General features: G+C 56.3%; 293 protein-coding genes, 9 pseudogenes and 1 riboswitch (1 of these 303 cut by a window edge). Of the genes and pseudogenes, 135 read left to right on the top strand and 167 right to left on the bottom strand.

The window, feature by feature from the left end:
* Positions 1-430: 430 nt before the first annotated feature.
* On the bottom strand, positions 431-2,308 hold the full coding sequence (locus EE949_RS21470; protein WP_164666809.1) for a hypothetical protein: 1,878 nt from the start codon (positions 2,306-2,308) through the stop codon (positions 431-433).
* Positions 2,309-3,007: 699 nt separating this feature from the next.
* On the opposite strand from EE949_RS21470, the gene EE949_RS21465 reads away from it, so the two are divergent.
* Positions 3,008-3,220: a DUF6124 family protein gene (locus tag EE949_RS21465; RefSeq protein ID WP_087268913.1), complete on the top strand. Its 213-nt coding sequence runs from the start codon at positions 3,008-3,010 to the stop codon at positions 3,218-3,220.
* Between the two features lie 145 nt (positions 3,221-3,365).
* On the opposite strand, the gene EE949_RS21460 is transcribed toward EE949_RS21465, so the two are convergent.
* Both EE949_RS21460 and EE949_RS21455 read right to left on the bottom strand, forming a co-directional pair.
* On the bottom strand, positions 3,366-4,178 hold the full coding sequence (locus EE949_RS21460) for an SDR family oxidoreductase (RefSeq protein WP_122666105.1): 813 nt from the start codon (positions 4,176-4,178) through the stop codon (positions 3,366-3,368).
* 17 nt (positions 4,179-4,195) lie between these two features.
* A complete protein-coding gene (locus EE949_RS21455; RefSeq protein WP_122666104.1) occupies positions 4,196-4,660 on the bottom strand; it encodes a multidrug transporter in 465 nt (154 codons plus the stop codon).
* A gap of 230 nt (positions 4,661-4,890) precedes the next feature.
* Between EE949_RS21455 and EE949_RS21450 the strand changes: the two genes are divergently transcribed.
* The gene (locus EE949_RS21450; protein ID WP_122666103.1) at positions 4,891-5,478 is read left to right on the top strand and encodes a hypothetical protein; all 588 of its coding nucleotides are present in this window, start codon (positions 4,891-4,893) and stop codon (positions 5,476-5,478) included.
* Positions 5,479-5,509: 31 nt separating this feature from the next.
* On the opposite strand, the gene EE949_RS21445 is transcribed toward EE949_RS21450, so the two are convergent.
* The 14 genes from EE949_RS21445 to yaaA all read right to left on the bottom strand — a co-directional run bounded on the left by EE949_RS21445 (position 5,510) and on the right by yaaA (position 25,845).
* Entirely contained in the window at positions 5,510-6,421 is a 912-nt protein-coding gene (locus EE949_RS21445; protein ID WP_122666102.1) for a hypothetical protein, read from the bottom strand.
* Positions 6,422-7,678: 1,257 nt separating this feature from the next.
* Positions 7,679-9,130 (bottom strand): mannose-1-phosphate guanylyltransferase/mannose-6-phosphate isomerase, encoded by a 1,452-nt coding sequence (locus tag EE949_RS21440; protein WP_122666101.1) that lies wholly within the window; start codon positions 9,128-9,130, stop codon positions 7,679-7,681.
* A 117-nt stretch (positions 9,131-9,247) separates the two neighbouring features.
* Complete coding sequence (locus EE949_RS21435; protein ID WP_122666100.1) at positions 9,248-9,916, bottom strand: alginate O-acetyltransferase AlgF; 669 nt, start codon at positions 9,914-9,916, stop codon at positions 9,248-9,250.
* A gap of 14 nt (positions 9,917-9,930) precedes the next feature.
* Complete coding sequence (locus EE949_RS21430; protein ID WP_122666099.1) at positions 9,931-11,118, bottom strand: alginate O-acetyltransferase; 1,188 nt, start codon at positions 11,116-11,118, stop codon at positions 9,931-9,933.
* Positions 11,119-11,127: 9 nt separating this feature from the next.
* Positions 11,128-12,705 (bottom strand): MBOAT family O-acyltransferase, encoded by a 1,578-nt coding sequence (locus EE949_RS21425; protein ID WP_122666098.1) that lies wholly within the window; start codon positions 12,703-12,705, stop codon positions 11,128-11,130.
* A 200-nt stretch (positions 12,706-12,905) separates the two neighbouring features.
* Entirely contained in the window at positions 12,906-14,027 is a 1,122-nt protein-coding gene (locus EE949_RS21420; RefSeq protein ID WP_122666097.1) for a mannuronate-specific alginate lyase, read from the bottom strand.
* An 8-nt stretch (positions 14,028-14,035) separates the two neighbouring features.
* Entirely contained in the window at positions 14,036-15,475 is a 1,440-nt protein-coding gene (locus EE949_RS21415) for an alginate O-acetyltransferase AlgX-related protein (protein WP_122666096.1), read from the bottom strand.
* A gap of 13 nt (positions 15,476-15,488) precedes the next feature.
* Positions 15,489-17,105, bottom strand: a complete 1,617-nt coding sequence (gene algG / locus EE949_RS21410) for a mannuronan 5-epimerase AlgG (RefSeq protein WP_122666095.1) — start codon at positions 17,103-17,105, stop codon at positions 15,489-15,491.
* Positions 17,106-17,131: 26 nt separating this feature from the next.
* Positions 17,132-18,613: an alginate export family protein gene (locus EE949_RS21405; protein WP_122666094.1), complete on the bottom strand. Its 1,482-nt coding sequence runs from the start codon at positions 18,611-18,613 to the stop codon at positions 17,132-17,134.
* On the bottom strand, positions 18,610-20,028 hold the full coding sequence (algK, locus tag EE949_RS21400) for an alginate biosynthesis TPR repeat lipoprotein AlgK (protein WP_122666093.1): 1,419 nt from the start codon (positions 20,026-20,028) through the stop codon (positions 18,610-18,612). The genes EE949_RS21405 and algK overlap by 4 nt, the downstream gene beginning before the upstream one ends.
* Position 20,029: 1 nt before the next feature.
* Complete coding sequence (locus EE949_RS21395; protein WP_122666092.1) at positions 20,030-21,202, bottom strand: alginate biosynthesis protein Alg44; 1,173 nt, start codon at positions 21,200-21,202, stop codon at positions 20,030-20,032.
* A 41-nt stretch (positions 21,203-21,243) separates the two neighbouring features.
* On the bottom strand, positions 21,244-22,725 hold the full coding sequence (gene alg8, locus EE949_RS21390) for a mannuronan synthase (protein WP_122666091.1): 1,482 nt from the start codon (positions 22,723-22,725) through the stop codon (positions 21,244-21,246).
* A 210-nt stretch (positions 22,726-22,935) separates the two neighbouring features.
* Positions 22,936-24,252 carry a nucleotide sugar dehydrogenase gene (locus EE949_RS21385; RefSeq protein WP_122666090.1) on the bottom strand — a complete coding sequence of 439 codons (1,317 nt, stop codon included), beginning with the start codon at positions 24,250-24,252 and terminating at the stop codon, positions 22,936-22,938.
* 813 nt (positions 24,253-25,065) lie between these two features.
* Positions 25,066-25,845, bottom strand: coding sequence for a peroxide stress protein YaaA (yaaA, locus tag EE949_RS21380; protein WP_122666089.1), 780 nt, complete (start codon positions 25,843-25,845; stop codon positions 25,066-25,068).
* A gap of 270 nt (positions 25,846-26,115) precedes the next feature.
* Between yaaA and EE949_RS21375 the strand changes: the two genes are divergently transcribed.
* From EE949_RS21375 to moaE, 7 genes are all read left to right on the top strand, one after another.
* A complete protein-coding gene (locus EE949_RS21375) occupies positions 26,116-27,252 on the top strand; it encodes a polysaccharide deacetylase family protein (protein WP_122666147.1) in 1,137 nt (378 codons plus the stop codon).
* Positions 27,253-27,583: 331 nt separating this feature from the next.
* Positions 27,584-28,978: a PhoH family protein gene (locus EE949_RS21365; protein WP_122666088.1), complete on the top strand. Its 1,395-nt coding sequence runs from the start codon at positions 27,584-27,586 to the stop codon at positions 28,976-28,978.
* Between the two features lie 328 nt (positions 28,979-29,306).
* Positions 29,307-29,771, top strand: a complete 465-nt coding sequence (locus EE949_RS21360; RefSeq protein WP_122666087.1) for a hypothetical protein — start codon at positions 29,307-29,309, stop codon at positions 29,769-29,771.
* A 254-nt stretch (positions 29,772-30,025) separates the two neighbouring features.
* On the top strand, positions 30,026-30,529 hold the full coding sequence (locus EE949_RS21355; protein WP_122666086.1) for a hypothetical protein: 504 nt from the start codon (positions 30,026-30,028) through the stop codon (positions 30,527-30,529).
* Positions 30,530-30,704: 175 nt separating this feature from the next.
* The gene (moaC, locus tag EE949_RS21350; protein WP_027900704.1) at positions 30,705-31,193 is read left to right on the top strand and encodes a cyclic pyranopterin monophosphate synthase MoaC; all 489 of its coding nucleotides are present in this window, start codon (positions 30,705-30,707) and stop codon (positions 31,191-31,193) included.
* Positions 31,190-31,435 carry a MoaD/ThiS family protein gene (locus tag EE949_RS21345; RefSeq protein ID WP_122666085.1) on the top strand — a complete coding sequence of 82 codons (246 nt, stop codon included), beginning with the start codon at positions 31,190-31,192 and terminating at the stop codon, positions 31,433-31,435. The genes moaC and EE949_RS21345 overlap by 4 nt, the downstream gene beginning before the upstream one ends.
* 2 nt (positions 31,436-31,437) lie before the next feature.
* Positions 31,438-31,893, top strand: coding sequence for a molybdopterin synthase catalytic subunit MoaE (gene moaE / locus EE949_RS21340; protein WP_122666084.1), 456 nt, complete (start codon positions 31,438-31,440; stop codon positions 31,891-31,893).
* 118 nt (positions 31,894-32,011) lie between these two features.
* On the opposite strand, the pseudogene rhlB reads toward moaE, so the two are convergent.
* Positions 32,012-33,295 (bottom strand): annotated as a pseudogene (rhlB, locus tag EE949_RS21335) (ATP-dependent RNA helicase RhlB); the annotation flags it as partial.
* Positions 33,296-33,866: 571 nt separating this feature from the next.
* The gene (locus EE949_RS21330) at positions 33,867-34,523 is read right to left on the bottom strand and encodes an alpha/beta hydrolase (RefSeq protein ID WP_122666082.1); all 657 of its coding nucleotides are present in this window, start codon (positions 34,521-34,523) and stop codon (positions 33,867-33,869) included.
* A gap of 480 nt (positions 34,524-35,003) precedes the next feature.
* Here EE949_RS21330 and EE949_RS21325 point away from each other — a divergent pair, with 480 nt between their 5' ends.
* The 4 genes from EE949_RS21325 (at position 35,004) to EE949_RS21310 (ending at position 39,167) form a co-directional block, all read left to right on the top strand.
* Positions 35,004-36,032, top strand: a complete 1,029-nt coding sequence (locus tag EE949_RS21325) for an amino acid ABC transporter substrate-binding protein (protein ID WP_027900709.1) — start codon at positions 35,004-35,006, stop codon at positions 36,030-36,032.
* A gap of 70 nt (positions 36,033-36,102) precedes the next feature.
* Complete coding sequence (locus tag EE949_RS21320) at positions 36,103-37,284, top strand: amino acid ABC transporter permease (RefSeq protein ID WP_122666081.1); 1,182 nt, start codon at positions 36,103-36,105, stop codon at positions 37,282-37,284.
* Between the two features lie 10 nt (positions 37,285-37,294).
* Positions 37,295-38,392 (top strand): amino acid ABC transporter permease, encoded by a 1,098-nt coding sequence (locus tag EE949_RS21315; RefSeq protein WP_122666080.1) that lies wholly within the window; start codon positions 37,295-37,297, stop codon positions 38,390-38,392.
* Positions 38,393-38,402: 10 nt separating this feature from the next.
* On the top strand, positions 38,403-39,167 hold the full coding sequence (locus EE949_RS21310; RefSeq protein ID WP_027900712.1) for an amino acid ABC transporter ATP-binding protein: 765 nt from the start codon (positions 38,403-38,405) through the stop codon (positions 39,165-39,167).
* 335 nt (positions 39,168-39,502) lie between these two features.
* Here EE949_RS21310 and EE949_RS21305 read toward each other — a convergent pair whose 3' ends face one another.
* The 5 genes and pseudogenes from EE949_RS21305 to EE949_RS21280 all read right to left on the bottom strand — a co-directional run.
* Positions 39,503-40,057 carry a hypothetical protein gene (locus EE949_RS21305; RefSeq protein WP_122666079.1) on the bottom strand — a complete coding sequence of 185 codons (555 nt, stop codon included), beginning with the start codon at positions 40,055-40,057 and terminating at the stop codon, positions 39,503-39,505.
* Between the two features lie 515 nt (positions 40,058-40,572).
* Positions 40,573-40,875: a hypothetical protein gene (locus EE949_RS21295; RefSeq protein WP_122666077.1), complete on the bottom strand. Its 303-nt coding sequence runs from the start codon at positions 40,873-40,875 to the stop codon at positions 40,573-40,575.
* Positions 40,872-41,573, bottom strand: a complete 702-nt coding sequence (locus EE949_RS21290; RefSeq protein ID WP_122666076.1) for a DUF4225 domain-containing protein — start codon at positions 41,571-41,573, stop codon at positions 40,872-40,874. Before EE949_RS21290 ends, EE949_RS21295 begins: the two co-directional genes overlap by 4 nt.
* Entirely contained in the window at positions 41,573-42,055 is a 483-nt protein-coding gene (locus EE949_RS21285) for an Hcp family type VI secretion system effector (RefSeq protein WP_122666075.1), read from the bottom strand. The genes EE949_RS21290 and EE949_RS21285 overlap by 1 nt, the downstream gene beginning before the upstream one ends.
* Before the next feature lie 176 nt (positions 42,056-42,231).
* Positions 42,232-42,414 (bottom strand): annotated as a pseudogene (locus tag EE949_RS21280) (DUF6124 family protein); the annotation flags it as partial.
* A gap of 630 nt (positions 42,415-43,044) precedes the next feature.
* On the opposite strand from EE949_RS21280, the gene EE949_RS21275 reads away from it, so the two are divergent.
* From EE949_RS21275 to EE949_RS21260, 4 genes are all read left to right on the top strand, one after another.
* Complete coding sequence (locus EE949_RS21275; RefSeq protein WP_122666073.1) at positions 43,045-44,274, top strand: CynX/NimT family MFS transporter; 1,230 nt, start codon at positions 43,045-43,047, stop codon at positions 44,272-44,274.
* 86 nt (positions 44,275-44,360) lie between these two features.
* The gene (locus EE949_RS21270; protein ID WP_122666072.1) at positions 44,361-44,846 is read left to right on the top strand and encodes a nuclear transport factor 2 family protein; all 486 of its coding nucleotides are present in this window, start codon (positions 44,361-44,363) and stop codon (positions 44,844-44,846) included.
* A gap of 43 nt (positions 44,847-44,889) precedes the next feature.
* Complete coding sequence (locus tag EE949_RS21265) at positions 44,890-45,201, top strand: GIY-YIG nuclease family protein (protein WP_122666071.1); 312 nt, start codon at positions 44,890-44,892, stop codon at positions 45,199-45,201.
* Between the two features lie 316 nt (positions 45,202-45,517).
* Positions 45,518-46,450, top strand: a complete 933-nt coding sequence (locus EE949_RS21260) for a glutathione S-transferase family protein (RefSeq protein WP_122666070.1) — start codon at positions 45,518-45,520, stop codon at positions 46,448-46,450.
* A 177-nt stretch (positions 46,451-46,627) separates the two neighbouring features.
* On the opposite strand, the gene EE949_RS21255 is transcribed toward EE949_RS21260, so the two are convergent.
* The gene (locus tag EE949_RS21255; protein ID WP_122666069.1) at positions 46,628-46,978 is read right to left on the bottom strand and encodes a glutaredoxin family protein; all 351 of its coding nucleotides are present in this window, start codon (positions 46,976-46,978) and stop codon (positions 46,628-46,630) included.
* 12 nt (positions 46,979-46,990) lie between these two features.
* Positions 46,991-47,992 carry a nucleoid-associated protein YejK gene (gene yejK / locus EE949_RS21250; RefSeq protein WP_122666068.1) on the bottom strand — a complete coding sequence of 334 codons (1,002 nt, stop codon included), beginning with the start codon at positions 47,990-47,992 and terminating at the stop codon, positions 46,991-46,993.
* A 404-nt stretch (positions 47,993-48,396) separates the two neighbouring features.
* Here yejK and EE949_RS21245 point away from each other — a divergent pair, with 404 nt between their 5' ends.
* Complete coding sequence (locus EE949_RS21245; protein WP_027900723.1) at positions 48,397-48,678, top strand: HU family DNA-binding protein; 282 nt, start codon at positions 48,397-48,399, stop codon at positions 48,676-48,678.
* 190 nt (positions 48,679-48,868) lie between these two features.
* Here the strand turns inward: EE949_RS21245 and rlmF are convergent, their stop codons facing one another.
* The 5 genes from rlmF to EE949_RS21220 all read right to left on the bottom strand — a co-directional run bounded on the left by rlmF (position 48,869) and on the right by EE949_RS21220 (position 55,706).
* Positions 48,869-49,891, bottom strand: a complete 1,023-nt coding sequence (rlmF, locus tag EE949_RS21240) for a 23S rRNA (adenine(1618)-N(6))-methyltransferase RlmF (RefSeq protein ID WP_162874734.1) — start codon at positions 49,889-49,891, stop codon at positions 48,869-48,871.
* 186 nt (positions 49,892-50,077) lie between these two features.
* Entirely contained in the window at positions 50,078-52,924 is a 2,847-nt protein-coding gene (locus EE949_RS21235) for a valine--tRNA ligase (protein WP_122666067.1), read from the bottom strand.
* Between the two features lie 216 nt (positions 52,925-53,140).
* Positions 53,141-53,572: a DNA polymerase III subunit chi gene (locus EE949_RS21230; RefSeq protein ID WP_122666066.1), complete on the bottom strand. Its 432-nt coding sequence runs from the start codon at positions 53,570-53,572 to the stop codon at positions 53,141-53,143.
* Between the two features lie 7 nt (positions 53,573-53,579).
* Entirely contained in the window at positions 53,580-54,008 is a 429-nt protein-coding gene (locus EE949_RS21225) for a DNA polymerase III subunit chi (RefSeq protein ID WP_099270403.1), read from the bottom strand.
* 207 nt (positions 54,009-54,215) lie between these two features.
* Positions 54,216-55,706 (bottom strand): leucyl aminopeptidase, encoded by a 1,491-nt coding sequence (locus EE949_RS21220; RefSeq protein WP_122666065.1) that lies wholly within the window; start codon positions 55,704-55,706, stop codon positions 54,216-54,218.
* 320 nt (positions 55,707-56,026) lie between these two features.
* On the opposite strand from EE949_RS21220, the gene lptF reads away from it, so the two are divergent.
* On the top strand, positions 56,027-57,148 hold the full coding sequence (lptF, locus tag EE949_RS21215; protein WP_122666145.1) for an LPS export ABC transporter permease LptF: 1,122 nt from the start codon (positions 56,027-56,029) through the stop codon (positions 57,146-57,148).
* Positions 57,141-58,202, top strand: a complete 1,062-nt coding sequence (lptG, locus tag EE949_RS21210; RefSeq protein WP_122666064.1) for an LPS export ABC transporter permease LptG — start codon at positions 57,141-57,143, stop codon at positions 58,200-58,202. The genes lptF and lptG overlap by 8 nt, the downstream gene beginning before the upstream one ends.
* A 165-nt stretch (positions 58,203-58,367) precedes the next feature.
* Here lptG and EE949_RS21205 read toward each other — a convergent pair whose 3' ends face one another.
* The 6 genes from EE949_RS21205 to metR all read right to left on the bottom strand — a co-directional run bounded on the left by EE949_RS21205 (position 58,368) and on the right by metR (position 65,446).
* Positions 58,368-58,859, bottom strand: coding sequence for an RDD family protein (locus EE949_RS21205; protein WP_122666063.1), 492 nt, complete (start codon positions 58,857-58,859; stop codon positions 58,368-58,370).
* Between the two features lie 98 nt (positions 58,860-58,957).
* Positions 58,958-59,170: a cold-shock protein gene (locus tag EE949_RS21200; RefSeq protein ID WP_003227496.1), complete on the bottom strand. Its 213-nt coding sequence runs from the start codon at positions 59,168-59,170 to the stop codon at positions 58,958-58,960.
* 379 nt (positions 59,171-59,549) lie between these two features.
* Positions 59,550-60,674, bottom strand: a complete 1,125-nt coding sequence (gene gcvT, locus EE949_RS21195; RefSeq protein ID WP_122666062.1) for a glycine cleavage system aminomethyltransferase GcvT — start codon at positions 60,672-60,674, stop codon at positions 59,550-59,552.
* 147 nt (positions 60,675-60,821) lie between these two features.
* Positions 60,822-63,686: an aminomethyl-transferring glycine dehydrogenase gene (gene gcvP, locus EE949_RS21190; RefSeq protein WP_122666061.1), complete on the bottom strand. Its 2,865-nt coding sequence runs from the start codon at positions 63,684-63,686 to the stop codon at positions 60,822-60,824.
* Positions 63,687-63,696: 10 nt separating this feature from the next.
* Entirely contained in the window at positions 63,697-64,080 is a 384-nt protein-coding gene (gene gcvH / locus EE949_RS21185) for a glycine cleavage system protein GcvH (RefSeq protein ID WP_122666060.1), read from the bottom strand.
* A gap of 448 nt (positions 64,081-64,528) precedes the next feature.
* Complete coding sequence (gene metR, locus EE949_RS21180) at positions 64,529-65,446, bottom strand: transcriptional regulator MetR (RefSeq protein WP_087269065.1); 918 nt, start codon at positions 65,444-65,446, stop codon at positions 64,529-64,531.
* A gap of 124 nt (positions 65,447-65,570) precedes the next feature.
* Here metR and metE point away from each other — a divergent pair, with 124 nt between their 5' ends.
* The 7 genes from metE (at position 65,571) to EE949_RS21145 (ending at position 74,633) form a co-directional block, all read left to right on the top strand.
* Entirely contained in the window at positions 65,571-67,892 is a 2,322-nt protein-coding gene (metE, locus tag EE949_RS21175; protein WP_122666059.1) for a 5-methyltetrahydropteroyltriglutamate--homocysteine S-methyltransferase, read from the top strand.
* 593 nt (positions 67,893-68,485) lie between these two features.
* On the top strand, positions 68,486-69,478 hold the full coding sequence (locus EE949_RS21170; RefSeq protein WP_122666058.1) for an alpha/beta fold hydrolase: 993 nt from the start codon (positions 68,486-68,488) through the stop codon (positions 69,476-69,478).
* A 57-nt stretch (positions 69,479-69,535) separates the two neighbouring features.
* Entirely contained in the window at positions 69,536-70,183 is a 648-nt protein-coding gene (locus tag EE949_RS21165) for a DsbA family oxidoreductase (RefSeq protein WP_122666057.1), read from the top strand.
* A gap of 179 nt (positions 70,184-70,362) precedes the next feature.
* Positions 70,363-71,076, top strand: coding sequence for a GntR family transcriptional regulator (locus EE949_RS21160; RefSeq protein ID WP_162874733.1), 714 nt, complete (start codon positions 70,363-70,365; stop codon positions 71,074-71,076).
* Positions 71,073-72,086: an ADP-ribosylglycohydrolase family protein gene (locus EE949_RS21155; RefSeq protein ID WP_122666055.1), complete on the top strand. Its 1,014-nt coding sequence runs from the start codon at positions 71,073-71,075 to the stop codon at positions 72,084-72,086. The genes EE949_RS21160 and EE949_RS21155 overlap by 4 nt, the downstream gene beginning before the upstream one ends.
* Before the next feature lie 161 nt (positions 72,087-72,247).
* Positions 72,248-73,717: a purine-cytosine permease family protein gene (locus EE949_RS21150; RefSeq protein ID WP_122666054.1), complete on the top strand. Its 1,470-nt coding sequence runs from the start codon at positions 72,248-72,250 to the stop codon at positions 73,715-73,717.
* Positions 73,707-74,633: a PfkB family carbohydrate kinase gene (locus EE949_RS21145; RefSeq protein WP_122666053.1), complete on the top strand. Its 927-nt coding sequence runs from the start codon at positions 73,707-73,709 to the stop codon at positions 74,631-74,633. Before EE949_RS21150 ends, EE949_RS21145 begins: the two co-directional genes overlap by 11 nt.
* Before the next feature lie 118 nt (positions 74,634-74,751).
* Here the strand turns inward: EE949_RS21145 and EE949_RS21140 are convergent, their stop codons facing one another.
* From EE949_RS21140 to EE949_RS21090, 11 genes are all read right to left on the bottom strand, one after another.
* Positions 74,752-75,081, bottom strand: coding sequence for a GlpM family protein (locus tag EE949_RS21140; RefSeq protein WP_099270592.1), 330 nt, complete (start codon positions 75,079-75,081; stop codon positions 74,752-74,754).
* A gap of 199 nt (positions 75,082-75,280) precedes the next feature.
* On the bottom strand, positions 75,281-76,573 hold the full coding sequence (locus tag EE949_RS21135; RefSeq protein ID WP_240350683.1) for a sigma-54-dependent transcriptional regulator: 1,293 nt from the start codon (positions 76,571-76,573) through the stop codon (positions 75,281-75,283).
* A 166-nt stretch (positions 76,574-76,739) separates the two neighbouring features.
* Positions 76,740-78,632 carry a sensor histidine kinase gene (locus EE949_RS21130; RefSeq protein WP_122666051.1) on the bottom strand — a complete coding sequence of 631 codons (1,893 nt, stop codon included), beginning with the start codon at positions 78,630-78,632 and terminating at the stop codon, positions 76,740-76,742.
* Positions 78,633-78,697: 65 nt separating this feature from the next.
* Positions 78,698-79,432, bottom strand: coding sequence for an amino acid ABC transporter ATP-binding protein (locus EE949_RS21125; protein WP_122666050.1), 735 nt, complete (start codon positions 79,430-79,432; stop codon positions 78,698-78,700).
* Positions 79,429-80,100, bottom strand: a complete 672-nt coding sequence (locus EE949_RS21120) for an amino acid ABC transporter permease (protein WP_162874732.1) — start codon at positions 80,098-80,100, stop codon at positions 79,429-79,431. Before EE949_RS21120 ends, EE949_RS21125 begins: the two co-directional genes overlap by 4 nt.
* On the bottom strand, positions 80,100-80,846 hold the full coding sequence (locus tag EE949_RS21115; protein WP_122666049.1) for an amino acid ABC transporter permease: 747 nt from the start codon (positions 80,844-80,846) through the stop codon (positions 80,100-80,102). The genes EE949_RS21120 and EE949_RS21115 overlap by 1 nt, the downstream gene beginning before the upstream one ends.
* Positions 80,847-80,933: 87 nt before the next feature.
* On the bottom strand, positions 80,934-81,848 hold the full coding sequence (locus tag EE949_RS21110; RefSeq protein WP_122666048.1) for a glutamate/aspartate ABC transporter substrate-binding protein: 915 nt from the start codon (positions 81,846-81,848) through the stop codon (positions 80,934-80,936).
* Between the two features lie 424 nt (positions 81,849-82,272).
* Positions 82,273-83,811 carry a glycerol-3-phosphate dehydrogenase gene (glpD, locus tag EE949_RS21105; RefSeq protein WP_122666047.1) on the bottom strand — a complete coding sequence of 513 codons (1,539 nt, stop codon included), beginning with the start codon at positions 83,809-83,811 and terminating at the stop codon, positions 82,273-82,275.
* 290 nt (positions 83,812-84,101) lie between these two features.
* Complete coding sequence (locus EE949_RS21100) at positions 84,102-84,857, bottom strand: DeoR/GlpR family transcriptional regulator (protein WP_027900765.1); 756 nt, start codon at positions 84,855-84,857, stop codon at positions 84,102-84,104.
* A gap of 115 nt (positions 84,858-84,972) precedes the next feature.
* A complete protein-coding gene (glpK, locus tag EE949_RS21095) occupies positions 84,973-86,478 on the bottom strand; it encodes a glycerol kinase GlpK (RefSeq protein ID WP_122666046.1) in 1,506 nt (501 codons plus the stop codon).
* Positions 86,479-86,526: 48 nt separating this feature from the next.
* A complete protein-coding gene (locus EE949_RS21090; RefSeq protein ID WP_122666045.1) occupies positions 86,527-87,393 on the bottom strand; it encodes an MIP/aquaporin family protein in 867 nt (288 codons plus the stop codon).
* A 359-nt stretch (positions 87,394-87,752) separates the two neighbouring features.
* Here EE949_RS21090 and ybaK point away from each other — a divergent pair, with 359 nt between their 5' ends.
* Together ybaK and EE949_RS21080 are read left to right on the top strand one after the other, a co-directional pair.
* A complete protein-coding gene (gene ybaK, locus EE949_RS21085; RefSeq protein WP_122666044.1) occupies positions 87,753-88,223 on the top strand; it encodes a Cys-tRNA(Pro) deacylase in 471 nt (156 codons plus the stop codon).
* A 172-nt stretch (positions 88,224-88,395) separates the two neighbouring features.
* Entirely contained in the window at positions 88,396-89,184 is a 789-nt protein-coding gene (locus EE949_RS21080) for a PhzF family phenazine biosynthesis protein (RefSeq protein ID WP_122666043.1), read from the top strand.
* Positions 89,185-89,333: 149 nt separating this feature from the next.
* On the opposite strand, the gene EE949_RS21075 is transcribed toward EE949_RS21080, so the two are convergent.
* Together EE949_RS21075 and argF are read right to left on the bottom strand one after the other, a co-directional pair.
* On the bottom strand, positions 89,334-90,407 hold the full coding sequence (locus EE949_RS21075; protein ID WP_122666042.1) for an ABC transporter ATP-binding protein: 1,074 nt from the start codon (positions 90,405-90,407) through the stop codon (positions 89,334-89,336).
* The gene (argF, locus tag EE949_RS21070) at positions 90,404-91,324 is read right to left on the bottom strand and encodes an ornithine carbamoyltransferase (protein WP_122666041.1); all 921 of its coding nucleotides are present in this window, start codon (positions 91,322-91,324) and stop codon (positions 90,404-90,406) included. The genes EE949_RS21075 and argF overlap by 4 nt, the downstream gene beginning before the upstream one ends.
* A 453-nt stretch (positions 91,325-91,777) precedes the next feature.
* Between argF and EE949_RS21065 the strand changes: the two genes are divergently transcribed.
* From EE949_RS21065 to grxD, 3 genes are all read left to right on the top strand, one after another.
* Positions 91,778-92,068 carry a hypothetical protein gene (locus EE949_RS21065; RefSeq protein ID WP_027900758.1) on the top strand — a complete coding sequence of 97 codons (291 nt, stop codon included), beginning with the start codon at positions 91,778-91,780 and terminating at the stop codon, positions 92,066-92,068.
* Positions 92,069-92,202: 134 nt separating this feature from the next.
* Entirely contained in the window at positions 92,203-94,311 is a 2,109-nt protein-coding gene (locus tag EE949_RS21060; protein WP_122666040.1) for a molybdopterin oxidoreductase family protein, read from the top strand.
* 99 nt (positions 94,312-94,410) lie between these two features.
* Positions 94,411-94,752, top strand: a complete 342-nt coding sequence (grxD, locus tag EE949_RS21055; protein WP_087269113.1) for a Grx4 family monothiol glutaredoxin — start codon at positions 94,411-94,413, stop codon at positions 94,750-94,752.
* Positions 94,753-95,053: 301 nt separating this feature from the next.
* Here the strand turns inward: grxD and bfr are convergent, their stop codons facing one another.
* From bfr to pyrC, 4 genes are all read right to left on the bottom strand, one after another.
* Positions 95,054-95,527 carry a bacterioferritin gene (bfr, locus tag EE949_RS21050; RefSeq protein WP_122666039.1) on the bottom strand — a complete coding sequence of 158 codons (474 nt, stop codon included), beginning with the start codon at positions 95,525-95,527 and terminating at the stop codon, positions 95,054-95,056.
* A 201-nt stretch (positions 95,528-95,728) separates the two neighbouring features.
* Positions 95,729-95,947, bottom strand: coding sequence for a bacterioferritin-associated ferredoxin (locus EE949_RS21045; protein WP_122666038.1), 219 nt, complete (start codon positions 95,945-95,947; stop codon positions 95,729-95,731).
* Between the two features lie 263 nt (positions 95,948-96,210).
* Positions 96,211-96,882, bottom strand: coding sequence for a ribonuclease T (gene rnt / locus EE949_RS21040; protein ID WP_027898437.1), 672 nt, complete (start codon positions 96,880-96,882; stop codon positions 96,211-96,213).
* The gene (gene pyrC, locus EE949_RS21035) at positions 96,879-97,925 is read right to left on the bottom strand and encodes a dihydroorotase (RefSeq protein ID WP_122666037.1); all 1,047 of its coding nucleotides are present in this window, start codon (positions 97,923-97,925) and stop codon (positions 96,879-96,881) included. The genes rnt and pyrC overlap by 4 nt, the downstream gene beginning before the upstream one ends.
* A 147-nt stretch (positions 97,926-98,072) precedes the next feature.
* Between pyrC and EE949_RS21030 the strand changes: the two genes are divergently transcribed.
* Complete coding sequence (locus EE949_RS21030; protein ID WP_122666036.1) at positions 98,073-98,978, top strand: flagellar protein MotY; 906 nt, start codon at positions 98,073-98,075, stop codon at positions 98,976-98,978.
* A 131-nt stretch (positions 98,979-99,109) separates the two neighbouring features.
* Entirely contained in the window at positions 99,110-100,327 is a 1,218-nt protein-coding gene (locus EE949_RS21025; protein WP_027898440.1) for an argininosuccinate synthase, read from the top strand.
* Between the two features lie 462 nt (positions 100,328-100,789).
* Here EE949_RS21025 and EE949_RS21020 read toward each other — a convergent pair whose 3' ends face one another.
* Positions 100,790-101,059, bottom strand: a complete 270-nt coding sequence (locus tag EE949_RS21020; protein ID WP_122666035.1) for a hypothetical protein — start codon at positions 101,057-101,059, stop codon at positions 100,790-100,792.
* A gap of 110 nt (positions 101,060-101,169) precedes the next feature.
* On the bottom strand, positions 101,170-101,697 hold the full coding sequence (locus tag EE949_RS21015; protein ID WP_122666143.1) for a hypothetical protein: 528 nt from the start codon (positions 101,695-101,697) through the stop codon (positions 101,170-101,172).
* A gap of 1,236 nt (positions 101,698-102,933) precedes the next feature.
* Between EE949_RS21015 and EE949_RS21010 the strand changes: the two genes are divergently transcribed.
* Entirely contained in the window at positions 102,934-103,560 is a 627-nt protein-coding gene (locus tag EE949_RS21010) for a response regulator transcription factor (protein ID WP_025261490.1), read from the top strand.
* A 117-nt stretch (positions 103,561-103,677) separates the two neighbouring features.
* Here the strand turns inward: EE949_RS21010 and EE949_RS21005 are convergent, their stop codons facing one another.
* From EE949_RS21005 to metG, 4 genes are all read right to left on the bottom strand, one after another.
* Positions 103,678-103,860: a PA3496 family putative envelope integrity protein gene (locus tag EE949_RS21005; RefSeq protein WP_122666034.1), complete on the bottom strand. Its 183-nt coding sequence runs from the start codon at positions 103,858-103,860 to the stop codon at positions 103,678-103,680.
* Between the two features lie 106 nt (positions 103,861-103,966).
* The gene (gene nth / locus EE949_RS21000) at positions 103,967-104,605 is read right to left on the bottom strand and encodes an endonuclease III (RefSeq protein ID WP_122666033.1); all 639 of its coding nucleotides are present in this window, start codon (positions 104,603-104,605) and stop codon (positions 103,967-103,969) included.
* Positions 104,602-105,663: an electron transport complex subunit RsxB gene (gene rsxB, locus EE949_RS20995; RefSeq protein ID WP_122666142.1), complete on the bottom strand. Its 1,062-nt coding sequence runs from the start codon at positions 105,661-105,663 to the stop codon at positions 104,602-104,604. Before rsxB ends, nth begins: the two co-directional genes overlap by 4 nt.
* A 132-nt stretch (positions 105,664-105,795) precedes the next feature.
* Positions 105,796-107,844: a methionine--tRNA ligase gene (gene metG / locus EE949_RS20990; protein ID WP_122666032.1), complete on the bottom strand. Its 2,049-nt coding sequence runs from the start codon at positions 107,842-107,844 to the stop codon at positions 105,796-105,798.
* A 292-nt stretch (positions 107,845-108,136) separates the two neighbouring features.
* On the opposite strand from metG, the gene apbC reads away from it, so the two are divergent.
* On the top strand, positions 108,137-109,231 hold the full coding sequence (gene apbC, locus EE949_RS20985; protein ID WP_122666031.1) for an iron-sulfur cluster carrier protein ApbC: 1,095 nt from the start codon (positions 108,137-108,139) through the stop codon (positions 109,229-109,231).
* Positions 109,232-109,420: 189 nt separating this feature from the next.
* Here the strand turns inward: apbC and EE949_RS20980 are convergent, their stop codons facing one another.
* A complete protein-coding gene (locus EE949_RS20980) occupies positions 109,421-109,630 on the bottom strand; it encodes a cold-shock protein (protein ID WP_002554837.1) in 210 nt (69 codons plus the stop codon).
* Positions 109,631-109,939: 309 nt separating this feature from the next.
* On the opposite strand from EE949_RS20980, the gene dcd reads away from it, so the two are divergent.
* Together dcd and EE949_RS20970 are read left to right on the top strand one after the other, a co-directional pair.
* A complete protein-coding gene (gene dcd / locus EE949_RS20975; protein WP_122666030.1) occupies positions 109,940-110,506 on the top strand; it encodes a dCTP deaminase in 567 nt (188 codons plus the stop codon).
* 119 nt (positions 110,507-110,625) lie between these two features.
* Complete coding sequence (locus EE949_RS20970) at positions 110,626-110,841, top strand: hypothetical protein (RefSeq protein ID WP_122666029.1); 216 nt, start codon at positions 110,626-110,628, stop codon at positions 110,839-110,841.
* 113 nt (positions 110,842-110,954) lie between these two features.
* Here EE949_RS20970 and pdeM read toward each other — a convergent pair whose 3' ends face one another.
* From pdeM to EE949_RS20905, 13 genes are all read right to left on the bottom strand, one after another.
* A complete protein-coding gene (gene pdeM / locus EE949_RS20965) occupies positions 110,955-111,611 on the bottom strand; it encodes a ligase-associated DNA damage response endonuclease PdeM (protein WP_122666028.1) in 657 nt (218 codons plus the stop codon).
* Complete coding sequence (locus EE949_RS20960; RefSeq protein ID WP_122666027.1) at positions 111,608-114,097, bottom strand: ligase-associated DNA damage response DEXH box helicase; 2,490 nt, start codon at positions 114,095-114,097, stop codon at positions 111,608-111,610. The genes pdeM and EE949_RS20960 overlap by 4 nt, the downstream gene beginning before the upstream one ends.
* 198 nt (positions 114,098-114,295) lie before the next feature.
* Positions 114,296-115,060, bottom strand: coding sequence for an ABC transporter ATP-binding protein (locus EE949_RS20955; RefSeq protein ID WP_099270375.1), 765 nt, complete (start codon positions 115,058-115,060; stop codon positions 114,296-114,298).
* Positions 115,061-115,073: 13 nt separating this feature from the next.
* Entirely contained in the window at positions 115,074-116,192 is a 1,119-nt protein-coding gene (locus EE949_RS20950; protein ID WP_122666026.1) for a succinylglutamate desuccinylase/aspartoacylase family protein, read from the bottom strand.
* A gap of 9 nt (positions 116,193-116,201) precedes the next feature.
* On the bottom strand, positions 116,202-116,912 hold the full coding sequence (locus tag EE949_RS20945) for an ABC transporter permease (protein WP_122666025.1): 711 nt from the start codon (positions 116,910-116,912) through the stop codon (positions 116,202-116,204).
* The gene (locus EE949_RS20940) at positions 116,909-117,637 is read right to left on the bottom strand and encodes an ABC transporter permease (protein WP_122666024.1); all 729 of its coding nucleotides are present in this window, start codon (positions 117,635-117,637) and stop codon (positions 116,909-116,911) included. Before EE949_RS20940 ends, EE949_RS20945 begins: the two co-directional genes overlap by 4 nt.
* A gap of 85 nt (positions 117,638-117,722) precedes the next feature.
* On the bottom strand, positions 117,723-118,505 hold the full coding sequence (locus EE949_RS20935; protein WP_122666023.1) for a transporter substrate-binding domain-containing protein: 783 nt from the start codon (positions 118,503-118,505) through the stop codon (positions 117,723-117,725).
* 315 nt (positions 118,506-118,820) lie between these two features.
* On the bottom strand, positions 118,821-120,536 hold the full coding sequence (locus EE949_RS20930) for an ATP-dependent DNA ligase (RefSeq protein ID WP_122666022.1): 1,716 nt from the start codon (positions 120,534-120,536) through the stop codon (positions 118,821-118,823).
* Positions 120,533-121,564 (bottom strand): ligase-associated DNA damage response exonuclease, encoded by a 1,032-nt coding sequence (locus EE949_RS20925; protein WP_122666021.1) that lies wholly within the window; start codon positions 121,562-121,564, stop codon positions 120,533-120,535. The genes EE949_RS20930 and EE949_RS20925 overlap by 4 nt, the downstream gene beginning before the upstream one ends.
* A gap of 171 nt (positions 121,565-121,735) precedes the next feature.
* A complete protein-coding gene (locus tag EE949_RS20920) occupies positions 121,736-124,201 on the bottom strand; it encodes a penicillin acylase family protein (protein WP_122666020.1) in 2,466 nt (821 codons plus the stop codon).
* A gap of 499 nt (positions 124,202-124,700) precedes the next feature.
* A complete protein-coding gene (locus EE949_RS20915; protein WP_122666141.1) occupies positions 124,701-125,345 on the bottom strand; it encodes a glutathione binding-like protein in 645 nt (214 codons plus the stop codon).
* A gap of 106 nt (positions 125,346-125,451) precedes the next feature.
* Entirely contained in the window at positions 125,452-125,667 is a 216-nt protein-coding gene (locus tag EE949_RS20910) for an SEC-C metal-binding domain-containing protein (protein ID WP_087269191.1), read from the bottom strand.
* Between the two features lie 5 nt (positions 125,668-125,672).
* Positions 125,673-126,161, bottom strand: coding sequence for an LEA type 2 family protein (locus EE949_RS20905; protein WP_122666019.1), 489 nt, complete (start codon positions 126,159-126,161; stop codon positions 125,673-125,675).
* 101 nt (positions 126,162-126,262) lie between these two features.
* On the opposite strand from EE949_RS20905, the gene EE949_RS20900 reads away from it, so the two are divergent.
* Positions 126,263-126,781: a hypothetical protein gene (locus EE949_RS20900; protein ID WP_122666018.1), complete on the top strand. Its 519-nt coding sequence runs from the start codon at positions 126,263-126,265 to the stop codon at positions 126,779-126,781.
* 11 nt (positions 126,782-126,792) lie between these two features.
* Here EE949_RS20900 and EE949_RS20895 read toward each other — a convergent pair whose 3' ends face one another.
* Together EE949_RS20895 and EE949_RS20890 are read right to left on the bottom strand one after the other, a co-directional pair.
* Positions 126,793-127,266: a YchJ family protein gene (locus EE949_RS20895; RefSeq protein WP_122666017.1), complete on the bottom strand. Its 474-nt coding sequence runs from the start codon at positions 127,264-127,266 to the stop codon at positions 126,793-126,795.
* A gap of 3 nt (positions 127,267-127,269) precedes the next feature.
* Positions 127,270-127,767, bottom strand: a complete 498-nt coding sequence (locus tag EE949_RS20890) for a DUF6231 family protein (protein ID WP_122666016.1) — start codon at positions 127,765-127,767, stop codon at positions 127,270-127,272.
* Between the two features lie 263 nt (positions 127,768-128,030).
* Between EE949_RS20890 and EE949_RS20885 the strand changes: the two genes are divergently transcribed.
* From EE949_RS20885 to EE949_RS20875, 3 genes are all read left to right on the top strand, one after another.
* Positions 128,031-128,732, top strand: coding sequence for an OmpA family protein (locus EE949_RS20885; protein WP_122666015.1), 702 nt, complete (start codon positions 128,031-128,033; stop codon positions 128,730-128,732).
* Positions 128,733-128,928: 196 nt separating this feature from the next.
* A complete protein-coding gene (locus tag EE949_RS20880; RefSeq protein ID WP_122666014.1) occupies positions 128,929-129,204 on the top strand; it encodes a DUF1145 domain-containing protein in 276 nt (91 codons plus the stop codon).
* Positions 129,197-129,955 (top strand): collagen-like protein, encoded by a 759-nt coding sequence (locus EE949_RS20875; RefSeq protein WP_122666013.1) that lies wholly within the window; start codon positions 129,197-129,199, stop codon positions 129,953-129,955. Before EE949_RS20880 ends, EE949_RS20875 begins: the two co-directional genes overlap by 8 nt.
* A gap of 253 nt (positions 129,956-130,208) precedes the next feature.
* Here EE949_RS20875 and EE949_RS20870 read toward each other — a convergent pair whose 3' ends face one another.
* Positions 130,209-130,673, bottom strand: a complete 465-nt coding sequence (locus EE949_RS20870; RefSeq protein WP_122666012.1) for a CopD family protein — start codon at positions 130,671-130,673, stop codon at positions 130,209-130,211.
* A 145-nt stretch (positions 130,674-130,818) separates the two neighbouring features.
* Between EE949_RS20870 and dinG the strand changes: the two genes are divergently transcribed.
* The 5 genes from dinG (at position 130,819) to EE949_RS20845 (ending at position 136,948) form a co-directional block, all read left to right on the top strand.
* Entirely contained in the window at positions 130,819-132,963 is a 2,145-nt protein-coding gene (gene dinG / locus EE949_RS20865; protein WP_122666011.1) for an ATP-dependent DNA helicase DinG, read from the top strand.
* Between the two features lie 250 nt (positions 132,964-133,213).
* Positions 133,214-134,362, top strand: a complete 1,149-nt coding sequence (locus EE949_RS20860; protein WP_122666010.1) for a serine hydrolase domain-containing protein — start codon at positions 133,214-133,216, stop codon at positions 134,360-134,362.
* 153 nt (positions 134,363-134,515) lie between these two features.
* Entirely contained in the window at positions 134,516-135,610 is a 1,095-nt protein-coding gene (locus EE949_RS20855; protein ID WP_122666009.1) for an OmpA family protein, read from the top strand.
* A gap of 69 nt (positions 135,611-135,679) precedes the next feature.
* Complete coding sequence (gene pdxH / locus EE949_RS20850; RefSeq protein ID WP_122666008.1) at positions 135,680-136,327, top strand: pyridoxamine 5'-phosphate oxidase; 648 nt, start codon at positions 135,680-135,682, stop codon at positions 136,325-136,327.
* A gap of 159 nt (positions 136,328-136,486) precedes the next feature.
* On the top strand, positions 136,487-136,948 hold the full coding sequence (locus EE949_RS20845; protein WP_122666007.1) for a glycine zipper 2TM domain-containing protein: 462 nt from the start codon (positions 136,487-136,489) through the stop codon (positions 136,946-136,948).
* A 171-nt stretch (positions 136,949-137,119) separates the two neighbouring features.
* Here the strand turns inward: EE949_RS20845 and nhaA are convergent, their stop codons facing one another.
* From nhaA to EE949_RS20825, 4 genes are all read right to left on the bottom strand, one after another.
* On the bottom strand, positions 137,120-138,301 hold the full coding sequence (gene nhaA / locus EE949_RS20840; RefSeq protein ID WP_122666140.1) for a Na+/H+ antiporter NhaA: 1,182 nt from the start codon (positions 138,299-138,301) through the stop codon (positions 137,120-137,122).
* A 196-nt stretch (positions 138,302-138,497) separates the two neighbouring features.
* Positions 138,498-140,108 (bottom strand): NAD(P)/FAD-dependent oxidoreductase, encoded by a 1,611-nt coding sequence (locus EE949_RS20835; RefSeq protein WP_122666006.1) that lies wholly within the window; start codon positions 140,106-140,108, stop codon positions 138,498-138,500.
* Positions 140,109-141,187: 1,079 nt separating this feature from the next.
* Positions 141,188-141,868: a COG3650 family protein gene (locus tag EE949_RS20830; RefSeq protein WP_122666005.1), complete on the bottom strand. Its 681-nt coding sequence runs from the start codon at positions 141,866-141,868 to the stop codon at positions 141,188-141,190.
* 61 nt (positions 141,869-141,929) lie between these two features.
* Positions 141,930-142,529 carry a short chain dehydrogenase gene (locus tag EE949_RS20825; RefSeq protein WP_122666004.1) on the bottom strand — a complete coding sequence of 200 codons (600 nt, stop codon included), beginning with the start codon at positions 142,527-142,529 and terminating at the stop codon, positions 141,930-141,932.
* 110 nt (positions 142,530-142,639) lie between these two features.
* On the opposite strand from EE949_RS20825, the gene EE949_RS20820 reads away from it, so the two are divergent.
* The gene (locus EE949_RS20820; protein WP_122666003.1) at positions 142,640-143,563 is read left to right on the top strand and encodes a LysR family transcriptional regulator; all 924 of its coding nucleotides are present in this window, start codon (positions 142,640-142,642) and stop codon (positions 143,561-143,563) included.
* Positions 143,564-143,793: 230 nt separating this feature from the next.
* Here EE949_RS20820 and EE949_RS20815 read toward each other — a convergent pair whose 3' ends face one another.
* From EE949_RS20815 to EE949_RS20795, 5 genes are all read right to left on the bottom strand, one after another.
* Positions 143,794-144,495, bottom strand: a complete 702-nt coding sequence (locus EE949_RS20815; protein WP_122666002.1) for an ABC transporter ATP-binding protein — start codon at positions 144,493-144,495, stop codon at positions 143,794-143,796.
* The gene (livG, locus tag EE949_RS20810; protein ID WP_122666001.1) at positions 144,496-145,263 is read right to left on the bottom strand and encodes a high-affinity branched-chain amino acid ABC transporter ATP-binding protein LivG; all 768 of its coding nucleotides are present in this window, start codon (positions 145,261-145,263) and stop codon (positions 144,496-144,498) included.
* Positions 145,260-146,513: a high-affinity branched-chain amino acid ABC transporter permease LivM gene (locus EE949_RS20805; protein WP_122666000.1), complete on the bottom strand. Its 1,254-nt coding sequence runs from the start codon at positions 146,511-146,513 to the stop codon at positions 145,260-145,262. The genes livG and EE949_RS20805 overlap by 4 nt, the downstream gene beginning before the upstream one ends.
* A complete protein-coding gene (livH, locus tag EE949_RS20800; RefSeq protein WP_122665999.1) occupies positions 146,510-147,433 on the bottom strand; it encodes a high-affinity branched-chain amino acid ABC transporter permease LivH in 924 nt (307 codons plus the stop codon). The genes EE949_RS20805 and livH overlap by 4 nt, the downstream gene beginning before the upstream one ends.
* Positions 147,434-147,641: 208 nt before the next feature.
* Positions 147,642-148,766 (bottom strand): branched-chain amino acid ABC transporter substrate-binding protein, encoded by a 1,125-nt coding sequence (locus EE949_RS20795; RefSeq protein WP_122665998.1) that lies wholly within the window; start codon positions 148,764-148,766, stop codon positions 147,642-147,644.
* Positions 148,767-149,092: 326 nt separating this feature from the next.
* On the opposite strand from EE949_RS20795, the gene EE949_RS20790 reads away from it, so the two are divergent.
* Entirely contained in the window at positions 149,093-149,398 is a 306-nt protein-coding gene (locus tag EE949_RS20790; RefSeq protein ID WP_122665997.1) for a DUF2288 domain-containing protein, read from the top strand.
* 298 nt (positions 149,399-149,696) lie between these two features.
* Here the strand turns inward: EE949_RS20790 and EE949_RS20785 are convergent, their stop codons facing one another.
* Together EE949_RS20785 and EE949_RS20780 are read right to left on the bottom strand one after the other, a co-directional pair.
* On the bottom strand, positions 149,697-151,766 hold the full coding sequence (locus tag EE949_RS20785) for a hypothetical protein (RefSeq protein WP_430735985.1): 2,070 nt from the start codon (positions 151,764-151,766) through the stop codon (positions 149,697-149,699).
* Between the two features lie 367 nt (positions 151,767-152,133).
* Positions 152,134-154,362: a bifunctional diguanylate cyclase/phosphodiesterase gene (locus EE949_RS20780; RefSeq protein WP_122665995.1), complete on the bottom strand. Its 2,229-nt coding sequence runs from the start codon at positions 154,360-154,362 to the stop codon at positions 152,134-152,136.
* A gap of 284 nt (positions 154,363-154,646) precedes the next feature.
* Here EE949_RS20780 and EE949_RS20775 point away from each other — a divergent pair, with 284 nt between their 5' ends.
* A complete protein-coding gene (locus tag EE949_RS20775) occupies positions 154,647-155,993 on the top strand; it encodes a spinster family MFS transporter (RefSeq protein ID WP_122665994.1) in 1,347 nt (448 codons plus the stop codon).
* 187 nt (positions 155,994-156,180) lie between these two features.
* Here the strand turns inward: EE949_RS20775 and rapA are convergent, their stop codons facing one another.
* The gene (gene rapA / locus EE949_RS20770) at positions 156,181-159,027 is read right to left on the bottom strand and encodes an RNA polymerase-associated protein RapA (protein ID WP_122665993.1); all 2,847 of its coding nucleotides are present in this window, start codon (positions 159,025-159,027) and stop codon (positions 156,181-156,183) included.
* A gap of 215 nt (positions 159,028-159,242) precedes the next feature.
* Between rapA and EE949_RS20765 the strand changes: the two genes are divergently transcribed.
* Positions 159,243-159,581 (top strand): aspartate-semialdehyde dehydrogenase, encoded by a 339-nt coding sequence (locus tag EE949_RS20765; RefSeq protein ID WP_122665992.1) that lies wholly within the window; start codon positions 159,243-159,245, stop codon positions 159,579-159,581.
* Here the strand turns inward: EE949_RS20765 and EE949_RS20760 are convergent.
* The 3 genes from EE949_RS20760 to EE949_RS20750 all read right to left on the bottom strand — a co-directional run bounded on the left by EE949_RS20760 (position 159,578) and on the right by EE949_RS20750 (position 162,231).
* Positions 159,578-160,792 (bottom strand): aminotransferase class V-fold PLP-dependent enzyme, encoded by a 1,215-nt coding sequence (locus EE949_RS20760; protein WP_122665991.1) that lies wholly within the window; start codon positions 160,790-160,792, stop codon positions 159,578-159,580. The two genes, EE949_RS20765 and EE949_RS20760, sit on opposite strands and share 4 nt — an antisense overlap.
* Positions 160,789-161,259, bottom strand: coding sequence for a RidA family protein (locus EE949_RS20755; protein ID WP_122665990.1), 471 nt, complete (start codon positions 161,257-161,259; stop codon positions 160,789-160,791). The genes EE949_RS20760 and EE949_RS20755 overlap by 4 nt, the downstream gene beginning before the upstream one ends.
* A gap of 87 nt (positions 161,260-161,346) precedes the next feature.
* Entirely contained in the window at positions 161,347-162,231 is an 885-nt protein-coding gene (locus tag EE949_RS20750; RefSeq protein ID WP_122665989.1) for a LysR substrate-binding domain-containing protein, read from the bottom strand.
* Between the two features lie 236 nt (positions 162,232-162,467).
* Between EE949_RS20750 and EE949_RS20745 the strand changes: the two genes are divergently transcribed.
* Positions 162,468-162,629 (top strand): hypothetical protein, encoded by a 162-nt coding sequence (locus EE949_RS20745; RefSeq protein ID WP_122666139.1) that lies wholly within the window; start codon positions 162,468-162,470, stop codon positions 162,627-162,629.
* A gap of 298 nt (positions 162,630-162,927) precedes the next feature.
* Entirely contained in the window at positions 162,928-163,038 is a 111-nt protein-coding gene (gene ccoM / locus EE949_RS29995; protein WP_025261439.1) for a cytochrome c oxidase subunit CcoM, read from the top strand.
* Between the two features lie 172 nt (positions 163,039-163,210).
* Here the strand turns inward: ccoM and EE949_RS20740 are convergent, their stop codons facing one another.
* Both EE949_RS20740 and EE949_RS20735 read right to left on the bottom strand, forming a co-directional pair.
* Positions 163,211-163,681 carry a MaoC family dehydratase gene (locus EE949_RS20740; protein WP_122665988.1) on the bottom strand — a complete coding sequence of 157 codons (471 nt, stop codon included), beginning with the start codon at positions 163,679-163,681 and terminating at the stop codon, positions 163,211-163,213.
* Between the two features lie 57 nt (positions 163,682-163,738).
* Entirely contained in the window at positions 163,739-164,683 is a 945-nt protein-coding gene (locus EE949_RS20735; protein WP_122665987.1) for an alpha/beta hydrolase, read from the bottom strand.
* Between the two features lie 210 nt (positions 164,684-164,893).
* Between EE949_RS20735 and fadD2 the strand changes: the two genes are divergently transcribed.
* From fadD2 to EE949_RS20715, 4 genes are all read left to right on the top strand, one after another.
* The gene (fadD2, locus tag EE949_RS20730; protein ID WP_122665986.1) at positions 164,894-166,582 is read left to right on the top strand and encodes a long-chain-fatty-acid--CoA ligase FadD2; all 1,689 of its coding nucleotides are present in this window, start codon (positions 164,894-164,896) and stop codon (positions 166,580-166,582) included.
* 387 nt (positions 166,583-166,969) lie between these two features.
* Positions 166,970-168,661, top strand: coding sequence for a long-chain-fatty-acid--CoA ligase FadD1 (fadD1, locus tag EE949_RS20725; RefSeq protein WP_122665985.1), 1,692 nt, complete (start codon positions 166,970-166,972; stop codon positions 168,659-168,661).
* 241 nt (positions 168,662-168,902) lie between these two features.
* On the top strand, positions 168,903-172,814 hold the full coding sequence (gene hrpA, locus EE949_RS20720; RefSeq protein WP_122665984.1) for an ATP-dependent RNA helicase HrpA: 3,912 nt from the start codon (positions 168,903-168,905) through the stop codon (positions 172,812-172,814).
* Between the two features lie 288 nt (positions 172,815-173,102).
* The gene (locus EE949_RS20715; protein ID WP_122665983.1) at positions 173,103-174,224 is read left to right on the top strand and encodes a beta-ketoacyl-ACP synthase III; all 1,122 of its coding nucleotides are present in this window, start codon (positions 173,103-173,105) and stop codon (positions 174,222-174,224) included.
* 348 nt (positions 174,225-174,572) lie between these two features.
* Here the strand turns inward: EE949_RS20715 and EE949_RS20710 are convergent, their stop codons facing one another.
* Positions 174,573-175,871 carry a putative porin gene (locus EE949_RS20710; protein WP_122666138.1) on the bottom strand — a complete coding sequence of 433 codons (1,299 nt, stop codon included), beginning with the start codon at positions 175,869-175,871 and terminating at the stop codon, positions 174,573-174,575.
* 271 nt (positions 175,872-176,142) lie between these two features.
* On the opposite strand from EE949_RS20710, the gene EE949_RS20705 reads away from it, so the two are divergent.
* Positions 176,143-177,264: a GNAT family N-acetyltransferase gene (locus EE949_RS20705; protein WP_122665982.1), complete on the top strand. Its 1,122-nt coding sequence runs from the start codon at positions 176,143-176,145 to the stop codon at positions 177,262-177,264.
* Between the two features lie 226 nt (positions 177,265-177,490).
* Here the strand turns inward: EE949_RS20705 and EE949_RS20700 are convergent, their stop codons facing one another.
* The 4 genes from EE949_RS20700 to EE949_RS20685 form a co-directional block, all read right to left on the bottom strand.
* Positions 177,491-179,323: an ABC transporter ATP-binding protein gene (locus EE949_RS20700; RefSeq protein WP_122665981.1), complete on the bottom strand. Its 1,833-nt coding sequence runs from the start codon at positions 179,321-179,323 to the stop codon at positions 177,491-177,493.
* A 112-nt stretch (positions 179,324-179,435) separates the two neighbouring features.
* On the bottom strand, positions 179,436-180,002 hold the full coding sequence (locus EE949_RS20695) for a peptidylprolyl isomerase (RefSeq protein ID WP_122665980.1): 567 nt from the start codon (positions 180,000-180,002) through the stop codon (positions 179,436-179,438).
* Positions 180,003-180,138: 136 nt separating this feature from the next.
* Positions 180,139-180,927, bottom strand: a complete 789-nt coding sequence (locus EE949_RS20690; protein WP_122665979.1) for an alpha/beta fold hydrolase — start codon at positions 180,925-180,927, stop codon at positions 180,139-180,141.
* Between the two features lie 13 nt (positions 180,928-180,940).
* Positions 180,941-181,864 carry a LysR family transcriptional regulator gene (locus tag EE949_RS20685; RefSeq protein ID WP_122665978.1) on the bottom strand — a complete coding sequence of 308 codons (924 nt, stop codon included), beginning with the start codon at positions 181,862-181,864 and terminating at the stop codon, positions 180,941-180,943.
* Positions 181,865-181,923: 59 nt separating this feature from the next.
* Between EE949_RS20685 and EE949_RS20680 the strand changes: the two genes are divergently transcribed.
* From EE949_RS20680 to EE949_RS20660, 4 genes are all read left to right on the top strand, one after another.
* Positions 181,924-182,238, top strand: coding sequence for a 3-phosphoglycerate kinase (locus EE949_RS20680; protein WP_087270668.1), 315 nt, complete (start codon positions 181,924-181,926; stop codon positions 182,236-182,238).
* Positions 182,239-182,521: 283 nt separating this feature from the next.
* Positions 182,522-183,121 carry an FMN-dependent NADH-azoreductase gene (locus EE949_RS20675; RefSeq protein ID WP_122665977.1) on the top strand — a complete coding sequence of 200 codons (600 nt, stop codon included), beginning with the start codon at positions 182,522-182,524 and terminating at the stop codon, positions 183,119-183,121.
* Positions 183,122-183,390: 269 nt separating this feature from the next.
* Entirely contained in the window at positions 183,391-184,605 is a 1,215-nt protein-coding gene (locus tag EE949_RS20670; RefSeq protein WP_122665976.1) for an aldose 1-epimerase family protein, read from the top strand.
* 307 nt (positions 184,606-184,912) lie between these two features.
* On the top strand, positions 184,913-185,776 hold the full coding sequence (locus tag EE949_RS20660) for an EamA family transporter (protein WP_122665975.1): 864 nt from the start codon (positions 184,913-184,915) through the stop codon (positions 185,774-185,776).
* Positions 185,777-185,864: 88 nt separating this feature from the next.
* Here EE949_RS20660 and EE949_RS20655 read toward each other — a convergent pair whose 3' ends face one another.
* Entirely contained in the window at positions 185,865-187,118 is a 1,254-nt protein-coding gene (locus EE949_RS20655; RefSeq protein ID WP_122665974.1) for a mechanosensitive ion channel family protein, read from the bottom strand.
* Positions 187,119-187,298: 180 nt separating this feature from the next.
* On the opposite strand from EE949_RS20655, the gene EE949_RS20650 reads away from it, so the two are divergent.
* Positions 187,299-188,645, top strand: a complete 1,347-nt coding sequence (locus tag EE949_RS20650; RefSeq protein WP_122665973.1) for a DEAD/DEAH box helicase — start codon at positions 187,299-187,301, stop codon at positions 188,643-188,645.
* A 110-nt stretch (positions 188,646-188,755) separates the two neighbouring features.
* Here the strand turns inward: EE949_RS20650 and EE949_RS20645 are convergent, their stop codons facing one another.
* The gene (locus tag EE949_RS20645; protein WP_122666137.1) at positions 188,756-189,028 is read right to left on the bottom strand and encodes a hypothetical protein; all 273 of its coding nucleotides are present in this window, start codon (positions 189,026-189,028) and stop codon (positions 188,756-188,758) included.
* A 179-nt stretch (positions 189,029-189,207) separates the two neighbouring features.
* Between EE949_RS20645 and EE949_RS20640 the strand changes: the two genes are divergently transcribed.
* Positions 189,208-189,603 carry a transcriptional regulator gene (locus tag EE949_RS20640; protein ID WP_122665972.1) on the top strand — a complete coding sequence of 132 codons (396 nt, stop codon included), beginning with the start codon at positions 189,208-189,210 and terminating at the stop codon, positions 189,601-189,603.
* Positions 189,604-189,781: 178 nt separating this feature from the next.
* Here the strand turns inward: EE949_RS20640 and EE949_RS20635 are convergent, their stop codons facing one another.
* The 4 genes from EE949_RS20635 to EE949_RS20620 form a co-directional block, all read right to left on the bottom strand.
* Entirely contained in the window at positions 189,782-190,651 is an 870-nt protein-coding gene (locus tag EE949_RS20635) for a DUF6279 family lipoprotein (protein WP_122665971.1), read from the bottom strand.
* 63 nt (positions 190,652-190,714) lie between these two features.
* Positions 190,715-191,440 carry a TorF family putative porin gene (locus EE949_RS20630; RefSeq protein WP_122665970.1) on the bottom strand — a complete coding sequence of 242 codons (726 nt, stop codon included), beginning with the start codon at positions 191,438-191,440 and terminating at the stop codon, positions 190,715-190,717.
* Positions 191,441-191,585: 145 nt separating this feature from the next.
* Positions 191,586-192,098, bottom strand: a complete 513-nt coding sequence (locus tag EE949_RS20625; protein ID WP_162874730.1) for a hypothetical protein — start codon at positions 192,096-192,098, stop codon at positions 191,586-191,588.
* Positions 192,099-192,282: 184 nt separating this feature from the next.
* Positions 192,283-192,471: a hypothetical protein gene (locus EE949_RS20620; RefSeq protein ID WP_027898056.1), complete on the bottom strand. Its 189-nt coding sequence runs from the start codon at positions 192,469-192,471 to the stop codon at positions 192,283-192,285.
* 362 nt (positions 192,472-192,833) lie between these two features.
* Here EE949_RS20620 and EE949_RS20615 point away from each other — a divergent pair, with 362 nt between their 5' ends.
* Together EE949_RS20615 and EE949_RS20610 are read left to right on the top strand one after the other, a co-directional pair.
* Positions 192,834-193,670, top strand: a complete 837-nt coding sequence (locus EE949_RS20615; protein WP_087270638.1) for a CvfB family protein — start codon at positions 192,834-192,836, stop codon at positions 193,668-193,670.
* Between the two features lie 117 nt (positions 193,671-193,787).
* Positions 193,788-194,189 carry a DUF2177 family protein gene (locus EE949_RS20610; protein ID WP_122665968.1) on the top strand — a complete coding sequence of 134 codons (402 nt, stop codon included), beginning with the start codon at positions 193,788-193,790 and terminating at the stop codon, positions 194,187-194,189.
* Between the two features lie 197 nt (positions 194,190-194,386).
* Here the strand turns inward: EE949_RS20610 and EE949_RS20605 are convergent, their stop codons facing one another.
* On the bottom strand, positions 194,387-194,767 hold the full coding sequence (locus tag EE949_RS20605) for a hypothetical protein (RefSeq protein WP_095102299.1): 381 nt from the start codon (positions 194,765-194,767) through the stop codon (positions 194,387-194,389).
* A 248-nt stretch (positions 194,768-195,015) separates the two neighbouring features.
* On the opposite strand from EE949_RS20605, the gene EE949_RS20600 reads away from it, so the two are divergent.
* The 3 genes from EE949_RS20600 to def all read left to right on the top strand — a co-directional run bounded on the left by EE949_RS20600 (position 195,016) and on the right by def (position 196,980).
* Positions 195,016-195,207, top strand: coding sequence for a CsbD family protein (locus EE949_RS20600; RefSeq protein WP_087270630.1), 192 nt, complete (start codon positions 195,016-195,018; stop codon positions 195,205-195,207).
* A 222-nt stretch (positions 195,208-195,429) separates the two neighbouring features.
* Complete coding sequence (locus EE949_RS20595; RefSeq protein ID WP_122665967.1) at positions 195,430-196,392, top strand: YihY/virulence factor BrkB family protein; 963 nt, start codon at positions 195,430-195,432, stop codon at positions 196,390-196,392.
* A gap of 48 nt (positions 196,393-196,440) precedes the next feature.
* The gene (gene def, locus EE949_RS20590) at positions 196,441-196,980 is read left to right on the top strand and encodes a peptide deformylase (RefSeq protein ID WP_122665966.1); all 540 of its coding nucleotides are present in this window, start codon (positions 196,441-196,443) and stop codon (positions 196,978-196,980) included.
* A 126-nt stretch (positions 196,981-197,106) separates the two neighbouring features.
* Here def and EE949_RS20585 read toward each other — a convergent pair whose 3' ends face one another.
* Complete coding sequence (locus EE949_RS20585) at positions 197,107-197,517, bottom strand: GNAT family N-acetyltransferase (RefSeq protein WP_122665965.1); 411 nt, start codon at positions 197,515-197,517, stop codon at positions 197,107-197,109.
* Positions 197,518-197,953: 436 nt separating this feature from the next.
* On the opposite strand from EE949_RS20585, the gene EE949_RS20580 reads away from it, so the two are divergent.
* From EE949_RS20580 to EE949_RS20560, 5 genes are all read left to right on the top strand, one after another.
* Entirely contained in the window at positions 197,954-198,748 is a 795-nt protein-coding gene (locus tag EE949_RS20580) for a phosphate/phosphite/phosphonate ABC transporter substrate-binding protein (RefSeq protein WP_122665964.1), read from the top strand.
* Positions 198,749-198,910: 162 nt separating this feature from the next.
* On the top strand, positions 198,911-199,924 hold the full coding sequence (locus tag EE949_RS20575; protein ID WP_122665963.1) for an ABC transporter substrate-binding protein: 1,014 nt from the start codon (positions 198,911-198,913) through the stop codon (positions 199,922-199,924).
* Positions 199,925-200,011: 87 nt separating this feature from the next.
* On the top strand, positions 200,012-200,518 hold the full coding sequence (locus EE949_RS20570; protein WP_240350678.1) for a GNAT family N-acetyltransferase: 507 nt from the start codon (positions 200,012-200,014) through the stop codon (positions 200,516-200,518).
* Positions 200,515-201,006: a hypothetical protein gene (locus EE949_RS20565; protein ID WP_122665961.1), complete on the top strand. Its 492-nt coding sequence runs from the start codon at positions 200,515-200,517 to the stop codon at positions 201,004-201,006. Before EE949_RS20570 ends, EE949_RS20565 begins: the two co-directional genes overlap by 4 nt.
* 42 nt (positions 201,007-201,048) lie before the next feature.
* Complete coding sequence (locus EE949_RS20560) at positions 201,049-201,486, top strand: nucleoside deaminase (protein WP_122665960.1); 438 nt, start codon at positions 201,049-201,051, stop codon at positions 201,484-201,486.
* Positions 201,487-201,662: 176 nt separating this feature from the next.
* Here EE949_RS20560 and EE949_RS20555 read toward each other — a convergent pair whose 3' ends face one another.
* Positions 201,663-202,655, bottom strand: a complete 993-nt coding sequence (locus EE949_RS20555; protein WP_122666136.1) for a diaminopimelate epimerase — start codon at positions 202,653-202,655, stop codon at positions 201,663-201,665.
* Positions 202,656-202,836: 181 nt separating this feature from the next.
* Here EE949_RS20555 and EE949_RS20550 point away from each other — a divergent pair, with 181 nt between their 5' ends.
* Entirely contained in the window at positions 202,837-203,658 is an 822-nt protein-coding gene (locus EE949_RS20550) for an alpha/beta fold hydrolase (RefSeq protein ID WP_122665959.1), read from the top strand.
* Positions 203,648-204,823, top strand: a complete 1,176-nt coding sequence (locus EE949_RS20545; RefSeq protein ID WP_122665958.1) for a PAS domain-containing sensor histidine kinase — start codon at positions 203,648-203,650, stop codon at positions 204,821-204,823. Before EE949_RS20550 ends, EE949_RS20545 begins: the two co-directional genes overlap by 11 nt.
* 69 nt (positions 204,824-204,892) lie before the next feature.
* Here EE949_RS20545 and EE949_RS20540 read toward each other — a convergent pair whose 3' ends face one another.
* The 3 genes from EE949_RS20540 to EE949_RS20530 all read right to left on the bottom strand — a co-directional run bounded on the left by EE949_RS20540 (position 204,893) and on the right by EE949_RS20530 (position 207,610).
* A complete protein-coding gene (locus EE949_RS20540) occupies positions 204,893-205,498 on the bottom strand; it encodes a LysE family translocator (protein WP_122665957.1) in 606 nt (201 codons plus the stop codon).
* 52 nt (positions 205,499-205,550) lie between these two features.
* Positions 205,551-206,387 carry an AraC family transcriptional regulator gene (locus EE949_RS20535; protein WP_122665956.1) on the bottom strand — a complete coding sequence of 279 codons (837 nt, stop codon included), beginning with the start codon at positions 206,385-206,387 and terminating at the stop codon, positions 205,551-205,553.
* A gap of 119 nt (positions 206,388-206,506) precedes the next feature.
* Positions 206,507-207,610: a DNA alkylation repair protein gene (locus EE949_RS20530; protein WP_122665955.1), complete on the bottom strand. Its 1,104-nt coding sequence runs from the start codon at positions 207,608-207,610 to the stop codon at positions 206,507-206,509.
* A 422-nt stretch (positions 207,611-208,032) separates the two neighbouring features.
* Between EE949_RS20530 and EE949_RS20525 the strand changes: the two genes are divergently transcribed.
* A complete protein-coding gene (locus tag EE949_RS20525) occupies positions 208,033-208,359 on the top strand; it encodes a hypothetical protein (RefSeq protein WP_122665954.1) in 327 nt (108 codons plus the stop codon).
* A 53-nt stretch (positions 208,360-208,412) separates the two neighbouring features.
* Positions 208,413-209,564 (top strand): PQQ-dependent sugar dehydrogenase, encoded by a 1,152-nt coding sequence (locus EE949_RS20520; RefSeq protein WP_122665953.1) that lies wholly within the window; start codon positions 208,413-208,415, stop codon positions 209,562-209,564.
* Between the two features lie 122 nt (positions 209,565-209,686).
* Here the strand turns inward: EE949_RS20520 and EE949_RS20515 are convergent, their stop codons facing one another.
* Positions 209,687-209,995, bottom strand: a complete 309-nt coding sequence (locus EE949_RS20515) for a PepSY domain-containing protein (RefSeq protein WP_122665952.1) — start codon at positions 209,993-209,995, stop codon at positions 209,687-209,689.
* Positions 209,996-210,345: 350 nt separating this feature from the next.
* Between EE949_RS20515 and EE949_RS20510 the strand changes: the two genes are divergently transcribed.
* Together EE949_RS20510 and EE949_RS20505 are read left to right on the top strand one after the other, a co-directional pair.
* Positions 210,346-211,656, top strand: coding sequence for an MFS transporter (locus EE949_RS20510; RefSeq protein WP_122665951.1), 1,311 nt, complete (start codon positions 210,346-210,348; stop codon positions 211,654-211,656).
* Positions 211,657-212,294: 638 nt separating this feature from the next.
* Positions 212,295-213,005, top strand: a complete 711-nt coding sequence (locus EE949_RS20505; protein ID WP_240350677.1) for a hypothetical protein — start codon at positions 212,295-212,297, stop codon at positions 213,003-213,005.
* Between the two features lie 153 nt (positions 213,006-213,158).
* On the opposite strand, the gene EE949_RS20500 is transcribed toward EE949_RS20505, so the two are convergent.
* Both EE949_RS20500 and EE949_RS20495 read right to left on the bottom strand, forming a co-directional pair.
* Complete coding sequence (locus EE949_RS20500; RefSeq protein WP_122665950.1) at positions 213,159-214,244, bottom strand: diguanylate cyclase; 1,086 nt, start codon at positions 214,242-214,244, stop codon at positions 213,159-213,161.
* Between the two features lie 160 nt (positions 214,245-214,404).
* On the bottom strand, positions 214,405-215,601 hold the full coding sequence (locus tag EE949_RS20495) for an MFS transporter (protein WP_122665949.1): 1,197 nt from the start codon (positions 215,599-215,601) through the stop codon (positions 214,405-214,407).
* A gap of 111 nt (positions 215,602-215,712) precedes the next feature.
* Here EE949_RS20495 and EE949_RS20490 point away from each other — a divergent pair, with 111 nt between their 5' ends.
* Positions 215,713-216,621 (top strand): LysR family transcriptional regulator, encoded by a 909-nt coding sequence (locus EE949_RS20490; RefSeq protein WP_122665948.1) that lies wholly within the window; start codon positions 215,713-215,715, stop codon positions 216,619-216,621.
* Between the two features lie 287 nt (positions 216,622-216,908).
* Here the strand turns inward: EE949_RS20490 and EE949_RS20485 are convergent, their stop codons facing one another.
* The 3 genes from EE949_RS20485 to EE949_RS20475 form a co-directional block, all read right to left on the bottom strand.
* A complete protein-coding gene (locus EE949_RS20485) occupies positions 216,909-217,487 on the bottom strand; it encodes a polyribonucleotide nucleotidyltransferase (RefSeq protein WP_122665947.1) in 579 nt (192 codons plus the stop codon).
* Between the two features lie 335 nt (positions 217,488-217,822).
* Entirely contained in the window at positions 217,823-219,178 is a 1,356-nt protein-coding gene (locus tag EE949_RS20480; RefSeq protein WP_122665946.1) for an ATP-binding protein, read from the bottom strand.
* Complete coding sequence (locus EE949_RS20475; protein WP_122665945.1) at positions 219,175-219,885, bottom strand: response regulator; 711 nt, start codon at positions 219,883-219,885, stop codon at positions 219,175-219,177. Before EE949_RS20475 ends, EE949_RS20480 begins: the two co-directional genes overlap by 4 nt.
* A gap of 168 nt (positions 219,886-220,053) precedes the next feature.
* Between EE949_RS20475 and EE949_RS20470 the strand changes: the two genes are divergently transcribed.
* Positions 220,054-220,839, top strand: a complete 786-nt coding sequence (locus EE949_RS20470; protein ID WP_122665944.1) for an MlaA family lipoprotein — start codon at positions 220,054-220,056, stop codon at positions 220,837-220,839.
* The gene (locus tag EE949_RS20465) at positions 220,829-221,065 is read left to right on the top strand and encodes a hypothetical protein (RefSeq protein WP_122665943.1); all 237 of its coding nucleotides are present in this window, start codon (positions 220,829-220,831) and stop codon (positions 221,063-221,065) included. The genes EE949_RS20470 and EE949_RS20465 overlap by 11 nt, the downstream gene beginning before the upstream one ends.
* Before the next feature lie 164 nt (positions 221,066-221,229).
* Here the strand turns inward: EE949_RS20465 and EE949_RS20460 are convergent, their stop codons facing one another.
* Positions 221,230-222,000 (bottom strand): hypothetical protein, encoded by a 771-nt coding sequence (locus tag EE949_RS20460; RefSeq protein ID WP_122665942.1) that lies wholly within the window; start codon positions 221,998-222,000, stop codon positions 221,230-221,232.
* A 120-nt stretch (positions 222,001-222,120) separates the two neighbouring features.
* Positions 222,121-222,462 (bottom strand): topoisomerase DNA-binding C4 zinc finger domain-containing protein, encoded by a 342-nt coding sequence (locus EE949_RS30320; protein ID WP_122665941.1) that lies wholly within the window; start codon positions 222,460-222,462, stop codon positions 222,121-222,123.
* Between the two features lie 293 nt (positions 222,463-222,755).
* On the opposite strand from EE949_RS30320, the gene EE949_RS20450 reads away from it, so the two are divergent.
* On the top strand, positions 222,756-223,475 hold the full coding sequence (locus tag EE949_RS20450; RefSeq protein ID WP_122665940.1) for a methyltransferase domain-containing protein: 720 nt from the start codon (positions 222,756-222,758) through the stop codon (positions 223,473-223,475).
* 187 nt (positions 223,476-223,662) lie between these two features.
* Positions 223,663-224,145 (top strand): lipoprotein, encoded by a 483-nt coding sequence (locus tag EE949_RS20445; RefSeq protein WP_122665939.1) that lies wholly within the window; start codon positions 223,663-223,665, stop codon positions 224,143-224,145.
* Positions 224,146-224,427: 282 nt separating this feature from the next.
* On the opposite strand, the gene EE949_RS20435 is transcribed toward EE949_RS20445, so the two are convergent.
* Together EE949_RS20435 and EE949_RS20430 are read right to left on the bottom strand one after the other, a co-directional pair.
* Positions 224,428-225,453, bottom strand: coding sequence for a PDDEXK nuclease domain-containing protein (locus EE949_RS20435; RefSeq protein WP_122665937.1), 1,026 nt, complete (start codon positions 225,451-225,453; stop codon positions 224,428-224,430).
* 430 nt (positions 225,454-225,883) lie between these two features.
* Positions 225,884-226,438, bottom strand: coding sequence for a BRO-N domain-containing protein (locus EE949_RS20430; RefSeq protein ID WP_122665936.1), 555 nt, complete (start codon positions 226,436-226,438; stop codon positions 225,884-225,886).
* 711 nt (positions 226,439-227,149) lie between these two features.
* Between EE949_RS20430 and EE949_RS20425 the strand changes: the two genes are divergently transcribed.
* Positions 227,150-228,634 (top strand): SIR2 family protein, encoded by a 1,485-nt coding sequence (locus EE949_RS20425; protein ID WP_122665935.1) that lies wholly within the window; start codon positions 227,150-227,152, stop codon positions 228,632-228,634.
* Between the two features lie 168 nt (positions 228,635-228,802).
* Here EE949_RS20425 and EE949_RS20420 read toward each other — a convergent pair whose 3' ends face one another.
* From EE949_RS20420 to EE949_RS20370, 11 genes are all read right to left on the bottom strand, one after another.
* Positions 228,803-229,519 carry an HNH endonuclease gene (locus EE949_RS20420; RefSeq protein WP_122665934.1) on the bottom strand — a complete coding sequence of 239 codons (717 nt, stop codon included), beginning with the start codon at positions 229,517-229,519 and terminating at the stop codon, positions 228,803-228,805.
* Between the two features lie 2 nt (positions 229,520-229,521).
* Positions 229,522-230,082 (bottom strand): hypothetical protein, encoded by a 561-nt coding sequence (locus tag EE949_RS20415; RefSeq protein ID WP_122665933.1) that lies wholly within the window; start codon positions 230,080-230,082, stop codon positions 229,522-229,524.
* 648 nt (positions 230,083-230,730) lie between these two features.
* Positions 230,731-230,901: a hypothetical protein gene (locus tag EE949_RS29535; RefSeq protein WP_162874729.1), complete on the bottom strand. Its 171-nt coding sequence runs from the start codon at positions 230,899-230,901 to the stop codon at positions 230,731-230,733.
* A 204-nt stretch (positions 230,902-231,105) separates the two neighbouring features.
* The gene (locus EE949_RS20405) at positions 231,106-233,613 is read right to left on the bottom strand and encodes a TniQ family protein (protein ID WP_122665931.1); all 2,508 of its coding nucleotides are present in this window, start codon (positions 233,611-233,613) and stop codon (positions 231,106-231,108) included.
* Positions 233,610-234,587 carry a TniB family NTP-binding protein gene (locus tag EE949_RS20400; protein ID WP_122665930.1) on the bottom strand — a complete coding sequence of 326 codons (978 nt, stop codon included), beginning with the start codon at positions 234,585-234,587 and terminating at the stop codon, positions 233,610-233,612. Before EE949_RS20400 ends, EE949_RS20405 begins: the two co-directional genes overlap by 4 nt.
* Position 234,588: 1 nt before the next feature.
* Positions 234,589-236,484, bottom strand: a complete 1,896-nt coding sequence (locus tag EE949_RS20395; protein WP_122665929.1) for a DDE-type integrase/transposase/recombinase — start codon at positions 236,482-236,484, stop codon at positions 234,589-234,591.
* A gap of 1 nt (position 236,485) precedes the next feature.
* Positions 236,486-237,130 (bottom strand): hypothetical protein, encoded by a 645-nt coding sequence (locus EE949_RS20390; protein WP_164666807.1) that lies wholly within the window; start codon positions 237,128-237,130, stop codon positions 236,486-236,488.
* A 319-nt stretch (positions 237,131-237,449) separates the two neighbouring features.
* Entirely contained in the window at positions 237,450-238,301 is an 852-nt protein-coding gene (locus tag EE949_RS20385; protein ID WP_122665927.1) for a hypothetical protein, read from the bottom strand.
* Positions 238,302-239,156: 855 nt separating this feature from the next.
* Entirely contained in the window at positions 239,157-239,438 is a 282-nt protein-coding gene (locus EE949_RS29530) for a hypothetical protein (RefSeq protein ID WP_162874727.1), read from the bottom strand.
* A gap of 790 nt (positions 239,439-240,228) precedes the next feature.
* A complete protein-coding gene (locus tag EE949_RS20375) occupies positions 240,229-241,131 on the bottom strand; it encodes a hypothetical protein (RefSeq protein ID WP_122665925.1) in 903 nt (300 codons plus the stop codon).
* A 717-nt stretch (positions 241,132-241,848) separates the two neighbouring features.
* Entirely contained in the window at positions 241,849-242,820 is a 972-nt protein-coding gene (locus tag EE949_RS20370; protein WP_122665924.1) for a DNA-binding protein, read from the bottom strand.
* Between the two features lie 177 nt (positions 242,821-242,997).
* Between EE949_RS20370 and EE949_RS20365 the strand changes: the two genes are divergently transcribed.
* From EE949_RS20365 to EE949_RS20340, 4 genes and pseudogenes are all read left to right on the top strand, one after another.
* A complete protein-coding gene (locus EE949_RS20365; protein WP_162874726.1) occupies positions 242,998-243,903 on the top strand; it encodes a site-specific integrase in 906 nt (301 codons plus the stop codon).
* 132 nt (positions 243,904-244,035) lie between these two features.
* A pseudogene (locus EE949_RS20360) lies at positions 244,036-244,756 on the top strand (serine hydrolase domain-containing protein); the annotation flags it as partial.
* Positions 244,757-244,998: 242 nt separating this feature from the next.
* On the top strand, positions 244,999-249,096 hold the full coding sequence (locus EE949_RS20355; RefSeq protein ID WP_205505168.1) for a HigA family addiction module antitoxin: 4,098 nt from the start codon (positions 244,999-245,001) through the stop codon (positions 249,094-249,096).
* A 2,342-nt stretch (positions 249,097-251,438) separates the two neighbouring features.
* Complete coding sequence (locus EE949_RS20340; RefSeq protein ID WP_122665922.1) at positions 251,439-252,770, top strand: hypothetical protein; 1,332 nt, start codon at positions 251,439-251,441, stop codon at positions 252,768-252,770.
* Between the two features lie 347 nt (positions 252,771-253,117).
* Here EE949_RS20340 and EE949_RS20330 read toward each other — a convergent pair whose 3' ends face one another.
* The 3 genes from EE949_RS20330 to EE949_RS20315 all read right to left on the bottom strand — a co-directional run bounded on the left by EE949_RS20330 (position 253,118) and on the right by EE949_RS20315 (position 257,981).
* Positions 253,118-254,167: a hypothetical protein gene (locus EE949_RS20330; RefSeq protein ID WP_162874725.1), complete on the bottom strand. Its 1,050-nt coding sequence runs from the start codon at positions 254,165-254,167 to the stop codon at positions 253,118-253,120.
* A gap of 817 nt (positions 254,168-254,984) precedes the next feature.
* Entirely contained in the window at positions 254,985-255,818 is an 834-nt protein-coding gene (locus EE949_RS20320) for a hypothetical protein (RefSeq protein ID WP_122665919.1), read from the bottom strand.
* 15 nt (positions 255,819-255,833) lie between these two features.
* Positions 255,834-257,981, bottom strand: coding sequence for an AAA family ATPase (locus tag EE949_RS20315; RefSeq protein ID WP_162874724.1), 2,148 nt, complete (start codon positions 257,979-257,981; stop codon positions 255,834-255,836).
* Between the two features lie 521 nt (positions 257,982-258,502).
* On the opposite strand from EE949_RS20315, the gene tnpA reads away from it, so the two are divergent.
* Genes tnpA through tnpC form a run of 3 tightly spaced genes read left to right on the top strand, consistent with a single transcriptional unit; the run spans position 258,503 to position 260,732 of the window.
* Entirely contained in the window at positions 258,503-258,820 is a 318-nt protein-coding gene (tnpA, locus tag EE949_RS20305; RefSeq protein WP_015885959.1) for an IS66-like element accessory protein TnpA, read from the top strand.
* The gene (tnpB, locus tag EE949_RS29880) at positions 258,817-259,152 is read left to right on the top strand and encodes an IS66 family insertion sequence element accessory protein TnpB (RefSeq protein ID WP_015885960.1); all 336 of its coding nucleotides are present in this window, start codon (positions 258,817-258,819) and stop codon (positions 259,150-259,152) included. Before tnpA ends, tnpB begins: the two co-directional genes overlap by 4 nt.
* Before the next feature lie 50 nt (positions 259,153-259,202).
* A complete protein-coding gene (gene tnpC / locus EE949_RS20295) occupies positions 259,203-260,732 on the top strand; it encodes an IS66 family transposase (protein ID WP_122665917.1) in 1,530 nt (509 codons plus the stop codon).
* Between the two features lie 24 nt (positions 260,733-260,756).
* Here the strand turns inward: tnpC and EE949_RS20290 are convergent.
* Positions 260,757-260,918 (bottom strand): annotated as a pseudogene (locus EE949_RS20290) (DNA polymerase V subunit UmuC); the annotation flags it as partial.
* A gap of 336 nt (positions 260,919-261,254) precedes the next feature.
* Here EE949_RS20290 and EE949_RS20285 point away from each other — a divergent pair.
* Both EE949_RS20285 and EE949_RS20280 read left to right on the top strand, forming a co-directional pair.
* The gene (locus tag EE949_RS20285; RefSeq protein ID WP_122665916.1) at positions 261,255-262,199 is read left to right on the top strand and encodes a bifunctional helix-turn-helix transcriptional regulator/GNAT family N-acetyltransferase; all 945 of its coding nucleotides are present in this window, start codon (positions 261,255-261,257) and stop codon (positions 262,197-262,199) included.
* Positions 262,200-262,575: 376 nt separating this feature from the next.
* Positions 262,576-264,492 (top strand): methyl-accepting chemotaxis protein, encoded by a 1,917-nt coding sequence (locus EE949_RS20280; protein WP_043205934.1) that lies wholly within the window; start codon positions 262,576-262,578, stop codon positions 264,490-264,492.
* A gap of 527 nt (positions 264,493-265,019) precedes the next feature.
* Here EE949_RS20280 and EE949_RS20275 read toward each other — a convergent pair.
* Positions 265,020-268,631: an SIR2 family protein gene (locus EE949_RS20275; RefSeq protein WP_122665915.1), complete on the bottom strand. Its 3,612-nt coding sequence runs from the start codon at positions 268,629-268,631 to the stop codon at positions 265,020-265,022.
* Positions 268,632-269,158: 527 nt separating this feature from the next.
* Here EE949_RS20275 and EE949_RS20270 point away from each other — a divergent pair.
* A pseudogene (locus EE949_RS20270) lies at positions 269,159-269,365 on the top strand (molybdopterin-dependent oxidoreductase); the annotation flags it as partial.
* Here EE949_RS20270 and EE949_RS20265 read toward each other — a convergent pair.
* Positions 269,365-269,698, bottom strand: a pseudogene (locus tag EE949_RS20265) (HupE/UreJ family protein); the annotation flags it as partial. The pseudogenes EE949_RS20270 and EE949_RS20265 overlap by 1 nt on opposite strands.
* A 254-nt stretch (positions 269,699-269,952) precedes the next feature.
* On the opposite strand from EE949_RS20265, the gene EE949_RS20260 reads away from it, so the two are divergent.
* The 5 genes from EE949_RS20260 (at position 269,953) to EE949_RS20240 (ending at position 280,745) form a co-directional block, all read left to right on the top strand.
* Positions 269,953-271,362, top strand: a complete 1,410-nt coding sequence (locus EE949_RS20260) for a TolC family outer membrane protein (RefSeq protein ID WP_122665913.1) — start codon at positions 269,953-269,955, stop codon at positions 271,360-271,362.
* Positions 271,363-271,490: 128 nt separating this feature from the next.
* Complete coding sequence (locus tag EE949_RS20255) at positions 271,491-273,653, top strand: type I secretion system permease/ATPase (protein WP_122665912.1); 2,163 nt, start codon at positions 271,491-271,493, stop codon at positions 273,651-273,653.
* Complete coding sequence (locus tag EE949_RS20250) at positions 273,646-275,067, top strand: HlyD family type I secretion periplasmic adaptor subunit (RefSeq protein WP_162874722.1); 1,422 nt, start codon at positions 273,646-273,648, stop codon at positions 275,065-275,067. Before EE949_RS20255 ends, EE949_RS20250 begins: the two co-directional genes overlap by 8 nt.
* A gap of 174 nt (positions 275,068-275,241) precedes the next feature.
* Positions 275,242-275,721 (top strand): hypothetical protein, encoded by a 480-nt coding sequence (locus tag EE949_RS29665; protein WP_122665911.1) that lies wholly within the window; start codon positions 275,242-275,244, stop codon positions 275,719-275,721.
* Between the two features lie 23 nt (positions 275,722-275,744).
* Positions 275,745-280,745 carry a calcium-binding protein gene (locus EE949_RS20240; RefSeq protein WP_122665910.1) on the top strand — a complete coding sequence of 1,667 codons (5,001 nt, stop codon included), beginning with the start codon at positions 275,745-275,747 and terminating at the stop codon, positions 280,743-280,745.
* A gap of 782 nt (positions 280,746-281,527) precedes the next feature.
* Here EE949_RS20240 and EE949_RS20235 read toward each other — a convergent pair.
* Positions 281,528-283,003, bottom strand: a complete 1,476-nt coding sequence (locus EE949_RS20235; RefSeq protein ID WP_122665909.1) for a hypothetical protein — start codon at positions 283,001-283,003, stop codon at positions 281,528-281,530.
* 10 nt (positions 283,004-283,013) lie between these two features.
* Positions 283,014-283,490, bottom strand: a complete 477-nt coding sequence (locus EE949_RS29525; protein WP_162874721.1) for a hypothetical protein — start codon at positions 283,488-283,490, stop codon at positions 283,014-283,016.
* Here EE949_RS29525 and EE949_RS20225 point away from each other — a divergent pair.
* A pseudogene (locus tag EE949_RS20225) lies at positions 283,489-283,980 on the top strand (transposase); the annotation flags it as partial. The gene EE949_RS29525 and the pseudogene EE949_RS20225 sit on opposite strands and share 2 nt — an antisense overlap.
* A gap of 1,274 nt (positions 283,981-285,254) precedes the next feature.
* Here EE949_RS20225 and EE949_RS20220 read toward each other — a convergent pair.
* A complete protein-coding gene (locus EE949_RS20220) occupies positions 285,255-285,710 on the bottom strand; it encodes a hypothetical protein (protein WP_122665907.1) in 456 nt (151 codons plus the stop codon).
* A gap of 95 nt (positions 285,711-285,805) precedes the next feature.
* On the opposite strand from EE949_RS20220, the gene EE949_RS20215 reads away from it, so the two are divergent.
* Positions 285,806-286,036 carry a helix-turn-helix domain-containing protein gene (locus EE949_RS20215; RefSeq protein WP_122665906.1) on the top strand — a complete coding sequence of 77 codons (231 nt, stop codon included), beginning with the start codon at positions 285,806-285,808 and terminating at the stop codon, positions 286,034-286,036.
* 298 nt (positions 286,037-286,334) lie between these two features.
* On the opposite strand, the gene EE949_RS20210 is transcribed toward EE949_RS20215, so the two are convergent.
* The 6 genes and pseudogenes from EE949_RS20210 to EE949_RS20190 all read right to left on the bottom strand — a co-directional run bounded on the left by EE949_RS20210 (position 286,335) and on the right by EE949_RS20190 (position 294,479).
* The gene (locus EE949_RS20210; protein WP_087272475.1) at positions 286,335-287,582 is read right to left on the bottom strand and encodes a ribonucleotide-diphosphate reductase subunit beta; all 1,248 of its coding nucleotides are present in this window, start codon (positions 287,580-287,582) and stop codon (positions 286,335-286,337) included.
* A 1,079-nt stretch (positions 287,583-288,661) separates the two neighbouring features.
* A pseudogene (locus EE949_RS30315) lies at positions 288,662-289,189 on the bottom strand (methyl-accepting chemotaxis protein); the annotation flags it as partial.
* 600 nt (positions 289,190-289,789) lie between these two features.
* Positions 289,790-290,302: pseudogene (locus EE949_RS30310) on the bottom strand (MCP four helix bundle domain-containing protein); the annotation flags it as partial.
* Positions 290,303-290,611: 309 nt separating this feature from the next.
* Positions 290,612-291,148: a Fic/DOC family protein gene (locus tag EE949_RS20200; protein ID WP_240350675.1), complete on the bottom strand. Its 537-nt coding sequence runs from the start codon at positions 291,146-291,148 to the stop codon at positions 290,612-290,614.
* Between the two features lie 56 nt (positions 291,149-291,204).
* The gene (locus EE949_RS20195) at positions 291,205-291,375 is read right to left on the bottom strand and encodes a YhfG family protein (RefSeq protein ID WP_122665904.1); all 171 of its coding nucleotides are present in this window, start codon (positions 291,373-291,375) and stop codon (positions 291,205-291,207) included.
* A gap of 191 nt (positions 291,376-291,566) precedes the next feature.
* Positions 291,567-294,479: a ribonucleoside-diphosphate reductase subunit alpha gene (locus EE949_RS20190; protein WP_122665903.1), complete on the bottom strand. Its 2,913-nt coding sequence runs from the start codon at positions 294,477-294,479 to the stop codon at positions 291,567-291,569.
* Positions 294,480-295,343: 864 nt separating this feature from the next.
* Between EE949_RS20190 and fhuF the strand changes: the two genes are divergently transcribed.
* Positions 295,344-296,024 carry a siderophore-iron reductase FhuF gene (fhuF, locus tag EE949_RS20185; protein ID WP_122665902.1) on the top strand — a complete coding sequence of 227 codons (681 nt, stop codon included), beginning with the start codon at positions 295,344-295,346 and terminating at the stop codon, positions 296,022-296,024.
* 147 nt (positions 296,025-296,171) lie between these two features.
* Here the strand turns inward: fhuF and EE949_RS20180 are convergent, their stop codons facing one another.
* Together EE949_RS20180 and EE949_RS20175 are read right to left on the bottom strand one after the other, a co-directional pair.
* Positions 296,172-296,897, bottom strand: coding sequence for a 4'-phosphopantetheinyl transferase family protein (locus tag EE949_RS20180; protein WP_205505167.1), 726 nt, complete (start codon positions 296,895-296,897; stop codon positions 296,172-296,174).
* A gap of 258 nt (positions 296,898-297,155) precedes the next feature.
* Positions 297,156-297,950: a dienelactone hydrolase family protein gene (locus EE949_RS20175; protein WP_122665901.1), complete on the bottom strand. Its 795-nt coding sequence runs from the start codon at positions 297,948-297,950 to the stop codon at positions 297,156-297,158.
* 185 nt (positions 297,951-298,135) lie between these two features.
* Between EE949_RS20175 and EE949_RS29520 the strand changes: the two genes are divergently transcribed.
* The 5 genes from EE949_RS29520 (at position 298,136) to EE949_RS20150 (ending at position 303,924) form a co-directional block, all read left to right on the top strand.
* Complete coding sequence (locus EE949_RS29520; RefSeq protein ID WP_162874720.1) at positions 298,136-298,519, top strand: hypothetical protein; 384 nt, start codon at positions 298,136-298,138, stop codon at positions 298,517-298,519.
* A gap of 292 nt (positions 298,520-298,811) precedes the next feature.
* Positions 298,812-299,489 (top strand): response regulator transcription factor, encoded by a 678-nt coding sequence (locus EE949_RS20165; protein WP_122665900.1) that lies wholly within the window; start codon positions 298,812-298,814, stop codon positions 299,487-299,489.
* Entirely contained in the window at positions 299,486-300,832 is a 1,347-nt protein-coding gene (locus EE949_RS20160; RefSeq protein ID WP_122665899.1) for an ATP-binding protein, read from the top strand. The genes EE949_RS20165 and EE949_RS20160 overlap by 4 nt, the downstream gene beginning before the upstream one ends.
* Positions 300,833-301,278: 446 nt before the next feature.
* Positions 301,279-302,637, top strand: coding sequence for a dicarboxylate/amino acid:cation symporter (locus EE949_RS20155; protein ID WP_122665898.1), 1,359 nt, complete (start codon positions 301,279-301,281; stop codon positions 302,635-302,637).
* A gap of 105 nt (positions 302,638-302,742) precedes the next feature.
* The gene (locus tag EE949_RS20150) at positions 302,743-303,924 is read left to right on the top strand and encodes a CaiB/BaiF CoA transferase family protein (protein ID WP_122665897.1); all 1,182 of its coding nucleotides are present in this window, start codon (positions 302,743-302,745) and stop codon (positions 303,922-303,924) included.
* 138 nt (positions 303,925-304,062) lie between these two features.
* Here the strand turns inward: EE949_RS20150 and EE949_RS20145 are convergent, their stop codons facing one another.
* Positions 304,063-304,557 (bottom strand): SprT family zinc-dependent metalloprotease, encoded by a 495-nt coding sequence (locus tag EE949_RS20145; protein WP_122665896.1) that lies wholly within the window; start codon positions 304,555-304,557, stop codon positions 304,063-304,065.
* A gap of 184 nt (positions 304,558-304,741) precedes the next feature.
* Positions 304,742-305,344 (bottom strand): Yip1 family protein, encoded by a 603-nt coding sequence (locus EE949_RS20140; RefSeq protein WP_122665895.1) that lies wholly within the window; start codon positions 305,342-305,344, stop codon positions 304,742-304,744.
* A gap of 290 nt (positions 305,345-305,634) precedes the next feature.
* Here EE949_RS20140 and ttcA point away from each other — a divergent pair, with 290 nt between their 5' ends.
* Positions 305,635-306,459: a tRNA 2-thiocytidine(32) synthetase TtcA gene (ttcA, locus tag EE949_RS20135; RefSeq protein ID WP_122665894.1), complete on the top strand. Its 825-nt coding sequence runs from the start codon at positions 305,635-305,637 to the stop codon at positions 306,457-306,459.
* A 95-nt stretch (positions 306,460-306,554) separates the two neighbouring features.
* Here the strand turns inward: ttcA and EE949_RS20130 are convergent, their stop codons facing one another.
* The 4 genes from EE949_RS20130 to arsC are packed head-to-tail and all read right to left on the bottom strand — an operon-like array spanning position 306,555 to position 308,620.
* Positions 306,555-307,226 (bottom strand): DNA-3-methyladenine glycosylase I, encoded by a 672-nt coding sequence (locus tag EE949_RS20130; protein ID WP_122665893.1) that lies wholly within the window; start codon positions 307,224-307,226, stop codon positions 306,555-306,557.
* A gap of 29 nt (positions 307,227-307,255) precedes the next feature.
* Positions 307,256-307,672, bottom strand: a complete 417-nt coding sequence (locus tag EE949_RS20125) for a DUF2069 domain-containing protein (protein WP_122665892.1) — start codon at positions 307,670-307,672, stop codon at positions 307,256-307,258.
* Positions 307,665-308,270 (bottom strand): NAD(P)H:quinone oxidoreductase, encoded by a 606-nt coding sequence (wrbA, locus tag EE949_RS20120; RefSeq protein ID WP_122665891.1) that lies wholly within the window; start codon positions 308,268-308,270, stop codon positions 307,665-307,667. The genes EE949_RS20125 and wrbA overlap by 8 nt, the downstream gene beginning before the upstream one ends.
* Positions 308,267-308,620 (bottom strand): arsenate reductase (glutaredoxin), encoded by a 354-nt coding sequence (gene arsC, locus EE949_RS20115; protein ID WP_122665890.1) that lies wholly within the window; start codon positions 308,618-308,620, stop codon positions 308,267-308,269. The genes wrbA and arsC overlap by 4 nt, the downstream gene beginning before the upstream one ends.
* A gap of 115 nt (positions 308,621-308,735) precedes the next feature.
* Here arsC and EE949_RS20110 point away from each other — a divergent pair, with 115 nt between their 5' ends.
* A complete protein-coding gene (locus EE949_RS20110) occupies positions 308,736-309,203 on the top strand; it encodes a TlpA family protein disulfide reductase (protein ID WP_122665889.1) in 468 nt (155 codons plus the stop codon).
* 182 nt (positions 309,204-309,385) lie between these two features.
* Here the strand turns inward: EE949_RS20110 and EE949_RS20105 are convergent, their stop codons facing one another.
* From EE949_RS20105 to EE949_RS20090, 4 genes are all read right to left on the bottom strand, one after another.
* Positions 309,386-309,790, bottom strand: coding sequence for an META domain-containing protein (locus EE949_RS20105; RefSeq protein WP_122665888.1), 405 nt, complete (start codon positions 309,788-309,790; stop codon positions 309,386-309,388).
* On the bottom strand, positions 309,787-310,224 hold the full coding sequence (locus tag EE949_RS20100; protein ID WP_122665887.1) for a hypothetical protein: 438 nt from the start codon (positions 310,222-310,224) through the stop codon (positions 309,787-309,789). The genes EE949_RS20105 and EE949_RS20100 overlap by 4 nt, the downstream gene beginning before the upstream one ends.
* 55 nt (positions 310,225-310,279) lie before the next feature.
* On the bottom strand, positions 310,280-311,269 hold the full coding sequence (locus EE949_RS20095; protein WP_122665886.1) for a 2-hydroxyacid dehydrogenase: 990 nt from the start codon (positions 311,267-311,269) through the stop codon (positions 310,280-310,282).
* Between the two features lie 487 nt (positions 311,270-311,756).
* Complete coding sequence (locus tag EE949_RS20090; RefSeq protein ID WP_122665885.1) at positions 311,757-314,510, bottom strand: response regulator; 2,754 nt, start codon at positions 314,508-314,510, stop codon at positions 311,757-311,759.
* A 258-nt stretch (positions 314,511-314,768) separates the two neighbouring features.
* Here EE949_RS20090 and cysM point away from each other — a divergent pair, with 258 nt between their 5' ends.
* The 5 genes from cysM (at position 314,769) to EE949_RS20065 (ending at position 320,956) form a co-directional block, all read left to right on the top strand.
* Entirely contained in the window at positions 314,769-315,671 is a 903-nt protein-coding gene (gene cysM / locus EE949_RS20085; protein ID WP_122665884.1) for a cysteine synthase CysM, read from the top strand.
* Complete coding sequence (gene rlmD, locus EE949_RS20080) at positions 315,671-317,026, top strand: 23S rRNA (uracil(1939)-C(5))-methyltransferase RlmD (protein ID WP_122665883.1); 1,356 nt, start codon at positions 315,671-315,673, stop codon at positions 317,024-317,026. The genes cysM and rlmD overlap by 1 nt, the downstream gene beginning before the upstream one ends.
* A 158-nt stretch (positions 317,027-317,184) precedes the next feature.
* Positions 317,185-319,428 carry a GTP diphosphokinase gene (relA, locus tag EE949_RS20075; protein WP_027899231.1) on the top strand — a complete coding sequence of 748 codons (2,244 nt, stop codon included), beginning with the start codon at positions 317,185-317,187 and terminating at the stop codon, positions 319,426-319,428.
* 122 nt (positions 319,429-319,550) lie between these two features.
* The gene (gene mazG / locus EE949_RS20070) at positions 319,551-320,384 is read left to right on the top strand and encodes a nucleoside triphosphate pyrophosphohydrolase (protein ID WP_122665882.1); all 834 of its coding nucleotides are present in this window, start codon (positions 319,551-319,553) and stop codon (positions 320,382-320,384) included.
* Between the two features lie 29 nt (positions 320,385-320,413).
* The gene (locus EE949_RS20065) at positions 320,414-320,956 is read left to right on the top strand and encodes a DUF2058 domain-containing protein (protein ID WP_122665881.1); all 543 of its coding nucleotides are present in this window, start codon (positions 320,414-320,416) and stop codon (positions 320,954-320,956) included.
* 84 nt (positions 320,957-321,040) lie between these two features.
* Here EE949_RS20065 and EE949_RS20060 read toward each other — a convergent pair whose 3' ends face one another.
* From EE949_RS20060 to purM, 4 genes are all read right to left on the bottom strand, one after another.
* Positions 321,041-321,220, bottom strand: coding sequence for a hypothetical protein (locus EE949_RS20060; protein WP_122665880.1), 180 nt, complete (start codon positions 321,218-321,220; stop codon positions 321,041-321,043).
* A 385-nt stretch (positions 321,221-321,605) separates the two neighbouring features.
* Positions 321,606-322,319 (bottom strand): DUF3108 domain-containing protein, encoded by a 714-nt coding sequence (locus EE949_RS20055; protein WP_122665879.1) that lies wholly within the window; start codon positions 322,317-322,319, stop codon positions 321,606-321,608.
* 8 nt (positions 322,320-322,327) lie between these two features.
* A complete protein-coding gene (purN, locus tag EE949_RS20050; RefSeq protein ID WP_122665878.1) occupies positions 322,328-322,978 on the bottom strand; it encodes a phosphoribosylglycinamide formyltransferase in 651 nt (216 codons plus the stop codon).
* Positions 322,978-324,036: a phosphoribosylformylglycinamidine cyclo-ligase gene (purM, locus tag EE949_RS20045; RefSeq protein WP_122665877.1), complete on the bottom strand. Its 1,059-nt coding sequence runs from the start codon at positions 324,034-324,036 to the stop codon at positions 322,978-322,980. Before purM ends, purN begins: the two co-directional genes overlap by 1 nt.
* 325 nt (positions 324,037-324,361) lie before the next feature.
* Between purM and EE949_RS20040 the strand changes: the two genes are divergently transcribed.
* From EE949_RS20040 to EE949_RS20015, 6 genes are all read left to right on the top strand, one after another.
* On the top strand, positions 324,362-325,453 hold the full coding sequence (locus EE949_RS20040) for a DUF2066 domain-containing protein (protein ID WP_122665876.1): 1,092 nt from the start codon (positions 324,362-324,364) through the stop codon (positions 325,451-325,453).
* Between the two features lie 124 nt (positions 325,454-325,577).
* Positions 325,578-326,651: an AI-2E family transporter gene (locus EE949_RS20035; protein ID WP_122665875.1), complete on the top strand. Its 1,074-nt coding sequence runs from the start codon at positions 325,578-325,580 to the stop codon at positions 326,649-326,651.
* A 322-nt stretch (positions 326,652-326,973) separates the two neighbouring features.
* Positions 326,974-327,678, top strand: a complete 705-nt coding sequence (gene hda / locus EE949_RS20030; RefSeq protein WP_027902380.1) for a DnaA regulatory inactivator Hda — start codon at positions 326,974-326,976, stop codon at positions 327,676-327,678.
* Positions 327,672-328,436, top strand: a complete 765-nt coding sequence (locus tag EE949_RS20025; protein ID WP_162874719.1) for an NAD-dependent deacylase — start codon at positions 327,672-327,674, stop codon at positions 328,434-328,436. Before hda ends, EE949_RS20025 begins: the two co-directional genes overlap by 7 nt.
* A gap of 77 nt (positions 328,437-328,513) precedes the next feature.
* On the top strand, positions 328,514-329,218 hold the full coding sequence (locus EE949_RS20020) for a C40 family peptidase (RefSeq protein ID WP_122665874.1): 705 nt from the start codon (positions 328,514-328,516) through the stop codon (positions 329,216-329,218).
* 91 nt (positions 329,219-329,309) lie between these two features.
* Entirely contained in the window at positions 329,310-329,846 is a 537-nt protein-coding gene (locus EE949_RS20015; protein WP_122665873.1) for a C40 family peptidase, read from the top strand.
* A gap of 203 nt (positions 329,847-330,049) precedes the next feature.
* Here EE949_RS20015 and EE949_RS20010 read toward each other — a convergent pair whose 3' ends face one another.
* Positions 330,050-331,393: a PQQ-dependent sugar dehydrogenase gene (locus EE949_RS20010; RefSeq protein ID WP_122665872.1), complete on the bottom strand. Its 1,344-nt coding sequence runs from the start codon at positions 331,391-331,393 to the stop codon at positions 330,050-330,052.
* A gap of 102 nt (positions 331,394-331,495) precedes the next feature.
* Positions 331,496-331,724: riboswitch (cobalamin riboswitch) on the top strand.
* 98 nt (positions 331,725-331,822) lie between these two features.
* Between EE949_RS20010 and cobO the strand changes: the two genes are divergently transcribed.
* The 13 genes from cobO to EE949_RS19950 all read left to right on the top strand — a co-directional run bounded on the left by cobO (position 331,823) and on the right by EE949_RS19950 (position 343,206).
* The gene (gene cobO, locus EE949_RS20005; protein ID WP_122665871.1) at positions 331,823-332,434 is read left to right on the top strand and encodes a cob(I)yrinic acid a,c-diamide adenosyltransferase; all 612 of its coding nucleotides are present in this window, start codon (positions 331,823-331,825) and stop codon (positions 332,432-332,434) included.
* 10 nt (positions 332,435-332,444) lie between these two features.
* Positions 332,445-333,740: a cobyrinate a,c-diamide synthase gene (locus EE949_RS20000; RefSeq protein WP_122665870.1), complete on the top strand. Its 1,296-nt coding sequence runs from the start codon at positions 332,445-332,447 to the stop codon at positions 333,738-333,740.
* Positions 333,737-334,387 (top strand): 5,6-dimethylbenzimidazole synthase, encoded by a 651-nt coding sequence (gene bluB, locus EE949_RS19995; RefSeq protein WP_122665869.1) that lies wholly within the window; start codon positions 333,737-333,739, stop codon positions 334,385-334,387. Before EE949_RS20000 ends, bluB begins: the two co-directional genes overlap by 4 nt.
* On the top strand, positions 334,384-335,292 hold the full coding sequence (gene cbiB, locus EE949_RS19990; RefSeq protein WP_122665868.1) for an adenosylcobinamide-phosphate synthase CbiB: 909 nt from the start codon (positions 334,384-334,386) through the stop codon (positions 335,290-335,292). The genes bluB and cbiB overlap by 4 nt, the downstream gene beginning before the upstream one ends.
* Positions 335,285-336,304 carry a threonine-phosphate decarboxylase CobD gene (gene cobD, locus EE949_RS19985; protein ID WP_122665867.1) on the top strand — a complete coding sequence of 340 codons (1,020 nt, stop codon included), beginning with the start codon at positions 335,285-335,287 and terminating at the stop codon, positions 336,302-336,304. Before cbiB ends, cobD begins: the two co-directional genes overlap by 8 nt.
* Complete coding sequence (locus EE949_RS19980; RefSeq protein WP_122665866.1) at positions 336,301-337,764, top strand: cobyric acid synthase; 1,464 nt, start codon at positions 336,301-336,303, stop codon at positions 337,762-337,764. Before cobD ends, EE949_RS19980 begins: the two co-directional genes overlap by 4 nt.
* A gap of 195 nt (positions 337,765-337,959) precedes the next feature.
* The gene (gene cobU, locus EE949_RS19975) at positions 337,960-338,481 is read left to right on the top strand and encodes a bifunctional adenosylcobinamide kinase/adenosylcobinamide-phosphate guanylyltransferase (protein ID WP_122665865.1); all 522 of its coding nucleotides are present in this window, start codon (positions 337,960-337,962) and stop codon (positions 338,479-338,481) included.
* The gene (cobT, locus tag EE949_RS19970) at positions 338,478-339,530 is read left to right on the top strand and encodes a nicotinate-nucleotide--dimethylbenzimidazole phosphoribosyltransferase (RefSeq protein WP_122665864.1); all 1,053 of its coding nucleotides are present in this window, start codon (positions 338,478-338,480) and stop codon (positions 339,528-339,530) included. The genes cobU and cobT overlap by 4 nt, the downstream gene beginning before the upstream one ends.
* The gene (gene cobC / locus EE949_RS19965; protein WP_122665863.1) at positions 339,527-340,111 is read left to right on the top strand and encodes an alpha-ribazole phosphatase family protein; all 585 of its coding nucleotides are present in this window, start codon (positions 339,527-339,529) and stop codon (positions 340,109-340,111) included. The genes cobT and cobC overlap by 4 nt, the downstream gene beginning before the upstream one ends.
* A gap of 119 nt (positions 340,112-340,230) precedes the next feature.
* A complete protein-coding gene (locus EE949_RS19960) occupies positions 340,231-340,971 on the top strand; it encodes an adenosylcobinamide-GDP ribazoletransferase (protein ID WP_122665862.1) in 741 nt (246 codons plus the stop codon).
* A 283-nt stretch (positions 340,972-341,254) separates the two neighbouring features.
* Positions 341,255-342,457: an MFS transporter gene (locus EE949_RS19955; protein WP_122665861.1), complete on the top strand. Its 1,203-nt coding sequence runs from the start codon at positions 341,255-341,257 to the stop codon at positions 342,455-342,457.
* Positions 342,454-342,576, top strand: coding sequence for a hypothetical protein (locus tag EE949_RS29990; RefSeq protein WP_275899041.1), 123 nt, complete (start codon positions 342,454-342,456; stop codon positions 342,574-342,576). The genes EE949_RS19955 and EE949_RS29990 overlap by 4 nt, the downstream gene beginning before the upstream one ends.
* 78 nt (positions 342,577-342,654) lie before the next feature.
* Positions 342,655-343,206 carry a glutathione peroxidase gene (locus tag EE949_RS19950; protein WP_122665860.1) on the top strand — a complete coding sequence of 184 codons (552 nt, stop codon included), beginning with the start codon at positions 342,655-342,657 and terminating at the stop codon, positions 343,204-343,206.
* A 96-nt stretch (positions 343,207-343,302) separates the two neighbouring features.
* On the opposite strand, the gene EE949_RS19945 is transcribed toward EE949_RS19950, so the two are convergent.
* The 3 genes from EE949_RS19945 to EE949_RS19935 form a co-directional block, all read right to left on the bottom strand.
* A complete protein-coding gene (locus tag EE949_RS19945; RefSeq protein ID WP_122665859.1) occupies positions 343,303-344,568 on the bottom strand; it encodes an OmpP1/FadL family transporter in 1,266 nt (421 codons plus the stop codon).
* A gap of 151 nt (positions 344,569-344,719) precedes the next feature.
* Positions 344,720-345,199 carry a hypothetical protein gene (locus EE949_RS19940; RefSeq protein ID WP_122665858.1) on the bottom strand — a complete coding sequence of 160 codons (480 nt, stop codon included), beginning with the start codon at positions 345,197-345,199 and terminating at the stop codon, positions 344,720-344,722.
* A gap of 260 nt (positions 345,200-345,459) precedes the next feature.
* Positions 345,460-345,568, bottom strand: the 3' end of a protein-coding gene (locus tag EE949_RS19935; RefSeq protein WP_122665857.1) for a hypothetical protein. 116 nt of this gene lie beyond the right edge of the window; 109 of the gene's 225 nt are visible here — the last part of the coding sequence; its start codon lies beyond the right edge, outside the window — the gene reads right to left on this strand; it ends in the stop codon at positions 345,460-345,462.

Below are 345,568 nucleotides of genomic sequence, written 5' to 3'. Positions count from 1 at the left end.
AACGGGGTCTGTCTGAATAACCGCAGCGCCTGAATCGTCGGGATGCCGCCCAGACCAAGCCCGGCTCTCACAGATGCCGGTGATCCCTGTAGGAGCCGAGCTTGCTCGCGATGAACGATAACGCGGTCTGTCTGAATAACCGCAGCGCCTGAATCGTCGGGATGCCGCCCAGACCAAGCCCGGCTCTCACAGATGCCGGTGATCCCTGTAGGAGCCGAGCTTGCTCGCGATGAACGATAACGGGGTCTGTCTGAATAACCGCAGCGCCTGAATCGTCGGAATGCCGCCCAGACCAAGCCCGGCTCCCACAGATGCGCGTTTCCCCTGTGGAAGCTGAGCTTGCTCGCGATGGGGTTGCCCAGATATGTCGGGTATATCACCTGACCTTGACGGCGTTCCACAGGGACACCGCTTCAGCGTTGATTGAGCTTCAGGAGAACAATCGGAGAGTTGCCTCAATCCCCAGGCTGGCCTCGTCAGCCGCTGTTTTCTGAATGGCGCGGTTGAACGTGCGTTTGGTTAGCTCTCGCTCAAGGCGTGCCTGGTTGATCCCCGCAGTTCTGCGCAGCCCGTCGAGGTTGGCAATGAATACGCCATATTTGTCGTAGGCACCGACAATCGCAGAGGGCGGAATATCGGTTGCGTAATTGATCTCGACAGGCGCCAGATTCAAGCGCGGGGATTGTGGGTAGCGTGCAGCAAAGTCATTGGCATAAAGGTGATAACCATCCAGCTTGCGCGCGTCGACAAGGTAAGTGTGGCCCCCTTTGGCACCGCCGTAGGTGAAGGCGCCGACATGATCCTTGTCATAAAACACCGAAGTTGAAATGCCTCTGCCGTCCGGGTCCAGGGCGTCGTGACCACCACCAAATCCGCCGCGCACGCCGGTCGCCTGATGGATGTCTTTTTGCAGATCGGCGGCCGGTGTTCGTAACTTGAAACCGTTCTCGAAGATAACCTCTGGGGCGCGGGAATCGCCGCGAAAAACAAAGCCGCGATACACCGTGATGTCATGCTGCTCAATGAACTGCTGTGAAAATCTTCCGTGCTTTTCCACCCATAGCTGCGTGGCCTGCGGACCTTTTTTAAAGTCGGCATTCAGCTTCAATTCCAGCGTGCGCATTCTTGCCGAATGTTTCGAGCGATCCAGGGCATCGATCAAATAGGGCGTTGCTGAAGACGGTAGTTTTTTTGTGTTCAGGATGACTTTGAGTTTCTGTGCAAGCTGGGTTCTGGCCAGCACAGAAAGCCCCTTGCCGACCACTTTCAGCACCAGAGGGGCGATGACCTCCGCGAGCGCACCAATGATGGCCGCACGGTACAAATCAGCCGCCACTTCGGGCAGATCTTCCAGTTCAGCCCTCGCCGCATCGGTGGCCGCAGACGCGACCCCCAGCAGGAAAGCTGCGATCAACCTGAGCGGCACCAGACTGACACTCACCGGCAGCGTGATACCCAGCGACAAGCCCGCCAGAAGATAGCCGCTGAATTCTAGAGCCGAGTCGGCGAGGCGCTCGGCATCCGTCGACACCAACGTATCGATATCGGACAACACGCGTCGATAGCTCTGGTCAAACAGCGCGCTGGCGATGTCGGGGCTCGCATGAAAGGTGATGGGAGCCACCCAGTAATACTTGGTCTCGAACCTGCGGACATATTTGACTTCATCGTTCCCTGGTTTTAGTCGCTGATACAGCGGGATGCGCGCTAATACCTTGTTGCGCAGTGCAGCGTGTCGTTCGATCAATGCACGAAACTGATCAAAGTCACGCGGTATTTCGTAGACCGATCTTTGCTGTGGTTCATTGCCGAGAAATACCAGTAAACCTTCGGTTGCCTGATCTTCAAAGTATTCAGGCGTTGGCAGAAACACAGCCCGTTCCAGCTTCACTCGCGACTTACCCTCAAACTGCACCAGCCGGGGTTCGATCCAGCCGTTCAAGTATTCGTTGGCGAGTGCAATCAGTGTTGTGGTTGAAGCTCTGTGCTCCAGATAACCACGGATGATGTTGTCCAGTTCATGTCGCGTGAGCAGCAGGGAAAGCTCTTTGACGTGAGGGCGATTGAAGTGCGCGTTGACCTCACTGATGTAGCGCTCCTGCAGGTTCACCGTATCGAACAGCTCGCGCAATTCGGGCGGGAACGAAGGGGGCCAGCGGATGCGCAGTCTGGTGGCATCTTTTAGATCGTGCCGAAAAAAGTCGGTGACTATCTGGTGAAGCTCAAAAGTGGCGATCTTGGGGCGGGGAGGGCTGACGCCGATGAGTCCGCTGTGGCGATCGTTTGTGTATTCGACATTGATCTTCATGTTGCTGGTGATCAATGCCTTGTGCGGTTCGTGCATCGTTGAGCGCTTTACTTCTGTGCGAATGAAATCATCGATAAAAGCAAAGGGTGAAAGCAATCGGGGCTGTGAGACAGCGTCGATCAATCCGGCCAGATCATTGGCCAGATGGTCGATATCGGCGGGGACTGTAACGGTGGTGCTCATGTGTCATTCCTTGACAGGTCATGGGCAGTGCATCCATTGCTCTGCTCAGGCTATGGAATATAGAGGTTGGAACTTGGCGCGGTTGTAGGACGTTTCTTTGTTATCGCGGGGTAAAGGCCCGGGATGCAGACGTGTCGTGAGGCCGGGCGTTAGCTATGGAGATTCTATGAATGAGCTTCGTCCATGTAACTTCAGCTAACCAAATAACCCCGTCCTACACCCCTTTCCTGCGGCCTTTTCCCTTTCTTCTGAGTGAAGTTTCCGAGAAAATCCCGAGCCCTTGCGCAGGGGGATTTCGGGCACTAGGCTGCGTCCGTCGTTGAGTATCAGCGATCGGGTTTAGCAGCCTGCTCAGGTTCACCTCCAGCGCAAGTTCCGTCTATGGCGGCTTTGTGCGGGGCACTTTCGAGTGCGCCGGTATTGGGGGTGCCACCGGTCTGCTAACCCGTATCAAAGCCGCCACCTTTTTTCGTTTAGCAGCGTGCATCTGGTGGCCTTACGCATGAGGCATTCCTGATGATCAAAGTAACGCCAGATCCACCACAACCCACGCTCGAAGAATCCCTGCTGCACGTCAGCGACCTGCTGCGTTGCGCAGCCGCCACTGCTTACGAAACCGGCGACAGTCTCAATGGCCCGAAACGCGATTTAGCCTTCTCGGTGGTACACCTGATCGGCATGGCCAAAGCCGAACTCGAACGCTCACTGGCGCGGGTGGAGTCCAGGTAAATCCAGATTGCGAATGAGGACCATTGTGGGAGCGAATTCATTCGCGAAGGCGGCATGGCAGGCGATAGATACGCATTGATCGTGCTTACCTCTTCGCGAATGAATTCGCTCCCACAGTGAGGCGTTCTTCAACATGGACGTCCGGTCAGAGCTTCTTATCCAGCCCAAACCGCTGGCGCAGTTTTTTATCCAGCAAGCCTTTGGGCAGTAACCAGCTCATCAGCGGCAACACCCGCGAGCCATTACCTGAGCGCAGGAGGCGTGGCGGTTCGGCCTGCTGCACGGCGCGCAGTACTTCACGGGCGAAATCGGTGGAAGAGGTCGGGTTATCTTGCGAGGCCTTGGCCCGTGCCCGAATCCCTTCACGTAACGGCCACCATGGTGATTGCTCGTTAATCAGCAATTCGGCTTCATGGCTGGCGTTCTTCGCGAAACTCGTATCGATGGCACCCGGCTGAACCTCCAGCACCTGAATCGAGAAGGGCGCCAACTCCAGACGCAACGCTTCACTCAACGCGTGCACCGCAGCCTTGGACGCGCAATACGCTCCGGCAAACGGCGTGACCAACACCCCGGAGACACTGCCGATGTTCACCACCAGGCCTTTGCTGTGCCGCAGCGCCGGAAAGAATGCACGGGTCACGCCTACGATCGAAAACACATTGGTCTCAAACTGGCGTTGCATCGCCTCGACTCCGCCATCGAGCAGCGGCCCCATGGCACCGTAGCCGGCGTTGTTGATCAACACATCCAGCCCTGCAAAGCGAGCTGCCAATTGCTCCAGTGCCGCGCCGTCATTGACGTCTAACTGGACGCCCGTGAAACCCGCTGTGTTAAGCGCGGCCACGTCTTCAGGCTTGCGTGCCGTGGCCCAGACTTCATAGCCCGCACCTTTGAAAGCATCAGCCAGGGCGCGACCAATGCCGCTGGAGCAGCCGGTGATCAGGACGTTGGGCATTGAATTATTCCTTTGGGTTAGTCCGAAAAACTGCCTTGTAAGTGCTCAGCCCGAAACTCCAGCGTCTGCGGTCGATAGCCTTGACGCAGGGGCGGCAGTGGCAGGCAATCCTGCCATTGGCTGCCCGCCTGCAAATCACCAGGGCCACGATAGCGCGGGCCAGCATACGCGTCGTCGGTAAGATTGACGGTATCGCCAGGTGCATACGCGGCTACGCGCCAGCGCAATTCTACGAGGGGGACCTTGTTGGTGTTATCAATCAGCACCAGCAGCGGCTTGCCGACAGGGCATTGGTCCGGGGCGTAATCCATGCGGATACCAAGATGTTCCAGGCGACGGGTTTCCTGACTGTCTTGCCAGATGACCACCATCGCCACAATCCCCAGGCCAGCAGCAGCCGCCAGCGAGACAGGCAAGGCCTTGGCCGGGTACCGCAGCAACAGAACAAGCCAGGTGATGATAAGCAATGCGCCGAACAGCATGAGTCGCGCCTCGTGAACAGATGAGCACGCATCGTACCGAATGCGGGGTGGGGTGTGCTAATGGTGGTACTCAAACAGTAAAACGTGCTCCCTCAGGGAAAGCTATCAGGGGGTAACTTTGTAGGCTACTTCATACAGGCTGATAGGACTTGCCGGTCAACGTATTCAGGTCACCAAATTCATCGTTCCGCCGTTACACCTCTTATGTAACCTTGGCATGAGAGGCCACCATGAATCTGACTTTTATCGTCGATCAAAATCATTCGTACAGACGCGCAATTGAAATTGCCTATGAGAAAGCCAAAAGCGAGGGAGGGGTTGATGAAATAACCGCGCGGGAGTGTGAGTTTGTGCTCAGTCAGCCAGAGCCCGATTATGTTTATGACGAAGCGAGATTCGATAATACGCTGCATTTGTACGAGGGTTATATATGCCCCGAAGCAGCATTGAGCCCGCGGGATGCTTACGAGCACTCAAAAATAGATGCCCGCAGGTGCGCCGCGGAGTGCGTTGCAAATCAGATGGATAATATCTGGGAGGGCTTAAAAAAGACCATCGTCGGCATTGAATCTGAAATATCAAATGAACTGACCTTCTTAATTGATGAGAAAGGCACCATTAGGCCGATCTGCATTTCACCTCCACTTGATGCGGCGACCGAGAAACAGCTTTTTGAGTTGCTTAATAACCATTCAGAATTCAAGACGGCGGCTGAAGACTATGTCTGGATGTTAGCAGGTTTGGTGGGACGTACGGCAGAGGGGTTATCAGGCAGCTATGCTCGGCATTTTGCCCACTCTTGTTTGCGTGAAGGCTAACCGCGTGGAGAATGCTGTTAGCCTTAAAATTTTAACCGATGATTTTCATCGAGCAAATTTGCGCGATCGACACGGGGCTGATACCGGTAGATGGGTTGCCCCGGACAGAAACCTTCCAGTGGCCGGTATTATAAGTGGCTTGCCATTTTCTGACGAAGTCGAATACCCCGGTAAAAGGAGTCGTTACGTGGCGCCCGCTACAACCTGGAAAACTGACATATTCCACGATGCCTCCCGTGACGGTGACGCGTCGCGATCTAACGTCGCTAGAAGGATTTTGATCATCGGCTCTTATAAAAAAGTCGACTGTAGCCCCCTCTAAAAGCTGACCCGTGGAGTCTCTGATATTCGTCGCCCACATGATTTTGTGGCTGAATGTCGACGTCGAGAAATAGGTACCGGTCTTTGGGCCTTCTGTTTCGATCCTGATATTGTGGGCGTATGGCGCTGAGCCGAAATCAATGTGGAAATATTGATCTGCTTGAAAGGGCACTCCGGCCGGGTGAGAAATTCTGAGTTGAACCTTATCGCCGATGGTGAGTGGGGCCGTGATGATTGGATCTAGCGTAGGTAGAGTTTGCCAACTACCTGCACTGTTATATTCGATATTTGAGTGAGAGCGATTTGTCCCTTTCAGGACATCGTTGATCATGACCTTCTGTCCACGCAACGCAGTAAAGCTATAGTATTTAACATCACTAGCGCTCTCCAGTTTACCCACGACACTATTAATTTTGTCCTGCAGTTCGGTGATTTGGATGTCAGCGGGCTCGGGGGTAACACCTGTCAGATCTTGATGGCTGCTGGTTTCAGCTAAGTTGGCTTGCTGGCTGGCATCCGGGTCACATGCTGGTATGGCTAACGCTGTTGAGCCATATACCCCACTTAACGCTAGAAAAAGTGAGGTCGCGATCATTGTTTTTTTACGGGTGCACTTGTTCATTGTAATTCCTTTTAAATATGTTTTTTTCGCACGACTGTGATTGCCTGTTGATAGGCCAGGCATACTTTTGTGCTTTGAGTTAGTTATGATTGACTAATGAAATGACGTAATCAGTGATTGTGGTTCGCGGTCAATTCTGAATATGTAAGCGGAAGTAAGCTCGGCACATCCTCCATTGACGCACGGAAAACGCTGACAAACGGTTGGCATAAATGCGTACGTATTGCGTCTCTTGATCCCACAGCGAGTGGTGTACGGAAAACAGAGTGAGGTAGTACCTCCGGCGCACAATCTGTAGGAGCGAATTCATTCGCGAAAGCTTTTTGCCGGCCCCCGCAGATGTATTGGATCAACTGGCCTCTTCGCGAATGAATTCGCTCCCACAGGTTCGTGCCAGGCTCAGGCTCACGCTGATTCCGTGGGACCGGATTCATTTGGGAAGGCGTTATTCCTGACGACACAGAGGCGGTGAATGCACCGGCCTCTTCGCGAATGAATTCGCTCCCACAGGTTCGTGCCAGGCTCAGGCTCACGCTGATTCCGTGGGACCGGATTCATCCGGGAAGGCGTTATGCCTGACGACACAGAGGCGGTGAATGTACCGGCCCCCTCGCGAATAATTCGCTCCCACAGGTTCGTGCCAGGCTCAGGTTCACGCTGATTCCGTGGGACCGGATTCATCCGGGAAGGCGTTATTCCTGACGAGACAAAGGCGGTGAATGTACCGGCCCCTTCGCGAATAAATTCGCTCCCACAGGTTCGTGCCAGGCTCAGGCTCACTCTGATTCCGTGGGACCGGATTCATTTGGGAAGGCGTTATTCCTGACGACACAGAGGCGGTGAATGTACCGGCCCCTTTGCGAATGAATTCGCTCCCACAGGTTCGTGCCAGGCTCAGGTTCACGCTGATTCCGTGGGACCGGATTCATCCGGGAGGGCGTTATTCCTGACGACACAGAGGCGGTGAATGTACCGGCCTCTTCGCGAATGAATTCGCTCCCACAGGTTCGTGCCAGGCTCAGGTTCACGCTGATTCCGTGGGACCGGATTCATCCGGGAAGGCGTTATGCCTGACGACACAGAGGCGGTGAATGTACCGGCCTCTTCGCGAATAAATTCGCTCCTACCGGTTAATCATCCAGTCTCAATTCATCAAATCGCAGGCCAAAAAAAACCTCAACAACCTACTGCGGATGGGGATACGCAAAAGGTTGTTGAGGTGTACTGCTCGTTGCCGATTGCAGTTAAAACAGCAAATTAACGTGCAATGGTTTGTGTCTTGACGCCGGCTTCCAGTTGAGCGGAACGACCGTAAACGTCTTCATAACGTTCGATGTCGTCTTCACCCAGGTAGCTGCCGGATTGAACTTCGATGATTTCCAACGGGATCTTGCCTGGGTTTTTCAGGCGGTGAACCGAGGCAATCGGGATGTAAGTCGACTGGTTTTCGGTGAGCAGGAACACGTTCTCGTCACAGGTAACCTGAGCGGTGCCCGATACCACGATCCAGTGTTCGGCGCGGTGGTGGTGCATTTGCAGGGACAGGCTGGCACCCGGTTTTACCGAAATGCGCTTGACCTGGAAGCGGCCGCCCATGTCGACGGAGTCATAGGAACCCCATGGACGATAGACCTCAAGGTGGTTCTGAGTCTCGCTGCGGCCTTGCTCATTGAGCGTGTTGACCATCTGCTTGACGCCCTGAACCTTGTCCTTGTGAGCAATCATCATGGCGTCTTTGGTTTCGACCACGACGATGTTGTCCAGACCGATCACCGACACCAGTTTGCCGTTGCCATGAATCATGCAGTTGCGGCTGTCCTGGATAACCACGTCGCCTTTGGTGACGTTGCCGTTGCTGTCTTTTTCCTGCACAGCCCACAGCGACGACCAGCAGCCAACATCGTTCCAGCCAGCGCTCAATGGCACGACACAAGCGCGTTGGGTTTTTTCCATCACGGCGTAGTCGATGGAGTTGTCCGGGCAGCAGGCGAAAGTGGCTTCATCGATATCGATGGTGTCGCCTTCGTGCTTGCTGCGCTCCAGGGTCATCATGCAGGTGTCGTAGATGTCTGGATCGTGCTTTTTCAGTTCTTCGAGGAAGCGGCTGGCGCGAAACAGGAACATGCCGCTGTTCCAGTAGTAACCACCGGCTTCAACGAACTCGGTTGCGCGCTGCTCGTCAGGCTTCTCGACGAAGTGCGATACGCGGCTCACGCCTTCCGGCAGCAGGGCATCGGCAGTGGATTTGATGTAGCCATAACCGGTTTCCGGCTTGGTGGCCGGTACGCCGAACAGCACCATCTCGCCACGCTCGGCCGCTACGGTGGCCAGGGCCAGCGCGCGTTGCAGGGCTTTCTGGTCTTCAATCACGTGGTCAGCAGGCATGACCAGCATCAGCTCGTCGTTGCCTTCGCTGAGCAGCAGCATGGCGGTGATGGCAACGGCTGGCGCAGTGTTGCGGCCAAACGGTTCCATGATCACCGCCTGGGTTTCGAGACCCAGTGCGTTGAGCTGCTCGTTAACGATGAAGCGGTGTTCTTTGTTGCAGACCACGATCGGGTCTTGCATGCCTTCGAACTTCAAGCGTTCGAGGGTTTGCTGGAAGAGGGTGTGGTTCCCGGTCAGCGCCAGAAACTGTTTTGGGAATTGCTTACGCGAAAGCGGCCAGAGTCGTGAACCGCTACCGCCTGACAAGATCACTGGAATCATTTTGTTTCTCCAAGAGCATTTCGAAATAGGGCTGTACGTCGGTCTGTCGTTTCAGTCTTATTGTTGTTCCGTGCCAATCGGTCCGATGATGGATCGGACCGACTGACTAATCCGTAATTAGCGAGTAGCTACTGGTGGTTTGACCCACACCGGAGACAGGCCACTGCCGCTACCGGTGATGTACAGCACGGCGGCTTCGCCACGCTCAAGGGCAACCGGCTTCAAATCAGTCACTTTCTTGTCGCCGTCATACAGCGCCAGGCTGACTTTTACCGGGTTGATTTCACGCTCGCCGGTGCCTTTGGCGGCAACGGTTTTGACCACTTCGGTCTTGCCGTCAGCGGTCTTCAAGGTCAGTGCCTTGTCGCTGAGGTTTTGCACGCGGACCAGCGACTTCTGCTTGTTTTTGAACGGGGGTTCATCAACCAGTTGTGGCTTGCCGCTGGCGTTGTTGACCAGGGTGTAATACTTGTCGCTGGCCAGCTTCACCGGAACGCTCTGGCTGCCCAGTTTTGCGGTGTAATCGCCTTGTGGCATGAAGCTGAAAGCGGTGCTGCCTTGTGGCGCAACTTCGTTCATGTTGGTGTTGCCAACCGAAGCGCTGATCTCGGAACTGCTGGCGTTATAGACACGCACAAAGGTCGAGCCTTTTGGTGCGGTCGGGCCGTACAGCGCGGAGTCACCGGCGAAGGCTTGCAGGGTGAAGAGGCTGATACCGGCAGCCAGTGCGCAGGTTTTCAGCAGGCTTTTTTTGGCAGTGCGAATGTTCGAATTCTGTAAGGTCATTTTGGGTAGTCCTCTCAGTTTTGAGCCTGGTTTGGCAAGTCGGAAGATTTGACGTTCTGAACGACGTTTTGTTGCGTTTTAATCGCATCAGGAGCAGCTTTTTTTAGCTGTGCAATCCACTGCTGATCGAAGTCGGCAAGGTCGTTGTGAACGGGCAGATAACGCTCCGGGAATTCCCAGATCAATACTTGTGGCGGGCTTTTTTTAAAGGCGTCGGTTTGCAGATATTTGAGCATCGGCAGGATCGGGCCGTGGCCGTCTTCTGCGTAGTTCACAACATCACTGTGCAACGCCTCTTTAAGCGCACCGACGAAGTTCCAGTTCGGGTTCGCGCTGTAGCTGGTCCCCACCAGACCGACGGCTACATCACTGTCCGCGAACAGCGCATCGTCGCCTTCAGTCTCGGCTGCTACCGGGTCAGTGCTGCGTTGTTGCAGTTGATCCGGTTGCGGCAACAGGTTGCTGAACAACGGGTCCAGCGGCAGGAAGTTGGTCAGGTCGCCTTTATATGGCGCGGTTTCCTTGGCCTGGGTAACGAACTTTTCAGGTTCGCCGCTCAAGGGCGTCTGCTGTGCGATGACTGCGCCCAACTGCTGCGCGACAACTTCTGCACCCATTGGCGTCCAGTGAGTATCGGTACGCAGGAAGACCTGGCCGTGTTGCTTGGCGCCTTGCAGCGGTGCCAGCAAATCAGGCGCGACCAGACCGGCTTGCGCAGCTTGTGCGTGGAACTGTTGATACAGATCGGTGTGCAACGTGGCGGGTTTGTTGTCGCCAATGTGCTCCGGATACAAGCGGGTTTTGGCAGGCACGATCGCCAGCACCAACTGTGTGCCTTTGGCTTTCAGTTCGTCACGTACGCCCTGGATGATTGCCAGGTTTTCCGCTTCGTTCTTGTCACCGTTGGCGATGGCATCGAACTCTTCATCAGTGAACAGCCACTGGTCTTTGCCGAGCACTACGCCGGGACGACCTTCATTGAACAGCTTGTAATCCAGCGCTGCCCACAGGTTGGTGCCCAGACGCTTGATCGGAAACTCTTCGTCGTAGTGCGTTTCCGCTGCCTTGCTCCACTTGCCGTTAAGCACGGTGGTTTCCGGCGTTGTCGAGAAGCTGGCAAAGCTGCGCAGCGACCAGATGCCGAGGATCAGCAGGATGGCCAGAAACACGGCGATGTAGAGGATGCGTAATGAGCGGGTCATGGCGGGTCCTCAGAATTGGAAGTAAAGGAACGGCGAGAAGCTTTGCGCCGACAGTTTGAGAATCGAAGCAATGAACAGCAGCAGGATCAGCGCGCGCATTGCGTAACGTGGCCAGTCGGCAACCCAGTAAGCAGGCTGCACTTGAGCTTCAGTGCCGACGGTGTAGCCCGGCAGATGAATGCTTTCTGGTTTGTCACCCGGTACGGCTTTGATCATGCCTGGCTGCGCAGTGGCAGGACCGTCGGCTTGCACGCCCAGATCAGGTGTGTTCTGGCTGGTCGCTTTCTCGGCAGGACGGTTGGTGTAGAAATCACGCAGACCGAAGAAGGCCAGAGTTGCGTAAGCCACAACCATCGTCGCTACTTGCAGGCCGGTGAGGCTGGCCTGATTGAGCTCCGAAAGTTTGAAATCACCGAAGCTGAACATCGCGCTGTACATACGGCCGGCAACGTGCAGGTTTTCAGCGCGGAAGATGACCCAGCCGGTTACCACGATCAGGAAAGTCAGGGCCCAGCGCATCACGTTGAAAGTACGTGGCGCGGTGTTGAGGCCAATGGCTTTTTCGATCGCCAGCCAGATACCGTGCCATGCACCCCAGATCACGTAGGTGATGTTGGCGCCATGCCACAGACCACCCAGCAGCATGGTCAGGAACAGGTTGCGATAGGTCGCGAACTTGCCGCCACGGTTACCGCCCAGCGTGATGTACAGGTAGTCACGCAGCCAGGTGGACAGGCTGATGTGCCAGCGACGCCAGAACTCGGTGATCGACTGACTGATGTACGGCTGTTTGAAGTTTTCCATGAAGCGGAAACCCATCATCAAGCCCAGACCAATCGCCATGTCGCTGTAACCGGAGAAGTCGAAGTACAGCTGCGCGGTATACGCCAGCGCACCCAGCCAGGCGTCGCCGGTAGTCGGGTTTTGCAGGGCAAAGCAGTGGTCGGCGACAACGGCGAGGGTGTCGGCGATGAACACTTTCTTGATGAAGCCCTGCATGAAGCGGGTGCAGCCTTCAGAGAACTTGTCCAGGGTGTGGGTGCGGTTGTTGAACTGGTCGGCCAGGTCACGGAAACGCAGCACGGGGCCTGCAATCAAGTGCGGGAAGATGGCTACAAACGCGGCAAAGTCGATCAGGTTGCGTGTGGCGGGTGTATCGCCGCGGTACACGTCGATGATGTAGCTGATGGACTCGAAGACGTAGAACGAGATACCGATCGGCAGCAACACGTGGGTGAGGATGAAGGGTTCCAGACCGACCGACGTCATCATTGCGTTGATGCTGTCGACGCCGAAGTTGGCGTACTTGAAGTAGCCCAGGATACCGAGGTCAACCACCACGCCCAGCAACAGCCAGCGTTGTGCCGGCTTGGTGCGAACACCTGCCGCACCTACTTGCAGGCCGATCCAGTAGTTCCACACCGTTACGCCGATGAACAGCGCGAGGAAGTCCACACGCCACCAGGCATAGAACACATAACTGGCAATCAGCAGCAGCAGATTGCGATAGCGTTGCCCGCTCAAGTAATACAAGCCGAGGAAGATCGGCAAGAACAGGAACAGGAACACGTTGGATGAGAACACCATCCTGATATCTCCGTTTATCCATCAGTCAAGGGCCCAAAGCCCCCCCAAACCCCCCATAAAAATATGGAGGTTGACGCGTTACCTGTAGGAGCTGCCGAAGGCTGCGATAAGGTCGGAACGACCTTCATGCAATTGCCAGGTCAGCGGCTGCTTCGCAGCCGATCGCAGCCTGCGGCAGCTCCTACAGTTTCGTTGGTGTATCAACCGCCTTTGTCGCCCTTCTCATGCTCGGGGTCGTAGACCTTGGTCAGGTCGCCGCCCAGGCGGAAGGTTTTGAAAGGTTGTTTTTCATGCTTGTCTTCGAGCACTTCCGGGCTGCAGGTGTAGAGCGAGCAGTACGGTTCGAGCCAGGCAAATTTCGGATCCTTCTTGAGGTCCGTCATGTCCTGTTTTTCACCGTTTTTAGCAGCGAAGGCTGCCGGGTCTTTCACGCCAGACAGCACGCGATCAGCCAGACGTTTCAACGCACCATTGTTTTCCGGACGCACATCTACGCCGTTGGCCTGCGCAAAGCTGGCGATCATCGCCAGTGGCGGCAACGCGTAGTTGTGATAGGAAAGGGCACGCTGACGACGCTTCATCTCGTTAGGCAGATAACCTTCCGAGTCGACCTGGTTGGCGGCGACTTTGTATTCTTTGATCGCCCAGTCGAACAGGTCCTGACGGTTGGTGGCGACAGCAGTTGCCATCACCGACCATGCAGCCCAGTACGAGTGGTTGTTGATTTTTTCCAGCGGCAGGTTGCTCCAGTCACTGATCACCTGGTCAGCCAGTTTGCTGAACCATGCCTCAATGATTTGCGCGTCTGCCTGACGGTTGGCCAGTGGGTGCGAATCGGAGAACTTCAGGCGCAGGTAAGCGGAGGACATGCTGCCCAGCGCCCATTTGCGCATCGATTTGCCGGTGTGGTTGAAGTCCTTGGACTCCAGCGCATCGGCCTTGGCCCATGTAGTCATCATGTTCAGCGCGCAGTCGAGCTGTTCCGGACGACCATCACGCATGTACTGCATCACGACTTTGCTGACGCCACGCTCAAGAGTGGTGATGTCTTTGGTCGCACTGCGAAAGGCTTCTTCGGACTGTTCATTCAGGGTCGCACGCGCCTTGTCTGAACCTTCGTATTTGCTGCGAAACACCAGCTTGTCGGTGTAAGGCTTTGGAATGGCTTCACAGCTGAAGTTGTGGTCGCCGGTTTTCATTTTTTCGATCGGAGCGTCATAGCCCTTGGGCGGCACGAGGTTCGCGGCGCTTGCGGCTCCCGCTGTGCCGGCCATGATGGCCAGCGACAGAAGGGTAGGTAACATCAGTTTCGGAGTGTGCATAGGTAGCCTCATAACCCGGCTTGCGCGGTTTGCTGCGCAGTGGCTGGGAACACGTTGCGTTTGCATACTTTCGCTTCGACTTTCTGGGGTGCAGTGCCCGCTTCCGGGCCCTGGATTTCCAGTGCGAGCAGTTGCTGGTCAGCCCAGTCTTCATCTGTTCGCAGTTCGAAGGAGAAGCGCCCGTCTGTATCGGATGTTTCCGGTTTTTCGATTTTCAGATCTTCGTGACGACCGTTCATGTACCAGAGCCTGGCTTGCAGGACCTTCACCGAAGTATCGGCGTAACGGATGTCGATCTGGTTGCTGCCGTTGCGGATGTTTTTGATGCCGTTTTTGCCGTTGACCAGTACTTCGTTGGTGCCGGTCTTCAGCGTGGTGCTGGCGCTCATCACTGCAGGTTTGCCTTCGCAGCCGTTATCGAGCAGCGACATCATTTGGCGGTAGATGGTCTCCTGGTCCAGGCGGTACAGCGGCGAGAATTCCCAGATCAGGATTTTAGGTGGACGTTTCTGGAAATCTTCACTGCCCAGGTACTGCAACATCGAACCTTCCAGACCGCCGCCGGGGAAGGCGACGTTGAGGATGTCGGCACCGATGTACTCCTGCAGGAAACCGGCGAAGTTGTAGTTCTTGCCACTGTGACTGGTACCGACCAGGGTGATTTCCGGGTTGCCGGAATCACCGAACAGGTCGCCGTCACCGGCCTCGCCTTTAGGCTCGGTGGTGAACTGGTCCATGTACTGGATGGCGTAGGTGTTGCCGCACAATTGCGCTGCCATGTTGTGCAGCGTACCGGTCTTGCCCATGCGTCCCGAGACGTGGCTTTCGAATTCACGCTTCGGAATGTCGGCGTAGCCCGGAATCTTCTTCACGGTTTCAGCGACGATTTTTGCTGTGCGCTGTGCGCCATATGGCGTCCAGTGCTGGTCGCCGCGGAAGTAGAAATCGTGCGCTTGTTGCTCATTGGTCAGCGGCGACAGGTCTGGAACCCAGTAGCCCATTTTGTCGAAGCGACCGAGCATGGCTTTGTAATTGGTCAGCGCTTTTTCGTAGTCGAACTTGTCGCGCTCAGCCGGGAACAGTTTGTTGCGATCCACCAGACCACGGGTCGGCTGGTAAACCACAACCAGTTCAACGCCTTTGCTCTTGAAGGCATCGTGCAGCTGTTGCATGCGGCGATAGCCTTCAGGCGTAGTGTTGAATTCGGTGCGCAGGTCTTCCTGAGTCCGGAACAGCCAGTCACCTTCTGCCTGTACCAGCGTGGTGAAGTTCTGCTGGTAGCGGGTGGTGTAGTTTTTCGCGTCATGCGCTGCCGGGCACAGCTGGCAGCATGGCTCAGCCGTGAAGTTAGGCGCCTGCACTTCGTCTGCTCGTGCGCCGCTGCTGATTGCGATCAGGGCTGCGGTCAGGCCGGACAGGCTGAGTGACTTGATCAAGTGTGCGTGCATATAAAATACCTTCTCAGTCCTGAAGTTCTTTCTGGCTTTCGACCGGGTCAATCAGCACGGCTTTCTGCTGGCGCACCAGCAGGTCGAGAATCTCGTCCTGACGATCACCCAGAATGCCGTTGAAGCTGATGCCGCTGGTCTTGCTCGGAGCCAGCATCGCCACACGGTAGAGTTCGATACTCAAAGGCGAATCGATCGACAGCGGGCCTGAGCTGTTGCCGGTCAACTCACCCCCTACGACGATCAACGAGACCTTGGTGTCGAACGGGTCAAGGGCGATGTCGCGGTCGGTGTCACTCAGGTCCTTGATGTGCCCGTAGACACCCAGCAGGCCGTTGGCCATAGCGATGTTTTCGTACAGCTTGATGTTCACGCTGTTACGCACGCGGATGCCGTGACGACGATTGGCAATGACCTTGTTACCCCACAGCAGGTTGTCGCCACTTTCGTACAGGGTGATGCCGTCGGTGTGGTTCTTGTAGATCTCGTTGTAAGCCACGATGTTGTTGACGCTGTTACGGTCCAGAACAAGGCCGGACAACTTGTTGTCATGGCTCTTGTTGTTGAAGATGAAGCTGTCGTTCACCTCACGGGAAATAATGATCCCGTGCTTTTTCTTGGTGCCGTAGACGTTGTTCTCGGCAATGATCAGGCCGTGGGAACGGTCATGCGGGTCAATGCCGTAAACAATGTTGTCGCGATACGTGCTGCCTTTGACAACGAAGTCTTTGGTTTCATAGCAATAGAAGCCGTACCACAGGTCAGAGAACTCCGAGCCGACGATCCAGCCGGTCGGGTCTGGCTTGTTCATCTGCTTGACCATGTTGGGCGTGTACTGAGAAATACTCACACCGTAGGACTTGCTCTGGTCGTAGCCCAGGCTGGCCATCTTGGTGTTGATGATGTAAGTCTCGGAACCACCCCACGACAGCAGGAACGGACGGAATTCATCAGGCCTGCGGAAGGTCGCCAGGCTGTTGGTCTTTTCGCGCCAGCCGTTGAGCTGGGTATCGCTCATGAACAGCTTGCCTTCGTTGACCAGGAACGAACCCTTCTCTTGGGACAGGCGCAGCTCGTGCGCTTTCTTGTCGACGTCGAAGGTGGCGTCAGCCTTGACCAGGATTGGCAGGCGGGCAAGGTAAACGCCTGGCGATACTTCGCTCAGGTACTGCTTGGGGACCTTTTTGGCCAGGTCCTGAATGTTCACGTAGCCGCCTTCGATGACGATCGCTTGCGGGATGCCTTGTTGACGGGCAACCCATTCGGCCATCTTGTTGTCACCGCCGACGAACTCCTTCAGGCCGACTTCTTCCATGATCCGGGTGATGCGAACCTTGCCAGGCTTGCTGCGCACGATTTTCTTCGCGGCGGCTTCGGCGGTGTAGCCGGAGATGTCCGGCAACACAGGTTTGTCCATCGCCAGCGTCTCAACCGGAGGGCTGCTGATGGTGTAGCTTTTGGCTTCTTGCAGCTCTTTGACCATGCCAGGGTTGGTCGCCGGGACCGGGTTGACCGGCACAGTGGCGGCCATGGCGGAGCTGGCGAGCAACAGCGCGCCGCTCAGCACTGCGCTTTCGAGCAGTGCATGTGGCCATGCGCGGTTGCGCAGACTGCTTGCTTGACTGTTCATCTCATCGCACTCCTTTCGCGGTTGCATCAGAAGCGCCAGATGACGTCGACGATGGCGCGGTGCATGTAGCTGTCGACTTCGCTGCCATAGGCATCGCCCGGTTTGAAGACACCGGCACGCAGACGGACGAGCGCAGAGGGTTCATCCATCGACTGGCTCAGCGCCGCAGGCAACAGACCGCCTTTGAAGTATTTGGTCACGACCAGGTCCATTTCCTGACCCAGGTCTTTATCGCCGTCGGTGGTCAATGGCAGGGACGACAGAACGCCGCTTTCATCCGCGCCAACAGCGTTGATGCCGGAGGTGCCGATGCGCGCTTTGCCATCGGTGCGGCGGAAGTTGTGATAGATCAACGACGCGTCGTATTCATCCTGCATCTGCCAAGACGCGAACAGCGAGCCGCTTTCCACGTTGGCCATTTCGCCCTGGAACGCTTCACCGAAGCGGTGAATGCGCGAGCGCGTACCGGTCCAGTTCGAGCGGTTGGATTCCAGGCCGTTCTGTTCGTATTCCTTGCTGGCGCGCGAGTACGCAGCGCCCACTTGCCATTGCGGGTCCAGACGGAAACGCAGACCCAGATCAGTGGCCCAGCCATTGACGTTGCTGTTGGTTTTGTCGCCTGCCTGGAATGTGCCGTCCGGCTGTGCGTCGGCAGCGATCTGGCTGCGATCACCGGAGAGCCAGGTCACGCTGCCCCAGTAATTGATCGTGTTGGTGTTGCGGTGGTTGTAAGCGTCGCTGTTGGCTTGCAAGCCGAGCCAGGTCAGATCGCCGTTGGACGTCTTGTCCAGATCGTCGAGGTTTTCGCCCGGCTTCTTCAGGTTGCCGTCGTCCTGGCTGTGGTGTGCGCGCACACCAGCCCATTGGCCTGGCATCCACTGGTAGCTGACGTCGCCGAAGATGTGTTTACGGTCTTCGTCTTGCGGGGACAGTTCAGTCAGGTCTGTACGGTATTCGCTGAAGCGTTGAGCCACACCCACGTCTGCTTTGAGCAGGGTAGTGTCGAAAACCCAGTTCACCGCTTCGATGTTGGTGTCGTGCCACTGGCCGTCGTCGTTGCGCAGACGCTGGCGACCGACCTTGAGTATTTCGCCCGGGTACGCGGTAAAGCCGCTGTAACCGATCCAGAATTCGCGCAAGGCCAGGTAGCTCTTGTCGACTTCGCGCTCGCTGGCATTGCCGCGAGCCTGAGTGGTTTCCTGGGTGTCGGAGTCGGTTTGCTCAAGAGGGTCAGTCTGAATGGTGTCAGTGGCAGTCACCACTTGACCCATTGCATAGCCGCTCCAGGCGCCACGCTCGCCATAGACCCAAGGACGCAGGTCCAGACCGAGACCGTTGACGTCGCCGCCCGAGCGGGTGCCCAGATCACGATCGTCTTCGGCCTGGCCGCTGATTTTCACTTCAAGACCAAAGTTCTTTTCTTCAGTCAGGGCCGCCAGTGTCGGCGTGGCCCAAAGCAGGGTAAAGCCAAGACCCAGGCCTGCGGCCATCAGGGGATTCAACTTCATAGTGGTGCGTCCTCGCCGTCTTCTTCTTTCAGGGCTTGCATGGCCAGCGCGTTCTGGCTGGTGATACCCCGGACGTTTTTCTCTTGCTGCAACAGCCGTTGGGCGGTGGCGAGTTTTTCAGGTGGCAATGCGGTGCTGATTTCCTGCGCGAGCTCAGTGGCAGCCGGCGTCGGCTCCGGAGCTTGCAGCGCCAGTTGGCTGAATACCCAGGCGTTGACCGGATTAGGCAGGGTGCCCCGGCCTTGGGAGAACAGTTGGGCAATGGCAAAGTCAGCGCTGTTCTGGCCGCCGCGTGCAGCGATCAGCAATTCATCCAGTGCTTTTTGCGATTCGACCTTGCCCAGGTAGCCACGGCGGTAGATCTGGCCCAGGTAGTAGTGCGCAGAGAGCTCACCGCCGCTGGCGGCTTTCTTCATGTGCGCTTCGGCTTTGAGTGAATCAGCCGGTACCCATTTGCCTTCGTAGTACAGGCGACCCAGCAACAGTTCGGCGCGGGGTTGATCCGCTGCACGGCCGTTGTCCAGGTATTCCATCATCTTGTCGACGTCGCCCAGTTCGGGGAAGTCGTAAAGCAGTTTGGCGAGTGTCACCCACGAAGCGGGGTAACCCGGTGCAACCTGCTCCAGCAATTGCTGGGCGGTTTTTTCATCCGGGGTGCCGATTGACGCGTCACCCAGAACACGGGCCACGCTGTCGACACGCTGGGCGCCGACACGGCCCACGGAGTAAGCACTTTTCAGTTGCTCGACCACCGCAGTGCGTTGGTCGTTCTGGTCGCGTTTCTGATAGACCGTGACCAGCTCGACGTAGCAGATGTCGACTTTGCTCAGTGCGTCTTTGCAGATTTTCTCGACGTCATCCAGGTGCTGGTCGTAAGTGCCTTGAGTGCGATAAAGCAGCACTTGGGCCAGACCGGCTTCCGGGTAACCCTGTGCACGCCACTCGCTGATCTTCTGCTGGGCATTCACGTTCGGGAAACTGTGCGGGAATTGCAGGTAGAGCATGGCCAACGGCGTCAGCGAGCTGGTATCGCCACTGGCGAAGGCCTTTTTCAGCAGGTCTTCGGCTTCATGGTGCTCAGCTTCGGTCGCGCCAGGCTTGGAGGCCAGCAGGCGCCCCAGACGCGCCTGGGCACGTGGCGAGGTTTCAGCTGCGGCACGGTAAGTGGCTTCTGCTTCCTTGATGCGCTGCGGATCACCGCTCTGCACAGCAATGTCAGCCAGGCCAACCTGTGCATCGCTGTAGCCCAGGTCCGCCAGTTGCCGATAGTTCTGCTCTGCCAGTGCGGTGTCGCCGTTTTTCAGGGCTTCATTGGCCAGGCGTTGATCGGGCAGGCCGGCACAGCCGGTCAAGGCGATGGCAACGGCCAGGCTCAACAGTGTAGGGCTCGACAATCTTTGTAATGGGCTACGCATGTTAGAGACCCGCGGCCATGGCTTTGTCGATCAGCCAGTTCATCGAGGGACCACGATCGCTGGTGACTTCTACCGGACGGCCAGCCAGGGAAGTGTCCAGCACTTCATCAGGCTTGATCTGTACGCGGATATCAGTGGCCAGATCGGTTTCGCTCAGGTTGGCGCTGCTGATGATTTTGCCGCTGCGCACGTTGTCTTCACCGGCCACCTGGAAGTTCACGCGGGTGCCTGGTTTGACGTCGTTGAACTGGCGATAGGTAAAGCGGGCTTCGATATTGGCTGCGGTGTTACGCGGCACCAGTTGGAAGATCACCTGGCCTTTGGCAGCGAACTGACCATCGGCAACCAGTTGCTTGGCGATAACGCAGTCACATGGGCTGGTCAAAGTACCGGCCATTTGCTTGCCATACAGCTCTTCGATTTTCGCAGGCTGCAGGTCGTCGCCGTTCAGGCTGCCTTTGAGCATTTCCAGCATGCTGGTGTTGAACGAAGCCATTGGCGCGCCTTTGGCAACAGGAGCGTTGACGGCTACCAGGCTCTGCACAGTACCTTCGCGCGGCATGGTCACGTCCATGGCAGGCAAGGTCACCAGACCGGCCGAGGAGTGGCTGACGAAGTACAGGCTGTAAACGGTCTTGAAGATGAAACCGAATGCCGCCAGACCGACGATGAAGATGCCCAGGCTGAAGGTGACTGCGCGCAGGCGACCCAGGCCGCTCATGCCGTCGCCGCTGCCTTTGACCTTGCGTGCTTTGGTGAAGTTGTCGCGCTGCAGAGTCGCCAGCACTTCACCCATGCTCACGATGTCGCCGCTCAGGTGAGAGGTGATCAGGTGACGCAGGGTGGCGATGTCCTGTACTTCCAAATTCTGGAACTGGCAGCCCACACGACCGGTGGAAGCATCAATGGAGCGAACCTGCATTTCGACGTCCATGGCCAGGCCAAGGTTGTCGATCAGGAACTGCAGGCGACCCTTGATAACTTCGCCGATTGTCGGCTTTTGTTGGGCCGGGGCGATGAAGCTCAGGCCGCCAGCCGACAAGTCCTCGATGCGTACCAGAGGCGCGTTTGGCGCGCCATTGAGCAAGCGCAGCTTGGCCGGGATTTTGACCCGGGCGTGTTGGCGCTGGGCTTCGGATTCATGTACGACGTTTGCATTCACGGCTGTATTCATGGCTATTTTTCCTACTTAAGCGATTAATCCGTTGGCCCGGTTTAAACCATCGTCAACAGCACTGCGACGAAGATGGTGCCAGCCGAGAAAGTCATGGTTCGGGATGACCAGGTGTTGAACCAACCCTGGAAACTGGCCATGTCACGGCTGAGTTTGGTGTCTTGGCGCGTCCAGGACTGGCGGTCCAGGCGGAAGAAAACGTAAATTTTCATCAGTGCGCCGACGATCTGGTTGTAATAAAGAATCACGGGGTAGGCCGGGCCGATCTTGTGTCCCGAGCAGGACAGCAGAAGGGTCAGGATCAGGCGCGTGATGCCGATCCACAGCAAGTACATGAGGATGAACATGCCGCCGTATTTGAAGCTGGCGATGATCGCGACGGTAAGACCCAGAATGGAGGTCCACATCGACACGCGCTGGTCGAACAGCACGATGCTGGTAAAGATGCCGAGGCGACGAACGCCCAGACCCAGTGCACGCGAGTTCTGACGCAGGTTGTTGCCGTACCAGCGATACATCAGTTTGCGGCTGGCCTTGAGGAAGCTTTTCTCAGGCGGGTGCTCAACGGTGTTGATCGCTGCGTCCGGCACGTAGAACGTGTCGTAGCCAAGGCGCATCAGGCTGAACCAGCTGGACTTGTCATCACCTGTGAGGAACTTGAACGTACCCAGGCGCCAGTGGTGCAGGGAGTCGCTTTCAACGTCGGCGATGAATTCCGGGTCGGTCACGACGGTCGCGCGAAACACCGACATACGACCGGTCATGGTCAGTACGCGCTTGGACAGCGCCATCGAGCACATGTTGATGTGACGCTGAGCAAAGCGCAGTTTGTGCCACTCGCTCATGATGTAACCGCCGCGGACTTCGCAGAATTCGTTGGTGGTCAGGCCGCCGACATTGCCGAACAGCTGAAACCACGGAACGGTCTTGCGCACGACACCTTCAGACAGCACGGTGTCGCCGTCGATCACGGCAACCACTGCGCGGTCATCGGGCATGTGCCGGGAAATAGCCCGGAAGCCGAACGCCAGACCGTCACGTTTACCGGTACCGGCAATCCGTACGAAGTCCAGTTTGACGTGCTCTGGCGGGTTGGCCTTTTCCCACATCGCCTTGACCAGCAGCTCGTCGGACATTTCCACCAGGGAGCAGACCACGGTTGTCGGGAAACCACATTCAATGGCTTCGCGAATCACCGAGCTGTACACCTGAGCGGTGGTCAGTGCATCGATACGAAAGCTGGTGACCATCAGGAACACGTGAGACGGGTCCGCCGATTTGCCCAGCTTGCGCACTTTGCGACGCAAGTGCGGGTAGACGATGTAGAGAAAGATCATGCCGCGCACAAAGTGCGTAGCGCCCATCGAATAGCGCCAGATGCCGACGGCGCCAATCAGGAAAATAAAGTTCTTCGACTGTGAGTCAAAGATACTGGTAGGCAGCGCGGTGGCGAGTGCCCCTAATAAACTCAGGTAGAACAACCAACCTGCGGCCTGTAGAAGGCCATGTTTTAGCCTGTGCATATCTGCATCCGTCTCGGTATCGGGTGAGCCTTTGGGGTGGCCCGACTTGGTTTAGGCAGGCGTGTAACAAGCGCCCTGTTTTTCGTAGCCCGTCCGCGGTAGGAGCCAGCTTGTCGGGGAGAGGACTGACGGTTGTGTAACCCCGTCAGTTGTCTCGCCAGCAAGTTGGCTCCTACGGTTGACCTGCCCCGAAGGGCGCTCTGACAGCCGTTACCAGCAGATACCTTCAGCGCTATCGTTCTGGGCAGTAGTGGTGGTCATGAAGCCGACCAGATCCACAATCTGCTTGCCCGCTGGAGCCTTGTCGGCCAGCGCACGGAAGCGTTCATCACGGTTGCCCAGGATGATCACGTCGGCGTTTTCGATGACTGCATCGAAGTCCGAGTTGAGCAGGGATGAAACGTGAGGGATCTTGGACTCGATGTAGTCCTTGTTGGCGCCATGAACGCGGGCGTATTCGACGTTGCTGTCGAAGATGCTCAGTTCGAAGCCTTTACCGATCAGCATTTCAGCCAGCTCTACCAGCGGGCTTTCACGCAGGTCGTCAGTACCGGCCTTGAAGCTCAGCCCCATCAGCGCGACTTTGCGAGTGTCGTGGGAGGCCACGATGTCGAAAGCGTTCTGTACCTGGGAAACGTTGCTGCGCATCAGCGAGTTGAGCAGAGGTGCTTCAACGTCCAGGCTGCCAGCACGGTAGGTCAGGGCGCGGACGTCTTTTGGCAGGCAGGAGCCGCCGAAAGCGAAGCCTGGACGCATGTAGTACTGGGACAGGTTCAGTTGTTTGTCCTGGCAAACCACTTCCATCACTTCACGACCATCAACGCCGCATGCTTTGGCGATGTTGCCGATTTCGTTGGCGAAAGTGACCTTGGTGGCGTGCCACACGTTGCAGGTGTACTTGATCATCTCGGCAACGGCGATGTCCTTGCGGATAACCGGTGCGTCGAGTTCTTCGTACAGGGCTTGCAGCACGTCGCCGGACGCTTTATCGAACTCGCCGATAACAGTCATTGGCGGGTGATCGTAGTCTTTGATCGCGGTGCTTTCGCGCAGGAACTCAGGGTTCACTGCAACGCCGAAGTCAACGCCGGCTTTCTTGCCGGAGCAGTCTTCAAGGATCGGGATCACGACGTTGGCAACAGTGCCCGGCAGAACCGTGCTGCGCACAACGATGGTGTGGCGAGTGTCTTTCTCGCGCAGTACAAAACCGATCTCGCGGCAGACGGATTCGATGAAATCGAGTTCCAGGTCGCCGTTTTTCTTGCTCGGTGTACCGACGCAAATCATCGACACGTCAGTGGCGCGGATGGCTTCGGAAAAATCCGTGGTGCCACGCAGTTTGCCAGTGCGAATACCCTTGTCCAGGAGCTCGCCCAGGCCAGGTTCTACGATTGGCGATTTGCCGTTATTGATAAGGTCAATCTTGGCAGCAGAGATATCCACACCAACAACGTCATGACCCCGCGCTGAAAGGCAACCGGCACAGACTGCACCGACATAACCCAAACCAAAGATGCTGATACGCATCGTACTCTCCTCGATTTACACGCCATAAGTTGGCTGGATATTAATTTTGGCCAGCAGTTATCGCGCACTCGAAAGTGTGACTTGAAGAAGTCGCATAACAAGTGCAGGCATATTTAAAAAGGTGAGTGCCAGAAGTAACTAAGGCAATCTCAAATACTGCTGAGTCTTGAACGGCAAGTAACCTGGCTGTAACAGCCTCAGGGCCTTGCTCTGGGATGTGGTAAACCACTCCTTTGGTGCTATCGCAAGCTTTCGGCTGACAGGCCCGGACCAGAGCCTTGGCTGTCATGCCTCATTATTGCGCTATGCACTTGAACAGTGCTTTGCCAAACGACTAAGGCGTATAACGGTGATTCAATCTCCTGAGTCTCTACCGCCGCTGAACCTGAGGTCAGTGTATTAAACGGCAACTTCCGGATCTTCTACGTCGCTTGTAAGTGATCTCTCACAAGGATGACGAGAATTGTTACGGGATGTAGGAGCGTCTGGTTTCGGGATAAGTTCCTGGCCACTCGTCCTCTTTTTGAGAATTTCTTTTTTTGGGCGTCAAAATTGCGTAGTTGCAAAGTGATGTCACCTTCGCCGCAGCCCTTAGTTGGCAAGCGCTCCAGATAAGTGGGTGTGAGTGTGCTACTACTGCGGAAAAGCCAAAGGCTAGTACACAAAAAGTTTGTTAATTTTTTGAGAAAATCGCCAACTAAAAAAATGCGTCGGAAAACTGACGACAGTAAGTTGGCAAATCGCAATTTGCACGATGGTTCCAGAGGGGGAGAAGGCGCGATCGGAAGGGGATTCGCGCCTCAGAGGGCAGATTTACGCGTCGGGAGTGTCGCGCAGGAACACTAATTTGTTCGCAGTGGACTGCTCGCTGCTGTAGCAGTAGCCACCCACATCGAACTGTTTAAGTGCATCCGGCGTGTTGATTTTTTCCGATATCACAAAGCGGCTCATCATGCCGCGAGCCTTCTTGGCGTAGAAGCTGATGATCTTGTATTGGCCGTTTTTCAGGTCCTTGAACTCGGTATCGATGATGCGTGCGTTCAGCGCCGAGCGTTTAACCGCTGAAAAATACTCGTTGGATGCCAGATTCAGTAGCAAGTCGTCGCCTTGCTCGGCAAGCGCCTCGTTCAGCCATTCGCTGATACGCGTGCCCCAGAACGCATACAGATCCTTGCCTCGGCCGTTCGCCAGTTTGGTGCCCATTTCCAGCCGATAGGGCTGCATCAAATCCAGCGGGCGCAGCAAGCCGTAAAGCCCGGACAGCATACGCAGATGGTCCTGGGCATAGCTGAGTTCGGCGTCGCTGAGGGTTTCCGCTTGCAGACCGGTATAAACGTCGCCTTTAAACGCCAGCAAGGCCTGCTTGGCGTTCTCGGGAGTAAATGCAGGTGTCCAGCTGCCGAAGCGGGCGGCATTGAGGCCCGAGAGTTTGTCCGAGAGGTGCATCAGCTCGCCGATCTGCGCAGGCGTCAACTCACGCAGTATCTGGATCAGCTCCTGGGAATGGTCCAGATACTGTGGCTGGGTGAAGCGCTCGGTTGTCGGCGGGGTATCGAAATCGAGTGTTTTTGCCGGGGAAATCACCATCAGCATAGGGTCGTCTCCTTTAATCGTCGGGGGATTCTAGGGATTGTTGGAGTCTGACTCCAGCTATGGTGGCGATAGGGCCTGCTGGCTCAGTTCCCTGTGGGAGCGAATTCATTCGCGAAGGACCGATACCTCCCAGCCTTCGTATCGACTGAAACAATGCCTTCCCGAATGAATTCGCTCCCACAGGTTCTAGCCAGCTCCTGCCAAATCAGCCTCCCAATATCAGCTATAGTGCGGCGCTAATCCGGGTTCATGTTCAGGGAGCGAGTGGTGTTGCGTAAGTTTCTAGCAGTTTGCGCGTGTCTGTTCTGGGTGCAGGCCAATGCGGCGTTGCCGCCGGTGGCGACTATTGACCGTAGCCTCTGGCCTGAACGGCTGGAATCTCCCGACCTGTTCGATGTGGCTTCACGCGCGCAGATCCTCGGTTTTGCCCATGAACTCTGGCTCAGCGAGCAGATGGATGAGGAGACCCTCAAGCGCCGCCTGGGGCTCAGATACATCAATGTGCCGTCGCTGAACCTGCTGCGGCAGCGCCTCTGGAACCGCTTGCTGGAGGGCTACCAGAATGCGCAACAGAGCTGCCCTCAGGATGCATCGTTCTGCGTGCTGGTCGAAGACATGGATCAACTGCGTCAGCGCGCGGGCGAGTTCACCATCGCCAGTGATTCGTTCTACGCCAATTGGGCTGCGCCGAGCGCGACCTTTAATGAACGCTATCTCAATGAACTGATGTACCTCGCAGCCCTCTTCCCGCAAACCAGCAGTGAAATCGCCCTTTATAACTCTGACGAGCTGAGCGGCGATGAAATGCCGGATCGCACTTTCCAGCTCAATTTCGAAAGCGGCCCCACGGGCGCTGACGGCGGCACCGACTGGCTGGCCAATTTCATGCGCCAGCAAAAGATGAACGCGACGTTCTTTGTGTTGGGCAAAAACCTGCAGGATCGTCTGGCCGCCACTACCGGCACTGCCTTGCAGTCGTTGTACCGTCTGCAGTGCGTGGGCATTCAGGGGTGGGAGTATCGCTCCCATAGCCAGTGGCTGGAATGGCAAAGCTCCGTGCTGCGCAGTGAGGCCCTGACTCAGCAGTTGTTACCCGACAATTTCATCCCGCTGTTTCGTCCACCCTATGGCCATCGACGTGCCGACAGCGGGCAGTTCTTCCGCGATCAGAACCTGCGGGTTTCACTGTGGAATATCGATGCTCAGGACAGCAATGGCCGTCTGACGTCGGAGCAGATTACTGATCGTGTGGTGACCCTGATGTTGCTCTGGCGACGCGGGACGGTGGTGTTTCACGACGCCAGTGCCAGAGTGCAATCGGCAGTGCCGTTGTTGCTGGCAAACACCGCACAAAGCGAGTTGATTTGGGACGATTGCCACAATATCCCTGAGAGGCCCGCAGAATAAGGGATTGCGTTCATATCAAGGCAGGCAGGGGGAGAATTTTCAGGCGATTTCGGGTGGGGCGGACTTCCGACTGTAAACGGGCTGGCGCGGGTCGCCAAGGGCTATTCGTCATACTGTGAAATAAACTTCAAAAAACTGTCAAAGAGCTTTTTTCTGTCATGTGTTTTGCGGTATTACCACTATCAGACCGCCGAAACCTGCAACACAGGTGGCGTCCTCCAAGACTCCATCTTGAGCAATTCTCTCCTGCCTTAAGGAGAGAGCCCGGCGGCCTTTTCGTGGCGCAGTTTGAGTAATCTGCGTCGCCTGGCTTTTATAAAGGTGAGCGAGTATGGATGATCACGGACGCACCCCTTCTTCTAACCAGCCAATCCTTTACGTGCTCGATACCAACGTACTGATCCACGACCCCAATGCCCTGCTGAACTTCGAAGAACACCGCGTCGCCATCCCCATGACCGTGCTGGAAGAGCTGGACAAGCTCAAAGCCGGTAAACATTCGGTTGCTGCCGAATGCCGTCAAGCCATCCGCCTGATTGACAAGACCCTGGGCGAAGCCACGCCCGAAGAAGTCGAGAAGGGCGTACCGATCGACCGTGGTACCGGCGTGTTCAAAGGTTTTCTGTCGATCATGATGAGCAAGCGCGAGGAGCCCAACAGCCTCCTGCCTGAACACCTGAACGACAACATCATCATCAATCAGTTGATCGACCTGCATGCGCGCGACAAGGACTTGCGTCTTGTGCTGGTCACCAAAGACATCAACATGCGCCTCAAGGCGCGCGCCTGTGGCATCGCTGCCGAAGACTACAGCACCGACCAGTTGGTCGACGACGTATCGATGCTGTCCCGTGGTTATCACAACGTGACCGGCTCCTTCTGGGACCGGGTCAGCAAAGTCGACACCCGTCAGGATCACGGCCGTACCTGGCACCGCGTGCAACTCGCTGAACAACTGCCCGCCGTTCATATCAACGAGTTCATCATCGACGAGCAGGGTTTTGTTGGCTGGGTCAAAGGCGTCAAGGCTGACGAACTGATGATTCTGGACATGCATCAGGAGCCATTGCTGCATCAGGAGGCCTGGGGCCTCAAACCGCGCGATATCTATCAGGGGCTGGCATTGTTTGCCTTGCTTGATCCGGATATCCATCTGGTCAACCTGTCTGGCGCTGCCGGTTCGGGTAAAACCATCCTGGCACTGGCCGCTGCCATTGAGCAGACCATGGTCAGCAAGCGTTATCGGCGCATCATTGCCACGCGTAGCGTGCAGGGCCTGGATCAGGAAATCGGCTTCCTGCCTGGCACCGAAGCAGAAAAAATGGAGCCTTGGCTGGGCGCTATCACCGACAACCTCGAAGCCTTGCACATGGATGACGAAAACACCCATGGCAGCGTCGATTACATCCTCAGCAAAGTGCCGTTGCAGTTCAAATCCCTCAACTACATCCGGGGGCGCAGCTTCCAGCAAAGCCTGATTTTGATCGACGAGTGCCAGAACCTTACGCCGCACCAGATGAAAACCATCATCACCCGTGCCGGCGCTGGTTCAAAAGTGGTCTGTCTGGGCAACCTTGCACAGATCGATACTCCTTACCTGTCGGCCACCAGCTCGGGGCTGACCTACCTGACGGAGCGTTTCAAAGACTTCCCGAACGGCGTGCACATCTCGCTCCAAGGCGTGCCGCGCTCAATCCTGGCCGAATATGCGGAGTCGCATTTGTAAGATTTAAACGATGAATGTTTAACCTCCCGTGGGAGCGAATTCATTCGCGAAAAGGCCGGTCCAGGCACACACGATGTGCTGTCTCAAGGACCCCTTCGCGGATGAATCCGCTCCCACAACTCCTGCGAAATCCCCCCTGTTTTCATATTCGTTCGCGACCAACGGACTGTCATTTCTGACAGTAGACGTGTTCGTCACACAGTGTTTAATTAAAGTGCCTTAAAGCACTGGCGTGTATTAACTGCCGTTTAGCGTGCCGGTAATGCGACGGGTGACAAGGCCTGTAGGCGATTATGGATATCGCGTTTAACGATAAGGAAGCGGAAAAATGGAATATATAGTAAATGGTGATTTTGCAACAGGAGAGTTTGAGCCATGGGAGCAATTTCCCCTGGTTGAAATTCTAACGGAAGGCACACGATCCTATGCCCGGTTCGGCGGAGACGGGAGGCTGATTCAGAGGTGGTTGATACCTGCCCCGCCTCCGAATGGAGCAACTTTTTCATTGGATATAACGTGCAGCGAGGACGCTTTTTTTGAATATATCGAGGCCTCTTTATGGTTCGTGGTAGCAGGTGAGCTGAAACTCCAGCGTTTCAACGTCCATGCAACGACAGAGTGGCGTAGGGCCTCGATTTCATTGAATTTGCCTGCCTCTCTCACAAGGGTAGAGCTCATCTTCCACAGGCAGCCGGGATTCCCGGGAAACATCTCAATCACAAACGTTTCTTTCTCGGATGAGGTCTCAGACGCTGATGTGGGTATTGAATCTCTTCCTGAGGTTCAGAGTTAGAGAGACTTGCGGTGGCCTGAATGAGCGCCTCGTTGCTTAATCCTGCTGGGGCAGATGCATTGGTCTCCACAGTTATTGGTGGTTTTTTCGACCCGCGGACTATCACTTCTGACAGTAGACACTTCTGTTTTTCAGGCTCAGAGTGATGCGTGCCAGAGGGATAAAACTTCAGGCTTATCTGATCTGTATGGGCGGTAGTCTAAGCGTTAAGTGGTCGCGTCATATGGAGCGTAACTTACTAAAGGAGTTGGATTATGGGACGCAATAGGAAACGTGGCTCTAAAGCCGAGTATATTGAAAATGGTGATTTTGAGGGTGGAAAGCTAGATTCCTGGAAAGTCATAAGCGGGTCTGTCACGGTTGAAGAAGAGGATGGGCGCTTCCATGCGTTGCTGGGCGCCGGCAGTAAGCTCAATCAGCACTTCACCATGACAGATGTTCGACCCAGGCAATTCGTCGTCAGTTTTGATATTCGAGTAGAAGGAGGGGTCGAGGAGGCAACCGGGCAAGTACAGTTCATCTGGCAATACGGCACCCGATTCATGACATTCAATCTGTTCGAATCTCCGGAGTGGCGAACAATCACTATTCCGGTCAATATGGTATCGCCTTCGTTTTCCAATGGCATCGAGTTTCTGGTGCAGCGGGGGAGTGTCGATCAGTTATCTGTAACCAACGTTTCAGTGAGGGATCTGCAACTGGACGGCGCGGTATTTGTTTCGGACAAGCCGAAGGATGACGAGGTTAGAAGCAGATAAATACCTCGTGAGTTCTCACATTAAATAGGAGCTGGTGTATTCGCCAAAGCGTCTTGCAGAAGTAGATCCAGGTCGTGCAAGCCCGTCGTCAAGTGGATTTGCTCCTTTGTCAATTGCAAGGTCATCAATCGCCACTTTAGGTTTACAATCCCCGCTCCTGTTCAGGAGTAACGCTGTGCTCACTCATCTCGATTCCCAAGGTCGCGCCAATATGGTCGACGTCACTGATAAAGCCGTGACGTCCCGTGAAGCGGTGGCCGAAGCATTAATCCGTATGCTGCCCGACACCCTGCAAATGATCGTCAGCGGTGGGCATCCCAAGGGGGATGTGTTCGCCGTGGCGCGCATCGCCGGTATTCAGGCGGCGAAGAAGACCAGTGACCTGATCCCGCTGTGCCACCCGTTGATGCTGACCAGCATCAAGGTGGAGCTGAGCGCTGAAGGCGAGGACGCTGTGCGCATCGTCGCCCGCTGCAAGCTGGCCGGGCAGACCGGTGTGGAAATGGAAGCGCTGACCGCTGCCAGCGTCGCTGCGCTGACCATCTATGACATGTGCAAGGCGGTTGATCGCGGCATGGTCATCGAGAATGTGCGTTTGCTGGAAAAGCTCGGTGGTAAAAGCGGGCACTTCATTGCAGATGAAACGGCACCGGAGGCTCCATGAGCATCACCGTCCAGTATTTCGCCCGTTACCGGGAAACCCTGGGGACTGACGGTGAGCAGGTCGACGGCGAATTCGCCACTATCGACGCGCTGCGCCTGCACTTGCTTGAGCGCGATGGCGTATGGCAGGTATTGGCTGAGCAGAACCTGATGTGCGCCCGCAATCAGGAGCTGTGCCAATTGGACGAGCCTTTGCAAGCCGGTGATGAAGTGGCTTTTTTCCCAACCGTGACCGGGGGCTGAGCATGGCGATTCGGGTTCAGGCGGAACAGTTCGATCCAGGCTTTGAAGTCAACGCTCTGCATGCGGCTAATGTCGGCATCGGCGCGGTGGTCAGTTTTGTGGGCTACGTGCGGGACTTCAACGAAGGGCGGGACGTCTCGGGGATGTTTCTGGAACACTATCCCGGCATGACTGAAAAGGCATTGGGCAAGATTGTGCATGAGGCCGAACAGCGCTGGCCATTGCTCCGGCTGGAAGTACTGCATCGGGTTGGCGCGCTGGAACCAGGTGAACCGATTGTGTTTGTCGGCGTTGCCAGTGCCCATCGTCAGGCAGCCTTCGAAGCCTGCGATTTCGTGATGGACTACCTGAAAACCCGTGCGCCGTTCTGGAAAAAAGAGAACACGTCAGAAGGGCCGAAGTGGGTCGAGGGGCGGGAGAGTGATAAAGCAGCGGCGGGGCGTTGGAAGTTAGTCTGAAGTAGATTATGAACTGTAGGAGTGAGCTTGCTCGCGATAGCGGTATAACAGTCAAAATAATTTGTCAGATATACCGCTATCGCGAGCAAGCTCACTCCTACAGTTGCTACCGATGCAGTTAAACCGGCTGTGCTGGCTTACGCACCACCGCACGCAACAGCTCGGTCGGCGGTGTTTCGCAGCTGATCTTGCGGCCCAGTTTCTCTTCAATGGCGGGCAACTGATAAGAGTCATCTTCACCGGCGAAGCTGATCGAAACACCTGCTGCGCCTGCTCGACCTGTACGGCCAATGCGGTGGACATAGTCGTCCGGCACTTCCGGCAGCGTGAAGTTGATCACATGACTGATGCCGTCGATGTGAATCCCGCGACCGGCGACATCCGTGGCGACCAGCACGCGAATCTTTCCTTCGCGGAAGCCTTCCAGCGTCTTGATGCGTTTGTGTTGCGGTACATCGCCTGACAGTTGCGCGGCGTTCACGCCATCACGGACCAGGCGTTCTTCGATACGACGCACTTCGTCCTTGCGGTTGGCAAAGACCATCACGCGCTCCCAACCGTTATCGGTGACCAGGTTGTAGAGCAGTTTGTATTTGTCCGCACCGGCGACCGCGTAGATATGCTGCTCGACGTTCTCGCTGGCGACGTTCTCGGCTTCGATTTCAACGATGGCCGGTTCGGTTGTCCATTGCTTGGCGAGGTTCATCACGTCGTCAGTAAAGGTCGCGGAGAACAGCAGGGTCTGGCGTTCGCCTTTGTGCGGCGTCTGGCGAATGATTGAGCGCACCTGCGGGATGAAGCCCATGTCGAGCATGCGGTCGGCTTCGTCGAGGACCATCACTTCGACCATGTCCAGGTGCACTTCGCCGCGCTGGTTGAAGTCCAGCAAACGGCCAGGGGTGGCGACCAGAATGTCGCAATGGCGGGCTTCAAGCTGTTTGAGCTGTTTGTCGAAGTCCATGCCGCCCACAAACGTCATGACGTTCAGGTCGGTGTACTTGGTCAGGTCCGCAGCGTCCTTGGCGATCTGCACCACCAGCTCCCGGGTCGGGGCGATGATCAGTGCGCGAGGCTCGCCCATGTAGCGCTCTTTGGGCGGCGGTGTCTGAGTCAATTGCGAGATGATCGAGATCAGGAACGCGGCGGTTTTACCGGTGCCGGTCTGCGCACGACCAATGGCGTCTTGTCCTTTGAGCGTGAAACCCAGTACCTGCGCCTGAATCGGCGTGCAATAAGGGAAGCCAAGGTCTTGAATCGCGTGCATCAATTCGGGCGCGAGGGCGAAATCATGAAAGCGGGTTTTGCCTTCCTGAGGTTCGACGACGAAATCTTCCAGTTTCCAGGGAGCGACCACCGGCTTCGGTGCACGCTCGCGACGTGGACGCTCAGGCTTGGGTCTGGCAGCAACGGCCTGATCCGCCGTTTCGGCCTGTGCACTCGGCTCTTTAACGTCTGCGCGGGGGCGGGCAGGTGCTGTGGCTGCAGCGCTGCGGTCCCTTGAGTGGCCTTCAGTCTTGCTTTGCGGGGCAGGGGAAGGAGTAACAGGGCCAGCGGCGAGCGGCTGAGCCTCGCTTTTTCCGAACATCTTTTTAAGTGCTTTGAGCACGGTCATCTCGTCAATTGATTAAGGAATGTACGCCGAGCAGTGTAAAGCAAGAATCGGGCGCGGCGTAGTGTCATGCCAAACGGGCTACATATGCCCAAATTTGTGGGACCGGCTTTAACCGGGAGGGCGGAGTCTCTGACTAGGCAGGTCCTGCGTCTCACCAACAACCCGGCTCTTATAAAACAACAAATAACTATCTGATTTTGAATGCTTTTTACGGTAGGAGCGCACTTGCCCGCGATAGCGTCAGCATAGGCGATAGATTCATAGCTGATGGACCGAATCGCGGGCAAGCGCGCTCCTACAGGTCCCGTTTGCCATGAGACAGCGTGCCGCTCCCAGGGATTTGCGTCCTGCAAGCTCCCAATCAGCTGAGCTTGTCGGTCAGCCAGGCGCGGATGTCGGAAATCTCCTGCGGTAACACTTGGTGTTCCATTGGGTATTCCTGCCATGTCACGGTTACGCCTTGCGCCTTCAAACACTCATATGCGGCGATGCCCATGGATTTCTGCACGACATTGTCGAAGGTGCCATGCAAGCAACACACCGGAATGCGTCTCTGGCTGTCCGAGAGTTGCAGTTGCTCGCCGAATGTCGGGGCATAAGTAGAAAGGGCGAGTACTCCACCCAGTGGACCCTGCCAGCGTTTGAAAGCGGTATGGAGTACCACCGCGCCACCTTGAGAAAAGCCGGCAAGGAAGATTCGCGCCGGGTCGATTCCGCTGTTGCGCTGCCCTTCGATGAGGTCCAGAACGGTCTGCGCCGAAACCTCCAGTTGATCGTGATCGATAGCGCGGGCGGGGCTCATAGCCCTGATGTCGTACCAGCTCGGCATCTCATAGCCGCCATTGATGGTCACCGCTTGAGTCGGCGCCTGGGGCAGGATGAACCGCGTACTCAGTAGCGATTCCTGAAGCGCTTCAGCCACCGGCATGAAGTCATAGCGATCTGCGCCCAGGCCATGCAGCCAGATGACGCATGCGTCTGAAGTATTAACTGGTTCGAGAATCAGCGGGTTGGTCATGAGTGCTCTATCCGGGTGCGCTCGCTCTTTTGCAGTGCGTTAATGCGGTGCGCGCGTTGTTAAAAATGAAAGAAGATGTCGCAAGGTTACAAGTTTTTCTCTTGACCTGTCGCTAATTCGACATCGCCACCATGCTGGTACGGCGTTTGCTATGAAAAACCGGGGAGTGAAGCGCTTACCTCTATCGGTAACACTATTGTGCTATTACCGATACTCAACGGGGGCAAGCACGGAGTCCATGCATCAGGATTCACGGCACGGTTCATCCTGTACCGGATTGGTTCAGGAACATCATGGGGCTTGAATCCTGTGGGCCGTCTAAGATCATGGAGGCGAGCGATGAGATGACCTCACGCCCGGCTCATGAACTGGCCTGAAGTCGGATGACCCAAAAATAAGCCAGCACGGGTCGTCAATGCCTCACAAGGGTGCGACGGGATTGAAGCGCCTAAACAACAAAGAGCAAAACTGGAGGTTTGAATGAAGATGTTGAAATCCACCCTGGCCGTAGTAGCCGCTGCAGCAGCACTCGGTGTTAGCAGTTTCGCTCAGGCGGGCGCAACACTGGACGCCATTCAGAAGAAAGGCTTCGTACAGTGCGGTGTGAGCGACGGTTTGCCAGGTTTCTCCGTTCCTGATGCTACCGGCAAGATCACCGGTATCGACGCCGACGTCTGCCGCGCTGTTGCTGCTGCCGTTTTCGGTGACGCCACCAAAGTAAAATTCAGCCAACTGAACGCCAAAGAGCGTTTCACCGCGCTGCAATCGGGCGAGATCGACATCCTGTCGCGTAACACCACCTGGACCAGCTCCCGCGATTCGGGCATGGGTCTGGTATTCGCTGGTGTGACTTACTACGACGGCATCGGCTTCCTGGTAAATAACAAGCTGGGCGTCAAGTCCGCCAAGGAACTGGATGGCGCGACCATCTGTATCCAGGCTGGTACTACCACCGAGCTTAACGTTTCCGACTACTTCCGTTCGAACGGTCTGAAATACACCCCGATCACTTTCGACACCTCTGACGAAAGCGCCAAGTCCCTGGAAGGCGGCCGTTGCGACGTGCTGACTTCCGACCAGTCGCAGCTGTACGCACAGCGCAGCAAACTGGCCAGCCCGGCTGACTACGTGGTTCTGCCAGAAGTTATCTCCAAAGAACCTCTGGGCCCAGTCGTGCGTAAAGGCGACGAAGAGTGGTTCTCCATTGTGAAATGGACCCTGTTCGCAATGCTCAACGCCGAAGAAGCCAAAGTGACTTCGAAAAACGTTGAAGCTGAAGCCAAGTCCACCAAGAACCCTGACGTTGCCCGTATGCTGGGTGCTGATGGCGCTTACGGTGCCGACCTGAAACTGCCGAAAGACTGGGTAGTACAAATCGTCAAACAAGTCGGTAACTACGGCGAAGTGTTTGAACGCAACCTGGGCGAATCCACCCCGCTGAAAATCAAGCGCGGCCAGAACGCTCTGTGGAATGCCGGCGGCATCCAGTACGCTCCACCAATTCGTTGATTGACCCGGCGCCCGCCAGCCTTCACCGGCTGTCGGGCGCCGTTTTGTTTCATTTTTCCTGGGGCACTTCATGGAAAAGCAAATCGTCGCACCCAAGCAAAAGCTCTCTTTGAGCGACCCAAAAGTGCGCGCGTGGTTATTTCAGATCATCACCGTATTGGCGGTGGTCTCGTTGGGCTGGTTCATGTTCGACAACACCCAGACCAACCTCCAGCACCGTGGTATTACCTCGGGTTTCGGATTTCTTGAACGCAGTGCCGGGTTTGGCATTGCGCAGCATTTGATCGATTACACGGAAGCGGACAGCTATGCCCGCGTGTTTGTCATTGGCTTGCTTAACACGCTGCTGGTGTCGGTCATTGGTATTTTCCTGGCCACGATCCTGGGCTTCATCATCGGCGTTGCACGCTTGTCACCGAACTGGATGATCAGCAAGCTGGCAACCGTCTATGTGGAAGTCTTCCGTAACATCCCGCCGTTGCTGCAAATCCTGTTCTGGTACACCGCCGTCTTCCTGACCCTGCCGGGTCCAAGGCAAGCGCACGGTTACTTCGACATGTTCTTTATCAGCAGCCGTGGTTTGAACATGCCGAGCGCTATCGCCGCCGAAGGTGCCTGGCCATTCGTGACCAGCATCATTGTGGCGATCGTGGCGATCGTGGCGATGACCCGCTGGGCCAACAAGCGCTTTGAAGCGACCGGCGAACCATTCCACAAGTTCTGGGCTGGCCTGGCGCTGTTTCTGGGTATTCCTGCCCTGAGCATGCTGATTTTCGGTGCCCCGGTGCACTGGGAAGTGCCTGAGCTCAAAGGCTTCAACTTTGTTGGCGGCTGGGTACTGATCCCGGAACTGATCTCTCTGACGCTGGCCCTGACGGTCTACACCGCCGCGTTCATCGCGGAAATCGTGCGTTCGGGTATCAAGTCGGTCAGCCATGGTCAGACTGAGGCCGCTCGCTCGCTGGGCCTGCGCCCCGGGCCGACGCTGCGCAAGGTCATCATCCCGCAGGCGCTGCGTGTGATCATCCCGCCGTTGACCAGCCAATACCTGAACCTGGCGAAGAACTCCTCGCTGGCGGCCGCTATTGGTTATCCGGAAATGGTGTCGCTGTTTGCCGGTACCGTGCTTAACCAGACCGGTCAGGCCATCGAAGTAATTGCCATCACCATGAGCGTGTACCTGGCGATCAGTATCAGCATTTCCCTGCTGATGAACTGGTACAACAAGCGCATTGCGCTGATCGAGCGGTGAGGAAACGCGCATGACGACTCATACTTTCAAACCTGATATGCCACCACCGGGCAAAGTGTTCGGTCCAGTGGCCTGGATGCGGCAGAACCTGTTCTCCAGCTGGATCAACACGCTGCTGACCTTGTTCTCGCTGTACCTGATTTACCTGGTGGTTCCGCCGATTCTCAGTTGGGCATTGCTGGACGCCAACTGGATCGGTACCACACGGGCTGACTGCACCAAGGAAGGCGCCTGCTGGGTATTTATCCAACAGCGTTTTGGCCAGTTCATGTACGGCTACTTCCCGACTGAACTGCGCTGGAGGGTGGACCTTACCGCCATCCTGGCAATCGTCGGTGCGGCACCGCTGTTCATCTCGAAGTTTCCGCGTAAAGCGATTTACGCGATTGGGTTCCTGATCATTTACCCGATTGTTGCGTTCTACCTGCTGAGCGGCGGCGCGTTTGGTCTGACCCACGTGGCCACCAGCCAGTGGGGCGGTCTGATGCTGACGCTGGTGATCGCCACCGTCGGTATCGCCGGTGCATTGCCATTGGGTATTTTGCTGGCGCTGGGTCGTCGTTCCAACATGCCCGCAGTGCGCGTGGTGTGTGTGACGTTCATCGAGTTCTGGCGCGGCGTGCCGTTGATCACCGTGCTGTTCATGTCGTCGGTGATGTTGCCGCTGTTCATGCCGGAAGGGATGAACTTCGACAAGCTGCTGCGGGCCTTGATTGGCGTGATCCTGTTCCAGTCGGCGTACATCGCCGAAGTGGTTCGGGGTGGCATGCAGGCAATCCCTAAGGGGCAGTACGAAGCTGCCGCGGCCATGGGCCTTGGTTACTGGCGCAGCATGGGCCTGGTGATTCTGCCGCAGGCGTTGAAGATGGTTATCCCCGGCATCGTCAACACCTTCATTGCCCTGTTCAAAGACACCAGTCTGGTGATCATTATCGGCCTGTTCGACCTGCTCAACAGCGTCAAGCAAGCCACCGCCGACCCGTCGTGGTTGGGTATGGCCACCGAGGGCTACGTCTTCGCGGCCCTGGTGTTCTGGATCTTCTGTTTCGGTATGTCCCGCTATTCCATGCACTTGGAACGTAAGCTGGACACAGGCCACAAGCGTTAGGAGTTTTGACATGAGTGAAGTTATCACCAAGCCTCTGGGCGCCGAAGGCATGATCCGGATGGAAGGCGTCCACAAGTGGTACGGCCAGTTCCACGTGCTCAAGGACATCAACCTGAACGTGCGTCAGGGCGAGCGTATCGTGTTGTGCGGCCCGTCGGGCTCGGGCAAATCCACGACCATTCGTTGCCTGAACCGTCTGGAAGAGCACCAGCAAGGCAAGATCATCGTTGATGGCACCGAACTGACCTCGGACCTGAAGCAGATCGAAACCATCCGTCGTGAAGTCGGCATGGTGTTCCAGCACTTCAACCTGTTCCCGCACCTGACCATCCTGCAGAACTGCACGCTGGCCCCGATGTGGGTCCGCAAGATGCCGAAGAAAAAGGCCGAAGAAATCGCCATGCACTACCTGGAGCGCGTACGCATTCCAGAGCAGGCGCATAAATTCCCGGGCCAGCTTTCCGGCGGTCAGCAACAGCGTGTGGCGATTGCCCGTGCGCTGTGCATGAAGCCGAAAATCATGCTGTTCGACGAGCCGACCTCGGCACTCGACCCGGAAATGGTGAAAGAGGTGCTGGACACCATGGTAGGCCTGGCAGAAGAAGGCATGACCATGCTCTGCGTAACCCACGAAATGGGCTTCGCCCGCACCGTGGCCAACCGCGTGATCTTCATGGACAAAGGCGAAATCGTCGAACAGGCTGCGCCGAACGACTTCTTCGACAATCCACAAAGTGATCGTACGCGTCTGTTCCTGAGCCAGATCCTGCATTGATCGGTTGAGTGATGGACTGAAAAACCCGGACGTTGTGTTCGGGTTTTTTTATGGGGATTGGGGAAGCGACGGTTTCGAGGTTGAAATCAATCTCGACCTGTAGGAGCGAGCTTGCTCGCGATAGCGTTTTAACAGATGAAAATGGATTGGCTGGAAAAACGCTCCGCGAACAAAAATTGGGATAATGGATCATCCCGGTATATCAATTTTCGTCGGCAGATTTTTTTAGGAAAAATAGCTTTCTTCTCATGTAAGGGGAGGGTTTGAGGTCATGTAGGTGTAATGTTGGTTGGCGAATATGCGAAGGCCCGTCTTTTGGATACTTATTAGACTGCTTAGAAAATCCGGCCGTATTTCTTTCCTTCATAGAGTGCACCAATGATGACGGCGGTAACCATTGGTAAGTAAATGGTCAGGAGGATTATGTCGAATATGTGCGGCTCTAGGGTGATGAATTGACATACACCCAGCATGACTAGGCAAGTATAAAAGACGCAGAAAGCTGGTACGAAAAGTACTACCCTCAAGTAGTAAAAAAGATTTTCCCAGCGGGTATAGATTTCAATATCTGGCTCGCCCGGCTTCAACATTGCACGCTTTTCTTCCACGGTGTAGCGATACGGGCGGGGCATAGCGTAGATGTAGGCAAATATCATGTAGCCTGCAACGTTAACTACCACTGGGCTGCGCGTCTCCCCTACAAAATGTAGGTGACCTGTGTCTGCGAAGGTGAGATGTCCGATAACGACTGCTACGTTGTATAGGCAAACGATGAGCTGTTTCTTGCCTGTGTGATTCTTGCCCCCGAGCGCGAATTTAGCCCAGAGGGAGGGTGCGAATAGTAATGCGGTTATGGTTATGTATAAAATGTAAAATTCTATATTGTCCATTGTATATATCCATTTTTAAAATACTGTTTGGTAGGTCTGTTGTTTTTAGAGCTTGGCTATACTTTTTTCTTTTTGTTCCAAAACCAAATTTTGCCTTCAGTGGGGAGCGCATAAGCGTGTTCTAACACCATAAACAGCGACAGCCATCCCATAGGCTCTCGCTCGTATATTCCCAAGAATGGCAATGCTCCCGCGTCGATGAATCGCCAATGTAGATACGTAAAAAATATACTGTATATAACTGCGCCCACTGATGTTGCCTGAGTATAGTTTCTTCCGCTGAAGGAGAATTTTGCCCATAACGCGGGCAAGTACGATAAAAGGCAGCCAGCGACGAAGCAGAGATTGAATGTCGTGCTAGTCATGATTTTTTCCATTTATTGCTCATGTTGTGTGTGGTCGATATGTCGGCACCGACATCAATGCCTAAGGTCCATTTTCGGGTTTGTTTGAGTGCAATTTCTTTGTCAAAGCGAATGTAGCGATAGTTGCTTCCTGCAAGGCATAGGCATGTCCTATTTTTTGAAACCCCATGCTTTAATGTTACGTCTTGTGGGAAGTGCATACATGTATAAAATCGCCATCACCAGCGAAACCCATCCGATGGTTTCAGATTTTATATTGCCTATAAATGGCAGCTGTTCATTTTGTATAAAATTTAAATGAATGAAGAAAAGTGCACTGTTGTAGATTTTCGCAATGAGTGACTTGTTATCAGTATATTTTTTGCCGGAAAAATTAAATCTAGCCCAGAGTGAGGGTAGGAAAAGCAAAAAGCTAAAACAGGTGAATGTAATGTAGAAAACTGTGTTGTTCATTCTTGTTTTTTCCATTCCTGATACATTCCATTGCCGGTCGAGAGATCGGAGGCTCGATCAAATGTTAAGGCTCGATCGTTCAGGGTTTTATAGGCTCTTATATAGTCTGTCTCCACGTATCTGTATAGGCGCAACGTTCCCGGCTTCAGCACTTTGCGCAAGGCTCCGTATCCAGATAACCCTAAGTCTAAAGCGCCGTAAGTCATATTCCCTTCGAACTCAGTTCCACCGAAGGTTTTTGATACGAAGTGATGGAACTGCCTGACATATCCTTGTGAGTCGGTTCTTGCTTCTATGAGGTTGGTACCGTTCTCGTAAATGTTATTCAGCCCGTGCGTTGCCGTTATCAGCCCAAGACCGCAAGCCAAACCATATGAGCCTCCGCACATCGCGACTCCGCCTGTGACTTGCAATATTCCAGCGGCCAACCCGATGTTTTGCTGAAGAGCATCCGCAGTTTTTTTTAATCCACTTCGTTCATCCTCCAGCGCCTTAACCCCCTCCGCAGCGCTCTTCCTCCCACCTTCAACATCCCGAACAATCCCCTGCGCGTAATACGCCACTTCCCTATTAAATTGCAGCCGCAACATTCCATCCTGAATGTGCTGCATGCTCAATGTACAAGCGTGGTTCGTCAGCGCAACAGCGGCCTGTTTAAGCTGCTTGGTCTCGGAAGTGTTTGATTTAGGATCTACCATCAGGACTCACCCCAATAGCTATAACCACTGGTGCCTGCTGCGTGGTGGGTCCAACTAATGTCGCCATAACGGATGGCGAGTTGTTCGACGGGTTCGGCGTCGTTATCGAGGGTGACGTGAGGCGTCTGAACGATCAGGTTATCGATAATTGCGTCCTGGATCTCGACGCTGTAGAACTTCTCTTGGCTGCCATTGGGCGTGGTGCGGTAGAAATCGATCTTGCAGGTAATGGATTCTCGTTGCGCCAAGGCTTGAGCCAGCAAGGGAGAAGACTTGTCGATGTTCTTGGTAATGACGACGGGCATGTGCGTGGCGCGGTCGATGTTGGCGACGTTCGCCATCTGGTGCGTGTAGGACAGCACCATGATTTCATTCAGGTGTGCTTCCTGGCATTTGTTACCCATGGATTCTTGGGTCGAACAGCCTGCGGAGATATCGCCCTGTTCTTTGCCCTTGATGGTCATGTAAATGGGATGAGCCATGGAGTGATCGTCCTGAAATAAATGGACGATCATTTTATGGAGGGGCGTTCAGGGGTTATGTAGGGCGTTTCTGTGATTATCGAAGGGCGTTGCGCGATTGTGGATTCTTGTAGGAGCTGCCGAAGGCTGCGAAATCGATTTGCCTGAAATAGCGCTTTCGCAGCCTTCGGCAGCTCCTACAAAGGATTCTCGGTGCTAAGCAGGGATTTCTCCACGGCCCCACGCGCCATCTCGATCAAGTGCACCACCGAAAACGCCAGGTCGCGTTTGCTGCCGCTCAAGTGATCGGCGGACTCATAGGCGGTGGCGGCTGCGCAACGCAGCAGGTCGGCGGCATGGGCCATGGTTTTGGCGGCTGAATCGGTGTTGGTGTTAAGCATGTACAACTCCTATTGGATACGGAGCCAGCACACCTCGCTACTAAACGAAGGGTGGCGGCTGTGCAGCAGGTTAGTAGACCGGACAATAGGAGAAACCGGCGCACCCGAAGATGCCCTGCGCACAGCCACCATAACAGTGAACACCTGTGCGCCTATTGGTCCGGGCTACTAAACCCGATCGCTGATGTGCAGCGACCGACGCAGCCTAGTGAGCCGGATTTAAAGGCGCAAGTGAGGGACAAGTTTCTCGGAAAGGTCTGGCAGGTGGAAGGGATCAGGTCTGGCAAAAGTGTTACGGCAAGTGCCTTGAGAGCACATTCAGGGCTGCGGAGGTTTTCAGTTGCGCGCTTTCCTGTGGGACCGAATTCATTCGGGAAGACTGATTGCCAGAAGCTGAATATGTATTGTCCGTAATGGCCTCTTCGCGAATGAATTCGCTCCCACGGAGATTGGGTTTGCAGGACAACATAGAGGCTCCCACAAAGAATCGCGATTCGGTTTTAAATCTGTACCCAATCCGAGCGAAACTTGTATTCGTTGCCGTTCTCCAACACGATGCACCTTTTTGGCGCTCTGCGCCGCCTCACTACCTGCCCCCACGAGAATGAAATGACGACCAAGGCGCCATCGGCGAGCACGACCCTGCAAGATCAACCCTCACTGCTCAAAAGCCGCTGGCTGTTGTTGCTCGGCCTGGTGCTGGTGGCGCTGAACCTGCGCCCGGCGCTTTCAAGCATCGCGCCGTTACTCAATGATGTATCTGACAGCCTGGGCATGTCCGCCGCCGAGGCCGGGTTGCTGACCACCTTGCCGGTGTTGTGTCTGGGGTTGTTCGCGCCGCTTGCGCCATTGCTTGCGCGCCGTTTTGGTGCTGAACGGGTGGTGCTGGTCATTCTGCTGACGCTCGCTGGCGGGCTGGCGTTGCGCAGTTTGCTTGGCGAACCCGGGCTGTTCATCGGCAGCCTCGTGGCAGGCGCCAGTATCGGCATTGTCGGCGTGTTGCTGCCCGGTATCGTCAAGCGTGACTTCCCTCGGCAAGCCGGCGCTCTAATGGGTGTCTACACCATGGCGTTGTGTCTGGGCGCGGCGATTGCGGCGGGTTCAACGGTGCCGCTCAGCCAGTATTTCAATGACAGCTGGGCGATGGGGCTGGGTATCTGGTTAGTGCCTGCGGTAATTGCCGCCATTGTCTGGTATCCCCAGGCCCGTGAAGCACACGACAGCAATCGTGCGGTCTATCGCGTCAAAGGTCTGATGCGTGATCGCCTCGCGTGGCAGGTCACGCTGTACATGGGGCTACAGTCCTCGCTGTCGTACATTGTTTTTGGCTGGCTGCCCTCGATCCTGATCGGTCGCGGCCTGTCGCCGACTCACGCGGGGCTGCTGCTGTCAGGCTCGATCATCGTGCAGGTTATCAGTGCCTTGAGCGCCCCATGGCTCGCCACGCGCGGCAAGGATCAGCGCCTACCGATCTTTCTGGTGATGCTGCTGACCTTGACCGGTCTTTTCGGCTGTCTTTATGCACCGCTGGAAGGTTTGTGGGCGTGGGGAATCCTGCTGGGATTGGGGCAGGGCGGCACGTTCAGTCTGGCGCTGGCATTGATTGTTCTGCGCTCGCGTGACTCGCATGTGGCCTCCAACCTGTCGAGCATGGCTCAGGGCATCGGCTACACGATTGCGGCCATGGGGCCGTTCGCTGTAGGCGTCGTGCATGACATGACCGGCAGTTGGGACGCCGTCGGCTGGATATTTGCTGTGCTGGGCCTGGGCGCAGTAATCGCGGGTATGGGCGCGGGGCGCGCGTTGTTTGTCGATGTGACCAGCGAAAAGGTCGAGTAGCAGAATTTGCCCGGTGAATGTCTGTAGTAAAGCGGCCAAATGCCGCTTATCGTGCAGGCACCTTTTGCTCCAATGGACCTGTATGCATGAGCGACGAAGATAAACGCCTGATCAATAACGCGCTGATTACCCGCTTCTACGAGGCCTTCAACCGCCTTGACGCAGAAGCCATGGCCGCCTGCTACACAGATGACGTGCTGTTCAGCGATCCTGTCTTTGGCGAACTGCGCGGCCAGCAGGTCAGCGACATGTGGCGCATGCTCACGTCACGGGCCAAGGATTTCTCCCTGACGTTTGATGGCGTGCGTGCCGACGAGCGCAGTGGCGCTGCACATTGGGTTGCTACTTACCTGTTCAGTCAGACGGGCAACACCGTGGTTAACGATATCCAGGCGCGCTTCGTGTTCCGTGACGGCAAGATCGCCGAGCATCATGATCAATTCGACCTGTGGCGCTGGTCCCGACAGGCGCTGGGAGCCAAAGGCCTGTTGCTTGGCTGGACGCCCTTCGTGCAGAACGCTATCCGTGCCCAGGCGCAAAAAGGTCTTGCGGCGTTTCAGGCCGGACGTTGAGCCTCTGGTAGAATCGCGTCTTTCGCGCCATTGATCTGCTGTCATGCCTGAAGCCTTGCCCTCATCCGTAAACGTGACACCCGAACCAGCGGTCAGCAAACCCTGGTTCGTGTATCTGGTGCGCGCTGAAAACGGCTCGTTGTATTGTGGCATCAGTGACGATCCGCAGCGCCGCTTTGCTGCCCATCAAAGTGGCAAAGGTGCCCGCTATTTTTACTCCAGCCCTGCAGTGGCGCTGGTGTATGTGGAGCAGTGCGTCAGCAAGGGTGAGGCGCTGCGCCAGGAGCGGTTGATCAAGAAGTTGAGGAAGAGTGCGAAGGAGTGTCTGGTGGCGGGGTATTGCTCTGCGCCTTGACCATAATTCTCCGGACGTACGTAATCTGTAGGAGTGAGCTTGCTCGCGATAGCAGTGCATCAGATAAATAATGGGTGTCTGACCCACTGCTATCGCGAGCAAGCTCACTCCTACAGATTTATATCTTTTCAGGCAGTTCAGTTGGAGGTTACGACAGCGGTTGTCTGACACATGGTTGTTCGCAGCCTTCGGCAGCTCCTACAGAAACCTGCGTCTTCGATCTATCGCTGTGATGATCTGCTATCAGGCCTGCCGGGTAGGCTCGCTGCTTCTGGCCGGGTAAGCTGCTGGCTTACCTTCTGTTGGAAAGCCAGCCATGACCGACATCATCCTGCACCATTACCCCACCTCGCTTTTCGCTGAGAAAGCCCGTCTGATGCTGGGGTTCAAAGGCCTGTCCTGGCGCTCCGTCAGTATCCCTTCGATCATGCCCAAGCCCGATCTGACCGCATTGACTGGTGGCTACCGCAAAACACCGGTGCTGCAGATCGGCGCGGATATCTATTGCGACACAGCGCTGATGGCTCGCCGTCTGGAGCAGGAAAAAGCCTCGCCTGCGTTCTTCCCGGACGGGCAGGAATTTACCGTCGCCAGCTTTGCGGCATGGGCAGACTCGGTCATGTTCATGCATGCCGTGAGTCTGGTGTTCCAGCCTGAGTCGCTCGCCGTACGTTTCGCCAAAGTGCCACCTGAAGGGGTGAAAGCCTTCGTCGCTGATCGCGCTGCGTTGTTTCAGGGCGGCAGTGCAACGCGTCTGCCTGTAGAGCAAGCCAAGCATCAATGGCCAACGCTCATGACGCGCCTGGAATTGCAGTTGGAGCGCAACGGCGACTTCCTGTTTGGCGTGCCGTCGATTGCCGATTTCTCCGTCGCACACACCCTGTGGTTCCTCAAGCAAACCCCGGTGACTGCGCCGTTGGTGGATGACTATCCGGGTGTAGCGGCGTGGCTGGGTCGAGTGTTGGGCTTCGGTCATGGCGCGCCAAGCGAGCTGAGCTCGGCCGAAGCGGTAGAGATTGCTCACAACGCGACGCCTGCTGCGTTGCCGGAGGAGCAGTTTATTGATCCCAATGGCTTCAAGGCCGGTGATCAAGTGACCATTTCAGCTGTTGATTACGGGGTGGATCCGGTTGAGGGCGAGTTGGTTTTCAATGGGCGCGAAGAGCTGATCCTGCGCCGAGAAGACGAGCGGGCGGGTGTGGTGCATGTGCACTTTCCGCGGTTTGGTTTTCGAATCGAGAAGCGCTGAGAGAGCCAGCTGTGAATCTACCTGTGGGACCGAATTCATTCGGGAAGGCGGTGCTTCAGTCGATACAAGGTTGTGGATGTACCGGCCCCTTCGCGAATAAATTCGCTCCTACAGGAAGTGAGCTAGCAGGCCAATGTAGAGTCCCACAGGGAGTGTTATAGCCTTTGAGCCTTGCGATCACTTCAACGCCGCCAATATTGCCTCTTCGCTGAAGCCTCTGATGATCGTGCCATTCACATCAATCAACGGGATGCCGCGTCCACCCAGCGCTTCATAGGCTTTGCGGCCCTCATCGGATTTCTCGATATCGTACTCCTTGAACGGGATACCTTTGCTGTCGAGGAAGCGCCGGGTCTGTTTGCAGTAGCCACACCATTCGGTGGCGTACATCACCACCCTGGCTTGCGCCTGGGTTTGCGCGGTGACGGCGTCCGAGGGGTTGAAGAAGTGCTCGATCTTGCCCCAGTTCTGATAAACCACGACCACCAGCATGATCAGAGCGAACTTCTTCAGGGTGCGTAGCCACATACTCGTGTGTCCTCAGCGGCGCTTGAGCTGATCAGTGAGCTGCGTTGGCAGGCCTTTGATGATCAGGGTGCCAGCGGCTTCGTCGTATTCGATCTTGTCACCCAACAAGTGCGCTTCAAAGCTGATGGACAGGCCCTCAGCGCGGCCGGTGAAGCGGCGGAACTGGTTGAGGGTGCGCTTATCCGCAGGGATCTCTGGCGACAGGCCGTAGTCCTTGTTGCGGATGTGGTCGTAAAACGCACGTGGGCGCTCTTCGTCGATCAGCCCGGAGAGTTCTTCCAGGCCCATGGGTTCGCCCATTTTGCTTTGGCTGCTGGCGTAGTCGACCAGCGCTTTGGTTTTTTCACGGGCAGAGTCTTCGGGCAGGTCTTCGCTTTCGACGAAGTCGCTGAAGGCCTTGAGCAGGGTGCGGGTTTCGCCGGGGCCGTCGACGCCTTCCTGGCAGCCGATGAAGTCGCGGAAGTACTCGGAAACTTTCTTACCGTTCTTGCCCTTGATGAACGAGATGTACTGCTTGGACATCTTGTTGTTCTGCCACTCTGACACGTTGATCCGCGCCGCCAGGTGCAGTTGCCCAAGGTCCAGATGGCGCGAGGGGGTCACGTCGAGGGTTTCGCTAACGGCCACGCCTTCGCTGTGGTGCAGCAGGGCGATGACCAGATAATCCGTCATGCCTTGTTGATAGTGAGCAAACAGCACATGGCCGCCGACGGACAGGTTGGACTCTTCCATCAGCTTTTGCAGATGCTCTACTGCGACCCGGCTGAATGCCGTGAAATCTTTGCCGCCGTCCATGTACTCCTTCAGCCAGCCGCTGAACGGATGCGCACCAGACTCGGCGTGGAAGAATCCCCAAGCCTTGCCTTGTTTGGCGTTATAGCTTTCGTTGAGGTCGGCCAGCATGTTCTCGATGGCTTGAGACTCAGCGAGTTCGGAGTCGCGTGCGTGGAGAACTGCGGGCGTGCCGTCGGGTTTCTTGTCGATCAGGTGGACGATGCAATGACGGATCGGCATGGGTTTCTCGGCTGGTTGTGAGCGGAATACTGACGAGCGGCGCTGCTCGATTTACGGCACGCAGTGTAACGCACCCGGACGCGAAACGCGGCTGTACCCCTTGGTTTTAGCTCTCGTGGGGTGTCCGAACCGCTTTTTTTCGGTTCAAACGGGAGAAACCTGTCCAAACGGGTAGGTTAGTGCGGATATTTGCTCGGCTCTGTGCTAGTTTTGCCCCGTCTTGCGCAGCATAGCGCGCCAAGCACCGCAGTTTGTGTGCGTTTGGGCCGAACCAATGCCCGGTTTCAGTATCTACACTTCGCGATTAATCGTGGCTGCTACTGGAGGGTCGGGTTCATGATCCGGCTCCAGGCCGACGCTGCACTCTGCAATCCAAATGAATTTGATAGGGAAGGAACACCACCATGGCTCTGACTAAAGACCAATTGATCGCCGATATCGCAGAAGCTATCGACGCGCCAAAAACCACCGCGCGTAATGCTCTTGAGCAATTGGGCCAAATTGTTGCCGACCAACTGGAAAACGGCGCTGAAATCACTCTGCCGGGCATCGGCAAACTGAAAGTAGCCGAGCGTCCAGCTCGCACTGGCCGCAACCCTTCGACTGGCGCTGCCATCGAAATCGCTGCCAAGAAAGTCATCAAGTTCGTACCAGCTAAAGTGCTGAACGACTCGATCAACAAGTAAGCACACGCTTGCTGTTGAAAAAGCCGTGCACCGGTTAACCGGGCACGGCTTTTTTGTGTCTGTCTATTGAAAATACGGGGCCTGTGGGAGCGGATTTATTCGCGAAGAGGTCGGTACATTCAATGCATATTTATAGTGAGTAACGCCGTCTTCGCGAATAAATTCGCTCCCACAGGTGAGTGGCGGTTGTTTATTTCAACGCCCAGCGCTCCTGACGCCATGCCTCTTGTCTGGCCTTGTCATGAAAGGTCCACGCCACGAAGCGGCTTTGCTTCTGGCCCTGGCCCATCTCGACCACCTGACTCTCGAACACACCGACTTTCTTCAGCGTGCTTTGAATCATCGGCAGGTTGGACGCTTTTGAGACCAGCGTGCTGAACCACAACACCTGTTTCGCCGCTTGGGTGCTTTCTTTGATCAGTTGCGTGACGAAGCCAATTTCACCGCCTTCACACCACAACTCCTGGGATTGGCCGCCGAAGTTGAGGACCGGCAGTTTGCGTTTCGGGTCTGCCTTGCCCAGCGCCCGCCATTTACGCTGACTGCCGCGCTGTGCTTCTTCCAGAGACGAGTGGAATGGCGGGTTGCAGAGGCTCACGTCGAAGCGTTCGTCGCTGTTGAGCAGGTCCAGCAGGATCTGCTTGCGATTGCTTTGCTGGCGCAGTGTGATGGCTTTGCTCAGGTTGTTGGATTTGATGATCGCAGTGGCAGCGGCAACGGCGGTGGTGTCGATCTCCGAACCGAGGAACTGCCAGCCATAGTCGCTGTGGCCAATCAGTGGATAGACGCAGTTGGCGCCGGTGCCGACGTCCAGTGCCTTGATCGAGGCGCCACGCGGGATGACGCCTTCGTTGCGCTCAGCCAGCAGGTCGGCGAGGAAGTGCAGGTAGTCTGCACGGCCCGGAATCGGCGGGCACAGGTAGTCGGCCGGGATATCCCAGTGGGCGATGCCGTAAAACGACTTGAGCAGCGCCCGGTTGAACACGCGCACGGCGGCCGGGTTGGCGAAGTCGATGCTTTCCTTGCCATACGGATTGGTGATCAGAAACTGCCCCAGTTCCGGGCTGCTTTTGATCAGCTTGGGAAAGTCGTAATGGCCTTGATGGCGATTGCGTGGGTGCAAAGTGGCCTTTTCACGGGGCTCGGCAGGTTTGCCTGGCTGCGCCGGTCTGGGCTTTTTGCGGGGTGGTTTTGGGGGGTTCGGGATGGTCATGCCGATGAGGTCTCGTTGAAACGCAAAACCCTGTAGGAGTGAGCTTGCTCGCGATAGCGGTTTGTCAGGCACTAATCATGTGAATGACAGACCGCTATCGCGAGCAAGGTGGAGCGCCACCCCGGTCGCTCCTACAGGGTTCGTTGTCGCCGGCCAGCCTTGGGGAAGGCTGGCTGACTGTTTTATTTACAAACTCGCAATCCGCGCATGCTGCTCGGCCAGTTTGCCCAAAGCCTGCTCAGCTTCGGCCATCTTCGCCCGTTCCTTGGCGATGACCTCAGGCGGCGCCTTGTCGACGAACGCAGCATTGGACAGCTTGCCGCCAACCCGTTGCACTTCGCCTTGCAGACGCAGGATTTCCTTGTCCAGACGCGCCAGCTCGGCATCTTTGTCGATCAGACCCGCCATTGGCACCAGCACTTCCATTTCGCCTACCAGACCGGTAGCTGACAGCGGGGCTTCAGCGCCTGCTTCCAGTACGGTGATGGATTCCAGCTTGGCCAGCTTCTTCAGCAGGTAATCATTCTCTTGCAGGCGACGCAGGTCTTCGGCGTTGACGTTCTTGAGGAACAGTTGCAGCGGCTTGCCTGGGCCGATGTTCATTTCGCCACGGATGTTACGGGTGGCGAGCATCAGGCCCTTGAGCCATTCGATGTCGTCTTCGGCGGCCTGATCGATGCGCGCTTCGTTGGCCACTGGCCAAGGTTGCAGCATGATGGTTTTGCCTTCCGCACCCGCCAGCGGCGCGAGGCGCTGCCAGATTTCTTCGGTGATGAATGGCATGAACGGATGCGCCAGGCGCAGGGCCACTTCCAGTACCCGAACCAGCGTGCGGCGAGTACCGCGCTGACGTTCAACCGGAGCGGTTTCGTCCCACAGCACAGGCTTGGACAGTTCCAGATACCAGTCGCAATACTGGTTCCAGATGAACTCGTACAGCGCCTGAGCCGCGAGGTCGAAACGGAATTGATCCAGTTGGCGGGTCACTTCGGCTTCGGTGCGCTGCAGTTGCGAGATGATCCAGCGATCAGCCAGGGACAGTTCGACTTCTTCGCCGTTCTGGCCACAGTCTTCGCCTTTGTCCAGCACGTAGCGCGCGGCGTTCCAGATCTTGTTGCAGAAGTTGCGATAGCCTTCAACGCGGCCCATATCGAACTTGATGTCGCGACCGGTGGAGGCCAGTGAGCAGAAGGTGAAGCGCAGGGCGTCGGTGCCGTAGCTGGCGATGCCGTCAGCGAACTCGTCACGGGTCTGCTTTTCAATCTTCTTCGCCAGTTTCGGCTGCATCATGCCGGAGGTGCGTTTCTGCACCAGGTCTTCCAGCTCGATACCGTCGATGATGTCCAGCGGGTCGAGGACGTTGCCTTTGGACTTGGACATCTTCTGGCCCTGGCCATCCCGGACCAGGCCGTGCACATACACCGTCTTGAACGGTACTTGCGGCGTGCCGTCTTCGTCTTTCACCAGATGCATGGTGAGCATGATCATCCGGGCAACCCAGAAGAAAATGATGTCGAAGCCAGTAACCAGTACGTCGGTGGAGTGGAAGGTTTCCAGCGCCTTGGTTTTTTCCGGCCAGCCGAGTGTGGAGAATGTCCACAGGCCCGAGCTGAACCAGGTGTCGAGTACGTCGTTGTCCTGTTGCAGCGCAACCTCAGGACCCAGGTTGTTCTTGGCGCGCACTTCGGCTTCGTCGCGACCGACGTATACCTTGCCGGACTCGTCGTACCAGGCGGGAATGCGGTGGCCCCACCAGAGCTGACGGCTGATGCACCAGTCCTGGATGTCACGCATCCATGAGAAGTACATGTTTTCATATTGCTTGGGCACGAAGGCGATGCGGCCGTCTTCAACTGCAGCGATAGCCGGTTCAGCCAACGGCTTGGTGGACACGTACCACTGGTCAGTCAGCCACGGCTCGATGATGGTGCCGGAACGGTCGCCTTTCGGGACTTTCAGAGCGTGATCGTCAACGCTGACCAGCAGGCCGGCGGCGTCGAATGCAGCAACGATCTGCTTGCGCGCTTCGAAACGGTCAAGACCTGCGTATTCGGCGGGCAGGGTGCCGTCTACGGTTTCGTTCAGGGTGCCGTCGAGATTGAACACCTGCGCAGTTGCGAGCACGTTGGCATTCTTGTCGAAGATGTTCAGCAGCGGCAGGTTGTGGCGCTTGCCGACTTCGTAGTCGTTGAAATCGTGGGCCGGGGTGATTTTCACGCAGCCGGTGCCGAATTCAGGGTCGCAGTATTCATCCGCAATGATCGGGATGCGGCGACCCACCAGTGGCAGCTCGACGAACTTGCCGATCAGTGCCTTGTAACGCTCGTCTTCCGGGTTAACGGCAACGGCGGCATCACCGAGCATGGTTTCCGGGCGCGTCGTGGCTACGATCAGGTAATCCAGACCGTCAGCGGTTTTCGCGCCGTCAGCCAGTGGATAGCGCAGGTTCCACAGGAAGCCCTTCTCGTCGTGGTTTTCCACTTCGAGGTCGGAAATAGCGGTGTGCAGTTTGGTGTCCCAGTTGACCAGACGCTTGCCGCGATAGATCAGGCCATCTTCATGCAGGCGAACAAATGCTTCTTTAACGGCTTTGGAAAGATCGTCGTCCATGGTGAAGCGCTCACGGCTCCAGTCAACGGACGAGCCCAGGCGACGGATCTGACGGCTGATGTTGCCGCCGGACTGGTCTTTCCATTCCCAGATTTTCTCCAGGAATTTATCGCGACCCAGATCGTGGCGGTTCAAGCCCTGCGCTTCGATCTGACGCTCTACCAGCATTTGCGTGGCGATACCGGCGTGGTCGGTACCCGGCTGCCATAGGGTGTTGCGACCCTGCATGCGGCGGAAACGGATCAAGGCGTCCATGATCGCGTTATTGAAACCATGGCCCATGTGCAGGCTGCCGGTGACATTCGGCGGCGGGATCATGATGGTGTACGAGTCACCAGCGCCTTGTGGGGCGAAGTAATTCTCGGATTCCCAGGTTTGATACCAGGAAGTTTCAATAGCGTGCGGCTGGTAGGTCTTGTCCATGCGCGGCGGGAACCTATTGCTGTAATTCGGGAAAGCCGACAAGTATAGCGGGGATGAACGGCTGGGCGTAGAGCGGGGCGATGATGGGCTGTAAAAAGACCTGGCATCTGACTGACATTTCACACCGTGGGAGCGGTGCTTGCCCGCGATAAGGCTGACGCGATTCCCTTTAGAATTGCGGTGCCCTTATCGCGGGCAAGCACCGCTCTCACAGAATCAATTTTGATACTGGCTCAGCAACCGCTCCATCCGCGCTTCAAGACGACGTTTGATTTCGGTCTCGATGTGCGGCGCAAAGTCGTCGATGACGTCTTGCATGATCAACTGGGCGGCGGCGCGCAGTTCTGAGTCGAGGTACAACAGCGCGTCTTCTTTGGATTTTGCCTGTACCGGAGCAGCAGCCACGGGCGGTTCAACGGGCTGGGCGACGGGCTCGGGGGTGAGGGTTGGAATCTCGGTGTCATCTTCATCACCGAAATCCAGCTCCTGGCTCAATGCCGGTTTTGCACCCACCACATCGAACAGCAAAGGAATCTGCCCTTCGCCATGAGCGGGCGGTTGCTGTGAGTCATCGCCGAGCAGTTGGCGGATTGACTCTAGGTCGTCCAGCAAGTGGGCGGAGTTTTTCAGAGGGTTTGAATTATCCATCGTGTGCTCAAAGCCGCTGTAGTCGGTGATCTTGCAGAGGATAGCCCTGTTCACGGTAGAAACGAAAACTCTCTCGTGCGGCCAGTCGTATGGCGGGGTCTTCCACCACTATTTCCGCCACGCGGGCGAAACGCTTGAAAAATTCGGGGATGCGCAGGTCGAGGTTGACCAGCAGATCCTGATGTTGCCCCGGGTCTTCACCCAGGCCCAGCACCACCGGTGCGACCTGATCGTCCTCAGCGTCACCGTGGGGGATGAAGGTTTCACCCTTGAAGCGCCATAGCCGCGCATCGAGGTCTTCACGCTGCGCGGCATCGCTGCAGTGCAGGTAAATACGGTGACCCATGCGCCAGGCTTTCTCCGTGAGCTTGCAGGCAAAGTCCAGGCGAGCGGAGGGATCGGGGCTTGGGAGAATGTAGAAATCGACTTGTGTCATGTAGGTTCCAGGTCGGGGCGCCTTTGTCGCTAAACAACCAAATGCAATTTGCCGGGTTGACATGCATTTTCTGTAGGAGCTGCCGAAGGCTGCGAAAGCGTTTGCCCTGACACGTCGCCATCGCAGCCTTCGGCAGCTCCTACAGAGGTAGCGCTGGTGAGTGAAGGCACGGTGTCAGCGACACCGTGCGCAACGCCCCTGTATTCCTTACGCGCCAGCGCGGTCGAGCAGGTATTGAGTCAGCAAAGGCACAGGACGGCCAGTGGCGCCCTTGTCCTTGCCGCCGCTCAGCCAGGCTGTGCCCGCGATGTCCAGGTGGGCCCACTCGTAGGCTTTGGTGAAGCGCGACAGGAAGCACGCTGCTGTGATGGTGCCGCCTTTCGGGCCGCCGATGTTGGCGATGTCGGCGAACGGGCTGTCCAGTTGCTCCTGGTACTCGTCGAACAACGGCAGCTGCCAGGCACGGTCATCGGCGAACTTGCCAGCGTCGAGCAGTTGATTGATCAGCGCATCGTTGTTGCCCAGCAGGCCAGACGTGTGACCGCCCAATGCCACGACGCAGGCGCCGGTCAGGGTGGCGATGTCGATCACGGCCTGCGGCTTGAAGCGCTCAGCGTAGGTCAGCGCATCGCACAGCACCAGACGGCCTTCGGCGTCGGTGTTAAGGATTTCCACGGTCTGGCCGCTCATGGTGGTGACGATGTCGCCAGGGCGAGTCGCGGTGCCGCTCGGCATGTTTTCCGCTGCGGCGATGACGCACACCAGGTTGATCGGCAGTTGCAGTTCCAGCACGGCGCGCAGGGTGCCGAACACGCTGGCAGCGCCGCACATGTCGAACTTCATCTCGTCCATGCCTGCGGCAGGCTTGATGCTGATACCGCCGGTATCGAACGTGATGCCTTTACCGACCAGCACGAAAGGCTTCTCGCTTTTCTTGCCGCCGGAGTAGTTCATGACGATCAGGCGTGGCGGTTGGGCGCTGCCCTGTGCCACGGCAAGGAACGACCCCATGCCCAGCTCCGCGAGTTTTTTCTCGTCGTGAACTTCAACCTTGAGGTTTTTGTGCGCCTTGCCCAGCGCCTTGGCCTGTTCGCCCAGGTAAGTTGGGTGGCAGATGTTCGGTGGCATGTTGCCCAGGTCGCGGGTCAAGGCCATACCGGTAGCGATGGCCTTGGCGTGAGAGGCTGCACGCTCTACATCGGCCACGCTGATTTTGTCGGTCAGTAAGGTGACCTTTTTCAGCGCTTTGGCTTCAGCTTTCTGGCTCTTGAAGCGATCAAAAACATATTCGCCGTCGGCCAGGGTTTCTACCAGCAGGCGAGCTTTGCCATAAGTGTCGCGGTTCTTGACCGCTACCTGATCCAGGGCGATGGCAGCGTCGCTGCCGCCCAGACCTTTGAGGACCGACAACACAGCGCTGACGATTTTCTTGAATTGACGGTCAGACAATTCCGCTTCTTTACCCGTGCCGACGAGCAGAACACGCTCGGCTTTGAGGTTTGGCAGGTTGTGCAGGAGCAGACTTTGAGCAACTTTGCCGGTCAGATCGCCACGTTTGAACACTGCACTGATGGCGCCACCGCTGAGCGCGTCTAGCGCTTTTGCGGCATCGCTGAGCGTGCGACCTTCGCCTACGGCGACTACGAGAGTCGCGGTCTTCAAGGTTTCTGGGCTTACGCTTTTAACAACCAATTCCATGTCGGGGTCCCCGAATAAACGATGAGCTTTCGCGAAATGAATGACGTGCGCGGCAGGGAGCGGGTGCTTCGCATCAACATGCCAACGACAAGGCCCGCAGTTTGACCCCGCCACGGGACCGCTGACAACCCCGGAAAACATGCGAATGTGGCTCTGTGCAGGACGTTTCCGAGAGAACTATCCGGAGCACGCAGTGACAGAGGACCTCATTCACAGGATAATGCCGCATATTTTTTGGCAGAGCCGTGTTGAATCTGCCGCCACTGCTAGTACCTTTTCTTGTCTGGCTGCCTGAGCCTGGCGACCCTGGAGTGTCTGGTTTGATCGTCTTTCGTTATCTGTCCCGAGAAGTGCTGGTTACCCTGAGCGCTGTGAGCGCCGTGTTGTTGGTAATCATCATGAGCGGACGCTTCATCAAGTACCTCGCGCAGGCCGCGTCCGGGGCACTGGATCCGGGCGTGCTGTTCATGATCATGGGTTTTCGTATGCCCGGCTTCCTGCAACTGATTCTGCCTTTGGGGCTGTTTCTGGGGATTTTGCTTGCTTACGGCCGGCTTTATCTTGAAAGCGAAATGACTGTTCTTGCCGCTACTGGCATGAGCCAGCAGCGTTTGCTGTGGATGACCCTGGCCCCGGCGACCCTGGTGGCGCTGCTGGTTGCCTGGCTGAGCTTCAGCCTCGCCCCTCAGGGTGCGACGCAGTTTTCCCTGCTGATCAACAAGCAGGATGCAATGACCGAGTTCGACACGCTGGTGCCAGGCCGTTTCCAGGCCCTGCGCGACGGTACTCGCGTCACGTACACTCAGGAGCTTTCTGATGATCGTTCCAATCTGGGTGGCGTGTTCATTTCGGAAAAGCGCGTGTCTTCCGACAAGAGCAAGGATCGCGGGATTACGGTTCTGGTGGCAGAAAAAGGCCATCAGGAGATCAAACCTGACGGCAACCGCTTCCTGATTCTGGAAAACGGCTATCGCTATGACGGCAACCCGGGTGAAGCCAACTATCGTGCGATCAAGTACGATACCTATGGTGCGATGCTGCCCAAGCCGGACATCAGTGACGAAATCACCGACCGCGAAGCCATTCCGACATCCGACCTGTTCGGCAGTGATGTGCGCCGCAATCAGGCTGAGCTGCAGTGGCGTATCTCGCTGCCGATCCTGGTCTTTATCGTGACCTTGATGGCGGTGCCGCTGTCGCGGGTCAACCCGCGTCAGGGCCGCTATTTGAAGTTGCTGCCAGCCATCCTTCTTTATATGGCGTACCTGACCATGCTGATCGCGGTACGCGGTGCGCTGGAGAAGGGCAAGCTGCCAATGGCTTTGGGTATCTGGTGGGTGCATGTGTTGTTTCTGTTGATCGGCCTCGGGCTTTTGTATTGGGAGCCGCTGCGCTTGAAGATGGCGAGTCGCCGCAGCGCGTCGGAGGTGGCTCATGGTTAAGCTCGATCGTTACATCGGCAAAAGCGTTTTTGTCGCCATCCTTGCGGTACTCGGGATCATTCTCGGTCTGGCGTCCCTGTTCGCTTTCATTGATGAAATGGGCGATGTCAGCGATTCCTATACCTTGCTCGATGCCAGCAGCTTCGTGTTGATGACCGCGCCACGGCGTGTGTATGAAATGCTGCCGATGGCTGCTCTGATTGGTTGCCTGATCGGTCTGGGCAGCCTGGCCAGCAGCAGCGAACTGACCATCATGCGTGCCGCTGGTGTCTCCATCGGCCGCATCGTCTGGGCGGTCATGAAGCCGATGCTGGTACTGATGATCGCCGGTGTACTGATCGGCGAATACGTTGCACCGGCTGCCGAGAATCAGGCGCAGGCCAACCGATCGCTGGCGCAGGGCAGTGGTGATGCACAAAGTGCCCGTCATGGTATGTGGCACCGTCAGGGCGATGAGTTCATTCACATCAACTCGGTGCAGCCTAACGGCATTTTGTATGGTGTAACCCGCTATCGTTTTGATGACGAGCGACACATGCTCAGTGCCAGCTTCGCCAGGCAGGCAACGTTCAACACAGACTCCTGGGCGCTGAAAGACATTACCACCACGTTCTTCCGTGATGGCAGCACTGAAGTCATCAAGACAGCGGACGAGCGTTGGGACGTAGCACTGAGCCCGCAACTGCTCAGCACTGTGATCATGCCGCCTGACTCTTTGTCGATTACCGGCTTGTGGCAATACGCGCATTATCTGGCTGATCAGGGGCTGAGCAATGGCCGCTACTGGCTGGCGTTCTGGACCAAGGTTCTGCAGCCGCTGGTAACGGTGGCACTGGTATTGATGGCGATCTCGTTTATCTTCGGTCCGCTGCGCTCTGTGACGTTAGGGCAGCGGGTATTTACCGGTGTGCTGGTAGGGTTCACCTTCCGCATCGTGCAAGACCTGCTGGGGCCATCAAGCCTCGTATTCGGCTTCTCGCCACTGTTCGCAGTGCTGGTGCCTGCCGCTGTCTGTGCGTTGGCTGGTGTTTTGCTGTTGCGCAGAGCGGGGTAGGTTCTGCTGCTGTGAAAAAGCCGACTTCGTGTCGGCTTTTTTGTGGGTTTGACTTGAAGGTTTGCGGCGAACCCATCGCGGGCAAGCACCGCTCCCACAGGAGAAACGCAATTCCATGTGGGAGCGGTGCTTGGTCTGGGCCGCATCCGGACGATATAGTCACCTCTATCTCGGCTTCTGCTTCGGCACCCGCACCAACTGGCTGTTGGAATACCTGTCGTGCCAGCTGCGATTCTGTTTATCAAACAGCGCCCAGATGAAGCCCAGGCCTACACACAGCCACGATGCTATGGACACCATGAAGCGCAGCAGCGCTTGCAGCAGACTGATGCCGCTGCCATCGGCGTTTTGTACCCGTATGCCCCATACCTGCATGCCCAGCGTCTGCCCGGAGTGAGTCCAGAACTTGGCGAAGAAACCAAATACCACCAGCAGCAAAATCGTCGACAGGAAAGGATCGCCGTCCAGCGAGCCTGATTCCGATAGCGCTTTCAACCGAGCCTCACCCATAAACGCCATCAGCACCAGCTTGTAGATGAAGGCGGTGACCAGCAGCAGGGCAAAGCACAACAGGGCGTCGTAGCAGATCGCAGCGAAGCGGCGGCCGAGGCTCGCAGGAGGGAACTCACCTTGCGGGCGAAGCATGTGTCGGGACATGGCGGTGGCTCTTGGGTATCGAAAGATCAGATTTTACTGACTCGCGGGCATAAAAAAGCCCCCTGATATCAATACCAGAGGGCTTTTTGTTCCAAGGCTTACGCTTCGGCTTGTACTTCGTCAGCCTGCATGCCTTTCTGGCCTTGCACTGCAACGAAAGTCACTTTCTGACCTTCTTTCAGGCTTTTGAAGCCATTGCCCTGAATAGCGCGGAAGTGCACAAACAGATCCGGACCGCTTTCTGGAGTGATAAAACCAAACCCTTTCTCGTCGTTAAACCACTTGACGGTACCGCTCTGACGTGTGGACATTTTCTTATTTCCTTGGAACTTGATTAATGACAGCCTCCCTCACCTGAAAGAGTACTGGGCTGGTTGCAGGAAGTAAGAAGCGTAGAGCGGGTGTAGCAAATCTGGCGCTACTGCCCAGGTCCCGATTCAGCGACCTATGCAAACACAGTTGAGAAACTTTACGCTAACTCTTGTTACAAACACAAGCCCCTGTCCGGGGCCCGTATTCACGAGGTTTGGCGCTGTTTTAAAATATTTACCAGTTGCGCAGAATCGATAGTTTTTTACTGTTGAGCGCACTCTTCGAGTGCGCTGTTTTGGCACTTTCGCCGCTGTTTAGTGCGATAAGAGATGCGGCGGGCTGGTTAACTCAGCCGCCGCATTTTTTTGACGCCGTTATTCAACCGCGGAAGTAACGTTGGGCAACGAAAGGCATTTTGCTAACTCGCATAGGTACTTGCTTGCCTCGCACTACCGCCCAGAGCTGTGTGTCCAGTGCGGTCAATGAACTGTCCACATAGCCCATGGCCAACGGCCCGCCCAATGTGGGTCCGAAACCACCGCTGCAAACAGTACCAACAGAGTTGCCGGAGGCGTCCACGATATCGGTACCTTCACGTACCGGCGTTCGCTCTAGTGGTAACAGGCCAACTCGCTTGCGTGCAGGGGCTGTCTGTTGCTGAGCGAAGATCTGCTCCGCACCGGGGAAGCCGCCAGCACGTGCGCCATCTGCGCGGCGGATCTTGGAGATTGCCCACAGCAGGCTGGCTTCGATGGGCGTTGTCTCGGTATTCATGTCGTGGCCATACAGGCACAGACCCGCTTCCAGGCGCAGTGAATCACGTGCACCGAGGCCAATCGGTGCGACTTCCGGCTCAGCCAGCAGACGCCGTGCGAGGGCTTCAGCCTGATCAGCCGGGACGGAGATTTCGTAACCGTCTTCGCCGGTGTAGCCCGAGCGGCTGACGTAGCAGTCGATGCCCAGTAGCTGGACACTGGCGAATTGCATGAACGTCATTTTGGCGACTTCAGGCGCAAGACGCGCCAGCACCGTTACAGCCTGTGGACCTTGCAAGGCGAGCAGCGCGCGTTCTTCGAACAATGGCTGGATTGCGCAATGGTTGCCCAAGTGTTGTTGCAGGTGAGCCAGGTCTTCGTTCTTGCAGGCGGCGTTAACCACCAGCATCAGTTGCTCATTGCCCAGGTTGGCGACCATCAGGTCATCAAGGATGCCCCCCGTCTCGTTGGTGAACATTGCATAGCGCTGCATGCCCACTGGCAGGTCGATGATGTCTACCGGCACGAGTGCTTCCAGCGCTTTGGCTGCGTCGGCACCCGTCAGGCGAATCTGACCCATGTGCGACACATCAAACAGACCGGCTTTTTCCCGGGTATGCAGGTGTTCTTTCATCACACCAGCCGGGTATTGCACCGGCATGTCGTAGCCTGCGAAAGGCACCATTTTGGCACCGAGTTCACGGTGCAGTGCGTGGAGCGGGGTGGTGAGCAGTTGTTCTGTTGTCATGGTTCAATCCTTTTGAAGAGGCGGATGAAATCCCTGTAGGAGCTGCCGCAGGCTGCGATCACCTGCGTAGCAGGTGCCAGAGGGTCGAAGACCGTTCCGGTCTTTTCGCAGCCTTCGGCAGCTCCTACAAAGGAGTTGCGCAATGAATCACGCCTCTTGATAGCTCTCGATGGACGGGCAGGCACAGATCAGATTGCGGTCGCCAAACACGTTGTCGACGCGACCTACCGGTGGCCAGTACTTGCCGTCGATCAGGGATTCGACCGGATACACCGCTTGCTCGCGGCTGTACGGGTGGCTCCACTCGCCAACGATTTCCGCCGCAGTGTGCGGTGCGTTTTTCAGCGGATTGTCTTCTTTGTCCAGTACGCCATTTTCGACCGCGCGGATTTCTTCGCGGATCTTGATCATGGCGTCGCAGAAGCGGTCCAGTTCTTCCCTGGATTCGCTTTCGGTCGGCTCGATCATCAACGTGCCGGCTACCGGGAACGACATGGTCGGGGCGTGGAAGCCGAAGTCGATCAGGCGCTTGGCGACGTCATCAACGCTGATGCCGCTGGTTTCTTTCAGCGGGCGCAGGTCGAGGATGCATTCGTGGGCGACCAGACCGCTGCTGCCGGTGTAGAGCACTGGGTAGTGCTCTTCGAGGCGGCGGGAGATGTAGTTGGCGTTGAGGATCGCCAGTTGCGAAGCGCGTTTGAGGCCTTCACCGCCCATCATGCTGATGTACATCCAGGTGATTGGCAGGATGCTCGCGCTGCCGAATGGGGCTGCACAGACTGCGCCTTCCTTGCGAGCCATGGTTGCGTGGCCTGGCAGGAACGGGGTCAGGTGCGACTTCACGCCAATCGGACCCACGCCCGGGCCACCACCGCCGTGCGGGATGCAGAAGGTTTTGTGCAGGTTCAGGTGCGAAACATCGCCGCCGAATTTGCCCGGTGCGCACAGGCCGACCATGGCGTTCATGTTCGCGCCGTCGATGTACACCTGGCCGCCGTTGTCGTGAACGATGGCGCAGATCTCGCGGATGCCTTCTTCAAACACGCCATGGGTCGACGGGTAAGTGATCATGATCGCGGCCAGATGGTCGCGGTGTTCGATGGCTTTGGCGCGCAGGTCTTCGATGTCGACGTTGCCACGGGCATCGCACGCCGTCACAACAACGCGCATGCCAGCCATGTTGGCGGTGGCGGGGTTGGTGCCGTGGGCCGATTGCGGGATCAGGCAGATGTCGCGGCGCTCATCGCCACGGCTCTGGTGATAGGCGCGTATCGCCAGCAGACCGGCGTACTCGCCTTGAGAGCCCGCGTTAGGCTGCAACGAGATCGAGTCGTAACCGGTGGCGGCGCAGAGCATCGCTTCCAGCTCATCGGTCAGTTGCTGATAGCCCGCGCTTTGTTCGGCAGGGGCGAACGGGTGCAGGTTGCCAAATTCAGCCCAGGTGACCGGGATCATTTCGCTTGCTGCGTTGAGCTTCATGGTGCAAGAGCCCAGCGGGATCATGGTGCGATCCAGCGCCAGGTCCTTGTCGGCCAGTTTGCGCAGGTAGCGCATCAGCTCGGTTTCGGAGTGATAACGGTTGAACACCGGGTGGCTGAGGATCGCTGATTCACGCAGCAATGCTTGCGGCAGGCGCGATTCAACGCTTTGCTCCAGTGCGGCGAAGTCCGGCAGTTGCTGGCCTTCGCCTGTGAAGATTGCCCACAGGGTTTCAACCGACGCTTGCGAGGTGGTTTCGTCGAAGGACAGACCCAGACGCTCGCCGTCGATCTCCCGCAGGTTGATCTGCTGGGCACGAGCCTTGGCGTGCAGCGCTGCGGTGTCTGCGCCGGTCTTCAACGACAGACTGTCGAAGTAGAATTCCTGCTCGACGTTCAGGCCCAACTGGCTCAAGCCTTTGGCGAAGATTGCAGTCAGGTGGTGCACGCGATTGGCGATTTGCGTCAGGCCACGCGGACCGTGGTAAACGGCGTACATGCTGGCGATGTTGGCCAGCAGCACTTGGGCGGTGCAGATGTTGCTGGTGGCTTTCTCGCGACGGATATGTTGCTCGCGGGTCTGCATGGCCAGACGCAGGGCCTGCTTGCCATGGCGGTCTACGGAAACACCGACCAGACGGCCTGGCATGTCGCGTTTGAATGCATCCTTAGTGGAGAAGTAAGCCGCGTGCGGGCCGCCAAAACCCAGTGGCACGCCAAAGCGTTGGGCGCTGCCGATGGCCACGTCTGCGCCGAATTCGCCTGGCGGAGTCAGCAAGGTCAGCGCGAGCAGGTCGGCCGCGACGGCCACCAGAGCGTTGGCAGCATGGAAGCGTTCAACCAGTTCGCGGTAATCGAACAGGTCGCCGTTGCTGGCAGGGTATTGCAACAGGGCGCCGAAGAACGGGCTGACGTCGGTCAGCTCTGTTTCGTCAGCGACGACTACAGTGATGCCCAGTGGCTCGGCGCGAGTGCGCAACACATCCAGGGTTTGCGGGTGGCAATGGCTGGAGGCGAAGAACTGGTGGCTGGTTTTGTTCTTGCTCAGACGCTTGCAGAAGGTCATGGCTTCGGCAGCGGCGGTGGCTTCGTCAAGCAGCGAGGCGTTGGCAATCGGCAAGCCGGTGAGGTCGCTGATCAGGGTCTGGAAGTTCAGCAGCGATTCCAGACGGCCTTGGGAAATTTCCGGCTGATAAGGCGTGTAGGCGGTGTACCAGGCCGGGTTTTCCAGCAGGTTGCGCAAGATCGGCGCAGGCGTATGGGTGCTGTAGTAACCCTGACCGATGTAGGTCTTGAACAGTTGGTTCTTGCTGGCGATGGCTTTGATCGACGCCAGTGCGTCCGCTTCGCTCAGGCCCGGTTCCATGCCCAGTACGCTGGTACCTTTGATGCTTTCCGGGATGACGCTGGCGCTCAAGGCTTCCAGCGAATCAAAGCCCAGAGTTTGCAGCATGGCCTGTTCGTCAGCGGCGCGTGGGCCGATGTGGCGGGCGATGAATTCGTTGGCGGTACTCAGTTGGATACGGTCAGTCATGGTCTGCTCCTCAGGCTTCGGCGTTGGCTTTGATCAGGCGGTCGTACGCGTCCTGATCAAGCAAGCTATCGATAGCGCTGGCATCTTGAGGGATGAAGCGAAAGAACCAGCCAGCGCCGAGGGCGTCTTCATTGACCAGTTCCGGGGTGGCGTCGAGGGCCTGGTTGACTTCAACCACTTCGCCATCGAGCGGCATGTTGATGCTGCTGGCTGCTTTTACCGATTCGACTACCGAGGCTTCGGCGTCTTTGGTGTAGGTCTGCAGCTCAGGAAGTTGTACGTAAACCACATCACCCAGAGATTCTTGCGCGTAAGGCGTGATGCCTACCGTGACACTGCCATCGGCTTCGGCCCGCAGCCATTCGTGATCGACAGTGAATCGCAACTCGCTCATAGATACTCCTAAGGTGACTTAGCGCTCGCGGCAGGCGCAAGCATTGATGACAAACACTTAGCAAATATGCGGCCAGTTTTATTTTTGTTATGTAAATCAATCGTTTAAGTGGTTTTCAATATCTGGCATTGACTTGCCGTGTAGCGAAATCGATACGGCATGTATCCGGTTGCAAACTTTCGGCGGATCAGAGCCTTGGCGGCGGCGGGTAAGCCAATGTCGTATTGAAATCGTTACGGTGTATTGAGATCGATACGGTTGTAGGTGCCGTTGCTGGTAGTGGCTGAACGAAGTCCAGTGGGAGCGAATTCATTCGCGAATGGGCCGGTACATTCAATACATCTCTTTCTTCTGGGATTCCGCTTTCGCGAATGAATTCGCTCCCACCGGGATCAACGCTTGCAGGCCAACATAGAGTCTCCCACAAGGTTCTGCGCCACCCGTCCAATCACCGAACCGCACTCACCCCATCCAGTGTCGAGAACGAAGTGTCCTTGGCGGTCAGCAGGAAGTCGCGCATGTAGGGCGCATCCAGCATGTCGGTTCGCACTCCGGCATAGAGTGTAGCGAACAATCCTTTTTCGCCCAGTCGCTTGCCTTTCACATAGCCACGCGAGCTGTATTCATGCAGGGCCCAATGGGGCATGCCACAGACGCCACGGCCGCTGGCGACCAGTTGCATCATCATCACGGTGAGTTCCGAGGTGCGCACCTGCGCCGGTTCGATGTCGGCCGGTTCAAGGAAGCGCGTGAAGATATCCAGCCGATCCCGTTCCACCGGGTAAGTGATGAGGGTTTCCTTGATCAGGTCTTCCGGCACGATGTAAGGCTTGCTCGCCAGTGGATGCTGGTTGGCGACCGCGAGCATGGCTTCGTAGGTGAACAGCGGCACATAGGTGATGCCTACCAGTTCGAGCGGATCAGACGTCACCACCAGATCCAGATCGCCACGGGCCAGAGCAGGCAGAGGCGCGAAGGCAAAACCCGAGGCCAGATCCAGCTCGACTTCCGGCCAGGCGTCGCGGAATTGATCGATGGTTGGCATCAGCCACTGAAAGCAGCTGTGGCATTCGATCGCCATGTGCAGGCGACCTGCTGTACCCCCGGCAAGCCGTGCGATATCACGCTCGGCACCCCGCAGTTGTGGCAGCACTGAGTCCGCCAGTTGCAGCAGACGCAGCCCGGCGCTGGTAAAACGCACCGGTTTGGTTTTGCGCACGAACAACGGCATGCCCATACGCTCTTCCAGTTCCTTGAACTGATGGGACAGCGCCGACTGGGTCAGATGCAAGCGCTCGGCGGCTTCCACAAGGCTGTCGGCTTCACGCAAGGCGTGCAGGGTTTTCAGGTGGCGTATCTCAAGCATCTCGTCTCGCAGACCTATCAGTGCTTCATGAATGGATTTTGTGATCAACACGAAAACAATGAGTTTGTCTCACGTTGGGTCGGCTGTCGACAATAGCGACATATTTCGACAGGAGCTTTTCATCATGGCCTTGGCCCACAATCTTGGATTCCCGCGCATCGGCGCTGATCGTGAACTAAAAAAAGCGCTGGAAGCGTTCTGGAAGGGCGAGCTTGATCAGCAAGGCCTGCGCGACGTTGGCCGGGACCTGCGCGCCGCTCATTGGCAACTGCAAAAAGATGCCGGGATTGAATTGCTGCCGGTGGGCGACTTTGCCTGGTATGACCAGGTGTTGAGCCACTCGCTTGCTTTCGGTGTAGTCCCCGAGCGTTTCGCGGCTACCCGGGACGCCCGGGGCCTGCCGACTTTGAACACCCTGTTCGCTATGGCGAGGGGCGCTGATAGCTGCTGCGGCAGTGCGCATGCTCAGGAGTCGGGCCAGCAGCAGTACGCTCAGGAACTGACCAAGTGGTTCGACACCAACTACCACTACCTGGTCCCTGAATTTACTCAGGATCAACGTTTTAAGTTGAGCTGGGAGCAGTTATTCGAAGAGGTCGATGAAGCCCGCGCTCTGGGGCACAAGGTCAAACCGGTACTGATCGGGCCTTTGACGTATCTGTGGCTGGGCAAGGCCAAGGGGCACCATTTCGACAAGCTGGAGCTGTTGGACCGTTTGTTGCCGGTGTACGGCGAAATCCTCGGTCGTCTGGCCGGGCAAGGCGTGGAATGGGTGCAGATTGATGAGCCGATCCTCACGCTTGATTTGCCTCAAGACTGGAAAAACGCATTCGAGCGCACGTATCACAGCCTGCAGTATTCGCCGCTGAAAAAGCTGATCGCAACGTACTTCAGTGGCCTGGAAGATAACCTGGGGTTAGCGGTTTCTCTGCCGGTAGACGGTTTGCACATAGACCTGGTGCGTGCGCCGGACCAACTGGCCGCGGTGCTGGATCGTCTGCCGACTTATAAAGTGTTGTCGCTGGGCGTGATTAACGGGCGCAATGTCTGGCGTTGCGATCTCGAACAGGCATTGAGCCAGTTGCAGGAAGCGCAGCAGCGCTTTGGCGATAATCTCTGGGTCGCCGGGTCATGCTCCTTGTTGCACAGCCCGGTTGATCTGGGGCGTGAAGACAAACTCGACGCTGAACTGAAGAGCTGGCTCGCCTTTGCTGTGCAAAAATGCGGTGAAATCTCGCTGCTGTCCACTGCCCTGAATGATCCCCAGGCTGCGCATGTACACCGAGCGCTGGCCGAAAGCCGAGCGATTCAGGCCAGCCGTCTGCAGTCACCGCGCATCCATAAACCGCAGGTTCAGGCGCGGCTGGCGGCGATCACCACGCAGGACAGCCAGCGCCAGTCGGCATTTGCCGAGCGTATCGGGCAGCAACGTGACCGGTTGAATTTGCCAGCGTTTCCGACCACGACTATTGGCTCGTTCCCGCAGACTGCGTCGATCCGTCTGGCACGTCAGGCGTTCAAGCTGGGCAAGTTGTCGGCCAATGATTATCACGACGCCATGCGTCATGAGATTCGCCATGCGGTACAAATCCAGGAACGCCTTGGGCTTGACGTTCTGGTGCACGGCGAAGCGGAGCGTAACGACATGGTCGAGTACTTCGCTGAGCAACTGGACGGTTATGCATTCACCCGTTTTGGCTGGGTGCAGAGTTACGGTTCGCGCTGCGTCAAACCGGCGGTGATCTTCGGCGATCTGAGTCGTCCGCAGGCCATGACTGTGGACTGGATCAGCTATGCGCAAAGCCTGACCGACAAGCTGCTGAAGGGCATGCTGACCGGCCCGGTGACCATGTTGATGTGGTCGTTCCCACGGGAAGACGTGTCCCGCAAAGTGCAGGCGCAACAACTGGCGCTGGCGATTCGCGATGAGGTGGTGGACCTGGAGGCGGCCGGAATCAAGATCGTGCAGATCGACGAAGCCGCCTTCCGCGAAGGCTTGCCGCTGCGTCGGGCGCAATGGCAGGAGTATCTGAACTGGGCGGTGGAAGCGTTCCGCCTGTGTGCGAGTGGCGTGCGTGACGAGACGCAAATTCATACTCACATGTGCTACAGCGAATTCAACGATGTAATCGAGTCCATCGCGGCGATGGATGCCGATGTCATCACCATCGAAACCTCGCGCTCGGACATGGAACTGTTGGAAGCCTTCAAAGCCTTCGACTACCCGAATGACATTGGTCCCGGGGTTTACGACATTCATTCGCCTCGGGTGCCGGGTACTGAAGAAATGGTGAAACTGATGCGCAAAGCGGTGCAGCATGTGCCCGCTGAGCGCTTGTGGGTCAACCCTGATTGCGGCCTGAAAACCCGCGCCTGGCCGGAGACCGAGGCGGCCTTGGTAAACATGGTGGCCGCGGCGCGGCAGCTACGTAGCCAACTGGCCTGAACCTTCTGAGTTGAAGGCGTATCCTGTGGGAGAGAATTTATTCGCGAATGCGGTGGTATATACGATAAATAAATATCGAATGTACGGGCCACTTCGCGAATGAATTCGCTCCCACACGTGTTTGCGGGCCCGCACAGAATCTCCCACGGTATGTCCATGCCCTTTTGGCTCGCAGCGAACCTGTGGGAGCGAATTTATTCGCGAATGCGGTGGTGTATACGATAAATAAATATCGAATGTACGGGCCACTTCGCGAATGAATTCGCTCCCACACGTGTTTGCAGGCCCGCACAGAATCTCCCACGGTATGTCCATGCCCTTTTGGCTCACAGCGAACCTGTGGGACCGAATTTATTCGGGAAGGCGGCATTCCAGACGATACACAGGCTGCGGATGTACGGGTCACTTCGCGAATGAATTCGCTCCCACCCGTGTGTTTGCAGGCAAACATAGAATCCCCCCGGTCTTGCGTAATTGCTCGAAAACGACCGCTCAGCCACCTTCATCAAACTGTCACGCAACTGTGGCAGCGCGCTTGAGAAAACTTCATCACACTCGCTGCCTACTGGGGATCTGTTTGTCGGTGTTTCTTAATGCGCGTTCTTCTTTTTCTGGCCGCACTCTTGTGCGGCTTGCCGTCTTTTGCGGCCTCCAAATGTGATGTCAATGTTCCTGTTCAGATAGCCGAACTCAAGGAAGTGCGGCTGGCTTATCAGAGTATCGGCAACGAATCCGACCCCGCTTTGCTGCTGGTCATGGGCCTGGGCGGGCAGTTGATTCACTGGCCTGACGAGGTCGTGGCGGCGCTGTGTCAGCAGGGGTATCGGGTCATTCGCTACGACAACCGTGACGTTGGCCTGTCCAGCTGGAACGCTCCACCGGCCAATGCCAATCTCACCTACGAAGTGCTGCGCTACAAACTCGGCTTGCAGGTTTCTGCACCGTACTCGCTGACCGACATGGCAGACGATGCGCTGGGATTGATGGATGTTCTGCACGTTCAGCAGTTTCACGTACTCGGCGCAAGCATGGGCGGGATGATTGCGCAGCATCTGGCGGATCTGGCTCCTCAGCGTATCGAAAGTCTGACGCTGATCATGACCAGTTCCGGCGCTGAGGGTCTGCCCATGCCTAACGCCGCTTTGCTGCAATTGCTGGCCAAGCGTGGCGCCCCGAACAGAGAGGCTGCGCTGGAGCAGCAGGCCGATCTGCTCGCGGCACTGGGCAGTCCTGAAGTGAAAGACGATCGGGCCATGCTCTTGCAGCAAGCGGCGGCGTCCTACGACCGTGCGTTTAACCCGGAAGGGGTAAAGCGTCAGATTCTGGCGATTCTGGCTGAGCCAAGCCGGGTGCAGCTGCTTGATCGTCTGCGTCTGCCAGTGCTGGTCGTTCACGGCACGGCTGATCCGCTATTACCTGTGATGCATGGCGTGCATGTGGCGGCGCACATCCGTGGTAGCCAGTTGCGGTTGATTCCGGGCCTGGCGCACCGCTTTCAGGAAGCGTTCAAGGCTCCGCTGCTTGCCGCGGTATTGCCTTACTTGCGCGCGCAGCATGACGACGGTCGGAGTATGGCGCAGCTTTGAAACAACACCGGACTTAGGCGTATCGTGGTGGCTTTCTTTATTTAGAGTGAGCCTGCCATGAGCACTCCGTTGAAAATTGATTTCGTCTCCGATGTGTCCTGCCCCTGGTGTGTGGTCGGCCTGCGGGCACTGAATGAAGCGCTGGCTGAACTGGGCACTGAAGTTCAGGCGCAGATTCACTTTCAACCTTTTGAGCTGAACCCGAATATGCCGGCCGAAGGACAGGACCTGAACGAGCATATATTCGAGAAATACGGCTCGACACCTGAGCAATCCGCCGCCAACCGGGAAAATATCCGCCAGCGGGGCGCTGAGCTGGGGTTTACCTTTACTCAGGGCGATCGACGTATCTACAACACCTTTGACGCTCACCGCTTGCTGCACTGGGCCGAACTTGAAGGCAAACAAAAGGCCTTGAAGGAAGCGCTGTTTAGCGCTTATTTCACAGACCTTGCCGATCCTTCCAGCCACCGTGTGCTTGCGGATGTTGCGCAGAGCGTTGGCCTTGATCGTGTGCATGCAGAAGCGATTCTGAGCAGCGATCAGTTTGCAGCCGAGGTGCGCGAGCAAGAGCAATTGTGGGTTTCGCGCGGCATTAGCTCGGTGCCGACCATCGTCTTCAACGACCAATATGCGGTGTCGGGCGGCCAGCCGGTTGAGGTGTTTGTAGGGGCCATTCGTCAGATATTGGGCGAGGGGAAGTAACCCTCCTGTTCAGACCCAGATCCCTGTGGGAGCAGAGCTTGCTCGCGATAAGGCCCACGCGATCTAAAGTGAATTGCATCCAGCCCTATCGCGAGCAAGCTCTGCTCCCACAATCAATCCCGCTCATTCAGTGAAATAAAAGTTGCCGACCAAGGCTCCTTTCGGTTATCAATTTGTACATGATTAGACATGTTCGATTTGATAAAAAACAGCGCGTGGTGGATGAGCTTGCACGACGCATCGAAAGTGGCCAGCTGGAGTCGGGCAATCTGTTGCCGGGCGAGCACTTGCTGGCACAGGAATTCGACGTCAGCCGCGGCACACTGCGTGAAGCCTTGTCCGAACTCAAGCGGCGCAATTACATCGCCACTCAGTCGGGTGTCGGTTCGATTGTGACCTATGACGGCATCAGCCTCGACCAGCGCAGTGGCTGGGCGCAGGCGCTGGCTGATACCGGAGCGAGGGTATCGACTGAAATCCTGCGTGTGGTGGAGGTTGAACGCGCTGACCTGCAAAGCCGTTTCGGTACTGTCCACTTCATCGCGATCGATCGCCGCCGCACGGCTGCCGATGGCAGCGTGGTTTCTCTTGAGCGAGCCCTGGTTCCTGCGGTGGAAGGCCTGGAAAATCTGCCTGCCACGGGGCTCATCGAGGACTCTTTGACGCTGACCCTGGCGGCGTATGGCTTTGTTGGGGATCGCGGTGATCAATGGATCGGTGCCGAACCGCTGACTGCTGATGATGCATTGCTGATGATGCGTGAACCAGGCAGCGTATTTCTCAAGGCCATTCGCACGACCTACGACCGGCGCGAGCGCTTTATGGAGCATGTGGAAAGTTTGCTCGACCCGCTGCATTTCCGCATGCACCTGGCGTTTGGAGGTCAGTCATGAGTCTTATAGATCGCCGCGACCGCGCCTTGGGCGCCTTTTATGGCCTGGCGTTGGGCGATGCTCTGGGTATGCCGACCCAGTCGTTGAGTCGCGATCAGATTCAGGTACGTTTCGGTCGAATCCTGACGTTGATGGCCGCCGATGCTGATCAACCGATTGCGCCGAACATGCCTGCCGGATCGATCACCGATGACACCGAGCAAGCGGTACTGGTCGCTGAACTGCTCGTGGCTGGGGCAGGGCGCATCAACCCGTCCGACCTGGCGCAACGTCTGATCGATTGGGAAGCCATTATGCAGGCCAAGGGCTCTCAGGATTTGCTGGGCCCTTCAACCAAGCGAGCCATTGAAATGATCCTTGCCGGGCACAGTCCGGAAGAGGCTGGCCGTTTCGGTACCACCAATGGTGCTGCGATGCGCATTACCCCGGTCGGCATTGCGGCAGATATCGCCGATCCGCAGCGTTTTATCGCGTCGGTCGTGCAGGCTTGTCAGGTGACTCACAACACGACGTTGGGCATCGCCAGTGCGGCCGCAGTGGCGGCTGCAGTTTCAGCCGGTATCAACGGCGCAAGCCTGAGCGAAGCACTCAAACTTGGTGTGGTTGCCGCCAGACTGGGCGAGCAGCACGGCCATTGGGTGGCCGGCGGGCGTATTGGCGCTCGCATCGAATGGGCACAGCAGCTTTGCGCTGATTGCGAAAACGAGGCACTGCCGGATTTGCTCTATGACGTGATCGGCACGTCAGTGGCATCGCAGGAATCGGTGGTCGCAGCCTTCGCTCTGGCTCAACAAGTCGCGGCGGATCGTCTGTCGGCGTTTGAAGCGCTGTGCATGGCGGCGAGCCTGGGCGGTGATACCGACACCATTGCGGCGATTCTTGGCGCAATTCTGGGTGCCAGCGAAGGTTTGCACGCCTGGCCGCCGGTGCTGATTGAGCAGGTTAAACAGGTCAACACGCTGGAGCTGACGGCACTGGTCGAGGAATTGCTGGCCCTGCGTTCAGTCTGAGGCCGCCTGCTTAAAAACTGAATCAGGGACAAACGCTGATGCTGCGTGGATAACCGCCGTGGCGCAGACGTGTTCAGCTGTTCCGACGATCCATAGGGGACAGACGTGTTATCGATTCTGCATTGCCCACAACCAAAATAAACGGCATTGGAGCCTGGCTCATGAGTTCATCAAACACGACGCAAAACGCAGGACAACTGGAGACCCGCGGCATCGAGCCAGTCCCGGAAAACGAGTGCAATGGTCATCCACTGGAGCTGTTCTGGGTGTGGTTCGCCGCCAACATCAGCATCCTTGGCTTGCCATTGGGAGCGACGTTGGTGGCGTTCCGGGGGTTGTCGATCTGGCAGGCAATCATTGTGGCGATTCTCGGTGCGGCGGGTTCGTTTGCCGTGGTTGGGGTGATCTCCATCGCCGGTCGCCGTGGACGTGCGCCGAGCCTGACTTTGTCCCGCGCCATCTTCGGTGTGCGCGGCAATATTGGCCCGACCATCGTCTCGTTGATGTCGCGCCTGGGCTGGGAAACGGTCAACACCACCACCGCCGCGTTCGTGCTGTTATCGCTGTCCTCGATTTTGTTCGGTACGGCGGTTGAAGCGAAGAGCATGCCGGGCCTGACGCTGGTGTTCATTGCGATTTTCGTGTTGCTCACTTTGTGCGTTTCTGGCTTGGGCCACGCCACATTGCTGGTTATCCAGAAATGGGCGACGTACATCTTCGGTGCCCTGAACGTCGTGGTCGGTGGCTTTCTGATTGCTCATATCGACTGGAGCGCCGTGTTCAGCGCGGCGCCTGCACCGCTGAGCGCGATGATCATTGGCGTGGGCATCATGGCAGCAGGTACCGGCATTGGTTGGGCCAACGCCGGTGCGGACATGTCCCGCTATCAGCACCGCAGCGTCAAAGCCACGCGACTGGTCGCTTCGGCGGCGTTCGGTGCGGGCATTCCGCTGGTGTTGCTTATTACCCTCGGTGGGCTGTTATCGGTGGGTAACGATCACTTGGCTTCGGCGACTGATCCGATCATTGCGATTCGCGAACTTCTGCCCAACTGGATGGCCGTCCCGTATCTGATCACCGCGTTCGGCGGTTTGCTGCTGTCCAATAATCTGTCGGTGTATTCGGCAGGTCTGACCACATTGACGCTGGGTCTGAAGGTCAAGCGGGTTCACGCCGTCATCGTCGACATCGTCGCGATCTTCATCGGCTCGATCTACTTCATGCTGATCGCAGAAAGCTTCTACGGCCCGTTCATCACCTTCATTTCGCTGCTGGCAGTACCGATTACGGCCTGGGTCGGAATTTTCATTGTCGACCTGATGCACCGCCATGTGTACTCGGGCAATGACCTGATGGACGTCTCGCCCAGCAGCGCTTACTGGTATCACGGCGGTGTGGAGTGGCGTGCGCTGGGGGCGTGGGCGCTGGCTATCGTGCTGGGGTTCAGTTTTACCACCGTTGCCACGACAGCCGACAATGTGCTGTTTACCGGTTTTCTGTCCGACTCCTGGCTGGGCCATAACGGCCTGGGCTGGATCGTGACCTTCCTGGTCGCAGGCGGCGTTTATGCGCTGCTCGGCGGTGCCCGTGATCGCCGCGCGTCTTCCGGAGAGGCTCAACATGCCCGCTAGATTGCTGCACACCGGCCAGGTCGTTATCGATCTGGTCATGGCGCTGGACAAGCTGCCAGCCTCTGGCGGTGATGTGTTGGCCAGTTCTGCCCGGTTCGAAGCTGGCGGTGGTTTCAACGTCATGGCTGCGGCCCGCCGCAACGGCATGCCCGTGGTGTATCTGGGACGTCATGGGAAAGGCCGGTTCGGCGATCTGGCGCGTCAGGCCATGACAGATGAAGGGATTCAATTCTCAGCAGTCTGCAGCGAAGAACAGGACACCGGGCTATCGGTTGCTCTGATCGAACCTTCAGCAGAGCGCTCGTTCATCTCTTATGTGGGTGCCGAAGGCGGTTTGTCGACGCGGGATTTGAACAGCGTGACGGTGCAGGCCGACGACTACGTTTACGTCAGTGGCTACAGCTTGCTGCACGAAGGCAAGGTGCAAAGTCTGCTGGATTGGCTGGGGTCGTTGCCGGCCGGTGTGACCGTGGCGTTCGACCCGGGGCCGCTGGTGCATTCACCTGAAGCGCCGCAGGTAAAAGCGCTGTTGCCCCGGCTTGATCTGTGGAGCAGCAATTGCGAAGAAGCGCTGCGTTTTACTCAATGTGAAAGCATCGCTCAGGCGCTCGACCGGCTGGCTGAGTTACTGCCGGAGAACGCCTTGATCGTGGTGCGCGACGGGCCGCGAGGTTGCTGGGTTCGGCATCGTCAGCAAACGCAGCATATCGGAGGGTTCCCGGTTCAGGCCCTTGATACCAATGGCGCGGGCGATGCTCACGCGGGCGTGCTGCTGGCTAATCTGGCGGCAGGGCTTTCATGGGAGCAGGCGGCTTTGCGGGCCAACGCTGCTGCGGCGATTGCCGTGACCCGCTGGGGCCCGGCTACATCGCCGGATGCTCGGGAGGTGGAGGAGTTGGTCGCGCTATCCCGGTAGGAGCGAATTTATTCGCGAAGAGGCCATTGCAGTCGACACATGTGTGTCGTTAAGGAAACCGCTTTCGCGAATGAATTCGCTCCCACAGGGAGCCGGGGCCACAGGACGTTTTTATCCTTCAACCATGAAATCTCACCCACAACGTCACCAGCAACGTCGCGGCGACCAGCCATGCAACGGCAGCCAATGCGAGGGACACCTCCAGCCGCCAGCGATCCACCAGCAGGTACAGGGCCGCCAGATACACGAAGTAGGGGATGATCGACCACATGCCAAACAGGATGGTGGTCTTCAGGTCGTCCAGTGATCGGCCCTTTCCAACGATGTAGTGGGCAATCAGGGCAAAGGTCGGGAACAGCGGTACCAGGCCCGCGATGTAGTAGTTTTTGGTCTTGGCCAGCGCGGCGAGAATGACCACAACGGCGGCGCCGATCAGGGCTTTGAACACTAGATCCACAGAATCCCCTTGCTAAAATTGAAATGCATTTTCTGTTGGAAACGCAAAACCTGTGGGACCGGATTTATCCGGGAAGGCGATATCCCGTCGAGGAAAATGCGTTGAATGTTCTGGCCCCTTCCCGGATAAATCCGGTCCCACGGGTTCCGCGTTTATCCCATGGGCGCGCAGTGACAGGTCCAGGTTGGTTTCACCCCAACCCATACTTTTTGACCTTGTCAAACAGCGTGGTCTTGGCCATGCCCAGCTCCTGGCTGGCCTGACTGAGGTTGCCGCCGCTGCGTTGCAAGGCTTCGGTCAGCAGGTTTTTCTCGAAGGCTTCAACGGCTTCGGCAAAGCCCAGGCTCTGGCTTTCTTCGGGATTGGCTTCGGGGTAGGCATTGAGCTTCTTGAACGCTGGCAGGCCCAGCGCGTAGCGCTCGGCGACGTTGCGTAACTCGCGCACGTTACCTGGCCAGTCGTGACTCATCAGGTTCGATAAAGTCTGCGGGTCCAGTTCCGGTGGCTCGCGATCGAAGCGTAACGCCGACAGCTGCAGGAAATGCTCGAACAACTGCAGGATGTCTTCACGACGCTCTCGCAACGGCGGCAATTCCAGCGTGACCACGTTCAGCCGGTAATACAGGTCGCTACGAAATTGTCCGGCTTTGCTTTGCTCATCAAGGTCGGATTTGGTCGCAGCAATCACCCGGCAATCAACGTCGACACTCTGATTGGAGCCCAGACGTTCCAGCGTGCGCTCCTGTAAAACCCGCAGCAGCTTGATCTGCAGGCTGATCGGCATGCTTTCCACTTCATCGAGAAACAGCGTGCCGTTGTGCGCGTGTTCTATCTTGCCGATGCGCCGCTTGCCTGCGCCGGTAAAGGCGTTGGATTCATGGCCGAAAATTTCGGTTTCGAACAGGGTTTCCGGCAGGCCGCCGCAATTGAGCGCGACGAACTGTTGCTGATGACGGCGACTGAAGTCGTGCAGGCAACGGGCGACCAGTTCTTTACCGGTGCCGGTTTCACCTTCGATCAATACGTTGGCCGACGTGTCGGCGACGTTGGCGATCAGCGCGCGCAGGTTTTGCATGGCGGGCGAGCGCCCGATGATCTTGCCTTCAAGGGAGTCACGCTCGGCCAGTTGCTTGCGCAATGACCAGACTTCCCGCGCCAGGCCGCGCTGCTCAAGGGCGCGACGGGTGACTTCCACCAGGCGCTCGGGGGAGAAGGGTTTTTCCATGAAGTCGTAAGCGCCGTCGCGCATGGCGTTGACCGCCATGGAGATATCACCATGACCGGTAATCAACACCACGGGCAGGCTACGATCGCGGGCCTTGAGGCGGCTGAGCAGTTCCAGGCCGTCGATGCCCGGCAGACGGATGTCGCTGATCACGATCCCGGCAAAATTATCGCCGATTCGCTCAAGTGCTTCCTCGGCACTGCCCACGCCTTCGCTGGGGATATCCTCCAGCGTCAACGCTTGCTGACAGCCGAGCAAAACGTGAGGGTCGTCTTCGACGATGAGTACGGTCAGGTCAGTGGTCATTTGAAGGTCTCATCTTTGGCTTGGTAAACCCTGTAGGAGCTGCCGCAGGCTGCGAACCGCGGTGTGTCAGGTTCATCGCTTTCGCAGCCTTCGGCAGCTCCTACAAAAGCAAAGCCGGTCATACCTGAGGCCCTTTCACCACCGGCAACCACAACACAAACGCTGTACCGCCACTCTCCGGCTGTTCAGCGCTGAGGCTACCACCGGTCGCTGCTGCGAGGCTGGCGGAGAGGGTGAGGCCCAGTCCCAGGCCTTGTTCGCCGGGTTTGGTGGTGAAGAACGGTTCGAACAGATGCTTGCGGGTCTCGTCATCAATGCCGTGACCGTTGTCTCGAACCCGCAGGCAATAACGGCCTTCGATCACCGAACCTTCAAGCCATATTTCCGGCAAGGGCTGTGCGTGCATGGCGTCCAGAGCGTTGCCGATCAGGTTGACCAGAATCTGCTCCAGCCGGGTCTGGTCGATCATCAGTTCCGCGTCGGCATACTGCTGATGCAGTTCAAGGGAAAAGTTTTCCAGGCGAGGGGTCAGTAACTGCAGCGCAGCATCGACGGCTTTGCTGAGTCTGGCCTGGCCCTTGTCATCGCCACGACGGGCGAAAGCGCGCAGGCTGGCGGTGATGCGGCCCATGCGGTCGACCAGGTCGTTGATGGTACGCAAGTTGGTGCTGGCGGTATCCAGAGCGCCTCGTTCCAGGAAGCGCACGGTGTTGCCGGACAAGGTTCGCAGCGCGGCCAGCGGCTGGTTCAACTCGTGGGCAATGCTGGTGGACATCTGCCCGATAGCCGCCAGTTTGCCCGCCTGAATCAGTTCGTCCTGGGCCTTGCGCAACGTGTCTTCCGCTTGCCTGCGCTCGCGAATCTGACCCTTGAGGCGTTCGTTACTGGCGCGCAAGTGTTCGGTGCGCTCGGCGATCTTGCGCTCCAGTTCGTCATTCGCCGCTTGCAGGGCTTCCCGCGCTGCAAGGCGGGTTGAAAGTACTTTGCGCCGTTCATTCCAGGCGATCAGCAGAAACGCGACCAGTGCACAAGCTACAGCGACCAGCATGCCCTGGCTGCCTGCCTCACGGCGCAGGTCTTCGAGTGGCGTCAGCAGCGTCAGGTGCCAGGGGGTATCGCTGAGCTGGCGGGTCTGGGCCAGATAGCTGACCTGTTTGTGTTCAAGGTCGACGCTGACGTTGGCCGGGAAGGTCAGCTTCTCCACGCCTTCTGACAGTAGCTCGCGTTCCAGCGGCACCAGCTCGTTGAGCGGCCACCAGTAATACTGCAGGCTGCGAGCCAGGCGCTCTTTGATTTCAGGGGTGAGCGGCCGGACTGATTTCAGGCGGCGGGCCGGGTCGCTGGAGAGAATGATGATGCCGTTCTCGTCGCTGACGAAGGCTTCCAGTCGAGCACGTTGCCAACGTTGCTCCAGCGCTTCCAGCTGGACTTTGATCACCGCGACGCCGACGATCTTGCCTTTCTCTTCCAGGCCGTGCGCCAGGTAATAACCGGGTTCACCGGTGGTGCTGCCGATGCCATAGAAGCGTCCCGGCAGACCGCGTACCGCGTCCTGAAAATAAGCCCGGAACGACAAGTCTTCGCCCAGATAACTGTCGGCATCGCGCCAGTTGCTGGTCGCCAACACGCGGCCAGTCGTATCGAGCACATAGATTGCGCGGCTACGGCTGCGGCGATTCAGGCCTTCAAGGTAGTCGTTGACCTCGCTGCGCAGCTCGGGCGTCGGGTCGTTGAGCAGGGCTGAGACGCTGGACTCCAGCTCCAGCACGCTGGGTAAATAGGTGTACTTGTTGATTTCACTTTCGAGGGTTCGGGCGTGTAGCTCAAGCTGGCGTTCGCCGCTCTCGCTCAGGGTGCGGATGCCGTAATGCTCACTGATCAGGTAGGCGACGTAACCCAGGCCGAACATCAGCACGATAATCAGTGGCGGCAGAAACAGGTGGCGGATCAGACGGGGTTTCACGGCAAGTGATGGCGGCGCGGCGCGATAAAGGTTGGGGTCGCATTTCATCACAGTCGTCCTGAGCCGAACAGCGGCCCGACTCTTCAAAGAGCCGGGCCGCTGTCGAGTCTCACTTAATGCTGAAGAATTTTGGCGAGGAACTGCTGCGCACGTTCTGAACGCGCACTGACGTCACCGAAGAACTCTTCTTTTTCACAATCTTCAACGATCTGACCCTGATCCATGAAGATCACGCGATTGGCCACTTTGCGGGCGAAGCCCATTTCGTGGGTCACGCACATCATGGTCATGCCCTCGTGAGCCAGTTGCACCATCACGTCGAGCACTTCGTTGACCATCTCCGGGTCAAGCGCCGAAGTCGGTTCGTCGAACAGCATGACGATCGGGTCCATGGCCAGTGCGCGGGCAATCGCCACACGCTGTTGCTGACCACCGGACAATTGGCCCGGATGCTTGTTGGCGTGAGCGGAAAGGCCAACGCGATCAAGCAAGGCCAAGCCTTTTTTGGTGGCTTCTTCCTTGCTGCGGCCCAGTACTTTGATCTGCGCGATGGTCAGGTTTTCAACGATGCTCAGGTGCGGGAACAGTTCGAAATGCTGGAACACCATGCCAACCCGGGAGCGCAATTGCGGCAGGTTGGTTTTCGGGTCGGCGATCGAAGTGCCATCAACGGTGATGTCGCCTTTCTGGAACGGTTCCAGGGCGTTCACGCATTTGATCAGGGTCGATTTACCGGAGCCCGACGGGCCGCAGACCACGACCACTTCGCCTTTTTTGACCTCGGTGCTGCAATCAGTCAGCACCTGGAAGTCGCCATACCACTTGTTAACGTTTTTTATGGAAATCATACGGCGAACCTTTTTTGCAGACGCTTCACCAGCAACGAGGCGGCAAAGCTGATCGTGAAGTACACCAGACCGGCGATGATCAGGAACTCATTGGCGCGGCCAATGATGTCGCCACTGGCCCGCGAGGCGTTGAGGAAGTCCACCAGGCCTACGGTGTAAACCAGCGAGGTGTCTTGAAACAGAATGATGCTTTGCTGCAGCAGCAGAGGGGTCATCTTGCGGAAGGCCTGAGGCAGGATGATCAACCGCATCATCTGTCCGTAGGTCATGCCCAGCGCTTGGGCTGCGCCCATCTGGCCCTTGGAAATCGACTGCACACCGGCACGGACGATTTCGCAGAAGTAGGCCGCCTCAAACATCATGAACGCCACGACGCAGGAGGTGAATGCACCAATCGGCGTGTCTTCCCCGGTAATCCAGCGCAGTACGAACGGCACCGCCAGATAGAACCAGGTGATAACCAGCAGCAGCGGAATGGAGCGGAAGTAGTTGACGTAAGCGCCGGCCACGTTGGCCAACAGCTTGCTCGACGACAAGCGCATCAGGGCCAGAATGGTGCCGAGCACCAGACCGCCGATAATGCCCATGACCATCAGTTGCAGGGTCATGACCATGCCGTTCCACATGCCGGGAATGGCTTGCACGACTCCAGAGAAATCCATGTCCATTATTTGCCCCCCAAGGAGATCAGTCCGGGCACAGCGACTTTCTTCTCGACCAGGCGCATCAGCAGCATCAGGCTCATGTTCAGGGTGAAGTAGATCAGCGTCGCTAATGTGAAGGCTTCAAACAGGTTGGCGGAAAACTCGGCGGTCTGTTTGGTCTGCGCGAGCAATTCCATCAGGCCGATCAACGACGCCACTGACGAGTTCTTGAACACGTTGAGGAATTCGGAGGTGAGCGGCGGAATAATGATGCGATATGCCTGTGGCAGCAGCACGTTCCAGTAGATCTGCGGCAGACGGAAACCCATGGCACGCGCCGCAGATTCCTGACCACGAGGCAATGCCTGAATGCCTGTACGGACTTGTTCGCAAACCCGGGCTGCAGTGAACAGGCCGAGGCAGACGATCACGCTGAGGAACGCGGAAGTCGTCGGGTTCAGGTCTTGCTTGTACCACTCCTGCAAGCCTTCAGGCAGCAGGTCGGGCACCAGGAAGTACCAGATGAACAGCTGCACCAGCAGCGGCACATTACGGAAGATTTCCACGTAAACCGTGGCGATGCCAGCAACCAGACGGTTCGGCACGGTGCGCATGACGCCGAGCACGGAGCCCAGCAGCAAGGCGATGATCCAGGCGACGACGGCGATAGCGATAGTCCAGCCCAGACCTGAGATATACCAGTCCAGATAGGTTTCGCTGCCAACGCCAGTGGACTTGAAGAAAACGCTCCAGTCCCAGTTGTAATTCATCAGGGTCTCCCCTCTGATCGATCCAGATGCAGGCACGACATCCTGAAACCGCTCGACGCGGTTTCAGGGTGTTCTAGTTATTGGCTATCAAGCCTTTTTGTCGTCAGCCGCTTTGTCAGTCGGTTCAGCGATCAGTTTTTTCAGCTCGTCGCTCATCGGGAAGTTCAGGTTCAGGCCTTTTGGCGGGATTGGAGCCTGGAACCACTTGTCGTAGATCTTGTTGATCTCGCCCGACTTGTAGGTCGCAACGATGGCGTCATCGACGGCTTTCTTGAACGGCTCGTCGCCTTTACGCACCATGCAGCCATAGATTTCGTAGGACTGTGGTGTGCCGGTTACGGCCCAGTCAGTTGGCTTCTTGGCTTTGGCCATTTCACCGGCCAGCAGTGCGTCGTCCATCATGAAAGCTACTGCGCGACCCGATTCCAGCATCTGGAAGGATTCACCGTGGTCTTTGGCCGAGATCACATTCATGCCCATTTGCTTGTCGGCATTCATGGCCTTGAGGATGCGCTCGGACGTGGTGCCCGCAGTGGTCACCACGTTCTTGCCTTTCAGGTTGTCGAAATCTTTGTATTCCGAGCTCGCTTTGGACAGCAGGCGGGTACCGATTTCGAAGATGCCAACCGAGAAGTCAACTTGTTGCTGACGTTCTACGTTGTTGGTCGTCGAGCCGCATTCAACGTCAACGGTGCCGTTCTGCACCAGTGGGATACGGGTTTGCGAAGTGACCAGGTTGTACTTGACCTTCAGGTCCGGCATGTCGAGGTCTTTCTTGATGGCTTCAACGATTTTCAGCTGGATATCGTGGGAGTAGCCAACCGGAACGCCGGAAGCGTCAGCGATGTAGGAGAACGGGATCGAAGCGTCGCGGTGACCGAGGGTGATAGTGCCGGACTCTTTGATTTTCTTCAGTGTGCCGGTCAGTTCGGCGGCGAAAACTGGAGAGCTGATCAGAGCAGCAGCAATTGCTGCGCCCAGAAGATGGGGAACGATGCGCATCGGGTATACCTCGGATTGTTTTTTTTATGGGGCCTGCTACCTGGCGGCCCGCTCTTCGGCCCATGCTTCAACAGCAGCCGACAAGAGACGGGCTACGGTCGAAGCAATCGACTGGTAAGTGTAGAGCATGAGGCGTGCCAAGCTGGTGGCAAGTGGCTAACTTGCTGATTTTTATGGATATAAGCTGGTGGTAGGCATCAAGACGGAACGAGGGGCGTCCGGGATGCCGAACTAATCGAGGAGGGTTGTTCGGAAATCCGAATGGCGCACTGACGGTAGAAATGCAAAACCCGTGGGTGCGAATTCACTCGTGAAGGGTCCTTGCAAGACGATAAATATCTATCGTCTGTACCGGCCTTTTTGCGAATGAATTCGCTCCCACGGGTCCAATGCGCTGTCCGATCATTGGAACGGATCGGATGTATCAAGCCGCTGCGAAAGCACCTTTATTGCGTGCCACGGTGTTCAGATACTGCTGAACGCCTTCGCGTTCTTCTGCGGTCATGAACAGGCCGAGTTTGCTGCGGCGCCACAAAATGTCATCGGCGGCGGTCGCCCATTCAGTGCTGCACAGGTAATCGACTTCACGGGTGTACAGGCCAGCGCCCAAATGGTCACCCAGATCGGCGACGCTCTGTACGCCTTCCAGCAGGCGCCAGCTGCGGCTGCCGTACGTGCGTGCCCAGCGTTGTGCGATGTCGCTTGGCAGCCAGACAAAACGGCTGCTCAACGCACTGGCCAACTCGGCCGGGGTGTTCATGTCTTCGCCGCCTGGCAGGGTAGCGGTGGCGGTCCAGCTCGGTTTCATCTGTTTGAAGAACGGCGCGAGTTGCGCCATTGCTGACTCTGCCAGCTTGCGATAGGTGGTCAGCTTGCCGCCGAATACCGACAGAATAGGCGCCTCATTAGCACCACCGGACAGCGATAGCGTGTAGTCGCGCGTGATGGCTGAAGGGTTATCCGATTCGTCGTTGCACAACGGGCGTACGCCGGAATAGGTATTGAGTACATCGTCACGGCTCAACTGCTTCTTGAAGTGGTCATTGGCCACTTTGAGCATGTAGTCCATTTCGCCATCCGTGATTTCGACCTTGTTCGGATCGCCTTGATACTCACGGTCGGTGGTGCCGATGATGGTGAAGCGTTCCAGGTAAGGAATCGCGAACACGATGCGCTGGTCTTCGTTTTGCAGGATGAACGCGTTTTCGCCCTCATACAGTTTCGGCACGATCAAGTGGCTGCCCTGAATCAGGCGGATGCCATACGGCGAATCCAGCTTCAGGTCGTCACGAATGAACTTGGCAACCCATGGGCCAGCAGCGTTGACCAGTGCCTTGGCACGGATCGAGAACAGCGTGCCGTCGGCGCGCTCCATGTGCAGGTGCCACAAACCGTTGCTGCGACGAGCATTCAGGCAGCGCGTCTGGGTATGAATGTGGGCGCCATGTTCGCGGGCGGCCATGGCATTGAGCACGACGAGGCGGGCGTCATCGACCCAGCAATCTGAGTATTCGAACCCACGGGTGATGTTCGATTTCAGCGGGCTTTCGCTACCGAAACGCAGATTGCGCGAACCCGGCAGCTTCTCGCGCTTGCCCAGGTGGTCATAAAGAAACAGACCGGCGCGGATCATCCACGCTGGGCGCAAGTGTGGACGGTGTGGGAGCACAAAGCGCATTGGTTTGACGATGTGCGGCGCTTTGGCCAGCAACACTTCGCGTTCGGCCAACGCTTCACGCACCAGGCGGAATTCGTAATGCTCCAGATAGCGCAGGCCACCGTGGATCAGTTTGCTGCTGGCAGAAGACGTGTGGCTGGCGAGGTCGTCTTTTTCACACAGGAAAACCGACAGGCCGCGACCGGAGGCATCCGCTGCGATCCCGACACCATTGATCCCACCACCGATAACGGCGATGTCGTAGACCTCGGAAAGTGGCGGTGTAGACAGGTTGGAATGGGGCATCGGTGGCCTCCTGAGTTTATTGTTCGGATAACGAATTCGAACATTAATGTTCATTTCCGAAAATCATAGCTCAATAACGCAGGGGCTTCCAGTCGATAGTCATTGAAAATACTGATCGGGAAGGGAGAAAGGAACAAAAGTGAACATGGAAGATGGGCGTAAGTCCCGTGGGAGCGAATTCATTCGCGAATGCTGCATTCCTGCCGACACATGTCTATCGGATGGATGGGCCTCTTCGCGAATGAATTCGCTCCCACGGATTTGTGTTTCGATCGCCAGCGGCTAGATAACTAAACCACTTCCAGCCGAATCTTGTTTTGCGCCAGCAACTGCACCAATGCTGGAGCCGGGGCCTGGTCGGTCACCAGGCAGTCGATCAGGGTGATCGGGCCGAGGCGAACCATGGCGTTGCGGCCGAACTTGCTGGAGTCGGCGGCCAGAATGACCTGGCGGGCGTTGGCGATGATCGCCTGAGAGACCCGCACCTCCTGATAATCGAAATCCAGCAGGCTGCCGTCCTCATCAATTCCGCTGATGCCCACCAGCGCGAAGTCGACTTTGAACTGGTTGATGAAATCAACGCTGGCCTGACCCATCACCCCGCCGTCACGACGCACGTTGCCACCCGCCAGCAGGACGTCGAAGTCCTCTTTGGCGCTGAGCATCGAGGCGACATGCAGGTTGTTGGTGATGATCTTCAGGTTATTGTGGTTGAGCAGGGCGCGCGCGATCGATTCGGTGGTTGTACCGATGTTGATGAATATCGAGGCGTGATCTGGGATTTGTGCAGCAATGGCTTCGCCAATACGCTGTTTTTCATCGCGCATCTGATCCGCACGCATGGCGTAGGCGGTGTTTTCGATGCTTGAGTCATATGCTGCGCCACCGTGGTAGCGGCGCAACAGGTTCGATTCCGCAAGCTGATTGATGTCGCGGCGGATAGTCTGAGGGGTTACGACGAACAGCGTGGCCATTTCCTCGATGCTGACATAGCCGCGTTCACGGACCAGTTCGAGGATCTGCTGTTGACGGGGAGGCAGGTTCATTTTTGTTGAGTGTCCTTCAGGCTGCCAAATGGCGTCCATGATGCCGCAGGCGTGTACTGCCTGTCAGCCGGAAACTCAATCCCAAGGATCCTGCGCCCCGTCGCAAGCGTGACGGTTACTCGTTGTTGTCGTGCGGTTCCCAGTCGCGGGTGCGCGCAACTGCCTTCTGCCAGCCGGCGTAGAGCTTTTCCTTCTCTTCTTCGGCGCATTGCGGCTCGAACTCGCGCTCGATAACGGCCTTGTTCTTCAGCTCGTCCAGGCTGCTCCAGAAACCAATGGCCAGGCCAGCCAGGTAGGCGGCGCCCAGTGCAGTGGTTTCGCGCATTTTCGGGCGTTCAACCGTAGTGCCAAGGATGTCGGCCTGGAACTGCATGAGGAAGTTGTTGGCGACTGCGCCGCCGTCAACGCGCAGAGACTTCAGGCGTTCGCCGGAATCCTGCTGCATGGCGTCGAGCACGTCGCGGGTCTGATAGGCGATGGATTCCAGCGCCGCACGAATGATGTGATCGACCTTCACGCCGCGGGTCAGGCCGAACAGCGCGCCGCGGGCATACGGGTCCCAGTACGGAGCGCCCAGACCGGTAAACGCCGGGACCAGATAAACGCCGTTACTGTCCTTGACCTTGCCTGCGAAGTATTCGGTATCGACGGCATCGGTGATGATTTTCAGTTCGTCGCGCAACCATTGCACTGTCGAGCCGCCGTTGAAAACAGCGCCTTCCAGGGCGTAGGCCACTTCGCCACGCGGACCGCAACCGATGGTGGTCAGCATGCCGTGGGCGGATTTAACGGCTTTCTTGCCGGTGTTCATCAGCAGGAAGCAACCGGTGCCGTAGGTGTTCTTGGCCTGGCCTGGTTCAACGCACATCTGGCCGAACAGCGCGGCCTGTTGGTCGCCTGCGATACCCGCAATCGGAATGCCGCTTTTGCTCTGACCGTAGACCTCGGACGAGCTTTTCACTTCCGGCAGCATCTCGCGTGGAATATCCAGCACGTCGAGCATGCGCTGGTCCCATTCCAGGGTGTGGATGTTGAACAGCATGGTGCGCGATGCGTTGGTGTAGTCGGTGACGTGAACCTTACCGCCGGTGAATTTCCAGATAAGCCAGCTATCGATGGTGCCGAACATAAGCTCGCCTTTGCGCGCACGTTCGCGGCTGCCTTCGACGTGGTCGAGGATCCACTTGACCTTGGTGCCCGAGAAGTACGGGTCGATGACCAGGCCGGTAGTGTCCTTGATGTACTCTTCCATGCCGTCGCGCTTGAGTTGCTGGCAAATTTCGGTACTGCGGCGGCACTGCCAGACTATGGCGTTGTAGATAGGCCGGCCGGTTTCCTTTTCCCAGATAACCGTGGTTTCACGCTGGTTGGTGATCCCGATGGCAGCAATCTGGTTGTGGTGCAGATCAGCCTGAGCCAGTGCTTTGGTCATGCACGCGGTTTGAGTGGCGAAGATCTCCATTGGATCGTGTTCAACCCAGCCTGCTTGCGGGTAGTGCTGAACGAATTCGCTTTGCGCTGTGCTGACCACATTGGCGTCGCGGTCAAAGATGATTGCACGAGAGCTGGTCGTGCCCTGATCGAGGGCAATGATGTAGTTCTTGTTCTGGGAGTCAGTCATGTCGATTGCCTTGTGCTAAATGGGTGAAGTGAAAAACAGGCGAGCGGTTCACGATGAAATCTGGGCTTTGCCTGGAACAGCGTCAGCGTCTTTTACAGCAGCAGTCTCTACAGCAGGAACGGCGCGCGGCAGGTGACGTGCAATGAGCGCACGATAGCCAGCGGCGCCGAGGCACGCACCAAGGATCGGCGCGAAAATCGGAATCAGAAAGTACGGTATGTCACGTCCACCGGTAAACGCGATCTCATCCCAGCCCGCCAGGAATGTCATCAGTTTAGGTCCGAAATCACGTGCAGGATTCATTGCGAAGCCGGTCAGCGGGGCAGTCGATGCACCGATCAGCGCCACCAGCAAACCGATCAGCAGTGGTGCGAGGGCGCCGCGTGGCAGGCCATTGTTGTCATCCGTCAGGGACATGATGACGCACATCAGAATGGCAGTGATCACACACTCTACGAGCGCCGCTTGACCTACCGAAATGGCAGGGTTGGGATACGTGGAGAACGCAGACGCCAGTTCAAGGCTGGCAGCCGAACCGCGAATCATCTGGTGTGTTTGTTCGAATTCGAAGAACAGGCTGATATACAGCAAGTAAACAAGGCCGGCGCCGCAAAAAGCTCCAGCCATTTGCGCGGCGATGTAGAACGGTAATTTGCGCTTTTCGAAACCGGCGAAAAGACTCAGCGCGATGCTGACTGCCGGATTGAGATGGGCCCCTGATACACCTGCGCTCAAGTAGATTGCCATGGCAACTGCCAGGCCCCAAATGATGCTGATTTCCCATAAGCCGAATGTGGCACCCGCGACCTTGAGCGCTGCGACACACCCAGTACCGAAGAAAATCATCAAGGCAGTGCCCAGGAACTCGGCCACACATTGACCTTTCAGCGTTGGTTCTTGCAGTGCGTTAGTCATGAAAACCTCATTTTTTGTTCTTGTGCGGCCCTGTGTGAAATTCACCAGTGCGCGGCTTTTTAAGAGCTCGAGGAAACCCCATCCTCGACCTCTGAATTCGACCCTAAATGGAACTAAAGTTCCAGTGAATCTTCGCAAACGAAAAAAAATAGACAGGAACGAATGTTCTGGTGGGTCTAACCGAACCCGAAGGGATTTTGCGGGTGAGGGGCGGTGGCCGCATTGATCGGAGTTAGGGAAAGGCGTTTGGTGCTGGCTGGAAATTTCTTCCTCTGCCCTTTATTTCCGGGGGTATGTAGCCGGTTAATGGCCTAGAATAATTCGCTTGAACCGGTCGCCATGGCCTTTTGGAGCGCTGCATGACACCTGCATTGGATCTGTTGAAAAAACATCGCGCTGAACATCGAGTACACAGTTACGAACATGACCCCAAAGCCGCTTCCTATGGGCTGGAGGCTGCGGAAAAGCTGGGGCTGGAACCCGCTCAAGTGTTCAAGACGTTGCTGGCAAGTACCGAAAAGGGCGAACTGCTGGTTGCAGTGGTACCGGTCGTTGGCACGCTGGACCTCAAGGCTCTGGCAACGGCTGCAAAGGCGAAGAAAGCCGAAATGGCTGACCCGGCTGCGGCTCAGCGGTCGACGGGTTATCTGTTGGGCGGTATCAGTCCGCTAGGGCAGAAGAAGCGTTTGCGTACGTTCATTGATCAAAGCGCCGAGCAGTTCGCGACGATTTACGTCAGCGCCGGGCGTCGCGGGCTTGAGGTGGAGTTGGCACCTGCGGTACTTGCAGAACATACCGGGGCGATGTTTGCGCCGGTGGGGCGAGGCTGAAGGTTTGTAGCTGCACAGGATCTGTAGGAGCTGCCGAAGGCTGCGATAGCGGTATGACAGGATGAATGCTTCGCAGCCTGCGGCAGCTCCTACAGGAATGCATTTCAATTTATCGGTTTGCATTTGTTTGATCGGAGTGACAGAGCTTTTCCATCGCACTGGAGCATCACTTATGTATCTCGAATTCCATCAGGTCGACGCTTTCAGTGATCGTCCGTTCAGCGGTAATCCGGCGATGGTTTATCGCCTTGATACGTGGCTGGCCGACGAGCTTATGCAACGTATAGCGGCTGAGCACAATCTGGCGGAAACGGCCTTCGTGGTACGGGAAGCGCACGGTTGGCACATTCGCTGGTTTACGCCCAAGACTGAGGTCCCGTTGTGCGGGCATGCAACGCTGGCCGCCGCCCATGTGCTGTTTACTGTTTTCAATGAGCCTTCGGAGCAGCTCGACTTTTTCAGCAAGTCGGGTGCTCTGAGCGTCACGCGTGAGGAGCGGCTATTGCTGCTGGATTTCCCTGCGATGATCCCTCACGAGGTCGGCGTGACCGTTGAGCTTGAGCGTGCCTTGGGCACCAGTATTGTTGATGCGCTGGGCTCGGCGGAGTTGATGGTGGTGCTTGAGTCCGAACAGGCGGTGCGTGAATGCACGCCAGACATGGCGGCGCTGGCACGGTTGCCCTGGCCTGGTGTCATCGTGACCGCCAAGGGCGAACATGCTGACTTCGTCTCGCGCTATTTCGCTCCGGCAATTGGCATTCCTGAAGATCCGGTCACCGGCTCGACCCACTGTGTATTGATTCCGTACTGGGCCGGGCGACTGGGCAAGGACGTACTTGATGCCTACCAATGTTCGGAGCGCGGTGGGGCGTTGTTCTGTCGTCTGGAAGGGGACCGGGTGAAAATCGGCGGCCATGCGACACTGGTGGCGAACGGGAAATTGATGGTGGGATTGGGCTGAGTCACAGCCGATAGCTGGAGTGGGTTGGGCTCCAACTTTCGACGTGGGACCGGCTAGCCGGGAAGAGGTCAGTACAGTCTCTAACAATGGGTCGCCAGAAATACCGCCTTCCCGGCTGAAGCCGGTCCCACGTCGTCTCTCTCTTCCAGCTACATCGCCTGCTGCACCGCAACGCTGCCGGAGGTCGGGAAAAGTACCAGATGCTCGGCGGCCACACGGATGCTCACCTGTTCGCCTGGCTGATAATCCGCATGGCTGGGGAAGATTGCTTCCAACTGGCTGCCAGTAGGCAATTGCAGGCGATACAGCGTTGCTGCGCCCTGGAAGGTTTTGCTGGTGACGCGGGCTTTGAGTTCGCTGTTCGGGTCAAAGACGATGTCATCCGGGCGCAACAACACGTCCACCGCGCTGCCTTTGATGCCGGGATAGGCACGATTGCCCAACAGTACACCCAATTCAGTCTGCACTGATTGTGGGTCAATCATGACACCACGAATGAAATACCCCTGACCGATAAAGCTGGCGACGTAGGGCGTCAACGGTTCGTGATAGAGGTTGTAGGGCGTGTCCCACTGTTCGAGGCGGCCTTCTTTGAACACGCCCACATGGTCACTGACCGCAAAGGCTTCCTCCTGATCGTGAGTGACCAGGATTGCGCTCGTGCCTCGTGCCTTGAGTATGTCGCGCACTTCATGGCTGAGGCGCCGACGCAGTTCGCCATCCAGGTTTGAAAACGGTTCGTCGAGCAGCAACAGCTGCGGTTCGGGTGCAAGGGCTCGTGCCAGCGCGACGCGTTGTTGCTGACCGCCGGACAACTCATGAGGCAGGCGTTTGCCCAAGGCTCCCAGATTGACCAGCTCCAACAACTCGTCGGTGACCTGCTTGAGGCGTGGATGCTTGCGGATACCAAAGGCGATGTTCTCAGCGACGCTCAAGTGCGGGAAAAGCGCGTAGTCCTGAAACACCATGCCGATCCGGCGTTTTTCCGGTGGCAGGGTGAAGCCGGGCTTTGAGATGACTTCGCCTGTCAGGGTGATTTCTCCGGCGTGGACCGGCTCGAATCCCGCAATGGCCCGCAAGGTCGTGGTTTTGCCACAGCCGGATGAACCCAGCAAGCAACCGATATCGCCCGCATTGAGGTGCAGATTGAGATCCTGCACCACGCGTTGATCCTGATAACCGCAGGCCAGGTTGCGCAGGTTCAGCAGCAGTGGCGAGCTCATGCCGGTTGGCAGGAAGGCGCGACGAGGAATTCCAGCAGCGCCTTTTGAGCATGCAGACGGTTTTCAGCCTGGTCCCACGCGACCGAGCGCGGGTCATCCAGCAGGTCGACGCTGATTTCTTCGCCGCGATGCGCTGGCAGGCAGTGCATGAACAGCACGTCTTTGTCAGCCAGATCCAACAATGCGCGGGTCACCTGGAAGGGCGTGAACAAGGCGATGCGCTTGGCGGTTTCTTCTTCCTGACCCATGGAGGTCCAGACGTCGGTACTGACCAGATGCGCACCTGCCACTGCTGCGCGTGGATCGCGCAGCACGGTGACCCGATCTCCGGCCAGTGCCAGGAATTCAGGGTTTGGCTCATAGCCTTCAGGGCAGGCCACACGCAATTTGAAGTCGAACTGGATCGCCGCTTCTATATAGCTGTTGCACATGTTGTTGCCATCGCCGATCCAGGCAACGGTCTTGCCTTTGATCGAGCCGCGGTGCTCAAGGAAGGTTTGCATGTCGGCCAGCAACTGGCACGGGTGCAAGTCATCAGACAGACCATTGATCACAGGTACTCGGGAGTTGGCAGCGAACTCGGTCAGATTGCTGTGAGCGAAAGTACGGATCATCACGGCATCAAGCATGCTCGACAGGACTTTTGCGCAGTCGGCAATGGGCTCGCCACGACCTAATTGGGTGTCACGAGGCGACAAAAAGATCGCCTGACCGCCCAGCTGGATCATGCCCGCTTCGAACGAAACACGGGTACGTGTCGAAGATTTCTCGAAGATCATGCCCAGAACCCGGCTTTTCAACGGCTCAAACAGGACACTTCGGTTTCGCAGGTCTTTGAGCTCTACGCCTCGACGGATCAAGCGCAGGAGCTCTTCTGGCTTGTAATCCATCATCGAGAGAAAGTGCCTGGCGTTCATTATTAACTACCTTTTTTGCAACAGACCGCAGATGCTCAAAGCCGGGTTTTATCGGGAAAACGGGCGAGACCTGCGGCGGAAGCCGCACGGGGGCGACGAATAGGGAAGGCGCGATGGTATAAAAAAATGTCGCCTCTTACCAATAGGATGCTCATGTCCGAACGTTTTTTATTCGCAACAGGGCTGTTTTCTATATTCGGAGCTTGCCTGACATCTCAAGCTGAGCAATGCTCTAGGTGGCGGCAACTGGCCATCCGAGGATTTTCCGAGGGGGGTATTTGTACACTGCCCTTGTGTGAGATTGCAATTACTGCCGATCCTGCAACAGTTGCGCTATTGAGTGGTCATAACGTTGCCCTAATGCGATCTGCTTCACGCGGCGCGCTAGTGGCCCGTTTCATAAATAATCGGCGCAGGTTATAACTGCTCATCGTGTATCAAGGGGTCTGGGGAATGGAATCGAAAGAAAAACAGCTGACGGAACTGCTCGGGCTTACCGCTCGCACCCTGACGCACCTCACTGCTTCAATGACGTCCATGTCCTTCGAGCTCTTGCGCAGTAATGACGAAGTCACTCGGGCCGCCGGGCGGCACATGATTGATCGTATGGCCACCATCAGTTCCGGTCTGGATGAGCACTGGCGTCTGATTGGCGAACTGACTGGCGTTCATCTGGCTCAAGAGCAGATCGAGACAGTCCACGAAATCCAGCTTCAGCGCAAAATCACCCCTATAGGCGGCTGATACCGTTCGCCATCGGCCCGCTTGATGCCTGTCGATTCATGAGACGAACGTCTCTGGCGCAGTCGCCAGCCACGCCCCATAGTTTCGTTTGAGCGATCGCTTCAGGTCGTCCTGACAAAAATATGAGGCTGGCCATGACCAAGACCCTCCACCACCGTGCCTGCCATCTTTGCGAAGCCATTTGCGGATTAAGCATCGAGACCACTGCCGGCTCCGACAATCAGGTGACCATCACCTCGATCAAGGGCGACCCACAGGATTCGTTCAGTCGCGGCCACATTTGCCCCAAAGCTGTGGCGTTGCAGGACATTCAGAATGACCCCGACCGTTTGCGTCAGCCCATGCAGCGCGTGGGCAACCAATGGCAGCCTATTGAATGGCAGGCCGCATTTGATCTGGTCGCCGAGCGTTTGCTGGACATCCAGCAGCGTCATGGCCAAAACGCGGTGGCGGTGTATCAGGGCAACCCCAGTGTTCACAATTACGGCTTGATGACCCACAGCAACTACTTTCTTGGTTTGCTGAAAACCCGTAATCGCTACTCGGCGACCTCAGTGGACCAACTGCCACATCATCTGACGAGTTTCCTGATGTACGGCCACGGTTTGCTGCTGCCTATCGTCGATATCGATCACACCGATTTCATGCTGATCCTGGGCGGCAACCCGCTAGCCTCCAATGGCAGCATCATGACGGTCCCTGATGTTGAAAAACGGCTCAAGGCTATCCAGGCCAGAGGCGGCAAAGTGGTGGTGGTCGACCCACGGCGCACCGAAACGGCAGCGATTGCCGATCAGCACATCTTCATACGCCCGGGAGGCGACGCTGCCTTGCTGTTCGGGCTTCTGAATACGCTCTTTGAGGAGGGGCTGACCCGGGACAGCCATTTACCGGTAGACGGTCTCGATCAGGTGCGTTCAGCCATCGCGGCGTTCAGTGCTGAAGCCATGAGCCCGCGTTGCGGGGTGCCTGCCGAGCAGATTCGCCAATTGGCCCGAGACTTCGCCGCCGCCGATAGGGCTGCGTGTTACGGCCGTATGGGGATTTCTACCCAGGTATTCGGCACGCTGTGTCATTGGCTGGTGCAATTGATCAATCTGGTGACCGGTAATCTGGACCGGGTAGGTGGTGTGCTGTGTACCGAGCCTGCCGTGGATCTGGTGGGATCAACGTCCGGCGGCCATTTCAACCAGTGGCAAAGCCGGGTCTCCGGTTTGCCGGAATACGCTGGCGAATTGCCGGTCGCGGCGTTAGCCGAAGAAATCCTCAGCGCAGGGGAAGGGCAGATCAAGGCGTTGGTGACGGTGGCAGGTAATCCGGTGTCGTCGACTCCTAACGGGCGTCAGCTGGATCAGGCACTGGATGGGCTGGAGTTCATGCTCAGCATCGACCTCTATATCAACGAAACCACACGCCATGCCGACTTGATTCTGCCTTCTACATCAGCGCTGGAAAATGATCACTACGACACCACGTTCAACACCTTTGCAGTCCGCAACGTCACGCGCTTCAATCGAGCTATTCTGGCAAAGCCCGAAGGGGCATTGCATGACTGGGAGATCTTCGTCGGCCTGGCGAAAGCTTTTGCCGCAAGAGCAGGGCGCGAGCTGAAACCGACCATGGCCCCGGCGCAGATGATTGATCGTGGCCTACGCAGCGGCCGTTATGGCGAAGGCTCGGACTACAACCTCTCGCTGGAAACCTTGCTGGATCATCCTCACGGACTGGACCTGGGAGCGTTGAAGCCTAATCTTGCTTCGCGGCTTAAAACAGCTAATGGCCGCATCCAGGCTGCGCCCGAGGTGGTCATGGCCGATCTTGAGCGTTTCGCCATTGCCGCTGCACCTGAGTCCGGCGAGTTGTTGCTGATCGGGCGCCGTCATGTGCGCAGTAATAATTCGTGGATGCACAACTATCATCGGCTGGTTAAGGGCAAGCCGCGTCACCAACTGTTGATGCACCCGGATGATCTGGCCAGTCGCGGTTTGAATGACGGCCAGCAAGTGCGGGTGAGCTCAAGGGTTGGCGTGATTGAAGTGCAGGTGCTGTCGAGTCTGGACATGATGCCGGGTGTGGTCAGCCTGCCTCATGGTTGGGGGCATGCGAAACCTGGCGTGCAGATGGACATTGCCGCTCATCAACCGGGGGAGAGCGCCAATGACCTGACCGATGAGCGAGAACTTGATAGCCTTTCCGGTAATGCGGTGCTCAATGGCGTCAGCGTTCAGGTCGCGGCGGCATGATTGGGGTGTATGGGGAAGGCAGAGCGTCATGCTCGGGTTTCCGTTACAATGCGCCACCGTGTCGACAACTGAGTCGGAAAAGTTAAGCCGAGGTGCTCCATGGATATCATCGAAACGATCAAAGACCAGATTGCCAACAACACCATTCTGCTCTACATGAAAGGTGCTCCGAATGCCCCGCAGTGCGGCTTTTCGGCGAAAGCATCCCAGGCATTGATGGCATGTGGCGAAAAATTCGCTTACGTCGACATTCTGCAGAACCCTGAAATTCGTGCCAATTTGCCGAAGTACGCCAACTGGCCGACTTTCCCACAACTGTGGGTTGCCGGTGAGCTGGTCGGAGGTAGCGACATCATCACCGAAATGCAGGCTGACGGTTCGCTGCAAGAGCTGGTGAAAGGCGCAGCTGCCAAGGCTGCCGCGGGTAATACCGAAGCCTGACAAGAGTCGCGGTTTATGTGCAGCCAGCATGAGCCTTAGCGACAAATAAAAGCCCCGCTTTCTCTCGAAAGCGGGGCTTTTTGTTATCAGGTGTCTATTGAGCGGATACCTGTGGGAGCGAATTTATTCGCGAAAGCGTTATTCCTGACGACGAAGATGCGTTGAATGTGCTGGCCTTTTCCCGGATAAATCCGGTCCCACCGGTCCAGTGTATTGCCATAAAGATGCGTCCAGCAGTGCAAATAAAAGCCCCGCTTTCTCTCGAGAGCGGGGCTTTTTCGTTACCGGCAGATCAGATGAATCAGTCTTCACCCATCTGCGATTGCAGGTAGTTTTCGATACCGATTTTCTCGATCAGGCCCAGTTGGGTTTCCAGCCAGTCGATGTGTTCTTCCTCGGACTCGAGGATGTCTTCCAGCATTTCGCGGCTACCGAAGTCACCGATGACTTCGCAGTGAGCGATGGCTGCCTTGAGGTCGGCCAGGCCTTTTTGCTCGATCTTCAGATCGCACTCAAGCATTTCCTTGGTGTGCTCACCGATCAGAATCTTGCCCAAATCTTGCAGGTTAGGCAGACCCTCGAGGAACAGGATGCGTTTGATGAGCTTGTCAGCGTGCTTCATCTCATCAATGGATTCGCGATATTCATGCTTGCCCAGTTTGTTCAGGCCCCAATCCTCGTACATGCGGGCATGCAGGAAGTATTGATTGATCGCGACCAGCTCGTTTCCGAGGATCCTGTTGAGATGCTGGATGACTGTAATGTCGCCTTTCATTTTTGAGGTCCTGCCAATGGCTTGTATATATAAAAGGCGAGTTTGATCCCCGGTTATTAGCCTGTCAAACCTAAGTTATTGAATAATAAGTGAAATTAAATAGTAATAAGAATGTTTGTGTTCCGCATCTTGGTGCTAAGCGGTTGAATTACAGGCATAAAAAAACCGGACGCTGGGTCCGGTTCTTTGAATTCGGTTAAATCAGGCGGCTGAAAATTCTGCCGGATAGGCTAATGCTGCCTGGCTGCTCTGCAGCTCGGTGAGCGTATCGCGGACTACTTCTTTAGCCAGGCATGCGCATTTTCCGCATTTTGTAGCAACACCCAGCGTTTCACGGACGTCTTTGTAGCTGCAGCAACCTTCGAAGATTGCATCTCGGATTTGACCGTCGGTAACACCTTGGCAGAGGCAGACATACATATATGAGAACCGTCGCTGTAATTTCTCGTTGCCGGGGATACTAATGTTAATGAGAATGCTTGTCAAAACTCATTGAGAAGGTTTCTCTCAGTACCGACGAGTGGCAAAAAATACATTAAGTGACGTTGGGGCGATGTGATGGCTGGCGTCAGAAATGTGCTGGCCTCATCGCGAGCAAGCTCGGCTCCTACAGATACCACTTACCTGTAGGAGCCGAGCTTGCTCGCGATGCAGTCACCGCAAAACCAGCGGGGGGATACCATTCAATCGCCGAAATCTTCCCAGCCACCCATCTGTTTCCAGCGGTTGACGATGCCGCAGAACAGCTCGGCGGTTTTCTCGGTGTCGTAACGCGCTGAGTGCGCTTCACGGCCGTCGAAATCGATACCGGCTGCCTGACAGGCTTTGGCAAGTACGGTCTGGCCGTAAGCAAGCCCGGCCAGCGTCGCGGTGTCGAAGCTGGAGAAGGGGTGGAACGGGTTGCGCTTCATGTCGAGCCGCGCAACTGCGGCGTTGAGAAACCCCAGGTCGAAGCTGGCGTTGTGGCCGACCAGCACCGCACGTTTGCAGCCATTGGCCTTCAGCGCCTTGCGAACACCACGGAAGATGTCATTCAGTGCGGTTTCTTCACTGACTGCCATACGCAATGGATGATCGAGTTTGATACCGGTGAACTCAAGGGCAGCCGCCTCAATGTTGGCGCCCTCGAACGGTTCTACGCGGAAGAAGTGCGTGTGCTCCGGGAACACAAAACCGTCTTCGTCCATGCCGATGGTCACTGCGGCGATTTCCAGCAGGGCATCGGTTGCACAATTGAAACCACCGGTTTCTACATCGATGACGACAGGCAGGTAGCCGCGAAAACGGGCTGCCATCGGGTGGCGTGAACCGCCGCCTTGACCTTCCTGTTCGTCGTCGAAATGATCTTCACTCACGCGTGTTTCTCCAACAGACGCCAGCGCAGTTTTTCACCGGCGCGCAGCGGTATTACGGACAGCTCGCCAAACGGCAGACTGGTGGGCGCGGTCCATTCTTCACGGACCAGCGTAATGGTGTCTTGAGGCGCAGGCAGGCCGTAGAACGCCGGACCGTGGAGGCTTGCAAAGCCTTCCAGTTTATCCAGTGCATTACGTTGCTCGAAAGCTTCGGCGTACAACTCGATGGCGGCGTAGGCGGTGTAGCAGCCGGCACATCCGCAGGCGTTTTCCTTGGCGTGCTGGGCATGCGGCGCCGAGTCGGTACCCAGGAAGAACTTGGTGCTGCCGCTGGTGGCTGCATCAAGCAATGCTGTCTGATGGGTATTGCGCTTGAGGATCGGCAAGCAATAGAAATGCGGACGAATCCCGCCCACCAGCATGTGGTTGCGGTTGTAGAGCAAGTGGTGCGCAGTGATCGTCGCGCCGACATTGCTCGATGCCTGATTGACGAACTGCACGGCCTCGCCGGTGGTGATGTGTTCAAACACCACTTTGAGCGTCGGGAAACGCTCCACTACACGTGTCAGGTGCTCGTCAATGAACATCTTCTCGCGATCAAACACGTCGATTTCACTGCGGGTCACTTCGCCGTGAACCAGAAGCGGCATGCCAACGTCGGCCATGGCTTCCAGGACCGGGAAGATCTTGTCGATGCTGGTTACGCCTGAATCGGAGTTGGTGGTCGCTCCGGCCGGGTACAACTTAGCGGCGTGGACAAAACCGCTGGCTTTTGCCGTGCGGATATCCTCAGGCTGTGTCAGGTCGGTCAGGTAGAGCACCATCAGCGGCTCAAAGTGGCTCCCTGCCGGACGTGCAGCCAGGATGCGCTGACGATAAGCGTCGGCTTCCTGAGCGTTGCGAACGGGCGGTACCAGGTTAGGCATGATGATTGCGCGGCCAAAAGTGCGCGCAACGTCAGCAACGGTGTGGGGCAAAACAGCTCCATCGCGGAGGTGAATGTGCCAGTCGTCGGGACGCAAAAGGGTCAGGAGGTCGGACATTGGGGATTCCAGGCGGGTCAAACTCGCTGGGAATGCTACCGGAAAAGACTCTCTCAGGCACTCGCTATCAAGTTTTGTAGGAAGTTACCGATAGCCCGTTGTAGGAAGTCTTTTTTGTAATGCGGTCATTTTTTAGTGGAGCCTCCCGTGCGCCAGCGATATCTAGCCCTGCTCAGCGTGTTCGCCAGCTTCCCCGCCATGGCCATGACTTTCCAGACACGTCTGGAAAGCATCGAATGGAAAGTGGAAGGCGATCAGTTCGAGTGTCGCCTCAGCCAGCCCATCACCGATTTCGGTGCGGGTGAGTTCGTGCGCCGTGCGGGTGAGCAGGCGACGTTCAGGATCAAGTCGGCCGGCGGTATGTTGGGCGGTGGTTCGGCGACTTTGCTGGCTGCTGCTGCGCCATGGCAGCCTGGGCGCGGCGATATCAACCTGGGATCGGTCAAGGTCAATAACGGTGAGTTTCCGTTCAGCAGTTCGCAGGTACAGGCCGGTCGGCTAATCAGTGGCCTGATGGAAGGCCGCAGCCCGGTGATCCGTCATTATTCCCGTGATGCGTCCGGTACTACAGAAGTGCGCCTGTTGCCGGTCAAGTTCAACAAAGCCTTCAGCGACTATCAGTTGTGCGTCACCAAACTGTTGCCAATGAATTACGATCAGGTCAAGCAAGGCGAAGTAGGGTTCCCGGGCGGCGGCATCGATCTGGATGCGCAGGCCAAGGCTCGCCTGCAGACGATCGTGGCGTATCTCAAGGCCGATCCGACGGTCAATCACATCGAACTGGACGGGCACTCTGATAACAGTGGCAATCGCCTGACCAATCGTGACTTGTCCCGACGTCGCGCCCTGGCCGTCATGGATTTCCTGAAGGCTCAAGGTATTCCCGAAGAGCAGATCACCTTGCGCTTCCATGGCGAGCGTTACCCATTGGTGCCTAACACCAATAACGCCAATCGTGCGCGCAACCGTCGGGTAAATGTACATCTGGAGCGTATCGCACCCGATGAAAGACCTGCTCCGGTAGCCGTAAACTCCGCCCCAGCCAGGATCTGACGACGGGCGCCACTCGTCGCCAGGTCGACATAATCTGTCGCTTCATCGTCAGAAGCTGTCGCGCTACTGTAAATCACGTCATTTGAGCGGTAGAATCACCGGTTTTCCGTACAACCCGGTGGAGTGATGGCATGGCGGACGTAAACAAGGTAGTTCTCGCGTATTCCGGTGGCCTGGATACTTCGGTAATCCTCAAGTGGCTGCAGGATACGTATAACTGCGAAGTGGTAACTTTTACGGCTGACCTGGGTCAGGGCGAAGAAGTCGAACCAGCACGCGCCAAGGCAAAAGCCATGGGCGTCAAAGAGATCTACATCGACGACCTGCGCGAAGAGTTCGTGCGTGATTTCGTATTCCCGATGTTCCGCGCCAACACTGTCTACGAAGGCGAGTACCTGCTGGGTACTTCCATCGCTCGTCCGCTGATTGCCAAGCGGCTGATCGAAATCGCCAACGAAACCGGCGCCGATGCCATTTCCCACGGTGCTACCGGTAAAGGTAACGATCAGGTTCGTTTCGAGCTGGGCGCCTATGCACTCAAGCCTGGCGTGAAAGTAATCGCCCCTTGGCGTGAGTGGGACCTGTTGTCCCGCGAGAAGCTGATGGACTACGCCGAGAAGCACGCGATCCCGATCGAGCGTCACGGCAAGAAGAAATCGCCGTACTCCATGGATGCCAACCTGCTGCACATCTCCTATGAAGGCGGCGTGCTGGAAGACACCTGGACCGAGCACGAAGAAGACATGTGGCGTTGGACCGTCTCTCCGGAGAAGGCTCCGGATACCCCTCAGTACCTGGAGCTGACCTATCGCAATGGCGATATCGTCGCGCTTGATGGCGTTGAGATGACCCCGGCTACCGTACTGGCGACGCTGAACCGCATTGGTGGCGAGCACGGTATTGGTCGTCTGGACATCGTTGAAAACCGCTACGTGGGCATGAAGTCCCGCGGCTGCTACGAGACACCGGGTGGCACCATCATGCTGCGTGCTCACCGCGCCATTGAGTCGATCACACTGGACCGCGAAGTCGCTCACCTCAAGGATGAGCTGATGCCCAAGTACGCCAGCCTGATCTACACCGGTTACTGGTGGAGCCCTGAGCGTCAGATGCTGCAACAGATGATCGACGCATCTCAGGCTCACGTGAACGGTGTGGTGCGCCTCAAGCTGTACAAGGGCAACGTGATTGTCACCGGTCGCAAGTCCGATGAGTCGTTGTTCGATGCCAATATCGCAACCTTCGAAGAAGATGGCGGCGCCTACAATCAGGCTGACGCAGCGGGCTTCATCAAGCTCAATGCGTTGCGTATGCGTATCGCTGCAAACAAAGGCCGGAAGCTGTTTTAACGTCTGGCCCTGAAATGAAGATGCAGCACCTCACGGTGCTGCATCTGAAATAGGGGTAAGCGTGTGTCTGATTTGTGCAGCGACACCGCAGTAGCGCCTGTTCACAGTCAGATGATGGCTTATTGGTCTACGCCGGTTATGCCTCCTGCTTATAGGCAGGGTCTGTAGTGCGGTAAAAAAACGACAGTCCTCCTGTGTCTTGTTGTGATGTTTAAACAATGAGATAAGTTCGAATCCAATCTTTTTGCTTCTCTCACGCTGAGCGTTAAGCGCTGGGCGCATCGCAGTGCGCTTTCGGTTTGATATCAAGGGCAGTTCGTTAGTTGATGCCCGTAAATATCGTTAAGCTTGCCGTGCATTTTTTACTGGGGTTGGGGTTGCTTTATTTGTATAAAGGCGTCCGGCCTGTCTTTGCTCCCGGGTCATTCCTTGGAATCTATACAGCTTGTGTAGACGGGGTGCTTATAATTCGTGTGTATCCTGCTGTTTACCAAGGATATCCGGTCGCTCTCCGCTACGGTCCGCCGGCGGATAAAGCACCTTGCTGTTGAAGTTAAGGGTCAAGAAAAACAAGATGACCAGAGTAGAGGGGAATGCAATCAGAAACCATATATAGATTTGACGGTTCTCCTCATTGAGGTGAGGGAGTACCGTGGTTGCTGACGCTTCACAAAGCGCCGCAAATATGGCGATGATGCTGATCGGGTTGATAAGTCGAGTTGTTAGCTTCATGGCGTTCTTCAATAGGGGCCTGGTGGTAGGAGGGTTGTAAACAGTTGGAAGTCTGGTTAACGCCATGACGCTGGCGACGGTAACTCATTGACTTGTTTACGCAGTGGATCTCACGGAATGGGGTCGTGTTCATCTGTTTTGAATTCAAATCGATAGGCTTTTCCTATATTCCATACTTGACGTACGCTTAGATCAAGAATTCTGGCGATCTCCGGGGCCGTGTATCCCAGGCTGGAATAATGCATGGCGTGTCCTGCCACCGTGTCATCAATATCAGATGTTTCAGCGCGGTGTGCCCTGCTGATTTCACTAATAGGTCGGCTGAACGTAATTTTCAGTCCGTTCTCGATGGCCAGCTGCTTGATATCCTTTTTATTCATGCGTAATGAATATTGCAGCGCGCTAATACCAGCGCCTTTGGCGAGCAGGATCTTGAGATGTTCTAACTTGGTCAGTTTCTCAGGAGGCGTACTCTCATCAGGTGGCACCGCGCTTTCTTTACTCCCTGTCAAGGCGTGCTGTTCATCTCCTGAAACGATGTCAATAACGCCGCCCAATGCAACGAATTGTTCAACCGCTGCCGCCAGGTCCATGGAGTCAGCGTCTTTAAGACAAGCGCTGGAGGTTTTGGTGTTCATGATATATCCCTTTTTGAACATGGTTGTTCACATGACCCATTCAAAAAGAATTGTCGAGCCTGGGGCTGGCGCGTTCAGCGAAACGCTGGTTCTGACGGGTCATGTTCATATTGCCCGAATCCTTTCGGCTCTCTATTGGAGGGGCGTCCATATAAAGCAACACTGCTTAGTCAGTCAAAGTGGCATCACTGTCAAGTAGTCTTCATAGGTGACCTCATGTAGGGGTGGAGAGTGGGTGCTTCTTGAAAAAGTAACGACTGGTAATAAAATTTGCAAGTAAAAAGATAGTTGTTACATGGATTGATTTTTCAGTGATCGGTTTTTCTTACATTGGGATTTTTATCGTCCGTTAGTGTTGTAGTACATTTCCTGTTCGATAATGGGAGGGTGGATTTGTAGGGGGATATGGTATTTGCTTTCGGCGGGGTTAGCCGTTTTATGTCGTGGCGCGTCGGAAATTTCTTTCGCTGTGCGCAGATCATTCAGCAGTCTTTTGTGGCTTATTAATTTACAAAAGTGCGGTGCATACATACCGCCAAACTATCGCGCCATCGTACTGCGATATTGCGCATGTACACTAGATTCCGAAAAGTATGTAGGAATTTTCGCAAAATATATATATTTACAAATTGGCTGCTTAAAAGTGTGTAGTTTTTAAACGTCGTCGGATGTGGCCCGAAATATCCTGTTGGCACAACCTTGATGCTTAATGAAAGGCGGGCTGACATGTTGGGGGTGGCCATGCCCTGTTTTCAGGTGGCGGTGTAACGTAAATGTAACAGGTTGTGTTTTTGGCGTGACTCGCTGATCGCATAAAAACAATGTCGGCGATTTCGGGCTTGGTGATAGCTATATGCTGGCTCATTTGGGCGAGCTATCTGGGGTCGTTCAGGGTGGGCAGGGATTCAGGGTTAACTTAAACGCTGTGGTATCTATTTATTAGTCCAAAGGGGTATTTGAAAAATGCTTGACCCGATCATAATAATTCTATTAGTTAAATCGCGCTGTTCTGGGTCACCTCTGCACAGGTCAATTAATGTGTCACCTCCCACTTGGTGGTCTTGTGGTGGCTTGTTACGTACCGCCATTAAGACTGTTTTTTGTAGGAATATTCTGTTGTGGGTGTAAGAACGGTCTTTGGCTGTCAGTCCCCAGGGGGTGGCGCCATGCAAAGCACTAAACGACTAAGCTATTGTGCTTACTCTGAAACTTCGAATAGCGAAAATTGGACTGCCCATGAATAAAGTGCTGATCGTGGACGATCATCCCGTCATTCGCCTTGCCGTACGCATGCTGATGGAGCGCCATGGCTACGAGGTCATCGCGGAGACGGATAATGGCGTGGATGCCTTGCAACTGGCTCGTGAGCATTTGCCTGATATCGTAATTCTCGACATAGGCATTCCAAAACTGGACGGTCTTGAGGTCATTGCCCGGCTATCCGCTATGACGTTGCCGTTCAAGGTATTGATCCTTACGTCTCAGGCCCCCGGGCATTTCTCCATGCGTTGTATGCAAGCCGGTGCCGCTGGTTATGTGTGCAAGCAGCAGGACCTCACTGAACTGTTGAGTGCAATAAAGGCCGTTTTGTCCGGCTACAGCTATTTTCCCAATCAGGCGTTGCATACCGTGCGGTCGAGCATGGGTAATGCGAGCGAAGCTGACATGGTTGATCGTCTTTCCGGACGTGAAATGATGGTGTTGCAACAGTTGGCTCGGGGTAAAACCAATAAGGAAATTGCAGATGGAATGTTTTTGAGTAACAAAACAGTTAGCACCTACAAGACTCGTCTTTTGCTGAAGCTCAATGCTCATTCATTGGTGGACCTGATAGAGCTTGCTCAGCGCAATGGTCTGGTCTGAAGGGGCGCGCCGATATTTTTCCGGTGTGTCGGGTCACAGTTGTCACTGATCACTGAAAGCCTCTCGTACATGAGAGGCTTTGTATGAAAGGGCAATGCATGGACGCGTTGGGGCGGTTCAGAGATCGTAGTCGTAATCAGCCAGTTGCCGCTGCAGGCGTCTTTCTTCCAGGAGGTTATCGATCGTGCGCCGTTTGCTGAGATTGGTCTTGGCGGGCTCCACCGGGGCGGGCTCGGTGTCATCTGATTCAACCGCAGTGAAATCGTCGTCTACGTCCAATTGCTCTTTGTCAGTGCTCATAAAGGTGACTCCAGACTTAAGCTGTCGTTGGCGCACCTTATAGCGAGTATCTGCAGGCGGGTAAAAAAGATTTTTTCAATCGATTGAGCGCTTTATTCTCTATTACTCAATCGTCGGATGTCTTGGACTTGTAATCACACAAATCTTCGATCCGGCAGCTACCGCAGCGTGGCTTGCGGGCCTGGCATACATAGCGGCCGTGGAGGATCAGCCAGTGGTGAGCGTCCAGTAAGTAATCTTTGGGCACAAACTTCATGAGCTGTTTCTCCACCTCAACCACATTTTTGCCAGGTGCAAGGCCTGTGCGATTACTGACCCGGAAAATATGAGTGTCTACCGCCATTGCCACCTGGCGGAATGCGGTATTGAGCACCACATTGGCGGTTTTACGCCCGACACCGGGTAAGGCTTCAAGCGCTTCGCGTGTCTGCGGCACTTCTCCATCATGCAGTTGCACCAGCATCCGGCATGTCTCGATGACGTTTTTCGCTTTGCTGTTGTAGAGACCGATGGTTTTTATGTATTCGGAAAGGCCTTCAACGCCAAGCTCGTAAATAGCCTGGGGGGTATTGGCGACGGGATACAGTCGCGCGGTGGCCTTGTTGACGCTGACATCGGTCGCCTGTGCAGAAAGGATCACCGCGATCAACAACTCAAAAGGCGTTGTGTACGCCAGCTCGGTCTTTGGATCAGGGTTGTCCTCGTGAAGGCGGCGAAAAATTTCCAGGCGTTTTGCGGCGTTCATGGACCGAGGCTTTCCTTGGGGGCGATGGCTTGCGAATTAGCGGGTGACAACAGTGCCTGCTCGGCGGCTTGAAGAGTTTGCTCTGCTTGCTGGAGCGCGACTTTAAGACTTGCCATCTGCTCGGGCGAGACTTCAGTTGTCTGGGCCTTGCTGAATGCAGCGCGGGCCACGGCCAACTGGATTTTTGCACGTTTAACGCCGCTGTTATCCACTTTGGGCAACGGCGTCGTTGTCGTTGTTTCCTGTGCGGCTTGCAGGTTGGCCAGGGCTTTCTCCGCAACCTCATATTCCTGCTGCAATTGAACCAGGCGTGCGGCTTGCTCGGCGATCGGTGGATGACCAAATGCCTTGAGCGACTTATTGAGTTGCGCTCTGCTCATTGCCACATTGATTCTGGCTTTTTTCAATGCCTCGTCATTTGTGGCGGTGTCTTGCACGCGAGCCTGCCCCATTGCTGCTCGGGGTGGCAATCGTGAGGCTTCAGGTGCCGCTGAGGGCTTTTGCATGCGCGCCGCGCGTTCTGCATGCCGCCGGTCCTCTTCGTGGCGCAATCGTGCGTTGCGGGACTCGAAGCGACGCCGGGCGTGGTTGCGCTTGCGGCTCCGGGCCTGTTGCTCCTGCACGGTGACAGCATATCCACCGACAATCGGGATGACCGTCGGCGACAGAGGCAGTAAATCGATGCAGTCAACCGGGCAGGGCGCTACGCACAGGTCGCAGCCGGTGCATTCATCAACGATGACGGTATGCATGAATTTCGCCGCGCCGACGATCGCATCGACCGGGCATGCCTGAATACATTTTGTGCAGCCTATGCATTCAGCCTCGCGAATAAATGCGACTTGTGCGGGGGCCGAGCCACGCGCAGGGTCCACGCGCAGTGCCGGAACGTTGAGTAATTGCGCCAATGCCGCAATGGTCTCGTCGCCACCCGGGGGGCATTTGTTGATTGCCTCGCCTTGAGCGATACCTTCTGCATAAGGCTTGCAGCCTGGATGGCCGCATTTGCCGCATTGGGTCTGGGGGAGCAGGGCGTCGACACTTTGAATGAGGTTCATGATCTTGCCGAATAGGCGAACGTGCAGTAAACGGTAAGTGAGCAGGGACACTGTCTGGCGAGCATTCGGGTTCGGCGAACAGCACAAACCCGATAACAGCGGTTAAGGCTGTTATCGGGTTTGTCTCGGATCTTACTTGATGCGCTGGCCTGGTTTGGCACCGCTATCAGGACTGAGCAAGTAGATTTCTTCGCCGCCAGGACCTGCGGCCATCACCATGCCTTCTGATATGCCGAAGCGCATCTTCCGTGGCTTGAGGTTGGCAATCATCATGGTCAGTCGGCCTTCCAGCTCTGACGGGTTCGGGTAGGCACTTTTGATGCCCGAGAACACGTTGCGCTGTTCATCACCAATGTCCAGTGTCAGACGCAGCAGTTTGTCTGCTCCTTCGACGTGCTCGGCTTTGAGGATCAACGCTACTCGCAGATCCACCGCTGCAAACGCATCAAAGTCGATTTCCGGAGAGAGCGGGTCTTTGGTGAGTTCGCCATTGCCCTCGGGAGCAGCACCAGTATCGGTTGCGCTGGCAGTCAGGTCTTCTTTCGAGGCAGCGGTCATCGCTTCAACCTTGACCGGATCTATACGGCTCATCAGGGCCTGGAACGGGTTGAGTTGATGATTGCTCAGCAATGTCTTGTGGTCATCCCAGGTCAGCGGCGCGACATTGAGGAATTTCTCTGCGTCGGCAGCCAGCAGCGGCAGCACTGGCTTGAGGAAAATCACCAGTTGCCGGAACAGGTTCACGCCCAATGCACAGACCGCCTGGACTTCATCCTGCTTGCCTTCCTGCTTGGCCAGCGACCACGGGGCCTTGTCAGCGATATAGGCGTTGGCGCGGTCGGCCAGCCCCATGATTTCACGCATCGCCCGGGCAAAGTCACGGGCTTCATAAGCTTCTGCGATGCCGGGGGCTGCGGCCAGGAATGCATCGGTCAGTTCCGGCGCGGCATTTTCAGCCACGAGTACACCGGCATTGCCTTTGTGGATAAAGCCGGCGCAGCGGCTGGCGATGTTGACGACTTTGCCGATCAGGTCCGAATTGACCTTCTGGACGAAGTCGTCGAGGTTCAGGTCGAGGTCATCGACACCTTTGCCCAGCTTCGCCGCGTAGTAGTAGCGCAGGTATTCCGGCGACAGGTGTTCCAGATAGGTGCGGGCCTTGATGAACGTACCGCGTGACTTGGACATTTTCTGGCCGTTGACGGTCAGGTAGCCATGCACATTGATACCGGTAGGCTTGCGCAGGCCTGCGCCGTCGAGCATTGCTGGCCAGAACAGGGCGTGGAAGTTGACGATGTCCTTGCCAATGAAGTGGTACAGCTCTGTGGTCGAGTCCTTGGCCCAGAACGCGTCGAAATCCAGATCCGGGCGGCGTGCGCACAGGTTCTTGAAGCTGGCCATGTAGCCGACGGGTGCATCCAGCCACACGTAGAAATACTTGCCAGGCTCATCCGGGATCTCGAAGCCGAAGTACGGTGCGTCACGTGAGATATCCCACTGCTGCAGCCCGGCATCCAGCCATTCGGCAATCTTGTTTGCCACGGCGTCCTGCAGGGTGCCGCTGCGTGTCCAGCTTTTGAGCATGGCGTCAAAGGCGGGCAGATCGAAGAAGAAATGCTTCGAGTCTTTCAGGACAGGTGTTGCGCCGGAAATCGCCGATTTCGGGTCCTTCAGATCGGTCGGTGCATAGGTTGCGCCGCACTTCTCGCAGTTATCGCCGTACTGATCCTCAGTGCCGCATTTCGGGCAGGTGCCCTTGATGAAGCGGTCGGCCAGGAACATTTTCTTTTCCGGGTCGAAATACTGGGTGATCGAGCGGGTGGCAATGTGTCCGGCATCACGCAGACGGGTGTAGATCATGCTCGACAGCTCACGGTTTTCATCCGAGTGCGTCGAGTGGAAATTGTCGAAGTCCACCAGGAAGTCGTTGAAGTCGGCGCTGTGTTCAGCCTTGACGTTGTCGATCAGTTGTTCCGGGGTGATGCCTTCCTTTTCGGCGCGCAGCATGATTGCCGAGCCATGAGCGTCGTCCGCGCAGACATAGATGCATTGATTGCCGCGGTGCTTCTGGAAGCGCACCCACATATCGGTCTGGATGTACTCAAGCATATGGCCAAGATGGATCGAACCATTGGCATAGGGCAGGGCGCTGGTAACGAGGATCTTGCGTGGCTCGGACATGGGGCTCGGCTACTTGAAGTGAAACGGAGGTCGGCCACTATAAAGGTCTGAGCGATTTTTTTCACCCCGTGCTGATTGTAGGAATGTGCCTGGTTAACCGTTGAGCATTGCCTGTAGGAGCGCGCTTGCCCGCGATCACGGTAGTTCAGTCGAAAAATTATCGCCCGGTTTGAGGCTATCGCGGGCAAGCGCGCTCCTACGGGAATGATGATTCCAGCGAAACCATGCCGGTGGCACGCAGAAGCGTTAGGATAGCCGCCTGTTTTAGTTTGTCTTTATTCGGGAGTAGCCCATGAGCGCTGTTAACCGCGCAGCGGTGGAAGCCGTCCTTCGCCAATATACCGATCCCTATTTGAATCAGGACCCTGTCAGTGCCGGTTGCGTGCGCGCCATTGAGATTCAAGGCGAGCGCGTCAGTGTCCAGCTTGAGCTGGGTTATGCCGCCGGTTTGTTCAAGAGTGGCTGGGCGCAGATGCTGCAAATCGCCATTGAAGGCCTGGAGGGTGTGGCATCCGCCCGCGTGGATATCAGCTCTGTGATTGAAGCGCACAAGGCCCAGGGGCAGATCCCTGGTCTGGCCAATGTGAAGAATATTGTTGCTGTGGCCTCCGGCAAGGGCGGTGTGGGCAAATCCACCACTGCTGCAAACCTGGCTTTGGCACTGGCGCGTGAAGGTGCGCGTGTCGGGATTCTCGATGCGGACATTTATGGTCCGAGTCAGGGCGTGATGTTCGGTATTGCTGAGGGTACTCGTCCGAAAATCAAGGATCAGAAGTGGTTTGTGCCTATCGAGGCGCATGGCGTCGAAGTGATGTCCATGGCTTTTCTGACTGATGACAACACGCCGATGGTCTGGCGTGGTCCGATGGTTTCCGGCGCATTGCTGCAATTGATCACCCAGACAGCGTGGAATGATCTGGATTACCTGGTCATTGATATGCCGCCAGGCACCGGCGATATTCAGCTCACACTGGCGCAGAAGGTTCCTGTTGCCGGAGCTGTCATCGTGACCACACCTCAGGATCTGGCGCTGCTGGATGCCAAAAAAGGTGTGGAGATGTTCCGCAAGGTCAACATTCCGGTGTTGGGTGTGGTGGAAAACATGGCGGTGCACATTTGCTCGAACTGCGGTCATGCGGAGCATTTGTTTGGCGAGGGGGGCGGCGAGAAGCTTGCATCGCAATATGACGTCGAGTTGCTGGCTTCATTGCCGCTGTCGATGCTGATTCGCGAGCAGGCGGATGGTGGCAAGCCTACCGTGATCGCCGAGCCGGAAAGTCAGATTGCGATGGTTTATCAGGAGTTGGCCCGCCACGTCGGTGCGCGGATCGTATTGCAGGAAGCGGCCAGCCCGGCGATGCCGAGTATTTCTGTCAGCGACGATTAAGGACTGCAGAACTGTGGGAGCGAATTTATTCGCGAAGGGGTCATTACATTCGGCACATGTTTTTTGCCTGAAAACCCCCTTTCGCGAATGAATTCGCTCCCACAGTTTCGGGTGGCGATGCCGCGGGTATTTTCTACAGGCATAAAAAAACCTCGCCGAAGCGAGGTTTTTTAAGCGATTCAGTACAAGTTAGATAACTTGAACTTCTTCAGCTTGCATGCCTTTCTGACCGCGGGTAGCGATGAAAGAAACCTGTTGGCCTTCTTTCAGGCTTTTGAAGCCGTCGGATTGGATAGCTTTGAAGTGTACGAACAGGTCGTCACCGGATTGTGGAGTGATGAAGCCGAAGCCTTTTTCATCGTTGAACCACTTAACGGTACCAGTTTGGCGATTAGACATGGTGTATCTCCTTGGACAAAGTTAACTGCGACTCAGGAAGTGCCCTGGCCGAGACTGAGTGCAAAGAGCAGGAAAAATTCTTGGAGATGGTTGGATCGAAATTCAACATCGTGTAGAGATTCTCAGTGACACAAGCAACACAGTGACGCCACCTTAACGCTTTTTTTTGAACGTGCCAACAGCCAATTGAGGATTATTTCGATTAGTGCGCAAAGCATCTGCCTACTGCGTTCTTCAGCCTTTGAACCCTGCGCCTCGGCCCGGTAAGATGCCGGACATCTTTTTCCACCCAGCTATCAGGACATCGCCATGAGCATCAAATCGGACAAGTGGATTCGCCGCACGGCGCAGGAGCACGGCATGATCGAGCCTTTCGTCGAGCGCCAGATGCGTGGCGAAGGCGCAGACCGACTCATCTCCTATGGCGTGTCCAGCTATGGCTACGATGTGCGTTGCGCGGATGAATTCAAGGTTTTCACCAATATCAATTCCGCTACCGTTGATCCGAAGAACTTCGATGAGAAGAGCTTCGTGGACATCAAGAGTGATGTCTGCATCATTCCGCCCAACTCCTTTGCGCTGGCTCGCACCGTGGAATATTTCCGTATCCCGCGCAATGTGCTGACCATTTGTCTGGGCAAAAGCACCTATGCGCGCTGCGGAATCATCGTCAACGTGACGCCGCTTGAGCCTGAATGGGAAGGTCACGTAACGCTGGAGTTTTCCAACACCACGACTTTGCCGGCAAAAATCTACGCCAATGAGGGCGTGGCGCAGATGCTCTTCCTGGAGTCCGATGAAGAGTGCGAAGTGTCTTACAAGGATCGCGGCGGTAAATACCAGGGCCAGCGCGGCGTCACACTGCCTCGCGCCTGACTGATATTTGTTACCGTTTAGCCTCCCGGAATTGAATTAGTCCTCAATTCGGCACTCTATTGACTGAATCGCTCCTCCTCGCGCCATGTGGGCAGGGGGATAACGCTCAGGAGTGCCTTATGAAGAGACAATCGAATGCCAGCGCCCAGGGGGCTGACCCGCGAGAGAATCATGTGGGTCTGCTCGCCTTGTCGTTACTCGCCTATCCGCAGGCCAATATGGTTGGCGGAGTACCAGGACAACCCGGCCCGGACACGCCGAACGAGTATCCTCAGCCTACCGAGCCGGGGGAGCCGACGCTTCCGGATGAGCCGCCACCGGCTCCAGTCGCCTGACATTCATTGATTGTTCTGCTGGCGCATTCACTGGCCAGCAGGGTGCTGCCTGGATTTTCTGAACGACTGCGATCAAGTGTTGATCCAGACTGAACATGCCAATGTGAATCGTTTCAGCCAGTCGCCCACACCGCTCCGTCACCTACCACGAAAATCTTGCTGTTCTGCTCGCGTTCAACGCTGTAGCCGCCGGTGAATGCGCCGAAAGCGGGTAGCAGGCTTGTGCGCTCGTTCAGATAAAAGCAAGGCAGCCTTAACCTTTGACGGCCGCGCCCCTGCAGGTGATAAACCGGATGCACATGCCCCGCCAGCACATGATGGGTGGGATGTGGCTGAGGCTCGTGTTGCAGCGCAAAAGGCCCCAGCAGCAGGGGTTCTGGTACTGTTTCGATCATCAGATCCGAGGGTGGATCGCCTGCGTGTTTATCGTGATTGCCACGGATAAGCGTAATAGTCAGTTCAGGATGACGCGAACGCCACTCGCCAAGCGCCTGCAGGGTTGATGGGGTGCGCGACTGCCGGGCATGCAGGAAGTCGCCGAGGAATATCAACTGATCGCAGGGATACCGCCGCAGCAACTGATCCAGGCGCTGCAAGTTGTCCTGGGTTGTGCCTTGGGGCACGGGTTGCCCAAGTGCTCGAAAGGCTGCTGCTTTGCCGAAATGAACATCGGCGATGAGCAATGCCCGGTACGCCGGGTAATAAACGGCTTTTTCTGCGAGTAGCCAGATTTCAGCACCGTCCAGATGTACCGCGATATAGGGGCTCATGGGATATCCGGTCCGGCGGCTTTCTCCAGATCGCGAACCATCCTTGCAATTCGGTCAGAGAGTTTTTCCGAGCTGAGGCTTTCGCGCATACGTTCTACCAATAGCGGAAAGGCCATCGGTGTCGCACGCTTCACAGTGTGTAAATCCAGGGTGCGCTGGTTAATGCGCTGCAACGTATGCTCCAGCCTGGCCACGTCCAGCTCTTGTCGCAGAACCTCTTCCTGGGCTTGCGTCAGCAGCAGGTTACCGGCGTCGTACTGTTTGAATACTTCAAAGAACAGCCCACTTGAGGCCTGCAATTGCCGATTGCTTTTAGGGGCACCCGGATAGCCTGAGAAGACCAGCCCGGCAATGCGGGCGATTTCCCGAAAGCGTCTCAGGGCCAGTTCCCCCGCGTTAAGGCTCGCCATGATGTCAGCCAGCAGATGCTCCTCACTGAACAGCTCTGGCTGTAACTGAGCCTGCCAATCTATCTCGGTGGCGCTGAGCAGCTCGAAGCCATAGTCATTCACCGCGATCGAGAACGTCAGGGGGGCATGACGGCTCAAACGCCAGGCCAGCAAACTTGCCAATCCAAGGTGGACGTGACGCCCGGCGAATGGATAGAGAAACAGGTGCCAGCCTTCGCGGGATTTCATGACTTCGGCCAGCAGCGTCTTTTCCCGGGGCAGGGCAGACCATTGCCGCTGAACTTCAAGCAACGGCTTCACAGCCTGCATCTCCGGGCTGGTGAATATTCCGCGTGCGGCTGCATCGAACTGGGTCACCACTGCATCAGCCAGTTCGCTCGACAGGGGCATTCGCCCTCCATTCCAGCGTGGGACTGCGGCCTTCTTGCTGGTTGCCTTTTTTACATAGGCGGTCATGTTTTCCACGCGAACCAGTTCCAGCAGGCGGCCACCAAACAGAAAGCCGTCGCCAGGTTTGAGGCGCGCAATGAAACCTTCTTCGACGCTGCCCAAAGAGCCTCCGCCGCCGCCTTTTTTCCAGTACTTCACGTTGATGCTGGCATCGCTGACAATGGTGCCGATGCTCATTCGATGACGCCTTGCGAGACGAGCATCAGGTACTCGCCATACGCCATTTTCATCCGGCTCTACGCGGCGGTAGTCCGGATAGGCCGTCAGCGAATTACCACCGTGGCGCACGAAGGCCAAGGCCCATTGCCACTCTGCATCGCTCAGATCCCGGTAAGCCCAGGCAGTGCGCACTTCAAGTAACAGCGCGTCAGGATCGAAGCCGCCGCCCAATGCCATGCTGACCAGATGCTGCACCAGTACGTCGAGGGGCTTATGGGGTGATTCTCTCGGCTCGATCATGCGCGCTGCAACAGCGTCATGGGCCGCGGCGGCTTCCACCAGTTCCAGGCTGTGAGTCGGCACCAGCGTTACGCGTGAGGGGCGGCCGGGTGCGTGTCCAGAGCGTCCGGCGCGCTGCATCAGCCGCGCAACGCCTTTGGGCGAGCCGATTTGCAAGACCCGCTCCACGGGCAGGAAGTCCACGCCCAGGTCGAGGCTGGAGGTGCACACCACTGCTTTTAGTTGACCCTCCTTCAGTGCCCGTTCTACCCAGTCCCGGACTTCCCGGGCGAGCGAGCCGTGGTGCAAGGCGATCAAGCCTGCCCAATCGGGTCGTGCCTCCAGCAGTGCCTGATACCAGACTTCCGACTGTGCGCGGGTATTGGTGAACACCAGGCAACTGGCGCTGCTGTCCACTTCCGCCAGTACTTGCGGGAGCATGCGCAAGCCCATGTGCCCGGCCCAAGGGAAGCGTTCGATGGAAGGTGGCAACAGGGTGTCCACTCGTAGCTCTTTGGTGATCTTGCCTTGCACGCTGACGCCGCCTTCGCCAACCAGCACTTCCTGTGCATGTTGTTGATTGCCAAGCGTCGCGGAAACGCCCCACACGATCAAATCCGGATTCCATTGGCGCAAGCGGGCGATTGCAAGCTGTAACTGCACGCCGCGCTTGTTGCCGATCAGTTCGTGCCATTCATCTACAACAACCATTTTCAGTGTCGAGAACGTGCTTTGAGCGTCAGCGCGGGTCTGTAACAGGGTCAGGCTTTCGGGCGTGGTGATCAGTGCAGTCGGCAGGCGTCTGCCTTGTCGTGCGCGTTCACTGCTGCTGGTATCTCCGGTACGCAAGCCGACGGTCCAGGGGATGTCCAGATCCGCCAGCGGCGCTTCGAGCGCTCTGGCAGTGTCGGCAGCCAGCGCGCGCATGGGCGTTATCCACAATACGCTGAGCGGTGTGGCAGGTGGTTTGCGCTTGCGGGGTTTGTCATCGGCTGGCGGCTTGACGGCTTGGGCGAAACGATTGAGCGCGGCGAACCATACGGCGTAGGTCTTACCAGAGCCGGTGCTTGCGTGCAGCAGGCCTGAGTGCCCCTGCTTAACGGCCGACCAGACCTCTTTCTGAAAAGGGAAGGGCTTCCAGCTGCGTTCCGAAAACCATCGCTGAGCGAAATCGGTGGGTCTGCTCATGCGCTGCTGTGTGCTCTGAAAGGGGGTATTTCAGAGACAGCGCAGATGGGGGATTAGTTGTGTTGGTTTAAGAAGGTGCACCCTGTGGGAGCGAATTTATTCGCGAATACGTTATTTCAGACGACAGATATGTACCTGACGTACCGGCCTCTTCGCGAATGAATTCGCTCCCACAGGGTTGGCTTGCAACCCGTTTTCTTACTTCAAATTCCCGCTCAGAAACTGCTGCAGCCGCTCGCTTTTCGGATTGCCCAATACCTCATCCGGATGCCCGGACTCTTCGATCTGGCCCTGATGCAGGAATACGATCTGGTTGGCGACTTTGCGGGCGAAGCTCATCTCGTGGGTCACCATGATCATGGTTCGACCTTCTTCGGCCAGGCCTTGAATCACCTTGAGTACTTCACCGACCAGTTCCGGGTCGAGTGCCGAAGTCGGCTCGTCGAACAGCATGATCTCGGGCTCCATTGCCAGCGCACGGGCAATGGCCACACGCTGCTGCTGACCGCCGGAAAGGAAGGCCGGGTATTGGTCCGCGACGCGTTCCGGCAAGCCAACCTTGTCCAGGTACTTGCGGGCGCGAGCCTCAGCTTCTTCCTTGGAAACACCCAGCACCCGGCGCGGTGCCATGGTGATGTTTTCCAGGACAGTCATGTGGGCCCACAGGTTGAAGTGCTGGAACACCATGGCCAGGCGGGTGCGGATGCTTTGCAGCTCGTCCGGGTCAGCGACACGCATATGGCCTTTATCGCTGACCATGCGCACCTGCTTGCCGTCCAGGCTCATGGCGCCATCGTTCGGCTGTTCGAGGAAGTTGATGCAGCGCAGGAACGTGCTTTTGCCGGAGCCGCTGGCGCCGATCAGGCAGATGACATCGCCGCTGCTGGCTTTGAGCGAAACACCTTTGAGTACTTTGTTATCGCCGTAGCTTTTGTGCAGGCCATCGATGGTCAGTTTGTACATGACAAGCAAGTCCTCAAGGAGAAAGTAGGTAGCCGCTACGGTAGGCTTCGGTGCCTGCGACGTGAGCGATGACCATGCCGGCGGTGGCCATGCGGCGTAACGAGCGCGCATAGAGCAGGCCGGAATTGAGCGTGTGGATCGGCATGACAGCGTCGCTGATCGGGTCAATGACTTCCGCGATCAACTGGCCCGCCTCGACGAATTCGCCGGGCTGGGCACAGAACACCAGTAGCCCGCCAACGGGCGTGGCCACCGGTTCAACCGCCGCCAGTGGCGTGGCCGGGTAAAGCAATTCGGGGGCGACCGAGACGTCACCGCCAATGGCGCCGAAATGAATCAGGTAGTTGATCAGTGCCTGGCAGTCGCGGCTGGCCAAGGCGTGATTGACATCGCCTTGGCCACGCAACTCCAGGGTCACGGAAAAGCTGCCCATGGGAATCGCGAAGCGATCACCAAAGCGCTGCTGCAATTGCCACCAGACCAGCGTGAAGCACTCATCGAATGACTGGCCACCGGAGTCAGTCGCCAACAGGCTGGCCTGGGCACCGAGGTAGCGTGAAAGCATTTCCACCTGCGGCCAGGCTTCAGGCGTGGTGTACAGGTGCTCGACGGACTCGAAGTCGCAATGCAGGTCCAGCACCATATCTGCATCACATGCCAGACGCTGTAGCGTGAGACGTTGCGATTGCAGTTGCGTGGCTGCTGGCTGGGCTTGAAGCGCTTTGTTCAGGCTGCGGCGGATCAACTGGACGTTATGCTGAGGGTCTTCATTGAGTTGTGCTTCAACGTCGTCACCCACGACTACGCCAAGGTCGGCAAACCAGCGGTTGAAGTTCTGTCCGCTTTCCAGTTCGTAGCGGCCCAGCGGAACGTCCATCAGGACCTGTTCCAGGCCGATAGGGTTGGCGACCGGCACGACGACGATTTCACCGAGCAGCAAACCTGCGTTTTCCAGTTCGCTCAAACGCTGCTTGAGGTACCAGGCGACCAGCATGCCCGGCAGCTCGTCGGCATGCAGCGATGCCTGGATGTAGATTTTGCAGGCGCCGTCTTGCGGACCGTAGTGAAAACTGTGGATCTGCCGCGCAGTGCCTGGCACCGGCGCCAGCAGATCGTGGGTGTCATGACGCATGGGCAGGTCCTAGTGAGTCGGGCCGAGAAAGGCCAGCCAGCGACGTTCGGCAAGACGGAACAGGCCGACCAGAATGAACGTGACGCACAGGTAAATAATGGCGGCGATGCCGAACGACTGAAACGTCATGAACGTGGCCGAGTTGGCATCCCGAGCGACCTTGAGAATGTCCGGCACAGTGGCAGTGAAGGCCACCGTGGTCGAGTGCAGCATCAGAATCACTTCGTTGCTGTAGAACGGCAGCGAGCGGCGCAGGGCCGATGGCATGATCACGTATGCGTAAAGCTTCCAGCCGGTCAGCCCGTAGGCTTTGGCGGCTTCGACTTCGCCGTGGTTCATGCTGCGGATCGAACCGGCGAAAATCTCGGTGGTGTACGCGCAAGTATTCAGGGCGAACGCGAGGATTGTGCAGTTCATCGCATCGCGAAAGAACGAATCCAGAAGTGGCTGGGCACGCACCGCTTCAAGGCTGTAGATGCCGGTGTAGCAAATCAGCAACTGTATATAGAGGGGCGTGCCGCGGAACAGGTAGGTGTAGAACTGCACCGGCCAGCGTACCCAACGATTGCCCGATACGCGGGCTATGGACAGCGGAATCGAGACCAGAAAACCGATAGCGATCGAGGCGCTGAGCAACCACATAGTCATGGCCAGCCCGGTGATGTGCACGCCATCGCTATAGAGGAAGGGGCGCCAGTACTCCTGAAGCAATTCGATCATCGTTGAGCCTCCCGGCTGCCTGCGGAATATCGACGTTCCGCCCAACGCAGGGCAAAGTTTGAAGCGCTGGTGATCAGCAGATAGATCAATGCAGCAAGGACCAGGAAATAAAACAGTTGGTAGGTGCTTTTGCCTGCGTCCTGCGCGGCCTTGACCAGGTCAGCCAGGCCAATGATCGACACCAGTGCGGTGGCCTTGAGTAGCACCTGCCAGTTGTTGCCGATGCCCGGCAAAGCGAAGCGCATCATTTGCGGGAATACCACGTAGCGAAAACGCTGTGCGCGACTGAGGCCGTAGGCGGTGGCTGCTTCGACCTGACCGCGCGGGACGGAAAGAATCGCGCCACGGAAAGTTTCAGTGAAGTAAGCACCATAGATGAAGCCCAGCGTGATGACGCCCGCGCTGAAAGGGTCGATTTCGATGTAGTCCCATTCCATTGCGTCGGTCAGCTGACTCAGCCAGGTTTGCAGGCTGTAGAAAATCAGCAACATCAACACAAGGTCGGGAACACCACGAATCAGGGTGGTGTAGAGCTGCGCCGGCATCCGCACGATAGCGGCGCCCGACAGTTTTGCACTGGCGCCGATCAGGCCGAGCACAATGCTCACCAGCAGCGACAGCAGCGATAATTTAACGGTCATCCACGTGCCTTCGAGCAGCAAAGGGCCGAAGCCTTTGAGGCTGAAAGACGAGAGTCCGAGGGTGTGCAGCAGTGTTTCGAACATGGGTAAAGCCTTTGACGGTCAATAAAACAAAACGCCCATGGAAATCGGCGGTGGATCATCGCCGAAATCCATGGGCGTCGGGGTGTTATTTACCGCTATACAGATTCAGATCGCCGAAGTGCTTCTTCTGGATCTCGGCATATTTGCCGTCGTCGTGTAACGCTTTGATACCTTTATCCAGCAGTGCCTTGAGCTCTTTGTTACCTTTCGCGATACCGATCGCGGTTTTTGAAGGCAGCAATTCGCTGTCTACAGGCTCGCTGACTTCGTAATCAGCACCTTGTGGCGACTTGAGGAAGCCCAGTTCGGCCTGCAGCATGTCCTGGATCGACGCATCAAGACGACCGGAAGTCAGGTCAGCATAAACCTGGTCCTGGTTCTGGTAGGCCTGGGTTTTCACGCCAGCCTTGTCCAGCACAGCCTTGGCGTAAGCTTCCTGAATGGTGCCTTGCTCGTAGCCAACGGTCTTGCCTTTCAGGCTAGCCGGGTCGGCGGTCAGGCCTGCACCTTTTTTGAACACCAGCGACGTTGGGCCGGAGAACAGTTCGTTGGAGAAGTCGATAACCTTCTCACGTGCCGGAGTCACGGTCATCGACGAGATAACGCCGTCGAATTTGCGGGCCTTCAGGCCAGGAATCATGCCGTCGAAATCGCTTTCAACCCATTTGCATTTAACTTTCAGCTCGGCGCAGATAGCGTTGCCCAAGTCGATGTCGAAGCCTACCAGGCTGCCGTCAGCGGCTTTTGATTCGAAAGGTGCATAAGAAGGATCCACGCCAAAACGCAGTTCCTTATATTCCTTGGCCATTGCATTACCAGCGGCCAGACAAACGGCCAATGCAGAGAGGGTCAGCCATGCTTTTTTCATCGTTCAGTCCTTAAAACCAAATTGAGCGTTGGGAACACGCGAGGCTTGCTACCGGCGGGTGCCAGACCCTTGAAAGTAGCAATTTCCGAACCAAAGATACGAACGTGCGTTTTAAATGTACGGAGTTGTCGCAATGTTGACTGACGACTTTAAGGTCGCTCCCTGTAGGAGTGAGCTTGCTCGCGATAGCGTCGTGCCAGCAGCATTGAACTTCAACTGGACCCCCAATCGCGAGCAAGCTCACTCCTACAGAAGGTGGCGTCCTGCTCCAACAAGGTGCGCAGCTGTTTTGATGACCCAAAAAAGGGCGGAATCCTACCCCAACAGGTCCTGCAACGTCGACAGGCTATCGGCTTCGGCCACAGATTTATCCTGCCGCCAGCGCAACATGCGCGGGAAACGTACTGCGATGCCGCTCTTGTGGCGCTTCGAGAGTGCGATGCCCTCGAAGCCCAGTTCAAACACGAGGCTTGGGGTAACACTGCTGACCGGGCCAAACTTCTCGATCGTGGTCTTGCGCACAATGGCGTCGACCTTGCGCATTTCTTCGTCAGTCAGCCCTGAATAGGCTTTAGCGAATGGCACCAGTGTGCGCTCGCTTTGTTCGGGCGGACCGTCCCACACCGCGAAAGTGTAGTCGCTGTACAGGCTGGCACGCCTGCCATGGCCGCGCTGTGCGTAGATCAGCACGGCGTCGACGCTGAACGGGTCGACCTTCCACTTCCACCAGACGCCCATGTCTTTGGTTCGGCCGACGCCATACAGCGATTCACGTGCTTTGAGCATCATGCCTTCCACGCCGAGACTGCGGGAGGCTTCGCGCTGCACACTCAGGTCTTGCCAGTCTTTGCCATTGATGACTGGGGAGGGCAGCAGCACCGGGCTTTGGCTGGCTTCGATCACTTTTTCCAGCTGTGTACGCCGCTCCTGTTGCGGACGGCTGCGCCAGTCATGGCCCTGCCATTCCAGCAAGTCGTAAGCGAGCACCACCACCGGCACTTCTTCGAGGATTTTCTTGCCCAGCGTTTTACGACCGATGCGTTGCTGGAGCAGGGCGAAAGGCTGTACAGACGGTTGCGCCGTTGCAAGGGAGGGCGGGGAATCCGCGCTCAGGGCAAACTGCTTATCGGGCGAGAGAGGCTGCTCCGCCGGTTTCCAGACCACGATTTCGCCATCGACGACGGTGCCGTCCGGCAGGCTCTGGGCCAGGCTGTGCAATTCAGGAAACCGGTCGGTTACCAGTTCTTCACCGCGAGACCAGATCCACAAGCGACCTTCGCGTTTCACCAACTGCGCGCGAATGCCGTCCCATTTCCATTCCACCTGCCAGTTATCCACCGACCCCAGCAGCGTTTCAAACTGATCCACCGGCTGCTGCAGGGCATGGGCAAGAAAGAATGGATAAGGCTGGCCGCCGCGCTGCGCATGCTCGTCCTCCGACTCTGCCGCGATCAGTTTGAGAAAGCCCTCGGCACTGGGACGATGGGACAGGTCGGTGTAACCCACCAGTCGTTGTGCCACCCGCTTGCTGTCGATGTCAGCCATGGCCGCGAGAGCGCGAGTGACCAGCAGCTTCGACACCCCGACCCGAAAACTGCCGGTAATCAGTTTGATACAAACCATCAGGCTGACCCGATCCAGCTGCGACCAGAACGTCGGTAGCCGCTCGACCAGTTCTTCAGGCGGAAGTCCCCGCAGCGGTAACAACTTTTCCTCCATCCACACCGCGAGGCCATCATCGGAACTGTGCTCGGCTTCGGGTAACAGCAACGCCAGGGTTTCTGCCAGGTCACCCACCGCCTGATAGCTCTCTTCGAATAGCCATTCCGGCAGCTTGCCAAGGCTCATGGCCTGTTCTCGCAGCAGCTTGGTGGGCACCAGTTGGCGCGGCCGCCCGCCCGACAGGAAGTACACGGCCCATGCAGCGTCCGGCGGTGGAGCAATGGTGAAGTAGTCCCGCATGGCGGCGAGTTTGGCGTTGCTCGACGTAGTGGCATCCAGCTTTGAATACAGCTCGGCGAAGGCTTTCATGCAGAAGCCTCGTCTGGTTTTGCGTCTGAAGTGGCCGGATCTTCCTCGTCTCCGTATTCGGTGACGAAGCCTTGGGCATCCAGACCGGACTCGCGCAGGTAGCGCACCAGCACAGCCACTGAGCCGTGGGTCACCATGACCCGCTCGGCGCCGGTCTGCTCGATTGCCCACAGCAATCCCGGCCAGTCGGCGTGATCGGACAGCACGAAGCCCCGATCCACACCCCGGCGCCTGCGAGTTCCGCGCAGCATCATCCAGCCGCTGGCGAACGCATCGCTGAACTCCCCAAAGCGTTTCATCCACGAGCTGCCACCGGCTGACGGCGGTGCGAGGATCAAGGCTTGACGCAACGCCGGATCGTTTTTCTGGAAATCACCCGCGTATTGCGTGTTGGGGATTCGCACCCCGGCGTCCCGATAAACCCGGTTCAAGGGTTCGACTGCACCATGGACCAGAATCGGGCCTAGCTGAGGATCAATGCCGTGCAGGATGCGTTGCGCCTTGCCGAAGGAATAGGCGAACAGCACGCTGGCTTTGCCAACAGCCGTGTTGGCGCGCCACCAGTCATTGATGCCAGCGAAGATTTCCGACTGCGGTTGCCAGCGATAGATAGGCAAGCCAAATGTCGATTCAGTGATGAACGTATGGCAACGCACCGGTTCGAACGGCGCACAGGTGCCATCCGGCTCGACTTTGTAATCGCCGGACGCGACCCAGACTTCGCCTTTGTACTCCAGCCGCACCTGCGCCGAACCCAGCACATGTCCCGCTGGATGCAGGCTCAGTTTTACGCCGTGGTGCAGCAGGGTTTCGCCGTATGCCAGGGTTTGCAGGTTGATGTCCTGCCCTAGCCGCGAACGCAGAATGCCTTCGCCGGGCGCCGCGGCCAGATAGTGTTCGTTACCGGTTCGCGCATGATCGCCGTGGCCATGGGTGATGACTGAGCGTTCAACAGGGCGCCAGGGATCAATATAGAAATCGCCGGGCGGGCAATACAAACCTTCGGGACGCGCGATAACAAGATCCATGGAATAACCGACTGGATGGGCTTGTTAGTTATGAGGGCAGGGCGGGGGAGGAAGTTCGAAGAACCTGAAGCTGATTGGTGCAACCCTGTAGGAGCTGCCGAAGGCTGCGATCGCGGTGTGTCAGGAAGATCGCAATCGCAGCCTTCGGCAGCTCCTACAGGGGTATTTATTCTACTTCCCTGGCACCAGCGTCAGGCGTTTGCTGCCATAAGCCCGCTCGTAGTTCTGTGTTTGCAGCGGAATGGTCTGGTATTGCGCCTTGAGCCAAGGCTCCATGCTGTTGGTGTAATACGGGCTGGCCGGGTTGCCGGACTGACCGATGTTGATCAGGCTCAGCATCGGTTCAGCCTGGCCGAAGTCGATGATCATGCGCATGCTCGGCACCGCCTGGCTGTCGAAGTTCTGACCCCATGGATACGCCGCGATGTTCAGCGTGTTGTGGTCGCCCCCTGTTGCACTTGGGCCACGATTGAAACTGTTGGCCGCGAAGTCGCTGCTCTGCAGAGTCGAGCGGTGCAACTTGCCCCATTGCCAGGCTTTGCGATCAGCGCCCATCAGGTTGTCACCGGCAGTGATTGCTGCCGCCAGGCTGCGGGCCAGAATCGCGGGCTTGTCTTCTTTCTGCGGGGTTTTCGCGTCATCCCAATACGGACTGTCTTCGCGGCCCAGCAAGTGGTCGGCCTGGGCCGAGTACGACAGGCTGGCGTTCTGCACCAGCGCTTTCCACGCCGGGCTGCCTTCCGGGCCAAGTTCGTCAAGGAAGATCTGTTTGGTGCTTTCCTGCAGGAACAGCTCATAAAGAGCGGCATCAGCAGAGGTCGGGGTGAGCTTGCCGTCGAACGCCATCAACCGGGTAAACGCTTCCCTGGCCTTGCTGCGTTCGGCTTCGGGCAAGGCGTCGATGGCCTGTTTCAGCGGTTTGACCATGCCCGGCGCTTCAAACATTTTTCTCAGCTTGGCGGCGAAAGTCGTGCTCTGGTCGTATTGCATGGCAATGACGCTGCGGGTGTCCTGCTTGCCACTGTTGGCCAGTTCGGCAATACGCTCGGCGCGCTCGGGGGCTTTCCACGAGTTGGACAACTGCATGCCGTAACCCTTGGGGAAGGTGCGCTGGTTGGCAGTAGCGATCCAGCCTTGCTGCGGGTTTTGATCATAAGGGTGCAGCATTGAGTCAGCGAAGCCGTCCCAGTCGTAACGGCTTTCCCAGCCCGGCGAAGGCAGCAGGCCCAAGCCTTCACGGCGGTTCGGATAGCGTCCGGTGACTTGCCAGGCGACGTTCGAGGCATCTGCGAACACCATGTTCAGCGCGATGGCGCGGATTTCACGGCTGGCATCAAACGCCTTGTCGACATTTGGCGCACGGGACAGATCGAAGAACGCGTCCAGACTCTTGTCGTCTTTGAAGTCCGGGGTTTGCATCGCCAGACCCAGGCTGTTGTTCAACTGACCCTCACTCGGGTTGCTGTTGAGCAGCGCGCCGTGTCGGGTTTCGTAAACGGTTTCGCGGACGGGGCGGCCGCCTTTGATGATAAAGGTTTCTTCGTGGGCAGCAGCGGGCAGCCATTTGCCATCGGCCAGATACATGAGGCGATTATTTTCGCGTTTCAGTTTTTCCAGGAACAGGTCCTGGTTGTCGCCCATGACCGAGGCCATCGACCAGCCCAGCTTGCCGTTGAAGCCACTGAGGATCAGCGGCAGACCGGCAACCGTAGCGCCAGCGGCCTGATATTTCGGGGCGCGGATTTGTACGAAACTCCACGCGGAGTTCAATCCGGCAGGCAATTGCACGTCGTTAGCCAGCAAGCTTTTACCCGTGCGGCTGCGTTGCGGCGCAATCCCCCAGTTACTGGAGGCGGCGATCCCCAACATGTTCAGGTCAGTCAATTGTCGGGCGACATTGTTCAGGCCGCTAAGGCCAGGTACCTGTCCGCCAAGGTTAAGCCCCTTGAGCTTGTCGGCTTCGGAAAAAGGCAGTTCCTCATCCGGATAGGTCGGGACCAGCCAGGCCAGTTTGTCGACCCCGACTTTCTGCGCCAGTACCAGTGCGGACAGCTCTTCTTGCAGGTTCGCCGACTGGCTGAAATTCAGCAGGCTGAAGATCAGCGCCGAGTCCTCAGGCTTCCAGTAGTCCGGGCGATAGCCGGAGCTGGCCAGATCGGCTGGCAACTTGTCGCGGTAGCGGAACAGGTAGGCGTTGACGCCGCGGGCGTACACCTCAAAGAAACGCTGCAAACGTGGGGTTGAGGCGCTATAGAGCTCGCTGGCGCTTTTTTTCAGGTTCGCGGCGCGCATCAATCGGTCGATATCCAGTGCGCCCGGGCCTGCCATTTCGGACAGTCGACCTTGGGCCAGCAGGCGCATGGTCAACATCTGTGTGATGCGATCACTGGCGTGTACATAACCCAGAGTAAACAGTGCATCGTGGAAGGTGCTGCTTTCTATCAGCGGCATGCCGAGGTTGGTGCGCCGCAGGGAAACGTTTTGGGCCAGGCCCTTGACCGCAACAGTGCCGGAGGCGGGCAGCAGCGAGTCGCTGTCGCCACCGCCCAACTGGCAGCCTGCAAGACTCAACAAACCCACCGTAGCGGCGGCAGCACCGAACCGGTTTACGACTTTGGAACGGGCTGGTGAGGCCATGGCAAAACTCCTGCGGGGGCTTAACGTATAAAAGGCGCTACGTTAGAGAGCGGGCAAGCACTGCGCAAGCGGGTGGAGGGAGTTTATTTCAGGATTTTTCAAGGTGACTGATCAACGCGCAGATCGTGTGAACAATGCAATTCGTGTGGGACCGGATTTATCCGGGAAGGCGGCAGTAAACTCACAGGCCTCTTCGCTGGTTGTAACGGCCTCTTCGCGAATGAATTCGCTCCCACAGGTTGGGGATGAACTCAGGTTTGCATTGGACCTGTGGGACCGGATTTATCCGGGAAGGCGGCAGTAAACTCACAGGCCTCTTCGCTGGTTGTAGCGGCCTCTTCGCGAATGAGTTCGCTCCCACAGGTTGGAGGTTGGCGATGAACTCAGGTTTGCATTGGACCTGTGGGACCGAATTCATTCGGGAAGGCGGTATTTCAGGCAGTACTTATATTGGCATCTTCGCGAACAAGCTCACTCTTACAGGGGAGGGCGGTGATGCTTATGCCTGCGGTGGATTCACCTGATCAACCAGCGCGTACGCCCGCTTGGTTGCTTCGCGATCACTGACTGCATCGAACCAGCGCTTGAGATGTGGGAAGTCATCAAGGTTCTGCTCCTGCCAGGTATGACGCGCGATCCACGGATAGATCGCCATGTCGGCAATGCTGTATTCATTACCCGCGACGAACTCGCGGTCCGCCACACGCTTGTCCAGCACGCCATACAGCCGGGCGGTTTCATCGACGTAGCGCTTGATCGCGTAAGGAATCTTTTCCTTGGCGAAGCGGTTGAAGTGATGGTTCTGACCCGCCATCGGCCCCAGCCCACCCATTTGCCAGAATAGCCATTGCAGCGTTTCTTGTCGGCCGCGCAGGTCCATGGGGATGAACTGGCCGGTTTTTTCAGCCAGATACAGCAGGATTGCCCCGGATTCAAACAGGCTGACCGGCTCACCGCCATCGGCAGGCGCGTGGTCAACGATGGCCGGGATGCGGTTGTTCGGAGAGATTTTCAGGAACTCGGGTTTGAACTGATCGTTCTGGCCGATATTGACCGGGAAGATCTTGTACGGCAGACCGGCCTCCTCAAGAAACATCGACACTTTGTGGCCGTTGGGTGTGGTCCAGTAATGCAAATCGATCATCAGGAATTCCATTGAATGGCACGGAAGGCCTGTTTTACTCCCTCATGCAGTGACCACACAAATGAAAACGGCCTGCAATGCAGGCCGTTCGAGTATCACAGTCAGCTTACGCGCCGTGGCACTTCTTGAATTTCTTGTCGCTGCCGCATGGGCAAGGATCGTTGCGGCCAACGTCCTTCAACGCGTTGCGTACCGGCTCCTGATGGGCATGGCCGCAGTTTGGACCGTGGACATGTCCATGCTGGTGGTCGTGGTGGGCGTGGCCATGATCGTCATGATCGTGGTTGCAATCTGGGCCATGCACATGGGCTTGCTGGTTCATCGGGGTTACTCCGGAATAAAATCGCCGGGCATTATCTCGCCGTTGCGTCCAATACGCACGTTATGCCGAAACAAAAAGCCGGTCTTGAGTTTGCCTTCGAGCCGATACTGGATCGGCTGATCGGTTTTTTTCAACATTTTCGCGATCTGCTTCAAGTCCTTCCAGAGATTGGTCCGTATTGGCACCACGAAGTTTCTGCGGCTTTGGCCATCGACCACGAACCAGTCGGTGGACTCGCCTTCAGCCAGCACAAGGTCATTGAGCATGATTTTGTAGCGCAGGCTGCGCACCAGCATGCTGCGATCATTCGGGTTTTCTACGCGAAAGCGCAGTTTGAAATCCTGCTGCAGCAGCTTGGCCTTGACCACCTCGACTTTGAGCAAGTGCACCTGAGGGTCCTGATAGTCGCTGACGCGTACCGATGAACAACCGTTCAGCATCGACAGCAGCAGGCCAAGGCTCAGGACTCGTATGACGTGCGCCTGTGAAAACATCTTCGTGCTCCATGTGAAGCCATAGTTTGACAAAGCGACTGCCCATTCCTTTTTCATAAAGCTGCGGCATACTTCTCGCACGTGTACCCAGAGTATGACCAATGAAGCTGTATGAAATTATATTCAGTGGCCAACTGGTCCCCGGCGCCCAACTGGAAAAGGTTCAGGCCAATCTGGGCAAGCTGTTCCACAGCGACGCGCAACGGCTGGAGCTGTTGTTCAGCGGGCGTCGACTGGTGCTGAAAAACAATCTCGACGGCGAGGCGGCAGAAAAATATCGTTCGACCCTGGAGCGCGCCGGAGCGTTGGTCGAAGTGTTGGAAATGCCGTCGTCCAGGCCTGAGCCAGACGCCGGAGCGGGTTCCATTGCTGCTCCACGGCCCGGCCGATTACAGATTACTCCTCGCGACGTATACATGGCTGCTTTCGTGGCGGTCGATGCTCCGGATCTTGAAGTGTGCGAGGTGGGTAGCGATATGCAGGACGTCAAACCCGCACTGGTTGGGCCGTCACTGGACCTGTCCGGACTGAGCCTCGCACCAGCAGGCAGTGAACTGGGGCAGTTGCCGAGCGTTCACTGCGGAGCTGTTCCTGACATTTCACATCTTTCGCTGGAATAGCTGCCACGGCTTCAGCTCATGTAGCTGGCGCAGCATTTCTTGTATTTCTGTTCACTGCCGCAAGGGCAGGCGTCATTGCGTCCGGCCTTCAGGCCGGCAGTTGGATCGATGAAGTACCAGCGGCCCTGATTCTGTACGAAAGACGAGCGCTCACGGTGGCTGTGTTCACCGCTGCCGTCATGCCAGCGGGCGGTGAATGTGACGAAGGCGTGCTCGGGTTTGCCACCAAATACTTCCGAGCTTTCCACTTCCAGTCCCAGCCACGTGCTTTGCAGGCTCCACTGCGTGATTGAGTCGCGATCCAGGCCTGCTTTCTGCACCGGCAATGTGGTATCGAGCAAGTAGTCGATGAGCCCCAGAACATAGGCGCTGTAGCGTGAACGCATCAGTTTCTCCGCGCAGGGCGCGGGTTGGCCTGCGTGAAACGGACCGCAACAGGCGGCTAACAGATCCCCGCTACCGCAGGGGCAAATCGCGCTATTCATGACTTACCACCAGTATTTGCCAAAGTTCTCCGGGTTGGCCCAGAACCTTGCGTTGAGCCAGTCGGGCACTTGTTTGTATTCGCGTAAATCGTAGGTATACAGCGTCAGCACCTGTTCATCACGGGCAAATCGTTCGCTGGCCTGCAGCGCCAGAGAGTAGAAGTCCGTGTCTTTCCAGCCGCAAGCCTGCAGGTCGGCCAGTACCGCAATGCGACTGGCGTTGAGGTTGCGAATGCCGCCAAGCAACTCCAGACCTTCGCGCTTGTTGATGTGCTCCAGGCAATCGACTATCAGGGCCAGGTCGAACCGCTGCGCGGCCAGTTCTGCCGGCAATAGGCCGGGTTTGGCATGGGCAAGCAGCGTTTCGGGGTGGGCTTGCTGGAATGCCTGTAACGCAGGGAACGCCTCGGCACCGATCAACAGCAGGCGTTTGGGGGCCTGCAAATCGAGCAGGGCGGCCAGTGCTTGCTGCGGCGTGCGCGTGGAAAAGCCTTCGCTCATCAATAATCCTCTCTATGGCCTGCAAGACTAGCGTGTGGCGAGGCATGGGCCTAGCCCGTGGCATTTCTGCAGGAGCTGCCGAAGGCTGCGAAATCGGTGTGTCAGGTAGATGGGATCGCAGCCTTCGGCAGCTCCTGCGGAGATTTTATTTGCCTGCAAGATCGGGCAACCCCAATAAAACAAGGCGAAAAGTGGCGAACTGGCACTTTGCTGTCTTTACTTCCTGAGCGGCGGATTGGGCCGAACCCTTGGGAGAAAAATTAATGAGAATAATTCGGACAGCATTACCTCTTATTTTAGTCACCAGTGTTTTGACCGGTTGCGCGGGTCTGCAGAAGACTGACTGGCCGCTCTGTGCATTGGGTGGCGGTGTGGCGGGTGCTGCGGCAGGGGCATTCCAGAGCGCTGCGGTCGCAGCCAGTCTGGGCGGTGCGGTGGGTGTCATGGCTGGCGCGTATTGCTGGGTCCATGGCGATGGCGACGATGATGGCGACGGGGTGAAGAACAGTGTCGACAAATGCCCGGATACACCTAAAGGCGTTGCCGTCGATGCAACCGGTTGCCCGCTGACGCCACCGGCTCCTCCGGCTGTCATTGAAGAGGTGGTGATCGTCAAAGAGGAAGTCATTGTGATCAATGACGTGCTGTTCGAGTTTGACTCTGCGCGTCTGACCGCAGCCGACAAATCGAAGCTCGACTTGATTGCGACTCGCCTGAAACGCGAAGCTCCGAGCGCGCAGTTGCGCGTCAGCGGTCATACCGACAGTGTTGGCAGCGATGCCTACAACCAGAAACTTTCCCAGAAACGTGCTGTTTCGGTCACTGATTATCTGGTCAGTTCCGGAATCCCGCGCAGTGCATTCGTTTCGGTAGAAGGTGATGGTGAAGCCCGTCCGGTTGCTGACAACTCAACCGCCAGCGGTCGTTCGCTGAATCGTCGCGTAGAAATCCTTATCAACCGTTAACGCGGGCGCTCCAGCCGTTGGCCCGGCACCTCTGCCGGGCCAATTCCGATTCAGCCGTTCGGCGGTTGTTCTTCGCGTCAGATTAATTTTCAGCCGTGTACTGGCAAATTTCACAGTGCAAGCGTTTACTGTGCGCGCAGAAAAATTACGCAACGATAAGCGTTTGCAGACATAACAACAGGGGCAGGTTCACGCAATGAAGGTGTTTTGGGGATTGGGAAAGCTGTTGACTGCGGCTTTCTGGCTGGTGGTGTTATTTAATCTGGTAGTGGTACTGCCGACTCCGTTCGCTCTTCTGATCAAACTTGCAGGCAGCCTGTTGGCGCTGACTCATGTCGCTGAGTTGCTGCTGTTCAATGGCAGCCTGCGCGGCCGTCCACGTCCCTGGCGCGACCGCTTGCACATTATGTTGTTCGGAATCTTCCACCTTCAGTCTTTCCCGAAAAATATCCCGGAGGCCGCTCATGCGTAAGCTTTGTCTGCTGGCTGCCTTGTGCAGTCCCTTGGCGATGGCTCAAACCATCAACGTCGACTCGCACTCGCTGATGCGCTTGCCAAGTCAGGCCAGTGTGCTGCAACTGGAGCGTCTGGAAGTTGCCGACTACGGCACTTTGCTCATCCCGTCCGGCCTTACCGAAGTGAAAGTCGATCAACTGGTGCTGGGCCACGAGGCGCGTATCGCCATCGTGCCGAGCAGTCAGCCGCTTAATCTGGTGGTTGGTCATGGTCAGCTTGGCACGGGTAGCCAGATCACTGCTCGCGGTGCGCCGGGTACCTATGAAAAACCGCCTTTGCCGGGTCGTAACCTGACGTTGCGTGTCGAGCATCTGCAGGGCGACGAGTTGTTCGTCGATGCACGAGGTGGCGCTGGTTCGCCGGGCTATGTAGGGCTCGATGGCGCCAATGGCAAAGCACCGGGTTGCACCTGGGGCAGTGCCGGACGCGGTTTTGATGGCGACAATGGTGGCAATGGTCACGACGGTGCTGCGGGTGCGCAAGTGCGTCTCGAACTGCCGCGCGACTACCCGGTCGAGCGCATCAAAGTTGACGTGCAGGGCGGTGCTGGCGGTCTCGCCGGTGCTGGTGGCAAACCGGGCAAAGGCGGTGCATCCAAAGGCTGCATCGTGTACCGGGCTGATGGCGGCAAAGCCGGGCGCGCGGGTGAAGCGGGCCAACCCGGTGCCGCCGGGCCTGCGGGTGCGCTGACGTTGCAGCGGTTGTAAGCTGCTGCCTCGCGAACAAGTTCGCACTTATCACACAACACTAAATTATCTGAATCCAGGCAAAACCCTGTGGGACCGGATTCATCCGGGAAGGCTGCATTTCAGACGCTGATGATGCGGCGGATGTGCTGGCCTCTTCCCGGATGAATCCGGTCCCACAGGTCCAGTGTTTGTGACAAGGCAGCGCTGTGCCCTGGATACCGGGGCAGATCCTGCCGAATAGGGCCGTGTCATGGGGTTCAGGTAGGGCACGTTAGAAATGGGGTCTGGCCGCCGCGATAGCGACCACCGCTAACCCGACCAGCAAGTTGATCCCCACCAGTCGGCGAATCCGGCCCAAGGCTGCAGCACCTTCAGCCCATTGTTCAGCTTCTACCGCCTTGCGCAGTTCCGGCAGTTGCAGCGACTGGATGCGAATGAACAGTGCGGTCATCACGACATAGAGCCCCATCATCACCTGCACGTAGCGCGGCGCGGTTTCGAAGCTGACGAACTGCAACTGGATCATCCCGACGCCAGTAATCGGCAAGACCACCACCACAGCCCAGACCCAGACAAAAAAGCGTGGGAACACTTCCAGCCACAATTTCAGTCGCTGTGGACCCGGCAATGCGCTGACGACCGCTGGTCGCAAGACCATCCAGGCGAAAAACATGCCGCCAACCCATACCAGTGCGGCCAAAACATGCAGGGTGTAGACGAGGGAAAAAGGTGTCATCAGGTACTCCGTTCTGCGCGGATGGAATTTGCGGGGTATGATAGCCGCCTGCTGGAACTACTGAAGATATATCCAGCATTTTGCGCTTTAATTTTTACCCAAGCCTGTACAGTCTGTGTAGCGCCCCGAGCCAACGACCGAACCCATGATCAGCAACGAACTCAAATCCCAGATTCAGGGCGCCTACTCGCGTTTCCTCGAAGCCAAGAGCCTCAAGCCGCGCTATGGCCAGCGTCTGATGATCGCCGAGGTCGCCAAAGTGCTGGGCGATATCGACACCGATGAAGAAGGCCGTCGCACCAGTGACCCTGCCGTTGTCGCAGTAGAAGCGGGCACCGGTACCGGCAAGACCGTGGCTTACGCCATTGCAGCGATCCCGACCGCCAAACTGGCGGGCAAGCGTCTGGTGATCGCCACGGCAACCGTTGCCCTGCAAGAGCAGATCGTCCACAAGGATCTGCCTGACCTGATGCGCAACAGCGGGCTGAACTTCACGTTCTCCCTGGCCAAGGGCCGGGGCCGCTATATGTGCCTGTCCAAGCTCGACATGCTGCTCCAGGAAGGTGACGCCACCAACGCCACTGCGCAGCTTTTCGAAGAAGAAGGCTTCAAGATCGAGGTCGATGAGGCCAGTCAGAAACTGTTCACCAGCATGATCGAGAAGCTTGCCGGTAATAAGTGGGACGGCGACCGCGACAGTTGGCCCCAGGCACTCGAAGATCAGGATTGGGCACGGCTGACCACCGATCACAGCCAGTGCACAAATCGACATTGTCCGAACTTTCAGCAATGCGCGTTCTATAAAGCCCGCGAAGGCATGGGAAAAGTCGACGTGATCGTGACGAACCACGACATGGTGCTGGCGGATCTGGCCTTGGGTGGCGGTGCAGTATTGCCCGATCCGCGTGACACTTTGTATGTGTTCGACGAAGGACACCACTTGCCTGACAAGGCCATCGGCCATTTCGCACATTACACGCGACTTCGTTCTACGGCTGACTGGCTAGAACAGACCGCCAAGAACCTGGCCAAATTGTTGGCTCAGCATCCCTTGCCGGGTGACCTGGGGAAATTGATCGAGCAAGTGCCGGAACTGGCGCGCGAAATCAAGGCGCAGCAGCAATTCATGTTCAGCGCTTGCGAACAACTGGCTGATTTCCGCGCCGGTGAAGACATGCAGGGGCGCGAGCGTCCACGGCATCGGTTCATTGGCGGCGTAGTACCCGAGCATATTCGTGAAATGGGTATCGAGCTGAAAAAGGGCTTTGCCCGGCTCGATGATCTGTTCACTCGCCTGGCCGATTTGCTCAAAGAGGGTATGGATGGCGAGGTCAACATCGGCATTGCCAGCCATCAGGCCGAAGAGTGGTATCCATTGTTTGGCAGTTTGCTGGCCCGCGCCCACGGCAACTGGGAGCTGTGGACAGCCTTCACTGCGGAAGACCCGGAAGACAGCCCGCCCATGGCGCGCTGGCTGACCCTGGCCGACAGCGGTGCGTTGTTTGATATTGAGGTGAATGCCAGCCCGATCCTGGCCGCAGAAATGCTGCGCCGTAATCTCTGGAACGTGGCTTACGGTGCGCTGGTGACTTCCGCGACGCTGACCGCGCTGGGGAAATTCGATCGCTTCCGTATGCGTGCCGGTTTGCCCAAGGTTGCTGTCACGGCGGTAGTGCCCAGTCCGTTTCATCACGCTGATGCCGGTGTGCTGCGCGTACCTGACCTCAAGGCCGATCCGCGTGATTCCGTGGCGCATACTGCCGCGATCATCCGCGAGTTGCCAAGTCTGGTCGAAGGCTCGCGGGGCACTCTGGTGCTGTTTTCTTCGCGTAAACAGATGCAGGACGTCTTTGACGGACTGGAGCGTGACTGGCGCAAGCAGGTATTTATTCAGGGCAACCTGTCCAAGCAGGAAACCCTCAACAAGCACAAGGCCCGGGTCGACGGCGGTGACTCCAGCGTGCTGTTCGGGCTGGCCAGCTTTGCTGAAGGTGTCGATTTGCCCGGCGCGTATTGCGAGCATGTGGTGATCGCCAAGATTCCTTTTGCCGTGCCGGACGATCCCGTCGAAGCAGCACTGGCTGAGTGGATCGAGGCCCGTGGCGGTAACCCGTTCATGGAAATCGCTGTACCAGATGCTTCATTGCGGCTGGTGCAGGCATGCGGTCGGTTGCTGCGTACCGAAGAGGATCGCGGCACCATCACGCTGCTGGATCGGCGCGTGGTGACGCAGCGTTATGGCAAGGCGATTCTCAACGCGCTACCGCCTTTCAGGCGGGAGATATCCTGATTCAAGTTCGCGCCTCCTGCGCCATCGCTTCCATATGAACTCACACTCTGTAGGAGCTGCCGAAGGCTGCGAGGGCGGCATGTCAGGAGAAAATGCTTCGTAGCCTTCGGCAGCTCCTACAGATCAGATGTTTACCGCATGATCGCGATGTGTCGGGGCAGCGTGGCTGACCACCCACCATCTGTTCATAAACCTCAATCGCTGAAACAATGCACACCATTTTTTGATCAGCCAGTCCGGGAGCCAGCGGGTGCAGATTCAGGGTCATTTCGAGCTTAAATTTGAGGCCGTGCGCGAAGCTTTCGCGGCGCTCTTCGAAGACACTCAGGAGCGTGGCGCAGCGCTGTGCATTCAGGTCGGTGGCGAAACGGTCATCGACCTCTGGGCTGGCACGGCGGACAAGGACGGCGCAGAGGCCTGGCATAGCGATACCATCGCCAACCTGTTTTCCTGCACCAAGCCCTTTGCTGCGGTCACTGCGCTGCAACTGGTCGGTGAGGGCAAGCTGAAACTCGACGAGCCCGTCGCCCGCTTGTGGCCTGAATTTGCCGAGGCAGGTAAAAGCACAATCACCCTGCGCCAGTTGTTGTGTCATCAGGCGGGTCTTCCCGCGCTGCGCCACATGCTGCCCGCTGAGGCGCTTTATGACTGGACGGCCATGACCGATGCGCTGGCCGCTGAGCAACCCTGGTGGACGCCTGGGCAGGGCCATGGTTATGCAGCGATTACTTACGGCTGGTTGGTTGGCGAAGTGTTACGTCGCGCCGATGGACGCGGGCCGGGCGAAGCCATTGCGGCGCGGATTTCCCGGCCGCTGAGCCTGGATTTCCATGTTGGCCTGGCTGACGAAGAGTTTTACCGCGTTGCGCATATCGCTCGCAGCAAAGGCAACGCTGGCGATGAATCTGCGCAGCGTCTGCTGCAGACCACCCTGCGCGAACCGACTTCAATGACCGCCCGGGCGTTTACCAACCCGCCGTCGATCATGACCAGTACCAACAAGCCTGAGTGGCGGCGCATGCAGCAGCCTGCTGCCAATGGCCACGGAAACGCTCGCAGTCTCGCCGGTTTCTACAACGGCTTGCTCGATGGCAGCCTGCTGGAGCCCGAGCTGCTCAATGAGCTGACCCGCGAGCACAGTGTGGGTCAGGACAAGACCCTGTTGACTCAGACGCGCTTCGGTCTGGGTTGCATGCTTGATCAGCCCGATGTTCCCAATGCCACCTATGGCCTGGGCCCGAAAGCGTTTGGCCATCCTGGCGCCGGTGGATCCATTGGTTTTGCTGACCCTGATCACGACGTTGCATTCGGCTTTGTGACAAATACGCTCGGGCCTTATGTGCTGATGGATCCTCGCGCCCAGAAGCTGGTGCGAGTGCTAGGTGAGTGTTTGCGCTAAGTTGTCGTCATAAGTGCTTGTTTAATACCGACTGTCAGTTAATACCCCGGAACAGGAACCGTGCGACGGTTTCCTTTTCCAACAGCCGGTTTATGCGTGTTATATGGGCACTGCCAAGTTCATTGTCTGTTTACTATTTTTTGTGGGTCATTCATGTCATCCAATAAAAGCCTCGCAATCGCCCTGTGTCTCGCCGTGACCGGCTGTGCACAAACGCCTAAAAACGATGCTGCCGACGCTGGGAGCCACTGGTGGTCATTCGGCTCCGACAAGGTTGCCGACGCAGCACCTGTACAAGCTCCGGCCAAAGCCCCTGCGAAAGCTCCAACCCCTGAGGCCAAGCCTGCGGCGCCGGTAGCGAAGGCCGAGAGCGGCACTCATTGGTACTGGCCGTTTGCGTCCAGTGACAGCGCGGAACCAAAGGCTGAAGCTGCCGCCAAACCGGCAGAGAAAAGCGTTGCGCCGCTGATCGCCAAGTCCGAAACCGATAGCAAGTGGTGGTGGCCGTTCGGTGGCGAGAAGAAGGAAGAAGCCAAGGCTGTGCCCAAGGTCGATCCCAAGGTGACTCAAGCCTGGCTGGATGACTACGAGCCGCGCCTGCGTCTGGCGATCAAGGACAGCCCGTTCGAACTGGAGCGTCGTGAAGATGTTCTTGTGATTACCGCTCCGGTAGACAGCTCATTCAACCCGGATCGTCCGGCGATGTTGCTGCCCGTGACGTTGGGTCCTATTACGCGTCTGGCCAAGCTGGTTGAAGCCGATCCGAAAACCGCCGTGCTGGTATTGGGTCACGCAGATACCACCGGCGCTGCTCCGGCGAATCAGAAAATCAGCCAGGAGCGTGCCCAGTCGGTCGCTGCCATTTTCCGCCTCAGTGGTCTTGAGCGTAATCGTCTCAGCCTGCGGGGCATGGGTGCGGTAATGCCGCGTGCAGCCAATGACAGCGCTGAAGGCCGCAAGCTGAACCGCCGCGTTGAAATTGTCATGACGCCGGAAAACACCATGCTCGCGCTCATGAGCAAGTACGCCTTGCCGCCAACGCCGACAATGGTTGCCGCCCAGGACGTCAAACCTGCGCCAGCAGTCGCTCCCGCGCCAGCCAAAGCGGCACCGGCCAAGAAAGCCGCGGCGAGCAAACCTGCCGCCAAAAAAGCCGCCCCCGCTAAAAAGGCGACGCCCGCCAAGGCCGCTCCTGCCAAAGCCGCGGTGAAGAAGAAGCCTGCGGCGACTGATCAGGCGAGTAACTGAAACACGCGCTGACCCGCGCCTCAGGGCGTGGTGTCAGGCGACGGTTTTCTTCAATCAAGGAAAGACGTCATGACCCAGTCTCTGGCCGATATGCGCCGTGACTATGCCCGCGATGGTTTGACCGAAGCGCAGGCACCCGATGAACCGTTTGCGCTATTTCATCAGTGGTTCGCCGAGGCGGTGAAAACCGAGCAGGCACCCGTCGAGGCCAATGCGATGACCCTCGCGACGGTCGACGAGCAGGGTCGCCCTCATTGTCGAATCCTGTTGTTGAAAGGGCTGGATGCTGAGGGCTTCACGTTCTTTACCAACTACGACAGTGCCAAAGGCCAGCAACTGGCCGCACGTCCGTTTGCGGCAATGACGTTCTTCTGGCCCACTCTGGAACGTCAGGTACGCATTGAGGGGCGAGTGGTCAAAGTCACCCCCGAAGAGTCCGATGCCTATTTCCAGGTGCGTCCGCTGGGCAGCCGGCTTGGTGCGTGGGCCTCTCCCCAGAGCCAGGTGATCGCTGATCGCGCCGAGCTTGAAGGCATGATCAAAGACACCGAACAGCGCTTCATCGATACTCTGCCGCACTGTCCTGAACATTGGGGTGGCTACCGGCTGTTGCCGGAGCGCATCGAGTTCTGGCAGGGGCGTCCGAGTCGTTTGCATGACCGCCTGAATTATCGCTGGGTGGACACGCACTGGTCGCGAGAGCGCCTCGCTCCCTGACCCTCAGTTTGTTTGAATTATTCGGTTGCCTACCCGTCTTACGGTTACGGCAGCCGGTGCTGTATACCGCCTGAATGAAAACAAATTAGCGAAGAGCGGCAGGTGACAGCGCTGATGGCGCGGAGTCTAATGGCTGCATGTTCTTCTGGAGATACCTTTATGCGTAAGTCTGTTCTGCTGGCCACGTTCACTGCCATGGCGCTGACCCTCAGTGGCTGTATGTCGAACCTGACCGGTGATTCCTATTCCCGTGACGAGGCGCGTACCGTGCAGACCGTTCGTTTGGGTACCATCGAATCTCTGCGTCCAGTCAAGATCGAAGGCAGCAAGACGCCTATCGGCGCAGGCGCAGGCGCAATCGTGGGCGGTGTTGGCGGTAGCGCCATTGGCGGTGGCCGTGGCAGCATCGTCGCTGCTGTCATCGGTGCTGTAGCCGGTGGCTTGCTGGGGTCGGCTACTGAAGAAGGTTTGACCCGTACTCAGGGTGTGGAAATCACCGTACGTGAAGACGATGGCACCATGCGTGCTTACGTGCAGCAAGTTCAGGAAAATGAGATTTTCCGGGTTGGCGAGCGCGTTCGTATCATGACTGTGAACGGCACCAGTCGCGTCTCTCATTGAGTGATTGCAGGACGCTTGTAGCGTCTTGAAACATAAAAACCCGATCCTTGTGATCGGGTTTTTTGTGGCTGTCACAGCAATCACATTCTTTGTAGGAGCTGCCGAAGGCTGCGATGCATTTATCCTGCATACCGTAATCGCAGCTTTCGGCAGCTCCTACAGAATTTCAATTCAAAGGGCTGCACTTTTCCGACTGCTGATCGCCATGACGGCATAACCGATAAAGGCGGCGAGTATCGAGCCGGTCAAAATCCCCATGCGATCAACCCCGGCGTATTCGCTGCTGCCCGGTATGTAAGCCAGTGAGCCGACGAACAGGCTCATGGTGAAACCGATACCGCACAGGATCGAAACCCCCAGCACTTGACCCCAGTTCGCGCCGCCGGGCAGTTTTGCGATGCCAATTTTGATCGCCAGCCAGGTCAGGCCGAAAACACCGACTGTCTTGCCCACTAACAAGCCTGCTGCGATACCCATAGGGACGTGATGGGTGAAGCTCTCCAGCGTGACGCCGCTGAGCGACACGCCTGCGTTAGCGAACGCAAACAATGGAAGAATCCCGTATGCGACCCATGGATGCAGGGCGTGCTCCAGCGACAATAGGGGGGACGAGTCGTGGTCAGCGGTGCGCAACGGGATGCAGAACGCAAGTACCACGCCAGCCAGCGTTGCGTGAACACCACTTTTGAGTACGCAGACCCACAGCAACAGCCCAATCAGCAGATAAGGGCCCAGCTTGCGCACGCCCAGCCGATTCATCGCAATCAGCGCCACGATTGAGGATCCTGCCAGTATCAGCGACAGGTTGGAAAGCTCGCCCGAATAGAACAGCGCAATGACGATGATTGCTCCCAGGTCATCGATAATCGCCAGCGTCATCAGAAACAGTTTGAGTGAAACCGGAACACGCTTGCCCAACAGTGCGAGAACGCCCAGTGCGAAAGCAATGTCAGTAGCCATGGGGATCGCCCAGCCACTCATGGCGGCGGCGTCGCCCTTGTTCAGTGCCCAGAAGACCAGCGCCGGGATCACCATGCCGCCAATGGCTGCGGTACCTGGCAAAATGATTTGCGAGGGGCGTGAAAGATGGCCCTCCAGAACCTCCCGTTTGACCTCCAGACCTATCAGCAGGAAGAACAGCGCCATCATGCCGTCGTTGATCCACAGCAATAGCGGTTTGGCGATTTTGACAGCACCGATCTGTGCCACGACGGGCACATCAAGGAAGGCGTTATAGACCCAGGACAGCGGCGAGTTATTGATGATCAGCGCCAGGGCAGCGGCCGCGATCAATAGCAGACCACCTGCTGCTTCGAGCTGAAAAAAACGAGTGACCGTGATACGCAGAGGCAAGGTTTGCGCTCCCATCCAGCAGAAAAGGAGCGACACCCTAACCCGGACTTCCCGCTGTTAAAACAAAAGTTATATTCGTTTTTGTTATAAGCGGGACGGCCGATTTAGAGTGTTTCCAGGTCTGTCAGTTGGTGCGCTTTTACTGGTGGGAATGCGCTTTTTATGTTGTAGGAATCGTCTGAAATTACAGCTTTGTTCAGGCTTCGATACCCAGCATGCTTCTTGCCAACGCTTCCGCGATTCGGATTCCATCGACTCCTGCGGAGAGAATGCCGCCGGCATAACCTGCACCTTCACCGGCCGGAAACAGACCTTTGACGTTCAGGCTTTGCATCGTCTCATCACGGGTGATGCGCAGCGGCGCGGAGGTGCGGGTTTCGATCCCGGTCAGTACGGCATCATGCAGGGCAAAGCCTTTGATCTGCTTGTCGAATGCTGGCAGTGCTTCGCGAATCGCCTCGATGGCGTAAGCGGGCAGGGCGTCCGCCAGATCCACCAGCTTGACCCCAGGCTTGTAAGACGGTTCGACGCTGCCCAGCTCCTGCGATGCTTTGCCAGCGATGAAGTCGCCTACCAGCTGTGCAGGTGCTTCATAGGTGCTGCCGCCCATAAGGTAGGCGTGGGATTCCAGACGCTCCTGCAGTTCGATGCCCGCCAGCGGGCCACCCGGATAGTCTTCCGGAGTAATACCGACCACGATCCCGGAGTTGGCATTACGCTCGTTTCGCGAGTACTGACTCATGCCGTTGGTGACAACGCGATTGGGCTCCGACGTCGCGGCGACTACGGTGCCGCCCGGGCACATGCAGAAGCTGTACACCGAGCGCCCGTTCTTCGCGTGATGCACCAGCTTGTAATCGGCGGCACCCAGCTTTGGATGCCCGGCGTACTTGCCCAGGCGAGCACGATCGATCAGTGATTGCGGGTGTTCGATACGGAAGCCCACAGAGAACGGCTTGGCCTCCATGTAAACGCCACGACCATGGAGCATGCGGAATGTGTCACGGGCGCTGTGCCCCAGCGCCATGATCACATGGCGCGACTCGATGCGTTCGCCACCGTCAACGACGACCCCTTGCAGCTGGCCATTGTCGATCAGCACGTCAGTCACGCGTTGCTCGAAGCGGACTTCACCACCCAGCGCTTCGATCTGGTGACGCATGTTTTCCACGACGCCGGTTAGCCGGAACGTACCGATGTGCGGTTTGCTGACGTAAAGGATCTCTTCAGGTGCGCCGGCTTTGACGAACTCGTTCAGGACCTTGCGACCGTGGAATTTCGGGTCCTTGATCTGGCTGTAGAGCTTGCCGTCGGAGAATGTTCCTGCGCCGCCTTCGCCGAACTGCACGTTGGACTCCGGGTTCAGCACGTTCTTGCGCCACAGGCCCCAGGTGTCTTTGGTGCGCTGCCGGACTTCCTTGCCACGCTCAAGGATGATCGGCTTGAAGCCCATCTGTGCCAGCAGCAGACCCGCGAAAATCCCGCAAGGGCCGAAGCCGACGACCACCGGACGCTCGGTCAGGCCTTCAGGCGCGTGGCCGACGATTTTGTAGCTGATGTCCGGTGCCGGGTTGACGTGACGATCATCGGCCAGACGCGACAGCAGAGCCGCTTCATCCTGCACCTGGAAGTCGATGGTGTAGATGAAGCACAGCTCGGAAGACTTTTTGCGCGCATCGTAGCTGCGCTTGAAAAGGGTGAATTCCAGCAGTTCATCGCTGGTGATGCCCAAGCGCTGCAAAAGGGCTGGACGCAGGTCTTCGTCCGGATGATCGATCGGCAGCTTGAGTTCGGTGATTCGTAACATGAAAGGATCCAGTTTCCGGGCCGCAGGATCAGCCCGACAGCGCTACAAGAACCGGGGATTATAAGACACATTGAGGGGCGGCGGGGTGGTGGGTTGTCTGAGTTTGATGGTTACGCTATTAGGGGGGGAACACATTTATGCGGTGATTTTTGCGTATATATCCATTACCGCGGTGATGTTTGATATTGGTTGCGCTTTTACAGCGCCTCACTTTTGTGAAGCCGGAAGCCGGCCCAGACAAAAGTAAGCAAAACGCTCATGCCCCACCACTTGGTGCCTCGCCTAGGCTCGGCATGCCCGTAATCCGACATTGCTGCGTGGGGCCGCCGCCACCGGCCATCCATGGCCTGAGGCGGCTAAACCGGCATCCCTGCCGGTTTGCCCCACGCAGCAATATCGGATTACGGCCGGCGTGGTTTAACGGAGCGCTTAAGATCAAAATCAAAAGCAGATCAAAAGCAGATCAAAAGCAGATCAAAAGCAGATCAAAAGCAGATCAAAAGCAGATCAAAAGCAGATCAAAAGCAGATCAAAAGCAGGGCCTGGATACACGCGGTTTTATGTGGGAGCGGTGCTTGCCCGCGATGAACGATTACGCGGTATATCTGACGTACCGCAGCGCCTGAATCGCGGGCAAGCACCGCTCCCACAAGGTCATTGCTAGCCGGAGCGAAGGTAGCAAGTTCACACAATCAGGTCGGCTGTCAGGCCACCGCGCTTTTGATTTTGATCTGAGGCGCCCCGTTAAACCACGCTGGCCGAACGCAGATTCTGAACCGTGGGCAACCCGGCAAGGATGCCGGGTTAGCCGCACCGGGCCATGGATGGCCCATTGCGGCGGCCCACGGTTCAGGATCAGCGAGCGGGTACACCGAGCGACAGCGAGGTGCCGAGTGGTGGGGTAAATGCCTTTTGGTTACTTTTGGGCTGTTCAAAAGTGACGCGCTGTAAAAGCGCAACCAATATCAGCCATAACGCAGCAATGGATATGTACGCAAAAACCCCAGCATGGAAAAGTTGTGCACATACCTATTCCGCGATACGGGAGCGGTAATCCTCGAGTATTAACTCAACCGGGATCAATCATCCCGCGACCCGCCGTAATACCCGCAACCCCGCGCTGTCTCACCGTTGATACGCAACTCAGCGGTCAAATGCTGCACCGAGCCATCCACGCTATCGACACAGCGCTGCGGCGCAACCCAGAGCTCCATCTTGTTGCCGTTGGCCTCACTACTGACGCTGAAACGGCCGTCTGGTAGCTGTTCTTCCACATAAGGCACGGCGATGGAGTCTTTGCCCAGACGCTCAATGACCATGCCTTTACCACTGACGTTAACGTTCCATGCCGGTTTGTTACCGTTGACGTGCAGGGTCAGGCGCTTGAAGTTGGGATCTTCACAGGCCTGGCCTGCACGTTCGACACGGTAGACCTGACGCAGGTCGAGCTGGCCGTCGCTGTTGGCTGCATTACTGGCAACGAACACCCCGCGCAGGTCGGCGAAAACCTTGCCGGAACTGTCAGCCAGGGATGTCGCTTCTTGCAGGATACCGGTGCTGCCGCCGTCCTTGACCACGTAGCGACGCTGCTCATTGCACGGCTGAAACATCAGCTTGCCGCCTTCACCGGTCAGATTGCCCTGCATGCGAATCCAGTTAGCCTTAGAGACAGGGGCTGAACCGGATTGAGAGCCCAGCATCTGGCATCCAGCGAACAGGGGTAACAGAGCAACGATCAGAGCGGTACGAACAGCAAACATTGAGTGGTCTCCAGGCAAGTGTCGCCACGTTACTCAGCCTGTCGCCCCATCACAAGAGGCATCAACCAACGTGATACGTCTGACCCGTTTGCAGTCCCTCGACACTTTTTGCGTAGGCTAGCGCCACATCTGCCGCAGGAACAGGCTTGAAGCCCCGGAAATAGGGCGCGTAACTGTCCATGGCTTCGACCAGAACGTTAGGGCTTACCGAGTTGACTCGCATGCCGCGTGGCAATTCTATAGCCGCAGCGCGGACGAAAGCGTCGATAGCACCATTGACCAGGCTGGCCGAAGCGCCTGAGCGGATCGGGTCATGGCTGAGGACGCCGGTGGTGAACGTGAAAGACGCACCATCGTTGGCAAATTCGCGACCGATCAGCAGCAGGTTGACCTGCCCCATCAGTTTGTCCTGCAAGCCAAGAGCGAAGTCGCTTTCGCTCATTTCGGCCAGTGGTGCGAACTTCACATTACCGGCAGCGCAGACCAATGCATCGAAACGGCCTATCCGTTCGAATAGTTTGCGGATCGAGGCGCTATCACTAATATCCACATGCTCCTCTCCACTGTTACGACCTGCGCGTACGATTTCGTGACGCTGGCTCAGTTCATGGGCAATTGCCGATCCCACAGTACCGTTTGCACCAATCAGTAGAATTTTCATGTCACTGCTCCATGGAGTGCTCAAGGGTGTTGAGTGGGCAGTGTAAGGTGGCTATTTGTGGTCGATAAGAGTGCCAATAGGCAACCTTTGGTTCTCATAGGGAAACAATAGTGAGTGAAATTGATGACCTCGCGGCTTTTGCGGTTTTGATCGATGCAGGCAGTTTTACGTCTGCGGCCGCACGCCTTGGCTGCAGCAAAGGTTACTTGTCCAAACGAATCAGTCAGCTGGAGCAGGGCTACGGGGTGATGCTTTTGCATCGCAGCACGCGCAGCCTGAGTCTGACGTCGGCCGGTGCAGCCTTGCTACCTCAAGGGCAGCAGCTGCTCGCAAGCATGGAGCGGGCTCGTAATATCGTTGAGTTGATGCGTGATGACATGGTGGGGCAAGTGCGTGTTACGGCACCCGTGTCTCTGGGGGAAACATTTTTTGAAGGCTTGTTGATGGAATTTTCTGCCCAGTACCCGCAAGTAAAAGTCGAGCTTGAACTCAATAACGCCTTTCGTGACCTGCGCCGGGATGGCTTCGACCTGGCTATTCGCTCCCATGTCGCAAGTGACGAGCGGCTGGTCGCCAAACCGTTGCTGGCGATGCAGGAGCTCACCTGTGCCAGCAGTGCTTACCTGCAATTGCACGGCCAGCCGAAAGCACCTCATGAACTGCTCGGCCATAGCTGTCTGCTCAACAGTCATTACAGTGGCCGCAACGAATGGCTTTACCATCAGAGCCACGAACTGACCCGGGTTCAGGTCAACGGTACGTTTGCCAGTAATCATTACGGGTTGCTGAAAAAGGCAGCGTTGGTCGGTGCCGGCATCGCTCGATTGCCGTCATACATGGTGCATGCCGAGATCAACGATGGTCGGCTGCACTGGCTGTTCCGCGATTACCAGACCAGTATCTCGCCGCTGTTTCTGGTCCATCCGTATGAGGGGGAGTTGCCCAGGCGCATGCAGGTGCTGGCTGATTATTTGTTGGGCTGGTTTCAACGCAGCAGCGCGGCGCTGGAGCGGTTGGGGGTGGGGGATAGCTGAAGGGGGCTGCCGCATGAATTGGAAGGCTGGACCCTGTGGGAGTTTTTATGTCGAACCAATTCCCGTGGGAGCGAATTTATTCGCGAAGGGGCCGGTACATCCGCAGCAGATGTATTGACTGAAATACTGCCTTCGCGAATAAATTCGCTCCCACAAGTCCAGAGTTTAATGTGATGCATCGCAGCAATAAAAAAACGGCCCGAAGGCCGTTTTTTAATTGCTGCGATGAATCAACCACCCAAGTAGGCATCACGCACTTTCGGGTCGACCAGCAACTCTTCACCCGTGCCCTGCATGACCACGCGACCGTTTTCCAGTACATAGGCACGATCAGCAATCTTCAGTGCCTGGTTGGCGTTCTGCTCAACCAGAAACACCGTTACGCCATCACGACGCAGTTGTTCGACGATCTCGAAAATCTGCTGAATGATGATCGGTGCCAAGCCCAGCGAGGGTTCGTCCAGCAACAGCAGCTTGGGCTTGCTCATCAGCGCACGGCCAATAGCGAGCATTTGCTGTTCACCGCCGGACATAGTGCCGCCGCGTTGGTTGAAGCGTTCCTTCAGGCGTGGGAACAGGTGCAGGACTTTATCCATCTGCTCCTGATAATCACCTTTCTCCGTGAAGAAACCGCCCATGGCGAGGTTCTCTTCCACCGTCAGACGGGCAAACACCCGACGGCCTTCAGGTACTACGGCGATGCTTTTACGCATGATCACCGAGGAGTCCAGACCGACCAGTTCTTCGCCCATATAACGAATGCTGCCGCTATGGGCACGTGGTGAGCCGCACAGGGTCATCAACAGCGTGGACTTACCGGCGCCGTTGGCACCGATCAGCGTCACGATTTCGCCTTGGCGCACATCAATGTTGATGCTGTGCAGGGCCTGGATCTTGCCGTAGAAGGTGGAAACGTTTTCGAATTGCAGCATTTACGCTTCCCCCAGGTAGGCTTTGATCACTTCAGGATTGTCACGGATCTGTTCCGGCGTGCCGTCAGCCAGCGGTGTGCCCTGGTTGATCACCACGATGTGGTCGGAAATGCTCATGACCAGCTTCATGTCGTGCTCGATCAGCAGCACGGTGGCGTTGTGTTCGTTACGCAGCACGCCGATCAACGCTTTGAGATCTTCGGTTTCCTTCGGGTTAAGGCCCGCAGCAGGCTCGTCGAGCATCAGGATGCGCGGTCGGGTCATCATGCAGCGGGCGATTTCCAGTCGGCGTTGCTGACCGTAGGCCAGAGTGCCTGCGGTCCGGTTGGCGAACTCCTTGAGGTTGACCGCTTCCAGCCAGTGCGCGGCATACTCCATTGCCTCTTGCTCACTGCGGCGGAACGCCGGAGTGCGGAACAGGCCGGACAGGAAGTTGGTGTTCAGGTGACGGTGCTGGGCAACCAACAGGTTTTCCAGAGCCGTCATTTCCTTGAACAGACGCACGTTCTGAAAGGTCCGCACCACGCCTTTGCGGGCGATCTGATGACCGGCCAGACCTTGAATCGGCTCGCCGTCCAACAGGATCGTGCCGGCCGTAGGCTTGTAGAAACCGGTCAGGCAGTTGAATACCGTGGTCTTGCCTGCGCCGTTGGGGCCGATCATCGACACGACTTGTTTTTCGTTGACGGTCAGGCCTACGCCATTGACCGCCAGCAACCCGCCAAAACGCATGCTCAGGCCGCTGACTTCAAGAATGGGGCGGCTCATTTGCGCAACTCCATGTGTGGGCGTTGCATCGGCAGGAAACCTTGAGGACGCCAGATCATCATCAGCACCATCAGGGCGCCGAACATCAACATGCGGTAATCGCTGAATTCACGCATCAATTCAGGGAGCAGAATCATCACGATAGCGGCCAGGATTACCCCCAGTTGGGAACCCATGCCACCCAGTACGACGATGGCGAGGATAATCGCCGACTCGATGAACGTGAATGACTCAGGCGTTACCAGACCTTGGCGAGCGGCGAAGAAACTGCCAGCGAAGCCAGCGAACGAGGCACCCAGAGTAAACGCCGACAGCTTGATGACGGTCGGATTCAGGCCCAGCGCACGACAGGCAATTTCGTCTTCGCGCAGAGCTTCCCAGGCTCGGCCTATAGGCATACGCAACAAGCGATTGATAACGAACAGAGCCGCCAGTGCCAGCAGCAGAGCAATCAGGTAAAGGAAGATCACCTTGCTGATCGGGTTGTAGTCCAGTCCGAAATATTGGTGGAAGGTTTGCGCACCCTCAGCTGCACGGCGCTCGAAGCTCAGGCCGAACAGCGTCGGCTTATCGATATTGCTGATGCCGTTGGGGCCGCCGGTGATATCCGTCATGTTGCGCAGGAAAATCCGGATGATTTCGCCAAAGCCCAAAGTGACGATCGCCAGATAGTCGCCGCGCAGACGCAATACCGGGAAGCCCAGCAGGAAGCCGAAAAGCGCTGCCAGCAAGCCGGTCAATGGCAGGGCCTCCCAGAAGCTCAGGCCAAAATAGTGCGAGAGCAGGGCGTAGCCGTAGGCGCCAACAGCATAGAAACCGACGTAGCCCAGGTCCAGCAGGCCCGCCAGGCCAACCACGATGTTCAGGCCCAGGCCCAGCATGACGTAGATCAGGATCAACGTGGCAATGTCCACGGCGCCGCGCGAGCCAAAGAATGGCCAGATGAATGCCAGCACAATCAGGGCTATCAGGCCCCAGCGCTGGGTTTTTGGCTGAGTCAGGAAATCACTGGTTTTTTGCGAGACCAGTGGCTTGCGTGTACCGCTGCGCATGCCGCTGATTTTTTCCGCAAAAAGCACACGCAAGAACATCAATACCGAGCAGAGAGCGATGATGGTCAGGGTCAGCGGGCTGGCGTTCTGCACTTGCAGCGTGACGCCGGAAAAGGCCAGTTTCAGGCCCAGCACCGGATAGGCAACAGCCCACACCAGCGCGGCGCTGAACAGCGCCTGTTTGAGAGACTTGCTCATACTTTCTCAACCTCTGGACGGCCCAGAATACCGGTCGGCCGGAACAGCAGCACGAGCACCAGAAGACCAAAGGCCACGACGTCCTTGTATTGATCGCCGAAGATATCGGCGCCGAAGGCTTCTGCGACACCCAGCACCAGGCCACCTAACATGGCGCCCGGAATCGAGCCGATACCGCCCAGAACGGCAGCAGTAAATGCCTTGAGGCCTACCAGGAAACCTGCGCTCGGGTTGATCACGCCGTATTGCATGCTCAACAGCACCGCAGCGATGGCCGCCAACGCTGCGCCGACAACGAAGGTCAGGGCGATGATGGTGTTTGTGTTGATGCCCAACAGATTGGCCATCTTCATGTCCTCGGCGCAGGCGCGGCAGGCGCGGCCCATTCGCGAACGGGAAATGAACAGGGTCAGGCCGGTCATCGCCAGCAAGGTGACGACAAATACCACCACCTGCATGTAAGAGATGAGGACTTCTTCTGCACCGCCAGGGCCGAAGGAGAAGCTGCCGGGGAGCAGGTTGGGAATGGCAAAGTTGCCAGAGCCCTGGGATAGCTGGACTGCGTTCTGCAGAAAGATCGACATGCCGATTGCAGAAATCAGTGGAATCAGACGATTGCTGTTACGCAATGGACGGTACGCGAGGCGCTCAATGCTGTACCCGTAGGCGCTGGTGACGATGATCGTCGCGGCAAAGGCCACGATCATTAACAGCGGCAGGCTGTGGATACCCATCATGGCCAGACCGGCCAGGGCCATGAAGGCAACATAGGAACCAATCATGTAAACCTCGCCGTGGGCGAAGTTGATCATTCCGATGATGCCGTACACCATCGTGTAGCCGATGGCGATTAATGCATACGTACTGCCAATGGTCAGGCCATTGACCAGTTGTTGCATGTAGTGGAATAACTCGGGCATTTACCGCGCTCCTAAAAACCTGTTCTGCATGCTCTGGCCTGCGCAGGGCTCGCATTCTCTGATGCGTTGCCGATGGCGCGCCAACGAACCGCTGGTAACGGTTTTAAGATTTTCAGGAGGTCACATCGCCGGATCACGGGACGGGACCTTCATTCGTAAAACAAAGCCCACTGCAGATGCAGTGGGCTTCGGTGTCAACGCAAGCAGCTTACTTGGTGGCTTCGGTTTTCGGCTTGCCGAAGTGCCACTCGTAGACCACGAACTGGAAGTTCTTCAGGTCGCCCTTGGCGTCGTAGCTCAGTTCGCCCATTGGCGTCTTGAACGTGCCGGCATGGATGGCGGCTGCCACCTTGTCGGTGTCTTCGGACTTCGCGGCAGCGATACCGTCAGCCACGACCTGAACGGCAGAGTAGGACGGGTAGACGAACGGGCCGCTCGGGTCCTGTTTCTTGTCCTGGAATGCCTTGGTCAGCGCCTGGTTGGCCGGATCCTGGTCGAAGGATTTCGGCAGGGTCACCAGCAGGCCTTCGGAAGCATCGCCAGCGATTTGCGAGATCGAGTCGTTGCCGACGCCTTCAGGACCCATGAAGCGGGCTTTCAGGCCTTTTTCCTTGGACTGACGCAGGATCTGACCCAGTTCCGGGTGGTAGCCGCCGTAGTACACGAAATCAACATTGGCTTGCTTGAGTTTGGCGATCAGCGAGGAGAAGTCTTTGTCGCCCGGGTTGATGCCCTCGAAGACGGCGACTTTCACGCCCTTGCCTTCAAGAGTGGTTTTCACCGCCGATGCAATGCCTTCACCGTACTGCTGCTTGTCGTGAATGACCGCAACGGTTTTAGGCTTGACCACGTCGGCAATATAGTTGCCTGCGGCCGGGCCTTGAGCGCTGTCCAGACCGATGGTGCGGAACACCATTTTGTATCCGCGAGCGGTGATTTCCGGGCTGGTAGCGGCCGGGGTAACCATGATGATGCCTTCGTCTTCATAGACGTCGGATGCAGGCTGAGCGGAGCTGGAGCACAGGTGACCGATCACGAACTTGACGTTGTCGTTGACCACTTTGTTGGCCACTGCAACGGCTTGCTTGGGTTCGCATACGTCATCGTATTCAACGGCTTCGAGCATCTTGCCGTTGACGCCGCCTTTGGCATTGATCTGTTCGATGGCCATTTTGGCGCCGTTGAACTGCATGGTGCCGTATTCAGCGACCGGGCCGGTCTTTGGACCTGCGATGCCGATCTTGATGGTGTCTGCTGCGAACGAATGGCTGGCAACCCCCGCCATAACCAATGCGGCAAACAGCTTGGAAAGCTTCTTGGTACCCTTAGTCATGATGCTCCACTCTTGTGTTTTAATTTTTATAATCCTGATGCCTAGGCAGCGGGACCGGATTTTAAACACCGATCATACCCCCGGCAAACTGTACCGGAACAGTTTAGAGCGCCGGTCATTAGCTTGAATAGCTAGCCGCGGGGGGCAAAAACGATCGATGTCGCTTAATTGAAAGAAAGATACAGAATCATGCGGTTCGACCTGTCGAATCGACCTCTAAACCCCTGCTTTTACTGATCTTCCCTGCAATCAATTACTTGTATCTGGGTTTGTCTCGAGCCAACTCGGCGCTATTATTCGCGTCGATTTTCTTTTCGGTGAAACCCATGAGTGAAGAACCAAGCACCCTCTATGCCAAATTGCTCGGTGAGACGGCATCTATTACCTGGACGGAGCTGCAACCGTTCTTTGCCCGCGGTGCCCTGTTGTGGGTCGAGCCGTCGCTGGATTTGATTGACGTCGCGCAGGCCGTTGCCCAGAACGAAGCCGATAAGGTCAGCGCATGGCTCGCTAGCGGACAGGTCGGCAAGGTGGCTGAAGCCAAGGCGCTAGAGCTTGTGGAGCGCGATCCGGTGCTGTGGGCAGTCGTAGTGGCACCTTGGGTATTGGTCCAGGACAGGGCGCCCGCTTAGTTCGTGGTCTTTTTTGGTGCGAATTGCGAGGTTGAGGTGGGAAGTCTGGTAACTGAGCGGGGGCTGGGGTAGCGAAATCTCACATAGCGTTGCGCAGAATCTATTGGAGATTTTATGTCTGGTCTCTTGGCTCAATTCCCTGTGGAAGCGAATTTATTCGCGAAGGGGCCAGTACATTCGCAGCCGTTGTATCGATTGAAGCACCGCCTTCCCGAATAAATCCGGTCCCACAGGTTGATCATGGGCCTGAGATCGTGGCCAGCCTGTGGGAACGGTGCTGATTCGCAAGTCGCTGGCGTTACTTAACGCTGTAATCCGTCTTGCCTGTGTGCTGATTCAGTGAAATAACCCGAGTCTTGCCGATGCGATGACGGTAAATCTCGCGCAGGTATTTAACCGCCTTCTTCACGCTTTCGCGGGAAATGCGGATGTCGTTGATGGAGACAAACTTGGATTTGTCTTCAATCAACTCGCGATATTTCTTCTCGTACATCGGCTTGATTGCATACCAGTTGGTATCGAGGATTTTGGCCGGGTTTTCGTATTCGTTCAGCAATTCATCAATGCGTTCTTCATCGAACTCTTCGCTGATGATGAAATCCAGAATCGCGTTGTCCAGCGTGTCATCGAAACGGTACTGGTTTTTCGCGAAGCAGCGTTTGATGAAGGCGACGATCAAGGTCAGGAAGTCATCCGACAAACACGGGCTTTTCGCGATCAGGGTGGTCAGCGAAAGGTTGGCCGACGCGCCGATTACCAGGGCGTAACGCTTGAGCGTCGTGTTCGGGAACAGGCTGTTCAGGTGCGTCTTCAGACGATTGAGGTCCATGTAGGACAGCTTGTAGTCCTTTGGCAGCGAGACGATGGACACCACTGATGAGCAGTTCTTGAAGAAGTGCAGGTCATGCAGGGCCGCGGCATCGTAGCCAGAGGTCTTGTATTGATCGAGTGCGGCGCGATAGCGCTTGGATTCGATCGGCAGCAGGCTGATGCCTTCAATGGCCTGAGTCACTTTGTTGAAGTGCGGCAGGTCAATGGAGCGGAAGAACAGATCGTCGATGTTCAGGCGTGGCGGCTCTTTCTCGAACACCTTGAACTTGTCCGAGCCGGGAACCGGGCTTTCCGGCACCACGGATTCGGCGTAAGCAATTGCTACCGGGCCGGCCAGACTCATGAACAGGTCGTTGGCATCCAGGCGGATAGTCTCGCCGATGTCGATGCCTGCACGCCGGAAGTAGTTCTGATCGTAGTCAGTCGTCACCGCCTGGGCAGTGAGAATGTTGAAGATCTGCTGCGAGATGTACTGGTTGGCGTGGCGCTCCATGGCGTTCACGTCAATGTTCTCGATGTTGCCGTCATCACTGGCTTCGGCGTAACGCATGATGTCGTTGGAGATCAGCATCATGGCGTTCCACGGGCGGATACGGCCCATCACGCTGGCTTCGCTGCTGTCTTCGTTCTCGAAGTTGTACGAGAAGTCCCATTCTTCAGACAGGTACTTGCACAGCAAGCGTCCGGCGTTGATATGCAGGGCTTCAGACATTTCACTGCGATGATCGGAAATGTTTGGCAGCACGCAAATGCCGCTGGTGAAGATTGGCTCGAACACAAAGGACCGGCCACGCTTACTGTCGTTTTCGTCAGTCGGCTTGGTGTCGAAAGTCTTGTTCATGTACGAGAACTGCTGCGCCAGACCGAACTCCGAGGCCATGCCCGAACCGGTACCGCCGCCTGCACTGAAGATGTAGAAATACAGGCGTGACTGGTTGGCCTTGATGCCGCACGAGTCGATCAGGTATGAGTGGATCAGCTTCCAGTCAGTGCTGGAGAAGTGGTTGGTGTCCTTGTTCAGGATGATCTTGGCCAGATACTGGCCGAGGATCGGGGCGTTGCCCGCACCACCGGCATGGACTTCGGAGAGGTCCATGATTTTCATCTTGCTGTAGTCGTTGATGAAGCCGCTTTTCTCACCTTTGCGGGAAAAGCGGATACGACCGGCAATGTCCTTATCCAGGTCACCGAGCATGACCAGTGGCTCGACCAGGAACACAGGCTTGCTCGCCTTGTTCTGCACCAGTCGCAGGTTGTTGCGGATCCAGCGACCGGGGCTGTAGCGTTTGTCTTCGCTCAGACGGTCTTCGTTTTCGAACTGATTGAGGTAGAACTTGCGGGCGTTGTAGACCAGTTCGGCTACGTCCAGAGCAATGTTCGAACCGCAGCGACCCAGACCGATCAGGCACACAGACGGGAACTGCTGCTCGCTGCGCAGGACGTTATCTTCGATGTGAATGGATTGCGGGAAGACGGTATCGCGCAGACCATCGAGGTTATCCAGGATGCGGTCGGTGTCGGTTTCGGTGAAATACATGTACTGCTGGGCGGGGATCGGCTTGGGTCGATAGTAGGTGCTGGGGAGGCCAGCGGCCTTCTCGGCAACGGCTGCATTCAATGGTCCGGATATCGCACCAGCAGAATCATTTTTATTGGTCATCGTGCGCCATTTGCCTGAGGGAGGCAGCGATACAGTGGCTGTCATCGCGCCATCACGGAAAGAGAAATTACGACTTTACAGTGCGCTATTTTCTGCGGCGATAGGGGGAACCCCTATGCATGAGAAGGGCACTTTCTGTCTGGTCCAGCCAATGAATCGGCGGGCGCGCACAAATCTTTAATGATTTTCAGAGTGCCGGTTGAACCGCCGCTCTGATTTGCTGTCGTGGCCCCGTGCGCTGGTTTCAGCCCACAGGCCCATGGCTCCATTTTTCCGGTGCGGGGGCGTGTGCGATGGTCTTGGCGGCGAGGGCTGTCTTACGCTGATTGAGCTTCTGCACCAGCGGCAATAGTTGCTCCAGAGGTTGCGGCCTGCTGATCAGATAACCCTGAATGTAGTCGGAGTTGTACTTGCTGAGAAACTCCTTCTGTTGCGCGGTCTCCACGCCCTCGGTGACAACTTTCAGACGCAAGGTATGGGCCATGACGATGATCGCCTGAACGATCTCCATGTCCTGGGCGGACCCCGGAATGTCGACGATGAATGAGCGATCAATCTTGACCGTGTCCAGAGGCAGGCGTTTGAGATAGGCCAGCGATGAATAGCCGGTACCGAAGTCGTCAATGGAAAGCGAAACACCCAGGCAGCGAATCTGTTTGAGCAGGCCGATGGTGTTACTGATGTTGCCCATCAGGGCGTTTTCGGTGACTTCCAGCTCCAGCCGCCGGGCGGGAACATTGGCTTGCCTCAAGGCGCGCTGAATGTCGTCGATCAGGTTATCGCGAGTCAGGTTCAGCGCCGAGCAATTGACCGCGATGATCAGGTCTTCCAGGCCATTGCCGCTCAGGCAGCCCAGATCCTGGCAGGCGCGTCGCAACACCCAGTTATCCAGGTCGGCAATCAAGCCGTTGGTTTCCGCTATTTCAATAAAGCGATCCGGGGTCAATAAGCCATGTTGCGGGTGCTGCCAGCGCACCAGCGCCTCCAGCTTGGCCACGTGCCCGGTCCTGAGGTCGACGATTGGCTGGTAATAGACCTGCAGGCCGTTTTCTTCCAGCAGCGCGTTGCGCAGTTCCTCTTCCAGTTGCAGCTCCAGGCTGGCCTTGGTCTTGAGGTTGGGGCTGAAAAAGTGCAGCCGGTTGCGGCCGTTGCCTTTTGACTGGTAGAGCGCCAGGTCAGCGTGCTTGAGCAGTTCATCGCAGGTCTGGCCGTCCTGCGGGAAGACGCTGATGCCGATACTGGTCGTCATGACCATGTGCCGTCCGGCCAGGGCGATGGGCTCCTTCATCTTCTGCATGACACGCCCGGCCAGTTGCTCGGCTTCTTCATAGTTATGCAGGCCGATGAGAATGCAGAATTCATCGCCGCCGAACCGGGACACCACGTCGTCGCCTCGGGTCGCGCTGCGAATCCGCTCGGCAATCGCTTTGAGCAGGTCATCGCCAGCGTCATGGCCCAAGCTGTCGTTGATGCGCTTGAAGTGGTCGATGTCGAGAAACATTACGGCGAGCATGCCGCCGTTGGCGCCGTGCTCGCTCAGTTTCTCGGCGAAGGTCTGATTGAAACCGCGCCGGTTGAGCAGATTGGTCAGCGGGTCGTAATGCGCAACTTGCTGCAGGGACATTCGCGCCTGATCCAGTTGGCTAAGTAGGGCGTTGACGCGGCGCAAGTCGTGCTCTTTGCTTTGCAGTTTCTTGTCGGCCACTGAGGCGCTCAGGCTGCCTGCGATGATCAGCAGGGCAATGATTGCGATGGTCAATCCGAGCTGCATTGCGTTTTCCGGTGCCGCCGATTCGAGTGGCACATTGTCCGGAATCACCAGATTCAGCGACCACATGCCAATCATGTGGGTGCCCAGCAAGCCTGCACCCAGCAGCATGCTGGCGCCGTACTTGAGCATTTGGTGGAAGGTGCCACTGCCTTGCCGCAAATAGCCGGGCATCAACAGGAATACGGCACCACAGAGAACGGACATCAGTATTGAGAGCCCGAACGGGCCGGGCTGGTAGTACTGAATGGCGGACGAGCGTAATGCCGACATGCCAACGTAGTGCATGACGACCACGCCGAGACCGATGCCGATTGCGCTGAGCAGCCATTGGCCTGGCCCGAGTATTTCCTGGCTGATGGCTTTGATCGCGAACGCGCCTGCAATAGCTGCGATAAACAGGGAGGCGATTGTAGTGGGCAGGTCGTAGCTGACCTTCATCGGTGTTTCAAAGGCGAGCATGCCAATGAAGTGCATAGCCCATGCTCCACCCGCGAGGCACAGGGCACCGAGCACTTGCCAGCGCTGCCGACTTTGGTGATTTTCTGAATGGATGATGCGTTCGCCGATATCCAGCGTCGCCAGGCATGCCGCTGAAATGACGCCGAACGATAGCGCCATGAGAAACAGGTTGTGGGTACAGTCCAGCAGCAGCATCCCGTCGTGGGATTGCCCGGACATCAGATACAAACCAAGCCATTCCATAGCGGGCCCCATATATTCAATGCCAGGGTCGCCAGCGTCCAAAGTGGTGGCGAGTCGCTGTCAGTATAGGAGTTGATACAAGCGTGCCAATAGCAAAGGGTTAAGGGGTCCAATCAATTTGGAATTACCTAAATAGCGAATAGTTATAACCATAGACGGCTATGGCCATGCAGGACCATTCCCTTTGCGAATGTTTACAGACAGTTAATGAAAGGCGACCTAGATTAAGTAGCGTTTTCCTCTGCCCGCTACGCTTCGTATAAAAATAAAAAGGGAGCTTCATTATGCAAGGCACCCCGCAGCCGTTGTCCCCACAGGCGTCCAACGCCTGGCGCGTTCTGTTTTTGCTGTTCCTGGCCAATCTGTTCAATTTTTTCGACCGCACGATTCCGGCAATCATCATTGAGCCCGTTCGCATGGAATGGCATTTGAGTGATTTCCAGCTGGGCATCATCGGCACGGCCTTTACGTTGGTGTATGCCATTGCAGGCCTGCCATTGGGGCGTATGGCCGATAACGGCTCGCGCAAGAAAATCATGGGCTGGGGGCTGGCCGTGTGGAGTGGGCTGACGGCCGTTAATGGTCTGGCAGGCAGCTTCTGGACATTTCTATTGGTGCGCATGGGGGTGGGCATTGGCGAGGCCAGCTATGCGCCCGCAGCCAATTCACTGATCGGCGACCTGTTTCCTGCCCATCGGCGTGCGCGGGCTATGGGGATTTTCATGCTGGGGCTGCCGCTTGGGTTGTTGCTGGCATTCTTTACCATCGGCGCGATGGTCAAGGCGTTCGACAGTTGGCGTGCGCCGTTTTTCATCGCCGCTGTACCGGGACTGGTGCTGGCGTTGTTCATGTTCTTCATTCGTGAACCCAAGCGGGGCGCGGCAGAAAATGTGCGGATGTCCGAGGAAAAGATCGAAAAGCCTATCCGTCGCGTACTTTCGATCCCGACGTTTGGTTGGCTGGTGCTGGCCGGGCTGACGTTTAACTTCGCTACTTATGCCTGTAACTCGTTCATGGTGCCGATGCTGCAGCGCTACTTCCTGTTGCCGTTACAAGAGGCTGCGGTGGCGACCGGCATTATCGTCGGCATAACAGGGTTGACGCTGGGCGGCTGGGTGGCTGACAAGTTACATCAACGTTTTGCCAATGGTCGTTTGCTGTTCGCTGCCGGCAGCATGTTGATTGCAACCGTTGCGACAGGGTATGCCCTGCATGCGGGGCGCATCGAGATCGGTGTATTTGTCGCTGTGTTCAGTCTGGGTTGGCTGTTTGCTTACAACTTCTATACCTGCGTCTATACCGCGATTCAGGACGTGGTCGAACCTCGCTTGCGTGCTACGGCGATGGCGCTGTTTTTCGCGGGGCTGTATTTGTTGGGCGGCGGCCTGGGACCGGTAGTGGTCGGCCTGCTGTCAGATCACTTCGCTCATTCGGCCATGGCTGCTGCGGGCGCGGAACAGATGAGTGAGGTCTACAAGGCGGTTGGGCTGCATGACGCGATGTACTTGATCCCGGTAGCGCTGTTCATGACGCTGGTGTTTCTGTATCTGGCTTCGCGGTGCTTCAGCCGGGACGCGGCGAGGATGAAGGCGGGGATGGTGGCGGATGAGCCGGTGGTTGCGGTAGCTTGAAATCTAGAATGCTTAGCCGCTACTGGATTGAAATTCAATTCCTGTAGGAGCTGCCGAAGGCTGCGAAGCTTTTTATCCTGATACACCGCGATCGCAGCCTTCGGCAGCTCCTACAGGCCCCATGTTGCCGCGAGACAGCGCGGGGCAGCTCCCACAGGTTCAAATTCCAACCTGCAGGAGCGAATTTTTACCCAGCCACCAACACCCGAATCGCTTCAAGGCGCAAAGCCGCTTTATCAAGCATGGCCAGCCCTTGCTCACGCTGTTCGCGCAACGCAACCAGTTCGCTGTCACGTACGGTTGGGTTGACGGCTTGCAAGGCGGTCAGGCGAGCCAGTTCTTCTTCGGTGTCCGCCGCCAGGCGACGTTGTGCTTCGGCGACGCGCTCGGCATGTTTCGGGGCGATTTTCGCTTCACCGGCATTGATCTGCGGGTTGAGGGCGTCACGTTGAGCCTGAATGAATTTGTTGGCGCTGGCCCGTGGCACGCTTTCCAACTGGTCGTTCAGGGTAGTGAAGGAAACCCGTCCCGACAGGTCGTTGCCGTTGCTGTCGAGCAGACAACGCAGCGCAGCCGGCGGCAGGTAGCGACCCAGTTGCAGTGAGCGCGGCGCAACCACTTCGCTCACATACAGCAGTTCCAGCAAAACGGTGCCTGGCTTGAGTGCCTTGTTCTTGATCAGCGCCACCGCAGTGTTGCCCATTGAACCGGACAGCACCAGATCCATGCCGCCTTGCACCATCGGGTGTTCCCAGGTGATGAATTGCATGTCTTCACGAGACAGCGCCTGGTTACGGTCGTAAGTGATGGTCACGCCTTCGTCGTCGCCCAGCGGGAAGCTGGCGTCGAGCATCTTCTCGCTAGGACGCAGGATCAGCGCGTTTTCCGAATGGTCTTCACTGTCGATGCCGAACGCATTGAACAGCGTTTCCATGTAGATCGGCAGGGTGAACTGATCGTCCTGCTCAAGAATCGCTTCAACCAGCGCTTCACCTTCGCCCGCGCCACCCGAGTTGAGTTCCAGCAGACGGTCGCGGCCGGTGTGCAGTTCGCTTTCCAGACGCTCACGCTCGGTACGCGCCTCGTCAATCAGCACTTGCCACTCATCGTCGTCACCGCTTTCCAGCAACGGCAGCAGGCGCGGGCCGAACTGGTGTTGCAGGGCGTTGCCGGTCGGGCAGGTATTGAGGAAGGCGTTCAGCGCTTCGTGGTACCACTGGAACAGGCGCGCTTGCGGGCTGGTTTCCAGGAACGGTACGTGCAGTTCGATGGTGTGTTTCTGGCCGATGCGGTCCAGACGACCGATACGCTGTTCCAGCAGGTCCGGGTGGGACGGCAGATCGAACAGCACCAGGTGGTGAGCGAACTGGAAGTTGCGGCCTTCACTGCCGATTTCCGAACAGATCAGCACTTGAGCGCCAAACTCTTCGTCAGCGAAATACGCAGCGGCGCGGTCGCGTTCGAGGATGTTCATGCCTTCGTGGAACACAGTGGCCGGAATGCCGGAGCGCACGCGCAACGCATCTTCCAGGTCCATCGCGGTCTCGGCGTGGGCGCAGATCACCAGCACCTTGACGCGCTTGAGCATTTTCAGGGTATCGATCAGCCAGTCGACACGCGGGTCGAACTTCCACCAGCGCTCTTCTTCGCTGGCATCCGGCTGAGCCTGGAAGCTGACTTCCGGGTACAGGTCGGCGTGCTCACCAAGCGGCAGTTCCAGGTATTCGGCCGGGCAGGGCAGCGGATACTGGTGCAGCTTGCGCTCCGGGAAACCTTGCACGGCGGCGCGGGTGTTACGGAACAGGACACGACCGGTACCGTGGCGATCAAGCAGTTCGCGAATCAGGCGCGCACTGGCCTCTTCGTCGCCTTCATTGACGGCCGTCAGCAGGGTTTCGCCTTCAGCACCCAGGAAGCCATGAATGGTCTTGTGCGCTTCAGGTGACAAGCGACCCTTGTCGAGCAGTTGCTGCACGGCTTCAGCGACCGGGCGATAGTTTTCGCTTTCGGCACGGAAGGCATGCAGGTCATGGAAGCGGTTTGGATCGAGCAGACGCAAACGTGCGAAGTGACTGTCCTGGCCCAGTTGTTCCGGGGTGGCAGTCAGTAGCAGTACGCCCGGGATGACTTCGGCGAGTTGCTCGACCAGCGAGTACTCAGGGCTGGCCTTGTCTTCGTGCCAGACCAGATGGTGAGCTTCGTCGACGACCAGCAGGTCCCAGCCCGCCGCAAACAATGCGTCCTGAGCCTTTTCGTCTTCAACCAGCCATTCCAGCGCAACCAGCGCCAGTTGGGTGTCTTCGAACGGGTTGCTGGCATCGCTTTCAATGAAGCGCTCAGCGTCGAACAGCGCAACCTGCAGGTTGAAGCGGCGGCGCATTTCCACCAGCCACTGGTGCTGCAGGTTTTCCGGAACCAGAATCAGGATGCGGTTGGCGCGGCCCGAAAGCAGTTGGCGGTGGATAACCAGACCGGCTTCGATGGTTTTCCCCAGACCCACTTCGTCAGCCAGCAGAACCCGCGGTGCGATACGGTCAGCGACTTCACGGGCAATGTGCAACTGGTGCGCGATGGGTTGCGCACGAACACCGCCCAGGCCCCAGAGGGAAGACTGCAGTTGGCGGCTGGTGTGTTCCAGCGTGTGATAGCGCAGGGAGAACCAGGCGAGCGGGTCGATTTGCCCGGCGAACAGACGGTCGGTAGCCAGACGGAACTGAATGAAGTTCGACAGCTGGGTTTCCGGCAGGGTGACGGCTTCGTTCTGCGCGTTGAGACCGTGATAGACCAGCAGGCCATCCACATCATCGACTTCGCGAACGGTCATCTTCCAGTTTTCGAAATGGGTGATCACATCGCCCGGCGAGAAGCGCACACGGGTGAGAGGTGCATTTCGCAGTGCGTACTGACGCGTGTCGCCAGTGGCCGGATAGAGCACGGTCAACAAGCGGCCGTCCTGTGCCAGAACGGTGCCTAAACCCAGCTCGGCTTCGCTGTCGCTAATCCAGCGTTGCCCCGGTTGATACTGCTGCGCCATGCTGCCTGTCTCCCGCCTTGAAAAAGCCGACTATGTTAACGGAACACGCTGCCGAGGCCAAAGGAACAGTGACAAAACACCTGTATTTAAACGCGTCCGCGAAAATTTAAGCCTGTTAAAGGCACTAGTTGCCAAAAACAGAGTCGAAAGTTTCTCATTTATGGGGTCAAGTCGATAGAAACCTGGCCGACATCCACTCAAAAGGAGAACTGATAATGTTGCAACCGACGCTTCCCTTGAGTGTGGTGCCTGTGACTTCGCAACTGGATCCGGCCCGGAATGTCCCCGATATTCCGCCTGTCGCACCGGTGCAGCCAAGTTCCAGCGAAACCAACATCGACCTGCGTAACGAGGAAGAAGAGCGCAACGCCTGGCTGCTTCGTGAAGAGCAAGCCCGCCACGAGGAGCAGCAGCGTCGTCGTGAAGAAGGGGCCGATGAACCTGAGCATCTTGCCATTCCTGGCGTTGCCCTGAACGCCGACAACACCGTACCTGTCGTGCCGTTGATGGACGATGAGCCGCGTCAGGGGCTTTGGGTCGACGTGCAGGTTTAAAGCGCTTTTTTTCGCATAGGGCTCATCTCGCGCAATGCCAGGAGCAACGTGTCTATCTCAACGTCAGTGTTTAGATAACTGACAGAAATTCGCGCAATGTTCACCAGCCCTCTGGCCTGCATGTCCAGCGGCGTGTAAGCCACGCCATTGGCGCCGATATTTATTCCTTTCGCGGCTAGCTGCTGTTTAATCTCTACGGCGTCCCAGCCTTCCAGCGTGAATGAAACCAGGCCCGACTGATCCGTTGCTGCGCCACAATCTTGTAGTTTCAGTCCTGTGACTTCTGTCATCCGCTGCCGTAATGACGACGCCAGTTGCTGAATGCGTTGTCGGACACGGCCCACACCCAATGCTTCGACTTCACTCAGTGCGTTATTCAAACCGGCGATCAGCGTCAGCGATATTTCGCTGGTTTCAAAGCGTCGGGCATCGTTGCGCGGGGTAAAGTTTTCGCCGTGTCTGGGCGCAGACAGGACGTCAACAAAGGGCGGCTGGAGTTGTTCGACATAACCCTCGCGGATGTACAGCAATGCCGTGCCCCGAGGGCCGCGCAGAAATTTGCGGCAGGCGCCTTTGAGCACATCGCAGCCCAGCGCCTGAACATCAACGCTGATCTGCCCCAATGCCTGTCCTGCATCGATGAAGTAAGGAATGTTGTGCCGCTTTGCCACTGCACCGATGGCCGCAGCCGGATTGATCAGGCCGCCGTTGGCGGGCAGCCAGGTCAGTGAGATCAACCGTACACGCTCATCGATCATGGCCTCCAGCGCGGGCACCGACACCGCGCCGTTCTCATCACATGGGATTACTTCCAGGCTAGCCCCGGTGGCGAAGGCCTGGGCCATGCAGGCCAGGTTGCCGCCCCATTCGTGACGCCCGACCAGAATCCGGTCTCCGCGCCGCCATGCTCCCAGTGCGCTGAAGGCCATGCCCCACGCCGCAGAGCCGCTGCTCAGAAATGCAATGGAGGAGGGCGTGCAGTTGATCAACCGTGCCGCCGTGTCACGGGCATTCTCCAGCAGGGTTTCGCCCTGTGCAGCAGCTTCCATCGGGCCTTGGCTGGCTTCCCGGTTCATCTGTTCGATCATTGCCGTTATGGTTGCCTGGCTGGGCAGCGACGCGCCGGAGTGATTGAAGTGGATCACCCGCTGGCAACCTGGCGTCGCGGCACGCAGTGTCTCGATCTGCGCGTCGGTCAAGGGCTGAGTCATGGTCTTAGCTCGAAGATGGCATCCGCTTCAACGGCGACGCCTGCAGGCAGGCTGGAAACGCCGATCGATGTGCGTACGTGTCGACCGGCTTCGCCGAGCACGTTGACCAGCAGGTTCGACGCGCCGTTGCCCACTGCGCCCTGACGGGTGAAATCGCTGGGGCAGGCGACAAATACGCCCAACCTTACGACCCGCACCAGTTTTGACAGATTGTCACCAATCACCGAATCCAGTTGCGCCAGCAAACCCAGCGCTGCCAGTGCTGCTGCGGCGATGCCTTGCTCTTCGCTCAGGCTGTCACCCACCCGGCCGACGAATGCGGGCTGACCGTGAAGCATGGGGATCTGCCCCGACACATACAACAGGTTCTGGCTGATCACTGTGCTGACGTAGTTGCCAGCGGGGCCGTCCACAGGCGGAAGTTGCAGGTCCAGTTTTTCCAGTTGTTTACGCAGACTGTTGGTCATGAGTGGCTCTCCATAAGGTGAGCGCACAATGAAAGTCGGCGTTCGCTTCGACAAACTGAAAGATTTCACCCTACGTATCGATATCGCTCAATCATCCTCGCGGCTGGCAGCAACCAGCCAGTCGACGAAGCGCTGGGTCACGCTGCTCAAGGGCGCGTCGCCGGTTACCAGCCAGTAACCAATCTCCCCTTCGTAGATGGCGTTGGGCAGCAGGTGCACCAGCGAGCCGTCTTGCAAGCGTCGCTTGATCAAGCGATCACGGCCCATGGCGATGCCCTGACCGGCGACTGCTGCCTCCACCACAATGTTGTAGTCGTGGAGCATCAGGCTCGACAGCTGGCTGATATCGATGCGCAGTTGTTTCGCCCAGTCCAGCCATTCGAACGGAATGGTCGCTTGTGCAGTGAGCAGTGGACCGGGTGCCAAACCAGGCTGTTTGAAGTCGTGCTGCGCTGCGAGCCAGCGAGTCTTGTAGTGCGGACTGCAGACCGGGAACAGGCGTTCGTCCATCAAGCGCACGCCGTTGACATTGGGCCAGCCTCCTTTGCCATAACGGATCGCAAGTTCAACCTCGCCACCGGCCACGTCTGCCAGGTCATAGGAAGGCACCAGTTCGACACGAACGTCAGGGTTGGCTGAAATAAACCCCGACAGGCGCGGTGCCAGCCACATCGTTGCGAAAGAGGCGAGCAGGCCGATGCGTAAAACGCTGGGTGCCGGTGCGGTGTGACGAATGCTGCGAGTCGCCGCTGCGATGCTTTCCAGCGCCTGACGAACCTGTAGTTGATAGGCACGACCCGTTTCAGTCAGCTCGATGGCGCGGGTGCGGCGGATAAACAGGCGGCACTCGAGGAACTCTTCCAGTTTGTGAACCTGATGACTCAAGGCGCTTTGCGTGACCGATAACTCCCGGGCCGCCTTGATGAAACTCAGATGCCGCGCAACCGCCTCAAAGGCGCGCAGTGTCAGCATGGGGGGGAGGTCGCCATGCAGAGCGGTCTGTGGCGAGGCGGATGCTGTCGTGGTGGGTTGCACGGGGTTCAGATCCTTTGGAAGAAACAGCAAGGTTGTCGATTGTGCCGCCAAAATCCTCCTTGAGCGACTGTCGCAACCCGAACGATGGCCTGACGCAGTGGATCGCTACTGGTCAGGCTCGTCGCGATTGAGCATTATTGGCCCAACTACCCTGTGTTCGAGAATTGCTGGCCATGAGCGGAGACGAAAACCTGATTGACCTGGGCGCCGAGCGCGCCAAGCGGGTACATGACCTCAATGACAAGCGCCTCAACGAAGTGCGCAATGCCTTCGAGCAGGCGATGCCCCTTGAGTCCGGCAAAAAGAAGCCGAAGAAAAAGCCCAAGAAGCGTTAGGCGCTGAGTGCAGGTGAGTTTTCTGCACAGTGTTCCGACGGGCCCTGTAGAAGTGCGCTTGCCCGCGATTGCGTCAGGACAGCCCATGTATTCATCGACCAACTGACCGGATCGCAGCCTTCGGCAGCGCCTACAGTGATGCGGTTGTACACCCCAATACCATTGACCCAAATCAGTTATCTGCGCGCTCACTCAATGAGCGAGCAGTGCTATTGATTTGGGTCAATTTCCGTCTGCCTGACTCTGGTTAATCTAGCCCCATCGAACAAGGACAACACAACGAGCAGGAGGCGCGGTTATGTTTCTCGACAATGTGGTGGTGGCCGGTGTCGTAACCGTTGGCTTGATGCTGGTGTTCTTCGCAGGCTTCGGACTATTCATCTGGAAGGACTCGCAAAAACGCAAATAGGGCAGAGGCCTTCCAATAAAAAGAGCACGCAAGGCATTTTGGGCGACTTCGGTCGCCCATTTTTTTTGCTTTTTTTGATCGGCTCTATCTGTAGGAGCTGCCGAAGGCTGCGAAAAAGGTGGGTCTGATACAACGCCTTCGCAGCCTTCGGCAGCTCCTACAATGGCCCGTATCAGCCGATGCTGATGGCTGGCAGCGTTGTCAATGTCACGGTCTGCTGTTTGCGTGGCGCAAGGATTTCCGCTTCGCCGTCCACAACCAGCTCATCGCGCTGGTTGAATACGCGGGTTGCGATGCGAACGCGGAATTTAGGCAGCTTTTCCAGGATTTCCAGGCGTACGGTCAACGTGTCACCGAGTTTGACCGGCTTCTGAAAGCTCATCTGCTGACCGAGATAAATAGTGCCTGGGCCAGGCAACTCGCAGGCGACGGCGGCGCTGATCAGTGCGCCGCTGAACATGCCGTGGGCGATACGCTCTTTGAACATCGTCGATGCAGCATACTCGGCGTCCAGATGGACCGGGTTGTGGTCGCCCGACATTGCAGCGAACAGCTGGATGTCACGCTCTTCAACGGTCTTGCTGAAACTGGCGGTCTGGCCGACTTCGAGGGCTTCGTACGGCGTGTTGGTAACCTGGGTCATGAGTGATCCTGAAAATTGAATATTGATGTCAAACGCAGCGATGACGATCCGGTGCGCTTATTCCGCCCGGCGCGGTCGTGGCTGTTGCAGTGCCTGTTCCAGCCAGTCAATTACATCACGGGTGACTTCATCACGGTTGGTTTCGTTGAGCACTTCATGCCGCGCTTGCGGGTAGATCTTCAGTTGTAACATTTGATGGCCTGCCGCGACCAATGCGTCGGCAAGATCTTTCAGACGCTTGCCCTCACTCACCGGATCACATTCACCGCCAATGATCAGCAACGGCAAGCCCGGATCGATCTGCGCCAGGTTCGACGGTTTGCTGATTTGCTGCAGGCCGCCAAGCATGTCCAGCCATAGCTGATTAGTGCAACGGAAGCCGCACAGCGAGTCGAGCACATACTTGTCGACCTCGTCAGGGTCACGGCTGAGCCAGTCAAAACACGTGCGTTTCGGTTTGAATGCGTTATTGAACGAGCCGAAGGTCAGCCACTCGATCAATGCACTACGACCGGTTTTGCCCTGGCGAAAGCGCTCCAGGCGGGCAATCTGACGCGCACCGCGATACAGCGTGACCGGCTGGAAGTTGGAGCCGCTGAGAATCGCCCCCTGCAAGCCTGCGCCATGGTGCTGCAGATACGCTTGGGCGATGTAGCTGCCCATGCTGTGACCTAGCAGGAAGACCGGTACGCCAGGATGCCGTTGGCCGATGGTTTGAGCGACGCTGGCCAGGTCACCGACCACTTTGGGCCATCCCTGTTCATCGGCGTAATGTCCGAGCATGCCTTGATCAGCCGTTTTGCCATGGCCGCGCTGGTCGTGGGCGTACAGCGCAAACCCGGCTTCGCCCAATGCCATGCCAAGGTGTGTGTATCGGCCACTGTGCTCAGCCATGCCGTGGGACAGCATGACCACCGCTTTGGGCTCGACATCGGGCAGCCATACATTGACGTAAAGACGGCTTTGGTCACTGGCGTCGAGCCAGAACGGCTGATGTTTCATGACAACTCCCGAAGCTCAATGGTCAGCGTTAAACGTCCTGTTCATGAAGTGTAGAGTGAATGACGAATCGCAAACCGGCCAGCTCTGTAATTCATGGTAATGATGTCGCAGGTCTCTATATTTGCCTTCCACGCTTTAGCTGCTAACGTCCGGCAAGCTCCCGCACCATCACCGCGGGCCAGACCGTCTCAGGTAAGAGGATAAAAACAAATGCAACCTGATTTCTGGAATGACAAGCGACCGGCAGGCTTGGTAACCGGGGTGGATGTTCACGCCTACAAGTCGGTTGTAGAAGTGTTCGAACGCAGCTGTCACAAGTTTGCCGACCGTCCGGCGTTCAGCAACATGGGGGTGACGCTGACCTATGCCGAACTGGATCGTTATTCGGCGTCCTTTGCAGCCTGGCTGCAACAGCACACCGAGCTCAAGCCCGGTGATCGTATCGCCGTGCAGATGCCTAACCTGTTGCAGTACCCGATTGCCGTATTTGGTGCGTTGCGTGCAGGCCTGATCGTGGTCAACACCAACCCGCTGTACACCGCGCGGGAGATGCGTCACCAGTTCAAAGACTCCGGCGCTAGGGCACTGGTGTATCTGAATATGTTCGGCAAATTGGTGCAGGAGGTGCTGCCTGATACCGACATCCAGTACCTGATCGAAGTCAAAATGGGCGACATGCAATCGACCGCCAAGGGCTGGCTGATCAACACCATTGTCGACAAGGTCAAGAAGCTGGTTCCGGCTTATCACTTGCCACAGGCTACCCGCTTCAAGGCCGCGTTGAGTATGGGCCGAGGCCATGAGTTGAACCCGGTGGCACTGCAACTCAGCGATGTTGCGGTGCTGCAATACACGGGCGGCACAACCGGCCTGGCCAAGGGCGCGATGCTCAGCCATGGCAACCTGGTGGCCAACATGCAGCAGGTGCACGCCTGCATGTCACAGCACGGTAGTGACGGCAATCCGGTGTTTCAGGAAGGCAAGGAAATCATGATCGCGCCGCTGCCGCTGTATCACATCTATGCGTTCACAGCGAACTGCATGTGCATGATGGTCAGCGGCAATCACAACATTCTGATTACCAATCCCCGGGACATTGGCGGCTTCATCAAAGAGCTCGGCAAGTGGCGTTTCACTGCGATGATCGGCCTCAATACGCTGTTCGTAGCGCTGATGAACCATCCTGATTTCAAGTCACTGGATTTCTCCAGCCTCAAAAGCACCAACTCGGGCGGCACCGCGCTGGTCAAGGCCACAGCCGAACGCTGGAAAGAAATTACCGGTTGCGGGATCGTCGAAGGCTATGGCCTGACCGAAACCTCGCCCGTCGCCAGCGCCAATCCTTATGGAGAGCTTGCGCGCCTCGGAACGGTTGGCATTCCTGTGCCGGGCACATTGATGAAGGTCATTGATGATGACGGCAATGAGTTGCCGTTGGGCGAGCGTGGCGAGCTGTGTGTCAAAGGTCCTCAGGTGATGCTCGGTTACTGGCAACGCCCGGAGGCGACGGCCGAAGCGCTGGACGCCGAGGGTTGGTTCAAGACCGGCGATATCGCAGTGATAGAAGCTGATGGCTTTGTCAGCATCGTGGATCGCAAGAAGGACCTCATCATCGTCTCCGGCTTCAACGTGTACCCCAACGAGATCGAAGACGTCGTCATGGGACACCCTGGCGTCGCCAATTGCGCAGTGATCGGTGTGCCGGATGAGCGTTCGGGAGAAGCGGTGAAGCTGTTTGTCGTGCCCCGCGAAGGTGGCGTCAGCGTTGAAGAGCTGAAGCTGTTCTGCAAGGAAAACTTCACTGGTTATAAACAGCCCAAGCACATTGTGATACGTGAATCACTGCCGATGACGCCCGTGGGCAAAATCCTGAGGAGGGAGCTGCGGGATATCGCGTAATGCACACCTGTTGGAGCGAGGCTTGCCCGCGAATCGGCCTAAGAGGAATGTCAGGAGCACCGTATCAGCGTCCTTCGCGGGCAAGCCTCGCTCCAACAGGTTCCACGCCATCTCATCGACCAAGTGGCTCTAAACCAGTCATTACAGCCAGATTAGCGACAAATAGTATTAAAGCTCTAAACGTGACTACTATTAATTCTTGAGTCATTTTTGTGACTGTAGGGGCCTTCTTTGCCTCTAGGCGGCCTATTGCAAAGCTGCTACTCTCGGCCCGCTTTTGACCTGTCACTAAGCAACGAAGCGTTAACCGCAAAATTCCAAAACACAAGAAAATCATCGCATTCAAGCGATGTGAAGAATTCGCTGTCGCTGAGGAGCCCGGCTTCCATGATTGAAAACTTCTGGAAGGACAAGTATCCGTCTGGCATTCCTGCCGAGATCAATCCTGACGAATACACAAACGTCCAGGCCGTATTGAAACAGTCTTGCGAGCGTTTCGCCAGCAAGCCAGCGTTCAGCAATTTGGGCCAGACCCTCACCTATGGTGAGATGTATGAGCAATCCGGGGCTTTTGCTGCCTGGATTCAGCACCATACCGACCTGCAGCCCGGCGACCGAATTGCCGTGCAGTTGCCCAACGTCCTCCAGTACCCCATTGCCGTATTCGGTGCCATGCGCGCCGGGTTGATCGTGGTCAACACCAACCCGCTGTACACCGCTCGGGAAATGGAACACCAGTTCAAGGATTCCGGCGCCAAGGCGCTGGTATGCCTGGCGAACATGGCGCACCTGGCTGAAAAGGTGGTGCCTAAAACCGGCGTCAAGCATGTGATTGTCACTGAAGTGGCGGACATGCTGCCACCGCTCAAGCGACTGCTGATCAACAGCGTCATCAAATACGTTAAGAAGATGGTCCCGGCTTATCACCTGCCCGCCGCGATCAAGTTCAATGACGTGCTGAGCAAAGGCCGTGGCCAGTCGTTCACCGAAGCTTCGCCTGCCAGCAATGACGTTGCGGTGCTGCAATACACCGGCGGCACCACGGGCGTGGCCAAAGGCGCAATGCTCACCCACCGCAACCTGATCGCCAACATGCTGCAATGCAAGGCGTTGATGGGCTCGAACATGAACGAAGGCAGCGAAGTGGTCATCACGCCGCTGCCCCTCTATCACATCTACGCGTTCACCTTTCACTGCATGTCGATGATGCTGATCGGCAACCACAACATCTTGATCAGCAACCCGCGTGACTTGCCGGCGATGGTCAAAGAGCTGTCGAAATGGAAGTTCAGCGGTTTTGTGGGCCTCAATACGTTGTTTGTGGCGCTGTGCAATAGCCCGGAATTCCGCAACCTTGATTTCTCGGCGCTGAAGGTCACGCTGTCCGGCGGGATGGCTCTGCAACTGGCCGCTGCTGAGCGCTGGAAGGAAGTGACCGGCTGCGCGATCTGCGAAGGCTATGGCATGACTGAAACCAGTCCTGTGGCCAGCTGTAACCCTAACCAGAAGATTCAGGTCGGCACCATCGGCATTCCGGCGCCTTCGACGTTGTGCAAAGTCATCGACGATGCAGGCAACGAGTTGCCGTTCGGGGAAATCGGCGAATTGTGTATCAAGGGCCCGCAGGTGATGAAGGGCTATTGGGAGCGCCAGGAAGCGACCGATGAAATGATCGATGCGGATGGCTGGCTCAAGACCGGCGATATTGCACTGATCCAGCCTGACGGCTACATGCGCATCGTCGATCGCAAGAAAGACATGATCCTCATCTCCGGCTTCAACGTGTACCCCAACGAGCTCGAAGACGTACTGGCGACCTTGCCAGGCGTGCTGCAATGCGCGGCCATTGGAGTCCCGGACGATAAATCCGGCGAGGCGATCAAGGTCTTTGTGGTGGTCAAACCGGGCATGACCCTGACCAAGGACCAGGTCATGGAACACATGCGCGCCAACCTGACTGGGTACAAAGTCCCACGCAGCGTCGAATTCCGAGACGCGTTGCCCACGACCAACGTCGGCAAGATCCTGCGTCGCGAATTGCGTGATGAAGAGTTGAAGAAGTTGGGGTTGAAGAAGTAAGCAATTCCAATTGCTTGAAGCTCCTCCACACGTTCTGACATGAAATGCAATCACCTGTGGGAGCGGTGCTTGCCCGCGATAGGAGCAACGCGATCTAAAGTGAATCGCGTCCAGCCTTATCGCGGGCAAGCACCGCTCCCACAGGAATCTGACGCGATCCAACAACACCGCACCTGCATCATCCCCGCCAAATCTGCGACAATCCCCGCCTTTGCACCCATCAAAAGACCCTGCGCACCTGATGACCGATCAAACGCCCTCGATTGACCAACTCCTGAAGAACCTCGACCACGCGATGATCAGCGATCGTCATCGCTTGCGCCGCCAGTTGCATGAGCTGCGCAAGAAGCCCGATGAGGCGAAGCTGGCGCAGTGGGGGGCGAAGGTGCAGGCGTCGTGCGCTCAGGTCACAGCGCGGCGTGACAGCGTGCCGGTGATTCGTTACGACGACAGCCTGCCGATTGCTGCCAAGCGCGACGAGATCAAAGAGGCGCTGCTCAAGCATCAGGTGCTGATCATCGCGGGTGAGACCGGGTCGGGTAAAACCACTCAGTTGCCGAAGATCTGCCTGGAAATCGGTCGCGGGCAACACGGCTTGATTGGCCACACTCAGCCGCGTCGAATCGCGGCACGCAGCGTCGGCAGTCGCGTGGCAGAAGAGCTTGGAACGCCACTGGGCGCGCTGGTCGGTTATCAGGTGCGCTTCGAGGATCAGAGCGACAGCAGCACGCTGATCAAACTGATGACCGACGGCATCCTGCTGGCCGAAACCCAGCATGACCGTTTTCTTGAGCGTTACGACACGATCATCGTCGACGAAGCGCATGAACGCAGCCTGAACATCGACTTCCTGCTGGGCTATCTGAAAACCCTGCTGCCACGTCGCCCGGACCTGAAGGTGATCATCACCTCGGCAACCATCGACTTGCAGCGCTTTTCAGAGCACTTCAACGACGCGCCTATTGTGGAAGTGTCCGGGCGTACGTTCCCGGTGGAAACCTGGTACCGCCCGCTGACCTCGCAGCAGGACGAAGAGGGCAACAGCGTTGAAGATGATCTGACCGTAGATCAGGCGATTCTTGCGACCCTTGATGAACTGGCAGCTTTCGAACGCAGCGAGCGCAAGAGCCCTGGTGATGTGCTGGTGTTTCTGCCCGGCGAACGTGAAATTCGTGATGCGGCAGAAATGCTGCGCAAGGCACAGCTCAAACACACGGAAATCCTGCCGCTGTATGCGCGCCTGTCGCCTGCCGAGCAGCAGCGGATTTTCCAGTCACACCCTGGACGGCGTGTGGTACTGGCGACCAACGTTGCGGAAACCTCGCTGACCGTACCGGGCATTCGCTACGTGATCGACACCGGGACCGCGCGCATTAGCCGATACAGCTACCGCGCCAAGGTTCAGCGGTTGCCGATTGAAGCCGTCTCGCAAGCCAGTGCCAACCAGCGTAAAGGCCGATGTGGGCGGGTCGAGCCGGGTCTGTGTGTACGGCTCTACAGTGAAGAAGATTTCAACGGGCGACCGGAGTTTACTGATCCGGAAATCCTGCGCACCAACCTTGCTGCGGTGATCCTGCAGATGTTGCATCTGCGGCTGGGCGAGATCACTGATTTCCCGTTTATCGAGCCGCCAGACGGCAAAGCGATCAGTGACGGTTTCAATCTGTTGCAGGAGCTGTCGGCGGTCAACCGCGAGAACCAGCTGACGCCTTTGGGCCGTCAATTGGCACGCTTGCCGGTTGATCCGCGTATGGGTCGCATGCTGCTGGAAGCGGCGAAGCAGGGCAGTTTGCAGGAAGTGCTGATCGTCGCCAGTGCCATGTCCGTGCAGGACGTACGCGAGCGTCCGCCGGAGCGCCAGCAGGCGGCGGATCAGGCCCACGCACAATGGAAAGACGCAGACTCGGACTTCGCCGGGCTGGTCAATCTGTGGCGTGGTTTCGAAGAGCAACGCCAAGCCCTGACTGCCAGCCCGCTGCGTAACTGGTGCCGTCGTAACTTCCTCAATTACCTGCGTTTGCGCGAGTGGCGCGACGCCCATCGGCAGTTAGGTTTGATCTGCCGTGACTTGCAGCTCACGGTCAACAAAGAGCCAGCCGACTACCCCAAATTCCACAAGGCGATTCTCTCCGGTTTGCTCAGTCAGATCGGTCAGAAAGCCGACGAAGGCGATTATCTCGGCGCACGTCAGCGGCGCTTCTGGATTCATCCGTCTTCGGGCCTGGGCAAAAAACGCCCGCAATGGCTGATGACCGCTGAACTGGTGGAAACCACCAAGCTTTATGCGCGCATGGTCGCCAAGCTCGATTCAGACTGGATCGAGCCGCTGGCCGGACACCTGATCAAGAAAAACCACTTCGAACCGCACTGGGAGAAGAAGCGCGGCCAGGTCGTGGCGTTTGAGCAGATCACCTTGTTTGGCCTGATCGTGGTCGGTCGTCGGCCGGTGCACTACGGGCCGATTGATCCGGTGGTGTCCCGCGAGCTGTTCATTCGTGAAGGGCTGGTGCGTGGCGAGATCAACTCACGGGCCAAGTGCCTGAGCGCCAACACCAAACTGCTGGAAACCCTCGACGAACTGGAAGCCAAGGCGCGCCGCCGCGATATTCTTGCGGATGAAGACACGCTTTACAGCTTCTACGAAGCGCGGATCCCGGCCGAGATTCATCAGGCTGCGACCTTCGACCATTGGTACAAAACCGAGAGTCAGAAGAACCCGCAGTTGCTGATCATGCGCGAAGAAGACGTGCTGGCGCGTGAAGCCAACGAAGTCACCGCGGCGTATTACCCCGATACCCTCAAGCTGGGTGATCTGACCCTGCCGCTGACCTATCACTTCGAACCCAACCATCCTCGCGATGGCGTGACCGTGCGCGTGCCTGCGCCGTTGTTGCTGTCGTTGCCCGCCGAGCGGCTGGAATGGCTGGTGCCGGGCTTGCTGGAAACCAAGTGCATTGCACTGGTGCGCAATCTGCCCAAGGCGATTCGCAAGAACTTCGTGCCTGTACCTGACTTCATAAAAGCCGCGCTGCAGCGCATTACCTTTGGCGAAGGCTCGTTGCCTCAGGCGCTGGGCCGTGAGTTGCTGCGCATGACCGGCGCACGCGTCAGTGACGAAGCCTGGGCTGAAGCGGCGCAGCAGCTTGAAAGCCACCTGAAGATGAATCTTGAAATCGTCGATGGCAACGGCAAGTTCCTCGGCGAAGGCCGCGAGCTGGACGAATTGACTGCACGCTTTGCCGAGGCCAGCCAAGCGGCGTTGGCCGTGCCGCAATCGGCAAAAGGTCAGCAGCCCGTGGAGGCAAAAGTCTTCGCGCCGGTGGCGGAAAAAACCCAGCAGAACATTGCCGGTCTATCGATGACGGTCTACCCGGCGTTGGTGGAGGAAGCGGGCACGGTCAAGGAGGGGCGTTTCTCGACCTCAGCCGAAGCCGAATATCAGCATCGCCGAGCCTTGCAGCGTTTGCTGTTGCAGCAATTGGCTGAACCGGCCAAATTCCTGCGCAGCAAATTGCCGGGGCAAACCGAGTTGGCGTTGCTGCATCGCGAGTTGGGGCGCGTTGATGCGCTGGTCGAAGACATCCTGCTGGCCAGCCTCGACAGTTGCGTGCTGGAAGGCGAAGCCAATTTGCCACGCGACGGTGCAGGGTTGCTGGCGTTGGCCGAGCGCAAGCGTGGCGCCTGGACAGAACACGCCGAACGTCTGGCCAAGCTGACCCTGGATATCCTCAAGCTCTGGCATGGCCTGCAAAAGCGCTTCAAGGGCAAGATAAACCTGGCTGAAGCCGTGGCACTCAACGACATCAAGTCGCAGTTGGGGCATCTGGTCTACCCGGGGTTCGTCCGTGAAACACCTGCGCAGTGGCTCAAGGAGTTGCCGCGTTACCTGAAAGCCATCGAAATGCGCCTCGAAAAACTTCCCGGGCAGGTTCAGAAGGACCGGGTCTGGAGTCTCGAACTCGCCGGGCTTTGGACTCAATATCAGGCCCGCGCCAGCAAACATGCCCAGGAAGGCAAGCGCGACCCCGAGCTGACGGCGTATCGCTGGTGGCTGGAGGAGTACCGCGTGTCGCTGTTCGCCCAGCAACTGGGGACCAAAATGCCGGTTTCCGACAAGCGCCTGAGCAAACAGTGGGGGCAGGTGGAGGGCTGACAACTACGTGCTGTCTCTGTAGGAGCTGCCGAAGGCTGCGTAGCGTCATTCCCGACACACCGCCTTCGCAGCCTTCGGCAGCGCCTACAGGTCCTTTGTTCAAACTCCCACATATACAGGCCGATATGGCACACTTCGCCCCTTGAACCCCGAGGTGTTGCCCGGCTTCCATCGCGCCAAGGGAGTTCCATAAGTTTGCATTGGTACGTTGGTCCCAATTTGGTGGGGTGACGGCGCCTATGCCCGCGCAGGTCGCTACCTGCATTGATCAATAAGAGAGGAACGACCGTGCACAACGTCGTCATCAGCGGCACAGGCCTGTACACCCCGGCCAACAGCATTTCCAACGAAGAGCTGGTGCAGTCTTTCAATACTTACGTTGCTCAATTCAACAGCGAAAACGCTGTCGCTATCGAGCGGGGCGAAGTCCAGGCGCTGACTGAATCCAACGCCGCCTTCATCGAAAAAGCCTCGGGTATCAAAAGCCGCTTTGTCATGGACAAGGACGGCATTCTCGACCCGCAACGCATGAAGCCGCGTTTGCCCGAGCGTTCCAACGATGAGTGGTCGATCCTCTGCGAAATGGGTGTTGCGGCGGCTAAACAGGCTTTGCTGCGTGCGGGCAAAACGGCTGCCGATGTGGATGGCGTTATCGTCGCCTGCTCCAACCTGCAACGCGCCTATCCGGCGATCTCCATCGAGATCCAGGCTGCGCTGGGCGTTCAAGGTTTTGGCTATGACATGAACGTGGCCTGTTCATCCGCAACGTTCGGTATCCAGGCAGCAAGCAACAGCGTGCAATTGGGCCAGGCCCGCGCAGTGTTGGTGATCAGTCCGGAAATCTGCACCGCGCACCTGAATTTTCGTGACCGCGACAGCCACTTCATCTTTGGTGATGCCGCCACGGCTGTGCTGGTTGAGCGTGCCGATCTGGCCACTTCGGCCTATCAGTTCGATATTCTCGGCACCAAATTGCTGACCAGCTTTTCCAACAACATCCGCAACAATTTCGGCTTCCTCAACCGTACCGCGGAAGAGGGTGAAGGTCAGCCAGACAAATTGTTCGTGCAGGAAGGCCGCAAGGTGTTTCGCGAAGTCTGCCCAATGGTCGCCGAGCTGGTCGGGGCGCACCTTGAGCAGAACAGCCTGAACGTCAGCGATGTACAGCGCTTCTGGCTGCACCAGGCGAACCTGAGCATGAACCATTTGATCGTCAAGAAACTGCTGGGCCGCGACGCGTCGGTAGAAGAAGCGCCGGTGATTCTCGACACCTACGCCAACACCAGTTCGGCTGGCTCTGTCATCGCCTTCCATACTTATCAGGATGATTTGCCGAGCGGCGCGCTGGGCGTGTTGAGTTCCTTCGGTGCGGGCTATTCGATTGGTAGCGTGATCTTGCGTAAGCGTTGAGTGTTGCAGCAGGTCGCTCGGCGCTCCTGACACAGCGCTGTCGCGCAGTAAACGGGAACCAGTAGGAGCGCGCTTGCCCGCGATTCGATTTGTCAGTTGATGAATTTTTCGCCTGTGCTGACGCGATCGCGGGCAAGCGCGCTCCCTACTGGTAATAAGGCTTACCACATCAGATATTAAAATTTTCGTTGATAAGAGCTGCCCGGTGTCTATAAACAAAAAAAGCCCGGCGTGACCCTGGCGAACGGATGATGGGGATCGCCAGTGCAACGTCGGGCTGTGAGGTCTTTGCGGCTTCAAGCGACGGGAGCAATGCCGCTTGAGGCTTGAAGCGTGTGGCAGGGTTGCTTAGAACTTCGCTTCTGCGTCCAGTTGCAGGGTTTTCACGTCGCGATCAGTCGGGCCACGAACCAGGCGGGTGCTGGCGGTGTTATCCGCGTCGGCCAGGAAGTAAGTCGCGCCGACCGAGAAGTTCTTGTCGATTTCGTAACTGACCTTCAGCTTGTGGCCGCGTGCGCCTGTGGTGCCGTTGGCGAAGTCCGAGTCGGTGAATGCGCCGACTACAGCGTTACGCTGAACGTCGCGGTAGTTGTAGTCGATACCGAAACCAAAAACCTTGGTTTTCACACCCGTCAGCCAGGCAGTGTCTTCGCCATCGGAGCTCTTGTCGTTGACAACGTATTGACCATACAGACCCAGCGGAACGCCCAGGCCGCTGATATCAACCTGGCCGAAACCTTCGTACAGCTGGAATTCGGTAGTGGTGTTGCCGTTGACCGCCAGAGCGTTCTGGGCAGCTGTGCTGCTGTCACCGTCGTAACCGTAGACGCTGCCGCCCAAGGTGACTTTCAGGTTGTCGGTCGGTGCGAATTTGGCACCCAACTGACCCGCGTACAGACGAAGGTCATGACGGAACTGGTAACCGTCGCCGTCGATGTTGTCTTTGAGGGTGTAATGCCCGGCGCTACCGAACAGTTCGGTCTTGCCACCCAACGGGAAGCTATAGGTGGCTGCCAGACCTTCCGGGTTGAGGTCGCCGTCCCAGATTACATCGCCCATGTTTACCCACGGCTGGTTCATCTTGCCGCCGATAATGTGCAGGTTTTTGACGGCGGTAGGGGCGTAGTCGACGTAGCCCAGGTCCAGCCACAGCGTTTTTTTGGTGAAATAGTTGTCCAGGTCGACGTTGGTGGAGCGACCGTCGCCATTGCCGCCAGGGTTACCACCAGTGGCAATACGAATGCCGGTGCTCACCTGTGGGTTGATTTCGGTGTAAGCACCCAGGCGAGCGCGCAGACGCTGACGGCTTCGGTCTGTCGAGCTGGCCTGGTCTTCGACTTTAATGTTCTCCTGGCGAACGCGCACGTCACCCTTGAACTGGGTCTTGGTAGCCCAGGCAACTTTCTTCTCAAACTCTGCCTGAGAGGCGGATTTAGTGTTTTGCACATCTGCGAGTGCTTGCTTCTGTGCTGCCTGGTCTTTGGCCAGTTCGGTCTGCAGCTCAGCATACTGATCTGCGTTGATAGAGCCGTTAGCCTTGAGCATGTCCAGCAATTTAGCGTCGACTGCGGCATTGGCAGGAACCGCCATGGCCAATACCAGGCCACCACACAGGGCCGCAGCAGTACGTGTAGAAACAAGACGCATGTTGATCTCCATAACGTGAGTAAGGACGACATCGGGTCATCCTGTAGAAACCGCCCTACAGGCAGGGCGTTTGAGGGTTAGTACCCTCGGTTCTAAAAACAGGCGCCAGTATCGCGATGGGTTATGACAGAAAGGTGGCGCAATGATGGCGCGTCGATGACAATTAAAAGTCTGTAAGGCTTGAGCTAGAGCCTTCGCGGCGCGAATGGGTGAACATTGGAGGCCGATGAGGGATACTGCCGCGTCGTCCGACTTAGCTGGGGAAGTCCGCATGCCCATCCAGAACGCCACCCTCGAAAACGTCGTACCTGCTCAATGGGATGCCTTGGTTCCGGGTGGTCAGCCATTCGTTCGCCATGCCTTTCTCAGTGCGCTGGAAGACAGCGGTAGCCTCGGGCCGCGTTCGGGATGGCAGGCTGAACATCTGCTCAACTACCACAACGGTGAGTTGGTCGCGGCGATGCCGGCCTACCGTAAATGGCATTCCTATGGCGAGTACGTGTTCGATCACAGTTGGGCCGACGCTTGCCGCCGTGCAGGCATCGCGTACTACCCCAAATTGCTGATGGCGATACCGTTCAGCCCGGTGAGTGGTGCGAGGGTTTTGTCAGCCTCGCCGGAGGCCGGAATTGAATTGCTCAATGCCGTGCCGGGCTATCTCCAGGATCAGCAGTTGTCCAGCGCACACGTCAATTTCACCGACTCCCTGGCTGATGCATTTCTGGATGAACAACCGGGCTGGCTGCAGCGTTATGGCTGTCAGTTTCATTGGCAGAATCGTGGTTATCGGGATTTCCAGGATTTTCTCGACGCACTGAGTTCACGCAAGCGCAAACAGATGCGCAAAGAGCGCGAACAGGTGGCTGGGCAGGGCATTGAGTTCGATTGGCTAGAAGGCCATCAGCTCAGCGAGTTGTTGTGGGATTTTGTTTACGCCTGCTACTCCAACACCTACGAGGTACGCGGGCAGTCGCCGTATCTGACTCGGGAGTTTTTCAGCTTGTTGGCCGAGCGGATGCCGGAAGCCATTCGCGTGGTGCTGGCGCGTCAAGGCTCCAGGCCGGTTGCGATGGCTTTCAGTCTGCTGGGCGGGGACAGTTTTTACGGTCGTTACTGGGGATGCCTGGCGGAGTTCGACCGTCTGCATTTCGAGACGTGCTTCTATCAGGGCATGGATTACGCCATTGCCCATGGCCTGAAACGCTTCGATGCAGGCGCGCAAGGTGAGCACAAATTGATTCGCGGCTTTGAGCCGGTCATCACTCGCTCATGGCACTACCTGACCCATGCGGGGCTCAAGGACGCGGTGAGTGATTTTCTCGATCAGGAAAGGGTTGGCATCCTGGCGTATGCCGAAGATGCCAAAGGCGCGTTGCCGTATCGGCAGGTTTGATACGCCAAAACGGTCCCACGACATTGCGCCAATATCTGAAGTTGCGCAGACCAAACTCGGCTTTAATCAAAAAAATGCAACCTACTGGATTGAAATGCATTTTCTGTAGGAGCTGCCGAAGGCTGCGATGCATTCATCCTGACACACCGTGATCGCAGCCTTCGGCAGCTCCTACAGAACGATGTCTGCCGCGAGACAGCGCGGTGCCATGGGCACCGGGGCAGCCTCAATCAATACCCACAAACCCACCGGTCTGATGCTGCCACAGCCGTGCATACAGACCGCCATGGGCCAGCAGCTCGGCATGGGTGCCGCTTTCGGCAATGCGGCCATTTTCCAGTACTACTAGGCGGTCCATGCGCGCAATGGTGGACAGTCGGTGAGCAATGGCGATCACGGTTTTGCCTCGCATCAGGGTTTCCAGGCTTTCCTGAATCGCCGCTTCGACTTCTGAATCCAGTGCCGAGGTGGCTTCGTCCATGATCAGAATGGGCGCATCCTTGAGCAGGACCCGGGCGATAGCGATACGCTGGCGTTGCCCGCCTGAAAGCTTCACGCCGCGTTCCCCCACCTGAGCGTCAAAGCCCACGCGTCCTTCGGAATCTGTCAGCAGCGGGATGAACTCATCGGCGCGGGCCTTGCGTACCGCCTCCCACAATTGCTCATCAGTAGCTTCGGGTTTGCCGTAGAGCAGGTTGTCACGTATCGACCGGTGCAGCAGCGACGTGTCTTGAGTGATCATGCCGATCTGCTCGCGCAGGCTTTCCTGAGAAACGTGAGAAATGTCCTGATCGTCGATCAGAATCCGCCCGTCTTGTACGTCATACATGCGCAGCAGCAGGTTCACCAGCGTCGATTTACCTGCTCCTGAAGGGCCGATCAGGCCAATCTTTTCGCCCGGTTTAATGTCCAGGTTCAAGCCATGAATGATGCCGTTGCCATTGCCGTAGTGGAAATCCACACCATCAAACTTTACCCCGCCTTTATCAACATTCAGACGTGGTGCTGGCTTGCGGTCTGTGACGCTGACAGGCTGAGAAATACTCGCCAGACCGTCCTGGACCATGCCGATATTTTCGAAAATGCCATTCACCACCCACATGATCCAGCCAGACATGTTGACGATACGAATCACCAGACCGGTGGCCAGGGCAATGGCGCCGACCGAGATCATCGACTGGGTCCAGAGCCACAGGGCGAGGCCTGTAGTACTGACGATCAGCACGCCGTTCATGCTGGTGATCACGGTATCCATGGCGGTCACGACGCGACCCGCCAACTGGCTTTTCTCGGTCTGCTCGCTGATTGCTTCACGGGCGTACTGCTGTTCGAAATTGGTGTGAGCGAACAGCTTCAAGGTCGTGATGTTGGTGTAACCGTCGACGATACGGCCCATGAGTTTGGAGCGTGCGTCGGAAGACACCACCGAGCGCTCTTTTACCCGAGGCACGAAATAGCTGAGTGCGGCGATATAAGCAGCGATCCACGCCAGCAGCGGGATCATCAGGCGCCAGTCCGCTTCGGCGAACAGTACCAGCGCGCTGATGGCGTAGATCAATACGTGCCAGAGCGCGTCCACGGCTTGAACGGCGGAATCGCGCAGCGAGTTGCCGGTCTGCATGATGCGTTGGGCGATGCGCCCGGCGAAGTCGTTCTGGAAGAAGCGCACGCTTTGCTTGAGCACGTAGCTGTGGTTCTGCCAGCGAATCATGCTGGTCATGCCAGGGCTAATGGTCTGGTGCACCAGCAGGTCGTGCAAACCCACAAAAATGGGACGCAGGAGCAGGGCAACCACGGCCATCCAGATGAATTCGCTGGCGTGGATGCTGAAGAAATCTTTGTCGGGTGTGCCTTGGGCCAGGTCGATGATGCGGCTCAGGTAGCTGAACAACGCAACTTCGATCAGGGCGCCAATCAGGCCAACCACCAACAGTGCAGCGAAGCTGGGCCAGACCTGGCGCAGGTAGTAAATGTAGAAAGCCAGAACTTTGTTGGGCGGGGCGTCGGTAGGGGCGTCACGGAAGATATCGATCAGTTTTTCGAAACGACGATAGAACATTGGCAATGATGCCCACGGGTTAGGCAGGCTCTCCTTACTGAGCGGATATTCCCCTGATCTGACCGCATGAAATCAGGAATGCTTCGACTGATTTCATGCGGTATGTCTGAGGTTATTCGACGCGCTTGGCAGACTTGATATAGATCGGATCCAGCGGCACGTTTTGCATGCCTTGCTTGTTGCCTGACTGGGCGTTGACGATCTGGTCGACCACGTCCATGCCTTTGACCACTTTGCCGAAGACCGCGTAGCCGAAATCGCGCACGCCGTTGTCTAGCATGGCGTTGTCATTGGTGTTGATGAAGAACTGGCTGGTGGCCGAATTGACTTGCGAGGTACGGGCCATAGCGACGGTACCACGTACGTTATGCAGGCCGTTGTTGGCTTCGTTCTTGATCGGATCCTTGGTTTGCTTCTGCATCATTTGTGCAGTGAAGCCGCCACCCTGAGCCATGAAGCCCGGGATCACCCGGTGAAAAATAGTGTTGTTATAGAAACCGCTGTCGACGTAGCCCAGGAAGTTGGCGGTGCTGATCGGCGCTTTCTGGTCTTCGAGCTGGATTTCAATCGCGCCGAAGCTGGTGTCGAGCACGACGTGAGTCGGCTTGGCAGGTGTTGCAGCCATGAGGTTGGCGGCGAACAACACGGAGCAGGCGGCGATGGCGATTTTTTTCAGCATGGGTCATTAGATCCTGATGGGTGGTTTCGACTGCGATCAATAATGCGGACACATGAAGCGATGCAGGCGACAAGGTAATCACGTTTGGCTTTTTTTGCCCAGCCTGAAAGCGCTTTAGCCAAATGGCCAGGTCGCCTCAGGCCTGTACTGAATCGATGAATTCCAGCGCGATCCGATTGAATTGCTCCGGGTGCTCCAGCGGCGTTGCGTGGCGTGAATCGTTGATCACCACCAGCCTGGCGTTGGGGATTAGCCCCACGTAAGCCTCTTTGAGTGCCACCGGCGTGTAATCCCGGTCGGCAGTGATGATCAGTGTAGGGCAGGTGATGCGCGACAGTTTTTGCTCGACGCCCCAGCCGACAATGGCATCGAAACTGGCCAGGTAGGCGCGCTTGTCGTTCTGCGCAAAACGTTCGGCCATGCGTTGCCGTAACTGCGCCTGCTCAGGTTTGGGGAACAGGTTCTGGCTTACCGCGTTACCCAGCGTCTGCATGCCCAGTAGCCGGGCGAGCACCCAGCGCTTACTGTATTGCCAGACGTCGTTGGCGCTGCGCACTTTCACCTGGGGCGCACTGTTGACGATGCACAGGCTTTTCAGCAGATGTGGATGATCGACCGCTAGCTGAAAGCCGATCATCCCGCCCATGGACAATCCGAGCACATGCACCTGACCCAGATTCAGGTGCTCGATCAGCGCTTCAACGTCGGCGCTGAAACCTCGAATGCTGTAACGCTCCCGGGGTTTGTCGGAGCGCCCATGACCGCGCATGTCCATGGCAATGACCCGATAGCGGGCGGCAAACGCCGGAATCTGATATTCCCAGTCCCGGCAGCTTGAACCCAGGCCGTGCAGTAACAACAGGGGCGTGCCCTGGCCGTATTCTTCGTAATGCAGTGAGCAGCCGTCATGTTCGAAATGGGCCATGGACAGGTCCTTGTCAGGCTTGTTGTGGTGCGGCGAAAGCGGCGGTCAGTGGCGCGGTGTCAAAGGTCTGGATTAACTCGATGAGGATCTGCGTCGCTGGCCCCAGTGGTTTATCTTTGCTGGAGTAAAGATAGAAGGTCGGGTTACGACTGCCACCTTTGTCCATGGGCAAAGCCTTGAGCACACCTTCACGCAGTTCGCGCTCGATGATGTGCCGTGGCAGCCAGGCAAAGCCTAGACCACTGCTGACAAATGTCGCGGCGGTTGCAAGGCTGCCGACCGTCCAGCGCTGCTCGGCACCCAGCCAGCCTACGTCTCGGGGTTGCTGGCGACCGGAGTCGCGGATCACTACTTGCAGCTGGCTTTCCAGATCCTGAAAGTTCAGCTCGCGCTGCAGTTGATGCAGGGCATGTTCCGGGTGGGCGACGGCGACGAATTCCACGTTGCTCATTTCAGTACCCAGATAACCGGGAATACTAAAACCGCTGATGGCCAGGTCGGCGACACCTTCCAGCAAAACCTCCTCGACGCCGGACAGCACTTCTTCGCGCAGCCGCACGCGACAGCCCCGGCTCTGGGGCATGAAAGCGGTCAAGGCACGCACCAGTCGCGCGCTGGGATAAGCAGCATCCACTACCAGGCGCACTTCGGCTTCCCAGCCTTGCTCCATGTGATGAGCCAGGTCTTCGAGCTGGCTGGCTTGTTTGACCAGATGCCGTGAGCGACGCAGCAACACGCCGCCGGCTTCGGTGAGTACGGCTTTGCGCCCGTCGATGCGCAACAGCGGTACGCCCAGCTGATCCTGCATGCGCGCCACGGTATAGCTGACGGACGATTGCGAACGGTGCAGCACCTCGGCTGCCTGGGCAAAGCCGCCGTGATCGACCACGGCCTGCAAGGTTCGCCATTGATCGAGGGTAACGCGGGGGGCTTTCATGTGGTGCTCCTCTTTTGTAGCGCTTTATCCTAATCTGCAATCCCTTCTGGAGACTGCCGATGAACAGAATCTGTTGTGTGTTGCTGGCGCTGCTGCCGTTGACGGCCTGGGCTTACCCCATCGAAGTGGAGAAAAGCTACGAGGGCGTTCAGGTCGACTACACCGCTCACGATACTTTTTACGACACGGGCTCGATCACGGTGAACAACTACGGCGATGTCGATGCCAAATGCAGCGTGGTGTTTCGCAATGGTCCCGAGGCACCTCGCACCCGGCGTATCACCGTCGCCGCGAAAAAAAGCGCTGACGTGACCGCCAAGTTCAACCGCAGCATCATCAAGCTGCGCATCAGTCTGACCTGTAAGGCCGAGTAAAGCTGGTAGCCGTGTGCCGTTTTCTCACTTGAATCGCATTCTGTAGGAGCTGTCGAGCACCGCGAGGCTGCGATTGCGGTGTGTCAGGCAAATCACTATCGCAGCCTCGCGGTGCTCGACAGCTCCTACAGGCAGTCAGGAGATAGGGTTTCAGGGTAAACCAGCTTTTGAACAAAACAAATTATTAGATGCTTTGTAGCAGTTTTTTACGCTTTTTAATCGATATGTTAACGCTTAACCTTCACTCCATCGAACACACACCTCTTCGTTGGAGCCACAGACCATGTCCCGCGTCCTCATCATCGAAAGCAGCGCCCGTCAGCAAGATTCGGTTTCCCGCCAATTGACTCAGCAATTCATTGGCCAATGGCAGGCAGCGCATCCGGCTGATCAGGTGACGGTTCGTGATCTCGCTCAGGACCCGGTGCCGCACTTGGACTCGATGCTGCTGGGTGGCTGGATGAAGCCCGCTGATCAACGCACGGCCAACGAGCAATCAGCGCTGGAACGTTCCGATCTCCTGACCGATGAACTGGTCGCTGCTGATGTGCTGGTGCTGGCTGCGCCGATGTACAACTTCGCGATCCCGAGCACGCTCAAGGCCTGGCTGGACCATGTGCTGCGTGCTGGCGTGACCTTCAAATACGGTGAAACCGGTCCGCAGGGCCTGCTGGTTGGCAAGCGCGCCGTTGTCCTCACTGCTCGCGGGGGTATCTACGCCGGTAGCAGCCTGGACCATCAGGAACCGTACCTGCGTCAGGTGTTGGGTTTTATCGGCATCCACGACGTCACCTTCATTCATGCCGAAGGCCTGAACATGGGCGGTGATTTTGTCGAAAAAGGCATGAACCAAGCCGTGGCCAAACTCGCACAGGTGGCTTGATCTGAACGACTGCTGCGCTCTTCATTATTGAATCAACGGTTGTACCGAATTCCCTTTGGCACCTCCCGCTCCTGGGTGCATGGCCCGATAGGCCCCCGTTTTGGGTGGTCATCGGGCTTTTTCTTGTGCGTATTTTTTAACGCTGGGTTTTCCGAATTACGTTTCCTGTTTTTCATCAGTTTGACTAGACTCGGGTGGTAGCTGAAACGATTAATCCAATTCAGCCCGATACTGCAGCGAACCTAATAATTCCAATAAGGACTACCCCAATGAAACCTCTTGCCTGGCTTTTCGGCCTCAGTGCGATTTCCGTCGTTACACAGGCTGCCGCATGGGACTACGTGCTGCTCGACACCGATAAACCTGCCCAGAATCAGCAAATCACCAGCGCCCAGCTAGGTGTCAAAACCGACAAACCTTTTTCCGTAACGATGCGCACCCTGCATGGCGGGCGTCAGGAAGGCGTCAGCGTGATCGATATCGACAACGGCACGATGAAGCTTTCAGTGGTGCCCACTCGTGGCATGAATGTGCTGCAAGCGTCTGTCGGTGATGTGCGCATGGGCTGGGACTCGCCCGTGCAGGAGGTCGTCAATCCGGCCTTTATCGAACTTAATGGTCGGGGCGGTCTTGGCTGGCTGGAGGGCTTCAATGAGTTGGTGACGCGCTGTGGTTATGAATGGGTCGGGCATCCGGGCATGGATAACGGCGAGCTGCTGACCCTTCACGGTCGGGCGGCGAACATTCCGGCCAGCAAGGTGACGTTGCACATTGATGAGAAGCCCCCTTATGCAATCCGTCTCAAAGGCGAGTTGAAGGAGCAGGCGTTCAAGAAGGTCGACTTCTCGGTACAGACCGAACTGGTGACCGAGGCGGGCAGTACCCGTTTCACGCTCAATGACACGTTGACCAACAACGGGGATTACCCGAAAGAGTATCAGGCGCTGTATCACAGCAACTTCAGCACGCCGTTTCTGGAGCAGGGCGCTCGTTTCGAGGCACCGGTCAAGCAGGTGTCACCGTTCAACGAGAAAGCCAAGGGGGATCTCGGCGACTGGCAAACCTATCGTGCGCCAACGCCAGACTATGACGAGACCGTCTACAACGTAGTGCCTTACGGCGATGCCAAGGGCGAAACCCTGGCTGTCCTGCATAACAAAGGAGGCAGTCTGGGCGTGTCGCTGGGCTTCAATACCCAGCAGTTGCCGGTGTTTTCGCTGTGGAAAAACACCGACACCAAAGGCCAGGGCTACGTGACGGGGCTGGAGCCTGGCACCAGCTTCTCCTACAACCGTCGGTATCAGCGGCCGCTGAATCTGGTGCCGACCATTGGCCCTAAAGAGCAACGCCAGTTTGAGATCAGCTACAGCTTATTGGCGGATAAAGCGGCAGTCGATTCGGCTCTGGGCAAGGTCAAGGATATTCAGGCAGGGCGTGCGACCGAGGTGCGTCAGGAGCCTTTGGTGGATTTGAGCAAGGAGTAGTTGACTGGCTTCAAGCAAACCAACTGTGCCGGAACGTTCGAAAGGCCTCAGTGCCTGAATCGTCCGAATGCAGCCCAGAACAAACACCGCACGTGGGCTACATTCCTCTGTTGGAGCGAGGCTTGCCCGCGAAGAACGATAACGCGGTCTGCCTGGATTAACGCGTTGGCTGATTCGCGGGCAAGCCTCGCTCCAACAGAGGATGGGTTCTCACGCTTATGCGGTGGTGATTAGTCATGCCCATGATTGAAATAGACACCCCAACCACTAACCCGTTAAGGTCGCCGCCTTCAACAGGGGAGCAGTCATGGGTTATCTACTTATCGTGACGCTGATCCAGGCGTTTTCATTCAGCCTGATCGGCGTTTTTCTGGCAGGGCATGTCGACAGCTACTTCGCCGTGCTGATCCGCGTCGTTCTGGCCGGCCTGGTATTCATTCCGCTGACCCAGTGGCGTCGTGTGGAGCCGGGCTTCATGCGTGGCATGTTAGTCATCGGGGCGCTGCAGTTCGGCATCACCTACGTGTGCCTGTACCTGAGCTTCCGGGTGCTGACCGTGCCGGAAGTCCTGCTCTTCACCATCCTCACGCCTCTGCATGTCACCCTGATCGAAGATGCGCTCAATCGGCGCTTCAACCCGTGGGCACTCGTGGCTGCATTGGTGGCCGTGCTGGGTGCCGGCGTGATTCGTTGGGACGGCATCGACGGCAACTTCCTCGGCGGCTTCCTGTTGCTGCAAGTGGCCAACTTCACCTACGCCGCAGGTCAGGTGCTGTACAAACATCTGGTCGCCCGCTACCCCAGCGACCTGCCGCATTACCGGCGTTTTGGCTACTTCTACCTCGGCGCGCTGATCATTGCATTGCCCGCGTTCCTGATGTTCGGCAACCCGCAGCGTTTGCCAGACGCAGCGGATCAATGGTCGGTTCTGCTGTTCCTCGGGCTGTGCTCCACGGCACTGGGCATGTATTGGTGGAATAAGGGTGCGTGCCTTGTGAACGGCGGTACCCTGGCCGTATTCAACGTTCTGCATGTGCCGGTCGGGTTGCTGATCAATCTGCTGATCTGGAACCAGAACGAACCGCTGGAGCGTCTGGCTTTTGGCGGGGTGCTGATTCTGGTGTCGCTGTGGGTTAGTCGGCTGGGAGCGAAAAAAACACAGTTGGCGTAAGTTTCTGTAGGAGCTGCCGAAGGCTGCGATGGCGGAGTGTCTGAACGAATGCTTTCGCAGCCTTCGGCAGCTCCTACGGAACGATCATCTAGGTCTTTGCCAATCCCACCCGCATATCCGACCCACTCGGCTGTTGATACACCCCCAGCCCGAACTCCGGCAGGACCGCCAGCAGGTAATCGAAAACATCGCCTTGAATGCGCTCGTATTCTGCCCAGACGGTGGTGCGGGTGAAGCAGTAGATTTCCAGCGGCACGCCCTGGGACGTAGCTTCCAGCTGACGGACCATGCAGGTCATGTCCGGATGAATATCGGGATGGCTCTTCAGGTAGGCCAGGGCGTAAGCGCGGAAGGTGCCGATGTTGGTCATGCGTCGGCGGTTGGCTGACAGGGCTGCCACATTGCCCTGTGCCTGATTCCAGGCCAGCAGTTCGGCCTGTTTGCGGCTGATGTAGTCGGTGAGCAGGTGGACCTGACTCAGTTGCAACTCTTCATCGTCGCGCACGAAGCGCACACCGCTGGCATCGATAAACAGGCTGCGCTTGATGCGTCGCCCGCCGGATTGCTGCATGCCGCGCCAGTTTCTGAACGACTCGGACATCAAGCGCCAGGTGGGGATGGAAACGATGGTTTTGTCGAAGTTCTGCACCTTGACCGTGTGCAGGGTGATATCCACCACGTCACCATCGGCACCGACTTGCGGCATCTCGATCCAGTCGCCGACCCGCAGCATGTCGTTGCTGGTCAGTTGCACGCTGGCCACGAACGACAACAGCGTGTCCTTGTAGACCAACAGAATCACTGCCGACATCGCACCCAGACCCGAGAGCAGCAACAGCGGCGAACGGTCGATCAGGGTTGCCACGATTATGATCGCGGCAAAGATATACAGAATCATCTTTGCCAGTTGCACGTAGCCCTTGATCGAGCGTGTGCGGGCGTGAGTGGTGCGGGCGTAGATATCGAGCAGCGCGTTGAGCAGCGTGCCGACGGCCAGCGTCATGAACAGAATGGTGAACGCCAGGGCGATGTTGCCGATGACGTTCTGACCGGTTTTGCTGAGGTCAGGCACCAGGTTCAAGCCAAACTGGATGATCAGTGAAGGGACCATTTGCGCCAGCCGGTGAAAGACCTTGTTGTGGCGTAAATCATTGACCCAGTGCAACGCGGGCTGACGGCCCAGTATCTTCGTGGCATGGAGAATCAGAAAGCGCGCCAGGCGCCCCGATACCAGTGCCACGACCAACAGCAGCAACAGCCCGAGGCTGGCGTGCAAAATCGGGTGCTGGTCAAGTACGGCCCAGAGTTCCTGAACGCGAAGCCATAACGATTTAATATCCATGGGGTATCTGAGAATCCTGAAGAAAAAAGCGCGGCAATTAGAACATTCATGGCCCTGATAAAGGGTTACGTTGGCAAATTGCGTAACAAAATCGGCCGTTGGTAGTAAAGAAACTCGGCTCAGGCGCCCGAAACCGTTACGCTATGCGCCGTATTTTTGTATTTCGTCGAGGTAACACCCGTGTTTTCCCAATTCGCCCTGCATGAACGCCTGCTTAAAGCCGTGGCCGAGCTTAACTTTGTCGAGCCAACGCCAGTGCAAGCTGCGGCCATACCTCTGGCGCTGGAAGGGCGTGATCTGCGGGTGACGGCGCAAACCGGTAGCGGCAAGACTGCTGCATTTGTATTACCGATCCTCAATCGCCTGATGGGGCCAGCCAAGGTTCGTGTCGATATTCGTGCCGTGATCCTGCTGCCGACCCGTGAACTGGCGCAGCAGACGCTCAAGGAAGTCGAGCGTTTCTCGCAGTTCACGTTCATCAAGTCCGGTTTGATCACGGGCGGTGAGGACTTCAAGGTTCAGGCCGCCATGCTACGCAAGGTCCCGGATATTCTCATCGGTACGCCGGGCCGCCTGCTGGAGCAACTGAACGCCGGCAACCTGGACCTGAAGAATGTTGAAGTGCTGGTTCTCGACGAAGCTGACCGCATGCTGGACATGGGCTTTGCCGAAGATGTCGAACGTCTGGCCAATGAGTGCGCTAATCGCCAGCAAACCTTGCTGTTCTCGGCCACGACCGGTGGCGCAGGTCTGCGTGAAATGATCGGCAAGGTGCTGAACAACCCGCAACACTTGCAGGTTAACAGCGTCAGTGAACTGGCCTCCGGTACGCGTCAACAGATCATCACCGCGGATCATAACAGCCACAAAGAGCAGATCGTCCACTGGCTGCTGGCTAATGAGACGTATCAGAAGGCAATCATCTTCACCAATACCAAAGCCTTGGCTGACCGTCTCTACGGCCGTCTTGTGGCGTTGGACTACAAAGCTTTCGTGCTGCACGGCGACAAGGATCAGAAAGATCGCAAAGCCGCCATCGACCGTCTGAAGCAGGGCGGTACCAAGGTGCTGGTCGCGACTGACGTGGCGGCGCGTGGTCTGGACGTTGAAGGGCTGGATCTGGTGATCAACTTCGACATGCCACGCAGCGGCGATGACTATGTGCACCGTATTGGCCGTACCGGTCGCGCCGGTGCAGAAGGTCTGGCGATTTCGCTGATCTGTCACGGTGACTGGAACCTGATGTCCAGCGTTGAGCGCTACCTCAAGCAGAGCTTCGAGCGCCGCACCATCAAGGAAGTCAAAGGCAGCTACGGCGGGCCGAAGAAGGTCAAGGCTTCCGGTAAAGCAGTCGGCGTAAAGAAGAAAAAGACCGACGCCAAGGGTGACAAGAAGAAAACCGGCGCCAAGGCACCTACCAAACGCAAAATAGCCAACCGGCCGAAGACCGACGCCCTGTCGCTGGTCAGCAAAGACGGTATGGCACCGCTGAAAAAGCGCAAGACAGAAACGCCTGCTGCTGAGTAAACGGACGTCCTGCCACCTCGCGAACAAGTTCGCTCCTACCAAATAGCGCTGTGTGGGGTAGGAGGTAACTTGTTGGCGAGAGGGCCTGACGCGGTGGCTCAGGCTTTAACTCACTCCACCTTCCTCTCCGCCGTATTCAACTCCTTGAGCCGCTGATCAATCAGTTGGCATTTGTCCGGCAGCTCTGCCGCTTCGCTTTTCAGGTCCATTTTCTGCAGCTCGTCGTTGATCTCTTTGGCCTTGGTCGGATTTCGCTCAGTGAGCTTCTGCACTTCCATCGCCAATTGCTCACGCTTTGCCGTTGCCTCGTCCGGGGTACAGGCAAAAGCGGGGACGACCGTCAGTAAAGTGACTGCCGCTGTCACACTCAACACGATTCTCATAAAGGCCTCCAATTCCATTGGGCTTACCCGGTTGAGCGAGCATTTTTGACAAAAGTTCATCATGACCGCCGAGAGGCTGGTGATGAACGGTGAGCGATGACATGGGTCACACCTTCAGCAACACGCCCGCAGGCCAGATGCCCCAGGGCGTTTACCCACGTTGACTGGAGGTAATAACAATGGACAAGCCTTATGACTGGGACCTCGTTGAACGCTTGCTGCATGAAGTGCAAAACAGCGCCGACGATACCTTCAAGCCCCGTAAGTACGCAGAAGAGCATGCCGCGGCAGCGGCTGCAGCCGGCGAGCCCGTGGGCAATCTGGACCATCTGAAAGCCATTGCGGGTGAATACGAGAAGTTGCTGCTGGACCGTGGATTTATTCAGTCGCGGCCGGAAGAAGAGGGCGGTAACGGCGAAAATTTCATCCTGACGCCGCTCGGCGCACAGTTACTGGCGTTGATCGACAGCAGCATCCCAGGCAATGACCACCCGCGTCAGGTGCTGGATGAGCAGCAAGACGCGCTTGATCCCGCGATCTTTGAAGAGGTTGCGGCCAAAGCGCAGATTGCTTGAGGAATGCCCGCAAGCCGCTGAATTAAACCCATCTCTGTAGGAGTGAGCTTGCTCGCGATAGCGGATGTCCCGTCATGTATCTAGTGACTGCCTGAACGCTATCGCGAGCAAGCTCGCTCCTACAGGGCCCAAGCATGGCGCAATAGCGTGCATGCTCCCTCTTTCATGCTCGACAGATTCAGCTTGCCTGAGCCGCCTTCAGACAGCTCAAGTCCGTAAAGTCCTTTCTGGTATCTGCAATTTTGCCCAGCAGGCGCTGGCGCTGTTCCGGCGTGCTTTGCGCCATCAAGTCCACTAGTAATGAGATGGCTGCTTGCTCAGTCCGGTCGTAAGCCTCGCGATATTCCGGCGTCCAGAAGGTCTCGCGGTCCTGCAGCAGCTTGGCGATCCTTTTGGAGAAGTCCGGCGCTTTGCGGTCCTCAACCGTAGCCACGAACAGCCTTTGCCAATTCGCCCGGTTGTCGAGCCAGGCGCGGTTTTGCTCGCCGAGCGACTCTGACCAGCTTTGAATACGTTGCTGCTGGCTCGCGCTTAGCTTGCCGATCCAGGGGCTCAGGCGTTTTTCCATGCGCTCGGCACGATCGCTGATCTGTTTGGGCAGCGGCTCCTTGAGGAATTCGTTCTCGCGTTTACGCTGGTCTTTGGCGAATGCGTTCTGCATCTCCAACACTTGTTTGTCGTTCAGTTGGGCGAGCAATTCCACTGCTGAAGGCGTTATCTGTTGTGATATCTGCGCAATCGCCAGCTTCGCTTCGTCAGTCCTGGCCTGTAGCCCATCATGGGTGACCTGATTGGTCTCGACCATGCGTTGCAGCCGATCCAGCCAGCCCAGATAACCCGGCAATTGCGTGGTGCAATGCCAGCTCAAGTGTTCTTTGAGGCGCTCGTCAAACCAGTCTTTTTGTGAGGCATTCATCTCCAGATAGTCGCTGAGCGACCAGGGAATGATGATGTCCAGATTGCGGTACGCCAGCCCGATGCGCGTGCAGCCGCCAAGGATGAACAGCGCCATCAACAACGAAATGAAGGCTTTGTACGGGGTACGCATAACGACTCCTCAGTGGACCTGCCTGTTTGTGTAGAGCGGGCCAAAGAGTAGCAGTTCACTGAATCAGAAGAATGAGCGCACAGCCTTGAGGGTGAAGGTGCCTTCGCAGTTGGGGTTGTGCCCGCTATACGCGCTGCAGTCGCTGCCTGTCAGGCTGGAGCCGCTGTAGATCAAGTTCATGTCGAGACCCAGCCACGGGCGGGACAGGTTCAGCGACCAGTCGTTGAAGCTGGTAACCATGCTGCCGTCCGAGATTTGTTGCGGCGTGTCGTACTGATGGTTGGCGTACTGCATGCGGATGCCGAGCCCTAGCTGTTCGATGCCGCCCAAGTCAACGATCAGGGTGCTGTCGCGTCGACCGATGTCGTTGCTGAAGGCTGCACCGACCCGGCTGTCGAGGATGCGCAGGCCCGCATAAAACTCATGGGTGTCGATCTGGCTCGTGTCCGGGTAGCTATAGCGGATCATGCCGAGCTCGTAGCCAAGTGTCTGGTCGAAGGGTTTCTTGAAGCCCATGTAGGAGTCGAGCTCCAGCGTGCTGTCTTCGGTGACACCGACGTTGGGCGACCATTGGCCAAAGTAGAAGCCGCTGTCGTGGGTCAGATCCAGCCCGCCGTGGAATGAGCCTGAGCCGCTCTGCGTGACCAGGCCCTGAGCCATGCTGCGCGTCGGTGAGGTGCCTAATTTCAGGCTGAAATCCCCCAACTCCCGCTCAATCACCTGGGCGGATGCATGCTGACAAACCAGTAAAGCGCTAAAGGTAAGCGCGCAATAGCGAAAATTGAGCATCGTGCTCACTCCTTCATGTTACGGAGGGGGCAGGTTGAAATGGCCATAGGCCCAACGGGAACAGCATGGGGAACCGCGATCTAGAGCCTCGCAGCATACCTACGAAAGTCGTAGAGCGAAGACCGTTCGTCGATCCACGTGAGAATCAGTTCGAAGCGGTCGCCTGAGCCTGCGGGATGATCAAGCCTCGAATAACCACCAACGCCTGATCGAACGAGGGGTAGCCACTCTTGGCTACGTCCAGTTCTGCGTACTCGGCGCGGTAAGCTTCAGATTTTTTCTGATCGGTCATGCTCAGTTGCTGGGAGAGCAGTGCGATAGCCAGCGGGTGCTTCTGATCGGCTGCGTCTTCAAGCAATTCGATGACGCGGGGCTGATCCGATTGTTGGCGAATCAACAGCACTGCCAGGTAAAACTCGGCCTCGCCAGACGCATCATTCACACCTGCACGGCGCAACATGGCCTCGGCCAGTTCGTAATTTTCCCGGTCGGCTTCACTGATCAACAACTTGGCTTGCAGCATGTCGTTCTGATACAGCAAGTGCTCCGCCCGACAATCACTGCCCGAAGGATGGCCGTCATCAGGAACCGTGTTGCAGTGGTGAGATGCGCAACCCGTCAGGTAGATCAGTGCGCCGAACAGCATCCAGTTCTTCATTCGTGCATTCCGCAAAGGCTGGCTTCGAGACATCATCCTGCCCGTCGCCGGACAACTAGGCAATGGGGGAAGGCAATCGGTCTGGCAGTCAGGTTGAAAACGGCTGGTTGCAACGAAGGTTAGCAAGCTCTGGCGTCTTGAGAGCCAAGACGCAAAGAGATCGACAACTGGAGCGGGGGAAGAATTACTTCTTGCCGAGGGTAATCTGTTTGGACGGGCCGAAAGTCTGGCCGCTGACGCCTTTGGCAATCTGCTGAATTTCGCCACCGGACTTGAGGAAAGCAGCAATCTGGGCGTTGATCGAGTCGCTCGTTTCAACGGCTGGAGCTGGCTTTGCTTTCGAGTTGGATGCTTTTACGCGCATGGCTGCCATTAACCTATATAAACTTAATACGGCCAGCAATGGTACACGAATAGCTTGACAATTGCTTGGGAAATATCCCCTTAAAAACAGCGCATAATTATCTGGCTTCAGGGGCTAAATAATTAACGATGTCAGGCTAAGCGGTTGTTTTAACTCATAAGTTATTTTCAATATTATTTTTCCCCGGGTGAAAAACAGGCGTGTAAAGCACGTGCGCACCTGACGAATGGAGCGCCTGTCGAGCACACTGCCATCAGGCAAATGCCTGATTTTTGGGTCTTTTTGACTGCCCGGCGCAGCGACATCCTGCGTCATCATCATTTGACGCAAACTCGGGTAGAATGCCGCCCACGTAATGAGGGTATTTGCACATGGCTTTAATCGGGCGTTACAACAGCTTGCAAGTGGTTAAACACACTAACTTCGGTCTGTATCTGGATGGCGGGGCGGACGGCGAAATTCTGCTGCCTAATCGTTATATCCCCAAGGATATTCCCAGCGAAGATGAAGACTGGCTCAACGTTTTCATTTATCTGGACAGCGAAGACAAGCTGTTGGCCACCACAGAAAAACCCAAGGTTCAGGTCGGTGAGTTCGCCAGCCTGAAGGTGGTTGAAGTCAACAGCATCGGTGTGTTCCTTGACTGGGGCCTGCCCAAGGATCTGTTGCTGCCTTACTCGGAAGAGAAGCGCACCCTGCAGGCGGGCGATTACTGCGTGGTGCATGTCTATCTGGACAAACACACCCGCCGCATCACCGCTACTGCGCGTCTGGACCGTTATCTGGACAAGACGCCTGCCAGTTACAGCGTGGGGCAGGAAGTGGACTTGCTGGTGGCCGAAGCAACCGACATGGGCTTCAAAGCCATCATCAACAACAAGCATTGGGGCTTGATCCACAAGAACGAAGTCTTCAAGTTCATGCGCGCCGGTAAACAGGAAAAAGGCTACATCAAGGAAATCCGCACGGATGGCAACATCAGCCTGAGCCTGCAGCCGGTGGGCGAGCAAGCCGCCAGCAGCCTGAACAGCAAGATCCTTGGCAAGCTGAAGGAAAACAACGGTGTATTGCCGGTCAGCGACAAAAGCGATCCGCAGGTCATCAGTAACCTGTTCGGCGTCAGCAAAGGCAATTTCAAGAAAGCCATTGGCGCGTTGTACAAACAGGGTCAGATCGTGATCCATGCTGATCGCATAGAACTGGTCTGACGTTCATCGGTTAAAGCAGGGACGATGGATCGTTCCTGCCTGGCATGGGGTCCAACCCGTCAATGCTCATCAGGGCGTGCCGCGCCATGCGGATCAACTCAGACAAGGACGCCTTCCATGAAAAGAAACCTCACGGCTTACTTCAGCATATTGCTGGCATTCCTGATTCTGGACGGTATCTGGCTGGGCGTATTGATGGGCCCGAGCTATCGGGCCTGGCTGGGGCCATTGATGCTCGAAAAACCGGTAATTGCACCCGCTGTGGTGTTTTACCTGCTGTACGCCTTCGGTCTGCTCGTGCTGGCAGTGCAGTCAGGGCTGCGTCGCGACAGTGTCAGCCATGCTGCAAAACGCAGTGCGCTGACCGGGCTGGTGGCTTACGGCACCTATGACCTGACCAATTGGGCCACGCTCCAGGGCTGGCCTGCGCAATTGGCGTTGGTAGACCTGGCGTGGGGCACGTTTGCATCGGCGGTGGCGGGGACGGTGGGATTTCTGGTTGCAAGACGGATTGCTTGATGGCTATCGCATCATCGGACTGGAATGCTTTTCTGTCTGGGGCTAATGCAGCAACCACAATACCTGTAGGAGTGAGCTTGCTCGCGATCACGCCGGCTCAGGCGATAAATTCGTCGACCTAATGACCGAATCGCGAGCAAGCTCACTCCTACAGAGTCACTCGTTCGTTGCGCGACAGCGTTACGCAGTTCAAAGCATCAGGGCTGCAGGAAATCCGCAAAGCTCAGATTTGCACCCAGCGGCCTCACATCCTTCAAATAAGAATCCTTGTCCGCGCTCAGCTCCAGGCTGACGGTGGACTTGCGCTGGCCCTTATTGCGGATTACCAGACCTTCCATGTGATCACGCAGGAACACGGTAGTGACTTTCAGGTGGAGTAACTGATCGCTACTCGGCGTGTACAGCAACAGATGCATCCATTCGTATTGACCCACGGCCAAGCGTGGGACCGGCAGGTCGAACCACCAGATGTTCTTGTTGGTGTTCAACGTGGCGAAATGGGTGTTGTTGGTTCCCAGCACGGCACCGCCCAGTTCCTGGTTCCGGCGTGCGATGGCCTGCTTTTTATCGAATTTCATAATGTTCCTGCGGATCGTTGTATTCAGCGCGACGGGCTGTGGCCCGCGCAGCCGGATTGCGTTGCGCATTCTCGTGGGTTGCCGCACAAACTTAAAGGCAAAGTTTCATCAGACCGGCTTATCAGGCTCATGAGCAGCAGACGAACGGCTATCACGCCGATGAAAATAGTTGAAACTCCCCGTAAATGAGGCAGGTCAATCATTACGTCGAGGCAATGACCTCTCATTGATTCCGTGGAGTAAAACCTATGAGCAGCACTGGCGATAAAGTTAAAGGCATGGCTAACGAAGCAGTCGGTAACGTCAAGCAAGGCGTGGGTAAGGCAACCGACAACTCCAAACTGAAAGCTGAAGGCAAGGCCCAGGAAATCAAAGGCGAAGCCCAGCAAGCCAAAGGCAAAGCCAAAGACGCCGTGAAAAAAGGCGTCGACAAGGCATAAGCCTGACCATCCGGGATAATCCTGGTATTGAGCAACGGCCATCCTCGGATGGCCGTTGTCATTTTCAGCGTTCATAAATCAAGGTTTTGAAACCTTTTTCAGGCGGTCCAGTCCACTCAATTAAGGTAAAACGCCATTATCTGCGAACAGCTTGTGCGAGAGACGCAGTGCCCATCAATGTGAATGTGTAAGCTGCCTCAGTTATGTAGCGAAGGAGACGCCATGATTTTCCCGGAATTGCGCCAACTGCCACTGGGCAAGGTGATGGTACGTACAGTCAGCGAGTTTCTCGATGACGAGATGTCTACCTATGCATCGGCGTTGGCCTACCAGATGTTGTTTTCACTGTTTCCTTTCCTGCTGTTTCTGATCGCCTTGATCGGCTTCCTGCATCTTCCGGACTTCTTCTCCTGGCTGCGTCTGCAATCGGAACTGGTGTTGCCACCTCAGGCGCTTGAGCAGGTCAACCCGGTGATCGATCAGCTTCAGCAGTCCAAAGGCGGTCTGCTTTCGATCGGTATCGTTATCGCACTGTGGACCGCCTCGGCGGGCGTGCGTTTGATGATGAGCGCGATGAATGCAGCGTATGACGTCGTTGAAGGCCGCCCGGTGTGGAAGCGAATTCCCCTGTCGGTGGCCTACACCATTGGCATCGCCATGATGATGCTCGCCGTGGCCGCGTTGATGGTCACCGGACCGCAAGTGATGAACTGGATTGCCGCGCAAATTGGCATGGAGGACTTCATCGTTACGCTTTGGACGATCCTGCGCTGGCCGCTGATTGTCATGTTGCTGATGGTCGCCGTGGCTTTGATTTATTACGTCATGCCGGACGTAAAGCAGGAATTCCGCTTTATCACCCCCGGCTCTGTATTGGCCGTTGTGGTGTGGATACTCGCGTCGCTGGGTTTTGGTTATTACGTCAAGACATTTGCCGACTACAACGCGATGTACGGCAGCATTGGCGCCATCATCGTCCTGCTGCTGTATTTCTATATCTCCGCAGCCGTGCTGTTGCTGGGGGCCGAGATGAATGCAGTGGTTGAGCACATGTCGGCTGAAGGCAAAGACAAAGGCGAGAAGGTCGAGGGTGATGGAGCGCTTGAGTCCACTGAGAAGCAGCACGTCTCCGGGCTGGGGCGTGATCATTCGGTACCGTTGCCTGCCAAGGCTGGGGAATTCTGAGCAAGACTGTGGCAGGATGACGTTTTTTCGCTACGGAGTCCCGCCTGTATGATCCGTACCATCCTGAAAATGGGCGATGAGCGCCTCTTGCGCATCGCTCCACCGGTGCCCACTTCGATGTTTGGCAGCACTGAGCTCAAGACCCTGATCGCCGATATGTTTGAAACCATGGAGAGCGTGGGTGGGGTTGGCCTGGCTGCGCCACAGATTGGCGTTGATCTGCAATTGGTGATCTTCGGTTTCGAACGCAGCGAGCGCTACCCGGACGCGGAAGCCGTGCCGCAGACCATCTTGCTTAACCCGGTCATCACGCCGCTGGGTTCTGAGCTGGAAGAGGGCTGGGAAGGCTGTCTGTCCGTGCCGGGGTTGCGCGGTGTAGTTGATCGCTATCAGAGCATTCGCTATGAAGGCTTTGATCCAGACGGCCAGCCGATCCAGCGCGAAGCCCACGGCTTTCATGCCCGTGTGGTTCAGCACGAATGTGATCACCTGATTGGTCGCCTTTATCCTTCGCGTATTACCGATTTCAGCAAGTTCGGCTTCATGGACGTGATGTTTCCGGACATGGACCCGAATGCGGATGAGTAACGCTTAGGCAGTGTGCATCCGCGCTCTGGATTGGAATGCATTTCTTGTAGGAGCTGCCGAAGGCTGCGAAGCATTTATCCTGACATACCGCCATCGCAGCCTTCGGCAGCTCCTACAGGCCAATGTCTACCGTTCCCACTGCATCGCCCCCAGCTCTTTGGTGCGCTGATACCTCGTCAGCTTGTCCGCCAGCACCGGTGGCAATTCGCTGGCTGGCGTAAAGCCTGATCGTTCATAAAACGCCACGAGTTCAGGCTGGCAAAACAGCCAGACCGGCCCGGTTAAACTCTCCAGCGCCTGTGCAATCAATCTTCCGGCAATTGCCTGGCTTCGCCACTGCGGCGCCACGAACAGCCCCGTCAACCAATATCCGTCAGCAACCGGCGTGAGGTTCAGCGCGCCGATGATTTCCTGCTGTCTGGCCACCCACATCTGTGCCGTGCCAGAGGCGCGCATGGGCGAACGATGTGCGCGGTAGAACTTGTCCAGCAGTGGCTGGCAGATCGGCGGTAGCGGACAGAATTCGATGTCGGACATGGGGGCAGGGCGCACTTCGCGGGGCGTCAGGAATGGCGACGTATCATAGCGTCGAATAGGTGTATAACAGAGGCCAGATCCTTGACCCTGGAGCACGCATCATGAGCAAAGGTATGGATTCAAAGAAAGCGGCAAAGAAAAAGCCAGCCAAAACCGCCGATGAAAAACGCGCCGACAAGAAAACCAAGAAGTCCGATACCGGCCTTTTTGGGCATTGATCTCCAAGTCAGCACGCGCACGACAACTCGTTCGACGCCCATCCTGTAGATACTCACCGAGGTTACGAGGCCAGCGATCACGGTATGTCTGATACTCCGCCATCGCTGGCCTCGTAACCTCGGTGAGCTCCTACAGGGGCCGTGGTTGTAAACGATGGACCGCGCATCCGCTGCATTTTTCATCTATGGTTGGGTCAATCGCTTTGACCGGATTTGCCATGATTCAGGGTATCGCCGAACTCCCGATGTACAACGCTCCAGCGCGCGTTGCTGAAGCCAGCGAGGCCTGGCTGGCACGAATCTTTGAAGTGCTTGGCGCGCAGCGGCTGCAAAGCGCCGGACTCGACCTGCCACAACTCTGGTTATCTGATCAGTTACTGCTTGCGCAAACCTGCGGTTACCCGCTGATGACGTTGCTGAGCGGCAAGGTTCGTCTGCTCGGGCGTCCGGTTTACGAACTGCCCCACAGCGCCGATGGCATGCATTGCAGCCTGTTGGTGGTGCGCGCCGATGATCCCCGCCGCGCACTCACCGAGTTTTACGGCAGCCACGCGTTGGTTAACAGCGAAGACTCCAATTCCGGCATGAACCTGTTCCGGCATGTCGTGGCGCCGCTGCAGCGTGATGGTCGGTTTTTCTCACGTGCATCCCTCACCGGTGGTCATCGGCTCAGTCTGCGCGAGCTTAAAGAAGGGCGAGGTGACCTGGCGGCCATCGACAGCGTGACCTATGACTACCTGGCCCGGGATGCCAGCGAAGAAGTCAGCGGGCTGCGTATTCTGGGACGCACCGCGAGTGGCCCATGTCTGCCCTTTATCACCGCCCTCCGCGTTGACGCTGTGCAGGCCGAGGCTATCCGCCTGGCGATGAACCAGGCGCTGCTGGACTTGCCTGATGTCGCGCAGGCACTGGCTATCAAGCGTGTCATGCCCGCCCAGACCGATGAATATCAAGTGTTGCTGGACTATGAACGTCAAGCGAGCGAGCAAGGGCTGCCTTCATTGTTTTTTTAAAGTTTGTTGGCGACAGGGGGGGCACGCGGTTTATCAGGCACACCGCCTATACATGAATACAACTTATCACCGCTTACGGATGTCGATACCTTTCAAACCCCGCTGATCTATAACAACATCACAACTTTCTCGTCAGGCCGGTTCGGCCATCCAGAGGTGACCATGACATCAATCAGAACCCTGCTCGGCTGTTCACTTCTGGCCCTTGGCCTGCTGGGGCAGCCTGCGGTGGCGGCGGACAAGACCGCACCGATCCACTTTGGCGACATCACGTGGGAAAGCGGCAGCCTGATCACTGAAATCCTGCGCACCATCGTCGAAAAGGGCTACGGCTACCCCACCGATACACTGCCGGGCAGTACGGTGAGTCTGGAAGCGGCGCTGGCCAAAAATGATATTCAGGTTATTGGCGAGGAGTGGGCCGGGCGCAGCCCTGCCTGGGTCAAGGCCGAAGCTGAGGGCAAGGTGCACGGCCTGGGCAACATCGTAAAAGGTGCCACCGAAGGGTGGTGGGTCCCGGAGTTCGTGATCAAGGGTGATCCCGCGAAAGGCATCAAGCCGCTGGCTCCCGACCTTAAGTCCGTGTCGGATCTGCCGCGTTACAAAGACGTGTTCAAAGACCCGGAATCGCCGCAACAAGGGCGCTTCCTCAACAGCCCGACCGGCTGGACGTCGGAAATCGTCAATACCCAGAAGCTCAAGGCTTATGGCCTGACCGACAGCTACGTGAACTTCCGCACGGGCTCGGGTGCAGCGCTGGACGCCGAGATCAGTTCGTCGATTCATCGGGGCAAGCCGGTGTTGTTCTATTACTGGTCGCCGACACCGCTGCTGGGCCGCTTCAAGCTGATCAAGCTGGAAGAGCCGCCGTTTGACGCAGAGGCCTGGAAAACCCTGGCGGATGCCAATAACCCTAATCCGCGGGGCACGCGTTCTCTGGAGCCGCGCTTGAGCATCGGCGTCTCGGATGCCTTCCACAAACAGTACCCAGACCTGGTGGAGTTCTTCGAGAAAGTTGACTTGCCCATCGACCTGCTCAACCAGACGCTGGGTCAGATGAGTGAAAAACGCGAGCAGCCGAAGGCCACCGCTCAGGCGTTTCTCAAAGACCACCCCGAGGTCTGGAAGCAGTGGTTGCCAGCCGAGGTTGCCAGCAAAGTCAGCAGCAGTCTGTGAGGGAGCTTTTGGCGATGCGCCACGGGGTGTCGCCTGTCTGCAAATGGTTGAGTCATGAATACTGATGTGATCTTACGGACGGCGCGCATGACACTGCGCCCGTTCACAGGCGCTGACGTGCCGTGCCTGGCGCAGATACTCAGCGATGCCGAGGTGATGCGCTATTCGGTGCGTGGAGTGCTCACTGAAAGCGCGACTGCCGAATTCGTCCAGTGGTCGGTCGAGTCGTATGCACTTCACGGTTTCGGGCCTTGGGCAGTGGTCGAAAGAAACAGCGACGTGTTGATGGGCTTCTGTGCGCTGAATCGGGAGAACGTCGATGGCATCGAAGAAGTGGAGATCGGTTATCGCTTTGCCACTCGGTTCTGGGGCAGAGGCCTGGCCACCGAGATCGTCCGTGCAACGCTGGCGTATGGTTTTGAGACGTTGGGGCTGCGCTCGATCATTGCCATTGTTCAGCCCGCAAACGTGGCGTCAGTGCGGGTGATTCAGAAGGTGGGCTTCAACGCATTCGTACACAGCCAGTACCACCGGTTGGGCGTCAGGATTTATCGCTTGAACCGTGATGAGTGGCTGGCTCGGGAGGCTTCATGACACTGCACAAGTCGGTTGCTGGCAGCCTGTTTATCGTCTTGCTGCTTGGTTCTTTTACGTGCGTCGAACGCAGTGCCCAGGCGTCTGAAGTCGATGACAGTGCCCTGGCATTCGTCGAGGATCGCCATTTGGGGGAGAGTCTTGGCTGGCTGGGTTATCAGGTCGCTTCGCGTACCGCCACATTCGGCAGCATTGTCGAGGCGGTCGGCAAGACCGAAGCGCAGGTACTGGTCAAAGATGAACTGCAACGCCTGCAACCACAATTTCAGGCGCAATGGGACCGCAACATGGCGGCCTCCTATGCCCAGTCCTTCACAGCTGAAGAGCTGCGCGCGCTCAACCGTGGTGATAACCAGCCAATGCTGGCCAACAAGTTCAAAGCCAAACAGAATGACGTCGGTATGGACATGAAGACGCGCTCTGCTGACTTGCTCAAGGAGTTTGTTTCGCAAGCGCTGAACAATGCGCTGGCCAGGTTGCCACATTGATGTTCCTTACTTCCCTATACACGCAGGCAACGAGGTAGAACCATGGACCCATTCATGCAGGCTGCAATCGACGAAGCGCAGCTCGGGCTTGCCGAAGGCGGCATACCTATCGGCTCCGTTATCGTCCATGACGGCCAGATCATCGGGCGCGGGCACAACCGTCGGGTTCAGGAAGGCAGCGCCATCAAACACGGGGAAATGGACGCGCTGGAAAATGCCGGTCGCCAGCCTGCCCGTGTCTATCGCGATGCGGTGCTCTACACCACGCTTTCACCTTGCGCGATGTGCAGCGGCGCCATTCTGCTGTACGGCATCCGCAAGGTCATCGTCGGCGAGAACCAGACGTTCATGGGCGAAGAAGAACTGCTGCGCTCGCGTGGCGTGAATGTGCAAGTGATCGACAACCACACGTGCGTAGACATGATGAAAGGCTTTATCGCCAGCAAGCCCGAGCTGTGGAATGAGGACATTGGGGAGTAAGGCCTTACCGATCCTGCTGGAACATGCAAACGACTGAACTGAGATGCATCTTCTGTAGAGCTGCCGCAGGCTGCGAAGGTATTTATCTGACACACCGCCATCGCAGCCTGCGGCAGCTCCTACAGAAACCGATGCCAACGCTGCCTTCCCGGCTAAAGCCGGTCCTTCAAAAGTGCTTAAAACGCCTTCGCCACTCCAAACAGCGAAACCTGCAGCTCTCCGTTCTGCTCTTCCAGACGCACCGGCGCTGTTCCGCCGGGCATGTTGACCTGAACCAGACCTGCGCTCACCCAACCCGCGTACCAGGCAGCGCAAGCCACAGCGCTGGCGCTGGTGCCGGAAGATGCGGTGGGGCCTTCGCCGCGCTCGAACACCCTGGCGACCAGCTGATTCGCTGACGCTGCCCATGCCCATTGCAGGTTGACGCCAGCCGGGCAGGGTTGCCCCGCGCCCAAGTCCCCCTCGGCAAAAGCGATACGCGTCAACGGTGCATTCAATGCCTGCTCATGCAGTGACTCGAACGAGGGTAAATCTGCCTCTTGGTTAACCAGCGTGACGCAATGCGGATTGCCCACTCGAACAAAAACGCTGTGGTCCCACTTTTGCTCAATCTGCGTCAACGGTTTAACCCGGACAACCGCGCGGCTGTTGAGCTGTGCAGGCTCCAGGCTGGCGCCAAGTGCACCCACAGCGTCCGGACCAAATGCCGGGTTGCCAAGTGCGAGCCAGAAGCCTTGCTCACCATTGATCGTGGTCGGCTCAACGTGAGTCGGCACGGGGGTAACCGCGTCGGATTTATCATGATGAACCCGCAACTCGAAGCCATTGTTATGGACGCAAGCGGAGTCCGTCAGGAACTGGGCAAAAATCGTCAGGCCGTTGCCGCTACGCTCGGCGAGGGTGCCGTCGGTGTTGATAATCAACAGGTCGAAAGGCGCGACCTGCTGAAACGGTCCGACCAGCAAACCATCCGAGCGGTGCGCCTTGGCGCCTTGCGGTCGAGCCTCATCCGGCCAACTGCACAAGGCGCGCACTGCGGCGGCGGTCCACGCGCTTCGGTTCGCCGCTGCGTCTGCAGCGTTATCTGCAATATCGATCCCCAATTCTCGTAAGCCTTGAGGTGTACAGATGGCGTAGATATTGCCGCGAGCGTCGTAAAGCTGACTCATGATGCCGTTCACAGATTGATTCAAAGTCGTCTATTGGGAAGCAGCCCTGGGCACTCAGGCAAGCTTTTTCAGAGGGCGGATACGTTTGTAGGAGTTCTTCCTGAACAGAACGATGCTAATCTCGATTAATACACTGGTGGCAATCTGATCACCGTTTCAGATTAATCCTGGAGGGATACGGATGTCGGTGCAGTTGCGCAATAACGTCAATGTCATGGGCGAGGGGCCTGCAACCCTCGTATTTTCCCATGGCTTCGGATGCGATCAGAGCATGTGGCGATTCATGGCGCCGCTGTTCGCAGATCGATTCAAGGTTGTGTTGTACGACCTGGTGGGTAACGGTAAATCTGATCTGACGGCTTATTACAAACGCAAGTACGATTCCCTGGATGGTTATGCCAGTGATCTGCTGGAGGTCGTCAAGGAATTCGCCGGGCCTGGCCCGGTGATTCATGTTGGCCACTCGGTCAGCTCGATGATCGGTGCTCTCGCTGATTTGTGTGAGCCCGGCCATTTCGCGGCTCACGTAATGGTGGGGCCGTCGCCTTGCTACATCAACGATGGCGACTATGTGGGCGGCTTTACCCGACAAGACATCGTTTCTTTGCTCAGCACGCTGGCGGCCAATTACTTCGGTTGGGCCAGTACCATGGCGCCGGCCATCATGGGCGCACCCGGTCGTCCTGAACTGGGTGAGGAGTTGACCCAGAGCTTCTGTCGCACTGATCCGGTCATTTCCCAGCAGTTCGCCCGTGTCACCTTCATGGCGGATAATCGCAAGGACGTTGCGCGGTTGCCGACCAAAACCCTGGTCCTGCAGTGCAACAATGACTTTATCGCGCCGCTCGAAGTCGGGAGTTATCTGCAGAGGGTAATGCCAGACTGCACCCTGCGGATCATCGACAACATTGGTCATTGCCCACACATGAGTGCGCCCGACGCCTGTATCGCAGCCATCGATGAGTTCATTCGCGCTTCTGGAGTAGTGCCTCTTGCCCGTTGATGTGGAATTGCATACCGATAGCGACCTGCTATTCGAAACCGCCGCGTGTGGTTTGCTGGTGACTCGGGAAGACGGCACCATTCTGCGAGCCAACCAGACCTTCTGCCAGTGGGTGGGTTTGGAACAGGCGAGCCTGGCGGCGTCACGCTTTCAGGATTTACTGGGCGCAGGTGACCGGATTTTCTACCAGACCCACTGGGGGCCGTTGTTGACCGCACGGGGTTCGGTGGCGGAGATCAAAGTCGACCTGAAGCATCATGACGGGCATGCCCTGACCATGATGCTGAGTGCAGTGCGCCGTGAAACCGCTCAGGGTGTCGTGCACAGCCTGGCCTTGATGAGTGGCGAAGAGCGCAACAAATACCAGCGTGAACTGATGGATACCCGTCAGGCCGCTGAAGACCTGCTATTGCAGCAACTGGCCTCGCAAAAGGAATTGTCTTCGGTGCAAAACCGGCTGCGCCTGGCGCAGACCGAAGCGGATATTCGTGCCACGTTCGCCGAGCAAATGGTGGCTATTGTCAGCCATGACCTGCGCAATCCGCTCGCGGCCATCAAGATGGCGGCCGGGTTGATCGGGCTGGAAGCGCTCAGTGAAAAACAGCAGCGCAGCCTGGGTTTGGTCAATCAGTCGGTGGGGCGTGCGCAGCGCTTGATTGTTGACCTGCTGGACTTCACGCAGGCGCGGGTTGGTAGCGGCATTTCCGTGCTGCCCCAGCCGTTGCAATTGCATGAGGTAATCGCCGCCAGCGTCGCTGAGCAAAGGTTGATCTTTCCGCGTCGGGTGTTGGTGCATGAATGTATCGGCGAAGGCCTGTGTACTGCTGACGCCGACCGGCTGTTCGAACTGATCGACAATCTGGTCAGCAATGCTGTGGCCTATGGCTCGGCGACTGAGGCCATCACCATCACCTCGGCATTCGACGCGCAGTGGATCAGGATTGCGGTACACAACTTCGGCCCGCCGATAGCGCCTGAACGCCTGGACGGCCTGTTTGAGCCGATGCCGCATGGCGTGGCCGATGACGACCCAAGCCGCAGCATCGGCCTTGGCCTGTTCATCGTCCGCGAGATCGCCCGCGCGCATTGGGGAGATGTCAGCGTAACGTCCAGTGCCGAAGACGGCACCACCTTCACCATCAACCTGGCGCGACCGGTGGGGTGATGGACCCTGTTGGCGCTGAGCTTGAAGGACCGTGCCAGCCCCTTTCGCCAACAAGTTGCCCCTATCGGTTCAAACCCACACCGTCATCCATGTCGAGGCCAGCAGCAACAGCGCCATGCTGCGGTTGAAGCGTTGCATGCTTTGCGGTGACTGGCAGAAGCGGGCGGCGCTGACGCCCAGCCAGGCCCAGGCTGTCATGCACGGGATGGCGATCACGAAGAATATCAGCGACAGGTACACCACGCGCATGCCCCTGTCCGCGTCAGCACCGGCAAATACGCTGATCACCGCCAGCGCCATCATCCACGTCTTCGGGTTTACCAGTTGCAGGCTGGCGGCGCCGAACAGGCCCAGGCGCGGGCCTTTGTTGTCGATGCCGGTGGGGGTAATGGCGGCGGGCGGTGCGCTGAAAATCTGCCAGGCCATCCAGCTCAGCCACGCAATACCGACCCACGACATGGCGGTCTGAATACCCTGATGACGAGCCAGCACATCACCAATCCCTGTGCCCACCAGCAAGACCAGCGCAGCGGCACCGCCACAGGCGCCTAGCACGATGGGCGCGACCACTGTCCAGCCGTGTCGCGAGCTGTTGGTCATTACCAGAATATTGGTCGGGCCAGGTGTGATGGATGACACGAAAGCAAACAGCATGAAAGGTAAGAACTGTTCCATGAAACGCTCGTCGGTGATTGATCGTCAGTCAATCATCGCCATCGACAGCGCTTCAGTCTGGAAGGTTTGAGCAGCGCTTGCGGTAGTGGGCGGGTGTCATCCTGTACGCCCGCTGAAACCAGCGGCCCAGATGGCTTTGATCGGCAAAGCCAAGCGCGGCTGCAACCTCGGCAGGGGACAGGCCGCTGGCCAGCAGCCGTCGGGCCTTGGCCAGACGCAGCTGGATCAGATAGGCATGCGGCGCGATGCCGAATGCCGCCTTGAATGCCCGAGTCAGACGAAACCGGTCAACCCCGGTGACTCGTGCCAGGTCATCCAGGCCGATGTCCTGATGGCTGTGACTGTGCAGAAACTCACGGGCGGTTTGCGCCACCAGGGGTAAGCGCGGGTCAGGGGATACCTGAGTGCGCCAGCGCAGGTGGCGGGTCAGGTTCGACAGCAAATCATCAAGGGCTGTCTGGCGCACGATGCGCAGTTCGCCACCGTGCAGCATGTTGAACGCGTTGGCGGTGGCCGTGGCCAGACGCACATCATCAGCCTGGGTATCGGCAAAGCTGATCTGGCAGTCGGCCGGGGTATGTTCGAACAGTGCTCGCAATTCCCGGTCCAGCCATTTGGGGTCCACATACAGCGTCAGGTAGGTGAAACCCTCAGGTGCAGGCGCGTCACCGTCATGGATCTCACCGGGCTCAAGCAAAAATATTCGCCCCGGCGTACTGATGCGCTTCTGACGCCGACAATGAAACTGCTGCACACCCTGCTCGGTAATGCCCACCAGGTAGCTGTCATGCCAATGGGGGTCATAGGCATGACCCTCAAAATGCGCACGAATCGTCTCGATGCCGGACTCGTGGTCCTGCTTCAAGTCGATCCAGTTGCTATTGGCCATGGTGAAGTCCTGTCAGAACAGCGAATGTGTTGCAGGTGAAGGATAAGGCTGAACGGTCACTCCGTTTGTTTGATTGTCGTCGTTTGTCATTCCGCGTGTCTGGAAGATTTGTGCAGCCATCAAGGCAGCAGTTCAAAGCGACTGCTGCCCAGACACTCACCGTTGATCAAAACGTCCAGTTCATGCACGCCCGGATAATGCACGCGGGTGGTGAAATTACGGACCTGAAGCTTGCGCGTGACAACCACTGACTTGCCGGGCTCCAGTTCCAGTGTTTTCAGTTTGAAGACCTTGGCCGAGGTGCCACCGGATTTCTTCACGTAATGAATCGCGTAATCAATGATCAGTCGCTGGCTTTTCGCCGCTGTCGACGTCAGTAGAAACGACAGGCTCAGGTTGTCCCCGAGACGAATTTCGCCCGGGGTGACGCTGACCTGTTCAACGCATACCTGTGGCTTATGCCCGGCACCCATGATCGTCAACGCGCGGCGATCACCTTTCTTGATCAGCGAGCGCAGTGCATGGCGGGCAATCCAGGCTGTATGCGGATTATCCAGCGACCAGCTTTCGATCTGTGCGAGCACCCAGTCAGGGTTGTCCTTGGTGATGTCGTTCAGGTGATTGGCCACTGACTTGCGCACGTAGAGGCTGGTGTCGGCTTTGAGGGCGTCGAGAATCGGCAACACAGGTGTTGGATCGACCATCAACGTCTCCAGTCGAAACGACCACGGCAGACGGGGTCGGCTACCTTCGCTGGCGAGCCTGCGCACATGTTCATTTTCGTCCAGCGCCCAGCCTTGCATGATCTGCAGTGCACGCTGGAAGTCCAGCCGCAGGAAGTGCCGCACGGCAAATTCAGAAGAGCCAAACGTGGTGAAGAATTTCAACGCCTGCATCGATCGGTCAAAATCGTGCTGACCGTACAACGCGACATATTCCGGGAGGATAAGGCTGACAAAGCTGCTGTTCAGGCGTGGCGCGAGCGCTTGCAGAATGTCCAGCGCCTCACTGTAATCGGCAGGCAAACCCGCATGCAGACCACGACTGACACGATTGAGGCGTTGCATGAGCGACTGGCTGTCCAGGTCATGAGCGACATGGGCCAGAAACGCCTCGGTGTCGAAAGCGGGGTAGATCGCCCGGGTTTGCTCGGCGATGTGCTGCAGTCGCGCCCGATTGAAAATTTCCTTCAGCGCCGGTGCGGCCTCGGAAGTGTCGGTCATGAGGGGGGGTATCTCCTGATTATTAATGCTGAGAACCTGTAGGCGTTGCCGCAGAGCATTGTGGCAGCGTTACAGTCCAGTGAGGTGTATCAGATGCACTGGTCTTTCTCGCGAACGAGTTTGCCCCGATCAAACCACATGCAAATTACTGGATTGCAATGCATTTTCTGTAGGAGTGCCCCGTCATCCAGACGCAGCGCTATCGGATAGCAAACATCGGGCCCTACAGAAAAAGCATCTGAATTCATATGGCTATTTGCGTTTGATGAGCGCTACCGGGCGGGCTTTGCCGGCACCACTGCACATCCTTGTTACAAACTCAAACCCGCGCCGGTTGCTCATCCACCCTGTTGGAGGCGAACCTAGCGGTGCAATCGCCATCAAAGACCCGGATCGTTACCGTTTTCAACAGAAGGTAAGTGATGAACAGTTTTGCGCGACGTGTTGCACTCCTGACCCTGGGAAGCCTGCTGACAGCCGGCCTGACCAGTGTTGCCCAGGCTCAGACCTTGCCCAGCAGCACGCTCAATAGCGGCAACCCGAATAACAGCCCTATTCACCGTGCCAACCCTAACAGTCGCCAGGGCACTGTCCCTGCCACGCCACCTGTGCGCGGCCCGAGTACGGCCCCCAACCCGCGACCGCCTACGCTGGAAAATGGCGGCATTGGCAATGGCTATCCGACCCGACAACAAGCCCCTCGCCCGGGTGACAGCAATACCGGGCAAAACCGTAAAAGTACTGATTAAGACCCGCAGCCCCCTCAAGCCGGGGGGCTTTTTCATGACATAAGGAATCGTTCATGCATTGCAAAACCTTGATCGCAACGTTGTGTGCAAGCGCCTTTTTGAGTGTGTCACTGAGCGCAGTTGCCGGTCCCGTACAGGACTTTAAAACCGAGCAGGGCACCATCAGCGTTGAAGAAGTGGCCAAGGGGCTCGCCCATCCGTGGGCCGTGGCATTCCTGCCGGATAACAAGGGCATGCTGGTGACTGAAAAGCCGGGCAACCTGCGCGTCGTGTCGCCTGACGGTACCTTGTCCCAACCGCTGTCCGGCGTGCCCAAGGTCTGGGCAAACGGGCAGGGTGGTTTGCTGGACGTTGCCCTGTCTCCGGATTTCGCCAAAGACCGCATGGTGTACCTGACCTTTTCCGAGGTGGGTGACGACGGCAAGGCTGGCACCGCAGCAGGCCGCGGGCGCCTCTCGGCAGACCTGAGCAAGCTGGAAGATTTCAATGTGATTTTCCGTCAGCAACCAAAGCTGTCGGTGGGCAACCACTTTGGCTCGCGGATCGTCTTCGACCGTGAGGGGTACCTGTTCATTGCCCTTGGCGAGAACAATGACCGGCCGACCGCCCAGGATCTGGATAAATTGCAGGGCAAGATCGTACGCCTGTTCGCCGACGGTAAGGTGCCGCCTGACAACCCGTTCGTTGGCCAGAAAAACGTGCGTCCGGAAATCTGGTCGTATGGCCATCGCAATCAGCAAGGTGCCGCGCTCAATCCATGGACGGGTACTTTATGGACCAACGAGCATGGCCCGAAAGGTGGCGATGAGGTGAATATCGTCGAGCGCGCCCAGAACTATGGCTGGCCACTGGCGACCCACGGCATCAATTATTCCGGCGAGCCGATTCCCGAAGCCAAAGGCAAATTTGTTGAAGGCACCATCAAACCGTTCCACGTCTGGGAAAAATCACCGGGCATCAGCGGCATGGCTTTTTACGACGCGTCACGCTTCAAGGCCTGGGACCACAACCTGTTTATCGGTGCGCTTGCATCGGAAGATCTGATTCGTCTGGAGTTTGAGGATGGCAAGATCGTCCACGAAGAACGCTTGCTGGGTGAACTCAAGAAACGCATTCGGGATGTGCGTCAGGGGCCGGATGGTTATATCTATGTGCTGACCGATGAAGACAATGGTCAACTATTGAAAGTCGGGTTGAAGCAGTAAAACCTGCGGACCGTAACGTGTTGGCGAAACGGTGATTCAGACAGTAACTTTTTCATTGTCTGAGCCACCGTTGTTTAGCACGTTCAGTGCTGCAGGTTTATATCAAGCAGGATGAGTAAGGATTACTTATCCTGTTTGTCTTTTACAATGGCGCCGGTTTTGGCGTTGACATCAACGTCCCACTCAACGCCTTGGGCATCGCGCAGTTCAACCTGATAGATATAGTTGCCTTGTGCGTCCTGATCCAGTTCGGTGTCATGGATAGTGAAGCCTGGGTGCTTGTCCTGCGCCAGCTTGTTCAATTTTTCAAAGTCCATGATCGCGCCAGACTTGAGCAGGCCAGGGATTTGATCCGGACGTACGTCTGCCTGGGCAGCGCCAGCAGCGGCAGTAAGGGCAACAGCAGCAAACAAGGCATTCAAGGTTTTCATGGGTACTTCCTTATGGTTGATCTGATGATATTGATCCAGGGGCAACTGAATCGTTCCGTTGCCTGTTGAAGCTAGATTAGCCACTGATACTTAATTCACCCTTAATAATAACCGTGGCCGTTATTGCCGGTTGTTAACCCCTGTCTTCCTGCAAGTTTGCCGGTCCCACGACATCGCGCCATCGCGCAAAACCTGTGGGAGCCGAGCTTGCACGCGATTGGCGCACCGCAGTTTTCAGGCAGTACCACCTCATCACTCATCCAAACCCCTAGCCATTAGCCTCCTTTTTGCTATTCTTCGCGCCCTGCGACGCAGTGTCGCGCTCTCACTCTTCCGTGTCCGGGGTCCTTATGACGGCCATTGCTCGACCACGTCCTCAGCCGCTGTCCCGGGCTGACTACAAAACCCTGGGCCTCGCGGCGTTGGGCGGGGCGCTGGAAATCTATGACTTCATCATTTTCGTCTTCTTTGCGCTAACGCTCAGCCAACTGTTCTTCCCGCCAGAAATGCCCGAATGGCTGCGTCTGCTACAAAGCTTCGGGATTTTTGTGACCGGTTATCTGGCCCGTCCGCTGGGCGGCATTCTGATGGCCCACTTCGCTGACCGGTTGGGGCGCAAGCAGGTATTCAGCCTGAGCATTCTGATGATGGCGCTGCCGTGTCTGCTGATCGGGGTGATGCCAACGTACGCGCAGATCGGCTATTGGGCGCCATTGGTTTTGCTGGCGTTGCGTATCCTGCAAGGTGCAGCAGTGGGCGGCGAAGTGCCCAGCGCCTGGGTATTCGTTGCCGAGCACGCGCCCAAAGGCCATCGCGGTTACGCACTGGGCATCCTTCAGGCCGGTTTGACGTTCGGTTATCTGCTGGGCGCACTGATCGCCACCTGGCTGGCCAAGGTCTTCACCCCGGCTGAAATTCTTGATTACGCCTGGCGTATCCCGTTCCTGCTGGGCGGCGCTTTTGGTGTCCTCGGCGTATGGCTACGTCGCTGGTTGAGCGAGACGCCAGTGTTCATGGCCATGCACGCCCAGCGCGAAGCCGCAACGGAGTTTCCCCTGAAAGCAGTGCTGCGCGAACATCGCCAATCATTGCTGCCCGCCGCATTACTGACCTGCGTGCTGACCTCCGCCGTGGTGGTGCTGGTGGTGATCACGCCGACGGTCATGCAAAAACGCTTCGGCATGAGCGCCAGCGATACGTTTGCCCTCAGCAGCCTGGGTATCGTGTTCCTGAACATTGGTTGTGTACTGGCGGGCATGCTGGTCGATCGTATCGGCGCGTGGCGTGGCGTGATCATCTATAGCCTGCTGCTGCCATTGGGGATCGGCTTGCTCTACGCCAGCCTGATCGGCGAATGGCTGGCGCCGGGCATCGCCTATGCGCTGGCAGGTCTGGCCTGCGGCATTGTCGGCGTAGTGCCTTCAGTGATGGTTGGCTTGTTCCCTGCCGATATACGTGTTTCGGGTATCTCGTTTACCTACAACATCGCTTACGCGCTCTGGGCCAGCACCACGCCGTTGATGCTGATCGCACTGATGCCCTGGAGCCCTTGGGTGTGCGTTGGCTACGTCGCGATCATGGGCGCGGTAGGGCTGGCAACCGCCGCGGTCTATGGTTTGCGTCGCGGCATGAAGGTTGATGCGGTGTTCGTCAGCAACTGACAGCCTTCGCTTTTGTTTGGTCGGGATAAGGCCTGTCTTTATCCCGAGCCGAACGAGAGCGGGGCATGAACCGCTCCTGTCATAACTAGCGCTCTGGTCGGCTCCTTAAGTGCCGAAGTGTAAGTCCCCGAGCGAACTGTACAGTCTGTTGAGCTTTATAAAAAAGCTTTCGGTGCTCAATGTACGGTGAAGATATTTAAATAATCATAAAGTCTGTCGTCCACATCTATTTAACTTGTGGGATTATTCTTGTTGTGCGTGTTTGTAATGGAATTTGCTGTGTGGGTTTTAAGTCGATCAATATATTTGTAACGATTGATTGTAATTGTTATTCCGAATGTTTATCGTTTCTGTCTATACAAGTCATCGCTCTTACATTTCCTGGGCTGTTTTTGAGTTTTATCAGAAATCCACCATGTGTCATGTAGGAATATTCTGCTCAGCGATGTATCGGCTATACGCACCGTCAACACAAGGAAGGTAATCGAAGAATTCTCCTGCGGATTCGATCAGGGAAGAGTGTGTGACTACGCCCTTTTTATCCGTGGAACAGGTTGATGCCCACCTGTCTCAGTGATCTGCGAACCAACAATAAAAAACTGCACACCATAAACACGTCAATAAAAGGGAGTTATGTCATGAGCATTTTGCTTACTCAGGGGGATGATCGCGCGTGGGAGCAATCAATGCATCTACCGCTGGCCGAGGTGGGTTCGGTTTTCCAGCAACTGGTGACCCGACAGGCAGCTACCACCAGAGCCCGGCTTTGTGACCAGCAAGCAGCGCTGCTTGGACCACAAGGCAAGTTATCGATATTCTCCCGGCAAGTTGCGGCTCAGGGGCGCCAAGCGCCAGGGCTCGCTAACATGCCGGAGTTTGACGATGCCGAGCGTCAGCGCCAGGTCGAAAAAGCTGTCGATTTTGCCCTCGGTTTTCACCAGCGCCGGACGCTGAGTGCTAACCCTTTTCACGATCTGTCGCGTTCGCTGCTGTGCTGCATGGTGTTCGATGAACTGGCTGGTTACACGCTGGCTGAGCGTTTTGCTGCTTACGAGGCGTTGCGCCAGCGTGACAGCCAGTACTTCATCAAACTCATCGCCACCACCCGGCACACCGTCGAGCGGCGTCTGGTCTTCACCGGGTTACTGGAGCATTACGATGCGCTGTTACCCATAGAACAGAATATCTATCCCGCCCATTACCGCCGAGCTCAGCAAAAGCATCTGGACCGTGAAGAAGCGGTCTATGGCAGGCTTGAACTGAAAAAAAGCGTGAGTGAGCTGCTTGAAGAGCACACGCCGGAGTGGATATTGACCCACCTGTGTACCAGCACAATCGATATCGATTGAACGCATCAGGACACTGCGCTTAATAATCAAAAGATTGGTTGCGAACGCGTTCGCTCCTACCCCGGCAACTGTTGAAGGCAGGAGGCAGCTTGTTGGCGAGAGGGGCTAACGCGGTTCATCAGGATACCGTTGCTGTATGAACGGCTGTTCACATCACGACACTGACCTTTCCGTCCCCAGACGTGGGTAATCAATCACCACCGGGGCTGCGGAACAGACCCGGTTTCGGCCTGTGGTTTTGGCGATGTACAACGCTTTGTCGGCTTCGTTGAGCCACATGGCTGCGTCGTTGATATGCGGGCCGAACGTCGAAATACCAATACTCAGGCTCAACTGCAAATGGGGCAATTGCGGGTCGCGCAGGTTATGAACATCCCGGCGCAGTTGCTCAAGGATTTCCCATGCCAGGGTTGCGCTGGTATTGGGCAGGATGACGCAGAATTCATCGCCCCCGTAGCGACCCGCCAGGTCCGAATCCCGCAGGTTGGCCACCAGTGCGGTGCTCAGGCGCTTGAGCACGTTGTCACCGATGATATGGCCCTGGGTGTCATTGATCGCCTTGAAGTGATCGATGTCGATCAAGGCAATGGACGTCTGACGCGACAGCAACTGGCTTTTATTGAACTCCAGCTGCAGCAGGTCTTTCCAGGAACCGTGATTGATCAGGCCGGTCAGGCTATCGGTGCGGCTGAGCTTGCCCAGAATGTGCTTATGCTCGCTGAGCTTCACCGCTACCCGGTAGCTCATGTAGCCGACGAACATGGGATAAAACACCAGCACCGGCAGGCAGGCGTAGATCTGCATCGGGGTACTGACGGAGACGAAGGGTTGGCGGAACAGATAGAACGAGACCGCCGCGCCGATGATCTGCGCAACGCAGCCTTGCAGGAACAGGCGTTTGCCGCCTCCGGCCAGGTTATGCATCGCCATCATCGCCAGCACTGTAACGGTGGGCAAAGGGTTGAAGCCCATCGCCCCGGCCCAGAAACCGCCAGCCAGGGAGTCGCAAAGGATATTGCGGCGTTCTGCGTAAAACGGTTGGCGAGAGCGGGTGGCCAACCATAGGGCAATGGGTGGCCAGATAATCGAGTTGCACAGCATTAGCACCCAGACCCACGCCGGTGGATGCAATAGGTACATGGTGGCCGCGACACTGAAAAAACCAATGCCTACGCCAACGCTGCGAACCCAATATATTCGTTTGGCAAAGGACATTCCTTTGCCGTCGTGATTTTTCATGGCGCTCTACCGGGATCGATCTGAGGACCTTCGGGTCTTAGGTCAGAACGAAATATCGGATTTTGGCTCGGCGGCAGTTAATTAGGAAGAGCCTTTTGCCATTATTGAGCAATACCGCCTTAAAAAGTCGCAGGCGGTATTGAATTGCGCCGTTCGTCGCTCATCGAGCCTTCATTTGCATGGCTATGAACGCTGTTGCGATGGCCAGCACCGAGATGAATGCAGCGACATAACCTACATAACTCAGACCCAACTGGTCGATAGCCAGCCCGCCGATCATCGAACCCAGACCGATCCCTGCGTTTGCTGCCGAGACGTTCAATGTACCTGCCAGTGCCTGCGCATGAGGTGCGGTTTTCATCACCCGGATCTGGCAGATCGGGAACAGCGCGGTATGGGCAATGCCCCAGACCAGCAAGACCACACACAGCAACGGGATGGAGCCAGCAGCGGGCACAGACGCCGTCATGCCTACGCCCAGTAGCAGCGCGAAAACGATGGTCGAACCCAATGGGCTGCGATCAACATATCGGCCGCCTAGGGTATTACCGATCAAGCCCACGGCACCGAAGCCCATCAGCCACCAGCCGACCTGTGCAGGGGCGATCATGGCGATGCGTTCCAGCGTGTCGGCCAGATAGGTGTAAGCGGTAAACATTGCGGTAAACAACAGGATCGACAGCAGCAAGTTGACGATGAACTGTGGGTCACCAAGGATTTTCGCCTGCTTGGCCAAACCAACCTTTGCTGTTTTAGCGATAGAGGGCATGGAAACCCACAGCAGCACGGCCATTAACAGCGACAGGATTGTCAGGGCCCAGAAAGCACCGCGCCAGCCAACGGCGTCCGCAAATAACGTACCCAGCGGAATGCCGAACAGCATGGCCGCGGAAATGCCCAGGTAAACCCGCGCCACTGCTTTACCGGCGTTTTGCGGACCGGCCATCAAACTAGCGGTTTCGCTCGCTGTGCCCCAGAACACCGGCAACGCCAGAGCGGGGATGAATCGGGCGAACGCCAGCACCCAGATGTTGCTGGACAGCGCGGCCAGTGCGTTGGACGCCGCGAAAATCAGCAGGATCGCCACAAAGGTCTTTTTGCGATCAAGGTGTGAAAGCATCGCCGTCAATGGCGGCCCGAACAACATCACCGTGAAGGCGAACAAGGTCACCAGCAAGCCCGCGTCGGAGATTGAAATCCCCAGGTCACGGGCCATGCCCGGCAGCAGGCCGATGATCAAAAATTCAGTGGTGACGATTACAAAACCGGCCAGTGCCAGAATGGCAATCGCCAAATTGGCGCCAGTGGCGCTTGCGCCGCTGGCAGAACCAGCAGCGGTAGTGTCTACAGAAGGCATGGGTTTAACTCGAATTGAAATAATGCTGCTAGCCTATTCGAGAAACCTCTTCTTATCTTTGGTGGTTTTTCCGTGCACTATGGAATTAATTTCACTAGTTGATGCAGGCTTATGATTTCCGCCGACCGCCTCAAAGGTATTTCAACGTTCGTGGCTGTCGCCAATGCGGGCAGTTTCACTGCCGCCGCCGAGCGTTTGAACCTGACCAACTCCGCCGTCAGTAAAAGCATCGCCCGGCTGGAGGGGCGGCTGGGCATGCGCCTGTTCGAGCGCACTACCCGCAGCCTGGCCTTGACGGAAGAGGGCACGGCGTACTATGCCGTCTGTACCCGCATCCTTGATGAGCTGGCCGATGCCGAAACAGCAATGGCCGCGCAGCGCTCGGAGCCTGCCGGGCATCTGCGCGTGGACTTGCCTGCCTCGTTCGGGCGCATTCACGTGTTGCCCTTGCTGCTGGAGTTTGCCGAGCAGCATCCCAAACTCCGCCCGCATGTATCGTTTACCGATCGCTTCGTCGACCTGATCGAAGAAGGCGTTGATGTGGCCGTGCGCATTGGTGGCCCGTCCGCCTGGCCGTCCACCCTGGGCCATCGTTATCTGGGGACCGAGCGAGTGATCTTCTGCGCCGCGCCGGTCTACCTGCACCGCCACGGTACGCCGAAGACTTTTGATGAATTAGCCGACCATGCTTGCGTGCTGTATGGCAAAGACCATGGCGGCACCAGCCCGTGGGTCATCGTCGACGCCACTGGGCAAACCCAGTTGCGCATGATCGAAGGACGCATTGTCGTCGGCAATGGTGAAGCTCAGGTTGCAGCGGTGGTGGCGGGCAGCGGGGTGGCGCAACTGGCGACCTGGCTGATCAAAGACCAGTTGCAGCGCGGCGAACTGGTGGAAATCCTCCCGCACCTCGCCACTGAAGGGCTCGACCTGCACCTGGCCTGGCCTCGTAACCGGGAGTCATTGCCCAAGGTGCATCAGTTGGTGGAAGTGCTGTCGGCGAGGTTGCGGATGGATTGAGTGGGGCAATAGATGCGATTTTTGCGGGAGATTCCAGGTTTGCCTTCAAATTGAACGTACCGGCCTATGCCACGTCATCGCGCCAATATTGGGTACTGCGCAGAACCTGTGGGAGCGGTGCTTGCCCGCGATAGCGTCAGCACAGGCGATATATCCATCGACTGACAGACCGAATCGCGGGCAAGCACCGCTCCCACAGTTTGATCGCATCCTCACATTGAAATCGAGTCGCCACCAACGGCCTATAACCCGCCGACTTTACCAAGACTGCACGATTGAAAGACCCGTTACTTTCCCGACGTAATCCCTTTCAGCAAATCCCCATGCGCCTTGGCGTCTTTCTCCAGTGAGATGACATTGACCATTGCCATACGCTTGCCTGAGGCGGCGGTCACGGTGGTGCTTAATACTTTGCCACCGTCGACACTGCCGGAAATGTCCAGCTGACGAAGGCCCAGACCGCGACGCACTATCTTCTTCACGTCGCCCAACTGTTTGAAGTTCTGATAGCTGGCCTGCTGCTGTTCGAGGGTCGCAGCGATGATGCCGGCGAGCGTCGCCTCATCGTTGCTCGATACTGGCTCGGGAGAGTCGAGTGGCGTTTCAGTCACAATCACTACGCGCTGTGCGGCTTTATTCATGTACAGCGAACCTGTTACCCCAGCAGCTCGGGCCTTGTCGTCGATCTCTGGCATCGGGTTCTTCACGTATTCCTTGGGCAGGTTGAATACCCATTTGCCTTCCAGCATCGATACTTTCTGTTGGCTCGGCGCCTTTTGCTGAGGTGCGGCAGACAGATTCGCGCCCTGGAGACCAATCACCAAGGCGGCGCTCACCAGCAGAGTTTTACAGCTAAAGAACCGCATCGAATGCCCTCGAAAAAAGCGCCGCAATGATCACGGCTGGATGTGCTGGCATCCTGCCTTAAGGGAGGATTGATGTCGAATTTCACCTTGCGCAACACCCTATCCCCGAATTGAAACGCATTTTTTTGTAGGAGCTGCCGAAGGCTGCGAAGCTTTGTCCTGACACGCGGTTCATCAGGCACCCCGCCTCGCGAACAGCTTGCTCACGATCGCGTGAGTTCAGGCGGTATGTTGATCGACTGACAGATCGAATCGCGGGCAAGCGCGCTCCTACAAAGTGAACGTCGCACATCAGTTCGCAAGCAGACAGAGAATTCCCATCGTTTAGCGCCACCTCAATCCACCGGCAGCACCACCTTCACTTCGAGCCCGCCGCTGCTTCGGTTTCTTAACGTCAACGAGCCGCCATGTTCAAGCACCGTGGCGCGGGCGGTTGGCAGGCCCAGGCCGACGCCGCCGGTGTTCTTGTTGCGCGAGCCTTCGATGCGATAAAAGGGCGCGAACACCTGTTCATGCAACTCTGGAGCAATACCCGGCCCGCGATCCAGCACCAGGATTTCAACCCAGCCAGTACGCGAGCTGAGCTGAACGCGGGCTTCGTGGCCGTACTTCACGGCGTTATCAATCAAATTGACCAGCGCGCGTTTGATGCCGATCGGGCGTCCCACGTACACAAAACGATTGGCGCCCACACACTGCACATCAATGCCGGCATCCTTGAAATCATCGACCACCGTGAGCAGCAGTTCAGCCAGATCAAACGCCGTGGGCGGTTCCAGGCGGGCGTCGTCGCGGAAGAAGTCCAGCGCAGAGTTGACCATCGTCTGCATCTCATCCACATCCCGGAACAGTTTGCTTTGCTGCTCGGCATCTTCAATGAACTCCCCGCGCAGCCTCATCCGCGTCAATGGCGCACGTAGGTCGTGGGAAATGGCGGCGAGCATTTGCGTGCGGTCGTTGAGGAAGTGCCGGATTTGCGCCTGCATGGCATTGAAAGCCAGGATCGCCTGACGAATCTCATGGGGGCCAACGACCGGGATGGGCGGCGCGCGAAAGTCTTTACCAAACCGCCTGGCTCCTTCGGAGAAGCGTTCTAAAGGCGTCGCCAGGTGTCGAGTGGCAATCAGCGCCACCACGATAGTCGACAGCAGCGCCAGAAAGATCACGATCAGGTTGCGCTCAAACGGGTCGAGCCCCCAGTTACGCGTCGCCACGGAGAACTGCACCCAAGAGCCGTCGCCCAGCTGGATCAGCAATGCATACGGTCGCCCGGCCTGTTCCGCACCCCAGTCCCTCGGCTCATAGGCCTCGATAATTGCATGGGGCATTTCCAGTAAATCACGTAAAAACTGCTGGCCGTCTTCGAAGCCAGGGTCGTTGGTAGTCGGCAGGTGTGCATCTTCACGGCGAGCTAACCATTGCACGTCGAACACCTTGTCGCTGGCCGCGACGGCAATGCTGTTGCGCTGCTCCAGAGGCGCAGCGTTGATGATGCGCGTGATGGTCGCAGCCTTTTCCATCAGGCCGGTTTCCAGAATCGGCGGCCGCGCCCAGACACCTGCCAGCAACGTAAAGGCGCCATTCAAGGCGAGCGAAGTGAGCATCGCCAGCATGGTGGTCAGGGCGATCCAGCGCGCGACCGTGTCATGGGGGCGATTCCATCTGGCGCGCAATGCCGAGAAAAAAATCATCGCTTGACCACCGACGGACTGAACAGATAGCCGCCGTTACGAATCGTGCGGATCATCGGCTCACTGTGAATATCCGCCTCCAGTTTGCGTCGCAGCCTGCTGACCTGCACATCGACGCTGCGATCAAACGCGTCGTAAGCCTCGCCGCGCGCCATGTCCAGCAGCTGCTGGCGGGTGAGAATGCGCCGCGGGTGTTCGGCAAACACCAACAGCAACTCGAACTCCCCGGTGGACAGCGGGATCATGACTTTTTCCGGTGAGCGCAACTCGCGGCGGGTCACGTCCAGCTGCCAGTTGGCAAACTCAAGGATCGAGCGCGAAGAGTCGCTCGACACCGTTGCCGCTTCCCCCACGCGCCTGAGCACCGCACGCACACGCGCCAACAACTCCCGGGCATCGAACGGCTTGGTCAGGTAATCATCGGCACCCAGTTCCAGACCAATGACCCGGTCACTCAATTCGCCCATGGCCGTGAGCATGATCACTGCAACCTTGTGCCTGGCACGCAATTGCTGACAGAGCACCAGGCCGCTTTCGCCGGGCAGCATCACGTCGAGGATGATCAGGTCCGGCAGACGCCGCTCCACAGCCTGCCACAGCGCAGGGCCATCGGTCGCGACCTCGACGCTGTAGCCATGCTGTTCAAGGAATTTCTGCAAGAGGGCGAGGACTTCAACATCGTCGTCGACCAGTAATAAATGGCTCACAGTAGGCTCGCTGCCGGAATGATGTGCAGCGCCTATCTAAAATCATTCCTGGCGCTACGTCATATATTTCAACTCGGTAATAAAGCGACGGGCGCGCAATAAAGCAGAAATCTTCAGGCAAAAAAGCGCAGGCAGGATCAGCGCCAGTCCTTGCCGAGATCACCTTGCATGCCAACTCTCAAATGCGCTTCGCCTATTGCCCGTTTCACCCTTGCCGGTTTTGCTGTTGTACTCGTCAGCGGTTGCGCCACCGCGCCTTCGCCTGTCGGTCCTTGCGACGATGTCAGCTACACCCTTCATGACCCGGCAGAGCCGGTCAACCGCGGCATCTTCGCCTTCAACCGCACCGTCGATGATTACGCCCTGGCGCCGGTGGCCCGTGGTTATCGCCACCTGCCGGATTTTTTTCAGACCGGCGTTCACAACTTCGTTGCCAACTTCGGTGAGCCCAAAGTGCTCATCAACGACCTGCTGCAAGGTAATGGCGAGCGTTCGGTTGCCACCTTCGGGCGCTTCGTGATCAACACCACCGTGGGCATCGTCGGCTTAATCGACGTCTCGGGCAAGATGGGCATCGAGCGCCATAAGTCAGACTTCGGCCAGACCTTCGGCGTGTGGAATATCGCCAACGGCCCCATCGTCGAACTGCCATTGCTCGGCACCGGCAACCTGCGAGATGCGACCGGCAAAGTGCTGAGCTTCGTGGTCGATCCACTGGGCAGCAACAGCGACACCGTGCAGACCCTGGGCACGATCAATACCGTGGGCGGCATCGTGGATGGCCGCGCTGAAGCCTTGCCGTTCACCGACCAACTGCGCAAGCAGCCGGATTACTACGCGGCCCTGCGTGACACCGTGGCCCAGAAACGCGCCAACTTCGTGGTCGAAGGCAAGTCAGGCGCCGTCGTCCCAAGCCTTTCAACTTGCCCTAGCGGTGAAGCCGATGACGAATAGAACCGAAGCCCTGGTGCTGCACCGCAGAACCCGCAACCCCAACCCCGCGTCGCTGCACAGCCGCGAAATCGAACTGCGCGTGGCCGACGACGGCCGCCATGTATTACTGAGCCGCTACGTCGAGTTATTCAGTCACGATGATGCGGCCTGGTGCACCGTGCGTCATCATCGCGTGCCGCTGGCGAGCATGATTCGCTGGATGATCAGTCATGGGGTGGAAGGGTAATTTTCGACGTGGGACCGGCTTCAGCCGGGAAGAGGTCAGTACATTCGACAGATTCGTATTGTTAGAAAGACTGTCTTCCGGGCTAAAGCCGGTTCCACTGGAATGCATTCCAATCTAAAGGGTTGTGCGATGCTTTTAGACGGTTATGTGTGACACCGCTGGTGTCACTTGGGGCGCTGCTTCACCACCCGTACCGAAATCGGAAACCCGTTCGGTGACATGATTTTTTCCCAGCCCACGTATTCGAATGTAGCCTTCTCGTCGATCAAGTCTTCGTTGCCTACATTACTGGTTCCTATAACGGCGATCCTTTTCGCTTTTCCACACGTGATTACGGTTTTTTCAATCGTATAAATCACGTAAGGCGGCGTGTTCTGAACTGCCTGAAAAAATGAACCGCAGTCACGGTCGACTAAAAACAGCATCGACCTCATCTTTTCTTCCCCGTCCAGATTTTCATGCATGTCCAATTGCCCGATGTCGCCCGCATCCTCATAGCCCAATGAGCGAGCGAGCTTGTACTCGGGCGATTTATGCCACAACGCCAGACTGGCCGCAGCGCTCTCCTTATCCTTGATATCTTGGGCGACCTTGAGCTTCGCTTGAGCTTGACTCACAAGGCTATCCACTTTGGCAAAAAGTGCGTTGCAGCGAGTCGACTCTGCTGCGGTGAGATCGAGACTGCTTGAACTCGACTGCAAGTGGCTCATGTTTGCGCTCTGATCTAATAAGGCTTTAACCACCTGTTCAGGATCTTTTGGGTTCTTACTCCCCTCCAGCCGGGTCATCCTGACTTGCAGGGTTTCACAACGCTCCAGATAGTTGGCAGTATCGGCGTGTGCAAAAGACCTCGCGGCTTGGGCGAAATTGACAGTGCTGACCGCAATCGCAAAAAAGGCGATTAACAAGCGCGAAACCGAAGCAACAACGGGCATGGCTTTATTCCTTTAAAGGTTGAAACTGATCTGCAGCATTCAACGCGGAGGAAATGATCTGCACTCCAGCGGCGCTACTGTATTGAGATCGTCGGGTCTGGTGCTTTCTTTAATCCAAGGCTACTTAACTTTGATCGGCTCAAAGATAGCCCGAATCCCGCGACACTTCGGATAATCCCCACACCCCCAGAAATCCCCCCCGGCATTCGCCCCGGTGCGCGCTACCTTCAGCACCATCACCTTCTTGCAGTGCGGGCAAGCTGGCGCTTTCGGCCCGACTGGAGCCTTGGGCACTGCCTTCGGTTTGGCCTTCCTGACCTTCGTTTCGACAGGCTCAACTGGCTGCGCATCGAGCAACTTATTCTCAACCACCTGCGGCTCGGCGACACGCTCACGCTTGCCTCTTAGCCAAGCAGAAGCACGAGCAAGCAACGTATTGAGTCGAGAGAGTTTCACAGTGATAAACCTGATGGGTCAGAAGCGGGCAGGGCGCAGACTTTACCGTAAACCCTAGGAACGAGCCCACGCATTGTGCTGCCGCAGTAGTGCTGACTGCACGCCCTCCAGCAGTAGCCATTGAACCTGTGGGAGCTGAGCTTGCTCGCGATAAGGCTGGACGCGATTCACTTTAGATCGCATGGCCCTTATCGCGGGCAAGCCTCGCTCCCACAGGTACTGCGCAATCCCAACTATTGGCGCGATGGCGTAGGACCAGACTCAGCCGGGAGGAGGCCAGCCCAGTCACCCTACTTCTCATGGACGCAGGTATTACCAGTGGGATGCGCGTGCTGGACGCAGGCTGCGGAACAGGCGACGTGGCCTTTCTGCTCAGCGGCCTCGTCGGGGAGACTGGAGAAGTCGTGGGCATTGATCACGATGACAACGCGCTCGCTACGGCCCGCAACCGCGCGGGTGCCAATCAACAACCTGCACCCACTTTCATTCAGAGCGGGCTGCTTGACCTCCCTGCATCGGTTGGCACGTTCGACGCCATCGTCGGCCGACGAGTGCTCATGTATCAGGCGGACACCGTCGCGGCCGTCACGGCGTTGGCAAAGCACCTTCGTCCAGGCGGCGTCATGGTCTTTCAGGAACACGACACCACCCTGGCCCCGGCCAGCATCGACGCTTTTACTCTGCACAGGCAAGCCCAAGGCTGGATACAGCAAATGATCGCGCGCGAAGGCGCCGACCTACACATCGGCTTCAACCTGCACGCCATCTTCACCAAGGCCGGGCTGGCCGTCGAAAATGTGCGCGCCGAATGCATCGTGCAAACGCCTGACAACACTTACGCCCTGGGCTACATCGTGCGCGCCTGCCTGCCACGCATCATCGCGCTGGGCGTGGCGACCGCAGACGAAGTCGACATCGAAACCCTGCAACAACGCCTGGACGAAGAACGCACCCAGTCCGAAGGCATCTACATCGGCGACGTCATGTTCGGCGCATGGGCCCGCAAGCCAAGCGCCTGAAAAACACCCACCGCCCCCTGTAGGAGCGCGCTTGCCCGCGAGGCGTCCACCCTGACACGCCACCTCCAACCCGCCACCACCTAAACCATCAGCACCTGACCGCGTGATAAAGTGGCCGCGCTCGAAACAGCGGCTTGGTGCTATCGAGCGCAGTAACGCCAGACAACGAATCATCCAGGATGGACGCATGAAACAGATATTGGTCGCCGCGCTTTTTCTACTCGCGCTTTCCGGATGCGCTATCGGACCGGGCTCCGGCGTTCGGGAAAAAATCTGGTACGCCGAAACAGAGCAGCCGCGAATTGTGCCTTGGCATGCCTATTTGATGTTCGTCGACGACACCCACTTCATCTACTGGCGTACCGTTGAGGACCCCGATGTGGTCCTGAAGAAATTTGACTACTACACCAAAGACAACGGCACCGGCGTGGATACGCCCATCTCGTTCACTCGCACCGGCGACCGCATAACCGCCGAGTCGCGCACCCCGCTCAAAAAACAGAATGGTGAACTCGTCTACACGACCGTGCACACCTTCAATGGACGCTTTATCGGCGACACGCTGGAAATGGATTTCCAGAGAACAACTGTCTGGCCTTCTCGGCCTGCTTTTTCTGAGAGCGTGATTCGATGGTCGATGAAGCGCCTCAGCACCCTGCCAGGCAAATGACGTAAACGTCGGTAAAGACACAAGGGCTCAGGCTGGCGAGGCCCGGCGGCGGGACGCTGATACGTTGAACGCTTGGCCTCTGCTGCTCATGGAACGGCAGATCAGGAGAACGAAGATTGCGCAGTCATGTAGGAGCCGAGCTTGCTCGCGATGACGGCCGCCCATCCAGCGTCAAACCCAGAGCCATAAACAAAAGCTGTGGGGCTGGCAGGGGGAGCGATCAGCCAGATTACCGAGGCCCAGTAATGACTATTCGCTTGAACCTCGAAACCCCGCTCGACCTCAAGGGCCATCGCAAGCCTGAGTATTCAACGCATAAAACTCATGCAGCTTTGCTTGCAGCAGCTGTTTGTCCGGCAATTGAGTTTGATATTCAGCCACCATGGCCGGGGACAGCGAGCGATTCAACGCGTACTCCACCACTTCATCTTCCTTGCTGGCGCACAGCAGTACGCCAATTGCCGGGTTTTCGTGGGGTTTGCGCACGTCACGATCCAGTGCCTCAAGGTAAAAGCCAAGCTTGCCCAGGTACTCCGGTTCGAAACGTCCCACCTTCAACTCAAAGGCCACAAGGCAGTTCAGGCCTCTATGGAAAAACAGCAAATCCAGCGCGAAATCGCGGCTGCCTACCTGTACCGGATACTGTGAGCCAACAAAGCAAAAGTCTCGCCCCAGCTCACCGAGAAAATCCTTGAGGCGCTGCACCAATCCTCGATGCAAATCTGCCTCCCAATGCTCGTTCGGCAAGCCCAGAAACTCGAGCATATAAGCGTCTTTGAAGACGCTGAGGGCTTCGGGATGAATTTGTGACACCGCTGGTGTCACTTTTGCCGGGCTTAGAATACTGCGCTCAAACAAGGCTGTTTTCAGATGCCTTTCCAACTCCCGTTTAGACCACTTCTCCTGAATTGCCATCCGCAAATAAAACTCGCGTTCTTCGGCCCGTTTACTTTGGCTGAGGATGATCAGGTTATGGGTCCAGGGTATTTGTCTCAGCAGTGGTGAGACTTTTTCGTCACCCCGATAGGCCTCGTAAAACTGCCGCATACGGAAAAGATTTCGGCTGGTAAAGCCCCGCATCCCAGGCTGATTCCTCGCCAGATAGGTCGCCAGTTGAGCAACGACGCCTTCACCCCATTCTGCGTTATCAATCTTGTCGCTGATGTAAGCGCCCACTTGCCAATACAACTGGATCAACTGCGTATTCACGGTCTGCAGCGTGGTTTGCTTGGCCGAGTTGATCAGTTGCGCGATCTCAGCGAAACCGCTTTCAAGAGAGCCATCAACAGACGCGATTTGCTTGCTCATTTCAGAAGTCCTGCGGGCGAAAAGGACGCGCAAGATAGGGGGCAAAACGCAGTCTGTCGAACAGCCAAAACCGCTGGCAAACCGCTGTCTGGTCATATCGCGGAGGTGGCAGAATTTTCACAAACGGCCGTCGATAAAGGCTTGTAGCCAAGCGGCCAACCGTGGCCTACACCCACGCATGAAACACCCTACGACGCCTCCGAACGATGCTGATAAATAAACCAGCGATTTCTCATCACGGATATCGCCCTGTAGGAGTGAGCTTGCTCGCGATGGCGCCCGCCCAGCCACCGCTAAACCAACGGCCACACTTTGAACCCGTGGGCCCGGATTCATCCGGGAAGAGGCCAGCCCAGCCGCCGAAATCCATCCCAGACAAACACCCCCTGTAAAACCACGGTCACGACAATCTACCTTCCTCACAACAACCTCAGCCCCGCCAAACCGCCCGCCACCACGACAACCGCCCCTTACCCCGCGCCGAATCCTCAGGCAACTGCCCATGCGGCAACAACCTCGGCATATCCCGCAACCTGATCCACGGCTCACTGCGCCAGTTCAACAGACACACCGACAACTCCGGCCATTGCAGCAGGCTCAAACTCGGCGCGTTGTCATTGCGAGGGACACCATCACGCACACAAGGCACCACCTCATTCGTAATCCAGCGCCGCAACGCACGCTTCTCCGCATGACAGTGATACACCAGCATCTCGTAGATACCCGACTCACTCACCATCAACTCCTCCTCAGCCCCGTAATGAGCACCGAGCAACACCACACGACGCTGATCCTCATCCAGCTTGCGCGTCGTGCGCTCATTCAGCGGCCAACTCATCAACCGACTGAAATCCCGGGCACAGAACCAGACCTGGGATTCCAGCAGGACGGTGCGCAGTGGGCGGTTGTGGCGGTGGAAGGTGGTGGGGGTTAGGGCTTCTGGGGTGGGTTGCCTATCTAGGCTCGGAGAGTCGGGGCTGAACATTGTTGTTATCTCTACTTTATTTAGCTTTTTGAGGGCTAAGGCGTCGGGAGTTAAGAAACCTCAAAAGTAGAAAAGGCCGGACGTATTTCCCTTGCGGGTCTTGTATTGGTCCACTCCCGACATAACAGAGATTTTAGGACGTGCAGCCGGGGGCCGCAGGTACAAAAAGCCGCATTTTATCGGGGGCGGGCAGGCCGCTACTTTTGAGTCGCTTTGAGCGTTTCTTAGGCGCGGTGCAAGGGTAGGGGGCACGGCGCAGGCGGGCAAGGAGCAAGGTTGTAGGGCATTTCTGAAAATGCGTGAAGTGTTACGAAATCACACTCTTTTTGACCATCTAAATGGATCCGTAAATCCGGAATGAGGCCTGCTTGCTTTCATTGCACCCGACCGGGCGGTTTGAAGATCGATCGCGTTGGATTGGCCAGGCAAAAAAGCTGCGCATGCTGGCGTAATGGCCGGCAGATATCGGCCGGAAGCTGCCATCAGTAGCGTTCGAGTGTCGGCCGCTTGATGACATCCGACAAAACCAGAATTCTATTATTTCTAAACTCGCGAAGCTTATTTCGGTAGCCACCGTCAAGGGCTCTCGAGAGAGTTATCGTGATGCAGCGCTTCAATGCCGTAGTGGCGTTGTGATAGCGTGAGTGCTTTGAAATGTGGCCTGTAACCTAACCTAGCCACCGGCGCCGTCACCTAATGAGATCGGAAATAATGGATTTTTTTGCTTTGGAAGAACGTGTGGGGTCTTACGGCTCTGGGGGATATCTGTTTCTTGAGGCGTTCCTTACCAAGCTTCTTCAAATTGAAGCGGCTCATTACGGTCAAGAGGTCCATAGCCTCGACACTCACACATCTCTGTTCGAAGCTGTCGCCCCTAAAGGCATTGGGGATCTATCTACTCCAATTTTCATTGAATATATTTTTACTGCAACTAAAGATAAAGTTAAATCGTTGCTGGACTCTTTTCGAATGCATGGCGAGCCGGGGTTCGGACTGTTAATTATTGCGCCAAAGATGCCAGAGTCAACACTGAGCTACATGCTCCACGAACCTGATGCTCATGGCCGTGCCTCCGTGGTTATCTGGGGGGAGAAAAAAATCAATGACCTGATGCGCAAACATAAAGGTGAGGTAGGCAAGCTCACTGATAGTTTGTTTTCATTACGTTTGAAAATGGCCGTGACTCGTCCAACGAAACCATGGCTGGAAGAGCGAGATAAGCTCATTAAGCTAGTGGCAGATCAGTATCGGTCCGGGAGCTTTTCGTTAGTTCTAGGTGCGGGGGTGTCGAGTAGCGCAGGTTTGCCAGATTGGAACACTCTTCTAAATTCTCTTTTTGTTTCTATGTTGGCTCAAGAAAATATTGGAGGAGATAAAAGTGATACTGCTCAAGTATCTCAGATTGTTTCTAGACTTATGGAGGTTGATGGGCCCTCCGCTCTGATGCTGGCTAGGTATATCAGAAAGGGACTTTCCGTTGGGTCGCCGACTGAACAACAAAATTTCATTGAGGCAATCACTCACCAGCTATATTCTCTACGTAACGAAGATTTCCAGATAGAGTCAGAACTTATTACAGCCATTGCTCGTCTCTGTACGCCTACCAGGACAGGAGCCAAGGTAAAGTCAATCCTCACTTATAACTTTGATGATTTCATTGAGCGCGCTCTGTCAGGACGCGGCCTTGTCCATAAAAGTATTTTTGAGGAGTTTGAAACTCCTAGTGCTGAGGAACTGCCGATTTACCATGTTCACGGTTTTCTTCCTGAAATTAGAGATAAATATTCTAATTTAGATCGATGTACTTTGGTTTTTTCAGAAGAAGGCTACCATCTGATTTATCGCGATTCTTATCATTGGTCTAACTTGGTGCAGTTAAACGGCTTCAAGGAAACATCGTGTCTTATGATTGGTCTTTCTCTCACGGATCCGAATTTGCGACGTTTGTTAGAAATTGCGTCCAAATCCATTGAGAAACCAAAGCATTTTGCATTTATGCGTCGTTTGACCTCAAAAAAATTCAAGAGTGGCGATCGTGGGCATCAACTGAAAATCCCAAGCTTGGTGATTGACCGTTTCTTGGAGAGGCACCACAGCACAAACGAAGAGCTAATGCGGGAGCTCGGTGTAACGGTGATTTGGTATGAGGAGTATGGCGATATTCCTAAAATTCTTAATCGTATCCGCGAGGGCTAAAACTTCGTTACGCCACCCTTTAGTAAAGGGCGATTAGAGAGGTGCAATATATCCATAAAGTGGCCCCTGAAGAGCGATCAAGGTAGATCATGCATCGTGTCCTGTGCAGTGTCAGCTTCTGGCCGTTTGCAGCTTGGCAAGAAGCGCAGCAGTCGGCCTATCTACCGATCAGATGAAAAGAAAACGCTTGGCATCTTCGATTGATAGCCATTGCTTTTTCTTTGCGATTGCCCGGTGAAGCAATCGATGGCAGTTTGCACACAGCAAAGCCATATCCTTCACCTTCGTTTTTGTCTCGCCAACCACACTGAGCGGAATAATATGGTGGCACTCAAACATTGAGATTCTCAGGTCTGGGTCAATTTCTTTTCCATCTGTGGCGCATAAGTCGCACGACATTCCATCTTGTTTTAGTCGCAAGTCAATTAACTCCTTCCGGAGCTTGGCACTACGCTCACGCCGAATATGAACCTTGGTTGCAGACTTGCCCTCCGAAAATTCCACCTCATCCTCTGGCGATGGAAGATCATCGATAATCGCGATGCTTTGGCGAATGACTCTGCCAAGTTCAAGTGTTCGCGATGGATTATTTCCAAGTTCCTCCCAAACTTCTCGGTCAACCTTTGACGTGTTTTTTAGCCCGGATCCGATAGCTACACTGCGAAGATTTTGTAGTTTAAATGCTACGCCGTCGGGATTTCGAAAGGACGGTTGGCGTGCTGCTTTGCTGTGGTGAGGAAATGTTCTTAACAGGTCAGATAGTTTACGTACTCTATGATCTGTGGGGCCAGGGATCTGACCGGAACAGGACTGATAGAGCTCAAGCGCAAGTATTACTTCGTCACGTGTCCAATTAGGGTTTCCGTGCCCGTTAGTTACGGCCATTCCTAATCTCCCAACTTGAAGAGATGCGACGCCTGACCAGTAGCTGCGTGCTGTTGAACTGCTAGGTTTCCTCGGTTCGGCATCATTTCGCCGACCTGTCCCTTGCCGGCGTAGGAATAAACCCCGTGTGCGTTTACCTCGGCTGTGTATCCATATTGCTCACCCGATTCTCCTGAAAAGAGAAACACCACCGGTGCCTTATTCGATGGTGCTATGCCGCTTTGAGAGCTTCCGCCAAACGGGCCATGGATTTCAGTCTGACGGTCATAAGTCTCGCCCTTTGCGAAGTCGAGCTTTGGCGTTTTGCGGAGATCAGCAATCTCGTATTTATGGGCTCGAGAATCTCCGTTTGTGGATCTATCACGAGTGAAATCACGTGCTGCAATGTCTGTCGCAAGTGAAATGATCTTTTTCGCAGGGCAGAGCTTGCCATCGCCGCGTATAGAGAATTGGTGTGCGCTGTTCGACTTCCATCCAGCCCATTCAGGTTGGTCCCTGAATTCTTCATCGAAACGGCCCAGAGCCTGTTCGATCGCTTTTTTCTCAACCGCTGGGATCGCCACTGCGTCGTCCTTGTAGGAAAAATCTCCTGCAACTGTACGAAATGGATGAGGCTTATGGCTACTACGAAGAGCGTCTTGGCTTGAAAAAAGACTGAATACGAATGTTCAATCAATAAAAAAGGGCCACCTTCTCAGGCAGCCCTTTCACTTCAAGCTTGTCAGCGTGGAATCCTTTTTTTTCATTCATGCTTGGACTGGTTGCGTTGATTTACAAGGGGATTTTCACTTTCGTTTAGACTGATTTTTTCAAAAGAATTTGACTAGGGACGGGCAATGCAAAAATGAGTCGACTCCACATCGTGTGTAGCGCGAAAGACCGTGCCAACACCGTTGCGCTGCAGGGCTTTGGAAGGGAGGAGAAAATGAAGAGGGATGTTATATAAGGCAACGTCCTAGACCCACATTTTATGGTGGGTAGGATGGAGAGTGACATCGGTTATGTCTTTCACGCGCCCCTTAAAACAGATCCAGGCCAGTGGGCGGGTTGGTCGCAGACCTTGAAGTTAAAGGACTCGATAAGGAGCTCATATCAGATGGGGAGCTCCATGAATTTGGCCGTTACGGGAACCCTGGTGTACCGAAATGCCCATACTTATAGAGAGGTGGCTCTTGCCATGCCCGGCGGACTTTTGTGATGGCCTTCTGCTTTCAGGGGCAGAGCTGAAATTTCCCGGTTTCGACAAAGCGCTGGAAGTGCAAATCGCCAACGCGAAGAGCCTCAGAAACCACCGCAACAGGATCGATTTCTTTTTTGTGCACCCGAGGTTTAGGTTTAGGTTTAGGCTGGCCAGAGGCGGTCGAGTCGCGGTAAATAGGCATCTGAATCCTCCTGAGGGGATGCCCTTATCTTAAGCCTAACCCCCGGGGCTGGACAACGGCAGCCTCATGAAAGGCAGCTTAAAACGGGCGAACCACCTTGGATCGCCGCTCGTTGCGATGGCGACCTGTCTCCTCTTAGTGGTTCCAATGCCCAATGGCTAGTAATGTATGAAACTTGCGTCAAGTGGAAATTGCATATTTTAATTAGGGTGGACGCTTGGGAAGGCCAGCGATTAGCTTATTTACAGACTGCTTTGTGATAAGTATACGCCCGGTAAGTTCTTGTGGGAGTTTTTGCGCTGTTTTAAGTTTGCCTTGCCTGCAAAGAGCTGCTGCGAAGGAGTGTGTATTTAGCATGGCGTCAACCATGCCTGGTGTATAATACTTATTTAGGATGTGTGCTATTTTTTTTGCATCGCTGGCTGTCATGTAACGTACTTTTCCGACAGGAAAAACGTTTATATATCCAGTCTGAACGAAGAAGCGAGTTATTCCTGCTTTAGATATATGGTATTTTTTTTGGATTTCTGTTTCTGCAATGAGTGGTAAAAGGGTGGGGCGATAGGTTAGCTTATAAGGCTGTACCATTAAATACTTAGGTTTTGGACCGCTATGTGGTTTGACCCCAAATCTATCAAGATCTGCAACCCTGTATAATAATTCCCGACATCCATCGATTAAAGGTCCGCAAATAGGATTGATATCAAAGGTGCGCAGTGAGTTTTGTATGGAGCGCGCTGGTAGATTACACCATTCTGATATAGTCAAAGCGTTGGCATGCGTGGTATAGAATAGTGCTACTTTTTTTGCACTTGCGCGCAGAATTGAGTTTGTGATGCCATCGCTAGCAAGGTCACCAAGTTTTATTAAATTTATAATCGTCGAGCTAGGTAAGCTTAATTTGTCTTTTGCCTCCCGAATAGATACTGTCATTTGATTGTTCTGAGCGTAGCGCTCAGTTTGATTTTCTATATCCGCTCTGTAAAATAGCGGCGAATGGCAATTATTAAGACGCCACTCTGCAGCGGGTTTGAACCCTGCATCAATTAAGGCCTGAGTGGCACTTGTGGCTGGTATATCCAGTAGTTTCGCATACTCGCACGCCGGAATAAATTTTTGGCTGAATGTTTCCACTTCTTGAATGGGCACGAGCATGCATGTATTACTTCGCTTGGCCGAAAAGACGCCTGCTTTTGCATACTCTCTGACAGTATTGTGTTGTAGACCAAGTCGCTTCGCTGCTGAGGCACAGGTTATGTACAAATTTTCCTCATCTGCATCGACCAACTTGAGTTGCTTACGATCAAACCTTTTTCTGCATAAGGCGGGGGCGGTGTTGTGTAGCTTAACTATACGATCGGTGTCTGTGCGGATGAAAACGGTAGGTGTTTTTGACTTCAATACCTCAATGTATGGCACGCGTTGGCGACGCAGAAAAAACCGTGTTGCTCGGGAAGATAACTGAAGGCGTCTGGCAACGGAGTTTACGGACTCGTATTTTTTTAGGAAATCGGTCAATTCGTCCCGACGAATTCTCAGGTTTTGGTTTGGCTTCGATTCCGCATTTAAATACCCAGCTCGGATTAGCTTCTTAAGGTAAAAGAGAGTTACGCCTATAAGCTCTCGAGCTGATTCAAGCTCGATATACTCATTTATATCGGTTTCGAAATTTTTTGCATCTTTTTTCCAGGCCCACGCATATTTCAATAAGGGCAGAAAATGGTCTTTACTTAAGTCTGTTTTCCGGTCTAATTTTGGCCATCTGATCCCGAGGTCGTCTGCCAAGCGCCGAAATATCCGAGATGAAACTGACGAGGCCTCTCTGACCTGGATACGCCTGAGAGTGAATGGGTATTCGGCGCCTTCGAGAGAGGCGGTAGGTAGCGGACAGTAGTTTATATTACTGAAGTCCTTCATAATCCGCCGCGCAAACGGATGCTTAACCAAAGCCAATTTAGCACTGATCACATCGGCGGGCAGGTCTGGGTGGCAGCCGTGTATGCGCATCAGGTAGTCTTCCACGCCGGCTTTGTCATCGGTGATGATGCAGATTGCAGTCTTTAGTATCAGGCGATTTTGCAGGTCATCTGGCCGTGCATTCATCTTGTATTGTAACTGTGTCAGGGTGTTTTTTAGGTTTTCCATAGCGAGGGAGTTTTTGGCGCGGAGGCACTTTAACGTGAATTCCTCGGGCCCTGTATCTACCAATGTACATGGCTCACTGATCAATTCACCTTGGCACGAGCAACGGTTACGCAGCGGGTCAGTCCACCACAATCTTTTCTCGCAGTGTGGACATGCAAATAGATAGCGCCGATGGTGGTAAGGACAGTTGAGACTGAACTTGAAGTCTTTGATGCTGTGTTCGCAGCCCTCACTCCAGCACTCGGAACAATATCCCGTTCCTGTGGATCTGATTAATCGACTCGGTACCAGGGTTCCATGGATTTCGAACGGCATGTTTTCTCGCAGAGGACCAATAGGCTTATAGAAACCATCGAGAAATCGCGCAGAGTAGTTGCCTGCGCGTTGCGCGATCCATTGCACCAGTGGGGCTTCGCGGCTCAGTGTCGACGCTTTAAAACTGATATTGCGTGTTATCGTGCAGAGCTGTGCCGGGATCTCACAACCATGATGCACCGCGAAGCGCTTTAATACACTCGTAGGACTTTCCTCAGGGAGTGGGAAGGGAATGAATATCACATCGCTCATTCTCTTACCCTCAGTTTAGCTAGTTCTTTCTCTGACTCAGAAATCAGATCGCGAGCCTGAGTCAGATCTAATGAAAAAGGATTCCCAGGGTAAAGGTTGAAGAGCAGATCAAGCTGATCACAAGCGTATGAAAAGTCCGCGCGACACAGGCCATGTTCAGCTGTACGTTTTAAGCTGTGCGCCAAGGCACTGTAAATAACTGTACGCAGCCACTTAATATTTCCGCAGGTAGCGACGAAAAGCGGTGCAGCGATATCGGCATCGTGTAGGTGGACCTCATTAAGCATTGGGGATATCTCATTCAGCGTCTCATTAAGCTTTTCAAGTGTCCGGTGATATTCTGAGCTGAGCTGGGCCTCATATGTAAAAAAATTTAATACAACCATGTGCGGATAACGATTAGCGAAAGGCTCACAGTTTGGGGTTTTCGTAATAAAGCGGCACTCCTCGGTGCCGGCCAATACCACAGGTTTTTTCAAGTCATTACAGAAACTTGCGATCCAGCCGAGCGCGGAAGGACGAATTTTTTCTGTCGACGTTGTGCATAGACGCTGGATTTCATCGAGAAACACCACCTCGACGCCAAGGGTGTGCAGTCGTGTTATAAGCATTGCGGTCAGGTGGGCGATGCTCCCCTTGCACTCTGTTACGGATAGCGTGTGTAGCATCTGCTCCACCAATTGTCTGACAGTGGCGGGTTCTGGGACTTCGAAGTACATGACCGTCTTTCTACGGAAGACCCCTTCAGATGATTCTTCTTCATAAGTTCGCTGGTAGTGGGCGATCAAATGTTCGCATAGTGTTGTCTTTCCTGCCCCCGAAGGCCCGCATATAATCGCTGAATTAGGCGACCCAGTAATAAGAGACATTTCAATCGCGTCCTGTACTGTGGAGTACGCTTTCGCAAATCGTGGGAAATAAACAGTCGCGCCTGAGAAATCTTTCAGCAACGCGTTTCTTTCTTGAAGGTTCATGTTATTTCCTCACCACAGTGAACTCATCAGGCGTATCGTCGCGATACTCATGTACTTTGGACGTGGCAGTGGTCGCGGCAGAGGACTGCGGCCGGATAGCGTTTTCTAACTCTACTGGAGTAACATCGCCACGCTCGACCGCGCGGTGGTGTTTCGCACGATCGGATTTGTTATTAATCTGACTGATGTCCCAAAGGATCTGCAGACGAGCCTCATGTGCCGATATGTACACATGGCTTTTGCGTTGTGCACGTTTCAGCTTTTGGATCTCTTGATGAAAGTGCAGAGTTAACCCTTCCTGATATTCCTTATGGACGGGCTGTAACTCTTGGATGTCGGTCGGATAATCAGGATGAACAATCCAAGCCTTGCCCAGATCACAAGGGTCGTAATACAGCATTAGTTTCTTTCTGATCGGGTGGCGTTGAGCAAATGCGCTGACTGCACCTCCGCTCCAATGGACGTTGGAATAGCGGACTCGGCCTTGTGATGACGGCGTCACCATCTCCATGCGCCAGAAGTAGTGACGCAAATCATCCTCGGAATGTCTGCGCGGCTCGAATTCATTTTCCAGGCACTTGGCCCATGCCTCGTTCGGCGACATGCCCAACTCGGAATGCCAATCCTGATGGTAGCTGTCTAACCACCGTGCAAATATTTCTTTCACCTTATCCAGAGTGTAAATCGCGTTCCCTTCTGAGTTGTAGTCTCCCCTCTTAGTGATACTGGAGAAGGTCGTACCACTCATGCAGTGGACAATCTGGGTGGACCAGGTTCTGAAAAAAGCTTCAATGTGCGGTTTTTGATTGGGTTGGCCGGGCTCACAGAAGATAATCTCTGCGCCGAGCATTTCAAGAGTGCGTCGCAGGTTGGCGGCGATCCATTCGGGACCGTTGTCGAAAACGTAGATTTCCCCAACGCCTCCGTAGATATTGTCTGAGCGGATTGAAGATTTCAGCGCCCGCAGTGTGGTATCTAGGGACGGGGGATTGAACGATATGAGCCATCCCACTACGTGCCGAGTTTTGATCTCAAGGAACACTGTCAGATAAGGCCGTCCGATGACCCTGCCGCGGTCATCAACGACAAATATATGAAGTTCCTGTGTATCCGCCTCTACCCGCTCCAGCAATCGCCCTAGTGCAGGTAACGCGGCGCTCCATCGATTTTGCCGCAGGGCTTGCCGACGACCTCGCTGGTTGCACGTCGTATTGAAGGCATCTAGTTCAACGATTATTCTGTAGAGGGTGGTGACGGACGGGACGCGGTATTGCCTTCCGGCAGCTCTGAATCGATTCAAGTCCTTGATGGCCAAGCGGATTGACTCAATCAGCGCTGACTGCGTAAAGGGCGTGGGGACCCAGTAAAACCGTTTCACGTAATCGCGAATCAGGGCCCTGATTTCGTCCGGCTGATGCATGATATGCCGGTGAATTGGCCGATACGTATTTGGGATTAGTGCGATACAGTTTCCGCCAGCCGCAAGGTAGGCTCGCTTCCAGTTACTGACCGTGGCGTAACAGGGGCCATGATGGGGGCCTATGGCGGCGATGACACTCTCGACCAATGTTGAAAACTCGGAACGTGATAGGCGCCCGGCATATTGGTCTTGCATAGTCCTCATATAGGCTTCACGAATTTTAAATTTCGCAGCCCGCTTTTCTGGCAGTCCCGCGATCACTTTCTCAGGGAACACAGTGATGGGGGCTTCCTGTATTTTGATCAGCCTGCCTTGTTCCGCGGCCCGTCTTAGTGTTGGCAACGAATGAGCAACGACGTTGGACGGGCCATTGATGGTCCTAAGTTGTACCTGTTGTTCGTCAATGTCTACAACCTGACAGCTATGGCCGCAGTAGCTGTAATGCTCGCCAATTTTGATCACCACGGGCGCTTTCATCTCAGATGATCTCCACGATCGTGTTTAGGTCTACGGGCTTACGAAGGTCGGTATGGATATGTTGGAAAAAAAGTGCAAATGCGATGTCCTTGAGCGGAATGCCTCGAGCCAGCAAGCTTCGAATCATCATGCGTCCATCGGTTGCTTCACCTAGACGTCGCCGGATGTTTGGCACTTGGGCGGCTGAAGCACCAAAGGCCTGATGGTAAAGACATCTCAAGGTTTCAGTGCTCACCGCTGCCTGATAATGTTCGGGACGAATACACTCAAAAATAAAACCGGCGTGACCGAAACATTGTTTGGTCAAGCTTTGCCGATATTGGCGCCGTGGATCTGTTATCTCATCTGCGCTTTCTACTTGGTAATAAACTCTTCTGTCGTCAGCCAATATCGCTGCAAAATGCGGCCGCACGGTAAGGTCCGCTTCGATGAACTGCACAGCAAACGGACGCGAGACGTAAGCGATGACCTTCGGCTCATATTCCAGATGCAGACAGAATTGAGCTAGCAGACTTGACTCACATGCCACCATTGTCTTGTTTTTTAGAGATGGAAAATGAGTGACCCGCCGATGTGGCTGTCCTGAAGAAAGCGGCTTTCTTGGCAAAAGACATACCTGCGGGGGAAGTTCCAAGGGGCTGAACATGTCCATAGCTCTGAGGTTCTCCCCGGTGCCTTCCTACAGCAGATGACGCACGACCGTATAGCCCGCGCCCAACGCTGCTGTTGAGTTTTCGACAGCGGCTACCAGACGCGCCGCTGCGGATTTGGGTAGGCGAATGGCCCTAGCTCCTTTCGCGCTAGGTTTTGGTCTTGAAACTGGCTGGGCTTAGCAACGTGCGAACCTTGAACTGCTGGCCTTGCGAAGCAAGCTTGTAAACCAGTGGAGGGATTGGGGGGCTGTAAGACTGGGCGAGCCGGCGGCGATCATAGATCCCGCGTTCTTAGGGCATGCGCCTTAGCAACTATTCCTCCAACACCAACCCTCCCGGATTCTTGGGCTGGACCGCTGAGAGCTCATGGAGTTGCTCAGGTCGGTCGGGATGACACGCCCAGCATTGGTCATGATTGGCTAGATCATAAACCAGCAGTATTTGTTCGCTGGACCGGGTTTGCATCGACGGAGACGACAACGCGGGAGCAGTCCACGTCAGGCCACAGGCATGCACCTGATGGCGGTGGTTGGAAGCCCAGGTCACGCGCAGTTCCGAGCTAGTCGGATCCATTGCTTTACCGCGATTGATCAAGAGCGCTTGGACCTGATCACGAACCCAGGCTTCAACCGGTGCCATGCCGAGTACTGGGTGAGGACGGTGGTGATAGCGGTACAGCCAGTCTGTAGTGATCTGGTGTACTTCGCTGAGTTTTTGCGGGGGCGTCTTACGTTGAGAGCAGATTTCGCCAATCTCCCGGTTGAGGGTAATCAGAAAATCCTCGACGTTTACTGTTGTGCCCGGCTGACCAGAATAGTTGAGGTACAGCGTCGCGCCAGAACGGACAATCAAGTGACGGAGCCGGCAGATCAACGGATACGCCCTCTGGTCGACGACATACAATCGTTCCGGGCTGCCGGAGCGGGGGCGGCGTTTCAATGAAATCTTGATGGCATGGATCAACGCCCATGTTTCTTTTTCAGCGGGGGAGAGATCCCACCCCGTGACGTATAAAGCATTGGTCGCCAGAACGACGCCTATGGCAAGGCGTGTCTTCTCTCTGTGTTCGATGGTTGGGTAGTCAAGCTTCAGACTGTCACATTCCATGACTTCGGACCGGTGAAGGTTGCGCGGAAACTTATTGAGCCGAGTTTGGATGCCCATAGCAAAGCACTCCAGTTGATAGCCGATAAAGGGGCTAAGGATTCGACTGTAAATGCGAGGATTACAATACAGTTTATGATCCTTACCTACTTCTGTGGGTGTGTGTCTGTTGAGTTTCTCCAGCAGTCTCCACCTGATGTCCATGTAAGGTTTCCGATCCGCTGATCGATTCTTACAAAGTTTGTAACTATTGAACTACATGAGGAGCCAAGGAGAAGCCGATCACACGAGAAGATTATCTGGCTGAAATAGCGTGGCTGCCAGAGCCAATATTTTGTATGAATGCGAAAACTCGTGGCCTAGAAACGTTGTGCTAGACGCATATGCATTTTTTTTATTTGATAAAATAGTTTAAGTCTTTTTTCTTGCTAAAAATCATTATAAGAGAAAATTATAATTGTTTTCGATATATGTATATGCGATTCCGGTATAACTGACAGCCGCAAAAGGTTGTTTAATAAAACAACACGCTTGTAGCTGCGCACCATGAGACCCTTTGTAAAGCTCGTAAATAAGGCCCGAGGCATCACGTTTTCTAACTACTTGACGGCCAATGCCCGATGCGGGCGTAAGCCGTCCGCAGTTATTTCCTGGGGAGCGACATTTGAGTACGAGGCGCTGGGAATTCGGCGTAGCGAGCGGGTTAGGACATGGGCTGGTTATCTAAATGGCCGGTTGCCCAGAGCACGTTTGCGAGCGGCGCTTTGTAAGCGCTTTACTGTTCTGCTATTGGTCTTAGCGAATCCGCTGTGGACGGTGCTGCCCATTTTAGGCTTAAACGGAGTGCCCCCAACGCAGGGTGACCAGCGTCGGATAAATAGGCTAGCTAGAAGTATACGGATCAACGAGGCACCTTTAACAGAGCAGACATTTACTGCGTTTCAGCGGTTGGTAGCACTCGCAAACTGGCAATCGCTGAGCCTCATGCTCGTGATCCTTGCCAGCCGGTGCTCGCAGTGTGAAACGATCCGGGTATGGCTCAGCCAACGGTTTGCCGTCACGTTCTTGCTCATCTGCCTGGACCGGGAATTGGCCGTTGCCGAGCGATTTCTGTTCCAGATCGTAGACCACTTGGTGCGTCGCGGTGTTTTGGTCCCCATCCTTGCCTGGCCGAAAAACCTTGAGGAGTTCCAGCATAGGTTGACCAACCTGAGGGCGTTGACGAACAAGCTCCACTGCGTTCGACGCGTTTCCGAGGACCACGCCTGTAAATTGCTCAAAGCTTTATTCAGCAATGGAGACGCTACCTGTCCATATAGAAACGATCTAGACGTGTGCACCGGCCGAACATTTCTCGATGTGGACGTCCCCGAGCTGGCACCGCTATTTGAACGATGCCGTAAGCAGGCGCGTTGGCGGGGACACGTGACCTATCATTTTCATGGGCTCAAACTTGATCCGAAAGTAATGCAGGGGTGGGAGCAGTTGGCGGCGAAAGAGTCGGAACTGGCTCGGGCTCGAGGTTCATAGTCCGGTGGGGGGGGCAGATCACCGGCGCCGTTGACCCCCTGATGCAGGTAACGTCACGGTCAAGTCGAAGGGTCAAAACCTCAGGTGCTTTACCTGCAGAGTCGCAGTGACGCTGAGCCCTGCAAAGCGATGGGCTCTAAACTCCTGAATTCGCCAACAAGAGCGTGAAGAACCAGCATTTGCTTTACGGCTAATCCATGCCGTCCCCTCCTTCAAGAAATTTTCTGAATTCTACAGCTAAGGGCTGACCTGCGCCCGCGACCGTTAGAGGCCCCTTGCTGCCGGTGTCTGTTATTCAACTCCGTCTGGCCGATACCTGTCGGCCAGACGGAGAAACTCACTAATTAAAAACTAGTGCAAGCCGTAATGCCCCGATAGCCTGCATGACCGGAGTAAAATCACCCGCGTGGCAAACTCACTTACCGACAGCCTCAAGCGGCGGAAAATAAAATGACTGTCAGCGCAGCGCCCCTTCTCCATTGAAATGTTTCTGCCCCACAAAAGCTTCGATGATTAACACCCCTAATGCGTAAATACTCACTCCAATCCCTGCAAAAAAATTGGGAACCCAGTAACCAAAGATAGGTTGATAAAAAAGCGATGCAACATAAAATCCAGCAGATGGGGCTATGAAACACAGCACTAATGATGAACGTATTGAGAAAAAATAAACCGACAAAAAAAATGGTGCTTTAGACCTAAGCCAGTTTTTTTTCCTTAAGTCCGGATAATAGCCCACTGGAAATACATTTATAACGTGAGGGTGAACCGCCAATATATTGTCATGACTTTTGAACGCTGTGATTTCTCTAAACCGAGTATGGTATAGGCTGCCGAGCCAAAGAAGCATTATTGGGGCGAGCGCGATCTGTAAAGCTTGGATAAAATTGGCCATGGCAATCTGAATCCGAGTACCCGCCAAGCCTATAACAGCTACATCTGGAATTTCGATGCCATACATTCTGACAGGTTGTTTTCTAAGATCAGCGGCAAGAGATCGTAAATCTTCAATCATTAAATCTGGATCCCGCTCCAAATCATATTTACCAGTATCTATTTTGCGCCAACAGCTACTTTCTGTGCCGTAGATTAATTTTTTAGCTACGGCCGAACTATAATCTATAGCGAGCAACCCTCGACGTGTATTTTTTGCTTGCTCAATTTTCACATCGCTCCACTGTTTCGAAAAGTATTTTAAATCCTCCTTGATAACATTAGCGGCAGCATCGAAGCAATTTGCAGCAACCCTATCCTCATAGGTGTTGTATCCAACGGTAGAAATAAACACCGCACAAGAGGCCAAAGTGACAGGCGCAGCCCAAAATAGAAGTCGCTCATATCGAATACCTGGATTGCTCATAATACTTCCTTTTAACAATCATCAAGGTAGTGGTTACCACTGTTAACTGTGCACCTTGCGTATCAGTTTTCTCACGTTGGTGCACATTAAAGCCGACATGGACGGTTATGCGCTAGTGGCTAGATACGAACAAGGTGGAACGTTCGGCAAGCTGGATCGGCTGCTACCCGCAGTGTATAAAAAGCTGTCGGCCAGCGTCCGCTATGGGTCGATTCTGTTGAAAAAGTCGGTTCTCAGAATGCCGCACCATTTGTCAGTGTACGTGCTTCTTCAGCACGCTTCTACGTGAAATCTCAGCCTGAAGGCTTTGCGAGCATTCAGGATTTTATTCTCCGACGCTTGCTTTTCTGTCTTAAAAAACACCGCCGACTTTTTCAACAGAATTGGTCGACTCCAGCCGGTCGAGGGCATGCAGTGCGTGCCAGTCAAGGCCTGGTCACGTCGAATGCAAATGACTGTTCATTGGCGATGCAAACGGGTCGCCAAGTGGAATGCAATTCTCCAGCTCAAACGATGGTATGTTCAAATGATCAATTGCCTGCGTTGCGCTAACTCGCCCACAGACGACTCTCGTCGGGCTGAACAAATCCTACAAATGTGTTGGGTAATGTCCGCGCTATGTTTGAACCCGAGATAGCTGCTAACAGGGCTGCGATGCGAGCACGGGATATGTCAGTCGAGCCTAGGGCAAAACCCAATGCCTTGCACCCAGTGGCGTTAGTCGGGAGGTTTGTACGTCAAGTGCTGCAGTAGCGCCTGCAACTGAACTAGCTGTTGCGACATTTTACGTTGGTCGCGTTGTGCCTGACGCAACCTGTGCAAATGGCGTTTGGTCTTTTCCCGCTGAGCGCCAAGCTCAAGGACCATCCTCTGATTTTCCTGCTGCTTACCCTGTCGTTCTGTATGCGCTGTTTCGGCTTGGTGTTTTGACGTTTGCAGTGCCTGTTCGAGATGGCGAAGCTCTTGCTGGTGTTGATGCTGTTCGCTGCTCATGCGCTCCAGATCCCGGTACAGTTGCCCCAGTTCCTCTTGTTTGCTTAACAAATGCTCCTGGACCGTTCGTAGTTCCCGCTGAAGGTGTTGGACCTGTGCGTCCTGGCGTTGAGCCTCCTGATTGCGTTGGACCAGATGTTGTTCTCGATAATGAGCCAACGCATCGCGTGCATGCCGGTGTTTGTCTTCCAGGGAGGCTATCTGGGTGGTGCGCTCCGCGAGCAAACGTTCCTGCTGATGATGCGCTTCTCCTAACCGCTGACACTCTCCCTCAGCAGCCTGCAATCGCTCCTGCAATCCGTGCTCCCGAGCCAGTCCGTCGCGGCGGTCCTGGCTCAACATCGCATGAGCGTCCTGTAGCTGTTCAAGCCGGACGCGCTCGATCTCTCTTTGCTGGGCAGCGGTGGCCTGCTGACGTTGGAAACGCTCCCATTCGTCTGCCAGTTCGGTTTGCGCGTTTTCAAGCAAACGCGCAGCTAAACTAGATATTAAGGACTGTAATTCTTCATTCAAGCTAGGCTGCGCCGCAAGAGCGCCGGCGTGGCTGAGTTCTTTGAGATAACGCTGGATGGTGGTTTTCGAGCCGGTATTGCCCATCTCGACGCGCACAGCGTCGATGCTCGGATGCAGGCCGCGGGCGAGCAGGGCTTCGCTGGCCATTCGCACTAAGGCTTTGTTAATGCCGCCACGCGCCATGGCTGCTACTCCGATTATTTCGTGGTGTGTTACAGAGTATGGAAGTACAGCTGTACAAATGTCGCAATGGAGTCTGATTTAGCGACGAGCTGACGTTTGAGAATGCGGAATTCCCAAACGTGACATGCGATTGGGCAGTTTTCCGCAGCAAACGGCGGTATGCGGGGAGTAAATGGCATGATTTCGCCCACGGAGCGGTATCTACAGGCGGCACGGCGCGAAGGCACGCAGCGGCGCTACCACCAAGCTGTCGAGCATTTCGAAAGCGAGTGGGGCGGCTTCTTGCCCGCCTCTAGCGAAAGTGTGGTTCGGTATTTAGCGGAACATGCCGAGCTATTGTCAGTTGGTACCTTGCGCACCCATCTGGCGGCCTTGGCGCAATGGCACAAAAAACACGGTTTTGTTGATCCCACCAAAGAAGCTAGAGTGCGTGATGTGCTGCGTGGCATTCAGGCCGAGCACCCGCGGCCGGTAAAGCAGGCCGAGGCGCTGTCGTTACAGGCGCTGGAGGCTTGCGTCGCGGAACTTGAGGTGGCGAGCACGAGCTTGGATCTTGGTGTGCGGTTACGGGCTAATCGCGACCGAGCGTTGATCCTGCTGGGTTTTTGGCGGGCATTTCGGGCTGATGACCTGTGTCGCTTGCGCGTTGAGCATATCCAGGTGCAGACGGGGGAGGGTTTGAAGTTCTTTCTCGCTACTGGCAAAACCGATCGTGAGAACCGCGGTCGCACGTTCAGTGTGCCCGCACTAAAGCGTCTATGTCCCGTCCAGGCCTATGAGGACTGGCTGCGCATCAGCGGTATTAATGAAGGACCGGCGTTTCGGGCCATTGATCGTTGGGGGCATTTGGGCGCACAAGGCCTGAATCCGAACAGCGTCTCCCGCCTGCTGCGCATGACATTTCTGCGCAGCGGTTTAAGCGCCGAGTACAGCGGGCATTCATTACGCCGCGGTTTCGCAACCTGGGCCAGCCGCAATGAGTGGGGTACGAAGGCATTGATGGATTATGTCGGCTGGAAGGATGTGCAGTCGGCACTTCGCTATATAGACACCAGCGCGCCCTTTGGCGATTTAGCACGATGACGCTTGCCCTGTGTCACTAAGCCCAGAAACAGTCGTTCAGCACAGCACAAACGGCTGACTTCACCCCGGCGAAGAAGAGTAATTGAGATATCTTGTCGAGCTGTCGATCCGCTCAACATTCCAGGGAAGCCAATGCTAATTTCACTCTTGTCAAATGGTCAGCCACAAACGCCAGACCGATTGGAACTGATGGCCCCCTGGTGGAGTTTCACGAAAACGGTCTTGGCTGCGACGGCCCTATCGTTGGTGCGTGACGGACTGATCGGCTTGGACGACCCCATTCCGATCAGCCTTTCACGTTAGGCCAGCTACTGCGGCACGAGGCCGGCTTGGCTGATTACGGAGAACTTGCGGAGTGTCACACCTCCGTTGCTAACGGTGAGCCAGCATGGCCGGCAGATGAAATGATGCGGCGCCTTGACGGTACTCGACTTCGATACACCTCCGGAACCGGCTGGCGTTACTCGAATGTCGGCTATTTACTCATCGGCAGGCTAATTGAACGGCTGACTGATCTGACGCTTGATGATGCGGTGATTCAACGTGCTCTTTCCCCTCTGGGTATCTCGAACGTTCGCTTTGCTAAAACGCGAGCCGACTTACAAACGTCCCCTCTTGGAAGCGCCTCAAATTATGACCCGCATGGGTTTACCATAGCTTGTTGATCGGCCCGATTTCGCAAGCAGCACTCTTTCTGGATCGACTTCTCTGTGCAGACCTCCTCTGCGCGGGCTTGCTCAAGGAAACGCAGACAGCACGAACACTAGGCGGCCCGATTCCCTGGCGCCCATGGATCACCCCGGGCTATGGCCTCGGCTTGATGCACGGTTTGATTGACGGTGGGTATTCTCTAACCACACGATGTTTTCATTTATCCCTATCGACCCCGATGACTGTCATGTGGCGATCTAAGGAGCTTTCGGGGTCTAAACCTACCTTGTCTCGCCGCGTCTACGCGGAGTTATTACGTGGCGCGACAAGCATCGCTGCGCCATCAAACTGAAGGGTGTATGCGATCTATATTTCTAGAATTGCGCCGGCCACCCTAGGTGTGTAAGGTGTAGCCTTACACTTTACATAAAGCGGGCCCAAAAAATGAAAAAGGAAAATACCTCCTTGCACCCGGGAAATTGGGTCCGAGAAAACATCCTCAACCCTCGGAATCTCACGGTGACCGACGCGGCTAAGCTTATCGGTATAAGCCGTCCTGGGGTTTCAAATTTCCTCAATGCAAAAGTATCAGCGACGCCTGATATGGCCGCGCGGCTGGAGCGGGCGTTTGGCGTACCGGCTATAGATATTCTCAACCTCCAGAACTCCTTCGACTCGCACGCCGCCAAGACCGAAGTTGCCGCAGCAAGCGTGCGCGCCTACGTAATGCCGTTTCTTGGAATTTCAGGCAATGACATAACCGACTGGTTTTCTAAGACAATTTTAGCCCGCACCCGGTTATCGGTTCTGCTTCGCACGCTCGTCAATTCGACAGGAGAGAATCTGGAGAAAGTTGACTTTCCCGGAAACGACGACGCAGAGCGCCCTGGCTGGGACGGCTTTATTGAAGGCCCCCTGGGGACGCCATGGATTCCTGCCGGAGCATCGGGCTGGGAGTTCGGGGTCAATGCTGACATCAAAGCAAAAGCTGACGGCGATTTTGCGAAAAGCGTGAAAGCTATCAGTAAGGCTGATCGTCAAAACATCACGTTTGTGTTTGTTACCCCTCGACGATGGCCTGGAAAGGCTACATGGCTTACAGCCATGCAAGCAAAGGGACTCTGGAAGGATGTTCGAGCCTACGATGTTAGTGATTTAGAGCAATGGATGGAGACATCCATTGCCGCGCAGACATGGTTTGCTAATCAAACTGAACGGCCATCGAGAGGCGTTCGAACTCTCGAAAAATGCTGGACTGATTGGGCAAATGTTGCAGAAACACCCCTTCATCCGTCGCTCTTCAGCACCGCGAACGACGTCTGGCGCAGCCGTATAGAATCGTTCTTGTTGAAGCGCGACTCTGAGCCGCTTGTTATCACGGCCGACTCAGTTGAGGAAGCCGTTGCGTTCTTAAGCCAGATATTCAGCGAACCGGAGTTTGACCATCATAAAGACCGCGTGCTCGTGTTCGACGAATGCGGCGTGCTACCAAAACTTGCCCAGAGCACAACCAATTTCATTGCGGTTGCGCACACGCGAGACGTCGAGCGGGAGTTCGGCTCCTATAGCGGGTCGTTGCGTACAATCGTGGTCTATCCGCGCAACGCCGCGAATGCCAATCCGGACATCATCTTAGAGCCACTCGGTTATGAGACTTTCGACAAAGCACTTGAAGCAATGGATAAAGGGCGCAACGAGATAACAAGGCTTGCTAATGCCTCAGGGCGCTCACTCACTGTGCTGCGGCGTATACTTTCGACAATCCCAGCGATCAAAACGCCTGCGTGGGCTGCCAATCATCAAGCCGCCTCTAACCTTGTTCCGCTCGCACTTTTAGGAACATGGGATACGCGTAACGATGCAGACCAAACAGCTCTTTCGCTGCTTGCGGGTGACCTCTCCTTTGATGCACTAGAGAGACGCGTGCAGGAGCTGCTGCAGTTCAACGATTCCCCCGTGTGGTCCCTCGGAAACTATCGTGGAGTGATTTCCAAGATCGACTCGTTATTTGCGATTGCTGGGGCTGTCACCCTAGGTGACCTCAACCATTTTTTCGACATCGCAAAGATTATTCTGGGTGAGGACGACCCCGCTCTCGATCTTCCGGAGAACGAGCGTTGGGCGGCGGCCATCCACGGAAAGAAGCGCGAGTTCTCTTCAGCGCTTCGCGAAGGCATTTCTGAGACGTTAGTTTTGCTCGCTGTTCATGGAAAGCATCTTTTCGGGAAACGCCTTGGCTTTGATGGTGAACTCGCTGCTGCCTGGTTAGTGAGGGAACTCCTTGAGCCGCTTGAGATCCGGAAGCTGGAAGCGAACGATCGCGATCTTCCTCTATATGCGGAAGCTGCCCCCAACGAGTTCTTGAGCATTATTGAGCGCGACCTCAGATCAGAGAGGCCTTGCACGCTCGGACTGCTGCGTCCTGTCGCGGCAGGCCTCTTTGGCTCACCTAAACGAACAGGTCTTCTGTGGGCGCTTGAAGGGCTGGCTTGGAACCCCGCAACTTTTCCTCGGGTCGTCAAAATTCTGGGACGGCTCGCCGAAGTCAAAATTGGCGACAACTGGTCTAATAAGCCAATTGGCTCACTGGGGTCGATCTTCAGAGCGTGGATGCCGCAGACGGCTGCTGACCACGACTCGCGACTGAACGCTATGCGAATGCTACTGGAGAAGCACCCCACAATAGGCTGGGAGATCTGCCTCCAGCAGTTCGGCGATTTCGGGAGTCGCGTCGGAGACTACACCCAAAAGCCTAAATGGAGGCCCGATGGATATGGGTTTGGCGACCCCTTCAGCACTTGGGGGCCCGCCAATGACTTTGTCCGCGAAATGGTCAAGATGGCTTTGACCATGCCGTCCTACACAGCCGACATGATTTGCGACCTCATCACGCGGCTCCACGCGCTATCTGTCGAGGATCAAGAAAACGTCTGGAAAATCATCGACGAATGGCAGCAGGCCGGAGCCATTGACGCCGACATCGCCCGTGTGCGCGACAGAATCCGTGTGACAGTGCTGTCAAGACGCGGCCGAAAGAAGGCGGACGAAGGTGGACAAGCCACCCTTTCGAAAATTGCAAAGGCTGTTTACGCTTCGATGGAGCCGACCGACATCATCAATAAGCACGAATGGCTGTTCCGGCAGGGCTGGGTCGAGGAATCGGCAGATGAACTCTCTGGTGAAGAGCTGAATTTTCAGGCGCGCGAACGCCGGATCGAAAAGCTCCGATTCGAAGCTTTGACTGAGATCGCAGCCAACAGTGGGCTATGTGGAATTTTCAACCTTGCCATGAAAGGCAATTCTCACCGGCAAATCGGCTGGTATCTGGCGCGTGGAATCTTAAACGCAGAGCAGCTTGAAGAGCTGATTCTCCAGTGCCTTAGCAAGGAGAATGACTCCGGCCACAACAGCATCGCAACTGGTGTTTTGGGTGCGCTTGATCAAGATCAGCACAAGGCTCTCTTCGCAAGTTTGCGCGATAAAATGTCTGAGCAGGATGCTCTTCGCATGCTCCTTTTCTCACCCTATCGTAGAACGACGTGGGCACTCGTGGATCAACTTTCAGCTGAGGCGCGTCGTAGCTACTGGCGTGATGTCACACCGGAATTCATATTCGATGCGCCGGATCAAAATAACGAAAGCATCGGGCATCTGCTTGGCGCGAAAAGACCGCGTGCCGCCTTCTCCTCCGTTCACTTCAAGCTTGATGAGGTACGTCCTGAACTTCTGGTTCGGCTGCTTTCCGACATACCCAAAGACGGCAATGACAAGGAAGGCGAGTATCAGCTTCAACGCTATGCAGTCCAGCAAGCCTTCAAGCTATTAAACCGAAATCCCGATGTGCTGCTCGAGGAAAAGGCGGGGCTGGAGTTCATTTTTATTGATGTACTCGCCCGATCACTTCGAGGTGGTGACGGACATCAGATTCCGAACCTGGAACGCTATATCGAAGATCATCCCGAAATGTTCGTGCAGGCGATCGCTTGGACGTACAAGCGCAAGACTCCCGGCGAAGATCCTCCGGAGTTCAGTGCGGAAGATGGACGGGAGGGCTTAGCTCTCAGGGGCTACAACTTGCTGGAAGCTTTGGAGCGCATACCTGGACAGGATGAAGCCACTGAAGAGTTGGCCCGCGAGAAGCTGACCGAGTGGATATCGATGGTCCGCAGACGTTGTTCCGAACTCGACCGCGCAGAAATAGCCGATGTTTGCCTTGGCAAGCTTTTGGCCCGTGCCTCTGAAGGAAAGGATGGAGTGTGGCCCAACGAGGCTGTTCGCAATGTTCTGGAGGACTTGGAATCCGAGGAAATATCGCGGGGCGCTCATACGGGACTGTACAACGCCCGTGGGGCGCACTGGCGGGGCGAAGGAGGAGGTCAGGAGAGAGAGCTCGCAGCCAAGTATCGCAGATGGGCGGAAGCCCTCCACTTTACCCATCCGTTCGTCTCCTCGTCTCTTCTTATATCAATGGTGGAGACCTACGAATATGAGGCAGAGCGGCAGGATACCGAGGCAGGTATTCGACGACGCCTTCGGCACTGACCCTACCCATGGCGTTGAGGTTTTTAAAGTGAAATTTACGTTTCTATGGCTAGTAAAAACTCAAGAAAAAATCGAAAAAACTATCGCGTGTAAGCCTTTTCCTACAAACACAAGACGTGTGAACCTTTGCACGAAGGGATTTGAAGGAAATTGGCCACACTTAAGCAAAAACCAGCTGATCAAAAAACATACAAATGTATATATTCTTCTATGAGGCCCCCCTCAAGGCTGAATAAATTGAGGGGTGCCGGCTTAAACACTTTTTTTATCCACAGGCTTATGCACAAAATAAAAAGATATGCACAAGCAAAAAAGCTGAAAAAACGCTTGATGTCTTCTCTGGCCATCATTAGAGTGTCAACAAGCAGACAGAACGAGGCGATTAGTCAAATTAATGACTGACGCTTGTAAGAGATTGGCTTTTGGCCTAAATGAAAAGTCCCGCGAAAGCGGGACTCAATCGGCCGTAAGGGGGAATGTTGTCGAGACCGCCCCCCTTACGGCTACTCAAGCGCAGAACCTGAGGAGCGAGATTCTATGCGTACGCACACTGTTTGTACAGCATACAACCAGTTGCGGCCGCAGCTTCGGGGTTCATGCGCATTTATCGCCTAAGGAGAATCCTCATGGCAAATGGCAAAACTCCCGGTTCCAATACCGGTAATAACGGCGGCATTTTTCAGGAACAAGGGCCACGCGGCGGCAAGCGTCCCAACTTCACCACTGTTCCTGACAATACGCGCCTACCACCAACTAGCCGTCCGGACTCTACATGGGTTCCTACCCACAGAACTCCAGATAGCAACCGTTAATCTGAAGTAAAAAAAGGCTCCACCTGATTATAGGTGGGGCCTTTTTCTTTGGTAAGAAATTTAGCACACCATTGCTTACACTTGCTCGGCGCATAGGACACAGGTAATCACTCGTGCTTCCGGCCGACGCTTACCGATTGATTTGATGCTGCCAGGCCGAATGTTAACTGACTCGGTGCCGACCTTTTCTTTAAATCAGTATTAAAAGACACACATCCAACCCGCCGCGATAAGTCGGTTAGCGATCTCTGTCGATAAGTCTAGTGACAGCTTCACTATTAGTGATCGGCGGTATTCCGTTCTATCGGGTACTGATGACCTGTAAAAAGGTCCTTACACCTCTAGGGGGGGTAACGCCGTTAGGCGCAACCCGACGCTCTATGCAACGTCTGGGCATCTGAAAGTATGAACGTCCACTATTGTCGCTCAACTCCTAAGTTATGCGACGATTCTCTCGCACTGCTGGGTAAAACGTTGCGGTGTCGCTTTAGTCAGTCGCAGGTGTTTAATTTTCTGCGACATGAAATGCGATAGCTGTGGCTCTGCGACGGATTGGGTGTCTAGTGGTCAACAATTCCCGGACTGAATCGTCGCTAGTTTCGTAGACGCCCGATGGCCACTTCTGGCCCTGAGTGTGTAAAAACGCTTCGCCAAAATTAAAGTGCGTGCGTCTACGTTAAATCTGGAATTTATCGGCAGTCAGCTGAAGTAGATTTCGCAAAAATGCGCGATTTCCAGTCCGGTGATGAGTACCTGTCGCACTCGAAAACGTTTTTACACAGCCTCGGTCGAAAGCGGTAACTCACTCATGTCCGCTTTTGACCGATTCTGTTGAAAAAGTCGGCTTGCTCAAAACGCTCGAATATTGATGGATGAAAACATCTCGTTTGCACGCTGCTACGTGAAATCAGACTCCTGAACCTTTTGTGCAAAACTCAGATTTCAATCTCAGGCGCGTACTTTTCTGCCGTGGAATTAGAAGCCGACTTTTTCAACAGAATCGACCCAAAGCGGTCACGCCATCATTGCTAATGCGCAGGCATGAACACAGCGAAGATCACGAAGAGCCCTCCATAGACCTGATTAAAGTGACGCAATTTCTGAGCCAGCCAAGGCCTCACCTTATGCTCAGAACTCGCTACGCGCAATTCGACTCCAAACTCCACCACGGCATACGTCATCGATAAGGATCACCGATTGGGTAATACTGATGGGCGGTTGTAAGTCCTGTTTGACGCCGCAGCCGTTGACGCCCCGGCTAGTAACGGTGGGTTGCGAGAGGCCACCGGCACCATCAGCATCATCGACTCGACGATCTAGGACTGAGCGTCCTCAAGACCTGTCAAACCTATGTGCGGAGTAACAGTACCCTTCATTAAACCAATCTGAAATTCTATAGTTTCTCCGAATCTGTTCGTAGCTCGTCCTTCACGTGATTACCCGCCGATTGACCGTAATAGGATTTTTGGGTAATGTCAAAAGGCCAGACTACAATGACGAGTCATATTAAGGGTTTTAGGGAGATTGATAATGCAGGAATTAGCTTCTTATTCATTTGTTGCGAAGTTGTCAGGTATTGAGAGCGCTGAAAAACGTTTCCATACCTTAGACGAGCTGTTTGTTGGATGGATGCGGAAAAAGGGTGTGACAGATTTTACGCAAGAAAAAGGAAGATTCCGAAGCAACAATGAAGAGGCCGTGGGAAGTTATACGAGAACTATTGTGGATAACGCGCTGGGCCAATTGTCTGATATTTTAATGATAGATATGGTTCCGAATGAGTATGCGTTTATAACGAGTATAAAGTTTGGTCGGGTTGAAGATGAAGTCTCTGTATATTGCTCGCTGTCTGCAAAGAAACTCTCCCATATTATTTCCCCACTTAAGTTTTATCCTCGCTGCCCCTCGATAATAAGAGATATAATAAATTCATATGATGATTGGGGGCTAGGGGGCGAATCGGTTCCGCTCCCCATGCCGGTTGAGTATTTCGGAGAGGATAAGGGGGTGGTGTTGTGTGAGAGGTTGCTTGATGAAAGCAGGCATTTCCCTATTATGATAGTGTCAACGGATGAAGTAGTTTGGAGTGACTTAGCCGACAGGCTGGCGAGAGATTTGGTAGGGGTCGCCCATGTTGCAACTGTTGATGAACATGCATCGTGGGCTCTTACTGACGAGTTAGGTAAGCAGAACTCTTGTTATCTCGGCGCAGTCCGGCTTTACTGGCCATTAGGAGTGCAGGATGCTCTCCGCTCTACCGTCTGGACTGCGGAGCAGCTTGAGGACAGATTTGGGACGGATGTTGCTGGGGCGAATAAGTATTTATCCATTGTGCGCGAGATGGTCATGGAAACGTCTTCCTTGTCTCTTTCGGTGCCCAAAAGTTTGCGCGAAATCTCGAAGCGCGAATTGCGAGACCGTATTGGTCGTTCGAATGCTCAGCAGCGAGAGGAAGAATTAAACTCTATAATCGACGAAAACAGCACCCTGGCCGATAGTTTGGATGAGGCGAGGGCGGAAATTTCCAGGTTAAAAGGTAAATTGACCTCTCTTTACTCTGTAATGGCTCAGGCTGGCGTTGAGGAAGATGAGGGCGTTGAGAGTGAAGAAGAGAAAAAGCTCTCTGGTACCCATGTTCCATTTGTGCCCGGAGAGGCAAGGTACTACAAGAAGACCAAAAAAAGTGGGCGTGCTGACAATCTGGTTGTCACTAGCGTCTGCAACCATAATTCCTGGAAAACATTGCATAAAGCTATTCAAGCTGAAAAGGGCGTTCTGAAGCTGGAGGGCAGCAAAGATTACAAGACTATCCAACATTGCAACGAATGCACTGGGGGGGGGCTATGGAAGGTTCAATGGTAATACGCTGACGCTCTGCAAGCTCGTGGAGGCCTCGGATAAGGCTCTATGGCGGCATTTCTGGCTGGCAAAAGCACAAATGTTTTTACACCAATTAAATGGCCGCTCCTGGCCGATTCTGTTGAAAAAGTCGGTTCGCCCAAACAGCCTGGTCGTTGACTGGTTAAAACCCCTTTTTTGCACACTGCTACGTGAAATCTGAGTCCGGAAGCCTCTGCCGAAAGTAAAGATTTCAATCTCAGACGCATACTTTTCTGCTGCGCAAACCATGGTCGACTTTTTCAACAGAATCGGCCGTTTGCTGCCTGTCGCGAAGGGCTGCAAACGGCCAAGGCCAGTTGGCCCCTTTTTTATATCTTGAACTCCATGTTTGGCTGAAGACAAAATTGCCAGAGTGGAAGCTTGTCGCCTTTGTATCCGTCAGGAATATGCACTGAAAACACCTCAGGGTTAACCCTGGCATCAAGGGCATATATCTTGCTTTCGTATACGGTATGCTCATTGTAAGCGCTAGTGACCATTGAGCTCAGTGAGCCTAGCATTGCAAATCCCTGGTCTTCTTCCCATGGTACGTCAGGATAAAAATCATATCGAATAGACCTTACTCTTTCTCCATCCATCTCAGCCGAAGGAGCGTCGGTAGTCCAGTCTCCGAATCTAATGAGATAAAACGCAATATGTTTTTCATTTTCCATCAGAATCTCATTGTCATTGCAGTACAACTTGACATCGCCTATTGTTATTGAGGCTTGCCCATCCTCGTTGATTCCTGACTCTTCTTCGGGTTTTGCAACCAGCTCGATGCTCAAGTTCGGCTTAGTGCCGATCATCCTATCCCCCAGCGATATCATTTCACTCTTGGCGTAGCCTTCAATGAAGTTGGTCGTATATTTATTCCGATGTTCAGTCATTGACTCTTTGGACAAGAGTACCCATTTTCTGATTCTGGAGAAATAAATCGCAAACTTTACTGTTGTACCTTGTAGCTGCGCATAATTCTCCAGCCGCTCTACGTAGTCCTTTCGAAGCACATAGTTTTCTTTGGGATCGCCATAATGGCAGTTTTTCACCTCTACAAGAAATCTCGCTCCGTCATTCAAAGCAATAGAGTAATCGGGCGCCTGAACATTCATTCCTGCTGCGAATATTGCACCACTGTCTTCCTGCTTCACCATTGCGCATTTGCCCAAAGCTCCGGCAACATGAGCAAATAAAGCTTCGACTCGCTTACCGTTCAGCAGGTTTTGATTTTTTAGAGATGACTTGAGAGACTTTCCAACTTTTTCTAGGAAGTCTTCAATATCCTCTTCTGCTTCGATTCTGTAATTATTATCCCTGCTTACGGCGGTAAATAGTTCAACTGGATCGAATTTTAATGGATCTCTTGGCATGCGTTTCAAGTATTATTCCTTGTCAAAAATCTAGCTTTGAGCGTCACGTGGGGAGTGAGGCAGGTGTTGAGGATACGTTGCGAGTGTTGGCAGCACTTCCTCCATGCCGAACGGAACGAGCAACATTATGATGAAGCAGATTTGAATCCTATGAGGTACTAGACCGAGATCGGCAGAACTCAACAATGATCCAGCGTAACTGAATCGTTGCATGTTCGTGTCCCTCTCTCCTGCAATATTGCGTGACAAGGCAGGCTTGCCCCTGATCGCTTCTCCAGCGTTACGCGCACCTTCAAACGAGTGCGGTAATGCCGTCCCATCCGAAAATACCTATTGGGTGAAAGTCCCTGCCAAGCCAGCTCTACCTCCATCATCACGTGTGCTGACGCGCTATTCCCACCGTATTGCTGCGCATACCGCATGAACATTTCCATGTTGTGTGGAACCCGAGCCATGTCGATTGAAATTGACTCCCCCTTTTCATAGGCAGAGGACCGCCGGCGCTGAATGGCCGGGATGCTCGGCGTACTGTGGCAGGATTGCTGTATAGGGGCGGGGCGGACGAGTCGCAAGTGGGGCTGCTTCTGGGCATTCGTGGCAACAGTGCGGTGCGGGCGCTGTTGTTAAGGCCGCGTCCGTCGTTGGTTGGTTTGATCCGGCGCTTGTTGTAAACGCGAAGGCCGAGCGTGGGCACGCGACGTAGTGGTATGCGCCTACATCCCATCCTCGGCCCAGCTACGAGGCCGCGTTCACCTGGCGTAGCTGATCGTTGTGCTCATCGCTTTACCAATTCAGTTTGGGCAATTTTTTGAGCGATCAAGTTAGGCTAGAGCGGAATGCCATATTCGCGGAAAATCGCCTCGCTTGCTGCCCTATACGGTTGTCGCGGGTCTAAGTGAGCCCGAGCGTCCATTAGAAGATTTGCAGAAAGGTTTAGCCATTTCTCTCTACGTGTGATGTCGTCCGTATCCTCGGCTATCTCGGCGGCCTCAAGGGCGCGTTCGATGGCTGCTCTGATCATGAGTTGCTTGGCGGCCCGCTGTTCGACAAGGTCATGGCGTAACAGACCGAAGACCTCTATCGAGGTTTCGCCTTTGGGGCTGGGGTTTCCAGCGGTATCGGCTACTGCCCGTACCAAACCGTCATTTAGAAACTCGAGGTGTTGGTCGGGATAGTCATCACAGGGGTTGAGTAACAACGGTTGCTCGTTCACGTTGGGAGCGGTATGGCTACGCCATCGGTGTGCTTCGTCCACTACGGGAAATAGGTTGGCTTTTCCCGAGGACGCTTGATTGGGTACCGCAAACTCCTTGGAGCGTTTGCGATTACAATCGATGCAGGATGGCAACAGATTGCTCCACTCTGCGGCTAACCAATAATACCCTGGCTTGGTAAGTTGGCCGTTGATGACTACGGCACCTTTGGGACGAAAATGCTCAATATCCTCGGGGGAGCCTGCTGCATAGTTGAACTCGCAGTAAGCGCATTTCTTATTGAACATCTCGCGTAGAGTGAGAACGACATCAGACTCTCTATACGCTTTGAACTTTGTTTTTCCACCTGCCGCTTGCGCGACAAGTGCGGCTGCTCGCTCTCGGCTACCTTTTGAATCAGGACCATTCAAACTAGGTGGGCATTCCGCCCGTTCTACCCTGATCATAAGGGTGACTTCCTGTCAGTTCCCAGTTGTGGGGGGGGGGACCGTGTCAGGCTCATCCAGGGTTGCCCATAGCTGTTGCAGACGATGTTGGGCTCCCAACTTTAATTGTTCCGGTAACGCCTGCCGCCTGGCCATTCGTTCAGCAATGTATGCATCTGCTGCTTCGAAAACCAAGCGTTCACGTTCAGTCAAACCTAACTGGCGGCCTGCTTCAAGCTCTTCACGGAGTTCCTCAAGACGCAATTCATCTGCGACAGTTCGCTCCCTTGAGGCAAGCAGTCGATAGTACTCCTCAAACAGGGTATCGATTTCGAGGTCTTCGGCCGAGTTCAGGCCAAAGAAGTCAGAGGTCAGCAATTGACCCACTGTCATATTGCGAGGTGACGGCAGATCGTCGGTTTCTGCGGTTATGACCTTCACTGCGCCACTCAGTGTCCGTTTCAACACCGCTACTTCATCTCGTTCTATACCCCGTAGTGTCAGTGGCTCGTGGCTTGTGGCGATGAATTGCAGGCGAGGGAAGACCTCACGCAGGTGCTGGATAATGCGCATCTTCCACCGTGGATGGAGATGGGCATCAATCTCATCGATCAACACGATCCCTTCAGCGGAGGCCGCATCTTGCCAGCCCCGTCGCAGCACGCTCATGATGTCTAATGCCAACGCAAGTACAGCCTGGTAGCCGCTACTAAGTGCCTCCAGGGTATCGATAACTCCGGCGGACTTTACAACGATTTCGTTATTGTAACGAAAGAACTGAGCGCCATCCGGACGAGGTAGTAGGGCGGACAATGCACGTGCTATCCGGTCGAACTCTTGATCATCCGTGTCGTAAAGCCAAGGGCGACCGTTACTTAGACGTTCGAGCGGGTTGAAGAGGTTGGCAATGTGAACGGATGCGCGAGGCAGGGCCTTGTTTTTATGCGGTGTTAATAACCGAGTTGCGCCATATGCCAGGACCATGACTTTGGGCTCAGGCGGATCAATGGTGATGCTGTTATTTGCTGCGTTAAGCGTCATGACGATGGGTCTGGAGAAGCTAGACAATTGCACGCTGACTGTACCGGTTTCGCAGCCGCTGCGTAGCAGGTCAGACGCTTTGATATCGAGATCGTCAACGGCATCCTGTCCCGCCAGTGCACAAGCAAGGGCTTGAAGGGTTGTGCTCTTGCCTGTGCCATTTTCGCCCAGCAACACTAACCACTTCCCTGATCCTCCTGCTCCCAGTGAGGTCTGTAGGCCTACGTTTTCGCATGACCGGATATTGGTCAACTGGAAGTGTTCGATAAAACGGCTTTTACGGTAGAAGTCATTCGAGATTCGCTCTTCCAATACAGAATAAGACTCCATCCCCACAGTTGTATTAGTGAGACGTTCTGCCGCTAGCTTCAAGTCATCCAGACTTGCAACAAGACTCCCAGTCACTGCGCCCCGGTGGTGCTGCAGTTGTTGCAGTAGCTTGCTCGTTTGCGGACCAGCAGGGGCCTCCTCAGCGGCCCAGGTAGCTACGAACTGTCTGCGCATGGCGGCATACGGACTGTCATCCGTAATCATTGCGCTCAGTAGGTCATCCACCAAATAGGGCGAATCGAAGGCTATCTTTTGTACCGATAAAATCCGTTTCAGGTTTTCTAGATCACGACGACGTGCGTGCACCAACGCCTCCCGGTTGAGCCCGAGTACATCGATCGTCGCCGAGCCCTGAAAGTCGTCACTTGTGACACGACCATCCTCTAGAAAAAGCAGTAACGAAGACGGCTCATCTTCGCAAGGATCGAGCAGTAGCCTTCCTTCTTCAGTCAAGCCTAGGCTGGTCGGATATGGCCCAGCACGCAGTCCTTCGACGGGGAAGCGCGACCCTTTTAAGGTGTTGCAGGGAGAGCAGGCGAGCAGGTAGTTCGACCAGTCATGCGCGAGCCACCAATAGCAGTCGTCTTCTACAGAACCGTCCAGATTGCTGGCACTCTGCCGGGGGCGAAACAACTCTATTTCAGGTTTCTCGACCGGAGTCTCACAGTAGGCGCACTTGCTAGGGAAACATTCGGCCAGCGCCTTTCGTATGTCACTGTTTAACTGCGCTGCATACTTCTGAAACTCAAAGCGTTTCTGCCTCCGTTGTTCTCGCGGTTGAGAGAAAAAATCGGCAGCTTCCTTTCGCAGCATGTTAGCGCGTTCGGAATTTAGGATATCCGGGACGGGACCCCGCTTTAATCGGATCATTTTTTCTTCCTTGATTTTGGGGGCACAACACAAAATTTGGCGGAGTTTGTGTTGTGCCCGCGCCGTTGTGCGAGAAAAGTGGCTCGTTAATTGTGTCATTTTGCCACTAAAAGAAGCGCTTGAGGGGGGGCAGCGCAGATTCGATGCAAGCATCACGCTGAACGGTTAGGGCAACGTCTCGCGTGATCAGTGACAGGCTTGGACAGGCGCCAAGCAGAGCGTGTACTAGTTGCAAATCCTCTATTTGTGACCAGAAATCGTTGACCTTATCGCTCTCTACGATAGGTTGAACTGCGATAGCACTGCTAAATCTGGAGAGCCTCGTCCGATATGGTAAGCGCTCAAAGACATACCACTCATCAAAGGTAAGCGGATGGCGAACACACCTACCGAACTCCAGTATTTAGGGCGATGGTGTCCGCGTATTTTAAGCGGACGCGATCACCCTTATCGCCAGGATTTCCATGCGCCAACGCAGCTCTTACCCCAAACCATTTAAAGCCCAGGTCGTCCAGGAATGCTTGCAACCTGGAGCGACGATTTCCAGCGTAGCCATCCATCACGGCATCAACGCCAACGTGATCCGCAAGTGGCTACCGATTTACCGGGATCAATCACCCGCAACTCTGCCGGCCTTCATCCCCGTACAAGCTGCACCCAAGCGCGCAACAGAAGAGACGGTGATCATCTCACTGGTTCTGGGCGATAAATCCGTCACCGTAAAATGGCCAGCCTCAGATCCGGACGGCTGCGCGTGTTTTATCCGTGGCCTGGCCCAATGATTCGTATCGACTCCATCTGGCTCGCCACCCAGCCCATGGACATGCGGGCCGGCACTGACACTGCACTGGCCCGGGTGGTTGCCGTGTTCGGAGCGGCGAAGCCGCACTGCGCCTACCTCTTTGCCAACCGCCGGGCCAACCGCATAAAGGTGCTGGTGCATGACGGCGTTGGTATTTGGCTAGCGGCGCGACGCTTGAATCAGGGCAAGTTTCATTGGCCGGGCATCCATCTTGGCGCGGAGGTCGAACTCGACCCCGAACAACTCCAGGCGCTGGTACTTGGATTGCCTTGGCAGCGAGTAGGTGCAGGCGGCGCAATTACATTGCTCTAATACCTGGCTTATAGCTGTGACCGGAGGACTGCTTTGGTAAAATCCACGGCATGACTTCTTTGCCCGATCTCGATCAAATGCCCCCTGAACAACTGCGCGCGCTGGCTGCGCAGCTGATGTCCAAGGTCGACACCATGGGCAGAAAGATCCATCGTGATGAGACGATCATCGAGCAGCTCACCCACGAAATCGCCATTCTCAAGCGACACAAGTTTGCTAAGCGCAGCGAGCAGATCAGCCCGGCGCAAGGCAGCTTGCTCGATGACCTGCTTAATACCGACCTCGAAGCCATCGAGGCCGACTTAAAAGCACTTCATCCCGCACCCGCGCAGATAGAACCACGCCAGCAACCCAAGCGTGCGCCGTTGCCGCCGCAGTTCCCGCGCACTGTGATCCATCACGAGCCGGACAACACTCAGTGCGCTTGCGGCTGTCAGCTTCAGCGCATCGGTGAAGACGTCAGCGAGAAGCTGGACTACACGCCGGGCGTGTTCACCGTCGAACAGCACGTTCGTGGGAAATGGGCCTGCCGGCAGTGCGAAACACTGACCCAGGCCCCGGTGCCGCCGCAGGTGATCGACAAGGGCATCCCCACTGCCGGCCTGCTGGCGCAAGTGATGGTGGCCAAATTCGCCGACCACCTGCCGCTCTATCGACAGGAAAAGATCTTCGGCCGTGCCGGCCTTGCCATCCCGCGCTCGACACTAGCGCAGTGGATGGGTCAAACCGGCGTGCAGCTTCAGCCGCTGGTCGATGCGCTGCGCGAAGCAGTGCTGGCCCAGCGCGTAGTCCACGCCGATGAAACACCGGTACAAATGCTGGCTCCAGGAGAGAAGAAAACCCACCGCGCTTACGTCTGGGCCTATAGCAGCACGCCATTCTCGGCACTCAAGGCCGTGGTCTACGACTTCAGCCCCAGCCGTGCCGGCGAACATGCGCGTAACTTCCTGGGCACGTGGAGCGGCAAGCTGGTCTGTGACGACTTTGCCGGCTACAAGGCAAGCTTCGAGCTGGGCATCACCGAAATCGGCTGCATGGCCCACGCGCGCCGCAAGTTCTTCGACCTGCACGTCGCGAATAAAAGCCAGTTGGCTGAGCAGGCGCTTCACTCGATTGGCGGGCTGTACGAAGTCGAGCGACACGCTAAGGAAATGAGCGACGAAGACCGTTGGCGATTACGCCAGGAAACGGCGGTGCCCATCGCTGAAAAACTGCATGAGTGGATGCTGGCCCAACGCGAACTTGTGCCCGAGGGCTCTGCTACGGCCAAGGCCCTGGATTACAGCCTTAAACGCTGGGTAGCGCTGACGCGCTACCTGGACGATGGTGCTGTGCCCATCGACAACAACCAGATCGAGAACTTGATCCGGCCGTGGGCGCTTGGGCGGTCGAACTGGTTGTTTGCTGGGTCGCTGCGCAGCGGCAAACGGGCGGCGGCGATCATGAGTCTGATCCAGTCTGCGCGACTGAATGGGCATGATCCGTATGCTTATCTGAAGGACGTGCTGACTCGTCTGCCGACGCAGCGGGCGAGTGAGGCTGCGGAGTTGCTGCCGCACAAATGGCGTCCATTTAAGTAGCCAAAGAGTGTTCCTGGGTGCTTAAGGCAGTTCGACCAGGACGCCATTGGCATACTTGGCTTCGTCCGGGTTGAACATCCTGATGCGAATACTCACGCGGATATTCGTGCACAGCGATTGCTGGGTGCGCAGCTTTTCTGCGGCTCGATGCACGTAGGTGGCCACCGCCTTCTTGATCGTTTCGACCTCGACATCCTAGGCTGCGCAGTGACCTACCTTCTGGTCGGCTTCAGCGCTGAATCGGTGCTCAAGGCGCGGCCGCGTGCGTCGACGTTCGTCAGCCATTTTTAAGGCAGTGTGATGATCCTGCTAGGCACCATCCTGCTGGCCGAGCTGATTACTGGCAGAATTTGAATCACGGCGCCTAACCGCCTGAGGACACTGCTCTAGAAGAGTGCTTCGTTCGTAATTTCAATCACGGGAGCATTTGATCGGATTCAGAACCTGCGCGCAGAGCGCATGGTTGTATGTTGCAACTAAATATGGTTGTATAGTGCAACAAAATTGGGTGAGGCGTCAGAAATGATCGTTCCTTCAGTTGTGGAACAAGTCCGCTCCGCTTCACGCACAATGGTTCGTGAGCTGGGCTTTATGCGCACTACATTGGCGGGCACGGGGTACTCGCCCTCCGCTGTTCACACCCTGCTTGAGTTAGGCGAACACGGAGCGCTGACTGCGGCTCAACTCGTGCAAGAACTCGGGCTTGAAAAGTCAAGTGTAAGTCGGATGGTTGCGAAGCTCATTCAGTCTGGGGAGCTGGAAGAAAGTCAAGGTGAAGAGGATGGCCGCACGAAACAACTCAGCCTGACTGAGCAAGGAAAGCGCACTCTCGAAGAAATTCATGCTTACGGACAGATGCAGGTCTCGTCAGCGCTGGTTCCGCTCACCCAACAGGAACAGCAGACCATCGCCCAAGGACTGAACGCGTATGCCCAAGCGTTGAAGACATATCGCCAAGAAACAGTTGAAACGGCGGCAGCCAAGATTCAAATCACTTCCGGATATCGCCCTGGCCTGATCGGTCGTATGGCCGAAATGCACGCTAGCTTTTACTCTCGCCATTCAGGCTTTGGTCAGTTTTTCGAGAGTCAGGTTGCAACTGGCGTTGCGGAGTTTGCGGGACGACTGAACAATACGCGTAACGCCATCTGGGTCGCTGAGAGCGCTGGCCGGATTGTGGGATCGCTGGCTATTGACGGAGAGGATCTCGGAAACGATGAAGCCCACCTGCGCTGGTTCATCCTTGACGATGGCTGCCGTGGTGGCGGTATAGGTCGTCACCTTCTCACCGAGGCATTAGATTTCTGCGACCGGCAGAATTTCTCAGCTATACAACTTTGGACATTCAAAGGGTTGGAAGCTGCCCGGCGCCTCTACGAATCCTTGGGTTTCGAGCTAACTCATGAAGAGCAAGGCAATCAATGGGGTACGGCGGTCACTGAGCAACAGTTCACGCGTAAACGCTGAGCAGCATTCTATGAAGAGTCTGCAAACTCGCACAAAAGGCTAGAACTGGTGACCACTTAAATTTAAGTGCACACCATGTCTTGGCTTTGCGGAACTGGGTAGATGACTTGGCCGGACGGTTACAAAGATCCCACCTACTCGGTACCTAGGCCCCTATCGATACACGGGTACAGGTAAAGCTTTGCTGGTTTCAGCCGAAACATTCCGAACGGAGAAAAAACTGGCTACGGCAGGCTACTACTGAACCATCCTGGGCTCTATCAGACGTCGACTTCATAGAACGTTCGCCTTGGATAGCTTTAAACAACATCTTCAAGCCCTGAGGCCTGCCATGCTTAGAAATGCTCCTTTGAGTACAAAGCTGCTGCTTATTTTGATGTTTCCCCTGTTGGGCTTTCTGGTCTTCGCCGGGATTTTTGTAGCTGACAAACGAGAGACACTGAGCGAGATGAACCGAGCGGTCACCGCTACCGGCACCGCGCAGAAACTCAGTGACGTAGTAACCACTATCCAGCGTGAGCGCGGCGCAAGCGGCGTGTTTCTGGGCAGCGGTGGTAAGACGATGCAGGACAAGTTGAAAGTCTTACGCCAAGAAACCGACCGTGCGGTGAGCGCGATGCATGCGCAATCGACCGAGGGTCTTATCGCGCCTGACAAGATGCTGCGCGCAATTGATGGTTTGGCCGGACTGCGTCAGCAGGTGGACACGCTCGCAATCAATAACGGCGAGTCCGGCACCCGATTCACCGATCTTATCAAAAATTTGATCGGCTTCTCTTACTCACTGGAAACCAGCATTGAGGATCCGGAAATCCTGCGTGGGCTGAGTTCACTCAATCAGTTCGTAGACATGAAAGAGCGCTCTGGTCGAGAGCGTGTACTGCTTGGCCTGGCATTCAACCAAAACCGTTTTGATGCGCCGCTGTTGTCACGTTTCAGCCGCAACATGGGCGAGTTCTCCGGCTATTTCGAGGCCTTTCAACGCTGGGCTCCTGCCGTGTTCAAAAATAAGCTGGATGCGGTTCTACAACAGCCCGCATCCGTCGATGTAGCTCGCCTGCAAAAACTCGGATTTGATACGCCTCTAGGCGATCCGCTTAATATCAAACCCGAAGACTGGTTCAACCTTTCCACCAGCCGTATCGACATGATGGCTCAGGTCGAGGCTGAACTGGGCCAGACGGTCGTGAGCCTAGCCAATGTCGCGCGTACCGATGCCCAGCGCAGTCTGTATGTCGCAATAGCCACCGTCATTCTGATGTTGATTGCGGTGCTGTGGCTCGCTTCGGTGATTATTCGCAATATCAAAATCGCTGTGGTCGACGTGAACCGCACCCTTATTTCGCTATCCACGCGTGACCTAACTGCCAGAACCCGTTACACCGGCAGAGACGAGTTTGGCGAGATCTCGCGTAACCTGGATAACATGGCCATACAGATCGGTGAAGTGATCCGTGAGATCGGGAGTGCCACGGCGCAGGTCGCGACCGCCGCCGAGCAGTCTTCGGCTGTGGCCCTGCAAACTAGCAATAACGTCGTCCAGCAGCGTCAAGGCACCGATCAGGTGGTCACTGCCATCAGCGAGATGAGCGCCACGGTCAAAGACGTGGCGCGCAGCACTACCGACGCCGCAGAGATGTCGCAGCGCGTTAATGCCAGCACTATGCAGGGCAAGGCTGAAATCGAGAACACCATCAGCTTGATCAAAGGGCTTGAGGTTCAGGCCGAACAAACATCCCGAATCATTGAGGAGCTCAAGGGTGAAAGCTATTCCATCTCCTCGGTTTTGGATGTGATTCGTGGTGTAGCAGAGCAAACCAATCTGCTAGCTTTGAACGCTGCCATTGAGGCTGCCCGTGCCGGTGAGCAGGGTCGTGGATTTGCCGTGGTCGCCGATGAGGTGCGGAATCTGGCCAAAAAGACTCAGGATTCCACCGTCAGTATCCAGAAGATGATCGCCAATCTGCAATCCGGCTCCGACCGTGCCGCCACTTCCATGCAGGAAACTCTAGGGAAGGCTCAAGAAGGCGCGAGCAACGTAGTGCGCGCAGGGGAGTTGCTAGAAGAAATAGCCGAGGGCATCGCGACCATCAGCGACAGCAACATACAGGTCGCCTCGGCGGCAGAACAACAGAGTCAGGTTGCCGAGGAGATCCACCGCAACGTAAACGACATCAACACTCTGGTTATCCAGGTCAGCGCCGGTGCTGAACAAACCGCCGTCACCAGCCGCGAGTTAGCCCGCTTGGCCGAGCAACAGCAGGGGCTGGTGGGACGGTTCAAGGTGAACTGAGTTACAAGTTTTTTTACCGGATGCTCAAATGCCCGAGAGAATGACTTTCGGGTATTTGAGGATTGGTAGGTGAGAGGGTGACGCGCCTATAAGGGCTACTTTGCTCAACGCGATAAACGAGGCTTTTCATGACGCCGGATGAGGTCAGGCCATGGATTATCAGCCGTCCTACGGCTTTCTGAAGGACTGCTTATACCGTTCTGAGTCATACAAGGTGACTTTGGCAGACGCTTACCATCAAAGCCCAGCGTGGGCAACTGAGCGACTGCTTGCGGTGAGGCGAAACTGGCTGGGTTAGCCGTCGAGTTGGCGAAGCGGCAAGCCGGTTTGCGAAAAAGCGTCAGGTGGAATTGCAGCGTCACAAATGATCTTGGAGTGCGTTCAGCACTTTAATGGTGACGGATCGATAAGCTGGGACAGTATCTGGTTCTGATCAGGGGTGAGGATGCATGCCCCCCAACCCGGCTGTAATCTAGGCATGCTATTCAGAAATAGGCATGCCCCCCCGTCTCACTCCTTAGCGCTATTCATCTATCGGCCCTAAAATGCAGAGACTGAAGACGTCTATCGAACTCAATCGTCGGCTGTACTGCGATCAAACGCTCCAAGATTTTGTGAATACCATAGAGATTGTGAGTGCTCCCCGGACCATAGAGGCGCCATAGCAGGGTCAGGGTTTCGCGAGGAAAACTCTCCGGGCATTTTGATCGCTCTAGGGCAGGTATTCTTTCTCGCTCTTGAACCTGCGTGATGTAGGGGAGTAACTGAGAAAGTGCTTCGGGGAAAGCTTCTCCTGACATTATTACCAGATTAGTGAAATGGCGGGTCAACGTGCTTTCACGCAGCACGCGCTCTCGCGGCCATACTCTTTCAAGGAGGGGGCCGATATTTGTACGCCATGCTTCTGCCGGACCACCTTCAATGTCTGTAACCCACAGGGCAAGTAGCTCAACAACGCCTTCTCGTAATGCCGCTGAACAGTTGCGAAGTGTGTTAGCTACATCTGTAAGGGTGATGCCACAGGCGGAAACATCGAGTTCTTCACGAATGATTGACAATGCAGGAGTCATAATTTTTGCTGCTGCGGCTGTGGTGTCGTGATTCGATGCGCCAACCTCTAACAACCCCCTTAAAATGTGAGCGGAGAACCGTCTCGAGACAGAGATAGATGTACGCCGTTGGTTTACCAATACTGCTCGTAAACCACGGCCCGTAACCGTTGCTTCGCCAAGGGTAGCGTCAAGGGAAGTACAAATTTCATCGTTCGCCACGCTTAGTACAAATGCGAGCGAGTTGACAAAAATTGCTCGTGCAAACGTACCTTGCCTTCCTTCTGCGCGAGCAGCAATAACCATTGCCCTGAGATGGTTCTCGCTAATCGCACCGAGCGTTTGTCGGGCTGCCTCGATATCGAAGAGTAAGGCTCCAGCTAATCTGCCCGCGCTTGAGTTGATAGCTCGTTCATACAGTCGGCCCCCCTCTTCGAGAGGTTCTAAATCCTGGTCTACAGCTATTGCAAATAACCTTTGCCACCATGTTGATAAATCAATACTGGTTTGCCGAGGAACGAATGTATAAAGGGTTGCCAAGCGTTCGATGACTAGGGCAAGAAATCCTGATTCGGCATGCTCCATGCGTTGAAAAACTCGAACCATGAGTTCTGAGGTCGTCTCGGCGTTGGTACTTGGGGGAAATGTCAAAGCGCTTATCAGGTCGTTCCACAACGGTGCATTCACTTCCTCAAGTGGAGCGTTTTTAAGTGTGTCGAATGCGCCCTCGGGATCATCACCACAGTAGGCACTCCAGCCCATTCTTTTCTCGATGTCGAAACTTTGCATGACTGCTTGCGCGATTTCGAGACGTTGCTCGCTATCAGCGGCCATGATCGGCTGAGCATCACCAATGATGGTTCGGACACCGCTTGAGTAATATCTAAAGAAATCTCGCTCTTCCACCTCGCGATCTAGGTAATCGCGACGCAACATTATTGCGTAGAGTTCCTTGGCTCCTGCGTCGGACAAGGCTCCTGCAGCCTCGAACATCTTCAGGCGAAGCCATACGTCTGAGTCACGAGCATGGCCTCTCCAATCGGTTTGGCCACTGTCGATGGTGTAGCGTGCAAAGAACATTTCGCCCTCAGTTAGCACCCGCATCTCAAGCTCTAAGGCCAACACTTTACTGGCATCAGCAAGGCGTTCTCGCATCAACAGAAGAAGTTCACGTTTCACCTGCCAAAACTGGGTAAGTGGCAGAGCGTTGATACCACGAATGGCTTCATCTGCTGAATAGATAGCTGCATTACGATGCGCATGAAGCCATAGTCGTATGGCTAACATGCCTGGTACATACCGCCACTCATCAACAATCTGCCGAACTGCATCTCGATCCGTTTCGGCAACCTTGGGCAAAAGACCCGCGATCAACTTAACGAGGAGCATCGGCCCATCATGATGCTCATTCTGCATGTGAGGTTCCACCGAAGGAACAGCGGAATCATTGATGTCATATTCGGTTTCAAGCGCTCCGCAATCGACGGATGAGGCGACCAGATCCCGTAGCTTTGCGGTCGCTAACTTCATTAACAGCGCCGGCTGTGAATGCGTCAACAAAGCATCTACCAACTCAGCAGCGCCGCCAGAATCTCGCAGGTCAAAGCTGGGTCGAATCAGATCCGTGATTAGTTCAGGCTCCTCGGCTTTTTCCTGGCCTGGCCGGAATGTTCGTGCTCCATCTAGGGTTAGCACAGGGGTAATTAAATCAACTGCTGCGAGAAGGTCTGAATGAAGAACGACCGCGCCACCGAGCCTCTTTTGCAGGCTGTAGATTTGGAGTTCTGACTCCATACGATCAGTACACGACGGATTAGATACCAGGAGGAGCCACGCGCGCGTCCAGAGATCAGACAATTCGTTTACGTGATCTACACGATTGGCTAATGCGATTGCGAGCGCCTTGCCGATCTTCTTCATCCATTTGAGAGCTAGCGAGTATCTATCTCGAGACTCGAGGTCCAGAGCAAGCCACGCGGCCAGTATCCACGGTGCTTGATCTTCGCTCCAAAGCTTCCGTGCAAGGAAAAAGTCGATCCATGCAGAGTCTTTAATTGAGGTGATCGCAATAGATGACAGATCATTTTTACCAATGAAAAGCCAGCAAACCTTGTCGAGCTCTGCTGGGGACATGGATGCGTAAGGTTGGGAAAGAATTGCCGTTGCCCACGTCTGCCTGGTCGAACGGGGGCGCTCTACCAGCTCTGCCAATTGGGCCAGGTCGTCCCATAGCGCTCGATGACCGCGGCGACCTGTCACAGAGTCCACAGTCTTTTCGTAGCCTATCGGTTCTACAGCTAGCGCTTCCCAGCGCGCATCCGAACCGTCTCGGGCTTCAATCGCGTCTAAAGCATAAACGGGGCGCAAGTCCGGAAAACGTTCGCGGTCTGCCTCCAAGACGTTGAGAAAATAGCGTACTGGCGCGTCGCCTGCGCTATACCCCACTAGGACAACCGTTTTGCAGCGACAAAGGTCAAACAGAAAGCGCGAAGCCCATCCTGATCGCATGTAGGCGTCGCCATAGTCAGCACTTGTTACTACGAGGGGCGTCTGGTGCAGCCCGACCGTATCGTCGGCAATACGTCCATGGAGGTGGATGATTCCACGAAAGTCAGCGCTACCTGGAGCAGGGAGATCCTGCCCAGCAAAGCTAAGCTCCTGAATGTTTACGACGCCATCAGCGCTATGAAGTGCTTTTTCAAGCATCGTGTCGAAGTTGGTAGTGACTATCAACGGATGATTATCGAGGTCTCGTGATAATCGCAAGATCGTGTTGTGATTAGTGAAATCGGGGGGCGTAGGTGCCTGCAGGATATTAACCAATGCGCGCGTCATATCCCTTGGATTGACGATTCGACGGCTCAGAGAACCTAGTACCTCTTCGAAGCGGCCAGCTTTCGAAGATGCAAGCTCAGACACACTCTGCTCCAGATTAAGTCGGTCAAAGCATTGTTGGACTAAATCGCCAAAGCCTGGCAGTTGTGGCGCGCTTACACCTGCCCCGCACAAAAAGACAACCTCCCCGGCAAGTAAAGCGTCTACCAGTGTTTCAGGAAATGCAGGGCCTTCGGCAGAAAAACGAATGCTCAAGAGTTAGACCTCCATGTTGTAGTACCGCTTCGATCATTCTTAAAACCAGCATTGGGCGTGTGGTACGCCGTGAGCAGATGAGAAGTTCTTGCGTGACAGGTCATCGTCACGTCCCCATTCGAGCGAGCTTGATGCATTCACTGTGCAATTGACAGGCTGTCCCCTCAGGATGGTGAGTGTTGGAAATGCTATAGCTAACTAGCAGGCCATTCTCTGTTGCTCTGCTTTGGTGCGATGCATGGCGCATAACTCTATATAGATGGTATGTAGCGGTTTCCTGCACCGTCTCCTGATTCTCTCGATAAATATCTGATCCACCAGATAGCTATGTCAACTGTGTTGTACAGACTTAAAACGGCATGTAAAAACACTTGGCCCACGACTTGCTGTAGTGAAACAAAGCAGTCAACGCTGATTGCACATTTACGACAAAAGCGCCGTGTGGCCCCCCGTTTCGACGGGAGGGCGACATGGCGCTTTTTCGTTTACGGAACTTTCAGGTGCTGACGAGAGATTCGAGGGCAAAAATGAGCAGCAAAACTGGACGCAGTGTTTGTCCCTATTGTGGTGTTGGTTGCGGCATCATCGTGCAGGTCCAGGACAAAGTCGTGGTCAAAGTCGTGGTCAAAGTCGCTGGCGACAAGACTCATCCGACCAACTTTGGCCGCCTTTGTACTAAAGACAACACCTGCGGACAGGCGATCGCCAAGTCGGGGCGGATGGAACAGGGCCATAACTGACCTATTTCAACTCCCACGTTATGCCAGCAGGTTGGGAATCAGCCCGTCTGCCGAGATTTCGAATTCCTGAATCTTCGCTTCCAAGCCAAAGCCGTGCAATAATCCGAAGATCAAGGTGGCCAGCTTGGTATTGGGCTGATAACCGAACCAGCGCTGGAGCGCCCCCAGGTTATCGAGCGCCTTTTACACCACGGAAAAACCGATGATGGCGTCGATGACATAGGAGCTGACGCTGATGTCCGTCAGCACGCCAAACAGCAACGTTACCGAATGGCCCACCGCGAAGAGCGTGACGTAGATCCCTACTTCCTTTAGCCGGTATCGATATCTTACGTCCCGCTCGGGTAGAGTCGCCTCGCTCCGTCTGGGCGATTATTATCTGTAGCGAACGTCGGACTGGCGAATCCCCACTCTGTCAATCTCGAAATGGTCCAGCTACCCTAGAATCAAAAAGAGCTCTAAAACATTGCTTACCGGGATCGCATCGGAAATAGCGTCACTAAAGCTTTACCAGTCGCCGCCGAATACCTAAAAAACTAATTGTGTTGGATGCTAATAACTTGCAATTATATGGAACGTTGATGCCTTCAACTATTGTCTTTGGCTTTCTGATTATCGGTAGCGTGTCTATATGCAGTGGATTAACCTTTGCTCGCGATGGGGGGTTACAGGAAAATGCAGATCTTCTAGCTGTCTACCGCGCGGCAGTGGAAAATGATTCAAAATTATCGGCGGCACGTCATGCGTATCAAGCTCAGCGCGAAGCAATACCGCAAGCGCAGTCAGGTTTGTTGCCAAACCTGACTGCTGGAGCGACAACTGAACTGACAACTTTAGAACGTGATGAACCCTCCTTAAGTCGCGACAGAAGCGGCACAACCTTTCGTGCGAATTTAAGCCAGCCGTTGTTTCGGGTTGATCGTTGGTTTCAATTTCGAGCAGCGCAGGCTAGTGTGAACCAGGCCTCACTAGAACTATCTGCAAAAGAGCAAGCATTAGTATTGACAGCAGCCCAGGCCTATTTTGAAACCCTTCGTCAATTGGATGCTTACTCCGCTGCTCAAGCTGAGGAAGCTGCATTGCTGCGTCAGAGGGATCAAGCTCAGGGGCGGCTGGAGGACGGCGCGTCGAGCATTACCGATGTTTATGATGCTCAAGCCGCTTACGACAATGCTCGCGCCAATCGACAACAGACGCAACGAAAATTGGACGATGCATATGAGGCATTGACGCGTTTGACTCAGCGTAATTACACGTCCATTGCGGGTATAGGGCACCAGCTACCAATAGAAGCTCCTATACCTAACGACGCTAACATGTGGGTTGATACCGCCATCAAACAGAACTTAGCGCTTCAAGCCGCAGAGGAAGCGGTGAACTCCGCGGAGCAAACTTTGCATCAGCGTAAAGCTGGACATGCACCTACCCTTGACGTTGTGGCTTCTTATCGCAAGGGGGATAATGATAGCTTTGGTTACAGCAATCCAACTGACTTCGGTCGTAACGGGTTTCGATCAAGTGTAGCGCAAAGCAGCATCGGTGTTGAACTCAGTATTCCCCTGTACTCAGGGGGGATGACTAGCTCTCAGATAAAAGAGGCCTCTGAGCGTCTTTCCCAAAGTCAAGATGAGCAAGAAGATCGTCGCCGTGAAGTGGTTTTGACCACACGCAATGCCTTTCGTGGCATTAACGCCGACATGGAACAAATTAATGCTCGCCGACAAAGTATAATTTCCGGCCAGAAGTCTGTGGAGGCTAACCAGGTCGGTGTGGATGTTGGGTCGCGTAATATCGCCGATGTGCTAAACGCCCAGCGACAATTATACGCAGCAGTGCGCGACTATAACGACGCGCGCTATGACTACATCCTGGATAATCTGACACTTAAGCAAGCAGCTGGAACGCTAAATCCAGGAGACCTGAAGATCCTCGCTACCTATCTGACGCAGGACTACGACCCCACACGAGACTTTTTACCTTCAGGTTTCTAAATTCTCCACATCGGAAGCAGAAAAGCGTTTCAGCTGAGTGTTCTTTAAGAAAAAATGTGTTAAATAGTAGTGTCCAATAGCCACTATTTGGCGCATTTCGCGCCTTGTCCCTCAACAAGATGCTCGCTATGAATGAATCGACAATGGGCGCGCACCTGCCTAAAAAATCTCAGTGCATTGACACCGGCCTAGCTTCGCTGGTCATAGTGGCCCGTTTTCATCAGATCGCAGCATCGCCGGAGCAGCTTGCTCACGAGTTTGGCATTCCTAACGAACTCATGTCGCAGGAGAACTTGTTAATAGCGGCCCGAAAGCTCGGGTTGAAAGCTAAAGCGGCCACGGTCACGGTTGCAAGGCTTAGTCGTACCCCGCTTCCAGCAGTTGTAGCTGACAAGAATGGCAAATTTTTTATAATCGCGCGACTAGACCAAGGAAAAGCGCTGATCCATGACCCCCTCGTACAACGTCCTGAAGTCATTACCCTGCAAGCACTAGAAGATCGTTGGAACGGCCAGCTATTGCTCTTCCGTTCAGAGACGAAGGTGGGAGGAGAGTCCTCGCGATTCGATTTCACTTGGTTTATTCCAGCCATTATAAAGTATAGGAGATTGCTAGGGGAGGTGATGATAGTCTCCCTCGTCCTACAAATCTTCTCGCTAATTACACCTTTATTCTTCCAGGTTGTAATGGATAAGGTGCTTGTTCATCACGGCCTTACCACTCTAGACGTTATCGCAATCGGCCTCGCTGGAGTGATGATATTCGAGTCTGCCCTTTCAGGGCTGCGTACGTATGTGTTTGCCCATACGGCCAGTCGCATTGACGTAGAGCTGGGATCTAAGTTATTTCGACATCTAATAACCTTGCCTCTGCCATACTTTCATGCTCGTCGTGTGGGTGACTCAGTGGCAAGAGTTCGTGAGCTTGAAAACATTCGAAATTTCCTTACTGGCAATGCTATAACCTTAATAATGGATATACTGTTCTCAACAGTATTCATTGCGGTAATGTTCTACTACAGCGGATGGCTGACTCTTATCGTCGTATCGTCGCTACCACTGTACATATTGGTATCAGTTCTAATTACTCCAGTTCTCCGTGAGCGACTAAACGAAAGTTTTGCACGCGGCGCCGAGAACCAAGCATTCCTAGTGGAAACCGTAAATGGAATCGACACACTGAAATCTATGGCTGTGGAGCCGCAGATTATACGTAAATGGGATAACCAACTGTCAGGTTATATTTCCGCGAATTTTAAGACTCAAAATTTATCTATGCTGGCTAATGAAAGTGTATCGCTTATTGGTAAGCTGGTTACCGTCGCAACTCTATGGGTCGGTGCTCGGTTGGTTATTGAAGGGCAGCTTTCAGTAGGTCAACTAATTGCTTTCAATATGTTAGCGGGGCGAGTTGCTCAACCTATTATGCGCCTAGCTCAATTGTGGACAAATTTCCAGCAAACGGGAGTCTCAGTACAGCGGTTGGCGGATATCCTAAACACTAAAACTGAAATATCCCAAGCTCCTCGTAGTTCCATGCCTCCACTTAAAGGGCGTATCGAATTTGAGCAAGTACATTTTCGCTATCGTCCCGATGGATCTGAGATCTTGCGAGGTATTAATTTATCCATCACGCCAGGGCAAGTGATTGGCGTGGTAGGGCGCTCTGGTTCTGGCAAAAGCACTCTTACTCGTCTGCTCCAGCGGCTCCACGTCCCAGAACGAGGTCGTATTCTAGTGGATGGTATGGATCTAGCATTGGCTGACGTATCGTCATTACGCCGCCAGATCGGTGTCGTATTGCAAGACAACATGTTATTCAATCGCACCATCCGTGAAAATATCTCCCTGAGCGATGCGGGGGCACCACTAGAAACTGTGATGCGCATGGCGAGTTTAGCCGGGGCACACGATTTCATTCTGGAGTTACCAGAAGGCTACGACACAGTAGTTGGCGAGCATGGAGCGTCGTTATCTGGTGGCCAGCGCCAGCGTATAGCTATTGCGCGAGCCTTAATGGGGAATCCGCGTATCCTGATTTTTGACGAGGCTACCAGTGCCTTGGACTACGAATCTGAACGCATTATACAACACAATATGCAAGCCATTTGTAAGGGGCGCACTGTGATTATCATCGCCCATAGGCTTTCAGCGGTGCGTGATGCAAGTCGCATTGTAGTTGTGGATCGGGGACAGATTGTCGAGCAAGGAACGCACACGGAGCTGTTAACTCATCAAGCTGGTCACTATTCCCGACTCCATCGCTTACAGCAAGGCGAGTTTAATGTTTAATAAAGATGAAGGAAGTCTGGTGCAGCGCTACCGCAGCGTCTGGCGGCAAGCGTGGCGGCGTCGGCGCGAGATGGATGCACCCATTCGCCTTCCTCATGAAGTACAATTTTTGCCAGCTTCAATGGAATTGCAAGAGCGGCCAATTCACCCCGCACCTAGAATATTTATATGGCTAATAATAACTTTTGCATTTTTGGCACTACTTTGGGCAATAGCGGGCAAGGTGGATGTTGTGGCAACGGCCAAGGGGAAAATTATTCCGAGCGGGAAAACCAAGATAATCCAGTCGAGTGAAACGGCTGTGGTAAAGGCGATCCATGTTCGTGACGGCCAATCGGTGAAAGCGGGGCAATTGCTTGTAGAGCTGGACTCAACCTCAGCTGACGCAGACTTAGGGCGCATCAGGAATGAATTACTCGCGGCTCGAGTGGATAGTGCTCGTGCCAGTGAGATGTTGAATGTGATTAGTACCAATAAAACGCCCAAAGCACTAACCGGTACCATCAATGATGCAGACCATCTACATGTACTGGCGGCTGAGCGCTGGTTGCAGGGACAGTATCTTGAGTATCGAAGTAATTTGAGCGTGGTTGATGCTGAAATCAGCCAGCGAGATGCTGAAATTCATTCGGCGCGTGAGCAGGTGGCAAACCTTCAGAAGACATTGCCAATTGCTGTTAATTTAGCTCTAGATTACAAGCACTTACTTGATAAACAATATATTGCTCGTCACGCATACTTAGAAAAGGAGCAAGCGCGATTGGAGTTAGAGCGCCAACTGGGTATGCAGCGTGCCCGCGTAGTTGAGTTGGGCGCCTCACGCCGAGAAGCGGAACAACGTAGAGAATACGTTGTAGCCCAAGCTAGAAGAGTGATGCTCGATATGTTGCAGCAGTCCGAACAAAAAATTTCAGCATTGACACAGGAGATGGCCAAAGCGCGATACCAAGAAGATCTGACTACGCTTGAGGCACCGGTTAATGGCACCGTACAGCAATTGGAGGTTCACACGATTGGGGGCGTAGTTAGCCCCGCCCAAGCGCTGATGGTCCTAGTTCCAGATGGAGAGCTACTTGAGGTCGAAGCAATGCTAGAGAATAAAGATATAGGTTTCGTACATGCTGGCCAAAAGGTGACAATCAAAGTCGAGACATTTAACTTTACTAAGTATGGCACAGTTGGTGGTGAGATCGTCAGCATTTCAAGCGATGCCATTGACGATGAAAAAAAAGGACTAATATATAGCAGCAAAATCCGACTTGACGATAGTCATCTGAGTATAAATGGCGTCAATGTTAATCTTGTACCGGGCATGGCGGTGACTGCGGAGGTTGCAACGGATAAAAGGCGAGTTATTGAATATTTCCTTAGCCCATTACAGCAGCATATGTCGGAAAGCATTCGTGAGCGATAGCCGCAGATGCAAATGGCTATAGAAGTCTATCAGTGGAACCCCATCAATTGCCTTGCCAATCAAAGGACTAGCGAATCACATCATAATGTGATCGTTGTGTGACTGCGGTGCAGTTTAAAGGGGTAAGGGAAATGTGGGCTTAACGATATAAGTGGTTCTGCAGGGGGTAAAAATATGCCAAGTTTTAAAATAAGAAGTTTCGTTCTATTGGTCGTCGTGGGTTTGGTGGCGTTTAAAATACTGGATTTGATCTCGCCTAATTTATTTGTTGATCGCCCCGGATATTGCTCATCAAAGAGTGTCAGCTTTTCAGATGTACAATTTATTAGCGCAGCAAAGGATTTGTTGGAAGAGAATATGGCCAGATCGGGTGTTCTTGTGGGGCCAGATGGGTCGCGTAAATTGATATCATACCGAGATACAGTATACAAAGGATGGGCGCCTTTTGACGCTAATTGCTGCGCTATTGATAGGGCTAATACTTATGGGCTAGTTCGTAGAATTTTCAAAGCGCAAGAAGTGATTGTGTATGTTAAAAAATTTGATGATGGTCCTATAAGGTTTAGCGACAACAAGTTCAAAATAAAATATTCGATCTGTGGGAGATTTTTGGAGTCGGACATTGTTCTAGTGGGAAAGAATTTGACTAATTAGCTCTGTAAATATTGGGGGTTTATATGAATTACAGTTGGAATGAATTAACAATCGATGTTATGACAAATCTTTATCTTTATGGGCTGCCCGGTAAGCCCGAGGATCTAGTCTCTGAGACGTTGATAAGAGATGCCGCGAATATAACTGTAGAAGTTGACGTCGATAGCTATATGGCGAGTGGGCCTGGCAGGTTCGCATTAGGTTCAAACTCAACGCTGGTGGAAAGGTTTTTTGAAGACAGTACTGATCTATCATGGATGGAGCCCGGCGTTCAGTATACAAAACAGATGGTAGCTGCTCATCTTGGTGTTGATTCTTACGGAATATCCACATATCAACTTTCTCTCTCGGACGGGGCTGATGACTATGTACAAAGAACATATGTTTGGAACTCGGGAAGTTTTCAACTTTCTCAAGATGTTAGATTTGTATTAGGCGAAGATGGCACGCCGCAGATCATGAATTACTCTATAGTCCCTAGGGAGCCTGAGAATTTTGATTTTACAGGTGGTGGGACTGTTACACAACTCGCAAATGATATAATAAGACCGCAAATTGACCCTTCCGAAATCGGTAGGAAAGTTATAATAAACTTTACTGAGGAAACTAAGTCTACTAGGGTCTACACTGCGGACGACTATGAAGCAGATGCTTCTGCATATTTAAGCTATCAAGCCCAAGGTGCTTTAAGACTCGCGGCCGCACCGCTTGATTTTTTATCTCTTACGCAGCAGTTATGGGATTTGGATTCAATTAACACTGTCTACCAAGGCAAGGCGGTGATATATGGTTCTAACGGAGGCGATGAATTAACTGCAACCAAATTTGATGATGCGCCGTGGTACACGGAGTTTCCACATCGCTTACTGCTGGCTGAACAAGCGGAAAAGCACGGTGTTGCAATCGTAGCAGGGAACGGAGCTGACTCTCTAACGGGGGGCGCGCGTGACGACATACTATACGGAAATGATGGCGATGATACCCTCGCTGGAGGCGGAGGCAGTGATCAGCTATTCGGTGGTGCCGGAACAGATAAGTATAAATTTAGTAGTTTAGATGCTGGAATGGATACCATTCTTGACGAAGACGGACTCGGCCAAATTTATATCGATGGACAACGATATGCGTCTGCCAAAAGAATCGCCGAAAATTCAAACACTTGGGTTAGTGAAGACGGTAAAGTTAGGTTTACCCTTGTACAAGAGTCATCTTCTTCCACGGAGAAGCTGGTGATAAGTTACGGCCTTGCAAGCTCCATTGTGGTTGATGAATATGTAAGCGGCCAGTTAGGGCTGGTTTTGGGAGGGTACACACCCCCAGAGAATCAGAACGAGCCTGGCCAAAACCCAATTATTGATGGTGATCTAGATGCGTTGGACATGGATCCTGATCAAGAAGGAGTGCAAGAGGACTATGATAAGTGGGGGAATCTAATCGTTGACCCTACTAAGTTTAAGCCCGATGCTGAAGACGTCATATATGATACCGACGGCAATGACACTATCAATACTTGGGGCGGCGATGACTATATTACTGGTGGCCGAGGAGGGGACGATGAGTATAACGCTGGAGCTGGCAACGATGAAGTACACTCGGGTAAAGGAAATGATTTACTGACCGGGGGCTCGGGAAATGATCTCCTGTTCGGTGGGGATGGTAAGAATAAAATATATGGGGAGGACGCATCTGAAAACTTAGCTGTTGGCGGCAGTTCGGACTTCGGTGATTGGTTGGATGGTGGTGCCGGCGATGATCAGCTATTTGGTTCGAATCGCACCGATGTAATTATTGGTGGCGGGGATGCTGACTACATCGAGGGTGGGGGTGGTGACGACTTAATTGTGGGTGACGGATCCGAACCAGGTACTGCAGTACAGTTCGTCACTGATAATGGAAATGGTTGGAATATCTCTCGATCCATAACCGAAGTAGCCGCCGTCGAATTTCATTATCCAGTCGATTTAACAGGCCCTAAAGTAGAAAGCGCCTTGCAAGAAGGTGCTGATACTATTCTCGCGGGTCTGGGGAATGACTGGGTGTTTGGTGGTGGGGGAGACGACTACTTAGATGGTGGTGACGGGAACGATGTGATATTTGGCGGCAGCGGGAACAATCGAGTACTCGGCGGGTCCGGTGACGATCATATTGTGGGTGGATCAAGCGTCAGTGGAGAATACACAGGGTCTAATTTCATAGACGGGGGCGATGGCGACGACTATATCAATGGAGGAGATGGGATAGATAGAATTTTTGGAGGGGCTGGAAACGATAATATTAGGGGTGATAACACCATATCAGGAGCCGGGAACGACTATATCGATGGGGGGAATGGGGCCGATATCTTAACTGGTGCTGGCGGGGACGATACTATTTTTGGTGGGATGGGTAACGACTCTATATATGGAGACTCGTCTAACGGATTGGGCATTCAAGGTGATGACACTATCTATGGCGGCGAGGGCGCTGATCAAATCCTGGGTGGGGGAGGAAACGATACCATCTATGGTGGAAGTGGATCAAACACAATATTTGGGGATATGGGGCCAGTTAATCCACTTGTTGCCGGAGATGATTTCATTTATGGCGGCGATGATTCCGAGACAATTGCAGGGGATGGTGGCAGTGACACCATTTACGGCGGCGGTGGGGATGATTACATCCTAGGTGACAGCATAACTGGGATGGATGTTGGCCGGGGTAATGACTTTATTCACGGCGGGTATGGCAATGACAGGATTATAGGTGGTAGCGGTCAAGATACTATCTATGGCGATGAAGGTAGCGATCATATCTACGGGGATTATTTATACGATACAGGTTCTGGAGAGACTGACACATTATACGGCGGAGGTGGCGATGATATTCTCGAAGGCGGCGGCGGCGATGATATCCTTAATGGCGGCACTGGTAAAAATCAGGTTTATGGTGGGTCGGGTAACGACATTATTGTTAGTGACGGTTCGGATTGGCTTGTAGGGGGCCTTGGAAATGATACTTATTATATAAATGCAAGTTTGGATGGTAGGGCGGTAATTTCTGATGACTTAGGGGAAAATATTCTAGCAGGTGTCACAGTCGATCAAGTTGAGGTAATTCTTGATGGCGGGATATTCGTAGTTGCTCTCGGGGGAAGCAGAAGAGTGGCTCTGGCAAGCGGGAGTAATCTAGACTCGATATTTATCGAGGATGGGGGGTTAAAGATAAGTTTGACCGAGCTAATTAAGACCCAGCAAAATGGAACTGTGCGAACGGGTTATTATGTTGATGGTGTAGGTTACGTTTTCTCTCCTGCTAGCAAGGGTGACGATTTTTCAACTATATACGGGAGCGGTTTTTCAGATGAAATTGAAGGTACCGATCTCCGAGACATAATCTATGGTGGTGGTGGAAATAACATCATACACGCTCAAGATGGGGATGACTTTGTAGTTACTGACGGTGGAAATGATACTGTGCACCTAGGGAAGGGCAATGATGTTGCGTACTCTGGGGCCGGCGACGATAGAATCTTCGGTGGTAGCGGAGATGACCACATCGAATCAGACACAGATAGCGGGGAGTCGAGAATTTCAATGTCTCCCGACGGGTTTGGTTATGTGTATGAGTGGGTACAGAAAATTGCATTTCACGCAGGTAAAGATTTTATTGATGCGGGGGAGGGCGATGATTTTGTCCGAGCGGGAGGGGAGGATGATGTAATTTATGCTGGAAGCGGTAACGATTTCGTTTATGGCGATCTTGCAGAATTTGACAATATTGAATATCAAAGTGGCGAAGATGAAATATATGGCGAAGAGGGGGATGATACTCTGTTCGGTGGATATGGTAATGACAAAGTATATGGCGGCGTAGGGAAAGATACGATCCTTGATTTTTCTAATAATTATTCAGGGGAAACTGATGATGACTACTACGACGGTGGCGATGGAGACGATATATTATACAGCTATTTCGGAAGCGATACGCTGGTAGGGGGTGCAGGCAATGATATTTTAGTAGCAAAGGGAGATAGCGGCGTTGAACTTCATGGAGGGAGTGGAGACGATACGTTACAGTCTTTTGTGGGGAGTGATAGATTGTATGGTGGAGAGGGTGCGGATAAGTTTTATTCGAATTATGGCTTTGATTTCCTCTCCGGTGGCGAAGGGAACGATGTTTATGATATAAGTAATTCGTTAGAGCGTGACGGATCATATAGCTCTTACGGATATGCAACAATCCAAGATACGATGGGGGAAAACGTTCTCGAGAACAGCTGGATTGTAGATGAATATTCGACTGCCTATGGTGGCGGTGCAGCGGTCTACAATGAGGGGGGAGCCATATTTGTCAGCTTTGACTATAAGGACTCGACACATGAGAGCGAAACTCGAGTTAAGCTCTATTCAGCGGCTGAACTTGAACATTTGTTTGTTCGCGGCACCGATGCTGATCAGTTGACTAGTTTGTCTGAACTGGTTACTGAAAATGGTGGTTTCATAAACTCAGCCGTATGGAGCGATGGCGTTGGCTTTACTAGTACAGGCAGTATAAAAAATGACCAGAACCTACTTGGCACAAGTGTTTCAGATCGGTTAACCGGTGGTTCGGGGAATGACATAATCAATGGTCGTCAAGGGGATGATATCCTAGTTGGCGGACGGGGATCGGATACCTACATTTTCGAGTCAGGGTCTGGTCAAGACATAGTATTCAATCATGCTGTTTTAGAGGGTGAGTCTGATGAGTTGCATTTTGGCTCGGAGATATTTGCATCGGATCTCTGGTTAAGTCAAGTTGGAGACTCTCTTATTATTTCTCACTTAGGCTCCGATGATTCTGTAACTGTTGATTCTTGGTTCTCATCAGTAGACAATCAGCTCGATAAAATTGTCACTTCGGACGGCCATGAGCTCGTAGCTAATCAGGTGCAAGGTCTCGTGAATATTATGGCATCATTCGGATCGCCTTCGGGCGGTGAAATAAATCTCACGCAGGAGCAGAGGCAGCAACTTGATATAACTATTTCCACCGCATGGACATGATTCGGTTTCAACGTTAGTAAAGTCAAGGTGGGCATTGTCCACCTTGATCACTCTTCGCAGACATTTACTTGTGTGTCTATTTCAAGGCTCTATTTTCCCGCCTATTTTCAGCTATAAAAAAACCGCGGTACAAGAGGGGGGCGATCCCTTTCACTTTTTACCAAATCAGTCATGGGTGCCAAAGGCGCTTCAGTTGTATTTATGTCCAATTGTTACAGTATTTCAAGGCATTCAAGCTGGCAAGCGTCTTCCTAGGTTGAACTAAACGCCCTGAGTAAGCTTAGACGATTGACCTTCCCCAAATATCCTAAATTAACTCGCTTACTATAATTGCCCTGTAAGCTCCGTTATAGGGGGCTCAGGTTCAATGTAAGCATCTGAAAGATAATCATCACTCCCGCCTAACAGGTCCATAGCGAACCCTGCGCGCGTAGAGCATTAGGCTTAGTTTATTCTCGGCACCTTGGGATCGCCACGTGACCTGGGCCTCCGGTTGAAACCTCCTACAGAGGAGGGGTAGGACGCAGTTGGATCGGGGAAGCCTGTCTACCGTCGCATTAATTTGCTGAGGACAATAATACGCCAGTGGCACATCACCCGTACTGTCAGTCCCATGCTATGGCTCGGGCACTTCTTACAAGCGACATAGAGGATGCTGGTGAGAGGACTCTTGCCAATATAATAGTCTGGCGACCAAGTGAATACGTTTTGAGGTGCAATCGCCAAGCCGGAAGGCGAACGCGTGTATGAGTGATCGCTTCGGCATGAAGTGGTTTTTTATACTACTTGGGTCTCAAAGGCAGGCCGCAGCGGACCAGCAGATCACTCAGTTGGATATCCGTCAACCCGCTCGCCAGGGCGCTGTCCCACTGAGATAGGGTTGCTTGTTTGAAATTTTCTAAGAGCGTTCTAATTACTATGTTTCTCACATCAATGACCCACCTCGCGTGCAGTGCACTTCGCTCTGCAGACGGATGTTTATGATGATGGTTCAGCAGTAGTGATGAAAGGAGGCGTCTTAGCGAAACCATGTTTTGACCGATTTGCGTAGCTCTAGCTCGACGTGACACGGGGCGAAAGCCTGTCGCATGGAGGGTAGGGTTTTCATTGGGTAGTGTCTTATCGTTGAGATAAATCCACGCTAGAGCCAACCAGATCATGGCGCGTGATATCTCAATATCGAGACTAAAACTACGGTTCACTTCACCTTCCGCCTCGTACTCCCGCAACGCCGCGCTTGCGAGCACTGCTTCGCTTTGCGCATCAAGCGCTTCGACCACAGTAGGTGTTAGGCCACTTTTGTGATTCGAAAGAGAGTACGAGAGTATCCTCGATGCGAGATCACGGTGGCGTGTTACTCCCTCGGTACGGTACCCGCTGAGCATCTGGGTTAGCCCTTCAGGAGCAGATTTCTCCAGCTCTGATAAAAAGCCCGAGTGAATTTCAGCCACCGACAGGCTCCGCTCCTCGTACGCCCAGTTCTCCAGAATGAATCGATTGAGAGCAGTATTAATCAGCAGTTTGGCGAACAACCCATCATGGCTAGGTGGCGTGTTTCGGAGATCAGTGCGCCAAGTGCTTTCAGCTACGCTCCGTGTCGTAGATTCAATGATTTTTGCATGAATGGTTTTTATATCTTCGCTGCTGTAGTTCTGAACTTTTTTTCTTTTTTTCTTCGCTGGGCGCGCCTTCTTTTCGGAGGAATACACAAACTTTTGACATTTCCCCAGAACCTCCCAAGCTCCTGACTCCATTACGACCTCTAACCGATCAGTCGTTTCTGCCGCGTCTTCATTTTGGTTAAACAGTGAAAGCAGGTGGGGAAACACCCTCAATTCGGATTTAGGCACACACATCAAAAGCCATTTAAGAAAGTAGTTGCGGAGTTGCATGTCCGACAACATGAAAGGGGCTACGCCCTCATTGGGCACCGTGCGTATTGGTACCTTGGCTTTTAAGCGCGCGTCTTTCGGGCGTACGGTCGAAATGAGCCGACTGTAAGGGATCGCAACCTGAATTTCACTCAGCCATTTTCTGTTGTGAAAGCTCACCAGGCAGATAACACTCTCCAGCAAGCTATGTTCGAGAGTTGTACCCGGAACTTTTGCATGGGGTGGCAAGGAAAGAATTTCGCGGATGACCTTTCGGACGATACCGTCCTCAACGGCCGTCTTAATCTCTCGGTTGGGATACTCTCGCTCCACGCGTTTGAACTCGTCGTCGAGCGCACGCTCGATGGTGCTGAACGTGCGGTCCATTTCTCTCTCCTCAAGCCAACAGTGGGTCGCCCTTTGGGCGGGTTTTGAGATTGTTACGGGTGCGCTGCATCACCCGCTCTCCTTCTTCGGTGCTGCGGTAGGCGGTGATATTGGCACCAGCCAGAACCATGCCTTCGGCTATGGTTTTCACTCGGCCTACCTCTTTATACACGTTGGCCATCTCGCCGATCACTACCTCTTCTGGGTTTTCGAGCAGGGCGTTATGGAGGTTCCAAAGCTGATGGCCTTGACGGATGAGCAGCTTTTTCTTGTCGAGGTAGTCTTTCATTATTCGTCTCTCAATCGTGTCTATGATGCCCTCAGGATGAGAGCGACGGAGAGTGTCAGCCTTGGGAAGTGAAAGGTGAAGGGCGAATCTCCCGCGAAATATGCGACTGACAGCTGCTGGTCGATTCTGTTGAAAAAGTAGATCCTGCTTGGCCTGCGGCAAAATCAGGTCATCGGCCAGCGGGAGGATTTGCAGCATGATGGGACAATTGTCGAGCGGACAAGAGAGACTGTTTTACTCGTTCAACATTGAAGATCACATCCCAGCCAATCACCTCCTGCGCAGCATTGATCGATGCCTTGATCTCAGCGATCCGCGCCATTATCTCGCCGATTTTTATAGCCCAACCGGGCGCCCATCGATTGATCCCGTACTGATGATTCGCCTGTTGGTGGTGGGCTACTGCTACGGCATTCGCTCCGAACGTCGGTTGTGCGAAGAGGCTCATTTGAACTTGGCGTATCGCTGGTTCTGTCGCTTGAGCCTCGAAGACGAAGTCCCCAATCACTCTACGTTTTCCAAGAACCGCCACGGTCGTTTTCGTGACAGCTCTCTGTTTCGCTGGCTATTCAACGAGGTGCTGCGTCGCTGGATGGACGCAGGTCTGGTCAAGGGCGAAGGGTTTGCGGTCGACGCCAGCGTCATCAAGGCAGATGCCAGTCGGCAACGTGGCGTACCTGGCGATGATGAAGTTGAGAAATACGAGCAGGTTCGGGCCAAGCGTCAACGACGCCAAGAGGCGAGGAAGTATCCGACAGTTCAATTCAGCACCTCTTAAAAACGTCACTCAACGCAGTTGGGGATTTACTGGCGTTGCGTAACCCGGTCGGTCAACGCGCAAATTCGCTATGAACAGACGGGGCTAATTGATACGTTGTCGCCGGCGGCACATAGAAAATGTAGAGCTGAGCCAGCTAAGGATATTCGAAGAGGTATAACTGAACTTATCTCATAATGACTATATTTAAAACAATCAGTTAGTGTTCGACTCGACTCCTGGTGCCGACGCGATCTGGCCGGCACTCGACGCGCTTAACAAACTCCGGAACGAATTTGCTCATCAACTCGATAGCGCAAAGACTCCGGCAAGGTTGCTCACTTTTTTGCTGATCGCTGGGGGGTGAGTAACGCTCCCCCTAAGCTGACGTTGATTGACCTTAAGTCGTGGTCAGAGGACAAACTGGCAGAGCAACTGACTGCAGCAATGATGGGTGTGTTAGGTTACTTAGGGACTCTTCGAGCAATTGCTGTCCTCAATGCACCGCAACGTTTCAATAGCTAGAATTGCGATAAAATTTAAAATAGCGTTTGTAGATACAGCGTCATTTCGATATTAAGACACTACCTTGCTTTTGTGAGATAGACTTCGATGAGTAATATGAAAAAGATCACGGTTAGGATTAAGAGATATACCGACAAGCATCGAGGCAACGACCAGTTCGGGATGTTTAAAAGGGTTTGGAATAGAGATTCAGTTGTCACTGCCTACGCGAAATAGATCTATGTGTAACCGTTGTAAATATTTTATACATTTCTTTGTAGAGGTTTTCTGCTAATGTGACTATCTTTGAATCAGTAATGATGGCTATAAATATCATCTGGCGGGGTCAAGTGAATGAAAGGTCGGCGAAAGGTAAAAACGCGCAAATGGCATATGAAGGCTGTTCTCGAAGCCGAGTCCAGAGATCTACTTCGCAACAGATCTGCAGATCAGGAAAGGTTTCTCAATCGCGTATTGGAAAATGGAAGCTTACTGGAACCAATTGGGCGGCTTGCTGGCTGACTTAGGCGCTCCGGAGATATCGATAGGCCGTACTATAGTTAGCCTTAACCGCAATTCGCTAGTAAATCGAGCTGTGTAGGTATTGGCTGAGCCAAGCTTACATAATTAACGTTTACGGATAGCCTGATTGCTAAATTAGAATAAGCAAGCTCTGTCAAGGTTGATCAATTTCCAATGTCTCATCTGTTTTTTAGTAATACATTCCATTCGGTTTTGCCCTTGCTTTCAGGGCTCTCCAATAAATACTGATAGTCCTTGCGAGGTGTTTGATATATGACTTGAGGCGGTTCGTTTTTTGTGTTTTTGATGGTGGCTTTAATTAATCGTTTCACCACCCAACCTCTGCCTGTGCTAGGGCCTGGAGGGAGGATTATAAGTATTTTTTCAACTTCATATTTGAAAGTTTCGTGTTTGTAACGTCTAGCTAGGAAGTCTTCAACTTTCAGGAAGCTATCAACCATAGACATACTGTGACGCTTGCTGTTCGATTCCTTACACCAGTGGAAAATCAAGAATAAAGGTCGGTCCCCTTCATGCTCGAACCTATCGAGCGCGATGCGACCTTCCAAGTCTCTAAGATCGCTGGGCGAGTCCTCGCCACATTCGTCAGCTACTAAGATCATCAGTTCGCCCATTTAAGCTCTCTCTAATAAGCATGAATATTCACAGTATACTGTGAAGACGTCTGTATTGCTCTACCTCACAGTGCCTTTCTGATAGGAGGGAGTGAGTGGATACAGCAATTGCATTTGGTAAGGTATTGCGTGAAGCGAGATTGAATCGGAAGATCACGCAGGAAGCGCTTGCATATCAGGCTGGCCTGCAACGCAACTATATTAGTTTGATGGAGCGAGGCCATCACCAGCCAACATTAGAAACCGTTTTTTCTCTTGCAGAAGCTTTAGACTGTTCGCCGTTGGACTTGGTAAGGCTCACGCTGGAGCTGATACCAGTTAAATAATGCAGCTTCTGCCAGACCTAAATTAAGCCATCATCGGCAAAGTAATCTGATCAAGTGGGCAAGTCGTATGCGTGCCCAACCACCTGAGAACCTTCATATCCAGCCTAAGCTACCACCGACTGCATTTTTACAAAGCAGTACGACGGTGCCTTCGACCATCCCCAGCCACAGATTACGCCAGCTGCATATTGCCACATAGCCTGATCGGACTCATGTGGCAATTTTGCACCAATGTAAGACTTCAGTTCAGAAATACTGAAAAAAATCTAATCTTCGCTGAAAAATAAGGGGAATCAAATCAATCCCAGCTCAACGCCCCACCAGTCTGATACTCAATAACCCGAGTCTCGAAGAAGTTCTTCTCTTTCTTCAAGTCCATGATTTCGGACATCCATGGGAACGGGTTAGTAGTCCCCGGATATTCTTCTTTCAAGCCGATTTGCGAGAGGCGACGGTTAGCGATGAATTTGAGGTAGTCCTCCATCATCGCGGCGTTCATGCCCAGTACGCCGCGCGGCATGGTGTCGCGTGCGTATTCAATTTCCAGCTGGGTGCCTTGCAGGATCATCTGGCTGGCTTCTTCCTTCATCTCGGCGTCCCACAGGTGTGGGTTTTCGATTTTGATCTGGTTGATCACGTCGATGCCGAAGTTCAGGTGCATGGATTCGTCGCGCAGGATGTATTGGAACTGCTCGGCGACGCCGGTCATTTTGTTGCGACGGCCCATGGACAGGATCTGCGTGAAGCCGCAGTAGAAGAAGATGCCTTCCAGTACGCAGTAGTAGGCGATCAGGTTGCGCAGCAGTTCTTTGTCTGTTTCGACGGTGCCGGTTTCGAACTTAGGATCGGAGATCGAACGGGTGTATTTCAGGCCCCAGGCGGCTTTTTTCGCGACCGATGGGATCTCGTGGTACATGTTGAAGATCTCGCCTTCATCCATGGCCAGCGATTCGATGCAGTACTGGTAAGCGTGAGTGTGGATCGCTTCTTCGAAGGCCTGGCGCAGGATGTACTGGCGGCACTCCGGGTTGGTGATCAGGCGGTACACCGCCAGTACCAGATTGTTGGCAACCAGGGAGTCGGCGGTGGAGAAGAAGCCCAGGTTGCGCATGACGATGCGGCGCTCGTCGTCGGTCAGGCCTTGTGGGTCTTTCCACAGGGCGATGTCGGCGGTCATGTTGACTTCTTGCGGCATCCAGTGGTTTGCGCAACCGTCCAGGTACTTCTGCCAGGCCCAGTCGTACTTGAATGGCACGAGCTGGTTAAGGTCGGCGCGGCAGTTGATCATCATTTTTTCGTCAACGGCAACGCGGGCGCTGGCGCCTTCGAGTTCAGCCAGGCCTTCGGCGACGTCCAGTGCGTCCAGTGCTTTTTTGGCACGGATCAGGGCAGGGGAGTCTTTCTCGGTAACGGCGCGAGCTTCGGTGGCTGCGGCGCCACCGGCGCTGTCGAGGCGGTCCATGTTGGCTTCGTTAGCGTGACCGGCGTTGGTTGCTTTGGTGGCTACTTCGCCGTCTTCTTTATCGAATTCGTCCCAGCTCAGCATGGTGGAAGCTCCTGAATTTCAAAGGATGTAGTGCCTGCGTCGAGTGGATGACGCTGGCAACGGAATTTTCGGGTATTACTCAGGATCGACCTGATTGTGATGCAGCGGATCGATCAGTGGATTTGCTGCCGCGGCTGTGGGCCTTACAGGCGAACAAAACGGGGACTCAAGGTGGCTTTCAGGCAAGACAGCATTGCGTGTGCAAAGGGTCATTTGAGTACCTTGGAGCGAGCGCGGGATTATACAGATTTCGCCCGACACTTGTTCATCCGTGACTGCGTTTGAGGAAGGATTTTCGCTTTTTTCTTTTGCATTTGCGGGTTCATTCTCAGCGGAGAAGGTACGGCCGTAAATGCGGCGGAAATCCCTTATGTAGTGTTTTTCATATTTCGAAACACAGCATATAGGTCATGAGGGTGTCCGGCAATGTGTCGTTGCGACGCATTTGCGGTGTGGGATTCTGGCTTGACGGGGGTCAATGTTTCTCTATGCCTTGGATACCGGGGGGTGCGGCGGGGTGGGGGCGTGCGGTGGGGATTTTCAGGTGACCAACGGTTGGTGTGGTGGTGGTCGACTGGGTGGTGTTTGGCTGAGGTTTGCTGTGGCTGTACGGGCGGCTCGCGAACAAGTTCGCTCCTACCGTTTGGCGCTTACTGCGGTTTGGAGTCATACCGCGTTATCGTTCTTCGCGGGCAAGCCTCGCTCCCACAGGTTCGGTGGTGGGCGGGCATTGTGGGAGCTGAGCTTGCTCGCGATGGGGGCGCTGCGGTTTGGAGCGATACCGCGTCATCGTTCTTCGCGGGCAAGCCTCGCTCCCACAGGTTCGGTGGTGGGCGGGCATTGTGGGAGCTGAGCTTGCTCGCGATGGGGGCGCTGCGGTTTGGAGTGATACCGCGTCATCGTTTATCGCGGGCAAGCCCAGCTCCCACAGGGGCGGGTGGTGTGGCAGTGATGCTGCGTCATCGTTCTTCGCGGGCGAGCCTCGCTCCAACAGGTTCAGTGGTGGGCGGGTCTACCGCATTATCGTTTATCGCGGGCAAGCCCGGCTCCCACAGGAGGCGTGCCGGGGTGGACTTGGGTTAGCCGACCTTGAAGAACGCCACTTTCTGGGTGAGGCGGTCTGCCAGTTTTGCCAGTTCCTGGCTTGCGGTGGCCACTTGTTTTGAGCCGGTTGCCGATTGCACGGTTGAGCCGTGGATGCGGTTGATGTTGATGGCGACTTCTTCGGCCACGCTGTTTTGCTGCACCGATGCGCTGGCGATTTGGGCGTTCATGCGGTTGATGGCGCCCACTTCCTTACTGATTTTGGACAGCGCGCCTTGTGCGTTGCGGGTTTGTTCGACGGTGCGGCCGACCAGTTCGCAGTTGTCACGCATGGTTTGCGCGGCGGTTTCAGTGCCACTTTGCAGGGTGCTGATCATGTCCCGTATGTCTTGGGTCGAGCGCTGGGTGCGGTTGGCCAGCGAGCGCACTTCATCGGCGACCACCGCAAAGCCTCGGCCGTGCTCACCCGCCCGCGCCGCTTCAATGGCCGCGTTGAGGGCCAGCAGGTTGGTTTGCGTGGCAATGGAGTTGATGACGTCGATCACGCTCTCAATCTCTTCGCTTTGTTTGGATACCCGTTCCACGGTCAGGGTGGTTTCCGCCAGTGAGGTGGCCAGGTGTTCGATCGCCAGGGTGGTGTCGGCGACCAGTTGGTTACCGCTCACCACTTCGCCATCGGCCAAACGCGTTGCGTCAGCGGCTTGAGACGCGTAACCGGTGACTTCGTTGACGGTGGCTGCCATTTGCGTGATGGCGGTGGCCACTTGTTCTGCTTCACGGGTTTGCAGGTTGATCTGGTCGTTGTTGGTGATCGACGTGGCGGACAGGAGCGTGGACGACTGATTCACTTCCTGGGCGGCCATGCGCACTTGGGTAATAGTGTCGGCCAGGCGGCTGAGGGCGGTTTTCAGTACGCCCATGACGCTGTCGGGGTAGGGCGTGACGATGCTTTGTTGCAGGTCGCCCGCGGCCAGACGCTGAATGGCTTGGGCCACTTCGGTAGGTTCTGCGCCAAGGGTGGATTTGACGAAGCGGATGATGATGACCGACAGGAAGACGCTCAGCAGCAGGGCCACGCCAGTCGCCAGCAACATCAAACCGCGAAACTGGCTGGCGGTGGTTTGCACTTCATTGAGCTGCGATTTGATTGACGCTTCTTCGTGGTCGATCAGGGCGTTGATGCGCTTGAGCCACTCGCTGTAGTCGGCGGATATCTGATTGAGCAGTAATGCCTGGGCGGCCGCGATGTCGCCGCTGCGCCGCACGCTGATCAGTTTGTCGGTGGCGGCGAGGGTGCGCTGTTCGATGTCTTTGATGGCGCGGAGCATCGATTGCTCCTGCGGGCTGACGGTGTTGCTTGCGTACAGTTGGTCCAACGGGGTCGCCGAGTCGACGTAGTCTTTTTGCAGGCGGCTGACTTCAGCGAGGTGAGTTTCAAGATCACGATCATTATTGACCAGCACGGCATCGCGAATAGCGATCGCGCGGTTGTGAACGCTGCCGCGGAAGTTGATGGCGTAGCGCTGCACTTTGGCGGCGTTGTCGCTGACGTCTTCGAGGGTGGAGTCGATGAACCCCACCCGTTGGATACCCACGGCGGTAATTAAAACAAGCAGCGACACGATGGCGGCAAAGCCCAGGCCGATGCGTGATGCGAGGGAGATCGGGTTTTTCATGAGGTGAACTCGTGGGAAACAATCTGCTGAAGCGCGTTGGTGTCAATGCGCCATCTGTTGCGCGTAGCGGGAAGATATCCTCAGGTGGCATGGACGCCCAATTGAGGGTGGCTACGGGATGGATAGTGTCATGCTATGAGATTTTCTAACCCATTCATTTGAATGGATGCGGGCGTTTTCGATGTTATTTCGTAGAGCACTCTGTGGTGAGCTCCTACAGGATTGGGCTTCATTTGGAGGGATCTGTGGTGTCAGATTTATTGGCGGGAGAGTATTTTGCACGTGCTGCGCAGTGGCGGAATCTCAAGTTCAGATAGGTTGCCCGATGCATCGTTCGAATACGTCAGTCAGTGCTGCGTAATCGCAAACCACTGCGTCAATATTCGCTTTTGTCCATTCTTCAGCGTCTACAGCCCACCAACTGATTTCATACCCTGCGTTTACAATGATGTGTTCAAAAAGGATCCGCTGCGTTCTGCCGTTTCCTTCCCTGAAAGGATGGACGACGTTCAAGTCACCGAACATTTCGGCACTCGCTTTAACAAGTTGTGCCCTGTCCATACCTTGAAACCAGTCAGCCTCGGCCAGCAAAGTGAATAGTTTTTCAGCTTCGGGCTCAATGCGACTCGTCGTGCAAAAGTGGGTATCTCCTTTTGAGATGTCCACGGTACGAAGCTCACCAGCCCAGTCGTAGAGGTCGGTAAATAAGCGAAGGTGAAGATTTTTAAGGTAGGAAAGACGATAAGGCGGTGGGGCGAATTCGATGGAGTCCGCCGCTACCTCAGAAAGAGCGCGCTCTGCCTCAGCCAATATGGCGTCATTAGTCAGGCTCAGGCTGTTACGCAAAACCGTTGTACCGGGATAGCAGTATGGATCCTGGCCGGTACCCTATTTGTCGAGCATCAGGTCTGTTTTTTTCGATAGGTTTTTAGCAGTTCTTCACGAGTTGGAAGAGAGCGTTCTGCATCAAGCGGAGTGCTGTCAAAACCTTCCAAACGCAGACTGGCGGCATAGTTCGATTTGCGCGTTTTGGCACAGTAGGCTTTTTTTGCAGCGAGGGAGGGTGTTGGCATGTTGGCGACCTCCAGATTGGAAAGACGCTTAGTGTAGCGGAAGGAGTGGTGTTTCAGCGAGAGGCCGGAAGGGTTTGAGGCTCCCGGTTTGTATTTCGGTAGTTACAGCAGGGTGACCTTATCGCGGGCAAGCCTCGCTCCCACAAGGAATATCATTCCAGAGGGAGAGCGAGGCCGCTTTCAAGATTGCCTTATTGGCAAGCCTCGCAATCCGGCTCGTCAATGGCGCAGGCCTTAGGCACTGGTGCTGGACCGGCTGGTGCTGCTTCGGTTGGACGCGGGGCGGTGATCGCCGAGTCGTCCGGGCCGTGGCCGCCGCTCGATACTGCGTTGAGCTTGCCGGTGTTAACGGTGGACTTCTCGGTGCTGGTCGCGGCCAGGGCGCGGAGGTAGTAAGTGGTTTTCAGACCACGGTACCAAGCCATGCGGTAGGTCACGTCCAGCTTCTTGCCCGATGCGCCAGCGATGTACAGGTTCAGGGACTGAGCCTGGTCGATCCACTTCTGACGACGGCTTGCTGCGTCAACAATCCACTTGGTGTCGACTTCGAACGCGGTGGCGTACAGGTCTTTGAGTTCCTGCGGGATGCGCTCGATCTGCTGTACCGAACCGTCGTAGTACTTCAGGTCGTTGATCATGACCGAGTCCCACAGGTCGCGGGCTTTGAGGTCGCGGACCAGGTACGGGTTGATCACGGTGAATTCGCCCGAGAGGTTCGATTTCACGTACAGGTTCTGGTAGGTCGGTTCGATCGACTGCGATACGCCCGTGATGTTGGCGATGGTCGCGGTCGGTGCGATGGCCATGATGTTGGAGTTACGAATACCTTTCTGTACACGGGCACGTACTGGCGCCCAGTCCAGGGTTTCGTTCAGGTCAACGTCGATGTACTTCTGGCCACGCTGCTCGATCAGGATCTGTTGCGAGTCCAGCGGCAGTACGCCTTTGGACCACAGCGAACCCTGGAACGTCTCATAGGCACCGCGCTCGTCGGCCAGGTCGCAAGACGCCTGGATCGCGTAGTAGCTGACAGCTTCCATCGAACGGTCGGCGAACTCGACAGCCGCGTCGGAACCGTAAGGGATGTGCTGCAGATACAGCGCGTCCTGGAAGCCCATGATGCCCAGACCCACCGGACGGTGACGGAAGTTGGAGTTCTTCGCTTGAGGCACCGAGTAGTAGTTGATGTCGATAACGTTATCGAGCATGCGAACGGCGACGTCGATGGTGCGCTTGAGCTTGTCGGTGTCCAGCTTGCCGCCCACGATGTGGTTCGGCAGGTTGATCGAGCCCAGGTTGCAGACCGCGATCTCGTCCTTGTTGGTATTCAGGGTGATCTCGGTGCACAGGTTCGAGCTGTGAACCACGCCCACGTGCTGCTGCGGGCTACGCAGGTTGCACGGGTCTTTGAAGGTCAGCCATGGGTGGCCGGTTTCGAACAGCATCGAGAGCATCTTGCGCCACAGGTCTTTGGCCTGGATGGTCTTGAACAGCTTGATCTTGCCTGGGTATTCGCTCAGGGCTTCGTAGTACTCGTAACGCTCTTCGAAGGCTTTACCGGTCAGGTCGTGCAGGTCCGGTACTTCGGAAGGCGAAAACAGGGTCCATTTGCCGTCATCGAAGACACGCTTCATGAACAGGTCAGGGATCCAGTTGGCAGTGTTCATGTCGTGGGTACGACGACGGTCATCACCGGTGTTCTTGCGCAGCTCGATGAACTCTTCGATGTCCATGTGCCAGGTTTCCAGGTAAGCACACACAGCGCCTTTGCGCTTGCCACCCTGGTTAACGGCTACGGCGGTGTCGTTCACGACTTTCAGGAACGGTACAACGCCCTGGGATTTGCCGTTGGTGCCTTTGATGTACGAACCCAAAGCACGAACCGGCGTCCAGTCGTTGCCCAGACCGCCTGCGAATTTGGACAGCATGGCGTTGTCGTGGATGGCGTGGTAAATGCCCGACAGGTCGTCCGGAACGGTGGTCAGGTAGCAGCTGGACAGCTGCGGACGCAGGGTACCGGCGTTGAACAGCGTAGGAGTCGACGCCATGTAGTCGAAGGACGACAACAGGTTGTAGAACTCGATGGCACGGTCTTCCTTGGCTTTCTCTTCGATTGCCAGGCCCATGGCCACACGCATGAAGAAGATCTGCGGCAGTTCGAAACGCACGCCATCCTTGTGGATGAAGTAACGGTCGTACAGGGTTTGCAGGCCCAGGTAGGTGAACTGCTGATCGCGCTCGTGGTTGATCGCCTTGCCCAGTTTTTCCAGGTCAAAGGTGGCCAGGATCGGGTTCAGCAATTCGAACTGAATGCCTTTGGCGATGTACGAAGGCAGCGCCTTGGCGTACAGATCGGCCATTTCGTGGTGAGTAGCGCTTTCAGCCACTTCCAGGAAATTCAGGCCTTCAGCGCGCAGGGTGTCCATCAGCAGGCGGGCGGTCACGAACGAGTAGTTCGGCTCACGCTCAACCAGGGTACGGGCGGTCATCACCAGTGCGGTGTTGACGTCTTTCATCGCCACGCCGTCGTACAGGTTTTTCAGGGTTTCGTTCTGGATCAGGTTGGCGTCAACTTCAGCCAGGCCTTCACACGCTTCAGTAACGATGGTGTTCAGACGACCCATGTCCAGCGGCGCAACGCTACCGTCAGCGCGGGTGATGCGGATCGAAGGGTGGGCGTCGACCGGTGCGTCGGTGCCACGAACGGCACGCTCTTTGGAGCGCTCGTTACGGTAGATGACGTAGTCGCGAGCGACTTTCTGCTCGCCGGCACGCATCAGGGCCAGTTCAACCTGGTCCTGGATTTCTTCGATGTGGATGGTGCCGCCCGAAGGCATGCGACGCTTGAAGGTGGCGGTAACTTGTTCGGTCAGACGGGCCACGGTGTCGTGGATGCGCGAAGACGCAGCGGCGGTGCCGCCCTCAACTGCAAGAAACGCTTTGGTGATAGCGACGGTGATTTTGTCGTCGGTGTAGGCGACGACGGTGCCGTTACGCTTGATCACGCGCAGCTGGCCGGGAGCGGTCGCGGACAGATCCTGTTGGGACTGGCTTGTCTGCGGCGCCGGATTCGGCGAGTTCTCGCGAGTTGTGTCTGTTTGCATGGGTGTCTCCACGTTCTCTATGTTTGTTTGGGCGCTGGTTAAGCACCCACCGATCCGGTTTGTAGGCATTCAGTCGACAAGCGTCGGCTGTAACGACCTCAAAACGGAATGGGGATGGCGGATTTCACCGTCCCTGGCTTTGAAGTCAAAAAGGCAGCGAATCGTTGCTCGCTGCCCTGGGGAATCTACTGGATGGTGCCTGTTAAATATTGCAACAAATGCTCGGATTCGTTGCGGTCGAAGGAGGGATGCATGCTCAGGTGTATGGGGCGCTGCTTTGGCTGCTGATTGAGCCGTTGGTTCCACCCTCAAGACCTAAGAAAAATGCTTGAAATCCCTATTCGACTTGTGTTGGGTTTTTACCGTAAAACCCTACATGTAGGGTTGTTGTTGAAGCCGGGCTACAAGATAAAGCGTTTTGGACACCAATTGCAACGCACTACCTGTGGATAAAGCTGTGTGTAATTGGTGTATGAAAGCTCCGTATCCCGTGTAGGCCGCATAACTACTGGACCGAGCCGGCTTTGAGGCTTATTAAGCTTTTTTTACGGTTGTCATTGGATTTTTGCGGGCGCGAACCCTATCACAAAAAATGCCTCTGGCAAGGCCGGTTTGGCATGTGGTGTGCTTGGTAGCAATGGTCGCTAGAATTGTGGGGTTTTGTGGCTTGGCGGATGGTTTGCGCGAATGCGGATGCTCTTCCTGTAGGAGCTGCCGCAGGCTGCGAAGGTGGTTCACCAGACACATTGTTTCGCAGCCTTCGGCAGCTCCTACAGGTTGAACGGTTGCCGCGGGAGAGTGTGGTGTCATGCACGCAGTCGCAGTTCGTGCAGAATGAGAGCCCCATTATCTTCAGGAAACCCAATGGCCCACTCATTATTCAGCGGTGCACTTGAATGCTTCGGCCAAGGCCTGCTGGCGGACGATGACCCGCGTCCAGTGCGGGCGTTGCCGGCGCTCTTGCAGGCCGAAGCGCTGGATGCGCTGTTGCTGAATATCTATGGCGCTGAGTTGCTGGCCAGTCATCGGCCTGTGCTGGTGTCGCAGTGGTCCAAGTACTACTTCATGCAAGTGATCCCGCCGGTACTGGTAGCGGGTTTGGTACACGGCTGGCGCTGGCCGTTGCAGCTTGATCAGATCGCTTTGGCGCTGGACGAGCGTGGTGTGCCGGTCGGGTTGCGGTTTCTTGGCTTGGGCGAGCGTCAGCCTGCGCAATTCAGCAGATTGCTGGATGACAATCTGCATCCCTTTATTGAAACGCTCAGCCGGCAGGGCGATGTGTCGCCGGCCGTTCTGTGGGGCAATGCCGGGGATTACCTTGAGCGCTGCCTTGTGCAACTGGGCGCTTTGACTGACATCTCGCTTGAGGCGGGTTATGGGTTACTGCGCAGTAAGACCCTGAGTGACGGGCGACGCAACCCGCTGTTCAATGCCATCCGCTACGTGGGTGAACCGCCGCGTCGGCAGAGGCGCAGTTGTTGTTTGAGTCATCAGGTGGCGTGGGTAGGGCGATGTGGGCATTGCCCGTTGGGGGATGCGCACTGAGTTTTTTTTGTGGGAGCGGTGCTTGCCCGCGATTCAGGCGACTCGGTCTTCCCGAGAATTGCGTCAGTCTGATCGCGGGCAAGCACCGCTCCCACAAAGATTGCGTCGGCCATGCAGGCGGGGGCTCAAAAACTGCGATGGCGTGAATCACGCTGCTACGGCCACCAGACTCAACACATGCTCGCCCTGCACGCTGAACTGCCCTTCCAGCTCTTTGCCGTTGGGCCATTCGCTGGACAAGTCCGTCAGCAGGCGCAGGCGGGCTTTGCCGTCGGCAGACCAGTGCAGCAGTTGGGCGTCTTCGAAATAGAAGCGCTTTTGCACAATGGGATAGAGCGCTTTGAACAGCGCTTCCTTTATAGAGAAGGTCAGCGTGACGTGCAGGGCGACCTGTTCAGCAGGCCCTGCTGCCATTTGCTGCATTTCCCATGGCGTCAGAATCTCCCCGGCCAGGCGTGTGGCACGTTCTACGCTCAGCAGGTTTTCAGTGTCCAGCCCCAGGCCACGCCAATGCTGTGTGTTGGCGACGATGGCGGCTGCCCAGCCGGTGCTGTGGGTGATGGACCCGCAGGTATCCGTCGGCCAGATCGGCGCGCGGTCTTCACCGATGTCCGGCACCCACTTGCGACCGTCCAGATGCTGCAATGCTGCTCTGGCGCACAAACGCCCCGCGAGGAATTCAGTTTGCCGTTTGGCGACAGAGCGCTGAATGCTGGGCGGAGGCGTGATGACGCAACGCTGGAAGTCGCCATCGGCAAGTTGCTTTGGGTCGAAGTAACCGCTGACCAACGCCACATTCGCCAAGGCATGAGGCAAGGGCCAATGGTGATGGAGGACAGGGCAGCAGGCAGGGAGGTGCGGGGTTTCAGTCATGGACGGCATTTTGCCGGGGGAATGCGGTGCTGGGAAGCGGAGAGCTGAAGCTGACTGCCTGATGTCGCGCCACATGCATAGAACCTGTGGGAAATTCTATGTTGGCTTGCAAACACAATTCCCGTGGGAGCGAATTCATTCGCGAAGGGGCCTCTACAGACAATCCATATTTGGCGTCTGACAACCAGTCTTCCCGAATGAATTCGGTCCCACAGGAGGATTGCATTTCAGTTCAAGTGATTGGGCACTGGCTTGTCGTTAAGCGCCAAAGACCTTCTTCAAAAACGCCTGCATATCTTTCCACGAGCTTTCATCGGCAGCTTTGTTGTAGCCGATGTCCGGGCCGCCGTGTTCGCCGTGGCTGAGGCGGTCGGCGTCGGGGTTGGTGAAGCCGTGTTTGGCGTCGGCGAGGCTGACGAATTTATAGTCGGCACCAGCCTTGTCCATTTCATTTTTGAAGGCGGTTACGTTTTCCGGGGTGACCATGCTGTCCTTGGCGCCATGCTCGACCAGCATCGGCACTTTCACGCCGCCGGGTTGGGCCGGGGTGTTGGTGACCAGTGCGCCGTGGAAGCTGACCACGCCAGCCAGCGGTTCGCCGCGACGGGCTGCATCAAGCACAATCTTGCCGCCGAAGCAGTAACCAATGGCGGCGATTTTTTTCGGATCGGTCTGGGGTTGTTTCTTCAGTTGCTCCAGTCCGGCGTCAAAGCGTTTGTTGGCGGCGTCCCCGTCCTTCAAGGCTGCCTGCATGAAGGCCATGGCGTCTTTGGGGTGTTCGGTGTTCTTGCCTTCGCCGTACATGTCGATGGCCATGGCGCTATAGCCCAAAGCTGCAAGATCACGGGCGCGGCGTTTGGCATAGTCGTTCAGGCCCCACCATTCGTGGACCACAATGATGCCCGGGCGCTGGCCTTTGATGGCGTCGTCATACGCGTAATAACCCACCAGCGGGGTGCCGTCGGCGCTTTTATAGTTGACCTGCTCGGTCTTGATGGCCGCTTGGGCGAGACCTGCCAGCCCCATCATCATTAATGCGATCCAGATACGCATGCTCAGCTCCTTCCATACAACATTGAGAGTGGTGAAGAAGACTAGCGCATTGTGACGGTTGTTTTTTATTGGATGCGGTAGATAGTTGTTCAGCGCGGGTTCAGCAGGTGTTCAGGGCCGGTTCAGGGCGTGCAGACTAGTCTGGTGTCGTACCTGAACAGCGCTTGGCGCGAGAGGACTACACCATGATGACGTTCAACAAGTTTTTCCTGGCTCTGGCTTTTCTTGGCGGCAGCGCTGCGGCGCAGGCGGCGGACAGTGGCAATGAAGCGTCTCGAACGCCGCTGAACAAAAGCGGCGAGCGGGTCGACAGGTTTGGCGAGAGCAGCAAGGCTTACGGCGGGAGTGTCTGGAGCCAGGACTTGAGTCAGCAGGCTGATGATCAGCCTCACGCCGACCGGCTATATTATTCGGCGGCGTATGACAGCCTGTCCGGGACTTATAACGGTGTGCCGGTCGCGCAGAAAACGCTGTCGGGGCACTATGATCTGCACCAGCCTCATTCAGCTGTGCTGAATGCTGAAGAGGGCAGCTCGCAAAGCTGGAAGCCGGTGCAGCAGGTGCTGTGAGTTATGTCCGTGCAAGCAGGAACCTGTTGAAGCGAGGCTTGCCCGCGAAGAACCAAGCGCGGTGGTCTGCCATGCCGCGTCTTGCGGTCCGCATTGAACCTGTAGGAGCTCACCGAGGTTACGAGGCCAGCGATAGCGATCTGTCTGACACTCCGCCATCGCTGGCCTCGTCACCTCGGTGAGCTCCTACAGAATAGGGGCAATCTGGAAGATTACAGTTTGTTTGGTAAGCGTTGGCTCCCACAGGGGGCAGATTGATTTTAGAACGTGAAACATCACCCGGGAGAGCTTCATGAAGTTGCTGGTGGTTGAGGATGAGGCGTTGTTGCGCCATCACTTGCAAACCCGATTGACCGAGGCTGGCCATATCGTCGAGGCGGTCGCCAACGCTGAGGAGGCGCTGTATCAGGTTGGCCAGTTCAATCATGATTTGGCGGTGATCGATCTCGGGTTGCCGGGCATGAGCGGTCTGGAGCTGATTCGTCAGTTGCGGATCCTCGGCAAGGCGTTTCCGATTCTGATCCTGACCGCTCGCGGCAACTGGCAGGACAAGGTCGAAGGGCTGGCCGCCGGGGCTGATGATTACGTGGTCAAGCCGTTTCAGTTCGAAGAGCTGGAGGCGCGCCTCAATGCCTTGCTGCGTCGGGCCAGCGGGTTTACCCATTCGACGATCGTGGCCGGGCCTCTGCATCTGGACCTGAACCGCAAGCAGGCGACGCTGGATGAGCAACCGTTGGCACTGACCGCCTACGAGTACCGGATTCTCGAATACCTGATGCGCCACCATCAGCAGGTGGTGGCCAAAGAGCGGCTGATGGAGCAGCTCTATCCCGATGACGACGAACGCGATCCGAATGTGATCGAGGTGCTGGTCGGCCGTCTGCGGCGCAAGATCGAAGGCTCCGTGGCCTTCAAGCCTATCGAAACCGTTCGCGGCTTGGGCTACTTGTTCAACGAGCGCTGTACATGATTCGTTCGCTGCACCTGCGCCTGTTGATCGGCGCGGCGACCCTCGCGGTTATCTTCATGCTGCTAATGCTGCCTGCCTTGCAGGGCGCATTCAGCCTGGCGTTGCGTGGCTCTATCGAGCAGCGCCTGGCGTCGGACGTGACCACGCTGATTTCGGCGGCGCGGGTCGAAAATGGTCGTCTGTTGATGCCGTCGGTGTTGCCCGGCGAGCAATTCAACCTGCCCGGCTCACGCTTGCTGGGTTACATCTACAACCGTCAGGGGGAGCTGGTCTGGCGCTCGCTGGCCACTGAAGATGAGTACATCGACTACCAGCCGCGGTATGACGGCAAGGGCAGCGAGTTCACCACCATCAGAGAGTCCAACGGCGAAGAGTTCTTCGTTTATGACGTGGAAATCAAATTGCTGGGCGGCCGGAATGCCGCTTTCAGTATTGTCGCCCTGCAACCGGTACGCGGTTATCAGGAAACGGTCACCGAGCTGCGGCAGAAGCTTTATCTGGGCTTCGGCGCGGCATTGATCGTATTGCTGGCGCTGCTCTGGCTGGGGCTGACCTGGGGGCTGCGTGCTCTGCGGGGTTTAAGTCAGGAGCTGGACCAGGTGGAATCCGGCCAGCGTGAAAGCCTCAGTGAAAATCATCCCAGCGAACTGTTGCGCCTGACCGGCTCATTGAACCGCTTGTTGAGCAGCGAGCGCGAGCAGCGTATCCGTTACCGCGATTCCCTTGATGACCTGGCGCACAGCCTGAAAACGCCGCTCGCGGTGTTGCAGGGCGTCAGTGAAAACATCGCCAAACGTCCTGAGGATGTGGAGCAGGCGCGCATTCTGCAAGCGCAGATCGAGCGCATGAGTCAGCAGATCGGCTATCAACTGCAGCGAGCCAGCCTGCGTAAAAGCGGGCTGGTGCGTCATCATGTCCCGCTCAGGCCTGTGGTGGAAAGCCTGTGCAATACCCTGGAAAAGGTCTATCGCGACAAGCAGGTCAAAGTGACGCTGGAGTTGCCGGACGAATGCGTAGTGCCAATGGAAGAGGGCGCGTTGCTGGAGATGCTTGGCAACCTGTTGGAAAACGCATACCGGCTGTGCCTGGGGCAGGTGCGTGTCAGCTTGCGCACTTCCGGCTCCGGGGATGAGTTGTGCGTCGAAGACGACGGCCCTGGCGTCCCGGAACACCAGCGTGAACGTATTCTGCAGCGTGGCGAACGGCTGGACCGGCAAAACCCCGGGCAAGGCATTGGCCTGGCGGTGGTCAAGGACATCATCGAAAGCTACAACGCGCGGCTAACGCTGGATGACTCGCCACTGGGTGGCGCTGCTTTCAGAATTCATTTCTTTGCGGGGTAGGCCCGCTGCTGCGCGTGGGACTGTTGGAGCGAGGCTTGCCCGCGAAGAGTGATGACGCGGTCTTCTCCACCGACCTCATCGACTGATTCGCGGGCAAGCCTCGCTCCAACAGGTCGCCCCCGCCATAAGCGTATTGGCCTTTAACAGTGGGTGGCATTTTGCTGGCTATGTCGGCGGATACCCGCCACTCCTGATGATTTTCTTCCGTCAATCGGCGGAAATCCGCCACCTTTGAGCGGTTCTCCAAACCGCAGCTAAACTCCAACACACCGGTTTACATACGTTTCAGTGTTTTTCGCAAAAGTGGCATGAGCCTTGCGATACGTGTGAGAGGTCTGCCCGTGCAGCTCGACAAAACAAATCCCTCCAGTTGCAGGAGGGTTAGCTCGTTAGGTACCGCGTTCATCACATGACTTGATGGCGCTGGTGCTCTTGAGGATCTTTCCATGACGACTCGTCAGCCCCTGTATAAATCGCTGTACTTCCAGGTCATCGTAGCCATCGTGATCGGTATTCTTATCGGCCACTTCTATCCTGACACCGGCAAGGCCCTCAAGCCGCTGGGCGACGGGTTCATCAAACTGATCAAAATGGTCATTGCCCCGATCATCTTCTGTACGGTTGTTAGCGGTATCGCTGGCATGCAGAACATGAAGTCGGTAGGCAAGACTGGCGGCTACGCGCTGCTGTACTTCGAAATCGTATCGACTATTGCCCTGCTGATCGGTCTGGTTGTGGTCAACGTTGTTCAGCCGGGTGCCGGCATGAACATCGACGTAAGCACGCTGGATGCTTCCAAGATCGCGGCTTATGTCACCGCGAGTAAGGATCAGAGCGTCGTCGGCTTCATCCTCAACGTGATTCCGAACACCATCGTGGGTGCATTCGCTAACGGCGATATCCTGCAAGTGCTGATGTTCTCGGTGATCTTCGGCTTCGCGCTGCACCGCCTGGGTGCTTACGGCAAGCCGGTTCTGGACTTCATCGATCGCTTTGCCCACGTGATGTTCAACATCATCAACATGATCATGAAGCTCGCGCCAATCGGTGCTTTCGGCGCCATGGCGTTCACCATCGGTGCTTACGGTGTGAGCTCGCTGGTGCAGCTCGGCCAGTTGATGATCTGCTTCTACATCACTTGCGTAGCGTTCGTTCTGATCGTGCTGGGTGGCATCTGCCGCGCTCACGGCTTCAGCGTTCTGAAACTGATCCGCTACATCCGTGAAGAGCTGTTGATCGTACTGGGTACTTCCTCTTCGGAATCGGCACTGCCTCGCATGCTGATCAAAATGGAGCGTCTGGGTGCACAGAAATCAGTAGTAGGTCTGGTGATCCCGACTGGCTACTCGTTCAATCTGGACGGTACTTCGATCTACCTGACCATGGCGGCCGTGTTCATCGCTCAGGCGACCAACACCCACATGGACATCACCCACCAGATCACCCTGCTGCTGGTTCTGCTGCTGTCGTCCAAAGGTGCTGCTGGCGTGACCGGTAGTGGCTTTATCGTACTGGCTGCAACCCTGTCGGCTGTTGGCCACCTGCCGGTTGCCGGTCTGGCGCTGATCCTGGGTATCGACCGCTTCATGTCCGAAGCCCGCGCACTGACCAACCTGGTTGGTAACGCTGTAGCCACCGTCGTGGTTGCCAAGTGGGTTGGCGAGCTGGATACCGACAAGCTGCAAACCGAGCTGGCTTCCGGTGGTCGTGGTATCGACAACACCGCTCCAGTAGATGATCTGGGTGTTGCCGAGCTGGCTGAAGAGCCAGTGACCCGCCCGATCCCGACGCGTAAACCTGTTTAACAACAGCCCGCGTTATTGAAAAACCCATCTTCGGATGGGTTTTTTTATGGCTGCGATTTGCTTGGCTACGCTCAAGGCATGATTCGATCCTGTTATGGAGGTCCCATGCAAGGCCCGTTGTCGTCTCTTAAAGTGCTGGATTTCTCGACGTTGTTGCCTGGCCCGTTTGCGTCGTTGCTGCTGGCGGACATGGGCGCCGAGGTGTTGCGCATTGAATCACCCGGGCGCATGGACCTGTTGCGTCAGTTACCGCCCCATGATCAGGGCACATCAGCCAGCCATGCGTACCTGAACCGCAATAAGCGCAGCCTTGCGCTGGACCTCAAGCAGCCAGTCGCAGTGGAGGTGATCAAGCGTCTGGTGCTGGAGTACGACATTGTGCTGGAGCAGTTTCGGCCCGGTGTCATGGAGCGCCTGGGCATTGGCTATGAAGTGCTCAAGGCACTCAATCCTCGGCTGATCTATGTCGCGATCACCGGCTATGGGCAAACCGGACCTTATCGGGAGCGGGCCGGGCATGACATCAACTACCTGGCAGTGTCGGGCATTGCCAGCCACACCGGGCGTACGGACGGTGGCCCGTTGCCGCTGGGCTTTCAGGCAGCGGATGTGGCGGGCGGTTCGCTGCATGGGGTGATTGGCCTGTTGGCGGCAGTGGTAGCCCGGCAACAGACCGGGCGCGGCCAGTATGTTGACGTGAGCATGACCGACTGCGCGTTCAGCTTGAATGCCATGGCCGGGGCAGGGTATCTGGCGTGTGGCGTGGAGCCGCATCGTGAGGCGCAGATGCTGAATGGCGGCAGTTTCTATGACTATTACCGCAGTCGCGACGGGCGCTGGTTTTCAGTGGGCAGCCTTGAGCCTGTGTTCATGCAGGCGTTATGTGCCGCGTTGGGACGTCCCGAGCTTGCGAGCCAGGGGTTGTCGGCCCGCCCTGAGGTTCAGGCCAGTTTGAAGAATGAACTGCGGATGGAGTTTGAAAAACGCAGCTTTGAGGACCTCCAGGCGTGTTTTGCGCAGATTGATGCGTGTGTCGAGCCGGTATTGAGTCTGTCTCAGGCCGTCGAGCATCCACAGTTACAGGCCCGGCAGGTGGTGACTCAGGTGCCGAGGGAGGATGGCACCTTACAAGCGCAAATCGCCTGCCCGCTGAAGTTTTCCGAAGGGTTGGCGGCTCCCCGCCACATCGGCGCACGGCTGGGCGCAGATGGTCAGCAGGTGCTCGCGGAGCTCGGCTATAGCGAAGAGCAGATCGGCGCGATGCGCGAAACCGGCGCCACTCTATGAGTGCAATGAAGTCCCGCCAGGGGCGAACTCATTCGCGAGAGATGGGGCAGGCGGTACATGTTCGTCGCCTGAAAGATCGCCTTCGCGAATGAATTCGCTCCTACCGTTGTAGTTCGTTCCGGGTTGGAGTGCGATGCCTCACTCCACCCGTGTTTCGCCACTGAATACCAGTGTTTCCCGGCAGCTTCGGCACAGGTAGCGGCGGCCTTTGCGGACCATCTGGTGGCGTTGTGGCGAAAACGGGAAGTCGCTTTCCGGGCAGGGGCAGCGGTAGATGTAACGGGTCACGGTGCGGCGTTTGATAGCGTAGGTGTGGCAACGGTTGGGCGGCAACTCGTAGACACCACGCATGATCAACTGCCACTCCTCGCCATGAGGCTGGATGCGGTCGCCGAACAATTGGTGGGCAATCAGGTGCGCGACTTCGTGAGCGACGGTCTGGCGCAGGAAATCTTCGCTGTTTTCCCGGTACAGCTGAGGGTTGAAGCGCAGCATGTTCTCATGCAAATGCGCGACACCGGCTTTCTGGCCGCGCAGCTTGAGGCTGACAACCGGGCGTTTGAAAGGGCGTTTGAAAAAGGCTTCGGCTTGTTGGTAACAGGTTTCGACGCGGGTGTTGAGTTGCTCAGGCATGCTTCATCGGTCTCCAGAGACGCCGAGTATGCCGTATAAGGCCGGGGTATCGAAAACTCAAGCTGCCGAATGGTCGTTATGGCGTAACAGATACCTTTGTAGGAGCTGCCGAAGGCTGCGAAGCGGTTTTACATGACACACCGATTCGCAGCCTTCGGCAGCTCCTACAGAGAGATGTGCCGCATCAGTTTGTGTATTCCGGCCCGACACCGATGCCCCACAGCACCACGGTGAAGGCCATGATTGCCACGAGTACCACCAGGCCCACCGCCAGAATCGAGCTGGAGAACATGAAGCCTTCGTCGGCGGGGACCTTCATGAACGCGGGGACGCCGACATAGAGCAGGTAAACCGTGTAACAGATGGCGGCGGTGCCCACCAGCATGCCCAGCCACAGGTGTGGATAAAGCGCTGCCAGCCCGCCGATGAATAATGGCGTCGCGGTGTAAGTCGCAAAAGCGATACAGCGCGCCAGGCTGGGTGTGGCGTCGTAGGTGCGGGCCATCCAGTGAATGAAGCCGCCCATGATTGCAACACCGGCGAGCATGGCGATGTACGACATGATCGTCATCCAGATCGCACTCTCGTGGGTCAGCATGACGGGGGCTCTGTCACCAATGACCCAACCCATCTGCGTCGTGCCGATGTAAGCCGAAACTGCGGGGATCGCCGCCAGGATCAGCGTATGCGTGAGGTACATGTGGCCGATACTTTCTTCTTTTTCGCCACGGATCTCTTGCCATTCCCGGTCGGGATGTGTGAACAGTCCCCAGACGTGGTGGATCATTTGGATTACTCCTTCCTGTCAGCTGTAGCGCGTTCTGGTAGGAGCTGACTTCCTGACGAGGCGGTGTGACAACTCGGACGCCTCGCGAACAAGTTCGCTCCTGCCTTTTGATGCCAGCTCAGTAGGAGTATAGGAAGCGCAGACGTTGGCTTTAGAGTCATTGGGCATGTCCAGCACCTTGCTTATAGCCCGACGCAACAACGTAACAGGCTTCAGCGACACGGGAATTATGCGTAAAATACCGGCCCTTTCATCCCGTCTTCTCGTCATCGCAACCGGATACCAGCGCCATGGGCACCCTTTCAGTCAATCAGAACAAACTGCAGAAACGCTTGCGTCGCCTGGCGGGGGAAGCCGTTGCCGACTTCAACATGATTGAAGAGGGTGACAAGGTCATGGTTTGCCTGTCCGGCGGTAAAGACAGCTACACCATGCTCGATGTGCTGATGCATCTGCAGAAGGTCGCGCCGATCAAGTTCGATATCGTCGCGGTGAACATGGATCAGAAACAGCCGGGCTTCCCCGAGCATGTGCTGCCTGCCTATCTGGAGACGCTGGGTATCGAGTATCACATCGTCGAGAAAGACACCTACTCGGTGGTCAAGGAGCTCATTCCGGAAGGCAAGACCACCTGTTCGCTGTGCTCGCGTCTGCGTCGCGGCACGCTGTATACCTTTGCTGACGAGATCGGCGCGACCAAGATGGCGCTGGGTCATCACCGTGATGACATCGTTGAGACATTCTTTCTCAACATGTTCTTCAACGGCTCACTAAAAGCCATGCCGCCGAAGCTGCGCGCTGACGATGGCCGCAACGTAGTGATCCGGCCGCTCGCGTACTGCCATGAGAAGGACATTCAGGCTTATTCCGACTTCAAGAATTTCCCGATCATCCCGTGCAACCTCTGTGGTTCTCAGGAAAACCTGCAGCGTCAGGTGGTCAAGGACATGCTTCAGGAGTGGGAGCGCAAGACACCGGGCCGTACCGACAGCATTTTCCGCAGCCTGCAGAATGTCATTCCGTCGCAGTTGGCCGACCGTAATCTGTTTGACTTCACCAACCTGCGCATCGACGAAACCGCTGCGTCGCGGTTTGTGAATGTGGTGAATATCTAAAGACGGTTTCTGTAGGAGCTGCCGCAGGCTGCGAAGCGCATTGGCTGATACTCCGCGATTCGCAGCCTTCGGCAGCTCCTACAGATTTAGTAGACTCAGTGATTCACCGTAAACGCCAGCATCGTTGACAGCTGGCACAACGGCCTGCCGCTTTCGCTTTGCCATTGGTTGAACACTTGCTGGACGATGGCCTGATCGCGTTTGCTGGTAGGCACTTTGTCGACGATCTTCTGTGCGTTGAGCGCGGCCACCACATCCCAGGTGGGGATAAAGGTGTCTTTGCCAACCATGCGCAGAAATCGTGGCGCAGACAGCCCGCCCATCTGGTTGCCGTGTTTGGCCAGGTACTGCCAGAGCCCGGTGATGTCATCTACTGGCCATTGCGCGATGAAGTTGCCGAAGCTGCCGTGTTCCTTTTCGATGTCCAGCACCAGTTGGGCGTTACGCGGCACGCTTTTGAGCTTGCCCAGGTGGCGAATGATTCGCGCGTCCTGCATCAGCCGCTCAAGGTGGTCGGCGCCCATGAGCACGACTTTCTCCGGATCGAAACGGTAAAACACCTCTTCGAAAGACGGCCATTTGGCGTCCACCAGACTGTGCTTCAAACCCGCACGAAAGACCCGCAGGGCCATGGTCGACAGATAACGGTCATCGCTGATGGCTTGCAGTTGTTTAGTGGTTTTGGGTGTTGGCAAATGTGATTCGAGGGCTTTAGCCGAGCCGAAGCGGTTCAGGCAGTACTCATTCAGCCATTTGTAGTCGTGCATTACTGCTCCAGAAAATGATGCGTACAGCCTCAGACTTGGCCTTCGCCCGCAAGTTTGCGGTTTCGCTGAAAAGTCCATCTGATGTACAGCAGGGCGCTGACGAATACGGCCAGGCTGGCAAGCATTTCCAGCACGCCGAACAGTGCGCGGTTGGGATCGAACGCGGCCAGCGCACCTTTGATGAAGTACAGATTGACCACAAAACACAGCCACGAATACGCGCGTGGGCTACGGCTGATGATTCCCGGTGCAAACAACAGCAGCGGCACCAGTTCGATCAGCAGAATCACCCAGGGCCTTGCGCCATGCAGGTCGGCAATCCACAGGTAATAAATGCTCAGCAGCGCGATCAGCCCGAAAAAACTGGTCAGGCTGATCAGGCGGCTGATTTTTACTCGCGGTTCAAGCCACTCCAGCGCAGGCAGGATTTTGGGCTTCTTAGCCACGTGACGGGTCCAGCAGCAGGGCGGTTTTCGCCAGACGCTGACCGAGTGCGCGACACAGCTGGGTTTCGTGCGGGTCCAGCGGACGCTTGCCGTCCGGCCCGGCGTGGTGGCTCGCGCCGTATGGTGTACCGCCGCCGCTGGTTTCCACCAGTGCCGACTCGCTGTAAGGCAGGCCGGTGATCAGCATGCCGTGGTGCAGCAGCGGCAGTAGCATCGACATCAGGGTGGTTTCCTGGCCGCCGTGCAGGCTGGCGGTGGAGGTGAACACGCTGGCCGGTTTGCCCACCAGTGCGCCGGTCAGCCACAGGTTGCTGGTGCCATCAAGGAAGTATTTGAGCGGCGCAGCCATATTGCCGAAACGCGTCGGGCTGCCCAGGGCCAGACCCGCGCAGTTCTTCAAGTCATCAAGTGTGGCGTACAGCGCACCACTTTCCGGGATGCTTGGCGCCACGGCTTCGCATTCGGTCGAGATGGCTGGCACAGTACGCAGACGCGCTTCCATACCGCCCAGCTCGATACCGCGGGCAATCTGCCGGGCCATTTCGCTGGTCGAGCCGTTGCGGCTGTAGAACAGAACCAGAATGTAGGGCGTGCTCATGGCAAAAGCTCCAGGACGTTTTCCGGTGGACGGCCGATCACGGCCTTGTCACCTGCCACCAGGATCGGTCGCTCGATGAGTTTTGGATGGGCAGCCATGGCTGCGATCAGTGCGTCGTCACTCAGGCTTTGGTCTGCCAGGTTAAGGGCTTTGTAATCATCCTCACCGGTGCGCAGCAGTTGACGGGCGCCGATGCCCAGCTTGCTCAGCAAATCGCGCAATTGCCCGGCGTCGGGCGGGGTTTCCAGGTACAGCACGATGGACGGGTTCAGGCCGCGGGCTTGCAGCAGTTCCAGCGCGCCGCGTGATTTGGAGCAGCGCGGGTTGTGATAAAGCGTCAGATCGGTCATTTGAAGGTCGCATCTTGCGTAAGGTGGCGGCTATTCTACCCATCAGACGGCAGCGGCTAAACACCGAGTGGTAATCGGTCGCAGCCTTGAGCATTTGATGACAGTGAGGAACAACATGGCGAGGCGATGGGCGGCAGTAGTGGCACTGGTCGGCAGCGTGTTGCTGACAGGTTGCGGTGTGGATCTGGGGACCGACCAGAACGGCCAGAAAGTTGCCAGCGAGCGTATCGACAAGCATTGGCTGGTGATCAATTACTGGGCTGAGTGGTGCGGCCCTTGCCGGGTTGAGATCCCCGAGCTCAACCACTTGTCCGAGGAACTCAAAGACCAGAAGGTCACGGTGCTGGGGGTTAATTTCGATAACTTGCAGGGCGACGAACTGAAAACCGCCAGCAATGCCTTGGGGATCAAGTTCACGGTTTTGGCCCAGGACCCGGCCGCGCAATACGACCTGCCACCCAGCGAAGCCTTGCCGGTGACGTACATCATCGACGACAAGGGCAAAATGCGTGAGCAGTTGCTGGGCGAACAGACCGCAGCCGGTGTAGCAGCGAAGCTGAAGGCGCTGCGCGGGGAGGGGTGAAATCTCACCCTTAATGATAGGTGAACTCAATGTGGGAGCGGTGCTTGGTCTGGGCGGCATTCCGACGATAAGGCTGGACGCGATCTAAAGTGAACCGCGTCCAGCCTTATCGTCGGAATGCCGCCCAGACCAAGCACCGCTCCCACAGGTAATCATTTCAATTCAGGATTGAGGCGCCTGCTTCAACCCTCTTCCCAGAACCTCAGCGGCTTGCCTTCTGCTGGCCACAGGCGCAACTGGTCGATGGGGGAAATGTCCCAGCGCTGGACTTTGCCAACCGCTTGCAGGAAACGTTGCTCTTGCTCCATCAACGCCGGGGCGCACATTTTGCGGGTGCTGCCGACGACGCCAAAGGTGATGGTTTCATCCTGCAGGGTGTACGAAGCAAACCAGTGGTTGCAGCCTGCATTGCCGTAAGCACGGCCATCGGCACCCAGCGTCATGGTCAGGTGACTGTTGTCGATCAACGGACGTTCGCCGATCCATTCCAGCACGTAGCTTTGATCTTGCTTGATCGGCAGCGGTTTTGCCGCGCAACCGACCAGCAAGGCAGCACCGACGAGAGCTGACAGGGCAACCCGTTTCATGCAGCTTTCTCCTGGCACTTCTTGCACACGTGCTTCTCGCCTTCGGATTTCCAGCCCAGCTCGGCTATGCGTGCTGATGCGGCCGGTTTCTGTGCGGCAACGCCAGCTTTGGCGTCGACCATGAACTCGAAGTCCAGCACTGCGCCACAGCTGTCGCAGTTGACCTTCCATTGATGGATAGCCAACTCGTCGAACACCGGGCCCTTGGCCACGGCAATCCATTGACCCGGCGGGTTGATCAGGTGCCGTACCTTCTCGACCTGCAGGCGCATGTGCAGGGTTTTGCTGCCCTTGATGGTGACGAGCAACTCGTCGCGGTCGTGGATCGAGCCGCCGTTGCCGGTCACTTGATAGCGGCCGGGCGCCAGGGTACGGCACTCGGTCAGGGTGTGTTGCGGGTTGAGCATGCTGTAACGGAAATCGTGTTCGGCCATAAGGTCCTCCAAATTGCGCGCATCCTATCACGCACATGCGGCATTTCTCCCCCCGCTAACTCGCCACCAGATTTTGCGGTGTACCGCTGGCCCAGGCGTCAATGTTGTCCAGCGTGGTCTGCGCGATAGCACCCAAGGCTTCGTGAGTCAGAAAAGCCTGATGAGCGGTCACGATAACATTGGGAAATGTCAGCAAGCGGGCGAGCACGTCGTCTTGCAGCGGGTGGTCGGAACGGTCTTCGAAAAACAGCAAGGCTTCCTCTTCGTAAACATCCAGCCCCAGATAGCCCAGCTGTCCGCTTTTCAACGCCTCACTCAAGGCAGGCGTGTCGACCAGCGCACCACGCCCGGTATTGATCAACATGGCGCCGGGTTGCATGGTCGCCAACGATTGGGCGTTTATCAGGTGCTTTGTTTGCGGTGTGAGCGGGCAGTGCAGACTGATGATCTGAGCTTGTTGCAGCAGTTCTTCGAGGCTCAGGTAGCGAGCCCCGAGCGCCTCGACCTGTGGGTTGGGGAAGGGGTCGTAAGCCAGCAGTTGGCAACCGAAGCCGGACATGATTTTGGCGAAGGTCGCGCCGATTTGCCCGGTGCCAACGATGCCAACGGTTTTGCCCACCAGATCGAAGCCGGTCAGGCCGTGCAGGCTGAAGTCGCCGTCACGGGTGCGGTTGTAGGCGCGATGCAGGCGGCGGTTGAGGGCCAGGATCAGCGCGACGGCATGTTCGGCGACGGCATGCGGTGAATAGGCTGGCACCCGCACGATGCTGATCCCCAGTTTCTGTGCGGCTGGCAGGTCAACGTGGTTGTAACCGGCCGAGCGCAAGGCGATCAAGCGTGTGCCGCCTGCAGCCAGTTGCTCCAGCACCGGGGCGCTGAGGTCGTCATTGATGAATGCGCAGACCACCTCGTGGCCGTCTGCCAGAGCGACGGTTTCAAGGGTCAGGCGTGCAGGCTGGAAGTGCAGTTGCAGGTTGGCAGGCAGACGCGCGGCGAGGAAGCTGTCGCGGTCGTAAGTCTGGCTGCTGAAGATCAAAGTGCGCATCTACGGTTCCTTGTAGTTTGGGGCATGCGAAATGGCGCGATCCCTTGTGGGCGATTCTATGTTGGCTTGTAAACCCAATCCCCGTGCAGACCGTGTGAAAACTACTGCAGGCTGGGCACCTTCGGTGCTACGCGCACAATACTGCGTTAAAAACAGGCGAAAAATGCTCATTTAGAACACTAGAGTCGGACGCGACCCCGGCCGTTTTTCGCCTGTTTTGATTCGCTTCGCTCACCCTCCGGGCCAGCCTGCGGCTGTTACTCGCTCCGCTCGTTGCGCCTTGTCTTGCCGTCGCTCGCTACGTTTTCACACAGTCTGCGTGGGAGCGAATTCATTCGCGAAAAGGCCAGTACATCCACAGCTTATGTGCTGCCTGAAATACCGCCTTCCCGAATGAATTCGGTCCCACAGCAGATTTGCGTTCTCCTGTAGGAGTGACCGGGGTGGCGATCCACCTTGCAGGTCTCAAGACCAGTATTTGGCTGAATCAGGCACTCACCCGTGCTTCATCGGCCAGAGCTTTGATGGCTGATTCCAGTTCGTCCAGTGCTTCGTGGACTTGTGGTGCATTTTGCTTGAGCAGGGTTTCGCTGCGTTGACATGCAGCACGTAATTGCGGAACTCCACAGTAGCGGGTTGCACCATGCAGGCGATGTACGCGTTCGAGCAGGGCTTCGCGATCATTGTCTTCGCGGGCCGCGCGGATTGCATCGCGGTCGCCATCCAGTGAGGCCAGCAGCATGGCCAGCATGTCAGCGGCCAGATCAGGTTTGCCAGCGGCCAGTTTCAGCCCTTCGTTGTGATCGAGCACCAGCAGGTCGGCGCTGCGGTGGTAACTTTCGACCGGCCGCTCCGGGGCCTGATTGCGCAACGCCAGGCCGGTCCATTTGAGCACCACCTGAGCCAGTTGCCGTTCACTGATGGGTTTGGTCAGATAATCGTCCATGCCGCTTTGCAGCAGTGCACGTTTTTCGTTGGCCATGGCGTGGGCAGTCAGCGCAACGATAGGCAGCGACGAACTCTCGCGTTCGATCTCCCAGGCGCGGATCGCTTCGGTGGTCTGCCGACCATCCATGCCGGGCATTTGCACGTCCATCAGCACCAGATCGAACGTCTCGGTCTGCACCAAGTGCAGCGCCGCGTAGCCGCTGTCCACTGCGGTGACATCGGCGCCCATGTCTTCCAGCAGGGTTTGCACCAGCAACAGGTTGGCCGGGTTGTCGTCCACGCACAGCAGACGCGGCGGACGGCTCGACAGTGGCTCTGCTGCATCGCTGCGCTGTGCGCGAGGACTGACCAGTTCGCACAAGGCGCGGCGCAGTTTGCGGGTACACGCCGGTTTGGCCTGCAGCTGGGTATAGACATCCGGGACGGCCAGCTGGAACAGCGCCTGCTCGGTGGTCGGGCAGAGCACCAGCACTTTGCAGTCGAGGTTTTCCAGGTCCCAGATATGCTGGCGCAGCCGTTCCGGTGGCAATTCGTGAGCGGTGATGCCCAGGACGGCGAGGCTTATCGCCGCCGGGGTTTGATGCGCGGCGGTGACGCCGTTGAGCAGGTTCTCCAGATTATTGAACACCAGCGTCTGCAAACCGCAGTCTTCCAGTTGGTGTTCGAGCGCCTGACGCGCCAGATCGTGTTGTTCCAGCACGGCAACCCGTAGCCCTTGCAGTGGCAGGGCAGGCAGGTCTTCGATGTCGTCCTGCGCTTTGGGCAGACGCAGGCTGATCCAGAATTCCGAACCTTCACCGGGCTCGCTGTCGACGCCGATCTCGCCACCCATTTGTTCGATCAGTCGCTTGGAAATCACCAGGCCCAGGCCGGTACCGCCTGGCTGGCGGGACAAGGAATTGTCAGCCTGACTGAAGGCCTGGAACAAGGCGCGCACGTCCTGGCTGGAAAGGCCGATGCCGGTGTCCTGCACGCTGATGCGCAGTTGCGCACTGTCTTCGGTTTCGTCTTCGACCATGGCCCGGGCGACGATGGTGCCTTCGCGGGTGAACTTGATCGCGTTGCTGACCAGGTTGGTCATGATCTGCTTCAGCCGCAGCGGGTCGCCATGCAATGAAAGCGGCGTGTCGCGATACACCAGGCTGACCAGCTCCAGTTGTTTGGCGTGGGCGGCCGGGGCGAGGATGGTCAGGGTGTCCTGCAGCAGGTCGCGCAGGTTGAACGGCACATTGTCGAGGACCAGTTTGCCTGCCTCGATTTTCGAGAAGTCGAGAATTTCATTGATGATGCCCAGCAGGCTGTCGGCAGACTTTTCAATGGTGCTCAGGTAATCGTGCTGGCGGGGCGTGAGTTCGCTTTTCTGCAACAGATGGGTAAAGCCGAGAATGCCGTTGAGCGGGGTGCGAATCTCATGGCTCATGTTGGCCAGAAACTCGGATTTGATCCGGCTGGCTTCCAGGGCTTCTTTGCGCGCAAGGTCCAGCTCGATGTTCTGGATTTCGATGGTTTCCAGGTTTTGCCGTACGTCTTCGGTGGCCTGCTCGACGCTGTGTTGCAATTCTTCCTGGGAGTTTTGCAGCGTGGACGCCATGCGGTTGATGCCTGAAGCCAGTTCGTCCAGCTCCAGGCTGCCTAGCGGCGGCAGGCGGGCCTCCAGATTGCCGTCCTTGAGTTGGGTAACTGCCTGTTTGATCAGGCTGATGGGTTCGTTGATGGTGCGGCTCATGCGCAGCGCGAGCACCGCAGTCAGGCACATGCCTGCCAGGATCAGCAGCAGGCTGAAGAACATGCTGCGATAACCGCGCAGGAGCGTGCTGCTGTGGGTCAGCTCTACTTCGACCCAGCCCAGCAGACGGTCGGCTTCATCGGGGATCAGTTCGCCGGTCAGGTGACGCTGGCGACCGAGCACTGGCAGCAAATAGCGTGTCGCGTCATTACCGGTGCGTTGCAGGAGTTTGGTGCCGCTGCCCTCGGGTGGCGGGTTGATCATGCTCGGCCCCGCATGGGCCAGCGGTTCCCGGTCCTCGCCGAGAAACGATACCGATCGCACATCGTTCTCTTCCAGCGTCTGCACGGCAATCCGCTCAAGCAGTGTGCTGTCTTTGCGATCCAGTGCCGGCGCGGCGAGAGGCGCCAACTCCTGAGCAATCATTTCGCCGCGCTGGAGCAGTTGCGCCTGCAGGTCGCTCAGCTGCATCCAGGTGAAATACCCCCCCAGCAGCGTCGCCATCAGAATGGCTGGCACGATGGTCAGTAGCAGTACGCGGCCTTTGATACCCAGCTTTTTCAGCACACTTGTTTCTCCAGCGGGCCAGAACGGCCGGTGATCTTCACGCGGCTTGAAGGTTGGCGGATGTCAGGTTGATGCGGGCAAGTGTAGCTATTTAACTGAACGCAATCGCGCATATTACCCTTACTCGGTAGAGGGTGGTCTGTATCGTGAGGCAGTGCCTTATTCCATTTGGCGATAATGCCCGCACTTTGCGTGATATGGGCTTTAAGCGTTTGCCGTTATGATAGGCGCCCCCGCAGTCTGGATTGCGAATACGCCATGACCCTGCAGTACCCAACAATCGCCGATTGCGTCGGCAATACCCCGCTCGTGCGCCTGCAGCGCATGGCGGGTAATACCAGCAATACGCTTCTGCTCAAACTGGAAGGGAATAACCCTGCCGGTTCGGTCAAGGACCGTCCTGCGTTGTCGATGATCACCCGAGCAGAACTGCGTGGCCAGATTCATCCTGGCGACACTCTGATTGAAGCGACCTCTGGCAACACCGGCATTGCCCTGGCCATGGCCGCGGCGATCAAGGGTTACAAGATGATCCTGATCATGCCTGACAATTCCAGCGCCGAGCGCAAGGCCGCCATGACTGCTTATGGCGCCGAGCTGATTCTGGTCAGTAAGGAAGAGGGCATGGAAGGTGCCCGGGACCTGGCTGAGCGGATGCAGAACGAAGGCCGGGGCAAGGTGCTCGATCAGTTCGCCAACGGTGATAACCCGCAAGCGCACTACACCAGCACCGGTCCGGAGATCTGGCAACAGACCGGCGGCACCGTCACCCATTTCGTCAGTTCCATGGGCACCACGGGCACCATCATGGGTGTCTCGCGTTACCTTAAAGAACAGAACCCGAATGTACAGATCGTCGGTCTGCAACCGATGGAAGGCGCAGCCATTCCCGGTATTCGTCGCTGGCCGGAAGAGTACCTGCCGCGTATCTATCAGGCCGACCGTGTTGACCGGATTGTCGACATGGCCCAGATCGAAGCCGAAGACACCATGCGTCGACTGGCCCGTGAAGAAGGCATCTTCTGCGGCGTGTCTTCGGGTGGTGCCGTAGCGGGCATGCTGCGCCTTTCCCGTGAAGTCGAAAATGCGGTCATGGTCGCGATTATTTGTGACCGTGGCGACCGTTACTTGTCGACCGGCGTTTACGACGCGCCCAACTGATGGCCAAACATGAAAGAGGCCTGCGCTTCCAGCCAGCAGGCGGCACCCGGGCCAACCAGATCCCGACCGGCAAGAAACAGCGACTGACGATCGAGCGCCTGGCAAACGACGGGCGGGGCATCGCGTTTTTTGAAGGCAAGACGTGGTTCGTAGCGGGCAGCCTTGCAGGCGAAGAAGTCGAAGCGCGGGTACTCAATGCCCACGGCAAAATCGTTGAGGCGCGTACTGAGCGTGTGTTCCAGGGCAGCGCCATGCGTCGTCCGGCGCCGTGTGCGCACTTCGGCCGTTGCGGTGGCTGCAGCGTGCAGCACGTGCCCCACACTGAACAGCTTGCCCTGAAACAGCGCATGCTGGCGGAGCAATTGCAGCGGGTCGCTGGAGTCGAGCCAGAGCAGTGGGCGGCACCGTTGACCGGGTCGGAATTTGCCTACCGCAGGCGCGCCCGGGTTGCCGTACGCTGGGACGTCAAGGCAAAACGGCTGGACGTGGGGTTCCGTGCGGCTGCTAGCCAGGACATTGTGACCATCGATGAATGCCCGGTGCTGGTACAGGCCTTGCAACCGGTCATGATGCAGTTGCCGGGCATGCTGAAAAGCTTCAGCAAGCCGCAGGTGCTGGGGCACGTCGAATTGTTCCACGGGACGTCGAATGCGGTGCTGGTTCGACACACGGCTCCCTTGGCGGAGAGTGATCTCGACAAGTTGAAAGCGTTTTGCCATAACCATGGCGCACAACTATGGTTGCATGGGGAAGGTGATCCGCAACCGGTAGATGCTTCGCAGACGCTGGGCTATCGACTGGAGCCCTGGAATCTGGAGCTTGCATACCGACCGGGAGATTTCATTCAGGTCAACGCAGCGGTCAATACTGCGATGATCGAACAGGCGCTGGAGTGGTTGGCACCCCAGGCCGATGAGCGGGTACTGGATCTGTTTTGCGGGCTGGGCAATTTTGCCCTGCCATTGGCAAAAAGGGTCAAAGAGGTGGTAGCGGTCGAAGGGGTTGCGACCATGGTCGAGCGTGCCACTAGCAACGCAATGAGTAATGATCTGCACAACGTTGAGTTTTATCAGGCGGATTTGTCGCAGCCGCTGGACAAGGCGAACTGGGCAGCGCAAGGCTTTACCGCGGTTCTTCTGGACCCGCCGCGTGATGGTGCTTTGGAAGTGGTGCGCAAGCTCAAGGCGTTAGGCGCGCGGCGGTTACTTTATGTTTCATGTAACCCGGCAACTTTGGCTCGCGACACGGTCGAATTGGTCAATCAGGGCTACAGATTAAAACGTGCCGGCATCCTCGATATGTTTCCACAGACAGCGCATGTCGAGGCGATGGCGTTATTTGAAGCGAGTAAGTAAGCAGCGGCTCAAGGAATCGGGTGCGCAGCTTACATGGAGTCTCGTTTAATCCGACTGGCCCGCGAACACCAGTCCTCGCTTGCCCGGCGAGGAGTGTTCGCTCAAGAAGGTCAGCGACTTCAGGCGCTATTCATCGCGCCTTAGGGAAGGTAAGCAACATGGTACAGGTGAGAGCACACCAGCCGATAAACACAGACGGCAGTATCAATCTCGACGCATGGCTTGATCACGTGGTCAGCGTCGACCTCATAGTGGATCGACAGGCCCTTAAAGAGGCCTGTGAGTTTGTTCGGCAAGCCGAGCAGCAGGACAACGCGGCGAAGAATCTCTGGGCCGAAGGCACGTCCAGTTTTCATACCGGGCTGGAAATCGCCGAGATCCTTGCGGACCTCAAACTGGATCAGGATTCGCTGGTCGCTGCGGTTTTGTATCGTGGCGTGCGTGAAGGCAAGATTCCGTTGCCTGACGTCGAGCAGCGCTTCGGTGCCACGGTCGCGCGGCTGATTGACGGCGTGCTGCGCATGGCGGCGATCAGTGCCAGCCTCAGCCCTCGCCAGTCATTGGTGCTGGGCACTCAGGTGCAGGTCGAAAACCTGCGCAAAATGCTGGTGGCCATGGTCGACGACGTTCGCGTCGCCTTGATCAAGCTGGCAGAACGTACCTGCGCTATCCGTGCGGTGAAAAACGCCGACGAAGAAAAGCGCAATCGTGTTGCCCGGGAAGTCTTCGATATCTATGCGCCGCTGGCCCATCGCTTGGGTATCGGCCATATCAAGTGGGAGCTGGAGGACTTGTCCTTCCGCTACCTGGAGCCTGAGCAGTACAAGCAGATCGCCAAATTGCTGCACGAGCGTCGCCTTGATCGCGAACGTTTCATCAGCGATGTCATGTCGCAACTGGATAACGAACTGCTGGCTACCGGTGTCAAAGCCGATATCAGTGGTCGAGCCAAACATATCTATTCGATCTGGCGCAAAATGCAGCGCAAGGGTCTGGATTTCAGCCAGATCTACGACGTTCGCGCCGTGCGCGTGCTGGTTCCGGAAATGCGCGACTGCTACACCGCGCTGGGGATCGTGCACACCTTGTGGCGGCATATTCCGAAGGAGTTTGACGATTACATCGCCAACCCCAAGGAAAACGGCTATCGCTCGTTGCACACCGCGGTTATCGGCCCGGAAGGCAAGGTGCTGGAAGTGCAGATTCGCACCCACGCCATGCACGAAGAAGCCGAGCTGGGCGTTTGCGCTCACTGGCGCTACAAGGGCACCGACGTCAAATCCGGCTCCAATCATTACGAAGAGAAAATTTCCTGGCTGCGTCAGGTGCTGGAGTGGCACGAAGAACTGGGCGACATCGGCGGGCTGGCTGAACAGCTGCGCGTCGACATCGAGCCTGATCGTGTCTACGTCTTCACCCCGGACGGTCATGCGATTGACTTGCCCAAGGGCGCTACGCCGCTGGACTTCGCTTATCGGGTACACACCGAGATCGGCCATAACTGCCGGGGCGCGAAGATCAACGGTCGTATCGTGCCGCTCAACTACAGCCTGCAGACCGGTGAGCAAGTTGAGATCATCACCAGCAAGCAGGGGACGCCGAGCCGTGACTGGCTGAACTCCAACCTGGGTTACATCACCACGTCCCGGGCGCGGGCGAAGATTGTTCACTGGTTCAAGCTGCAGGCCCGCGACCAGAACGTCGCGGCCGGTCGAACCCTGCTCGAACGCGAGCTGGCGCGGCTGGCCTTGCCGGCGGTAGATCACGAGCGGTTGGCGGAAAAAGCCAACATGCGTGCCGCCGACGACATGTACGCCGCCTTGGGTGCTGGCGATCTGCGTCTGACGCAACTGGTCAATCTGGCGCAACAGCTGGTCGAGCCAGAGCGCGGCAACGAGCAACTGGAACTGATCCCGCGCAAGGCCACCGGCTATAAGCCTGGCAAGCGCGGCGATATCCAGATCCAGGGTGTCGGCAACCTGATGACGCAAATGGCCGGCTGCTGCCAGCCACTGCCGGGCGATGCCATTGTTGGCTATATCACTCAAGGCCGTGGCGTGAGCATTCACCGTCAGGACTGTGCATCGGTACTGCAACTGGGCGGCCGTGAGCCGGAGCGGATCATTCAGGTCAGCTGGGGCCCGGTACCGGTGCTCACCTATCCGGTGGACATCATCATCCGTGCGTACGACCGTTCCGGTCTGCTGCGGGATGTCTCGCAGATCCTGCTCAACGAGCGTATCAACGTTCTGGCGGTCAATACGCGCTCGAACAAGGAAGACAACACGGCACTGATGTCGCTGACCATCGAGATTCCGGGGCTGGATGCTTTGGGCCGCTTGCTGGGGCGTATCTCGCAATTGCCGAACATTATCGAGACGCGGCGAAACAGAACGCCTTGATGCAACCGCACTGACGCTTTCGCGGATAAATCCGCTCCCACATAATTACGTTGAACCTGTGGGAGCGAATTCATTCGCGAAGACGTCGGCACAGGCGCCGCTGGATTGAATTGGAAACCCTCATGTATTCGCTCCAAGACCTGCTCCACCTCATGGCCCGTCTGCGTGACCCGAAATACGGTTGCCCGTGGGACGTGAAGCAGAATTACGCCAGCATCGTGCCGCACACGCTCGAAGAGGCTTACGAAGTGGCCGACGCCATCGAGCGCGGCGACTTTGATGATCTCAAGGGTGAGTTGGGTGATCTGCTGTTTCAGGTGGTGTATTACAGCCAACTGGCCAGGGAAGATGGGCGTTTCGAGTTTGACGGCGTGATCGATGGCATCACGCGCAAACTGATCCGTCGTCATCCCCATGTTTTCCCCACCGGCGATTTGTACGCGCCGCTGGAGACTCCGCGCTTGAATGACGAAGAGGTCAAGCAGCGCTGGGAAGAGATCAAGGCGCAGGAGCGCGCTGGGAAAGCTCAGGAGCCGCAGCAGTTGTCGCTGCTTGATGACGTACCTGCCGTTTTGCCCGCGTTATCCCGTGCCGCCAAGCTGCAAAAACGTGCCTCGCAGGTAGGTTTCGATTGGCCTTCAGCGCTGCCAGTAGTCGACAATGTTCGCGAAGAGCTGGATGAAGTGCTGGAAGCCATGGCCGATAACGACGCCGAGAGCATCGCTGAAGAAGTGGGTGATTTGTTGTTTGCTGCGGTCAATCTGGCCCGGCATCTCAAGGTTGACCCCGAAAATGCGCTGCGCGCCGCAAACAGTAAATTTGAACGCCGCTTCCGATTTATCGAACAGGCATTGCGCGACACCCAGCGTCCCATGGAAGATTGCACCCTCGAAGAAATGGACGCTCTGTGGGGCGAAGCCAAACGTCAGGAAAAGAAAGCGCCCAGCTGTGGCTGAGCTGCTGCATCTGCATAAGTGAGTAGACAATGAGCATTTCCCTTCGCGATCAGTTACTCAAGGCAGGCCTGGTCAACCAGAAGCAGGCCAAACAGGTCAGCAAAGACAAGCAGAAAGAACAGCGTCTGGCGCACAAGGGCCAGATCGAAATTGATGATTCGCAAAAGCGTGCCGCTCAGGAAGCCGCGGCTGAGAAGGTCAAGCGCGATCAGGAACTCAATCGGCAGCAGCAGGAGAAGGTCGAGCAGAAGGCCCGCGCCGCTCAGGTCAAGCAACTGATTGAGTCGTCGCGCTTGCCCAAGCTGACCACAGAGGACTACTACAACTTCGTTGATGACAAGAAGGTCAAACGCCTGTCGGTCAACAACCTGATGCGCAGCAAGCTGAGCAACGGCTCGCTGGCGATCGTCACTCATGGTGGGGGCTATGAAGTCATCCCGCGTGAGGCGGCGCTCAAGATTCAGGAGCGCGACCCGCGTCGTATCGTGATGCTCAGCGAGCCGACCGAAGAGAAAGCCGACGGCGATGATCCGTACGCGGCTTACAAGATCCCTGATGATCTGATGTGGTGATACCCGCGTCGTGTCAAAACAAAACCCGCCAAGTGCGGGTTTTGTTTTTCAAGCGATTCTGTTTGTCATCCAGCACGTCAGCGATCACTGACTGCGTTGGTTTTCCTGCGCCTCGAGTTCCATCTTGTAGCGCTGCGCATCGGACTCTACGTGAAACATGCCGACCAGTTGATCCTGCTGGTAGACGTCCCAGATTTGAATGCCGTCGGCAATGCTTTCATGGGAGATATGGGCGTCGTCGCGTTCAGTTACTCTTACGGTCATCGTTCAAACTCCTGACTTGGACTGCGGCGATCTGTCGCAGGCCTCAGTTATAGAATTTGTTAGCTGACTACGTAAATAGTTGGTTTTTTTCATGTTCGGTTGCGGGGCACGGTTGGGTGCTGGGAGCCTTTATTTATAAGGGCTGTGGTGAAGTTGGCAGCTAAATGAAGAATGTTTCATGTGGCGCACATAGGTTCAGGCTGGCCGCATTCCTCCCTGTGGGAGCGGTGCTTGCCCGCGATAAGGGCGACGCGGTTTTTCTGCAAGACCGCAGTGCCCTTATCGCGGGCAAGCACCGCTCCCACAGGGATCGCGTTTCGTCGGCAACACCCACAAAAAAGCCCCGCACGATGGCGGGGCTTTTTGATCGCGGTCGGGGCGGCAATCAGCTGCCTTTGACCGCTTTGCCGTTCACCGTGCCGTCCAGCAGCATGATGTTGTATTCCTTGCCGTCGGTTTCGACCTGTTGCAGGCGAACCAGCAGGTAGTCCCAGTCTTTGGCGAACCAGAGCACGGTAATACGCTTGCTTTGCGTCGGGTCACGTACGCGCTCGACCTTGATGGCGTCGATCTGGCCCGCTTTGGTAGCGACCTTCTCGGAGCCCAGCACGCGGAAATCATAGGTATCAATCTCGTCACCGTCGACGACTTGATAGGTCATGGTCTTCTTGCCAGCCGCCACGTCGTGCTGCAGAGCCAACTGATACGTGGATTTATCCAGTACACCGCGGTTCAGCGGCAGCTTGACGGCGTCGCCGCGATCCGTGCCGGTGATGAACTTGTTGGACCAGTCGAACGCTAGATCAACCTTTTTCGACTTGCCCAGGCCGCCGCGCTCGAAGTTGTAGGTCTGCGGCAGCATGGTGTCTTTGTCGACCTTCAGCGTACTGACTTCGGTCAGGCTGGCGATCATCATGGACGCCTTGAAGTTCAGGGTCCAGACGCCGTTAGGGCCGGATTCCAGGCTACGCGTAGCCGTGCCGCTCATGGGCAATTGTTTCCAGTCGGCAGTGTAGCTGGCGGAGAATGGTTGCAGGTCTGCGGCCTGAGTGACAGGCAGTGCGAGCAGAGCGAAAGCGAACAGCAAAGCGCGACGCATAATATCTCCTAGGGTCGAATCAAGTGGCCATTGGCGGCGATCAACTGCCCGTCCAATAATGCGCCTTCTGTGCCAAGGCTCAAGCGGCCTTCGGCAAACCAGCGAATGGCCAATGGGTAGATATGGTGTTCCTGGACGTGAACACGCTGGGCAAGAGAGCCAGGCGTATCGTCAGGCTCCACTGAAATCACTGATTGTACGACCAGTGGTCCGCCGTCGAGTTCCTCGGTGACAAAGTGCACGGTACAGCCGTGCTCGGCGTCGCCAGCATCCAGCACCCGCTGGTGGGTGTGCAAGCCTTTATAGAGAGGAAGCAGGGAAGGGTGGATATTCAGCAGGCGCCCCTGATAGTGCCGGACGAAGCCAGCGGTCAGGATCCGCATGAAGCCCGCGAGGACAACCAGGCTGGGCTGGAAGGTGTCGATCAGTTCGATCAGCGCGGCATCAAAGGCCTCGCGACCATCGTAATCCTTGTGGTCAAGAACGCAGGTATCGATACCTGCGTCTCTGGCGCGCTGCAAACCGAACGCATCGGCGCGGTTGGAAATCACCGCGCGGATGCGGGCGGGGTTATCCCCGCCCTTGAAGCTGTCGATCATGGCTTGCAGGTTGCCGCCGGTGCCGGAAAGCAGCACCACTACATCGCAGGGTGCGGGCATTAGTGCGCCTTGAGGTTCTTCAGCTCGACTTGCGCAGCACCTTCGGCAGCGTTGGCGATCTGACCGATAACCCAAGGCTGCTCGCCTGCTTCGCGCAGAACGTTCAGAGCCGTTTCAACGTGCTCCTGAGCGACGCAGATGACCATGCCCACGCCGCAGTTCAACACGCGGTGCATTTCGTTTTCAGCGACGTTGCCTTGTTGCTGCAGCCAGTCGAACACGGCTGGACGCTGCCAGCTCGCCACGTCTACCACTGCCTGTGCACCGGCTGGCAATACGCGCGGAATGTTGTCCAGCAGACCGCCACCAGTGATGTGGGCCATGGCTTTGACAGCGCCAGTGTCCTTGATCAGCTTGAGCAGAGGTTTGACGTAGATGCGGGTCGGTGCCATCAGCAGTTCGGTCAGCGGCTTGCCGTCGAGCTGGATGGTTTCGATGTCGGCACCTGCCACTTCGATGATCTTGCGGATCAGCGAGTAACCGTTGGAGTGCGGGCCGGAAGATGGCAGGGCGAGCAGGGCGTCACCGGCAGCGACTTTGGAACCGTCGATGATGTCGGCCTTTTCCACTACGCCAACGCAGAAACCTGCCAGGTCGTAGTCTTCGCCTTCGTACATGCCTGGCATTTCAGCGGTTTCGCCGCCAACCAGCGAGCAACCCGCCAGCTCACAGCCAGCGCCGATGCCGGTAACCACGTCGGCAGCGGTGTCGACGTTGAGTTTGCCGGTAGCGTAGTAATCAAGGAAGAACAGCGGCTCTGCACCGCAGACCACCAGGTCGTTGACGCACATGGCGACCAGGTCGATACCGATGGTGTCGTGCTTGTTCAGGTTCAGCGCCAGACGCAGCTTGGTGCCAACGCCGTCGGTACCGGAAACCAGAACGGGCTGCTTGTAGCCTGCCGGGATTTCGCAGAGGGCGCCGAAGCCACCCAGGCCGCCCATGACTTCTGGCCGCTTGGTGCGCTTGGCGACGCTCTTGATGCGTTCGACCAATGCTTCACCGGCGTCGATGTCTACACCGGCGTCTTTGTAGCTCAGGGAGGGTTGCTTGCTCATAATCCAGGCCTTTAGGGGGGATTCGGGGGATCGACCGTTACAGCGGGGCCTCTGAAAAGCTGCATGCAGTTTTTCGGGCCGCCACCATCGCCAGTCTGCGAAGGCGCGCGATTTTATCAGGCTTGGGCCTTAGCGGCCATCCTTAGGCCGACGGGCTGGCTCATTGAAAGCAAAAAAACTGTGTGTCAGTGTGCTGCCCCAGACTGTGTAAGGTGTAGCCTTCATCTTTAATGTGAATGTTTGGCTGCCTTTTGCGGTCTCACCCACGCCAGTCACTTCGACGCGGTTTCTTTTCTTGCCGCTTTTTTCCGTTCGGGAACTGTCCATGCGTCTTTCAAATCTGTTTTTTGCCGGCTGCCTGTCACTGCTCAGTCTGCCGAGCTTCGCTGAAACCGTGAACAATCTGTATCAAGTCCGTGAACCGGTCAGTGGCCAGTCTCCTGACGAGCGCAGCCGTGCCACTCAGGCTGCACTGGAAACCATGATCCTGCGCCTGACCGGCGACGCTCGTGCGCCAAAGGGTTCTTCTCTGGCCGAACTGCGCAAGCACCCGCAACAGGTCATCAGCCAATACGGCTACGAAGCCGGGCCGCCGGAAACCTTGTTGGTGGATTTCGATCCGGCCAGCACTGACCGTGCGCTGCGTCAGGCTGGTTATGCATTGTGGGGCAGCAACCGGCCAACGATTCTCGGCTGGTGGCTGAACGACGCAACCGAAGGCTCCAATCTGGTGGGCGACGGTCAGAGCTCCGCGGAGCCACTGCGGCGTGCGGCCCAGCATCGCGCCTTGCCACTGCGTCTGCCGCTGGCTGATCTTGAAGAGCAGGGCGTCGGCACTGCCAAGAACATCGAAGGCACTGATCCCACCGCCTTGAAGCAAGCTTCGGAGCGGTATGGCGCGGACGCGTTGCTGGCAGTGCATGCCAAGGAAGACGCCGGGCAATGGCAGGGTAAATGGCGTTTGTGGATGGGCGATCAGCGTGAGCAGGGTACGGCGACCGCCGCCACCTCCGAAGCGTTGGCTGACGCTGTGCTGTTGGCCGTGAGTGAGCGCCTGGCACCGCGCTTTGTCGCCAAGCCTGGCGCCTCCAGCGGTTTGCTGATGCAGGTGCAGGGCATGACCCTTGAGCGTTATGCGCAACTGATGCAATTACTCGAACCGTTTGGCGCACGTCTGAAACAGGTTGAGGGCGATCGCATCATTTATGAAGTGAATGGCAGTGCCGAGCAGCTGCGCTCGCAACTGTCGCTGGCCAAGCTGCAGGAAGTTCCGGCGTCCGAAGCTGCTCAGGCACCGACGGCTCCAGCTGCACCTGAACAACCTGCTCCAGCACCGGCTGACGCTACAGCGCCGGTTCAGGCGCCTGCGCCGACAATCGTTCCGGTGAGCGCGCCGCAAATTTACTTCCGCTGGTGACTTATCGCCGCGGCAAGCTGTCGGTTAAGACAGTGTTTTCGCCCTTCTGACGGTGGCGCATGTCGTGCCTCGTCGGGGGCAGGCAAGGCTCCAATGGGTGCTAATTAATAGTTGAGGGGCTTTGATGACTGACACACGGCGCTGGTTCTGGATTGGCGGAGTCGTTCTGCTATTCCTGTTTGTGTTCTTGCTGCACGGGATCCTGACCCCCTTTCTGGTGGCGCTATTGCTGGCCTATATGGGCGACCCCCTGACCGACAAGCTGGAAAAACTGGGCTTGTCGCGGACCTTGAGCGTGGTGGCGGTATTCGGCCTCTTTACGCTGATCCTGATGGGCTTGTTGCTGATTCTGGTGCCGATGCTCGCCAAGCAACTGTTCCGTCTGTATGAGCTAGCCCCGCAGATCCTTGACTGGCTGCAGCACACGGCACTGCCGTGGGTGCAGACCAAGTTTGGTCTGGCCGATGGTTTCTGGAAGTTCGACAAGGTCAAAGCGGCCATTTCAGAACACATGGGCCAGACCGGCGATATCGTGAGCGCTGTGCTGTCCAGGGCTACAGCTTCCAGCCTCGCACTGATCGGCTGGATCACTAATCTGGTGCTGATCCCGGTGGTGTGCTTCTACCTGCTGCGCGACTGGGACGTGATGATGGCCAAGATTCGTGGCCTGTTACCGCGCCATCGTGAAGAGCAGGTGGTCAAGCTGGCGGGTGAGTGCCATGAAGTTTTGGGCGCGTTCATTCGTGGTCAGCTATTAGTGATGGTCGGCCTGGGCGTGATTTACGCGGCGGGCTTGATGCTGGTAGGGCTGGAGTTGGGGCTGTTGATCGGGGTTATCGCCGGTCTGGCCGCCATCGTGCCTTATATGGGCTTCGTGATCGGTATCGGCGCAGCGCTGGTGGCCGGGCTGTTCCAGTTTGGCGGCGACCTGTATCCGTTGCTGGGTATTGCAGCTGTGTTCATGGTGGGGCAGGCGCTGGAAGGCATGGTGCTTACGCCATTGCTGGTAGGCGATCGTATAGGCCTGCATCCGGTTGCGGTGATCTTCGCGATCCTGGCAGGCGGTGAGTTGTTTGGCTTCACCGGTATCCTGCTGGCGCTGCCGGTGGCGGCGGTGATCATGGTTCTGGTACGCCATGCCCACGACCTCTATAAAGAGTCGGATGTTTACGGTGGCGCGGAAGATCCTGAGTTGTAGGAAGCGACTGGCTCTTGCAAGTGGTCGCGATCTAACTGTGGGAGCGGTGCTTGCCCGCGATAAACGATGACTCGGTGTATTGCTGAACACCGTAGCGTCTGTATCGCGGGCAAGCACCGCTCCCACAAGGAGATTGCAACCTCATGTGAAAAGAGTGCCAGCCCTCAATCATCTCTGAGCATTTCCCCATAGCCGCCAAAGACTCACGCAAACCTTTGATTTTGCTTATGGTCTGGCGCATTGTGCCCCCAGCGTCACGGGTATAAACTTTGCGCACTTTACACAGAGGCCCCTTACGGTTCACTTGAGCCGTTCAGCCAGCATGAAACCTATTCAGCTGCCCCTGGGTGTGCGTCTGCGTGATGACGCCACCTTCATCAACTACTATCCCGGCGCCAATGCTGCGGCACTCGGCTACGTCGAGCGCCTGTGCGAAGCCGAGGCAGGCTGGACCGAGAGTCTCATCTATCTATGGGGCAAGGACGGGGTAGGGCGCACCCATCTGTTGCAGGCCGCGTGCCTGCGTTTCGAGCAAATGGGCGAGCCGGCAGTTTATCTCCCTCTGGCCGAAGTGATCGATGAAGGCGTCGAACTGTTCGACAACCTTGAACAGTACGAACTGGTCTGCCTTGATGACCTGCAAGCCATCGTCGGCAAGCCGGAGTGGGAAGAAGCCCTGTTTCACCTGTTCAATCGCCTGCGTGACAGCGGCCGTCGTTTGCTGATTGCCGCCTCACAGTCCCCGCGTGAGTTGCCCGTCAAACTGCCTGACCTCAAATCTCGCCTGACCATGGCGCTGGTTTTCCAGATGCGTGGCCTGTCGGATGAAGACAAGTTGCGTGCTCTGCAGCTGCGTGCATCGCGACGCGGGCTGCACCTGACCGACGAGGTCGGGCATTTCATCCTGACCCGGGGCACTCGCAGCATGAGTGCTCTGTTCGATTTGCTGGAAACCCTCGATCAGGCTTCTTTGCAGGCTCAGCGCAAACTGACCATCCCCTTCCTTAAAGAGACGCTTGGGTGGTAGACCCTGCGTTGCTGCTGCAAACCGCATCAGCGCTGCGTGTCGCCCAGCGAATTCTGATTATTACCGGGGCAGGGCTCTCAGCGGATTCCGGCTTGCCAACCTATCGCGGTGTCGGCGGTTTGTATAACGGCGAGACCGATGATGGCCTGCCTATCGAGATGGCGCTGTCCGGGCCGATGTTGCGTCGTGATCCTGCACTGTGTTGGAAATACATCGCAGAACTGGGCAAGGCGTGCCTGGGTGGCCAGCCAAACGCTGCGCACTACGCGATCGCAGAATTGCAACGCAAGAAGCCAGACTGTTGGGTGCTGACGCAGAACGTCGATGGCTACCATCGCGCTGCGGGTAGCCCGCCTGAGCGCCTGATCGAAATTCATGGTCAGATGGCGCCGCTGTTCTGCCAGTCATGCGCAGCCGAAGACCCGGAATTGAGTGTGCATTTGCTGCGGCCACTTCCCCCACTTTGCCGGTTGTGTGGTGGCGTTCTGCGACCACCCGTCGTTTTGTTTCAGGAGATGTTGCCTGAGCAAGCGATGCAAACACTCTATGATGAGATGGCAAAAGGCTTTGATGCAGTGTTGAGCATTGGGACTACCGCAAGCTTCCCTTACATCCATGAACCTGTATTCAGAACAAGGGTTTGCGGCGGTTTTACGGCGGAAATAAATTTGACGCCTACTAATCAGACCGCGCAAATGGACGCGTTTTTTGCCTGTCGGGCAGCACATGTCATGGGCGAACTGGTAAGTCACATTTAGTTCGATTGAATTTGCAAATCAGGATGATAGTGGGCATAGTCGCGGCTTCTTAATATTTATCAGCCACGGTCGTGCCCATGCTAGTTCGCTTCGCACCCCTCGTGCCTCTCGCACTTGTTACCCTGCTCATCGGTTGCGCCGCCAATTCACCGGTCTCGCAACAGCAGCAAGTACAGCAACAAACCGCTAAATCAGTCAGCGTTTCCAGCGCTAACATCCGTTCAGACCGCTCGGTCCTGCAGGATGAGCTGGCGACTGAAGCTGAGCTGGCCCGGTTCTCTGACAACAAGCCTTACCAACTGCCGGTTCTGGCCGACAGCATCCTTGAGCGTGGCAAGTCGCTGATCGGTACCCGTTACCGTTTCGGTGGTAGCTCAACCAAGTCCGGCTTTGATTGCAGCGGTTTCATCGGTTATCTGTTCCGTGAAGAGGCTGGCATGAGTCTGCCGCGTTCTTCCCGTGAAATGATCAACATTGATGCGCCTCTGGTTAAGCGCACTGACCTTGAGCCTGGCGATCTGTTGTTCTTCAGCACTGCCGGCCGCGGTCGCGTCAGCCACGCTGCCATCTACCTGGGCGACAATCAGTTCATCCACTCCAGCAGCCGTCGCAGTGGCGGTGTTCGCGTCGATAGCCTGGATGATGTGTACTGGAGCAAGACGTTCATTGAAGCCAAACGCGCCTTGGCCATGGAGTCGCCGACGGCTGCTCCGGCCCAGACGACAGCAATGACCGCAACTACGCTCAAGACTCCTGCGGTCAAGAAGCGCAAGCACAAATAATTAGCGTCCCGTACAAAGACAGGCTATAAGCCTGTCTTGTGCTTTTCGGGCTCCCGGCAAAGTAAGCCGCATCCACATCGGGTTGTTGTTTATGTCGATTACGCTACGCCTTGCGGTCATCTCTCTTGCTGCGTTGCTCGGTGCTTGCGCCAGTGCACCGCCGCCGCAACCACGGGTCGTTCAACGCCCGGTGATGGTTGCTCCTGCCGAGAATCCCAATCCTGCTGCCGAAGATGTGTTGTTCCGTGCCCTCGGGCTGGTGGGGACGCCGTATCGTTGGGGTGGCAACACCCCCGATTCAGGTTTTGACTGCAGCGGTCTGATCGGTTTTGTTTACCGTGACGCAGCGGGCATTGCGCTGCCACGTTCAACCCGCGACATGATTGTGATGCGCGCACCGAGCGTGGGGCGTGAGCAGCTGCAATCCGGTGATCTGGTGTTCTTCGCCACAGGTGGCGGTTCTCAGGTCAGCCATGCAGGTATCTACGTCGGCGAAGGCCGCTTCGTGCATGCGCCTGCAACCGGCGGCACGGTGAAGCTCGACAGCCTCGACAAGCCTTATTGGCAGAAGGCGTATCTGGATGCCAAACGGGTGATCCAGCCTTCGAATCTGGCGCGTAATCAGTAATACAGGTTGCAGATAACGTTCTTCCACTGGTTTCTCATCCCCAGAGTGTCAGCTGGATTTGCACTGACTCGTACATCGTCATCGCGAGCAAGCTCACTCCTACAGTTGTAATTCGATCTTCTGTAGGAGTGAGCTTGCTCGCGATGACGTCAGTGGATTCACCGTAATCTGAAGGCATGCCCCCGATCCAGCGATCCTTGGCGCTAAGGCTTCACTCCCGCCTGCTGGGTCTTCGCCGCCGTCACTCGCCAGATCTTGTTGCCGACATCATCGGCCACCAGCAAACCACCCTGATGATCATTGACTACCCCAACCGGGCGGCCTTGGGCTTTTTCGTCTGCATTGAGGAAACCGCTCAGCAGGTCGACAGGCGCGCCGGCTGGCTTGCCGTCTTTGAATGGCACAAACAACACCTTGTAGCCACTGTGCGGCTTGCGGTTCCAGGAACCGTGTTGACCAATGAAGAGCCCTTCATTGAATGGTGCAGGCAAAGTCTTGCCGTCGGCGAATACCAGGCCCAGTGAAGCCGTGTGCGGACCCACCGCGAAGTCCGGCGAAATCGCCTTGGCGACCAGCTCCGGGTTTTGTGGCTTCACGCGTTCGTCCACATGCTGGCCGTAATAGCTGTAGGGCCAGCCATAGAAGCCGCCATCCTGCACCGAGGTCACGTAATCGGGCACCAGGTCGCTGCCGATTTCGTCACGCTCGTTGACTGCTGTCCACAACTTGCCGGTGCTCGGTTCCCAATCCATGCCATTAGGGTTGCGCAGGCCTGAGGCAAAGATGCGATGGGTCTTGGTGTTCGGATCAACTTCCCAAATGGCGGCACGGCCTTGCTCGGCCTCCATGCCGTTCTCCGCCACATTGCTGTTGGAGCCGACGGTGACGTACAGCTTGCTGCCGTCTTTACTGGCGATGACGTTTTTGGTCCAGTGGTGATTCAACGTGCCGCCTGGCAAATCGACGACTTTGGTCGGCTGGGCGCTGATCGACGTTTGGCCAGGCTGATAAGGGAAGCTGATCAAACGGTCGGTATCGGCAACATAAAGCGTGTTGCCGACCAGCGTCATGCCAAAAGGCGAGTTAAGGTTTTCCAGAAACACGGTGCGGGTTTCGGCGACGCCATCGTGATCCTTGTCACGCAGTAAGGTGATGCGATTGGCGCTGGGCACTCCGGCACCGGCACGGCCCATGACTTTCTTCATGACCCAGCCACGAATGCCCTTGTCATCGTCGGGCTTGGGCGGCGAATTGGTTTCAGCGACCAGCACATCGCCGTTTGGCAGCACGTACAGCCAGCGTGGGTGGTCGAGGTTCTCGGCGAAGGCGGCGACTTGCGTACCCAGAGCGGCAACAGGTTTGCCACCTTGCGGCCAGCCGACGGCCGGGGCAATGTTCACCGTCGGGATCAGGGTTTTGTTCGGCTCGGGCAGTTTAGGCGATGGGCCGGTGCCATCCGTGACTTGCAGGGTAGAGGACTCACCACAGCCCGCCAGGCCAGCGGCGAGCACGAGCAAGACGGCGTAGTGCGGTTTGAGCTTGAACATGGTCGATCTCCGTAACGGGCAGTGGTGCAGTAAGTGGTAGAGGCGTGCACGCGGGTGAGGTTCAACCCCTGTGTTGATTGACGCTCCCACCCCAACGCTCTAACCTGCGCGCTTGTTTCAGGTGCTCGACGTCAGCAGCGTTTCTGCGGGCAGGTCGAGTGAAACAGGGAAGCCGGTGCGCTCGCTTTAGCGCGACCTATTCCGGCGCTGCCCCCGCAACGGTAAATGAGTGAAAATTGCGCAATCTGCCACTGTGCTCCGGCATGGGAAGGCGCGCAACCGGGTCCGCCCGCTCATGAGCCCGGAGACCGGCCTGATCCATCCAACAGCATCACGGCGGGCGATGCTCTGCGCATGACCTGTGGTCGTGCTGTCAGTCTTTGCTATGCCTTCCGTCTGCTTTCGCGTGCCCTCAAGCGGAGAGCTGAGATGAACGAATCCCCTGAACGTGACGAACGCCATCTGGCGCGCATGCTGCGCAAGAAAGCCGTCATGGACGAACGTATTGCCAGCGCCCCTAATGAATGCGGTTTGCTGCTGGTCCTGACCGGTAACGGCAAAGGCAAGAGCAGCTCTGCGTTCGGCATGCTCGCCCGAGCCATGGGCCACGGTATGCAATGTGGCGTGGTGCAGTTCATCAAAGGCAGCAACAGTACGGGCGAAGAGTTCTTTTTCCGGCGGTTCCCCGAGCAGGTTCGTTATCACGTGATGGGCGAGGGCTACACCTGGGAAACTCAGGATCGCCAACGTGATATCGCCGCTGCGGAGGCTGCCTGGGAAGTGTCTCTGGAAATGCTCCGCGATCCGTCCATTGGCCTTGTGGTACTGGACGAACTGAACATTGCCCTCAAACACGGCTACCTGGACATCGAGCGGGTACTCAGCGACCTGCAGGCGCGTCCACCCATGCAGCACGTGATTGTTACCGGGCGCGGCGCCAAGCCGGAAATGATCGACATGGCTGACACGGTTTCCGAGATCACCGTGGTCAAGCACGCCTTTCAGGCAGGTATTCGCGCCCAGAAAGGCATCGAGCTGTGAGCAGACTTTCATGAGTGAGCCGCGTCACTGTCCAGCGGTATTGATCGCCGCACCTGCTTCGGGCCAGGGTAAAACCACGGTTACCGCTGCGTTGGCTCGCCTGCATCGCAATCAGGGCCGCAAGGTTCGCGTGTTCAAGTGCGGGCCGGATTTCCTTGATCCCATGATTCTGGAGCGAGCCAGCGGTGCGCCGGTGTATCAGCTCGATTTGTGGATGGTCGGTGCTGATGAAAGTCGTCGTCTGTTGTGGGAAGCCGCGGGCGAAGCTGATCTGATCCTGATTGAAGGCGTGATGGGCTTGTTTGACGGCACACCGTCCAGCGCGGATCTAGCTCGTCACTTCGGCGTGCCGGTATTGGGTGTGATCGACGGTACGGCCATGGCGCAGACCTTTGGTGCGCTGGCCTTGGGCCTGGCGCGCTATCAGCCTGATTTGCCGTTCGCCGGTGTATTGGCTAACCGCGTCGGCACTGTGCGTCATGCGCAATTGCTCGAAGGCAGCCTGACTGAGGGCCTGCGCTGGTACGGCGCATTGTCCCGGGAAACCGGCATCGAACTGCCCAGCCGTCACCTCGGCCTGGTGCAGGCCAGCGAGTTGAACGACCTGGACCTGCGCCTCGACGCAGCGGCTGATGCCTTGGCCAGTACCTGCGAAGTGGCCTTGCCGCCCGCCGTGACCTTCGCAGCTCCGGAGGTTATTCCGGCCGAACCGCTGCTTGAAGGCGTGCGCATCGCCATTGCTCACGATGAGGCATTCGCCTTCACCTATGGCGCGAGCCTGGACTTGTTGCGGGCAATGGGCGCCGAACTGGTGTTCTTCTCGCCGATCCGCGACAGCGTTTTGCCCGAGGCGGACAGCCTGTATTTACCCGGCGGTTACCCCGAGTTGCATCACGTTGCATTGAGCCAGAACACACCCATGCTGACTGCAATCCGCGAGCACCATCAAGCGGGCAAGCCGCTGCTGGCTGAATGCGGCGGCATGTTGTATTTGCTGAATGCCTTGACCGATGTTGACGGGCTGCGCGTTGAACTGGTCGGTTTACTCGCAGGTGAGGCCGTGATGCAGAAGCGTCTGGCGGCGCTGGCGCTACAAAACGTCGCATTGCCCGAGGGTGAGTTGCGCGGCCACACTTATCACCATTCTTTGACCAGCACCGAGCTGCAACCGATTGCACGGGGCCTGAGCCCTAACGGCGGGCGCGGCGCGGAGGCGGTCTATCGTGAGGGGCGCATGACGGCGTCCTATGTGCATTTCTATTTCCCTTCCAATCCCCAGGCGGTTGCGGCGCTTTTCAAACCATGAGTGATCAAGCGTACAGCGCCGAAGAACGTGCAGCGGTCTACCGTGCCATCGCTGAGCGGCGTGACATGCGGCATTTCAGCGGGGGCAGCGTGGCGCCGGAGTTACTGACGCGCCTGCTGCAAGCGGCGCATCAGGCACCCAGTGTGGGCTTGATGCAGCCGTGGCGCTTTATCCGCATCACCGACCGGGCGTTGCGTGCAAGCATTCAGACGCAGGTGGAGAGTGAGCGGGTTCGTACCGCCGAGGCGCTGGGCGAGCGTGCCGATGACTTCATGAAGCTCAAGGTCGAGGGCATCAACGACTGTGCGGAAGTGCTGGTCGCGGCGCTCATGGACGATCGCGAAAAGCACATCTTCGGTCGCCGTACGTTGCCGGAAATGGACTTGGCGTCATTGTCCTGCGCCATCCAGAACATGTGGCTGGCAGCGCGTGCCGAAGGATTGGGCATGGGCTGGGTATCGTTGTTCGAGCCACAGGCTCTGGCGGATCTGCTCGGCATGCCGGCCGGTGCCAAGCCGTTGGCAATTTTGTGCCTGGGGCCGGTGACCGAGTTCTACCCGTTGCCCATGCTGGTGATGGAAGGCTGGGGCAAAGAGCGTCCATTGAACGAAATGTTGTTTGAAAACCAATGGGGAGTCGGTCAATGAGTGTGGCGCTGTTGAGTGTTGCCGGGGTGGCGCTGGACGCGTTGCTGGGTGAGCCCAAACGCTCCCATCCGCTGGTTGCATTCGGGTGCTTCGCTGACCGCATTGAGCAGCGCTTCAATTCTGCCGGGCGCGGTTGGCGCAGCCACGGTGTAACCGCCTGGGTGATTGCGGTCATCCCGTTGACCCTGTTGGCGACGCTGTTGAGCTGGCTGCCCTACATCGGCTGGCTGGTGGAAATTCTCGCACTGTATTGCGCCCTCGGTTTACGCAGTCTGGGCGAACATGTTGAACCAGTGGCTCAGGCGCTCCGCTCGGACGACCTTGAGGAGGCGCGACGTCGCGTCGGCTATCTGGTCAGCCGTCAAACCTCTGAGCTGGACGCCACCGAAGTCGCCCGTGCCGCCACCGAGTCTGTGCTGGAGAACGGCAGCGACGCTGTATTTGCTGCTTTGTTCTGGTTCGCCGTTGCGGGTGCGCCGGGCGTGGTGTTGTACCGTTTGAGTAATACGCTGGACGCCATGTGGGGGTATCGCAACGAGCGCTTCGAACGTTTCGGCTGGGCAGCGGCAAAGATCGATGACGTGCTCAACTATATTCCGGCAAGGCTGGTGGCGTTGACTTACGCGCTGCTGGGTAAGACCCGTCTGGCCTTGCGCTGCTGGCGTACCCAAGGCCCGACCTGGGACAGCCCCAACGCCGGGCCAGTGATGGCCGCGGGTGCCGGTGCGCTGGGTGTCGAGCTGGGTGGTGCCGCGATTTATCACGGCGAATTGCATGAGCGTCCGCAGTTGGGTGAAGGCCTGCCCGCTGACGCCAACTCCATTGATCGCGGCTGGCAGCTGGTGCAGCGCGGTGTGTGGTTGTGGTTGCTTGTGTTGTGCGTGGGGGCTGAATTTTATGCTTGAGCATGGCGGTCGCCTGCGTAAGGCAGCACGAGAGTACGGCATCGACGAAGCCGACTGGCTGGACCTCTCCACGGGTATCGCACCGTGGGCCTTTCCAGTTCCCGCTATCCCGGTAACGGCGTGGAACCGCCTGCCTGAAGCCGATGACGGTCTGGAACAAGCCGCCTGCACGTATTACGGTGCCGCGCGTGCGCTACCGGTGTCGGGTTCTCAAGCCGCCATTCAGGCCCTTCCGCGTCTGCGCAGCACCGGCAAAGTGGGCGTGCTGTCGCCCTGTTATGCCGAGCATGCCCATGCCTGGCGCAGCGCGGGCTTTCTGGTGCGCGAAGTACTTGAGCATGAAGTGGACTACTTTCTCGACAGCCTTGATGTGCTGGTGGTGGTCAACCCCAATAACCCCACCGGGCTGGTGCTGACTCCAGAGCGCCTTTTGAAGTGGCACGGGCGGCTGGCGGAGCGGGGCGGCTGGCTGGTGGTCGACGAAGCCTTCATGGACAACACGCCGGACCTGAGCCTTGCCGCTCATACGGGGATGGCGGGTTTGATTGTCCTGCGTTCATTCGGCAAGTTCTTTGGCCTTGCCGGTGTGCGGTTGGGTTTCGTGCTGGCCGAGCCACGCTTGCTCAAGTCCCTGGCTCAGGATATCGGTCCCTGGACTGTTAGCGGTCCCGCGCGGATTATCGGCCAGGCGTGCCTCAAGGATGTTCAAGGGCACGCTGAGCAACGCCTTCGTACTGATCAGGCCAGCAAGCGGCTTGCGCAATTGCTCACGCGCCATGGACTGAAACCAGCGGGTGGCTGTGCATTGTTTCAATGGTCAGTCACTGCGAACGCTGAGTTGCTGCATGATTTCTGCGCCCGACGCGGCATTCTGCTGCGCCTGTTTGTCAGTGATAACCCGCTTAACGGCAGCCTGCGCTTTGGTCTGCCTGACGATGAAGCCCAATGGCAACGCCTGGAAACAGCGCTGAGCGAATTCAAACAGAGCCTTCCCAGCCAGGAGCAGCCATGACGACCTTGATGGTGCAAGGCACTACGTCCGACGCGGGCAAAAGCACCCTGGTGACGGCGCTGTGCCGCTGGTTGACCCGTCAGGGTGTTGCCGTTGTGCCGTTCAAGCCACAGAACATGGCGCTCAATAGCGCGGTAACGGCAGACGGCGGGGAAATTGGCCGTGCACAGGCCGTGCAGGCTCAAGCCTGCGGGCTACAGCCGCATACCGACATGAATCCAGTGTTACTCAAGCCCAACAGCGACACCGGCGCGCAAGTGATCATTCATGGTCGTGCGGTGACTACCATGAATGCGGTGGCATATCACGGCTATAAAGAGATCGCCATGAAAGCGGTGCTGGAATCCCATGAGCGACTGGGACGTAGCTACCCGGTGATCATGGTCGAAGGCGCCGGCTCACCCGCTGAAATCAATCTGCGCGCCAATGACATTGCCAACATGGGCTTCGCCGAAGCGGTGGATTGCCCGGTGCTGCTGATCGCCGATATCAATCGTGGCGGGGTTTTTGCTCATCTGGTCGGCACGCTGGAGTTGCTCTCGCCCAGCGAGCAGGCGCGGGTCAAGGGTTTCATCATCAACCGCTTTCGCGGCGACATTGCGTTGCTGCAGCCGGGGCTGGACTGGCTGGAAGCACGCACGGGCAAGCCAGTGGTTGGCGTGCTGCCTTACGTGATGGACCTGCACCTGGAGGCCGAAGACGGTCTTGATCAGCGTCAGACCGACAAGGTCGAGCAAGTGCTCAACGTAGTGGTGCCGATTCTGCCGCGCATCAGTAACCACACTGATTTTGATCCACTGCGCCTGCACCCGCAGGTCAACCTGCAATTCATCGGGGCGGGGCAAGCGATCCCTTCGTCCGACCTGATCATCCTGCCCGGCTCGAAAAGCGTGCGCAGCGACATGGCTTACCTGCGTGCCAACGGCTGGGATACCGCCATCTCCCGACACCTGCGCTACGGTGGCAAGCTGCTGGGGATTTGCGGTGGTTTGCAGATGCTCGGCGAGCAGTTGCATGATCCGTTGGGCCTTGAGGGCGCGCCGGGTTCCAGCGCGGGTCTTGGGTTGCTGGCGATGAGCACGGTGCTCGAAGAAGAGAAACAGCTACGGAACGTGAAAGGCCGTCTGTTGCTGGAAGGCGTGCAGATCAGCGGCTATGAAATTCATGCAGGGGTGACCACCGGCGCAGCGCTGGAGCGCCCGGCGGTGCAACTGGACGATGACCGTTGCGACGGTGCGCAAAGTGCTGACGGGCAGATTTTCGGCACTTATCTGCACGGCCTGTTCGAGACGCCCGAGGCGTGCAGCGCGCTGTTGCGCTGGGCCGGTTTGCAGGACGTGCAGCAAGTGGATTACCACGCCTTGCGCGAACGCGACATCGAGCGCCTGGCGGATCTGGTTGAGAACCACCTGGACGGCAAGCTGCTGCGCGAGTTGTGTGGGTTGGGTGCGGTGGCTTGAATGTGGCTCCCTATCAAACAACACGTAACTTCTGGATTTACGCAAATCCTGTGGGACCGAATTTATTCGGGAAGAGGCCGGTACATCCGCCACATCATCGTCGTCTGGACTGTCGTCTTCCCGGATGAATCCGGTCCCACAGGATCGCGTTTCAATCGAGATGGATGCATTTTTTCTTAAGAGAGACGCCCACACATGCAGCAACTAATCCTCGGGGGCGCACGCTCCGGCAAGAGTCGACTGGCTGAAGGTCTCGCCAGTGACTCTGGGCTGGAAGTGATTTACATCGCCACCAGCCAGCCCGTGGACGGCGAATTGAATCAGCGCGTCGCACTGCATCGCGAGCGTCGTCCCGACACATGGGGCCTGATTGAAGAGCCTGTCGAGCTGGCGCGTGTCTTGCGGGATAACGCCGGCACTGACCGCTGTTTGCTGGTGGATTGCCTGACCTTGTGGTTGACCAATCTGCTGATGCTTGAAAACCCTGAGCGTCTGGCGCAAGAGCGCCAGGCGCTGCTCGACTGCCTCGCGCAATTGCCGGGCGAAATCATTTTTGTCAGCAACGAAACCGGGCTGGGCGTGGTACCCCTCGGTGAACTGACCCGTCGCTATGTCGATGAAGCCGGTTTACTGCACCAGGCTCTGGCCGAACGGTGCCAGCGCGTCGTGCTGACCGTGGCTGGCTTGCCTCTGACACTGAAAGGATCCGCATTATGAGTAACACCTGGTGGCTTGAACCTGCCCGGACGATTGATGTTTCGGCGAGGGAAGAAGCCCTGGCGCGGCAACAGCAATTGACCAAACCCACCGGTTCCCTCGGGCAACTGGAGCGTGTTGCGGTGCAACTGGCCGGGCTGCAGGGGCGGGTAAAACCCAAGGTTGATGCCGTGTGGATCGCGATTTTTGCTGGAGATCATGGCGTAGTTGCGGAGGGGGTCTCGGCTTATCCGCAGGAAGTGACCGGGCAAATGCTGCACAACTTCGTCAACGGCGGAGCGGCGATCAGCGTCTTGGCGCAGCAGTTATCGGCGCAACTGGACGTAGTCGACCTGGGCACCGTGACCCCGCTGGATCTGCCGGGTGTGCGTCATTTACGGATCGGTGCCGGTACGGCGAACTTCGCCAAGGGGCCGGCCATGAGCCAGGAGCAAGGCCTGCTGGCGTTGCAGGCCGGGCGCGACAGCGTGCTGCGCGCCAAGGCAGTGGGCATTGAACTGTTCGTCGGTGGCGAGATGGGTATCGGCAATACCGCTGCGGCCAGTGCGGTGGCCTGCTCGCTACTCGACTGCGCAGCGCAGCTGTTGGTCGGCCCGGGTACGGGGTTGAATGCTGAGGGCATCAGCCACAAGACCGAGGTCATTGAGCGTGCACTGGCATTGCATGTCGAGCACGCCGGGGATCCGTTGCAAAGCCTGTTCTGCCTGGGTGGTTTCGAGATTGCAGCGCTGGCAGGCGCGTATCTGGCTTGCGCCCAGGAAGGTATTGCCGTGCTGGTCGACGGCTTTATCTGCAGTGTCGCGGCGCTGGTGGCGGTACGCTTGAATCCTTCGTGCCGTGACTGGCTGTTGTTCGGCCATCGTGGTGCTGAACCGGGCCACCGTCATTTGCTGGAAACCTTGCAGGCCGAGCCGCTTCTGGATCTGGGCCTGCGGCTTGGCGAAGGCAGTGGCGCAGCATTGGCAGTGCCACTGGTGCGTCTGGCCTGTCAGTTGCACAACGGCATGGCGACTTTCGCTGAAGCGGCTGTCGCGGATCGTCCTGCATGATCTTGCATCTGGACATGCTGCGTCACGGCGAGACCGAGCTGGGCGGGGGTATGCGCGGCAGTCTGGACGATGCATTGACTGACACCGGTTGGACACAGATGCGCGCTGCGGTGGCTGAGTCCGGTCCATGGGACCGAATCATCAGTTCGCCGCTGCAACGTTGCGCGCGCTTTGCTGAAGAACTGGCCGAGCGCCTTGCATTGCCGCTGAGCCTGGAGCCAGGCTTGCAGGAATTGCATTTCGGCGATTGGGAAGGGCACAGCGCCGCGCAGTTGATGGAAACCGATGCCGAAGGTCTGGGCCTGTTCTGGAACGATCCTTACGGCTTTACGCCACCCAACGGCGAGCCTGTGATTGAGTTTTCGGCGCGGGTCTTGGCTGCTGTCGAAAAACTGCATCAAGCCTATGCTGGTGAGCGTGTGTTGTTGATCAGCCACGGCGGTGTCATGCGCCTGTTGCTGGCAAACGCCCGTGGCTTGCCTCGTGAGCAATTGCTGCAAGTGACCGTTGGGCATGGCGCGTTATTGGCGATAAGCGTGGCTGATGGCGGGCTCCTGACCGAGCCCCAACCAAACTTGTAGGAGCTGCCGCAGGCTGCGAATGACGGTGTGTCAGGCTAATTGCTTTCGCAGCCTTCGGCAGCTCCTACAGAGACAGCGTTCCAATTTGAGTTGTGGGTTCGATAGCGAGGAAACCTGACATGTTGCCGTTCTGGATTGCCCTGCAGTTCCTCAGCAGTTTGCCCGTCACTTTGCCCGGTATGCCCAAGCCCGAGGAGCTAGGGCGTTCGTTGCTGTTTTATCCGCTGGTGGGCGTGCTGTTCGGTGTGGTGTTGTTGGGCTTGAATACCCTGCTCGGCGACGCGCCTGTCATGCTCCATGCCGCGTTGCTGCTGACCGCCTGGGTGTTGCTCAGCGGCGGGCTGCATCTGGACGGTCTTGCCGACAGCGCCGATGCCTGGCTCGGTGGTTTTGGCGACCGCGAACGCACCTTGACCATCATGAAAGATCCCCGCAGCGGACCCATAGCGGTGGTCACACTGATGCTGGTGCTGCTGCTTAAATTCACTGCGCTGCTGGCGTTGATTGAGAGTCAGAACTCCCTAGCATTGCTGCTCGCACCGGTGCTGGGTCGCAGCGCCATGCTCGGTCTGTTTCTGTGCACGCCTTACGTCAGGGCTGGCGGGCTGGGGCAGGCGCTGGCTGACCATTTGCCGCGCGCTCTTGGCAGGCACATTTTGCTAATCGTTGCAGTGAGCTGTGGGCTGGTCGCCGGGTTCGCGGGTCTCTACGCCCTTGCTGCCGCAGCTGCCTGTTTCTTTTGGCTTAGGCACCTGATGCTCAAACGCCTCGGCGGCACCACCGGAGATACGGCGGGTGCATTGCTGGAGTTGCTGGAAGTCGCGGTGTTGATCGTGTTGGCGCTTGCTGTTTCTAATTGATAATGCAATCCCTTATGCGAGGCTGAAAACGCGATCCTCGTGGGAGCGAATTCATTCGCGAAGAGGCCCGTACGGACAATACATAACCAGCGTCTGGTAATCAGTCTTCCCGAATGAGTTCGGTCTCACAGGGATTGCATTCCAATCCGCGCCAGTTGTGTGTCGGTTGAAAAGAGTCAGCCCGATCAGATTGACACCCTCTGCCCGCAACGCGTAGCTTCCACATATTCTGTTACGGGTATATCCACGTAATTTTTCCGCACGCGTGAGCTGGAGAATAAAAATGACCTCAGTCTGGCGTACCAGTGGCTGGATCCTGTTGGGCAGTGCCTTGATTCTGGCGCTGTCACTGGGCACGCGACATGGTTTTGGTTTGTTCCTCGCACCGATGAGTGCCGACTTCGGATGGGGTCGTGAAGTCTTCGCGTTCGCGATCGCTTTCCAGAACTTGATGTGGGGGTTGGCGCAGCCGTTCGCCGGGGCATTGGCTGACCGTTTTGGTGCTGCCAAAGTGGTGTTTATCGGCGGCATTCTTTATGCGGCAGGTCTGCTCTTGATGAGCACGGCTGACACGCCTTTAAGCCTCTCGCTGAGTGCCGGCCTGTTGATCGGCATTGGCCTGTCCGGTACTTCATTTTCGGTAATTCTGGGCGTAGTCGGTCGGGCGTTGCCTGCTGAAAAGCGCAGCATGGGCATGGGGATCGCCAGTGCTGCTGGCTCATTTGGTCAGTTCGCCATGCTGCCCGGCACCCTCGGATTGATTGGGTGGCTGGGCTGGTCGAGTGCATTGCTGGTGCTCGGCGTGCTAGTGGCATTGATTCTGCCGCTGGTGATGATGCTCAGGGACAGCCCGACGCCATTGGTCGGCGGTGAGCAGACTCTGCGTGAAGCGTTGCACGAAGCCTGCTCGCACTCAGGCTTCTGGCTACTGGCCCTGGGTTTTTTCGTCTGTGGGTTTCAGGTGGTGTTCATCGGTGTGCATTTGCCTGCGTATCTGGTGGATCAGCATTTGCCCGCCAAGGTCGGCACAACGGTGCTTGCACTGATCGGCCTGTTTAATATCTTCGGAACCTACACCGCAGGTTGGCTGGGCGGACGTATGTCCAAGCCACGGCTGTTGACCTTGCTGTATTTGCTGCGTGCAGTGGTGATTGTGTTGTTCATCACGCTGCCGCTGAGTGAAACCTCAGCCTATCTGTTCGGTGTCGCGATGGGCCTGTTGTGGCTGTCCACTGTCCCGCTGACCAATGGCACCGTCGCGACGTTGTTTGGCGTGCGTAACCTGTCGATGCTCGGTGGTATCGTGTTCCTGTTCCATCAATTGGGCGCCTTCCTGGGCGGTTGGCTGGGTGGTGTCGTGTATGACCGGACGGGGAACTACGATTTGATCTGGCAAGTGTCGATACTGCTGAGTCTGCTGGCGGCCGCATTGAACTGGCCAGTGCGTGAGCGGCCGGTTGCCCGGTTGCAGGCTCGTGCGGCATGAGCCGGATGTGGTTCTGGGGCGCGGGGCTGGTGGGCGTATTGACGCTGGCGTTGGTCTGGTGGGCGTGGCAGAACGTCGGTCTGGCTGCCTTGCAGTTGGGTATGGGGGCGTGCCTCTAGGCATTTCTCCGGGCTCGGGTTAGTTTGTCCTCCAGACAATAATGGATGACTGCGCCGCAAAGGCGCTCGGGATGCCCTATGCACATTCGCTGGATTGCTCTGCCGGTTCTCATGTTCGCGTTAGGCAGCACTGCCATGGCCGCTGATTGCCCGGCCTTGTTGCAGGGTGAGTTGCCCAAGTTGCGCGCCAAGGAAAATATCAACCTGTGCGAGCGCTTTGCAGGCAAGCCGATGCTGGTGGTCAATACCGCCAGCTTCTGTGGCTTCGCCCCTCAGTTCAAAAGCCTGGAAGCGTTGAATCAGCGCTTCAAAGGGCAGGGGCTGGAAGTGTTGGGCGTGCCCTCCAATGACTTCAAACAAGAGTCCAAAGATGGCGAAGAAACGGCCAAGGTTTGCTACGTCAATTACGGCGTGACCTTCACTATGACTGAACCGCAGCCCGTCAGAGGCGACGACGCTACTCATCTGTTCAAAGTGCTGGCCGAGCAAAGCAATGCGCCGCGCTGGAATTTCTACAAGTACGTGGTGGACCGTAAAGGCAACGTGGTCGCCAGTTTCTCCAGCATGACCACGCCGGATGATCCGGAGTTGATTGCTGCGGTTGAAAAGGCCATCGCTTCCAAACCGTGAAGTAAGAGCGGCACGAAAAAGCCCCGCAATCATTGCTGATTGCGGGGCTTTTTATTGACCGCAAGACGGCTATGTCAGCCCGTCGCGGTCGATGGATCAGAAACGATAGGTGATCGAGCTACCCAGGCCATGGGCGGTGTTGCGGTAATTCGCGTTGTAGGTGCCTTTAGTCGCACTGTTATCACGAATTTTCGCTTCGTCTTCGCGCAGATACGAGTACGCCACGTCGATGGTCAGGTTGTCGTTCGGGCTCCAGCCAGCACCGAAGCTGATCGCTTTGCGATCACCGGTGGGGATGCGCGGCGAGCGGTTTTCATTATTGGTTGGCGATTGATCCACCGAGAAGCCGGTGCGCAAGGTCCACTCTTTGTTGACCTTGTAGGATGCGCCGATGGCGTGGGCCCAGGTGTCATGCCAGTTCTGAGGTTCGGAGATGGTACCAATCGTCGGGGTCAGCGGGCCAGGGACGCCGCTGTTTTTTACGTCGATGCTTTCCAGACGACTCCAGCGGGTCCAGGTACTGCCCGCATACAGTGTCCAGTTCGCGTCAAGCTCGTGGGTAACCGAGAAGTCAACGGATTCGGGGGTGGTCAGATCAAGCGAAGCGTCGTACTTCTGGCCGTTGAACGGACCGAAGTTGGGGCCAGAGATTTTGGTATCGCCGTCAAGCTTGTATTTAACCTTGGAGTGGTAGGTTGCGCCAACGCGGGTGCTATCAGTGGCTTGCACCAGGATACCGACGTTGAAGCCCAGCGCGGTGTCATCACCCTTTACCTTCACCTTGCCGTCATTCACCGGGCCGGTAACGGGGTTGAGCGCGCGGGAGGTGAGCTCACCATCAATACGGTTGATGGTCGGACCAAAACCAATGGAAACCTTGTCGTTGAAGGCATAGCTGACGGTAGGCTGGAAGGTGACAACCTGGACGTGGCTCTTGTCGGCAAAGTAGCGACCGGCAAAACCGTTTTCGTAATCAGTGACCAGACCAAACGGAACGTAAACCCCCACGCCGAATGCCCAGTGATCATCAATCGGCTTGACGTAATACCCCATCGGAACTCCGACGACTGGCACCATATCGCCATCATTGCTGCCGCCAAAAGAGCTGCTGGCGTCATCAATTTTGGTCTTTGCAATGATTGCCGCGGCGCCAACGCTGACTTGTTCGCGCTTGAGACGGGACATACCGGCAGGGTTGCCGAATACGGTGCTTGCATCATCAGCAGATGAGGAACGGCCCGCAAAACCGGTACCCATTCCGCTGATGCTTTGTTCGTTGATGGCAAAGCCAGCAGCGAAGAGTTGGGAGGCAGCCAGGCTGACAGTGAGGCCGAGTGTGGTCTTGAGCATTACTTTTTTCATTATTAGAACTCCGTGTTGATCACCGCGCGGAAATTACCAACATTTTTCAGAATGCGCCATAGTCCGAATGGCCTGATTTAGAGCGCTTTTTGTAGGACAATCCGATAAAAATGTGGGGATCTGCGTGTATCGTGATTAAGGCGAAAGCCATTCATGCCGGGTGCAAAAGTGGCGTTACGCAGGTTTGCCAAGCGCTCATGAAATCGCGCAATCGGCCTTGCGGTTGAAATATTTCGCGCCACATTTTGGCCATTACACGGGGATCTTCGTCGTTGGGTAGACAAAGACCGTGGGCCTCGACCATCAACCAGGCGATAGCGGTTGAGTAACGCAGATTAACGGTCAGTTCCAGATGGGGGCCGGTGAGAAATGCATGCTGACTGGCAAGTCCTCGAACACGGCTGGCCAATTCCGGATCAAGCGCCAGGTAGTTGTCCCAGAGCTGTCGATGGCGGCCTTCGGAAATACTGTAGAGGCCATGTCCGCGGCGGCTGTCCAGTGCGGCTCCCAGATCGGACTGGCTGGCGGCGACCGCGAGCAGGAACGATTCGGCGCGAGGGCTGTGCCGGTCCAGATAAAGCAGAGTGGGCCGGATTACGTGGCGGGATAAATCTCTGGCGGCAATTCCCATGACATCCTCGGGAAGAAGTGACCGGCGGGCCCGGACGTATGGCAGCGACATTCAGGATCAGGCCCGTCGGAAGCGACCACGGCCGCTTGAGTTGAAGTGTAGTGTCATATTTCGCCTGTAAAGGACTGTATTTAAATTAATTCCTGCCAGTTGTCGGTTTCCATATAACGCTTGGCGATAGGCTGCGAGGCCAATCCCGAGGCGAAAAAAAGCCCCGCCGTTATCGGGCGGGGCTCTTTATACCAGCGTAACGAGGTGGCTCAGGCGGTAAGGGCCTGGCGCGTACGTTCGATCACGGCCTGCAGCGGCTCTGCGCTGGAGTACTGATCGGGGTACAGGCGCTCGGTGTGGCGAGCAATGCCGTGTTCG

It is taken from the genome of Pseudomonas viridiflava, assembly GCF_900602065.1.
Classification (GTDB): domain Bacteria; phylum Pseudomonadota; class Gammaproteobacteria; order Pseudomonadales; family Pseudomonadaceae; genus Aquipseudomonas.
The sequence above is the reverse complement of the archived record's forward strand: the minus strand, read 5'-3'. Positions and strand labels throughout refer to the sequence as shown.

Bases quoted from the DNA above. Each gene is read 5' to 3' on its own strand.
- EE949_RS21470 (WP_164666809.1), bottom strand. From the start codon at position 2,308: ATGAAGATCAATGTCGAATACACAAACGATCGCCACAGCGGACTCATC.
- EE949_RS21465 (WP_087268913.1), top strand. From the start codon at position 3,008: ATGATCAAAGTAACGCCAGATCCACCACAACCCACGCTCGAAGAATCC.
- EE949_RS21460 (WP_122666105.1), bottom strand. From the start codon at position 4,178: ATGCCCAACGTCCTGATCACCGGCTGCTCCAGCGGCATTGGTCGCGCC.
- EE949_RS21455 (WP_122666104.1), bottom strand. From the start codon at position 4,660: ATGCTGTTCGGCGCATTGCTTATCATCACCTGGCTTGTTCTGTTGCTG.
- EE949_RS21450 (WP_122666103.1), top strand. From the start codon at position 4,891: ATGAATCTGACTTTTATCGTCGATCAAAATCATTCGTACAGACGCGCA.
- EE949_RS21445 (WP_122666102.1), bottom strand. From the start codon at position 6,421: ATGAACAAGTGCACCCGTAAAAAAACAATGATCGCGACCTCACTTTTT.
- EE949_RS21440 (WP_122666101.1), bottom strand. From the start codon at position 9,130: ATGATTCCAGTGATCTTGTCAGGCGGTAGCGGTTCACGACTCTGGCCG.
- EE949_RS21435 (WP_122666100.1), bottom strand. From the start codon at position 9,916: ATGACCTTACAGAATTCGAACATTCGCACTGCCAAAAAAAGCCTGCTG.
- EE949_RS21430 (WP_122666099.1), bottom strand. From the start codon at position 11,118: ATGACCCGCTCATTACGCATCCTCTACATCGCCGTGTTTCTGGCCATC.
- EE949_RS21425 (WP_122666098.1), bottom strand. From the start codon at position 12,705: ATGGTGTTCTCATCCAACGTGTTCCTGTTCCTGTTCTTGCCGATCTTC.
- EE949_RS21420 (WP_122666097.1), bottom strand. From the start codon at position 14,027: ATGCACACTCCGAAACTGATGTTACCTACCCTTCTGTCGCTGGCCATC.
- EE949_RS21415 (WP_122666096.1), bottom strand. From the start codon at position 15,475: ATGCACGCACACTTGATCAAGTCACTCAGCCTGTCCGGCCTGACCGCA.
- algG (WP_122666095.1), bottom strand. From the start codon at position 17,105: ATGAACAGTCAAGCAAGCAGTCTGCGCAACCGCGCATGGCCACATGCA.
- EE949_RS21405 (WP_122666094.1), bottom strand. From the start codon at position 18,613: ATGAAGTTGAATCCCCTGATGGCCGCAGGCCTGGGTCTTGGCTTTACC.
- algK (WP_122666093.1), bottom strand. From the start codon at position 20,028: ATGCGTAGCCCATTACAAAGATTGTCGAGCCCTACACTGTTGAGCCTG.
- EE949_RS21395 (WP_122666092.1), bottom strand. From the start codon at position 21,202: ATGAATACAGCCGTGAATGCAAACGTCGTACATGAATCCGAAGCCCAG.
- alg8 (WP_122666091.1), bottom strand. From the start codon at position 22,725: ATGCACAGGCTAAAACATGGCCTTCTACAGGCCGCAGGTTGGTTGTTC.
- EE949_RS21385 (WP_122666090.1), bottom strand. From the start codon at position 24,252: ATGCGTATCAGCATCTTTGGTTTGGGTTATGTCGGTGCAGTCTGTGCC.
- yaaA (WP_122666089.1), bottom strand. From the start codon at position 25,845: ATGCTGATGGTGATTTCCCCGGCAAAAACACTCGATTTCGATACCCCG.
- EE949_RS21365 (WP_122666088.1), top strand. From the start codon at position 27,584: ATGGATGATCACGGACGCACCCCTTCTTCTAACCAGCCAATCCTTTAC.
- EE949_RS21360 (WP_122666087.1), top strand. From the start codon at position 29,307: ATGGAATATATAGTAAATGGTGATTTTGCAACAGGAGAGTTTGAGCCA.
- EE949_RS21355 (WP_122666086.1), top strand. From the start codon at position 30,026: ATGGGACGCAATAGGAAACGTGGCTCTAAAGCCGAGTATATTGAAAAT.
- EE949_RS21345 (WP_122666085.1), top strand. From the start codon at position 31,190: ATGAGCATCACCGTCCAGTATTTCGCCCGTTACCGGGAAACCCTGGGG.
- moaE (WP_122666084.1), top strand. From the start codon at position 31,438: ATGGCGATTCGGGTTCAGGCGGAACAGTTCGATCCAGGCTTTGAAGTC.
- EE949_RS21330 (WP_122666082.1), bottom strand. From the start codon at position 34,523: ATGACCAACCCGCTGATTCTCGAACCAGTTAATACTTCAGACGCATGC.
- EE949_RS21325 (WP_027900709.1), top strand. From the start codon at position 35,004: ATGAAGATGTTGAAATCCACCCTGGCCGTAGTAGCCGCTGCAGCAGCA.
- EE949_RS21320 (WP_122666081.1), top strand. From the start codon at position 36,103: ATGGAAAAGCAAATCGTCGCACCCAAGCAAAAGCTCTCTTTGAGCGAC.
- EE949_RS21315 (WP_122666080.1), top strand. From the start codon at position 37,295: ATGACGACTCATACTTTCAAACCTGATATGCCACCACCGGGCAAAGTG.
- EE949_RS21310 (WP_027900712.1), top strand. From the start codon at position 38,403: ATGAGTGAAGTTATCACCAAGCCTCTGGGCGCCGAAGGCATGATCCGG.
- EE949_RS21305 (WP_122666079.1), bottom strand. From the start codon at position 40,057: ATGGACAATATAGAATTTTACATTTTATACATAACCATAACCGCATTA.
- EE949_RS21295 (WP_122666077.1), bottom strand. From the start codon at position 40,875: ATGAACAACACAGTTTTCTACATTACATTCACCTGTTTTAGCTTTTTG.
- EE949_RS21290 (WP_122666076.1), bottom strand. From the start codon at position 41,573: ATGGTAGATCCTAAATCAAACACTTCCGAGACCAAGCAGCTTAAACAG.
- EE949_RS21285 (WP_122666075.1), bottom strand. From the start codon at position 42,055: ATGGCTCATCCCATTTACATGACCATCAAGGGCAAAGAACAGGGCGAT.
- EE949_RS21275 (WP_122666073.1), top strand. From the start codon at position 43,045: ATGACGACCAAGGCGCCATCGGCGAGCACGACCCTGCAAGATCAACCC.
- EE949_RS21270 (WP_122666072.1), top strand. From the start codon at position 44,361: ATGAGCGACGAAGATAAACGCCTGATCAATAACGCGCTGATTACCCGC.
- EE949_RS21265 (WP_122666071.1), top strand. From the start codon at position 44,890: ATGCCTGAAGCCTTGCCCTCATCCGTAAACGTGACACCCGAACCAGCG.
- EE949_RS21260 (WP_122666070.1), top strand. From the start codon at position 45,518: ATGACCGACATCATCCTGCACCATTACCCCACCTCGCTTTTCGCTGAG.
- EE949_RS21255 (WP_122666069.1), bottom strand. From the start codon at position 46,978: ATGTGGCTACGCACCCTGAAGAAGTTCGCTCTGATCATGCTGGTGGTC.
- yejK (WP_122666068.1), bottom strand. From the start codon at position 47,992: ATGCCGATCCGTCATTGCATCGTCCACCTGATCGACAAGAAACCCGAC.
- EE949_RS21245 (WP_027900723.1), top strand. From the start codon at position 48,397: ATGGCTCTGACTAAAGACCAATTGATCGCCGATATCGCAGAAGCTATC.
- rlmF (WP_162874734.1), bottom strand. From the start codon at position 49,891: ATGACCATCCCGAACCCCCCAAAACCACCCCGCAAAAAGCCCAGACCG.
- EE949_RS21235 (WP_122666067.1), bottom strand. From the start codon at position 52,924: ATGGACAAGACCTACCAGCCGCACGCTATTGAAACTTCCTGGTATCAA.
- EE949_RS21230 (WP_122666066.1), bottom strand. From the start codon at position 53,572: ATGGATAATTCAAACCCTCTGAAAAACTCCGCCCACTTGCTGGACGAC.
- EE949_RS21225 (WP_099270403.1), bottom strand. From the start codon at position 54,008: ATGACACAAGTCGATTTCTACATTCTCCCAAGCCCCGATCCCTCCGCT.
- EE949_RS21220 (WP_122666065.1), bottom strand. From the start codon at position 55,706: ATGGAATTGGTTGTTAAAAGCGTAAGCCCAGAAACCTTGAAGACCGCG.
- lptG (WP_122666064.1), top strand. From the start codon at position 57,141: ATGGTTAAGCTCGATCGTTACATCGGCAAAAGCGTTTTTGTCGCCATC.
- EE949_RS21205 (WP_122666063.1), bottom strand. From the start codon at position 58,859: ATGTCCCGACACATGCTTCGCCCGCAAGGTGAGTTCCCTCCTGCGAGC.
- EE949_RS21200 (WP_003227496.1), bottom strand. From the start codon at position 59,170: ATGTCCACACGTCAGAGCGGTACCGTCAAGTGGTTTAACGACGAGAAA.
- gcvT (WP_122666062.1), bottom strand. From the start codon at position 60,674: ATGACAACAGAACAACTGCTCACCACCCCGCTCCACGCACTGCACCGT.
- gcvP (WP_122666061.1), bottom strand. From the start codon at position 63,686: ATGACTGACCGTATCCAACTGAGTACCGCCAACGAATTCATCGCCCGC.
- gcvH (WP_122666060.1), bottom strand. From the start codon at position 64,080: ATGAGCGAGTTGCGATTCACTGTCGATCACGAATGGCTGCGGGCCGAA.
- metR (WP_087269065.1), bottom strand. From the start codon at position 65,446: ATGCTTGAGATACGCCACCTGAAAACCCTGCACGCCTTGCGTGAAGCC.
- metE (WP_122666059.1), top strand. From the start codon at position 65,571: ATGGCCTTGGCCCACAATCTTGGATTCCCGCGCATCGGCGCTGATCGT.
- EE949_RS21170 (WP_122666058.1), top strand. From the start codon at position 68,486: ATGCGCGTTCTTCTTTTTCTGGCCGCACTCTTGTGCGGCTTGCCGTCT.
- EE949_RS21165 (WP_122666057.1), top strand. From the start codon at position 69,536: ATGAGCACTCCGTTGAAAATTGATTTCGTCTCCGATGTGTCCTGCCCC.
- EE949_RS21160 (WP_162874733.1), top strand. From the start codon at position 70,363: ATGATTAGACATGTTCGATTTGATAAAAAACAGCGCGTGGTGGATGAG.
- EE949_RS21155 (WP_122666055.1), top strand. From the start codon at position 71,073: ATGAGTCTTATAGATCGCCGCGACCGCGCCTTGGGCGCCTTTTATGGC.
- EE949_RS21150 (WP_122666054.1), top strand. From the start codon at position 72,248: ATGAGTTCATCAAACACGACGCAAAACGCAGGACAACTGGAGACCCGC.
- EE949_RS21145 (WP_122666053.1), top strand. From the start codon at position 73,707: ATGCCCGCTAGATTGCTGCACACCGGCCAGGTCGTTATCGATCTGGTC.
- EE949_RS21130 (WP_122666051.1), bottom strand. From the start codon at position 78,632: ATGAAATGCGACCCCAACCTTTATCGCGCCGCGCCGCCATCACTTGCC.
- EE949_RS21125 (WP_122666050.1), bottom strand. From the start codon at position 79,432: ATGATTTCCATAAAAAACGTTAACAAGTGGTATGGCGACTTCCAGGTG.
- EE949_RS21120 (WP_162874732.1), bottom strand. From the start codon at position 80,100: ATGGACATGGATTTCTCTGGAGTCGTGCAAGCCATTCCCGGCATGTGG.
- EE949_RS21115 (WP_122666049.1), bottom strand. From the start codon at position 80,846: ATGAATTACAACTGGGACTGGAGCGTTTTCTTCAAGTCCACTGGCGTT.
- EE949_RS21110 (WP_122666048.1), bottom strand. From the start codon at position 81,848: ATGCGCATCGTTCCCCATCTTCTGGGCGCAGCAATTGCTGCTGCTCTG.
- glpD (WP_122666047.1), bottom strand. From the start codon at position 83,811: ATGCCCCATTCCAACCTGTCTACACCGCCACTTTCCGAGGTCTACGAC.
- EE949_RS21100 (WP_027900765.1), bottom strand. From the start codon at position 84,857: ATGAACCTGCCTCCCCGTCAACAGCAGATCCTCGAACTGGTCCGTGAA.
- glpK (WP_122666046.1), bottom strand. From the start codon at position 86,478: ATGACTGACTCCCAGAACAAGAACTACATCATTGCCCTCGATCAGGGC.
- EE949_RS21090 (WP_122666045.1), bottom strand. From the start codon at position 87,393: ATGACTAACGCACTGCAAGAACCAACGCTGAAAGGTCAATGTGTGGCC.
- ybaK (WP_122666044.1), top strand. From the start codon at position 87,753: ATGACACCTGCATTGGATCTGTTGAAAAAACATCGCGCTGAACATCGA.
- EE949_RS21080 (WP_122666043.1), top strand. From the start codon at position 88,396: ATGTATCTCGAATTCCATCAGGTCGACGCTTTCAGTGATCGTCCGTTC.
- EE949_RS21075 (WP_122666042.1), bottom strand. From the start codon at position 90,407: ATGAGCTCGCCACTGCTGCTGAACCTGCGCAACCTGGCCTGCGGTTAT.
- argF (WP_122666041.1), bottom strand. From the start codon at position 91,324: ATGAACGCCAGGCACTTTCTCTCGATGATGGATTACAAGCCAGAAGAG.
- EE949_RS21065 (WP_027900758.1), top strand. From the start codon at position 91,778: ATGGAATCGAAAGAAAAACAGCTGACGGAACTGCTCGGGCTTACCGCT.
- EE949_RS21060 (WP_122666040.1), top strand. From the start codon at position 92,203: ATGACCAAGACCCTCCACCACCGTGCCTGCCATCTTTGCGAAGCCATT.
- grxD (WP_087269113.1), top strand. From the start codon at position 94,411: ATGGATATCATCGAAACGATCAAAGACCAGATTGCCAACAACACCATT.
- bfr (WP_122666039.1), bottom strand. From the start codon at position 95,527: ATGAAAGGCGACATTACAGTCATCCAGCATCTCAACAGGATCCTCGGA.
- EE949_RS21045 (WP_122666038.1), bottom strand. From the start codon at position 95,947: ATGTATGTCTGCCTCTGCCAAGGTGTTACCGACGGTCAAATCCGAGAT.
- pyrC (WP_122666037.1), bottom strand. From the start codon at position 97,925: ATGTCCGACCTCCTGACCCTTTTGCGTCCCGACGACTGGCACATTCAC.
- EE949_RS21025 (WP_027898440.1), top strand. From the start codon at position 99,110: ATGGCGGACGTAAACAAGGTAGTTCTCGCGTATTCCGGTGGCCTGGAT.
- EE949_RS21020 (WP_122666035.1), bottom strand. From the start codon at position 101,059: ATGAAGCTAACAACTCGACTTATCAACCCGATCAGCATCATCGCCATA.
- EE949_RS21015 (WP_122666143.1), bottom strand. From the start codon at position 101,697: ATGAACACCAAAACCTCCAGCGCTTGTCTTAAAGACGCTGACTCCATG.
- EE949_RS21010 (WP_025261490.1), top strand. From the start codon at position 102,934: ATGAATAAAGTGCTGATCGTGGACGATCATCCCGTCATTCGCCTTGCC.
- EE949_RS21005 (WP_122666034.1), bottom strand. From the start codon at position 103,860: ATGAGCACTGACAAAGAGCAATTGGACGTAGACGACGATTTCACTGCG.
- nth (WP_122666033.1), bottom strand. From the start codon at position 104,605: ATGAACGCCGCAAAACGCCTGGAAATTTTTCGCCGCCTTCACGAGGAC.
- rsxB (WP_122666142.1), bottom strand. From the start codon at position 105,663: ATGAACCTCATTCAAAGTGTCGACGCCCTGCTCCCCCAGACCCAATGC.
- metG (WP_122666032.1), bottom strand. From the start codon at position 107,844: ATGTCCGAGCCACGCAAGATCCTCGTTACCAGCGCCCTGCCCTATGCC.
- apbC (WP_122666031.1), top strand. From the start codon at position 108,137: ATGAGCGCTGTTAACCGCGCAGCGGTGGAAGCCGTCCTTCGCCAATAT.
- EE949_RS20980 (WP_002554837.1), bottom strand. From the start codon at position 109,630: ATGTCTAATCGCCAAACTGGTACCGTTAAGTGGTTCAACGATGAAAAA.
- dcd (WP_122666030.1), top strand. From the start codon at position 109,940: ATGAGCATCAAATCGGACAAGTGGATTCGCCGCACGGCGCAGGAGCAC.
- EE949_RS20970 (WP_122666029.1), top strand. From the start codon at position 110,626: ATGAAGAGACAATCGAATGCCAGCGCCCAGGGGGCTGACCCGCGAGAG.
- pdeM (WP_122666028.1), bottom strand. From the start codon at position 111,611: ATGAGCCCCTATATCGCGGTACATCTGGACGGTGCTGAAATCTGGCTA.
- EE949_RS20960 (WP_122666027.1), bottom strand. From the start codon at position 114,097: ATGAGCAGACCCACCGATTTCGCTCAGCGATGGTTTTCGGAACGCAGC.
- EE949_RS20955 (WP_099270375.1), bottom strand. From the start codon at position 115,060: ATGTACAAACTGACCATCGATGGCCTGCACAAAAGCTACGGCGATAAC.
- EE949_RS20950 (WP_122666026.1), bottom strand. From the start codon at position 116,192: ATGCGTCATGACACCCACGATCTGCTGGCGCCGGTGCCAGGCACTGCG.
- EE949_RS20945 (WP_122666025.1), bottom strand. From the start codon at position 116,912: ATGATCGAATTGCTTCAGGAGTACTGGCGCCCCTTCCTCTATAGCGAT.
- EE949_RS20940 (WP_122666024.1), bottom strand. From the start codon at position 117,637: ATGTTCGAAACACTGCTGCACACCCTCGGACTCTCGTCTTTCAGCCTC.
- EE949_RS20935 (WP_122666023.1), bottom strand. From the start codon at position 118,505: ATGAAAAAAGCATGGCTGACCCTCTCTGCATTGGCCGTTTGTCTGGCC.
- EE949_RS20930 (WP_122666022.1), bottom strand. From the start codon at position 120,536: ATGAAAGCCTTCGCCGAGCTGTATTCAAAGCTGGATGCCACTACGTCG.
- EE949_RS20925 (WP_122666021.1), bottom strand. From the start codon at position 121,564: ATGGATCTTGTTATCGCGCGTCCCGAAGGTTTGTATTGCCCGCCCGGC.
- EE949_RS20920 (WP_122666020.1), bottom strand. From the start codon at position 124,201: ATGGCCTCACCAGCCCGTTCCAAAGTCGTAAACCGGTTCGGTGCTGCC.
- EE949_RS20915 (WP_122666141.1), bottom strand. From the start codon at position 125,345: ATGATCGATTTGCATTACTGGACCACACCCAACGGCCACAAAGTGTCG.
- EE949_RS20910 (WP_087269191.1), bottom strand. From the start codon at position 125,667: ATGAACCAGCAAGCCCATGTGCATGGCCCAGATTGCAACCACGATCAT.
- EE949_RS20905 (WP_122666019.1), bottom strand. From the start codon at position 126,161: ATGTTTTCACAGGCGCACGTCATACGAGTCCTGAGCCTTGGCCTGCTG.
- EE949_RS20900 (WP_122666018.1), top strand. From the start codon at position 126,263: ATGAAGCTGTATGAAATTATATTCAGTGGCCAACTGGTCCCCGGCGCC.
- EE949_RS20895 (WP_122666017.1), bottom strand. From the start codon at position 127,266: ATGAATAGCGCGATTTGCCCCTGCGGTAGCGGGGATCTGTTAGCCGCC.
- EE949_RS20890 (WP_122666016.1), bottom strand. From the start codon at position 127,767: ATGAGCGAAGGCTTTTCCACGCGCACGCCGCAGCAAGCACTGGCCGCC.
- EE949_RS20885 (WP_122666015.1), top strand. From the start codon at position 128,031: ATGAGAATAATTCGGACAGCATTACCTCTTATTTTAGTCACCAGTGTT.
- EE949_RS20880 (WP_122666014.1), top strand. From the start codon at position 128,929: ATGAAGGTGTTTTGGGGATTGGGAAAGCTGTTGACTGCGGCTTTCTGG.
- EE949_RS20875 (WP_122666013.1), top strand. From the start codon at position 129,197: ATGCGTAAGCTTTGTCTGCTGGCTGCCTTGTGCAGTCCCTTGGCGATG.
- EE949_RS20870 (WP_122666012.1), bottom strand. From the start codon at position 130,673: ATGACACCTTTTTCCCTCGTCTACACCCTGCATGTTTTGGCCGCACTG.
- dinG (WP_122666011.1), top strand. From the start codon at position 130,819: ATGATCAGCAACGAACTCAAATCCCAGATTCAGGGCGCCTACTCGCGT.
- EE949_RS20855 (WP_122666009.1), top strand. From the start codon at position 134,516: ATGTCATCCAATAAAAGCCTCGCAATCGCCCTGTGTCTCGCCGTGACC.
- pdxH (WP_122666008.1), top strand. From the start codon at position 135,680: ATGACCCAGTCTCTGGCCGATATGCGCCGTGACTATGCCCGCGATGGT.
- EE949_RS20845 (WP_122666007.1), top strand. From the start codon at position 136,487: ATGCGTAAGTCTGTTCTGCTGGCCACGTTCACTGCCATGGCGCTGACC.
- EE949_RS20835 (WP_122666006.1), bottom strand. From the start codon at position 140,108: ATGTTACGAATCACCGAACTCAAGCTGCCGATCGATCATCCGGACGAA.
- EE949_RS20830 (WP_122666005.1), bottom strand. From the start codon at position 141,868: ATGTTTGCTGTTCGTACCGCTCTGATCGTTGCTCTGTTACCCCTGTTC.
- EE949_RS20825 (WP_122666004.1), bottom strand. From the start codon at position 142,529: ATGAAAATTCTACTGATTGGTGCAAACGGTACTGTGGGATCGGCAATT.
- EE949_RS20815 (WP_122666002.1), bottom strand. From the start codon at position 144,495: ATGCTGCAATTCGAAAACGTTTCCACCTTCTACGGCAAGATCCAGGCC.
- livG (WP_122666001.1), bottom strand. From the start codon at position 145,263: ATGAGCCGCCCCATTCTTGAAGTCAGCGGCCTGAGCATGCGTTTTGGC.
- EE949_RS20805 (WP_122666000.1), bottom strand. From the start codon at position 146,513: ATGAGCAAGTCTCTCAAACAGGCGCTGTTCAGCGCCGCGCTGGTGTGG.
- livH (WP_122665999.1), bottom strand. From the start codon at position 147,433: ATGCCCGAGTTATTCCACTACATGCAACAACTGGTCAATGGCCTGACC.
- EE949_RS20795 (WP_122665998.1), bottom strand. From the start codon at position 148,766: ATGACTAAGGGTACCAAGAAGCTTTCCAAGCTGTTTGCCGCATTGGTT.
- EE949_RS20790 (WP_122665997.1), top strand. From the start codon at position 149,093: ATGAGTGAAGAACCAAGCACCCTCTATGCCAAATTGCTCGGTGAGACG.
- EE949_RS20785 (WP_430735985.1), bottom strand. From the start codon at position 151,766: ATGTATTTCACCGAAACCGACACCGACCGCATCCTGGATAACCTCGAT.
- EE949_RS20780 (WP_122665995.1), bottom strand. From the start codon at position 154,362: ATGGAATGGCTTGGTTTGTATCTGATGTCCGGGCAATCCCACGACGGG.
- EE949_RS20775 (WP_122665994.1), top strand. From the start codon at position 154,647: ATGCAAGGCACCCCGCAGCCGTTGTCCCCACAGGCGTCCAACGCCTGG.
- rapA (WP_122665993.1), bottom strand. From the start codon at position 159,027: ATGGCGCAGCAGTATCAACCGGGGCAACGCTGGATTAGCGACAGCGAA.
- EE949_RS20765 (WP_122665992.1), top strand. From the start codon at position 159,243: ATGTTGCAACCGACGCTTCCCTTGAGTGTGGTGCCTGTGACTTCGCAA.
- EE949_RS20760 (WP_122665991.1), bottom strand. From the start codon at position 160,792: ATGACTCAGCCCTTGACCGACGCGCAGATCGAGACACTGCGTGCCGCG.
- EE949_RS20755 (WP_122665990.1), bottom strand. From the start codon at position 161,259: ATGACCAACAGTCTGCGTAAACAACTGGAAAAACTGGACCTGCAACTT.
- EE949_RS20750 (WP_122665989.1), bottom strand. From the start codon at position 162,231: ATGCTGACACTGCGCGCCTTTGAGGCGGTTGCGCGGCATCTGAGTTTC.
- EE949_RS20745 (WP_122666139.1), top strand. From the start codon at position 162,468: ATGAGCGGAGACGAAAACCTGATTGACCTGGGCGCCGAGCGCGCCAAG.
- ccoM (WP_025261439.1), top strand. From the start codon at position 162,928: ATGTTTCTCGACAATGTGGTGGTGGCCGGTGTCGTAACCGTTGGCTTG.
- EE949_RS20740 (WP_122665988.1), bottom strand. From the start codon at position 163,681: ATGACCCAGGTTACCAACACGCCGTACGAAGCCCTCGAAGTCGGCCAG.
- EE949_RS20735 (WP_122665987.1), bottom strand. From the start codon at position 164,683: ATGAAACATCAGCCGTTCTGGCTCGACGCCAGTGACCAAAGCCGTCTT.
- fadD2 (WP_122665986.1), top strand. From the start codon at position 164,894: ATGCAACCTGATTTCTGGAATGACAAGCGACCGGCAGGCTTGGTAACC.
- fadD1 (WP_122665985.1), top strand. From the start codon at position 166,970: ATGATTGAAAACTTCTGGAAGGACAAGTATCCGTCTGGCATTCCTGCC.
- hrpA (WP_122665984.1), top strand. From the start codon at position 168,903: ATGACCGATCAAACGCCCTCGATTGACCAACTCCTGAAGAACCTCGAC.
- EE949_RS20710 (WP_122666138.1), bottom strand. From the start codon at position 175,871: ATGCGTCTTGTTTCTACACGTACTGCTGCGGCCCTGTGTGGTGGCCTG.
- EE949_RS20705 (WP_122665982.1), top strand. From the start codon at position 176,143: ATGCCCATCCAGAACGCCACCCTCGAAAACGTCGTACCTGCTCAATGG.
- EE949_RS20700 (WP_122665981.1), bottom strand. From the start codon at position 179,323: ATGTTCTATCGTCGTTTCGAAAAACTGATCGATATCTTCCGTGACGCC.
- EE949_RS20695 (WP_122665980.1), bottom strand. From the start codon at position 180,002: ATGCTGAAAAAAATCGCCATCGCCGCCTGCTCCGTGTTGTTCGCCGCC.
- EE949_RS20690 (WP_122665979.1), bottom strand. From the start codon at position 180,927: ATGGCCCATTTCGAACATGACGGCTGCTCACTGCATTACGAAGAATAC.
- EE949_RS20685 (WP_122665978.1), bottom strand. From the start codon at position 181,864: ATGAAAGCCCCCCGCGTTACCCTCGATCAATGGCGAACCTTGCAGGCC.
- EE949_RS20680 (WP_087270668.1), top strand. From the start codon at position 181,924: ATGAACAGAATCTGTTGTGTGTTGCTGGCGCTGCTGCCGTTGACGGCC.
- EE949_RS20675 (WP_122665977.1), top strand. From the start codon at position 182,522: ATGTCCCGCGTCCTCATCATCGAAAGCAGCGCCCGTCAGCAAGATTCG.
- EE949_RS20670 (WP_122665976.1), top strand. From the start codon at position 183,391: ATGAAACCTCTTGCCTGGCTTTTCGGCCTCAGTGCGATTTCCGTCGTT.
- EE949_RS20660 (WP_122665975.1), top strand. From the start codon at position 184,913: ATGGGTTATCTACTTATCGTGACGCTGATCCAGGCGTTTTCATTCAGC.
- EE949_RS20655 (WP_122665974.1), bottom strand. From the start codon at position 187,118: ATGGATATTAAATCGTTATGGCTTCGCGTTCAGGAACTCTGGGCCGTA.
- EE949_RS20645 (WP_122666137.1), bottom strand. From the start codon at position 189,028: ATGAGAATCGTGTTGAGTGTGACAGCGGCAGTCACTTTACTGACGGTC.
- EE949_RS20640 (WP_122665972.1), top strand. From the start codon at position 189,208: ATGGACAAGCCTTATGACTGGGACCTCGTTGAACGCTTGCTGCATGAA.
- EE949_RS20635 (WP_122665971.1), bottom strand. From the start codon at position 190,651: ATGCGTACCCCGTACAAAGCCTTCATTTCGTTGTTGATGGCGCTGTTC.
- EE949_RS20630 (WP_122665970.1), bottom strand. From the start codon at position 191,440: ATGCTCAATTTTCGCTATTGCGCGCTTACCTTTAGCGCTTTACTGGTT.
- EE949_RS20625 (WP_162874730.1), bottom strand. From the start codon at position 192,098: ATGAAGAACTGGATGCTGTTCGGCGCACTGATCTACCTGACGGGTTGC.
- EE949_RS20620 (WP_027898056.1), bottom strand. From the start codon at position 192,471: ATGGCAGCCATGCGCGTAAAAGCATCCAACTCGAAAGCAAAGCCAGCT.
- EE949_RS20615 (WP_087270638.1), top strand. From the start codon at position 192,834: ATGGCTTTAATCGGGCGTTACAACAGCTTGCAAGTGGTTAAACACACT.
- EE949_RS20610 (WP_122665968.1), top strand. From the start codon at position 193,788: ATGAAAAGAAACCTCACGGCTTACTTCAGCATATTGCTGGCATTCCTG.
- EE949_RS20605 (WP_095102299.1), bottom strand. From the start codon at position 194,767: ATGAAATTCGATAAAAAGCAGGCCATCGCACGCCGGAACCAGGAACTG.
- EE949_RS20600 (WP_087270630.1), top strand. From the start codon at position 195,016: ATGAGCAGCACTGGCGATAAAGTTAAAGGCATGGCTAACGAAGCAGTC.
- EE949_RS20595 (WP_122665967.1), top strand. From the start codon at position 195,430: ATGATTTTCCCGGAATTGCGCCAACTGCCACTGGGCAAGGTGATGGTA.
- def (WP_122665966.1), top strand. From the start codon at position 196,441: ATGATCCGTACCATCCTGAAAATGGGCGATGAGCGCCTCTTGCGCATC.
- EE949_RS20585 (WP_122665965.1), bottom strand. From the start codon at position 197,517: ATGTCCGACATCGAATTCTGTCCGCTACCGCCGATCTGCCAGCCACTG.
- EE949_RS20580 (WP_122665964.1), top strand. From the start codon at position 197,954: ATGATTCAGGGTATCGCCGAACTCCCGATGTACAACGCTCCAGCGCGC.
- EE949_RS20575 (WP_122665963.1), top strand. From the start codon at position 198,911: ATGACATCAATCAGAACCCTGCTCGGCTGTTCACTTCTGGCCCTTGGC.
- EE949_RS20570 (WP_240350678.1), top strand. From the start codon at position 200,012: ATGACACTGCGCCCGTTCACAGGCGCTGACGTGCCGTGCCTGGCGCAG.
- EE949_RS20565 (WP_122665961.1), top strand. From the start codon at position 200,515: ATGACACTGCACAAGTCGGTTGCTGGCAGCCTGTTTATCGTCTTGCTG.
- EE949_RS20560 (WP_122665960.1), top strand. From the start codon at position 201,049: ATGGACCCATTCATGCAGGCTGCAATCGACGAAGCGCAGCTCGGGCTT.
- EE949_RS20555 (WP_122666136.1), bottom strand. From the start codon at position 202,655: ATGAGTCAGCTTTACGACGCTCGCGGCAATATCTACGCCATCTGTACA.
- EE949_RS20550 (WP_122665959.1), top strand. From the start codon at position 202,837: ATGTCGGTGCAGTTGCGCAATAACGTCAATGTCATGGGCGAGGGGCCT.
- EE949_RS20540 (WP_122665957.1), bottom strand. From the start codon at position 205,498: ATGGAACAGTTCTTACCTTTCATGCTGTTTGCTTTCGTGTCATCCATC.
- EE949_RS20535 (WP_122665956.1), bottom strand. From the start codon at position 206,387: ATGGCCAATAGCAACTGGATCGACTTGAAGCAGGACCACGAGTCCGGC.
- EE949_RS20530 (WP_122665955.1), bottom strand. From the start codon at position 207,610: ATGACCGACACTTCCGAGGCCGCACCGGCGCTGAAGGAAATTTTCAAT.
- EE949_RS20525 (WP_122665954.1), top strand. From the start codon at position 208,033: ATGAACAGTTTTGCGCGACGTGTTGCACTCCTGACCCTGGGAAGCCTG.
- EE949_RS20520 (WP_122665953.1), top strand. From the start codon at position 208,413: ATGCATTGCAAAACCTTGATCGCAACGTTGTGTGCAAGCGCCTTTTTG.
- EE949_RS20515 (WP_122665952.1), bottom strand. From the start codon at position 209,995: ATGAAAACCTTGAATGCCTTGTTTGCTGCTGTTGCCCTTACTGCCGCT.
- EE949_RS20510 (WP_122665951.1), top strand. From the start codon at position 210,346: ATGACGGCCATTGCTCGACCACGTCCTCAGCCGCTGTCCCGGGCTGAC.
- EE949_RS20505 (WP_240350677.1), top strand. From the start codon at position 212,295: ATGAGCATTTTGCTTACTCAGGGGGATGATCGCGCGTGGGAGCAATCA.
- EE949_RS20500 (WP_122665950.1), bottom strand. From the start codon at position 214,244: ATGAAAAATCACGACGGCAAAGGAATGTCCTTTGCCAAACGAATATAT.
- EE949_RS20495 (WP_122665949.1), bottom strand. From the start codon at position 215,601: ATGCCTTCTGTAGACACTACCGCTGCTGGTTCTGCCAGCGGCGCAAGC.
- EE949_RS20490 (WP_122665948.1), top strand. From the start codon at position 215,713: ATGATTTCCGCCGACCGCCTCAAAGGTATTTCAACGTTCGTGGCTGTC.
- EE949_RS20485 (WP_122665947.1), bottom strand. From the start codon at position 217,487: ATGCGGTTCTTTAGCTGTAAAACTCTGCTGGTGAGCGCCGCCTTGGTG.
- EE949_RS20480 (WP_122665946.1), bottom strand. From the start codon at position 219,178: ATGATTTTTTTCTCGGCATTGCGCGCCAGATGGAATCGCCCCCATGAC.
- EE949_RS20470 (WP_122665944.1), top strand. From the start codon at position 220,054: ATGCCAACTCTCAAATGCGCTTCGCCTATTGCCCGTTTCACCCTTGCC.
- EE949_RS20465 (WP_122665943.1), top strand. From the start codon at position 220,829: ATGACGAATAGAACCGAAGCCCTGGTGCTGCACCGCAGAACCCGCAAC.
- EE949_RS20460 (WP_122665942.1), bottom strand. From the start codon at position 222,000: ATGCCCGTTGTTGCTTCGGTTTCGCGCTTGTTAATCGCCTTTTTTGCG.
- EE949_RS20450 (WP_122665940.1), top strand. From the start codon at position 222,756: ATGGACGCAGGTATTACCAGTGGGATGCGCGTGCTGGACGCAGGCTGC.
- EE949_RS20445 (WP_122665939.1), top strand. From the start codon at position 223,663: ATGAAACAGATATTGGTCGCCGCGCTTTTTCTACTCGCGCTTTCCGGA.
- EE949_RS20435 (WP_122665937.1), bottom strand. From the start codon at position 225,453: ATGAGCAAGCAAATCGCGTCTGTTGATGGCTCTCTTGAAAGCGGTTTC.
- EE949_RS20430 (WP_122665936.1), bottom strand. From the start codon at position 226,438: ATGTTCAGCCCCGACTCTCCGAGCCTAGATAGGCAACCCACCCCAGAA.
- EE949_RS20425 (WP_122665935.1), top strand. From the start codon at position 227,150: ATGGATTTTTTTGCTTTGGAAGAACGTGTGGGGTCTTACGGCTCTGGG.
- EE949_RS20420 (WP_122665934.1), bottom strand. From the start codon at position 229,519: ATGGCCGTAACTAACGGGCACGGAAACCCTAATTGGACACGTGACGAA.
- EE949_RS29535 (WP_162874729.1), bottom strand. From the start codon at position 230,901: ATGCCTATTTACCGCGACTCGACCGCCTCTGGCCAGCCTAAACCTAAA.
- EE949_RS20405 (WP_122665931.1), bottom strand. From the start codon at position 233,613: ATGAGCGATGTGATATTCATTCCCTTCCCACTCCCTGAGGAAAGTCCT.
- EE949_RS20400 (WP_122665930.1), bottom strand. From the start codon at position 234,587: ATGAACCTTCAAGAAAGAAACGCGTTGCTGAAAGATTTCTCAGGCGCG.
- EE949_RS20395 (WP_122665929.1), bottom strand. From the start codon at position 236,484: ATGAAAGCGCCCGTGGTGATCAAAATTGGCGAGCATTACAGCTACTGC.
- EE949_RS20390 (WP_164666807.1), bottom strand. From the start codon at position 237,130: ATGTTCAGCCCCTTGGAACTTCCCCCGCAGGTATGTCTTTTGCCAAGA.
- EE949_RS20385 (WP_122665927.1), bottom strand. From the start codon at position 238,301: ATGGGCATCCAAACTCGGCTCAATAAGTTTCCGCGCAACCTTCACCGG.
- EE949_RS29530 (WP_162874727.1), bottom strand. From the start codon at position 239,438: ATGCTGGAACTCCTCAAGGTTTTTCGGCCAGGCAAGGATGGGGACCAA.
- EE949_RS20375 (WP_122665925.1), bottom strand. From the start codon at position 241,131: ATGAGCAATCCAGGTATTCGATATGAGCGACTTCTATTTTGGGCTGCG.
- EE949_RS20370 (WP_122665924.1), bottom strand. From the start codon at position 242,820: ATGGCGCGTGGCGGCATTAACAAAGCCTTAGTGCGAATGGCCAGCGAA.
- EE949_RS20365 (WP_162874726.1), top strand. From the start codon at position 242,998: ATGATTTCGCCCACGGAGCGGTATCTACAGGCGGCACGGCGCGAAGGC.
- EE949_RS20355 (WP_205505168.1), top strand. From the start codon at position 244,999: ATGAAAAAGGAAAATACCTCCTTGCACCCGGGAAATTGGGTCCGAGAA.
- EE949_RS20340 (WP_122665922.1), top strand. From the start codon at position 251,439: ATGCAGGAATTAGCTTCTTATTCATTTGTTGCGAAGTTGTCAGGTATT.
- EE949_RS20320 (WP_122665919.1), bottom strand. From the start codon at position 255,818: ATGATCAGGGTAGAACGGGCGGAATGCCCACCTAGTTTGAATGGTCCT.
- EE949_RS20315 (WP_162874724.1), bottom strand. From the start codon at position 257,981: ATGCTGCGAAAGGAAGCTGCCGATTTTTTCTCTCAACCGCGAGAACAA.
- tnpA (WP_015885959.1), top strand. From the start codon at position 258,503: ATGCGCCAACGCAGCTCTTACCCCAAACCATTTAAAGCCCAGGTCGTC.
- tnpB (WP_015885960.1), top strand. From the start codon at position 258,817: ATGATTCGTATCGACTCCATCTGGCTCGCCACCCAGCCCATGGACATG.
- tnpC (WP_122665917.1), top strand. From the start codon at position 259,203: ATGACTTCTTTGCCCGATCTCGATCAAATGCCCCCTGAACAACTGCGC.
- EE949_RS20285 (WP_122665916.1), top strand. From the start codon at position 261,255: ATGATCGTTCCTTCAGTTGTGGAACAAGTCCGCTCCGCTTCACGCACA.
- EE949_RS20280 (WP_043205934.1), top strand. From the start codon at position 262,576: ATGTTTCCCCTGTTGGGCTTTCTGGTCTTCGCCGGGATTTTTGTAGCT.
- EE949_RS20260 (WP_122665913.1), top strand. From the start codon at position 269,953: ATGCCTTCAACTATTGTCTTTGGCTTTCTGATTATCGGTAGCGTGTCT.
- EE949_RS20255 (WP_122665912.1), top strand. From the start codon at position 271,491: ATGAATGAATCGACAATGGGCGCGCACCTGCCTAAAAAATCTCAGTGC.
- EE949_RS20250 (WP_162874722.1), top strand. From the start codon at position 273,646: ATGTTTAATAAAGATGAAGGAAGTCTGGTGCAGCGCTACCGCAGCGTC.
- EE949_RS29665 (WP_122665911.1), top strand. From the start codon at position 275,242: ATGCCAAGTTTTAAAATAAGAAGTTTCGTTCTATTGGTCGTCGTGGGT.
- EE949_RS20240 (WP_122665910.1), top strand. From the start codon at position 275,745: ATGAATTACAGTTGGAATGAATTAACAATCGATGTTATGACAAATCTT.
- EE949_RS20235 (WP_122665909.1), bottom strand. From the start codon at position 283,003: ATGGACCGCACGTTCAGCACCATCGAGCGTGCGCTCGACGACGAGTTC.
- EE949_RS29525 (WP_162874721.1), bottom strand. From the start codon at position 283,490: ATGCTGCAAATCCTCCCGCTGGCCGATGACCTGATTTTGCCGCAGGCC.
- EE949_RS20220 (WP_122665907.1), bottom strand. From the start codon at position 285,710: ATGGGCGAACTGATGATCTTAGTAGCTGACGAATGTGGCGAGGACTCG.
- EE949_RS20210 (WP_087272475.1), bottom strand. From the start codon at position 287,582: ATGCTGAGCTGGGACGAATTCGATAAAGAAGACGGCGAAGTAGCCACC.
- EE949_RS20195 (WP_122665904.1), bottom strand. From the start codon at position 291,375: ATGCCAACACCCTCCCTCGCTGCAAAAAAAGCCTACTGTGCCAAAACG.
- EE949_RS20190 (WP_122665903.1), bottom strand. From the start codon at position 294,479: ATGCAAACAGACACAACTCGCGAGAACTCGCCGAATCCGGCGCCGCAG.
- fhuF (WP_122665902.1), top strand. From the start codon at position 295,344: ATGGCCCACTCATTATTCAGCGGTGCACTTGAATGCTTCGGCCAAGGC.
- EE949_RS20180 (WP_205505167.1), bottom strand. From the start codon at position 296,897: ATGACTGAAACCCCGCACCTCCCTGCCTGCTGCCCTGTCCTCCATCAC.
- EE949_RS20175 (WP_122665901.1), bottom strand. From the start codon at position 297,950: ATGCGTATCTGGATCGCATTAATGATGATGGGGCTGGCAGGTCTCGCC.
- EE949_RS29520 (WP_162874720.1), top strand. From the start codon at position 298,136: ATGATGACGTTCAACAAGTTTTTCCTGGCTCTGGCTTTTCTTGGCGGC.
- EE949_RS20165 (WP_122665900.1), top strand. From the start codon at position 298,812: ATGAAGTTGCTGGTGGTTGAGGATGAGGCGTTGTTGCGCCATCACTTG.
- EE949_RS20160 (WP_122665899.1), top strand. From the start codon at position 299,486: ATGATTCGTTCGCTGCACCTGCGCCTGTTGATCGGCGCGGCGACCCTC.
- EE949_RS20155 (WP_122665898.1), top strand. From the start codon at position 301,279: ATGACGACTCGTCAGCCCCTGTATAAATCGCTGTACTTCCAGGTCATC.
- EE949_RS20150 (WP_122665897.1), top strand. From the start codon at position 302,743: ATGCAAGGCCCGTTGTCGTCTCTTAAAGTGCTGGATTTCTCGACGTTG.
- EE949_RS20145 (WP_122665896.1), bottom strand. From the start codon at position 304,557: ATGCCTGAGCAACTCAACACCCGCGTCGAAACCTGTTACCAACAAGCC.
- EE949_RS20140 (WP_122665895.1), bottom strand. From the start codon at position 305,344: ATGATCCACCACGTCTGGGGACTGTTCACACATCCCGACCGGGAATGG.
- ttcA (WP_122665894.1), top strand. From the start codon at position 305,635: ATGGGCACCCTTTCAGTCAATCAGAACAAACTGCAGAAACGCTTGCGT.
- EE949_RS20130 (WP_122665893.1), bottom strand. From the start codon at position 307,226: ATGCACGACTACAAATGGCTGAATGAGTACTGCCTGAACCGCTTCGGC.
- wrbA (WP_122665891.1), bottom strand. From the start codon at position 308,270: ATGAGCACGCCCTACATTCTGGTTCTGTTCTACAGCCGCAACGGCTCG.
- arsC (WP_122665890.1), bottom strand. From the start codon at position 308,620: ATGACCGATCTGACGCTTTATCACAACCCGCGCTGCTCCAAATCACGC.
- EE949_RS20110 (WP_122665889.1), top strand. From the start codon at position 308,736: ATGGCGAGGCGATGGGCGGCAGTAGTGGCACTGGTCGGCAGCGTGTTG.
- EE949_RS20105 (WP_122665888.1), bottom strand. From the start codon at position 309,790: ATGAAACGGGTTGCCCTGTCAGCTCTCGTCGGTGCTGCCTTGCTGGTC.
- EE949_RS20100 (WP_122665887.1), bottom strand. From the start codon at position 310,224: ATGGCCGAACACGATTTCCGTTACAGCATGCTCAACCCGCAACACACC.
- EE949_RS20095 (WP_122665886.1), bottom strand. From the start codon at position 311,269: ATGCGCACTTTGATCTTCAGCAGCCAGACTTACGACCGCGACAGCTTC.
- cysM (WP_122665884.1), top strand. From the start codon at position 314,769: ATGACCCTGCAGTACCCAACAATCGCCGATTGCGTCGGCAATACCCCG.
- rlmD (WP_122665883.1), top strand. From the start codon at position 315,671: ATGGCCAAACATGAAAGAGGCCTGCGCTTCCAGCCAGCAGGCGGCACC.
- relA (WP_027899231.1), top strand. From the start codon at position 317,185: ATGGTACAGGTGAGAGCACACCAGCCGATAAACACAGACGGCAGTATC.
- mazG (WP_122665882.1), top strand. From the start codon at position 319,551: ATGTATTCGCTCCAAGACCTGCTCCACCTCATGGCCCGTCTGCGTGAC.
- EE949_RS20065 (WP_122665881.1), top strand. From the start codon at position 320,414: ATGAGCATTTCCCTTCGCGATCAGTTACTCAAGGCAGGCCTGGTCAAC.
- EE949_RS20060 (WP_122665880.1), bottom strand. From the start codon at position 321,220: ATGACCGTAAGAGTAACTGAACGCGACGACGCCCATATCTCCCATGAA.
- EE949_RS20055 (WP_122665879.1), bottom strand. From the start codon at position 322,319: ATGCGTCGCGCTTTGCTGTTCGCTTTCGCTCTGCTCGCACTGCCTGTC.
- purN (WP_122665878.1), bottom strand. From the start codon at position 322,978: ATGCCCGCACCCTGCGATGTAGTGGTGCTGCTTTCCGGCACCGGCGGC.
- purM (WP_122665877.1), bottom strand. From the start codon at position 324,036: ATGAGCAAGCAACCCTCCCTGAGCTACAAAGACGCCGGTGTAGACATC.
- EE949_RS20040 (WP_122665876.1), top strand. From the start codon at position 324,362: ATGCGTCTTTCAAATCTGTTTTTTGCCGGCTGCCTGTCACTGCTCAGT.
- EE949_RS20035 (WP_122665875.1), top strand. From the start codon at position 325,578: ATGACTGACACACGGCGCTGGTTCTGGATTGGCGGAGTCGTTCTGCTA.
- hda (WP_027902380.1), top strand. From the start codon at position 326,974: ATGAAACCTATTCAGCTGCCCCTGGGTGTGCGTCTGCGTGATGACGCC.
- EE949_RS20020 (WP_122665874.1), top strand. From the start codon at position 328,514: ATGCTAGTTCGCTTCGCACCCCTCGTGCCTCTCGCACTTGTTACCCTG.
- EE949_RS20015 (WP_122665873.1), top strand. From the start codon at position 329,310: ATGTCGATTACGCTACGCCTTGCGGTCATCTCTCTTGCTGCGTTGCTC.
- EE949_RS20010 (WP_122665872.1), bottom strand. From the start codon at position 331,393: ATGTTCAAGCTCAAACCGCACTACGCCGTCTTGCTCGTGCTCGCCGCT.
- cobO (WP_122665871.1), top strand. From the start codon at position 331,823: ATGAACGAATCCCCTGAACGTGACGAACGCCATCTGGCGCGCATGCTG.
- EE949_RS20000 (WP_122665870.1), top strand. From the start codon at position 332,445: ATGAGTGAGCCGCGTCACTGTCCAGCGGTATTGATCGCCGCACCTGCT.
- bluB (WP_122665869.1), top strand. From the start codon at position 333,737: ATGAGTGATCAAGCGTACAGCGCCGAAGAACGTGCAGCGGTCTACCGT.
- cbiB (WP_122665868.1), top strand. From the start codon at position 334,384: ATGAGTGTGGCGCTGTTGAGTGTTGCCGGGGTGGCGCTGGACGCGTTG.
- cobD (WP_122665867.1), top strand. From the start codon at position 335,285: ATGCTTGAGCATGGCGGTCGCCTGCGTAAGGCAGCACGAGAGTACGGC.
- EE949_RS19980 (WP_122665866.1), top strand. From the start codon at position 336,301: ATGACGACCTTGATGGTGCAAGGCACTACGTCCGACGCGGGCAAAAGC.
- cobU (WP_122665865.1), top strand. From the start codon at position 337,960: ATGCAGCAACTAATCCTCGGGGGCGCACGCTCCGGCAAGAGTCGACTG.
- cobT (WP_122665864.1), top strand. From the start codon at position 338,478: ATGAGTAACACCTGGTGGCTTGAACCTGCCCGGACGATTGATGTTTCG.
- cobC (WP_122665863.1), top strand. From the start codon at position 339,527: ATGATCTTGCATCTGGACATGCTGCGTCACGGCGAGACCGAGCTGGGC.
- EE949_RS19960 (WP_122665862.1), top strand. From the start codon at position 340,231: ATGTTGCCGTTCTGGATTGCCCTGCAGTTCCTCAGCAGTTTGCCCGTC.
- EE949_RS19955 (WP_122665861.1), top strand. From the start codon at position 341,255: ATGACCTCAGTCTGGCGTACCAGTGGCTGGATCCTGTTGGGCAGTGCC.
- EE949_RS29990 (WP_275899041.1), top strand. From the start codon at position 342,454: ATGAGCCGGATGTGGTTCTGGGGCGCGGGGCTGGTGGGCGTATTGACG.
- EE949_RS19950 (WP_122665860.1), top strand. From the start codon at position 342,655: ATGCACATTCGCTGGATTGCTCTGCCGGTTCTCATGTTCGCGTTAGGC.
- EE949_RS19945 (WP_122665859.1), bottom strand. From the start codon at position 344,568: ATGAAAAAAGTAATGCTCAAGACCACACTCGGCCTCACTGTCAGCCTG.
- EE949_RS19940 (WP_122665858.1), bottom strand. From the start codon at position 345,199: ATGGGAATTGCCGCCAGAGATTTATCCCGCCACGTAATCCGGCCCACT.